The organism is Alcanivorax borkumensis SK2 (genome assembly GCF_000009365.1).
GTDB lineage: Bacteria > Pseudomonadota > Gammaproteobacteria > Pseudomonadales > Alcanivoracaceae > Alcanivorax > Alcanivorax borkumensis.
This window is the reverse complement of sequence record NC_008260.1, coordinates 2,608,473-3,061,707: the sequence shown is the minus strand read 5'-3', so window position 1 is coordinate 3,061,707 and position 453,235 is coordinate 2,608,473. Positions and strand designations below refer to the sequence as shown.

417 protein-coding genes, 1 tRNA gene, 1 other RNA gene, 2 pseudogenes and 2 riboswitches (2 of these 423 only partly in view) are annotated in these 453,235 nt (G+C 55.8%); of the genes and pseudogenes, 240 read left to right on the top strand and 181 right to left on the bottom strand.

Translation table 11 applies throughout. The annotated features are described in order from the left end of the window. The 3 genes from ABO_RS13830 to ABO_RS13820 form a co-directional block, all read left to right on the top strand. Positions 1-1,312, top strand: partial view of a LuxR C-terminal-related transcriptional regulator gene (locus ABO_RS13830; RefSeq protein WP_232501275.1) — the 3' portion only. The gene continues 1,271 nt to the left of window position 1, outside the view; the window shows 1,312 of its 2,583 coding nt (coding positions 1,272-2,583); its start codon lies beyond the left edge, outside the window; its stop codon occupies positions 1,310-1,312. Positions 1,313-1,455: 143 nt separating this feature from the next. Further along, positions 1,456-2,802: a Na+/H+ antiporter NhaC family protein gene (locus ABO_RS13825; protein WP_011589976.1), complete on the top strand. Its 1,347-nt coding sequence runs from the start codon at positions 1,456-1,458 to the stop codon at positions 2,800-2,802. Between the two features lie 46 nt (positions 2,803-2,848). Further along, positions 2,849-3,781 carry a DUF808 domain-containing protein gene (locus ABO_RS13820; protein WP_011589975.1) on the top strand — a complete coding sequence of 311 codons (933 nt, stop codon included), beginning with the start codon at positions 2,849-2,851 and terminating at the stop codon, positions 3,779-3,781. Positions 3,782-3,826: 45 nt separating this feature from the next. Here the strand turns inward: ABO_RS13820 and msrB are convergent, their stop codons facing one another. After that, positions 3,827-4,888 carry a peptide-methionine (R)-S-oxide reductase MsrB gene (gene msrB / locus ABO_RS13815; protein WP_011589974.1) on the bottom strand — a complete coding sequence of 354 codons (1,062 nt, stop codon included), beginning with the start codon at positions 4,886-4,888 and terminating at the stop codon, positions 3,827-3,829. Positions 4,889-5,034: 146 nt separating this feature from the next. On the opposite strand from msrB, the gene ABO_RS13810 reads away from it, so the two are divergent. Beyond that, a complete protein-coding gene (locus ABO_RS13810; RefSeq protein ID WP_011589973.1) occupies positions 5,035-5,886 on the top strand; it encodes a DNA ligase in 852 nt (283 codons plus the stop codon). 67 nt (positions 5,887-5,953) lie between these two features. Here the strand turns inward: ABO_RS13810 and ABO_RS13805 are convergent, their stop codons facing one another. Further along, entirely contained in the window at positions 5,954-7,933 is a 1,980-nt protein-coding gene (locus tag ABO_RS13805) for a bifunctional 2',3'-cyclic-nucleotide 2'-phosphodiesterase/3'-nucleotidase (protein ID WP_011589972.1), read from the bottom strand. A gap of 66 nt (positions 7,934-7,999) precedes the next feature. Beyond that, the gene (locus ABO_RS13800) at positions 8,000-9,886 is read right to left on the bottom strand and encodes a hypothetical protein (RefSeq protein WP_011589971.1); all 1,887 of its coding nucleotides are present in this window, start codon (positions 9,884-9,886) and stop codon (positions 8,000-8,002) included. Positions 9,887-10,132: 246 nt separating this feature from the next. Between ABO_RS13800 and ABO_RS13795 the strand changes: the two genes are divergently transcribed. Beyond that, on the top strand, positions 10,133-11,536 hold the full coding sequence (locus ABO_RS13795; protein WP_011589970.1) for a phospholipase D family protein: 1,404 nt from the start codon (positions 10,133-10,135) through the stop codon (positions 11,534-11,536). A 66-nt stretch (positions 11,537-11,602) separates the two neighbouring features. Further along, on the top strand, positions 11,603-12,046 hold the full coding sequence (locus ABO_RS13790; protein WP_011589969.1) for an acyl-CoA thioesterase: 444 nt from the start codon (positions 11,603-11,605) through the stop codon (positions 12,044-12,046). Between the two features lie 101 nt (positions 12,047-12,147). Here the strand turns inward: ABO_RS13790 and ABO_RS13785 are convergent, their stop codons facing one another. The 3 genes from ABO_RS13785 to ABO_RS13775 form a co-directional block, all read right to left on the bottom strand. Next, entirely contained in the window at positions 12,148-12,990 is an 843-nt protein-coding gene (locus ABO_RS13785; protein WP_011589968.1) for a MerR family transcriptional regulator, read from the bottom strand. Between the two features lie 95 nt (positions 12,991-13,085). Then, on the bottom strand, positions 13,086-14,831 hold the full coding sequence (locus ABO_RS13780; RefSeq protein WP_011589967.1) for an SDR family oxidoreductase: 1,746 nt from the start codon (positions 14,829-14,831) through the stop codon (positions 13,086-13,088). Next, positions 14,831-15,043, bottom strand: coding sequence for a hypothetical protein (locus ABO_RS13775; protein ID WP_011589966.1), 213 nt, complete (start codon positions 15,041-15,043; stop codon positions 14,831-14,833). The genes ABO_RS13780 and ABO_RS13775 overlap by 1 nt, the downstream gene beginning before the upstream one ends. 474 nt (positions 15,044-15,517) lie before the next feature. On the opposite strand from ABO_RS13775, the gene ABO_RS13765 reads away from it, so the two are divergent. Beyond that, positions 15,518-17,812, top strand: coding sequence for a mechanosensitive ion channel domain-containing protein (locus tag ABO_RS13765; protein WP_011589965.1), 2,295 nt, complete (start codon positions 15,518-15,520; stop codon positions 17,810-17,812). 163 nt (positions 17,813-17,975) lie between these two features. On the opposite strand, the gene ABO_RS13760 is transcribed toward ABO_RS13765, so the two are convergent. After that, positions 17,976-18,818 (bottom strand): metal-dependent hydrolase, encoded by an 843-nt coding sequence (locus ABO_RS13760; RefSeq protein WP_011589964.1) that lies wholly within the window; start codon positions 18,816-18,818, stop codon positions 17,976-17,978. 87 nt (positions 18,819-18,905) lie between these two features. On the opposite strand from ABO_RS13760, the gene ABO_RS13755 reads away from it, so the two are divergent. Continuing rightward, the gene (locus ABO_RS13755; RefSeq protein ID WP_011589963.1) at positions 18,906-19,892 is read left to right on the top strand and encodes a hypothetical protein; all 987 of its coding nucleotides are present in this window, start codon (positions 18,906-18,908) and stop codon (positions 19,890-19,892) included. A gap of 122 nt (positions 19,893-20,014) precedes the next feature. On the opposite strand, the gene ABO_RS13750 is transcribed toward ABO_RS13755, so the two are convergent. Then, entirely contained in the window at positions 20,015-22,894 is a 2,880-nt protein-coding gene (locus ABO_RS13750) for a GGDEF domain-containing phosphodiesterase (RefSeq protein WP_011589962.1), read from the bottom strand. 174 nt (positions 22,895-23,068) lie between these two features. Between ABO_RS13750 and uvrD the strand changes: the two genes are divergently transcribed. Both uvrD and ABO_RS13740 read left to right on the top strand, forming a co-directional pair. Further along, positions 23,069-25,231 (top strand): DNA helicase II, encoded by a 2,163-nt coding sequence (uvrD, locus tag ABO_RS13745; protein WP_011589961.1) that lies wholly within the window; start codon positions 23,069-23,071, stop codon positions 25,229-25,231. Positions 25,232-25,370: 139 nt separating this feature from the next. Then, positions 25,371-26,519, top strand: coding sequence for a TRAP transporter substrate-binding protein (locus ABO_RS13740; protein WP_035459827.1), 1,149 nt, complete (start codon positions 25,371-25,373; stop codon positions 26,517-26,519). Positions 26,520-26,583: 64 nt separating this feature from the next. Here the strand turns inward: ABO_RS13740 and ABO_RS13735 are convergent, their stop codons facing one another. From ABO_RS13735 to ABO_RS13725, 3 genes are read right to left on the bottom strand one after another with little or no spacing between them, the layout of a single operon-like run. Then, a complete protein-coding gene (locus ABO_RS13735) occupies positions 26,584-26,979 on the bottom strand; it encodes an acyl-CoA thioesterase (RefSeq protein WP_041705177.1) in 396 nt (131 codons plus the stop codon). Positions 26,980-26,983: 4 nt separating this feature from the next. Further along, a complete protein-coding gene (locus ABO_RS13730; protein WP_011589958.1) occupies positions 26,984-28,354 on the bottom strand; it encodes a TRAP transporter large permease in 1,371 nt (456 codons plus the stop codon). Next, positions 28,354-28,914, bottom strand: a complete 561-nt coding sequence (locus ABO_RS13725; RefSeq protein ID WP_011589957.1) for a TRAP transporter small permease subunit — start codon at positions 28,912-28,914, stop codon at positions 28,354-28,356. The genes ABO_RS13730 and ABO_RS13725 overlap by 1 nt, the downstream gene beginning before the upstream one ends. A gap of 252 nt (positions 28,915-29,166) precedes the next feature. Between ABO_RS13725 and ABO_RS13720 the strand changes: the two genes are divergently transcribed. The 9 genes from ABO_RS13720 to arsH all read left to right on the top strand — a co-directional run bounded on the left by ABO_RS13720 (position 29,167) and on the right by arsH (position 37,576). After that, a complete protein-coding gene (locus tag ABO_RS13720; protein WP_011589956.1) occupies positions 29,167-30,213 on the top strand; it encodes a substrate-binding domain-containing protein in 1,047 nt (348 codons plus the stop codon). A gap of 140 nt (positions 30,214-30,353) precedes the next feature. Next, a complete protein-coding gene (gene pstC / locus ABO_RS13715) occupies positions 30,354-31,742 on the top strand; it encodes a phosphate ABC transporter permease subunit PstC (RefSeq protein WP_011589955.1) in 1,389 nt (462 codons plus the stop codon). Between the two features lie 15 nt (positions 31,743-31,757). Then, positions 31,758-33,026 carry a phosphate ABC transporter permease PstA gene (pstA, locus tag ABO_RS13710; RefSeq protein WP_011589954.1) on the top strand — a complete coding sequence of 423 codons (1,269 nt, stop codon included), beginning with the start codon at positions 31,758-31,760 and terminating at the stop codon, positions 33,024-33,026. 25 nt (positions 33,027-33,051) lie between these two features. After that, positions 33,052-33,945 (top strand): phosphate ABC transporter ATP-binding protein PstB, encoded by an 894-nt coding sequence (pstB, locus tag ABO_RS13705; protein WP_011589953.1) that lies wholly within the window; start codon positions 33,052-33,054, stop codon positions 33,943-33,945. 24 nt (positions 33,946-33,969) lie between these two features. Next, positions 33,970-34,683, top strand: coding sequence for a phosphate signaling complex protein PhoU (gene phoU, locus ABO_RS13700; protein WP_011589952.1), 714 nt, complete (start codon positions 33,970-33,972; stop codon positions 34,681-34,683). 207 nt (positions 34,684-34,890) lie between these two features. Then, a complete protein-coding gene (locus tag ABO_RS13695; RefSeq protein ID WP_011589951.1) occupies positions 34,891-35,208 on the top strand; it encodes a metalloregulator ArsR/SmtB family transcription factor in 318 nt (105 codons plus the stop codon). Between the two features lie 16 nt (positions 35,209-35,224). After that, complete coding sequence (locus ABO_RS13690; RefSeq protein ID WP_011589950.1) at positions 35,225-35,719, top strand: arsenate reductase ArsC; 495 nt, start codon at positions 35,225-35,227, stop codon at positions 35,717-35,719. Then, positions 35,719-36,738 (top strand): ACR3 family arsenite efflux transporter, encoded by a 1,020-nt coding sequence (gene arsB, locus ABO_RS13685; protein ID WP_011589949.1) that lies wholly within the window; start codon positions 35,719-35,721, stop codon positions 36,736-36,738. The genes ABO_RS13690 and arsB overlap by 1 nt, the downstream gene beginning before the upstream one ends. 127 nt (positions 36,739-36,865) lie before the next feature. After that, positions 36,866-37,576 carry an arsenical resistance protein ArsH gene (arsH, locus tag ABO_RS13680; protein WP_035459839.1) on the top strand — a complete coding sequence of 237 codons (711 nt, stop codon included), beginning with the start codon at positions 36,866-36,868 and terminating at the stop codon, positions 37,574-37,576. Between the two features lie 89 nt (positions 37,577-37,665). Here the strand turns inward: arsH and ABO_RS13675 are convergent, their stop codons facing one another. The 4 genes from ABO_RS13675 to ABO_RS13660 form a co-directional block, all read right to left on the bottom strand. Next, positions 37,666-38,850 carry a hypothetical protein gene (locus ABO_RS13675; protein WP_011589947.1) on the bottom strand — a complete coding sequence of 395 codons (1,185 nt, stop codon included), beginning with the start codon at positions 38,848-38,850 and terminating at the stop codon, positions 37,666-37,668. A gap of 39 nt (positions 38,851-38,889) precedes the next feature. Beyond that, a complete protein-coding gene (locus ABO_RS13670) occupies positions 38,890-39,453 on the bottom strand; it encodes an HdeD family acid-resistance protein (protein ID WP_011589946.1) in 564 nt (187 codons plus the stop codon). Positions 39,454-39,559: 106 nt separating this feature from the next. Next, positions 39,560-40,099, bottom strand: coding sequence for a YaeQ family protein (locus ABO_RS13665; RefSeq protein WP_011589945.1), 540 nt, complete (start codon positions 40,097-40,099; stop codon positions 39,560-39,562). 141 nt (positions 40,100-40,240) lie between these two features. Beyond that, positions 40,241-40,795: a TMEM165/GDT1 family protein gene (locus ABO_RS13660; protein ID WP_041705170.1), complete on the bottom strand. Its 555-nt coding sequence runs from the start codon at positions 40,793-40,795 to the stop codon at positions 40,241-40,243. Between the two features lie 380 nt (positions 40,796-41,175). Between ABO_RS13660 and ABO_RS13655 the strand changes: the two genes are divergently transcribed. Further along, on the top strand, positions 41,176-41,382 hold the full coding sequence (locus ABO_RS13655; RefSeq protein ID WP_035460127.1) for a SlyX family protein: 207 nt from the start codon (positions 41,176-41,178) through the stop codon (positions 41,380-41,382). Between the two features lie 163 nt (positions 41,383-41,545). On the opposite strand, the gene ABO_RS13650 is transcribed toward ABO_RS13655, so the two are convergent. Further along, positions 41,546-42,667 (bottom strand): PilT/PilU family type 4a pilus ATPase, encoded by a 1,122-nt coding sequence (locus ABO_RS13650; protein ID WP_011589942.1) that lies wholly within the window; start codon positions 42,665-42,667, stop codon positions 41,546-41,548. A 60-nt stretch (positions 42,668-42,727) separates the two neighbouring features. Beyond that, complete coding sequence (locus ABO_RS13645) at positions 42,728-43,762, bottom strand: type IV pilus twitching motility protein PilT (RefSeq protein ID WP_011589941.1); 1,035 nt, start codon at positions 43,760-43,762, stop codon at positions 42,728-42,730. Between the two features lie 135 nt (positions 43,763-43,897). Between ABO_RS13645 and ABO_RS13640 the strand changes: the two genes are divergently transcribed. The 4 genes from ABO_RS13640 to ABO_RS13625 all read left to right on the top strand — a co-directional run bounded on the left by ABO_RS13640 (position 43,898) and on the right by ABO_RS13625 (position 47,863). Continuing rightward, on the top strand, positions 43,898-44,587 hold the full coding sequence (locus ABO_RS13640) for a YggS family pyridoxal phosphate-dependent enzyme (RefSeq protein ID WP_041705640.1): 690 nt from the start codon (positions 43,898-43,900) through the stop codon (positions 44,585-44,587). A gap of 20 nt (positions 44,588-44,607) precedes the next feature. Further along, positions 44,608-45,417 (top strand): pyrroline-5-carboxylate reductase, encoded by an 810-nt coding sequence (proC, locus tag ABO_RS13635; RefSeq protein WP_011589939.1) that lies wholly within the window; start codon positions 44,608-44,610, stop codon positions 45,415-45,417. Between the two features lie 220 nt (positions 45,418-45,637). Further along, the gene (locus ABO_RS13630; protein ID WP_011589938.1) at positions 45,638-46,186 is read left to right on the top strand and encodes a YggT family protein; all 549 of its coding nucleotides are present in this window, start codon (positions 45,638-45,640) and stop codon (positions 46,184-46,186) included. A 213-nt stretch (positions 46,187-46,399) separates the two neighbouring features. Continuing rightward, complete coding sequence (locus ABO_RS13625) at positions 46,400-47,863, top strand: sensor domain-containing diguanylate cyclase (RefSeq protein WP_011589937.1); 1,464 nt, start codon at positions 46,400-46,402, stop codon at positions 47,861-47,863. A gap of 170 nt (positions 47,864-48,033) precedes the next feature. On the opposite strand, the gene ABO_RS13620 is transcribed toward ABO_RS13625, so the two are convergent. After that, positions 48,034-48,957, bottom strand: coding sequence for a hydroxymethylglutaryl-CoA lyase (locus ABO_RS13620; RefSeq protein WP_035460134.1), 924 nt, complete (start codon positions 48,955-48,957; stop codon positions 48,034-48,036). 197 nt (positions 48,958-49,154) lie between these two features. Here ABO_RS13620 and ABO_RS13615 point away from each other — a divergent pair, with 197 nt between their 5' ends. The 3 genes from ABO_RS13615 to ABO_RS13605 all read left to right on the top strand — a co-directional run bounded on the left by ABO_RS13615 (position 49,155) and on the right by ABO_RS13605 (position 52,004). Next, positions 49,155-50,012, top strand: a complete 858-nt coding sequence (locus tag ABO_RS13615) for an esterase/lipase family protein (RefSeq protein WP_011589935.1) — start codon at positions 49,155-49,157, stop codon at positions 50,010-50,012. 78 nt (positions 50,013-50,090) lie between these two features. Beyond that, positions 50,091-50,540 carry an OsmC family protein gene (locus ABO_RS13610; RefSeq protein WP_011589934.1) on the top strand — a complete coding sequence of 150 codons (450 nt, stop codon included), beginning with the start codon at positions 50,091-50,093 and terminating at the stop codon, positions 50,538-50,540. Between the two features lie 324 nt (positions 50,541-50,864). Beyond that, positions 50,865-52,004 carry an acyl-CoA dehydrogenase family protein gene (locus ABO_RS13605; protein WP_011589933.1) on the top strand — a complete coding sequence of 380 codons (1,140 nt, stop codon included), beginning with the start codon at positions 50,865-50,867 and terminating at the stop codon, positions 52,002-52,004. Positions 52,005-52,209: 205 nt separating this feature from the next. On the opposite strand, the gene ABO_RS13600 is transcribed toward ABO_RS13605, so the two are convergent. Then, positions 52,210-52,965, bottom strand: a complete 756-nt coding sequence (locus ABO_RS13600) for an outer membrane protein (RefSeq protein ID WP_011589932.1) — start codon at positions 52,963-52,965, stop codon at positions 52,210-52,212. A 393-nt stretch (positions 52,966-53,358) separates the two neighbouring features. On the opposite strand from ABO_RS13600, the gene ABO_RS13595 reads away from it, so the two are divergent. Then, positions 53,359-53,646 carry a hypothetical protein gene (locus ABO_RS13595; protein ID WP_011589931.1) on the top strand — a complete coding sequence of 96 codons (288 nt, stop codon included), beginning with the start codon at positions 53,359-53,361 and terminating at the stop codon, positions 53,644-53,646. Between the two features lie 135 nt (positions 53,647-53,781). Here ABO_RS13595 and polA read toward each other — a convergent pair whose 3' ends face one another. Next, a complete protein-coding gene (gene polA, locus ABO_RS13590) occupies positions 53,782-56,541 on the bottom strand; it encodes a DNA polymerase I (RefSeq protein WP_041705165.1) in 2,760 nt (919 codons plus the stop codon). 406 nt (positions 56,542-56,947) lie between these two features. Here polA and ABO_RS13585 point away from each other — a divergent pair, with 406 nt between their 5' ends. The 6 genes from ABO_RS13585 (at position 56,948) to ABO_RS13560 (ending at position 62,734) form a co-directional block, all read left to right on the top strand. Beyond that, a complete protein-coding gene (locus ABO_RS13585; RefSeq protein ID WP_011589929.1) occupies positions 56,948-59,746 on the top strand; it encodes a monovalent cation/H+ antiporter subunit A in 2,799 nt (932 codons plus the stop codon). Then, the gene (locus ABO_RS13580; protein ID WP_011589928.1) at positions 59,746-60,084 is read left to right on the top strand and encodes a Na+/H+ antiporter subunit C; all 339 of its coding nucleotides are present in this window, start codon (positions 59,746-59,748) and stop codon (positions 60,082-60,084) included. The genes ABO_RS13585 and ABO_RS13580 overlap by 1 nt, the downstream gene beginning before the upstream one ends. Next, positions 60,081-61,562 carry a monovalent cation/H+ antiporter subunit D gene (locus ABO_RS13575; RefSeq protein ID WP_011589927.1) on the top strand — a complete coding sequence of 494 codons (1,482 nt, stop codon included), beginning with the start codon at positions 60,081-60,083 and terminating at the stop codon, positions 61,560-61,562. Before ABO_RS13580 ends, ABO_RS13575 begins: the two co-directional genes overlap by 4 nt. After that, entirely contained in the window at positions 61,559-62,053 is a 495-nt protein-coding gene (locus ABO_RS13570; RefSeq protein WP_011589926.1) for a Na+/H+ antiporter subunit E, read from the top strand. The genes ABO_RS13575 and ABO_RS13570 overlap by 4 nt, the downstream gene beginning before the upstream one ends. Next, a complete protein-coding gene (locus tag ABO_RS13565) occupies positions 62,047-62,316 on the top strand; it encodes a K+/H+ antiporter subunit F (RefSeq protein ID WP_011589925.1) in 270 nt (89 codons plus the stop codon). The genes ABO_RS13570 and ABO_RS13565 overlap by 7 nt, the downstream gene beginning before the upstream one ends. An 85-nt stretch (positions 62,317-62,401) precedes the next feature. Beyond that, the gene (locus ABO_RS13560; RefSeq protein ID WP_011589924.1) at positions 62,402-62,734 is read left to right on the top strand and encodes a Na+/H+ antiporter subunit G; all 333 of its coding nucleotides are present in this window, start codon (positions 62,402-62,404) and stop codon (positions 62,732-62,734) included. Between the two features lie 767 nt (positions 62,735-63,501). On the opposite strand, the gene yihA is transcribed toward ABO_RS13560, so the two are convergent. Next, positions 63,502-64,128, bottom strand: coding sequence for a ribosome biogenesis GTP-binding protein YihA/YsxC (gene yihA, locus ABO_RS13550; protein WP_011589923.1), 627 nt, complete (start codon positions 64,126-64,128; stop codon positions 63,502-63,504). Between the two features lie 331 nt (positions 64,129-64,459). On the opposite strand from yihA, the gene ABO_RS13545 reads away from it, so the two are divergent. The 5 genes from ABO_RS13545 (at position 64,460) to ABO_RS14150 (ending at position 67,760) form a co-directional block, all read left to right on the top strand. Beyond that, positions 64,460-64,753 (top strand): c-type cytochrome, encoded by a 294-nt coding sequence (locus ABO_RS13545; RefSeq protein WP_011589922.1) that lies wholly within the window; start codon positions 64,460-64,462, stop codon positions 64,751-64,753. A 23-nt stretch (positions 64,754-64,776) separates the two neighbouring features. Continuing rightward, the gene (locus ABO_RS13540) at positions 64,777-65,430 is read left to right on the top strand and encodes a c-type cytochrome (RefSeq protein ID WP_011589921.1); all 654 of its coding nucleotides are present in this window, start codon (positions 64,777-64,779) and stop codon (positions 65,428-65,430) included. 164 nt (positions 65,431-65,594) lie between these two features. Next, a complete protein-coding gene (locus tag ABO_RS13535; RefSeq protein WP_011589920.1) occupies positions 65,595-66,230 on the top strand; it encodes a thiol:disulfide interchange protein DsbA/DsbL in 636 nt (211 codons plus the stop codon). A 4-nt stretch (positions 66,231-66,234) separates the two neighbouring features. Next, the gene (locus tag ABO_RS13530) at positions 66,235-67,137 is read left to right on the top strand and encodes an endonuclease/exonuclease/phosphatase family protein (RefSeq protein ID WP_011589919.1); all 903 of its coding nucleotides are present in this window, start codon (positions 66,235-66,237) and stop codon (positions 67,135-67,137) included. 86 nt (positions 67,138-67,223) lie between these two features. Further along, positions 67,224-67,760 (top strand): NUDIX hydrolase, encoded by a 537-nt coding sequence (locus ABO_RS14150; protein ID WP_011589918.1) that lies wholly within the window; start codon positions 67,224-67,226, stop codon positions 67,758-67,760. Here the strand turns inward: ABO_RS14150 and ABO_RS13520 are convergent. After that, the gene (locus ABO_RS13520; RefSeq protein ID WP_011589917.1) at positions 67,699-68,895 is read right to left on the bottom strand and encodes a helix-turn-helix transcriptional regulator; all 1,197 of its coding nucleotides are present in this window, start codon (positions 68,893-68,895) and stop codon (positions 67,699-67,701) included. The two genes, ABO_RS14150 and ABO_RS13520, sit on opposite strands and share 62 nt — an antisense overlap. Positions 68,896-68,992: 97 nt before the next feature. Here ABO_RS13520 and ABO_RS13515 point away from each other — a divergent pair, with 97 nt between their 5' ends. From ABO_RS13515 to ABO_RS13505, 3 genes are all read left to right on the top strand, one after another. Continuing rightward, positions 68,993-69,754, top strand: a complete 762-nt coding sequence (locus tag ABO_RS13515; RefSeq protein WP_011589916.1) for an alpha/beta fold hydrolase — start codon at positions 68,993-68,995, stop codon at positions 69,752-69,754. Positions 69,755-69,950: 196 nt separating this feature from the next. Next, a complete protein-coding gene (locus ABO_RS13510; RefSeq protein WP_011589915.1) occupies positions 69,951-71,801 on the top strand; it encodes a thrombospondin type 3 repeat-containing protein in 1,851 nt (616 codons plus the stop codon). A 40-nt stretch (positions 71,802-71,841) separates the two neighbouring features. Next, positions 71,842-72,540: a hypothetical protein gene (locus tag ABO_RS13505; RefSeq protein ID WP_011589914.1), complete on the top strand. Its 699-nt coding sequence runs from the start codon at positions 71,842-71,844 to the stop codon at positions 72,538-72,540. 361 nt (positions 72,541-72,901) lie between these two features. Here the strand turns inward: ABO_RS13505 and ABO_RS13500 are convergent, their stop codons facing one another. After that, positions 72,902-73,306: a GTP-binding protein gene (locus tag ABO_RS13500; RefSeq protein WP_011589913.1), complete on the bottom strand. Its 405-nt coding sequence runs from the start codon at positions 73,304-73,306 to the stop codon at positions 72,902-72,904. Between the two features lie 502 nt (positions 73,307-73,808). Here ABO_RS13500 and ABO_RS14430 point away from each other — a divergent pair. Further along, entirely contained in the window at positions 73,809-74,612 is an 804-nt protein-coding gene (locus ABO_RS14430) for a hypothetical protein (RefSeq protein WP_011589912.1), read from the top strand. Here ABO_RS14430 and ABO_RS13490 read toward each other — a convergent pair. Continuing rightward, positions 74,518-75,870, bottom strand: a complete 1,353-nt coding sequence (locus ABO_RS13490; protein WP_011589911.1) for a deoxyguanosinetriphosphate triphosphohydrolase — start codon at positions 75,868-75,870, stop codon at positions 74,518-74,520. The genes ABO_RS14430 and ABO_RS13490 overlap by 95 nt on opposite strands. A gap of 138 nt (positions 75,871-76,008) precedes the next feature. Between ABO_RS13490 and ABO_RS13485 the strand changes: the two genes are divergently transcribed. Together ABO_RS13485 and ABO_RS13480 are read left to right on the top strand one after the other, a co-directional pair. Beyond that, positions 76,009-76,683 carry a type 1 glutamine amidotransferase domain-containing protein gene (locus tag ABO_RS13485; RefSeq protein ID WP_011589910.1) on the top strand — a complete coding sequence of 225 codons (675 nt, stop codon included), beginning with the start codon at positions 76,009-76,011 and terminating at the stop codon, positions 76,681-76,683. 146 nt (positions 76,684-76,829) lie between these two features. Continuing rightward, positions 76,830-77,306: a glutathione peroxidase gene (locus ABO_RS13480; protein WP_011589909.1), complete on the top strand. Its 477-nt coding sequence runs from the start codon at positions 76,830-76,832 to the stop codon at positions 77,304-77,306. A 134-nt stretch (positions 77,307-77,440) separates the two neighbouring features. Here ABO_RS13480 and ABO_RS13475 read toward each other — a convergent pair whose 3' ends face one another. The 4 genes from ABO_RS13475 to ABO_RS13460 all read right to left on the bottom strand — a co-directional run bounded on the left by ABO_RS13475 (position 77,441) and on the right by ABO_RS13460 (position 79,382). After that, the gene (locus ABO_RS13475; protein ID WP_011589908.1) at positions 77,441-77,866 is read right to left on the bottom strand and encodes a DUF6691 family protein; all 426 of its coding nucleotides are present in this window, start codon (positions 77,864-77,866) and stop codon (positions 77,441-77,443) included. Continuing rightward, on the bottom strand, positions 77,863-78,303 hold the full coding sequence (locus ABO_RS13470; protein WP_041705157.1) for a YeeE/YedE family protein: 441 nt from the start codon (positions 78,301-78,303) through the stop codon (positions 77,863-77,865). The genes ABO_RS13475 and ABO_RS13470 overlap by 4 nt, the downstream gene beginning before the upstream one ends. After that, the gene (locus tag ABO_RS13465) at positions 78,293-78,610 is read right to left on the bottom strand and encodes an ArsR/SmtB family transcription factor (protein ID WP_011589906.1); all 318 of its coding nucleotides are present in this window, start codon (positions 78,608-78,610) and stop codon (positions 78,293-78,295) included. Before ABO_RS13465 ends, ABO_RS13470 begins: the two co-directional genes overlap by 11 nt. Before the next feature lie 97 nt (positions 78,611-78,707). Then, positions 78,708-79,382, bottom strand: coding sequence for a PAQR family membrane homeostasis protein TrhA (locus tag ABO_RS13460; protein WP_011589905.1), 675 nt, complete (start codon positions 79,380-79,382; stop codon positions 78,708-78,710). A gap of 307 nt (positions 79,383-79,689) precedes the next feature. Between ABO_RS13460 and ABO_RS13455 the strand changes: the two genes are divergently transcribed. From ABO_RS13455 to ABO_RS13405, 11 genes are all read left to right on the top strand, one after another. Further along, entirely contained in the window at positions 79,690-80,136 is a 447-nt protein-coding gene (locus tag ABO_RS13455) for a Dps family protein (protein WP_035459887.1), read from the top strand. Between the two features lie 139 nt (positions 80,137-80,275). Beyond that, entirely contained in the window at positions 80,276-81,013 is a 738-nt protein-coding gene (locus ABO_RS13450; RefSeq protein ID WP_011589903.1) for a glutathione peroxidase, read from the top strand. 278 nt (positions 81,014-81,291) lie between these two features. After that, a complete protein-coding gene (locus ABO_RS13445) occupies positions 81,292-82,365 on the top strand; it encodes an efflux RND transporter periplasmic adaptor subunit (protein ID WP_011589902.1) in 1,074 nt (357 codons plus the stop codon). Beyond that, the gene (locus ABO_RS13440) at positions 82,366-85,434 is read left to right on the top strand and encodes an efflux RND transporter permease subunit (protein WP_011589901.1); all 3,069 of its coding nucleotides are present in this window, start codon (positions 82,366-82,368) and stop codon (positions 85,432-85,434) included. 158 nt (positions 85,435-85,592) lie between these two features. Then, on the top strand, positions 85,593-86,570 hold the full coding sequence (locus tag ABO_RS13435; RefSeq protein WP_041705154.1) for a calcium/sodium antiporter: 978 nt from the start codon (positions 85,593-85,595) through the stop codon (positions 86,568-86,570). 68 nt (positions 86,571-86,638) lie between these two features. Next, positions 86,639-87,760, top strand: coding sequence for an AI-2E family transporter (locus ABO_RS13430; protein WP_011589899.1), 1,122 nt, complete (start codon positions 86,639-86,641; stop codon positions 87,758-87,760). Next, a complete protein-coding gene (locus ABO_RS13425; protein ID WP_011589898.1) occupies positions 87,757-88,506 on the top strand; it encodes a hypothetical protein in 750 nt (249 codons plus the stop codon). Before ABO_RS13430 ends, ABO_RS13425 begins: the two co-directional genes overlap by 4 nt. Before the next feature lie 336 nt (positions 88,507-88,842). After that, positions 88,843-89,127, top strand: a complete 285-nt coding sequence (locus ABO_RS13420; RefSeq protein WP_011589897.1) for a pyrimidine/purine nucleoside phosphorylase — start codon at positions 88,843-88,845, stop codon at positions 89,125-89,127. Between the two features lie 394 nt (positions 89,128-89,521). Beyond that, positions 89,522-90,601 (top strand): hypothetical protein, encoded by a 1,080-nt coding sequence (locus tag ABO_RS13415; RefSeq protein ID WP_041705152.1) that lies wholly within the window; start codon positions 89,522-89,524, stop codon positions 90,599-90,601. A gap of 85 nt (positions 90,602-90,686) precedes the next feature. Next, a complete protein-coding gene (locus ABO_RS13410) occupies positions 90,687-90,980 on the top strand; it encodes a YrhK family protein (protein WP_011589895.1) in 294 nt (97 codons plus the stop codon). A gap of 77 nt (positions 90,981-91,057) precedes the next feature. After that, positions 91,058-92,347 (top strand): MATE family efflux transporter, encoded by a 1,290-nt coding sequence (locus tag ABO_RS13405; RefSeq protein ID WP_041705635.1) that lies wholly within the window; start codon positions 91,058-91,060, stop codon positions 92,345-92,347. 333 nt (positions 92,348-92,680) lie between these two features. On the opposite strand, the gene ABO_RS13400 is transcribed toward ABO_RS13405, so the two are convergent. The 8 genes from ABO_RS13400 to ABO_RS13365 all read right to left on the bottom strand — a co-directional run bounded on the left by ABO_RS13400 (position 92,681) and on the right by ABO_RS13365 (position 101,471). Next, positions 92,681-93,835, bottom strand: coding sequence for a hypothetical protein (locus ABO_RS13400; protein ID WP_011589893.1), 1,155 nt, complete (start codon positions 93,833-93,835; stop codon positions 92,681-92,683). A 15-nt stretch (positions 93,836-93,850) separates the two neighbouring features. Further along, positions 93,851-94,069, bottom strand: coding sequence for a hypothetical protein (locus tag ABO_RS13395; protein WP_035459905.1), 219 nt, complete (start codon positions 94,067-94,069; stop codon positions 93,851-93,853). Between the two features lie 282 nt (positions 94,070-94,351). Continuing rightward, the gene (gene pyk / locus ABO_RS13390) at positions 94,352-95,845 is read right to left on the bottom strand and encodes a pyruvate kinase (RefSeq protein WP_011589892.1); all 1,494 of its coding nucleotides are present in this window, start codon (positions 95,843-95,845) and stop codon (positions 94,352-94,354) included. A gap of 214 nt (positions 95,846-96,059) precedes the next feature. After that, positions 96,060-96,527, bottom strand: a complete 468-nt coding sequence (locus tag ABO_RS13385; RefSeq protein WP_011589891.1) for an aminoacyl-tRNA deacylase — start codon at positions 96,525-96,527, stop codon at positions 96,060-96,062. A 333-nt stretch (positions 96,528-96,860) separates the two neighbouring features. Beyond that, on the bottom strand, positions 96,861-97,688 hold the full coding sequence (gene metF / locus ABO_RS13380; protein ID WP_011589890.1) for a methylenetetrahydrofolate reductase [NAD(P)H]: 828 nt from the start codon (positions 97,686-97,688) through the stop codon (positions 96,861-96,863). A gap of 70 nt (positions 97,689-97,758) precedes the next feature. After that, the gene (ahcY, locus tag ABO_RS13375; protein ID WP_011589889.1) at positions 97,759-99,147 is read right to left on the bottom strand and encodes an adenosylhomocysteinase; all 1,389 of its coding nucleotides are present in this window, start codon (positions 99,145-99,147) and stop codon (positions 97,759-97,761) included. A gap of 121 nt (positions 99,148-99,268) precedes the next feature. Beyond that, on the bottom strand, positions 99,269-100,417 hold the full coding sequence (metK, locus tag ABO_RS13370) for a methionine adenosyltransferase (RefSeq protein WP_011589888.1): 1,149 nt from the start codon (positions 100,415-100,417) through the stop codon (positions 99,269-99,271). A 79-nt stretch (positions 100,418-100,496) separates the two neighbouring features. Further along, positions 100,497-101,471 (bottom strand): metalloregulator ArsR/SmtB family transcription factor, encoded by a 975-nt coding sequence (locus ABO_RS13365; protein ID WP_011589887.1) that lies wholly within the window; start codon positions 101,469-101,471, stop codon positions 100,497-100,499. 207 nt (positions 101,472-101,678) lie between these two features. On the opposite strand from ABO_RS13365, the gene tkt reads away from it, so the two are divergent. The 4 genes from tkt to fba all read left to right on the top strand — a co-directional run bounded on the left by tkt (position 101,679) and on the right by fba (position 107,197). Further along, a complete protein-coding gene (tkt, locus tag ABO_RS13360) occupies positions 101,679-103,679 on the top strand; it encodes a transketolase (RefSeq protein ID WP_011589886.1) in 2,001 nt (666 codons plus the stop codon). 55 nt (positions 103,680-103,734) lie between these two features. Next, the gene (locus tag ABO_RS13355; protein WP_011589885.1) at positions 103,735-104,769 is read left to right on the top strand and encodes a type I glyceraldehyde-3-phosphate dehydrogenase; all 1,035 of its coding nucleotides are present in this window, start codon (positions 103,735-103,737) and stop codon (positions 104,767-104,769) included. A 63-nt stretch (positions 104,770-104,832) separates the two neighbouring features. Beyond that, a complete protein-coding gene (locus ABO_RS13350; protein WP_011589884.1) occupies positions 104,833-105,996 on the top strand; it encodes a phosphoglycerate kinase in 1,164 nt (387 codons plus the stop codon). Between the two features lie 136 nt (positions 105,997-106,132). Continuing rightward, complete coding sequence (gene fba / locus ABO_RS13345; protein ID WP_011589883.1) at positions 106,133-107,197, top strand: class II fructose-bisphosphate aldolase; 1,065 nt, start codon at positions 106,133-106,135, stop codon at positions 107,195-107,197. Positions 107,198-107,287: 90 nt separating this feature from the next. Here fba and ABO_RS13340 read toward each other — a convergent pair whose 3' ends face one another. Then, on the bottom strand, positions 107,288-107,716 hold the full coding sequence (locus ABO_RS13340; protein WP_011589882.1) for an META domain-containing protein: 429 nt from the start codon (positions 107,714-107,716) through the stop codon (positions 107,288-107,290). Between the two features lie 194 nt (positions 107,717-107,910). Here ABO_RS13340 and ABO_RS13335 point away from each other — a divergent pair, with 194 nt between their 5' ends. Then, a complete protein-coding gene (locus ABO_RS13335) occupies positions 107,911-108,237 on the top strand; it encodes a hypothetical protein (RefSeq protein WP_011589881.1) in 327 nt (108 codons plus the stop codon). On the opposite strand, the gene ABO_RS13330 is transcribed toward ABO_RS13335, so the two are convergent. After that, positions 108,238-108,882, bottom strand: coding sequence for a flavin reductase family protein (locus ABO_RS13330; protein WP_011589880.1), 645 nt, complete (start codon positions 108,880-108,882; stop codon positions 108,238-108,240). 70 nt (positions 108,883-108,952) lie between these two features. Between ABO_RS13330 and ABO_RS13325 the strand changes: the two genes are divergently transcribed. Next, a complete protein-coding gene (locus tag ABO_RS13325; protein ID WP_011589879.1) occupies positions 108,953-109,912 on the top strand; it encodes an alpha/beta hydrolase in 960 nt (319 codons plus the stop codon). A 104-nt stretch (positions 109,913-110,016) separates the two neighbouring features. Beyond that, the gene (locus ABO_RS13320) at positions 110,017-110,541 is read left to right on the top strand and encodes a hypothetical protein (protein WP_148201536.1); all 525 of its coding nucleotides are present in this window, start codon (positions 110,017-110,019) and stop codon (positions 110,539-110,541) included. A gap of 233 nt (positions 110,542-110,774) precedes the next feature. On the opposite strand, the gene rpiA is transcribed toward ABO_RS13320, so the two are convergent. Further along, entirely contained in the window at positions 110,775-111,431 is a 657-nt protein-coding gene (rpiA, locus tag ABO_RS13315; protein ID WP_011589877.1) for a ribose-5-phosphate isomerase RpiA, read from the bottom strand. A gap of 155 nt (positions 111,432-111,586) precedes the next feature. Here rpiA and ilvA point away from each other — a divergent pair, with 155 nt between their 5' ends. Beyond that, positions 111,587-113,104, top strand: coding sequence for a threonine ammonia-lyase, biosynthetic (ilvA, locus tag ABO_RS13310; protein ID WP_011589876.1), 1,518 nt, complete (start codon positions 111,587-111,589; stop codon positions 113,102-113,104). Between the two features lie 336 nt (positions 113,105-113,440). Beyond that, positions 113,441-113,590: a hypothetical protein gene (locus tag ABO_RS14480; protein WP_155849247.1), complete on the top strand. Its 150-nt coding sequence runs from the start codon at positions 113,441-113,443 to the stop codon at positions 113,588-113,590. Here ABO_RS14480 and ABO_RS13305 read toward each other — a convergent pair. The 4 genes from ABO_RS13305 to ABO_RS13295 all read right to left on the bottom strand — a co-directional run bounded on the left by ABO_RS13305 (position 113,571) and on the right by ABO_RS13295 (position 115,066). After that, a complete protein-coding gene (locus ABO_RS13305) occupies positions 113,571-114,152 on the bottom strand; it encodes a 5-formyltetrahydrofolate cyclo-ligase (RefSeq protein WP_011589875.1) in 582 nt (193 codons plus the stop codon). The genes ABO_RS14480 and ABO_RS13305 overlap by 20 nt on opposite strands. Before the next feature lie 24 nt (positions 114,153-114,176). Then, positions 114,177-114,360: non-coding RNA, 6S RNA (gene ssrS, locus ABO_RS14330), on the bottom strand. Between the two features lie 136 nt (positions 114,361-114,496). Next, positions 114,497-114,808 carry a cell division protein ZapA gene (locus ABO_RS13300; RefSeq protein ID WP_011589874.1) on the bottom strand — a complete coding sequence of 104 codons (312 nt, stop codon included), beginning with the start codon at positions 114,806-114,808 and terminating at the stop codon, positions 114,497-114,499. 45 nt (positions 114,809-114,853) lie between these two features. Continuing rightward, positions 114,854-115,066: a TIGR02449 family protein gene (locus ABO_RS13295; RefSeq protein WP_011589873.1), complete on the bottom strand. Its 213-nt coding sequence runs from the start codon at positions 115,064-115,066 to the stop codon at positions 114,854-114,856. Between the two features lie 232 nt (positions 115,067-115,298). Between ABO_RS13295 and ABO_RS13290 the strand changes: the two genes are divergently transcribed. The 11 genes from ABO_RS13290 to gcvPB all read left to right on the top strand — a co-directional run bounded on the left by ABO_RS13290 (position 115,299) and on the right by gcvPB (position 130,996). Then, complete coding sequence (locus ABO_RS13290) at positions 115,299-115,889, top strand: UPF0149 family protein (protein ID WP_011589872.1); 591 nt, start codon at positions 115,299-115,301, stop codon at positions 115,887-115,889. Positions 115,890-116,004: 115 nt separating this feature from the next. Then, positions 116,005-117,321 carry a Xaa-Pro aminopeptidase gene (pepP, locus tag ABO_RS13285; protein ID WP_035459940.1) on the top strand — a complete coding sequence of 439 codons (1,317 nt, stop codon included), beginning with the start codon at positions 116,005-116,007 and terminating at the stop codon, positions 117,319-117,321. A 174-nt stretch (positions 117,322-117,495) separates the two neighbouring features. Further along, a complete protein-coding gene (locus ABO_RS13280; RefSeq protein ID WP_041705144.1) occupies positions 117,496-118,668 on the top strand; it encodes an FAD-dependent monooxygenase in 1,173 nt (390 codons plus the stop codon). A gap of 27 nt (positions 118,669-118,695) precedes the next feature. Further along, complete coding sequence (locus tag ABO_RS13275) at positions 118,696-119,979, top strand: FAD-dependent monooxygenase (RefSeq protein ID WP_011589869.1); 1,284 nt, start codon at positions 118,696-118,698, stop codon at positions 119,977-119,979. Positions 119,980-120,039: 60 nt separating this feature from the next. Then, a complete protein-coding gene (locus tag ABO_RS13270) occupies positions 120,040-121,050 on the top strand; it encodes an extracellular solute-binding protein (RefSeq protein ID WP_035460144.1) in 1,011 nt (336 codons plus the stop codon). Between the two features lie 42 nt (positions 121,051-121,092). After that, the gene (locus ABO_RS13265; protein WP_231483433.1) at positions 121,093-122,628 is read left to right on the top strand and encodes an ABC transporter permease; all 1,536 of its coding nucleotides are present in this window, start codon (positions 121,093-121,095) and stop codon (positions 122,626-122,628) included. Positions 122,629-123,245: 617 nt separating this feature from the next. Next, positions 123,246-126,206: an Ig-like domain-containing protein gene (locus ABO_RS13260; protein ID WP_011589866.1), complete on the top strand. Its 2,961-nt coding sequence runs from the start codon at positions 123,246-123,248 to the stop codon at positions 126,204-126,206. A gap of 179 nt (positions 126,207-126,385) precedes the next feature. Next, positions 126,386-127,465, top strand: a complete 1,080-nt coding sequence (gcvT, locus tag ABO_RS13255; protein WP_011589865.1) for a glycine cleavage system aminomethyltransferase GcvT — start codon at positions 126,386-126,388, stop codon at positions 127,463-127,465. 177 nt (positions 127,466-127,642) lie between these two features. Continuing rightward, positions 127,643-128,029 (top strand): glycine cleavage system protein GcvH, encoded by a 387-nt coding sequence (gene gcvH / locus ABO_RS13250; protein WP_011589864.1) that lies wholly within the window; start codon positions 127,643-127,645, stop codon positions 128,027-128,029. A gap of 145 nt (positions 128,030-128,174) precedes the next feature. Beyond that, positions 128,175-129,533, top strand: a complete 1,359-nt coding sequence (gcvPA, locus tag ABO_RS13245; RefSeq protein ID WP_011589863.1) for an aminomethyl-transferring glycine dehydrogenase subunit GcvPA — start codon at positions 128,175-128,177, stop codon at positions 129,531-129,533. Beyond that, complete coding sequence (gene gcvPB / locus ABO_RS13240; RefSeq protein WP_011589862.1) at positions 129,530-130,996, top strand: aminomethyl-transferring glycine dehydrogenase subunit GcvPB; 1,467 nt, start codon at positions 129,530-129,532, stop codon at positions 130,994-130,996. Before gcvPA ends, gcvPB begins: the two co-directional genes overlap by 4 nt. A 173-nt stretch (positions 130,997-131,169) precedes the next feature. On the opposite strand, the pseudogene ABO_RS14325 reads toward gcvPB, so the two are convergent. Beyond that, positions 131,170-131,289 (bottom strand): annotated as a pseudogene (locus ABO_RS14325) (tyrosine-type recombinase/integrase); the annotation flags it as partial. A gap of 366 nt (positions 131,290-131,655) precedes the next feature. Here ABO_RS14325 and ABO_RS14145 point away from each other — a divergent pair. The 5 genes from ABO_RS14145 to ABO_RS13215 all read left to right on the top strand — a co-directional run bounded on the left by ABO_RS14145 (position 131,656) and on the right by ABO_RS13215 (position 134,080). After that, positions 131,656-132,219, top strand: coding sequence for a hypothetical protein (locus tag ABO_RS14145; protein ID WP_011589861.1), 564 nt, complete (start codon positions 131,656-131,658; stop codon positions 132,217-132,219). An 89-nt stretch (positions 132,220-132,308) separates the two neighbouring features. After that, positions 132,309-132,584, top strand: a complete 276-nt coding sequence (locus ABO_RS13230) for a hypothetical protein (protein WP_011589860.1) — start codon at positions 132,309-132,311, stop codon at positions 132,582-132,584. A 110-nt stretch (positions 132,585-132,694) separates the two neighbouring features. Next, positions 132,695-132,985, top strand: coding sequence for an integrase core domain-containing protein (locus ABO_RS14715; protein ID WP_011589859.1), 291 nt, complete (start codon positions 132,695-132,697; stop codon positions 132,983-132,985). A gap of 13 nt (positions 132,986-132,998) precedes the next feature. Then, the gene (locus ABO_RS13220) at positions 132,999-133,625 is read left to right on the top strand and encodes a LysE family translocator (protein WP_011589858.1); all 627 of its coding nucleotides are present in this window, start codon (positions 132,999-133,001) and stop codon (positions 133,623-133,625) included. Between the two features lie 53 nt (positions 133,626-133,678). Further along, positions 133,679-134,080 carry a DUF2750 domain-containing protein gene (locus ABO_RS13215; RefSeq protein ID WP_011589857.1) on the top strand — a complete coding sequence of 134 codons (402 nt, stop codon included), beginning with the start codon at positions 133,679-133,681 and terminating at the stop codon, positions 134,078-134,080. A gap of 362 nt (positions 134,081-134,442) precedes the next feature. On the opposite strand, the gene ABO_RS13205 is transcribed toward ABO_RS13215, so the two are convergent. Both ABO_RS13205 and ABO_RS13200 read right to left on the bottom strand, forming a co-directional pair. Next, positions 134,443-135,630, bottom strand: a complete 1,188-nt coding sequence (locus tag ABO_RS13205; protein WP_011589856.1) for a DesA family fatty acid desaturase — start codon at positions 135,628-135,630, stop codon at positions 134,443-134,445. 141 nt (positions 135,631-135,771) lie between these two features. Beyond that, positions 135,772-137,748, bottom strand: coding sequence for a hydantoinase/oxoprolinase family protein (locus ABO_RS13200; RefSeq protein ID WP_011589855.1), 1,977 nt, complete (start codon positions 137,746-137,748; stop codon positions 135,772-135,774). 151 nt (positions 137,749-137,899) lie between these two features. On the opposite strand from ABO_RS13200, the gene mutM reads away from it, so the two are divergent. Next, positions 137,900-138,709, top strand: a complete 810-nt coding sequence (gene mutM, locus ABO_RS13195) for a bifunctional DNA-formamidopyrimidine glycosylase/DNA-(apurinic or apyrimidinic site) lyase (RefSeq protein ID WP_011589854.1) — start codon at positions 137,900-137,902, stop codon at positions 138,707-138,709. Positions 138,710-138,941: 232 nt separating this feature from the next. After that, positions 138,942-139,328 carry a hypothetical protein gene (locus ABO_RS13190; RefSeq protein ID WP_035459973.1) on the top strand — a complete coding sequence of 129 codons (387 nt, stop codon included), beginning with the start codon at positions 138,942-138,944 and terminating at the stop codon, positions 139,326-139,328. A 137-nt stretch (positions 139,329-139,465) separates the two neighbouring features. Here the strand turns inward: ABO_RS13190 and ABO_RS13185 are convergent, their stop codons facing one another. Both ABO_RS13185 and hemW read right to left on the bottom strand, forming a co-directional pair. Beyond that, on the bottom strand, positions 139,466-140,227 hold the full coding sequence (locus tag ABO_RS13185) for a TetR/AcrR family transcriptional regulator (protein WP_158319822.1): 762 nt from the start codon (positions 140,225-140,227) through the stop codon (positions 139,466-139,468). Positions 140,228-140,318: 91 nt separating this feature from the next. Next, positions 140,319-141,470: a radical SAM family heme chaperone HemW gene (gene hemW / locus ABO_RS13180; protein ID WP_041705624.1), complete on the bottom strand. Its 1,152-nt coding sequence runs from the start codon at positions 141,468-141,470 to the stop codon at positions 140,319-140,321. Positions 141,471-141,609: 139 nt separating this feature from the next. Between hemW and ABO_RS13175 the strand changes: the two genes are divergently transcribed. Beyond that, positions 141,610-142,062, top strand: coding sequence for a YaiI/YqxD family protein (locus ABO_RS13175; protein WP_332370060.1), 453 nt, complete (start codon positions 141,610-141,612; stop codon positions 142,060-142,062). Positions 142,063-142,176: 114 nt separating this feature from the next. On the opposite strand, the gene rdgB is transcribed toward ABO_RS13175, so the two are convergent. From rdgB to ABO_RS13160, 3 genes are all read right to left on the bottom strand, one after another. Then, on the bottom strand, positions 142,177-142,767 hold the full coding sequence (gene rdgB / locus ABO_RS13170) for an RdgB/HAM1 family non-canonical purine NTP pyrophosphatase (protein ID WP_011589849.1): 591 nt from the start codon (positions 142,765-142,767) through the stop codon (positions 142,177-142,179). 157 nt (positions 142,768-142,924) lie between these two features. Next, positions 142,925-143,515 carry a methionine biosynthesis protein MetW gene (metW, locus tag ABO_RS13165; protein WP_011589848.1) on the bottom strand — a complete coding sequence of 197 codons (591 nt, stop codon included), beginning with the start codon at positions 143,513-143,515 and terminating at the stop codon, positions 142,925-142,927. Then, the gene (locus ABO_RS13160) at positions 143,508-144,710 is read right to left on the bottom strand and encodes a homoserine O-succinyltransferase MetX (protein ID WP_011589847.1); all 1,203 of its coding nucleotides are present in this window, start codon (positions 144,708-144,710) and stop codon (positions 143,508-143,510) included. The genes metW and ABO_RS13160 overlap by 8 nt, the downstream gene beginning before the upstream one ends. Positions 144,711-144,915: 205 nt before the next feature. Here ABO_RS13160 and ABO_RS13155 point away from each other — a divergent pair, with 205 nt between their 5' ends. Together ABO_RS13155 and ABO_RS13150 are read left to right on the top strand one after the other, a co-directional pair. After that, a complete protein-coding gene (locus ABO_RS13155) occupies positions 144,916-146,217 on the top strand; it encodes an MFS transporter (protein WP_011589846.1) in 1,302 nt (433 codons plus the stop codon). 89 nt (positions 146,218-146,306) lie between these two features. Then, positions 146,307-146,924, top strand: coding sequence for an outer membrane beta-barrel protein (locus ABO_RS13150; RefSeq protein ID WP_011589845.1), 618 nt, complete (start codon positions 146,307-146,309; stop codon positions 146,922-146,924). Positions 146,925-146,995: 71 nt separating this feature from the next. Here ABO_RS13150 and trmB read toward each other — a convergent pair whose 3' ends face one another. The 8 genes from trmB to ftsY all read right to left on the bottom strand — a co-directional run bounded on the left by trmB (position 146,996) and on the right by ftsY (position 153,790). Beyond that, on the bottom strand, positions 146,996-147,715 hold the full coding sequence (gene trmB, locus ABO_RS13145; RefSeq protein WP_011589844.1) for a tRNA (guanosine(46)-N7)-methyltransferase TrmB: 720 nt from the start codon (positions 147,713-147,715) through the stop codon (positions 146,996-146,998). A gap of 239 nt (positions 147,716-147,954) precedes the next feature. Next, positions 147,955-148,734: a thiazole synthase gene (locus ABO_RS13140; protein ID WP_011589843.1), complete on the bottom strand. Its 780-nt coding sequence runs from the start codon at positions 148,732-148,734 to the stop codon at positions 147,955-147,957. Between the two features lie 128 nt (positions 148,735-148,862). Beyond that, complete coding sequence (gene thiS, locus ABO_RS13135) at positions 148,863-149,060, bottom strand: sulfur carrier protein ThiS (RefSeq protein ID WP_011589842.1); 198 nt, start codon at positions 149,058-149,060, stop codon at positions 148,863-148,865. Between the two features lie 8 nt (positions 149,061-149,068). After that, complete coding sequence (locus ABO_RS13130; RefSeq protein ID WP_035459983.1) at positions 149,069-149,437, bottom strand: DUF423 domain-containing protein; 369 nt, start codon at positions 149,435-149,437, stop codon at positions 149,069-149,071. 149 nt (positions 149,438-149,586) lie between these two features. Further along, a complete protein-coding gene (rpoH, locus tag ABO_RS13125; protein ID WP_041705132.1) occupies positions 149,587-150,450 on the bottom strand; it encodes an RNA polymerase sigma factor RpoH in 864 nt (287 codons plus the stop codon). 349 nt (positions 150,451-150,799) lie between these two features. Further along, complete coding sequence (gene ftsX / locus ABO_RS13120) at positions 150,800-151,852, bottom strand: permease-like cell division protein FtsX (protein WP_011589839.1); 1,053 nt, start codon at positions 151,850-151,852, stop codon at positions 150,800-150,802. Next, positions 151,842-152,528 (bottom strand): cell division ATP-binding protein FtsE, encoded by a 687-nt coding sequence (gene ftsE, locus ABO_RS13115; RefSeq protein WP_011589838.1) that lies wholly within the window; start codon positions 152,526-152,528, stop codon positions 151,842-151,844. The genes ftsX and ftsE overlap by 11 nt, the downstream gene beginning before the upstream one ends. Before the next feature lie 68 nt (positions 152,529-152,596). Next, positions 152,597-153,790 carry a signal recognition particle-docking protein FtsY gene (gene ftsY, locus ABO_RS13110; protein WP_011589837.1) on the bottom strand — a complete coding sequence of 398 codons (1,194 nt, stop codon included), beginning with the start codon at positions 153,788-153,790 and terminating at the stop codon, positions 152,597-152,599. 203 nt (positions 153,791-153,993) lie between these two features. Here ftsY and ABO_RS13105 point away from each other — a divergent pair, with 203 nt between their 5' ends. From ABO_RS13105 to ABO_RS13080, 6 genes are all read left to right on the top strand, one after another. After that, positions 153,994-155,346: a M16 family metallopeptidase gene (locus ABO_RS13105; RefSeq protein WP_011589836.1), complete on the top strand. Its 1,353-nt coding sequence runs from the start codon at positions 153,994-153,996 to the stop codon at positions 155,344-155,346. Beyond that, positions 155,343-156,785 carry a M16 family metallopeptidase gene (locus tag ABO_RS13100; RefSeq protein WP_011589835.1) on the top strand — a complete coding sequence of 481 codons (1,443 nt, stop codon included), beginning with the start codon at positions 155,343-155,345 and terminating at the stop codon, positions 156,783-156,785. Before ABO_RS13105 ends, ABO_RS13100 begins: the two co-directional genes overlap by 4 nt. Beyond that, positions 156,775-157,389, top strand: a complete 615-nt coding sequence (gene rsmD, locus ABO_RS13095) for a 16S rRNA (guanine(966)-N(2))-methyltransferase RsmD (RefSeq protein WP_050731521.1) — start codon at positions 156,775-156,777, stop codon at positions 157,387-157,389. The genes ABO_RS13100 and rsmD overlap by 11 nt, the downstream gene beginning before the upstream one ends. Before the next feature lie 126 nt (positions 157,390-157,515). Continuing rightward, positions 157,516-158,403: a metal-dependent hydrolase gene (locus ABO_RS13090; RefSeq protein WP_011589833.1), complete on the top strand. Its 888-nt coding sequence runs from the start codon at positions 157,516-157,518 to the stop codon at positions 158,401-158,403. 146 nt (positions 158,404-158,549) lie between these two features. After that, positions 158,550-159,767 (top strand): NnrS family protein, encoded by a 1,218-nt coding sequence (locus tag ABO_RS13085; RefSeq protein WP_232501274.1) that lies wholly within the window; start codon positions 158,550-158,552, stop codon positions 159,765-159,767. Positions 159,768-159,817: 50 nt separating this feature from the next. Next, complete coding sequence (locus ABO_RS13080) at positions 159,818-160,099, top strand: hypothetical protein (RefSeq protein ID WP_011589831.1); 282 nt, start codon at positions 159,818-159,820, stop codon at positions 160,097-160,099. A 26-nt stretch (positions 160,100-160,125) separates the two neighbouring features. On the opposite strand, the gene ABO_RS13075 is transcribed toward ABO_RS13080, so the two are convergent. Together ABO_RS13075 and ABO_RS13070 are read right to left on the bottom strand one after the other, a co-directional pair. After that, complete coding sequence (locus ABO_RS13075; RefSeq protein ID WP_011589830.1) at positions 160,126-160,929, bottom strand: mechanosensitive ion channel family protein; 804 nt, start codon at positions 160,927-160,929, stop codon at positions 160,126-160,128. Then, entirely contained in the window at positions 160,922-163,654 is a 2,733-nt protein-coding gene (locus ABO_RS13070; protein WP_011589829.1) for an ATP-binding protein, read from the bottom strand. The genes ABO_RS13075 and ABO_RS13070 overlap by 8 nt, the downstream gene beginning before the upstream one ends. Before the next feature lie 215 nt (positions 163,655-163,869). On the opposite strand from ABO_RS13070, the gene ABO_RS13065 reads away from it, so the two are divergent. The 3 genes from ABO_RS13065 (at position 163,870) to ABO_RS13055 (ending at position 166,881) form a co-directional block, all read left to right on the top strand. After that, on the top strand, positions 163,870-164,277 hold the full coding sequence (locus ABO_RS13065; RefSeq protein WP_011589828.1) for a CBS domain-containing protein: 408 nt from the start codon (positions 163,870-163,872) through the stop codon (positions 164,275-164,277). Between the two features lie 387 nt (positions 164,278-164,664). Beyond that, positions 164,665-165,531, top strand: a complete 867-nt coding sequence (locus ABO_RS13060) for an enoyl-CoA hydratase-related protein (RefSeq protein ID WP_011589827.1) — start codon at positions 164,665-164,667, stop codon at positions 165,529-165,531. Positions 165,532-165,609: 78 nt separating this feature from the next. Then, the gene (locus ABO_RS13055; RefSeq protein ID WP_041705621.1) at positions 165,610-166,881 is read left to right on the top strand and encodes an O-acetylhomoserine aminocarboxypropyltransferase/cysteine synthase family protein; all 1,272 of its coding nucleotides are present in this window, start codon (positions 165,610-165,612) and stop codon (positions 166,879-166,881) included. A gap of 454 nt (positions 166,882-167,335) precedes the next feature. Here ABO_RS13055 and ABO_RS13050 read toward each other — a convergent pair whose 3' ends face one another. Next, complete coding sequence (locus ABO_RS13050) at positions 167,336-168,460, bottom strand: alpha/beta fold hydrolase (protein WP_011589824.1); 1,125 nt, start codon at positions 168,458-168,460, stop codon at positions 167,336-167,338. 401 nt (positions 168,461-168,861) lie between these two features. Here ABO_RS13050 and ABO_RS13045 point away from each other — a divergent pair, with 401 nt between their 5' ends. After that, a complete protein-coding gene (locus ABO_RS13045; RefSeq protein ID WP_011589823.1) occupies positions 168,862-169,098 on the top strand; it encodes a hypothetical protein in 237 nt (78 codons plus the stop codon). Between the two features lie 61 nt (positions 169,099-169,159). Here ABO_RS13045 and ABO_RS13040 read toward each other — a convergent pair whose 3' ends face one another. Further along, the gene (locus tag ABO_RS13040) at positions 169,160-169,885 is read right to left on the bottom strand and encodes a YHYH domain-containing protein (RefSeq protein ID WP_011589822.1); all 726 of its coding nucleotides are present in this window, start codon (positions 169,883-169,885) and stop codon (positions 169,160-169,162) included. A 283-nt stretch (positions 169,886-170,168) separates the two neighbouring features. Here ABO_RS13040 and ABO_RS13035 point away from each other — a divergent pair, with 283 nt between their 5' ends. The 5 genes from ABO_RS13035 to ABO_RS13015 all read left to right on the top strand — a co-directional run bounded on the left by ABO_RS13035 (position 170,169) and on the right by ABO_RS13015 (position 173,572). After that, entirely contained in the window at positions 170,169-170,780 is a 612-nt protein-coding gene (locus ABO_RS13035) for a hypothetical protein (protein ID WP_011589821.1), read from the top strand. Further along, a complete protein-coding gene (locus ABO_RS13030) occupies positions 170,780-171,364 on the top strand; it encodes a hypothetical protein (RefSeq protein WP_035460003.1) in 585 nt (194 codons plus the stop codon). The genes ABO_RS13035 and ABO_RS13030 overlap by 1 nt, the downstream gene beginning before the upstream one ends. An 80-nt stretch (positions 171,365-171,444) precedes the next feature. After that, on the top strand, positions 171,445-171,717 hold the full coding sequence (locus ABO_RS13025; RefSeq protein WP_062810591.1) for a hypothetical protein: 273 nt from the start codon (positions 171,445-171,447) through the stop codon (positions 171,715-171,717). Then, positions 171,714-171,971 (top strand): hypothetical protein, encoded by a 258-nt coding sequence (locus ABO_RS13020; protein WP_035460009.1) that lies wholly within the window; start codon positions 171,714-171,716, stop codon positions 171,969-171,971. The genes ABO_RS13025 and ABO_RS13020 overlap by 4 nt, the downstream gene beginning before the upstream one ends. Continuing rightward, positions 171,968-173,572: a PepSY-associated TM helix domain-containing protein gene (locus ABO_RS13015; protein ID WP_011589818.1), complete on the top strand. Its 1,605-nt coding sequence runs from the start codon at positions 171,968-171,970 to the stop codon at positions 173,570-173,572. The genes ABO_RS13020 and ABO_RS13015 overlap by 4 nt, the downstream gene beginning before the upstream one ends. Before the next feature lie 248 nt (positions 173,573-173,820). Here ABO_RS13015 and ABO_RS13010 read toward each other — a convergent pair whose 3' ends face one another. Further along, on the bottom strand, positions 173,821-174,726 hold the full coding sequence (locus tag ABO_RS13010) for a fatty acid desaturase family protein (RefSeq protein WP_231483436.1): 906 nt from the start codon (positions 174,724-174,726) through the stop codon (positions 173,821-173,823). Positions 174,727-174,856: 130 nt separating this feature from the next. Here ABO_RS13010 and ABO_RS13005 point away from each other — a divergent pair, with 130 nt between their 5' ends. Continuing rightward, positions 174,857-175,867 (top strand): AraC family transcriptional regulator, encoded by a 1,011-nt coding sequence (locus tag ABO_RS13005; RefSeq protein ID WP_011589816.1) that lies wholly within the window; start codon positions 174,857-174,859, stop codon positions 175,865-175,867. Between the two features lie 64 nt (positions 175,868-175,931). Here ABO_RS13005 and ABO_RS13000 read toward each other — a convergent pair. Then, positions 175,932-176,008: transfer RNA gene (locus ABO_RS13000), tRNA-Arg, on the bottom strand. Positions 176,009-176,248: 240 nt separating this feature from the next. Between ABO_RS13000 and ABO_RS12995 the strand changes: the two genes are divergently transcribed. The 6 genes from ABO_RS12995 to ABO_RS12970 all read left to right on the top strand — a co-directional run bounded on the left by ABO_RS12995 (position 176,249) and on the right by ABO_RS12970 (position 182,212). After that, positions 176,249-176,578: a DMT family transporter gene (locus tag ABO_RS12995; protein ID WP_011589815.1), complete on the top strand. Its 330-nt coding sequence runs from the start codon at positions 176,249-176,251 to the stop codon at positions 176,576-176,578. 151 nt (positions 176,579-176,729) lie between these two features. Beyond that, positions 176,730-177,419, top strand: coding sequence for a response regulator transcription factor (locus ABO_RS12990; RefSeq protein WP_035460011.1), 690 nt, complete (start codon positions 176,730-176,732; stop codon positions 177,417-177,419). A 10-nt stretch (positions 177,420-177,429) separates the two neighbouring features. Next, complete coding sequence (locus tag ABO_RS12985; protein ID WP_011589813.1) at positions 177,430-178,524, top strand: FecR domain-containing protein; 1,095 nt, start codon at positions 177,430-177,432, stop codon at positions 178,522-178,524. A gap of 3 nt (positions 178,525-178,527) precedes the next feature. After that, positions 178,528-181,122 (top strand): CHASE2 domain-containing protein, encoded by a 2,595-nt coding sequence (locus ABO_RS12980; protein WP_011589812.1) that lies wholly within the window; start codon positions 178,528-178,530, stop codon positions 181,120-181,122. A gap of 266 nt (positions 181,123-181,388) precedes the next feature. Continuing rightward, complete coding sequence (locus ABO_RS12975) at positions 181,389-181,847, top strand: c-type cytochrome (RefSeq protein WP_035460154.1); 459 nt, start codon at positions 181,389-181,391, stop codon at positions 181,845-181,847. A 5-nt stretch (positions 181,848-181,852) separates the two neighbouring features. Next, positions 181,853-182,212 carry a c-type cytochrome gene (locus tag ABO_RS12970; protein ID WP_011589810.1) on the top strand — a complete coding sequence of 120 codons (360 nt, stop codon included), beginning with the start codon at positions 181,853-181,855 and terminating at the stop codon, positions 182,210-182,212. 154 nt (positions 182,213-182,366) lie between these two features. Here ABO_RS12970 and rep read toward each other — a convergent pair whose 3' ends face one another. After that, on the bottom strand, positions 182,367-184,388 hold the full coding sequence (gene rep, locus ABO_RS12965) for a DNA helicase Rep (RefSeq protein WP_011589809.1): 2,022 nt from the start codon (positions 184,386-184,388) through the stop codon (positions 182,367-182,369). A gap of 110 nt (positions 184,389-184,498) precedes the next feature. Between rep and ABO_RS12960 the strand changes: the two genes are divergently transcribed. The 5 genes from ABO_RS12960 (at position 184,499) to ABO_RS12940 (ending at position 189,568) form a co-directional block, all read left to right on the top strand. After that, positions 184,499-185,188 carry a pseudouridine synthase gene (locus ABO_RS12960; RefSeq protein WP_011589808.1) on the top strand — a complete coding sequence of 230 codons (690 nt, stop codon included), beginning with the start codon at positions 184,499-184,501 and terminating at the stop codon, positions 185,186-185,188. A 531-nt stretch (positions 185,189-185,719) separates the two neighbouring features. Continuing rightward, positions 185,720-186,766, top strand: coding sequence for an AraC family transcriptional regulator (locus ABO_RS12955; RefSeq protein WP_011589807.1), 1,047 nt, complete (start codon positions 185,720-185,722; stop codon positions 186,764-186,766). Between the two features lie 215 nt (positions 186,767-186,981). Beyond that, positions 186,982-187,470, top strand: a complete 489-nt coding sequence (locus tag ABO_RS12950) for an NUDIX hydrolase (RefSeq protein ID WP_035460021.1) — start codon at positions 186,982-186,984, stop codon at positions 187,468-187,470. Between the two features lie 64 nt (positions 187,471-187,534). Continuing rightward, complete coding sequence (locus tag ABO_RS12945; RefSeq protein ID WP_011589805.1) at positions 187,535-188,290, top strand: SDR family NAD(P)-dependent oxidoreductase; 756 nt, start codon at positions 187,535-187,537, stop codon at positions 188,288-188,290. A 78-nt stretch (positions 188,291-188,368) separates the two neighbouring features. Further along, on the top strand, positions 188,369-189,568 hold the full coding sequence (locus ABO_RS12940) for an acyl-CoA dehydrogenase family protein (RefSeq protein WP_011589804.1): 1,200 nt from the start codon (positions 188,369-188,371) through the stop codon (positions 189,566-189,568). A gap of 113 nt (positions 189,569-189,681) precedes the next feature. On the opposite strand, the gene ABO_RS12935 is transcribed toward ABO_RS12940, so the two are convergent. Both ABO_RS12935 and ABO_RS12930 read right to left on the bottom strand, forming a co-directional pair. Further along, the gene (locus ABO_RS12935; RefSeq protein ID WP_011589803.1) at positions 189,682-191,178 is read right to left on the bottom strand and encodes a YifB family Mg chelatase-like AAA ATPase; all 1,497 of its coding nucleotides are present in this window, start codon (positions 191,176-191,178) and stop codon (positions 189,682-189,684) included. 167 nt (positions 191,179-191,345) lie between these two features. Then, positions 191,346-191,594 (bottom strand): accessory factor UbiK family protein, encoded by a 249-nt coding sequence (locus ABO_RS12930; protein WP_011589802.1) that lies wholly within the window; start codon positions 191,592-191,594, stop codon positions 191,346-191,348. Between the two features lie 311 nt (positions 191,595-191,905). On the opposite strand from ABO_RS12930, the gene glnK reads away from it, so the two are divergent. The 4 genes from glnK (at position 191,906) to ABO_RS12905 (ending at position 196,045) form a co-directional block, all read left to right on the top strand. After that, positions 191,906-192,244 carry a P-II family nitrogen regulator gene (gene glnK, locus ABO_RS12925; protein WP_008930504.1) on the top strand — a complete coding sequence of 113 codons (339 nt, stop codon included), beginning with the start codon at positions 191,906-191,908 and terminating at the stop codon, positions 192,242-192,244. A gap of 73 nt (positions 192,245-192,317) precedes the next feature. Then, positions 192,318-193,565, top strand: a complete 1,248-nt coding sequence (locus ABO_RS12920; RefSeq protein WP_011589801.1) for an ammonium transporter — start codon at positions 192,318-192,320, stop codon at positions 193,563-193,565. A 226-nt stretch (positions 193,566-193,791) separates the two neighbouring features. Continuing rightward, complete coding sequence (locus ABO_RS12915) at positions 193,792-194,988, top strand: class I SAM-dependent rRNA methyltransferase (RefSeq protein WP_041705123.1); 1,197 nt, start codon at positions 193,792-193,794, stop codon at positions 194,986-194,988. Positions 194,989-195,601: 613 nt separating this feature from the next. Then, on the top strand, positions 195,602-196,045 hold the full coding sequence (locus ABO_RS12905; RefSeq protein ID WP_011589799.1) for a GAF domain-containing protein: 444 nt from the start codon (positions 195,602-195,604) through the stop codon (positions 196,043-196,045). 143 nt (positions 196,046-196,188) lie between these two features. Here the strand turns inward: ABO_RS12905 and ABO_RS14600 are convergent, their stop codons facing one another. Next, a complete protein-coding gene (locus ABO_RS14600) occupies positions 196,189-196,413 on the bottom strand; it encodes an STAS/SEC14 domain-containing protein (protein WP_231483448.1) in 225 nt (74 codons plus the stop codon). A gap of 158 nt (positions 196,414-196,571) precedes the next feature. Further along, on the bottom strand, positions 196,572-197,222 hold the full coding sequence (locus tag ABO_RS12895; protein ID WP_011589796.1) for a TetR/AcrR family transcriptional regulator: 651 nt from the start codon (positions 197,220-197,222) through the stop codon (positions 196,572-196,574). A 137-nt stretch (positions 197,223-197,359) separates the two neighbouring features. On the opposite strand from ABO_RS12895, the gene ABO_RS12890 reads away from it, so the two are divergent. After that, complete coding sequence (locus ABO_RS12890; protein WP_041705121.1) at positions 197,360-198,562, top strand: efflux RND transporter periplasmic adaptor subunit; 1,203 nt, start codon at positions 197,360-197,362, stop codon at positions 198,560-198,562. A gap of 13 nt (positions 198,563-198,575) precedes the next feature. After that, entirely contained in the window at positions 198,576-201,641 is a 3,066-nt protein-coding gene (locus ABO_RS12885) for an efflux RND transporter permease subunit (protein WP_011589794.1), read from the top strand. Between the two features lie 306 nt (positions 201,642-201,947). On the opposite strand, the gene ABO_RS12880 is transcribed toward ABO_RS12885, so the two are convergent. The 3 genes from ABO_RS12880 to ABO_RS12870 form a co-directional block, all read right to left on the bottom strand. Continuing rightward, a complete protein-coding gene (locus ABO_RS12880) occupies positions 201,948-202,640 on the bottom strand; it encodes a DUF6901 family protein (protein WP_011589793.1) in 693 nt (230 codons plus the stop codon). Further along, positions 202,630-204,042 (bottom strand): PAS domain-containing sensor histidine kinase, encoded by a 1,413-nt coding sequence (locus tag ABO_RS12875; protein WP_231860859.1) that lies wholly within the window; start codon positions 204,040-204,042, stop codon positions 202,630-202,632. The genes ABO_RS12880 and ABO_RS12875 overlap by 11 nt, the downstream gene beginning before the upstream one ends. A gap of 84 nt (positions 204,043-204,126) precedes the next feature. After that, positions 204,127-204,576, bottom strand: a complete 450-nt coding sequence (locus tag ABO_RS12870) for a response regulator (RefSeq protein WP_035460043.1) — start codon at positions 204,574-204,576, stop codon at positions 204,127-204,129. A gap of 355 nt (positions 204,577-204,931) precedes the next feature. On the opposite strand from ABO_RS12870, the gene ABO_RS12865 reads away from it, so the two are divergent. Next, a complete protein-coding gene (locus tag ABO_RS12865; protein ID WP_011589790.1) occupies positions 204,932-205,543 on the top strand; it encodes a response regulator transcription factor in 612 nt (203 codons plus the stop codon). On the opposite strand, the gene ABO_RS12860 is transcribed toward ABO_RS12865, so the two are convergent. Next, positions 205,540-207,276 carry an ATP-binding response regulator gene (locus ABO_RS12860; protein WP_041705118.1) on the bottom strand — a complete coding sequence of 579 codons (1,737 nt, stop codon included), beginning with the start codon at positions 207,274-207,276 and terminating at the stop codon, positions 205,540-205,542. The two genes, ABO_RS12865 and ABO_RS12860, sit on opposite strands and share 4 nt — an antisense overlap. Positions 207,277-207,438: 162 nt before the next feature. On the opposite strand from ABO_RS12860, the gene ABO_RS12855 reads away from it, so the two are divergent. Beyond that, entirely contained in the window at positions 207,439-208,983 is a 1,545-nt protein-coding gene (locus ABO_RS12855) for a hyalin (RefSeq protein WP_011589788.1), read from the top strand. A gap of 81 nt (positions 208,984-209,064) precedes the next feature. Here the strand turns inward: ABO_RS12855 and ABO_RS12850 are convergent, their stop codons facing one another. After that, the gene (locus ABO_RS12850) at positions 209,065-210,012 is read right to left on the bottom strand and encodes a bile acid:sodium symporter family protein (protein WP_011589787.1); all 948 of its coding nucleotides are present in this window, start codon (positions 210,010-210,012) and stop codon (positions 209,065-209,067) included. Between the two features lie 70 nt (positions 210,013-210,082). Here ABO_RS12850 and ABO_RS12845 point away from each other — a divergent pair, with 70 nt between their 5' ends. Then, the gene (locus ABO_RS12845; RefSeq protein ID WP_011589786.1) at positions 210,083-210,496 is read left to right on the top strand and encodes a hypothetical protein; all 414 of its coding nucleotides are present in this window, start codon (positions 210,083-210,085) and stop codon (positions 210,494-210,496) included. Positions 210,497-210,654: 158 nt separating this feature from the next. Here ABO_RS12845 and urtE read toward each other — a convergent pair whose 3' ends face one another. The 8 genes from urtE to atzF form a co-directional block, all read right to left on the bottom strand. Next, positions 210,655-211,350 carry an urea ABC transporter ATP-binding subunit UrtE gene (gene urtE / locus ABO_RS12840; RefSeq protein WP_011589785.1) on the bottom strand — a complete coding sequence of 232 codons (696 nt, stop codon included), beginning with the start codon at positions 211,348-211,350 and terminating at the stop codon, positions 210,655-210,657. Between the two features lie 164 nt (positions 211,351-211,514). Next, positions 211,515-212,360 (bottom strand): urea ABC transporter ATP-binding protein UrtD, encoded by an 846-nt coding sequence (gene urtD, locus ABO_RS12835; protein WP_011589784.1) that lies wholly within the window; start codon positions 212,358-212,360, stop codon positions 211,515-211,517. Then, positions 212,357-213,517 carry an urea ABC transporter permease subunit UrtC gene (gene urtC / locus ABO_RS12830; protein WP_011589783.1) on the bottom strand — a complete coding sequence of 387 codons (1,161 nt, stop codon included), beginning with the start codon at positions 213,515-213,517 and terminating at the stop codon, positions 212,357-212,359. Before urtC ends, urtD begins: the two co-directional genes overlap by 4 nt. A 1-nt stretch (position 213,518) precedes the next feature. Further along, a complete protein-coding gene (urtB, locus tag ABO_RS12825; protein WP_011589782.1) occupies positions 213,519-215,195 on the bottom strand; it encodes an urea ABC transporter permease subunit UrtB in 1,677 nt (558 codons plus the stop codon). 168 nt (positions 215,196-215,363) lie between these two features. Further along, positions 215,364-216,662, bottom strand: a complete 1,299-nt coding sequence (gene urtA, locus ABO_RS12820) for an urea ABC transporter substrate-binding protein (protein ID WP_011589781.1) — start codon at positions 216,660-216,662, stop codon at positions 215,364-215,366. Positions 216,663-216,769: 107 nt separating this feature from the next. Next, positions 216,770-217,492 (bottom strand): GntR family transcriptional regulator, encoded by a 723-nt coding sequence (locus tag ABO_RS12815; RefSeq protein WP_011589780.1) that lies wholly within the window; start codon positions 217,490-217,492, stop codon positions 216,770-216,772. A gap of 10 nt (positions 217,493-217,502) precedes the next feature. Then, entirely contained in the window at positions 217,503-217,712 is a 210-nt protein-coding gene (locus ABO_RS12810) for a hypothetical protein (protein WP_011589779.1), read from the bottom strand. Then, entirely contained in the window at positions 217,712-219,511 is a 1,800-nt protein-coding gene (atzF, locus tag ABO_RS12805; RefSeq protein WP_011589778.1) for an allophanate hydrolase, read from the bottom strand. The genes ABO_RS12810 and atzF overlap by 1 nt, the downstream gene beginning before the upstream one ends. A gap of 339 nt (positions 219,512-219,850) precedes the next feature. On the opposite strand from atzF, the gene ABO_RS12800 reads away from it, so the two are divergent. After that, positions 219,851-220,696: a patatin-like phospholipase family protein gene (locus tag ABO_RS12800; protein WP_011589777.1), complete on the top strand. Its 846-nt coding sequence runs from the start codon at positions 219,851-219,853 to the stop codon at positions 220,694-220,696. A gap of 120 nt (positions 220,697-220,816) precedes the next feature. Here the strand turns inward: ABO_RS12800 and ABO_RS12795 are convergent, their stop codons facing one another. From ABO_RS12795 to ABO_RS12785, 3 genes are all read right to left on the bottom strand, one after another. After that, complete coding sequence (locus ABO_RS12795; protein ID WP_011589776.1) at positions 220,817-221,146, bottom strand: hypothetical protein; 330 nt, start codon at positions 221,144-221,146, stop codon at positions 220,817-220,819. 17 nt (positions 221,147-221,163) lie between these two features. Beyond that, positions 221,164-221,961, bottom strand: coding sequence for an aldo/keto reductase (locus ABO_RS12790; RefSeq protein ID WP_011589775.1), 798 nt, complete (start codon positions 221,959-221,961; stop codon positions 221,164-221,166). 242 nt (positions 221,962-222,203) lie between these two features. Further along, positions 222,204-223,412 (bottom strand): FAD-dependent oxidoreductase, encoded by a 1,209-nt coding sequence (locus ABO_RS12785; protein WP_011589774.1) that lies wholly within the window; start codon positions 223,410-223,412, stop codon positions 222,204-222,206. Positions 223,413-223,559: 147 nt separating this feature from the next. Here ABO_RS12785 and waaA point away from each other — a divergent pair, with 147 nt between their 5' ends. Next, complete coding sequence (gene waaA, locus ABO_RS12780) at positions 223,560-224,840, top strand: lipid IV(A) 3-deoxy-D-manno-octulosonic acid transferase (protein ID WP_011589773.1); 1,281 nt, start codon at positions 223,560-223,562, stop codon at positions 224,838-224,840. A gap of 190 nt (positions 224,841-225,030) precedes the next feature. Here waaA and ABO_RS12775 read toward each other — a convergent pair whose 3' ends face one another. Beyond that, positions 225,031-226,476: a TolC family outer membrane protein gene (locus tag ABO_RS12775; RefSeq protein WP_011589772.1), complete on the bottom strand. Its 1,446-nt coding sequence runs from the start codon at positions 226,474-226,476 to the stop codon at positions 225,031-225,033. Positions 226,477-226,641: 165 nt separating this feature from the next. On the opposite strand from ABO_RS12775, the gene thiC reads away from it, so the two are divergent. The 8 genes from thiC (at position 226,642) to ABO_RS12735 (ending at position 236,852) form a co-directional block, all read left to right on the top strand. Then, entirely contained in the window at positions 226,642-228,516 is a 1,875-nt protein-coding gene (gene thiC / locus ABO_RS12770) for a phosphomethylpyrimidine synthase ThiC (protein ID WP_011589771.1), read from the top strand. Then, positions 228,509-229,144, top strand: a complete 636-nt coding sequence (locus ABO_RS12765; RefSeq protein WP_035460053.1) for an NUDIX domain-containing protein — start codon at positions 228,509-228,511, stop codon at positions 229,142-229,144. Before thiC ends, ABO_RS12765 begins: the two co-directional genes overlap by 8 nt. Then, a complete protein-coding gene (locus ABO_RS12760; RefSeq protein ID WP_011589769.1) occupies positions 229,141-229,599 on the top strand; it encodes a DUF1249 domain-containing protein in 459 nt (152 codons plus the stop codon). Before ABO_RS12765 ends, ABO_RS12760 begins: the two co-directional genes overlap by 4 nt. 205 nt (positions 229,600-229,804) lie before the next feature. Further along, on the top strand, positions 229,805-230,611 hold the full coding sequence (gene cpdA, locus ABO_RS12755; protein ID WP_011589768.1) for a 3',5'-cyclic-AMP phosphodiesterase: 807 nt from the start codon (positions 229,805-229,807) through the stop codon (positions 230,609-230,611). A 194-nt stretch (positions 230,612-230,805) separates the two neighbouring features. Then, positions 230,806-231,396 carry a YqiA/YcfP family alpha/beta fold hydrolase gene (locus ABO_RS12750; RefSeq protein ID WP_011589767.1) on the top strand — a complete coding sequence of 197 codons (591 nt, stop codon included), beginning with the start codon at positions 230,806-230,808 and terminating at the stop codon, positions 231,394-231,396. A 79-nt stretch (positions 231,397-231,475) separates the two neighbouring features. Further along, a complete protein-coding gene (parE, locus tag ABO_RS12745; protein ID WP_011589766.1) occupies positions 231,476-233,362 on the top strand; it encodes a DNA topoisomerase IV subunit B in 1,887 nt (628 codons plus the stop codon). A 199-nt stretch (positions 233,363-233,561) separates the two neighbouring features. Next, positions 233,562-235,799, top strand: coding sequence for a DNA topoisomerase IV subunit A (gene parC, locus ABO_RS12740; RefSeq protein ID WP_011589765.1), 2,238 nt, complete (start codon positions 233,562-233,564; stop codon positions 235,797-235,799). A 162-nt stretch (positions 235,800-235,961) separates the two neighbouring features. Next, a complete protein-coding gene (locus ABO_RS12735; RefSeq protein ID WP_011589764.1) occupies positions 235,962-236,852 on the top strand; it encodes an acyltransferase in 891 nt (296 codons plus the stop codon). A gap of 200 nt (positions 236,853-237,052) precedes the next feature. On the opposite strand, the gene ABO_RS12730 is transcribed toward ABO_RS12735, so the two are convergent. Further along, complete coding sequence (locus tag ABO_RS12730) at positions 237,053-237,796, bottom strand: TIGR04219 family outer membrane beta-barrel protein (protein ID WP_041705610.1); 744 nt, start codon at positions 237,794-237,796, stop codon at positions 237,053-237,055. Positions 237,797-237,944: 148 nt separating this feature from the next. On the opposite strand from ABO_RS12730, the gene ABO_RS12725 reads away from it, so the two are divergent. From ABO_RS12725 to ABO_RS12715, 3 genes are all read left to right on the top strand, one after another. Then, positions 237,945-238,469 carry a DUF4262 domain-containing protein gene (locus ABO_RS12725; RefSeq protein WP_011589762.1) on the top strand — a complete coding sequence of 175 codons (525 nt, stop codon included), beginning with the start codon at positions 237,945-237,947 and terminating at the stop codon, positions 238,467-238,469. A 60-nt stretch (positions 238,470-238,529) separates the two neighbouring features. Further along, complete coding sequence (locus tag ABO_RS12720; protein WP_011589761.1) at positions 238,530-239,066, top strand: DUF2058 domain-containing protein; 537 nt, start codon at positions 238,530-238,532, stop codon at positions 239,064-239,066. Positions 239,067-239,148: 82 nt separating this feature from the next. Further along, positions 239,149-239,997 (top strand): CvfB family protein, encoded by an 849-nt coding sequence (locus ABO_RS12715; protein WP_011589760.1) that lies wholly within the window; start codon positions 239,149-239,151, stop codon positions 239,995-239,997. A 48-nt stretch (positions 239,998-240,045) separates the two neighbouring features. On the opposite strand, the gene ABO_RS14595 is transcribed toward ABO_RS12715, so the two are convergent. Together ABO_RS14595 and ABO_RS14590 are read right to left on the bottom strand one after the other, a co-directional pair. After that, positions 240,046-241,179, bottom strand: coding sequence for a TonB-dependent siderophore receptor (locus ABO_RS14595; protein ID WP_011589759.1), 1,134 nt, complete (start codon positions 241,177-241,179; stop codon positions 240,046-240,048). 599 nt (positions 241,180-241,778) lie between these two features. Next, positions 241,779-241,973 (bottom strand): annotated as a pseudogene (locus tag ABO_RS14590) (TonB-dependent receptor plug domain-containing protein); the annotation flags it as partial. 568 nt (positions 241,974-242,541) lie between these two features. Between ABO_RS14590 and ABO_RS12705 the strand changes: the two are divergent. Both ABO_RS12705 and ABO_RS12700 read left to right on the top strand, forming a co-directional pair. After that, positions 242,542-243,114 (top strand): DUF2780 domain-containing protein, encoded by a 573-nt coding sequence (locus ABO_RS12705; protein WP_011589757.1) that lies wholly within the window; start codon positions 242,542-242,544, stop codon positions 243,112-243,114. Between the two features lie 90 nt (positions 243,115-243,204). Further along, the gene (locus ABO_RS12700; RefSeq protein ID WP_011589756.1) at positions 243,205-244,239 is read left to right on the top strand and encodes a metal-dependent hydrolase; all 1,035 of its coding nucleotides are present in this window, start codon (positions 243,205-243,207) and stop codon (positions 244,237-244,239) included. Positions 244,240-244,332: 93 nt separating this feature from the next. Here ABO_RS12700 and ABO_RS12695 read toward each other — a convergent pair whose 3' ends face one another. Beyond that, positions 244,333-245,343, bottom strand: a complete 1,011-nt coding sequence (locus tag ABO_RS12695) for a zinc-binding alcohol dehydrogenase family protein (RefSeq protein WP_011589755.1) — start codon at positions 245,341-245,343, stop codon at positions 244,333-244,335. A gap of 150 nt (positions 245,344-245,493) precedes the next feature. Between ABO_RS12695 and ABO_RS12690 the strand changes: the two genes are divergently transcribed. Together ABO_RS12690 and ABO_RS12685 are read left to right on the top strand one after the other, a co-directional pair. Next, a complete protein-coding gene (locus ABO_RS12690) occupies positions 245,494-246,990 on the top strand; it encodes an amidase (RefSeq protein WP_011589754.1) in 1,497 nt (498 codons plus the stop codon). 204 nt (positions 246,991-247,194) lie between these two features. Beyond that, positions 247,195-249,450 carry a TonB-dependent receptor domain-containing protein gene (locus ABO_RS12685; RefSeq protein ID WP_198407800.1) on the top strand — a complete coding sequence of 752 codons (2,256 nt, stop codon included), beginning with the start codon at positions 247,195-247,197 and terminating at the stop codon, positions 249,448-249,450. Between the two features lie 155 nt (positions 249,451-249,605). Here the strand turns inward: ABO_RS12685 and ABO_RS12680 are convergent, their stop codons facing one another. From ABO_RS12680 to ABO_RS14475, 3 genes are all read right to left on the bottom strand, one after another. Further along, positions 249,606-250,505, bottom strand: coding sequence for a metal-dependent hydrolase (locus ABO_RS12680; RefSeq protein ID WP_011589752.1), 900 nt, complete (start codon positions 250,503-250,505; stop codon positions 249,606-249,608). A gap of 428 nt (positions 250,506-250,933) precedes the next feature. Continuing rightward, entirely contained in the window at positions 250,934-251,299 is a 366-nt protein-coding gene (locus tag ABO_RS12675; protein ID WP_011589751.1) for a NirD/YgiW/YdeI family stress tolerance protein, read from the bottom strand. Between the two features lie 216 nt (positions 251,300-251,515). Beyond that, a complete protein-coding gene (locus tag ABO_RS14475) occupies positions 251,516-251,683 on the bottom strand; it encodes a hypothetical protein (RefSeq protein WP_158299166.1) in 168 nt (55 codons plus the stop codon). 361 nt (positions 251,684-252,044) lie between these two features. After that, positions 252,045-252,213: riboswitch (yybP-ykoY riboswitch) on the top strand. Between the two features lie 8 nt (positions 252,214-252,221). Between ABO_RS14475 and ABO_RS12670 the strand changes: the two genes are divergently transcribed. Further along, positions 252,222-252,782 carry a manganese efflux pump MntP gene (locus tag ABO_RS12670; protein ID WP_011589750.1) on the top strand — a complete coding sequence of 187 codons (561 nt, stop codon included), beginning with the start codon at positions 252,222-252,224 and terminating at the stop codon, positions 252,780-252,782. 45 nt (positions 252,783-252,827) lie between these two features. Here the strand turns inward: ABO_RS12670 and dmeF (ABO_RS12665) are convergent, their stop codons facing one another. Next, positions 252,828-253,772, bottom strand: a complete 945-nt coding sequence (gene dmeF, locus ABO_RS12665) for a CDF family Co(II)/Ni(II) efflux transporter DmeF (protein WP_011589749.1) — start codon at positions 253,770-253,772, stop codon at positions 252,828-252,830. Between the two features lie 180 nt (positions 253,773-253,952). Then, a complete protein-coding gene (locus ABO_RS12660) occupies positions 253,953-254,222 on the bottom strand; it encodes a metal/formaldehyde-sensitive transcriptional repressor (protein WP_011589742.1) in 270 nt (89 codons plus the stop codon). Positions 254,223-254,362: 140 nt separating this feature from the next. On the opposite strand from ABO_RS12660, the gene ABO_RS12655 reads away from it, so the two are divergent. The 5 genes from ABO_RS12655 (at position 254,363) to ABO_RS12635 (ending at position 262,091) form a co-directional block, all read left to right on the top strand. Beyond that, positions 254,363-255,652, top strand: coding sequence for an ISL3 family transposase (locus ABO_RS12655; protein WP_011589748.1), 1,290 nt, complete (start codon positions 254,363-254,365; stop codon positions 255,650-255,652). Between the two features lie 216 nt (positions 255,653-255,868). Continuing rightward, complete coding sequence (locus ABO_RS12650; RefSeq protein ID WP_011589747.1) at positions 255,869-256,168, top strand: hypothetical protein; 300 nt, start codon at positions 255,869-255,871, stop codon at positions 256,166-256,168. Positions 256,169-256,278: 110 nt separating this feature from the next. Then, positions 256,279-257,520, top strand: coding sequence for a TolC family protein (locus ABO_RS12645; protein WP_011589746.1), 1,242 nt, complete (start codon positions 256,279-256,281; stop codon positions 257,518-257,520). Positions 257,521-257,724: 204 nt separating this feature from the next. Beyond that, on the top strand, positions 257,725-258,939 hold the full coding sequence (locus ABO_RS12640) for an efflux RND transporter periplasmic adaptor subunit (protein WP_231880499.1): 1,215 nt from the start codon (positions 257,725-257,727) through the stop codon (positions 258,937-258,939). 11 nt (positions 258,940-258,950) lie between these two features. Then, positions 258,951-262,091, top strand: a complete 3,141-nt coding sequence (locus tag ABO_RS12635) for an efflux RND transporter permease subunit (protein ID WP_011589744.1) — start codon at positions 258,951-258,953, stop codon at positions 262,089-262,091. A gap of 394 nt (positions 262,092-262,485) precedes the next feature. On the opposite strand, the gene dmeF (ABO_RS12630) is transcribed toward ABO_RS12635, so the two are convergent. Further along, positions 262,486-263,442: a CDF family Co(II)/Ni(II) efflux transporter DmeF gene (dmeF, locus tag ABO_RS12630; protein ID WP_011589743.1), complete on the bottom strand. Its 957-nt coding sequence runs from the start codon at positions 263,440-263,442 to the stop codon at positions 262,486-262,488. A 180-nt stretch (positions 263,443-263,622) separates the two neighbouring features. Then, on the bottom strand, positions 263,623-263,892 hold the full coding sequence (locus tag ABO_RS12625; RefSeq protein WP_011589742.1) for a metal/formaldehyde-sensitive transcriptional repressor: 270 nt from the start codon (positions 263,890-263,892) through the stop codon (positions 263,623-263,625). Positions 263,893-264,032: 140 nt separating this feature from the next. On the opposite strand from ABO_RS12625, the gene ABO_RS12620 reads away from it, so the two are divergent. Beyond that, positions 264,033-265,316 carry an ISL3 family transposase gene (locus ABO_RS12620; protein WP_011589741.1) on the top strand — a complete coding sequence of 428 codons (1,284 nt, stop codon included), beginning with the start codon at positions 264,033-264,035 and terminating at the stop codon, positions 265,314-265,316. Positions 265,317-265,351: 35 nt separating this feature from the next. On the opposite strand, the gene ABO_RS12615 is transcribed toward ABO_RS12620, so the two are convergent. The 6 genes from ABO_RS12615 to trxA form a co-directional block, all read right to left on the bottom strand. Further along, positions 265,352-266,422: an alanine racemase gene (locus tag ABO_RS12615; protein ID WP_011589740.1), complete on the bottom strand. Its 1,071-nt coding sequence runs from the start codon at positions 266,420-266,422 to the stop codon at positions 265,352-265,354. Positions 266,423-266,470: 48 nt separating this feature from the next. Continuing rightward, positions 266,471-267,829: a D-arabinono-1,4-lactone oxidase gene (locus tag ABO_RS12610; RefSeq protein WP_011589739.1), complete on the bottom strand. Its 1,359-nt coding sequence runs from the start codon at positions 267,827-267,829 to the stop codon at positions 266,471-266,473. Positions 267,830-267,916: 87 nt separating this feature from the next. Continuing rightward, positions 267,917-269,392, bottom strand: a complete 1,476-nt coding sequence (gene ubiD, locus ABO_RS12605; RefSeq protein WP_011589738.1) for a 4-hydroxy-3-polyprenylbenzoate decarboxylase — start codon at positions 269,390-269,392, stop codon at positions 267,917-267,919. Positions 269,393-269,588: 196 nt separating this feature from the next. Beyond that, positions 269,589-271,049, bottom strand: a complete 1,461-nt coding sequence (locus ABO_RS12600; protein ID WP_011589737.1) for a hypothetical protein — start codon at positions 271,047-271,049, stop codon at positions 269,589-269,591. Between the two features lie 188 nt (positions 271,050-271,237). Beyond that, positions 271,238-272,497, bottom strand: coding sequence for a transcription termination factor Rho (gene rho / locus ABO_RS12595; RefSeq protein ID WP_007151393.1), 1,260 nt, complete (start codon positions 272,495-272,497; stop codon positions 271,238-271,240). A gap of 287 nt (positions 272,498-272,784) precedes the next feature. After that, positions 272,785-273,111 carry a thioredoxin TrxA gene (gene trxA, locus ABO_RS12590; RefSeq protein ID WP_011589736.1) on the bottom strand — a complete coding sequence of 109 codons (327 nt, stop codon included), beginning with the start codon at positions 273,109-273,111 and terminating at the stop codon, positions 272,785-272,787. A gap of 187 nt (positions 273,112-273,298) precedes the next feature. Between trxA and ppx the strand changes: the two genes are divergently transcribed. After that, positions 273,299-274,789, top strand: a complete 1,491-nt coding sequence (gene ppx, locus ABO_RS12585) for an exopolyphosphatase (protein WP_011589735.1) — start codon at positions 273,299-273,301, stop codon at positions 274,787-274,789. Between the two features lie 95 nt (positions 274,790-274,884). Here ppx and ppk1 read toward each other — a convergent pair whose 3' ends face one another. Both ppk1 and hemB read right to left on the bottom strand, forming a co-directional pair. Beyond that, the gene (ppk1, locus tag ABO_RS12580) at positions 274,885-276,999 is read right to left on the bottom strand and encodes a polyphosphate kinase 1 (RefSeq protein WP_011589734.1); all 2,115 of its coding nucleotides are present in this window, start codon (positions 276,997-276,999) and stop codon (positions 274,885-274,887) included. Between the two features lie 391 nt (positions 277,000-277,390). Then, on the bottom strand, positions 277,391-278,401 hold the full coding sequence (hemB, locus tag ABO_RS12575; protein WP_011589733.1) for a porphobilinogen synthase: 1,011 nt from the start codon (positions 278,399-278,401) through the stop codon (positions 277,391-277,393). A gap of 206 nt (positions 278,402-278,607) precedes the next feature. On the opposite strand from hemB, the gene ABO_RS12570 reads away from it, so the two are divergent. The 3 genes from ABO_RS12570 to ABO_RS12560 all read left to right on the top strand — a co-directional run bounded on the left by ABO_RS12570 (position 278,608) and on the right by ABO_RS12560 (position 280,259). After that, positions 278,608-279,030, top strand: a complete 423-nt coding sequence (locus ABO_RS12570; protein ID WP_011589732.1) for a VOC family protein — start codon at positions 278,608-278,610, stop codon at positions 279,028-279,030. A gap of 3 nt (positions 279,031-279,033) precedes the next feature. Beyond that, positions 279,034-279,549, top strand: a complete 516-nt coding sequence (gene greB / locus ABO_RS12565) for a transcription elongation factor GreB (protein ID WP_011589731.1) — start codon at positions 279,034-279,036, stop codon at positions 279,547-279,549. Between the two features lie 74 nt (positions 279,550-279,623). Beyond that, positions 279,624-280,259: a DUF502 domain-containing protein gene (locus tag ABO_RS12560; RefSeq protein WP_011589730.1), complete on the top strand. Its 636-nt coding sequence runs from the start codon at positions 279,624-279,626 to the stop codon at positions 280,257-280,259. Positions 280,260-280,354: 95 nt separating this feature from the next. On the opposite strand, the gene ABO_RS12555 is transcribed toward ABO_RS12560, so the two are convergent. The 4 genes from ABO_RS12555 to fadI form a co-directional block, all read right to left on the bottom strand. Further along, positions 280,355-281,578: an alpha/beta hydrolase gene (locus ABO_RS12555; protein WP_011589729.1), complete on the bottom strand. Its 1,224-nt coding sequence runs from the start codon at positions 281,576-281,578 to the stop codon at positions 280,355-280,357. Between the two features lie 142 nt (positions 281,579-281,720). After that, a complete protein-coding gene (locus tag ABO_RS12550) occupies positions 281,721-282,611 on the bottom strand; it encodes an alpha/beta hydrolase (RefSeq protein WP_011589728.1) in 891 nt (296 codons plus the stop codon). A 115-nt stretch (positions 282,612-282,726) separates the two neighbouring features. Further along, positions 282,727-285,021, bottom strand: a complete 2,295-nt coding sequence (locus ABO_RS12545; RefSeq protein WP_011589727.1) for an acyl-CoA dehydrogenase — start codon at positions 285,019-285,021, stop codon at positions 282,727-282,729. Positions 285,022-285,076: 55 nt separating this feature from the next. Beyond that, positions 285,077-286,378 (bottom strand): acetyl-CoA C-acyltransferase FadI, encoded by a 1,302-nt coding sequence (fadI, locus tag ABO_RS12540; protein WP_011589726.1) that lies wholly within the window; start codon positions 286,376-286,378, stop codon positions 285,077-285,079. Between the two features lie 204 nt (positions 286,379-286,582). Between fadI and ABO_RS12535 the strand changes: the two genes are divergently transcribed. Continuing rightward, on the top strand, positions 286,583-287,203 hold the full coding sequence (locus ABO_RS12535) for a TetR/AcrR family transcriptional regulator (protein WP_011589724.1): 621 nt from the start codon (positions 286,583-286,585) through the stop codon (positions 287,201-287,203). 139 nt (positions 287,204-287,342) lie between these two features. Next, on the top strand, positions 287,343-288,260 hold the full coding sequence (locus tag ABO_RS12530) for an alpha/beta fold hydrolase (protein ID WP_011589723.1): 918 nt from the start codon (positions 287,343-287,345) through the stop codon (positions 288,258-288,260). A 177-nt stretch (positions 288,261-288,437) separates the two neighbouring features. Here the strand turns inward: ABO_RS12530 and ABO_RS12525 are convergent, their stop codons facing one another. From ABO_RS12525 to efp, 3 genes are all read right to left on the bottom strand, one after another. Then, positions 288,438-288,824 (bottom strand): hypothetical protein, encoded by a 387-nt coding sequence (locus ABO_RS12525; RefSeq protein WP_011589722.1) that lies wholly within the window; start codon positions 288,822-288,824, stop codon positions 288,438-288,440. Between the two features lie 77 nt (positions 288,825-288,901). Continuing rightward, positions 288,902-289,837 (bottom strand): EF-P lysine aminoacylase EpmA, encoded by a 936-nt coding sequence (epmA, locus tag ABO_RS12520; RefSeq protein ID WP_011589721.1) that lies wholly within the window; start codon positions 289,835-289,837, stop codon positions 288,902-288,904. Between the two features lie 2 nt (positions 289,838-289,839). Then, on the bottom strand, positions 289,840-290,409 hold the full coding sequence (gene efp, locus ABO_RS12515) for an elongation factor P (protein ID WP_011589720.1): 570 nt from the start codon (positions 290,407-290,409) through the stop codon (positions 289,840-289,842). Positions 290,410-290,701: 292 nt separating this feature from the next. Here efp and epmB point away from each other — a divergent pair, with 292 nt between their 5' ends. From epmB to ABO_RS12500, 3 genes are all read left to right on the top strand, one after another. Beyond that, positions 290,702-291,730: an EF-P beta-lysylation protein EpmB gene (gene epmB, locus ABO_RS12510; RefSeq protein ID WP_232501273.1), complete on the top strand. Its 1,029-nt coding sequence runs from the start codon at positions 290,702-290,704 to the stop codon at positions 291,728-291,730. A gap of 166 nt (positions 291,731-291,896) precedes the next feature. Then, positions 291,897-293,654, top strand: coding sequence for a hypothetical protein (locus tag ABO_RS12505; protein WP_011589718.1), 1,758 nt, complete (start codon positions 291,897-291,899; stop codon positions 293,652-293,654). 256 nt (positions 293,655-293,910) lie between these two features. Continuing rightward, positions 293,911-295,998, top strand: a complete 2,088-nt coding sequence (locus tag ABO_RS12500; RefSeq protein WP_011589717.1) for an EAL domain-containing response regulator — start codon at positions 293,911-293,913, stop codon at positions 295,996-295,998. Between the two features lie 139 nt (positions 295,999-296,137). On the opposite strand, the gene serB is transcribed toward ABO_RS12500, so the two are convergent. Then, on the bottom strand, positions 296,138-297,373 hold the full coding sequence (gene serB / locus ABO_RS12495; RefSeq protein ID WP_011589716.1) for a phosphoserine phosphatase SerB: 1,236 nt from the start codon (positions 297,371-297,373) through the stop codon (positions 296,138-296,140). Between the two features lie 312 nt (positions 297,374-297,685). On the opposite strand from serB, the gene ABO_RS12490 reads away from it, so the two are divergent. Next, positions 297,686-298,900: a hypothetical protein gene (locus tag ABO_RS12490; RefSeq protein ID WP_232501272.1), complete on the top strand. Its 1,215-nt coding sequence runs from the start codon at positions 297,686-297,688 to the stop codon at positions 298,898-298,900. Between the two features lie 258 nt (positions 298,901-299,158). Then, positions 299,159-299,926, top strand: coding sequence for an enoyl-CoA hydratase-related protein (locus ABO_RS12485; protein WP_041705107.1), 768 nt, complete (start codon positions 299,159-299,161; stop codon positions 299,924-299,926). 132 nt (positions 299,927-300,058) lie between these two features. On the opposite strand, the gene ABO_RS12480 is transcribed toward ABO_RS12485, so the two are convergent. Next, positions 300,059-300,520, bottom strand: a complete 462-nt coding sequence (locus ABO_RS12480) for a flavodoxin family protein (protein ID WP_011589713.1) — start codon at positions 300,518-300,520, stop codon at positions 300,059-300,061. A 209-nt stretch (positions 300,521-300,729) separates the two neighbouring features. Then, the gene (locus ABO_RS12475) at positions 300,730-301,224 is read right to left on the bottom strand and encodes an Lrp/AsnC family transcriptional regulator (RefSeq protein WP_011589712.1); all 495 of its coding nucleotides are present in this window, start codon (positions 301,222-301,224) and stop codon (positions 300,730-300,732) included. A gap of 302 nt (positions 301,225-301,526) precedes the next feature. On the opposite strand from ABO_RS12475, the gene ABO_RS12470 reads away from it, so the two are divergent. Next, positions 301,527-303,206, top strand: a complete 1,680-nt coding sequence (locus tag ABO_RS12470) for a 2-isopropylmalate synthase (RefSeq protein ID WP_011589711.1) — start codon at positions 301,527-301,529, stop codon at positions 303,204-303,206. 145 nt (positions 303,207-303,351) lie between these two features. Here ABO_RS12470 and ABO_RS12465 read toward each other — a convergent pair whose 3' ends face one another. The 3 genes from ABO_RS12465 to mtgA are packed head-to-tail and all read right to left on the bottom strand — an operon-like array spanning position 303,352 to position 306,271. Then, the gene (locus ABO_RS12465) at positions 303,352-304,041 is read right to left on the bottom strand and encodes a type 1 glutamine amidotransferase (RefSeq protein ID WP_011589710.1); all 690 of its coding nucleotides are present in this window, start codon (positions 304,039-304,041) and stop codon (positions 303,352-303,354) included. Positions 304,042-304,088: 47 nt separating this feature from the next. Then, complete coding sequence (locus ABO_RS12460; RefSeq protein ID WP_011589709.1) at positions 304,089-305,537, bottom strand: META domain-containing protein; 1,449 nt, start codon at positions 305,535-305,537, stop codon at positions 304,089-304,091. After that, positions 305,534-306,271: a monofunctional biosynthetic peptidoglycan transglycosylase gene (gene mtgA / locus ABO_RS12455; protein WP_011589708.1), complete on the bottom strand. Its 738-nt coding sequence runs from the start codon at positions 306,269-306,271 to the stop codon at positions 305,534-305,536. Before mtgA ends, ABO_RS12460 begins: the two co-directional genes overlap by 4 nt. Before the next feature lie 206 nt (positions 306,272-306,477). Here mtgA and ABO_RS12450 point away from each other — a divergent pair, with 206 nt between their 5' ends. Continuing rightward, a complete protein-coding gene (locus ABO_RS12450; RefSeq protein WP_050731520.1) occupies positions 306,478-309,054 on the top strand; it encodes an EAL domain-containing protein in 2,577 nt (858 codons plus the stop codon). 55 nt (positions 309,055-309,109) lie between these two features. Here ABO_RS12450 and ABO_RS12445 read toward each other — a convergent pair whose 3' ends face one another. Then, positions 309,110-309,436 carry a hypothetical protein gene (locus ABO_RS12445; RefSeq protein WP_011589706.1) on the bottom strand — a complete coding sequence of 109 codons (327 nt, stop codon included), beginning with the start codon at positions 309,434-309,436 and terminating at the stop codon, positions 309,110-309,112. Positions 309,437-309,637: 201 nt separating this feature from the next. Here ABO_RS12445 and ahpC point away from each other — a divergent pair, with 201 nt between their 5' ends. The 4 genes from ahpC (at position 309,638) to ABO_RS12425 (ending at position 312,873) form a co-directional block, all read left to right on the top strand. Next, complete coding sequence (gene ahpC, locus ABO_RS12440) at positions 309,638-310,201, top strand: alkyl hydroperoxide reductase subunit C (RefSeq protein ID WP_011589705.1); 564 nt, start codon at positions 309,638-309,640, stop codon at positions 310,199-310,201. A gap of 99 nt (positions 310,202-310,300) precedes the next feature. After that, the gene (ahpF, locus tag ABO_RS12435; RefSeq protein ID WP_011589704.1) at positions 310,301-311,917 is read left to right on the top strand and encodes an alkyl hydroperoxide reductase subunit F; all 1,617 of its coding nucleotides are present in this window, start codon (positions 310,301-310,303) and stop codon (positions 311,915-311,917) included. A gap of 379 nt (positions 311,918-312,296) precedes the next feature. After that, positions 312,297-312,479, top strand: coding sequence for a hypothetical protein (locus ABO_RS12430; protein ID WP_041705105.1), 183 nt, complete (start codon positions 312,297-312,299; stop codon positions 312,477-312,479). Positions 312,480-312,600: 121 nt separating this feature from the next. Continuing rightward, the gene (locus tag ABO_RS12425) at positions 312,601-312,873 is read left to right on the top strand and encodes a hypothetical protein (protein WP_011589703.1); all 273 of its coding nucleotides are present in this window, start codon (positions 312,601-312,603) and stop codon (positions 312,871-312,873) included. Positions 312,874-312,919: 46 nt separating this feature from the next. Here ABO_RS12425 and ABO_RS12420 read toward each other — a convergent pair whose 3' ends face one another. Further along, positions 312,920-313,420 carry a lactoylglutathione lyase family protein gene (locus ABO_RS12420; protein ID WP_011589702.1) on the bottom strand — a complete coding sequence of 167 codons (501 nt, stop codon included), beginning with the start codon at positions 313,418-313,420 and terminating at the stop codon, positions 312,920-312,922. A 110-nt stretch (positions 313,421-313,530) separates the two neighbouring features. Here ABO_RS12420 and ABO_RS12415 point away from each other — a divergent pair, with 110 nt between their 5' ends. The 3 genes from ABO_RS12415 to yghU all read left to right on the top strand — a co-directional run bounded on the left by ABO_RS12415 (position 313,531) and on the right by yghU (position 316,440). Beyond that, positions 313,531-314,421 (top strand): LysR family transcriptional regulator, encoded by an 891-nt coding sequence (locus tag ABO_RS12415; protein WP_011589701.1) that lies wholly within the window; start codon positions 313,531-313,533, stop codon positions 314,419-314,421. Positions 314,422-314,522: 101 nt separating this feature from the next. Beyond that, on the top strand, positions 314,523-315,479 hold the full coding sequence (locus tag ABO_RS12410) for an MBL fold metallo-hydrolase (RefSeq protein ID WP_011589700.1): 957 nt from the start codon (positions 314,523-314,525) through the stop codon (positions 315,477-315,479). A gap of 94 nt (positions 315,480-315,573) precedes the next feature. Beyond that, positions 315,574-316,440 carry a glutathione-dependent disulfide-bond oxidoreductase gene (yghU, locus tag ABO_RS12405; protein WP_011589699.1) on the top strand — a complete coding sequence of 289 codons (867 nt, stop codon included), beginning with the start codon at positions 315,574-315,576 and terminating at the stop codon, positions 316,438-316,440. A 73-nt stretch (positions 316,441-316,513) separates the two neighbouring features. Here the strand turns inward: yghU and ABO_RS12400 are convergent, their stop codons facing one another. Together ABO_RS12400 and ABO_RS12395 are read right to left on the bottom strand one after the other, a co-directional pair. Next, positions 316,514-317,968: a protein adenylyltransferase SelO gene (locus ABO_RS12400; protein WP_011589698.1), complete on the bottom strand. Its 1,455-nt coding sequence runs from the start codon at positions 317,966-317,968 to the stop codon at positions 316,514-316,516. A 402-nt stretch (positions 317,969-318,370) separates the two neighbouring features. Continuing rightward, positions 318,371-319,384 (bottom strand): putative solute-binding protein, encoded by a 1,014-nt coding sequence (locus ABO_RS12395; protein ID WP_035461642.1) that lies wholly within the window; start codon positions 319,382-319,384, stop codon positions 318,371-318,373. A gap of 293 nt (positions 319,385-319,677) precedes the next feature. On the opposite strand from ABO_RS12395, the gene ABO_RS12390 reads away from it, so the two are divergent. Together ABO_RS12390 and ABO_RS12385 are read left to right on the top strand one after the other, a co-directional pair. Then, the gene (locus ABO_RS12390) at positions 319,678-321,066 is read left to right on the top strand and encodes a cytochrome ubiquinol oxidase subunit I (protein WP_011589696.1); all 1,389 of its coding nucleotides are present in this window, start codon (positions 319,678-319,680) and stop codon (positions 321,064-321,066) included. Continuing rightward, complete coding sequence (locus ABO_RS12385) at positions 321,066-322,064, top strand: cytochrome d ubiquinol oxidase subunit II (protein WP_035461647.1); 999 nt, start codon at positions 321,066-321,068, stop codon at positions 322,062-322,064. The genes ABO_RS12390 and ABO_RS12385 overlap by 1 nt, the downstream gene beginning before the upstream one ends. 143 nt (positions 322,065-322,207) lie before the next feature. Here ABO_RS12385 and ABO_RS12380 read toward each other — a convergent pair whose 3' ends face one another. The 3 genes from ABO_RS12380 to ABO_RS12370 form a co-directional block, all read right to left on the bottom strand. Next, entirely contained in the window at positions 322,208-322,897 is a 690-nt protein-coding gene (locus ABO_RS12380; protein WP_011589694.1) for a type 1 glutamine amidotransferase domain-containing protein, read from the bottom strand. A 79-nt stretch (positions 322,898-322,976) separates the two neighbouring features. Next, positions 322,977-324,134: an iron-containing alcohol dehydrogenase gene (locus tag ABO_RS12375; RefSeq protein WP_011589693.1), complete on the bottom strand. Its 1,158-nt coding sequence runs from the start codon at positions 324,132-324,134 to the stop codon at positions 322,977-322,979. Positions 324,135-324,242: 108 nt separating this feature from the next. Continuing rightward, positions 324,243-324,851 (bottom strand): TetR/AcrR family transcriptional regulator, encoded by a 609-nt coding sequence (locus ABO_RS12370; protein ID WP_011589692.1) that lies wholly within the window; start codon positions 324,849-324,851, stop codon positions 324,243-324,245. Positions 324,852-325,050: 199 nt separating this feature from the next. Here ABO_RS12370 and ABO_RS12365 point away from each other — a divergent pair, with 199 nt between their 5' ends. Both ABO_RS12365 and ABO_RS12360 read left to right on the top strand, forming a co-directional pair. Beyond that, the gene (locus ABO_RS12365) at positions 325,051-325,971 is read left to right on the top strand and encodes a glutathione S-transferase family protein (protein ID WP_011589691.1); all 921 of its coding nucleotides are present in this window, start codon (positions 325,051-325,053) and stop codon (positions 325,969-325,971) included. A gap of 11 nt (positions 325,972-325,982) precedes the next feature. Beyond that, positions 325,983-326,207, top strand: coding sequence for a VF530 family DNA-binding protein (locus tag ABO_RS12360; protein WP_041705103.1), 225 nt, complete (start codon positions 325,983-325,985; stop codon positions 326,205-326,207). Positions 326,208-326,333: 126 nt separating this feature from the next. On the opposite strand, the gene ABO_RS12355 is transcribed toward ABO_RS12360, so the two are convergent. Together ABO_RS12355 and ABO_RS12350 are read right to left on the bottom strand one after the other, a co-directional pair. After that, positions 326,334-327,224 (bottom strand): haloalkane dehalogenase, encoded by an 891-nt coding sequence (locus tag ABO_RS12355; RefSeq protein WP_011589689.1) that lies wholly within the window; start codon positions 327,222-327,224, stop codon positions 326,334-326,336. Positions 327,225-327,485: 261 nt separating this feature from the next. Then, a complete protein-coding gene (locus ABO_RS12350) occupies positions 327,486-328,439 on the bottom strand; it encodes an aldo/keto reductase (protein WP_011589688.1) in 954 nt (317 codons plus the stop codon). Between the two features lie 218 nt (positions 328,440-328,657). Here ABO_RS12350 and ABO_RS12345 point away from each other — a divergent pair, with 218 nt between their 5' ends. Next, positions 328,658-329,563, top strand: a complete 906-nt coding sequence (locus tag ABO_RS12345) for a recombination-associated protein RdgC (protein ID WP_011589687.1) — start codon at positions 328,658-328,660, stop codon at positions 329,561-329,563. 91 nt (positions 329,564-329,654) lie between these two features. Here ABO_RS12345 and ABO_RS12340 read toward each other — a convergent pair whose 3' ends face one another. Then, positions 329,655-330,221: an ATP-dependent zinc protease family protein gene (locus tag ABO_RS12340; protein ID WP_011589686.1), complete on the bottom strand. Its 567-nt coding sequence runs from the start codon at positions 330,219-330,221 to the stop codon at positions 329,655-329,657. Between the two features lie 221 nt (positions 330,222-330,442). On the opposite strand from ABO_RS12340, the gene ABO_RS12335 reads away from it, so the two are divergent. The 6 genes from ABO_RS12335 to ABO_RS12310 all read left to right on the top strand — a co-directional run bounded on the left by ABO_RS12335 (position 330,443) and on the right by ABO_RS12310 (position 335,141). Then, positions 330,443-331,156 carry an esterase/lipase family protein gene (locus ABO_RS12335; RefSeq protein ID WP_035461810.1) on the top strand — a complete coding sequence of 238 codons (714 nt, stop codon included), beginning with the start codon at positions 330,443-330,445 and terminating at the stop codon, positions 331,154-331,156. Continuing rightward, on the top strand, positions 331,153-331,368 hold the full coding sequence (locus tag ABO_RS12330) for a DUF1653 domain-containing protein (RefSeq protein ID WP_011589683.1): 216 nt from the start codon (positions 331,153-331,155) through the stop codon (positions 331,366-331,368). The genes ABO_RS12335 and ABO_RS12330 overlap by 4 nt, the downstream gene beginning before the upstream one ends. A gap of 196 nt (positions 331,369-331,564) precedes the next feature. Continuing rightward, a complete protein-coding gene (locus tag ABO_RS12325; RefSeq protein ID WP_011589682.1) occupies positions 331,565-332,917 on the top strand; it encodes a DEAD/DEAH box helicase in 1,353 nt (450 codons plus the stop codon). A 260-nt stretch (positions 332,918-333,177) separates the two neighbouring features. After that, on the top strand, positions 333,178-333,801 hold the full coding sequence (locus ABO_RS12320; protein ID WP_232501271.1) for a paraquat-inducible protein A: 624 nt from the start codon (positions 333,178-333,180) through the stop codon (positions 333,799-333,801). Further along, positions 333,791-334,306 carry a paraquat-inducible protein A gene (locus ABO_RS12315; protein ID WP_011589680.1) on the top strand — a complete coding sequence of 172 codons (516 nt, stop codon included), beginning with the start codon at positions 333,791-333,793 and terminating at the stop codon, positions 334,304-334,306. Before ABO_RS12320 ends, ABO_RS12315 begins: the two co-directional genes overlap by 11 nt. Then, a complete protein-coding gene (locus tag ABO_RS12310; protein ID WP_041705102.1) occupies positions 334,299-335,141 on the top strand; it encodes an intermembrane transport protein PqiB in 843 nt (280 codons plus the stop codon). The genes ABO_RS12315 and ABO_RS12310 overlap by 8 nt, the downstream gene beginning before the upstream one ends. A gap of 127 nt (positions 335,142-335,268) precedes the next feature. On the opposite strand, the gene ABO_RS12305 is transcribed toward ABO_RS12310, so the two are convergent. Continuing rightward, positions 335,269-336,021, bottom strand: coding sequence for an SDR family oxidoreductase (locus ABO_RS12305; protein ID WP_011589678.1), 753 nt, complete (start codon positions 336,019-336,021; stop codon positions 335,269-335,271). Positions 336,022-336,155: 134 nt separating this feature from the next. Next, complete coding sequence (locus tag ABO_RS12300) at positions 336,156-336,833, bottom strand: histidine phosphatase family protein (RefSeq protein WP_011589677.1); 678 nt, start codon at positions 336,831-336,833, stop codon at positions 336,156-336,158. Positions 336,834-337,117: 284 nt separating this feature from the next. Here ABO_RS12300 and ABO_RS12295 point away from each other — a divergent pair, with 284 nt between their 5' ends. The 3 genes from ABO_RS12295 (at position 337,118) to ABO_RS12285 (ending at position 339,495) form a co-directional block, all read left to right on the top strand. Further along, entirely contained in the window at positions 337,118-338,050 is a 933-nt protein-coding gene (locus ABO_RS12295; protein ID WP_011589676.1) for a LysR family transcriptional regulator, read from the top strand. A gap of 5 nt (positions 338,051-338,055) precedes the next feature. Further along, positions 338,056-338,280 (top strand): DsbA family protein, encoded by a 225-nt coding sequence (locus tag ABO_RS14310; protein ID WP_011589675.1) that lies wholly within the window; start codon positions 338,056-338,058, stop codon positions 338,278-338,280. A gap of 357 nt (positions 338,281-338,637) precedes the next feature. Further along, entirely contained in the window at positions 338,638-339,495 is an 858-nt protein-coding gene (locus ABO_RS12285) for a hypothetical protein (protein WP_041705101.1), read from the top strand. Between the two features lie 87 nt (positions 339,496-339,582). On the opposite strand, the gene speE is transcribed toward ABO_RS12285, so the two are convergent. Continuing rightward, positions 339,583-340,443, bottom strand: coding sequence for a polyamine aminopropyltransferase (gene speE, locus ABO_RS12280; RefSeq protein WP_011589673.1), 861 nt, complete (start codon positions 340,441-340,443; stop codon positions 339,583-339,585). Positions 340,444-340,633: 190 nt separating this feature from the next. Between speE and speA the strand changes: the two genes are divergently transcribed. The 5 genes from speA to ABO_RS12255 all read left to right on the top strand — a co-directional run bounded on the left by speA (position 340,634) and on the right by ABO_RS12255 (position 346,210). Next, positions 340,634-342,514 (top strand): biosynthetic arginine decarboxylase, encoded by a 1,881-nt coding sequence (gene speA / locus ABO_RS12275; protein ID WP_011589672.1) that lies wholly within the window; start codon positions 340,634-340,636, stop codon positions 342,512-342,514. A gap of 52 nt (positions 342,515-342,566) precedes the next feature. After that, positions 342,567-342,911, top strand: a complete 345-nt coding sequence (locus tag ABO_RS12270) for a Rieske (2Fe-2S) protein (protein WP_011589671.1) — start codon at positions 342,567-342,569, stop codon at positions 342,909-342,911. Then, a complete protein-coding gene (locus ABO_RS12265) occupies positions 342,911-343,366 on the top strand; it encodes a DUF4112 domain-containing protein (RefSeq protein WP_011589669.1) in 456 nt (151 codons plus the stop codon). The genes ABO_RS12270 and ABO_RS12265 overlap by 1 nt, the downstream gene beginning before the upstream one ends. A 464-nt stretch (positions 343,367-343,830) precedes the next feature. Further along, positions 343,831-344,679 carry an SDR family NAD(P)-dependent oxidoreductase gene (locus ABO_RS12260; protein ID WP_011589668.1) on the top strand — a complete coding sequence of 283 codons (849 nt, stop codon included), beginning with the start codon at positions 343,831-343,833 and terminating at the stop codon, positions 344,677-344,679. A gap of 1 nt (position 344,680) precedes the next feature. Further along, entirely contained in the window at positions 344,681-346,210 is a 1,530-nt protein-coding gene (locus ABO_RS12255) for a flavin-containing monooxygenase (RefSeq protein WP_011589667.1), read from the top strand. 179 nt (positions 346,211-346,389) lie between these two features. Here ABO_RS12255 and ABO_RS12250 read toward each other — a convergent pair whose 3' ends face one another. Continuing rightward, positions 346,390-347,058, bottom strand: a complete 669-nt coding sequence (locus tag ABO_RS12250) for a DUF523 domain-containing protein (protein WP_011589666.1) — start codon at positions 347,056-347,058, stop codon at positions 346,390-346,392. A gap of 35 nt (positions 347,059-347,093) precedes the next feature. Between ABO_RS12250 and ABO_RS12245 the strand changes: the two genes are divergently transcribed. Further along, positions 347,094-348,047, top strand: coding sequence for a 2-hydroxyacid dehydrogenase (locus tag ABO_RS12245; RefSeq protein ID WP_011589665.1), 954 nt, complete (start codon positions 347,094-347,096; stop codon positions 348,045-348,047). A 213-nt stretch (positions 348,048-348,260) separates the two neighbouring features. Next, a complete protein-coding gene (locus ABO_RS12240; RefSeq protein WP_011589664.1) occupies positions 348,261-348,680 on the top strand; it encodes a secondary thiamine-phosphate synthase enzyme YjbQ in 420 nt (139 codons plus the stop codon). Positions 348,681-348,774: 94 nt separating this feature from the next. On the opposite strand, the gene ABO_RS12235 is transcribed toward ABO_RS12240, so the two are convergent. From ABO_RS12235 to ABO_RS12220, 4 genes are all read right to left on the bottom strand, one after another. Beyond that, positions 348,775-349,461 carry a DUF2057 domain-containing protein gene (locus ABO_RS12235; protein WP_011589663.1) on the bottom strand — a complete coding sequence of 229 codons (687 nt, stop codon included), beginning with the start codon at positions 349,459-349,461 and terminating at the stop codon, positions 348,775-348,777. Between the two features lie 83 nt (positions 349,462-349,544). Beyond that, positions 349,545-349,883 carry a DUF4870 family protein gene (locus tag ABO_RS12230; RefSeq protein ID WP_011589662.1) on the bottom strand — a complete coding sequence of 113 codons (339 nt, stop codon included), beginning with the start codon at positions 349,881-349,883 and terminating at the stop codon, positions 349,545-349,547. A 210-nt stretch (positions 349,884-350,093) separates the two neighbouring features. Next, the gene (locus ABO_RS12225) at positions 350,094-350,627 is read right to left on the bottom strand and encodes a mechanosensitive ion channel domain-containing protein (RefSeq protein ID WP_011589661.1); all 534 of its coding nucleotides are present in this window, start codon (positions 350,625-350,627) and stop codon (positions 350,094-350,096) included. Positions 350,628-350,629: 2 nt separating this feature from the next. Beyond that, positions 350,630-351,271, bottom strand: coding sequence for an MBL fold metallo-hydrolase (locus ABO_RS12220; RefSeq protein WP_011589660.1), 642 nt, complete (start codon positions 351,269-351,271; stop codon positions 350,630-350,632). Positions 351,272-351,447: 176 nt separating this feature from the next. Between ABO_RS12220 and ABO_RS12215 the strand changes: the two genes are divergently transcribed. Then, positions 351,448-352,290, top strand: a complete 843-nt coding sequence (locus ABO_RS12215; protein WP_011589659.1) for a mechanosensitive ion channel family protein — start codon at positions 351,448-351,450, stop codon at positions 352,288-352,290. A gap of 106 nt (positions 352,291-352,396) precedes the next feature. On the opposite strand, the gene ABO_RS12210 is transcribed toward ABO_RS12215, so the two are convergent. Then, entirely contained in the window at positions 352,397-353,764 is a 1,368-nt protein-coding gene (locus tag ABO_RS12210; RefSeq protein WP_011589658.1) for a cytochrome P450, read from the bottom strand. A 155-nt stretch (positions 353,765-353,919) separates the two neighbouring features. Here ABO_RS12210 and moaB point away from each other — a divergent pair, with 155 nt between their 5' ends. From moaB to cobU, 4 genes are all read left to right on the top strand, one after another. Further along, positions 353,920-354,432 carry a molybdenum cofactor biosynthesis protein B gene (gene moaB / locus ABO_RS12205; protein WP_011589657.1) on the top strand — a complete coding sequence of 171 codons (513 nt, stop codon included), beginning with the start codon at positions 353,920-353,922 and terminating at the stop codon, positions 354,430-354,432. A gap of 38 nt (positions 354,433-354,470) precedes the next feature. Continuing rightward, a complete protein-coding gene (gene glp, locus ABO_RS12200; RefSeq protein WP_011589656.1) occupies positions 354,471-355,712 on the top strand; it encodes a molybdopterin molybdotransferase MoeA in 1,242 nt (413 codons plus the stop codon). A gap of 133 nt (positions 355,713-355,845) precedes the next feature. Further along, complete coding sequence (locus tag ABO_RS12195; protein WP_011589655.1) at positions 355,846-356,424, top strand: PhnA domain-containing protein; 579 nt, start codon at positions 355,846-355,848, stop codon at positions 356,422-356,424. Then, positions 356,424-356,945, top strand: coding sequence for a bifunctional adenosylcobinamide kinase/adenosylcobinamide-phosphate guanylyltransferase (gene cobU / locus ABO_RS12190; protein WP_011589654.1), 522 nt, complete (start codon positions 356,424-356,426; stop codon positions 356,943-356,945). The genes ABO_RS12195 and cobU overlap by 1 nt, the downstream gene beginning before the upstream one ends. Positions 356,946-357,081: 136 nt before the next feature. Here cobU and ABO_RS12185 read toward each other — a convergent pair whose 3' ends face one another. Together ABO_RS12185 and cobT are read right to left on the bottom strand one after the other, a co-directional pair. Next, positions 357,082-357,678: a histidine phosphatase family protein gene (locus ABO_RS12185; protein ID WP_011589653.1), complete on the bottom strand. Its 597-nt coding sequence runs from the start codon at positions 357,676-357,678 to the stop codon at positions 357,082-357,084. 56 nt (positions 357,679-357,734) lie between these two features. Beyond that, complete coding sequence (gene cobT / locus ABO_RS12180) at positions 357,735-358,787, bottom strand: nicotinate-nucleotide--dimethylbenzimidazole phosphoribosyltransferase (RefSeq protein ID WP_041705096.1); 1,053 nt, start codon at positions 358,785-358,787, stop codon at positions 357,735-357,737. A gap of 113 nt (positions 358,788-358,900) precedes the next feature. Here cobT and cbiB point away from each other — a divergent pair, with 113 nt between their 5' ends. Further along, positions 358,901-359,830, top strand: a complete 930-nt coding sequence (gene cbiB, locus ABO_RS12175; RefSeq protein ID WP_011589651.1) for an adenosylcobinamide-phosphate synthase CbiB — start codon at positions 358,901-358,903, stop codon at positions 359,828-359,830. Beyond that, entirely contained in the window at positions 359,827-360,816 is a 990-nt protein-coding gene (cobD, locus tag ABO_RS12170) for a threonine-phosphate decarboxylase CobD (RefSeq protein WP_011589650.1), read from the top strand. Before cbiB ends, cobD begins: the two co-directional genes overlap by 4 nt. On the opposite strand, the gene ABO_RS12165 is transcribed toward cobD, so the two are convergent. From ABO_RS12165 to ABO_RS12155, 3 genes are read right to left on the bottom strand one after another with little or no spacing between them, the layout of a single operon-like run. Next, positions 360,813-362,060 carry a hypothetical protein gene (locus tag ABO_RS12165; protein WP_011589649.1) on the bottom strand — a complete coding sequence of 416 codons (1,248 nt, stop codon included), beginning with the start codon at positions 362,058-362,060 and terminating at the stop codon, positions 360,813-360,815. The two genes, cobD and ABO_RS12165, sit on opposite strands and share 4 nt — an antisense overlap. After that, positions 362,057-363,265 (bottom strand): MbnH family di-heme enzyme, encoded by a 1,209-nt coding sequence (locus tag ABO_RS12160; RefSeq protein ID WP_011589648.1) that lies wholly within the window; start codon positions 363,263-363,265, stop codon positions 362,057-362,059. The genes ABO_RS12165 and ABO_RS12160 overlap by 4 nt, the downstream gene beginning before the upstream one ends. Further along, on the bottom strand, positions 363,262-364,182 hold the full coding sequence (locus ABO_RS12155; protein ID WP_011589647.1) for an MbnP family copper-binding protein: 921 nt from the start codon (positions 364,180-364,182) through the stop codon (positions 363,262-363,264). The genes ABO_RS12160 and ABO_RS12155 overlap by 4 nt, the downstream gene beginning before the upstream one ends. Before the next feature lie 209 nt (positions 364,183-364,391). Beyond that, positions 364,392-364,605: riboswitch (cobalamin riboswitch) on the top strand. Positions 364,606-364,739: 134 nt separating this feature from the next. On the opposite strand from ABO_RS12155, the gene ABO_RS12150 reads away from it, so the two are divergent. From ABO_RS12150 to ABO_RS12120, 7 genes are all read left to right on the top strand, one after another. Further along, positions 364,740-366,590: a TonB-dependent receptor domain-containing protein gene (locus tag ABO_RS12150; RefSeq protein ID WP_011589645.1), complete on the top strand. Its 1,851-nt coding sequence runs from the start codon at positions 364,740-364,742 to the stop codon at positions 366,588-366,590. A 38-nt stretch (positions 366,591-366,628) separates the two neighbouring features. Beyond that, positions 366,629-367,510: a cobalamin-binding protein gene (locus tag ABO_RS12145; protein WP_011589644.1), complete on the top strand. Its 882-nt coding sequence runs from the start codon at positions 366,629-366,631 to the stop codon at positions 367,508-367,510. Then, positions 367,506-368,477 carry a FecCD family ABC transporter permease gene (locus tag ABO_RS12140; RefSeq protein ID WP_050731540.1) on the top strand — a complete coding sequence of 324 codons (972 nt, stop codon included), beginning with the start codon at positions 367,506-367,508 and terminating at the stop codon, positions 368,475-368,477. Before ABO_RS12145 ends, ABO_RS12140 begins: the two co-directional genes overlap by 5 nt. 52 nt (positions 368,478-368,529) lie before the next feature. Continuing rightward, on the top strand, positions 368,530-369,294 hold the full coding sequence (locus ABO_RS12135; RefSeq protein WP_011589642.1) for an ABC transporter ATP-binding protein: 765 nt from the start codon (positions 368,530-368,532) through the stop codon (positions 369,292-369,294). 56 nt (positions 369,295-369,350) lie between these two features. Continuing rightward, positions 369,351-370,715 (top strand): cobyrinate a,c-diamide synthase, encoded by a 1,365-nt coding sequence (locus ABO_RS12130; protein WP_035461740.1) that lies wholly within the window; start codon positions 369,351-369,353, stop codon positions 370,713-370,715. After that, on the top strand, positions 370,708-371,319 hold the full coding sequence (cobO, locus tag ABO_RS12125) for a cob(I)yrinic acid a,c-diamide adenosyltransferase (protein ID WP_011589640.1): 612 nt from the start codon (positions 370,708-370,710) through the stop codon (positions 371,317-371,319). The genes ABO_RS12130 and cobO overlap by 8 nt, the downstream gene beginning before the upstream one ends. 121 nt (positions 371,320-371,440) lie before the next feature. Beyond that, complete coding sequence (locus tag ABO_RS12120) at positions 371,441-372,886, top strand: cobyric acid synthase (protein ID WP_011589639.1); 1,446 nt, start codon at positions 371,441-371,443, stop codon at positions 372,884-372,886. Between the two features lie 97 nt (positions 372,887-372,983). On the opposite strand, the gene murI is transcribed toward ABO_RS12120, so the two are convergent. After that, positions 372,984-373,805 carry a glutamate racemase gene (gene murI / locus ABO_RS12115; protein WP_231483545.1) on the bottom strand — a complete coding sequence of 274 codons (822 nt, stop codon included), beginning with the start codon at positions 373,803-373,805 and terminating at the stop codon, positions 372,984-372,986. Between the two features lie 111 nt (positions 373,806-373,916). Next, a complete protein-coding gene (locus tag ABO_RS12110; RefSeq protein WP_011589637.1) occupies positions 373,917-374,405 on the bottom strand; it encodes an FKBP-type peptidyl-prolyl cis-trans isomerase in 489 nt (162 codons plus the stop codon). A 203-nt stretch (positions 374,406-374,608) separates the two neighbouring features. Here ABO_RS12110 and moaA point away from each other — a divergent pair, with 203 nt between their 5' ends. Together moaA and can are read left to right on the top strand one after the other, a co-directional pair. Then, positions 374,609-375,622, top strand: coding sequence for a GTP 3',8-cyclase MoaA (gene moaA, locus ABO_RS12105; RefSeq protein ID WP_011589636.1), 1,014 nt, complete (start codon positions 374,609-374,611; stop codon positions 375,620-375,622). A gap of 56 nt (positions 375,623-375,678) precedes the next feature. Continuing rightward, positions 375,679-376,323 carry a carbonate dehydratase gene (gene can, locus ABO_RS12100; RefSeq protein ID WP_011589635.1) on the top strand — a complete coding sequence of 215 codons (645 nt, stop codon included), beginning with the start codon at positions 375,679-375,681 and terminating at the stop codon, positions 376,321-376,323. 191 nt (positions 376,324-376,514) lie between these two features. Here the strand turns inward: can and ABO_RS12095 are convergent, their stop codons facing one another. From ABO_RS12095 to ABO_RS12060, 8 genes are all read right to left on the bottom strand, one after another. Then, positions 376,515-377,249 (bottom strand): copper resistance protein B, encoded by a 735-nt coding sequence (locus ABO_RS12095; protein WP_011589634.1) that lies wholly within the window; start codon positions 377,247-377,249, stop codon positions 376,515-376,517. Further along, positions 377,246-379,168 (bottom strand): copper resistance system multicopper oxidase, encoded by a 1,923-nt coding sequence (locus ABO_RS12090; protein WP_011589633.1) that lies wholly within the window; start codon positions 379,166-379,168, stop codon positions 377,246-377,248. Before ABO_RS12090 ends, ABO_RS12095 begins: the two co-directional genes overlap by 4 nt. A gap of 35 nt (positions 379,169-379,203) precedes the next feature. Beyond that, positions 379,204-379,587 carry a hypothetical protein gene (locus ABO_RS12085; RefSeq protein WP_011589632.1) on the bottom strand — a complete coding sequence of 128 codons (384 nt, stop codon included), beginning with the start codon at positions 379,585-379,587 and terminating at the stop codon, positions 379,204-379,206. Then, positions 379,584-380,246 (bottom strand): LysE family translocator, encoded by a 663-nt coding sequence (locus ABO_RS12080; RefSeq protein WP_011589631.1) that lies wholly within the window; start codon positions 380,244-380,246, stop codon positions 379,584-379,586. Before ABO_RS12080 ends, ABO_RS12085 begins: the two co-directional genes overlap by 4 nt. 149 nt (positions 380,247-380,395) lie before the next feature. Continuing rightward, entirely contained in the window at positions 380,396-380,890 is a 495-nt protein-coding gene (locus ABO_RS12075; protein WP_011589630.1) for a DUF411 domain-containing protein, read from the bottom strand. A gap of 50 nt (positions 380,891-380,940) precedes the next feature. Then, on the bottom strand, positions 380,941-381,300 hold the full coding sequence (locus ABO_RS12070) for a cupredoxin domain-containing protein (RefSeq protein WP_011589629.1): 360 nt from the start codon (positions 381,298-381,300) through the stop codon (positions 380,941-380,943). Beyond that, positions 381,297-381,950 carry a class I SAM-dependent methyltransferase gene (locus tag ABO_RS12065; protein ID WP_011589628.1) on the bottom strand — a complete coding sequence of 218 codons (654 nt, stop codon included), beginning with the start codon at positions 381,948-381,950 and terminating at the stop codon, positions 381,297-381,299. Before ABO_RS12065 ends, ABO_RS12070 begins: the two co-directional genes overlap by 4 nt. Next, a complete protein-coding gene (locus ABO_RS12060; protein WP_011589627.1) occupies positions 381,947-384,457 on the bottom strand; it encodes a heavy metal translocating P-type ATPase in 2,511 nt (836 codons plus the stop codon). The genes ABO_RS12065 and ABO_RS12060 overlap by 4 nt, the downstream gene beginning before the upstream one ends. A 228-nt stretch (positions 384,458-384,685) precedes the next feature. Between ABO_RS12060 and ABO_RS12055 the strand changes: the two genes are divergently transcribed. Beyond that, a complete protein-coding gene (locus tag ABO_RS12055) occupies positions 384,686-385,285 on the top strand; it encodes an outer membrane beta-barrel protein (RefSeq protein WP_011589626.1) in 600 nt (199 codons plus the stop codon). Positions 385,286-385,546: 261 nt separating this feature from the next. Here the strand turns inward: ABO_RS12055 and ABO_RS12050 are convergent, their stop codons facing one another. Together ABO_RS12050 and ABO_RS12045 are read right to left on the bottom strand one after the other, a co-directional pair. Continuing rightward, entirely contained in the window at positions 385,547-386,518 is a 972-nt protein-coding gene (locus tag ABO_RS12050; protein WP_041705089.1) for an imelysin family protein, read from the bottom strand. 12 nt (positions 386,519-386,530) lie between these two features. Further along, a complete protein-coding gene (locus ABO_RS12045; protein WP_011589624.1) occupies positions 386,531-387,184 on the bottom strand; it encodes an HAD family hydrolase in 654 nt (217 codons plus the stop codon). Between the two features lie 200 nt (positions 387,185-387,384). On the opposite strand from ABO_RS12045, the gene ABO_RS12040 reads away from it, so the two are divergent. Beyond that, the gene (locus ABO_RS12040) at positions 387,385-387,918 is read left to right on the top strand and encodes an RNA pyrophosphohydrolase (protein WP_046962371.1); all 534 of its coding nucleotides are present in this window, start codon (positions 387,385-387,387) and stop codon (positions 387,916-387,918) included. After that, the gene (ptsP, locus tag ABO_RS12035; RefSeq protein ID WP_011589622.1) at positions 387,911-390,184 is read left to right on the top strand and encodes a phosphoenolpyruvate--protein phosphotransferase; all 2,274 of its coding nucleotides are present in this window, start codon (positions 387,911-387,913) and stop codon (positions 390,182-390,184) included. Before ABO_RS12040 ends, ptsP begins: the two co-directional genes overlap by 8 nt. Positions 390,185-390,366: 182 nt before the next feature. On the opposite strand, the gene ABO_RS12030 is transcribed toward ptsP, so the two are convergent. Next, positions 390,367-391,140, bottom strand: a complete 774-nt coding sequence (locus ABO_RS12030) for an NRDE family protein (RefSeq protein WP_011589621.1) — start codon at positions 391,138-391,140, stop codon at positions 390,367-390,369. A 165-nt stretch (positions 391,141-391,305) separates the two neighbouring features. Here ABO_RS12030 and ABO_RS12025 point away from each other — a divergent pair, with 165 nt between their 5' ends. The 4 genes from ABO_RS12025 to ABO_RS12010 all read left to right on the top strand — a co-directional run bounded on the left by ABO_RS12025 (position 391,306) and on the right by ABO_RS12010 (position 394,335). Continuing rightward, positions 391,306-392,109, top strand: coding sequence for a sulfite exporter TauE/SafE family protein (locus ABO_RS12025; protein ID WP_081424072.1), 804 nt, complete (start codon positions 391,306-391,308; stop codon positions 392,107-392,109). A gap of 6 nt (positions 392,110-392,115) precedes the next feature. After that, positions 392,116-392,913, top strand: a complete 798-nt coding sequence (gene lgt, locus ABO_RS12020; protein WP_011589619.1) for a prolipoprotein diacylglyceryl transferase — start codon at positions 392,116-392,118, stop codon at positions 392,911-392,913. Beyond that, the gene (locus ABO_RS12015; RefSeq protein ID WP_011589618.1) at positions 392,910-393,743 is read left to right on the top strand and encodes a thymidylate synthase; all 834 of its coding nucleotides are present in this window, start codon (positions 392,910-392,912) and stop codon (positions 393,741-393,743) included. The genes lgt and ABO_RS12015 overlap by 4 nt, the downstream gene beginning before the upstream one ends. Before the next feature lie 82 nt (positions 393,744-393,825). Further along, positions 393,826-394,335, top strand: coding sequence for a dihydrofolate reductase (locus tag ABO_RS12010; RefSeq protein ID WP_035461824.1), 510 nt, complete (start codon positions 393,826-393,828; stop codon positions 394,333-394,335). A 241-nt stretch (positions 394,336-394,576) separates the two neighbouring features. Here the strand turns inward: ABO_RS12010 and ABO_RS12005 are convergent, their stop codons facing one another. The 3 genes from ABO_RS12005 to ABO_RS11995 all read right to left on the bottom strand — a co-directional run bounded on the left by ABO_RS12005 (position 394,577) and on the right by ABO_RS11995 (position 396,404). Beyond that, a complete protein-coding gene (locus ABO_RS12005) occupies positions 394,577-394,999 on the bottom strand; it encodes an OsmC family protein (RefSeq protein ID WP_231483547.1) in 423 nt (140 codons plus the stop codon). Positions 395,000-395,137: 138 nt separating this feature from the next. Then, complete coding sequence (locus tag ABO_RS12000) at positions 395,138-395,830, bottom strand: hypothetical protein (RefSeq protein ID WP_011589615.1); 693 nt, start codon at positions 395,828-395,830, stop codon at positions 395,138-395,140. A 79-nt stretch (positions 395,831-395,909) separates the two neighbouring features. After that, on the bottom strand, positions 395,910-396,404 hold the full coding sequence (locus ABO_RS11995) for a DUF6231 family protein (protein WP_231483549.1): 495 nt from the start codon (positions 396,402-396,404) through the stop codon (positions 395,910-395,912). Between the two features lie 280 nt (positions 396,405-396,684). Between ABO_RS11995 and ABO_RS11990 the strand changes: the two genes are divergently transcribed. Both ABO_RS11990 and ABO_RS11985 read left to right on the top strand, forming a co-directional pair. Beyond that, positions 396,685-396,861 carry a hemin uptake protein HemP gene (locus tag ABO_RS11990; protein ID WP_035461766.1) on the top strand — a complete coding sequence of 59 codons (177 nt, stop codon included), beginning with the start codon at positions 396,685-396,687 and terminating at the stop codon, positions 396,859-396,861. Between the two features lie 399 nt (positions 396,862-397,260). Next, positions 397,261-398,244: a hypothetical protein gene (locus ABO_RS11985; protein ID WP_011589611.1), complete on the top strand. Its 984-nt coding sequence runs from the start codon at positions 397,261-397,263 to the stop codon at positions 398,242-398,244. Positions 398,245-398,539: 295 nt separating this feature from the next. On the opposite strand, the gene ABO_RS11980 is transcribed toward ABO_RS11985, so the two are convergent. The 5 genes from ABO_RS11980 to dapF form a co-directional block, all read right to left on the bottom strand. Further along, entirely contained in the window at positions 398,540-398,854 is a 315-nt protein-coding gene (locus ABO_RS11980) for a YqcC family protein (RefSeq protein WP_011589610.1), read from the bottom strand. Between the two features lie 14 nt (positions 398,855-398,868). Continuing rightward, positions 398,869-399,576 (bottom strand): HAD family hydrolase, encoded by a 708-nt coding sequence (locus ABO_RS11975; protein ID WP_011589609.1) that lies wholly within the window; start codon positions 399,574-399,576, stop codon positions 398,869-398,871. An 87-nt stretch (positions 399,577-399,663) separates the two neighbouring features. Beyond that, complete coding sequence (gene xerC / locus ABO_RS11970) at positions 399,664-400,587, bottom strand: tyrosine recombinase XerC (RefSeq protein WP_011589608.1); 924 nt, start codon at positions 400,585-400,587, stop codon at positions 399,664-399,666. Between the two features lie 16 nt (positions 400,588-400,603). Then, positions 400,604-401,329, bottom strand: coding sequence for a DUF484 family protein (locus tag ABO_RS11965; protein WP_011589607.1), 726 nt, complete (start codon positions 401,327-401,329; stop codon positions 400,604-400,606). Between the two features lie 66 nt (positions 401,330-401,395). Further along, positions 401,396-402,241: a diaminopimelate epimerase gene (gene dapF / locus ABO_RS11960; protein WP_011589606.1), complete on the bottom strand. Its 846-nt coding sequence runs from the start codon at positions 402,239-402,241 to the stop codon at positions 401,396-401,398. A gap of 196 nt (positions 402,242-402,437) precedes the next feature. On the opposite strand from dapF, the gene ABO_RS11955 reads away from it, so the two are divergent. From ABO_RS11955 to nhaC, 3 genes are all read left to right on the top strand, one after another. After that, on the top strand, positions 402,438-403,286 hold the full coding sequence (locus ABO_RS11955) for a 23S rRNA (adenine(2030)-N(6))-methyltransferase RlmJ (RefSeq protein ID WP_011589605.1): 849 nt from the start codon (positions 402,438-402,440) through the stop codon (positions 403,284-403,286). Further along, positions 403,283-403,768: a GNAT family N-acetyltransferase gene (locus tag ABO_RS11950; RefSeq protein WP_011589604.1), complete on the top strand. Its 486-nt coding sequence runs from the start codon at positions 403,283-403,285 to the stop codon at positions 403,766-403,768. Before ABO_RS11955 ends, ABO_RS11950 begins: the two co-directional genes overlap by 4 nt. Before the next feature lie 82 nt (positions 403,769-403,850). Beyond that, complete coding sequence (gene nhaC, locus ABO_RS11945; RefSeq protein ID WP_011589603.1) at positions 403,851-405,326, top strand: Na+/H+ antiporter NhaC; 1,476 nt, start codon at positions 403,851-403,853, stop codon at positions 405,324-405,326. A 71-nt stretch (positions 405,327-405,397) separates the two neighbouring features. On the opposite strand, the gene lysA is transcribed toward nhaC, so the two are convergent. Both lysA and lptM read right to left on the bottom strand, forming a co-directional pair. After that, positions 405,398-406,639, bottom strand: coding sequence for a diaminopimelate decarboxylase (gene lysA / locus ABO_RS11940; RefSeq protein WP_011589602.1), 1,242 nt, complete (start codon positions 406,637-406,639; stop codon positions 405,398-405,400). A 2-nt stretch (positions 406,640-406,641) separates the two neighbouring features. Next, positions 406,642-406,824 (bottom strand): LPS translocon maturation chaperone LptM, encoded by a 183-nt coding sequence (gene lptM / locus ABO_RS11935; RefSeq protein WP_011589601.1) that lies wholly within the window; start codon positions 406,822-406,824, stop codon positions 406,642-406,644. Between the two features lie 246 nt (positions 406,825-407,070). On the opposite strand from lptM, the gene rnk reads away from it, so the two are divergent. Further along, complete coding sequence (gene rnk, locus ABO_RS11930) at positions 407,071-407,472, top strand: nucleoside diphosphate kinase regulator (protein ID WP_011589600.1); 402 nt, start codon at positions 407,071-407,073, stop codon at positions 407,470-407,472. Positions 407,473-407,540: 68 nt separating this feature from the next. Here rnk and argH read toward each other — a convergent pair whose 3' ends face one another. After that, positions 407,541-408,935: an argininosuccinate lyase gene (gene argH / locus ABO_RS11925; RefSeq protein ID WP_011589599.1), complete on the bottom strand. Its 1,395-nt coding sequence runs from the start codon at positions 408,933-408,935 to the stop codon at positions 407,541-407,543. A 136-nt stretch (positions 408,936-409,071) separates the two neighbouring features. Between argH and ABO_RS11920 the strand changes: the two genes are divergently transcribed. From ABO_RS11920 to ABO_RS11895, 6 genes are all read left to right on the top strand, one after another. Beyond that, complete coding sequence (locus ABO_RS11920) at positions 409,072-410,100, top strand: sensor histidine kinase (RefSeq protein ID WP_035461774.1); 1,029 nt, start codon at positions 409,072-409,074, stop codon at positions 410,098-410,100. 13 nt (positions 410,101-410,113) lie between these two features. Further along, complete coding sequence (locus ABO_RS11915) at positions 410,114-410,854, top strand: LytR/AlgR family response regulator transcription factor (RefSeq protein WP_011589597.1); 741 nt, start codon at positions 410,114-410,116, stop codon at positions 410,852-410,854. A 363-nt stretch (positions 410,855-411,217) separates the two neighbouring features. After that, positions 411,218-412,150, top strand: coding sequence for a hydroxymethylbilane synthase (gene hemC / locus ABO_RS11910; RefSeq protein ID WP_011589596.1), 933 nt, complete (start codon positions 411,218-411,220; stop codon positions 412,148-412,150). Then, positions 412,147-412,878 carry a uroporphyrinogen-III synthase gene (locus ABO_RS11905; RefSeq protein WP_011589595.1) on the top strand — a complete coding sequence of 244 codons (732 nt, stop codon included), beginning with the start codon at positions 412,147-412,149 and terminating at the stop codon, positions 412,876-412,878. The genes hemC and ABO_RS11905 overlap by 4 nt, the downstream gene beginning before the upstream one ends. Before the next feature lie 182 nt (positions 412,879-413,060). After that, positions 413,061-414,026 (top strand): uroporphyrinogen-III C-methyltransferase, encoded by a 966-nt coding sequence (locus ABO_RS11900; RefSeq protein ID WP_011589594.1) that lies wholly within the window; start codon positions 413,061-413,063, stop codon positions 414,024-414,026. Further along, positions 414,023-415,255, top strand: a complete 1,233-nt coding sequence (locus ABO_RS11895; RefSeq protein WP_011589593.1) for a heme biosynthesis HemY N-terminal domain-containing protein — start codon at positions 414,023-414,025, stop codon at positions 415,253-415,255. Before ABO_RS11900 ends, ABO_RS11895 begins: the two co-directional genes overlap by 4 nt. Before the next feature lie 113 nt (positions 415,256-415,368). On the opposite strand, the gene ABO_RS11890 is transcribed toward ABO_RS11895, so the two are convergent. From ABO_RS11890 to ilvD, 7 genes are all read right to left on the bottom strand, one after another. Next, positions 415,369-415,878: a PqiC family protein gene (locus tag ABO_RS11890; RefSeq protein WP_011589592.1), complete on the bottom strand. Its 510-nt coding sequence runs from the start codon at positions 415,876-415,878 to the stop codon at positions 415,369-415,371. Continuing rightward, entirely contained in the window at positions 415,875-417,488 is a 1,614-nt protein-coding gene (pqiB, locus tag ABO_RS11885) for an intermembrane transport protein PqiB (RefSeq protein WP_011589591.1), read from the bottom strand. Before pqiB ends, ABO_RS11890 begins: the two co-directional genes overlap by 4 nt. Beyond that, positions 417,485-418,774, bottom strand: coding sequence for a paraquat-inducible protein A (locus ABO_RS11880; protein WP_011589590.1), 1,290 nt, complete (start codon positions 418,772-418,774; stop codon positions 417,485-417,487). Before ABO_RS11880 ends, pqiB begins: the two co-directional genes overlap by 4 nt. A 124-nt stretch (positions 418,775-418,898) precedes the next feature. Then, a complete protein-coding gene (locus tag ABO_RS11875; protein ID WP_232501270.1) occupies positions 418,899-419,975 on the bottom strand; it encodes a 2Fe-2S iron-sulfur cluster-binding protein in 1,077 nt (358 codons plus the stop codon). A gap of 10 nt (positions 419,976-419,985) precedes the next feature. After that, positions 419,986-420,372, bottom strand: coding sequence for an MAPEG family protein (locus ABO_RS11870; protein WP_035461786.1), 387 nt, complete (start codon positions 420,370-420,372; stop codon positions 419,986-419,988). 222 nt (positions 420,373-420,594) lie between these two features. Continuing rightward, positions 420,595-421,911, bottom strand: coding sequence for a 2-hydroxychromene-2-carboxylate isomerase (locus ABO_RS11865; protein WP_011589587.1), 1,317 nt, complete (start codon positions 421,909-421,911; stop codon positions 420,595-420,597). A 162-nt stretch (positions 421,912-422,073) separates the two neighbouring features. Continuing rightward, complete coding sequence (gene ilvD / locus ABO_RS11860; protein WP_035461788.1) at positions 422,074-423,921, bottom strand: dihydroxy-acid dehydratase; 1,848 nt, start codon at positions 423,919-423,921, stop codon at positions 422,074-422,076. 245 nt (positions 423,922-424,166) lie between these two features. Here ilvD and ABO_RS14470 point away from each other — a divergent pair, with 245 nt between their 5' ends. The 6 genes from ABO_RS14470 to ABO_RS11840 all read left to right on the top strand — a co-directional run bounded on the left by ABO_RS14470 (position 424,167) and on the right by ABO_RS11840 (position 428,432). After that, entirely contained in the window at positions 424,167-424,334 is a 168-nt protein-coding gene (locus tag ABO_RS14470; protein ID WP_156478826.1) for a hypothetical protein, read from the top strand. Between the two features lie 549 nt (positions 424,335-424,883). After that, entirely contained in the window at positions 424,884-425,342 is a 459-nt protein-coding gene (locus tag ABO_RS11855) for a hypothetical protein (RefSeq protein WP_011589585.1), read from the top strand. 99 nt (positions 425,343-425,441) lie between these two features. Then, positions 425,442-425,732, top strand: a complete 291-nt coding sequence (locus ABO_RS14305) for a hypothetical protein (protein WP_148201520.1) — start codon at positions 425,442-425,444, stop codon at positions 425,730-425,732. A gap of 38 nt (positions 425,733-425,770) precedes the next feature. Next, on the top strand, positions 425,771-426,337 hold the full coding sequence (locus ABO_RS14420; RefSeq protein ID WP_011589583.1) for a hypothetical protein: 567 nt from the start codon (positions 425,771-425,773) through the stop codon (positions 426,335-426,337). An 89-nt stretch (positions 426,338-426,426) separates the two neighbouring features. Next, positions 426,427-427,827, top strand: coding sequence for a KAP family P-loop NTPase fold protein (locus ABO_RS11845; protein ID WP_041705081.1), 1,401 nt, complete (start codon positions 426,427-426,429; stop codon positions 427,825-427,827). A gap of 77 nt (positions 427,828-427,904) precedes the next feature. Further along, positions 427,905-428,432: a hypothetical protein gene (locus tag ABO_RS11840; RefSeq protein ID WP_011589581.1), complete on the top strand. Its 528-nt coding sequence runs from the start codon at positions 427,905-427,907 to the stop codon at positions 428,430-428,432. A gap of 429 nt (positions 428,433-428,861) precedes the next feature. Here ABO_RS11840 and argA read toward each other — a convergent pair whose 3' ends face one another. From argA to ABO_RS11825, 3 genes are all read right to left on the bottom strand, one after another. After that, positions 428,862-430,190, bottom strand: a complete 1,329-nt coding sequence (argA, locus tag ABO_RS11835) for an amino-acid N-acetyltransferase (protein ID WP_011589580.1) — start codon at positions 430,188-430,190, stop codon at positions 428,862-428,864. A gap of 134 nt (positions 430,191-430,324) precedes the next feature. Further along, positions 430,325-431,593: an inorganic phosphate transporter gene (locus tag ABO_RS11830; protein ID WP_011589579.1), complete on the bottom strand. Its 1,269-nt coding sequence runs from the start codon at positions 431,591-431,593 to the stop codon at positions 430,325-430,327. Positions 431,594-431,603: 10 nt separating this feature from the next. Beyond that, a complete protein-coding gene (locus ABO_RS11825) occupies positions 431,604-432,284 on the bottom strand; it encodes a TIGR00153 family protein (protein ID WP_011589578.1) in 681 nt (226 codons plus the stop codon). Positions 432,285-432,585: 301 nt separating this feature from the next. On the opposite strand from ABO_RS11825, the gene ABO_RS11820 reads away from it, so the two are divergent. The 11 genes from ABO_RS11820 to ABO_RS11765 all read left to right on the top strand — a co-directional run bounded on the left by ABO_RS11820 (position 432,586) and on the right by ABO_RS11765 (position 446,894). Then, positions 432,586-434,397: a GspE/PulE family protein gene (locus ABO_RS11820; protein WP_011589577.1), complete on the top strand. Its 1,812-nt coding sequence runs from the start codon at positions 432,586-432,588 to the stop codon at positions 434,395-434,397. Between the two features lie 205 nt (positions 434,398-434,602). After that, positions 434,603-437,467, top strand: a complete 2,865-nt coding sequence (gene glnE / locus ABO_RS11815) for a bifunctional [glutamate--ammonia ligase]-adenylyl-L-tyrosine phosphorylase/[glutamate--ammonia-ligase] adenylyltransferase (protein WP_011589576.1) — start codon at positions 434,603-434,605, stop codon at positions 437,465-437,467. A 42-nt stretch (positions 437,468-437,509) separates the two neighbouring features. Continuing rightward, positions 437,510-438,436 carry a branched-chain amino acid transaminase gene (locus tag ABO_RS11810; RefSeq protein ID WP_011589575.1) on the top strand — a complete coding sequence of 309 codons (927 nt, stop codon included), beginning with the start codon at positions 437,510-437,512 and terminating at the stop codon, positions 438,434-438,436. Between the two features lie 8 nt (positions 438,437-438,444). Beyond that, a complete protein-coding gene (gene waaF, locus ABO_RS11805; RefSeq protein ID WP_011589574.1) occupies positions 438,445-439,500 on the top strand; it encodes a lipopolysaccharide heptosyltransferase II in 1,056 nt (351 codons plus the stop codon). Positions 439,501-439,504: 4 nt separating this feature from the next. Next, a complete protein-coding gene (locus ABO_RS11800; protein WP_041705079.1) occupies positions 439,505-440,281 on the top strand; it encodes a lipopolysaccharide kinase InaA family protein in 777 nt (258 codons plus the stop codon). A 3-nt stretch (positions 440,282-440,284) separates the two neighbouring features. Further along, entirely contained in the window at positions 440,285-441,310 is a 1,026-nt protein-coding gene (waaC, locus tag ABO_RS11795) for a lipopolysaccharide heptosyltransferase I (RefSeq protein ID WP_011589572.1), read from the top strand. Then, complete coding sequence (locus tag ABO_RS11790) at positions 441,307-442,401, top strand: glycosyltransferase family 4 protein (protein ID WP_011589571.1); 1,095 nt, start codon at positions 441,307-441,309, stop codon at positions 442,399-442,401. Before waaC ends, ABO_RS11790 begins: the two co-directional genes overlap by 4 nt. Then, positions 442,398-443,246 carry a lipopolysaccharide core heptose(I) kinase RfaP gene (gene rfaP, locus ABO_RS11785; protein ID WP_011589570.1) on the top strand — a complete coding sequence of 283 codons (849 nt, stop codon included), beginning with the start codon at positions 442,398-442,400 and terminating at the stop codon, positions 443,244-443,246. Before ABO_RS11790 ends, rfaP begins: the two co-directional genes overlap by 4 nt. Continuing rightward, positions 443,243-444,136: a glycosyltransferase family 2 protein gene (locus ABO_RS11780; protein WP_011589569.1), complete on the top strand. Its 894-nt coding sequence runs from the start codon at positions 443,243-443,245 to the stop codon at positions 444,134-444,136. Before rfaP ends, ABO_RS11780 begins: the two co-directional genes overlap by 4 nt. Next, positions 444,133-445,455, top strand: coding sequence for a lipopolysaccharide kinase InaA family protein (locus ABO_RS11775; protein ID WP_011589568.1), 1,323 nt, complete (start codon positions 444,133-444,135; stop codon positions 445,453-445,455). Before ABO_RS11780 ends, ABO_RS11775 begins: the two co-directional genes overlap by 4 nt. Before the next feature lie 2 nt (positions 445,456-445,457). After that, the gene (locus ABO_RS11765) at positions 445,458-446,894 is read left to right on the top strand and encodes a glycosyltransferase family 39 protein (RefSeq protein ID WP_148201460.1); all 1,437 of its coding nucleotides are present in this window, start codon (positions 445,458-445,460) and stop codon (positions 446,892-446,894) included. A gap of 2 nt (positions 446,895-446,896) precedes the next feature. Here ABO_RS11765 and lpxL read toward each other — a convergent pair whose 3' ends face one another. After that, positions 446,897-447,811, bottom strand: coding sequence for an LpxL/LpxP family Kdo(2)-lipid IV(A) lauroyl/palmitoleoyl acyltransferase (gene lpxL, locus ABO_RS11760; RefSeq protein ID WP_011589566.1), 915 nt, complete (start codon positions 447,809-447,811; stop codon positions 446,897-446,899). Positions 447,812-447,818: 7 nt separating this feature from the next. Next, entirely contained in the window at positions 447,819-448,985 is a 1,167-nt protein-coding gene (locus ABO_RS11755; protein ID WP_011589565.1) for a hypothetical protein, read from the bottom strand. Between the two features lie 197 nt (positions 448,986-449,182). On the opposite strand from ABO_RS11755, the gene hldE reads away from it, so the two are divergent. Continuing rightward, a complete protein-coding gene (gene hldE, locus ABO_RS11750) occupies positions 449,183-450,613 on the top strand; it encodes a bifunctional D-glycero-beta-D-manno-heptose-7-phosphate kinase/D-glycero-beta-D-manno-heptose 1-phosphate adenylyltransferase HldE (RefSeq protein ID WP_011589564.1) in 1,431 nt (476 codons plus the stop codon). A gap of 294 nt (positions 450,614-450,907) precedes the next feature. Here the strand turns inward: hldE and ABO_RS11745 are convergent, their stop codons facing one another. Next, positions 450,908-451,696 carry a M48 family metallopeptidase gene (locus ABO_RS11745; protein WP_011589563.1) on the bottom strand — a complete coding sequence of 263 codons (789 nt, stop codon included), beginning with the start codon at positions 451,694-451,696 and terminating at the stop codon, positions 450,908-450,910. A 304-nt stretch (positions 451,697-452,000) separates the two neighbouring features. Next, positions 452,001-453,235: the 3' portion of a cytochrome P450 gene (locus ABO_RS11740; protein WP_011587498.1), read on the bottom strand. 178 nt of this gene lie beyond the right edge of the window; the window shows 1,235 of its 1,413 coding nt (coding positions 179-1,413); its start codon lies beyond the right edge, outside the window; its stop codon occupies positions 452,001-452,003.

The following is a 453,235-nucleotide window of genomic DNA, read 5'->3' as shown; positions in this document are numbered from 1 at the left end:
AAAAGGATGGCGGAAGCTGGTCGACGCGGTAGGAAAAGCGACACAGGATCAATTTGCGCAAAGCCAAACCCTCTGCCAGCAATGGATTGATACTTTCGGCGAGCGTAACATGGTCGGCAAGGGAGCGGCGCTTACGTGCCAAGCATACATTGCTTCCAGTGATCGTCGCTTTGAGGATTTAGAGCAATTATTACACAGGGGAGCGGTAGCCAATCAGTCTTCCAATCAACACTACGCTTTTGTTTGGCTTAAAACGGCAGAACTTCAGGCTGAAATATTTAAAGGTGATATCGCTCATGCAATGAGTATATTACTTGAAGCCAATAAAACAGCAGAGAAGATGGGGGTGTCAAAAACATTTTTAAATAAAATGCTTGGCTCCCTTGAATTGCAAATTCTGCACGAGAAAAGCCCTAGCCTAATTAGTTATGAGTCTGCGGAAGAGTCATTCAACTTCGCATTAAACTATGGTGTTACAGATATTTTATGGGGTTGCACGCAAACGTTCAGTAGTTTCCTGTACCAGCAAGGGTTAAGAGATAGGGCTATGGCCATATTGGAGCAAACCCGGATAGCTGCCTGCGAAAGAGACCTACCTCGACTTAACATGCTAGCTAAAATACAGCTGGCTGAGTTTACGCTTATAAACGATGAGGAATTAGAGCCGCCGATACTTCCTGATGAGAGTGAGCTGACATTTTTGCCAAATCAAAACCAAGCCATTCGCGCACGTATTGCGCTAGTCAATTCAATGTATAGGTTGAGGCTTGGAAAGCAGTTTGGTGTTGCTGAAAAGTATGCAAAAAAAGCATTACAAAGCGCCAGTGCAATTTCAGACGCTAGAACCAAGATCGCCGCCCAATATTGCCAGGCATTAGCGGTTTTTGGCCTCGGTTCATCAAAATTAGCGAAGCGCACAATTATTGATGCCGACCAGCTTACGGAACATTTAAGCTGTTATTTTACCCGAGACTGGATTAAAGAAGCATTAATGTCGTTTAGCCCCATTGCTCGGGATCTTTTTGATACGTTGCCAGAAAGCGCAGAGACTAACGCTACAAAAGATCTCGAGGTGAGAAAAGAAGAGGCTGACGCCCGCCCTAAACTCACTAATACCCAATCAACCATTACGATAAAGCAAATTTCTCTGTTGAAATGTGTAAGCAGTGGAATGACGAACAAAGAGATCGCTGAGCGGCTTCTTATAACAGAGGATACCGTCAAATGGCATCTGAAAAAGATTTTCAGCGAACTTAAAGTAACCAACCGGGTTCGGGCAGTGTCTGAAGCTAGGCTACGCGGGCTTCTATAGCACCACGAAAATAAAAGAGAAGATGAGCGAGTGCGCAGCAAGTGGCCATTAATTGATTTTTTAATGGCACGTTAAGGCGGCTATCGACATGGCCTCGGAAGCTCTACACTGGGTCGATCATTGGTTGATCGGGACGCCCCTACATGGCCAACACACATAACCACGCTGTGCCCTCTGGGCGCGTTTGGCCGCTGCTCCCTTTGTTGTTTTTCCTGGTGGTGTTTCTTGGTAGTGGCTTGTACTACACCGCTGCCGATACTGACTTTGCTTTCTACCAGATAAAGGCGCCAGTGGTGGCCATGGTCGCTATTGTGTTGTCCATGTTGATGGCGCGATTGGCTGGGCAGCGATTAAATACCAGTGTGGAGCGCCTGGTGGCGGGGATCGGCCACCCCAACATTATTCTCATGTGTTTAGTGTTTCTGCTGGCCGGCGCCTTTGCCAGTGTCAGCGTTAGCATTGGCAGTGTGGAGGCCACTGTCCAACTTGGCCTGAGCATTATTCCTTCCCAGTGGGTGCTGCCTGCCCTATTTCTGATCTCTGCTTTTATAGCCACCGCCATGGGTACGTCCATGGGCACCATTGCGGCAACGGCTCCCATTGCGGTCGGCTTTACCGGCGCTACCGGGTTGCCCATGTCACTGGCGTTGGGCGCGGTGGTGGGTGGCGCCATGTTTGGCGATAACCTGTCGATGATCTCCGATACCACCATCGCGGCTACACGTAGCCAGGGTGTGTCGTTGAAGGACAAATTTCGGGTCAACATCTGGATTGCGGTGCCGGCGGCCTTACTGACTCTGGGCTTGCTAATCGTATTGGGCGGTGGTGAGCACCAGGTAGAGAGCAAACCTTTTCAGGTTGCTCTAGTGGTGCCTTACCTGTTGGTGTTTGGTTTGGCACTCAGCGGCCTTAATGTACTGGCGGTACTGATCATCGGTATTGTCGCTGCAGGCGCCACCGGCATAGCGATGATGGACGATTATAATCTGGCCACCATGAACGGCGCGATCTATGAAGGCTTCCAAGGCATGTTCGAGATCATGCTGTTGTCCATGTTGATTGGCGGCTTGTCTCAGCTGATGACCGACCAGGGCGGTACCCGCTGGGTTATTGAGCGCATTCATGGCTTGACGCGCTGGCTTAGGCTGCCGTTGCAACGTGCCGGTGAAATGGGCATTGCCCTGCTGGTGGTGTTTGCGAATGTGTTTGTGGCCAACAATACCGTGGCCATTGTGCTGACTGGGGAGATGGCCCGTGATATTGCCACTGACCATGGTGTGGACTTGCGCCGTTCTGCCAGCATGCTGGATATTTTTTCCTGCGTGGTGCAAGGCTTAATTCCCTATGGGGCGCAAGTGTTGCTGGCCTGCTCCATTGCCAAGCTTTCACCGTTGGCGTTAATCGGTTCTATCCATTATTGCTGGGTTCTGGCCATTGTCGGCATTGTCGCGATCACCATTAACCGGCCTAGGTTGAATTTTGTAAAGTGACTAAAAATTAGACTTCAAAAAAATTTATTTTTTAAGGATAAATAACGTGGCAGGAACAAGTTTACTGATGTTGCTGGATGACATCGCCGCAGTGCTTGATGACGTGTCGGTGATGACCAAGGTGGCAGCCAAGAAAACCGCAGGGGTGCTGGGCGATGACTTGGCGTTAAATGCGGAGCAGGCATCGGGCGTGCGTGCAGAACGCGAGCTTCCTGTGGTGTGGGCCGTGGCTAAAGGTTCCATGCGCAATAAATGTATTCTGGTTCCTTCGGCGTTGTTGATCAGTGCTTTTTTGCCTTGGTTGATCACTCCATTGTTGATGTTAGGTGGCGCTTACCTGTGCTATGAAGGGGTGGAAAAACTAGCGCATAAATTTTTTCATGGAGCAGAAGAATCTCAAGAGCATAAAGAAAGAATTCAAGCCATGATTGACCCGAAAGTGGACTTGGTCTCTTTTGAAAAAAATAAAATTAAAGGGGCTGTTCGAACGGACTTTATCTTGTCTGCAGAAATTATTGTTATTGCTTTGGGAACAGTACAGGCTGCGCCTTTTTTACAGCAAATTATGGTGATAAGTCTTATCGCGGGGGCCATGACCATCGGCGTTTATGGATTGGTGGCTGGCATTGTTAAGTTAGACGATGCGGGTTTGTATTTGATTGAATCGGGTAAAGAAAAAAATGAAAAAATTCGGTCTTTTTTAGGAGGGATGCTACTTGGTTTTTCTCCTAAACTAATGAAGTTTTTATCCGTGGCAGGAACGGCTGCTATGTTCTTGGTAGGCGGGGGTATTTTGCTTCATGGCTTGCCAATGAGTCACGATACTTTGCATTATATAGACGAACTAATGGTGACCTTTCCCATGGCCGCTGTGCTAAGCGTTTTGATGCCCATGCTTGTAAATGTAGTGCTGGGCATTGTCGCTGGCAGCATTGTTTTGTTTGCAGTAAAGGGCGTTAATTTTTTGAGACAAAAATAAGAAAAAATTGGAAAAGCGAGAAAAAATTCTCGCTTTTCATGTGCGCTATTGAAAATAGGAAAGATATTTTCCGTAACCCTTTTGGGTCATTTCCTCCAGAGGAACAAATCGCATTGCGGCAGAGTTCATGCACCATCGCTTGCCTGTAGGTGCTGGGCCGTCATCAAAGACATGGCCCAGATGCGAGTCTGCGTAGCGGCTGCGCACTTCGGTACGAGTGGTGAACAGTGTATTGTCTTCATGAGCGGTGATAAAGGCCTCATCTATAGGTTGGGTAAAGCTCGGCCAGCCTGTGCCAGATTGGTACTTGTCTGTTGAAGAGAAGAGTGGCTCGCCACTGATCACATCCACATAAATGCCTTTTTCTTTGTTATCCCAATAGGGATTGTGAAAAGCGCGTTCGGTGGCGTCTTCACGGGTCACCTTATAGGTCAGTTTTGGTAACGTTTTTTGTAAATCCGAATCACTTGGGCGCTCAAATTTATCTGCTCCCTGCCAGGATTGTGTTACGTCTTTTACAAGCCAAGGGCGGTGATCTGGATCATCCCAGTGCTCTTTTAGAAACTGGTCGCGACCGGATCGATAGCGGTAATACTTGTACTTGAGCGAGTGGGTTTTGTAGTAATCCTGATGGTAATCTTCCGCGGGATAAAAGCTATCTAGCTTGGTGATTGCTGTGACGATGGGTTTTTTAAAGGGGCCACGTTCTTCCAGTTCCATCCTTGATGCTTTAGCAGCCTCTTTTTCTTCATCGGTTTGATAAAAAATTTCGCTGCGATACTGGGTGCCCCGGTCCACGAATTGTCCGTTGGCGTCGGTGGGGTCGATATGGCGCCACAACCAGGTCAGTAGGTTGTCGTAGCTAACCACTTTGGGGTCATAGATGACCTTTACGGCTTCGGTGTGCCCGGTGCTGCCAGCGGCTACTTGTTGATAGCTGGGATTGGCGACGTCGCCACCCGCATACCCGCTGATAACGTCGCTAACGCCGTTCAGTTGCTCAAAATCGGACTCGGTACACCAGAAACAGCCACCGGCGAAATAGGCTTCGGCGGCTAGGGATGGTGCGCTGATTATCAGCAACCCCAGTAATGTAATCATTCGCATAAGTGCTTACCTCCTGCCTGTTGGATGCAGCCGGTCGTGATTTGTTGCAAACCGTTATGGCTTACATCACCGGTATGTGTAAACGGACAGGGAGCGGAGCCCGAATCTGTCATGGTACCAGCCTGACATAAACCGGGGGCAATGCCGTGAAGAGCAGGCAAGGGCTGGCGATTATTGGTCTGTGGATAATGGCTGGCTGGTGTTTGGCGCAGGGCCCGGCACTTCAGCTAGCGCAGACATATCAGCAGGGAATGGCCCTGGAGGGGTACTGGGTCAGCGAAAAGCTGGATGGGGTGAGAGCTTACTGGAATGGGGAGCACTTGATCAGTAAAGGGGGGTATGTGATCAATGCCCCGGCTTGGTTTGTGCGCGGTTACCCGAGTACGCCTATGGACGGGGAGCTGTGGATGGGGCGCGGGCGTTTTTCGGCTGTTTCTGCAGCGGTGCGGCGGGTGCAGCCCAACGCTGAGGAGTGGCGGCACATTCGATATAAGGTGTTTGATTTGCCGGCCAGTGGTGCGCCATTCTCACAGCGTATTCAACAAATGAAGGCGCTGGCGTCAGCCAGCAATGGCTATACCTTTTCCGTCATAGAACAGCAGCCGGCCTCAAGTCACGCGGCATTATTACAGCGGTTAGACAAGGTGATGGCGGCAGGGGGGGAAGGGCTGATGCTGCATCACGGCGATAGCCTGTACCAGGCGGGCCGCAGTGATGCGGTGTTGAAAGTGAAGACCTATCAAGATGCGGAAGCGGTGGTGATTGGCTACACAGCAGGCAAGGGGAAATACCGTGGCATGATGGGGGCGCTGGTGGTTGAAAGGGCGGATGGTCGGCAATTCAAGCTGGGGACCGGCTTTACTGATAAACAGCGCAAGGCACCGCCGCCCTTGGGGGCCACGGTGACTTACAAGTATTTCGGAAAAACGGCTACGGGGCTGCCCCGCTTTGCCCGTTTTCTGCGTATTCGACGCGATGAACCTTTGGCCGAGCCGTAAGGGGGCTGGTGTTATTTCGGGTACAGCGATATTACCCGGCCCACCGTGCGGGGCAGGCCGGGATGCCTCAGGGTTGCAGGTTCAGTTCGTAGATGGCTTCGTTACCACTGTCGTCCAGTAACGTGGCGAGGAAGCTGCCACCCGCTCCGGCAACCGCATCCGCCACAAAATTCTTTGCGCGGTTGGTATTGGGGACCCGGAATACGATTTCCAGATTGCTGGTGTAACCCAGGATGGGTGCGAAGGACCAGTTATTGTCGGCGGTGGGTGTTACCGGGCTGTTGGCCTGAATGTAGTTACCCACTACCTGGCGGTTTTCATCCGGGGATTCAATCACCACATGATCGCCACCCGTGCCGGCGAATTTACCGCCGTGGGCGCGGTAGTCGTTACTGGCAATAAGAAACGTCTGGTCAGGATCAATGGCGGTTCCTTCAAATTGCAGGTCGACAATGCGTGTTCCATCGCTGACTTTGACACAGTCGCCGTTGTAGCGGGCCGGTTCGGTTACATCGATTTGGTAGGTGACGCCGTCGATCACATCGAAGTTGTAGGTGGGGAAGCCAGTGAAATCCACCAGCTCCTGACGGTCAGCCGTATCGGTGATCTGGAAGAACTGCGAGGCGGAACACTCCAGCCATTGTTCCAGTTCGGCACCGGTGACTTTAACCGCCATCAGGCGGTTGTTATACAGGTACAGGTCGGCAATGTTTTTCACTTTCAATTCGCCGGCGGGCACCACGGTGAAACTGCTTTCCTCGGCGCAGACGCCCTTGCGGTCGCAGGCTTTGAACGGCGCCGCAGCAGACAGCACCGGCAGGCCATCCAGCTCGGTGCCGACAATGGCGTCTTCCACATAGGCCTTCTGGGCATCGCTAACAATCTGGATGGAAGGATCATCCTTTACCACGGCCAGGAAGCTGAAAATGTCGTCGGTGGATTCGCCGATCACTTGGTCCATGTACTCCAGTGTGGCGTCGTGGTCGGGTTTGACCAATGCGGTCAGTGCGGCGTCTGCCTCGCTTTCCGGGTTTAGGGCTCGGGCTTCTACCTTGCTGTCCACCACGGCCCAGCTTTCGTCGTCTTCATTGAGTGCCAGAGTCAGGTCGATGATGCCCAGGTGGCTGCCCCAGTAGCCGGGCATCACCGAGGGCACACCCTTGATGGTGCCTTTTTCCAGATCCACGTTGGCGGTTTTGGCAAAGTCTATGGAAGGAAAGGTTAGGTGGCTGTGGCCGAACATGATGGCGTCGATACCCTCCACATCGGCCAGGTACCAGCTGCTGTTTTCTGCCTTGGCGTTTTCCGAATAGGCGGTGGTGTTGATACCGGAATGGGGGATGGCGACGATGATGTCCGCGCCCTCCGCTTTCATCTGCGGGACCAACAGCTCGGCAACGGCCTTGATGTCTTTAGTGCTGACCTTACCCTCCAGGTTCTTCTTGTCCCACTGCATAATCTGTGGCGGTAGAAAGCCGATAAAACCGAGAGTCAGCTTATGAGGATTGCCGTCGCGATCATAAACGGTCTTGGTGATTAGCGTGTACTGGTCAAAGTAGGGGGTGCTGCCGTCGGCGCTAAAAACGTTGGCGCTGATGTAAGGGAAGGCGGCGTCGTTTACGCTCTCGGCGAGGAAGTCCAAGCCATAGTTGAATTCGTGGTTGCCGTAGTTACCCACGTCGTAGGCCATTTCATTCATGACTTTATAGACCGGATGCACCTCGCCGCTGGTGAGCCCTTGAGCTTGACGCCAGTCACCCATAGGGCTGCCCTGGATTAAGTCGCCGTTATCCACCAGCGCGGAGTTACCCGGGTAGGTGATTTCCTCGCGGGCCTGTTTGACCAGCATGGCGGTGCGTACCAGGCCGTGGCCGTTATCCACGCTGTCGCTGTAGTAGTTATAGTCCATTACGTTGGCGTGGATGTCGGTGGTTTCCATCAGGCGAAGATCCACCCGTGGGGTGTTGTTATCATCGCCGCCACAGCCACTCAGCAAGGCGCCGCTGGCCAGAGACAGAACCAGCAGGGATCGCAGTGAAGTACTCATGGTGTTTCCTGTGTGTTGAGTTGAAAGAAGGGCGACGCGAACGCCGCGGGTGATGTCTTGGGTGTTTCAGGGGCAGTTACCCATTACCGCGAGATGGCTCACGGATTCTAGGCTGGGTGTGCTCATGTAGAGGTCGCGCACGCCGTCCACCTTGAGGGTCTGGCCGACCATGGCGGGGTTGTTGGCGGGGCTGTATTCGGCGCGCTGATCCGCTTCCAATTTCACGTAGAGGGTGGTGCTGCTAACAAGGTCGCCCAGCTCCAGGGCATGGGGGTCGTTAACGCCGCCAATCACTTCGCCAATGACGGTGAGCGGACTGCCTTGGCTGCTGGCGTAGGCATCATTCACCGAGACGGCGCCATTGCTGCCACACGTGCCGCTCGATGCATTGCTGGCCACCCATTGCATGTCGGTGACGTATTCGATGCTCGGTTCGCCCATGTAGACATCACGCTCGCCAGAGACCTGGAGTGTCTCGCCGACCACCTGCGGATTATTCTGCGGGCTAAAGGCACTGCGATACTGACTTTCCAGTTTCACGTAAAGCGTGGCGCTGCCGGCACTGTCCTGGATTTCTAGGGCGTACTCGCCGTTGATGGCTTGGGTGATCACGCCTTCCACCGTCACCGTTGTTCCCGTGGGTTCGGCTAGAGCGTCGCTCACGGATAGAGCATTGCCGTTGCCACCGCCAGTGCTGCCGCCCGGGCCGTCCGGTGCGCCGTAGGCCGCGTAGTCAAAGGTGCTGGCATCCCAGGGGTTATAGCCGCCGGAGGGGGTGTTCCAAGGCTGGCCGTTATCCGGGTCGTCCAACTCTTCGCTGGCCATGGGGGTCGGGGTGGCGGTGCCTGCTGGGTGGGCGCTGGTGTCGAACCGAGTATAGCTTTGCGGTGTAGCAAGCCAGTCGATCAAGTTCATGCTGAGCTGAGCCGCGTTACCGGCATCGGTCCAGCCTGGGTAGGTGCTTTTGGTATTGCCGTTATCCTGACGTTTGTATTTTGGGCTGGCATCTTCGATGGGGCTGGAGTCGCCAATAAAAGCGGCTTTGCCCGCCCCGGATTTGGCGATGGCCACATAAGGGCCTTCGGCGGTGCCGCCAAAGTAGAGACCAGAATCCACCGCGTGGCTCCAGCGGCTGGGGCTGTCGCTAGTGGAAAAGTACACTAGCCCCTTGGCTTTGGTGGGGTCGGTGATGGCAAGGGTGGCGCCGCCGGCCATCAGCACAGGGCCCACGCCGGTTGTGAGGCCTTCCACTTGGCTGGCGGGTTCGATACCGCTGGCGCCGCTATGCCAGTCGATGGCGTTGAAGCGGAAACGAATACCGAACTCCTGGGCTAACCAGCCGTTGGCGGTGCCCGGGTTGCGTAGATCGCCGTAGCTGCCGCCTACATTGAACTGGGGCAAGGTGGAACGATTGTAGCCATTGAATACTTCGGTACTGTCCCAAGTGTTCAGGTTGCGGTCTGCGTTATAGTGGTCGGCAATAAAGAAGATGCCCTTGCCATCGGCGACAAAATCTTCCAGCGCCTGTAATTCCGATTGGGTGAAAGGGCGGTTGCTTTCAGCCAGCACCAATACGTCGGCATGACTAATGGCGCTGTAGGTAATCACCGCTTCATTAGCGTTACTGTTGGCCGTGCTGGGGTTGGTGTAGTCATCGACGAACTGGATAACGCCGTCGCTGTTTTTATCTACCCCGCGATATTCCTGCACGGTATAACCGGCATTGACGAGACTGTCAGCAAAATCGGAAAAGCCGCCGTCGATAACCCAGTCGGCATTGCCTTCCGTACCACCGTGGGAGACATCGAACAGCACAACCTTGCCGTTATTGTTAGCGCCTGGGGATTTAATCGGTGCCGGGTAGTTCCAGTCGTAGGGAGCGGCGCTGACGCTGATGCAGAGCGTGGCGAGAATGGCGGTGACTACGGGTGTTGTGAGGGCGCGTTTTTCCATGTGCGGTCATCCTTACAAGAAAGGGAGACAACAAGGCTGACGCCATAACAAGAAAATGCGGTAAAAAGATCGTGATAGTTTGATGAATCCGAATGAATGTATGGCAGGGTTGGCACTCAGAATAGATTTTATATTCTTGTCATCAGAAGGTCATGATGAGAGCGGAGAGGACGGCGGCATGCATACCGGTTTGCGGATTAACGAGCAACCACTATGGCCAATGCATTGGTCAAAAGGTGAAGGAAAATGAGCCGAGCAACATCAGGCTCCGCACTTACACCGGTATCGTCTTTTTCTCTGGTGGCAGATAGCGATCAGGCTTTTACGCTGCGTGTTACTTTGGCGCGTTTGGCCACTCGCACACTGGATATGCAGTATTACATCTGGGATGACGACACGACCGGAAAGCTGCTCATCTACCGAGTGTTGGAGGCAGCGCGGCGGGGCGTGAGGGTGCGCATGTTGTTGGATCATGCCAATCAGCTGGGCCGGGATGTGAAGTGGGCGGTGCTGGATGCGCACCCAAATATTGAGGTGCGCCTGTTCAATCCGTTCAAGGGGCGCTACAAGCATTTTCTGCAATGGCTCTACTATGCTCCGCGATTAAATCACCGCATGCATAACAAAGCTTGGATTATGGACGGCGAACGAGCGTTGGTGGGTGGGCGTAATGTTGCGGATCACTATTTCGGCGTAAATCCATCCACTAATTTCCGTGATCTGGATCTGTATGCCCATGGCGCCATCGTGGCCGACACGCAAATGGCTTTTGATGCCTTTTGGGATAGCCCGTTAGCGGTGTCTATGAAAAGTTACCGTCATCGCACGGAGGCGACAGCGGATCGGGCCTGGCGTTGGTTGGGGCGCTGGCGCACTTCATTGCAAGGCTACCCTTACCTCTTTCCCCAGCATGAAGCATTTTTCACCGATTACTTGGCAAAACAAGAGCAGCAATGTGTGCAGGCTCCGGCAGCGTTGCTGTTTGATAGCCCTGATAAGGCCAGTGGTGCGAAGCAGACGTTGATGGGAGAGCAACTGGCGCGTTTGCTGGGCAGGCAAGACAATCGGGAGTTATTGATGGAGGCCAGTTATTTTATTCCCGGTGATGCTTTTGTTGAGGCGCTGGGAGGGTTCCAGCAGCGCGGCGGACGCGCGGCGGTGCTGACTAACAGTTTGGCCACTAATGATGTGATTGCCGCTCATGGTGCTTATGCGCGTTACCGTGCAGCACTGTTGGCTGCAGGGGTTGAGCTGCATGAATTACAGCCCAATGCCCGGGCACTGCACCGGCAGGTGCGGTTGTTCAAAGGGCGCTCCCAGGCGAGCCTGCATACCAAAGCGATGGTGTTGGATCGACGCGAAGTGTTTGTCGGTTCTTTCAACATCGATCCGCGCTCGGTGCATTTGAATACCGAAATGGGATACTACGTAGTGTCCGCTGAACTGGGGCAGCAGGTGGCGGCATTTATTGAAGAAGGGTTAGCGCCGGAAAACAGTTACCGTCTTGAAAAGCAGGAAGGCGAATTATTGTGGGGCGCGGATGGATATGACGGTAAGCCGGTCTTGTATTCCCGTGAACCCAAGGCCACCGTTTGGCGACGCATGCTGGCATGGTTATTGTCGTTATTGCCGATTGAGCGGATGTTGTAATCACAGTCGTGCTTTGGCCATGCCATGCGTCTATGTCGACGCGAAAAGAATGAAAAAAGGAAAATCATGACCCAACCGTTCTGTTTTCGTTTTCGGGTGCGCTACAACGAATGCGATGCTCAGAAAGTGGTGTTTAACGCCCGTTATGGCGATTACGTGGATATCGCCATGACTGAATTCATGCGCGCGTTGGGCTGTGATTACCGCCAGTTGCTGGCGGCGGGGCTGGATAACCAGGTGGTGAAATTGACCACCCAATGGCGGTCGCCGGCACGCTTTGACGATGTGTTGGATGTGTTTGTTTCACTTACCCATATGGGCACCACCTCGTTCTCGCTACAGGCGGATATCCGCCATGCGGACGATGGCCGTGCCATTGCCCATTCAGAAGCGGTGTATGTGATGATGACCACTGAGCCGTTCGAGAAGACAGCGGTGCCGGATGAGCTACGCGAACTGTTGCGGGCGGGCGCGCCAGGCGTCGTGATCGACCAGAGCGGCCGAGGCTGAACGCTTGGGTTCCGGCAGAGCGGGTGTGTGCGGCTTAGCCGCCAAAGACATCAAGTGCGACCTTGCCTTTGGCGGTACCTGAGGTTAGCGCGGCCAGCGCGTTATTTTTCTTCTATGTGGGCTAGCACGTTGGCAAGGCGGTCAACGAGAATTTTGTTGATGCTTTTTTCCAGCACCCGGCCGAGTTCGTCGCTAACGACGGCATCTGCCAGTGGGCGGATACGGGTAATAAAATCGGCCAGTTTGGGTACGTCTTCGCCTTCGGGAAGGGCTTCGTCGCCGTACTTTTCATCCACCATGTGATGGATGATCATGCCGATAAAACGCTCCGCCAACTTGTCTACTTCTTTGCGCACTAGGCTTACATGGGTGAGCACTGCATCCAGCGGTACGCCCGCTTGGTTGAGCTCTTTACCCGCGTTGTAGACGCGTGGATAGGGCAGACGTAGGCGCATACCTTCGGGGATGATATAGCCGAGTTTGACGGCCTTGGTCATTACTTCTGGTGTGATGTCTTCGCCGAAGTCGTCCAGCAGGTCCTGATAGTCCAAGTAGGAGGGGACGCTGGGAGTCTGCCAAGTGGTGACTGCTACTTCCAATCCAAGGATGTCATTGAGCTCGCGACCTTGTTCCCAGGCGCTGAGTAGATCGCGGATATTGTTGAGTGTGTAGCCGCGATCCAGCAAGGCGCCGATGATCTTCAGGCGCGCCAAATGCACATCGGTATAAATACCGGTGCGGCCGCGCTTTTCCGGGGGCGGCAGAATGCCGCGATCCTGGTAGGCGCGCACGTTACGCACCGTCGAGCCGGCTTCGAGCGCCAGTTCGTCGATGGTAAATTCTTTGTGGTCTCCGGCGTCTGCCGGTGCCTGTTGCTCAGCCGGTTGAGTGTATTTCCTCAGGCTGCGCAAAATAGCTGCGGGGTTACGGTCACTGGATTTCATGCTGGGATGATAGCCCCCTTTTTGCAGCGGGGCCACAGCCCGCAGTGGTTGCGAGGTGCACCGCTGCTTCCTACGGAGGCATGGATGAGCCCAGCTCAGGGGGTGAATTCTACCTGAGCCAGATTACGGGCCAGCGAGGGTGTGAAGCGCCCCAGCCATTGCATACCCAGAGCTTCTGGGCTGACGGGAACTACCGCGCGGTTTTTCTCTACCGCCTCGACGATGGCCTGCGCGACCCGGTCGGGAGTAAAGGCACGACGTTGGTAAAGTTTCTCAGCGTTTTTCTGGCGGCGGCTTTGTTCGTCATCGTCGACGCCTACAAAGCGGGTGTTGCGGGTGATTGGGGTATTGATGATGCCCGGACAAATGGCGCTGACGCCGATGTTGTGTTCGTCCATTTCTGCTCGCAGACACTCGCTGAACATTAACACTGCGCTCTTGCTGGTGGCATAGGCCGGCAACATGCGCGAAGGCATAAAAGCGGCGGCAGAGGCTATGTTGACGATATGCCCGGCGCGCCCTTGGTCGATCATCTGGCGGGCGAATAGCCGGCTACCATGAATCACGCCCCACAGGTTGACCCCTAGCACCTGCTGCCAATCTTTAACGCTGGTGTCGAGCAACGAGCCGGACAGGCCGATGCCGGCATTGTTGACGACGATATCCGGGGCACCTAATTCCTTTTCTACCCAAGTCGCCAGCGCTTCCATGGAGCGGGTGTTGCTGACATCGCATTTGCGGCTCAGGGCTTCGCCGCCTTCAGCGGTAATGGTGCGGGCGGTGGCGGCGGCCTCTTCGCTGTTGATGTCGGTGCACACCACTAGAGCGCCACGGCGGGCAAAAGCTAAGGCCGTTTCCCGGCCGATACCGGAACCGGCACCGGTGATGATCACCCGTTTACCGCTGTCTGGCCCGGTTGGGTGGCCTGTGGTGACTTTACTGCGTTGCAGCGGCCCGGCGGCAGGGGCGCCTTCGATGTGGTGAATGAATTCTCGAATCCAGTTGGCAGTTACATCCGGGTGCTGCAAGAGCGGGCCCCAGTGGCCACAATCCAGCTCGCGGCGCCAAAGTTGCTCGGTCCATTGTGGTAGATCTTCGAGCATGGCTGGGCGTACATAATTGTCTTCGCGGGCAACGATTAGCTGTACCGGTACTTTGGTGTAACGCTCACGGGGTTTGAGCAGGCAGGGCAGCATGTTGGCGCGGTACAGTTCAATCCCGTGGGTGCCATCCTGCAGTTGGGTGACGCTAGCTTCACTGTAAAGGTTCTCGGTGCGCCGCAGTACCTGTGGCCAGACCTTGGCTAGCCCAACTTTCCACAATGCCGGGGCTAACACTGGTAACTGAAAGGCGCCGATATACCAAGAGTGGGCGAGTTGGTTGAGCACGGCGCCAATTTTTTGCTCGCGCAGCCGGGCATTCATCCATTGCCCCACATGGTCGAGGCAAGGACCAGACAGGGTCGTATAGGACGCGATACGGTGCTCAGCGTTGGGCTCGGTGACCGATTCCCACGTTTGAACGGAGCCCCAGTCGTGCCCCACCAGATGGACTTTTTCATCGGGGCAAACTGCATCCATAACCGCATGCAGGTCGCCACGCAGCTGGGACAGCTTATAGGCCGCGCGGTTCTTGGGGGTGGAGGAGTTACCGGCGCCGCGCACATCGTAGGCGACCACTTTAAAATCTCGGCTGAGCCGTTCCGCCACTTTTTCCCAGACATGGCTGGCGTCCGGGTAGCCGTGTACCAGCACCACGGTGGGGCTCTTGTCGGGACTCCAGGTCCGCACGGCCAAGTCTATGCCATTACGGCTCACTTTACTGTCGCGCCACTGCACCATCAGGCTGCTTCCTCTTGCTTGTCGCTGTTGTTGTGGTTGTTTGTATCTAACCGGTGGGCCGCGATGGCAGTTAGCCAGCGGGGCCCATGATCGTCCACCAGTAGCAATGCACTGTAGGCTACGTTGTCGGTGCCGTCGCTCAGCGTTGGCCCTTCACCAATACGGTCGCCTTCATGCCGTGCTTGAGGCTGTTTGTTTACGGTAGCCCGCACAAACGGCTATGCAATGGCGCCAAGGGCGCATTGGCTGTGCCGTTGGGGGGTGGGCCTTGGCAATGTAGCCAGAGCGAACCGCAGCGCAGTCTATAACTCGTGCCGATACCATAACGCTGGGTGGCCGATCTGTAAGCCTTTGTTGGCTTGCTCCAAAGTATGGATATAAGGAGCTAAAGCCTGAGCGTCAGGGCTCCAGAATGCGTTCCTTAACGCTGCCACTGAGTGGTATTGATCGTTACTCAATGAATAACCAAACCTGATAGTTACAGTGAATAATGTCACGGTCAACCTAAGGGATTGGCACTTCCTCGCCGCCGGTAGTTCGCTAGGGCCAATTCGCAATTGATAAATCACGTAATTCCTTGCCGTGATCTTCACATTGTCCACGCTCTGGATTGTTAGGGTGGGCGCCTGAATGACCATCGAATGAATGTATTTTGCTCGGCGTTAGCCGGGGTAAGGAGATCAGTGATGAGCCATCACCCCCAGCTTTTACGGGGCCTGACAGCCTGTCTTTCTCTTATTCTTCTGCTATTTACGGCCGCTGCGCCTGCGCAGGAGCCGGTCGCGAAAGCCAATCAATACGGTGAGCTGGCGGACCTGCTGGAGGATGACGCCAGCCGCCAGCTGTTGATCGACCAACTGCGCGATTTACAGGAAGGGGCGGTATCAGCGCCTATCGGGGTGGAGGATGATGCGCCGGCCGCAGAGATCGCCGATAAGGCCCCCAGTGGGCAAACCGCAGAGCAGGTCTCACTGGCCCGGCGGATGGCATCGGTTACCGGCGGTTTGGCGGGTGATATGGGCCGGCAGTTTGTGGCGTTAGGCGCCTTGGTTACGGGATGGTTTGGCGCCGACGCTGAGCCTGCTGGTGCGCCAGCAGCCTCCTCATCGTTGGATATGAAAACGGCGAGCGCGGCGCTATTGAATCTGGTGATTCTGGCGGTTGTCACGTTTGTTGTGTTTTGGGCATTACGGGCACTGGCCAGCTCGATCTTTGCGCGTCTTAGTCACTGGGCCGGTGCTGGTCCAGCGAAGCTGGCTATTTTACGCACCACGGCGGCGGTAGCGTTGGCAATTCTTGTGGATGGGGTTGTGGTGGTTTTGGCTTATCTGGCCGGTACCTTTGTGACGCCGTTATTGAGCGAACAGCTGGGGGCGGATGCCACCCGATTGGCGCTGTTTTTGAATGCGTTTTTATTGGTGGAACTCGCTAAAGCGGGGCTGCGAGTGTTTTTCTCCTCGCGCTATGAAGGCCTGCGGTTGTTGCCGGTAGCGCAGCAGCAGGCTCGCTACTGCAATCGTTTTCTTGCCCGTGAGGCCGGGCTGATTGGCTATGGTTTGCTGGTGCTAGTGCCGATGTTGAATTTCAATTTTTCTCCTGTATTGGGTAGCGCTGTTAGCACGGTGGTTATGCTGGTGGCGTTGATTTATGCAGCCACCGTCATTTTGCGTAAACGCACGGTGCTGCGTGATGCGTTGAAGCAACGGGCGAGCGCCAGAACCGGGGTGGTGCGTTTAATGTGGCTGGTATTGGCGCGTAGCTGGCATTGGCTGGCACTTACGTACGCCTTGCTGGTATTTGCCGTTACGGTACTGAACCCCGAAACCGCCTTGCCCTATGTGGCGCTAGCAACACTGGAGACGCTGGTGTTTGTGGGGCTGGGCTTGCTGGGGTCTGTTGCATTAGGGCAATTGATCGGCAAGGAAATACAGCTTCCCGAGGGGCTGAAAGCCAGCATGCCGCATCTGCAAGATCGGGTGAACATTTATGTTCCCACTGGGCTGAAAGTGATCCGTGCGCTGATATTGGCGTTGGTGATTGTGATGTCGCTGGATGCTTGGGCCTTATATGACTTGGGTGCTTGGTATGCCACGACAACCGGCACCCAGGCGGTTTCGGCCCTGGTCGATATTCTGATTATTCTGGCGTTGGCCGCGGCGGTGTGGGTTGTGTTGGCTAGCCTGGTGGAACATAAATTCTGCCCTGATGAAAACAGCACCCCAGCTCAGGCCGCCCGTGGTGAAACCCTACTTGGCCTGTTCCATACTACGTTGGCCATTACCATTATTATCATGACGGTGATGATTGTGCTTTCCGAAGTGGGTGTGGATATCGGGCCGCTGATTGCCGGTGCCGGTGTGCTCGGCCTGGCCGTTGGCTTCGGCGCACAGAAGCTGGTTCAGGATGTGATTACTGGGGTGTTTATCCAATTGGAAAATGCCATGAACACGGGGGATTTCGTTGGTGTTGGTGCTCACTCCGGCACCGTGGAGCGTGTGGGTATTCGGTCGGTGGCGTTGCGTGACCTGTATGGTACTTACCACATAGTGCCGTTTTCCTCGGTGGATGCGGTGTCTAATTACACCCGTGAATTCGGTAATCATGTGGGTGAATATGGCATTGCTTATCGCGAGAGCATCGACGATGCCATCGTGCAGCTGGAGGCTGCGTTTGAAGCGTTGAAGGAAGGCGAGCACAGGAAGGATATTCTGGCTCCGCTGGAAGTGGCTGGGGTGTCGGCCTTAGCGGACAGTTCGGTGAATATCCGTGCGGTGATTAAAACCACGCCGGGCAACCAGTGGGCTGTGGGGCGTGCCTTCAATCGGCTAGTGAAGATCTACTTCGACAAAGCGGGCATTGAAATTCCGTTCCCGCACACCACGCTGTATTTCGGTGAAGACCGGGACGGCAGCGCCCCGGCGGCAAACGTTCGCCTCGCTGATGATCGGGTTGTTTCCACCCAAGTTGGCAATGGGGGGTAAATCTCCGTGTTCCACAAAAACGCCGGCGATCGAGCCGGCGCTTTCTTAGGTGAAAATTTGAGGTTGTAACGTGGCATCGGTGGAATCAAATCAAAAAAAAGGCCGGCAAAAATGCCGACCCTGAAAATCACCGGAAAAGGGAGAGCACGGTGAAGTAAAACGGTTATGCCGCGTCCTTGAGACGGTCGCCAAGCAGGGCTTTGAAGTTTTTCAGGTGTTCGCGGTTGTCGTGGTCCCAAGGGTGAAAGCCGGGTTTGAACCAATCAAACCAAGGTTTGGTGATGTTCAGGAAAACCCCTTTGCGGCCCCAAGTGTGTTTGGCCACCGCTCGCCAGCCCTTCAGGTCGGTCAGGCCACCCTTGATGCGTACATTGTGTAAATAAAAGGGGGTGAACAGGGTAAAGAACGCGGCGGTAGACAATACCAGAGTGCTGCTGCGCAGGGCGTAGGCGCCAAGATTGCTGTCTTCGCCGATAACGGTACGGTATACATCGAAGGCCACGGCCTTGTGTTCGGTTTCCTCTAGAGCGTGCCAATACCAGATGGCCTTATAGTCTTCGTCTGAGCCATCCATGATTTCCGGTAGGTCTAGCAGGCCGCCGCCAAGAATGGCGGTCAGGTGTTCCAGAGATACGGTGATGGCTAATTGAATGGCCTCTGGGCTGTATTGCTGAACCACGCCAAGTAGCTTGGCAACAATGGCCTCTTGGGCATGCAAGGGAACGCCCGCCTGGGCAACGAAGTCATTGTACTCTTCGTGCTCACGGCCGTGGATGGCTTCCTGACCGATAAAGGCGGTTACGGCCTTTTTCAGTTCTGGATCGGTAATCTGGTCGCGATAATTGCGGACGCTGTTGATAAAGAAGCGTTCACCGACCGGGAAGAACAGGCTCATGGTGTTGAGGAACTGGCTAATATTCAGACCGTCCCGGTGCCAGGTCAGCGCCTTGGCCGGGTTCAGGTTGAATTTTAAATTTCGTCGAATAGGTAGAATCGAGGTCGACATTATACATTCCTCCGCAACTGTTACATCACTGGATGATACAATTGATGTGCGTATCATCAAGAACTTTCTTCATAGGGAAGGTAAAAAATGGCGAGTAATAAACAAGAAGTGGCGAATCGTTTACTGGATGGGCTGATTGGTTATCTATTGGCGCGCCTCTCGCCGGGGCATCTGGATTCGTTGATCGTTGATGAGCTGGATTACATTCTTGAGAAAGCGGCAAGCTACTCCTTGAATCAGTGGGTACAGGCTGAGCAGGTGTTTGCCACGGCGCAGAAGTACGCGGTGAAGATGGATATCAGTGGTGCGATTCCCGAGCTGGTGGGCGATATGGTGGAGCAATTCTATGACCACGCTATCCAGAGCGAACGCATTGTGGAAGAAGTTATCGATGAGGCCGTGGTGATGGCTCTGTTCGATAAGGTGCTGGAAATCCCATTGTCTCGGGAAGGGATGGCTTGGCTGGGGCGCAACCCGGTGTTGCTGGCGTTGCTGGCGGGGGGGGCCCAGCTGGGAATCAAGACGCTGTTGCATCAGGGCTTACCTAGCCCCTTTCGCGGCCAGTTGAGCAAACGATTACCGGAGCGCTGGCTGGCCAGCCTAGAGATCCGCTTGCAGGAATGGTTGCTGCGCCGTACGGAGCAATTATTGAGTGACCCTTATTTGTACTGTGACGAGAACGTAGCTGAACTGCGTGAGCTGGTGAAGGTGGCCTGGCAGGATTTTGGGCAACGCCCGGTGGCGGACGTGAAAGAGCTGGTGAGCAGTGAGGATATTCAAGAGCTGTTCGTGATCGTGTTCGAGTATTGGCGGGAGCTTCGCCACACAGATTACTTCAATGTCATGTTGGAATCCGGGGTGCAGGCGTTTTTTGATAAATACGGTGATACCAGCCTGACGGGCTTGCTTGATGAATTGGGTGTGACCCGCGAGCTGATGTTGGATGATGCTCGTCGCTTCCTGCCGCCGGTGATGGCTAAGCTGCAGGAAGAAGGCTTGCTAGAGGCATGGTTGCGTCGCCATCTGGAAGGGTATTTTCAGGCGGAGGAGACGCTGGAGATGCTTAAGGGTTAGTGCGTGGATACGCGCCGCAATCAGCTTAAGGAGCCTCAGCAACGCTATTTCATGCTCAGCCTTGCCGCTGGTTCGTTGCCCTTGGCCAAGGTAACGACGGTGGTGCCGTGAGTCAGCGATTCTCAATGATCAATGGCGTCCCTATACGCTTGGGTGTGCAGTAATTCTAGTAACTCAGATTCCGGTACGGGTCGGCTTATCAGGTAGCCCTGGATGCTGTCACAATGCATGTCTCGCAGAATGCTCAGGTGATCTGCGGTTTCCACCCCTTCGGCGATTACGTTCATTTTCAGGCTATGGGCCATGTCGATGATGGCGCGGGTAATGGCGGCATCGTCCGGGTTCTTGTCTAGCTCCATGATAAATGAGCGATCAATTTTCAAGGTATCTACCGGGAAACGCTTCAGGTAGCTGAGCGAGGAGTAGCCAGTGCCGAAGTCGTCCAGGGCTAACTCAACACCCCGGCTGCGCAATTGCTGGAGCAGTTCGATGTTCTGCTCCATGTCTTCCATGATTAGGCTCTCGGTGAGTTCTAATTCCAACAGGTGCGGGGACAGTTCCGTGGTGGATAGGACTCGATCGATGGTTTCCGCTACGTTTCCTTTGCGGAACTGGTGAGCAGAAAGGTTTACTGAGACGCAGATCTCGCCGAGGCCTTGTTTCTGCCACTTGTGTGCTTGGCGACAGGAGCGTTCCAGCACGAGTTCACCAATGGCAGAGATCAACCCGGTTTCTTCGGCTAGCGGTATAAAGTCTGCCGGTGGAAGCAGGCCCATGGTGGGGTGCTGCCAACGCACTAGGGCTTCCACCGAGGTAATTCGATTGCTGGCCAGGTTCATTTTGGGTTGGTAGTGCACCACGAATTCGTTCTTGAAAATGGCCTTGCGCAGGCTAGTTTCCAAGGCCAGTTGTTCTACTGAGGCCACGCGCATGTTGCTGCGGTAAAATTGGAAATTATTGCCGCCGCTACGTTTGGCCTGATACACCGCCATGTCGGACTGGTTGATCATGCTCTGCGCTTCTTTGGCGGTATCCGGGAATATGCTGATACCGATGCTTGCGCCCAAAAGTAGTTCGTGACCGTCAATCAGGAACGGCTTTTTCATGGCATTGATAAGCTGTTGGCACTGCTGACTAATGCTGCCTTCGCTGCCATGATTTTCTAATAATAGGGTGAATTCATCGCCGCCGACCCGAGCCAAGGACTCTTGCCCGCCGGCATGTTGGGCCATGCGTTCGGCGGCTGCTTTTAGCAGACGATCGCCGATTTCATGCCCTAGGGATTCGTTAATGGGCTTGAAACGGTCTAGGTCGATCATTAACAGGGCGACCTTTTGGCGGTTCAGGCGGGCAAGGGTTAGTGACTTGTGTAGATGCTCGCGGAACTGGGTGCGGTTGGCTAGGCCGGTGAGGCGGTCATAGTTGGAGAGAAACTGTAGTTGTTGCTCGGTTTCCTTACGCGCGGTCAGGTCAGACATCATCCCCACATAGCGGATTACCCGTTTCTGCTCGTCTCGCACCGCGCTCATCTGTAGCCATTCCGGATATATTTCGCCGTTACGGCGGCGTTCGTTGATTTCCCCTTCCCAGAAGCCGTTATCGAGCAGGGCGGCGGTAATCTCCAGATAGATTTCCCGGTTCGCCTGGGCGCCTTCTTCTTCCAAGATACGGCGGCCGATAAGCAGAGACTCGGTATAGCCGGTGATCTGCTCGAAGCGGGTGTTTACGGCAAGGAAACGGAATTTATGATCAAGAATGAAAATGCCTTCTGGGGCGTTTTCAAACACGGTTGCGGCTAACCGTTGTTGTTCCTGGGCCTGGCGATCTTCGGTGATATCACGACGCGTGCCGATCATGCGTATGGCGCGACCGCTTTCGCTGCGGGACACCACTCGACCTTCGTCCTCAATCCAGCGCCAGCTGCCGTCTGCGTGGCGCAATCTATAAACCGCGTGGTAGCGGGGGTCTTCACCCTTGAAGTGCGAAACCATGGCTTGGCGGATTCGAGCCAGGTCATCCGGATGAACCAAGGTATCCAAGTCGCCGAAGAAGTTTTTGAAGTAGGCGCTGTCGTATCCTAGCAGGCGGTCGAAATTAGTGTGGTGATTGAGTCCGGTATCCAGCATCCAATCCCACAGGCCGATGTTGCTGGCTTCCAAGGCTAGCTCTAGTCGTTCGCTGGTCGCCGCCAAGGCGGTGTTGGTTTCGCCTAAGGCTCGGGTGCGTTCCTGCACCATGCTTTCTAGTCGATCGTTGGTGTCTTGTAATCGCTGGCGAGCGTCTTTGCGATCGTAAATCTCTTGAGCCAGTTTCTCGTTCAGAGCTTCAGCGTCGCTGCGTGCGCGGTTCAGGTAATCAATCAGTGAGCGGTTGTTGGCTTGCAACATCATGGCTTTGTGGCCGGTGTGATTGATGCGACGGGCGGCGACCAGGAAGAACAACCCCAGCAGGGACATTAGTAGGACCAGTGCCAATTGACTGTGTTGCTGGGTTTCCGATAGGCGAGCCACTGCTGGGCCGAGCAGCATGATCAAATACAAAAACACGGTGGGGAAATGGCTACTGTAGGCGACCAGCGCCGTGGTGCTTAGGCCTAAGCCCAGACAAATTAATACCAGTTGTGCGCCTAGCATTGGCGGGCTGAATAGGCTATCCAAAGGGTTGAACAGGTAGCCGGCCAAACCGATCAATAAGGGCGAGGCGAGAGCGAGGGCTGAGAGCATACGCCTGAACAAGGGCAGGGCTTCTTGGCCATCTAGTTGGCGACGGTAATAGGACAGAATAAATAAACGGGCAATCTGTACCACGGCAATGATGCCAAACCAGGTTAGCACGGTTGGCTGGGACACGGGGCTGTGCCAGTAAACCCACGCCAGGATAATGACGGCGGCACTTTCCAACAGCAACAGTTCGGCGATGCCGCTTAGCAGCAATTGGCATTGCTCATTAAGCACACCATTAAACTGGGGTGCTGGCTGGAATGATGGGGGCTGTAATGACACCGTTTACGTTTCCTCTGGCTTAAGAGCCGAGTGTTTTTGTTTCCAGTTTACCCACAGGTTGGGGGCGAGGGAAACCGACTTTCTTGGGAGAGAGGAGGGAAGTATCGGGACAGGGGGAAATTGCCCTCTCCGGCGGGCATCACCGGCAAGGACATTCTGCTAAACTTTCGCGCCATGGATGACGTGACTTCCCTTATTGATGGTTTGAACCCGGCCCAGCGCGATGCGGTGGCTGCCGATGATCAACACTTGCTGGTGCTGGCGGGGGCCGGTTCCGGCAAAACCCGCGTGTTGGTACACCGTATCGCCTGGCAGATTGCCACCGAACAGGCTTCGCCGTTCGGTATTTTGGCGGTGACCTTTACTAACAAAGCCGCTGCGGAAATGCGCGGGCGTATTGAGCAGCTGCTGGACATGTCTGCCGATGGCATGTGGGTGGGCACTTTTCATGGTATTGCCCATCGCCTGCTGCGCGCCCACTGGCAGGAGGCCGGTCTCCCCCAAGGCTTCCAGATCATTGATGCGGATGACCAAATCCGGCTGATCAAGCGAGTCAGCAAGGAATTGGGCCTGGATGAACAACGCTGGCCAGCCCGTCAGGCCACCTGGTTTATTAATAGTCAGAAAGACGAAGGACTCCGCGCTCGGCATATGGATACCGGCGGCGACCTGTTCGCGTTGACCATGCAGAAGATCTACTTCGCCTATGAAGAGGCCTGCGAGCGGGGCGGGTTGGTAGATTTCAACGAAATGCTGCTACGGGTACTGGAGCTGTTCCGCGACAACGACAACCTGCGCGGCCACTACCAGCGTCGCTTCCGGCACATTTTGGTAGACGAGTTCCAAGATACCAACAGCATCCAGTACGCCTGGTTGCGGTTGCTGGCGGACGAAAATAATGCGGTCACCATTGTCGGTGACGATGATCAGTCCATTTATGGCTGGCGTGGCGCCAAGATCGAGAACATCCACAAATTCAGCCGCGACTTCCCGGATACCCGTACCATTCGCTTGGAGCAGAATTACCGTTCCACCGGCACTATTCTGAAAGCGGCCAACGCGGTGATCGGCCATAACAGTGACCGCCTAGGCAAGGAACTGTGGACCGAGGGCGGCGATGGCGATTTGATCCGCCTCTATTCCGGTTTCAATGAAGTGGATGAAGCGCGCTTTATTGCCGGGCGCATGGATAAGCTATTTCAGGAAGGCACCGCGCGGCGGGAAATGGCGGTGCTGTACCGCTCCAACGCCCAGTCGCGGGTGCTGGAAGAGGCTTTTCTGCAGGCGGGGATTCCCTACCGTATCTATGGCGGGCAACGCTTCTTCGAGCGGGTGGAAATCAAAAATGCACTGGCCTATCTGCGCCTACTCAGCCACCGCCATGCGGATGCCGCCTTCGAGCGAGTGGTGAACACACCCACCCGCGGCATTGGCAACAAGACCCTAGAAACCCTGCGTGAGGTGGCGCGGCAGCGTAACGTGTCCCTGTGGGACGCTGCCCAGGCAGTCGTTAGTGAGCAGTTGCTTACCGCTCGAGCCATTAATGCGTTGGCGGTGTTCCTGAATCTAATCGCCCAGCTGGAGCAGCAGTGCGATGGGTTGTCGTTGGCGGAAACTACCGAGCATGTGATTGAAGCCAGTGGGTTGCTGGAATTTCATGGCAAGGAAAAGGGCGAGAAGGGCCAGCAGCGGCTGGAAAACCTGCGCGAACTGCTTTCTGCCACCCGGGAATTCGGTGATGAGGATGAGGACTCCGAGCTCGATAGCCTCACCGCATTTCTGGATCACGCGGCGCTGGAATCCGGGGAGGGCCAGGCTGACGCCCACGAGGACGCGGTGCAGATGATGACCCTGCACTCGGCCAAGGGGCTGGAATTTCCGGTGGTCTTTATTACCGGCATGGAAGAAGGCTTGTTCCCCCACAAGATGTCCAGCGAAGAGCCGGGCCGGTTGGCGGAAGAGCGCCGCCTTTGCTACGTGGGCCTGACACGGGCCATGCGCGAGCTGTATCTGACCCACGCGGAAAGCCGCCGGTTGTACGGTAACGAAAATTACAATCCACCCAGCCGTTTTCTGCGAGAGATTCCCGCCGAAACGCTGGAGGAAGTTCGCGCCCGTGCAGGGTTCAGCCGGCCCATGGGCGGTGCGGCTAAACCCATTCGTGAAACCGAGTCTAACGGCATCAGCCTGGGTGCTCGGGTGTTACACCCGAAATTCGGGGAAGGTACGATTTTGCAATTTGAAGGGCAGGGGCCTAATGCGCGCCTACAAATCAATTTCGATGGCGCGGGCACCAAATGGCTGGTTAGCCAATACGCTCGGCTGGAAGTGATATAGGGCTGGCGGCTCGCTTGATTCTCGCCCCCCTGATGCCTGACGCTGAAACGAAAGACGGTCTGGCATTGGCATGTAGTGTCAGGCTGCAAAAATAAACCGAAAGCGGCAGAACTGCCGCTCACTATCGGAGGATGTCCCATTGGATCGCCGTAAATTTGTTTCTGCCCTAGGTTTGGGGCTGGGAGGCTTGGCGCTGGCCGGCTGTGAACAGAAAGATTGCCCGCCGACAGACAAGGCGGTGGTGACACCGCCGGAACCTGAGGAGAAAAAACTCAGGCCACAGACCTATGAATGGAAAATGGTTACCACTTGGCCAAAGAACTATCCGGGGTTGGGTGCGGGCGCCAACCGCTTTGCCAAACGGGTGGAAGAAATGTCGGCCGGGCGAATTAAGATCAAGGTTTATGGCGCCAAAGAATTGGTGCCGGCCTTTGAGGTGTTTGACGCGGTACGCCAGGGCAGTGCGGAAATGGGCCATGGGGCTGCCTATTATTGGAAAGGAAAACATCCTGCCACGCCGTTTTTCACCGCTGTGCCCTTTGGGCTCACAGCCCAGGAAATGAATGGCTGGCTGCACCATGGCGGGGGGCAGGAACTGTGGGATGACTTGTATGCCCAGTTCAATCTTAAGCCTTTTGCCTGTGGTAACACCGGTACGCAAATGGCGGGCTGGTTCAATAAAGAAATCAACAGCATTGAAGACCTGAAAGGGTTGAAGATGCGTATGCCAGGCCTGGCTGGGGAAGTGTTGGGCAAGGTGGGTGCTACCCCGGTACAGCTGCCGGGTGCCGAGGTGTTTACCTCGCTGCAAACCGGGGCCATTGATGCGGCGGACTGGGTTGGGCCCTACAACGACCTGACCTTTGGCCTGCACCGGGTAGCTGAGTACTACTACTATCCGGGCTGGCAAGAGCCCGGCCCAACGCTAGAGCTGACCATTAACAAAAAGGTGTGGGAAGGCCTTCCCGCAGACCTGCAGGCGATCATTCGCTACGCGGCCCAGTCCGAAAACCAGGACATGCTGGATGAATACACCGCCCGCAATAATGCCGCCTTGGATGAGCTGGTTAACAAGCATGGGGTGAAGTTGCGTCGCCTGCCGGACGATGTGCTTAAGGCCCTGAAGGATGCCAGCGATGATGTGATCGAAACCCTCGTGGCGGACAACAAGGACGCACGTAAGGTATACGACTCCTATCGCGGTTTCCGGGATCAGTCGTTGCAATCTATGACGGTGGCGGAGCAGTCGTACATGAATGTGCGCAGCGAGCTACAAGTTAAAGGTTAAAAGCGCGGCAGGGGCCTGGCCCGTGGGACGGCCCGCGTTACGGCGTGTCACTAGCGGTTGGCGGTTAATCCCGTGGCACTGCCCGGGTGCGGCCCGTGTCGTCAATCGCTACGAAAGTGAAATGCCCTTCGGTAACTTTCGACAAGGTGCCGGAATCTTCGCGAATCCATACTTCCACCAAAATCTGCATGGAGCTGCGGCCGATGTCCTGTAGCTGGGTGTAGCAGCTGACAACGGCGCCCACGGGGACCGGTCGCAGGAACGCCATGGAATCAATGGCTACGGTGGCCACACGGCCACGGGCTTTTTTGCGGGCGGTGACGGCACCGGCCAGGTCCATCTGGGAGACCAGCCAGCCGCCGAAAATATCCCCATTCCAGTTGGCGCTTTGTGGCATGGCAATGGTTTGGATGGCAAGGGTGCCAATTGGCTGGGGCATGTCGTCAGTGTGGTCTGTCATTTTATTATCCGTAGAGCGCATGAGGCAGCCAGGTGGCGAGTTCAGGGAACAGCGCCAGAATGCCCAGCATGATTAATTGTATAAAGATAAAGGGTATCACGCCCTGATAAATGTGCGTGGTTTTAACCTCTGCCGGCGCCACCCCGCGTAGATAAAACAGCGCGAATCCGAAGGGTGGGGTCAGAAACGAAGTTTGCAAGTTCAATGCAATCATTACGCCAAGCCAGATGGGGTCCAGCCCCATGCCCAGTAGCACCGGGGCGACAATCGGCACTACCACAAAGGTGATCTCGATAAAGTCGAGAATGAAGCCGAGCAGGAAAATCAGCAGCATCACCATGACGGTGGCACCGATCACTCCACCGGGCATGGCGGCAAACAGATTATGCACCGCTTCCTCGCCGCCAAAGCCCCGGAACACCAGTGAAAACAGGCTGGCACCGATCAGGATCATGAACACCATGGCGGTGACTCGGCTGGTGGCACGGACCACCTCGCCAAGGATGGTTCTGTTCAGGTGTCGATTGGCTGCCCCCAGCAGCAGGGCACCAAAGGCGCCGACGCCGGCGGCTTCCGTGGGGGTGGCCTTGCCGGTGAGAATGGAGCCCAGCACCGCGGCGATCAACAGTAGCGGCGGGATCAGGCCGCCAAGCAGGGCCCGCCAGCTACGGCGTTCACCGTCGGCGGGCGCAAAGGCGGGAGCCCATTGGGGTTTTAACAGGCTGATTGCCACCACATAGAACAGGTACAGCCCTACTAAAATCAGCCCGGGAATCAGGGCGCCGACAAATAAATCGCCCACCGACACGGTATCCAGCGACCACAGGCCCTGCTTGAGCTGGATGTCCTGATAGGCGTTAGCCAGCACATCACCCAGTAATACCAGGGCTATGGAGGGGGGGATAATCTGCCCGAGGGTGCCGGTGGCGCAGATCAGCCCGGTGGATAACTGTGGTTGATAGCCCTGACGAAGCATGGTGGGCAGCGAGAGCAGGCCCATAGTGACCACGGTGGCGCCGACAATGCCGGTGCTGGCGGCGAGCAGGGCGCCCACCAAAATAATCGCTAGCCCCATGCCGCCAGGGAGTGGCCCGAATAGCTGGCCCATGCTGGACAGCAGTTTTTCCGCCACCCGAGATTTCTCTAGCATCACGCCCATGAATACGAACAGGGGTACCGCCATTAGTGTGCTGTTTTCGATGATCCCGAATAGTCGGTTGGGCACAAAACTCAGGTCAGAAGGAGAAAAGGTACCGGTAAGCATGCCGCCAGCTGCAAACAGCAGCGCGGTGCCGCCTAGGGCAAAGGCCACTGGGTAGCCGGTAAGCAATACCACGCATACGGCCACAAACATGGACAAGGGAAGCCATTCCATCACAGGCCCTCCTCCGGGTGTTTCTCATGTTCGGTGGTGCGTGGGGGAAGGGGGGCGCCAAGTAACGTTAGCCCATGGCGTAGCAGTTCAGCCAATGCCTGCACACTCAGCAATGCGGGCAGCACTAGCAACAGGCTTTTTAGCAGATAGACATAGGGCAGGCCGCCGTTGGCGGAGCCCTCCTGCTCGCGCCAGCTACTGGCCACATAATCCAGAGATAACCAGAAAATTGCTACGCAGATGGGCAGCAGCAAAAACAGGGTGCCTAGCAGATTCACCCAGGCCTGCCCGCGCGGGCTAAAACGCTGGTAGAGCACATCCACCCGGACATGTTCGTCTTCGGCCAAGGTGTAGGCGATGGCTAACATAAAGAGGCTGCCGTGCAGATAGGTCAGGGATTCTTGCAGGGCAATGTTGCCGATGTTGAACCCATAGCGCAGAACGACGACTAGCACTATGCCCAGTACTAGCAGCAGCGCCAGCCAAGCGCTGCCGCGGCCGATGGTGGTGGTAAAAGCGGTCAGCCATTGCTGGCCGTTCTGTAGGTTCTGTTTTGTCATTATTGTCAGGGGATAGCGAGAAAACAGGCATTATACGGAAAACGCCACAGGCAGCACGCATTCCGGGTGTGGGCTGGGCTAGGGTGTCTGTAGCCTGAATCTGATCTCAGTGTAATGTCGTTGTCACAAACCCTCTCTAGCATGCGCTGTGCTGAAACATGAACTGGCTTGCAACACGCGCAAGACAAACCGGGGTGGATACTTCCTACAAGCGCCGGTGCCAAAACTAGGAGGCTTATTGTGAACGTTAAAATGAAAGCAACACTGGCAGGTGCCGCTGCTGCTCTGGCCATGGCCAGCGCTCCGGGTACCGCGATGGCTCGTGACACCATTTCCATCGTGGGTTCATCCACGGTATACCCGTTCGCCACCGTAGTGGCCGAGCGTTTTGGGCGTACCGGTAACGCCACCCCGAAAATTGAATCCACCGGTTCCGGCGGCGGCATGAAGCTGTTTTGCCAGGGCGTCGGAACTCAGCACCCGGACATTACCAATGCTTCTCGCCGGATGAAGAAATCCGAGTTTGAGCTGTGCCAGAGCAACGGTGTGAAAGACATTACCGAGGTGAAGGTAGGTTATGACGGCATCGTGATTGCCAACTCGGTGAAAGGTAAGCACATCGATCTGTCCCTGCGCGAAGTTTTCCTGGCCCTGGCCAAGGATGTGCCGAACCCGAAAGGCGGTGAAGAGCTGGTTGCTAACCCTTACAAAACCTGGAAAGAGATTAACCCAGCCCTGCCGAACGTGAAGATCGAAGTGCTAGGCCCGCCGCCGACTTCCGGTACTCGTGATGCATTCAACGAACTGGCCATTGAAGGTGGCTGTAAAACCTTCCCATGGCTAAAAGCCATTAAGGGTGAAGATAAGTCCAAGTACAAAGCGATTTGCCGCAGTGTGCGTGAGGACGGTGTCTATGTTGAAGCCGGTGAAAACGACAACCTGATCGTGCAGAAGTTGGAAAAAAATCCGAATGCCTTCGGTGTGTTCGGTTACTCCTTCCTGGATCAGAACCGCGGTGTGGTGCAAGCTGCAAATGTTGGCGGTGTTGAGCCCACTTTCGAAGCGATCGGTTCTGGCGAATACCCGGTATCCCGCTCTTTGTACTTCTACGTGAAGAAAGCGCATGTAGGTGTGGTGCCGGGTATCGAGGGTTACGTGAAAGAGTTCACCAGCGAGAAAGCGTGGGGTGATCAGGGGTACCTGAGCGAGAAAGGCTTGATCCCGCTGGCTGATGATCTGCGCAAGTCCATGGCTAAACAGGCGCGTAGCCTGAAGCCCATGACCGGCAACGAGCTGTAAGCAAGGGAATAATAAAGAAGCACGGATGCTTTTGGCCCGGTGGTGTTTGCCGCCGGGCTTTTTCGCCCCTGAAAAGGTGTGTTTGTTCCACCAAGATTGCCGCGGTGATCTTGGTTGAGCAAATCCGATCGGAGTGATACATGCAAACCGGAAACCTGCTGTTGCTGCTGGTAGTGATGGTGGCCGGCGCTTACTACTTGGGGCTTCGCCGCTCCTTTGCGCTGGCCCGCCCGCTGGGCGGCATTCGCCACCTGCACTCATTGCCGTTTTACTTCGCCATGCGTTCGGCTATGTGGTGCGCGATTCCCGCCTTAATCGTGCTGGGGCTGTGGTTAGCATTTGATGACAACATCATCCGCCAGCAAGTGCTGGGCAGCTTGCCGGTGGAGCTGCAACCGACGGATGCCTCCAGCTATAACCTGACGCTTAGCAAAATTCAGAATGTGGCCAGTGGTGCGCTACCGACTAATTTCGTGGAGCCGCCGATTGCCGCAGCGGCGGAGCATCTGCAGTCATTGCGCCAGACCAGCGCCATGGCGCTGACCGTGGTGATTATTGTGCTGTGTATGTTGGGCGGCACCTGGGCCTGGCTGAAAGTATCGCCGCAATTGCGCGCCCGTCAGCAGGTGGAGCGCGTACTGCAGACGCTGTTCATGCTGTGTGCCACGGTAGCGATCCTTACCACCGTGGGCATCGTTATGTCGGTGCTGTTCGAATCGATCCGGTTCTTCGGCAAGGTGCCGGTGACCGATTTCTTATTCGGCTTGCAGTGGAGTCCACAGACTGCCCTGCGGGCTGACCAGGTTGCCTCTGGCGGCGCTTTTGGTGCGGTGCCCTTGTTCATGGGCACTATGTTGATCTCTGCGATTGCCTTATTGGTGGCGGTTCCGGTGGGGTTGATGTCCGCTATTTATCTATCGGAGTACGCCAGCAAGCGAGTGCGCACGGTGGCCAAGCCGGCCCTGGAAGTGTTGGCCGGGGTGCCCACGGTGGTTTACGGTTTTTTTGCTGCGTTGACAGTGGCTCCGTTTATTCGCGGCATGGGTGAAGCCGTGGGGTTAGATGTGGCGTCGGAGTCGGCCCTGGCCGCAGGCTTGGTGATGGGCGTGATGATTATTCCGTTTGTCTCATCGCTTGCCGATGACGTGATTACTGCGGTGCCCCAGTCCATGCGCGATGGCTCCTTGGGATTGGGGGCAACCAAAAGCGAAACCATCAAGAAAGTGATTTTTCCGGCGGCATTACCGGGGATTATGGGGGGCATTTTGCTAGCCGCGTCCCGAGCCATTGGTGAAACCATGATTGTGGTCATGGCCGCCGGCTTGGCCGCTAACCTTACTGCCAACCCACTGGAAGCGGTCACTACCATTACCGTGCAGATCGTTACGTTGCTGACCGGTGACCAGGAATTCGACAGTGCCAAAACCCTGGCGGCGTTTGCCCTAGGCCTGATGTTGTTCATCACAACCCTGGTTATGAATATCTTCGCGCTGCACATCGTGAAGAAATACCGCGAGCAGTACGACTAGCGTCGGGAGAAAGTTATGAGCAAAACCACAGAAAAAGTGCGTAAGACGCTGGCCCGACGCTACCGGGCAGAGAAACGTTTCAAAGCCTATGGTATGGCCTCCATCGGCATTGGTTTGATGGCCTTGCTGTTGTTGTTCACTGACATCATCGGCAAGGGCCACAGTGCCTTCGTTGAATATGAAATTCAGTTGCCGATTACCTTCGATGCGGAGGTGTTGGATGTCAGTGACCCCCGCGATGCGGAGCAGCTTAACTACGGTAATTACCAAGGGGTCATTCGTGACGCTCTGGCAGAGCGGTTCCCTGGCGTGGAGTCACGCTTGGACGTTCGCTCGCTTAACCAGCTGGTGAGCACCGGGGCTGGTTATGCTCTGCGCGATATGCTTCGCGAAGAGCCGGCCCTGTTGGGAGAGACACGAACTCTATGGCTATTGGCCGACGATGATGTGGATTTGTTTCTCAAGGCGAACGAAGAGCAACGCGAAGACAGCCGTCTTAATGACAAGCAGCAGGCATGGGTGGCGGAGCTGGAAGCGTCCGGCGAAACTCGTATGGTCTTCAATCGGTCGCTTTTCAGTTACGGTGACTCCCGTGAACCGGAGCAAGCCGGTATTTTGGGTGCTATTCTTGGTTCCTTGTTCACGATGATTGTGACGTTGCTGCTGAGCTTTCCCATTGGTGTCGCGGCAGCTGTCTACCTGGAAGAGTTTGCGCCAAAGAACCGCTTCACTGATTTCATTGAAGTGAATATCAACAACCTGGCCGCCGTGCCGTCGATCATCTTCGGCCTGTTGGGCTTGGCAGTGATAATAGGCTTGTTTGGCTTGCCCCGGTCAGTGCCGTTGGTAGGGGGTATAGTATTAACGCTGATGACCCTGCCTACGGTGATCATTTCCAGCCGTGCGGCGATCAAGGCGGTGCCGCCCAGTATTCGTCAGGCCGCCATGGGGCTAGGCGCGTCGAAGATGCAGGTGGTGTTGCACCATGTACTGCCGCTAGCGCTCCCCGGCATGCTCACCGGCGCCATCATTGGCATGGCCCAGGCACTGGGTGAAACAGCACCGCTGCTGATGATTGGCATGGTGGCCTTTATCGTAGATTTGCCCGCTGACCCGTTGGATGCCGCAACAGTATTGCCGGTGCAAATTTATCTTTGGGCAGACAGCCCGGAACAATCTTTCGAAGCCCTGGCGTCCGCCGCCATCATGGTGCTACTGGCTTTCCTGATTACCATGAACACCTTGGCGGTGATTCTGCGTAAGCGCCTTGAGCGGCGCTGGTAACAGACGGATAAAGAGGAATCGAGCAATGGAAACCGCACAGCAATTGGACAAACCGGCTCTGGACACCAATGATGCGGCCAGAGATAAGGCCATTAACGAGCAGGTAACGATGACACAAGACACCCCCTATCCAGACCAGACCGTGGGCAACCCCTTCGTGGATGACCCCAAAATGCGCCTGCGCGATGTGGAGGTATTCTACGATGATAATCAGGCGATTCACGGTGTTAGCCTAGACATCGGAAAGAATGAGGTGGTGTCACTGATCGGCCCTTCCGGCTGCGGTAAATCTACCTTTTTGCGTTGCCTGAATCGCATGAACGACACCATCGATATTTGTAAGGTGAAAGGCAGCCTGCATCTGGAAAGTCAGGATCTTTATGACCCTAAACTGGATGTGGTGGAATTGCGCGCTCGGGTGGGCATGGTGTTCCAAAAGCCTAACCCGTTCCCTAAGTCTATCTATGACAACGTGGCCTATGGCCCGCGCATACACGGCCTGGCTAATAAGAAATATGACCTGGATGAAATCGTAGAAACCAGCCTGCGCAAAGCGGGTTTGTGGGAGGAAGTGAAGGATCGTTTGCACGCACCGGGCACGGGTTTGTCTGGTGGTCAGCAGCAGCGTCTGTGTATTGCCCGCACCATTGCGGTGAGCCCGGAAGTGGTGCTGATGGATGAGCCCTGTTCAGCGCTGGACCCAATTGCCACCGCCAAAATCGAAGAATTGATCAGCGAGCTGAGCGAGTCTTACACCATCGCTATCGTGACTCACTCCATGCAGCAGGCCGCGCGGGTATCTAGCCGTACCGCTTATTTCCATTTAGGGCGTCTGGTGGAAATGAATGATACCGAGACCGTGTTCACCAAACCCGAGCATGATCTGACGGAAGCTTATATCACTGGCCGCTTCGGTTAACGTGCGGGTAAGGAGAACAAGATAATGGACCGTATGCATTTTGGCGAGCATAGCTCGACCCAGTTTAACGCCGCGTTGGAATCTATCCGTAACCACCTGATGGAAATGGGCGGTTTGGTGGAAAAACAGGTGGTGGATGCATTGCAGGCATTGCTGCAGGCTGACTCTGCGCTAGCTGAAAAAGTCATAGAAACCGAAAAGAAGGTCGATAAGCTGGAAATCCTCATCGACGAGGAATGCACCAAGGTGCTGGCTTTGCGTCAGCCGGCGGCTTCGGATCTGCGTTTAATCATTGCTGTGTCTAAAGCGGTATCTGATCTAGAGCGCATTGGTGATGAGTCGGCCAAAATTGCCCGCATGGGGTTGCAGCTGGCTGAAGAGGGCGAGTCACCTCGCGGTTACGTGGAAGTACGGCATATCGGTAACCATGTGCGCAATATGTTGCGTGATGCCCTGGATGCCTTTGCCCGCTTTGACGCCCATAAAGCCCTGACCGTGGCGGCGGAAGATAATGAAGTAGACATTGAATACGCCAGTGCCATGCGTTCTTTAGCGACCTTCATGATGGAAGATCCTCGCTCTATCACTCGAGTACTCAACATCATTTGGTCTCTGCGTGCCCTGGAACGCATTGGTGACCATGCCCGTAATATCGGTGAGCAGGTTATCTATTTGGTGAAAGGTAAGGATGTGCGGCACATCAGCATTGATGAAATTGAAGAGAAGTTGAAAAGCTAACAAAGTTGCCGCCCGCAGCATGAAAAACCCGGCTACGTGCCGGGTTTTTTTTGGACTGATTCCGCGCGCTATCTCTCCGCTTGTGCCTATTCCGGCGGCAATTTTTTGGTTATCGGATGGCCACAAACGGGCAGTGTTGCAGCTTGACCCTTAATGCTTGCCTCTATAATATCCGTATTTCCGAATATATGAATATACTATGCGCACATGCTCACACCTACTCAGCTCTGTAAATGCCTTGGCGATGATATCCGCCTCAGCCTGATCTGCTTGTTGCACGGTCAAGCAGAGGTCTGCGTGTGTGATTTGGTCGATGCCATGCAGGCGCCACAATCTACCGTGTCCCGGCATCTTGCCCAGTTGCGCCAGTGCGAACTGGTGGTCGCCCGGCGACAGGGCACCTGGATGCATTACCAGCTGAACCCGGCCTTGCCGGAGTGGGCTGCAGCGGCCATTAATGCATTGGTAGTGCCCGCCCGAGATGCGTTGAATATCACTCTTCCCAGTGCCGCGTGCTGCGGCTGAAAGACGAGAAAAGGTTATGAATACACCACTGAATGTCTTGTTTTTGTGCACCGGTAATTCCTGTCGCTCCATCATTGGTGAAGCGCTGGCTGATCATCTGGGGAAGGGTAAGTTGCACGGATTGAGTGCCGGCAGCATGCCTACCGGTAAGGTCAATGAAAACGCTTTGGCTGTGCTCGCCCGCCACGGTGTGCCGGTGAACACTCCCAGCTCCAAGTCCATGGATGATCTGGAAGGGGAAAAGATTGATCTGGTGATCACGGTTTGTGATGCCGCCGCGGGTGAGTCCTGCCCGGTGTGGTTGGGTGATACCCAGAAAGTGCATTGGGGCCTGGAAGACCCGGCCCATGCAACGGGAACTGACGACGAGATTCGTGGGGCTTTTGAGGTTACCTATAACGAACTGCATGCTCGCGTAGAAGCTCTGGCAGCGCTGGATTTTGAATCGATGAACCCATTGGGGTTGATCGCAACAGCGCAAAAAATTCACCGCGAAATGGATAATCAGTAATGCCGTTTTTTGAACGATATCTCAGTGTCTGGGTGGCATTGGCCATTGCTGTTGGCGTGGGCTTGGGCGTAGCCGTTCCCGGTGTCTTTGAATCGGTTGCCGGTTTCGAGTATGCCCATGTGAATTTGGCCGTAGCAGTATTCATCTGGGTAATGGTTTACCCGATGATGATTCAGATTGATTTCACCGCGATTAAAAAAGTCGGCAGGAACCCACGCGGGCTACTGCTGACTTTGGTGGTTAACTGGCTGATAAAGCCGTTCACCATGGCGGCTTTAGGCTGGTTATTTTTCAAGGTTTTTTTCGCCGGTTGGGTGGATCCGCAAACGGCGACAGAGTACATCGCCGGTATGATCCTGTTGGGTGTGGCGCCCTGCACGGCCATGGTGTTTGTGTGGAGCCAGCTTACTAAGGGCGATGCGAATTACACCCTGGTACAAGTGTCGGTGAACGATATCATTATGGTATTTGCCTTTGCGCCGATTGCCGGTTTGTTACTGGGGGTGAGTGATATTGCCGTGCCTTGGGATACCTTGGTGCTGTCAGTGGTGCTCTATGTGGTTATGCCATTACTGGCGGGAATGGCAACACGTCATTGGCTGGGGAGCGAGAAGAGGGTTGCCGCCTTTGTTCATCGGCTCAAGCCCGTCAGCGTGATGGGCCTGTTGGCCACAGTGGTGCTGCTATTTGGTTTCCAGGCGGAAACTATTCTTGCCAAGCCCATGGCCATCGTGCTCATTGCTATTCCGCTATTGATCCAGACCTACGGTATTTTTGCTATTGCCTACTGGGCGGCAAAACGGCTGAGGTTGAAGCATAACGTGGCAGGCCCGGCCTGCTTGATCGGTACCAGTAACTTCTTCGAGTTGGCTGTGGCGGTGGCTATCAGTGTGTTCGGTCTGCATTCTGGTGCGGCCTTGGCGACCGTGGTCGGGGTGCTGGTGGAGGTGCCTGTGATGTTGTCACTGGTAGCGATTATCAACCGTACCTCGCACTGGTTTGAAGAAGCCAGCCAATAGCATTAATAGCGAATAAAAACCGTTAATGATCAAGCGTCTGTCTGCTCCCACTGAGACTTTTTCAGTGAGGGTAAACGATGCTTGTCGCGAAGCTAGCCTCAATTATTACGAAAGAAGTTACCGTGCCATGAACGATCTACCCAATCTCGATAATGACTGCTTTCAGCGTCCCACTACTGACAGCGTATTCCGGGCCCAGCCGTCTACTCATAAGCCGCGCATCCTGTTGCTATATGGATCACTCCGTCAGCGTTCCTTTAGTCGCCTAGTGGTTCAGGAAGCCGCTCGATTGCTGGAGGCCATGGGTGCAGAAGCAAAAATTTTCCATGCTGATGGTTTGCCTCTGCCCGACAGTGAAGATGCTAGCCACCCTAAGGTGCAGGAACTGCGCGATATGGTGACTTGGTGCGAAGGTATGGTGTGGTGCTCTCCGGAACGGCACGGTGCCATGACGGGCATTATGAAAGCACAGATCGATTGGATTCCTTTATCGCTTGGGGCGGTACGTCCGACCCAGGGGAAGACCCTGGCGGTGATGCAAGTCAGTGGTGGCTCCCAGTCGTTCAATGCGGTAAACCAGCTACGTGTGCTGGGTCGCTGGATGCGCATGGTCACTATTCCAAACCAGTCTTCGGTGCCGAAAGCATTTCTGGAATTTGATGATAATGATCGTATGAAACCCTCCGGTTTCTACGATCGTATTGTGGATGTCATAGAAGAGTTGGTGAAATTCACCTATTTGACCCGTGACCGTAGTGACTATCTCACCGACCGTTATTCCGAGCGTAAGGAATCGGCTGAGGAACTGATGGCGAGAGTCAATCAGCGCAGTATGTAGAGCTGCATGCCGCGTATAACCCTGCGGCGAAAGTGTATCGTAAGCTGGCCTGTTTCTGCACAAAAGGGTAATCGCTTACGTGACGCTATTTACAGTAAAGGTAAGCAGGCGCTATAGCGGTCATTGTCTGGTGCATGCCTGAAGCATAGCTGTTGGTCTTGGCGGGTGAGCGTGTCATCTTTGCCAGGGGTCCAAGGGTTACTCACGGGGCTGTCTTTCTTCGTATTTTCAAGCTGATTCAGCAATGCTAGGCGGGCGTCTAGATGCACCAGGCGAAACAGGTATCGTTTGAAGTCTGGGGTGGCGGTTTCCAGTAACACATTACCAATGGGGTTGCGTATGGCTTGCCCTGTTGTAGCGCGGGCCGGCTGAATGTTATCTGCTTGAATAACATCAGCGGGCTGCCCCGCGAGTTTTGCATAGTGCTGATATAACGGGAGCATGCGGTTTACGCTGATATGCTTTTTCAGGCCCGCCTTGAATTGTAGCTTTTCAGTCCACGTCGCCTGCTGGTTACCTTCCCGGTATTGTTCTTCCAAAAAGAAATGCGCCATCAGGGTGAATTCTTTTTTCATTGGTGAATGGAAACTTTTTTCTGCTGAAGTCAGGGGGGTCAGCACCGGTGCCGGCATAGCCTTCTGCTGCACGAGAAGTGCCACTAACTGCAGTTTTTCCGCAAGGATGGCATTGGCAACCATTTTGCTGATCAGACTGTGGTCTTGGGCCAGCCATTGGCGCAGCTGCTGAATCTCGGTGAGCAGCGCGGGGCCGGGAGCGGCGCTGTTGGCCCAAGCCAGTGATTGCAGCCGTGAAGCGCAAACCAACAGGTTGTACTCGGGAAAGGTGGCGTTCAGGCGAGGCGGCGTGTTGTCAGAAAAATAAGAGAATTCCAGAAAGGTTTGGTAGCGATCTATGAGAAATTGATAGCGGCTGATCAAGGCTTTGGCTTGTGCTTTTTTTTCCTGCTGCTCTAGTAGGCAGGCAGCCGTCATAGGATGGCAGAGCAGAGGTGTGTTGTTCAGCTTCGGGTAGGCATTGGGAAGCACCAGCTCCGGATGTACTTTTTGTCGCTGCGCCAGCTCATGCCCCTGTTGCGCAGGTGATTGTGTAGCGGGCACACCAAACCCGAGCAGGTAGGCATAAGCCGGGTTGTCATCATTGGGGGTTGTGTCCAGCCATTGTCGGGCTGTGTCATCAAGAGGGGCATCCCGTAGCCACCAAACGGTGAACGCCACCAGCGCCAACACACCAATCCCTAGGATGCTTTTTTTCATGGCGCGATTCTTTATACGTTGTAGAGAGTGAGGGCGCGGCTAAAAGTCCCGGTGCTGATATTGGCGGGCACTCAGGGCCACCATCACCAACATCCAGCCATTCATGATCAACTCAATGGCGAGAAATAGCCCGATCACCCACTGCCCAGATTGCGGCCATTGCGCAAAAATCATCCACGCTAAGGCTAGGCCGATCAGTGCACTAATGATTAGCAAAAAGGTATGGGTACTACCGCGAACATGCCAAGCGATCAAGAACCGCAGAGTGGAGATAAGCGCGATGGCGGCGCCGATAATCAGGGTCAGTCCACCGGCGGCGACGGCAGGGCGGGCCATCATATAGCCTCCAAGCAACGCATAGAGCAAGCCGATCATCAGAAACGGCAAGCTGCGTGAGAGCGTGGGGGTGCGGAACGCCTGAAGGATTTGAATCAAGCCGGCCAGCAGTAAAAGTCCACCAATCCAGAACACGCTGATCAAAGTGAACAACCCCGTAGCGCCAAGACCTAGAGTGCCGAGGACAATAAAAACGATGCCGGTAACCAGCAGGCCTTTCCAGTGTTGGGAAAGATGTTCAAGCAGTGGCGGTGGTGTGGCGGGCATGTGGCGAACTCCGTGTCGGCAATGCGTTGATGTGCGTATAGAGAGTGAATGTAGCACAGCGGAAGGCGCGACCACCAAATGCCGGGGCGTCATACAAGAATGAGAGTCAGGGGTACCATTGCGAAAGCGTGATTTCTTCGCTCTGTTCCGTGGTGCCGAACCAGACCTGGCCATCCTGAATCATCGCCTGTAACTGCATGGCCCGCTGAGCGCAGGTGGCCAGTGTGGCTTCGCTGTCTGCATCCACGTGGATGATGGTCAGGTTATCGAAGCGACGCACCTTGTTCTTCATGCTGTCCCACCATACCTGTGGCGCCCGTGGGCCATAACAATACAGGGTAACCTGTTCCGCCAGGCCACACGCTTTACGCAGGCGTTTCTCATCGGGCATGCCCAACTCGATCCAGTGGGCAAGGGTGTCGTTGGGATGGCGTTGCCACAGGTCTGGTTCTTCCGGGTTGGACAGGCCTCGAGAGAAGGCCAGATCTTCATGGGCGTTGAGAGCAAAGGCCAGTAGCCGCAACATCATTCGTGATTCGGTTTCCGAGGGGTGCAAGGCTACTGTCAGATTATGGGTGGCGTAATAATCCCGGTCCATATCGGAAACGGTGAGTTCAGCTTTGTAGATGGTGGCGGTGAGGGCCATGGCAGAGGACTCGCAAACAGGGAGCACGCAACAGGCATGCACGCAAAAGGGGCTGATTGTATCAGGTTGGAGTGTGTACGGCGGGCGCAACAGTCGTTTTGTGTGGGCGCGGTCGAACGAGCCCTCCCACACGAGGTTGCGTCAGCCGAGAAGCGCAATTATCCCGAAACCCACGAACAACGCTGCGCTGATGCGATGGGCCCAGGTTTCAAATTGTTGGCTGCCGAATTGGTGGGCCAGCCAGATGACCGGCAGGTTGGCGGCGATCATGCCCAGGGTGGAGCCGCTTAGTACTGGCCAGAACTGATCTTTGAACTGTATCGCCAGGGCGATGGTGGCCAGCTGGGTCTTGTCGCCGATTTCAGCAATGAAGAACAACACCAGTGCGGTAAGGAAAGGGCCGAAGCGAGGGTTGTCTTCCACTTCTTCATCGGCGTCCGGGATTAGCATCCACAAGCCCAGGCCGATAAAGCTGAGGCCAAGAGTCCAGCGCAGCCACTCCAGGGGGATGGTGCTGGCCAGCCAGTCTCCAAACCAGACCGAGGCACCGTGGTTGAGCAGGGTCGCCACCACTACGCCGGCGAGGATAGGCCACGGTTTGCGAAATTTGAGAATCAGCGCGAGAGATAATAGCTGTGTCTTGTCGCCAATTTCCCCAAGGGCAACTAGCACAAAGGCGCTGAACAGGGCTTCCATGAATATTTCCAGCGGGGCGGGATTGTGCGACACAGAGACATCACCGGCGAATCCCGCCCCTGCGGAATGCCTGCAATGTCTCAGGTCTCGTCAATCCGTAAGGATGCGGACGCAGCCACCATGCGCATGAGGCGCAATCATGTTGATGACCGCCAAGGGGCTTTGCGTGAAAGCGATCGAGCGACTACTCCCCCAAGACGGCGAAAACCATAGCGGAAATATGGGTTAAGGGCCAGTACAATGGGCTATTAGCTGCAAGGCGCGGCAGATGCTGACTTGTCTTAGGTACTGGAGTGTGTGTGGCGCAAAGGCAGGAGCATCGCCTCTGCCTGGAGCATGTTGTTACCCTCGATCCCAGTTCAAATGTGGAAGAGATTCTCATGAGTGAAGAACGTTTTCTTGATGTTGAAACCAAGCTGGCCTACCAAGAGGACTTGGTGGAGTCGTTGAATAAAGTGGTCAGTGACCAGCGACGGCAGATTGATGCGCTGGAAAAAAACTACCGAAAAATGGCCGACCGGCTGATGGATCTGTCTGAGGCATTTGAGGCCACTCAGGTTGAGGATGCACCGCCTCCGCATTACTGAGGCCGTTGCGTGCGGCGAAAACAGCCGCTATTCGGTCCGAATTGCATGATTTTTGAAGTAAGTCATCATTCTAGAAGCCAGAATGAAAAAGGCCGCGCCCATACTTTGGGCGCGGCCTTTTTGTTTGCAGATACAAGTGAAGTCGCGTGGTCTGCAAGGTCTGTTACTCCGTATCCTCGATGCTTAGACCCCGCGTGGCCACGTCTAAACTGGAGGCGTCGGTTTCGTTGCCGAGCTTAATCATCAGGCGTAAGTCGTTGGGCGAGTCGGCGTGGAGCATGGCGTCTTCGTAGGTGATTTCACCGGCGGAGTACAGGTCGTAAAGGGCTTGATCGAAAGTCTGCATACCCTGCTCCCGGGATTTGCTCATCAGCTGCTTGATCTGATGCACTTCGCCCTTGCGGATATGGTCTTGTACCAGCGGTGTGCCTAGAAGCACTTCGATGGCCGCGCGTCGGCCTTTACCATCTGGGGTGGGGATCAGTTGCTGGGCGACGATGCCTTTCAGGTTCAGGGATAGATCCATCCACAGCTGGCCATGACGATCCGCCGGGAAGAAGTGAATGATCCGGTCCAGCGCCTGGTTGGCGTTGTTGGCGTGTAAGGTAGCTAGACACAGGTGCCCGGTTTCGGCGAAAGCAATGGCCTTGTCCATGGTGTCAGGGGTGCGGATCTCCCCAATCAGAATCACATCCGGTGCCTGGCGCAGGGTGTTCTTCAGGGCCACGTCGAAGGATTCGGTATCAATGCCCACCTCACGCTGGGTGACGATACAGCCCTGGTGCTGGTGGATAAATTCGATGGGGTCTTCAATGGTGATGATGTGACCCTTGGAGTTCTTGTTGCGATGGCCAATCATGGACGCCAGTGAGGTGGATTTACCGGTACCGGTAGCGCCCACGAAAATCACTAAGCCACGCTTGGTCATAGCCAGTTCCTTTATCACTGGCGGCAAGCGCAGGTCGTCCACGTTAGGGATTTTGGTTTCGATGCGGCGCAGTACCATGCCCACCAGGTTGCGCTGATAGAACGCAGAGACCCGGAAACGGCCCACGCCACGGGCGGAGATGGCAAAGTTACACTCATGGTTGGCCACGAACTCCTTGCGCTGCTGCTCGGTCATGACGCCAAACACGATGTCCCGTGTTATATCCGGGGTCAGCGCACTTTTGGTCACCGGCAGGATCTTGCCGTTGATTTTCATACTCGGGGGTACGCCAGCGGTGATAAACAGATCTGACCCACCTTTCTGTACCATCAACTTGAGAAGCTCTTCGAATTCCATGCGTTAAGGCCTGTCTGTACTGATTCTGTCGGCGCCTTGGCTGGGCCGTTGCGGGGCTATTTACAGAGAATCTGGGTTCTTGGCTTTCTCACGAGCCACATCACGGGCCACCAGGCCTTTCTGCACCAGCCCTTGCAGGCACTGGTCCAGCGTCTGCATGCCTAATGCACCGCCGGTCTGGATGGCGGAATACATCTGGGCCACCTTATCTTCACGAATCAGGTTCCGTATCGCTGGGGTGCCCATCATGATTTCGTGGGCCGCCACACGGCCGCCGCCGTTTTTCTTCATCAGCGTTTGTGACACCACCGCCTGCAGTGATTCCGACAGCATTGAGCGGATCATGGATTTTTCTTCGGCGGGGAACACGTCGATTACTCGGTCAATGGTTTTAGCCGCGGAGGTGGTGTGCAGCGTGCCGAACACCAGGTGGCCGGTTTCTGCGGCCGTTAGCGCCAGGCGGATGGTTTCCAGATCCCGCAGTTCACCCACCAAAATAATGTCTGGATCTTCCCGCAGTGCCGAGCGCAGGGCTTCAGAGAAACCGAGGGTGTCGCGGTGAACTTCGCGCTGGTTGACTAGACATTTCTTGGATTCGTGTACGAATTCGATAGGATCCTCAATGGTGAGGATGTGTTCGTAACGGGAATCGTTGATGTAATCGACCATGGCTGCCAGGGTGGTAGATTTACCCGAGCCGGTGGGCCCCGTGACTAGCACGATACCCCGGGGCATTTCGGAGATATTCTGGAAGACCTTGCCCATCCCCAAGTCTTCCATGGTCAGCACTTTCGATGGAATGGTTCGAAATACCGCACCGGCACCACGGTTGTGGTTAAAGGCGTTTACCCGGAAGCGGGCTACGCCGGGCACCTCGAAGGAGAAGTCCGTCTCGAAGAATTCCTCGAAATCTTTGCGCTGCTTGTCATTCATGATGTCATAGATCAATGAATGAACTTCCTTGTGCTCCATGGCGGGCAGGTTGATGCGGCGCACGTCGCCATCCACCCGGATCATTGGGGGCAGGCCCGCGGACAAGTGAAGGTCAGAGGCGCCGTTTTTGGCGCTGAAAGCGAGCAGCTCGGTAATATCCATGATTTATACTTGCTGTTATGGCTTGGAAAGAGCCCCCGTGGGTGACCCTTTGTTATTATGTTGTGGAGCCTTCGCCGGGTTCCTCAGAAAATCGTCGCATGCTTAAAGTAACCCGACCTCTTGAGCCGTTCAATGATGACTGACGTCAAATCACCACTGCTGCACATTAATGAGCAAATAAAGTCACACTGTGAGCGTGTCGGCCGTGACCCCCATAGTGTGCAGCTTCTGGCGGTCAGTAAGACCCGCACAGCAGACGAACTGGCCAAACTGGCAGACCAAGGGCAGCGGCATTTCGGTGAGAACTACCTGCAGGAGGCGCTGGCCAAGATTGCTGCGCTGCGGGGGCGGGGCTTGGTATGGCATTTCATTGGTCCAATTCAATCCAACAAGACGCGGGATATCGCGGCTCATTTTGATTGGGTGCACTCGGTGGACCGGCTCAAGGTGGCGCGCCGCCTCAGCGAACAGCGGCCGCCAGAATCCGCGCCGTTGAACCTGTGTATTCAGGTTAATGTGGACGATGAAGCGAGCAAGAGTGGGGTGGCGCTGGCGGGCGTGGCCGAGTTGGCTGCCGCCGTGGACGCGCTGCCCAATATCCGGTTGCGGGGGCTTATGGCCATTCCCCGGGCGGACAACGACGATGGCAACCGCGCTGCCTTCCGACAGCTCGCCATGACACTGTCACAATTGCGCAATACAATGCCCGCCCTCGATACGCTCTCCATGGGCATGAGCGCGGACTATCCGGTGGCTATTGAAGAAGGTGCTACCGTGATCCGGCTGGGCACCGCCCTGTTCGGCCCGCGCCCGCCCAAGGCTTGATAACAAAGGACTGCGCAGTTATGGCACAACAACTAATCGGATTTATCGGCGCCGGCAACATGGCAACCAGCCTGGCCGGAGGCATGGTGGCGAAAGGAATTCGCCCGGCCCGTATCTGGATGAGCGACCCCTCTAAAGACCGGTTGGACGAAGTCGCCCAGCTGCAACGGGTGCATGTGAGTACCGAAAACCGTGATGTGGCGGGGCGGGTCGACGTGCTGGTGCTGGCGGTGAAGCCACAGATGATGGAGCAGGTGTGTACCGACCTGCGTGACCTGATCGCGGAGCGTCAGCCCCTGGTGATCTCCATTGCCGCCGGTGTGACCGTGGGCAACCTGCGTCGCTGGCTGGGTAGTACTCCGATTGTGCGCTGCATGCCCAATACGCCGTCGCTGGTACAGGCCGGCGCCACTGGCCTGTATGCCGCCGATGATGTGAGCGATGAGCAAAAAGCCATGGCCAAGGAAATTCTTGGTTCCGTGGGTATCGCGTTCTGGTTTGACGAAGAAAAAGAACTGGATGCGGTCACCGCCGTTTCTGGCTCCGGTCCGGCGTACTTTTTCCTGCTGATGGAATCGCTGATCGAAGCGGCCAAGGCCCAGGGGCTGGATGCGGGCACTGCTCGGCAGATGGTGCTGCAAACGGCCTGGGGCGCAGCCCAACTGGCGATTACCAGTGAAGTGGGCCCGGATGTGCTGCGCCAGCAAGTCACCAGCCCCGGTGGCACTACCGCCGCAGCATTGGGTGTGTTTGAGGAAGCCGGTTTTCGCGAACAGGTGCAAGCCGCCGTTGCTGCCGCGCGTGAGCGGTCGGAAGAGCTGGCAGGATAAAGCAGCAACACGTGGCAAGCAGCAAGATGCGGGGATGATTAGAAGCTTTTGAGATGCGGTGCCCACGCAATTAGGCTTGAGCGTGGGTACGGTCTATTTTAAAAGAGAGCTTTCGCTGTGTTGCAGCTAGAAGCTTGTCGCTTGATTTTCCCTTCTTTTGCCCCAAACTCTATCCCAGTTTCCGGCCAAGGCCGGTCGAGACATCGCAACGGAGTGATTCATGAACCCGCAGGGTGCCCTGGTTTTTCTGCTGGATTTTGCGTTCAGCGCTTACATTTTCATTGTACTGACCCGTTTCGTGCTGCAGCTGGCCCGGGCGGATTTTTATAACCCGATTTCCCAATTTGTGCTCAAGGCCACTAACCCGTTGCTCAAGCCTCTGCGCCGGATCATTCCCGGTTACGGTGGGCTGGATGTGGCCTCGTTGGTGTTGGTTATTGTGCTCATCATGCTCAAGGCGGTGCTGATTCTGAGCATCCAAGTGGGCGGTTTTCCGTCGGGGATCGGTGGGCAGTTGGTGATTTACACCCTGCAGGAACTGGTCAGCTTGATCCTGAACTATGTGTTCTGGGCGGTGCTGATCCGGGTTATTCTAAGTTGGGTGGCGCCAGACCCTTACAATCCTATGGTGCGGGTGATTGTTCAGGTTACCGAACCGATAATGGCGCCGGTTCGCAAGATGTTGCCCCCGATGGGTGGATTTGATTTGAGCCCACTGATTGTGCTGCTGGGCGTTCAGCTGTTGCAGATTTTGTTCAAGCTACACTAACGGACAACAGGCCATTGGATAAGAGGCCTTTGAATAAAGCTAGGAACGAAAAAGGCGCCGAACGGCGCCTTTTTTCGTTTAAGTGGCAGGTAAAATCGCTGCCGGAGCTGGTGCAAATAAGTGCAAGGGTTTTTACTTGTTCTGAACCTTTGGTTACAACGTAAGAGTAAAAACGGTGTCGTGATAGGACGGGCGCCAAGCACGGGGAAAAATATGCAAGATCGGGGTGATTTCAGCCTTACCGGCCTGAGAGAATTACACCAGCTCTCATTGCTGCCTAGCGGGGACTTTAATGCACTTTATGCGGCCTACCTAGAGGTGGGGCGCAGCCTGCTGGAGCTTTCTATTGGCATTGTTAGTTGCATTAAAGACGGTGACTACGAAGTGCTAGCGGTGCAACCGGGCGATGGTGGTATCAGCCCCGGTGATCATTTCCCTCTGGGTGATACTTACTGCTCCACCGTAATGAGCAAGCAAGGCTCGGTAGCGTTGCACCATGTGGGTGAACTGGAAGAGATGCGTTCGCACCCAGTGTATGTGGGGATGCAGTTAGAATCCTATATAGCTGTGCCGTTGTATGTGCAGGGTGAGATTTTCGGCACCCTTAATTTCAGTGATCCGTCACCGCGCCGTGAAGCTTTCAGCATCGAGGAAATGGAGTTTTTGGAATTGATGGGGAAGTCTCTCAGCCAGACGCTAGAGCAGGACCGGCTGAGTCAACAACAGCAAGCGGCCGTTAGTAAAATGGAAGAGAACATGGCCCTGTTCGAAGGGGCTTTTCGCCACGCAGCCATCGGCATGGCGATTGTGTCGCCGCAAGGCGGCTGGATGCGGGTGAATCAAGCGCTGTGCAGCATTCTGGGTTATGACGAAGAGGCGCTGCTGGCCAGTGACTTCCAGACCATAACGCACCCGGATGACCTGGAAACCGACTTGCATCATGTGGAAGAGATGCTGACAGGCAAACGTAGCAGTTACTGGATGAAGAAACGCTATATCCATAAGAATGGCCATATTGTCTGGGTGTTGTTGGCCGTCTCTCTTGTCCGTAATGGGGATGGTTCGCCCCGTTATTTTTTATCCCAAATCGAAGATATCACCGCTCAAGTAACGGCGGAATTGACCCTGCGCGAAAAACAGGGCGAGCTGGAGGAGCTCAACCAAGAGCTGGCGAGCATGGCTCGTACTGACCCGCTCACCGGGCTCTATAACCGATTGGTGTTGATGGAAGGTTTGCGCCAAGAGTTCAGTCGCTGTGAGCGTCGTAGCGAGCCTATGTCGGTAATTTTCATGGATGTGGATCATTTCAAGCAGTACAACGATAGCTACGGGCACGTAGAAGGGGATGCGGCCCTGCAGGCAGTGGCCGAGGCTCTGCGTCCGGTTATTCGTGATACCGATGTGTTGGCGCGTTACGGTGGCGAAGAGTTTGTTGCCTTGCTGCCCACCGCTAATTCGCAAGATGCTGAAAGGGTGGCAGAACGTTGTCGCCGTGCCGTGGCGGAGATTTCTTCGCTCAGCAGGCCGGTGAGCCTGAGTGTGGGTGTGGCCACGCTCAGGTTCGGTGATGAAGCTGATGAAACGAAGAGCCCCGAATCGCTACTAAGCGCGGCGGATCGAGCGCTTTATGTAGCGAAGGGGGCCGGCCGCAACCGCGTTCATACCGCGCAGCTCTAATGTTTGAAGCCCGTCTTTTATTGTCGGTGGCGGTGCGGACATCGCAACGTCATGGTGCTTCTCTTGCGGAAGAGGTGAATGGGTTTCTATGAATGACGCTGCGCTCAGAGTATGAGTGCGGCGTCATTGGATCAACGCGAAACAAGCGTTAATCGCGTTGTCGCTTGTTGTTATCCTATGCAGGCTGTTTTGCCCTGCTTCTCCTGAGATTCGATCCATCCCAGAATGCGCCCGCCTAATGGTCGTTGGGTTGCTTCGGCTGCCAGAGCCACCGCTTCGCGCAAGCCCTGCACATCAATGCCGGTTTTCAGCCCGGCGCTTTCCAGCAAGTACACCAGATCTTCCGTGGCCATGTTACCGGTAGCGCCGGGTGCAAATGGGCAGCCGCCCAGCCCGCCGATGGAAGCGTCAAACCGCCTTACCCCTAGGTCTGCCGCTGCCCAAGCCATGGCGGCGGCTAGCCCGCGAGTGTCGTGCAGGTGGACATAGAATTTTTCGGCGCCGAACTCTTGAATCAAAGGCGCCATGATGTCTTTCATCTGTTGTGGGTTGCCCGCACCAATGGTATCGGCAATGGCCACCTCGTCGGAACCGGCAGCAAACATGCGCTCGCTGAGTTTCTGGGGCAGGGTTACTGGCACTGGGCCGTCGTAGGGGCAGGCAAAGGCGCCGGAAATATAGGTCCGGGTGGCGATGCCGTCGGCTTTGGCGGCGGCAATAATCGCTTCACAGCTTTGCGCTGCCTGCTCTAGGCTCATGCGTAGGTTGCGTTCGTTGAAGGAGTCGGTAGTGGATAGCACGAGCCCCACGGTGGGGTAACCCGCATCGCGGGCCAGCTGATAACCTTTTAAGTTGGGTATCAGGGCGGTGTAATGTAGATCGTTACCTTGTGGCAGCAGCGGAGTTAACGCAGCGGCGTCGGCCATCTGTGGGATTGCCTTGGGGCTGACAAAGCTGACCGGTTCCAAATAGCGCATGCCCGCATCGACCAGTAACTGGGCCAGTTTTGCCTTGGTGGCGGTGTCTACGGTTACAGGTTGATTTTGTAGGCCGTCGCGCAGCCCCACCTCGTTGATGATTGCCTGGTCTGTCATGGTAAATACCGTCGTGCCGAAAGGGGGCTGCAAGTGTGCCATCAGCGTTGCGGATGTGCACCTCAGGGAGCGAGTAGAACAAACGGCCAGTCGAGCGTGTCTTTTCCACGCGCGTTGTCCGACAGTCATACTAGCGACATGGTATCTTCGGTCACGCTGCCCTAGCGTTGGCACAATAACAACGGAGCAATGAAGAGATGGATCTGATCATTTTTCTGCTGTCGCTGCTAGTGATGAGCACGGTTACCCTGACACTGGCGTTTTATCTGTGCTGGTACTACGACCGATGCAGCTTTCCCGAGCAATCTGAGCTGCCCGGTGAACCCCCTTTACGGCTGTTGCCGACGCTACTTGGCATGGCCAAGGAGGCCGCCGCCCTGACAGTGCTAGTGCTTAGTTATCCGTTGCGCCTGATCCACGATTCTTCACCGGTACGTAGCCGCCATCACGGCGAGCCCCCGGTGATTCTGGTCCACGGTTACGGCGGCAACAGTGCCAACTTTTTATTTATGCAGTGGCGCCTGAAATGGCGCGGCTGGTCCAATGTGTATTCGGTGAGTTATACCCCGCCGCATATCAATGCCCGCAAACTATCCCAGCAGGTGGTTGATCATGTAGAGCGTATCCTGGCGACCACAGGCGCGGAAAAAGCCCACTTGGTTTGCCACTCCATGGGCGGCCCGTTAACCCGCTATGCGCTCAAGAATTTAGGGCTGGCTGGCAAGGTAGACCGGGTGATTACCTTGGGTAGCCCGCATTATGGAACGCGAGTTGCCGGCCTGTTTCCGCCATTGGGGGCTGCCGCCCAACTGCGCTACCAGAGCCCTTTTATCCGAGAGCTGGCCACCGAGGCAACCTGCCCAGGGGGCGCGCGGTACTTCTCCATCTTCTCCAACATGGATAATTTTGTGCTGCCGGTGTCCGCGGCGGTATTGCACGGTGCGGAAGACAATATCCATGTTCCTTATCTGGGGCACTGCTCGCTGCTCTACAGTAGCCGGGTTATGGATCAAGTGGAGCGTTGTCTTTTGGCCCCGCCCAAGGCGGCGGAGTAAATATTGATCTGCAACATGGTTGCCTTTCCTCTCTTCGCGGATCATGGTGAATATAAAAATGAGAGAGGGAGTTTGATCATGAGTGAATATGGCGCAACGGTGGCTTGGCATCTGCAGCGTGGTACCAGCTTTGATTATGAACACTTCAACCGGGATCACGAATGGACCTTCGCTGGTGGTGAAGTGGTATCCGCTTCCGGGTCTCCGGAATTCTACGGCTGTGCCAATCGGGTCAATCCAGATGAAGCGGTCATTGCTGCCACCGCCAGCTGTCACATGCTTACCTTTCTGTCCATTGCCGCCAAGCGTGGCCTCACCGTGCTCAGCTATATCGATCAGCCGTTGGGAACGGTGGACAAGAATGAGGAAGGCCGCATGGCGATCACCCGAATCGTGCTGCGGCCTCGGGTGGTTTTCGATGGCCAAGAGCCTGATGGCCCCGCCTTGGAAAAGCTCCACGAGAGCGCCCATCGTAACTGCTTTGTGGCTAACTCATTGCGTGCGGATGTACGCATAGAACCGGTTTAGCCTGCCCAATTAAGCAAAGCCTGAAAGGCTCTGTAGAAGCGCCCTCCTGAGCACGATTTGAAGTGCCAATGCCAGCAGCCAAACCTGCCTTTGGGGCTTTCTGGCTCAGGTGGGCGCTGTGCTGGCCGCATGGGCTATAGAGTGCGAGCCCGCCAGAAAGGCGTTTTTCGCCGTTTTCCCCGTTCTTTTTTCCTTCAGCTCGCGATCACGCCTGATCATGTAGAATAACCACACCGCACAATCGCCCCCCCGTGGGCTAACTAAAAATTGATGCCGGTGCGGTTGTGAATAGACCCCAAAACAGGTTTCCAAGGACTAGCCAACATGCTTGATAAGAACGAAATCGAACTGTTTCGCGATAATGTAAAAAAATTCCTCGAAAACGAAGTGGCCCCCCATTACAACCAGTGGGAAAAAGCTGAGATATTCCCACGTGAACTGTGGAATAAAATGGGCGAAAACGGCTTGTTGTGTGTGGACGTACCAGAGGAATACGGCGGCTTTGGCGCCAACTTCCGCCTGTCAGCGGTGATCGTAGAGGAAGCCTCTCGCGCTGGTTTCAGTTCCCTGGCCTCCAACATTTCTGTGCATTCCGACATCGTCGCTCCCTACATTCTGCACCTGGGCAATGAAGAGCAGAAAAAAACCTGGTTGCCGAAAATGGTTACTGGTGAAGCCGTGGGGGCCATCGGCATGACCGAGCCTGGCGCTGGTTCCGACCTGCAAGGCTTGAAAGCCCGTGCCGACAAGGATGGTGATGGCTATAGCATCAATGGCCAAAAAACCTTTATCACCAATGGTCAGCATTGCGACGTGATCGTGCTGGCCACCAAGACCGACCCCAACGCTGGCTCCAAAGGCATGACGTTGTTCACCGTGGATTGCACGCTGGACGGCTTTGCCCGTGGCCGCAACCTGGAGAAAATGGGCCTCCACGCGGCGGACACCTCTGAGCTATTTTTCGAAAACGTAAAAGTTGGCGCCGAGCAGATACTGGGTGGTGAAGGCAAAGGCTTCGCCAACCTGATGAACGAGCTACCCCGCGAGCGTCTGATTTTGGCGCTGGGCGCTGTCGCTGCTTGTGAAGGCATGATCGAGCGTACCATCGAATACACCAAAGAGCGCATGGCGTTCGGCAAGCCTATTTCCAGCCTGCAGAATACCCGTTTCGTGCTGGCGGACTTACACGCCCAGGTGGTGATTAACCGTGCCTACTGCGAGCAGTGTATCGAGCAGTATGATCGCAGCGAACTCACCGCCACCAATGCTTCCATTGCCAAGCTCACCGCCACCGAGCTGCAAGGTGTGGTAGCCGACAAATGTCTGCAACTGTTCGGTGGCTACGGCTACATGCAGGAATACCCGATTTCCCGCGACTACGTAGACGCCCGTATCCAGCGTATCTATGGCGGCACCAGTGAAATCATGAAAGAAATCATCTCCCGGGATATCATCGGGCGGTAATTGTTTCTCTTCATGCTTTATAAAAAACGCGGCTTCGGCCGCGTTTTTTTATGGTGTCTTATATCTTATGTAGGAGCCCCTCTAAAGGGCCTAACCGGCGGTAGCTTTGTAGTATAGGGCTTACATAGAAATGCTTAGGGGGGGGTATAGAGCGGGTTTATTCAAAGGGTAAAGTTGGCGCAGGCACACCTGCGCCATAGAACACTTAGAACTTGTAGACGGCAGCCAATAGCAAAGCTTGGCTGGTCACATCGATATCAGCATCAATGCCGAAGGCTTCACCATTTTCTTTTTTCACCGCAGTCACGTTGGCGGTGCCAAGATCGGCGTAGCGGTATTCAGCGCGCACAGACAGGTTCTCAGATAGCGACTTTTCCAAACCGAGAGCCAGTGCCCAGCCAGTGATATTGTCATCGTCGCTGTCAGAGCGGGCCGGGGAGCCAGGGTTACAAACAGTGCCATCGGAGGGGCAGTCAGAGTTCACTTCTACCTCAGTGAGTGTGGCGCTCAGGGTGCTATAAGCGAGGGTGGAGGCATTGAGTAAATAACCACCTTTGATTCCCAGCAGGAAGGTCTGGTTTATTTCTACTTCAGCTTCGGTCTGATTGCCCGCTAACGGGTCGCCGGGAATGCTCTTTACGGAATCACTGGTATTGCTGCCTTGATAGGCAAGTTCAGCACCTACAATCCAGCGGTCATTGAGAGCCATGTTGTAGCTGGTAAACACGCCATAGGCGAAGGCTGAATCGTCTAACGATTCGGAATCATTTGCGCCAACGGCGAGGGAATTACCTGGGGTAGCTGGGGTGATAATGCTGTCGGTTTCCCAGTCCATGGAGGAATCTTCATAGCCTAGGTTTAGGCCGGCTTGAACCCCAGTAAAAGCGTTGTCAGCAAAAGAGAGTGCAGGCAGGGCCGCAGCTAACAAAGAAGAAGCAACAATCGTGGATTTCATTTTCATTTTGGTACCAAGTGATAAAAACGGAGGTATTGGGCGCGAGTGAGCGCCGCGAAAGGAAGGTAACACTATTGCGCACAGCTGTTATCACCCATTTGGGTGAATGGATTTACTTTGCGCTCAATTTAGCCCATGCATACCCCAGTGCTTCCGGCCTTGCTGCGCATAACCCGTTACCCTAAATGGGTGATGGCCTCCCGGTGAATATCAGGGAAGATGAGTAGGGATGTTCTGAAAGCGTTCCATCCATGAGGAAATCAAAAGGGCGGTGGCAAGCTGCCTTGAGCACCAGCTCACACCATTGCGATCAATGTGTCGTCTTCGCTGAGCAGTATGTCGCAGTAAGAGCATTGATCAATATTGCCCCGTTTGGGGTGGCTGACAAATGGAGTTTCCATGATCAAAAAAGTGTTATCTGTGTTTTTTTTCATTGCCGTGATGGTGCCGCAGTCGTATGCACAGCCTGCCGAAGATGTAGAGGCATGCGTGGAAAGTAAAAGAGAGCAGTATCCAGGCGATACCCTCAATAATATGCGGCAGCGCTGTTTCCCAATCGCAGCGACTTGCTGGGGGTGGGGCGCTGGCGAGAATGCGGTTTATGAATACTGCGGCGCCGACGCTCTTAGGGATCGCGGTGTGGATTCACTGGCCAAGGATCAAGACAGCAAAAGTGACTGGGAATAGAACGGTTTCGCCACGTTTTCTGTGGTCTTGAAAGAGAATCAATGGGCGGGAGCCTGGACATAAGCCGGCCCCCGCTTGTTTATCGTTTTAACCCGCCATCAGGTGGGGCGCTGAATGTTCGCGTGCCAGCGTTCGTCAATGCGCCTCTTCCCAGTTCTCCCCAGCGCCCGCATCCACAATCAACGGCACTTTCAACTCCGCCGCTGATTCCATGCGCGCCTTTACTTCCTTGACCAGATCATCCACCTGATCGTCCGCCACTTCAAACACCAGTTCATCGTGTACCTGCATGATCATTTTGGCGTCGAAGTGGGTGGTTTCCAGCCAGTCGTGCACTTTGATCATGGCTTTCTTGATGATGTCGGCGGCGGTGCCTTGCATGGGGGCGTTGATGGCGGCGCGTTCGGCGCCTTGGCGGCGTTGGCCGTTTTTGCTGTGGATTTCCGGCAGGTAGAGACGGCGACCGTAAACGGTTTCCACGTAGCCTTTGTCTATCGCTAACGCGCGGGTGTCTTCCATGTATTTTTTCACGCCGGGGTAACGCTCGAAATAGAGGTCGATGTATTCCTGGGCTTCCTTGCGCGGCAGGCCCAGTTGTTTGGCGAGGCCGAAGGCGCTCATGCCGTAGATAAGGCCGAAGTTGATGGCCTTGGCGTTGCGGCGATCGTTGTCGCTGACCTCGTCCAGGGTTTTTCCCCACACTTCGGCGGCGGTGGCGCGGTGAATATCCAGGCCCTGTTCGAAGGCATCCGTGAGGCCTTTGTCGCCACTCAGATGCGCCATGATGCGCAACTCGATTTGTGAGTAATCGCAGGCGACTATTTTCTTTCCTTTGGGGGCGAGGAAGGCTTGGCGAATCTTACGGCCTTCTTCGCTGCGCACCGGAATGTTTTGCAGGTTCGGGTCACTGGAAGACAAGCGCCCGGTGGCGGTCACCGCCTGGTGGTAGGAGGTGTGCACGCGGCCGGTGCGTTGGTTGATCAGTTCCGGCAGTTTGTCGGTGTAGGTGTTTTTCAGCTTGGCCACGCCGCGGTAATCCATGATCACCTGGGGCAGTGGGTAGTCATGGGCCAGCTCTTGTAGCACCGCTTCGGCGGTGGACGGCGCGCCTTTGGGGGTCTTCTTGATGACCGGGATTTCCAGCTTTTCGTAGAGAATTTCGCCCAGCTGTTTGGGGCTGGCGAGATTGAATTCCTGCCCGGCGATGTCGAAGGCCTTTTCTTGCAGTTCCGCCATGCGTTTGGCGAGGAACTGGCTTTGGTGCTTGAGCAGGGTGGCGTCCACGTAGGTGCCGTTGCGTTCGATGCGGCTGAGCACAGTGACCAGCGGCAGCTCGATGTCGCGGAACACCTCGGGCAGTCGGTCTTCGGCTTCCAATTTCGGCCACAGGGTCTGGTGCAGGCGCAGGGTCACGTCGGCATCTTCGGCGGCGTAGGGGCTGGCTTCGTGCAGGCCGATTTGGTTGAAGGTGAGCTGCTTGGCGCCCTTGCCAGCGATGTCGGTAAAGCTGATGGTCTTGCGGCCCAGGTACTTGAGCGCCAGGGAATCCATGTCGTGGCGGGTGGCCACGGAATCGAGCACGTAGGATTCCAGCATGGTGTCGAAGGCGACGCCGCGCAGGGTGATGCCGGCGTCTTCGGCGAGCACGCTCATGTCGTATTTCAGGTTCTGGCCGATTTTCTTGAGGCTGTCGTCTTCGAGCAACGGCTTGAACTTGTCGATCACCAACTGCTTGTCGATCTGGTCTGGGGCGCCGGGGTAGTTGTGCCCAAAGGGGATATAGGCGGCCTTGTCGCTGACGGCCACGGCGAAGCCCACCAATTCGGCGTTCATATAGTTGAGGCTGGTGGTTTCGGTATCGAAGGCAAACTCGCCGGCGGCTTTCAGTTTATCCAGCCATTTATCCAGCATGGCTTCGCTGTAGACGATGTCGTAGGCGTCGCGGTTGAAACCGGCGGCGGGGGCGGCTTCGTTGTTACCGGCCTCTTCGGCAGCGGCCACTACGCTGGCGTCGGCACCGGAGAGTATTTCGCTCAACCAACCTTTGAATTCCAGTTCCTTGAAATAGCGGGCCAGGGATTCGTTGTCCGGTTCGCCGAGTTTTAGGTCGTTGAGGTCTTCGCTGAGTTCGCAGTCCAGTTTGATGGTGGCCAGCTGGTAGGAGAGGAAGGCCATCTCTTTGTGTTCTTCCAGCTTTTTGGCCATGGTCTTGGCGCCACGGAAGCTGAGCTCGGCGATCTTGTCCAGATTGGCGTAGATATCTTCCAGGGAGCCGAGCCCCTGTATCAGGCCCAGGGCGGTTTTCTCGCCCACGCCGGGAACGCCGGGGATGTTGTCCACCTTGTCGCCCATCAGGGCGAGGAAGTCGATGATCAGCTCCGGGCCCACGCCGAATTTCTGCTTCACGCCCTCGATGTCGTAGAGGGCGTTGTTCATGGTGTTGATCAGGGTCACGTGCTCGGTGACCAGCTGGGCCATGTCCTTGTCGCCAGTGGAGATTAGCACCGGCTTGCCCTGGGCGCCGAAGATGCGCGCGAAGGTGCCGATCACATCGTCGGCTTCCACGCCGTCTTCGATGATCAGCGGCAGGCCCATGGCGCGGATCAGGTCGTGCAGGGGTTGCACCTGTGCGCGCAGATCATCGGGCATGGGCGGGCGGTTGGATTTGTACTCTTCAAACAGTTCGTCGCGAAAGGTTTTGCCCTTGGCATCGAAGATCACCGCCATGTATTGCGGGTCGTAGTCCTTGATCAGTTTGCGCAGCATGGAGGCGACGCCGCGCACCGCCCCGGTGGGCTGGCCGCTGGAGGTGGTGAGCGGCGGCAGGGCGTGAAAGGCGCGGTACAGGTAGGAGGAACCATCGACCAGGATGATGGGTTTTTCGGCTGCGGACATGGGGCTCGACTTCTGCTGACTGAATGATGGAGAGAGTGTAGCGGAAATGGGGCCAAGGGGCAGGGGCGAGCGACAAGCAACTAGCGACAAGCGGCAACACGGGCTGGGCATTCGTTATTGGTAGACGCCGGGCACGGGCTTGCCTGTTCAGCAAGGCTTTCCACGTGTTGTCGTTTGAGGCTTGTCGCTTGCCGCTGAACTTGTGCATACTGCGACCTCCATTCTTTCGATACGGATGCTATGACCCCTTTCCTGGTTCAGCCTTGCCGCATCATCCTGTCCCAGTGTCCGCGCCGGGGGCGTCGCCCGTATTTTCCTGATCCGCCGCTGTCATTGTCTTTCTAGTTCACCCTGTTCAAGCTAACGGGCGGGTTGCCGCCTTTGTGATAATGACAACGGATTGACTATGAATCTTGCCTTTGTGGTGATGTTGCCCTTTCTGGGCGCGTTCCTGCCGCCATTGGTGGAGCGCGTAACGGGGAATCGCACCTTGCTGGCCTGCGGGGCGGCGGCGCTGCCGGCGCTGGCGCTGGCGCTACTGTTTAACCCGGCCCGCAGGGTCTTTGCCGGGGAGACGTTACACAGCACCTTGAGCTGGATCCCTTCACTGGACCTGTCGCTGGCTTTCCGGCTGGATGGCTTGGCATTGCTGTTTGCCATTCTGGTGCTGGGGATTGGTTTGCTGGTGATCCTCTACGCCCGCTATTACTTGTCCGCCAAGGAAAAAGCCGGTCGCTTCTACGCCTATTTGCTGCTGTTTATGGGCGCCATGCTGGGGGTGGTGACCAGCGATAACCTGCTGTTACTGGTGGTGTTCTGGGAGCTAACCAGCTTGAGCTCATTCTTGCTGATTGGTTTCTGGGGTCATCAAACCGGGGCGCGCAAGGGCGCGCGCATGGCCATGACCGTGACGGGCATGGGCGGCTTGGCGCTGTTGGCCGGTGTGTTGTTGATCGGCGATGTGGTGGGCTCGTTCTCGTTAACTGAGGTGCTGGCCAGCGGGGATTTGATTCGTGGCAGCGAGCTATACCCGCTGATTCTGTGCCTGGTGTTGCTGGGGGCCTTTACCAAAAGTGCTCAGTTCCCGTTCCATTTTTGGTTGCCCCACGCCATGGCGGCACCGACCCCGGTGAGCGCCTACCTGCATTCCGCCACCATGGTGAAAGCCGGTGTGTTCTTGCTGGCGCGCTTGTATCCGGCCTTGGCAGGCACGGACCTGTGGTTCGATATTGTCACCCTTGCGGGTATGGCGACCTTGCTCTGGGGCGCGCTGGTGGCCCTGTTCCAGCATGACCTAAAGGGCTTGCTGGCGTACTCCACCATTAGCCACTTGGGCCTGATTACTCTGCTGTTCGGTTTGAACAGCCAGTTGGCGGCGGTGGCTGCCGTGTTCCACATCATCAACCACGCTACCTTCAAGGCGAGCCTGTTTATGGCGGCGGGGATTATTGATCATGAAACCGGTACCCGCGACATGCGCCGCATTAATGGCCTGTGGAAGTACATGCCCTATACGGCGGTGCTGGCCATGGTGGCGTCGGCGGCCATGGCCGGGGTGCCGCTATTGAACGGCTTTTTGTCCAAGGAAATGTTCTTTACCGAAACCTTGCAGTCTGAACAGCTGGGGACGCTGAGTTGGTTGCTGCCCTTGGGGGCAACGTTGGGCGGGATATTCTCGGTGGCCTATTCTGCGCGCTTTATTCATGACGTGTTCTTTAACGGTGAGCCCATCAACCTGCCCAAGTATCCGCCTCATGAGCCGCCGCGTTATATGAAGGTGCCGGTGGAGATATTGGTGGCGCTGTGTGTGGCGGTGGGGGTGTTCCCGGCGATCACCGTGGCCGGGCTGCTGGCGGTGGCTGCTTCTGCCACTCTGGGCGGTGAGTTGCCTGAGTATCACTTGGCCATCTGGCATGGCTTTAACGTGCCCTTGGTGATGAGCTTTATTGCCCTGTTCGGCGGCATCTTTGTCTATTCCCAACGTCGCCGTTTGTTTGACCTATGGACTCGCTTGCCGGAGGTGGACGCCAAATTGGTGTTCGAGGGGCGAATGCAGCAGCTGGGGCGAATGGCCAGCGCCATTACCGGCTGGCTGCAGAACGGCTCATTGCAGAGCTATGTGGCCTGGGGTGTGGCGTTGGTGGCGGTAATTTTGCTTACCCAGATGTGGCACCTGCCGGCGCTGAGTTTGGCGGCCCCCATGTTGCCTATGGACGGGGTGGCGATTCTTTGTACCACCATGCTGGTGGCCAGCGCCTTGCTGACCACAATCATGCATCGGCACCGAGTGACGTCGATTATGTCTTTGAGCGTGGTGGGGCTAATGGTGTCGCTGTTGTTCGTGCGCTTCTCGGCACCGGATTTGGCGTTGACCCAGCTGTCGGTGGAAGTGGTGACCATGTTGCTGCTGATGCTGGCCATGTATTTCCTGCCGGTGCGCACTAAGGTGGAGTCCTCGTCTGTGCGGGTGTTCCGTGATGTGCTGTTGGCACTTATCACCGGCGGCGGCGTTGCGGTGTTGGCGTTTTTGGTGATGACCGGAGAGACCGCCACCATCAGCCAGTTTTTCATGGATAACAGCAAATCCGGTGGTGGTGGCACCAATGTGGTGAACGTCATCCTTGTGGACTTCCGAGGTTTCGATACTTTCGGTGAAATCACCGTGCTGGGGATTGCCGCTATGGGCATTTATGCCCTGCTCAAAGACCTGAACCTGGCCTCTGCTAAGTACGATTCGCAGGGCCGGCCTTGGGCGAAAGATGCCCACCCGTTGGTGCTGGTGACCATTTCCCGGCCCTTACTGCCGCTGGCTCTGTTAATTGCGGTGTACATATTCTTGCGCGGGCATAACCTGCCCGGTGGCGGCTTTGTGGCTGGCTTGATCACTTCGGTGGCCTTGGTGTTGCAATATGTGGCCTCCGGGGTGGGGTGGGTACACAGCCGCATGCCAGGGGATTATCACCCGGTGGTGGCGCTGGGCGTATTGTTGGCCGGTATGACCGGTGTGGGTAGTTGGGCCTTTGGCTACCCCTTCCTGACCAGTTCCTTTACTTATGTATCGCTGCCGGTGATCGGCAAATTCGAGCTGGCCACCGCCATGTTGTTCGACACCGGGGTATTCCTGACGGTGGTGGGCGCAACACTGTTGATGCTGGCCAACCTGGGCAAGCTTTCGCTGCTGGATGACAAGAGGGAGAACGCCTGATGGAACTGCTGGTGGCAATCATTATTGGTGTACTGGTGGCCTCCGGGGTGTACCTGTGCCTACGTGCACGGACTTTCCCGGTGGTTATGGGCCTAACGCTGCTGAGTTACGGCGTGAATGTGTTTCTTTTCTCCATGGGTGGATTAAAGATGAACCAGGTGGCGGTGGTTGGAATGAGCCCGGACCCCACTGATCCACTCCCTCAGGCGCTGGTGCTCACGGCCATCGTCATCGGCTTCGCTATGACGGCGTTTTTGGTAGTGCTGGCCTTGCGTGGCCAGGGAGAGCTGCACAGTGATCATGTGGATGGCAAGCCGGATGAAGGGGGCCGTTCATGAGCCACTGGATTATTGCCCCGATACTGATACCGGCGCTGGCGGGTATGTTGCTGTTGCTGGAGGTGCGCGAGCGCCACCGGTTGCGGCGGATCACCGGCCTGCTGTCCTGCTCGGCGCTGCTGGCGGCGGCTATTTTTCTGGGCAATCAGGCCTGGGGCGGGGACATCACCGTTTACGCGCTGGGTAACTGGCAGGCGCCGTTCGGTATTGTGCTGGTGCTGGATAAGCTCAGTGCCTTGATGGTACTGCTGACGGCAGTATTGGCGTTCCCTGCGCTGCTGTACGCTAGCTGCGGTGATGACCGCAAAGGCGCGAATTTCCATGCCTTGTTTCAATTTCAGCTGATGGGTATCAACGGCGCCTTCCTCACCGGAGACTTGTTCAATCTGTTCGTATTTTTCGAAGTGCTGCTGATTGCCTCTTATGGCTTGGCTCTGCACGGCCGAGGCCCGGAGCGAGTAAAGGCAGGCTTGCATTATGTGGTGCTTAATTTGGTGGGCTCGGCGCTGTTCTTAATCGCGTTGGGGTTGATTTACGGAACCACCGGCACGCTTAACATGGCGGACTTTGCGGTGAAGGCCCAGGCGCTTACCGGCACCCATGCCGTCTTGTTAAAGGTAGCGGTGTTGATGCTGTGGGTGGTGTTTGGGCTCAAGGCGGCATTGTTTCCATTGTATTTCTGGCTGCCAGCGGCCTATGCCGGTGCCACCGCCGGGGTGGCCGCATTGTTTGCAATTATGACCAAGGTGGGCTTTTACGCCATGCTGCGGGTTTATGCGCTGGCGTTTGCCGATGGCCCCTTTGCTGGACTGGGGCAGGCGTCACTTTGGTGGTTGTCGTTGGTGACATTGGCATTGGCTTGCATTGGCGTGCTGGGCGCTAAACGGCTGGGCACACTGGTGTCGTACCTGGTAGTGATGTCTGTGGGTACATTAGTGGCGGCCTTGGCCTTCGGTGAGCTACAGGCGGTGGGCCCGGCGCTGTACTACCTGCTGCATTCCACCCTGATTTGCGGTGGCTTGTTTCTGCTTACGGACTTGATTGCCCGTGGTCGAGGCGACGTGGCGGATTACCTGCAGATTGGCCCGGCGATTCTTAATGGCGGTCGGCTGTCACTGTTGTTTTTTGTGGCGGCGATTGCGGTGGTGGGTTTGCCGCCTCTCTCTGGTTTTGTCGGTAAAGTGGCGTTACTGCGCAGCGTACCGGATCCGACTTATTGGGTGTTGCTGCTGCTGGCGGGGCTGTGTGGTTTGATTGCCCTTAGCCGGGCAGGTTCTACCTTGTTCTGGCGCACCACCGGGGAGGGCCGCGGCCTACGCCTGGGCCACCGGCGTTTGTTTCCCGTAGTGGCGTTGCTGATGGCGACCCCGCTGATGGCCGTGTATGCGGAACTTTTGTTGCAACTAACCGCTGCGGTTGCGGAGCAGCTGCGTAATCCGGACTTATATTTGTCAGCAGTATTGGGAGGTGGGGCATGAAGTTACTGTATCGCGTGCTGCCTTACCCCAGCCTGAGCCTGATTCTGTGGTTCGCCTGGATGCTGCTTAGCGGTTTCACTGCCGGGCATGCGGTGCTGGGTGCGATTCTGGCAGTGCTATTACCGCTGGGGACTCGGCCGTTCTGGCCAAATGTGCCACGCATTCGCAACCTGCCAAAGCTGCTGGGTTTTGTGGTGGTGGTGGTGTACGACATTGTGGTGGCCAATGTATCTGTAGCGATTAAGGTGCTGGGACCGCTGCGCTCCATTCGCCCGGGCTTTGTGGAGCTGCCGCTGGAATTGGAAGACGACTTTGCCATTGCTCTGCTGGCCAGCACCATTTCGCTGACTCCCGGAACGGTATCCGCGGATGTGAGTCTGGACAGGAAAACATTGTTGGTGCATGCGCTGGATGTGGATGACGTGGCGGCACTGGTGGCGGAGATCAAGCAGCGCTATGAGCAGCCGCTGAAGGAGATTTTCGAATGTTAGAGACGGCGATTTCTATTGCCCTGGCGCTGATTACCTTGGCCTGGGTGCTGAACTTGTACCGCCTGATAATCGGGCCCTCACTGCCAGATCGAGTGTTGGCGTTGGATACCATGTACATCAACAGTATTGCGCTGATCGTAGTGTACGGTATCCAGGTGGACAGCAAGCTTTACTTTGAAGCGGCTATGCTGATCGCGCTGATCGGCTTTGTTAGTACCATTGCGGTGGCTAAATACGTTACCCGCGGGGATATTATTGAGTGAGCGCCAGGTGCCGGGCGCCTTACGCCGAACGCAGTGTGTTTGCCCCGTGTATTGAGCATTCGGGGCCAGGAAAGCGGAGCGATTTATGGATTTTTTAATTGAGTGGCTAGTATCGGCCAGTGTGATTGTGGGTGGGGTGTTTGCGTTAGTGGGGTCGATTGGGTTGGCCCGCTTGCCGGATTTTTATACCCGCTTGCATGGCCCCACCAAGGCCACCACGTTGGGTGTGGGGGGCACTATTGTGGCGTCATTACTGTTTTTTTCTTGGCAGGAGCGCGGGCTGCAGCTGCACGAGGTGTTGATTACGCTGTTCCTGTTTATCACCGCCCCGGTATCTGCGCACATGCTGGCCAAGGCGGCCATGCATCGGCAGCTAAAACGGATGAAAGGAACCCGTGGTGAGCCTTGGAAGCAGTAAAAGTAGGGAGCCCCAAGCGTTAGGTGCACAATGGGTAGAGACAGTTGGCACGCGGTGAGTCCGTTGCCGTTTTCCCAAAAAGTAAAATTTGTAAAAAACAAAACCGCCTGGAACTTTCCGAAAAAAGCGGCGGTCTTAGTTAGTGCTACGGATTAGCATCCCCCGATCCCCAGTACCCTCGCTGATCCGTAGTTTTTTGGAGTCCCTGGTTTCTCCCCCGAGATCAGGGCGGCAAGCCTCCCTGGCAGCACAGTCGTTCCCTTCCCCAAGATTGCTGCCAGGGATTTTTTTGCCGGCTATTTTTGCCGGCCGCAGGTTATAGCGCCTGCTGGTTAAAGAGTAGGCAATCGCCGTGCCAGTTTCAGTTTCCGACAACAAATCCTTATAGATCAACGAAGTACCGGCTTCAGGTGATGGTGCGAAAGAATTTTATGTGCCTTGAGCTTGGGCATGGGTGCCGAACTGCGCCAGTTTCGTGACGTAGATCGGCAGCTGAGCAGAGAAAATACTGCCGAGAGGCGGAACTTTTATAAACACGCGCACTCTTACTAATTAGCGACGGATTGGAACCCCCGATCCCCCAGTACCCTCACCAATTCGTCGCTTATAGCTCTGGTCTTTTCCCCCAAAAGGGCCAGAGCGGCAAGCCTCCCCGGCAGCGCAATCGTTCCCTTCCCCCCTAGATTGCTGCCGGGGATTTTTTTGCCTGAAGAAAATGCTAGATGAGCTATGGCCGGCGGCTTGGCGTTCATTTTCGCCCTAAGTCATTATGGCGTCAGCCGTTCTATCCCTAGCCATTCCCCCAGCTTGTCCCAGGCTTCGTCACACCCGGTGCCATTGGTGGCCGAAAACAGCTGTAGCGAGAGCGGGGCAGGGTGTTCCTTTAGCTGCTTTTGCACTTGTAGCAGGGTGGACTTGGCGGCGCCGAACTTCAGTTTGTCGGCCTTGGTCATAAGGATGTGGATGGGCATGTTGGCCTGGGCGGACCATTCTAGCATCATCAAATCGAAGTCCTTGAGCGGATGGCGGATGTCCATCATCAGCACAAGCCCGACTAATGCCTGACGTTCGGAAAGGTAATGGTCGAGATGCTCCTGCCACTCGTTACGCTTGCTTTTGGAGACTTTGGCATAGCCGTAACCGGGTAGATCCACTAGTCGGCGCTCTTCGTCGAGCTGGAAGAAGTTCAATAGCTGAGTCCGCCCTGGGGTCTTGGAGGTGCGGGCCAGGCTTCGTTGGCCGGTGAGCCGATTAATGGCGCTGGACTTTCCGGCATTGGAGCGTCCGGCGAAGGCTACTTCCCGTCCTTCATCCGGCGGGCATTGGTCTAGGCGCTGGGCGCTTTGCAGGAATAGTGCCTGGTGGAGTCGTTTTTCCATGGGGTGCATGGGCATAACAAGGAGCCTTTGGATGTCGTCAGGGGGCTATTCTTGCTGTCTGGCCTGCGGCTGGCAATGCATACCCGCTGGGGAGAGAAAATGAATGGGCAATTTATTCATTAAAGTTGACGTTTTCGTCACTTTTGGGGGTGGCGAGTGCGTGACTTAATGTGTCTATACCCCTACCCTTCACATGGAATATGACGGCGCCCACCAGACTGGTATATAATCCCGCCCGCTTGTCACTTAACCGCGTATTTATTGGTGGTTGGGGCGGCCGACGTTCTACAACGTGGTGTTTGTCGGTAACGGCAAACGGACTTCGCCAGCATAGCAGAGGTAGTGTATGAAGGGTTTTGTAGCAGGTCTTGCAATGGTTCTGGTTACGGGGGCTGCCAATGCAGCGACTGTAGAGGAACGTTACAACAGCAGCTGTACATTCTGTCATGCTTCCGGTGCTGCTGGGGCTCCCATATCCCATGATGAAGCTGCCTGGAAACCACGCATGGAAAAAGGCATGGATACCCTGGTGAAGCACGTCGAGGAAGGGTTTAATGCCATGCCCCCCAAAGGCATGTGTAACGATTGTAGTGACGAAGAATACCGTGCTCTGATTGAGTACATGTCCAAAAGCAAATAAGACGCTGTACTGAAGGATAGGCCATGAAGTTTTTCAAACTGTTCGTGCTGATGGCTGCTGCTGTCGCCGCCACCCAGGCTATGGCGGCCGGTGATGCTGAGGCAGGCAAAGCAAAAGCCGCCCCCTGCGCCGCGTGCCACGGCCAGGATGGTAACAAGACTCTTACCGGGACTTACCCGAAACTGGCTGGCCAGGGGGCAGAATACCTGGTGAAGCAGCTAGAGGATTTCAAGTCTGGTGCCCGTGATAATGCGATCATGAAGGGGCAGGTTGTAGGCCTGAACCAGCAGGACATGCAAGACATAGCCGCTTATTACGCCAGCTTGACCCCGGAAGCGGGCCAGGCTAGCGCAGACTGGGTTGAGCAGGGCGAAAAGCTCTACCGCGGTGGGGATATGGCTAACGGTATTCCAGCTTGTTCTGGTTGCCACGGCCCGGCAGGGCAAGGCGTTGATGCGGCCAAATATCCGCATCTGGCTGGCCAGAATGCCCAATACGTGGAAGATCAATTGAAAGCCTTCCGTGCGGCAGGTCGTAACGACTTGGGTGATGGCATTATCAAACGCACCAATGACTCGGACAGCGATACGCTGGGCATGATGCAGACGGTGGCGGCGAAAATGACCGATACCCAAATCAAGGCCGTAGCAAGCTTTATCTCCGGGCTGTCCAAATAGGGTTGTTCGGCTATGCTTTGTAGAAAAGGCAGCCTGCGGGCTGCCTTTTTTATGGTCAACATGAAAAGATATGGCTCTGAGTGGGTGCGGATTGTACTTACTAGGGAGAAAAATGCCGCCCCGGTTGTCACAATGGGCGCAAACCAACAAAAAAGGAGAGCGATATGCTTCGCATTGTAACGGCTTTGCTGCTGAGTCTGGGGCTGGCGACCGGAGTTGCGGCCGCCGAAGAACATACCCGTTTTGCGGTAGACACTCATTATAAAGTTCTGGATGTGCCCGGATCTGTTGACGATCCCAGCAAGGTAGAAGTACGGGAGTTCTTTTCCTATGGCTGCCCTCACTGCTATTCACTGGAGCCGGCTGTTGATGCTTGGCTGGAAGAGAAGCCAGACTACATCGACTATGTGCGCACCCCAGTGTTATTCCTGCGTAACGCCGAACCGCTGGCTCGTGCCTACTACGTAGAAGACGCCCTTGGCTTGGTTGATGAAATGCATGTGCCGTTGTTTGATGCGATCCACAAGCACCGTGAGCCTTTATTCAACGAGTCGGCGTTGGCCAACTTTTTCCGCAAGTATGGTGTTGAGCCTGCGGAGTTCAGCAAGCTCTATGGTTCGTTTGGTGTTTCCACCAAGATTCGTCAGGCAGATGCGTTGAGCAAAAAATACCAGATTCCCGGAGTGCCCAACTTCGTGGTGAACGGCAAGTATTTGGTAAAGCGCGAAAACGTGAAGAGCAACGAGGAGCTGTTCAAGGTGATTGAATTCTTGGTGAACAAGGAAAAGACAGGCAGCTGATATTATGTTGCTTGATCGCGCTAGACTGGCCTACCGTGACTGGAAAGCCCGGCCCGCGGGTTTTTCCTTTGCCCGGGAAGGGGCACGAAAGACCCGCCAGACACGGGAGGTGTTGCTGCCTCAGGATACCGTGAAGCTAATGAGCTTCAATATCCAGGCAGGCATTGGTAGCCAGAAATTCGGTGATTACATTACCGGTAGCTGGAAGCACTTGGTGGCGCATCCACGCAGCGTGGAAACCATCGAGCAGATTGCTCAGGTGCTCAGTCACTTTGACGTGGTGGGCCTGCAGGAAGTAGATGGCGGCAGTTTACGTTCGCGTAACATGAATCAACTGGTGCATCTCGCGTCCATGGCAGGTTTTCCTGTTTGGCACCAGCAGTTGAACCGCAACCTTGGCCGGTTCGGCCAGTTCAGTAATGGCTTCCTCAGCCGCCATCAGCCGTTTGAGATCACTGACCATCGGCTTCCCGGCTTGCCCGGTCGAGGTGCCATCGTGATTAAATACGGCCACCCAATTCAGCCTCTGGTCGTGGTGGTGGCGCACCTGGCACTGGGTGAGAAGGTGCGTAATACTCAGTTATCCTATCTGGCCCGCTTGCTAGCAGATTACAAATATGTGGTCGTGATGGGCGATTTTAATTGCCGGCTCAACCACTTAGATCATTCACCGCTGGCGGCGTTGGGCTTGCAGACGGTGCGGGCGGATAACCTTAATACCTACCCCAGCTGGGCTCCGGATCGCCATATCGACCACATCCTATTATCGCCGGAGCTAGAGAGTCGCCATACTCGTGTACTCTCTGATTGCCTACTGTCGGATCACCTGCCTCTGGCCACGGAAATTATCATCCCTGACGAGGTGATCGCGGCTACCCGGGAGCACCGATTGCCCTTAATTGACTGACCGGAGCCGGTGGAGCGGCTGCTGATTGCACTCTAGCCAGAGAAAATTGCCATGACACTGTCATCTTGTCGGTGCAGGTTGTTCCCATGAAGGCATCCTCTTTCCTGATTACCCTATCTCTTATGTTGCCGTCGCTGCAGGCGCTGTCGGATTGCCCCCGCGTGCTTGGGCAGCAGGATGACCGACGCGCCAATGCTGGCTGTTTGATTATCCGTGATCAGCAGGTGCTGCTAATTACCCACCGCTGGGGCGACAAGTTAGGTGTGCCTGGGGGAACCCTCGAGCGCGGAGAACTGGCCCAGTGCACGGCATACCGGGAGACCCTTGAAGAGACGGGTTTACAGGTTGTGGTAGGGGAGCGCGTGCAGGTGATGAAGAACGGTTTTCATCTCTATCGCTGTATTCCTGCCGAATCTCTGCCAGAGGGGGAGCCCTTGCTGTTACCGGCTCAGGCTCGGCTAGAGGTCAGTGATATTGGCTGGTATTCCCTCGATGAGTTGCGGCAGAAGGATTGGCGTTTTGCCTATCAGTTTGATCTGTTTATGGCGGTGGCTCGCAAGGCTATGCAGAGCAGCTCAGATTCAGCGGCGGGCGACGCCACCGGCGGGCTGCAGGAGAAGTAAGTACTTGCTTTGCTAGCTCTGTCTGGCGCATGGTGCCGGTTTTCTGGAAGGTGCTTTTCAGCTGTGTGCGGACAGTGTGGACAGAGAGAAAATGATTATCGGCAATTTGCTGGGGCGATAGTCCTTTAGCAATGCCTGCGGCCACTCGGGCTTCCGCTTCGGATAATTCGAACAGCTGCATTAGGCTGTCTAGGTCCACCTCAATGTCACCCAGTGGGTCCTGAAAATAGACGATGGCGAGGGGCGTTGGGTGGGCATTGAAGTCGCCGGGGGCTGTTCCGGGATGCATGGGGGAAATGAGGCAGCGGGTAACCTGGTGGCTGTTCAGGGGAACGGCAATCACGTCGCCGCTACCACGTAAGGAGGGATTGGGGTGCGTTACCTGGCCCAATTGATGCAATAACTCCGATTGCTGGCGTACATCATGGAAGGTTAGTTTGCGATTCGCTAACGTCATGTGCGGGTGCGCTTCAATTAGCGCTTCGGCTTCCTGACTAACGTGTACTAGCGTGCCCTGGGCATCAAGCAGGGCGAAGGGCTGGGCCTGGATATCCAGTGTTTGCTGGAGAGCTTGGTTTTGGTGCTTCAGGGCGCTGAATTGGGTTTGCAGCCGTACGGCACGGCGCACATGCATCACCAAGTCGTTGATTTGGTCAGTTTCTTCCCGGCTGTAGTGGCTTTGATCTTTGGTGCGCTGAATTAGCAGCTGGACGGTGTGGTCTTCATCCTGCCAAACGGTGCCGCATACGCCATGGTGGATGTCTTGGGCGCGGGCCCAGTCGTTATAGAATTCGGTGCGGTAGAACGCGTTTTGCCGACAGGAGAAATCCAGAAAGGTGGAATACAGCTGGCCTGGGGGCTTATCTTTTAATTCCGGGCGCCAGGGGCAGGCATTCACATAGTGATCCACATAAGCCTGATGGTCTGTGTCATCAATATTGTGCTTGATGCTGGAGAGCACGGTTTGTGCCCGACGGTCGAGTACGAGCATGCGGGCGGAGCGCGATCGGGTGGCGCTTACGGCTTGTGCCAGAAAGCGTGGCCAAGCGTCAGGGGCTTGCGGCGCCTCGTACAATGTGTCGAGTAGATCCTCTCGCTCGTGGCCCAATAATCCATCCACAGCAGACTGAGTCATTGGTTGTATTCCCCTAATGAAGCCTTAATTTATCCGATTTGGACCGGAAATTGAATGTAAATAACAGATGTGGCCCTTTGGGGAATAGGAGAAGCAGATGAAAGCAACCCGGCAAGTTCAAGATAAGCTGGCTTTGCCAGCAACAGAATCAGGAAAGGGGCCGCAGCCCGTGGTGTTAGTCCATGGCTGGACCTGTAACCGCAGGCACTGGCAGTCTCTGCTGGATTCCCCTCCGCAAGGGACACGGCTGATTGCTGTGGATCTGCCGGGGCATGGTGAGGCGCAGGAGCTGCCATTGTCTTCCTGGACAGTGAAGGCGCAGGCTCAGGCGTTGGTGTCCGCTCTTGCCGATATCGATAACCCTGTGTTGGTGGGGCACTCCATGGGGGGCGCCGTGGTGCTGGAGGCTGCCCGGTTAAAGCCGGTTAAAGCCGTAGTGTTGGTTGACACCTTTGTTATCCCCTACGGTGATCTGGATGAAGAAACCGCCCGCCAGATTGAGACCCCCTTTCAGGACAATTTTGTTTCCGGCATTGCTAATTTGGTGGCGAACAATGCTGGCCCGGACTTGAGTGAGCAGGAGAAACAAACGCTAGAACGCGAGATGGCTGCGGCGCGTCAGGATGCCATGTTGCCGCTGTGGTCGGATTTGTTGCGATGGTCCCCTAATGCGGCTTTCGCTGAAATAAACTGTCCCATTCATGCCATTAACGGTGATTTGGTGGGTGAGGCTGCCCGTGCTCGCTGCGCCCCCTATGTAACAGAGTGGTTGCAAGCGGGCACCTGGCATTTTCCGCAGATGGAACAACCGGAGGTATTTGCCGATCGTCTTAACCGCGTGCTGAAGTCGTGTGGCTAAGCGAGAGTTATTGAAACTCGGCTAAGCGCGCCCATAGGGGGTCTGGATCTGTATTCTAAAGCGCTTTTGTTGGGTGGTGTTATTGGGGGTTCTGTAAGGTTTTTTTGTTTTATACCTTAAATGGGTGATGTGCGCTCTTGTTGCTCAGGTTTAGTTTGGTGCTATACCAAAACTGGGGTGATCGGAGACATCACACATGAAGGGAACATTCAGAGTTGCCAGTTTGGCAGTGGCGGTAGCCATTGCCGGGTGCGGCGGAGATGGAAGTAGCGGGAGTGACAGCCCTTCTACAGGTGCCGATAAATCAGGTAGTGCGGTCAAAGGCAGTGCGGTCAAGGGCCCGTTGGCGAACGCTGCGGTGACGCTCTATCAACTGGATTTCAATGCTGCTGGCGGGCTTGGCGAGCAACTGGACACCGGCAGTACTGACAGGGAAGCCGCATTTTCAGGGGTCAGCATCCCTGATGGAACAAGCGGAGAGGTGCTCGTAGAAGTGCAGGCGGATGCCGATACGTTGGATCTCACTACGGGCCAGGCGCCGGTCATCACGCGATTGCTTTCTGTCACCTCGGCAGAGGCCGTTGCTGCCGGTGAGACCAATTACCCAACGCCACTAAGTACCTTGGTGGTGAACATGGCGCTGAGTAATGCGGACAGCAACACCAATGGCTTTATTGGTGATACCGATGGAACCGTTACCGCCGCAGAGTGGACTGCCGCCTTGAAACTGGCCAAGAACAAGGTGCGTAGCCAGTTCGGTTTCGGGCTTCTGGATAATAGCGTTGATTTGCTCTCTTCCCCGCCGCTGATCACTAGTGATCAGGACGATCAGGCGCAGGTGGTCAAGCTGAGAACGGCGGTGGAAGCGGTCGCCGCGCTGATGGCGGATATGGCCAAAACAGCAAAGTTGGCGGACCCCGGTAGCACCGAAACGGCGGACTCCATGTTCAACGCATTGTCTGAAGACCTGAATGATGGTCAGGTTGATGGCAAGAGTGGCGAGGCTGCCATTGCCTCTTTCGCCAACATTGCGGACGTTGTCGCGGAAGTAACTCAGAACCCTTCCTCCTTAACTATTCCCGGTTCTACCAAAACGGTATCTCAAGTTGCGTCAGTGGTGGCTGGTGAAACGCAAGATACAGGGGTCGACACCGATACCTCCACGGCAGAGAACACCTCCCCAGTTGTTGAACCGGCGGAAGTGGAAAGTGACATCGACCTAGATGGCACGCCGGATACTAGCGATGCCGATATCGATGGTGATGGCCTGTTGAACGAACAGGACACCGCGCCCTACGACCCGGACCGCGATGAAGATGGTGTTGAGGATGGCACCGATGCCTTCCCTGACGACTCTTCTGAAACAACCGATACCGATGAAGACGGCGTAGGGGATAACACGGATAAGTTCCCTGAAGACCCAGCCGAAACTATCGACAGTGACGAAGATGGTGTTGGGGATAATGGCGATGTCTTTCCGCAAGACCCAGCCGAGACTACAGACACGGATGGTGACGGCGTCGGCGACAACGCTGATGTTTTCCCCAACGATCCAGACGAAACCGTGGATAGGGATGAAGACGGCGTAGGGGATAATGGCGATGTCTTCCCTGAAGATCCGTCTGAAACGAGTGACGCGGATAATGACGGTGTCGGCGATAACAGTGACGCCTTCCCCAGTGATGCTTCCGAAACGATGGACAGTGATTCTGATGGGGTTGGTGACAACGCAGACGCTTTCCCGAATGACCCCACCGAAGCTCTGGACAGCGACGGCGATGGCGTGGGGGACAATGCGGATGCCTTCCCCGGTAACGCCAATGAAAGTGCTGACCGCGATAACGATGGTGTAGGCGATAACGAAGATGCCTTCCCTGACGATGCTACCGAAAGCGAGGATGCGGACGGCGATGGATACGGCGCCAATACCGCAGACCCGGATGATGCTGATCCCTGTAATCCGGATACCAATGCGCCTTCCTGCACAACTGAAACGCCAGGTGCAGTCTGGAATGAATTTGACTGGGATGAAGCCAACTGGCAGTGAGGCCATTGGTTAAAGGAAATAACCTTAGAGGGTAAAAGAGATGAAAAAAGTAATCCTGACAGGCCTCGCCGCAACTGTGATGAGTGCCAGCGCAATAGCGAGTGACGTGACAGGTTATACCGCACCTGAATCCGGGCAAGCGGCTACTGCTGCCGGTGTGGATGCCAACTTCCAGGCGCTGATTACTGCTATCAACGATAACAATGATCGTATCGTTGCTTTGGAAGATGCGGCGGGAACACCGTCTTCCTTGCGGGAAAAAATCAGCGGTGCGACGTACACCATTTCCTATATGGGCGCCGTGATAGGAACCTATGCAGATGCTTTGAGCCCCTATAAAAGCGCTTACCTGGAAGGCTTCGGCGGGCGTAGTGTGCTTACGTTCGAGACGGATGGAACCCTGACCGAACTGTACCAGGAAAGCGGTCGCGAAATTGATTTTGAAAATAAAGAGTGTACCGAAAGTGAGCCCGGTAATTTCAATTGTGAACACAGGGTAGAAGACTTTACCGATGGGCCGGAGACGTTTACCGGCGGTAGCTGGGAACTGGATGGCAACATCCTGTCTGTCACCTTCCCGGAGGAAGATGGCGTCGAAGAGTTTATTGTCGCGCTGGATGGTGAAATTCTGGTGTTATCCAGTGCGAGCTTTGAGATTGAATCAGACCAGTTTGGCACCAACGATGATTATGACCACTCGCTGGCTATAGGCGTAAGGACAAGCGAACCTGCAGAGTAAGCTGATATGAGAAACTCGAAAGGGCGCCTATGGGCACTGTTGCCCCTCTGTTGGCAATTAAATAAACCCAATCTCATCTGAGGTTGGGTTTATTTGTGTCTGTCAGGCTTTGGATGAGATAGATCGCGAATCAGCCTGAAAACCGAGCACGCAAGGTATTTTTCAGAGGCGCTTTAGCCGGCTACGCAGCAAGCCGTTGTTTAAATATAGCCCAGAGTCTTCTCTATACCGGCTTCAAATTCAGTTTCACTAAGCACCAAAATCATTCGGATTAACTGTTGTGTATCTTCTTTCTCGCGGGCATCTATGGAAAGAACCGGGCTGGTAACGGAAACCGTACTGACCAGTTGCCTAAGGCTGTTCAGAGAGAAGGAGGGGGGTGCAAGTTCGGTTTTGGTAACCCAATGACGATAGGGGGCCCTGGAGATAAAGCCGCCAAAGATTTCAGCCAGCTTTGCAGATCATCGTTGAGAGAAGGCTGAGCTGCATCGAGCAATAGGATGGCGCCAATGGCCCCTTCCATAAGGATCCCTCGCATGAACGCAAGGCGATCCTGTCCGGGCATGCCATACACATGTACGGTAGTGCCTTCCATATTGATGAAGCTGTAATCCATTGCCACTGTCGTGGTGGTTTTTTCTCCTTCAGGGCCTGTGGAAATAGGCGTTCCGGTGGAAATAGGCGCTGAATTGGAGATCGCGCGTATTGCCGTAGTTTTTCCTGCGCCGAATGGTCCTGCAAAAAGCAGCTTATTGTAGTTGATCATTGTTTCTTAAATCCCGAGCCACTTTTTTAAAGTAGAAAAAACGTTACTTGATGAAGAGGGTAAAGTTTTTTCTCTTCGTTGAAGTTGCTGCCCTTGTTGTTGCTCAATGGTCAGTAAGCCGCAAAAATAGGTGGCATATAAAAAAGCACAAACAATGTTTTGAGGTGCTGCCAGCGATAAATCACTATAGTGTTTAGTCGTTCCAAGCAGCATTGTTGCTAATGGTGTTGAGGATGGTGCCGATGCCTTCCCTGACGATGCTACCGAAAGCGAGGATGCTGACGGCGATGGATACGGTGCCAATATCGCAGACCCGGATGATGCTGACCCCTGTAATCCGGATGCCAATGCGTCTTCATGCACAGGTGTAACGCCAGATGCAGTCTGGAATCAATTTAACTGGGATGAAGCCAACTGGCAGTGAGGCGATTGGTTAAAGGAAATAACCTTAGAGGATAAAAGAGATGAAAAAGTAATCCTGACGGGCCTCGCCGCAACTGTGATGAGTGCCACCGCAATAGCGAGTGAAGTGACAGGTTATACCGCACCCGAATCTGGGCAAGCGGCTACTGCTGCCGGTGTGGATGCCAACTTCCAGGCGCTGATCAGTACTATCAACGACAATAATGAACGTGTTTCTGCATTAGAGGCGGCCAGTGGTGAAGCGGTCGATCTAAGCGATATTATTAGCGGTTCAACCTACCAGCTTTTTTTCTCTGGTGGAATCATCGAACTGGATCAAGGAGGTGGAGCTAACCTGGAACATTACGCTGGTGCTACGTTTTTTACCTTCAATGCTGATGGCTCTCTCGAGGAGGTCTTTAATGAGCGCGGACGTTTTATTAGCCTGGATCAAAATACTAACTGCGATGAAAATGGTTTCAACTGTGAGCATTACGTTGATACCTGGCAAGATAATAACGAGGTTGATACCGGTAGCTGGTCGGTAAGCGGTCAGAATGTGAATGTGACATGGTCGGACGGTAGTTCTGATACCTTCAAACCTGCTGCTGATGGCGAAATTATAATGGGTGGTGGTAGCAAGCTTGATGAAGGGGGGCACGTCTGGTCTGGATACTTTTGTCGCAGTGGGTGTAAAAATTGCCTCACAGCCATAATGAAAAGGGATGAAATGCACGCCCGATCCGTTAATGGCTCGGGCGTTTTTAGTGGCCGGCCAGGTCAGGTGCCGGAATGTATGTCGTTCGGGATTAGTACCGTGTCTCCGCCATTCCCGAGAACTGTTTGGCCAAATAAGTGGCATAGTTGTCGGTCATTCCCGCAAGAAAATCCAGCGCCCGCATGATGCACTGGTAAATTCTTTCCTGTTCCGGCAGTTGCTCTAGATTTGCAGGGAAGCTGTGCCGACCAATCAAATCAATGATGCGCTCGTGGCGATAATTTTTTGTGCTATTGCAGGCGTGGGATACGGCGGCTTCAATCAAGCCGTCCAGCAATGCGCCCATCACTTCAAAAGCACCGATTTCCAGCTCGATTTTGCGGGGGTGCTCGAACACTTTTGAGCGAGAAAGTTGCTTGGCATTTTCCACTACATCGCGCACGGCGGGTTCGCAGTGGCTGATCAGGTCGCCTTCCATGCGTCCCTGTAATAATCGTTCGTGGTTGGCCACAAAGGCTTCCACACCGGCTTCGATAAACCGTTCGATGATTTTGCCTCGCAGTAGGGCGGCTTTGCGGCCATCGCGTATATCCGAATGAATCAGTTCACGTACTTCTTCGCTATCCGGCAGGGCAGGTTGCAGCAAGGCGTACACTTCATCCCAGTGCAGCAGATCCATTTCCAGGCCATCTTCCAGGTCAATAATGGCATAGCAAAAATCATCAGCAGCTTCCATTAAGTACGCCAGCGGATGGCGGCAGAAGCGACCGGGGCTGTGTTGCTGCAGGCCGGTGGCGTGGGCTACTTCATGGAAAGCCTCGGTTTCCGACACAAAAGTGCTGTATTTGCGCAGCTTGCTGCTGGCGTTGCCGGCATCGGCGGATAGCCAGGGGTATTTGAGGAAGGTTGCCAGCGTTGCATAGGTGAGCCGCATGCCGCCATCGTACTGGTGGTACTCGCTTTTGGTGATGATGCGAAAGCCCTGCGCATTACCTTCAAAAAAGGTCAGGTCAGTTTGCTGGTGGGCGGGCAGCATATCCAGAAAGCGTTGCCCCCGTTCCTGGAACCAAGCGCGAATAGCCCGCTCACCGGTGTGGCCAAAAGGTGGGTTGCCGATGTCATGGGCCAAGCAGGCAGACTGCACGATATCGCCCAAATCGGTGGCGCTGACGGTACCGGGTAACAGATCTCTTTCTTGCAGGCGCTCGCCCACACGAATGCCCAAGGTGCGGCCTACACAAGATACTTCTAATGAGTGGGTCAGGCGATTGTGAACGTGGTCATTGGTGGCCAGTGGATGAACTTGAGTCTTGCGGGCTAGGCGTCGAAAGGCGCCGGAAAAAATGATTTTATCATGGTCACGAAGAAAGGCGGTGCGGCCACTTTCATCTTTGGCGGTGCGGCCACCCAGGCGAGCCTTGTTCAGCAGTTGATGCCAATCCATATCGTAAAAAACCTTCAAGGTGCCTTGAGTCGGGCAGGGTAAAAGCCCACGGTTACTTCACAGCATGTTGCCACGGTCGGTGTTGTTATGCACAACACGGTGTACGCAAGCCGAGAGTGGCCACCGACAGGAGGACGCATGAATTTGGACAAACCGTTATTAATGCTCGTTACCAGCGCATCAGAGATGGGCGAAAATCAGCCGACGGGCCTGTGGCTGGAAGAATTCGCAGTGCCTTATTTGTTATTCAAAGAAAACAAAATCCCGGTGGTGGTGGCCAGCCCGAAAGGCGGGAGAATTCCTGTGGACCCGAACTCAGCCCCCGATGATAGTAAGAAGGAAGCGTGGGCTGAGGCGGTGGATGTTTTGCAAAACACCCGTGAACTGGAGATGGTGTGGGAAGACCATTTTGCCGGTGTCTTTGTGCCTGGCGGACACGGCGCCATGTTCGATATGCCGGATAACCCCTTGGTTGCGGCCGTCATGGAGCGCACTTGGGCTCAGGGCGGTTTGCTGGGCGCGGTTTGCCACGGCCCGGCCGCGTTGGTGGGGCTGCGCGACGAGCAGGGCGCCCCTCTGGTGCAGAATAAAACGGTGGCCTGTTTCACGAACAGTGAAGAGCGGGAGGTGGGCCTCGATGAGGTAATGCCGTTTCTGTTGGCGTCTCGCCTTGAAGACCTGGGCGCCCAGTTGGATTTGGCGGATGATTTTGCTGCCCATGCGGTTACCGATGGCAAACTGGTCACCGGTCAGAATCCGCAGTCCAGCCATGTGGTGGCGGAGGCGGTGATTAACCAATTGTACAGCGAATAACCCATGGGTGGCGCACAATCCAGCGATTGTGGCCTCGCAGCCGATAGTGGCTTGCAGTATTGTTAGGCGCAACTTGCCTGCTATCGGCTTTTCTATTCAGGCATTCTGGTTATTCACGTTTGGGTTTTAATTGTTCGGGAGAGAACATGGGGATCTATGATTACAGCGCCATTACCCTGAGTGGTGAAGAAAAGTCCCTGGCCGATTTTCAAGGCAAGGTGCTGCTGATCGTCAATACGGCCAGCAAGTGTGGTTTTACGCCTCAGTACAAAGGGCTGGAGGCGCTGTATAAAACGTTGCAACCAAAAGGGCTGGAGGTTCTCGGATTCCCCTGTAACCAGTTTGGTAAACAGGAACCAGGGGCGGCGGATGAAATTGGTGCCTTTTGTGAAAAGAATTACGGTGTCAGCTTCACCATGTTCGATAAGGTGGATGTGAATGGGGGCGATGCTCACCCGTTGTATGATTTTCTGAAAAAGGAAGCTCCGGGCGTATTGGGTAGCAAGGGTATCAAGTGGAACTTCACTAAGTTCCTAGTAAACAAGGACGGCAAGGTGGTGAAGCGTTACGCCCCTACTGACAAGCCGGAAGCAATTCAAAAGGATATTGAAGCGCTTCTGTAGAAAATGGGCTAGCCACACGCTACAGCGCAACCCAGTCATGAACATACGGTAAGTTTGCCGCCTACGCTTTGAAAGGTGTGGGCGGGTAGGGTTTTGCAGAGTTTGAAGGCCAAATACGTGGCTTGTCGCTGCCTTTACGCGCGTTTGCGTTTTTCCAGTATCTCAAAAATGCCCATCCCGGCAATCATGGCCGCCACGAAAACGATACCTTTTAGGCTGCCGGTGCCCAGAGCCACCAACGCGGGCCCCGGGCAGAAGCCGGCTAGCCCCCAACCGATGCCGAACCCCAGCGCGCCAAGAATTAGGCGAGCATCCAAGTCACGACGGGTGGGTATTTCCATAGCCTCACCGCTCCAGGCGTGTTGGCGGCCACGGGCGGCGGCGAAACCAACGGCGGCGACGACCACTGCGCCACCCATCACCAAGGCCAAGGACGGATCCCAGGCGCCGGTCAAATCCAGAAAGGCCAGCACTTTGGCCGGGTTCGCCATGCCGGCCAGCAGCAGCCCGGCGCCAAAAATCAGGCCGCTGAAGAATGCCGTCAGTAATGATCGGTTCACAGGGTAACTCCCAGTAAATGGCGTACTAGGTACACGGTGGCAAAACCACTGGCCATGAATGTCAGGGTGGCAATCAGTGAGCGCGGGGAAAGGCGGGAGATGCCGCATACTCCGTGGCCACTGGTGCAGCCCGCACCGTAGCGGGTGCTGATGCCAACCAACAGGCCAGCAGCAATGAGTATAGGCCAGTCAGCCTTGATGATAAGGGGCGGCAGCTCAGCCAGCATGCGCCACAGTAACGGGGCGCCTAGCAAGCCTAGTAGAAACGCCAGCCGCCAGTGTTTGTCTCCTGGTTCGGCGCGCAGTAGCCCGCCGAGGATGCCGCTGATGCCGGCTATGCGACCGTTGGCATGCAGCAGCAGCAGAGCCGATAGGCCAATCAAAACGCCACCCGCTAATGACGACCAAGGCGTAAAGTTGTTCCAATCAATAGTCATTGCCGTTCTCGCAGAAGCGTTGATACAGTACTTCCAGTACCGCCAGGGCATCCTGGTTGGCAACCTGGTAGAACACTTGCTTGCCTTCCCGGCGGCTACTAACGAGCCCTTCGCGGCGTAAAATGCCTAGTTGCTGAGAGAGTGAGGGTTGGTAAACGCCCACTAAGGGTTCCAGTTCACTGACGCTGCGTTCGCCTTCTGCGAGGCGACATAACAGCATCAACCGGTCTGGGTGAGACAGCGCCTTCAGTAGCTGGCTGGCTTGCACGGCATTGTCGCGTAGGGTGTCGGGATCGATCGTAGTCATGGAGCGGATCCAACAATATATAATTAAGTAAAAATTATATTGTTGCTATTCAGACCTCAAGCTTTTTTCGAATTTTGTTGAAGTATTGTAAGGCTGATCAGCCGACGGGAGTGGTAAAAGGTAGCACGCCATAATAGACCGCTAAAAAATGACAAATACTGCCGCCCATAACAAACAGGTGCCAGATGGCATGATTGAAGGGAATAAAACGGTCGGCCAAGTAGAAGATCACGCCCACGGTGTAGGTGATGCCGCCGGCCAGGATCAGCCAGAAGCCGGTATCGTTGAGTTTGGTGGTTAGGTCATTGGAGGCGACCACAATCAGCCAGCCCATGGCGAGGTAAATGCCCACGCGCATTAGTTTGAAGCGGTGGCCATACAGCGCTTTCAGGGCGATGCCGGTGAGCGCCAGTACCCAGATCACCGCAAACAGAATCCAGCCGGTCTGGCCACGCAGGTTGACCAGCAGAAAGGGCGTGTAAGTGCCGGCAATCAAGCAATAGATAGCGCAGTGATCCAGCATCTTGAAGGCGGCGCGCCACTTCGGGTTGCGTAGGCTGTGATAGAGCGCGCTGGCGCTGTAGAGCAGAATCAGGCTGGCGCCGAAAATGCTAAAACTGACGATCTTCCACGGGTCGCCCAACAGGCTGGCTGCAACTACTAAGATTACGGTGCCAGCAATGCTCAGGGCTGCGCCAATGCCGTGGGTTAGTCCATTGAGCCATTCTTCCAGAATCGAATACGGCGGTTCCGGGTTGGGGGCTGTGGCCATTGGCGAGTCTTCTCGGTTATTAACAGAAGTAGCATGATGCCGAGGTGTGGGCCGGGGTGTAAAGTGCGAAATCGGACAGATGTACACATTGAATGTTCGGGTGTGCGCGATAACACAAATGCGTTGTGAGTGAAGGGACGTTTGTGACGGTATATCTTCTAATCATGTGGCCAGTGAAGAGGCTGGCAGCCAAGCAATCCTGCTATTGAAATGCATTTTGCTGGCCCAATGGTATTAAGCAGCCCAGCAAACAATGGGACCCCCTTGGCGCTGCAGGCAAGGACAAAACTGGAAAAGGAGACTCGCCATGATTGAACATAACAAGCAGGTCGCGGAAGAACTAAGCAAACTACTGGCCGAGAGCTACACGCTTTATCTCAAAACGCACAAGTACCACTGGAATGTGACTGGCCCTATGTTTCATAGCCTGCACCTGTTGTTTGAACAGCAATACATTGAGCTGGCGGAAGCGGTGGACACCATTGCTGAACGTATCCGTGCGTTGGGCTGGAAAGCGCCAGGCAGCTACACCGAGTTTGCTAAGTTGTCCACGGTGCAGGATGCCACCGGCGATCCGGATGCATCGGATATGATCAAAGAGCTGGCAGAGGATCACCGTACTGTGGCGGAGCGGGCCAACCGGGTATTGAAGCTGGCCAGCGAACATGAGGATGAAGGTTCTGGTGCGGTCGCCAGTAACCGGATCGAGATTCACGAGAAATCCGCGTGGATGCTCTCGGCGCATCTGGGTTGATCTTCCTATAGCAATAGGCAATCGCCTGGATAGGATTAATCGTCTTTATTGATTTTTCTAGGGTGGCTATTCTCGATCTTGTGCTTGAGAAAGCCGCCCTTTCAGTAAGCGGCTTCGATTCTATCCAGGGAGTCAATATATGTTTGAGAATCGCGAAGGTCAGCCTGTTCCAGCGGTAACGTTTCGAACCCGGGAAGGCAACGAATGGAAAGATGTCACCACCGATGACGTGTTCAAGGGAAAAACTGTGGTGGTGTTTGCCTTGCCTGGAGCGTTTACCCCCACCTGTTCTTCGACCCATCTGCCACGCTATAACGAGCTGGCGCCTGTACTCAAGGCTAACGGTGTAGATGATATTGTCTGCCTGTCGGTGAACGATGGTTTTGTTATGAATGCTTGGGCTGGTGATCAGGCTGCTGGCAATATTCACTTTATCCCAGATGGTAACGGTGAGTTCACCGACAAGATGGGTATGCTCGTGAATAAACAGGACTTGGGCTTTGGCCCGCGAAGCTGGCGCTACTCCATGCTGGTGAAAGACGGCGTCATCGATCGCATGTTCATTGAGCCGGATAAGCCCGGGGATCCGTTTGAAGTGTCTGATGCGGATACCATGCTAAAGTATATTAACGGCGAAGCGGTTTTGCCTAAGCGAGTGACCGTGTTCACCAAGCCGGGCTGCCCGCACTGCACGCGTGCGAAACAGGCGCTGACCGATTACGGTTATGCCTTTGAAGAAATTGAGTTGGGTAGCCGAGGGTTGAGTTACAGCTCTTTGGCTGCGGTCACCGGCGCGGGGACCACGCCACAGATATACATTGAAGGTGAGCGTATAGGCGGCGCTGATGAGTTGGAGGCCTGGTTGCAACAGGGCTAACTCGCAACGCGTGAATGCGAACTTTCTTCCTTCTTTGGGGCCCGGCGGGGCCCTTTTTTGTGCCGCTGTGCCGTTCACGTCGCACACTGCATGCTATTCGTTAGGCCCGCTGCGGGCCTAACGTTTATTTATCCTGGTAACGGAACGCCCATATCTCCATTATCCCTGCCCCTGATAAGGTAAAAAAATAGCGCGGGTAAAAAGGTCAACGAGAAACGCTTGCACCTGTGCGATAATTTGGTACTAACAAGTACCGTTTTTAGATCGGAGAGAGCACGATGCAACGTTTTTGGGTAACCCTGGGCCTAGCACTGGCCTTGTGGGGCTGTGGAGAAGAGCCCCAGGCCGAGGCTCCCATGCCACAACCGGTGAAGCTGCAGACCGTCAATGGCGGCGATGGCACCTTGCGTCATTATCCAGGCAAGGTGGTGGCCACCGAAGGGTCAGAGTTGGCTTTTCGGGTGTCCGGCCAGCTTGAGCGTCTTCCTGTGCGGGCCGGCGAGCAGGTTAAGAAAGGGCAATTGCTGGCAGCGCTTGATCCGTCGGACTTTAAAAATCAGTTAGCCGATCGGCAAGCCCAGCATGATTTGGCCGAGAGCCAGTATCAACGTGGTATCAGCCTGCGTGAGCGGGGCGTTATTTCTGAAGCTCAGTTCGATGAAATTGAAGCGAAGCGCCGCCAAGCCCAGGCGGCTCTAAGCTTGGCCCGGGACAATGTGAACTACACTCGTCTGAAAGCGCCCTATGGCGGTACGGTGGCACGCACCGAAGTGGAGAATTATCAATTCGTACAGGCCAAGCAGCCGATCCTCTACTTGCAGGGCGATAAAAATATCGATATCGAGTTCGCTGTTTCTGAGCGGTTTTTTACTAACGTACGCAAATTTTTTACCAAGATGCGTGAAGATTATCAGCCGAGTGTGCGTTTCAAGGGGGCCCCGGATACCACTTTCAAAGCCCGATACAAAGAGCATGAGGCTAGTGCCGGGGATCGCACCCAGACTTATATCATCACCCTGACGATGCCTAACCCGGAAGGCATCATGGTGCTGCCGGGAATGAGTGTGGATGTGGAGATTGATCTTAGCCAGATCATGCCGGGTACCGAGAAGGTGCCGGTAGTGCCGGCCGCGGCGGTATTCAACCCTGACGGCAAGGAAGGCGCCCATGTGTGGAAGCATCAAGATGACGACACGGTGACGGCCGTGCCGGTCACCCTGGGTGAAGTTGTGGGCGGCGGCGTCCAGATCACCGATGGGTTGCAGCCCGGAGATCGCATTGTGGCGGCCGGGGTTCATCGCCTGAAAGAAGGGCAGGCGGTTCGTGAACTGGTGAAGGAACGGGGCCTGTAAATGAACATTGCCGAGTACAGTATTCGCCACAAGGTGGTGAGCTGGCTGTTCACGCTGATCTTGTTGATCGGTGGGGTGGTGAGCTTTACCCGCTTAGGGCAACTGGAAGACCCGGAATTCACCCTCAAGATTGCCATGGTGGTTACTAACTACGCTGGTGCTTCACCCCGACAGGTGGAAGAGGAAGTGACACTGCCGGTGGAGAAAGCGATCCAGAGTCTGCCTTATGTGAAAAATGTGACGTCCATTTCTAGCAATGGCCTGTCTCAGGTGCAGGTAGAAATGAAGCCCGAGTACCGGGCCGCCGAGCTCAAGCAGATTTGGGATGAGCTGCGCCACAAGATGACCGACTTGCAGGATCAGTTGCCTCCTGGTGCGGGGACGATTCAAGTTATTGATGATTTCGGTGATGTGTACGGCATTCTTTTGGCCGTAACCGGCGGCGGTTACTCCTACCAAGACATGAAAGATTATGCCGACTACCTGACTCGCGAACTGGTGCTTGTAGATGGGGTCGGCAAGGTCACTATTGGCGGGCAGCGACAGGAGCAGGTGCTGGTGGAGCTTTCCCGCTCTCGGTTGGCGTCATTGGGAATCAGCCCTGACCGTATTTTCGGCCTGTTACAAACCCAGAATAAGGTGAACCCGGCGGGCAAAGTGCGGGTGGGTGACGAATACATCCGTATTTACCCCACCGGTGAGTTTCCTTCCGTGCAAAGCATGGGCGATTTGTTGATTTCCGAGCCCGGCGCTAGCGAGTTGGTCTACCTGCGCGATGTGGCGACGATCGAGCGCGGCTATGCGGAAGTGCCTTACCATCTGTATCGCTTTAATGGTGGCTCGGCACTGACCATGGGGATTTCCTTTGCCTCGGGTGTGAACGTTGTGGATGTTGGGGCTCGGGTGGATCGGCGCTTGGCCGAGCTTGAGTATCAGCGCCCTGCGGGCATGCAGTTGGCCACGGTCTACAACCAGCCCAAAGAAGTCGATAATTCGGTGAGCGCTTTCATGCTCAATTTGGGTGAAGCCGTGGCCATTGTGATCGCGGTGCTGCTCGTGTTCATGGGGGTGCGGTCCGGGATATTGATGGGCAGCGTGTTGCTGCTCACCATCCTTGGCACGTTCATCATCATGAAAGTTATGGCCATCGATCTGCAGCGAATTTCGCTCGGGGCGCTAATTATTGCTCTAGGGATGCTGGTGGATAACGCCATCGTGGTTACCGAAGGCATTCTGGTGGGCATGAAACGCGGGTTGTCCAAGCTGGAGGCGTCGAAAGAAATTGTTCGGCAAACCGTTTGGCCGCTGCTGGGTGCCACTGTCATCGCTATTATGGCGTTTGCTCCGATCGGTTTATCGGAGGATGCCACTGGCGAATACAGTAATACCTTGTTCTGGGTATTGCTGATTTCTTTGATGCTCAGCTGGGTGACGGCTATTACGCTGGTGCCGTTTTTTGCCGACCTGTTTTTCAATGAGAAAGACGTGGGAGGTAAAAATGGCGAAAGTGAGGATCCCTACTCTGGCAAAGTGTTTGTCATTTATCGGCGCTTGCTGGATCGGGCGATCCACCACCGGGTGATCACCTTGAGCTTTATGAGCGTGCTGTTGGTGGTGGCCGTTGTCGGTTTTGGTTTCGTGAAGCAAGCGTTCTTCCCGCCCTCCAATACTCCCATGTTTCTAGTGGACTACTGGCTACCCCAAGGGAGCGATATCCGTGCTACCCAAGAGGCGGCTGCGCGGTTAGAGCATGATTTGCTGGAGATGGATAGTGTGGAGCAGGTGACCACGACTATCGGTCAGGGGGCACAGCGTTTCATGCTGCCCTATATGCCTGAAAAAAGTTACTCCAGCTATGCGCAGTTGATCGTGCAGGTGTCCGACCGGGAGCAGATCGATCCGACCCTAGCGGCGACCCGTGAGCTGATTCGCGACCGACACCTGCAAGCGTTCGCTAAAGTGAAACGCCTGATGATCGGCCCCAGCCCGGCGGCCTCTATTGAAGCCCGCTTCAGTGGCCCGGACCCAAAAGAGCTGCGGGCGTTGGGCGTGAAAGCCCAAGCGATTATGCAAGCTGATAGTGGGCTGGAAAGCATCCGCCACGACTGGCGTCAGCAGGAAAAAGTGATTCGCCCCCAGTTCCAGGAAGCTCAGGCCCGCCGTGCTGGGATTACCCGCGAGGACTTGGATAATACCCTGGCACTGAACTTTAGCGGTCGCAATGTGGGCCTGTACCGTGATGGCAGCAAGTTGTTGCCGATTGTGGCGCGGCCGCCAGACGATGAGCGCCTGAGTGCGGATAACCTTAACGATGTACAGGTTTGGTCGCCGGCCTATTCGACCTATATTCCCATCAGTCAGGTGGTCTCGGATTTCAAGACCGAATGGGAAAATGCGTTGATCATGCGTCGTGATCGCAAACGAACGCTTACCGTGCAGGCCGAGCCGGATGTGCTTGGCGAGGAGACCGCGGATCAGGTGCTGCGGCGGATTCGCCCGGCCATCGAAGCTCTGGAGCTGCCGCCGGGTTACTCCCTCCAGTGGGGTGGGGAATACGAAGCCGCTAAGGATGCTCAGGCTGCGGTATTCGGCAGTCTGCCCATGGGCTATTTGTTCATGTTCATCATTACCATCATGTTGTTCGACGCAGTGCGCTCGCCATTGGTGATCTGGGCCACGGTGCCGTTGGCCATTATCGGTGTGACCTTTGGCCTGCTGGTGCTCAATTCACCGTTTGGCTTTATGGCGCTGTTGGGATTTCTGAGCTTGTCTGGGATGTTGGTGAAGAACGGTATTGTGCTGGTGGAACAAATCAAGCTGGACCGCGAGAGGCTGGCGCCGTTCGATGCAGTGGTGTCGGCATCCATTTCGCGGGTGCGACCGGTGTGTATGGCGGCGATTACCACCATCCTTGGCATGGTGCCGCTGCTGTTCGACGCGTTCTTCGAGTCGATGGCGGTGGTGATCATGTTTGGCTTGGGCTTCGCTACCGTGCTGACATTGATCGTGGTTCCGGTGCTCTATACGCTCGTCTATGGCATCAAGCCTGGTGAAGACCAGCATGTCTAAATAAGCGCGATACGCCTCACGCCCATGCCTCTTCGCGGCGTGGCGCATGGGGCGTGATGCGGGTTGCATCTATGTAGGTGCCAGCCTCGCTCCTCTCTGCCACAATGTGCCCGCCTGAGATGATTATCATCCTGAATTGATGACCCCAAGGAGTGCCGATGTTGCTGGCCATTGCCGCCGTGATTGGCGGGCTGATACTGCTGGTATGGAGTGCGGACAAATTTGTCGAAGGGGCGGCGGGTACGGCGGTTCATGCCGGTATGCCGCCTCTGTTAATCGGTATGCTGATTGTGGGCTTTGGTACGTCTGCCCCGGAGATGGTGGTGTCGGCGCTGGCGGCGCTGGAAGGCAACCCGTCTCTGGCGTTAGGTAATGCCTACGGGTCGAATATTTCTAACATCGCCCTCATTCTAGGGGTAGTGGCGGTAATGAGCCCGATTCTGGTGAATTCCGCTATTCTCAAGAAAGAGCTACCGATTCTCACACTGATTACCCTACTGTCGGGCTATCAGCTCATCGATGGACACATTTCTCGCCTAGACGCCTGGGTGCTGATTGGGGTGTTGGCGGTACTGATGGGCTGGTCTATTTATGCGGCGATGACGGGCAAAGCCGATGTGCTCGCCGGAGAAGTGGAGACGGATCTGGCAGAGCACCCGCTGCCGTTGAAGAAAGCGTTGCTATGGTTGGTGGTGGGGTTGATTCTGCTGGTGGTCAGCTCTCGGGCGCTGGTGTGGGGCGCAGTCTTGATTGCCCAGTCCTTGGGCGTCAGCGATTTGATCATTGGCCTTACTATCGTTGCTCTTGGCACCTCTTTGCCGGAACTGGCTTCCAGCATTGCGGCGGTGCGCAAGGGCGAACACGATATAGCCTTTGGTAACGTGCTAGGCTCGAATTTGTTCAATACGTTGGCGGTGGTCGGTATCGCCGGCGCCATCAAACCCATGACTGTGGATGCAGGCGTTTTGCAGCGCGACTGGTCTCTAATGATGGGGCTGACGCTGATGCTGTTCGTCATGGGTTTCGGCCTGTGGGGCCGTAAGGGCCAAATAACCCGAGCTAACGGCGTTGGTTTGCTGGTGGTTTATGTGGCATACATGGGTTATCTGGGGTCTACCATGCTGGGGGGCGGTTGACCTCGCTTGGGCTCGGACGGACGGCTTCGGTTTTATCCGAATGACGAGAGATAAGGAGGCGGCAGGGTATGCGGGACTCGGGAATATTGGAAAAACTGGAACAGCGTGCTTTTCTGTTTTCCCTAGTGGCGGTGAGCGCCGTGTTTGCCTTGCTGATTCAGCCTTTCTTTGCGCCTATCTTTTGGGCCTGCGCAATTAGTGTGATTTTCTATCCTTTGCATAAACGCTTGCTGGCTCGCTGGCCGACACGACGTAATTTGGTGGCGCTGTTTACCCTGATGCTGTGTGTAGTGCTGGTGGTGATTCCTGTGCTGGCGGTGGCGACCTCATTCGTCACCGAAGGGGTCGGGTTGTTTCAGAAGGTGCAAAGCGGTGAGATTGATCTGGCCAGCTATGTGGACAAGGTCAAACACGCTTTTCCGGGAGTGCAATCTCTGGCAGAGCGTTTTGATGTGGACCTTGAAAAAATCAAAGAACAGGCGGTCAAGGCGTTTACCGGCGCCGGTCAGTTCCTCGCTAAACGGGCATTGGCGGTAGGGCAGAATACCTTTCAATTCTTCCTCAACTTGGGCTTGATGCTCTATCTGGCGTTTTTCCTGATCCGCGATGGTGACTCCATGGTGGCTATGCTGATTAGGGCTCTGCCTCTAGGCGATGAGCGTGAAGAGTTACTGTTTGCTAAGTTTGCGGAAGTGACCCGTGCCACCATTAAGGGAAACCTGCTGGTGGCGATTACGCAGGGTGCTTTGGGCGGGCTGATTTTTTGGTGGCTGGGCATTCCTGGCGCTTTACTGTGGGGGGTAGTGATGGCGGTACTGTCACTCATTCCTGCGGTGGGTGCAGGGCTGATCTGGTTCCCGGTGGCGTTGTATCTGTATGCCGTGGGCGACATGAAGGAGGCCACCGTCCTGATTTTGTTCGGGGTGTTTGTGATCGGCCTGGTGGACAATATTCTGCGCCCGATTCTGGTGGGCCGTGATACCAAGTTGCCGGACTATGTGGTGCTATTTTCCACCCTGGGTGGTTTGGCCATGTTTGGTATCACTGGGTTTGCCGTTGGTCCTCTGCTAGCGGCTCTTTTTGTCGCGTTTTGGGGTATCTTTATCCGTGAATTTAACGAGGAGGATGTGCCTGGGTTGCCGGTCCAAAGCGCGCAGGCTGAATCCTCCTCCGGGAGTGAACAGCGATGATTTTTCTGCGATTGGTGATGGCGGCGTCCGTTGTCGGTTTGTCTGCATTCGGTTGTGATGAAGACGATGATCTATTCTCCGACAGTACTCGGCTGTACTTCCATAATCAGCTTACCCAGGTAGGTGGCGGCAGCGAAGACGATATTACCGTGGATTTGTTCGTGGATGACCAGAATTCGGCACTGGAAAGTGACGTGGACTACACCACGCGGGGCAACGTGAGTGTCAATAGCCTGGATCTGGATGATGACAGCCAGTCGGTGGCCTTCGATGTTCGTGGTAGCAGTTCAGGCAGCTCGCTGGTCAGCGGCCCGATCAATCGCACTCTCATTGCCGGCAATCGTTACACCGTGGTGCTGATGGGGGATACCACCTTAGATAATCGCCAGCTGAAAACCTTCAGTCATCAGAAAATGGATGTAGCCAGCGGGCAGATTCGAGTTCGCTTTATCAATACTCTGTCGCGCTTATCCGGAGATGAGTTGAGCGTTACCTCAAGCAGTGGCATTCCCGGCGGCCAACCGCTTGTGAGTGGATTGGAATATGCCGATGGCAGCAGCTATGTATCACTCAGTGCTGGCAGTAACCTGACCGTTACTATCAACAATGAAACTCAGGGCGTAATGATTGATGAGGTGAGTTGTAGTGTCAGCAGCGGTCGCAGCTACGACGCAATCATTGCTTATACGGAATTTGATAGCGACGACGACCAGATCTCCTTGTACTGCCAACCGTTCACAAACTAAACGTCAGCTAGCTAGCTCCAGGGCTCCCTAGAAAAACCCCTGAAAGGCCAACCAATACCAAAAAGTAGGGCATCGGTGTGATTACGATGCCCTTTTGCGTTTTATTCATGCCATGAACCAAACAGTCAGGCACTTCCTTTTCCATTGACGCCATCCCAAACTGGCCTACGGCAACGCCCTTTGCTACTGCGCCACCATTGGACAGCTAATGACGCTTTCAGGCGATGTCGGCACGGTTAGTTAGTGGCCGGTTTTCGCGAACAATGGGAAATAAGCGGTGATTTGCTCAGGCTTTTGGCATACTCGCGCCTCCATTGAATCAGCGGAGTCTCTTGTATGTTCAAGGTCAACGAATACTTCGATGCCAAGGTGGCATCCATTGCGTTTCAAACCGAAACCAAGCCAGCCACTATCGGTGTTATGGCGCCGGGTGATTATGAATTCGGCACCAGTGAACACGAGACCATGACCGTAACCAGCGGTGCCCTAACGGTTAAGTTGCCGGGCAGTGCCGATTGGCAAACCTTTGTTGCCGGGGAAACCTTTGAGATTGAGGCTGACCAGAAATTCCAGGTGAAAGTGGCTATTGATACGGCCTATCTTTGTCTCTACGGCGAATAATTCGCTAGGCTAGTAGCAGAAGCGCGTCTGCCAAAACAGGCGCAACATCAGAGGGATGCCTGATGTCATTATTTTTAGCCAGGGATGGCGCCACTCTGTGCCAGCGTTTGCTGGGTCGAGGTTAACCGCTGCTGATGCGGCGTGATCTGGCAGGCCGTTGAGCCCGTTACCTGATCAGTCTTTCAGGCTGGCTTCCCTTCGTGTTTCCTTTCCTGCGTTGTTCCCAATTTGTGGTGCCGCTGCTGAGCAGCCATTAGCGTTCACTTGCGTCTTGAGCGATCTTCAGCGGCAGGATTGCCGTACGGTTTTGCTCCAATAGTGGAATGCTATTTCGGCGCGTTTCTTTTTCTCGTTACCATAGTTACTCCTGCTGGAATAGATGCGGAGATATTGGGTGGTTTCTATTCATACCTCAGCCCCTGCGTTGTCTCTTCGCGCGGGGAGCGCTGCCATTGCGCATTTGCGCGAACATGGACTGCGGGCCGCCGATGTGGATATCGTTCCCGGCGCTGCCGGCGGGCCAAAAGCGTTAGGCATCAACGGCCTAGACCAAGCGGTGTTCGGGGATTTTTTGCCCACCGCGCCGCGCCCGCGGACCTTGATTGGCGCGTCTATCGGCAGCTGGCGGTTTGCGGCCATTACCATGGGCGATGCCCGCGAAGGCCTGGCCCGTTTGGCTGCGCTCTATACTCAGCAGCGTTTTCCTAAAGGCATCACCGCCAAAGAGATAAGCCTGCGCTGCGCGCAGATGTTGTCGGAACTGCTGCAGGATCGGGATCAGCGGATTCTGCATAATCCGGATTACCGGCTGGTGATTGTGATGACCCGCAGCCGTGGGTTGATGGCCCGTCAGGGGGGGCTAGGGTTGGGGCTAGGGCTGGCAGGCTTGATTGGCACCAATTTGTTTAGCCGCCGAGCTATCGGCTGGTTTATGGAGCGTGCGCTGGTTTATCCGCAAGGGGATGCTTTGCCGTTGGGGGAGCTCAATGATTTCACCACCCACCATGTGAATCTGCGGGCGGATAATGTGCGGGCGGCATTGTTGGCCAGTGCCGCGATTCCCATGGTGCTGGACGGCGTCACCGGCTTGCCCGGTGCTCCAGATGGCGTGTATCGCGATGGCGGCCTGGTCGATTATCACCTAGACCTGCCTTATCAGAGCGAAGGTATTGTGTTGTTCCCGCATTTCACTGATCGGGTAATCCCCGGTTGGTTTGATAAACCGTTGCGGTGGCGCAACGGCGACCCGCAACGCTTGCGCAACCTGTTGCTAGTCACCCCGTCCCGCGACTATTTGGCACGCCTGCCCCACGGCAAGCTTCCCGATCGTACGGATTTCAAACAGTATCGTGGTAATGACGCTGGTCGCGAGGCTTATTGGCGCAAGGCGGTGGCTGAAAGTCAGCATCTTGGCGATGAGTTTCTGGAGTTGGTTGAAACCGGCAAACTAGTTGATCGTTTGCACCCTCTGTAAGCGCAGCCACTGGGCAGGGTGGCGTTTGACGGACAGTTCCTCGTAGCCGTGTTAGGCTCGCTCTCCTGATTCAGCTAGAGGGACCATGATGACATCTACTTCACCATCCTCATCGAACTCCAGCAGCTGGGCACTGACTCGCGCACTTGTCCATCGGTATCAGTGGTTCCACGTTATTTTAGGTTTGATTGGTAATGGCACCTTTGTCGTTGGCAGTGTGTTTTTTCTTTGGGAAAGCTGGCAGCAGGCTGGCACTTGGCTGTTTATTATCGGCTCGGTGGGCATGTTGATTGGCAGTATCGGCAGCGCCATCGTGACCTACGAACGCAGTAAGGGTCGCCATCCCGGCGAGGTAGATAATCGGCAGGACGTTACGTGAACGGCACCCCACAAACCGATACGGCATCCTTGCCCACTCTGACCCTGGTTCGCCAGTTATGGCAGCAGACTTGGCCTATGGCCATGGGCGTCATGTCCCTATTGGGCTTTTATCTGGTCGACAGTATCTTTGTGGCCAGGCTGGGTACGGAGCCACTGGCCGCCCAGTCGTTTACTTTCCCGCTGGCGTTTCTGGTTATCGGCGTTCAGGTGGGCATCGGCATTGCTATTGCCGCGTTGATTTCTCGGGCTATTGGCGCTGGCCAGCAAGAACAAGCCAATCGGTTGGGTGCGTTGGTGTTGGTCGGTGGCGGTCTACTGCAAGGTATGTTGGTGCTGGTGTTATGGCTCATCCAAGAGCCGGCGTTTAGGTTGCTCGGGGCTAGCGACGAGATTCGCTCCATGATTCGCCCCTTCTGGGCTTTGCAGGTGCCGGCCATGTGGGTAGGCGGGGTCGTGTATTTTGGCTACAGCCTGTTCCGTGCCCACGGCAATACCCGTTTTCCAGGCATGATGATGGTAGCGACCAGTTTGCTGAATCTGTTATTGGATCCGATTCTTATTTTTGGCATTGGCGATTGGCAGGGCTTGGGTTTGCCCGGTGCGGCATTAGCGACGCTGTTGGCGTTTTCCATCGGTGGCGTCATTGTGGCGTATGCCTTGCGGGGCAAAGGTTGGGTGCAACGCCATGGCATGGTGGCGCAGGTGCGCGTGTCTGCTTGGCCGTTTGCACAGATTGCCGGTCCGGCCATGGTTAGCCAGCTAATGCCGCCGCTGGCCGCCATGGTGGCTACGGCCTTGGTGGCCCGTTCCGGCGATCAGGCGGTAGCGGCTTGGGGCATGGCCAGTCGGTTGGAAGGCTTCTCCATTGTTTGGGTGCTGGGGATGACCATGGCGCTACCGCCCTGGCTGGGGCGCTGTTATGGCAGCAACGACTGGGCCACGGTGCGGCGGTTGATGCAGGTGGCCGCCGGCATGGTGATTGTCTGGCAGGTGGTGCTGGGGTTGGTGATGGCGTTGTTTGCCGCGCCGTTGGCCAGCGTACTGGTGGATACGCCGGCGGTGCAGGCTTATCTAACCGTACTGATTCGCTGGATTCCGCCTAGCTATGGTTTCCTTGGCGTATGCATGCTGGTGGTATCGGCCAGCAATGCGCTGGGCTGGCCCATGCGTGCCATGGTGATTTCCTTCCTGCGTTTGTTCCTGTGCTATTTGCCCTTGTTATGGTTGGGTTTGGAGTTTGGTGGTTTCGGTGGCTTTGCTCTAGGGGCCGCATTGGGCAATGTGCTGGCCGGAATCATGGCGTGGGGTTTCTATCAACAAGCGTTGAGGGAAGATCACTTGAGCGTTCAAGCACGATCAAACTGAACACGGATTGCCTATCTTGCTCTCGCCTTACATCCGTGAAGATATTGAAAAGTCTGGCACCGCTTTTCTGTTGTTGCTGTGCGACAAATACGCGGGTATGCACAGCTTTTGCAGCAGCCTAGTCGTTAACGCCGAGGAGATAGATCCAGGGCGTCGTCGCGGTGGTCATCCATATTTCGATGATAACTGTCGGTGTGCGAGGTGCAGAACTCTTGTGGGGCGGGTACGTTAGTATCCGCAAGGCGCTACTTACGTCGATTGGTAAGTTGAACGATAGCGCCTTCCTGGACGTTGCTTAACCGTAATGTAGGAGCAACCCTCGGAGCTGATGGTTTATGTAATCTGTGCTTTCAGCGCTTCGATTTCGTGGGCATCGCCATTGCGAGCAACAAAGGCCGTCCAGTTATCTGTTCCCTGGCTTTGAATGGCTTTAGCAACTCGGGGTAACTGATCCTCGGGCAAATGCCCAAACAGCCCCAGCAGGCTGCTGTCGTGAGCTTGGCGTAGTGCTTGGTTCAGGGCCTGGGGTTGACGCTCGGTGAGCACCTCTAGCGCTGGCGTTAGGTGGGCGTGGTCCAGTAGCGAGAACAAAGGAAGTAGCTCGTCCCAGCTATTTTCTTCGGCCACGGTGGTGATAAGGCTTTCTATAATAGTGTCTTCACGTAACTTGGGCACGTTGACCACAGTTTGTTGATGCGCATTATCCATGGCGTTAACAGCCTGTAATAGATTGGTCCACAGGCGTTGCTCACTGGCCACATCGATAATATGGCTGAGTACGGTTTCGCCTTGCTCGGCCACCAAGTTCCCCATTTGGCCGCGAAGCTGAGTATTCAAATGGCCGTTAAGTGACAGCACAGCGGGCCATAATTCATGATCGGTGGCCGCTTTCAATGTAGCGCGTTGCTGGGTTTCACTGAGTAAACCGAGCAAAGTATTGAGCGTGCTCTTATCTTCTAGATACAGCGAAATTTTCACCATGGCTTCGCCATCCTCTACCGAAGCGGTAACCGCTTTCAATGCAGAGGGTTGAATCACGTTTACAAAGCGGGCAAGGGTGATGTGTTCATTCATGGCCAGTAATGATTTGGCCACAGTGGCAACAATTTTGTCGGGCATGGCGGCCAGCAGAGCGCGAGAATATGTCGGCTCAAGGTGGATGCATAGCTTGGCGAGAAAGTCGTTGGGTAGTTTGTCCGCTAGTTTGATAGCGCGGTCGGCGGGTAGCTCGGATGCAATGCCCGCCGCCAATACCGAGCCGAGCACGGTGGTGGCCAACTTGGCGCTGGCGCCGGTGGGTACCAGTTTGCTGATGCCTGCCAACCGTTGATAGCTATCCTGATGTTGCTGATAAAAAAAGCTGGAAATACGGGTGCGGAATGCGGCCAGGGACGTTAGGTCCTGACCCTCTAGAAACGCCATGTCTGTTTCATCGGTTTCCAGTAATCGGCTCAGTTTGAGTAGCTCTGCTTGGGTTTCAATATGCATGCTTATACTCCAGCTTTAACCGAACAACATTTTTTTGACTGGCCGACGAAAAGGCCCCGGTACGACATTCAAAGCATTATTCATGGCTCTTTCTACGCGAGCGTCTTTGCTTGCCAAGGCGGCAAGCACCGCATCAGCTAACGTGTTGGCTTGATCTGCGGGCAGGGATTCAATAAAGGCTAGCGCATCGGCGGGCAACCCTTTTTGCTTTAAGGTACTAATGGAGTCAGACATGGTTCCTCCTTCAATTCAGGCGTTACTATGCCAGCAAAGAATAAGGATGACTGTTGCCGAAAAGCCGCTTTCGACTGGCGCTTGAGAAAATGTTGGGGGAGAGCATTTTATCTGTTGCAACCTATTGCACACAGTGGAGCCGACCATTGTCTGTGCAAGCTTGCTGCTAAGGTGTTTCTGAAAAAAAATTTGCGGTTTTTTTGGCAGAGCGAGCGTTTTGCTCTTTAGGGTGCAGAGCCGGAGCCTTCACAACGGAAATGGCATGAAGGCTCCGCAAAAGAATTATTGAATGTTACTGCCGACCTCGACGATTTTCAGGGTATTGGTGCCACCGTGGGCGTCGGCATAATTGCCCTTGGTGATCAGTATCCGGTCGCCAGTCTGCACTACGCCCATGTCTTCTAACATGCTCACCGCTTTGCGGTTGACGGTGTCGCTAGCCAGTGCGTGACTGTCGAAGGGCATGGCATATACACCACGTAAAATGGCGACTCGGCGCTGGCTGGAGGGGTAGGGGGTGAATGCATAGATGGGCATGCCAGAGCGTAATCGAGACATTAGCCGCGGGGTGTTACCAGTTTCCGTCATGGCAATAATGGCGGCCACGTTGCTGAGTCGGTTGGCTGCCTGCATGGCGGCCATGGCGATCACTTCGTCAATGTTGTCGGCGTTGTCGTTGATCGGCCGATCAGCCCTGCGTTCCTGCCAGGTACGCTCGGCGCCAAGGATGATCCGGTCCATGGCCTGTACGGTTTCTTTGGGAAAGTCGCCGACCGCGGTTTCCGCTGACAGCATGACGGCGTCGGTGCCGTCGAGTACCGCGTTGGCTACGTCTGAGACCTCTGCCCGGGTGGGTTGTGGGCTGTGGATCATGGATTCCATCATCTGGGTGGCAGTAATCACGAAGCGATTTAACGCTCGTGCCCGGCGGATGATGTGCTTCTGCACGCCGACAAGTTCCGCATCACCAATTTCCACGGCCAAATCGCCACGCGCCACCATCACTCCGTCGGAGGCATTGATAATGGCATCCAAGGTGTCGTCGTCTGCCACGGCTTCGGCGCGTTCGATTTTGGCAATGATGTCACCTTTGCCGCCGGCTTCCTGATAACGGCGGCGTGCTTCGTTTACATCCTCCGCGTCGCGGGGAAAGGAGAGCGCGAGAAAATCCACCTCCATGTCGGCGGCGGTGATGATATCCGCCAGGTCTTTCTCGGTAAGGGCGCGGGCACTGAGGCCGCCACCTTTGCGGTTTACGCCTTTATGATCCGAGAGTTCACCGCCCACGCGCACCGTGCATTCCACCCGGGTGCGGTTGATGGTGTTTACTTCGAGTTCTAGCAGGCCGTCATTGAGCAGCAGGATATCGCCGGGTTCACAGTCGCTGGGTAGTGGTGGGTAACTGACGCCGACCTGCTCGGTATCGCCTGCGTCATCTGACAGAGCAGTATCAAGCGTAAAGGGTTGGCCGGCGGTGAGCATGATGGGGCCGTCGCGAAAGCAGCCAATGCGGATCTTAGGCCCTTGCAGGTCGGCCAGTATCGCTACGTGTTCGCCGCGTTGCTCGGCGCAATGGCGAATCTGTTCGGCGGTATCGCGATGGGTGTCTGCGGTGCCGTGGGAAAAGTTCAGCCGAAACACATTAACGCCCGCCCCAATCAGCGTATCGAGCATGGAGAGGGGGGCAGAGGCGGGGCCAACGGTGGCAACAATTTTGGTGCGGCGCAGCGGGTGCTGAGAGGTGCGAGGAGGCATGCGTATCTTTCCGGCAATCATTTCGAATTAGCATACCACGCAGAAGCGAACGAACGATGACAGTCTGCAGGCTTCTTTGTGGTGTCAGCATGATTTCTCAAAAGGGTCTCGCAGGCCGGTGCTGCTCCGCAGTTTTTGCAGCGAATGGTATGACGATGGGAGAAAAGAAAGCCCCGTTCAGCCGAACGGGGAAAGGGGATGCCGGTGGCGATGTAAGGGGCTTTACCCGTGATGTCTAATGAAGCATGGCGAAGGCACAGGCCTGCGCCTGGCTGAGACGAAGAAAATCGCCCATGCCCATTGTTATCACTTCGGTGTGTGTGCCTGCATTGAAGGCCAACCAGTCTTCGCTGAGCAAGGTGTTGTCCACATACACCTTCATGCCGTACAGATTGCCGAAAGGCGGCTCGCCGCCAGGTTCGCAAAGTGGGAAACGGCCCTTGAAATGGTCTTCGTTGGCTAGCTTAACGTGATTGGCGTTGAGGGCCTGGCGCAGTTTGTTAGGGTCCAGATAGTGATTGGCGGGGAGTACGGCCATAACCAGTTCGCCATCTGCTTCAACAATCACCGGTTTGGCCATATTTCGGCTGGGTATATGAGCGGATTGCGCTACTTCAGAGGCGGTAACGGCGGGCGCGTGGTTGTAGCAGTGGTAGCTGACCTTGTTGTTGTCGAGAAAATCTGCCAGAGCGCGGGCGGGCATGATAAACCTCCTCCCGGAACAGGATGGCCGGGCTCGGGGAGCGGGGGCTAACAAACAGCTGGTGGCTGAAGCGAGAACACGCTCCGTGACGGTATGTTTAGTTAAGAGTAAAACGCGGCGCGCAGGAGGGGAAATGCGAATATGGGCTAATGTTTATAGCGAAGGAGTCTAGCTACAAGCGACAAAAAGAGATGAGGAAAGCCGGGAGGACGGTTTCTGGGGTTTCTTATCAAATTTTCACGTTTAAATGTTCAGCTGCATTGCACGGGCAGGGCGGTTATCGGATGGTGCCACCCCGGCCCGTGTTGTAGCGTGAAGCTTAACGGTGCCTTTTCACATCCCCAGATTGTCGAGAATACGAAGGTTGGGGCCGGCTTGGTTCATGGTGTAGAAGTGCAAGCCCGGTGCGCCCATGGCCAGCAGTCGCTCGCATAAACGGGTAACCACTTCTTCACCGAATGCTTTCACTGCGGCGTCATCATCCTTGATGTCGTTAAGCTTGCTTTGCAGCCAGCGTGGCACATCGGCGCCACAGGTATTGGAAAAGCGTAACAGGTTGGCCACGTTGAGAATGGGCATGATGCCGGGGTAGACAGGAGCGTCACAGTCAATCTTTTGTAACGCATCCATATAATAGCCGTAGGCATCTGCATTGTAGAAATACTGGGTTAGGCCGCTGTTGGCGCCGGCATCTACTTTGCGTTTGAAGTGCGCAATATCATCTTCGAAGCTGCGCGCTTGCGGGTGCATTTCCGGGTAGGCTGCCACTTCCAGGGTGAAGTGATCGCCGGTTTCCTGGCGGATCAATTGCACCAGTTCGTCGGCGTATTTAATCTCGCTCTGGGCGTAACCCATGCCGGAAGGTAAGTCGCCACGCAGGGCAACGATGCGTTGCACGCCGGCTTCTTTGTAGCCGTTGACCAGCTCCAAGATTTCTTCGCGGCTCTGACCGATGCAGCTCAGATGCGGTGCGGTGTCGCCGTGTTGCTCGCGCAACTTATTGACGGTGTCGCGGGTATTGTCACGGGTGGAGCCACCAGCACCAAAGGTGCAGGAAAAAAACGCGGGGTTCTTGACCAGCAGTTTTTGCTGCGTCGCCAGTAGCTTTTCTTTCCCCTGGTCGGTTTTTGGCGGAAAGAATTCAAAACTGATTCGTTTCATTGGGAACTCGCTTCATGCTGCACACCTCACGCCCCACGCGTGTTGCATGATGCGTGGGGCGTACCAGTGTTTAGTACTTATAATGTTCGGGCTTGTAGGGGCCGTTCACGTCTACGCCGATGTAGTCGGCTTGCTCTTTGCTGAGCTTGGTGATCACACCACCAAAGCCTTCCACCATGTAGCGGGCCACTTCTTCATCCAGCTTTTTGGGCAGCACTTCTACCTTGAGCATTTTTTCTTTCACGGCATCAGAGTGGTTGGCGTAGCCCTGGTCGAACAGATACATCTGCGCCAGTACCTGGTTGGCGAAGGAGCCATCCATGATGCGGCTGGGGTGCCCGGTGGCGTTGCCCAGGTTGACCAGGCGGCCTTCGGAAAGCAGCAGCAGGAAATCGCCTTCAGCTTTATTGCGCCATACTTTGTGGACTTGGGGTTTTACTTCTTCCCATTCCCAGGTTTCGCGCATGAAGGCGGTATCCACTTCGTTGTCGAAGTGACCGATGTTACAGACCACGGCGCCTTTCTTGATCGCCTTGAGCATGTTGGCGTCGCACACATTGAAATTGCCGGTGGTGGTAACCAGCAGATCCGTGTTGCCTAGCAGATCGGTGTTGATGGAGGCTTCGCTGCCATCGTTAATGCCACCTTTGTATTGGCTGACCACTTCAAAGCCGTCCATGCAGGCCTGCATAGCGCAGATTGGATCGGCTTCGGTGACTTTCACAATCATGCCTTCCTGACGCAGGGACTGGGCGGAGCCCTTGCCCACGTCACCGTAACCGATAACCAGGGCTTTCTTGCCAGACAACAGGTGGTCGGTACCGCGCTTGATGGCATCGTTCAGGGAATGACGGCAACCATATTTGTTGTCGTTTTTGCTCTTGGTGACAGAATCATTCACGTTCACTGCGGGCACTTTCAATGTGCCTTTGTTCAGCATCTCGTAGAGACGGTGTACACCGGTGGTGGTTTCTTCGGTAATGCCGTGAATGTTGTCGAGCATGGCCGGGTAGGTTTCGTGGATGTAGCCGGTCAGGTCGCCGCCATCATCGAGAATCATGTTAGCTTCCCACAGTTCACCGTTGCCGTCGCGACAGGTCTGCTCGATGCACCACATGTACTCTTCTTCGGTTTCGCCTTTCCAGGCAAACACGGGAACACCGGCAGCAGCGATAGCGGCAGCGGCGTGGTCCTGGGTGGAGAAGATATTACAGCTGGACCAGCGTACTTCTGCGCCCAGGGCAATCAGGGTTTCGATCAGTACGGCGGTCTGAATGGTCATGTGAATGCAGCCAATAATTTTGGCGCCTTTCAGCGGCTGCTCGGCACGGTATTTTTCACGAATAGCGATGAGTGCCGGCATTTCGGTTTCGGCAATATGGATTTCTGAGCGGCCATAATTCGCTAGGGAAATATCCGCGACTTTATAATCAGTAAAGGTGCCTACTTTCGCGTTCATTCTGTTTCTCCGCTTGCACGTAACATGCTAAACGCATTACGTGGTGCTAGTCGGCTCGCTGTGTGGCGAGCCCCAAGGTGTTAGGTATGCCTGCCTGCGGTGTTTGTGTGCAGGTAAGCGTTTAAAGTGCTGCTTTAAGCGCTTCGGTTTTGTCGGTTTTTTCCCAACTGAAGCCTTCGCGGCCGAAGTGGCCGTAGCTGGCAGTGGGGCGATAGATCGGCTTGCGTAGGTCGAGCATTTCAATAATGCCGCGTGGGCGCAGATCAAAGTGTTCGCGTACCAGGTCGACGATGGCGCTATCGCTAATTTTGCCGGTGCCAAAGGTATTTACCGAGATAGACGTGGGCTCGGCCACACCAATGGCATAGCTCACCTGAATCTCGCACTTGCTGGCCAAGCCCGCGGCGACAATGTTCTTGGCCACGTAACGTCCGGCATAAGCAGCGGAACGATCCACCTTGGACGGGTCCTTGCCAGAGAAGGCGCCGCCGCCGTGGCGGGCCATGCCGCCGTAGGTGTCGACGATGATCTTGCGGCCGGTGAGGCCGCAGTCGCCCATGGGGCCGCCGATCACGAAAATCCCGGTGGGGTTCACGTGGTACAGGGTGTCCTTGTGCAGCCACTCTTCGGGCAGCACCGGCTTGATGATTTCTTCCATCACCGCTTCACGCAGATCCGCGAGCTTGATGTCCGGGGAGTGCTGGGTGGAGAGTACTACCGCATCCACAGCTACCGGCTTGCCGTTGTCATAACGCAAGGTCACCTGGCTTTTCGCATCTGGGCGTAACCAAGGCAGGGTGCTGTTCTTGCGCAGCTTGGCTTGGCGCTCTACCAAGCGGTGGGAGTAGTACACCGGGGCGGGCATCAGGGTGTCGGTTTCGTCGGTGGCGAAGCCAAACATCAGGCCTTGGTCGCCGGCACCCATTTCTTTCTCTTCCGCTTCGTCTACACCGATAGCAATGTCGGCGGACTGTTTGCCAATGCCGTTGAGCACGGCACAGCTGGCGCCATCGAAGCCTTTTTCTGAGCTGTCGTAACCGATATCCAGAATCACTTGGCGAACGATGTCTTCCAATTCCACATAGGTATTGGTGCGCACTTCACCGGCAACCACGGCCATGCCGGTTTTTACCATTGTTTCTACCGCCACGCGGGCGTGGGGGTCATCTTTGATGATGGCATCCAGAATGGCATCCGAAATCTGGTCAGCCATTTTATCCGGATGGCCTTCGGATACGGACTCGGAGGTAAAGATGGAATATTCACTCATTACTGGAGTGCTCCCGTGATTCATTGATCGTTGCGTTGCCTTCAATAGGCGCGAAAAAAATGAGTTGAAAGTGTAAAGCTCAACTCTTCCTGAAGGTGCGTACCTGCACCTGAAAACCATTGCGCAGGGCCAGAAACTGGCTTTCCTGCAACTCAAGACCGGCGCGGCCGGCCCAATCCACTAGATCGGCTTCATCAAAGCCGAGCCAAAAATCACCGCAAGCCTCGTGGGCCCAGTGCTGATCATGCCGACACAGGTCGGTGATCAGCAGAGTGCCGCCGGCCTGCAATTGTGCCGCGGCGGCGCGGATCGCGCTGGCCGGGGCGGGCAGATGGTGCAGCACCATGTTTAGTACCACCGCGTTTGCCGCAGGTAAGGTTGCCGCGCTGGCAGGCCATTCGCCGCAGATCAGTTGCACATTGTTCAGTGCTGCCGCCTGCAGTTGCTGGCGGGCTCGGGCCAGCATGGCTTCGGCGTTGTCCAGCCCGGTTACCGTATCAAATCGTTGTGACAACTCCTGCAGAAAGCGCCCGTCTCCAGGGCCGATCTCCAGAGCCGAGCCGCCTTGGGGGCACGCACGCACCAATAGTTCCAAGGCTTGTTCGGCGTATTGCGAGTAGTCGGCAATCAGCTCCTGCTTATCGTCCCCGGCTTCCCCGTGGCGGGCAAAAAAAGCCCGGCTCTGTTCCGCTCGTTGGCTTTGCACCTGTTCCAGTCGCCCAGCCACTTGGAAATCCAGTGCTCCATTGTCCAGCTCTTCAAGCAGGGCGCCGTGAAGAGCGCCTTCCGTATTATCTGGCTGAGGCAGGCGACGACGGTAAAAAATGGAATTGCCTTCGCGGCGTTTTTCCACCAGCCCGCCGTTGGTGAGCACCTTTAGATGGTGGCTCATACCGGACTGCTTCATGGCCATGATCTCGCAGAGCTCCAGCACGCCGAAGCTGTTCTGTCCCAATACTTGCAGCACCTGCAGGCGCAGCGGGTCACCAGCGGCCTTGAGAAAGGCTGCCAGGCGGTCGGTAACATCCGGTGGAGAGGGGGCCAGTGCAGTCATGGTGGCGCAGTTTAGCGCAACTGAAAACTAAATCAAAATAAATTGATATAGGTCTGTCTGTCAGCTTAACCCGTTGCGTGCAACAGGCCCATACGCGGTATGCAGAAACTAGGCAGCGGCGAGCTCTGGGGCGTGCGGCTTGTAGGCGTTATCGGCTTGAGGGACAATAGCGCCCCTTTTCAGCCACCAGCCAGTTTGGAGCCCTGCATGTCCAGTGCACCCGCCCGCCGTGAACTCGCCAACGCTATCCGTGCCCTGAGCATGGATGCGGTACAGAAAGCCAACTCCGGGCACCCCGGTGCGCCCATGGGCATGGCGGATATCGCCGAAGTTTTGTGGCGCGATTTCATGCGACACAACCCGGCGGACCCAACCTGGGCCGACCGCGACCGCTTTGTGCTCTCCAATGGCCATGGCTCCATGCTGCTTTACAGCCTTCTGCATTTGACCGGTTACGGTGTCAGCCTGGATGACATCAAAAACTTTCGCCAGTTGGGTAGCCCCACTGCCGGACACCCAGAATATGGTGACGCTCCGGGCATCGAAACCACCACTGGCCCGCTGGGGCAGGGGATTGCCAATGCGGTAGGCATGGCGCTGGCTGAGAAGATGCTAGCGGGGCAGTTCAATCGTGATGGGCACACCATTGTTGATCACAACACCTATTGCTTCCTGGGTGATGGCTGCATGATGGAAGGGATCTCCCACGAAGTGGCATCCCTGGCAGGCACCTTGGGCTTGGGTAAACTGGTGGCCTTCTACGACGACAATGGCATTTCCATTGACGGTGAAGTGGAAGGCTGGTTCACCGACGATACCGTAGAGCGTTTCCGCGCCTACGGTTGGCAGGTGATTCCTAATGTCGACGGCCACAACGCGGAAGAAATAATGGTGGCGGTGGAAAATGCCCGCGCCAACACCTCCCAGCCTACGCTGATCTGCTGCAAAACCATTATCGGTTTCGGTAGCCCGAATAAGCAGGGCAAGGAAGATTCCCATGGTGCCGCCCTGGGCGAAGACGAAATCACTCTGACCCGTAAAGCGCTGGGCTGGGAGTACGGCCCGTTCGAGATCCCCGCGGACATTAAGAGTGCCTGGGATGCCAAAGAGGCGGGTGCCAAAGCGCAGAGTGAGTGGCAGCAGCGTTTCGATGCTTATCAGGCTGCGTACCCGGAGCTGGCCGCTGAGTTTACGCGCCGCATGGCTAGCGAGCTGCCGGCGGATTTTGCCGAGCAAGCGGATGCCTATATCCGTGAGTGTCAGGAAAAAGGCGAAAAGGTGGCGACCCGCAAGGCCAGCCAGAATACGTTGGACGCTTTCGGCCCGCTGTTGCCAGAATTGGCTGGCGGCTCTGCCGACCTGGCCGGTTCCAACAACACCATTTGGAAAGGCTGCAAATCGGTTACCGCAGACGATGCCAGCGGCAACTATATTCACTACGGCGTGCGCGAATTTGGTATGACCGCCATCCAGAACGGCCTGTGCCTGCACGGCGGCCTACGCCCCTACGGCGGCACCTTCCTGGTCTTTATGGAGTACGCCCGCAACGCGGTGCGCATGGCGGCGATCATGCACCAGCCGAACATTTTGGTTTATACCCACGATTCCATTGGCCTGGGCGAAGATGGCCCAACTCACCAGCCCATTGAGCAATTGGCCAACTTGCGCCTGACCCCGAACATGCGCACCTGGCGTCCTTGTGACACGGTGGAGTCGGCGGTGTCCTGGAAGCAGGCTGTATTGCGTCAGGATGGTCCGTCTGCGCTGATTTTCTCTCGTCAGGGGCTGCCCTGCATGGAGCGTGGCAGCGAACAGCTGGCTGAGATCGAAAAGGGTGGCTACACCTTGCTGCAAACGGGTGAAGACACTCCGGACGCGATCATCATTGCCACCGGTTCTGAAGTGGAGCTGGCGGTGATTGCGGCTAGAGCGCTCACCGGTAAGAATATTCGCGTGGTGTCCATGCCCTGTGTGGAAGAATTTCTGGCCCAGGACAAGGCGTACCAGGACAGCGTGTTGCCAGGCGACGTGCGCGCCCGGGTCGCGGTAGAAGCCGCCATTGCCGATTACTGGTTCCGCTTTGTGGGCCTGGACGGCAAGGTGATTGGCATGAACAGCTTTGGCGCTTCCGCTCCGGCGGGGGATTTGTTCAAGCACTTCAATATCACCGCTGAAGCCGTACAGGAAGCAGTGGAGTCGTTGTTGTAATGAAACGCCGGACGCCTGGTGCTGGGCACGTGACGCTGCTGCGGAGCGCTGTCTAATGCGCATCGCCATTAATGGCTATGGCCGTATTGGGCGTTCTTTTGTCCGTGCTCTGGCCGAGCGCGAAGGCGCAGGTTGGCAGGCGCCGTTTACGTTGGTGGCGATCAACGACAAGGGCCGCCCGGAAGATTTGTTGTACCTGACGCGTTACGACACCACCCACGGGCGGCTGGCGGAGCCGGCTGAGTTGATTGATGGGATGCTGCGTATTGGCAAACAGGCGCCCATGTTGCTGGAGCAACCACAGCCAGAGTTGCTGCCTTGGGGTGAGCTCGGGGTGGACTTAGTGCTGGAGTGTTCCGGGCATTTTCGCAGCCATGCGGGCGCGTCTCGTCACCTACAAGCCGGTGCGAAAAAAGTCATTATCGGTGCGGTGCCGTTTGATCAAGCGGATCAAATCGTGGTGTACGGCGTCAATCATGAGGACGTTCGTGACGACAGCCAGGTGCTGTCGGCGGCGTCTTGTACTACGCACTGCATTGCTCCGCTGCTGCAGCGGCTAGACCAGCAGTATGGTGTTCAGCAGGTATTGATGAAAGAAATCCATGCTTACACCTCGGATCAGACCTTGCTGGATCACGTTCATCGGGACCCGCGCCGGGGGCGGGCCGGAGCACAGAACATCGTGCCCACCACCAGCAGTTCCATTGGTGCGGTACAACAAGTATTGCCGGCGCTGGCTGGGCGCATCAATGGTGACTCCATTCGAGTGCCAACCCTAAATGTGGCTATGGTGGAGCTGACTTTGCGGTTGGAACAGACACCGGATGAAGACAGTCTTAATCAGTGGCTACACCAACAGGCAACCGTGTCGGCGGGCCTGATTGGCTACAATGACGCGCCGCTGGTCAGCGCGGATTTTAATCACCGTACAGAGTCCGCGATCGTTGATGTGACTCAGACCCGAGTGCAGGGCGATATGGTGCAAGTAGTGGCTTGGTACGACAACGAATGGGGTTATGCCAACCGATTGTTGGACTGGGTGAATGAATTAGCTTTGAACAAGGCTGGATGCTCTAAGCTGGGCGCCTGACGTGTTGCTTAAACGTTTGGCGTCAGCATGGCGTCTGGCAGAATTTAATGAGGTAGGAACGAAATGAACTTCAAACGCATGACCGACCTGGATCTGGCAGGCAAACGCGTTCTGATCCGTGAAGACCTGAACGTGCCGGTGAAGGATGGCAAGGTCACCAGTGATGCGCGCATCCGTGCCTCATTGCCGACCATTGAACATGCGCTCAAGGCCGGCGCCAAGGTGATGCTGATGTCTCATCTGGGGCGTCCAACCGAAGGTGAGTATGCGGAGGAATTTTCTCTGCAGCCGGTGGCCGATCATTTGGGAGGTCTGCTGGGCCGTGATGTACCGCTAGTGAAAGATTGGCTGGGCGGCGTCGAGGTGGCGGACGGTCAGGTGGTGTTGTGTGAGAACGTTCGCTTCAATCAAGGTGAAAAGAAAGACGACGAAGCACTGTCACAAAAAATGGCGGCACTGTGTGATATCTATGTAATGGATGCCTTTGGTACGGCACACCGTGCGCAGGCATCCACCCATGGGGTGGGCAAATTTGCGCCTGTGGCATGTGCCGGCCCGCTGCTGGCCAATGAGCTGGATGCCTTAGGTAAGGCGCTGGATGCACCCGCCAAACCCTTGGTGGCCATTGTGGGTGGCTCCAAGGTGTCCACCAAGCTGGAAGTGCTGGAATCGTTGTCGGATAAAGTGGATCAGTTGGTGGTTGGTGGCGGTATCGCCAACACCTTCCTGGCCGCTGCCGGGCACCCGGTGGGTAAGTCTTTGTATGAAAAGGACCTGATTCCTGCCGCACAGAAAATTGCCGAGAAGGTACACATCCCGATTCCGGTGGATGTGGTTACTGCCAAGGCCTTTTCTGAATCCGCCGAGGCGGCGACCAAGAAAGTGGAAGACGTGGCCGACGACGACATGATTTTGGATGTGGGCCCGCAAACAGCTCACATCGTGGCGGCACTAATGAAAGAAGCCAAAACCATTATTTGGAATGGTCCGGTGGGTGTTTTTGAATTTGATCAGTTTGGTGAAGGCACTCGTGAAATGGCCCTGGCCATCGCCGATTCTGATGCTTTCTCCATTGCTGGCGGTGGCGACACCCTGGCGGCGGTGGATAAATACGGCATTACCGATAAGGTTAGCTACATCTCTACCGGTGGTGGTGCCTTCCTGGAGTTTGTGGAAGGTAAGGTGCTGCCGGCAGTGGCTATGCTTGAGGCACGGGCGAAGGATTGATAAAACGCCGAATGCTCGACGCCGAAGGCCTGACGACAACTCGTACGTTAGGCGTTTGGTTTTTGACATCGGGTTGTAATGGACGAAGCATAGGCGGTGCGCGCGCATCGCAAACGGATAATGAAGGGGAAATACCATGGCACTAGTAAGCATGCGACAGCTGCTGGACCACGCTGCCGAGTTCGGCTACGGCGTACCGGCTTATAATGTGAACAATGTGGAACAAATGCGCGCCATTATGGAAGCCGCGGACAAAACCAACTCCCCGGTGATCGTGCAGGCGTCTGCTGGAGCCCGCAAATATGCAGGTGCGCCTTTCTTGCGTCATCTGATTCTGGCGGCCACCGAAGAGTTTCCACATATTCCTGTCGTTATGCATCAGGACCATGGCACCAGCCCGTCTGTTTGCCAGCGCTCTATTCAGCTGGGCTTCTCCTCGGTGATGATGGATGGGTCCTTGGGTGAAGATGGCAAAACCCCCACCGATTACGAGTACAACGTGGAGGTAACTCGCCGCACTGTGGACATGGCGCATGCTTGTGGTGTGTCTGTTGAGGGTGAGCTGGGTTGTCTGGGTTCTTTGGAAACCGGTGAAGCCGGTGAAGAAGACGGTATTGGTGCGGCCGGCAAGCTAACCCACGAGCAGATGCTGACCGACCCTGAAGAAGCGGCTGACTTTGTGCAGAAAACCAAAGTGGATGCCCTGGCGATTGCTATCGGTACCAGCCACGGGGCCTATAAATTCACTCGCCCACCCACCGGGGATATTCTGGCCATCGAGCAGATTAAAGCGATCCATAAACGCATTCCGGATACCCACTTGGTGATGCACGGCTCTTCTTCCGTGCCGCAGGACTGGTTGGCGATCATTAATGAATTTGGTGGTGAAATTCCGGAAACCTACGGTGTGCCGGTGGAAGAAATTCAGGAAGGCATCAAGCACGGTGTGCGTAAGGTCAACATCGATACCGACTTGCGGTTGGCGTCCACCGGGGCAATCCGTCGCTTCCTGGCCCAGAACCCAGCCGAGTTTGATCCACGTAAATACCTGAAAGAATCCATCACTGCCATGCGAGATATCTGTATGGCCCGTTATGAAGCTTTTGGTACGGCGGGTTATGCGGACAAGATCAAACCGATCAGCTTAGAAAAGATGTTCCAGCGTTATGAATCCGGTGATTTGGATCCACGGGTTAAATAAACGTCGCCGAACGCTTTCGGTTATAGGCCGCACGCGGATCGACAAAAAAACCGCGCCCAACCGGGCGCGGTTTTTTTGTGTATCGCTACATTAGCGAGTGGCCTTGATTTTCTCGCCGTCCTTACCGCTCAACACCAGTATGCCATCGGCATTGATGCGGGCCTGAGAGATATCGCCAAGCGTATTGAGAAATTTCTGTTCCAGTTCCATCAGCGGTTTGGGGCAAGCCATCATAGTGACGCCGCCAGTAGTAATGGTGAAGAGGCCCTCATTCTGCACATAGGTGGCCATGTAGTTGTTACAGCCGGCGTTGCCTGCTACTTGTCCAGGTTGATGGAAGTTCAGGGAGAGAGTGGCGTCAGTGATGTTTTCACCGTTGAGAGAAATTACTGACCAGGCTTCACCCCGCAACTGGCTTTCCTCGACCATGGTATGGACTCCGCTGCTCGGTTGTCCTGTGCACGCGGCCAGTAACAGGGCGCTGCTGCTCAAGAGCAGCGGAAGGCGAAATCGACTCATGGGGATTCCTTGATGCGTTGTTGGGTTAAGTCATTAGTCTGCGGCGGCTGGCATATGGTTCCCTGCGGTGGCCGAGCTTATTGATATGGCGCAAGGTGGAACCAGTCAACGGGTGACAAGCGTTGACTGGTTGCCCGTGAGGAGGACAATGCACTCAGGCCATTTCCGCTCTTAACAGACTAAGATGATCGACCATGCTCAATACCTTTCTGCAGTTTTACGTTGATCACCAGTGGCTAGCGTTACCGCTGGCGATGTTGTCGGCGGTGGGGGTAGGGATCCTTTGGATGGGCTGGCTCACCCTGATGCTGACCGCTTTTGGTCAGCGGCTGTGGTTATGGGGTTTTGCCATTCTTTTGCTGCCAGTGCCGGCCTCCCAATGTTTCGCACTGCGCCACCCAACGATGAACCCCTGGGCAAACCGCTTAGTAATGTGGGGGTTGTTGATATCGCTGCCCATGCTGGTGTTGACCGGCTGGTGGGCCTGGGTGGCACTGACGCAGCCCTCACCGGTTCCGTAATCATGTCGCGTTGTCGTGTAGCCAGTGCGTGGGTTTGTCTGGTTTGGCATAGCTGAGCCGCCCGATGGATTGGCTGCGGTGGTAGCTATCGAGCCCGGATAAAGCCACCGTGCCTGCCCGTTCAATATTTACAAAGCCATCGTTCTCTACGGCATTGTCTGGAAGTAAAATATGCTCAATGGCGCCGATCACCAAAACGGTATCGTTAACGGCTAACGTTTGAGTTTCGATCACCACCATTCCCAATTTAATCCGCGCCTCTTCCACGAAGGGTGCCTGGAAAGCTGGTAGGTAAGATGGCGTCAACCCGGTGGCAGTAAATTCGGAAATCTCACGGGGGTAGCGAGCAGAGGTCTGATGTGCCGCCTTTAGGATATCCTCATGCACTTGGTTCAGAGTATAAACTCCAGTCGCCGCTAGGTACTCGAGACTGTGTCTATCAACTGAATGAGGACGCATGATCATCCCCATCAGGGCAGGGTCGGCACCGAGGTGGAAACAAGAGCCGACCATGGCCAGGTTTTCCTCTCCACCGTCTGAGCAGGTGCCGACAAGATTGGCGCTTTTGAAGCCGGATAAGCTGTTAACAAGGTTGATTCGTTGACCGCGCGGTAGATCGTTGAGTGTATCTGCGGTTAGATGCATGGTGTGATTCCTCCTAGGCCCGTATTATCAGTGCCTGCCGTGAGCAAACCGTGGAGGCCCGTTACCGGTTATGGCTAATCCTTTCGATCGCGATCAGATTATTCAGCAATGGCAGCCCCTTAATTGGGAAGCCTTTGATCCTCTGAGTGAATCCAGCCAGCGTTATGTGGCGTACTACGGCCTTAATTTTGCCGAACAGCTGCCGGATCTGGAACACGGCTTCGGTTATTTCGAGGCGGCAGGGTACATGCTTTCTGTGCATGGTTGGCGGCCACGAGGGGCACAACCTCCCAAGGGCACGGTGTTGATTTGTCATGGATACTTCGACCATGTGGGGTTATATCGGCATGTGATTGGCCATGTGCTGGAGCTGGGTTACGCCGTGCTGGCCTATGACTTGCCTGGCCATGGTTTGAGTACAGGACCGCAGGCCGTGATTGCGGATTTTCGAACTTACCGTGATGTGCTTGAGCAGTGCTTGTCGTTGGCGGCGAACCACTTTCCCAAACCTTGGCATGTAATAGCTCAGAGTACTGGTGGCGCCATCGTGATGGATTATTTGCTGAGCCGAGGAGAGGGCGATGATAATCCTTTCGAGCAGGTTATCTTACTGGCGCCTTTGGTGCGCCCCTTTAAATGGGAGACCGCTCGCTGGCTGCATACGCTGATCAGCCCATTTACGAAAACATTGAAACGGGTTTTCACTATTAATTCCAATGATCCTGATTTCCTCGATTTCCTGGAAAATAAAGACCCACTTCAGGCGCGCAGAATTTCAGCTATTTGGGTGAGTGCTTTAAAGAAGTGGTTGCCGGGTTTTGAAAAAGCATCACGGATAAAGGTATCGCCGGTGGTGATTCAAGGCGATTTAGATGAAACCGTGGACTGGAAATATAACCTTAAGGTGATTAGAGCGAAGTTTGAAGATCCGGATATTCGGGTTTTGCCAGGGGCTCGGCATCAGCTTGCCAATGAGAATGAGACGTTCAGACGTAAAATATTTGCCATTATTGACGAGTACCTCGGTTAATAGTAATTTTTTACGCTTTGTTACTTGAGCTCGTAGCGGCTTTGTAAGAATGTGGTTGCACGGTTCCCGACTAGGGGGTTTTTAGTTTTTACAAGGAGTCTATGATGAACAGTAAATGGATGCTGGCCGCTGCGTCAGGTGCGGTTTTGTTGAGTCAAGCTGCGGTCGCAGACCTGAATGCCGGTGTTAATGCTGCTGTGAATGCTCAGGCAGACGCCAGTGCTGCTGAACAAGCTGTTCGTGATCAGCGTGATGCGGCCAAGGCAGACGCCAAGCAGATGGGCAAAGATGCAGGGGCGCAGCGTGATAAAGTGGAAGGCGATATCAAAGTTCGGCATGAAGACATGAAAGAAGACGCCAAGGCTAAGCGTGATGGCATGAAGAGTGACGCAAAAGCCATGGGCGATGATGCCCGTGCTAAGCACGAAGCTAACATGAAAAAAATGGAAGAAAATCGTGATGCTGCGCGCCAGCGTCAGGAAGATGCGCTGAATAACGCTCAGGGCGCAGGTGCCAATGCTAACGTCGAGATGAAAGCCGACGCGGCAGGTGTCAATGCTGAAGCGAAAGTCGATGCAAAAGTAGACGCTGAAAAAGAAGAAAAAGCGTGGTTTAATTTCTGGGATTAATATTTACAGCGCCAGACAAAAAAAGCCGCTATTTGCGGCTTTTTTTAGTCTCGCGCACTGAGTGTGCGGGGGCTGGCAGGAACGGAGTAGCGTTCTCTCGTCATTCCGCGCGCCCCTCGTTTAGTGCCGCAATGGCGCCTTCGGGCAGCGATATCAACTTCTCTCAGTGATGATGCGATTCCTCAGGCACAATAGAGGTTTTTAGCCAAATTTTCGATGAATCTGTTATCGCTTCAGTATTGGTTTACGGCACCACTTTTTTCGCCGACCAGAACAATATCTGCAGGGCGTTTGGCAAATAGCCCATTGGTGACAACGCCGACAATATTATTGAGCGTGGTTTCTAGTTCAATGGGATTGCTGATGTCCAAATTATGTACATCTAGGATGATGTTGCCGTTATCGGTCAAAAAACCTTCCCGATATTGCGGCTGCCCGCCTAGTGCGACTAGTTTACGTGCCACGTAAGAGCGCGCCATCGGGATGACTTCTATAGGAAGAGGAAAGGCACCTAGACGGTTTACCTGTTTGGAACCATCAACGATGCAGATGAACTCTTTGGCCATGGCCGCGACAATTTTTTCGCGGGTAAGCGCGCCGCCCCCGCCCTTGATCATTTCCCGGTGCTGGTTCACCTCATCGGCGCCGTCGACGTAAACCGATAGGCTGCCCACATCATTCAGTGAGAATACTTCGATGCCGTGTTGCTTGAGCCGCTCGGCGGTGGCCTCCGAGCTGGCGACGGTACCCTTGATTCGGTCTTTCAGGGTAGCTAGTGCGTCGATAAAAAAGTTGGCGGTGGAGCCGGTGCCCACGCCGATGATGTCCCCTTCTGGGACGAAACGCAGCGCGGCTTCTGCTACCTGCTTTTTCAGCACATCCTGATCCATGTGGGTATCCTGTCGTCTTGTCGGTATGTGTCGCCGGTGAAGTGTGCGCCAATTATAGGTCAGCCGTGGCTGTGGCTCGACCCTAGCCTATCGCATTTGTGTCGGTCAGACCCTAGACTATTCCTTTCCCCCCAACAGAATGAGCCCGGACCCCCATGCTGGACAAATACGTTAAACGGATACTGCAATCCCGCGTCTATGACGTGGCGGTGGAAACTCCTATTCATGCAGCGCCGTTAATTTCCAAACGTATTGGCAACCGGGTGCTTCTCAAGCGTGAAGACCTGCAGCCGGTGTTCTCTTTCAAACTGCGCGGAGCCTACAACAAGCTGTGTCAGTTGAATCAAGAGCAGCTGGCCCGTGGGGTAATCTGTGCCTCAGCGGGTAACCATGCGCAGGGATTGGCCTTGGCCGCTTCGTCTATGGGTGTGAAGGCGGCGATTGTGATGCCGCGCACCACGCCGGATATCAAGGTGAGCTCCGTGCGGCGTCATGGCGGTAAGGTTGTGTTGCATGGTGACAGCTTTGATGAGGCCCTGGCTCACGCATTGAAACTTCAGGAGCGAGATAACCTGACCTTTGTCCACCCCTACGATGATCCGGATGTGATTGCCGGACAGGGCACTGTGGGCATGGAAATTCTGCGTCAGCAAAGCCGTGATCTGGATGCTATTTTTATCCCAGTGGGTGGCGGTGGTTTAGCGGCCGGTGTGGCCGCCTATGTGAAATATGTGCGCCCGGAGGTGAAAGTGATCGCCGTGGAGCCGGAAGATGCAGCTTGCCTGAAAGCGGCCTTGGAGAAAAAGCGCCGGGTCACGCTGTCGGAAGTGGGGTTGTTTGCCGATGGTGTTGCGGTGAAGCAGATCGGCAAAGAAACCTACAAGGTACTGCGCGATCATGTGGATGAGGTGATCACTGCCACCACCGATGAAATTTGTGCTGCGATTAAGGATTCCTTCGAAGATACCCGCGCCATCTGTGAGCCGGCGGGGGCATTGGCGTTGGCGGGTCTAAAGAACTGGGTGGCCAAGCATAATGTACGAGATCAGACCCTGGTCGCTATTCAGAGTGGCGCCAATGTGAACTTTGATCGTCTGCGCCATGTGTCTGAGCGGGCTGAGCTGGGTGAGCAACGCGAAGCCATTTTGGCGGTCACCATTCCTGAGTCTCCGGGTGCGTTTCGGGCGTTTTGCCAGGCCCTGGGTCGGCGCGGCATCACCGAATTCAATTACCGTTACAGTGATGATCGCGACGCAAATATCTTTGTGGGTATCCAGCTGCGCCCTGATGGTGAAGCCTTGCAGGCGTTAATGAACGAGCTGCAGGAACGCGGTTATCCAGTGGTGGATATGAGCGGCAACGAGATGGCCAAGCTACATATTCGTCATCTTGTGGGGGGGCACACTTCCCGGCAGGACCTTCAGGAGCGCTTATTTCGAGTGGAATTTCCAGAGCGCCCCGGTGCGCTGATGAAGTTTCTCCAGTCTTTGGGTGAGAAATGGAATATCAGCCTGTTCCACTATCGTAATCACGGAGCAGCTTACGGTCGCGTATTGGTGGGCTTCCAGGTAGAGGAAGGCAGGCAGTCTAAGCTGCTAGCCGACCTTAAGAAGGTGCCTTACCCTATGGTGGAGGAAAGTGAAAATCCCGCCTACCGATTATTTTTGAACTAAACGTTTTTTAGTTGGTCGATTATTCGGCGTAGCCGATTTTACTTCTGTTTAGTTTGCAATCGGCCCTGCTCTCTCTAACGTGCTGATTTTACAATCATCTCTGCTGAGAGAGAGCGGAATTTGAGGTAGGAAGTGATCTTTCTAGATAGAGGGTTACTGTGTTTTTCTGTTAAGAAGTGTCAGCAATCACCGCTAACTGCTTGACTTTACATTTGCTAACGATCAAATTTTGATCCAGTTGGCATTCAGTGCTGTTGGATCAGACTAAAGTGTTAGCTTTGTTAAAGCCTTTTGATTATTTTTTTCATATTGCTGTACCGTTTGGGGAATAACACAATGAAGAAAAAGCCGGACGCCTTAGTGCTACTGGCCGTGGTTTTTGGGTTGGGAGTGCTTGTTAGCAGCCTGACCCATGGCGGGAATGAACCGGATTACCGACGTTACGCTGACAGTGCAGGTATTACCGTCACTCAGACGGCGCAGTAACAATACAATCTACTGGCTGGTCCCACGGGGCCACTGGTAGTTCGCCCTGCTCCATTTTCTGAAAATCATACCCTGCAGCTATTAGCCGTGGCCTGCGGGGGTATCTTGTCAGTTGCTCCAAGGTACGATCATAGTAGCCGCCCCCCATTCCCAGCCGGTATCCCGCCTCATCAAACGCCACTGCCGGCAAGATAATGACATCAAGCGCCCATAAGGCTCGGCCGCGATAACGCACGGCCGGCTCCTGTATGCCATAGGCGTTGGGGCGCATGGGGTGGTGGTGGTGCCAGAGCCGAAACTGCAGATAACCAAGCCGTAGCGGGTCCACAAAGGGCAAGTAGGTGGTTGCCTGTTGGAAGCGGGGATGGTGCAGTGCGGGTTGCAGGTCCAGTTCGCCATCGTTGGGCAGGTAGATGGCCACGTGGCGGGCCGGGCGATGCTGAATGGCTCGGGCCAGTGCTGGGCCGAAACGGATACTGGCTCGGCGGCGCTGGCCTTTGCTAAGGGTGCGGCGGCGCTGCCGGAGCTGGCGGCGCAATTGCCGTCGCAGGGCTGCAGTCATAAGAAGGCATGAGTAATTATAAGGGTGCTTCCCGGTCTGCCGCTGTGGGTTTGACCCTTGAACCGAAGGTTCAAGGTGGAGGCAGCAGCATTGCCCTCAGGCTTTCCGCTCAATAGGCGGACATGCACATGGGCAAGGCAATATATGCCCCCGGGTAGTACATTATCGGCTCAGGGACCTGACCCTCTGGCGCACAGGCCAGGAAGCACTTGGGGGTATTATAACAGTGCGGTGGGGGCGGGGTCAGTCTTGACAGAGAAGAGAGTTGCGAGTTGAAACGCGAAAGGTGATTCGTATGGCGACGAGAAGTGGCGCGTTTCAACGTTGAACTTTTAACCCGCCGCTCAGAGCCTGCGGCGGGCGTCTTCGAAGGCTTGAATTTCTTCTTCCAGCCGGCCGAGCAGGGCTTGAACCCGGGCTTCGCCTTCGGAATCTTGGGAGACGCTCTGGCGAGCACGGAGTAATTCGTGGCTCATGTTCAGGGCGGTCATGATGGCGATGCGTTCCAGGCCGATCACGTTGGCATCGCGCACTTTGCGCATCTGATCGTCCAGGTGGCGAGCGGCCGCCAGCAGGTTGTCCTGTTCCCCGGCGGGGCAGGCGACGCGATACTCCTTGTCCAGTAGATGAATTACTAGGGAGTTTTCGTTAGACATTCCGGATTACACCGCATTGGCTGTGGGTCAGGCAGGAGGCCATGCTCAGGACTCCTGCTCGAGAGATTTCAAACGCGAAATGATGGCCTCGACTTTATTGCGGGCGGCATCATTCTTTTTCAGTAACTGGGCCCGTTCTTCAACCAGTTTTCCCTCGCGATCTTGCAGGGCCTGGTTCTCCTGACGCAGCTTTGCGCTAATGCGTAGCAGGTCATCAACTCGGGCTTCCAGTTGCCTTAGCTGTTGTTCCATCGTCATGGCAAAATGGTCGCTGTTCGCCTAAGGTAGCACCCCTGCACCTTACCGGTATTGTCCGGCAATGATGCCCCAACCCGGATTGCAGGCTTTTTGTACTATAGGTGTGGGGTCTGAAAGGGTCAATGAAATTCAAGTATGGTAGCCACTTAGGCTACACTTCTCCGGTAATCTCCAACTCTGCTTCCGGGGCCGCTGTGCCACCGAAGAGCGGCTGCTGAAAACGGAAAGACGCATGTCCAACGATATTGATTTTGAGGTTCTCGTCCAAGGGCTGGCTGCGGCCGGTGTGAAACATTCTCCCAGTGAGCTGCAGGGCGTAATCGCGGGTCTGCTAGCGACTGGGCACGGTAGCCATAATGAAGAGTTGCTCGGTGTGCTGGCTGCCCATGTGGATATGCCCGAGGGTTTTGGCGCCGAAATGAACGGCGCTTTGTTGGCGGTGCGAGACCAGTTGCATGCAGGCTATCAGGGTACCGGCCTGGAGCTGACGCTCCTATTGCCGGCGGATGAAGATGACTTGGGCTTGCGAGTGGCTGCGCTTGCCCAGTGGAGCGAGGGGTTTTTAGTGGGTTTTGGCACCGGTTCAGCCAATACCCACGACAAGGACCTGCTGCCGGGCGTTCAGGAAGCGCTATCGGATCTGGCCGCCATCAGCCAGGTGGCTACGCCGGATGATAACGGCGACGCGGAAGAAGATATGTATGAGCAGGTGGCCGAACACTGCCGAATGTCGGCCCTGATGATTTACACTGAATTGGTCATGCGCCATCAGGGCAAGCCGGACTCCGCGCCAGCGGACAAGGCACCGCCAACCCGTCACTAAAGACGCGCCAGCGGACAAGGCACCGCCAACCCGTCACTAAAGAAATATAGGGTGCAGCATGCCTGACGCTACACGTGAAAATCGATAAGCGACTCGTGCCCGCTAAGGAGTAGTTTTGAGTATCAGCCGTGAGGAATTCGCCAGTCGTCGTCAGGAATTGATGTCGATCATGGGGCCTAACAGCATCGCCATTCTGCCCGCCGCCCCGGAACGCACCCGCAACCGGGATGTGGAGTATCCCTACCGGCAGGACAGTGATTTCTGGTACCTCACCGGCTTTGCGGAACCCGAGGCGGTGATGGTGTTGCTGCCGGGGCGCGAGCACGGTGAGTATGTGCTGTTCTGTCGCGATCGCGACCGCACCATGGAAATTTGGAACGGTTACCGTGCCGGGCCGGAAGGGGCGGTGTCTGAATACGATGCGGACGATGCGTTTCCGATCAGCGATATTGATGAAATTCTGCCGGGCCTGATCGAAGGCAGCGAGCGGGTCTATTACGACCTTGGCCACGATAGTGAATTCGACCGCCGCCTGATGGGCTGGGTGAACAGCATCCGCGAGCGGGTGCGTAGCGGGGCGCATCCGCCCGGTGAATTTGTGGCCTTGGCGCATCATCTGCACGACCAGCGACTGTTCAAATCTGCGGCGGAAGGCAAAATCATGCGTAAGGCGGCCAGCATTTCCGCTGGCGCCCATGTGCGGGCCATGCAGGCGGTGAAGCCAGGCATGATGGAATATCAGCTGGAAGCGGAATACATCCACGAGTTCATGCGCCATGGGGCGCGCAGCCCAGCCTACCCGAGTATTGTCGGCGGTGGCCCGAATAGCTGCATTCTTCACTACATTGAAAATACCGGGAAACTGAAGGACGGTGACCTGGTGTTAGTGGATGCGGGTTGCGAGCTGGACTACTACGCCTCGGATATCACCCGGACTTTTCCGGTGAATGGTACATTCAGCAAGCCACAGCAAGCCTTGTATGAGCTGGTGTTAGCCAGTCAGTACGCAGCCATCGAAGCCACACATCCGGACAATCACTGGAACGTGCCCCACGAACAGGTGGTGAACATTCTTACCCAGGGTTTGATGGACCTGGGCCTGCTAAAAGGCGAGTTTAACGAGCTGGTGGAAACTGAAGGTTATCGATCCTTTTTCATGCATCGCACCGGCCATTGGTTGGGGCTTGATGTGCATGATGTCGGTGACTACCGCATTCAGGAGCAATGGCGTCAGCTTGAGCCGGGTATGGTTCTGACTGTGGAGCCGGGGTTGTATGTGGCGCCGGATGATACTTCCGTGGATGAGCAATGGCGTGGTATTGGCATTCGTATTGAAGATGATGTGCTGGTAACTAAAGCCGGGTGCGAAGTCCTTAGCCACGAGGTGCCCAAGGACGTGGCGGATATCGAAAAGATAATGAAAGGCAATTGAACGCTTAACCTTGACGCGTCAAGAGTGCGTTGTGCCGAGCAGGGAAGTAAGTTGTCGCGGGTACGGCTTTGAAGAGCCTGTAGCCCCTGGTTTTTACTTTTCAATGTTGAGCTCGCCCTGCATTTTTGCGCCTCAAACGGTGCCCCTATAGCGACAGCGAAAATGGACGTTGGAATGACGCAGCAACCTCTGGTGATCGTGGGTGGTGGTATGGCCGGTGCTTTGCTGGCGCTATTGTTGCGCCATCATGGGGCGGGCAGAGTGGTGTTAGTCGAAAACCACCCGTTGTCGTTGCCAGAGTCCCCGCCGTTCACTCCTAGTTTTGATGCCCGTAGTACGGCCTTGTCCGCAGGCACTTTGTCGGTGTTGGGTGATCTTGGGCTGGCGGACGCCATTCGCGAGCACGCCGCTGCCATTGATACGGTACATGTGTCACGACAATCCCGGCTTGGCATTACCCGCATATCCGCCCATGAAGAGGGCGTGGATCAGTTGGGCGCAGTAGTCGAAAACCGCTGGCTGGGGTTTGTGCTGCTCGGCGCCTTGTTTGCGGATAAGAGCATTCAAGTGCGGGCACCGGAAACACTGTCTAGTATTTGTCGTGTTGAAGGTGGCTATCAGGTGAGCCTGGCCGGTGGTGAGGTGCTCGAAACGCCGCTATTGGTCGCCGCCGACGGCGCTCGGTCGAAGACCCGGGAGTGGCTGGGGATCAGCGCGCGGGAGCATGACACCGGGCACGATGCGTTGATTGCCAATGTCTCTTTGGCGGCTGGCCATGAAGGGATCGCTTACGAGCGCTTTTTGAATGATGGCCCCATGGCCTTATTGCCGTTGCCGGATCAGCGTATGGCGTTGGTGTGGACGGGGCCGCGCGAGCAGGTGGACCGTTGGGTGGCGTTGGAGAATAGCGAAGTGCTGGCACAATTGCAGGCCCGTTGCCCGGCAGGCGCGCCACGCCTTTCCAGCATCGGCGAGCGCCAGCGTTATCCGCTGGTACTCACCGAGGCCTGTGCACAGGTGGTGCCTTATGGCGTGGTGGTCGGTAACGCCGCCCATACCTTGCATCCGGTGGCGGGGCAGGGCTTTAACTTGGCGGTGCGGGATTTGTTGGCACTGGCGCAAACCGTGGGCGGCAATTCAGATCCCGGTAGCTTGGTGACCTTGCAAGCCTACGCGCAAAAACGGGAAAAGGATCAGGCCATGATCAGCCAGGCGTCTCGTTGGGTGCCAGAACTGTTCCGGCTGCAGCACCCGCTTTTTGCACACAGCCGCCAGCTGGGGCTAGTGGCCATGGATATTTTACCCGGGCTGCGCAGCGGTTTTGCGAAACGGGCCATGGGATTGTGAAAGCACTTAAAAACGTGAGGACAAAGCGTGCATCCCAATAGCGTGTCGTCTGCAAGCGAAAAACAACACATCGTCATCGTCGGCGGTGGCATGACTGGCGGGCTGCTGGCGGTGCTGCTGGCGGAGCAGGGGCTTAATGTCACCGTGCTGGACGGTGCACCTGCTCCGGCCATGCCTGAGGGCGCAGCACAATTACGGGTATCTACGCTTACCGAGGCCAGCCATTGGCTGTTGCGTAATACCGGGGTGTGGGATTGTCTAGATCTGTCGCGGGTGCAGCCTTATCACGCCATGCAAGTGTGGGATCAGGATGGCACCGGTGAAGTGTTATTCCGGGCGGAAGAGATCGGGGCAAAGAGCCTGGGCTGGTTATTGGAAAACGGGCATTTGGCTGCTGCTCTGTATCGTAAAGCCGCAACCTTGCCGACGCTGGATTGGCAATGCGGTGTGCAGGTCGATGCCTTGCGGCGTGATGCCAAGACGGGGCAATGGGCCGTGCGCAGTGGCGATTCGTTCTGGCAGGCTGACTTGCTAGTGGGCGCCGATGGCGCCCGTTCGCAAGTGCGAGAGCAGGCCGGCATCAGCGGTGGGCCCCGCGATAGCGGGCACCATGCACTGGTGGCCACCATTGCCACGCAACGGCCCCATGACGGTTGTGCCAGGCAAGTGTTTATGGAAACCGGGCCGTTGGCGTTGCTGCCGTTATTTACTGGCGAGGGTCAGGATGATCAAAGGCAGTGTTCTATTGTTTGGTCCGGTTGGCCGCAGCGGATTGCGGCACTGCGAGACAAGGACGCAGCGGCGTTTGCGGCGGAATTGCAGGCTGCTGTGGGCGGCGCTCTGGGGCCTGTGACCCTGCTTAGCGAACGAGCGGTGTTTCCCATTCAGGAGCGCCACGCTAGCCAGTATATATCTGCAGGGCTGGCGCTAGTGGGAGACGCAGCCCATGTGATCCATCCATTGGCTGGGCAGGGGGTGAACCTGGGATTGTTGGATGCGGCGGTACTGGCGGAAGAGGTGAAAAGGGCCTGTGAACAGGGATCCGGCTGTGCTGACCCTAGTGCGTTGGCCCGTTATCAGCGCCGCCGTCGCGGAGAAAATTTGCTGATGCAAAATGCCATGCGTGGGTTCCAGTCCCTGTTTGAACAGCGCGCCCTGCCGGTGCGCTGGTTGCGTAACACGGGCATGCGCTGGGTAAATCAGGCGGGCCCAGTGAAAGGATTCTTTGCTCGTCAGGCCATGGGGCGAAGCGCAGACCTTCCTGCTAAAGCGAGACCCCCCGTTTGGGACGCTAGAGCTAATCGACATTAGCTGGCATACTGTCATTAATTAATAATCATTCCTGTTTGAGAATAGTTGGAGCGAATGGATATGCGCGTGTTTGGCATCATAGTTGGCGCCGTGATTATGGCGTCTGGTCTGTGGGGGTGTTCTGAGCCTGCCGCTGATGAAGAGTTAGTGGTTTATACCTCTCGCAATGATCATCTTATTAAACCGGTGTTCGATGCCTACACCGAGGCAACCGGGGTGCGAATCCGTTATATCACCGATAACGCTGCGGCCCTTACCGCCCGCTTACAGGCTGAGGGTGAGCGCTCCCCTGCGGACATGCTGATTACTGTGGATGCGGGTAACCTCTGGAACGCCGCTGAAAAAGGGCTGCTTAGCCCGGTGGAGTCGGAGGTGCTGAGCAACAATGTCCCCGCGGCACTCACTGACCCGAAAAAGCAATGGTATGGCCTCACCGTGCGTGCGCGTACTCTGGTTTACTCACGCGACCGGATACAGCCCAGCGAGTTGTCCACCTATGAAAACCTGGCGGACCCTCAATGGAAGGGGCGCCTGTGTCTGCGCACGTCTAAGAAGGTTTACAACCAGTCATTGGTGGCGACCATGATTGAGCGCCAAGGCAAAGAGAAAACCGAGGAAATTGTACGTGGTTGGGTGGCTAATTTGGCCACGGATGTGTTTTCCAATGACACCGCGTTGATGGAAGCGATCGTTGCAGGGCAATGCGATGTGGGCATTGTTAATACGTACTACTACGGTCGCATGAAGCGGGATAATCCACAGCTACCGTTGGAGCTATTCTGGGCCAATCAAGACACCAGTGGCGTGCATGTGAATATCTCTGGAGCGGGCGTTACTGTGAATGCGCCGCACCCGGAAAAAGCCAAGGACCTGCTGGAGTGGTTGACTCAACCTGCGGCTCAGGAACTGTTGGCCGACCGCAACCTGGAATACCCGGTGAATGCGTCGGTGAAGCCGCCAGAAGAAGTGCGCTCATGGGGTGAGTTCAAGGCCGATGATCTCAACGTCAGTGTCGCCGGTGCCCTACAGGTCGAGGCGGTGAAACTGATGGACCGCGCAGGGTATCGCTAAGCGGTGATGCGGCGCGGCGGGGTTTCGTGCAGTGGGGCCAGCGTGATTGCGCTGGCCCTGTTGGTTGTGGTGCCTATTCTGGTGTTGCTCGCTGCCTGGCGACAACAAGAGTGGGCTACCTGGCAGCACCTGATGGATACGGTGCTGCTACGCCTGATTGGGAATACCTTGTTCCTGATGGTGGGTGTGGCTATTGGCGTTTCGCTGCTGGGCATTACTCTGGCTTGGTGTATGGCGACCTTGGAGTTTCCAGGTCGTCGCTGGCTGCAATGGGCCGTGTTGCTGCCCATGGCCATGCCGGCGTATGTGCTGGCATTCGTGTTGGTGGATCTGCTCGATTACGCCGGGCCGATACAAACCCAGGTGCGCGCCTGGTGGCCGGCCTTTCCCGGGTTCAGTGCCCGCCACCCCCTGTGGGTCGTGGTCACTCTTTCTCTGGTGCTTTACCCCTACGTGTACATGCTGGCGCGGTTGGCTTTTCAGGCTCAGGGGCGTGCTGTGCTGGAACAGGCGCGCATTCTTGGTGATGGCCCGCTACGGGCGTTTTTCAAGGTGGCGCTGCCCATGGCCCGGCCGGGCATTGCTGCAGGGTTGGCGCTGGCCTTGATGGAAACCCTGGCCGATTTCGGCGCGGTGTCGGTGTTTAATTTCGATACCTTTACCACCGCCATCTATAAGAGCTGGTACGGCTTGTTTAATTTGCAGGCGGCGGCGCAGCTGGCCTCCTTGCTACTGCTGTTTGTGCTGGTGTCATTGTGGCTGGAGCGCCGTGGCCGGCGCCGGGCCCGGTTTAGTGAGCTGGGTGGCCGGCAAATAATGCGGGTGCGGCCGCGTTTTGCCTGGGGCATTTCGGTGTTCGCCTTTGCTGTGTTGTTCATGGCATTCCTGCTGCCGGTGAGCCGGCTGTTGTATTGGGTGGTGGGCACCGGTATCGAAGGCTTGGATAGCCGCTTTGTCAGCCTCATCTGGCGTACTTTTTTGCTGGGTGCTATGGCGGCTTCATTGATTTTGGTGTTGGCCGGCTGGCTGGCTTGGGTGAAGCGTCACCAGCCCTCTCGGGTGGTCTCGGGCTCGGTGCAGTTGGCGACGTTGGGCTATGCCTTGCCTGGGTCAGTGCTGGCGGTCGGCATCATGGTCAGCTTCAGTGCCGTGGAGGCTTGGCTGGATCAATGGGGTGTATCGATTCCGCTGGCGGGCGGGCTGGCGGCGTTGGTGCTTGCCTATGTGGTGCGTTTCCTGGCAGTGGCCTTTGGTCCAGTGGAAAATGCCCTGCAACAGGTGCGGCCCAGTTTGGTGGAAGCTGCCCGTACCCTCGGTGCTAGCGCATCAGAGGTGGGTCGCCGGGTCTATCTGCCGATGATGTTGCCGGGGTTGTTTACCGCTTTGCTGCTAGTGGGCATTGATGTGATGAAGGAAATGCCTGCTACCCTTCTATTGCGGCCCTTTGGCTGGGATACCTTAGCGGTGCGCATTTACGAACTGACGGCAGAAGGTGAGTGGCAGCGAGCCGCAGCGCCGTCGTTAACCTTGGTGTTGTTGGGGTTAGTGCCCGTCATTGTGCTGAGTCGGCGCCGTTGAATGTTGCTTCTCCTAGCAGAAGTATTCTCTTCAGGGCGGGGTTATTTGCTCGCTATTTTAAAGAATTTTACGTTTCCTCGCCGTTATTAACGATAAATGACGCTTTCTACCGATGTGGGCAGATGTGCACTTTTGCATAATGTAAGGCATTATCCGTCGCTGTCTCAGCAGCAGGTAACGTGAACGCGCTGAATAGACAGTGTAAGGGCAGCAACAAATGAGGGTTTTCTTTCGAGGAACCTCGCCGCCGTAGACGGTAGCGTACGGGTGTTACCCTAAAATGCAGGAAGGGTGTGCTTTGGAAGGCGAGTTGAGCAAGGACATCATCACCGATGGTATACTGAGCGGCCAGCCCGCGCATCGGCACCCAGTTCCGCGCCAATGAAATTCCTCGTTTAGTGGTGGAGTAACCTATAGCGAATCCCCGTTGGGGACTAATGCCTCGGTGAATGTGAGCGGCCAGCATCAGATTTCTCGAAGCCCGTACCTTCGACATTTACGACACTCCGCCCGCCGTTTACCCGCAGCCCAGCACGCAGGTTGACGCTAGTGGCGAAGTGAATGTGATCAGCGGTTTGATCGCGCTTAAATTTTAAACTTGGGAGAAAAACACAAAAATGATGCGAATAAGCATACTTTTTGCGGCCGCACTGGTGCTGATTGCCTGTGGTGATAGTGGCAGCAAACGGACGGTGGATTACAGTGGCAACACCAGCGGCCAGGTATTCTATAGCTACCCGGCGGATGGCCAGACTCAGGTCTCGGTGCACGCTCCGGTGGTGGTGCAGTTCTCCGAAGCACGGAATATAGCGCCGGCGAATATTACCCTTGCGGGCCCAGACGGTCCTGTCGAGGTGGACGTCACCGAGGCCGATGAGTGGCGCTCAGTGATTGTCACGCCACGCGAGGCGCTGGCGTTCAACAGTGAGTACACCCTGAGCGTGAACGGTGTCAGCCTAACCGGGTTAGAGGATGGCACACTGAGCTTTACTACCGCTTCGGCGCAGGAAGGCCCGCACGTCGAGCAGGTGTTAAGTGATGAACTGGTGATCAGTCGGCGTATGCCGTTTGGGGATGACCAGCCGTTCATGGATTTCTCCACCATCCACCTGCAATTCTCGCAGCCGCTGGATCGCACTACCGTGGATAACACCACAGTAAGCTTGAAAGATGCTCGCGGAAACCGGGTTGCGGCCACCTTGCTGGTAGACGGCACACGGGTAACCCTTGATCCAAAGAATGACCTGACTCCGGGTAGCGAGTACACCCTGCAGCTGGATGGGGCCCTGACCAGTGAAACCGGCGTGGCTTACAGCGGGGAAAATAGCATCACGCTAATCCCGCAAGATTCCGCCCCTCGGGAAACTCTAGTGCTGGAGGTCATGGCTGCAGACCCTACCAAAGAGTGTAACGCGAGTGGCGTTATGCTGTCGCCGCTGAGCGGGGATCCGATCAATTGCGTGCCATTAATCAGTAAATTGTTGGGCGATGACACCTCCGCCAAGCTGTCTGGTGATGTGTTTGCAGAGTTAGGATTTATACCCAATTATCCGGACGCCGCCCCATTGCGAATCCGCAAAGGTTCGGTCCTCAAGGGTGAGTCGCTGGATGTGCTGATCGTCGGCGAGTTGCCCGCGAGTTTCGATTCTGGAGAGGTGACCGTGAGCTTCCTGTCCGATGCCTCTGGGTATCTTTCAGTGGCCCCGTATAGCACGGCTCACGAAGCACCACGACGGGTGCAGTTGACCCTAGACCTTGCGTTCTCTACAGCAGATTCCCGCGCCAACGGCGCCTTCACCCAGACCTTACTGCAGGTCGAGTTGGTGGGTCGCGCTATTGTTGTAGATGGCCGCATGGTCATCGATGCCCTAGGCGTGGTAGAACCAGATGTGCTGGGCTTGGAAACCGCCTTCGGCGTGCTCAGCTTCCATATGGAATCTTACCAGGATCAGGTAAATGCGCCCGAGCCCGAAGTTGATATTACCGGCCCGGGGCTGCAAAGCTGGCAGCCTGGCGACTACGTCGATCGTTTCCGCCCCGGCGACCCGGTGGTGCTGAACTTTGATGAGATTCCAAACCAGGACACCATTATTCCGGGCACCACAGTGAGGCTGACCCAGCAGGGAGCCCAGGTGCCCTTCCAGTGGCGACTTGACGGTGCTTCCCTGGTGCTTACCCCGGATGCCCCGCTGGAATTTGGCGCTGATTACCAAGTGGTATTCACCGATGGCATACAGGACCTGAGTGGCAACCCGGCCAACCCGCGAACCCTCGACTTCACCATGGTCGATGCCACCACTACCAGTGGCGCACGCACGCCCTATACCACCACAGTGTATCCCGGCTTCCCCTGCGCCATTAACCCAGGTAGCGAAAACTTGGCCAATGGCATTCAGGGTCAGTGTGTCAGTGCTTATCAAGATGATGTCGGTGATTTTTTGCCGGTGCCGCCCTTGCCTGCTAACCGTTCCATTGAGGTGCAGTTCTCGCGCAACATAGACCCCGATAGCATGAAGCTGGGCTCTGCGTGCGGGCAAGGCAGTGTTCGGGTGGAAAAAATAGACACAGCGGGGAACTGCCTGGATGTGGTGCCCGCCCACCTGACCCTAGAAACGCGCAAGCTGACCATTACCCCGCAACAGCCCTGGGAAGACGGCACCCTGTATCGTTATGTGCTGGCGTCCCATGAGCGGGCAGGTTGTGCCGGTGATGTGATTTGTTCGCAAGACAATATGCCCCTGCAAACCGCCCAGCTATTAGGGCCGGATGCGGATGAGGGTGGCCCGAACATGGCTATTGCCTTCACCGGTGCGCCGCCCAGCGACAATGTGCTGCTGCCATTGCGTAATCTGCCCAAGTCAGACGTGAATGCCAACTTTGAGCTGGAAGATACTGAACTCAAAGCGACGGAAGAGCCGCCGGGCAGCGGCTTGTACCCATCACCGACCAATGCCGCCAAGCTGGCTGTCACTGATGTTGGCGGGCTGGTTACGGCGGCAAACATCGGCTGCAATATTAACGATACTTGCCCGGCGGATAAGTTTACTTATCTCAATGGCGGGATCATTGCCGATATCGCTGGCTGGGATGAAGCGGAGCAAGCGCTCAAAGTCATCCTCTATCCGCCCGTGTTGATGACAACCAACACCAGTGTTTACGCACAGATCGCCGGTTTGGTCAGCCCTAACGTGCCCACCGAGCCCTTGGTGATGCGTGGCCGTTATGAGGAGGATGAAAGCGGCAATCGGACGCAGCCGTTAATCGGGTGGATTCGCTATGATGAGGAGGAAGATCAGTTAATGTTTGAGCTCACTCTTGATCTGCTGCTGGATGCCCCGGAAATGGAGGCCCCACTAGGGTTGCCCTTTAACCTGCACGGTTATCCTATGGATGATTTGCAATTGTTGGGCCCTGTGGACTTTTTGGCAGATGGCAGATTGGTTATCAGCTTGTTGAGCATGGCGGATCAGAACATTGATGTGCGCATTGGCGGGCCGGTGGCCACCATTGATCTGCAGCTTCCTACTGGAGGAGTGAACCTCACCTTCCAGAGCGGCTCCATTAAGAAACCGCAGTAACCTCACTGTTTCTAACAGTGGCACTCAAGCCGGCCTGCGGGCCGGCTTTTTTGTGCCTGGGGGCCGGGTCGCGTGTTTGAACGCAGTGTTCCCGCATTGGGCAGATTACTGGCTCAGCCTATGCCGTTTGGCCCCGTGTCGATATAATTCTCTACTCACTCGTTCCATGGTGTTTTTTTATGGCTCATCGCACAGCTTTATACGACGCTCATCTCGCCGCCGGTGGCAAGATGGTGGATTTCGGCGGCTGGGATATGCCGATTAACTATGGGTCGCAGATCGAAGAACATCACGCCGTGCGCCAAAATGCCGGTGTGTTCGACGTTTCTCATATGACCGTAGTGGATATCGCCGGCGCCGGCGCCCGTGACTACTTACGCCAGCTGCTGGCAAACGATGTGGACCGCATTGATCCGGGCCGCGCCCTGTATACCGGGATGCTTAACGATAATGGCGGCGTGATCGATGACCTTATCGTCTACAAACGGGACAATGACTACCGTCTGGTGGTAAATTGCGCGACCCGTGAAACCGATCTGGGCTGGATGGAAAAACACGCGGGCGGTTTTGCCGTGGATATCCATGAGCGTCCGGAACTGGCCATGTTGGCGATTCAGGGGCCCAAGGCCCGTGACATTCTCGCTGGCCTTTTGAATGGCAGCCGCGCCGACGCGGTGAAAAGCCTGAAAGTGTTTGCCTTCGCGGAAGACGGTGATTGGATGATTGCCCGCACCGGCTACACCGGTGAAGACGGCGTGGAAATCATGCTGCCTAACGCGGATGCGCTGACCCTGTGGGAGCAACTGCTTGAAGCGGGTGTATCGCCTATTGGCCTGGGGGCACGCGATACGCTGCGCCTGGAAGCGGGCTTGAATCTCTACGGCAACGATATGGATGAGAGCATTACGCCATGGGAAGCCAACATGGGTTGGACCGTAATGCTCAATGACCGCGAGTTCATCGGTCGCCAGCCCCTGCTAAACCAGAAAGAAAATGGCCACAGCGAACAGGTGGGTCTGATTTTGGAAGGCAAGGGTGTATTGCGCGCCCATCAGAAAGTTTTAATGCCGAATGGGGAAGAAGGGGAAATTACCAGCGGTACTTTCTCGCCCACGTTAGGTAAATCCATCGCCCTGGCTCGTTTGCCTGCCGGCGCCACCGGTAAGGTGGATGTGGAAATTCGCAATAAACGGCAGGTGGCTCAGGTGGTTAAGCCGCCGTTCGTGCGTAATGGTAACGCGGTGTACAAGGAACAGTAGCAGCATGCTTTGCGCCGCACGCAACACGCGCGGGGCCTGTTTATTAGGCCGGAAATGCCGATAGCATCTCCGGCAAAACATACATTCTGTAGTCGCCATCGACACGGCTACTGAATACATTTCAGCGTGCATGCGTGAGGCGTGCCGCGAGCAAGCGACTCTTAACAGGAGAAAACAATGAGCGAGATTCCAGCCGAGCTGCGTTATGCCTCCAGCCATGAGTGGGCCAAGGTAGAAGACGGTGTTGCCACGGTGGGCATCAGCGACCACGCCCAAGATGCCATGGGCGATCTGGTCTATGTTGAGCTGCCGGAAGTGGGCCAGGTTGTGGCCGCTGGCGATGAAACCGGGGTAGTGGAATCCGTAAAAGCGGCCTCCGACATCTACAGCCCGGTGTCTGGCGAAATCGTTGAAATCAACGAAGCGCTAGAAGATGAGCCAGAGTTGGTTAATAACGTTCCTTATGAAGGTGGCTGGTTGTTCAAAGTGCAGCTCACCGACGAAGGAGAGCTGGACAGCCTGCTCACCGCCGACCAGTACCAGGCGCAGATCGATAGCGAATAACGGTTCGCCGTTTTCGTTGCTACAAGCCTCAAGCTGTAAGCTAAACCCCGCCCGGTTTTCTTGGCTGCTTGACGCTTGCAGCTAATCCCCGTCGTTTTTAATGATGAGGGATTCAACGCCAACACCAACACCATCAGGTACCTCCATGCCCTATATCCCCCATACCCCCGATGACGTGCGCGCCATGCTCGACGCCATTGGCGCCGATAGCATCGAAGATTTGTTCGATGAAATTCCTTCGCACCTGAAAGCCGCTGGCAAGCTCGATGCTCTGCCTGAAGGGCTGAGCGAAATGGACGTCACTCGGCTGATGAGCGACCGTGCTGCCCAGGATGCAGGCGCGGTCAGTTTCATCGGTGCCGGTGCCTACCAGCACCACGTGCCGGCGGCGGTATGGGAAATTGCTACCCGGGGGGAGTTCTACACCGCTTACACCCCGTATCAGGCGGAGGCGAGCCAGGGCACCCTGCAGGTGATCTACGAATTCCAAACCCTGATGACCCGCCTCACCGGCATGGACGTGAGCAACGCTTCTGTCTACGACGGTGCCTCTGGTTTGGCCGAGGCGGTGTTGATGAGCCTGCGAGCCAACCGCAAGAGCAAGTCCCGCAAGGTGCTGGTGCCCACCGCGGTGAACCCGCGCTACACCAGCGCGACCCAGGCCATCGTGGAAAATCAGGACGTGGCCCTGGAAAGGGTGGGCTTCGATGCCGCTAGCGGGCAGACCCCACTAGATGCACTCAAACCCTATGAAGGTGAAGATTATGCCGCGCTGGTGATTAGCCAGCCCAACTTCTTCGGTTCTCTGGAAGAAGTCGATGCGCTCACCGACTGGGCCCATGCCAACAAAATGTTGGTCATTGGTGTGGTTAACCCCACCTCCCTGGCGCTGCTGACGCCTCCTGGCGAATGGGGCGCAGACGGTGCAGATATCGTTGTGGGTGAAGGCCAGCCGCTGGGTGTGCCGCTATCCTCCGGTGGGCCGTACTTTGGCTTTATGTGCTGTAAACAGAAACACGTTCGGCAAATGCCGGGTCGAATCATCGGCCGCACCGTGGACATGGAAGGCAAACAAGGTTTCACCCTGACATTGCAGGCCCGTGAACAACATATTCGTCGTTCCAAGGCCACCAGTAATATTTGTACCAACCAGGGCTTGGCCATGACCGCGGCGACCATTTACACCTCGCTGCTGGGGCCGGATGGCCTGGGTAATGTGGCGGCTCATTGCCACGCCAACACTCAGGCACTGGCGGACAAGCTCACCGCTATCGATGGCGTTGAGCGAGCCTTCACCGCGCCGACTTTCCACGAAGTGGTACTGACGCTGCCCAAGCCTGCGGATCAGGTGCTGGCGGCGCTGGCCGAGAAAGACGTGCTGGGCGGCGTGAGCCTGGCCGGCGACTATGACATGAATAATGCGATTCTGGTAAATGCTACCGAAGTCCATTCCGAGCAGGATTTGCAGCTGTTCGAACAAGCCCTGAAGGAGGTGCTGGCATGAGCGAGACACAACTGATTTTCCAACTGTCTCATCCAGGTCGTAGCGCCACCTCCCAAGCGCCCAAGGCGCTGGCGGAAGACAAGCTGTCCGCGATTCCAGCGCACCTGCGTCGCAAGGAAAAGCCGGGCCTGCCGGAAGTGTCCGAAATGCAGGTGGTACGTCACTACACCAACCTGTCCAGCAAGAACTTCGCCATCGACAAGCAATTCTATCCGCTGGGTTCGTGCACCATGAAGTACAACCCCCGTGGCGCCAACCGTGCCGCCATGCTACCGGGTTTTTTGAATCGTCACCCGCTGGCACCGGAAAGCCACAGCCAGGGTTTCCTTAGCTGCATGTTCGAACTGCAGAACTTCCTGAAAGAAGTCACCGGCATGAAAGGGGTGTCCCTGGCGCCCATGGCCGGCGCTCAGGGTGAGTTTGCCGGCGTCGCCATGATCCGTGCCTACCACGATGCCCGTGGTGATGATCAACGTACCGAGATCCTGATCCCGAATGCGGCCCACGGCACCAACCCGGCCACCGCCGTCATGTGTGGCTACAAGGTCCGTGAAGTTCCTGTTGGCGAAGATGGTGACGTGGACCTGGAAGCACTGAAAGCTGCTTGCGGCCCACAGACCGCTGGCTTGATGATGACCAACCCGTCTACTTGTGGCGTGTTCGAACGGCAGGTTGAAGACATCGCCAAAGCCGTGCACGAAGCCGGCGGCTTGCTGTATTACGATGGCGCAAACCTGAACGCCATCCTCGGCAAGGTGCGCCCCGGAGACATGGGCTTCGACGTTATTCACATGAACCTGCACAAAACCTTCGCCACCCCCCACGGTGGTGGTGGCCCCGGTGCCGGCCCGGTCGGTGTCTCCGAACGCTTGTTGCCTTACCTGCCCACCCCCATGGCCGGCCAGCGCGATGACGGCAGCTATCACTGGGTCGACACCGACTCGCTGGACACCAGCATCGGCCACTTGAGTGCCTTTATGGGTAACGCCGGTGTATTGCTGCGCGCTTATTTCTACGCCCGTTCCCTGGGCCGCGAAGGCATGATCCGCGTGGGCGAGTTTTCCACATTGGCGGCCAACTACCTGCTCAAGCGTCTGGAAGCGGTAGGTTGTACTGCTGCCTACCCGGATCGTCGTGCCAGCCATGAGTTCATCCTCACCTTCGCAAAAGAAGCGAAGGAGCTGGGCGTCACCGCCATGGATATCGCCAAGCGTCTGCTGGACTACAACCAGCACGCGCCCACCACCTACTTCCCGCTGCTGGTGCCGGAGTGCTTCCTCATCGAGCCCACCGAAACCGAAAGCAAAGAAGCGCTGGACGAGTTCGTGGATGCCATGGCCGCGATCCTGGAAGAAGCGCGCAACGAACCGGACATGGTGAAAGAAGCGCCCTTCACCCAGCCGGTACGTCGTCTGGATGATGTCAAAGCCGCTCGTGAGCTGGACTTGGCCTGGAGCGAATAAGAGACGCAGCACGCTTCATATAACACGCTTGAAGCGATCAAAACCCGGCGAAAGCCGGGTTTTTTTATGGGTGAAAATAAGTTGAAACCTCGACATCGCAGGGCGGATGCTAAAAACAAATTTCGACGCTGAAAGCCCATGCCTACCTTGCTACCCCCTATCCAGCGGACTAATCACCCCAGACCGCCCCGGTTCATCACATGCAGATACCGTTCGGTGGTCGACACATCGCTGTGGCCCAGCAACTCCTGCACCGTGCGGATGTCATAGCCGCTCTCCAGTAGCCTTACGGCTTGTCAGGAATGGAAACCGGAATATCTGTGGTTCTATTGCTCATAGGGTTCTCCTTTCCCATAGCTGGCTGGGGCTATGGAAACCCGCGTTCAACAGAAAAGAACGCAAATGCGTGTAGGAGATATCTCAAAATTCGCTAAGCCGTTGATCTTTGTCTCGAGTTGCGACTTAAATGTGCATGGAGTCCCCGGAAATAGGCCGCTCGTTCGAGTTTTGTCAGATGCGAAAGGCTCTCGCTTCCTGGGTAAGTTACTAAATTTTATGGGTTTATCGGAATTATATACGATGGCCTTTTAAGAAATATGTCGAAAAAAGATATGTCGAATCGTTCGACTGAATACGCTGTTATGCATTAAAGAGGAAGCATGGAAAGTAAACAAAAAATGGTAATAAGTTGGATTTTATTTTGGACTTTTTTGGTGGTGTTCGTCCTCTTCTGCTTAGGCACTTTAGCAATGTTGTTTCTGGGTTTTGGAGAGGTTCAAGAAACTGAGAGGCCTACGCTGATAAATATTCTTATTGGTGAAATTTCCGTTGGCTTGTTAACCTTATTTTATTCGGTATTTAATCTAAAAAAAAGCGCTGAAAATACAACTGTCGACAACGATGAGTTAAATCGTTTAAAAGCCCTGATGGTTTCAAAGGACAATGAAATTTCAAGCTTAAAGTCAAAGCTAGAAAAAGAAAAAAGTAGAAACTGTCAATACTCTACATTAAGCGAATATAGGGATACTATTAAGGGGCTCTGTTCGCCCTTAACTGACACAAAACTAGAAGACCTGATTAAAAAGCTTGGGCTAGATAATGACAATATGAGCCAAGAACGTCAGAAAGTGTTTGCAGAAATTGGCTTGATGAAAGAGCAGGGAATTCTGGTAAATCATAACCCTCTCGATCCTGATGCGGTTCGCCTAGCAAAAAATGCATAACAAGGCGCTGCTACGGAAAGTTTGCTCGCTGTGACTCGAAAATTTCCGCAGAGCGCGGCGTTATGTGCAAATAGTGAAAGGAGAATAAATTGAGTTCTGATGATCGTGAGCGCACATTGGCTGATGTAGAAAAGACATTCTACGAGGCAATGAGTAAGAACACAGTATTTTCATCCTTAAATCGTTCTGCATCTGCTCTTGAAAAGCTTGCCGATAATACTGAGGCTTTAACTGCGGAGCTTAAGAATGCCAATGAATCTTCTACTAAATTAACCAAAAGCCTAAATTGGTTAACTTTTGCTGCTGTTGCAATCGCGGCTGGCGCATTGGCTCTGGAAGTATATAAACTATGCGCTGCCAGCTAGCACATAACAAACCGCTTAAATACGTTCCGGCCACAAAAGGCGTGGCCTCCACCGGACTCGCTAACGCTCGCCGTTTAGCGGGGCGTTAGCCTTCCGGTCTAATATTTCATATGGATCGTGGTGTGGAGTATGTCGCGTACTTGACCCAGAGCGAGCTAGGCAGGCACGGCACGGCACGGCATCAGACCAGTACGAATCGGCCGAAACAATGCACGGACAACGCGCATACGGAGCCCTTCTTCCATACGCTAAAGACGGAATTGGTTCATCTGCGTAAGTTTGAGAATGATGTTGAAGCGGTGGCCGCGATTGTTGAGTTTGTCGATTTTTATAATCGGGAGCGGTTTCACTCTGGGATTGGGTACCAAAGTCCGGCAAGCTATGTGCGGGCGTTAGGCTAAATGAAGGGTAAGCATGAATATTGAATTATATACTTTCTTTCTCGTTACAACGGTGATGCTTATTTTGGTTCCTGGGCCAGCGGCTATAACGGTGGCGAAACAGGCTGCATCCCATAATTCAAAATTAACTTTTTTAAGTGTTCTTGGCGTAGCAAGCGCAGATGTATTATTTTTTATATTGTCGGCAACAGGCATCGCATCGCTAATAATAGCGTCCAGTTTGGTATTTTCTATCATTAAGTGGTTTGGTATTGCTTATCTTCTTTTCCTGGGTATTTCGGCAATTTTTAGCAAAGCAGGGCCAGTTAACGTTGATGTTCAATTAACCACAATGAATCCTGCGAAAGCTTTTTCAAATGGTCTCGTCATTCAATTAGCTAACCCAAAAGCGTTAATGTATTTTTCAGCCCTATTGCCGCAGTTTGTGGACCCTAAAGAGCCTGTCATTTTACAAATGGTTCTTATGGGGCTCACCTGTTTTATTGCTGATTTAGTGGTTTACAGTCTGTTTGGCCGCATGGGGGCACAATTAGCAAGAAAACGAGTAAAGTCTTGGGTTATAAACCTTATCAATAAAGCAGCGGGTACGGCATTGATTGCCACCGGAATAAAAATGGTAACGTTGGGAAGTACAAAATAGCCGCCATCAAACATTTTCGCGTGAGCCGGGAGTGATGCTTCAGGAGACGTTAAGTGCCATATAGGATGAACGAAAAACAGTTCGACGCCGTCTTGGCGCTTGATGGCTTCGATAGATACGATTACTTCGTTAGCAAGAGCAAGGTCGCCGACTGGGAGCTGCTATGGGGTGTCAAAAGCGATGACGGCTGGCTCGTTCCTGTTGCTTCAGAAGAATTTGACTACTTTCCATTGTGGCCACACCCTGAATACGCGCAGAAAATCGTAGATGAAAACTTCCCTGGCCACCGAGCCACTGAAATCAGTCTCGAAGAGCTACTCGAGCATTGGTTGCCACTATTCGAAAAAAGCCAAGCCAAAGTGGCGGTATTTCCTGACAGAGAATGGACATTTTGGTGTATCGAGCCACAGTCTTTGAAAGAAGAGCTGTTAAATGAAATGGCACGATACCTGTAAAAATAACGAGCAAAGGCCGCACGCGCCCTGGGGGCTTTACCTTGCTACGCTAGGTGGTTTCTGCAGTGTTATGTGTATGAGGCCGGAAGCCCAAAATGTGAAGGGTTGGATCTGTTAGCAGGCAGGAGGTGGCCACATTATTTTTAATGTATGGGTTGCCGTATGGGTTGCTGAGAGTGCTTTTATTTCTTATCTGCGGTTGGGGAAATAAAGGCTATATCCCTATCCCTTGGGTAGGCGCGATAAACTGCTCCTTGAATACTGCCCGGCTGTGCTACTTCAAAGCCCGTGTAGAGTTACACGCCAAACCTCACCGGCTGTTTTTAGCAGCCGGTGAGGTGATTTGTCGCTTTGCCAAATGATCAGGCGGTAGCGGGGCGGTAATGAGGAAGCCGGTCGGCGAACTCTTGAAGTGCATCAATGCCGGATTGGCGGGCGTCATGGCACCACTTTTCTAGTGCTTCTACCATTTCCGTGGAGCTACGGCTGGTCTGTGACCAGATGTCTTGCAGGCGCAAACGGAATTGGTAAATAGCTTCTAGCGTCTCGTTATTTTCCGTGAGCTTTTTGAGGCGTAGCTCTTGATTCGGTTTGATTAGGGTCAAATCCTGATGCAGTAAGGCTTTGGCGCGGGCGTAAAATTCACGGGTGGCGTCACAGGCGCGGGCTTGTTCCTGCTTGAAAACGGGGGTAATCACGGCTTTGCGGTAATGCCGCATAACTTGGAAGCGGTGCTGCATGACGCCGCGTAGGGCGTCCACGTCGATTCCGCGAGCGTTTTTTGCCAGGGTGGGTTTAGGTGCCACTTTCTTCACCTTGGCTAGGCCCACTATTTCGAACAGGCGAATCCAAGCCCAGCCGGCATCGAATTCGAAACGACGCACAGATAACTTGGCGGAGTTTGGATAGGTGTGATGATTGTTATGCAGCTCTTCGCCGCCAATCAGAATGCCCCAAGGCGAAATGTTGCGTGATGCATCGGCGCATTCGAAGTTCCGGTAACCCCAGTAGTGCCCTAGGCCATTGATGATGCCGGCGGCGAACAGTGGAATCCAGATCATTTGTACGGCCCATACGGTAATGCCGATGACGCCAAACAATAGCAGATCAATAACGGCCATTAAGGTAATGCCGGCCATGGGGAACCGAGAATAGACGTTGCGTTCGACCCAATCATCAGGGCAGCCGGCGCCGTATTTTTTCAGGGTTTCTTTATTTTCTGCTTCTTCGCGGTACAGTTCTGCCCCTTCGCTTAGTACCTTGCGGATGCCTTTAACTACCGGGCTGTGGGGGTCTTCTTCAGTCTCGCACTTAGCGTGGTGTTTGCGGTGGATGGCGGTCCACTCTAGGGTGTTCTGGGCGGTGGTGAGCCACAGCCAGAAACGGAAAAAATGTTTGAGCACCGGGTGCATGTCCAGCGCGCGGTGCGCGGAATAGCGGTGCAGGTACACGGTGACACTGACAATGGTCACGTGGGTCATGGCCAAGGTGATTAGCACCAAGGCGCCGAGGCTCGGAGCCAGTAGGCCCTCACTCAAATAATTCAGCATAGATGTCGCACAATAAAAAGATAGAGCCTCTATTGTGCCCTACCGGTGATGGCAGATAGAAGACACGAAGCAGGTCAAATTCGGACTTTACGGTCAATCAGGGGCCCAAAGGGGGCGATGGGCTGATGGCTGGGCGGCCCGCTAGGCGTCGCGCTGTAACAACAGGTGCCCTTGCGGGTTTACCGTCGCGGTCCAGCCCGTTTCCAGCCAGGTGGTGCCCACTGCTTCGTAAATCAGGGCCGGGCCGGTGAGGCGTTGACCTACACCCAGTGTTTCGCGGCTGAACACGGCCACCGCGGTGCGGATACCCGGCAGCGTCGCTTGGCGTTCGGGGTTGGCGGTTTGAGTGTGGCCGTCGGGCAGCGTGGGCGGGGTAGCCAAAGCCTGGCTTTGAATGCGTAGGTTAACCTGCTGTACTGGTAGCCCTAACCGGTGGCCAAAACGTTGCTGGTGAGCCGCATGGAAGCGGCTTACCCGGTCTGCCGGTTCTTCGTGCCAATCAATTTGTAGCACTGAGGACTGGCCTTGATAGCACATATCTACAAATACCCGGTGCTGGATGCGGTCTGCGCTAACGCCTTCCGCGATAAGTTCATTTGAGCCTTGCTGTTGCAGCTGGACGATGAGTGCACGCAGGGAGTCTTCGTCGGCGGATTCTGGCAGCGCCTGCAATATTTCCCGTTTACGGGGGGCATATACCAGCCCTTCGGCAGACAGCACGCCGGCCCGCTGCGGGACAATGGCCCGTGGCATGCCCAGGTTGTCGGCCAGCGCACAGACGTGCAGTCCCCCGGCGCCGCCAAAGCTCATTAGCGCGAAGTCAGCGGGATCGAAGCCCTTCTGGATGGAGATCACCCGCAGGGCTTGGGTCATGTGTTCGTTGGCTAGCGCCAGTACTCCTTCAGCGGTTTGCTGACGTGTCAGGTTGAGGGCTACGGCTAACCGGTCCATGGCCTGCTCAGCGCAAGCCACATCCAGCGTTAGTGAGCCCCCCAGGGCGAAGTCTGGTTGCAGCCGGCCCAGTACTACATTGGCATCGGTTACTGTGACGTGTTGGCCGCCGTTGCCGTAGCACGCGGGGCCGGGATCGGCGCCGGCTGAGTGTGGCCCCACGTGCAGTAGCCCAGCCTCATCCACATAGGCTAGCGAGCCACCTCCGGCACCGATGGTGTGCATGTCTACCATGGGCACGGCCACGGGATAAGGACCGATGCGGCCCTGCTGGGTTAGGCGGATATCCCCGTCGAGCAAGGCAACATCAGTGGAGGTGCCGCCCATGTCGAAAGTCATCAAGTGTGGCTGCTGCAGTTGTTGCCCTAGCCGCTGAGCGGCGGCCAGCCCACCGGCGGGCCCAGACAATAGGAGATTGACGGCTTGGTTCGCGGCTTGTTGGGAAGCAATGGTGCCACCGTGGGATTGCATGATGGCCAATGGAGCGGGGCTGGTGGCCTGCTGTAGGCGTTGCAGGTAATCCGCCACTCGCGGCGCGAGCCAAGCATTTAGCCAGGTGGCCATGCCCCGTTCGTATTCGCCTCGAGTAGGTAAGATTTGGTGCGAGGGGCTCACTGCAAAGCCGGCACTGAGCAGAGCCTGGCTGAGCCGCTGTTCGTGCTCCGGGTTCAGGTAGCTGAACAGCAGGCACAGGGCGATGGACTCCGGAGCGATTTCACGGACCGCCGCCAGTATGATGGCAATATCGTTATCGGTGAGCGCGGTAACGGTGTTACCAGCAGCATCGAGCCGTGCCGGGCAGCCCAGGGTGGGCACCTGGCTCACCGCCGAGGCGTTACTCGCCGGGGTAAGATTATAGAGCTCTGGACGGTTTTGGCGGCCAATGCGGAGGATGTCCTCCAGCCCGTTATTGGTAATCAATAAGGTGCGAGCGCCCTTGCCTTCGAGGGCGGCGTTGGTGGCCACGGTGGTGCCGTGCACAATGGCCAGTTGCCCACTGGCCATTGCATCACTCAGGCCCAGCTCCTGAATGCCTTGCAGGATGGCTTGTTCCGGGGACGCGGGCGTGGACAGCACCTTGTGGATGCGTGGTTCGCCATCGCCTAGCAGAACAAAGTCAGTAAAGGTGCCGCCGGTATCGACGCCGAGCCAGTAAGAGACGGACATAGTAGTGGGCAGTTATCTGTTGAACGGTGACAGCGAAAGACAAAAAAACTGGCAGCAAGGTAACATAGCTAGCGCCAGCGCGCTCTTCGGGACCGCGCAATGAGTTTTTAGCTGTTCAATTGTCCATTATCAATCACGAACTGACTTTCCTATGCCTGAATTACCTGAAGTGGAAACCACCCTGCGTGGCATTCGCCCGCATTTACAGGGGCGGATTTTGAAATCGGTAACGGTGCGCGAACCGCGGTTGCGCTGGCCGGTGAGTGAGGCGATTTATGCGCTGCGTGACTGCCCGGTGGTGGCGTTGCGTCGGCGGGCCAAATATCTGCTGATTGAGCTGGAGCATGGGCAGCTGCTCATTCATCTGGGGATGTCCGGCACTTTGCGGGTGGTGGATATGGACCTGCCATTACGCAAGCACGACCATGTGGATTTGTTGCTCGATAGTGGCAAGGTGCTGCGTTTTAACGACCCGCGCCGCTTTGGCTCTGTGTTGTTCCAGGGCGGTGACCAGCCGCACAGCCTGCTGCAGTCGCTGGGGCCGGAACCGCTCAGCGATAGTTTTAATGGCCAGTGGTTGTTTGCTCGCTCTCGTGGCCGAAAGGTGGCAGTGAAAAGCTTTATTATGGATAACGCCACGGTGGTGGGAGTGGGCAATATTTACGCTCAGGAAAGCCTCTTTATGGCGGGTATCCACCCCTCCCGGGCGGCGGGCCGCATTTCCCTGGCGCGTTATCAGGCACTGGCAGAGGCAATTAAGCGGGTGCTGGCCCAGGCGATTGAGGCGGGCGGCACCACGCTGAAGGATTTCACCCGGGCGGATGGTCAGCCAGGGTATTTTGCTCAGTCCCTCAATGTGTATGGCCGTGCGGGCCAGCCTTGCGTGCAATGCGACGCCATATTGAAGGCGGATCGTCATGGCCAGCGGAGCACGGCTTATTGCCCACAATGCCAGCGGTGAAGGGGAAGGAAATCGATTACCGGATGGGACAGCAAGTGGTGTGGGCGGGAAATGCGTTGCGACGGGGTTGATCAGGCTTTGCTTTTTTGCACTATTGCTGGCCTAAGAACAAGGGTGTAGATTGTGATGCAATTGTCGGAATATTAAAGGCTTAGCTGAAACAATGTCAGCGATACTTTAACTTGAAACGGTGATTTCAGGTTCAACTATAAAAAAACAAGAGGGACCCACCATGAAGCGAGCAAAGCGCCCGGTTGCGGCATCTGTACTCGCCTCCGCCATGCTGTTTGCTGCCATGGTGCCTATTACGGCACAGGCGGCGGAATCTAAGCTGGATCGTCCGGGAGAGATAGCAATGATCGGCGATGCGATTTTTGCGCGTCCGTTGCTGTTGGCTTCCACGGTGGTGGGCGCGGGCCTGTACGTGGTTACGCTGCCGTTCAGCCTGCTGGGGGGGAACCCAGGGGAGGCGGCGGAAGTGCTGGTGATGAACCCTGGAAAGAATACTTTCGTCCGTTGTTTGGGCTGTACGCCGGCTCAGCACGAAAGCCTGAAAGCGGAAAAAGAGATGCGCAACAACGCCAAGCAGGAGCAGGGCGCGGTGGCCAACGCTCAGTAGTTTCCTGCCCATTGCCGATGTTCGTATCGCGAAAGGCTAAGGCCTGGGCTATGCTAGAGCCTTAAGCTAGTGCCTTAAAGCAAAAGCCCCGTAGCACGGGGCTTTTTTGTGGCTGATGGGCCCGTTGTTGTTTGGGCTCAGGCGCTGCCAAGTGTCAGGCTGCTGCCTTTTTCCCTACATACGTCAGCGAACAGGTAGTCGCAGAGGTAAGCCACTTTGCTGTTTAGTGCGGCGTCGTCAAAGGGCTGGTCGTCAAGTGGCTGCCACTGCATGGCACTGAGGTGCAGCTGGACGTTACGCAATAGTAGACGGTGTGGGTCTTTAAGGTCGTACATATCCAGGATGCCGTCGGCGTGGATCAGGGTATGCATGCCCATGGACATGGACCACTGGCCGATGCTGAACGTGAGCGGATCTTGGCCGTGGTCTTCCAGTTCGTTGCTGGCAATGGCATCACGAACGACCTGCTCTACCATTCTGCCGATGGGCTGGGTGGCGGCCAGGAACTGTTCGCGGCGGCTAGCTGACGACGCCAACCAGACCACTTCTGTCATGATGTATTGTTCGAGCCGGAAATGTTCGGGGTAATGCTGAGCAAACAGTGAGTACGCTACGGCAAACCCCATCATTTTATCGCGGTTGGAAAGGTCGGAATGGGCAACTTTCTCGAAGTAGGCCCGTCGCGTGGTGGTTAGCTCGGTGCAGACGGCAATGAGCAGATCTTCTTTGGACGCGAAGTGATGGTAAAGCGTGCCGGTGGCAAAATTACAGCTGCGGGCAATGGCCGCCATCTGTACCCCCAGCAGGCCTTTATCGCACAGCTGTTGCCGGGTTGCTTCAATAAAAAGCTGTTCTCTTTCTGCCAGCGCTTGTTCGCGCCCGCTGCGTGCTTTTGTCATAGTCATTGTCTTGTGTTATCCCACCATTCAGTTTGAATAGCCTTGCTATAGGGTTCAAGCGCTTTTCTCAGCGTACAGGCAGGCGCGCTGTTTATAAAAGCACAGCGGCTAACTTTTCCAGCAATCCGTTTAGGTGGCGTAAGCCATTATCGGTACAGGCCAGCCGTTGGTCTGTGAGGGTCAGCAATCCCTGCTGTTCGAATGGCGTTAATTGGTGCCGCCACTGTGCAACAGGCTCTCCGGTCGCGTCTTCCAGTGTTTGCCAGCAGAGGCCATGGGTTAAGCGTAGGCCATTGAGCAGGGCTTCGAACAGACGGTCTTCGCGGGCAATGGGCTGGTGCTGGCGGCGAGCATGGGCCGCGTCTGCCAGGTAGTCTTCGGGTTTTCGGGTTTTCTGGTAGCGATGCACGTCACCCTGGGCGGCGGCAGTGATTTTGCCGTGGGCGCCGGCCCCGATGCCGAGATAGTCACCGAACTGCCAGTAATTGAGGTTATGTCGGCAGGGGCGCCCAGGTTGCGCGAAGGCGGAGATTTCATAACGCAGGTAGCCGTGCTCTGCCAGTAAGGCGAAGCCTGCCTGCTCGGTGTCAGCCATGGTGTCGCTGTCTGGTTGAACCGGTGGCGAGCGGTAGAAAACGGTGTTGGGCTCGATGGTGAGTTCGTACCAGCTTAGGTGAGTGGGCTGCAGTGCGATGGCCTGTTGTAGGTCGTCTAGGGCCTGTGCATGGGTCTGGCCGGGCAGCGCATGCATGATATCCAGATTGAAATTGTCGAAGCCGGCCTCCCGCGCTTGGTGAGCGGCGTTAATGGCGGCGCTGGCATTGTGGATGCGCCCCAATGCTTGCAAATGGGCATTGTTGAAGCTCTGGGCACCGATGGATAGGCGGTTGATGCCTGCCTCACGAAAGCCTTGGAAGCGGCCATTTTCCAGGGTGCCGGGGTTGGCCTCGAGGGTGATTTCCACGTTTGGGTGCAGGGCCAGCCTTTGCCGAATGCCGTGGAAAAGCTGCTGGTAAAAATCAGCGGATAGAAGGCTTGGTGTGCCCCCGCCGATGAACACGGTTTCTACCGTGCGCTCGCCGATCAGGGGCAGGTCCTGTTCTAGGTCGGTGAGCAGGGCTTGCAGGTAGGCCGCCTCAGGAATCTCGCCGCGCTCATGGGAGTTAAAGTCGCAATAGGGGCATTTGCGCACACACCAAGGGGTGTGGATGTAGAGTGAGAGGGGCGGGTTTTTGAGGGGCATAAAAAGCAGGCGGCCAGAGAATGAGTAGGCCATGTTAGCAATTAAATGGATAATGGCGCGCGGCTAAGTGATAACGAAACGAGACTATCGTATTCGTGCTGTTAATCATGCTCCATTTTTTAGTGATCGATGGGATTTTATTGTGCATATTTGGGTCGATGCAGACGCTTGTCCACGCCCGGTGAAAGAGGTGTTATTTCGCGCTGCGCAACGAGCGCAAATTCCTTGCACGCTGGTGGCTAACCAGCATATAGCGGTACCGCGTACGCCGTTAATCCGCTCTATTCAGGTCGGGCAGGGTTTTGATGTGGCGGATAACGAAATCGTGCAGCGCTGTGAGCCGGGGGATTTGGTAGTCACGCAGGATATTCCACTGGCGGCCGAAGTTGTGGAAAAGGGTGCAGAGGCGGTAACGCCCCGAGGTCACTGGTTGGATAAGGATACTGTGCGTGAGCGCCTGAATATGCGTGATTTCATGGAGGAAATGCGGTCCGCTGGGATGCAAACCGGTGGCCCGGCAAGCTATTCAAACCAGGACAAGGGGCGCTTTGCCAATGCGCTGGACCGCTGGTTAGCCAGGGCGCAGAAGTAACCCATTATCCGAGCTGAGATCACCGCCGCTGTCGCCCACACCTTTTCCGGTCCTGCATAACGTTTGCTAGCATGGGCCTGAATGAGCCCGGAGAACGCTAACGGCTCGCGGTATTTACTCTTTCAGCGCCTTGATTAAGGTGGCCATAGCTTTGCCCCGGTGGCTGATGGCGTTTTTCTCATCCGCGGGTAATTGTGCGGCGGTGCAGCCTTTTTCTTCCACGAAAAAGTGTGGATCATAGCCAAAGCCTTGGTCACCTTGGGGCTCCAGCACAATGCGTCCGTTCCAGCTACCTTGGCAGATTAGTGGGGTGGCGTCGTCTTCGTGGCGCATCAGAACAAGCAGTGCCACGTAGCGGGCCTGGCGCGCGTCTTCTGGGATTTCCGCTAGCATTTCTACCAGCAGAGCATTGTTCTTGGCGTCAGTGGCACCGACCCCAGAAAAGCGTGCTGAAAAAATGCCAGGGCTACCGTTCAGGGCGCTGACCTCCAGTCCGGAATCATCGGCGATGGCGGGTAGCCCGGTGTGCTTGCAGGCATTGCGAGCTTTGATAATGGCGTTTTCCACAAAGGTACTGCCGGTTTCATCGGCTTCCGGTACGCAAAATTCACTCTGGGCAACGACTTCAATGTTGAGTGGTGCCAATAGGCGCTGCATTTCAGCGAGTTTTTTTGCGTTGCCGGAGGCGAGAACGAGTTTTTCCATTGGGGGTTCCTGACGTCGGTTAGGTGCGTGCTACAAGCGGCAATATGAGAAGCGTTGTATTAAACGCTTCAACTCTTCGTCGCGCCGGCGAGTAGCAAAAATCAAATATTCTGAAGGTTACGAGAACCCGACTTTTCCCCGTCCAGCGTGTATCGCTTTATCCCTTCACCCGGTAAATGGCGATTTCGCCGAACAGGTTGGGCCACCATTTGCTGAGCACGCTGGTGCGGTGATTACGGTTAATGACCTGGCGTTCAAGGATCCGAATGCCTTGTTTTCGGCAGTGGGTTTCAAAATCCCGCACGGTGCACAGGTGGATGTTCGGGGTGTTGTACCACTCGTGGGGCAGCGCGGATGATACGGGCATGCGCCCTTTCAGGCCCAGGTAAGCGCGGACCTTCCAGTGGCCGAAGTTGGGGAAGGTGATAATGGCTTCGCGGCCAACGCGGATCATTTCGTTGAGAATTTGGTCCGGGCGTAGAACCGCTTGCAACGCCTGGGTCATGATCACGTAATCGAAACGGTGATTCTGGAAGTTACCCAAGCCGCTGTCGAGATCCTGCTCTAGAACATTGACGCCTTTTTCAAAGCAGGCCGCCAAGTTGTCTTGGTTGATTTCCAGGCCGTAGCCGGCGGTTTTTTTGTGTGTTTTCAAATGCGCTAGCAGAGTGCCGTCGCCGCAGCCTAGATCCAGCAGGGTGGCATTGTGCGGGATCCAGTCGCTGATTAGTTGAAGGTCATCACGCATGGGGGGCGGCCTCTACAGCTTGCGATTTATTCTCTGTCTCGTTGGCAACCCTGTGCATGTAGGCACCGAACAGCTTTATGTACTCGGGAATATCCAGCAAAAAGGCGTCGTGGCCCTTGGGCGTATCGATCTCGGCGTAGCTCACATTACGACCGGCGTGGACTAAGCCGTTGACGATTTCTCGGCTGCGCTCTGGGGCAAAACGCCAGTCGGAGGTGAATGACATCACCAGAAAATTACAGGTGGGCTTGCTTAAAGCCTGCTCCAGCGAATGGTCGAATTCCCGAGCTGGATCGAAATAATCCAATGCTTTGGTCATCAGCAAGTAGGTGTTGGCGTCGAAGTTGCGAGAAAAGACTTCGCCCTGATGGCGCAAGTAGGATTCGACCTGAAATTCCACGTCGAAGCCGAAATGGAAGCGCCCGGCGCGCAGGTCGCGGCCGAACTTCATGCGCATGGCGTCGTCACTCAGGTAGGTGATGTGGCCTACCATACGCGCCAGAATCAGCCCTTGCCGAGGGTAGGTATCGTGCAGGTAATAACGCCCACCGTAGAAATTCGGGTCGGTCAGAATGGATTGTCGCGCCACTTCGTTGAAGGCAATGTTTTGGGCCGACAATTTGGGCGCGGCGGCGATCACTACCGCATGGCTGAGCCGTTCTGGGTAATCGATGGACCACTGCAGCGCCTGCATGCCGCCCATGCTGCCGCCAATCACTGCCGCCCAGCGTTGAATGCCTAGCACATCGGCGAGGCGGGCCTGGCTGTTCACCCAGTCTTTCACTGTCATCATGGGAAAATCGGGGCCCCAGGGCTGGCCGCTTTCCGGGTTGATGGAGGCGGGGCCGGTGGAGCCGTGGCAGCCGCCAAGGTTATTCAGGCTGACGACGAAGAAGCGGTTGGTATCGATGACTTTACCGGGGCCGATACAGGTATCCCACCAGCCCGGGCGCTTGTCGTCTGCCCGATGATAGCCCGCCGCGTGATGATGGCCGGACAAGGCATGGCAGATCAGCACTGCGTTGGATGCGTCGCTGTTGAGGGTGCCATAGGTTTCGTAAATCAGGTCATAGGTGGGCAGCGTGCGCCCACACTCCAGCTCCAACGGGGTGTCGAAGTGATGCACCTGTGGCTCGACCAACCCTACGGAGTCGGCGGCGGTGTGGGGCAAGGCGTCCGGATTCTGTGGCGACATGATGACTCGCTAGCAAGAGATGTCGCAAAGTCTAAAGCCAGCCCGGTGGACGCGCAATCAAAGCACGGCAGTTGTCATGGTATCCTGCTGATCAAACACACTATTTTTAGGTTAATCGCGGATTAGGGTGGAAACAATGGTCATGCCTTCCGCCCCGCAATAAAGGTTTTAGATTATTCACTGAACAGAGGGGGAGGGGCGGCGTATGGCTAAGGGGTCGTTAGCGGACAGGCTGTATGAAAAAGTAGCCAATGATGAAGATGCTCGCACCTGTAGCGATATCAGCGAGGACGCTTGCCGGGAGGTGCCAGGCAATTTCTTCCGCATTATCTTCGCCAATACGCTGACTAAGGTCGGCGACTTGCTGATCAATCCGAAAACCGTGTTGGCCTGGTTAATCAGCGCTGTCGGGGCGCCGGGGGCCCTGGCCGGGTTGCTGGTGCCCATTCGCGAATCTGGCTCGCTGATTCCCCAGTTATTGATAGGGGCGCTGGTGCGTCGCTATCCGGTACGCAAGGGGTTTTGGGTGCTGGGTTCGGCACTGCAGGGGTTGTCCGTGTTGGGGATGGCGCTGGTGGTCTGGTTGCTAGAAGGCTTGGCCGCTGGGCTGGGTATTGTCGGGCTGCTGGTCGTCTTTAGTGTCAGTCGGGGGTTCTGCTCCGTGGCCATGAAGGACGTGCAGGGCAAGTGTGTTCCTAAATCTCGCCGTGGCCGGCTTACTGGGCTGTCGGCCACTCTCTCTGGGGCGCTTACCTTCGCGTTGACGCTGCTAGTGTTCAGCAACGATAGCGACCCGTCCATGCTGTTTTACACCGCATTGCTGGCTGGTGCAGGTGTCGCCTGGCTGGCAGCAGCGCTAGTGTTCCTGCGTGTGGATGAATACCCCGGTGCCAGCGAGGGTGGCAGCAATGCCCTGCGGGAGGCGTGGAGCAGTTTGTCACTGTTGAAAACCGATGTGCCGTTTCGGCGTTTCGTGGTGACCCGCGCGTTGCTGATGGCGTCTTCTCTAGCGTCGCCGTTTCTGGTGTTGTTGGCAAAGCAACAGTCTAGCTTGGGTTTGCTGTTGGGTAGCTTTGTGCTGGCTTCGAGCCTAGCCAGTGCTGTGAGTGCCACGGTGTGGGGCTATATGGCAGATAGCTCCAGCCGAACGGTGATGATCCGTGGCGGGGCGCTTGCGGCGCTGGTTTGCATGGTCGCGGGCGGCGTGTCGGTGTCTGGGGTTGAGGTGGACGGTGTGCACTGGTTGTATCCTGTTGCGTTCTTTGTTCTGGCCATCGCTCATGCTGGCGTGCGCATCGGCCGCAAGACTTACATGGTGGACATGGCGGGGGGGACTAAGCGTACGGATTATACTGCGGTGAGTAATTCGGTGATTGGCGTTTTGTTGCTGGTGGTTGGCGGTATCAGCGCGGCGGTGGCTCTGCTGGGGAATGATTGGGCCTTGTTGGTGCTGGGGGGAATGGGGGTGATGGGGGTGGTTTCAGGCGCTTTGCTTAAGGATGTGTAATTAGTCTCTTAAGGTTTAGTTGGTGTCTTTACGCATAAGAAAAAATAATTAGGATTGAGGTCTGTTTATCCATTGGGGAGAACGTGTAAATGAAAAAATATTTAGCGGTTATGGCGTTAGGTTTGCTGGCGAGTTCGGCGTGGGGGGAGGCTAAACCGTCGGGTTTTATGCTTGGTGCTGGTGTGTCGTTCGATACAAGTAATTTTGCAGATGAGATTGAAGATCAACTGGACAGGACGGGGCCAGGTTACAGTGTTGACGATGACGGAGCAGCAACAGGGAAGGACATTTACCTGGGTTATGCCTTTGGCGGGGCGTCTTCATTGAGGCTGGGTTACAAATGGTTTGGTAGTCAAGAAGGTGAGGTCCACCAGTATGGCGTCAAGACCGGTGAATACGAAGTCGATGCCGATGGTATGTATATGGCCGCAGATTTATTGTTTCCGCTGAGCGAGACGTTTTTTCTGGGTGGTACTTTGGGTATCCAGAATTGGGATGGTGAGGTGACAGCAAGAAACCCGTTGTCTTCTATGAAGTCGTCATCGGATGGCCGGGACTTTTTCTATGGCGTGCGAGCCAAATTCCTTTTCAATGAAAAGCGAGGCGGTGTCGTGATCGGCTATAACCGATATAGCTTTGAAGATGAGAACGGTGATGATCTGGAATACGATAGCTTGCAGATTGGCTTGGAAGGCTATTTCTACTAAGGGTGAATAAAGAAAAACCGCAGCCTTAGCTGCGGTTTTTTATGACCGTGTTTAAGCTGAATGCGTTTCTGTTAAGCCCTTTTCTCGAATAATAAATCCCACACCCCATGGCCCAATTTTTCGCCGCGGCGTTCAAACTTGGTTTCCGGGCGCCAGCTGGGCCGGGGAGAAAATGCGCTTGGGCCTGCCAAGTTGCTAAACCCTGCGGCCGCATCCATCACTTCCATCATGTGCTCTGCATAATTTTCCCAGTCCGTGGCCATGTGCAGAATGCCTCCTGGCTGAAGTTTGCGCTGCACCAAAGCCACCCAAGCGGGCTGAACGATTCGGCGCTTGTGGTGCTTTTTTTTGTGCCAAGGATCGGGGAAATACAGTTGAACCCGCGCCAAGCTGTTGTCGGGGATGCACAGCTCAAGAATCTCTACCGCATCGTCACAGTAGCTGCGCAGGTTGCTTAGGCCCTGTTGCTCAATCTCCATAAGCAGCGCGCCTACGCCGGGGCGATGCACTTCAATACCGATAAAGTCCTTATCGGGATCGGCGGCAGCCATTTGCGCCAGCGATTGGCCCATGCCGTATCCGATTTCGAGAACCCGGGGGGCGTCGCGACCGAAAACGCTTTCGGGGTTGAGCATGCCTTGGTCGCGCTCCAGCCCAAAGCGGGGCCACAGGGTGTCCAAAGCATTGCGTTGTCCGGCGGTCAGGCGGCCTTCGCGCAGCACAAAGCTGCGCACTTTACGCATGACTTTCCCCGTTTCCGGATCTTTATCGTGGTTGATGAAATCGAGCATGGTGCCGAGTTACCGTATGAGAGGCGAAAGTAATCAAGGGCGGATTATAACCGTCCATTGAAAAAAAGGGCGACAGCGGGGCCACAGGGTGTGGCCTTCACGTTGTCTTGATCGGTGATTTGTAAAGATAACGCTATATGTGAACGCAACTCTGCCCTTATGTGCACGAGCATCGATGATTTCCCCCCTTGGCGACAACTCCCTCCAGAGTGGCGCCGTTTTTTTGTCTGTCGAAAGGCTTAGCGGCTCAGACCATCCAGTGGCGATGAGGCAGAGGCATAGGCCTTGCGAGGCATGCGCCCGGCCAGAAAAGCTTCGCGGCCAGCTTCAATGGCTTTCTTCATGGCGGAAGCCATTAGTACCGGCTTTTGTGCATGGGCCACGGCAGAGTTGAGTAGCACCCCATCGCAACCCATTTCCATGGCCAGTGCGGCATCGGAAGCGGTGCCGACGCCGGCATCGACAATGATGGGCACGTTGGCTTCTTCCATGATGAGCTTGATGTTGTGAGGGTTAAGGATGCCAAGCCCGGAGCCGATTAATGAGCCCAGCGGCATTACTGCCACACACCCCATATCTTCCAGCTCTTTCGCCACGATGGGGTCGTCGTTGGTGTAGACCATGACGTTGAAGCCGTCGTCGATCAGTTCGCGGGCGGCGTGCAAGGTATGGGTGATGTTCGGGTACAGAGTTTTCTGATCGCCGAGTACCTCCAATTTGACCAAGCTATGGCCATCAAGCAGCTCCCGAGCCAGTTTGCAGCAACGCACGGCATCTTCGGCGGAGAAGCAGCCGGCGGTGTTAGGCAAAATGGTGTATTTGTCGGGGCTGACGAAATCGAGCAGATTGGGTTCGTCTGCGTTTTGGCCAATATTGGTGCGGCGAATGGCGACGGTAACGATTTCCGCGCCGCTGATTTCGATGGATTCGCGGGTTTCGTCAAAGTCTTTGTACTTGCCGGTGCCGATCAGCAGGCGGGAGGAGTAGGTTTTTCCGGCAATGGTAAGCAGATCGGACATGGGGGCCTCTTAGGGTATTAACGTCTTTTATCAGGTTTTTCCGGCAGCCTTGGAACCTGCACAGGAACTCAGGGGGCGCCTGGACCTATTGGCTAAGGCGATGCCTGCACCGTAAATGTTTTTTGGTGCTATCCGCCGCCGATGGCGTGGACGATTTCCACCACGTCATCCTCGTTCAGAGCAAAATCGCTGTGCTGGCTTTTAGGGATGATTTCCCGGTTCACTTCCACGGCCAATCGGCGGCCAGTCAGTTCCAGTTGGCTCACCAAATCAGCAATGGTATTGCCATTTAGTGTGAGGGTATCGCCATTTACAGTGAGCTTCATGATCTTTATCAAACGTGTTTGAAAAGGGACCAGGCGAGCATTAGCCAGCCAATGATTAAGGCCGTGCCGCCTAATGGGGTAATGGCGCCAAGCCATTGCTGCCCGCTTAGCACCAGCACATACAGGCTACCACTGAATACCAGCATGCCGGCAAATAGCACCCAACCGGCGGTGACCATGCTGGGCGCGCCAAATGCCTTGGCGAGCAGGCCGGTCAATAGCAAGGCTAGGGCATGATAAAAATGGTATTCACTGGCGGTGGCCCACGTGGCCAGCATGGACTCGTCTACGCGGGATTTCAGCCCATGGGCCCCGAAGGCGCCGAGCATGACGGCAAGGGCGCTGTTGAGCGCGCCAAGGACAAGCAGGATTTTCATTCAGCGCTCCACAGTGGCTGCCGGGGGGAATGCATTGTACCGGAATTATTTTGCCCTCGAGCGACAGGCTGCCGCTTGGGCCTACAAAAAAGCCCCTCGGGAGGGGCTTTTTTGTATTCTCTGTTGCGTGCCGCGTGAGACACCTGGCATTACGCTGCGATGGCGTTACGCAGCTTTTTGATGGCGTTGTTTTCCAGTTGGCGAATCCGCTCGGCGGAAACACTGTACTCATCGGCCAGCTCTTGCAGCGTGGATTTCTGGTCGGCCAGCCAGCGGCGCTCCAGAATGTCGCGGCTACGTTCGTCCAGCGCCATTAGAGCAGAGCTCAATTGACGGCTCTCCCGCTGCTGTTGATCCTGTTCGGCGAGCAGGTCAGCAGGGTCGCTGTTATCGCTGTGCAGATAAGCGGCGGGAGACACTACGGTGCTGTCATCATCATCATTGGTGGGGCCGTCGAAACTGGCATCGTAAGCGCCCAAACGCCCTTCCATTTCTTTGACCTGTGCGGCAGTAACGCCCAAATCATCGGCCACGCGCTGGGCCTCTTCCAACGTCAGGCGGCCCAAGCGTTTTTTCTGGCCGCGCAGGTTAAAGAACAATTTGCGCTGAGCCTTGGTGGTCGCCACTTTCACGATGCGCCAGTTCTTGATCACATATTCGTGAATTTCTGCTTTGATCCAGTGTACGGCAAAGCTCACTAGCCGCACGCCCTTGGTGGGGTCAAAGCGTTTTACGGCTTTCATCAGGCCTACGTTGCCTTCCTGAACCAGGTCACCTAATGGCAGGCCGTAACCGGTGTAGCTGCGGGCAATGTGTGCCACAAAGCGTAGGTGGGACAGAACCAAGCTACGCGCAGCGTCCAAGTCCTGATCGTAATACAGGCGTTCGCCCAAGCGTTGCTCTTCTTCTGCGCTGAGTACCGGCACGGCGTTAACGGCTCGCATGTAGGCGTCCAGGTCATGGCCTGGTACGGCTAGTGTGAGCGCCTGTGCTTGAGTTGTTGGGTTGGTCATGCGCAATGTCTCCTTGTGAAGACTCTCTATGTATCAATTGAGAGCTGATATTAGCACTCCAATTAATAGAGTGCTAATAGGCCAAAAAGTTCCTTTTCATCAATATAGTCGATGGGTTTCAGCATAACGAGAGAGTGTGAATCACTGGTGAATATGGGGTTTAGAGCCTGCTGCCGCTGAGAGGTTCCTTGGATGGCGCTTTTTAAGGGCATTTGCCCAGTGACGTCTTCCTGGCTTTCTATGCTCTTGGCTGAATCGAGTCTATGCGGCTCGGGCGCGGGGGCGCTGACATCGTCTGTGGGTATATCGGGTCAGCGCCTTGTCGCGTGCAGCTTGTTGGTGTGGTTGCTCAGAAGTTAGGTTCGATATCGCCCAAATGGCGGCTCACTGCGAGCCAGGCGCCGAGAAGCCCTAACGCGCCACTAAACAGGGGGAGGATGATCAGGCTGGATAAGGTCATGGAGGTTAGTGATTGCTCGCTACTATACAGGGAGAGCAGTTCGTCAATAGGGCCGCCGAGCCACCACATGGCGCCCTGTATCAGGACGACTGACATGAGGCCGCCGGCAAAGCCGAAACAGAAGCCGGTATAAAGGAATGGGCGGCGCACGAAACCATCGGTGCCGCCGACAATCTTCACCACCACGATTTCTTCTCGCCGGCTTTCAATGGCTAGGCGGATGGTGTTCACCATGACCAGAACCACTGCGGCGGCCAACGCTAGGGTGAGGACGGAAATCAGCCGCTGACCCAATTCGATTAAGGCGTGCAGGCGGCGAACCCACTCTACGTCAAGCTGTACCAGGTCCACGTCGTCGGCTTTGGCTAAGCGGTTTTCCAAAGCGCGTAGGGTGACCGGGTCGGTGCTGTCCGGGAAGACCACAATCAATGGCGGCAAAGGGTTGTCTGGTAACGCTTCCAGCACATCTCCAAAGCCAGACAGGGCTTTAAATTCCTCAAGCGCTTGGGCCCGAGTAATCACTTCAGTGCGGGTGATGTGCCCGGTGCCTTGCCATTCTTTGGCGAGTTCTCGCTGGCGGGCCTCACTGGTATCCATGTTGAGAAAGACAGACAGGTGCGCGTTGCCATCCCAGCCGCGAGTGATGGCGCGGGCATTGTCGAGCAGTACCGCTAGGCCGGCGGGTAAGGCCAGAGCGATGGCGATGACGAGAATGGTCATGGCGCTGCTGGCCCGGGCCGCGTTGAGGCGTTGTAAGGCGTCGCGCAAGGAATCCTGGTGGTGTTGGCGCCAGCTGGTGAAGCGATCTTTCAATGAGGCTTGGGCGCTATGGGCGCCGGCTACCCGGCGCGGCCGTTCTGGTTTGCGGCGGTGGGGCTTAACCGGTGTGGCGTTGCGGTTTACCCTGTTGCGTTTGCCTCGGTTTGAATTATTAGGCGCCATGGGCCGCTCCAGGTTCGTCGCCGTCGTGGATCAGGCGACCCTCACGCAGGGTCAGCAAACGGTGGTTATAGCGGGCGATCAGGCTCAGGTCGTGGGTGGCGATCAGCACGGCCACGCCAACCCGAGCGAAGTCTTTGAACAGGTCCATGATTTCTTCAGAAAGGGCTGGATCCAAGTTGCCGGTGGGTTCATCGGCGAGTAAGAGCGGGGGCTTGTTCACCACGGCCCGGGCAATGCCCACCCGTTGTTGTTCGCCGCCGGAAAGCATAATCGGATTGAGCTTTTCTTTGTCCAGCAGGCCCACCTTGTCCAGCGCGGCACGCACCCGTTTGCCAATGTCGGCGCGAGCATAACCCGCGATCACCAGTGGCAGGGCCACGTTATCGAATACGCTCCGGTCAAACAGCAGTTGGTGATTTTGATGAACCATGCCAATTTTGCGGCGCAGCAGGGGAATTTGTCGATTGCTGAAGCCATTTAGGTTCTGGTTATCGATCAATACCTGCCCTTGGGTCGGGCGCTCGATCATCATGATCAGCTTTAACAGGGTGGACTTACCCGCCCCGGAATGACCGGTGAGAAATGTCAGCTGCCCGGCGGGGAGGGTGAAATCGACCTTGCTGAGGGCATCTTTCCCGTTCGGGTAGCGTTTGCTGACCCGGTCAAACTGAATCATTGAAGTCCTTAAGCCGCTACAAGCCCAAGCTTCAAGTGCGGCTTGCTGCTTGTCGCTTGAGTCTGATTTTAACCCGTAACATCTTCAAATAAGGCCTGAACGAACTCTTCCGCGTGGAAGGGGCGCAGGTCTTCCAATTGTTCCCCAACGCCGATAAAGCGAATCGGCAAGCCTGTGCGTTTGGCCAAGGCAAACAGGATACCGCCTTTGGCGGTGCCGTCGAGCTTGGTGAGTGCTAACCCGGTCACGCCCGCAGCATCACGGAACTGTTCAGCTTGGTTGATGGCATTTTGGCCGGTGCCCGCATCCAGTACCAGCAATACCTCGTGGGGTGCGTCCGGGATCAGCTTCTTCATTACCCGGGTAACTTTGGTGAGTTCGTCCATCAGGTTGCCACGGGTGTGCAAGCGACCGGCGGTATCGGCGATCAAGATGTCGGCGCCGCGAGACTGTGCCGCCTGTACCGCGTCATACACCACCGAGGCAGAATCGGCACCGGTATGTTGGGCCACCACGGGAATATCGTTGCGCTCGCCCCATACTTGCAGTTGCTCTACGGCGGCGGCCCGGAAGGTATCGCCAGCAGCCAGCATCACGCTCTTGCCTTCGGCTTTGAAGCGGCAGGCCAGTTTGCCGATGGTGGTGGTCTTGCCGACCCCATTCACGCCGACCATCAGGATAACGTAGGGCTTTTTGCTGCTGTCGATCTGCATGGGCTGGTCCACCGGGACCAGCAGCTTGCGCAGTTCATTTTGCAGGGATTCGTAGAGTGCGTCGGCGTCCACCAGCTCTTCGCGGCTCACCTGGTCAGTGAGGGCCTGGACGATCACATCGGTGGCTTCCACGCCTACATCCGCCACCAGCAGCTGGGTTTCGATTTCTTCAAAGATTTCGTCGTCGATCTCTTTGGCGCCCACCAGCAAGTCCGCTAGGCCTTTGCCCAGCCCCTTGCGGGTCTTGCTCATGCCCTGCTTCATGCGGGTCCAGAAGTTGCCCTCGTCGTCGTTTACCTCGGGGCTGGCTTCGTCGGCAGGGGCTGCTGCTGTGGCAGCAGGTGCCGGCTCAGGTGTGGCCGCGGCCGGCTGAGAGGCTGACTCAGCAGGCTCGGGGGCAGGGTCTGCCTCAGGTTCGGCAGGTGTTGCGGGCAGCTCGTCGGCGTCCACGCCGGTAAACATGCGCTTCCAGAAACCGGTTTTCTTTTCTTCCGGCTTTTCGTTTGGCTGTGGCCGCTTGTCGTCGTCGGGGGAAACTTCGTTGCTCATGATCAGTCATATCCAATCAAGAAGGGTGATCCTTCTTTTGCAATGAGGCTGCAAGAGCAGGGTGATAACCCGGTATGCTATGCCGGAGAAAAAAGGGACCTGCTTGCAGAGTTGCCGTTCGCGGTGCGAACGCGCCGCTATCCTACCATTATGGGGAGAGGGGAGCAGCTTTGGGTTTGCGGTCCCCAAAATAGAGGTATTTCATGAAAAAACTGATAACGGTACTGGCGTTGGGCCTGTGGTCGCTGACTAGCCAGGCGTCACTGCCAACCCATGCCTTTACGCTGGATAACGGCCTGAAAGTGTTAGTGCGCGAAGATCATCGGGCGCCAGTAGTCACGGTAATGATGTGGTACAAGGCTGGCAGTATCGACGAAGCTCCCTACGAAACCGGCTTGGCTCATGTGTTGGAACACATGATGTTTAAGGGCACCGAGAGGCTCGGCCCTGGTGATTTTTCCAAGTTTGTCTCCCGATATGGTGGTAGCGATAATGCTTTTACCAGCTACGACTACACTGCCTACTTTCAGCAATACGAAGTGTCACGCCTGCCTCTGGCGCTGGAGCTGGAGGCCGAGCGGTTGGGGCACTTAGACATTGATGATGAAGAGTTTGCCCGTGAGCTAAAGGTGGTGATGGAAGAGCGGCGCATGCGAACCGACGATAACCCGAATGCGTTGGCCTGGGAGAAATTTCAGGCGGTGGCCCGCCCGGGTACCGGTTATGCCCACCCGATTATTGGTTGGCGTTCCTTATTGTCCCAGTTACAGCCGGAGCAAGCCCGCAGCTGGTATCAACGATTTTATGTGCCGGGTAACGCTACATTGGTGATTGCTGGGGATGTAACCCGTGATCAGGTTGAACCGCTGGTGGAAAAATTCTTTGCTGATCTGCCTGCCGGGCAGACGCCGCCGCGGCCCAAGCAAACGGTGAACCCGCCAGCAGGCGAACGTCGGCTGGCGCTGAATTTGCCGGTAAAAGTCCCCTTGTTGTACATGATGTACAACGTTCCTTCGCTGGTAACGCTGGAAGACAAAAAAGATTTCTATGCCCTGACCATGCTGGCTGGGGTGCTGGATGGCGGCATGAGCGCGCGAATCGAAACGGATCTGGTCCGCGGTCAGCGGCTAGTGGCCGGTGCTGGCGCCAGTTATAGCGGCATTCAGCGAGGCGATGGGACCTTTACATTGACTGCGGCACCGAACCCTGGTGTGACGTTGGCTGACGTGGAGAAAGCGCTGCTGGCACAGATCGAAACCCTGCAGACCACCTTGCCCACTGACGCGGAAATGGCGCGGGTGCGGGCCGGGGTGTTGGCGGGTCAGGTGTATGAGAAAGACTCGGTGATGGGCCAGGCCATGGAGCTGGGCATGCTTAGTACCTTAGGGTTGGATATTGACCTGTCCACTCGTTTTGCCGAACACCTGGAGGCGGTGACCGCTGAAGATGTACGACGTGTGGCACAGCAATGGCTGGTGCCGGAGCGTTTGACCGTGGGTATGGTGAAGCCGACAGCGCCCACCTCTGATGAACAGAAAGCGGAGCCGCAACCATGAAGATAAATACTTTCCGGCTGGCCTTCCTGCTCGGCCTGAGCGTGGTGCTGAGTGCCTGCGCGGGCCCCTTTTCTGGCTCTTTCCCCTCTACTGAAGCGCAGATTGCAGAAACGGATCCCCAGGCGCCGGCGCTGGATATCCAGTCTTGGCAAACCGAACAGGGAGCCAAGGTGCTGTTTGTGGCCAGCGATGCATTGCCCATGCTGGATATCCGCCTGGTCAGTGATGCGGGTTCTGCCCGTGATGGTGCGCACTCAGGGCTGGCCTCGTTGACCAGCGCCTTGCTGGGTGAAGGGGCGAACGGGTTAAGCGTGGATGACATCGCTCGCGGATTTGAAGATCAGGGCGCCAGTTTTTCCTCTTCCAGTTACCGGGACATGGGGGTGATCAGCCTGCGTACATTGTCCGACCCCGAGTATCGCGAACCGGTACTGGCGCTGTTCCAGCAAGTGATTGCCAGCCCCACTTTCGAACAGGATACGCTGGCACGCATTCGTACCCAAATGATGCAGGGCTTGCGCATGGAAACCCAGGTGCCGGGCCCGCAAGTGAATAAAGCGTTTCAGTCCACGGTGTTTGCCGGTCATCCCTATGGACAGCCCAGTGATGGCACCTTGGACAGTTTGCCGGCGATCACTCGTGACCAGCTGCAGGATTTCTACCAGAGCTACTACGCGGCGGGTAACACCGTGATTGCTATGGTGGGGGATTTGGATCGCGCACAGGCACAAGCCATTGCCGCAGAGATTAGCGCAGCCCTGCCGCAAGGCGAGGAGGCACCGGCCTTGGCGCGGGCCCAGCCGTTGACTAAGCGTCAGCGCGAACACATTACCTTCCCTTCTGCCCAGACTCATATCTTGCTGGGTAATCAGGCCACCTGGCGTGGCAACCCGGATCATGTGGCCTTGTATGTGGGTAACCAGATTCTCGGTGGTGGCGGCTTTGCCTCTATTCTCACTGACGAAGTGCGGCAGAAGCGGGGCTACGTTTATGGGATCAGCAGTTTTTTCAGCCCCATGGCGGCCGGAGGCCCGTTTCAGGTAAGCCTGCAGACGGGCAATGACAATGCTGACGCCGCCTTGACCCTGACTCTGGATCTGATTGACCAGTTTGTGCAAGACGGCCCCACCGATGAGCAGCTGGAGGAGATCCGCGCTAGCATTCTTGGCAGCTTTGCTTTGGGTACCGCCGACAATAGCGACATTATCGGTCAGCTGGGGGCTATCGGCTTCTACGACCTGCCGCTGGATTACCTGCAATGGTTCAACCAGCAGGTGCGCACGGTGACCGCAGAAGACATTCGTGCTGCGTTTCAGCGCAACCTGGCGCCGGAAAATCTGGCCATCGTCAGCATTGGCCCTGAGGCACCAAAGGTTATGTCGGTGGCAACGGACGCGGACAATACGGCCAATGAGGAGCCCGCTGACCGTGCCCCGTAAGCATTCAGGTAGACGCCCTGCTGCCAGCGCTCAGGGGCAGAAAGGGCAAGTAAGAATTATTGGTGGCGAAAGGCGCGGTCATCGTCTGCATTTTGTGGACCATGGTGGCGATTTGCGTCCGTCCTCGGATCGTATGCGCGAAACCCTGTTTAACTGGCTGCAATTTGAGATACCGGGGCTGCGTGTGTTGGACTTGTTTGCCGGCTCCGGTGCGCTGGGCGCGGAAGCCTTGAGCCGGGGCGCCTGCGAAGCTGTGTTGGTGGAGAAGCAGCGAGAGCGTAGCGCGGACCTGCGACGCCAATTAACGCCGCTGTTCGAGGGGCGCCTCACCGTGCAGTGTGCAGACGCGTTGAGTTGGCTGCCTACGCAACGACAGCCCTTCGACTTGGTCTTTATCGATCCGCCCTATGATTTGGGCCTAGTGTCGCCGACCTGTGAGGCCTTGGAAGCCCATGGGTTGCTGGCGGACGGGGCGATTATCTATGTGGAAAGCCGTCGGAAGGGAGAGGTGCCGGCAGTCCCGGCCAACTGGCAATTGACGAAAGAGAAAAGCAGCGGCGATATCCATGCGCGGTTGTATCGGCGGCAAAGCGAATCGGGCTGAGTCAGGCTAGCGTTACGTGCGAGGCATCAGGCGTTTGGTTTTTGTGCTGCAAAAATGGCACAACCTGCACTAGCTTGCTGGTTGTGGCTGCCGAATACTGTGTCTATAAGCAACGAGGACATCGCTATGAATGCCAATGTAACCGCCGTTGCGGCGCCGGTAACGCGTCAGCCGCAGAAAAAAACAAATAAAAGCGACATTCAGCCCCGCAAGATGGATTTTGAATTTGATCCGTCCATACCCCGGTATTGGTTCGACAATGACCAGTTCAAAACTATGCTATTGACGGCGCTGTCGTGCACTTTTCCCGAGGGGGAGCGTTTTTTTGTCCGTTCCGTTCGTCATTTTCAGAAAAAGCTCACTGATCCTTTGCTCCGTGAGCAAGTGAAAGGTTTTATCGGTCAGGAGGCGCATCATGGCAACGAGCACGATGCCTTCAATGCGTTCATGGAATCGAAGGGCGTATCTACCAGCAAAGTGGACGCCTTTGTAAGGGACGGCCTAAAGTTCATGGCCAAGTGGTTGTCACCGGAACGGCAACTGGCGAAGACTTGTGCGCTGGAACATTTCACCGCAATGCTGGCGGAAATGATTCTAGAGCATCCAGAAATTTTCGACGGCATGGACGAGCGCATGGTGCCGCTGTGGCTATGGCATGCGGTGGAAGAAAGCGAGCATAAATCGGTAGCGTTCGATGTGTATCAGGACCAGGTGGGCAGCTATTGGATGCGCACCTCGGAGATGGCGCTTACCACGGTAGAGTTTATTGGTTTTACTATTTTCCACTACAACCAGTTGCGCGCCGAAATGGATGACTCCACCGACTGGAAGTCCGTGGGCCAGGGAATGAACTGGTTGCTAGGAAAGCCTGGCTGGCTGCGAAAGTTGGGCAAATCCTACCTGTCGTACTACAAACGCGATTTCCACCCTTCCAAGCGCGACAGTGGCTACCTGCGCCAGCAGGGGCTGGACAAATTGTCTAGGTTGATGAAGCGTCCGCAATTATTGTCCTGATTTTTTAGGTTGAATTAGCGTGAAAAGCACCCGCTATGTCTGAGTTGGCCGGGCAGTGATCCCGGTCAGTTTTATGGCATTAATTCCATCGGCTTTTTTAGTTACAGGGTATATTCGAGGGAGTGTATTCCGGCAGGGAGAGCTCGATGACACCCCCTCCTTCTTCACCGTCCGCTTCTGATTCCACTGATGGCAAGTGCCATCAGTGGCGGCGCATATCACAAATGCCTGTGCTGGCATTCCCGTTTCGATTATTTTTTCTTTCCGCGGCTTTTGGCGGAGCATTATTGGTACCGTTATGGATGTTTCTACTCACTCAGGGAGGCATGGATAGCCTGGCCTTGGCGCCATTGCATTGGCATCAACATGAAATGCTGGGGGGCTTCCTTAATGCGGCCATCGCCGGGTTTTTACTAACCGCAGTCTGTAACTGGACCGGTACGCGTCCGGTGGACGGCGGGGCATTACTGGCTCTGTGGCTGCTGTGGTTGGCTGGGCGATTGGCGATGATGTTTGGCGGTTTTTGGCCAATTCTCGCCAGCATTGTCGACTTGTCTTTCCTGCCATTGCTGGCTTGGCTGGCAGGTACTCGTATCTGGCATGCCCGTCAGTATCGGCAATTGATTCTGATGGGGGTGCTGGCGGCCTGCTGGGTGTTGGACCTGTTGTTTCATCTGTCTGGTTCACCGCACTATTTGCAGGCGCTGGTGGTGCTGGCGGCGGTGTTGATATTGATTATCGGTGGGCGCATTACACCAGCGTTTACGCGTAACTGGCTGCAGGCCCGTGGCCGGGACAGTGCTCAGGTGCGCACCCCTTCCTGGGCTACGCCAGTGGGCCTGGTATTGGCGCTGGCGGTGGCGGTGCTGGTGGCGCTCAACATACACGGAGCGCTACTGGGGGGGCTGGCACTGGCGGCTGCGGCCATGGTGCTGCTGCGTTTATTTGGCTGGGCGCCCTGGCAGATACGTGATGAACCGCTGTTGTGGATTCTGCACCTGGGGCATTGGTGGGTGGTGCTGGGATTTGTGTTGTTGGCGCTGGCGCAATGGCATTGGGTGGCGCCGACGGCATGGCTGCATGCCCTTGGCGCCGGCGCCATGGGCACCACCATTATGGGGGTGATGACGCGTGTAGCCATGGGGCATACCGGGCGCACCATGGCGTTGCCCACCGGTGGTATTGTGCTGTATGCATTGGTGCTGTTGGCGGGGGTGTTGCGAGTGGTGACGGCACTGGGGTGGCTGCCCTGGGGGCTCGGGGTAGGCTGGTCCGCCGGCTTATGGAGCCTGTCCTTTGCTGGCTTCCTGTTGTTGTATTGGCAGGTGCTGACGCGCTCGCGTGTCGATGGCAAGCCGGGGTGATAGGGTGGGGGTGAATGATAGAATAGCTGCAGCGGCCGGAGAGGAAAGATATGCACTGGCTAAAACGATGGCTTACTCCCTGGCGTCAACGGTTGGGGGCTGAGCAAAAAGACACGGGGCCGGAAGCGGTCAGCAATCCGGCACCGGGGCCGGCGTTGGGTGAACACCACGCCGCCCATGGCAGTGATGAAGACCCGCAGCCTTTGCATCGGGGACGGCGTCGTTTAAAAGAAACCTACACTAGCCACTGGGATCTGGACTACATGCCCCGTGAGGAGCTGGAAGCGGTGCTGTCCGATGAGGCAGAAAAACCCGCCAATGAGAAGAGCTAAAAGCACAGGTCATAAGGCATTGGCCATTATCCCGGCCGAGCCACCTGCATTTCTGTAAAGCGTTTGGATACCCGCACCACGATGTCGCTCTGAAATGCTTTCTCGTAATGCACATCCAGAACATAGGCTTTGGCGCGTAGGCGAATTGCCAACCGGTAACCCACTTCAATTTCTTCAATGGCAAAGGTGACTGGCTTTTTCAGGTAGGCGTAGCGGCTGGTGACGATAATTTCTTCCACGATGGCTTTGGCCTGTTCGATATCGGCATTCAAGGCCACGTGGAAATCGGTGACCACCATCATGTCCAATTCGCCGGCATTGCCGGAGGCCACCACATCGGTAATAAACCGCGAGTTGGGGATGGTGACCAGATTATCGTCCAGGGTTTGCAGGCGCACGGTGCGCAGGCCGATGGAAACGATTTCTCCATAAACGTTATCGAAGCTGACCCGGTCACCCACCCGGAAGGGGCGATCAAATAACAACAGCAAACCGGCTACGAGTGAGGCGGCAATGTCTTTCAGGGCAAAGCCCAGGGCCACCGCGATGGAGCCGCCGGCAGCGAGCATGAATTCTTTGGGGGGCTGCAGTACGCCGATGACCAGCGCGATGGTGCCCACGGTGTAGAGTACAAAGCCGACCAGTGTGGTGATCTGCAAAATCAGGAAGCGTCGGGTGGGCATTTTCTCGGTGATTTTCAGGCTTGCTTTACTGATGCCCCAGTTCAGGGCCCACAGCACAAATCCACCGATAAACAGCAGCATTAATGCGTAGACGTTGAACAATTCCACTACGACAGTCAGGTCGTTGACTATATTTCCATCATTCATTGAGCAGGTTCTTCCGTGTTAGGTAGCTGATCACCTGCTGGTACCATAGGGACACCAACCGGTAGCGGCCATCATCGCTCTTGTGCAGAAACCCTGCATCGAAACCGCCTTTCAGCGCATAACGCACCACATTTTCTGGCAGGTGTGTGACCGCACTGATTTCGTGGCTGGTCAGATTTTCGTGGGTGGCAATGGCGGCATAAACAAACAGGGAGTTGTCACCCATGCCATCGAGAATACTGGCCGAGGGGGCGTTGGGCAGGCCCACGGTTACTTGTCGGCCTTTGACTTTTACCGAGGTCAGGAACAGCCGTAATGCCACCATGGGATTACCGCGACTGGCATCCCAGAGTAGGCTGAAATACCGTTGCTCGGCGTTGCGCAGGTTGCCGGCTTCCGGCCCCCGAGAGGACAATAACACTTCGTCGTAACGTAGCTGGAAACCACTTAGATGATGACGACTGAGAATCAGTGAACGAATATCGGTTTGTCCCCAGCGTTTCACCCGAACCACATTACGAAACTGGTATTCCCGACCGAACACGTTGCATAGGTAGGCCCAGCTTTGGTTGTTGATCAGTAGCAGCCAGAACACATTGTCCACCCGGGCGTTAACCAGATTGAGCACCGTGCGCCAGCCTTCCAGGCCGCCCAGTTGGGCAAGGAAGAAATTTTGCGCTTCGTCTAGCACCACCAGGGTGGGCTGCCTGTGTTCATCGTCCTTGACCAGCGCGGCCGGCCCGTCGTTGATTAGGTCGGTGCCCAGTGCATCGCCAATCAGCTGGTGAATGGCTTCTGGGGTGCAGGTCTTGGCGGGTACTTTCAGGTGCAAGGTATTTAAGGATTCACAGCTTTTTTCCAGTACCTTGTCGAGCTTGCCAAGAGAGACACTTTTGCCGCAGCCTTTTTCACCGGAAACCACCAAGGCGTTTTCATCGGTTTTATCTTCGTGCCAGCGCTGAATGCTTTTTTCTATGGCGGCTACTAAGCCGGTGTCGATGAACGGGGGTTTGTTCACATCGTCGGGCAAGGCGGGGGCAAACCAGCGTTCGTAGGATTGGGCCACCGGTTCTTCGCTATTGCCACCGTCGTCTTCGTCGGTGGCTACATTGGCACGGAAACGGAACCAGCGGGCTTTGAGTCGCATATACCAGTCAAAATCCGCCAGTACCCGGTCCACAAAACCAACCAAGAAACTTACCAGTGCAATGGGCAGTAGTAGGGGCGCCACCAACCAGAATAATCTCGGGCTTAACAAGCGGGCGATCAGTGGGTCTACTTGGGAGGGCATCGGGGCTTGCAGACACACTTGATAGTCCTTATGGCGTAAGGCCAGCAGGCGTCCAAGCCCGGTATAGATGGTCACCATTAGTACCCCAAGGAACAGGTAATACATTAGCGAAGGGCCTAGGCTTTCCCAAACGATGATGACCGGCGCCCAGGGAATAATGATCCAGCGGGCTAGGTTGCGGGCGTGCTGTGTCACTTGACGGGTTTGCTCGCCCCCTAGGTAGGCATTGGCGCTTTGTGCCACACGCAGTATTAACCACTCACCGATCAGGCAAAGCAGCCCGTAGATGACATAGAGCTGGGCCAGTGGCAGCAGCCATAGCAGAATCTTGCTGGATGGGGTGTCCAATAAGGAACCTAGATGATCAAGCGCTAGCCAGATCAAAACCCACGGCAGAATCGGCGCCAAGCCACTGATCAAACGGCTGGCATTGAGTAACCAGCGGCGTTCACCACTGAGTTGAACCACCCGGTCGTGTAAAGCGAGCGCCCAGTGGCGGGTGCGCTGAGCCAGCTGGATTAGTAGCCAGAAGCCTGCGGCGCCGAGAATCAAGGCGAGAATGTTCTGCAGCACTGGCATGTAGCCGCCATCGCGTAAGGGGCCGTTCAGATCGTAGCGAACCAGCACGAGGATGTTCCTCAGGTGTTGAGTAATTCGCTGGCTTTCGTGTTGCAACAGTTGTGGTGCCTGGCGCAGTCCTCCCAGGTTATCGATTTGGGTCAGCAATGGCCGGGTTTTCCATTGCTCCGAGCGTAGGGTGCGGCCGTTACTCTGGATATCCAGTCTAGCTTTGAGCAGGGTTCGCCATTCGTCGGAGCGGGCGCCGCTGCTGGGCAGCGGTAAGGCCGGCAAATTCAGCCACAATGCGTCCAATGTTTGCAGGGCAATATCGGGGTTGTTTTGCAGTTGCCCAAGCACCGCCCACAACTGTTCGGTGTGTTGCTGAAGACGCTGGCTAGCCGAGGCGATGGTGGCATCGGGATTATCCGCCATGGCCTGTAGCTGCTCATGGTGAATTGCCAAGTTTCGGAATGCTTGTCGTTGAGCAAAGCTGAGGGAAAAAAACGAATGACGTAACGTATGGATGGACTGTTCCAGGCTGTTGATTTGCCGTGTCAGGTTGTCGATATCATTTTGTAGATCCGGGCACTTGCTGTCGGTGATGGCTAGTGGCTGGGGCGGCGGCAAGGGTAGTAGCGGTCGCTGATTTAGAGGGCGCCCCAATACGGTGTCGAGCTGATCCGAGGTGGGGATCTCGCCCTTAATCATCGCCAGCAGCGCCGCCTGGTTCTCCTGTAGCTGCTTACGTTGTTGATTAAGCTGAGCGTGAGTCAGTTCTGCCGCCTCACAGGCAGCACTCTCAGCTGCCTGCAGCGGCGATACTACCAATAGAGCCAATAGCCCAAAAACCAGCCAGACGCGGGGCGATACCATTCGCTGTTCCTCTGCTCCATGAAGGCCTGCGGTCAGGCTTGGTGTTGTTCTGTGTTGTGAGCATTGTAGGAAGGCGATGCCTGGCTTGTATAGCGATTGCCATAATTGATCGGTGGCATGGGGAATATCCACGGGTGTAAACATACCGGGTTGCTATAGTCAAAGCCATAAATCAGGACTGACCCGGCTAGGTCAATTTCTAGAAGGAGAATGCGATGCAAGAGATGACGGTACGTGCTTTGATGGCAAAACACCCCATGGCTATTGAAATGGGTACTGAGCTTACCGAGGTGGTGGATGTGTTGTTGCAGCACAAGTTTACTGGGCTGCCAGTGGTGGATAGCCAGAACAAGGTGGTGGGGTTTGTGTCGGAACAGGATTGCCTGCGCAGGTTGTTGATTTCCAGCTATCACTGTGAAGGTTCTTTGGTCGTGGAAGAATTTATGCACGACCAGCCATTGACCGTTAGTGAAGAGGATTCGGCGGTGAATGTGGCGGAGTTGATGGTGACCCAGAAGCCTAAGATCTATCCGGTGGTGAATGCCCAGGGCGTTCTGACTGGTTTGCTGACCCGTGAGCAGGTGTTGCGAGCGCTTAAAGACAATCGCCGGGGCTGCGATTGAGGGATATGCGTTCTGTGAACCCGTAGCGTTTGCTTCTGTGGCCCAGTGGATCTGGGCCGTGTTACGGGGCCTCTAGAAAACCCCTTACGTGCTCAGCGTGGCTTGGATTACTCACTCGTTGTACTTTCTCGACAGGCGATTCCATGCCTTCAAAACCCCGTCTTCTGTGCCCCCAATGGGGTATAAATTGCGAACTAGCTTGAGAGACGGAGAATATAGGGCGTTTTTCAGCGCTTCCTTCGCAAGCTTTTTACAATCCGCCTGATCTCAACCGGACGCTTCATGCCATGTTCGATGCCTTGCCATCGGGGTATGCTCAGGGTCAAACCGTGCTACTGAGCCTCTATCGATAACGACTGAAAACCGCACAACCCCAGTGGAGTGATCATGGATTATCAAGACATCAAGACCGAGCTGTCCGAAAATATTTTGACTATTACCCTTAACCGTCCTGATCGCCTTAATGCTTTTACTTTGCGCATGAAAGACGAAATGGTTGATGCCCTGGCTGAAGCAGACAGCAATGATGATATCCGGGCCGTTATCGTTACGGGGGCGGGTAAGGTTTTCTGTGCAGGAATGGAAATGGAGCCGGAAGGTGGCGGCCACCTGTTTGGCTATGACGACGCTGAGGGTATGGAGCCGCCGTTAGAGACCATCCGCGATTCCGGCGGCGAACTGTCGCTGGCAATCTATAATTGTCGCAAGCCCGTGATCGCCGCCATTAACGGCGCGGCGGTGGGGGTGGGGATCACTATGACCCTACCCATGGATATTCGCCTGGTGGCGACCAACAGCAAAATCGGTTTTGTTTTTACCCAGCGCGGTGTAACGCCGGAGGCCTGTTCTTCTTGGTTCCTGCCGCGGGTGGTGGGTATACAGAAAGCGCTGGAGTGGGTGATTAGCGGTGATATTTTCATGGCTGAAGAAGGTGAGAAGGCAGGGCTGTTCCACAGTGTGCATGACAAAGACGAGGTGGTGGAGGTGGCCCGCTGCATCGCTCGAAAGCTGATTGCAAAAAGTTCGCCGGTGGCGGTGGCGTTGGCCAAGCAGATGTTGTGGCGCAACCCGAACTTTTCCCACCCAGCCGAAGCCCATGTGGTGGAATCAAAAATGATTTATTGGTCCAATGAATTTTGGGACGGGAAAGACGGGTTTACCGCTTTTCTTGAAAAGCGCCCGCCGCGTTTTGATACTTCGCTGGCGGATGTGCCCAAACAATTTGATTTTTGGGAAGCGCCTCCGATTAAATAAGGTGGTTTTTTGGGCCGCCGCTTGGCGGCCTTTTTGCGTGTGCGTCGTTTTGCGGCGAAAATTATGAGGCAGAGAGTGATGAAAAAAGAAACCATTGCCATTCATGGGGGCTTTGCCGGTGACCCGCAGACCCATGCGGTGGCCGTACCCATGTATCAAACCACCAGTTATTACTTTGATGATACCCAGCATGGGGCGGATCTATTTGACCTGAAAGTACCGGGCAATATTTATAGCCGCATCATGAACCCGACTAACGCTGTGCTGGAAGAGCGCGTTGCGCAACTGGAAGGGGGCATTGGTGCCTTGGCGATGGCGTCGGGCATGGCGGCGATTACCGCGACGATCCAAACGCTGGCAAAGGCGGGAGACAATATTGTTTCAACCAGCCAGCTTTATGGCGGTACCTACAATTTGTTTGCGCATACCTTGCCGAACCAGGGTATTGAGGTGCGCATGGCCGATGGCCGCAATCCTCAGGCGATTGCGGAGGCTATTGATGAAAAAACGAAGATGGTGTTCTGCGAATCCATCGGCAACCCGGCGGGCAATGTGGTCGATATGGCTGCGTTGGCTAAGGTAGCCCATGACGCGGGTGTACCGCTTGTAGTTGATAACACCGTGGCAACGCCTGCATTGTGCCGACCCTTTGAGCATGGCGCTGATATTGTGGTGCATTCGCTGACCAAATACATGGGCGGACATGGCACCACCATTGCTGGCGCTATCGTCGATTCAGGGAAGTTTCCATGGAAAGGAAACCCTCGCTTCCCGCAGTTTAATGAGCCGGATCCAAGCTATCATGGTGTGGTGTACGTGGAGGCCATGGGAGAGGCGGCGTTTATTGGTCGTGCTCGGGTTGTCCCACTGCGTAATATGGGGGCAGCGTTATCTCCTATGAATGCGTTTTTAATTATGCAGGGCATTGAAACCTTGAGCCTGCGGATGGAACGGCATTGCGAGAACGCGGTGAAAGTGGCGACATACTTGCGTGATCATGCCAAGGTGAGTTGGGTTAATTTTGCCGGGCTGGAAACCGACAAAGATTATGGTCTAGCGCAGCAGTACATGGATGGAGGAGTGCCCTCGTCTATTCTCAGCTTTGGTGTGCAAGGGGGGCGTGATGCCGGCGCGCGCTTTATTGATGCGTTGGCATTGATCAAGCGGCTGGTGAATATCGGTGATGCTAAGTCTCTGGCGTGCCATCCAGCGACCACTACGCACCGTCAGCTTAATGATGAAGAGCTGAGCAAGGCTGGGGTTAGTGCGGACTTGGTACGTTTGTCCATTGGTATTGAGCATGTTGACGATATCCTGGCGGATATCGAGCAGGCGTTGGCGGCGGTTTAGTGCCTTTGAGCAAGGCTGAACGGGCCAGGGAGTATTCAGATGCTCCCTGGCCCTGAGCCTCAAATCGGCCTGTCGTCATTCCGTGCGTTTAAAGGGTTTGGCAAAGCCGCTTTCCAGTTATTGCATATACTCCATTTGGGCGATTTGATATTGCCTTAAGGTCCATATACTGAGAGTTCGTTTGTGATGGTTGGGGTATGGCAATGCATCGTTACTATCAATGGGCGCTCTGGCGCGAGCGCTTTATCCGCAATAGCATCATCATTTTTCCATTGGCTCTGGTGGCCGTGGGGGTTGCGGTAGTGGTTGCTGGTTGAGCGGCGGAGGCGCAAACGGCGAGCGAGAACAATAATAATGGTTTGCGGTTTTTTGGCCTGAAGAGGCAAGGCTTTAGTTTGAATTTTTTATGACGGCACCGCCTGCAGCCTGCGTAATCGTTAATTTGATATTGCTGTTACGTTCCAGGCGTTGATTCGTCTAGCCACTGTTGTATCCGCGCGTAGGTGCGGGTTTGCTCAATCATGGCCATGTGCCCCATCTGGTAAAACAATTCACGGGTCAGGTGGTTCGCTTGCGCGTAAAGATGCTCCGCCAGCGCGCTGTCTACCGTGACTAACCAATCGCCACGGGGGTGGGCATGGTTGGGTTTGCTAACGCTGCCGGCAATAAAAAGCTGCTGCACATGCGGATCCAAAGGCACCTTGCTGGTGGGGCGTGGGTCATCCAGCGGGCGGTCTCGCCACTGGTCTTCCAGTACATAACCAAAGCGCAGGTCGCGAATGCCGTCGGAGCGCAGGTTGGCAAGCCGCATCAATGGCCGCGAGTAGGGGGTGTGGCCTAGTAATCGGTTAGCTTCGTTGCTAAATCGTTCTAGTAAGGCGCCTTGATGTGGTGAGCCCAGGCAAGCCAAGTGAGTTACTTTATTCACCCAATGGTCGCCACGCTGGCGCCCTTGGTAAAGTGCGCTGCGCGCTACTAGCCCGCCCATGGAATGGCCGACCAGAATTATTCGCTTGGGCAAGACCGTATGGGCCAGCAGCCCGGCGAATTTGCGGCCATTGTCGGAAATATGCAGGCCGGTGTTGTAGCGCAGATAACGGATATCTGCGTTGTAATGCTGGCGAGCCCACTGGCTGAAACTGTTGGCGGCAGGGTTGTTCCAGCAGGCGTCGTTCATGCACAGCCCGTGCAGGAAAATCACCAGGGTGTCAGCATCCGCTAAAGGTGGTTTTTTTGGTAATAGCGTCATGGGCAGAGCGTAACGGTTGTGCTGCTCAACCAATAATTGTCCGAAAATACCGTTGATGATGCTTTGCAGGTCTAAGCTATCGCGCAACTCCTGGTGTGGGTCGGCGAGCAGGTCAGCCATGCTGGCCACATTGCCGACTTGGCGAAAACCGTAACGAACCAAGCCGTAGACCATGGGGGCGGGGGTGTAGTCGTGCCCACGCAGGTGGAACGGATTGGCTATGGCGCCGTGGATATCTTGAACGACCTGGGTAATTTCATTGCCGAAACGGGTGACCAGCTGCGCCAGCCCCCCTGCATTCTTTCCCGCATTTCTCCCGATTTTCTTCATGTTTCTCCTTGTTATGGTGTTCATCTTACTCGGCTGAAAGCGCAGAGAAAGGAAAAAGGGCCAGGCTGCTCTGGTAAACCTGTTACGCCCTCCGGGCCTTCCTGGCTGGCCCGCACTCAATTGTTGCGTTTTTGATGGATGGGCTGTCCTGGCTCGCCCCCTAGAGAGTACCTTCAAAATCGTGTCCTCTGCGCCCTGAACGGGGCATAGATTGCGACCCAGCCTGAAAGGCTGAGCATGCACGGGGGGCACAGGCTCCTTAGCTCATCGGCGCGGTATTCTCTATCCGGTCTGTAACTCTTCGTAAAATGGCAGTGAAATGTGCGAATTCCCTTGGCCAAGCGTGAAGAACATGCTTACAGTGCTCACTGTCCGAATCAGTTAATTCAAGGAGTGATTCTATGCGTATTTTCGGCAAAGCGGCATTGGCCGCCATTTTCGCCTCTTCTGCCCTGCTGGCAGCCTGTGATGCCAATGATGGCCCGGTTGAGGATGCTGGCGAGAAGGTAGATGAGGCGGTGGAAAGCATTACCCCGGATAGCAAAGGACCGATGGAGGAAATGGGCGAAGATATGGATAACGCCTATGATAACGCCAAAGAGTCCGCCGAAGACATGAAGGATGCTGCAGAGCAGTAAGCCTTACATGCAGTGAGCTCTCCGCCTCAAGGCGGGTGATGCGACAACCAAAACCCTGGCCTTATGGTCGGGGTTTTGTCGTTTTAGGGGTAGAGGGCATTGAGCAGTGGGTTAGCAGTTGTTTCAGTGCGTCAGCTTCCTGGGGCGTCACCATCAACTGGTAACGTTGTTTGATGCGTTTCCAATGCCGGCCATATTCGCACCAATAGAGGCGGTTATCAGGAAGCCACTGATCTGGGCTGCGAGCACCTTTACTGCGATTGGCGCTGGCGGACACCGGAATCAGGTTGTCTGGGTCATTAGCGAATTGTTGGCGTAATGCTTTGTCCCATTGGTCGCCACCGTGGCCGTGGGCATGGCGCAGCGGCACAAAATGATCCACGTCCAAGTCCCCCGCATGGGTAAAGGTGCGGTTGGTGTAGGGGTCGTACCAGCGACCTGTGGCCACGGTGCATTGATCCGGGTCGGTGAAGGTCACAGTCTGCCGGCTGGAGGCAATCAATAATTCTGCCCGTGTGTCTTGGCAATCTTGGTCTGCGTCAGTCCAGTGGGGCCAGAGGTTTCGATCGTAGAGTCCACTGAACGCCCGTTGTGCGTCGGTGGCGTCCTGTTGGGCCTTTTGTTGTTGCCGGTGAAGCGTGGAGCAGGGGGCGCGGTGGCAATGGTAGTCACCGGTGCTGCGGTCGGTGTGTCCGCCTTGTTGGTTGAGGCTTCCGGGGTGGGCTTGCAGTGTGTTGCTGATCAGTAGGGTTAGTAGCGCAAGTAGAGTAAGGAGGGCGTAGTACAAAGGGGGGCCTGTTTATGTCGTTTGGCGGGAGGATAAGGCATATACGAATCTTGTTGTAGGTAAAAGCGTACAAAGGAAAGATTGGGGCCGATTCCGGCGAGCTGTATCAGGAAGATACAAAACCGCTACGTGTATACACGTAAATTGGACGCTTTTGTTCTGTGGCGGCCTGGGCGGTATCGCTACAGTTAGCGTTGCCGGGCTGAACCGGTTTCACAACCTGATCCGGCGTCCATTTTTATGCATTGCAGGTAGGTAGTAGCCAATGCAGGAGTTGCAGCTTATGAGGACACAGCAAGTGGCAGGGAAGCCGCGTCAGCAAGAGCTGGAGCTGGAGGCGGTGAGAACGCGATTGCAGGCTCTGCAGGAATATTTAGCCGTCTACCGGGCAAGCTTTGCTTCCTCGGGTAGCGCGGATAGCTATGCTCGGGTGCGAGTATTGCGCAGGGATGTGTCTCGCCTGCGCGCGTGGGGTTGGTATCTGATGGGCTGCCGAGATGGTGCTCGCTGGTTGCCTGCTGTGCAGTGGTTGGCCCGTGTGTTGTCTGTGTTCGTGATGCCGCAACGGCACCGTTCACGGCGGCGCCAGCCTTTGCGTGCTATGCGCCACCTATCCAGTTATAGCTTAGTCGAGCGGGCCTATGCGGCGTTGGAGGATGATATCCAGGGGCGGTTGCTGACGTTGCGTCTGGCGCAGGGTGAACGGCCCACCGGTCTGAGGTCTCGTCAGATTACGATGCTGGAGCGCCAAGTAGATGAGGCCGTGCGGTTGCGTTTGTGTGGCCTGCCGCAAGCCCGTCAGATGACGGTGATCTGTCATCTGCTGGCGTGGGCCATGGCTTTGCGTTCCTGCCTCGGACTACGATTGCCGTTGGCGGACAGGGTGAGGCGTTGATGCAGGATATGTCGATGTTGTCTCCAGCGTTGGACACTCTGCCTCGGGTATTTACCCTCTCTGATCTTAAGCAGCTGCAGCCAGAGGAGTCTGAGCGGGCACTGGATTGTGTTCTGCGCTGGCTGGAATCTGGCGTGGTCAAGCAGGTGGCTCCGCCGCGTCCGGTATTTTACAGGGTGGTGTTGGGCGACCCGTTGAGCGATGAGGATCGTTGTCGGGCTTTGCAGCGGGCCTTCCCGTCGCTGGTCATGGTAGCAGGGTCGGCGTTGTGGCGGCAGGGGCTGAGTCGTCAGCAGGATAGTGTGCTGGAATGCTGTGTGGCGGAAGTTGAGCTGAGCTGTCATTTGCCGGATGTTCGGCTGCATTGGCGGCCGCCTGCTTGGTGGTCAGTGATTCGTCTCGCGGGCGGAATTGCCGGTGACTATCACGGCGTGCCCATGCTCAATGCAGAATTGGCATTGGCCGATGCGTCCACGTTCGCTGGTGTGTGGATGCCAGATCGCGAGGCTGTGGATTGGAGTCGTTTGTCTACCGCGCGGCTCAGTGAGGCCAGTGACTATCTGCGTAAGTTGCGGCCTCGTTGAGCTCGTCGGCCTTGTTATCTTGACGGAAGCGACCGCCTGCTATTAAATGAGAACCATTATCATAAATAATGGTTTTTCTTATGTTGGTTGCCGTTCTCGCCACATTTGCCAGTGTGGCGCTGTTTTATCTGTCCGACCGACAGCAGCGCTGGCTGGATCAACCTCTCCCTGCCTTTACTCGCTTGATCGCTTTGGCCATGTTGGCCGGCGGGCTGCTGCTGTTCACCCTGCAATTGGGGGTCAGCGTGGGCCTGTTTGTAGGGTTGTGGGTATCCACATTACCGGCGCTGCTGGTGCCCTTGATAGTGAGTCATTATCGAGACCGTTATCAGCGCCGGGGTGGAAGCCGATGAGAGCTTTTTGGGCATTTGTATTCAGTTTGCCGCTGTCAGCAATGCTGATGGGGTTGCTGGCGGCATTGGTGCCGGTTCCTTGGCAATCTTGGTTGGTGTTGCAGTTGTTGGGGATAATGTTGTTGTGGATGTTGCTGGTGGTTTTGGTGGCAATCCCTGAGCGTACCTGGCCGCCTTTGGTGGCGCTGTTGGTGATGAACGGGGTTGCCTGGCTAGCGTTGCAGGCAACGGCCCTGTATGGAGGCGGCGCATGAAAGCGGCTCGTTTGCGGCGTTTTATCGATTTACATGCTTGGCTGGGCATGGTCAGTGGGCTGATTCTGTTTGTGGCGTTTTTTGCTGGCGCTATCAATGTGTTTCACCACGAGCTTCATCATTGGCAGACACCTCAGGCCACTGCGCAGGCATCGCAACAAGCCATTGATGGGCAGGCCCTTCTTACTCGCGTCACCGAGCAGTATCCGGATGCCCGTACTCGCCTGTTTTTCTTGCCTGAAGAAGATCCGGCAGTTATGTGGTTTCAAACCAGTGAAACCGGTGGGGGGGAGTGGCTCACCGCCCACGCCACGGATTTCGATACGGGCGGAGAGTACGTCGAGCAGCCCCGGTCGGCGTTGGCGGATTTTATCAATCAGTTGCATTACCAACTGGCGATTCCTAGTGGCGGCTTGCCCATCAACCTGGGGATGACGTTTATGGGGCTGATTTCGATACTGTACGGGGCGGCGCTGTTTACTGGCTTAGTGATTCATTGGCCAAAATTGAGCAAGGAGTTTTTTGCTCTTAAGCATGAAGGCAACCTACGCCGTTACTGGAAGAACATGCACAACCTGGTTGGCGTGATCAGTTTTCCGTTTCATTTGATCATGTCGGTGACCGGTGCCGCCATGGGGGCTTTTACCCTGGTGGCGGTGGTGCTGGGCACGTTAGTTTTTGGTCCTCAGCTGCGTGGGGTGATCGAAGAGGAAATTGCGGTGTGGCCGCCGGTACAAAGTGAGGGTGAACGCGTTGCCATGGCGCCGATTGCAGATTACTTATCTGCTGCGGGCGAAGCGTTGCCAGAAATGAGCGTGGACTGGGTGGAAATTCGCGGCTATGGAGATGCCGCTGGCTGGGTTGATGTGGCCGGCTCTGTACCAGGCTATGTGGGGCATCATGTCCATGTGGTGCTGGGCTCGACCATGGCAACGTTGAGCGTGATTGCGCCAGGACAGCGCAGCTTGAACTTTGATACGTTCTCACCGGTTTATTCTCTGCATTTCGGGGACTACGGTGGAATGCTGGTGAAATGGCTCTACTTTGCCATGGGCTTGCTGGGGGCTTTGTTGTTTGTGTCCGGGAATGTGTTGTGGTGCGAGCGACGCAGTGATCGCCAAGGGCCCAGCCGGGCTTCTGCTTTTTTGTTGCGTTTGACGCTGGGGCTGTGCTTCGGGGTTGTGATCGGAGTGGCGTTCAGCTTTCTGGTTAGCAAAGGGCTGCCCTATACGCCTTGGGCGGCCTGGGTCGCCACGGTGGAGCGGGCGGTGTGTGGCGGTGCGATTCTCTTATTGGTGTTGCGGAGTCTGCGGGCATCGCCGCTGCGGTTCAGCGGCCAAATGCTGGCCGCCGCGCCGTTGTGTTATTTGGCGGTGCCGGTATTGCAGGTCGCCTTGGAGGGCGAGCATGTACTCGACGGCGACAACCTGCTGATTAACGGCCTGTTATTGGTGGTGGCGTTATCATTGTGGGTGGTGCGGCGGCAGTTTCGCAAACGCGTGCGCCTGGCCGAGCCTCACCCGCTTTGGGTCGGAAAGGTCACTGAGGGGCAGCCTAAGCACCTCACCGAAACGGAACGGGAGGCGGGTTCTGCTTATTAGGCAGTATGTCGCTGCGCGCCTTATTGTGGTCGTAGAGTGGCACCAATAAGCGGGCCCATGGTCTCCGATGTTCTCCGCTTGGGAGAAATAAAAAGTCTGGAACAGATCGGGGACAAGGGTTCTGTGGCGAATGCTTCGCCATCAAGGTAGTTCAGGCGGTTCCCTCGAGGGCATCGTGGCGTTGTATTAGCGATGTGCGAGTGCATACCGCTAGCGGTATGCACTCAGGTTGATCGTCTTGTTGGGTGCTACGGCTTCTTTGCTGATGGGTACGCGTTGCCGGCTAGCGGTTGGCGGGAAAAAATACCCATAATCGGCGTGCCCTGTGCCTGCAAGACCGGCTCAATATCCCGATGTAGGGCGTGGTAATTATAGAACGGCACACGCGGAAAAAGGTGATGGATGGAGTGCAGGTTCTGGCCCAACCAGAACCATTCCAGCGGCTTCATCCAGCGCGGCATAATCAGGCTGTTAGTGTTGCGATAACGTTCACTTACCTTGTAAGGGTGGTGTGGACGATAGGCAAACCAGTAGGCGGTGAATAGCCCGCCAGTGTAATATCCCAGCAGCAGCACGGCGATGGTGCCGGGCTGGTCTACCATCGTTAGGAAGGCAATGCGCCAGCCGATCGATACCGCCAGTTCGGTGCAATAAATCAATCTTTCCTTGGATGACGCAGTGGCCCAGCTGTGTTGCACAAAAAATGTGTTCTGCACCCACTGGAAGCGTAGCCCGGCGGCCAGTAACCCCAGTAGTCCTTGTTGCATCCCGCTGATAATAAAGTCCGGATCCTTGCCCGGTTGATTGGTATAGCGGTGGTGGGTGAAGTGCTCAATGCGATGAGAGGCATAGGGGATCGCAATAATGGGGGCTACTAGGTACCCGCACAAATCGTTGATCCATTTGCGGCCATCATTCTGTCCGTGAATATTGCCGTGGGCGGCCTCATGTAGTGGCGTATAGGACATGTAGGTCAGTACGGCGACCAGCAGATAAGCGCCCCAGGCCGGTAGCGTACCATTGGCGAATAACGTGAGTGTGGCAATAAAGGCGGCGACTACGGCCACGGTTAGTAAAATTGTCGGCCAGGCGGTTTTGCCCATATAGTGTTTGGCACAGGCAATGGCTTGTTTGTTCAATGCTGCCGCGTCCATGGTGCTGTCTCTTGTTGGTATGATTAGGGTGAACATTACGTAGACGGCACAACAATCAGAATAGCCACCGTGGCCAATCACCCTGCAAAAGTGGCCAGTGTGTGACAGGGGGGTATCAACGGAACGGTTAATGCATCAATCAAACGACAAATTGCACCCGGTGGCCATCAGCCAGGTGATGCTCAATTTCGCTCAGCGAAATGGCATTGACCGGCAAACCTGCCTGCTCGGCACGGGTATCTTGGAAAGCGAATTATCCAGTGGTGAAGGACTGGTGACCCGCACGCAGGAAATGCGGCTGATCGAAAACTTGATGCTGGCCCTGCCGGAGGTGGGGGCTTCCGGGTTCGAGCTGGGTTTGCAGTACAATTTGGCCACCTTCGGGGTTTGGGGTTTTGCTCTGCGCACCTGTAAGACCTTGCGCGAAGCTGTTGCACTTGGGGTGCGCTATCTGCCTTTGAGTACGGCCTATTGCCGCATTCTTTTGTGCGAAGAGGAGGATGCCTTTGGCATCACCTTTGACCCCGATCCCATTCCGCCCCATCTGCGCCAGTTTCTGCTGGAGCGGGATATGGCCACTTCTCTTAATCTGGCCAGGGAAATCTCCCTTCAGGGGGCTGAATTCAAAGCCATCGAGTTCACCGGCACCCCCGATGTGGATGCTGCAGCGTTGAAAGCACTGTGCGGCATTGCCCCCACATTTGGAGCTGGATCCAACCGCATTATGGTTAACCGCGCCGGTGCCAGCCGGCCCTTTTCCGGCTACGATCCGGCCCTCACTCGCATGCTTGAGCAGCAATGTCAGCAACGTATGGATACCGTGGAAAGCAGCGGTATCGCCGGCAAGGTCCGTCAAAAATTGCTTGGCGAGTTGGGGCTGGGCGCCAGCCTCAATGATATGGCCCGCGACCTGGCCCTTTCCACCCGAAGCCTGCGTCGCAAACTGGAGCAGGAAGGCACCAGTTACCGCGATTTAGTCGAAGAAGAGCGCCGCCAGCTGGCCCTGCAACTACTGGGCAACACCACCATGAAGATCGAAGAAGTCGCTGCTCACTTGGCGTACACCGACGCAGGCGGATTTGTCCGCGCCTTCCGGCGCTGGCAGGGCTGCTCGCCAAGTACGTATCGGGAAAATGAGTGATGGGGGCGTGCTGTTGATTTTTGATAGCCCATAAAAAAACCTCCCGATGGGAGGTTTTTTTATCTGGTACGCCCGAGAGGATTCGAACCTCTGACCTTTGCCTCCGGAGGGCAACGCTCTATCCAGCTGAGCTACGGGCGCAAAACTTGAAGAACTTGGGGGTTCAACGGGCGCGAATGATAGCGGTTTGTGGCGGCCTCGTCCATGGATTGGGTGCATCCTGTGTTGTGATCGCTATAATCGGCGCGTCGGGAGCGTGTCCCGGTATCTGACCATGAGCAGGCTGTCTCTTTCCGGGTTTCCGGCAGTGCTGTTTTCCTGACGAGCCCGTGTCCGCCGTGTGCCAATGTGGTGGGCGGGCTTGTGTTGGAGAAAGTGGGGATGAATCTGTATTGGGTCGTGTTATTACTGGCGGTGATTGTGGAAATCGCTTGGGCCATGAGTCTCAAATGGATCCAGCTTAGCCCAGGGGTGCTCTCTATTGGTACTTCACTTGTGCTCACCGGCTTGAATATGTTGATGTTGTCCTATGCGATGCGGGGCATTCCCGTGGGCACGGCATACGCCATCTGGACAGGGCTCGGTGCGGTGGGTATTACCCTGATCGGTATCGTGTTCTTCAAGGATCCGGCCAATGCGTCACGGCTGGCCTTTATGGCATTGATTGTGGTGGGGATTGTCGGCCTGAAGTTGACCAGTGGTCCGGCCTGAAAGAGGCGAGGGTGAGGTAAGGGTTGGATCTGATGGCTGATGTGGTGCCGAATCGTTCGTTCGGGTATTTTACAATCTTTTCCCGCTAACGCGTTGATACATCGGTACCCTTTGCGGGCAGATGTTGGCCTGCAACAGATGGAGTTTAACCGTGCGCATTGCTTATCTCGAAGATGACATGGCCCAGGCGGAGCTGGTCACTCACTGGCTTAAAGAGGCTGGCCATAACTGTATTCACATGGCCAGTGGCCGTGATTTTATGTCCCTTCTGCGTCGTGACACCTTCGATATTTTGGTGCTCGACTGGGAAGTGCCAGACATGAACGGCTACGCTGTGCTCGAAGAAGTACGAGCCAGCGGTAATCGCACCCCTGTGTTATTCGCGACGCAGCGTGATGATGAATCATCCATTGTCGGCGCACTTTCTCAAGGGGCGGATGATTATATGGTGAAGCCTACCAAGCAAGCGGAATTGCTGGCCCGTATTAGCGCTCTCGGGCGTCGGGCAGGGGTATCGGAAATGGATGAAGAAACCACGCTGAATGTGGGGCCGTGGACCGTGGACCGGTCCCGGCGTCAGATCCTGCTGGATGAAGAAGCGATTAAATTGACTGACAAGGATTACGAGCTGGCCTGCTATTTGTTCCAAAATGTGGGCAAACTCATGAGTCGGGCGCACTTGCTGGAGAAGGTTTGGGGTATCATGACCCCGATTGAATCACGCACCGTTGACGTGCATATCAGCCGGATTCGACGTAGCCTGCAAATTCGCCCTGAACGAGGCTATCGAATTAAAACGGTGTACCAGCACGGATATCGTCTGGAGCCGATCGAAGAATAAGGACACATCTATGAGGGTCTGGTTGAGCACGGCCATGCTGCTGTGCCTGCTATCAACGGCCTGGGCCGGGGATGATTGGCATTATACCTTGCGCCCTGGCGACTCTCTTTGGAAAGTCTGCCAACAGTTCGCCCAGACCCCACAAACCTGCTGGGGTAAATTGGCACGCCATAATGACCTCGACGACCCTCATGTTTTGCACCCCGGCGACACCTTACTGGTGCCAACGAGCTGGTTGAAGGAAAAACCCATTCCGGCCACTGTTGATGCGATCACCGGTGAAGTGATGTTGTATCCAGCTAGCGGCGGAGAGCCTCGTCGGCTGAGCAATGGTGATGTGGTTGGTTTTGGTGATGCGTTGGAAACCGCCGCCAATAGTAGTGCCCGCCTACGTTTTGCTGATCAGTCAGAAGTGCATATTAAGCCGACGAGTTTGCTGGTTGTGACCCGCTATCGTCGTTTTCTGAATCACCAAAATGAACGCACCGAGCTGCGTTTGCAGCGCGGTAATATCCGTAACCGTGTCAGTCCCCGCCAAAGTGACGAGGCTTCTTTTGAGGTCTACACCCCCGGTGCCGTGGCCGCGGTGCGGGGTACGGAGTATTACTTGGGGGTGGATGGAGCCGAGACCACGCGAAATGAAGTCATAGAAGGGCGCGTGGATGTGGGGGCTCGTGGTACGGAGCGTCAGATAGAGGGGGGCTACGCGACCCTGGCGCATGTGGATGAAGCGCCGATTGAGCCGGTGGCATTGCTGCCGGCTCCAGCCATGGAAGTGACAGCGTCGCACACCGGTGTGGTGGCAGCATGGCATACCCAGTCCGAGGCCCGGTCTTACCTGCTGGAGCTTTATAGTCAGCCGGCAGGTCGATTGCTGAATCAAGATTACCTTTCCTCTGGGCACTGGCAGAAAGAACTGCCCGTGGGCGACTACCGTCTATTGGTGCGGGCGGTAGATGAGAACGGCCTGCGCGGTGATGAAAGCTGGCACGCGTTCAGTGTGCCCGCGCCGCCAATAGAGCCCGAACCTGTTCCAGAGGAAGAAGATGCGCATTGGGATGTTTGGGTGTTCATGGGTGCGGCCGCTCTACTCTTGGCGCTATAACTTATGCGCAATCGTCTGAGCCCGGATCAACGCCGTTATTTGGCAGAGCATGTATCTGTGCTTTGCTTGGTCGTAGGCTTGTGTGCGTTGTTGACCATCAGCGGTGCGCTGTCCTTTGTGGATCGGTATATCTACGACAACCTGCTGCAAGCCCTCCCTGACGACCCCTCCCAGGATGTGGTGATCGTTGGGATCGATGAATACAGCTTGCGCGAAATTGGGCGTTGGCCCTGGGATCGGGAAGTCCACGCCCAACTGATCGAGCGTCTTACGGAAATGGGTGCCCGTGCTGTGCTCATGGATCTGATTCTGTCTGAGCCTGACCGTAACAACCCGGGTTCTGATGTGGCCTTGGTGCAGGCCATGGAAGCCAACGAGCATGTGTACCTGCCCGTGCATGTGGAGCAATTGCGGGCAGGGGGGCAGTTGATTGAAGTATTGCCTTATTCACCGTTTGCTCGTGCTGCAGCCGGGTTGGGGCATGTGGATTTGGAGCTGGATGCCGACGGTGTGGCTCGGTCGGTCTATATGCGCTCGGGGGTGGGGCAGGCTTGGTGGCCACACATTACCCACACGTTGCTCGTGCAAGAAGGGATTTTGTCTGAACAGGTGTTTCCCGCCGATAAGGGCGAAGAGTTTTCTGGGCTGGCTAATGTCCGTCGATATCACCGTTACATCCCTTTTGTCAGCGGCCCTAATAGTTATCCGCAAGTTTCTGCCGTCGAGCTACTCAATAACCGAATACCCGAACAATTGATTCGCGACAAAATTGTGCTCATCGGCGCTACTGCTGCCGGCTTGGGTGACATGCTGCCCACCCCTATGGCGGATCAGGGGGAGTTAATGGCCGGTGTCGAGATCAATGCAAATCTGCTGGATGCCTTGCGCGCCGATCGTCTCATCCGCGATTTAGCCATGCCCAGTGCGTTGGTGCTTGGGGTAGTGCTGGCTCTGTTGGCGCCCTTGCTGATGCCTTATGTGTTGCCACGCTGGAGCATGCCGCTGGTTTTTTCGGTGCTGTTGCTGTGTTTGCTGGTTAGCATGGCCTCGTTGATTTCTTTGCGCTTGTGGTTTGCGCCTAGTGCGGCCATGGCATCGGCCATCATGGCCTATCCATTATGGACTTGGCGGAGGCTGGAGTACTCGCTGTCCTATATGCGTAATGCCCTAGAGCGGTTGTCGGAATACAGCGATTTGAACCAACGGCTGACGCAGCCCTCCTCATTGGCACAAATGAGCCGTATGTTGGACCAGGTGCTGCCGGTGCGCTCCTGGCGCTTATTAGGTGGAGAGAAGCCGTTGCGGGGCGGCGACAGCCTGCCGGCGGCCACATGGAAAGGTGAGTTGGCGCGCCAATACCGGTTCCGCCATGATGGCCGGCGCTATGAGCTGGATCTGGTTTGGGAACAGGCATTACACGCGGATACCTATGATTACTGGGTGCGGGCCATGTTGGTTCGTACCCGTACGCGGGCTCCCAATGTGGGGCCACGTTACGAAGTATTGGAAAAGCATATTGAACGGTTGCGTCGTGAAGAAGAGCGGCAAGAGGCGCTGACGCGTTTCTTTCAGGTGACCTTGGCGCAAATTCGAGAAGGCGTGGTAATTGCTGATGCCTGTGGGGTGATTGTCTATGCCAACCCGCAGGCGGCTTTTTTACTGGGGCTGGAAGTGGGCGCGCTGGATTCCGGGCAGCCTATGGTCACGGAACTGAACAGGGAGTTGGAACTGCGCGAGCACTGCTGGGACGATCTGCTATGCCAGACCCTCAGTGAGGGGCGGACCCAGATTGAATGCCGCAACCGGCAGGGTACGGATCTGTACTTGGATATGCTGCTAGTGCATGCAGGTGATAATCCGGGGCGGATGATGATTATCTCCTTCAAGGATATTAGCGATGTGAAGCTGGCCATGCGGGCCCGCTCAGAAATGCTGGATTTCCTCTCTCACGATTTGCGTTCGCCCATGGTGTCGGTGTTGGCGTTAACGGAGAAAATGCGTCATTCCGGAGCAGAGCGGGATTTGCCGGTGTTCTTAGATAATGTTGAGCACTATGCCCGGCGTAACCTAAATATTGCTGAGCAATTCCTGCAGCTTGCGCGGGTGGAAGCGGTGGATTCCGTGGAAATGAACGAGCAAGACATGCTTGATGTGGTAGAAAGTGCGATTGATCAGGTGCACATTCAGGCCCAGCAGCGTGATATCGTCCTGCGTTTTGAATACGACCCGGATCAGGAAGTGTGGGTGCTGGGTAATAACGAGCTGCTGGAGCGCTTGGTCGTGAACTTGCTGACCAATGCGGTGAAATACAGCCATGAAGGTAGCTCGGTAGATGTGACCTTGTATGTCGATGGTGAGCGGGTTGCCTGTGACGTGCGTGACCGTGGTGTGGGAATTCCGCCTGAGTTCCAGGAACGACTGTTCGATCGCTTTAGCCGGGCCAGTACCAGCGGAGGCGCCCGAACCCGTGGCGCGGGCATGGGTCTGCGTTTCGTCAAAGTGGTTGCTGAGCGCCATGGCGGGGAGATTCGAGTTCACAGTGTGGTTAACGAAGGAAGCCGCTTCACCCTGTTTTTACCGCGTGTTGAGCTGACCTGATACTCCCCGAATCGCTGCGTTGCGGTGGCTCGACGGGTGATCTTTCTGTTGTCATAGAGGCTCGGGCGGAGCCTTATCGAGCGCTTTACTGAACAGCCGCTTGTCTCTAACGGGGGCGGCAGTTTTGCATTCATCGTTCGCTGTAACATCAAGCGTTTTGTCCCTACGCCTTGAGCGGGTATAATCGCCAGCCGCAGCGCCCATAAGGGGCCGTTTAGGGCCTCCGCGGCGAATCACAGAGAATTAGAGGTGTAATCGTGAAAAAGATGCTAACCGCCAGCCTGGTACTGGTCGCTACCCTGTTTGCCGCCGGTAGCGTGGCTGCCAAGAGCACCAAGGAAATTTCTCCCTACCCACTAGGTGAGCGCTCTGTTTTTAGTGATCGCGCCATTGAAGAGCGCATCAAGCCGGTGGGCTCTGTGTGTGTAGAAGGAGACGAGTGTGGCAGCGCTGCAGCTCCGGCAGAAGAAGTGGCCAGCGGCCCTCGTTCCGGTGAGCAAGTCTACAACGGTTCCTGTGCCGCCTGTCACGGTACCGGTGCTGCTGGCGCCCCAAAAATGGGTGACGCCGCTTCCTGGGCACCGCGCATTGCCAAAGGTGAAGCCACCATGCTCAAGAATGCTATCAATGGTATTAACGCCATGCCTCCTAAAGGGATGTGCATGGACTGCTCTGACGATGAAATCAACGCTGCCATCGAGTACATGGTTAGCAAGAGTCAGTAGCGGCTTTGCAGAAACTCTACTGGTACTCAATCGCAATGGTGTTGCCAGTGTTGTGGCTGGCCGGCTGTTCCGATGATAGCGCCCCGGCTAATGGGCCTGCTCAACAGGCCCGCGACGGGGCGCAGTTATATCGCCAATACTGTGTTACCTGTCACGGCTCTGGCGCCTTGGGGGCTCCCGGTGTAGGTAAGGAGCATCGACCCTACTGGTCCCATGAAATCGAAGAAGACGGTTTCGACGCCCTGGTCCTAGATGCTATCAATGGCTTCAACTCGATGCCGCCTCGCGGTGGCTGCTTTGACTGTAGCGACGACGAAATTCGCAGCACGGTGATCTATATGCTGAACAAAAGTGGGGCAAAGTAAGAAAAGACGCCGCACGCGATATGCTTCGCACAACAACGCGAAATAGTTTGTCTTTTTTATATTGCAAAGAGGCCGCGCCCCGGACGGGAACGCGGCCTCTTTGCATTTGGCACAAAAAGAACGTGCTCGTGTTGCCGTGTCAGTGCCGCGTTACCTAATCCAGTAACGCCCGAAGATTAGCAATGCTGGCTTCGGCCACTTCCGCTTCTTTGGCTTCATCTTTCTGAATGCCGATGCCCAGATAGTCGATGTCATCTTGCGGCATTTCATCCACGAAGCGGCTGGCAGTGGTGTCGATTCGCTCGCCGTATTGTTTGCGCGTCAGCGCCTGAGTCATGGCCAGGGTTTCTCGGGCGCGGGTGATGCCCACGTACATGAGGCGGCGCTCTTCGACGATGTTGTCTTCTTCAATGCTGGTGCGGTGGGGCAGGAACTCTTCTTCCACCCCCATCATGTAGACGTGGGGAAATTCCAGACCCTTGGAGGCGTGCAGGGTCATCAGTTGCACCCGGTCGGAGTCGTCTTCTTCTTGCTGCTGTTCGAGCATGTCCAGTAGCACCAGCTTCTTGATCACCGATTCCAGATCGCTGGCGCCTTCTTCGTCGTCTTCCTGTTTTTCCAGCATGCGCTCAATGCTGCGCACCAGTTGCCAGATATTTTCGATATTCTTTTCGCCGATACGTGGGCTGGAGGCGTTCTGCATCAACCAACCTTCATAATCCATGTCGGTGATGAGTTCTTGCACCGCTTGCAAGCTGTTCTGGCCGAAGCAGAATTGCCGCTTGGCATCGAGCCAAGCCTTGAACTTTTGTAGCTTCTCGGCGGCTTTCGGGTTCATGACCTCACTGAGCGCGAAGTCATCACACACGTGGTACAAACCCTGCTCGCGCTTGAGTGCCCAGGTGGCCAGTTTTTCCAGTGTGGCGGGGCCAATTTCCCGGCGTGGCGTGTTGATGATACGTAGAAAAGCGTTGTCGTCATCCGGATTGACCAGCAGGCGCAAGTAGCACATCAGGTCTTTAATTTCGCTGCGGGAGAAGAAACTTTTGCCACCGGATACCTTGTAGGGAATCGACAGACTTTGCAGTTTCATTTCCAAAATACGCGATTGGAAATTGCCACGGTAAAGTACGGCAAAGTCTTTCCACTGCAACCCTTTCTGTAGGCGACGGTGAAAGATGTCGCTGGCGATCCATTCGGTTTCAGCCTCTTCATCGCGTAGAGCAGAAAAGCGGATCGGTTCGCCGTAACCATAATCGGACCACAGGCTTTTCTCGAATTCGTGGGGATTGTTGGCGATGACGGTGTTGGCGGCTTTAAGAATGCGCCCGGTGGAACGGTAATTCTGTTCCAGCTTCACCACCTTCAGGGTCGGCCAGTCTTCCTGTAGCTGCGCCAGGTTTTCCGGGCGGGCGCCGCGCCAGGCATAGATGGACTGGTCGTCATCGCCCACCACGGTGAATTTGCCCTCCGGTAGGGTGAGCATTTTCACCATTTCATACTGAGCACCGTTGGTATCCTGGTATTCATCCACCAGCAGGTACTGAATACGGTTGCGCCACTTTTCCAGAATGCGTGGCTGCTCGTGGAACATGCGCGCGGGCATCAGGATCAGGTCGTCGAAGTCCACCGCATTACACACCCGCAGCATACGATCATAGCCACTGTAGGCCATGGCTGCGCGCAGGTCTTCGTCGGTTTCGGCAGTGCTCACTGCTTGTTCGGGTAGCACCAGGGCGTTTTTCCAGCTGGAAATGCGTTTGTGGATCACATCCACCGCGTCCAGGTCCCGTTCCGATTCACCTTGGCGAAGAATTTCCTTGAGGATTTCCTTGCTGTCCGCCCCGTCCAGAATGGAGAAACCGTTGCGCAGCCCGCAGGCTTTTAACTCGGATTTGAGGATGCGCAAGCCCAGGTTATGGAAGGTGGAAACAATCAGCCCCCGGGTCAGGTCACGGCTGACCAGCTGTTGCACCCGCTCTTTCATCTCCCGCGAAGCCTTGTTGGTAAAGGTCACCGCTGCAATATGGCGTGCCGGAATGCCCCGCTCCTGGATCAGCCAAGCGATCTTACGGGTGATCACGCTGGTTTTGCCGGAGCCCGCACCGGCCAGCACTAACAGAGGGCCGTCCGCGTAGTCCACGGCTTCCTGCTGGCGGGGGTTAAGCTTGCTCATAGGGCTCCGGTAACTCTGGGCGGGAATCGGGCCGCTATGATACCAGTGATGCCCTCGCGGCACCTTATGTCGGTTATCATGGCGGTTTTACTGGTAACGGTTTTTTGCCCATGCGTTTGGACTATTTTCTTGCCCACAGTGCCGGCCTGACTCGCAAGGAGGCCAAACAGCTGATCAGCCGTGGTGCGGTGACGGTGGAGGGGGAGGCCAAGCCCAAAGCCAATTTGCAGTTGCGCCCGGATCAGGCGGTGACCGTTCACGGTGAGCGGGTGCAGCCGCCGGGACACCGTTATCTGATGCTCCACAAGCCTGTGGATGTGGTCTGCTCCACGGAGGATCCTGGCCACCGCACCGTGCTGGATTTGCTGCCGCCAGAACTGCGCGCTCAGGTGCATCCGGCCGGCCGGTTGGACCGGGATACCACCGGCCTGGTGTTGCTCACCTCCGATGGGCAGTGGTCCCATCGGCTTACCTCTCCCAACCATGCCTGCGGCAAGCGTTACCGGGTGCAGTGTGCGGACCCGGTCAGTGATGAGGATATGCAGGCGCTGCGTGAGGGCGTTTTGCTACGCGGGGAAGACAAGCCTACTTTGCCAGCACAGGTGGAACGGTTGGATGAGGCTTGCTTGCTGCTGACCATTCGGGAAGGGCGTTACCATCAGGTTAAACGCATGTTGGCCGCCTGTGGTAACAAAGTGCTTGGGTTGCACCGGGAGCAGATCGGCGAGATTCAGCTGGATGCGGCTCTGGCGCCGGGGGAATATCGCGCGCTGACTGAGGACGAGGTCGAGAGTATCTGACGCTATTTTTGCTGGTGTGCCGGTAGTGCGCTGATAGGAAAAGCGAAAAGGCGGAGATGTTTTGCCGGTATTTTTTCCTGCGTTTTTATTCTTTGAGCCAAGCCACATGTCTTTCTTTCAACGGTCTACGCAACGGCATTACGTCCACGGCGCTCAATGCTTAGCGGGTTTACTAGGGCGTGGGCATCGTTATACGCCCACGGCGTTTGGTCGCTCCCCAAGGCGGCCCATCACCTCAATGGTCGTAATGCGGGTGATGATAATGCTGCCCAGGGCAGGAACCATAGGTCATGCAGTGGGCGTGACGTGAAGGTGGCGGGGCCGAGGCCCTTCTTTGCTACATCACAAAGGGTGCGGGCATTATCGGTGCCGAACCTGGCGATTGTAAGTAGATGATCCCGTTGTCTCGCGTTGCCCTTGGATATCTGCGATAGGGATATTTACAGCAAAGGGATTGTCAGAGAGACAGAGAAGGGCTGTCGCGAACTGCAAGGCTAGACAGCTTTCGGTCATTTTCGGACAGGTGGAGAAGTGGCGTATAATGGCTCCATGAACCGCTATCGTTTTATTCAGCTTGATCCGGGCACTGGCCGTTCGCCGGTGCCGGTGAACTACGTTCGCAATCTGCTCGAACTGATCAGCGAGGTGGGGGTGGACACCCGGCGTTTACTGCGTGAGGTGGGGTTGACCGAAGAGGCTATCTATAACCCGGAACCGACACTGCGTTTTGAGCAGTTCCGCCAAGTGATGGTGGGGGCCCGGGAAATGACCGGCAACCCGGCGTTGGGTCTGGTGTTGGGTCAACAGCTCACGCTCACAGCCCACGGCCTACTGGGCTATGCAGCTATCAGCAGTGTGGATCTGGGTGATGCTTTGCGTTTGCTGGAGCGTTATTTCCGGACTCGTACTCGCTTGTGTGTGCCGCGCATTGAGTCCTCCACCGAGGGGGTTCGCTTCTGCCTTCTGGAAAGTGTGCTATTGGGCGATATTCGCGAAACCTACCTGGAAGTGGTGGTTGCGGCAGTCGTGGGCGGGATTCGCTACCTGCTGGGTGAGCGTTTCCGCGGTGTTGTACTGGAGCTGCCCTATGCGCCGCCGGCCCATGCAGACCGATACCGTGAGCTGTTGGAGATGCCGGTGGAGTTTGGTGCTGAGGTGGCCGCCCTGCGGTTACCGCATTCCTTGCTCAACGAACCGTTCACCTTGTCCGACCCGGCATCGCGGCACATGGCTGCGCAGAAATGCGAGCAAGAGCTTCGGCGTCTGGAGGCGGACCAGGACTGGGCTAGCCGGGTGTATGCACGCTTGATGCAGGCGGAAGGTATGTTGCCCAGCTTGGAGCAACTGGCGGGTAATTTTCATGTCACCTCGCGGACCCTGCGCCGTTATTTGAATGCACTTGGTGTGAGCTACCGTTCCTTGTTGGAGGAAGTGCGTATGACCAAAGCCATGGCGTACCTGAAGGCGAACATTACCGTGCAACAGGTCGCCAGCCGCTTAGGCTACGCGGATCCTAGCAACTTCGCCCGTGCCTTCCGTAAATGGACCGGTCACCCACCGAGTCACTTCCAGCCTTAACGTTTCCAGTGGCGATCTTTAGCAACAATACGAAGGGGGTGGTGAGTCATGCTCGGCCCATGCCCGCCCCACGCCATCATCGTTTGTGATATGCCGTGGGCACGGCGTTCCAAATGATGGGGGCAGTCCAGTGTTGTTGCGTACAGCGTTCCTCATCTGGCAATCCCCGCGCCATAACGCTAGTGTTCCCGTCCTTGTCAGCAAGAAAACAACCCATGAGTCATCACGAACCCGTTCTGCTGGTTTCCCGGCATAACCACCCCCGCGGCAGTTGTCAGCGTGGGCGCATGCAGCGTCAGAGGTTGATTCATCGTGCGTCCTATGTGGTGGTGACAGATCTAGCAGGAAGGGTATGCGTGCAGAAACGGGCAGCAGACAAGCACTTCTATCCCGGTGGCTGGGATTTGGCCGCCGGTGGGGTAATGCGCCCGGATGAAAGCGTGGCTCAAGGGTTGTCGCGAGAGTTGCACGAAGAGTTGGGTCTGCAGCGCCAGTTTTCTTGCTGGCAATGGTTCTGGTTTGCCAATCCTCATCACCGCGTCTGGGGCGCCCTGTCATCAACGGTAGCCTGCCCTGAGGCGGTGTCCCTCAGTGACGAAGTGGTCGCCGTACAGTGGCTGCCAGCCTGTGAAGCGCTGGCGTTGCCCGGTGCCACTCCGGATACTCGCCACGCGCTGTCCTTGCTGTTGTCATCGTCCTCCTGAGCGTTTTCGTCCTTGTGGCCGGGTGTCTGGCTGGATAGGTTTTTGTATCAACAGGGGGAGCTTTATGACTCAGCGATTCAGTGTGCGCGGTAAACGTATTCTCATCACCGGGGCCTCCAGCGGCTTTGGCGCCCATTTTGCTAGGGCTCTGGCCGAAGAAGGCGCAGACCTTGTCCTGGCCGCTCGTCGTGTAGATAAATTGGAAGATACCGCCAAGGCCGTGCGTGAACAGGGCCGAGACGCCATCGTGGTGCCCATGGATGTAAGCGATCACGCTAGCGTCGAGGCGGCTTTTGGCTGCATGCCAGCACTGGATGTGGTGGTGAATAATGCCGGCGTCTCCCACGAAGGTCCCACCGAGAATATTGCCGAAAGTGAGTGGGATCGAGTGATCGATACCAATCTGAAAGGCGTCTGGGCGGTCTCCAAATTTGCCATTCAGCAATGGCAACGCGATGAGCGTCCAGGCAGCATCGTGAATATCGCGTCCATTCTTGGCTTGCGAGTAGGCGGCCGTGTGGCGGCCTATACCGCTTCCAAGGCAGCGGTGGTTCAGCTCACCAAATCCCTGGCGCTAGATTGTGCGCGCTACAACATTCGCTGCAATGCCATTTGTCCTGGGTATGTGGAAACCGATATCAATCGTGATTTCTTTAGCAGCCCGCAGGCGGAGAAAATGCTTAAGCGTATTCCTTTTCGTCGGTTGGGCAATATCGATGAACTGGTTGGTCCGTTGTTATTGCTGGCCTCGGATGCGTCTTCTTACATGAGTGGTGCCATTATTGCCGTAGACGGTGGCCACCTTTGTACTACTCTTTAATGCTCGCCTACCGCTAGCCGCGGCAATCGTCGTTGCGGGTAAAGCGGCGCTTTTTTCAATCAGTAGCAAGGAATGATCATGGATTTTTCCCTGGGTCAGGAACTGGAAAGCTTGCGCCAGCGCGTGGCCATCTTTGTAGAAGCGGAAATCATGCCGCTAGAAAACGACAAGACCAATTACGACGGCCATGAGAACTTCAAGGAAAGTGTTGTCGATGCTCTGCGCGACAAAGCCAAAGCTGCGGGCCTGTGGGGTTTTCAGTTACCGAAAGAACGCGGTGGCCTGGGAGTGAATGTGTCAGGCATGGCGGTGCTGTATGAAGAGGCCGCCCGCAGCCCGTTTGGGCCGGTTGTGTTTAACTGCGCACCGCCGGACGACGGCACCATGATTATGTTGAACAAGATTCTCAATAATGAACAGAAAGAGCGTTGGTTGCAGCCGATGATCGACGGCAAGGTACGTTCCGCTTTTGCCATGACCGAACCCGAAGGTGGCTGCGGTTCAGACCCTTCGTTGACCTACACCTCGGCGACCAAGGACGGTGATAACTGGATCATCAAGGGGCGCAAATGGTTTATCACAGGCGCGGAAGGCGCGCAGACGTTTATCCTGATAGCCAAGACCAGCGATGACCCACGCAAGGGGCTTACTGCGTTTTTATTCGATGCGGATCAGCCCGGTTGGGAAGTGGTACGTCGCATTCCCATCATGGGGCCGGAGGAACACGGCGGCCACTGCGAATTGAAATTCGATGGCTTGGTCATCCCAGATAAAAACCGTTTACTGGACGTGGGCGATGGTTTGAAAGTCACCCAGATTCGGCTTGGCACGGCGCGGCTGACCCACTGCATGCGCTGGCTGGGGTTGGCCAAGCGTTGCATGGAAGAAGCGGCCAGTTATGTAGAAAATCGCATGAGCTTCGGCACCACCCTTGCTGAACACGAAGGCGTGCAATGGATGCTGGGCGACGTGGCCAAGGAAATCGAAGTGGGCCGGCTGTTAACCATGCAAGCGGCCTGGATGCTGGATCAAGGAGACTTTGCCAAGAAAGAAATTGCCATGGCAAAAATTCATGTGGCGGACACATTACATAAAGCGGCAGATACGGCGATTCAATTATGTGGAGCCCGTGGTTATTCCAAGGATACGCTGCTGGAGTGGATCTATCGCTACGCTCGCCAGGCGCGCCTGGTAGATGGCGCTAGCGAAGTGCACAAAATGGTGCTCTCGCGTCTGTATTTGAAAGAGAAGCGTGATTTCTTTAAGTGGCGAGTGTAGGGCCGCTGTGTGTTTGCTATGCGCGTCGCTTGCGGTTGTGGCGTTGTGGTTAACCATCGCAGAAAATTTCTGCTTTGGCCGTCAGTACGGTAGCGACGTTTCGTAAAGGGGCGTTAGGAGCTCTGTTTTTGCTGAAGGTTTTGCCGGTAACTTAGCGCTTCGCGAAGGTGGTCCCGCTCCACGTTGTCGCTACCCTGCAGGTCGGCAATGGTTCGCGCCACCCGTGCACTGCGGTGCAGGGCACGAGCGGACAACCCCAGCCGCTGCATGACGCCGGCTAACCAATCACGGTGAGAGCGCAGCATAGGCTCCAACTGGTCGTTTTTTAGTTCTCGGTTCAGTTGCTTTTGCCGCAACCATTGCAGGCGCCAAGCTTCTTTAACCCGTTCGCGGACCGTGTGGCTGGCCTCTCCCTGCTTATCTCCTAGAAGTTCGCTGGCATCCACGGCGGGCACGTCCAGGTGCAGATCAATGCGATCCAGCAACGGGCCGGACAGTTTGCTCTGATAGCGTTTGGCTTTTTCACAGCGGTAGCCACAACTTTTTTCAGGATCACCCAAATAACCACAGGGGCATGGGTTCATCGCCGCAATCAACTGGAAGCGGGCAGGGAAGGTGAGCTGCTGGGCGGCGCGGGCAATGCTGACTTCACCGGTTTCCAGCGGTTCGCGCAAGACCTCCAATACCCGTCGGTCGAATTCCGGTAATTCATCCAGAAACAGAATGCCGTGGTGGGCCAAGGATATTTCACCTGGTCGCGGGTAGCTGCCGCCGCCTACCAGTGCGGTTGCTGACGCGGTGTGGTGCGGGGCTCGGTAAGGCCGTTGATGAAACAGGCTGCTGTCACGAGGCTGGCGTAGAGAGTAAATCGCGGCCACTTCCAGTGCCTGGTTCGGGTTCAGTGGCGGCACCAGCCCGGGTAAGCGGGATGCCAGCATGCTCTTGCCGGCACCAGGCGGTCCGCAGAGCAACATGGAATGTCCGCCAGCTGCGGCAATCTCCAGCACCCGTTTAGCGTGGGCTTGGCCGCGGATCTCCGAGAGGCAGCCACCTTGATAGACCCCAGCCAGTGGCGCGTCACAGTGGTGCAGCGGCAACGGCGTTTGCCCGGCCAGGTGGGCAGCAACGTGTGCGAGTTGGTCGGCGGCGATGGTGCCGGCCCCGGCGAGGGCCGCTTCGTCGGCGTTGTCACGGGGGACGATCAGGGTGCGGCCGGTGGATTGGCAAGCCAGGGCACAGGGAAGCATAGCCGGGACCGGGCTAAGGGAACCGTTCAGGGAGAGTTCGCCAATAAATTCGAATGGGTCTGTGTCGATGCGACCCAATTGGCCGCTGGCCAGCAAAATACCCAGCGCGATGGGTAGGTCGAAGCGACCGCCGTCCTTGGGTAAATCCGCCGGTGCCAAGCTCACGGTGATGCGCCGCTGGGGAAAATCGAAGCCGCTGTTAACCAGCGCAGAGCGTACTCGGTCGCGGCTCTCGCGTACCGCGGTATCGCCCAATCCGACAATAGTAAATGCCGGCAAACCCGGAGCTAGATGGGTTTCCACCCGCACGGTGCGGGCTTCAATACCTACCGGTGCCCGGCTGTATAGCAGCGCATGCGTCACGATACCTCACAAATTCAATGGGCTGTGAAGCAGTGTACGGGGTGGGGGTCAGGGTGCCTGTAGGCTGGTGTAGATGCTGGCTGTAGGAAAAGGGCTGGGCGCACCAAGCGATGGCTGCAGCCGGGGGCGCTTGCAGGCAAGCTTCCACAGTGAAAGTGTGCTGTAGTTCAGGCGTCCTGTGCTTTTTCCAGTTCGGCTACCTGTTTCTCCAGCGCTTCCAGTTTTTCGCGGGTGCGCAGCAATACTTGCTGCTGGATATCGAACTCTTCACGGGTAATCAGATCCAGCCGGCTGACGGTTTCTGCCAGCACGCCGCGTACGTTGCGTTCTACTTCGCTACGCAACCCGCCCAGGTCAGTAGGCAGGCGGCGGCTGATGTCGGCCATAAGGCGGTCGATGAAGGGTTGATCAGGCATAACAACGGCGTCCTTGTAATGATGCGCGGATGGTAGCACGGTGTGCGGGGGTGAGGCACCGGGTTGCTCAGGCAGACATTCTGCACCAACCTGGATCCTGCCCCATTGTGGTGCGCTATAATGGCGCGCTTGGGCTGGATGATGAATCCAGGCTGTGATGCAAGTGACTGATAAAGCATGATTTTTTAAAACTGGCATGGGTCGTGCACTAATTGGGTCAGAGCGTTCGCGCAAGATGTGGATCGGGAACCATAACGGGGCTCGAAGAGAAACGGACGTCACCGGACGCGGTGAAAGCTGAGGAGAAAAAAATGAAATTGGTTACTGCCGTAATTAAGCCGTTCAAATTGGATGACGTGCGTGAAGCACTCTCCGAGATTGGCGTGCAGGGCATCACTGTTACTGAAGTGAAAGGCTTTGGGCGTCAGAAAGGTCACACCGAGCTGTACCGGGGTGCCGAGTACGTGGTGGATTTCTTGCCCAAGGTAAAAATCGAAGTGGCCATCGCCGAGTCGAGCTTGGACCAAGTGATTGAAGCCATCGCGAAAGCCGCTAATACCGGCAAAATTGGTGACGGCAAAATCTTCGTTACCTCCCTTGAGCAAGCGATTCGCATCCGTACCGGTGAAACCGGCGAGGACGCGATTTAAGTTTTACCGTGTTTTGAATTGACCCATGCCAGGGCTTTAAGAGAACACGCTTCCATTTTCGGAGGGTTGCATTGTGGAAAACCAAATTTTTGAATTGAAATACGCGCTGGATACGTTTTATTTCCTTATCTGTGGCGCGCTAGTTATGTGGATGGCTGCCGGCTTTGCCATGCTCGAAGCGGGCCTGGTGCGCGCCAAGAACACCACGGAAATTCTCACCAAAAACGTGGCCCTGTTTGCCATCGCCAGCATCATGTACATGGTGTGCGGTTACGCGATCATGTATGACGGTGCTATTTTCCTTTCTGGGATTGTGGGCGACGGGGTTGCTGGCGCAGAAGAAGCGGCTACCTACGCACCATCTGCTGATTTCTTCTTCCAGGTTGTGTTTGTCGCAACGGCCATGTCCATCGTATCTGGTGCGGTGGCAGAACGGATGAAGTTGTGGGCATTCTTGATCTTCGCGGTTGTTATGACCGGCATTATCTATCCGCTGGAAGGCTCCTGGACGTGGGGTGGTGCGGATGTGTTCGGTTTGTATAACTTGGGCGACCAGGGCTTCTCTGACTTCGCCGGTTCCGGCATCGTTCACATGGCGGGTGCGGCTGCTGCCTTGGCTGGTGTTCTGCTGTTGGGCGCACGAAAAGGCAAATATGGCCCGAACGGTGAAGTACACGCCATCCCGGGTTCTAACCTGCCATTGGCCGCACTGGGTACCTTCATCCTGTGGTTGGGCTGGTTCGGTTTCAATGGTGGCTCTGTGCTGGCAACGTCCAGTGTCGGTGACTCCAACGCGGTGGCGGTTGTGTTCATGAACACTAACGCGGCTGCTGCCGGTGGTGCCATTGCTGCGCTGATTGTTGGTCGCATCTTGTTCGGCAAAGCCGACCTGACCATGCTGCTTAACGGCGCCTTGGCAGGGCTGGTGGCGATCACTGCGGAGCCCTCTACCCCGACTGCTTTGCAGGCAACCCTGTTCGGTGCCTTGGGTGGCGTGCTGGTTGTATTTAGCATCCTGACTCTGGACAAGATGAAGATCGATGATCCGGTGGGTGCGATCTCCGTGCATGGTGTAGTTGGTTTCCTCGGCTTGATGCTGGTTCCGATCACCAACCCGCTGACCGACGATGGTGGCGCAAGCTTCTCTGGTCAGCTGATCGGTGCAGTGACTATCTTTGCTTGGGTGTTCGTTGCAAGCCTGGTGGTATGGGGCATCCTGAAAGTGGTAATGGGTATCCGCGTTAGCGAGGAAGAAGAGTACGAAGGCATGGATATCGCGGACTGCGGTATGGAAGCCTACCCTGAGTTTGTTAAGGGTTAATAAGAGGCGCAGCAAGCAACACGCGTCATGCAACAAAAAAGCCCCGGCCGGTTGGTCGGGGCTTTTTTGTGAGTGGCGGATTTTTGCGTTTTCTACAATGCGGCTATAGGCGTTTCTTGCCAGTGCCGCTTTGTGTTTTTGTGCGCAGCACTGCGCAGTGGTTGACCGTGCCATTCCTCCCCTATGCTATCATCGCTCCCTTTCCGGCCAGCAGTATGTGTGCACCATGACTGAACCAACCGTTATTCGCCTGCGTAAAAATGAAGAACGTCGCCTGAAAGCGGGCCACTTGTGGGTTTATGCCAACGAGATTGATACCCGACATACCCCGCTTAAGGATTTGTCTGCCGGTACTTGTGTACTGGAAGATAGCCGTGGCAAACCGTTGGGGCGCGCCCTGCTTAGCCCGCATTCATTGATTGCGGCGCGTCTGTATAGCCGTGATGTGAAGCAGGCGCTGTCGCGTAGCTTTTTCAAAAAGCGTATTGAGCAAGCGCTGACCTTGCGGGAACAACTGTTTGACGATGCCTGCTACCGGTTGATTTACGGCGAAGCAGATGGTCTACCCGGCCTAGTGGTGGATCGCTTCAACGATGTGCTGGTGGTGCAGACCGGTTCCGGTGCCATGGAAGCCCACCTTGACGTGATTGTTAGTGCCCTGGATGCGGTGCTGGCGCCAACCCATATTATCGCCAAGAACGAAGCCGTTGCCCGTGAATTTGAAGGCTTAGACCGTTATACCAAGGCGTTGAAAGGCGAGTTGTTGGATGAAATCAGCCTCACTGAAAATGGTGCGGCTTTTGTGGCGCCCTTAGCGGAAGGGCAAAAGACCGGCTGGTTCTATGACCACCGAGCTGCTCGCCAGAAAATGCAGGCGCTGGCCAAAGGTGCTCGTGTGTTGGATGTGTTCAGTTATTGTGGCGGTTGGGGCGTGCAAGCGGCATTGGCCGGGGCGGAATCGGTGACGTGTGTGGATGGTTCCGAAATCGCCACGGATTATGTGCACCGTAATGCGCAGCTGAACGGTGTTGCCGATACCGTGGGGAGCATTCAGGGCGATGCTTTTGCGGCTATGAAGCAATTGATCGCTGACGGTGAAAAATACGATTTGGTAGTTCTGGATCCGCCAGCGTTTATCAAGCGCAAGAAAGATTTCAAGAACGGCTTGGCCGGTTACCACGCCATTAATGAGCTGGCCATGCGATTAGTAAAGCCGGGTGGGTACCTGGTATCAGCCTCTTGTTCTATGCATATGCCTGCAGAGCGCTTGCTTGAGGTGGTGCATAGCAGCGCTCGCCATATTGACCGCAGTATTCAGGTGGTGGGTTATGAGGGGCAAGGGCCGGACCATCCTGTGCACCCGGCCATTGCAGAAACCGCCTACCTGAAAACCTGGTTCTGCCGCGTGTTGTTCAGTCTTTAGCCGTCTCTACGGCTGGATTTCGCGCGCTGTTCCTGAAAGTCACGGCGTTGATGGTTGGGTATGATGATCTGAGCCCGTCACAGGCCAGCACCCAGTGCGCGGTCATTCTTATGGCCATACTTGGCACTTTTTGTGCCCGGCGCTGTTCTTTTGCTCCCGTTTTTCCGTCGTCATTCTAGGAGATCATGTCGACACCATTCACGCTGATGCGGCCCACCTCCAGACACGTTTTAACACGACGCCCCCCCGCATTAATTTCCCGCACATAGCGAAACGGGCCTGCGCGACAACCGGCACCCGCGGCCCCAGCGATCAGGCCTTTCCGAAGGCGGCTAATTCTTCGGTGATAGGATGCAATCATTTATCCTGCTGGACTAGCGGGCGGGCCTACAGCTCTGGCTAGCGATCTTCGTCGGGTCGGGAAAAAGAAAAATCACGATCTCGGCCTCGGTTTTTGTTTTTTTTGACAACGCAGGGCTCCACAAAAGGGGGGCGCGTATAGTGTAGAGTATGTGCAGGGGCGTCCTGATTTGCTGGGCGCATGGCCCGCAGGCACGAAAATTGAAAGGTATAGAGAGCTGACATTCACGCTGGCGAACAGAGAGGTGGTCGCGTGTCTTTACCCCCGGATTTTATGCATGCCCGTGTGGATGCAGTGAGGAAGAAATTGAACGTGCAGGTGTGCAGCCTGTATCAGGCCGATAGCAGCCGAAAAAGCTTGGAAATCGTTGCCACCAGTGGTCTGAATCAGCGTGTGCTGGGGGCTACTCTAACGTATAGCCAAGGATTGACAGGCAAGGTGGCTCGCACCCGAAGTACTGTGGTGGCGCGGGACGTGCAGGCTCATATGGATTATTTCTATGTGCCCGGTTCGGATGAAGAACATTTCCGCAGTTACCTGGGCATTCCGCTGGAATGCGACAGCGTCCTCTACGGTGTGTTGGTGGTGCAAACAAGGGTGAAAAAAACGTTTTTTCTGAAAGATATCAGGGAGCTTCACAACGGAGGCCGGGATTTATTGGATGCGCTCAAGTTGAGCGTACGGTGGGCGGGCTAGAAGCGCTTGTGAGCTTCTAGCCACGAGTAAATAAAAGGCAAAGTAAGTTGCCATGCCATGGTGTTGATATATTCGCCGTTAACAGTGCGAAGCTTTGCCTTATTCGCTCGCCAACCAGGCCAGTGCGTTTTTCTGTTCGGCCTCTATTTAAAGGCTTTCACTTCGCCGGGAATCAGCGCGCTTGCCTGTTGAGCGACATTGCTGATCCAGTCGTGGCTGGTGACGACGGCGATGCGGTGCCAACTGAGCGGGTGACGAAGGCCGACCAAGGCATCCTGCAACATGGCTCCGGCTGAGAAACTGTCAAAGGTGGGCCCGATTTCGTAGAGCAGGTTAATTTTGTCGTGCTGGCTCAGAGCGCCTTCGATGGCCGGTGCTAGTACTTTTCGGTAGTCCTCGGCGGTGAGTTCTCCGTGGGCGCTGACACCAGCGGTGTCTCCGGGATTGAGCCGCGAGGTGTGTTGGATAGCCAGGTTCCGGATATCTTGCGCTTCGTGATGAACTTTGGTTTTCCCGCTAAACGTGATTATTCCTTTTCCTTCCCGTAAGCCCGCAGAAACATATCTACAACTTGTTCGGCATGGGGTTTCGCTTCGCTGGCTGTCATGGGCGCATTGCAGCCGATCATCACGCGCATGTGCTCACAGCCTTGCAGCAAGCTGAAGAAATTCTCTGCGGCTTGCTTGGGGTTGTCCGCCTGCAGGAGCCCAATGTTATTACCTTTGCGTACCAAGTTTTCCATGGCGGTGACGGTACGTTGTGGCCCAGCCTCGAAAAATAGCTGTGACATGGCCGGGTCCTGTGTCGCTTGGCTGGTCATTAGTCGCTGTAGTTCAACTACCTTGGGTGTATGAATCAGTTGTAGAAACGCTAGGCCAATTTTGGTCAGGGTGGCGCGAATCGAAAGGTGCGGTTCCAGTGCGAAGATAGGCATGGGAAGTAAGTTGTGACATGTCGTCTCAATCGCTGACGAAAATAGCGTCTCTTTATCACTAAAATGGCTATAAACCGTGAGTTTGGAGACACCAGCCTGCTTGGCCACGGCATCCATGCTAGTGCCGGTAAACCCATGCTTGAGAAACAACGCTGTAGCCGCCTTAAGGATGGCGGTGCGCTTTGCCGGGTCTTTAGGGCGCCCGCGAGGATTGGGTTGATCTGGGGAAACACTGTCAATCATATTTCAATACTGGACGGTTCAGTTTAATAAAATTACTATACTGCCGAGTATAGCATGCCGGCAAGTTAAGCCCGGCAGAATCTGCATCACAAGCAGAGCCACTTAATGAGGTGGGATCAATAATGAGGGTGCCTGTCATGTTTCGTTCTTTATTGCTGCCGGGGTTGATTGCCACGGGAATGGCGGCAGGGCTGTTGTCTTTGCAGGGTTGCTCAGAGCCTGAGTCTGAAAACAAGGTACCTGCCCGCCCGGCGTTGGTAGCCCAGCCTCTCTCGGCGGATCCTACCCAGGATGTATTTCCCGGAGAAATTCGCGCCCGCTATGAGCCGGAACTGGGCTTCCGTATCGGTGGCAAGATTAGCCAACGGTTGGTGGATGTGGGGGATCGGGTGAGTGAAGGCACGGTGCTCGCCAAGCTGGATACGGATGATGTGAGTTTGAAGCTAGATGCTGCCCGTGCCCAGATGGCCTCCGCTCAAGCTGACCACAAGTTGGCCAATAGTGAACTGGAACGCTACCGCGAACTGATGGAACGCAATGTGATTAGCCGTTCCCAATTTGACTCATTTGAGAGTCGTTATGACGCTAGTGTGGCGCAATTGCGTCAGGCGCGGGCTAACCTGAATGTGGCTCGTAATCAGGCAGACTATGCCTCGTTGAAAGCTCCCCGTGATGGCGTGATAGCACAGCGTTTGGCGGAAGCTGGTCAGGTTGTTGCAGCAGGGCAGGCGGTGTTTGTGCTGGCTGTGGATGGCGACCGTGAAGTGCGTATTGATCTGCCGGAACAGGATGTAGGCCATTTTAAAATTGGTATGCCGGTGGGCATCGAGTTGTGGTCCCGGCCCGGTCAAGTGTTCGAAGGAAAAATTCGGGAATTGTCTCCTGCGGCGGACCCTCGCTCGCGAACCTTTGAAGCTCGGGTTGCTTTTGAGAATACGACGGTCGGCGCAGATCTGGGCCAGTCTGCCCGGGTCTTTGTTAGCGGTGTGGCGAATGCAGATATACTCAGTATCCCGCTATCGGCATTGACGGCTGAAGGCGAGGCTACCTATGTGTGGGTGATAAACCCAGATACGGGCCTTGTGCATAAGGCGCCGGTGGAAGTGGGACCCTACCAGGAACAGATAGTACCAGTGCTGCGGGGTTTGCAGCCGCAGGATTGGGTTGTCAGTGCAGGCACGCATTTGCTACGTGAAGGGCAAGCTGTGATCCCTGTGGACCGTCAGAATCGCCGGTTAGATCTGAAGCAAACCGCTTTGGCTTCGCAGCTAGAATCTACCGGAGCTGTAGAATCTAATAGTGAAACCGGTGCGCAGTCAGGTCCGGACGCGGACCAATAAGGGGAGTATGACTATGTCGTTCAATCTCTCCGAATGGGCGCTAAAAAACCGAACGCTAGTGCTTTATGCCATTATTTTGCTCGGCGCCTTGGGGGCCATTTCCTATGGCAAGTTGGGCCAGAGTGAAGATCCCCCCTTTACCTTCAAACTGATGACCGTCAATACACTTTGGCCCGGTGCCAGCGCCGAAGAAGTCTCCCGGCAAATTACCGAACGGGTGGAAAAGAAATTGATGGAGACCGGAGATTTCGAGCGGATTACGTCCTATTCGCGCCCTGGTCAGTCGCTGGTTATGTTCAAGGCCCGGGATGATATGCGCTCCAAAGATATCACTGATCTCTGGTATCAGGTGCGCAAGAAGATCGGTGATATTCGTCACACCTTACCCCAAGACGTTCAAGGCCCTTTTTTCAACGATGAATTCGGCACAACCTTCGGCAACATTTATGCGTTGACGGGAAAGGGGTTTGATTATGCCATTATGAAAGACTACGCCGACCGTTTGCAGCTTGCTCTGCAGCGAGTGGACGACGTGGGTAAGGTGGAGTTAGTTGGTCTTCAAGATGAAAAAATATGGGTGGAAATTGCCAACACCAAACTGGCGTCCTTGGGAATCCCGTTAATCACAGTGCAGCAGGCATTGCAGTCACAGAATGCCGTGTCAGACGCGGGTTTTTTTGAAACACCCAGCAGTCGCGTTCGCCTTCGGGTGACCGGTGAATTCACCAGCGTGGACGATATTCGCAATTTTCCTATTCAAGTAGAAAATCGCACGCTGCGTTTAGGTGATATCGCAAGAGTGTATCGTGGCTTCAGCGATCCGCCGCAACCACGTATGCGATTTATGGGAGAAAATGCCATTGGTATTGCCGTTTCCATGAAAGACGGTGGCGATATTCTCAAGCTTGGCGAAAATTTGGATCGCACCTTTGCCAAGTTGCAACAAAGCCTGCCAATCGGCATGGAGCTTCGTCAGGTTTCTGATCAGCCTGCGGCGGTAGAAGCTGGGGTGGGAGAATTTGTTCAAGTATTGATGGAAGCGCTGGTCATCGTGTTGCTAGTGAGCTTTTTCTCGTTGGGGTGGAGAACGGGGCTTGTGGTGGCGCTCTCTATTCCGCTGGTGTTGGCGATGACATTTGCGGCAATGAAGTATTTTGACATTGGTTTACACAAGATTTCTCTTGGTGCACTAGTACTGGCGCTGGGTTTAATGGTGGACGATGCCATCATCGCAGTGGAAATGATGGCGATAAAAATGGAGCAGGGCTTCAGTCGCATCAAAGCTGCAGGTTTTGCCTGGACGAGTACCGCCTTTCCGATGCTTACGGGCACCTTGATTACAGCAGCAGGCTTCCTGCCTATTGCCACGGCCCAGTCCAGTACTGGTGAATATACGCGTTCTATTTTCCAGGTGGTCACTATTGCCTTGTTGGCGTCCTGGGTTACAGCGGTGGTTTTTGTTCCCTACCTGGGTGAGAAGTTGCTTCCCAGCTTGGCTCGCCGTGATGCCAGTGGTGATGTGCATGATCCCTATCAGAAGCCTTTTTACCGTCGTTTTCGCAGCTGGGTGGAGCGGTGTGTGCGGTACCGCAAAACGGTGATCGGGCTAACCGTTGGTATTTTTGTGTTCTCTATTATTTTGTTCAGCGCTGTTCCGCAGCAGTTTTTCCCGCCGTCTGGCCGGCTTGAACTGATGGTGGATATGAAGTTAGAAGAGGGCGCATCGCTAACAGCGACACAGGCAAAGGCCCTGCGTTTGGAAGAGATGCTTGGTGAAAACGACATGATCGAAAATTACGTGGGTTACATGGGGAGCGGCTCGCCACGTTATTACTTGTCGTTGGATCAGAAGTTGCCTGCTGCTAGTGTCGCTCAGTTTGTGGTGCTTACTCGTAATGTGGATGATCGCGAGCAAGTGCGCGATTGGTTGATAAACACTCTTGACCGGGAATTCCCGGCGGTACGTACTCGGGTGTCGCGATTGGAAAATGGTCCGCCGGTGGGGTACCCGATACAGTTACGTATTTCCGGTGAACATATTCCTCAAGTACGTGAATTGGCCCGGCGTGTTGCGGAGAAAGTGCGCGACAACGGCCAGACTGCCAATGTGCACCTTGATTGGGAAGAGCCCAGCAAGGTTGTGCGGCTAATCATTGATCAGGATCGGGCGCGTACGCTTGGCATTACGACTTCGGATTTGTCTACTGCGTTGCAGGCCTCTCTTTCCGGTGTGGCGGTCAGCCAGTACCGTGAAGATAATGAATTGATTAATGTTGAAGTTCGCGGTGACAGCCATGAACGCCATGCGCTGGGTTTGCTTGGCAATCTTGCGGTGCAGACCGCCAGTGGGCGTAGTGTGCCGTTGAATCAGGTGGCGACACTGGAGTCCGGTTTCGAAGAAGGGATTATTTGGCACCGTGACCGGCTGCCCACTGTGACCGTATTGGCGGATGTGAAAGGCGATGTGCTGCCCGCTACGCTGATGCAGCAAATCATGCCTGAGTTGTCCCAGGTTCAGGCGGACTTACCGCCAGGCTATCTGCTAGAAGTGGGCGGTACAGTGGAGGAATCCGCGCGGGGTCAGAAATCGGTGAATGCAGGGATGCCGTTGTTCATTCTGGTAGTGATTACTCTGTTAATGTTGCAACTGCGCAGCTTCCCGTTGTCGCTGATGGTCTTCATCACAGCACCTTTGGGGCTGATCGGGGTGACGTTCTTCTTGTTGCTGTTCCAGAAACCGTTTGGGTTTGTGGCCATGCTGGGCACCATCGCGTTGGCGGGGATGATCATGCGTAATGCGGTGATCCTGGTGGATCAGATTGGGCAGGATATGGAGCAGGGTCTTACCGCTTGGGATGCGATTATTGAGTCCACGGTACGCCGTTTCCGACCTATCGTGTTGACGGCTCTGACGGCAGTGCTGGCTATGATACCGTTGTCGCGCAGTGTCTTCTTCGGCCCCATGGCGGTGGCGATTATGGGTGGGCTGATTGTGGCCACGGCTCTAACTTTATTGTTTCTGCCCGCATTGTACGCGGCTTGGTTCCGGGTCAAGGAAGAGCATGCGGATGCACAATAACGGGCGTTGACTCTGTTGCCCGATAGTTTCCTCTTACCCCGGCATTTGCCGGGGGGAGTGTGGTGGGCCGGTGCGGGTGCCTGCCGGGTACAATCATCAGGTCTCGCGTATGGGGATGACGGCAAAATCTCGATGGGTATTTTTTTGTCATAAAACCAATGGCACAGAAGATTGACGTCGCTCGGCTGGGCTCGACGAGGGTGTGACGGCCCTCATCGCCAGGGATGGATTACAGTTAGGAGCGGACGTTTGTCGTCGATAAAACGGCGTGCATGAAGAGTACGTCAGGGGCTCTCCAGAACCCCGCTAAGCATCGCTGTCATCAAACAGTGCGGCCAAGTTCCCCAGCTCTTCTTCCAAATTCCAGTGCATTTCCCGTGTGGTGATACTCAGCAACACGAGTGCATTCACGGATGCGTCTGATTCTCCATGCTGGCGTAGGCGGTCGGTAAAGCAACGATTTAGTTCATTGAGTGCGCGGTAACGGTCATTTAGCCCATCCAGAGACACGGCTTGTTCAGGTTGTTGGCGGTTGCGAATGTAATGATGCAACAGATACAAGCTGGCGGTGCGCACAAGCGTTTCCGTGTCGCTACTCAGTGGAAGATGGAAGTGGGCCATGGGCCGCAGAAAGCGTGTATGCGGGCAGTCGCTCAGCGCGCAGATCAGCCCAAACAGGGAGCTCAGAGCCCGCTGCAGGGTGGTCTCTTGTTGGTAACGTCGTTGGGGCGTTTCCACGTCCAAAAGTACTGCTTGAAACGAATCCCCTAGCGCAGATTCCGGCAACAGATAGGCCAGGTTACGGGCAATGGGGCAATAGCGATTTTCGTGAGGGTTCAATGGGCAGTGACTGCACTGGTTATAGCTCAGCGCGGCCCAGTCGGGGGGGGTAAACGTATCGGGAATGGCAATGGCACCGTGCTCTTCTAACAGAGAAATACGGATGCGTTGTTGCCACCCCGTCGGCGTGGTCAGAGTGTAGACGAAATCAGGCTGCATCGGCCCGGTCGGTCTGCTTTAGCGGTAGCCGGATCGTAAAAATGGTACCGGCGCCGAGTTGGCTTGCCACGGTCATGGTGCCGCCGTGGTGCTGAATGATGTCATGGGAGATGGACAGCCCAAGACCGGTGCCTTGGCCTATGGGCTTGGTGGTGAAGAAGGGTTCGAAGATCTGCTGTAGGAATTCATCGGCAATGCCTGGTCCATCGTCGGCAATGGTCAGAGTGCACCATTGTTCATCGCACTGGGCTGCAATAGTGATGTGACCTTTGTCTTCGATAGCCTGGGCTGCGTTGACGAACAGATTCATGAACACTTGCGACAGCTGGCTTGCCGATCCACTAATCGTAGGTAGAGAATCGGGTAGAGTGTGAGTAACCGTAATCCGATTTTTAATTTCATGTTTGGCTAGGTTCAATGCAATCGCTAGGCAGGCAGGAATATCGGTAGGACAGAACGCTTCTGGCTGGTTATGGGAGAAGTGCTTTAAGTCGCGAATAATTTTCTTGATCCGCTCAATCCCTTCCTCGGTTTCATTCAGCAGTGCAGGATAATCTTCCATCATGAAGGCCAGCTTTTTTGTGTCTATATTAAGGTTTTCTGCAGTGTTTAGAAATTTCTGGAACTGATCATTGCTGATACGCTTTTTAAGTCCCTTAATAAGACCTGCCATGGAGTTGAGGTAATCCCGGCTGCGATTCAAATTGGAAGAAATATAGGCGATAGGATTATTTATTTCGTGGGCAATACCTGCCGATATGGTTCCCAATGAGGCCATTTTTTCCGAGTGTAATAGCAGCGATTCCACCTGATCCAGTTTTTGGCTCTTGTCTTTCACCTCCTGCATTAGTTTATTGTTTTCGGTTTTGATGTTGGTGATATCGGTGCCGAAATAAATATAGCCGTCGTCTTCATCGGAAATGTAAGAAAGAGGAAATAGGAACATGTTCATCCAGTAACGGCTACCGTCTGCATGACGGTTGCATACCTCCCCGTTCCACACACCAGATAGCGCCTGCCCGCAACGCATGAGCGGTAGGGAATCATCTTCAGGATGATTGATCTTTTCGTTCTGACCGATAAGTTGTGAAAAAGAGTGACCGCTGAGAGCGAGAAACTTACCGTTGGCAAAGGTTATGGTGCCGTGGCGGTCGGTTGTCAGTACACAGTATTCGTCGATAATCCGCGCCAGTGGGCCAAGTAGAGCTTTGTTCAGTTTGTATTCGTCAGCATTTACCTCGATCAAATGCAGCTTGCGGCCGAACGGGTTATCCGTTAACGCCGAGAACTCTGTCAGTTTAGCTTCCACGTTAATTGAGGTGCGGTAGGTTTTATACAAAAAGAAAATAATGATCAGCAGGATGACCGTAGAGGACACTAAAAATAGCCCTTGAGCTTCCATGCCAAAGCCAATACTCGTTTTGTCCAGCAAGCTGTTCATGCGCCGAGCCGTTATTAGTTGTTTGAAGGGCGAAAAGTTAAGGGCCTAGCCCTCATAACCCATACTACGCAAGGCTTCTTGTTGCTCCCGAACCGTTTCTGCGAGCATTCGATTTTCCAAAAGAATGTCACGGAATTTTAAGCCTTCACGAATGTTGTCGAGGAGTTGCTCGTCATCCCAAGGTTTGGGGATAAAGCGAAATGCACCGGCCTTGTTAATGGCCGACATGACCGTTTCGATGTCGATCACCCCGGTCAGCACAATGCGAATAGTATCCGGCTGCAGCTCGCGCAGTTCCTGAAGCAGCTCCAAACCGTTCATTTCCGGCATCATATAGTCGGTGATGACCGCATCGAAAACCGTGGTGCGTGCCCGGCGCAGGGCTTCGTGGGGGCTCTGATAGGTCTCGACATCCCAGTCGGTGTAGGTATTGATGGTGCGTTTCAAGGCTTTGAGGATGTACTCCTCATCATCCACGATCATGACCTGATACATGATGAATCTCTCATTCACAGCGTGATATTACGCTGGCGTCCTGTCGGCGACTGCGTGCGCTCAGCAACATTGCGTCCTGCCCTATGTGTCGACAGGACAGGGACGGGAGTATTAGGTTTTACGATACCCCCCGCTCCGGGGGGTGACAATTAGAGCGGGTAACGATAAGGGCCCGCTCATGCGACCCGGATAGCCGTTTGTCAGGCAGGCAAGAAAATGATCAAAATCACAGCGTAAACGTGAAAAAAACCAACTAGGGAAGGGGGCGTGGCTGATCAATGTGCGGGTCTTTCCCGTGGAAATGTATACCGCTTTTTTATAACCTTATCGGCAGGGTTGGGATAAGGCTGTACCGTTGAAGATTCTGATTGTTGATGATCATCCGTTATTTGCTGATGCGTTAAGCATTACGCTCAAGAATGCCTATGCTGAGGCAATGATTACTACCTGCGAGCAGCCAAAATGGTTGCTGGATAATCGTCAATTCTTACCGTTGTATGATCTGGTAATTCTTGACCAGACGATGCCGCATCTTGATGGTCTGACCCTGTGGAGCCTGATCGGTCGCCTGGTGGGAGGGGCGAAGGTGCTGGTGTGCTCTGGCTCTGCCACGGAAGCCACCGTGCGCCGTGCGGTGCAGCTGAAGGTGAATGGTTTCGTGGACAAGAGTGAGTCCGTGGAACAGATCCTCTTTGCCATCCGGGAGATCATGGCCGGCCGCAGCTACTTTTCTGAATCCTTCCGCTTGATGGCCGGGGCTGCCCCGGAAGAAGCGCTCACCCTCACCCGTCAGCAGTTGGCCATTCTGACCATGCTCCAGGAAGGTCATGGTAACAAGGAAATCGCCCGCCAGCTGTTCGTCAGCGTGAACACCATCAAGACCCACTTGCGACTACTCTACGAAAAACTGGACGTGCCTAACCGCACCGCCTGTATCGAAAAAGCCCGCCAGATAGGCCTGCTTTAGCTTTTCTTGGAGGACATCATTTCCTCCAGTTTTGCGGTTAGCGTATCCGCTGCTACCGGTTTGAACAGCACATCAATGTCCTCCGGCAAGGACTGAATGAATTGCGGATCGGTATTGCCGGTGATGATCAGGGCGGGAATTGGCTGGCGGAACAATGCGGTTACCGCGGCGATGACCGAGCCCGCATTAGTATGCGGTCCTATCTGATCATCGGTAATGACCACTGAAGGTGGCGCGCCTCGCTTTTTCAATGCCTGCATGGCTGGCTCCAGCGAGTGGTGGGCAGTTACTGTTGCGCCCAGGTTGCCCAGCAGGCTGCTCAGGGCTTCTGTAACCCTTTTGTCATCATCTATCAATAGCACGGTCAGTGTTTCAAACAGTGGCAGCGCATTGACCACGTTGTGAGCGGGCTGTGTCTGGCTGGAGGCCGCCGCCGGTAACGTCAACGTGAAGGTGGTGCCTTCGCCCTTGCGTGACTGCATATTGAACGGAATGTCGCACAGTGCAGCCAGTCGGCTGACGATGGCGAGGCCCAGCCCTAGTCCGTTCTGGATCGAACGTTGGTCGTTGTCTATCTGCATGAATTCGTCGAACACCTCGAACTGATAGATTTCGTCAATCCCGATGCCGGTGTCTGCGATGTCCAGCAACAATTGATTGTCCTGCTGCCGGGCGGCAATACGAATATGCCCGCGCTCGGTGTATTTGAGGGCATTATTGACCAGGTTGCGGACAATGCGAGCGAGCATGACCCCATCGGCGAACACATGCTGGCCGGCTAGATTTTTGGTGACCACAGCCAGTTGCTTTGCGTTTGCCTGTGGTCGAATTTCATCAAGGATGGGCTGCAAGGTGTCCAGTAGGCTGATAATGCGTTTGCGGGGTTTTAGTCGCCTGGACTGCAAGCGCGACAGCATGAGCAAGTGCCCCAGCAGTTCATTGCAGGAGCCAATGGCGGTATCCAGCTTGTCGACGATATCGGGTTGTGGGTCGGCATTGTTTTTCAGCATGGCGGCATACAGGGTGGCCGCCTGCAGCGGTTGCCTCAGGTCGTGGCTAGCGGCGGCCAGAAACCGGGTTTTGCTTTCACTGGCCTTGCGGGCACGTTCTTTGGCCTGTTCTGCTTCAATTCGCAGGGCGATAGTGCTGATCTGTGTGCGGTGAACATAAAGACTAAACACGATCATGGAAATCAGGTTGGCCAACGGAATGATTTTGATGATCCCTGGCGCTTGCGGTACGTAAATCAGAATAAAGGCCAGCCAGGCGAGATAAACCGGTGTTATGAAACTGATAAAAATATCCGGATACACACCCATGGATACAGACGGGATCGAGGTGGCCACCGAGAGGATAACCAGACAGGTCAGCAGGGTTACCGGCGTGGCCCCTTGCAGGAAGAGATAAGGGAAACTTGACCACAGTATCGCCCAGATCACGGCAAGGTAGAGGTTTAGCCGATGCCATTTCCGGGTTTTAGGCGCTTCGTGTTCCCGATGGGCGTTGTAAAACCGGATGAGGAAAAAAGATTGTGCTGCGACACAAAGCAGCACGGTATACCAGCCGATAAAGGGCGGCTCTGTACGCAGCTTCAGAAAAAATAATGGCAGTGCCGCTGCAATAAAAAACGACAGCACCATGCGTGACCCCACCTCTTCCATGAACAGGTTGTGGCGCTCCTGAAGGATGCGTTCGCGGTTTTCCGTCACCGCACGACGAAGGGTTTCTGGCATGGCTGGCGGGTTTGTAAAATGACTGGCACCCAGTCTAGCCCGATTATTACGGCATGTAAGCGCCCTCGGGTGAAATTCACCCATCAGGGTGAAGAAGCCAAATTCCTCCCGGTGCTCTAATAAACGCCTCTCTGGGATGAGTAACCAATCGGGGTAAGCGCAATGATCAACAAGCAACTCACTCAACTGGCTGCCGCCATCGGCATGGCCACCATGATGACCGCCTGTGGCGGCGATTCTTCCAGCTCTGGCGGCGGTGGCACCACCGTGGCAGAAGGGGGCAATGGCTTTGTGGTATTTCCTGCGGCTGAAAGCGCTGGCGCGATCGCCGTTCGCAGCGCCACGCCACGGGCGGCAGCGCTGACGGAATACCTTTACAAAACGGACGGTACCTCTGCCGGGACCAGCAAGATCGTTGATGACAATAACAACGGTTTTGAAGTAGGCCGTTTCGGCGGTGGTTACATGGCGGAGCTGGACGGCACGTTCTACTATGCGGGCAAGGATAGCAGCGGTGATGTGGAGTTGTGGGCCACCGACGGCACCGGCGCGGGCACCGAGCGTGTGGCGGACATCTACGCCAACGGCAGTGCCCAGCCGCACAATATGGTACCGGCAGCAGGCAAATTGTTTATGAATGCTGTGGTGGATCAGTTTGGCCGCGAGCTGGTGGTTTTCGACCCCGTTTCTAATGACACAGTAGTGCTGTCGACAAATATTAACGGCAGCCCGACCAGCAATACGGCGCCTGAGTCGCTGACTCCAGTGGATGGCGGCCTGTTCTTCTTTGATCAGGATGCCGGCGATGTCTACTTCACCGATGGTACGGCGGCAGGAACCGCGAAGATCGCCACCAATAACGACACCATCACCGGTGGCTCTCTGACGAAATACCCGCAACTGATTGGCGATGATGATTGGCTGGGTTATAACGGCAAGCTGCTGTTTACCGGGCGTTTCAACGCCACCGATGCAGAAACCCGCCTTTACGAGCTGGATCAAGATGGCAATATCGAGGAAGTAGCCTTTGATGATGGTGGCAGCACGGTACGGCTCGATATCACCGAGAATGTGGTGGCCAGCAACGGCAAGGTGTATTTCGTTGCGGATAAGGGAACCAGCACCTCAGACCTGAATATCTTCGAGTATGACGGCAGCACGGTGACCAACCTGACCGCCAGCGAAGCCAATAAGCCTTATTACGAAGATCTGGTCGGCACGTCACTGGGTGTGTTGATGTACGTGGAGCAAGCCGGGCTAACCCCGTATCTTCTGCGCATCGATAATACCAGTGGCTCTGCAGAAATTGATCCGGCAGTGCGTAGCACGGGAGATTATTCCTTCTCTGATGTTGAAGCCTGGACCATGGTGGAGGCTAACGGTACGGTGTTCTTTGCGGCTGATACCGAGGGCGCCGGTGGCAGTGATTTCGGTAACGAACTGTGGAAAACCGATGGCACCTCCCAGGGAACGGAGCTGGTCAAGGATATCAATGATACAGCGGCGGGCGCAGACTCGGAGCCTTTCCCGCTGACGTTCACGTATCAGGTGCCGCCCACCGTGAATGGCGAGCTGGGCAGCAAGTACCTGTTCGTTGCGGATAATGGCAGTGACGGTTATGAGCCTTGGGTATCCGATGGCTCGGCAGCGGGCACGGTTATCCTGAAGGATATCAGCACCGGAGGGGGTAGCAGCGTGATCGACTGATTCAGGTTGTGAGCAATAGCAAAGCGGGCCTCTGGCCCGCTTTTTTTTGGGGAGCAGATTCTTGCTGGCAAGTGTGTTTTTTTACGGGTGATGCGTTTCGTTATTGCTATCAGGGTGTGAGGCAGACGCATCCCGTTGCCACACGGTGGCGAGAAGAGAGCCAGACAAATTATGCCAGACACTGAACAGGGCGCCCGGTAGCGCGGCCAGTGGGGTGAAATGTTTAATGGCCAATGCCACCCCCAGCCCGGAGTTCTGCATACCTACTTCAATGGCCAGGGTACGCGAGGTTTGCCGGTCCAGACGCAGTAGCCGGGCGACCCCATACCCACCCAGTAATCCCAGTCCGTTGTGCAGCGCTACCGCCACAAACACGGCCAGCCCGGCTTCCCCGATACGCCCCTGATTCAATGCCACGATAATGCCGATGACGGCCACAATGGCGGCCACGGACACCAGCGGGAAACAATCCCGTATTGGTGTGAGCTGGCGGTTGAAAAACGTATTCAAGGCGCAGCCTGCCACCACCGGGACGATGACGATTTGTACCAGCGACAGTAGCATGCCATTCACTGGCACCGGGATGCGCTCGCCCAAGTATAGCCAGGTCAGCAAGGGGGTGGCGATGATCGCTAGCAGGGTTGAAGCGAATGTGATGGCCACCGACAGCGCCACGTTGGCCCGTGCCAGATAGGCAATCACATTGGAGGCGGTGCCGCCGGGGCAGGCCCCGACCAAGATCAGGCCGACTAATAGTTCCTCGGGCAGTTGCAGTGCGATGCCAATGCCCCAGGCGATCAGTGGCATCAGGCTGTATTGCAGGGCAACGCCCAGGCCAATCACGCCGGGGCATTTCAGTACCCGCTGAAAATCCGCCCAGCTTAATGATAGCCCCATGCCGAACATAATCAGCATAAGCAGTGGCACGATGGCGTCCTTGCCGGCCACTAGCCACTGTGGCTGCCAATAGGCCAGCAGAGAAAACAGCAAGGCCCAGAGTGGGAATAGTTGGGCGAGGCGGTTGAGCATGAAGATCGCCTGTTCGTTGGGAAAGCGGCCAGTGTAAGCTGTCAGACGAAATGACGCACAGGAGTAATCTGTGAAAGCGGTGATTCAAGAAGAGGATTCAGGCTGTGGTATAGCGGCTGTGGCCGCCTTGGCAGGTGTTAGCTATGGGGAGGCGAAGCGGCGGGCAAATGCTTTGGGGATTTATGCTCAGGACCCCGGTTTGTGGTCAGACACGGGTTATGTCTGCCGGTTATTAGAGGAATACGGGTTACATGCGTCTCCGCAAGAACAGCCATTTCAGGATTGGGCGGCCCTTCCTGATCGAGCCTTGTTGGCGATCAAGTGGCACCGGGAAAACGGCACACCCTTTTGGCATTGGGTGGTGTTTGTCCGCGACGGTGGGGACGCCTATGTACTGGATTCCAAAAAAGCCCTGAAACAACACTGCCGCCGGGATTTTTGTCGCATAAAACCCAAATGGTTTATCCCCGTCCGTTCCGGGTAACCGTCATAATAACCGGTGTCATCTGGTGGGTTTCCGTTGTACTCAACGCAACGATGGGGTGGGCAATTTTTACTGTAAAAGGGGTATCGCTGGCGCGATATCAGCGATAAGTGATCACGCCACCAGCGACGCTTCTACGGCACAGAAGGGATTGATGACTAAACCGTCAAATAACGCTTGATCAGCGTCTCATCCAGTTCGCCCATGTCCCCCTCTGCTACTTTACTGCCCCGGTCGATAATGGCGAAGCGATCGGCGGTGGCGCGGGCGAAGTGAAGCTTCTGTTCTACCAGTAGCACGGTGAGCCCTTCTTGTTGGTTTAGAGTTTTGATCACCCGGCCAATCATGTCGACAATGTTGGGTTGAATACCTTCTGTGGGTTCATCCAGAATGAGCAGTGTTGGGTCCAGTGCTAGGGCGCGACCGATCGCCAGCTGTTGTTGCTGTCCGCCGGACAAGTCGCCACCGCGACGATGGCGCATTTCGTGCAGCACCGGGAAGAGTTCGTAAATACGCTCTGGAATTTTCTTGCTGCGATCCGGTCGGGCCTGTAAGCCGGTTTCCAGGTTTTCTTCCACGCTTAGCAGAGGGAAAATTTCCCGCCCCTGAGGGACATAGCCAATGCCCGCTCGGGCCCGCTCTTCGGCGGCTAGCGTAGTAAAATCGGTACCATTGAATTCAATGCTGCCACTTTTAACCGGCAATAAGCCCATAATCGTTTTCAGCAGGGTTGTTTTACCCACGCCGTTGCGGCCCATGACACACAGGCATTCGCCTTTCTTCAGGTCGAGGTCTATATCCCAGAGGGTGTGGGATTGGCCGTAGTATTGGTTAACCTTGTTCAGTTGTAACACGGTGATTCTCCGAATAGAGCAGCAAGCAAGCTATAAGCTGCAACGCGGGAAGGAGCGGTTATAGCCGGCCAGACTTCTCGCCGTGCATAGGGAAAAAGTCTAAAAAACCGGCAATCAAAAAATATTCCTGTCTCTGTCTAATGTGGCAGTGTGTAGCTGCGAATTTATTCGCCCAAATACACTTCAATCACTTTCGGATCGTTCTGTACTTGCTCCATGGTGCCTTCGGCCAGCACACTGCCCTGGTGAAGTACCGTGACGGTGCTGGCGATGGAACGAATAAACTCCATGTCATGCTCGACGACAACGACGGAATGTTTGCCGGCAAGGCTTTTCAGCAACTCTCCGGTGCGCTCGACTTCTTGGCGGGTCATGCCGGCGATGGGTTCGTCCACCAGTAGCAGCTGCGGTTTTTGCATCAGTACCATGCCGATTTCCAGCCATTGTTTCTGGCCATGAGACAGCAGCCCAGCCACCTTGTTGCGCTCGCCTAACAGCCCGACGGTGTATAGCGTTTCTTCAATCCAGTTTGTTTGCTCGCCGCTGAGCCGAGTGAAAAGAGAATGCCAGGGGCCCTTGGGGCTGTGCATGGCCAGCTCCAGGTTCTCGAAAGCGGTGTGTTCCGGGAACACGGTGGGCTTCTGGAATTTTCGGCCGATGCCGGCGGTGGCAATGTCCGTTTCACTCATGCGGGTGAGGTCCAGGGTCTGGCCGAAAAAACAGGTGCCGCTATCCGGACGGGTCTTGCCGGTGATCACATCCATCATGGTGGATTTACCGGCCCCGTTGGGGCCGATGATGCAGCGTAATTCGCCGGTTTTGATATACAGAGTCAAATCATTGATCGCTTTGAAACCATCAAAGCTGACGGTGATATCTTCCATGTAGAGAATATTTTTACTGGTACCAGAATCCAGTTGCCCTGGGAGCACTGGGCGGGTGCCTTGGCGCATGAAATCGAATACCTGATCACGGCGAAAAGTCTCGCGCAGGTTATCCAGTGCATTCATGACAGGTCTCCTTCTGCAGGTCTGGCGGAGCCGGATGGTTTGTTGTTTCGATTCAATCGCGCTTTTATTTTTTCCCAATTTTCCGATACCAAACCCACTAATCCATGGGGAAGGAATACGGTAACGGCTACAAACAGCCCCCCCAAGGCGAACAGCCAGGCTTCGGGCATGATGCCGGTGAATACGGTTTTACCGTAGTTCACCAAGATGGCGCCGATAACCGCCCCATATAGGGTGGCGCGACCGCCAACGGCCACCCATACCACCAGCTCGATGGAATTCAGTGGTGAGAACTCTCCAGGATTAATGATGCCCACCTGGGGCACATACAGCGCCCCGGCGATACCCGCGAGGATGGCGCTGAGGGTGAAAATCCACAGTTTGTAATGTTCAGTGCGGTAACCCACAAAGCGCGCTCGGGATTCTGCATCACGCACCGCCAGTACCACGCGGCCCAGTTTGCTGCCGGTGATCCAGCGGCATAGTACAAAGGCACCGGCCAGGGCTACGGCGGTGGCCATCAACAAGCCCACGCGAGTGGAATCCGATTGCAGGGAAAAGCCGAGCAAATCCTTGAAGTCGGTGAGCCCGTTGTTGCCGCCAAAACCCAACTCGTTACGGAAGAACGCCAGCATTAACGCATAGGTCAGCGCCTGGGTGATGATGGACAGGTAGACCCCTGTGACTCTAGAGCGGAACGCCAGCCAGCCGAATACGAATGCCAGCAGACCGGGCACTAGCAGAATCATCAATGCGGCAAACCAAAATTGGTCAAAACCCTGCCAATACCAGGGCAGCTCACTCCAGTTCAAAAAGACCATGAAGTCAGGGAGGTCCGGGTTGCCATAGACGCCGCGATCGCCGATCTGGCGCATCAGGTACATGCCCATGGCATAGCCTCCCAAGGCAAAGAAGGCGCCGTGGCCCAGGCTGAGAATACCGCAGTAGCCCCACACGAGATCCAGCGCCAGCGCCAGCAGCGCGTAACACAGGTATTTGCCAAGCAGCGTCACGGTGTAGGCGCTTACATGCAGGGCAGAGTCAGCTGGAAACAGCTGGTTGAGTATGGTCACCAGCAGGGTGGCACCAAACAGCACGCCCATAAAGGTTTTTGCTGCGCGGTCGCTGAAGGCGCTTTTGAATGTTGAATCTCGCATGTTATTCCTCCGCCGCCCGGCCACGTTGCGGGAACAGACCCCGCGGTTTGCGCTGTATAAACAGAATGATGAAGACCAGCACCACAATCTTGGCCAGTACCGCGCCGGCCATGGGTTCCAGTAATTTGTTGGCAATGCCGAGGCTGAAGGCCGCAGTGAGAGTGCCCCACAGATTGCCGACTCCGCCGAACACTACAACCATGAAGGAGTCGATGATGTAGCTCTGGCCCAGGTTTGGCCCCACGTTGGTTAGCTGTGCCAATGCGACGCCGGCCACTCCGGCGATGCCTGAGCCCAGCCCGAAGGTGAGAGCGTTGACCCGTTCACTGCGAATACCGAGGCTGCGGGCGGTGGCGCGATTTTGGCTGACCGCACGGACTTGCAGGCCCAGTCGGGTTTTCTTGAGCAAAGTGAGAAGGGCTAGAAAAACCGCCAAGGCAAAGAAGATAATGTACAGCCGGTTGTAGGTCAGCGAGAACACGGGGTTGATTTCCAATGCACCACTCATCCATTCCGGGGTAATTACGGTGCGGTTCAGTGGGGAGAAAATGACCCGTACTGCCTGTTGCAAAATGAGGCTGACCCCAAAGGTCGCTAGCAGGGTTTCCAGTGGTCGGCCATACAGAAAGCGAATGACAAAGCGTTCGATAAGTATGCCGACAAAGGCGGACACAAGAAAAGCAGCGGGAATGGCAATCAGCAGTGACCATTCGTGACTGGTGGGCAACAGTTGTTGCACTACATAGGTCGTGTAGGCGCCCAGCATGATCAGTTCGCCATGGGCCATGTTGATGACGCCCATCACCCCGAACGTAATGGCCAGGCCGATGGCGGCCAGTAACAATACCGAGCCCAGGCTCAGACCGAAGAACACGGTGTCGGCGGTTTGGAACCTTTCAATACGTGCTTCGATGCGGGCGATGGCTTTTTCCAGTGCCTTTTTTTCTGTTGGGTGTTGGGTTACACGCAGGCGCTCATTGAACGCATTCTTAACGTCTGGGTGCAGGTTGCCAGCGAGGGTGTCAATGGCGCTGAGTCGTGTACTCAAATCGTCACTGCGCAGGGCGGCAATATTCAGAGCGGTGTCAATTTGTACGGCAACACGAGGATCCGCTTCCTGGGCGCGGCGGCTTGCCAGCGCTGTTAGCATTTCCGGATCATCATTGCCGATCAGTTGGTTGGCGGCCCGATAGCGAACATCGCTGTCCGGGTCGTTCAGAGCAGCCAGTGCCAGCTGGTTATTGATCACGGTACGCAAGCGGTTGTTGATGATCACTGGCCGTGCAGCGCGGCTATCTACTTGGCCAATAAGCTGGGTGGTTTCTGGATCGCGTAGTTCCCATTGACCGTCTTTCTTGCTGCCTAAGACGATGCTGTTATCTTTTCGATTATGCACCAGTTCGCGATTCATCAAGGCGTTGAGTAGCGCAATAACACGGGGGTTGTCTTGGTTTGCCAGTTCACGAATAGCCGCTTCTTTTTCATCAAAGCTACGACTGGTCAACCGGTCAAGAATGTTTTGGAGGGTAGGGGTGGGTATGCCAGTGGCGCCCTCGCTGTTCTCCGTGATTGGCTGGGTTGGTGTTGTTTGTTCTTGCAGTGGCTCTTCTGCCCAGCTCACACTGACCTGCAGTGCTATTAGCAGCGCTATCAGTATTCGGCTAAATTTACGACCCATGACGGGCTCCTTACAGGGCGTCAAAATGAAAGCCAGATCAATACGTTGGAGGGCGCGCCTGTGAAAGGCGATGGCCACTGTTCTGGTGCTGGCTTCATGTGTTATGCGTAATGTTGGTCTAAGCGACGAGCACCCTGGGCGTTGCCCAGAGTGCTGTTGCGTGCAGCCTTACTCGGCAGAAGCACCGCCACAGGTGTTGGTCTTGGTGTTGTAGTTGCCGCAACGAGTCGGTGCGGTCCAGTCGGAGATCAGGTCTTTGGAGCCCGGCAGGAAATCAGACCAGGCATCACCTTGCACCAACCCTTCGGTTTCCCAGACAACGGCGAACTGACCGTCATCCTGAATTTCACCGATCAATACGGGCTTAGATAGGTGGTGGTTCTTGTTCATCACCGCTGTGCCGCCGGTCAGGTTGGGGGTCTTGATGCCGATCATGGCGTCAGCCACTTTATCGGTGTCGGTAGATTGAGCCTTTTCAACCGCCTTCACCCACATATTGAAGCCGATGTAGGTTGCTTCCATAGGGTCATTGGTCACGCGCTTGTCGTCACCGGTATAGGCGTGCCACTGGTCAATAAAAGCGTTGTTGGTATCGTTGTAGACGCTTTGGAAATAGTTCCAAGCAGCCAGATGGCCAACCAGCGGGCCGGTGTCGATGCCCGATAGCTCTTCTTCACCTACAGAGAAGGCCACCACGGGAATGTCTTCGGCGCTCACTCCTTGGTTGCCCAGCTCTTTATAGAAAGGCACATTGGCATCGCCGTTCACTGTGGAGACCACAGCGGTTTTTTTGCCTTGGCTACCGAAGGCTTTAATTTCGCTGACGATGCTCTGCCAGTCAGAATGTCCGAACGGGGTGTAGTTGATCATGATGTCCTTTTCGGACACGCCTTTGGACTTCAAGTAAGCTTCCAGAATCTTGTTAGTGGTGCGCGGATAAACGTAATCGGTCCCGGCAAGAACGAAGCGTTCAACCTCCAGATCGTTGATCAGGTAATCCACCGCAGGGATCGCCTGCTGATTGGGTGCTGCACCGGTATAGAAGACATTCTTGGACGACTCTTCACCTTCATACTGGACCGGGTAGAACAACAACCCGTTCAGCTCTTCCACTACGGGCAATACGGACTTGCGCGATACCGATGTCCAGCAGCCAAAAATAACGTCCACGTTTTCTTGGGTGATCAGCTCACGGGTTTTTTCTGCAAACAGCGGCCAGTTCGAGGCGGGGTCAACCACAACGGGCTCAAGCTTTTTGCCCATGACTCCGCCCTTTTTATTCTGTTCTTCGATCATCATCAGAACGGTGTCTTTCAGTGTGGATTCACTGATAGCCATCGTGCCGGACAGAGAGTGCAGCACCCCGACCTTGATGGTGTCGGCGGCCATAACGACACCGCTATAGGCAATGGCGCTGGAGGCGATAACCCCGGCAGCTACTTTCTTCATGGATTGTGAAAAACTCATGGTATTTCTCCTTGCTTCTCAGTCGCGTTTAAATGGGCGTTTGTATTGCCGTGAACCCTCCTTCCTACTCCTGTTGGCTCACTGGCTTGTTGTTTCCCTCTAATACGTTAACCATCACTCTTGTTGATAGAGCTTGCGGGTAACTCAGCGCGTACGCTGGCCTCGTGCAGCATGTGTACGGTGATTTTTCTGACTTCGTTACGTGATTCTTCAATGTGGGCACACAGCAGAATTTGTGCTTGCTCCACCTGGCGGTGCAGGATGGCTTCCAGCACTGCCTGGTGTTCGTTATAAGTGGCCTCCACTCGGGAGGGGCTGGTGAAATCCAGGCGCCGTATAATGCGTAGCCGCTCGGTGAGATCATGATGAATGCGTGCCATTTGATTGTTGCCGGTGCTTTCCACCAGTCGTTCGTGAAAATGTTCATCCATGCCGCTGACCACAGGGCCATCGGATAATCTTTGTGCCTTTTCTACACACCATTGGCTAACCAGATTATCCAGTTTGCTTAGTTCACCGCCGTGTTCGCATAGCTTGCGTACAGCGGCGCATTCGAGAACGGTGCGCACGTCGTATAATTCTTCGAAATATTTGAAGTCGAAGGGCTTGACCTGCCAACCGCTGCGATAGAGCACATCTACAAAGGTTTCCCGTTGTAATCGGAACAGGGCTTCTCGCACGGGGGTGCGTGATACACCCATCCGTTCGGCCACTTCGTTTTCACTGAAGCGGTCGCCGGGCATTAGCCGAAAATCAAACATGTCCTGCTTTAATTGCAGATAAATTTGTTCAGCCAGACGTTCGGTTTTTTTTCCCGCTCGCGTATTCATCTTTGATTCCTCAGGCCATCGCGGCGGTGTTGATGGCGATCACTGGATCGCGGGCGTTAATGATGGCTCCAGGCAGGCAATGCAGAACAATAACGTTGCCGCTGATGTGTGCATTGATCAGATGGCTGTGGCGGTCGCTGCTAGCGGCGTTCTGTGCCGTGAGACCGAATTCACAACGCTGTTTTGCAGCGGTTAGCGCCCCCCAGCGCCACGGCTTCATCAGTGTGTTTCCTGAGCGTTTGTCGCCACTTGCGCGATGTAGTTTCTCCAGCCGCCCAGTGCGGTAATGTCGGTGGCGTCCCCAATGGCCCAGGGTTCACAGATAAAGCCTTTCACCCAGCGACCGTCGGTGGTTTCCAGACTACCGATGCCCAGTGGGGCGGGGATTAAGCCGACAAAACTGCCGAAGTGCTTCATCGGCATTCGCCACAGCTCGATGGGAATGCAGTCACCCCCGTCTTTTTCGCTACGAATCAGCCCGGGTTTGGGCGGCACAGTGTTGGCCAGGGCGTAGAGCCGATAACAGGGCGCCGTGTGGGTGGCTTCGAGCAACACGCCGTCGCGTTCGGTGAGCTGGGTATTGAGGGGCATGCCGGAAAGGTGTGCGCCAACCACGGCGACAGTCATTACATCGTCCTCATCATCATTGGCCGCATGGGTCTGCGGCTTGGCCAGCCGCTGTCCGGTAGCGCCGGCCTGCCAGGGCTGGGCCTGCTGCCAGCGCCGGCCGAAGTCGGCCAGGGCGTGGTCCTGCCAAGCGGGGCCAATTAGGGTGACACCGCCGGGCAAGCCGTCTTCACGGAAGCCGCCGGGCAATGCCAGGGCGCACAGGTCCAAGAGGTTGACGAAATTGGTCCAGGTGCCTAGCTGGCTGTTCAGGGTGATGGGGTTGGCTTGCACGGCGGCGCGGGTGTAGATGCCGGGCGTAGTGGGGAGCAACAATGCATCAACCTGGGCCATTAGTGCTTCGGACTGCCGTTTCAATTCAGCCAGCTGGTACTGGGCCCGGAAACTGTCCGCTGCTGTCAGGGCGGCGGCGGGGGCGAGAATGTCACGAATTACTGGCAGCAAGGTGTAGGGGCTTTTTTGCAACAAGGGTTCGGTGACAATGAAACGTTCCGCCACCCAGGGGCCCTGATAGAGTAAAGCGGCGGCATCCTGCAACACCGTGGTGTCGATAGTGATCAGGTTGGCAATCTCTCTGAGCTGGTCCAGCTGTCGCTCCCACAGCTGTTGGGCTTGGCTATCCTCGAACCAGGGAAGGTCTTTGGGGATGCCGAGAGTCGGGCGTTCGGGGAGTCCGGTGGTTAGCAATCGGGGAGCTGCGCGGCTGTAAGGATCTGCGCTGTCGAACTGGCTGATGAGTCGAAAGATCTCTTGGGCATCGTCCACGTTCAGGGCAAAGATGCTGACGCAATCAAGGGTCCGGCAGGCAGGAACAACACCGTGGGTGCTAATGGCACCGCGGGTGGGCTTGAGGCCCACCGTGTTGGTGAACGCTGCAGGTACCCGGCCGGAACCGGCGGTATCGGTGCCCAGTGAAAAGGGTACCAGGCCCAGGCTCACGGCCGTGGCGGAACCTGAACTGGAGCCACCACTGAGGTAATCCGGGTTGAATGGATTGGGTACTTCGCCATAGGGGGAACGAGTGCCAACCAGACCGGTGGCAAACTGATCCAGATTGGTCTTGCCTACGACGATGGCGCCGGCGTCGCGCAGTAGTCGTACCACGGTGGCGTCTTCCGTCGGGGTGTAGGCGAATGCCGGGCAGGCTGCTGTTGTGGGCATGCCCACAACATCAATGTTGTCTTTCACGGCAAAGGGAATGCCATAGAGTGGCAGCGATGGATCCGTTAGCGCTTGCGCCTGGGCCGTCAAGGAAGCCTCATCCAGGAGATGGATCCACAGGGCGCGCTCACTATCCTGCAGAGTGGTGGCCAGTTGTTTCATGGCCTGTACCGGGGTGAGTTCACCGCTGCGGTAGGCCATCTGCCATTGTTGAAGAGTCCAGCCAATCATTCGTTAGCACACCTGGTTGTACACAAGTTGGTATTCTTATTTGTGCAAAGGGGGTGCCAGCCATGAAAAATATTTAACGCTTTGTTTTTACAGTAATTAATAAGGTTAATGTTGAGTGAAGAGAGCTATGTCCAGACACTGGGTGCGCTAATCTGATGCAGCTGCGCGGTATCGGTGCAGCCCCGCAGTGCCTTCCCTGACGGCGGCTGTGGGATGTATCAGCGATGACGATGAAAAGGACAGTAAGACTCTATTTCCCTTCTTTGGGAGGCCTTGGCATCGTTGTTGAACCGATTCAAGGACGTACAGCCCAGACCGGTTCGAGGTGGAGGGAAAAGAATGTCACAGCGTGCGTTGGTAGTGGAAGGCGGTGCCATGCGCGGTATTTTTGCTGCCGGGGTGTTGGATGCGTTTTTGGAAAAAAAACATCAGGATTTCGATTTCGCCGTGGGCGCGTCTGCCGGCTCGACCAATCTGATCGGCTATCTGGCAGGTAATCATGGCCGCAGCCGTCAAGTGATCACCGACCATGCCTGTCGACCGGACTTTATCAACTGGTCACGTTTTATGTCGGGTGGACATTTGTGTGATGTGCACTGGTTGTGGCACCAGTCTCGCATAGACGTGCCGTTGAATTTGGAGAGACATTGGCAGGGAAATACTTCTCTGTGGGTAGTGACTACCTCGATAGAAGACGGGGCGCCGCGTTATTTTCAGACCCAGCCGAGTAATTTAGATGAGGTAATCACCGCGTCCTGTTCTATTCCTTTTGCCTACCGAGACTTTCCCAAGGTGGCCGGCCACCCCATGACCGATGGCGGGCTAGCGGATTCCATTCCGGTGCGTTGGGCTTACGAACAGGGCGCGCGGGATATCACCGTGGTGTTGTCCCGCCCTCAGGGTTTCCGCAAACGCCCTAGTGCGTTGACGCCTTTATTAAAGCCTTGGGCTCGTGATATCCCCGCCTTTTATGAAGCCATGGCGAAACGTACAGATGTCTATAATAGAGCATTGGATTTTATTGACAGCCCGCCTGATGATTGTTGCCTCAATGTTATCGCCCCACCGATGCACTTCCCGGTGAATCGGTTGACCACCAATGTGGAAAAATTGCAGCAAGGATATCAGCAGGGGCATCGTGCGGGATTACAGTCGTTGGGGGTGGAGAAAGCAGTAGTGGGGTAATGTGCAAGCGCTTCACGCTGCAACAGGTTTTGCTTTCTACGTGGCGTAATCCTGCCAGGTCGAGCTAAAAGGTTTGGGCGTGGTGTTTTGTGAGCCAGGGCACTTCAAATAGTGTAGCGCCTAGCGCTCTTTCTCTTCGCAGTGCCAAACCCAGGCATCCAGCTCAATATGCTCAATACCGCGAAAATGATTCTCCATCATAAACTCGCGGCGGTCGCTGAGCATGGCGCGATTGCCGCCGGCTTTTTTGATGGCTCTGGTGAGCTTCTTGTTCACGTGGCGATCTATTCGCGCATCGCTGAACAACATGCCCCGCATTTTGCTGCCGGACGATACCGAAACCGCGCTTTTTTCTTCGCACTCCTGAGGGGCTTCGCGCAGTAGCCGTATTTTATCCGCCTGTGCTGCGAGGCAGGAGCCGAGTAGCAGAATCATCAGACAAAAACGCATGCTGTTTCCTGTTGTTATTATTGCGCTGCCATCTTGCAGGCCTGCCGGGCTTTGGCCACGTTTTCTTGTAAGTGGGCGGGGTTAATGGTGCCAGCAATGATACTGCTAACGCCGGCGATGCCAAGGATTTGGTCCAGACTTTCCTGTACCGGGTCATCAAGGGTGTCATTGAGGTGACCGCTGGCAAAGGCCTTCTTGATTAGGATGCCTTTTTGCCGGGCGGCGGCGTGCTCGATCACGGGGGCTTCGTCTTGCTGATGCAGGTTGTAGGTGACCATGGCCATGTCCGCGTGATTCAGGCTGGCGATGCCGCCAGCCACGGTTTTCGTGGACATGCCTGTGGCGCGGATCAGGCCGGCTTTTTTCAGGTCGTTGAGAGCGTCCAGAGTGCCCTTTTCGATGATTGCCAGGTCATTGCCGTCGGAGTGAATCAGCACGCAATCCAGATAGTCCGTGTTGAGCCGTTGCAGGCTACGTTCCACCGAGAAACGCACGTGTTCCGGTGAAAAATCAAAATGGCTGTCACCACTGTTGTTATCAAATTCTTCACCGACCTTGGTGACGATGACCCAGTCTTGGCGTTGGCTCATTAACTGACCGAGCCGCTGTTCACTGTGACCGTAGGCCGGCGCTGTGTCGATTAGGTTGATGCCCAAATCCTGTGCCTGAGCGAGTAGTTCTGTTACCGCACGATCATCGGGGATGGTGAAGCTGTTGGGGTACTTCACTCCCTTATCGCGGCCGATTTTCACTGTGCCCAAGCCCAGTGCACTGACGGTTAATCCTGTGTTGCCCAGTGGGCGCATGAAGGACATGATGCTTCCTTATTGGTGTCGCTGCAGGTCCGTTGCTAGCGGTGTGATGAGGAACGGTTGCAAGTTTTCGGTTCAGTAGCGACGCTGGACTTGTGTCCATTTAATGCTTGGGCGTCGCGCCCATGCCAGGTCAGTCTCGGGTTCGGGATGAAAAGATTATTCATCCTTCTCCTTTTTCCCTTTGCGCTTTAACGTTCAACTGACATTTGCGCAGCACCAACGACGCCTTGCTACAGTAATCATTAAAAACAGCGATGCCAGTACGGTACGCCCATGGGCGCCCGTTGAAGGGCTGGCGGTATCGTTAATGGCTCGCCGGGTTGAAGGCCCGTTTCTTCCACCAGCGCCATTACCCGGTCGCCTAGATCCGGCGCCAGGGTGAGTTTAGTGGGCCAGGCGATGATCAGGTTTTGATCCCGGCGGGCGTAGGCGTTATCCGGCTTGACCAGCGCATGTTGTTTGGGTTCGGCGCGGGTCACATCTAGGGTGGCGAATTGAGCGTTGCTAAAATCTAGCCAAGGGAAAAGGTGCGATAATTCTTCCCGACCGGCATGTAGTTGTTCTTCATCAGTACGCTCTACCCCCCGCTCTGCCAAGTCGCCGCCGAGGTACCACACCACCTTGCCGTCCGGACAATCGTGGGTGGTCACAGTGAGCACGGGTTTGTTGCTGGTGCCAACACAGTGGGCGTAAAGCCGATGGCCTTGGTCGTGTTTTACCAGCACCATTTTCAATGGCCGCAGCTGGCTGTGTTCCTGTTCCAAAAGGTGGGCGCGATGAGCGCCGTCAAGCAGAGCTGGGTTACCGTTGCCGGCGGCCAGCAGGGTCAGCCGTGGCTCAATGCGCTGGCCATTAATGGTGACGGCGCGCAGGCCGTCGTTATTCCATTCTAGAGTATCGCGCTGGGTATCGAACGCCAGTAGCCGGTCTCGGACCGGGGCGCTAAGGGTGTCGATCAATGATTCAGTGTCGATCACTAGGTCGTCGAGTTTATAGACGTTGCCTTTGAAAGCCTTATTGGCCAGCGCGCTGGGGAAATGGTCACGCTTGAGTTTTTCGATTCGGCCACGGAGCATCTTGCTAGCGAAAAAGTTAGTCATCCGTGAGGCCACTGATCCGCTGGACCACATGTGTTGAGTATCGCTGAGCACTTTCAGGTTGCGCAGGTCTACCGAGTCGGTGCCGGCCATGGCGGCACGCCAGCGATCCGGCATCTGGGCAATCGCTTCGGATTCGTTGGACAGGTTGCCGCTTAAGGCATACTTGAGGCCGCCGTGGATAATCCCCTGGCTCGCGAGGGTCTGGTCGCCACCAAGGCTGGCGGATTCCAGCAGTAGGCATTGGTAGCCGGCGGCGTGGAGCCGGTTTATTAGCCACAGGCCGGCAATGCCGCCACCAAAGACCACAATGTCTGGGTGGATTGTGTCGGGTTTTAGGGTCGAGTCACTCATGGCTCACCATCGTTGAACTGTGCGGCTATGCTAGCATAAGCAAGGCCGCTGGCACGCGCATCGGCGCTGACACAGACAAGATGGATCATGTGTTTTGGGCTGTGCGCGTTGCCCGTGTATTGCCTCTACATTGAGATAAGAGCCCCTATGCGAACTATTTATTCCGCCCTTTGGTATTTGCTGCTTCCCGCTCTTTTTCTGCGCTTGTGGCTGAGAGGTAGAAAAGCACCGGCTTATCGTTTGCGGTGGAAGGAGCGCATGGCGTGGGGGTACCGGTCCGGGATCTTGAAAAAAAGCCTTTGGGTGCATGCGGTGTCGGTGGGGGAAACATTGGCGGCGGCGCCGTTAATTGAGCGGTTGCTGGAAGACTACCCGGATGTGCCTTTACTGGTCACCACCACTACGCCCACTGGCTCAGAGCGGGTGCAGGCGTTGTTCGGGGGCCGGGTGACTCACGTTTATTGTCCTTGGGAATTGCCCACGGCGTTGAACCGTTTTATGCGCGCCTTTGATCCGCAACTGGTAATCGTGCTGGAAACCGAGCTGTGGCCGAATCTGTGTGCGGCGGTAAAGCGCCATGGCGCTAAACTGATGCTAATGAATGGGCGATTGTCGGAAAAAAGTTATCAGGGTTACGGCAAGTTGCCGCGGTTGATTCGCCCAATGATGGCACGCTTTGACGCGCTGGCAGTGCAGACACAAGTGGAAGCCGAGCGTTACATGGCGCTAGGGGCTTGGCCGGAACGGGTATATCCCATTGGCAGTGTGAAATTCGATATGACACTGGATGCAGCAGTGAAACAGGCTGCGGCGGCACTGCGCTCGTCGTTCGGTAACCGGCCGGTGTGGATCGCTGCCAGCACCCATCCCGGAGAGGACGCTCTGGTTTTGGCTGCCCATAAAGCATTGCGTGAACAGAGGCCCGAGGCGCTGTTAATCCTGGTGCCTCGACACCCGGAACGGTTTGCTGCAGTGGCCGATCAGATCCGTGAGGCAGGCTTGTCGGTGGCTCGGCGCAGCCAGCAGGAGTCGGCCGCCGGCGTGGATGTGTACTTGGCCGATACCATGGGTGAGCTGTTGATGTTGTTTGGCACCTGCGATGTGGCTTTTGTGGGCGGCTCTCTGGTGCCGGTAGGTGGGCATAATTTGTTGGAGCCGGCGGCTTGGCAGAAGCCGGTGCTCACCGGGCCGCATTTACATAATTTTACTGCTATTGGGCAGTTGCTTGATGATGCTGGCGGGCTCAGTGTGGTGGAGGATGCGCAATCGTTGGGGGCGACCTTGCTGGCCTTGCTGGATGACCCGGCACAATGCGCTCGGCAAGGCAAAGCTGCTGCCGGCGTGGTGGAAGCTAATCGAGGGGCGCTGGAAAAAGGGCTGCGGTTGGTTGCCATGGAGCTGAATACTGGACTTGGCCCTTCGGGTTAATGCGATCTGCTGTTTAGGTTGTGTACCTGCGCATGAATTTTTAGTGTGAAGGGCTGAACATCAACCGTCGGATTTTTCTCGCAAGTAAATATAAAAAAACCGCTGTCCGGTAACGGCTAGCGGTTTTTTTATATTTTACGATCCTGTTGACGGCAATCTCTGGCGCGGTGTTTGCCTCAGGTGGTTAGCGTCAATCGATGGACGAATTCTCCGGGACCATTTTTTCACTCTTACCGTCCAGATCCGGGTTGTAAAGGTCTAGGGGTTGTTCTGGTGCCAGCCAGTTATTCACCGCAGCGAGGTCTCCCTGCTGCAGGTCTCCGGTGGTGGATTTCAGGGTCAACGAGTTGATGATGTAGTCGTAGCGGGCATTGGCGTAATCACGTTCGGCGGCGAACAGGGCGCGCTGAGCATTGAGCACGTCGACCACATTACGGGTGCCCACTTCATAACCGGACTGGGTAGCATCCAGAGCAGAGCGAGTGGAGCGGATAGCCTGCTGGCGAGCCTTGATGCGCAGGGCGTCCGCTTCCACGGTGCGGTAAGCGCTACGGGTCTGTTGGACGATATCGCGTACGGCTTGATCGTATTGGTAATCTGCCGCATCTGCTCGCAGGTAGGCTTCTTTGCGGCGGCTGTTCAGGCCGCCCCCCTGGAACAGAGGCATGCTAACTTCAATGCCGATCTGTTTGGTTTCAGTATCGTAGAGTGAGCTGCTGCTGTAGAGTGAGCTGCTGCTTAAGCTGCCGGTTGACGATGAACTGTCTGGAGAGAGGTGGGAATGCTGATATTGTCCCACTAGTTGAACCTGAGGCAGCATGGTGCCCAGCTGACGTTTGGCCGTGTTTTCGGTTAGCTCGGTATTGTAGAGCGCGGCCAGCACTTGTGGATTTTGTGCTTTGGCTTTTTCAATCCAGTCGTTCATGTCCGTAGGCTGCGGGCCCTCCATGGGCAGTTCATTGCGCAGCTCTAGCAGGGTTGCCCATTTTTGGCCGGTGAGTGTTTCCAGCTGGTCACGGGCAATCTCGTATTGCTGGCGGGCGACAATCAGGTTGACCTGGGTCAGGTCGTAGGTTGCTTGCGCTTCCTCCACGTCGGTGGCCGGTACTAGGCCCACATCAAACCGCTCTTGGGTCTGTTCCAATTGGCGACCGATGGCCTTCTCTTCAGCTTTTGCCGATACCCAGGTATCCCAGGCACGCAGTACACCGAAGTAGCCTTGGGCGACGCGCAGCACAAAGTCTTGGCGAGCTTGTTCGAAGTTAGCCTGCGCGATATCGGTGCTGGACTGTGCTTCTTTATAGCCATACCAGGCATCAACACGGAACAGGGGCTGCGTTAGAGTGAAGGTGCTGACTTCGCTGCCGTAATTTTGCTCGTCGGGTGCGAGAGGAGGAGCGTCTTCGATTTCACGGTCGTTGTCGTAACGTCCGTAGCTGGCGGAGATGTTCGGGAACAGGGCGGCACGGCCTTGTACCATCAGCTCTTGGTCGGCATTCCAGTTCATCCGGGCAGAGCGCCAGGTACCATCGTAACTCCAGGCGGCGTTAGCGACTTGAGTGAGATCAGCGGCCTGTACGGCGCTGGCCAGTGAGGTAAGAAGAAGAACTAGGGACGTTGCCGGACTACGCTTCATTCTGGTGCACTCTTATTGTATGTCTGGTTGGTCATTATGGTACTGGCAAGTACAGAAAATTAACACTGCCTGTTTGGGCCAGTTCCGCGGTTGTTTGGCTGCTGGGCGCTGACGTATAGTGTCGCAATTCCTGAATTTCCTTTATTTTAGCCTCTGGAGGCCGACGTGCCAGACGATCAGCGCCCCATCGCCAACGCCATTGACGAATCTTGTCAGCCTATCGCCGGTTCACGAAAAATCTATGTCACGGGGTCGCGCCCGGATATTCGTGTGCCCATGCGGGAAATCCAGCAGCATCCGACCCCTTTGGCGGACGGAAAGTTCGAGGATAACCCACCGCTGTCGGTTTATGATACCTCTGGTCCTTATACCGACCCAGATACCTATATCGACATCCGTAAAGGGCTGAACCCAATTCGGGATGCCTGGATTGCTGAGCGTGATGACACCGAACAGCTGGCCGGGTTGACCAGTGAGTATGGTCGCAAGCGAGCCAATGATGTTGCCAAGGCAGGGCTACGCTTTGAGCACACTCGCATTCCTCGTCGTGCCCGTGCGGGCAAGAATGTTACCCAGATGCACTACGCGCGCCAGGGGATCATCACCCCGGAGATGGAATATATCGCCATCCGCGAGAATCAGCGCTTGCGTGAACATCGCGAAGCGGGCCTGCCTGTGAACCAGCATCCCGGCCAGAGTTTTGGTGCGGCGATTCCGGCGGAAATTACGCCGGAATTCGTCCGTGATGAAGTGGCCCGTGGTCGAGCAGTGATTCCGGTGAATATCAACCATCCGGAAATTGAGCCGATGATTATCGGCCGCAACTTTCTCACCAAGATCAACGCCAATATCGGCAACTCGGCGGTGACGTCCTCCATCGAGGAAGAGGTGTCGAAGATGACCTGGGCCACCCGTTGGGGCGGCGACACGGTGATGGACCTGTCCACCGGTGACAACATTCACGAAACCCGCGAGTGGATTCTGCGTAACTCGCCGGTGCCCATCGGTACGGTGCCGATCTATCAGGCGTTAGAAAAGGTTAACGGCGTAGCCGAAGACCTGACGTGGGAAATTTTCCGCGACACCTTAATCGAGCAGGCGGAGCAGGGGGTGAGCTACTTCACCATTCACGCGGGTGTGCTGCTGCGTTATGTGCCGATGACCGCTAATCGCGTTACCGGTATCGTCTCTCGGGGTGGTTCGATTATGGCTAAGTGGTGCCTGGCGCACCATGAAGAAAGCTTCCTCTACACCCATTTCGAAGATATCTGCGAAATCATGAAGGCCTACGACGTGACCTTCAGCCTGGGTGATGGTTTGCGTCCGGGTTCTTTGGCAGATGCCAACGATGAAGCCCAATTCAGCGAACTGCGCACTTTGGGCGAGCTGACCAAAATTGCCTGGAAGCATGATGTGCAGGTGATGATCGAAGGGCCGGGCCATGTGCCCATGCACATGATCAAAGCCAACATGGACGAGCAGCTGAAGCACTGCGGGGAAGCGCCGTTTTACACCCTTGGCCCGCTGACCATTGATATTTCTCCGGGTTATGACCACATTTCCAGTGCCATTGGCGCGGCCATGATCGGTTGGTATGGCACTGCCATGCTGTGCTACGTGACGCCCAAGGAGCACCTAGGGCTGCCGAACCGTGAAGACGTGAAAGAAGGCATCATCGCCTACAAGATTGCAGCCCATGCGGCGGATTTGGCGAAGGGTCACCCGGGAGCCCAGTTGCGCGATAATGCGCTGTCCAAGGCCCGCTTTGAGTTCCGCTGGGAAGACCAGTTCAACCTGGGGCTGGATCCGGATCGTGCCCGCGAGTATCACGATGAGACTCTGCCAAAGCAGGCCCACAAGGTGGCGCATTTCTGTTCCATGTGCGGGCCCAAGTTCTGTTCCATGAAGATCAGCCAAGAAGTCCGCGAGATCTATGGTGACGGCACCGCCCAGGTGGCTCAGGCTGAAGCGGGCATGGAAGAAAAATCTAAGGAGTTTCGAGAGCAGGGCTCCGCGCTATATCATGAGGCCCATGAGTAATCATTCGTTAACACCGCCATTTGGCCCTCAGGACGTGGAAGTGTTGGCGCGGGAGACCCCGTTCCAAGGCTTTTTCCGGGTGGATACCCTGACCCTGCGCCACAAGCACTATAACGGGGGCTGGGGCGAGCCTGTCCGCCGGGAATTGTTTGTGCGCCCACCGGCAGCGGCCGTGTTGCCCTATGACCCGGTGCGTGGCGAGATTTTGCTGGTGGAGCAGTTTCGAGTCGGCGCGCTGGAGTGGCGAGATACCCCTTGGTGCCTGGAGTTGATCGCGGGCATTGCAGACAAGGATGGCGAGAGCGCTGCCGACCTGATTCGTCGCGAAGCGGTGGAAGAGGCGGGGCTGACCTTGGGCACCCTGGAACCGATTGCCGCTTACATGCCCAGCCCGGGTGGTACCAATGAGCGCTTGCAGTTGTTTGTGGGCCATGCGGACTTGGCTGGTGCGGGTGGTATTTTTGGTTGTCCAGACGAAGGTGAAGACATTCGTGCCGTGACAATGAGTGCTGATGACATTCCTGCGTTATTGAATGGTGGCCAGGTAGATAACGCGGCCTCGCTGATTGCCCTGCAATGGTTGCTGTTGAATCGTGCCCGGTTGGATGCGGGTTGGGGAGGTAAGTGAGTCGCCGCGATCGCTACCAGCTGGATTTCCGTGCGCTGATGACTCAGTGCGAGGAAAACTATGCGCGGCTGTTGCCCTTGATGAAAGCGTTGGGGGAGCGTGACAGCATGGCTGTGGAAGTGGGCCATGATCACCATTCCCATACTTTGCAGATGAGCGTGTTGGAGCGTTCCCCCTATACCACTACGGTGCGCCTGGAGGATCAGGAGCTGCTGGCTACGCTGCCGGCGTCCCGCCTTACCGTGCGCATGTACCATGATGCGCGCCTAGCAGAAGTTACCGAAGCTCGACCTTTTCGGCGGGTAAATGCCCGTTATGCCTACCCCAATCGGAACATGCACCAGCGGGACGAGAAAGTGCAGTGGAACCGCTTTTTGGCAGAATGGTTGCGTCACCTACACGATCATGGCCGCGACAGTGGTCAAGCTTGGCGACAACAAGTCACCGGTGGCTGATTGCTTGCATGCTTTTAGTCAATAAACAACCTTTCGTGTCACGCTATGTGGAGAATTGGTAACCAATTCCTGCTCTTGGACATGTGTCCTAGAAAAGTGCCATCATCTTGGTTATAAGTGTCAAGCAGAGCTGTTCCGCGGTGCTGGGGAGTACAGGGAGGAACAGGCAAAAGACATTATATAAATAGTTAAGGGAGCGGGGATCTTGACGCAGCAGTTGCAACCCCTTCGCGTTGTGCAGTTGTCAGACTGCCATTTGTTTGCCGATCCGGAAGGTAAGCTGCTGGGCTTAAATACCCAATTCAGCCTGGACAAGGTGCTGGAACTAATCCGCAAGGAGCAACCCAATCCGGATCTGATTCTGGCCACCGGGGACCTGTCTCAGGATGCTTCCTACGAATCCTACCAACGCTTAGATCGCACTTTGTCGGGTTTTGATGTGCCCGTTTACTGGCTGGAAGGGAATCACGATAAGCCCGCTCCCATGTTGCAGGCGCTGGGTGCCCACCGCGAAAAAATGAGCCCCTGTGTGCTTAACGTGGGTAATTGGACCATCGTCATGCTCGACTCCACCATTCCTGGTGAGGTCCCAGGTGAGTTATTCGACGGGGATCTGTCATTCCTCGATAGTGCTTTGCGTGACGCCACCGGAGACCATCTGATGGTATGTCTGCATCATCACCCGGTACCGATGGAGTGTACTTGGTTGGATGCTCAGGTGGTGGGCAGTGCCGACAAATTTTTCCAAGTCATTGATCGCCATGAGCGAGTGCGTGCCATTATCTGGGGGCATGTGCACCAAGAATATGATAAGCACCGCAACGGCGTGCGGATGATGGCGGTGCCTAGCACCTGTGTGCAGTTCAAACCCAAAAGTGAAGACTTCGCAGTGGATGATGCCAGCCCCGGTTACCGTTGGCTGGACTTGCATCCGAATGGCCAGATCGACACGGCGGTGAGCCGGGTGGAGGGCATTCCCTTCGAGGTAGATTTCACCATCAAAGGGTATTGAGTTTAACGTTGGAAGTTGAAACGTGGGGTTAGGGCAGACCATTTATCGGTCATCTCTTCGCGTTGCAGGGATAATCTGAACAACGGGCACTCAAGAGATACTCTTGAGGATCACGCTCGTGCTTTTTAACTTTGAACTTGCAACTCTTCCCCATCCCGGCACACTTCCGGATAGTGCAGTCATCAGGAAAGATTATGCCGGTCCCCGAAACGTCTCTTATTTATATCCACGGTTTCAATAGCTCACCAGCATCCCATAAAGCCGGGTTGTTGCGATCAGTGTTTGAGCAAGCGGGCTGCCCGGAACGGTTGGTCGTGCCCGCATTGCCGCCTTCGCCAGTGCTAGCCATGGCGGAATTGGATGCAGCCATTGCTGGGGCTGGCCCGGTGGCCCTAGTGGGATCGTCGTTGGGCGGCTTCTACGCCACCTGGCTGGCGGAGCACCATGGTTTGAAGGCTGCAATCGTAAATCCTGCGGTAAGGCCGTGGCGACTACTGGACAAATACACAGGTATCCAGCATAACTACCATACTGGCGAAGCCTATCAGTTCGATCCGGCTTGGCTGGAGCAGTTGCGCCGCTATGAGGTAGCAGAGCTCACCCAGCCGGAAAATCTATTGTTGCTGACCCAGACGGGTGACGAAACCCTGGACTGGGAAGATGGCTGGGACTATTACGGCGACTGTCACCGTTATTGTGGCTTGGGTGGCAGTCACGGCTTTGATAACTTTGACGCCTTCATTCCGCTGATGCTGCGGTTTTGTGGGATTGAAATACACGCCTGATGCCCGACGCTAGGGGCGGGACATGCGGTAGAGCATGTCTCGCCTCTGGCGCACTGCGTGAGGTGCTGCTGGAAAATCTATGACCAATAACTATACGTCCGAAAATATTGAAGTGTTGTCGGGCTTGGACCCGGTGCGTAAGCGCCCGGGCATGTACACCGATACTTCGCGCCCCAACCACCTTGCCCAGGAAGTGATCGATAACTCGGTGGATGAAGCGCTGGCAGGCCACGCCAAATCGATCAAAGTCACCCTATTCAAAGATGGCGGCGTGGAAGTGGAGGATGATGGTCGCGGCATGCCCGTGGATATGCATCCGGTACAGAAAAAGCCCGGCGTGGAAGTGATTCTGTCCACCCTGCACTCCGGGGGTAAGTTCTCCAATAACAACTACCAGTTTAGTGGCGGTCTGCACGGCGTAGGTGTGTCGGTGGTTAACGCCTTGTCCACTAAGCTGGAAATTCTGGTCAAGCGCGATGGCCAACTGCACCGTATGGAATTCGGTGATGGCGAGAAACGCAGTGATCTGGAAGTAATCGATACGGTTGGTAAGCGCAATACCGGCACCATCTTGCGCTTCTGGCCAGACAGTCAGTATTTCGACTCGCCGAAAATATCGGTGAGCCGTCTCAAACATTTGCTGAGGGCTAAGGCGGTTCTCTGCCCCGGCTTGTTGGTGACGCTGGATAATCAGCAAACCGGTGAGAGCGATGCCTGGCAGTTTGATGATGGCTTGATTGAATATCTACTGGAGTCCAGTACCGGGTGGGAACGGGTTCCTGCGGAGCCGTTTAACGGTGCCATGAGCGCGGAAACAGAAGCGGTGGATTGGGCTGTCACCTGGCTACCTGAAGGCGGCGAACTGGTTCAGGAAGCCTATGTAAACCTGATCCCCACGGCCCAGGGCGGCACCCATGTAAACGGGCTGCGTTCCGGCCTGTTGGAGGCCATGCGCGAGTTCTGTGAATTTAGAAATTTGTTGCCCCGGGGAGTCAAGCTGACGCCGGAAGATATTTGGGACCGGGCGGCCTTCGTGCTTAGCGTGAAAATGCAGGACCCGCAATTCGCCGGGCAAACCAAAGAACGGTTGAGCTCCCGTCAGACCGCGGCGTTTGTTTCCGGGGTGGTAAAAGACGCCTTCTCTCTGTGGCTGAACCAACATACCGATGAGGCCGAGAAGCTGGCGGATCTGTGCATCAATAATGCCCAGAAGCGACTACGGGCCGCCAAAAAAGTCACCCGAAAAAAAGTCACCAGTGGCCCGGCTTTGCCCGGCAAACTGGCAGATTGCACCAGTGATGACCCTTCCCAGAGTGAGATTTTCCTGGTGGAAGGGGATTCGGCGGGCGGCAGTGCCAAGCAGGCCCGAGATCGGGTTTATCAGGCGATTATGCCGCTGCGAGGCAAGATCATGAATACCTGGGAAGTGGATTCCAACGAGGTCTTGGGTAGCCAGGAAATTCACGATATCGCGGTGGCGCTTGGCATCGAGCCGGGCAGTGATGATCTCAGCAGCCTGCGTTACGGCAAGGTGTGTATCCTTGCGGATGCGGACTCTGATGGTTTGCACATTGCCACGCTGATCTGCGCGCTGTTTCTGCGTCATTTCCCCGCATTGGTGAAACAGGGCCATGTATTTGTGGCGATGCCGCCGTTGTATCGCATCGATGTGGGCAAAGAAGTCTATTACGCCCTGGACAAGCAAGAGCGTGATGGCGTGCTGGATCGCATCAAGGCGGAGAAAAAACGCGGCAAGGTCAACGTAACCCGCTTTAAAGGGCTGGGTGAAATGAACCCGTTGCAATTGCGCGAAACCACCATGGCCCGCGATACCCGCCGCCTGGTGCGCTTGGATGTGTCCACCGACGACGGCACTCACCAGCTGATGGACATGCTGCTAAGCAAAAAACGGGCTTCTGATCGCAAGGTTTGGCTGGAAGAAAAAGGCAACCTGGCAGAGATATAGACGCTGACACGCGACACGCCACCGCGCTCTAAGGCTGCATGTGCTGAAAGATGTAAGCATGATGGTTGTGCTGGCTTTTAAATGGGTTCGAACTTAAAAATAGAGCAGCTGACGTGCTGCGTTGATTGCAGAAAGGCAATGCAGAAAATGTGTTGCGTGACGCTATTAGCGTGCAGGCCAGCGAGTATAGCGAGCAAAAATGGCTGACGAATTTGAAAGTTTTCCGTTAAAGGAATACACCGAAAAAGCGTATCTGGATTACTCCATGTACGTGATTCTAGATCGGGCTTTGCCCAATATTGGCGATGGTCTGAAGCCGGTGCAGCGGCGCATTGTTTACGCTATGAGCGAGCTGGGTCTTAAAAATACGGCCAAATACAAAAAATCGGCCCGTACCGTGGGTGATGTATTGGGTAAGTATCACCCCCATGGTGATTCGGCCTGTTACGAAGCCATGGTGTTGATGGCCCAGCCGTTCAGTTATCGCTATCCGCTGGTGGATGGCCAGGGTAATTGGGGCAGCGCAGACGATCCAAAATCTTTTGCTGCCATGCGTTATACCGAGTCCAAATTGGCACCGTATGCGGAAGTGCTATTGTCCGAGTTGGGGCAGGGGACAGTGGAGTGGCTGCCTAATTTTGATGGCACCATGGATGAGCCTAAGTTGTTGCCAGCTCGCTTGCCCAATGTGTTACTCAATGGCACTACGGGTATCGCGGTGGGCATGAGTACCGATATTCCACCGCATAATTTGCGCGAAGTAGCCAATGCCTGCATCCATTTGCTGAAAGATCCCGGCGCCTCGCTGGATGATTTGATGCAATACATTCAGGGCCCGGACTTCCCTACCGAAGCAGAAGTAATCACCCCAATCAACGACATCATTCGCATGTATGCACAGGGCAAAGGCTCTCTCAAGCAGCGCGCGGTGTATGAGCGTGAAGAGGGTGATATTGTGGTGACGGCGCTGCCGTATCAGGTGTCTGGCGCCAAGGTGCTGGAACAAATCGCGGACCAAATGAACAAGAAAAAGCTGCCCATGGTCAGCGATCTGCGTGATGAATCCGACCACGAAAACCCCACCCGACTGGTGATCACGCCGCGCTCTAATCGGGTGGATGTGGAACAGTTGATGAGCCACCTTTTTGCCAGCACTGACCTGGAGAAAAACTACCGGGTTAATCTGAACATGATCGGCATCGATGGCCGCCCCCAGGTGAAAAGCCTGGACATGATTCTCAACGAATGGCTGCAGTTCCGCATGGTGACGGTGCGTCGCCGGTTGCAACACCGCCTCGATAAAGTACTGGAACGTTTGCACATTTTGGAAGGCTTACTGGCAGCATTCCTTAATATCGATGAAGTGATTCACATCATCCGTACCGAGGATGCGCCAAAGCCGGTATTGATGGAGCGCTTTGGTGTCAGTGATCGCCAGGCAGAAGCAATTCTGGAATTGAAGCTGCGCCACCTGGCGAAATTGGAAGAAATGAAAATTCGCGGTGAGCAAGATGAGCTCAACGAAGAACGCGAATACTTGGAAACCACTTTGGGCTCCATGGCGAAAATGAAGAAGCTGGTCGCCAAGGAATTGAAGGATGACGCCGAGAAATATGGCGATGACCGTCGCTCTCCATTGGTGGAACGTGAGGACGCCAAGGCGTTGGATGAAAGCGATCTGCTCAGTGCCGATCCGATAACGGTAGTGCTCTCGGAAAAAGGCTGGGTGCGAGCCGCTAAAGGCCATGAAGTGGATGTGGAAGGGCTGAGTTACAAGGCCGGTGATAAGTACAAGGCTTGCGCCAAAGGTAAATCTAACCAGTCGGTGTGCTTTATCGACAGCACTGGGCGAACCTATTCTTTGCCCGCACATACTCTACCCAGTGCGCGGGGGCAGGGTGAGCCACTGTCTGGCCGAGTGAGCCCACCCTCCGGTGCCAGCTTTATGGCAGCAGTGATGGGTAAAGACAAGGACGCGTACCTGATGAGCACCGATGCAGGTTACGGTTTCGTGGTGCGTTATGCGGATTTGTTGGCCAACAAGAAAGCCGGTAAGACGGTACTTAATGTGCCTAAAGGCGCGCGTGTATTGCCGCCACAACCGATTGCCTCAACCACAGATGATTTGATTGCCCTGGTGTCAAACGAAGGCCGGTTGTTGGTATTCCCCGTAAGCGAGTTGCCGGAAATGGTCCGCGGTAAGGGCAACAAGATGATGTCGATTCCCGGCGCCCGCGTGGCGGATCGGGTGGAGTTCGTACAGGATGTTCAAGTAGTTGGGCCGAATGACGCGTTGACCCTCTATGCGGGTAAGCGCCACCTGACCCTGAAAGCCAATGATCTGGAACACTACTATGGTGAGCGGGGGCGCCGTGGCGCGAAGCTGCCCCGTGGTTTCCAGAATGTGGACGCCATGGCCGTGGAGCGTAAGGGCTGATCGTGCGGGTGTAGACGGGATAAGGTCGGAAATGCGATCGGCCTTTTCTCGCTGTGCGCAGGGTATGCTGCTGTGGTGAGTGCTCCCTTAATGGTAAAGGTTCGCCGGGGTAATTTAGCGCGAACGCATAAAGATTAATCGTATTAACGAGGTTTTCGCGACATGCTGACGGGAATTCTTGCCATTGTTCTGTTGTTTCTCAACACAGTGATTTTAATTGGCCCGATGTTGTTGGTGGCACTTTTAAAGCTGGTGCTGCCTGGTGTTGCAACAAAGCGTGCCTGTTCAGCTACGGTCATGTGGATTGCGGAAAGCTGGGCGGAGATTTGTAAGGGAATTTTTACGCTGCTCACACCGACCCACTGGGATATTCGTGGAGCCGAAGCATTGCGCAAGGATACTTCTTACTTGGTGGTCAGCAACCATCAATCCTGGGTGGATATTCCGGCGCTAGTGCAGACCTTCAATCGCAAAACACCGTACTTTAAGTTTTTTCTGAAAAAAGAGCTGATCTGGGTGCCGTTCTTGGGGCTGGCCTTCTGGGCGTTGGATTACCCGTTCATGAAACGCTACAGCAAAGCGTTCCTGAAAAAGAACCCCGCATTGAAAGGGAAAGATTTGGAGATTACCCGGCGAGCCTGTGAGAAGTTCCAGGGTATCCCGGTGACCGTGGTGAATTTCTTGGAAGGCACCCGGTTTACCCCAGCGAAACATGCGGCACAGCAGTCCCCTTATCGTAATCTGCTCAAACCAAAGGCGGGTGGGGTAGCGTTTGTGTTGGCTGCGCTGGGCGATAACCTGGATGCGCTGCTGGATGTGACGGTGGTGTACCCGGATGGCGAGACACCGGGGTTCTGGGATTTGCTCAGTGGCAAGGTGCGAAGGGTCATTGTGGACGTGAGAACCTGCCCGTTAGAGCCGCGCCTGTGGCGTAGTGATTACCAGGAAGATCCAGTGTTTCGTGAAGAAATTCAGCAGTGGGTGAGCGAACTCTGGCAGCAAAAAGATGCGCGCATTGATGCGATTCGTCGCGAGCTCCAAGACGCTCAATAACCGCCAGCGGTGCCATCCGTAGGTGGCGTAGGTGTCAGCCCTCGGCCTGCCTTCGCGTCGGCGCTACCGCCTGATGTCGGGTTACGTCTTTGAGGTTAGCGTGCTCTTGGGTAACGCCGGCTGTCAGTCCGGTTATGCTAGGTTTCATTCGGCTTGCACGCCAAGGGCCGCTCAGGCCCCAGGCGTGGGCGGCTAACGGTTTAGAAACTCAGTGAAATGGCAAGGTAGGGCCCGCCAATATCCAGGTCGGTATCCAGATCATTCACGTCATCGAGCACGATATTCATGCGGCTGTACCCCAGCTCCAGCCCTAACAGATAATCCGAGCGCCAGCCTATCCGAGCGTTATAGTCATTCATTTTGCTGCCATCATAGGCAATGGCGTTTACTTCCCCTCCCATATACAGGCCGGATAGGGGCAGCTTCGCTCGGATGCCGCCATGGAGCATGGGGACGGTTTCATTAATGCTCAGGCTGGTTTCTTCCGTTGGGCCGTCGAGTTGAAGATCGCCGTCCATACGCCGCACGGTGAGGCCAAGGTCGACCTTAATAGCGTTGTTGAGAGGACTGAAATAAAGGGTTCCGTCTACCATTTCCAGGTCGAAATCAGTGGCTACCCGAGTATTGGCAACAAACGTTTGTCCGTTGAATTCAATGTTTCTGCTGATGATACTGCTGGCGCTATCGGATAGATCGATATAACGCAGGCGAACATTGGGCACCAGCGGTACGCTATGTTCCACGCCCAAATAAAGTACGTTTTGGTCCGCCTCATCGAAGCCTAGCTCATCTTGCATACTGATGTCCGATCCTCCAGACGCTACATGGCCTTCCAGTTCGGTGTCCCAAGTATAGCCACCCCCATAAATGGTCAGGCCGGGGGCTGCATGGGCGAAAGGGGCGGTGGTCAATAGCGCGGTAAGGAGTAAGCCGGCACGTTTCATGAAGGAGTCCTCATTATTCTGAATTTGTTCCAGTATTGCAGGTGTGGAGGGTGGCACCAAGTCCATGCGGAGTCTGCTATCATTACGAACATACCGTGTTAATTGTTTGTTAGTGCCTTAAGGTGCTGCCTGAACCGATGATGACCCTATGTTCCTTGATGAAATGCCTGGCAAATTTCGCTACCCGCAGCCGGAAGATGCTGAAGATAAAACGCTGTTGGCCGATATCCAGCGCAAGGGCTGGCACCACTTTGCCGTTTCCGGCGGTGATGGTCTGCCCGGTTATACGTTCAGCGTGGGGCACTTTCTCAATCTGAATCACCCGGAATTGATTGTGGTCGGCCTGAAAGACGCACTGGCCAGCAAATTGTTGGATAGCGCGGCGGTTCGTATTCGTGGGCTGAAAAAACCTTATCAGCCGTACCGCCTGTATAACGACATTGCCGATGGTCTTGAAGTGATGTTCTTGCCGGTGGCTTTTCCGCACTACAAGGAATATCTGGGTTTCGCTAACTGGTTCTACCAGAGCCTGCCGGCACCGTATCCGGCGTTGCAGATGGTCTGGCCAGATCCGAAAGGCGTGTTCCCTTGGCAGCCCGGTTATGATGCGCGTTTTCATCGTGCTCAGCCGTTGCTGGGTAAGGCTCCGGCCTCGCCGCTAGGCCAGCGTTAATAGTCTGTGGACGGCCCTTCCTGAGAGGGGGTATCTGTTTATGGAGAAAGAGAGAGCATCATGGCGAACTCACTGCAGAAGCAATTAATGAAAGCGGGGCTGGCGGACGAGAAAAAAGCCCGCAAGGCCAAGCAGCAGAAGCGCGAGGATGTAAACAAAGCCAAGCGCGGCGAAATCGAGATGGAAGATCCAGCAGATCGTGCCCGCCGCCTGCGCGAGGAAAAGGCCGAGGCAGACCGCCAGCGTGAGGCCCAGCGTAAGGCCGAGCGTGAAAAGAAAGAAATCGCCGCACAGATCAAGCAGATGATCGAGCAAAGTCGGCTAGAGCGAAATGGAGAGGTCGCCTTCCAGTTCGTGCAGGACAAGAAGATAAAAAAAGCCTACGTAACCGGTAACCAGCAGAAGCAATTGGAACGGGGGCAGATCGCCATTGTCGCCTTAGGTGAGAGCTTCGAGTTGGTGCCCACTGTGGTAGCGGAAAAGATTCGTCAACGGGACGAAGCTGCGGTGTTGTTGCTCAATGAGCGTGGCACTGAAACGGTGGACGAAGATGATCCCTATAAGGACTTTCCGATCCCTGACGATTTGATGTGGTAAGGCGTGCTGTACCTGCTACAAGCGACAGTCCAGGGTTCCGCAGATTCCTCCACTCACGTTTTCAACCAAGCAGGCCAGAGCCATGACCGTAACCCCTAAACTGGGCACCCGCCATTCCCTTGAAATCCTAAAGGTCATCCGCAATGGTTTGCTGCTCGATGGCGGCGAGCTGGGCGAGGTGCTGCTGCCGTCGCGGGAAGTGGAAAACCAGTCTCTGGCTCCCGGGGACAGTGTCATGGTGACGCTGTACAGTGACGGTGAAGCTCGCCCCATGGCGAGCTTGCGGACCCCGAGAATACAGCTTGGGCAGGTGGCGTTATTGAAAGTGGTGTCCACCAGCAAGATCGGTGCGTTTGTCGATTGGGGCATGCCTAAGGATTTGCTGCTGCCGTTTGCCGAACAGAAAGGTCCAGTGCGGGAAGAAAGCTGGGTGTTGGTGATGTTGACCACGGACCGGGAAGGACGACTGATGGTCAGCGCCCAACTGGACCGTTTCCTATCAGATACCTGCCAGGCGTATCAGCAGGGTGATGAGGTGTCGTTGGTAGCGGCGCACAGCACCGATCTGGGTTACAAGGTGGTGGTGGATGATCATGCCTGGGGGATGATTGCGGCCAGCGAGTTACGCGCCCCGCTGCGTCCGGGCCAGCGGGTGACCGGCTATGTGCAGCGTTTGCGTGAGGATCAGAAACTGAGCCTTTCCCTGAATGCGCCGGGGGCGGCCAAGAGTGATGGGCTAACGGAACAGATTCTGGCGGCGCTGGAAAACGCCGGCGGCGAGTTGCCACTGGGTGACAAGAGTTCGCCGGAAGTCATTTTTCAGACCTTCCGTTGCAGCAAGAATGCCTTCAAGCAAGCCATTGGCGGCCTCTACAAGGCCCGCCGGATTGTCATTGAGAAAGAACGTATCTTCTTTCCTGAAGGCGAATAGTGGATAGCGCCCCGACGTATTCCATCCGGGGCGCTATCCGCGTGACAATTAGAATCGATAGTCCATGTTCAGGCTGTATTTGCGAGCATCTCCGTAGTAACCCCCGTTATAAAACCCCAGGTTATTGAAGTACTTTTCGTCCGTCAGATTGCTCACGTTGGCGCCCACGGACAAGGTGGCGGTGACTTGGTAGCGGGCCATCAAATCCACCAGCGTGTAGCTTTCCTGAACGAACTTGTAGTCGGCGCTGGCCCCGGGGCGGGTTACGAACGCATAGGTTTTGTTCTGCCAAGATACTGCTGTGCCGATAGTCAGGCCGTTCAGGTCACCGCGGAAACGGTACTGGGTGGACAGACGAATCATGTCTTCCGGTGAGGTGGTGTTTAGCTCGTCGCCATCCGGATCTTCAGTAATGCGGTAGGTGTAGCCTGCCTGTACCTGCCAGCCAGGCAGAATCTCGCCGGCTGCTTCCAGCTCAACGCCATTGGTTTCGGCGCCATCCACGGCGCGGTAGGCCTCGGCGTTGGCTGGCCCGCCGGGAATGGGCTGGCCGGTGGATTCGGCCAGGTTATCCTGATTGATACGAAACACCGCGACGGTGGTGTTTAGACGGCCCTCATTGAGCTCACTCTTCAGGCCGGCTTCGTAACTGTTGCCTTCTTCCGGGGCAAGAATTTGATTGTTGATGTCGCGCACGGTTTGCGGTTGAAAGATGCGGGTGTAGCTGGCGTACACCGAGTGGTGATCGGTTAGGTCATAGACCACCCCCAGGTAGGGAACCACTTCGCCATTTTCCTGATAGGATTCGTCGTCAATCGGGCCTCGCCCGTTAAAGCCTGTGGTTTCTTGTTTCCAGTCCACAACTTGCCCGCCGGCAATAACAGCAAGACGATCAGTGGGTTTGAAGCGGGCGGTGGCGTACAGGCTTGTTTGGCTGCTGCTCTGGTCCTCCACGGTGGTTGGCGCGGCCCAGGCCGGTTTTGGAATGTCGCCATTCCAATTAAGCAGGTCCGGTACCACGTTATTGATACTGACCGGTGACTGGCCGGTGTAATCACTCTCGGCGTCCGAATAACTGGCACCCACCACCAGTTCATGTTGGCGGCCAAACAGTGCGAAGGGCCCGTTGGCGTAGACATCGAAAGTGTCCTGGGTTTTGTCTCTACATAGCGTCCGGCCCATAGTGTCTTGCCGCTGCCATCGCGATTAAGCTGGCCGCCACCGGCGGAGGCTAGCTGAGCGTCGTAGTTGCTCTGCTGATTATTGTAGGCAAACTTGCTGTACCAGCCGTTTTCGAAATGGTGCTCCAGGTTCAGGAAAATCGTCTGGGTATCCCGGGCCCAACGGCTCCAGTCGGTGGCCGGGTTCAGGTCGCGGTCCAGGTCGGCGATGCCGCCGTCGCTGTAGAACAGCGGGATGCCGCCCCAGGTGGAGCCCCTGGGGTCATGATCCATGTAGTCCATGCCCACGGTGAGCAAGGTGTTGTCGAACAGGTCAGCTTCGACCACCCCATAGAAGATCTGTTTGTCGTTTTCGTAGTGATCCAAAAAAGAGTCGCCCTGTTCGTAGGCGCTGACGAAGCGGCCCCGAACCCGGCCATTGTTGGACAGTGATCCGCTGGCATCGAATTCTCCGCGATAACCATCCCAGCTGTTTAGCTCCACACCCACTTGGCCAGTAAAATCACGGGTAGGTTTTTTGCGTACCAGGTTCACGGTGGCAGAGGGCTCGCCAATGCCGTTGAGCAGCCCGCTGGCGCCGCGCAATACTTCGATGCGGTCGTAGATGAACGTATCGGAAAGGACGGCTTGTTTCGCCTGGCCGGCCCGCGTGGAGGGAATGCCGTCATAGAGGAAGTTGGTGATGTCAAAGCCACGGGCAGACAGTTGCAGGCGTTCTGTGTCCAGTGTTTTTACGGTCACCCCCGGGGTGCGTCGCATGACATCAGCCACACTGTTGAGGTTGAAGTCGTCCATTTGCTGGCGGGTTATCACGGAAACGGATTGCGGTGTTTCACGGGGTGACAGCACCATGCGGGTCGCGGTATTGGTGGCGTTGGTGCCATATCGATCGGTGCCTTCGGTGGTCATACTGGCATCATGCTTATCCATGCCACTGGTGCTGACATGGATATCGCCCAGTGTATGTGCCTCGCTATCGGTTATGGTGTCGGAATATGCCGCGCCGGATGCCAGCATAAGGCTGGCCAGGGTGGAAAAACGCAAATCAAACATGGTTCCCCCAGTAATGAATAGTATGCAGTAGCGATGCACGCAGGGTATGCGGACATCGGGAAGGTGATAGCTGGGGGGAGCCTGGCGAGAATCACTCAATGTAAATGATAATGGTTTACATTTTTAAATCAAAGTAGCCATGGAGCTATCTGTGAGGCCGGGACGATGATTATGCTGTAGGCGCTGTAGCGGCGGAGATAAGCGCAGAAGCCCTGCCACAAAGTGATGGCCCTCGCCTTTTTGCATGGGTAAGGTTTGCCATACTATTTCTCTCTGAATAGAGATGATTGACGATAATTAAGGAGTAACTATGAACGCTTTCCGTTTTGGCCTGATGGGGGCCTCTTTGTGTTTGGTTTTGAGTGCGCCGGCCCAGGCGTTTGACCTGAAGTCCATAACTGATTCGGCTAACAAGGCCGTGAGTGACGCCTCTGACAAGGCTTCCTCCAGCGTGAATCAGGCCAATGAAGCTGCCACCGGTGCCATGGATAGCGCCAACAGTCAGCTGGCAGTGACCGGTGAAGCCAAGGCATTAGTGGACTCTCTCTCAACCGACCTAGGCGTCACGCAGCAACAGGCGGCAGGCGGTGCCGGTGCCTTGCTGGCTATGGCCCAGAGCAACCTGTCAGATGATCAGTTCAGCGGCATCATGAACAAGGTGCCGGGTTTGGATTCGCTGCTGGGTAGTGGTGGTGGCGTGGCGTCTTCCATGCTGGGTAATATTTCGTCCCTGCAGGGCGTATCCACAGCCTTTAGCGCCCTAGGTCTGAGCCCGGAAATGATCTCCCAGTTCGCACCGAAAATTCTCGGCTTTCTGGATGGGGAAGGCGTTGGCGCCACTGCCTTGAACAGCCTGAAAGGTGTGTGGGGTGTGGCAGGTTAAGGTGTGATTGAGCGGCGCCTTATGCCGTATTGACGGGCTGTTGGCAGGCAGGGTGGGGACTTTCGCCTTGTCTGCGTTGTTGAGTAATTCATGGATTCATTGTCACAGGCCGTGTTGGGCGCCTCTGTGGGCGGCGCCGTTCTTTCCCGGCCTCTGGGTCGCTGGGCTTTACTCGGTGGTGCACTGCTGGGGACCTTACCCGATCTGGATGTGTTGATTGACTACGGCGATGCGGTAGTTAATTTCACTGAACATCGCGGCTTCAGTCATTCCCTGTTGGTGTTGCTGCCCGTCTCTTTTTTACTGGCCGTTTGCCTCGCTCGCTGGCAGACGCGGATTTCCCTATGGCGTTGGTGGTTATTCACCGGCTTGTGCCTGATAACCCATCCGTTGCTGGATACATTCACTACCTATGGCACGCAACTATTCTGGCCCCTAGGTGACCCGGTGGCCATTAGTAGTGTCTTCATTATCGATCCGTTTTATACCTTGCCGCTGCTGATTGGCGTGCTGTGGACGATAGCAAAACCGTCGTCGTCACGGGTGCTGATCGGCGGCTTGGTGCTGTCCTCGTTGTATCTGGTCTGGAGCCTGGTTGCCCAGTATGCGATGACCCAGCGAGTCATGCCGGCCCTGGCTGAACGCGGACTTTCAGAGGCGCCACGATTAGTGCAGCCAATGCCGTTCTCCACTTTGCTGTGGCGGATCACCGTGCTGGGTGAGCAACAGAGGCTAGAAATTCTCACCGGCCTTCTCGATCAGGATGTGCCGTTGCAGGTGGAATCATTTCCCCGCGATGCGTCACGGTTGGCAGCGATTGAGGCGCTTCCCGCGGGGCAAGCTCTATTGCACTTTACCCGAGGTTTTGTGGCGGTAGAGGTGCATGGTGATGAGCTGCTGGCCACGGATATTCGTCTTGGGCTACCTGGGCTGCATCCATTCCAGTTTGTTTTGGCTACCCGCCAAGGGGCAGAGTGGCAGCCCTTAATGGCCACCCGCCGGGTACTTCGACCGATGACACATCCGCAGGCCTGGCCGGCACTGTTGTCTCGCACCCTGTCGCGTCCGCCGGGGTTGTGTTTGTCTACCTTGTCAGCGGCGGTGGATGGTCGCGGTTGCCGTTAATCCCACAGTAAAGGCGCTCATGGATGCGGCTGTAACGGTTTCTTTCGTCGCTGGTGATGGTGGCAGAGCCATTCAACCCGGGCATTATCGGGGTTAGTCCCAGCCAGCAAGAACCAGTTTCCCCACTGTGTTGCCAGACTCCAGCCGCCGGTGGGCTTCTTTCAGGTTGGCGGCATTAATGGTGCCCAGGCCTTCGCTGACGGTGGTCTGGACTGTGCCTTGATCCACTAGTTCGCTGAGCCGGGTAAGGATGTCGCCTTGATGCTGCATGTCGGTAGCGAACATGGCGCGGGTGAACATGAATTCCCAGCTGAAGCGCGCGCTCTTGGCCTTAAGGGGGTTCAGGTCGAGAGGCGCACGGGCGTCGACGATAGCGCAGATGCCTCCCAGCGGTGCGACGGCTTGGCAGGCAGTGGCCCAATAGTCGTCCAGATTTTGGGTAATGAAGATGCCGTCAATCTGCGGGCAACCAATGGCGTCCAGCTGTGCTAGTAATGGCTTGCGGTAGTCCACGATATGATGAGCGCCGAGGCTTTGACACCAGTTGGCAGAGGTTTCGCGACCCGCAGTGGTGATCACCTTAAGACCAAAATAGTGGGCGGCTAGCTGGATAGCGATGGACCCCACTCCTCCTGCGCCACCGATCACCAGCACACTTTTCCCCTCACACTCTCCGGCTTGAAAACCGAGCTGATCTTCCAGGGCCTCCCAGGCGGTTAGTGTGGTGAGGGGGAGTGCAGCCGCTTCTTGCATGCCCAGGCTATTCGGTTTTTTTGCCACTAGCCGTTCATCAACACACTGGTACTGGGCATTGCTGCCCTGGCGTTGCACGGCGCCGGCATACCAGACCCGGTCGCCGACGTTGAAGTTTTCCACTTCCTCGCCCACCGCTTCCACCACGCCGGCAGCATCAAACCCCAGTACCCGGTAACCGGGCTGCTCCAGGGGGCGTTGGCGAAGCTTGGTATCAATGGGGTTGACCGAGATAGCGTGTACGGCCACCAGTAGGTCCCGGGGGGCGGGCGAGGGAAGGTCCAGCTGGATGTCCTCCAGGGCGTGTACATCTTCTATGGCTCTGGGCCGATTGAATCCAATGGCTTTCATTCTGGCTCCCTCGTGGATCGCTAACGTATTCTTTCAAATGCTGTTCACAATGATTAAGCATACTTGGCTGCGCAGACTATGCCACAGTATGGATTGATCGTCTGGTAGCAGGCCATTCCTGCGCTTCGGGATAGTGAAAGGGAGAGCACAATGAAGTTTGCAGAATACCGCCAGTTTGATGCCATCGGGCTTGCCGAGCTGGTGGCGCGGGGGGAGGTCACGGCAATGGAATTGCTGGAGCTGGCGATTGCCCGTGCCGATGCGGTGAACCCGCAATTAAATGGTTTGATTATTCCATTGTATGACATGGCCCGAAAACGCGCCGCGGGGCCATTGAGCGGACCGTTGGCGGGTGTGCCCATGCTGGTAAAAGATCTTTTTCAGGAAATCGGCGGTGCGCCCAACTATCAGGGCAATAAAGCGCGCAAGGCTCGTGATGTCCATGCGCAAAGAGATTCTACCCTGGTGGCACGCTGGAAACAGGGCGGGCTGGTACCATTCGGCCGCACCAATACCCCGGAGTTTGGCGCCAAGGGCGTTACCGAGCCGGATTCGTTCGGGCCGGCGCGTAATCCCTGGAACGTAGATCACACTCCCGGTGGTTCGTCCGGGGGCTCGGCGGCTATGGTGGCTGCAGGTGTGGTACCGGTGGCCGGCGCTAATGATGGTGGCGGTAGTATCCGGATTCCCGCTGCCTGTTGTGGTCTGTTCGGGCTCAAGCCGGGCCGTGGGCGCACCCCCTGGGGGCCCGAATTCACTGAGGCCATGCATGGAATAGCGGTAAACCACGCGCTGACCCGCAGCGTGCGTGACAGTGCGTTGCTGTTGGATATTACCCAGGGTGACGAGCGCGGTAGTCTGTTTCAGATTGCTCCGCCGGAGCAAGCTTACGCCCTGTCTGCGGCTAGCCGCCCCGGCAAGCTGCGTATCGGTTTTTCTACTCGCTCGCCGCTAGGCACCGATGTGGATTCGGAGGCGATCCGGGCGGTGGAGAAAACCGTGGCGTTGTTACGGGACTTGGGCCACGAAGTGGAAGAGGCTGAGCCACAGATGGACGCCAAACAGATGTGCATGGATTGGCTATCGGTTTGGTTTGGCCAGTGTGCTGCCGAGGTGGATGAGGTGAAAACTATGACCGGTTGCGGTGATGAGGGCTTTGAGCTGGATACCTTGGCCATTGCCGCTTTTGGCCGTGCTACCCCGGCCCATGAATATGTGAAGTGCCAGACCCGTTGGCAGTTATACATGATCGCCATGGATACCTTCTTGGAGCAGTACGATTTCTGGTTGACCCCTACTCTGGCGTCCCCCCCTGTCGGTATCGGCGCTATGGCGACACCGCCGTGGCAGCAGACCGCTCTGAAGGTGTTGCTCAAGGTCGGCGGGGAAAAGCTGTTAATGAAGACCGGCATGATTGAGCAGGTGGCCATAGAGAACTTCAAATACATGCCGTTCACCCAGTTTGCCAATGTCATTGGTGTGCCTGCCATGTCGGTGCCACTGCACTGGTGTGATTCTTCTTCAGGAAACGTGGGCCTGCCGCTGGGTTCCCAGTTTGTTGGTGGCCATGGGGATGAAGGCAAGCTGCTGGCGCTGGCGGCGCAACTGGAAGAGGCGGCTCCGTGGTTCAATAAGGTGCCGATGTAATGCCCTGTCGGAACGTATCGCAAGAGATGGTTCGCAAGGTTCCCGAATGTTGCTCTCCTCGTTGGTCAACAATCAGAGGAAAGCTTACAAACATCACAAAATAAATATTGTTCGCATTTGATAATGGTTATTGTTTAGGGAATGCTCTCCCCCGTTTTGATTGATATGGCAATACGGGGGTAGAGGATGAAGCGGTCTTTGGGAATGCCAATTCTGGTAGGTGTTGTGGCTAACGGCTTAGCTATGCCGGCGGTTGCGCAAGAGAATACGGTCCATGAACTGGGTGCGGTCACGGTAGTTTCTGCCGCTGGTTTCGAGCAGAAAATTACCGATGCCCCAGCCAGTATTTCGGTAATTAGCCAACAGGAACTGCATAGCCGGCCTTTCACCTCCGTGGTGGATGCGGTGCGTGAGCTGGAAGGGGTCGACGTGGGGGAAACCCGTGACAAGACGGGCCAGTCCACTATCTCCATGCGCGGCATGGGGGCGGACTATACGCTAATCCTCATTGATGGCCGCCGGCAAAATAACCACGGCGATATCTACCCCAACAATTTTGGCGGCAACCAGTTTAATCATATGCCGCCGCTAGAAGCCATTGAGCGCATCGAAGTTATCCGTGGGCCGTCGTCCACTCTTTATGGTGCGGATGCCATTGGTGGGGTGATTAATATCATCACCAAAAAAGAGTATGAAAAATGGGGCGGCAGCATCAACGTGAGTCGCACTATTCAGGAATATGACCAGTACGGTGATGCGACCTCAACGGATTTCTCCGTGTCTGGCCCGTTGGGCGATCAGTTTGGCCTGGCGTTGCGAGGCAGTCTCTACGACCAGGATGCATCTAGCCCGGAATACGATCCGGTGACCGATCCTAGTGGGGTACTTCAGGAGCGAGAACTGGGTTTCGGCAGTGGTGGTCGTACTGTAGACAATGAGGACACGGCTCTGGGTTTCACTTTGAGATGGACCCCCACGGATAATCAGCGTATCTCGCTCGATTATGATGATTCCGTGCAAACCTACGACAACTCAGAGAGTCAGTTGGGTACCCATGATAGCGCTGACCGCCTACCTCGGGCGGGCTATGCACAAGACCAGGAGTTCACCCGTGAGCAAATAGCGCTGACTCACGAGGGCGAGTGGGGCTTTGGTTTGAGCAATGTTTCGTTGACCTATTTGTCCACCAATAATGAAGGGCGCACCTTGCCACTAACCGCGGATGAGCGTCAGCAATATGACGATATCGTTGCGACCAATGCGGATTGTGTTGCGGATGCCGGCAGTGACGCCTGCCTTGCCGTGCTAGGCTCCACTTTCTTACCACGCCCGGAGCGGACTTTGGAAAGCAGCGAGCTGCGCCTGGACGGTAAGCTGGACCTGCCCATCAATGATCAGCACTTTGTGGTGGTAGGTACCCAGATTCTTCGCGGTGAGTTGGAAGATGGCGTGTTCGGCCTAGAGAGTGGTGACGCGGGCGAGGTGTTTGAGAATAATTTCTGGGCGCTGTATGCCGAAGATAACTGGACGCCGGTGGAGCCGTTTACGCTGACAGCGGGTGTGCGTTACGACAACCATGAAACCTTTGGCGATCAGATTAGCCCGCGCCTCTATGGTGTTTATACGCTTTCACCAAGCTGGACAGTGAAAGGCGGTGTCAGCACGGGCTATAAGACCCCCAAAACCATTGACTTATACGACGGCATTACCGGCTTTGGCGGGCAGGGCACACGCCCCTGGGTGGGCAACCCGGATTTGGAGCCGGAAACCAGCGTCAATTCTGAAATCGCTCTTTATTGGGAAAGTCCGAACCGACATAGCGCTAACCTGACGGTGTTCCATAACGACTTTAAAGACAAGATTGTTCGCCAAGACAGCGCGTTGTGTTCAGCCACTGGTGGACAAACGCCCTGTGTGGACCTAGGGGACTATGACACGGTGGACGGCATTGTTACCTGGCCAATGAATGTGGATGAAGCGGTGATTCAAGGTGTGGAAGTGGCAGGGCGCTACCAGATCTCTTCCCGCTGGTCATTACGTGCCAATTACACCTATATCGACAGTGAACAGACAAGTGGTGAAGAGAAAGGTTACTCACTTACGGGCACCGCTCGGCATATGTTTAACGGCACGCTGGATTGGCAAACCACCCAGGCGTTTGCCATGTTTCTGACGGTAGAAGGGCGCCAAGATCGCTTCCGGGGCTTTGGCAGTACAGATGCCAGCGGTGGTGAATACTGGAAGAACTATGAGATTTATCACCTTGGTGCCCGTTTGGCGCTCAACAAATCTGTTACCTTGCATGCCCGGATTAACAACCTGCTGGATGAAGACTTTACTTCCTATGATGTGGGCTTCGTGGATGACGGTAGCGGTGGCTATGATGTGGAGTACTACGATGACTACAACAATAAGGATGCCCGTCGTAACTTCTGGGTGGGTCTGCAAGCGACCTTCTAAGTGATGTTCCGAAAACTGGGCTGCACTCAAGTGTCGTCGTGAGATTGAAAATAAAACGGCATGGTGAAGGAATTCGCCATGCCGTTTTACTATTGCGCGACAGCCTCTCTCTTGGAAGCTGGAGACTAATACTCCCGTTACAAAACGGCAGCTGCCTAGGCTGCCGGAGAGCGTGCCAGATAATCTAGGGCCTGTTGAGTATCGCCTTCATTGATTGGGTGAAACCGCGGCGATACCCAACGCAGGGTGGCGTTGAATAAGAAACTAAAGGTGGGCACGTTTTGTGTTTTCTGGCCGACTTGCTGCAGTTGAATGAGGAGCTGAGGAAGCAGCTTGCGAGCTAACTTACGGGTTTCTTTATCTGGGTCTTGACCTGCCAGGCTCCTGCCGCCTTCCGCAATGAAATAAATGAACAAGGGGAATACCAGTGCCATTAATGCCTGGCGGCTGACGTAAAAGCCTAGTTGAGTCTTGCACAGATGTTCAAACAGGTCGTAGGCAACAGTGCGGTGCTCTACTTCTTCGGCCAAGTGCCACTTGAATAGGTCGACCATGGTGGCGTCGCCGTTTTGTTCCCAGCTTTCGTTATCCATGGCCCATTGGCCAAGCACACCAGTGAAGTGCTCGATGGCGGCGATGATGCCAACACGCAATACCAGCCAGTTTTTTTTCAGGGGCTTGCGCTTTAGCAGTGTTAAACCGAAGGGCGCATCTGCCAAAGCCGTTCCAAACAACCATTCCACTTTATTCAGGAAGGGCGCCACACGTAAGCCATGACGCTCAAGATACATCTGCGCTTTGCTGTGGGCACGCGAGTGCACGGCTTCCTGACGAATAAAGCCTTCTACATCTGCTCGAAGTTGATCGTCTTTAATTAAAGGAAGCGCCTGGTTATAAACTCGGCAGAACCACAGCTCACCTTCCGGTAGTAACAAGTGAATACCGTTGATGATATGAGTAGAGAACGGGTCATCGCGCAGCCAATGCAGTGGTGTATCGTCAAAATCGAATTGCACCCGCCGAGCTTTAATTTGATGGCGAACAGCGTTGTTCATGATGTCCGGTCTCCGTGAGAGTGTATAACTGTGTACCGACATAATTACCGTGGGTAGGCACGACCAATTGTACCGGCCAGCCTGCGTCGTGTTTTTTGGATTGATTCGCTTGTGCCCAGCGTTAGCTCGATACAGCTGCATTCCCCATTTTCCGTCATCGCCGATAGTGTAGGCATTCTAAGCGCCTTGGCTGTGAACGGTGGTGGTCATATGGGCTCCCAAAACAGGACGGGGCCGTATCTAGACGACGTCAAGTTGGGAATGTATCAGTGGCCAGTGTAACGGTCAATATGCGCCTTATGACACAAGAATGAATGCTTGGCGGGCAAAGACGCTGGAAGGTGGGCTGGTGCGAAATGAAGGGGTGAGAAAATAGAAACGGCGACCCGTAGGCCGCCGTTAGTAAGGTTGGAGCAGTGGATCAGGGATTAATTACTGATCGTTGCGTTTGGGGCGCTGTCAGGCGCACCTTTTACAGAATGAACCTTGTTTATCTTTACGATGCTACGGCCATCGTCATGGTCCACTTCGCCGGTAAAGGAAAGTCGGGTGCCGGCTTTCAGCGGACGTTCTGCAGTGAGATCTTCATCTAACTCGATCTCGACTTGGCCTTTGATGTCGCGCAGCAAATAACGCTCATCACCGAGTGCCTGAACTACTTCACCTTCCATGCGCACCTCAGTACCTTCCTTGATGCCCTGAGTGATCGCTGCGCTGTCAGTGGTAATGGTCTCGCCAGCGGTAACGGTGGCGGTAGCACCCAATAGTATTGATGCAAGAATCAATTTCTTCATGAATCATCCTCCTTGGTAGATGTCTCACTAAGTTAGTGGCGGATAAGGGGGGATCGTTCCCGGTGTTTGTAAAAGTTCAGTTAAAGCATGCTATGGGTGGGGGGGGGGGGTAAGCTGTCACACAGGGGTGGGGGAGGATCATAAGGAGGCAGCACGCCGTGGACGGTCTCTTCAGCTGTTCTTGTTCACTTTGCAGTATGGAGACCGGCCTGGCCATCAGGCCCCGTTGGCTTGGGGAAGCGGGGGCCACCAGTCGCTAACGGCGCCGTTTTCCCATACCGCCAAGTCTCCGAATTGCAGCAATACAAATTCGCTTTGTGTGGGGCGGAGGAATAATTGATCGTCGACCTGTAGTGCGGTGTCTTCGCTGGCGTTGTACATCATCTGGTTACTGCTGGCGCCGTATAGCGGGTTGGCCTGGATGCCAGGCGGAGAGATCGGCTCGGCTTTCCAGTAACCCCCGTAAATAAAAGGGTAACCGGAAAATCTGGTTGATCTCTAGGTATTGTGGGGAGGTCGCAATCCCTCATCTCAACGGATTTATTGGTTGATGTGCCCCAATACGATTAAGGTGTCTGTCAAGTTGGGAAATGACGATTTCCTGGATTGATGGATGCGGATTTAATGATGGCTGGGACGTTTGCATATTCCGGCAAACGTGGCACCACCCTAGGGCGCTTTATAGATCAGAGAATATACACGTCAACTATCAAACATTTGTGATCGTTCAGGATAGTTGTTATATTGCACCCTCTTTGGGGAGTAGCCTGCTTCCGAAACTCGGAAGAGTTCGTGTCAACATAATTGGCCAGATGCCATGGTGCGAACACCTCTCGGTTGGCGAGACCATCGATATATCCATGCCTAAGGTCGGGCGTGTGGATATATCGTGGACTCGATATGCCCGACCGGAGTCAGTTAGATGAACCCAATAGCCCTTCTTTTGCTTGCCTTTGCCATGTCCACAGATGCTTTCGCTGCTGCGATTGGTAAAGGCGCAATCCTTAAAAAACCACGCCTCACTGAAGCTTTCAGAATAGGAATCATCTTTGGTTCTATCGAAGCAATTACGCCGCTTGTAGGCTGGCTAATTGGAAAATCAGCAGCAAGCTATGTGGAGGCCTGGGATCACTGGATTGCTTTTTCACTCCTGACGGTCCTGGGTCTTCACATGATTTATGAGGGTACAAGGCCTGATGGGGGTAGTGAGGAGCATAAGGCCCAAAAAATGTCTTTGCTCCGGACCTGTCTAACGGCATTTAGTACCAGTATTGATGCTATGGCGGTGGGTGTTAGTCTGGCCTTCATCAATGTCAACATATGGATAGCTTCAGCTTTGATTGGGCTTGCAACGACCCTCATGGTGACTATTGGCATAATGCTAGGGCGTGCTATAGGGTCGGTCATGGGACACAGAGCAGAAATTTTTGGCGGACTAACGCTGATTGCAGTGGGCGCATGGATTTTATACGGTCAACTGTAAGTTTTTTTTCGAGGCTCCACAATGGGCTGGAGCCACGAAATCTCTTTATCCGGCGTTGGTTTCCCTCGTTTCATTAATACAACGCTGGGGCTCGACAGTAACGTGTACTAATGACGGGCACCTAGCCTGAATGCGTTGCCTATAAACGGCAGGCGAATCAGGAGCATGCGAAACGATCGAGACAATGGCGGCGTGAATATTTGGTCCAATGGCCCAGAGGTGCAGATCGCTAATTCGGGCATCGCCATTCTCGATGGATTGCCTGACGTCGTGCTCCAAGTCGCTGCGCTGTTTATCAAGCAGCACGCAGGAAGTGTCCTTCAATAGATGCCATGACCAGCGGGTAATAAGTAACGCACCGACGATACCCATGATTGGGTCCATCCAGTTCCAGCCCGCATACTTTCCGGCCAGCAAGGCAGCAATCGCCAATACCGAAGTTAAGGCATCGGCGAGTACGTGGAAGTAGGCCGCTCGACGGTTATGATCATGGTGCCCATGCCCATGCCCATGCCCATGCCCATGGTCGTGGTCTTCCCCGCCCAGGATCCAGGCCGATACTCCATTGACGATCAAGCCGATGATGGCGACAAAAATGGCTCCATTGAACGAAATTTCGACCGGATGAATGAAACGGTCGATGCTTTCAATGACCATATACAGGGCGAAGCCTGCCAGTAGGACCGCGCCGGTGAACCCGCCCAGCGCATTGACCTTCCCGGTGCCAAATGAAAACTGTGTATTGCCTGCGTTGCGGCGAGCGTATGCATAGGCGAAGGCTGCAATACCGAGAGCGACAGCATGAGAGCCCATATGAAGGCCGTCGGCCAGGAGGGCCATCGAGCCATAAATAATGCCTGCCAGAATTTCCCACACCATCATTACGACAGTTAGAGCGACGACGATCAGTGAGCGTATTTCACCGGATTTTTTACGATCTTGACCAAAAACATGATTGTGTTGCCATTCTTCGAGCCTGTGACCATGCATACTGTAATACTCCGAGTTGATAAAAATTATGGTCAGCAAGGCCAATGAAAGTGGTGGCGATTGATGGCGTAGTCCTGCTAACAGATCCGGTTCCGCAAGAACTTCAGGGGAGCGGATATTAAATCACTGCCAAAGTTCGCCTCTTACAGCTAGGGTACCCACGCTGTAGCTCGTGATGTTCTACTTGAGGTAGGACTTGATGACCTGCAGCACCGCTTCCAAGTCTTGTTGCCGCTGCTCCAACTCGGGTTCCCTGACGACGTGATCAGTCAAGTGCCCCTCAATGATGGCTGCCATCAGTCCATTCACCGCCCCACGAATCGCGGCGATCTGTTGCAGCACGGCCGTGCAGTCGCCCTCCTCGTCAAGCTGCCTTTCCAGTGCGGCCGTCTGCCCCTGAATGCGCCGAACGCGGGTTAATAGCTTCGCTTTGTCTTTGATCGTGTGCATGCAGTCGTCTCTTTAGTGGCCCAAAAACTATACTGGAGGGTAGTATATAAATACTAGGGGGTAGTATGCTTGTTTGCAAGAGAGGAGAGGTAGGTGAAGCTCACCAACGTGACACTCGCCAGCCGTAAGGAGCACGCCGCATGACCGAAATGCCCGACAACATCCTGCACCTGCCTGAGTACCAGGTGCTGGGCTGCAAATCCACCGACGACGAAATGCACTTCCAGGTGGACGCGCCCGATCCCATCGCCTGCGAGGAATGCGGCGTGCAGGGTGAGTTCGTGCGGTTCGGCAAGCGTGATGTTCCCTATCGTGATCTGCCCATCCACGGCAAGCGGGTCACCCTCTGGGTGGTCCGCCGCCGGTATACCTGCCGGGCCTGCAAGACCACATTCAGGCCCCAGCTACCGGAGATGGTGGACGGCTTCCGCATGACGCTGCGGCTGCATGAATACGTGGAGAAGGAATCCTTCAACCACCCCTACACCTTCGTGGCGGCACAGACCGGCCTGGACGAGAAGACGGTACGCGACATCTTCAACGCCCGCGCCGAGTTCCTGGGGCGCTGGCACCGCTTCGAGACGCCCCGAATTCTGGGCATCGACGAGCTGTACCTGAACAAGCGTTACCGTTGCATTCTGACCAACATCGAGGAGCGAACCCTGCTTGACCTGCTGGCCACACGCCGTCAGGACGTGGTGACCAACTACCTGATGAAGCTGAAAGACCTACAGAAGGTCGAGATCGTCAGCATGGACATGTGGAACCCTTACCGGACGGCGGTCAAGACTGTGCTGTCACAGGCCCGCATCGTGGTCGATAAATTCCATTTGGTGCGTATGGCCAACGATGCCCTGGAGAAGGTGCGCAAGGGCCTCAGAAAGGAGCTAAAACCTTCCCAAAGCCGAACCCTCAAGGGAGACCGGAAAATCCTGCTGAAACGCGCTCACGAAGTCTCAGACCGGGAGCGCCTCATCATGGAGACCTGGACAGGCGCATTCCCGCAACTGCTGGCCGCCTACGAGCACAAGGAACGCTTTTACGGCATCTGGGACGCCACTACACGGCCCCAGGCAGAAGCCGCCCTGGACGACTGGATAGCCACCATCCCGAAGGGCCAGAAGGAAGTCTGGAGTGATTTGGTCAGGGCGGTGGGCAACTGGCACGAAGAGATCATGACCTACTTCGAGACGGACATGCCCGTCACCAACGCTTACACGGAGTCCATCAACCGACTGGCCAAGGACAAGAACCGTGAAGGGCGTGGTTACTCGTTCGAGGTGATGCGGGCACGAATGCTCTACACCACGAAGCACAAGAAGAAGGCTCCGACTGCGAAGGTCTCTCCGTTCTACAAGAAAACCATCGGTTACGGACTGCCGGACTTTGCAGAGGAACTCAACTACGGGGTCGATCTATCAACCATCTGAGGGTGGTATCAGGTTGGTGGGGTGAAGGTGCCCCATCAACCATTAAATCCGTATACCCCCTTTTTCATTCCGGCGAAACGGAGCCGACACTATACGATGCCGATTCGGAAAACGGGATGACCGGATCGTACCCACAGGTGACGGGGAACCGATTGTCTTGACGGCGGTCTATGGGTATCGCAAGGTTGCGACTCTTCCCTCGTTAGCGGGCATCCCATGAAAGCACTGGTCTACACATTGCTGCTTGTCATCAGTACTCATGTACTGGTGCTGGATGCCATGCATCACCAGCACGATGGTGGCGCAGCTGCCTCGCTGGAACAGGTCCAGCAGGATCTGGTCAGTGCGGATGTGCTGGACAAAGGCGGCGACCATTGCTGTCAATGCCATGGTTTCATGGCCTCCACCGATTGTGAGCCGCTGCGCCTGGCCCCGCCCTCTGCAGGTCAAATGGCGTTGCGCCCCTTCCTGCCGGATGCCCCGGCCGATAACCCTTTCCGTCCTCCTATAGCCTGATCGTTTCTTCGTTTCCCCGACTTTGTTGCCTTGTCCATCGGTGAATGTGCGCCGTGGCGAGCGTCGGCATTGTTCTTGACGTAACGTTTTGAGACATCAGGAGTTTCCCCATGGGAATCCAGACCCCAGTGCGCATGGCCGCACTGTTACTGGCCGTGTGCGCGTATGCCAGCGCGTCGGCCGATTCTTCTTCCTCGCCCGCGCAGTGGGCGCAATGGGTGCAGCGCCAGGTCAGCCAGCTACCGGCCAGCCGGGCCATCCAGGCGGAGCAGGAACGGTTGCTGGCGCAAAGCCGGGCTTTATCGCAGCCGCTTTATAACCCTTCATTGAATATCGACTACGAAGACAGCCTCGATATCACCCAGACCGTGGGCCTCAGCCAGACGCTGGACTGGTCCGGCAAGGCCCGCGCCCGCCGTGATGCCGTGGCCGTACGGGATCAGCTGGCGCAGCTGCGTGGCGACAAGGCCCGCGCCCGCCTGCTGGCGGACAGCCTCAATGCGCTGGTGGCCCATGCCGCCGCCCGCGAGCAATTGGCGGCCGCCCGTGAGCAGGAACAGCAGCTGCGCGATCTCACCGACCTGATTCGCCGCCGCGAACAGGCGGGGGATGTGGGGCAGGTGGATGCGCAATTGGCCTACCTGTCACTGGGGCAGGCCCAGCAGGCCCTGGCGGATGCGGAAAGTGCCGCCACCCGTGCTGCCACCACATTGCGCCAGCAACTGGCCAGCCAACAACCCGCGGTGGCCTTGCCGGCGGCGGACCGTTGGCAGGCCCCGTCACTCACCCATGGTGTCGTGCAACGGCTCCCCACCAGCTTCGATTTGCAGTTGGCCGAGCAGCAACTGGCGCTGGCTGAGCGAGGGGTATCGGTGGCAGACAAACAACGCAACACCGACCCGACCCTGGGCCTGCGCGTGGGCCAGGAAGGTGGCGAAAATTTGTGGGGCGTGGATTTCAGCCTGCCATTGAAGTTCTTCAATACCGGCAAGCCAGGCTATGAAGCTGCCCTGGCGGACAGTGAAGAGCGGCGTGCACTGCTGGAGAAAACCCGCAACGACATTCAGGCCCGGCTGGACGGAGCGTTGAGCGATTACCAGCAGCGGCGCGAGCGCTGGGAAACCTGGCAACAACTCACCGGCGATAGCCTGGCGCGCAGCGACACCTTGCTCAAGCGCGTCTGGCAGCAGGGCGAACTCACCACCCAGAACTATCTGCAGGCCTTGAATCAGCGGCTCGATACCCGGCTGGCTGGCATCGCCCTGCGCGATGCCATGCAGCAGGCCTGGGTGCAGTGGCTCTATGAAAGCGCCCAGCTCAACGACTGGCTGAACCAGTTGGCCAACGAATGATTGTTCTGTAGGAACCGAGCTTGCGAGGTAACAGCCGCAGGGTGAGCGAAGCGAATAACACCGCTTGAAACGAGAAATTAAGCGAAAAATTACTGTAGGAGTGCCACTTGAGGCGCGAATGGTTTCTGCGACACGCGGTGCCAACTTCTTCGCGCCCTGAACGGCGCTCCTACAAAAAATGGAAAATTTTTTATGAAACCGAAAATGACATTTCAAAAGACGCCTCTGGCCATCTTCTTGCTGGCAACCCTGGCGAACCCGGGCTGGGCGGATGAAAATCATGACCATGCCCACAACGAAAGCAACGAAGCCGAACAGCATGCACAACAGGCTGCTCCGGATAATAGCGGTGACCATGATGAGCACGCTCATGGGAAGGAGGTTGGGAGCGCAGCGTCCCATAGTGAAGAAGCGGCACTGGAGCTGACCGCAGAACAACAAAAGACGCTTAACCTGCAGGTCATTACCCTGCAGCCTGATGCCGACGCTACCCGGACCCTGACCGTGCCGGCGGAAATTATCAGCAACCAGTACCGCACCTGGGTGGTGCCGGTGCGTATCGATTCCCAGGTGCAGTCTCGCAGTGCCACGCTTGGCCAGCACATGGAAAAAGGGGATGCCATTGCCACCCTGTTCAGCCCGGCCATGGCGCAGTTACAAAGTGATCTGCAAGTGGCAGCGGACGGCTGGCGGCGGGTTAAAAACCTCGGCCGGCGTACCGTGGGCAACCAGCGCTATCTGGACGCGCAAAGTCAGTACCAGTCCCTGCGAGCCCGGGCCAAGGGTTATGGCCTCAGTAACAGCGCCATCGCTGATATCGAAGCCGGAAAAAATGAAAAAGGGGTTTATACCCTCACAGCGCCGGACGATGGCCTGGTGCTGGAAGATGCCTTCCAGCAAGGGCAATGGTTAACCGCGGGCAGCGCCCTGGTCACGCTGGTGGATGAATCCGAACTGTGGGCCGAAGCCGCCCTGCCGCCGAGCCCCGGTTTGCAGATCAGCACCGGCACCCCGGCCCGCGTCATCGTGGGTGGCACATCCGTGGACGGCAAGGTGATCCAGTCTGGCCATCGCCTCAATCCCGTCACCCGTACCCTTGCGGTGCGAGTGGCGATTCCCAATGCGGGCCATCTGTTGCACCCCGGCATGTTTGCCGATGTGGCACTGGCGTTGGCGGCACCGGAGAACACCCTCACCGTGCCGGAAGAGGCGCTCACCCGTAGCGCCGATGGCGATTGGCAACTGTTCGTGGAAGAAGAGCCTGGCCACTACAAACCCGTGGAAATCCAACTCAATGGCCAGCTGGAAAACCGCCGCATCGTTACGGGTCTTGAACCGGGTACGCGCGTGGTCACTCGCGGGGCGTTTTTTCTGGCCAGTGAAATGGCCAAGTCCGGTTTCGATATTCACAATCACTGAGGATCACCGTCATGTTTAATCGACTTGTCGATTGGGCGGTGAACAACCGCCTCATTGTGTTGCTGTTACTGGTCATCACCATTGGCGTGATCGGCTGGCAATTGCCCAACCTGAAACTGGATGCCTTCCCGGACGTGACCAACGTCCAGGTACAGGTGAACACCGAAGCCGAAGGCCTGGCAGCGGAAGAAGTGGAGCAGCTGATCACCTATCCCATCGAGGCAGTGATGTATGCATTGCCGCAGGTGGCCGAGGTGCGTTCCATCTCCAAGACCGGCCTGTCCATCGTCACCGTGGTGTTCGAGGAAGGCACCGATATCTATTTCGCCCGCCAGCTGGTGTTCGAGCGATTGCAGGCCGCACGGGAAGATATTCCCGACGGCGTCGGCACCCCGGAAATGGGCCCCAACACCTCCGGCCTGGGTCAGGTGTATCAATACCTGCTCACCGCCGAGCCGGGCTCCAATGTGGATGCCATGCAACTGCGCAGCCTCAACGACTGGGTGGTGAAACTGCTACTCATGCCCGTGGGCGGCGTCACCGATGTGCTCAGCTATGGCGGTGAAGTGCGCCAGTATCAGGTCAACGTGAACCCTACCCGTTTGCTGGCCTACGACCTGAGCCTGCAACAGGTCATGGATGCCATCGCCGCCAATAACCGCAACGCCGGCGGCTGGTATCTGGATCGCGGTGCCGAGCAATTGGTCATCCGCGGCATGGGCTGGGTCGGCAGCGGCGAGCAAGGGCTCGGTGACATTGCCGCCATTCCCCTCAAGGAAGTGGACGGCACCCAGGTGCGCGTCAGTGATGTGGCCAAGGTGGAGTTCGGCGGCGAAATTCGACAGGGCGCCCTCACCATGACCCGCCGTGATGCCAGCGGCGAACCGGAAGCCCTCGGCGAAGTGGTAGCCGGCATCGTGCTCAAACGCATGGGCGCCAATACAAAGGCCACCATCGATGGCATCAAGGAACGCGAAGCGCGCATCCAGCAGGCCCTGCCGGACGGTGTGCAGTTTGAGGTGTTCTACGACCAGGCAGATCTGGTGGAAAAAGCCGTCAGCACAGTGGTCACCGCCTTGCTGCTGGCCTTCGTCTTTATCGTCATCGTGCTGGCCCTGTTCCTGATGAACCTGCGTGCCACGGCCTTGGTTTTGCTGTCCATTCCGCTTTCCATTGGCCTGGCCTTGTTGGCGATGGCCAGCCTGGGCATGTCCGCCAACCTGATGTCGCTGGGTGGCCTGGCCGTGGCCATCGGCATGCTGGTGGATGGCTCCGTGGTGATGGTGGAAAACATCTTTAAACACCTGAGCCAGAAAGAGGGCGGTCACGATCAACAAGGCGGCATCGCCTTGAGGGTAAAAGACGCAGCCCAGGAAGTGGCGCGGCCGGTGTTCTTCGCCGCCAGCATTATCCTGGTGGTGTTCCTGCCCCTGTTCGCCTTCGAGGGGGTGGAAGCCAAGATGTTCGTGCCCATGGCCATCAGCATCATGCTCGCCATGACCGCCGCCGTACTGGTGGCGCTGATCGTGGTGCCGGCACTGGCCGGGTTCCTGTTCCGCAATGGCGTGGAAGAAAAGCCCAACAAGCTGATGCGCTGGCTGGAAGCCCGCTATCGCACCCTGCTGGGCAAAGCCATGCAGGCCCGTAAAGTGGTGGTCGGTGGCGCGGTGGGTTTGTTTGCCCTGGCACTGGCAACCACGCCGTTTATTGGCACTGAATTTGTGCCGGTGCTGGAAGAGGGGACGTTGGCGTTACGCGTAACGCTGGCCCCATCCTCCAGCCTCGATACTGCGTTGGACGTGGGGCAAAAACTGGAGAAGGAAATCATGACCTTCCCGGAAGTCACCTACGCGCTTAGCCGGGTAGGGCGTGCCGAAATCGGTGGCGACCCGGAACCGGTGAGCAACGTGGAAATCTATATCGGTCTCAAGCCTGTAGATGAATGGGAGAGCGCCAGCAATCGCCTGGAGCTACAGGAAAAAATTCAGCAGAAACTGGAAAAACATCCCGGCCTGCTACTCAACTTTTCCCAGCCCATCGCCATGCGCGTGGACGAATTACTTTCTGGTGTAAAAGCCCAGCTCGCCATCAAACTGTTTGGCCCGGATCTCGACGTGCTGCAGGAAAAAGGCGAAGCCATCACCCAGGCCGTCAAGGAAGTCGACGGCGCCACCGACGTGCAACTGGAACAGATCGCCGGTGAAGCCCAACTGGTCGTCACTCCGGACCGCAACGCCCTCAGCCGCTATGGATTGAGCGTGGATCAGGTCATGGATCTGGTCAGCAATGGCCTGGGCGGCGGCAGCGCCGGGCAGGTGATCAATGGCAACGAGCGCTACGACATCTACGTGCGCCTGGAGCAGAACGCCCGCAAGGACGCCGAAGCCATTCGCAACCTGCGCCTCAAAGCCGCCGACGGTGCCTGGGTGCGGCTCATGGATGTGGCGGACGTCTCCCTGGTCTCCGGCCCGCCCCAGATCAGCCGCGACGACGTGCAACGCCGCGTGGTTATCCAGGCCAATGTGGCCGGTCGTGACATGGGCTCAGTGGTGGCCGACATCCAGCAGGCCATCGACAGCGAAGTCGACCTGCCCGCCGGCTACAGCGTGGACATCGGCGGCCAGTACGAAAACCAGCAGCGCGCCCAGCAACGTCTGGCCATGGTGGTACCCGTGGCTGTGGGCCTGATTGCCCTGCTGCTCTACTTCGCCTTCGGCTCCGTGGCCCAGGCTGCTCTCATTCTGGTCAACGTCCCCCTGGCCCTCATCGGCGGCATCCTCGCATTAGCCCTCAGCGGCCAGTACCTGTCCGTGCCTAGCTCCGTGGGCTTTATCACCCTGTTCGGCGTGGCGGTGCTCAATGGGGTAGTCATGGTGGAAGCCATCAATCACCGCCTGCGCGATGGCGAAGCACTGGAGACGGCGATCTTTGAAGGCGCGGTGTCACGCCTGCGACCGGTACTGATGACCGCGCTCACTTCCATGCTGGGGCTGATTCCCATGTTGCTGGCGACGGGAGTAGGCAGTGAGGTGCAGCGGCCACTGGCGGTGGTGATTGTGGGTGGGTTGGTGTCGGCCACGGCGTTGACCTTGTTGGTGTTGCCGAGTCTTTATGGGGTGTTTTCTAGGGAGGAAGTCGCCGAATTACGCTGATAATGCGGGCTCCCCGGCTTTTAAGGCCGGGGAATTCTTCCCGTTTTTCACCAGCGCGCAAGTTGAATATGTAGGATATGGCTTACAGATTTTTGTAAGTTGCTGAGATAAAGTGATTTTTCAGAGAAGCAGATGCAAGAAAAGTCCGAGTAAAAATTGGGTATCCGGAATATCTGGTTGATCTCTGGGTATCATGGGGAGGTAACAACTCCCCACTTCATCGGATTCCTTGGTTGATATGTCACTCAGGCCATTAAGGTACCTACAAAGCCTGGAACGTGTATGGACAATGACACTTACATGGCTTGGAGAGAGGGCGAGGCCAAGCTGAATGCAGAGCAACTCCCTCGCCCGTACCAAAACCGACTATTTCGGCCCAGCCCGCTCAATCAGCTCATCGTATCCTGGAGCCGGTATTCTCCGGACCAGTGAGACAGCGCTGTGGCTCGACTGTAATGTGTACTAATGACGGGCACTGAGCCTGGATACGCTGCTTGTAGACGGCAGGCGCCTCCGGGTCATGCGACACGACCGAGACGATGGCGGCGTGAATATTCGGACCAATGGCCCAGAGGTGCAGATCGCTGATTCGTGCATCGTCACTCTCAATGGCATGTCTGACGTCGTGCTCCAAGTCACTGCGCTGTTGATCAAGCAGCACGCGGGAGGTGTCTTTCAACAGATGCCATGACCAGCGAGTGATAAGTAACGCGCCGACGATACCCATGATCGGGTCCATCCAGTCCCAGCCCGCATACTTTCCGGCCAGCAAGGCAGCAATCGCCAATACAGAAGTTAAGGCATCGGCGAGTACGTGGAAGTAGGCAGCTCGACGGTTATGATCATGATGCCCATGCCCATGCCCATGCCCATGCCCATGCCCGTGGTCGTGGTCTTCCCCGCCCAGTATCCAGGCCGATACTCCATTGACGATCAAGCCGATGACGGCGACGAAAATAGCTCCATTGAACGAAATTTCTACCGGGTGGATGAAGCGGTCGATGCTTTCGATCACCATATACAGGGCGAAGCCTGCCAGCAGGACCGCGCCGGTGAACCCGCCTAGCGCATTGACCTTCCCGGTGCCAAATGAGAACTGTGTATTGCCTGCGTTGCGGCGAGCGTATGCATAGGCGAAGGCTGCAATACCCAGAGCGACAGCATGAGAGCCCATATGAAGGCCATCGGCCAGGAGGGCCATCGAACCGTATAAGACACCGGCCAGAATTTCCCAAACCATCATGACGACAGTTAGAGCGACGACGATCAGTGAGCGTATTTCACCGGATTTTTTACGATCTTGACCAAAAACATGATTGTGTTGCCATTCTTCGAGCCTGTGACCATGCATACTGTAATACTCCGAGTTGATAAAAATTATGGTCAGCAAGACCAATGAAAGTGGTGGCGATTGATGGCGAAGCCCTGCTAACAGCTCCGGTTCCGCAAGAACTTCAGGGGCGCGGATATTAAATCACTGCCAAAGTTCGCCTCTTACAGCTAGGGTACCCACGCTGTAGCTCGTGATGTTCTACTTGAGGTAGGACTTGATGACCTGCAGCACCGCTTCCAAGTCTTGTTGCCGCTGCTCCAACTCGGGTTCCCTGACGACGTGATCAGTCAAGTGCCCCTCAATGATGGCTGCCATCAGTCCATTCACCGCCCCACGAATCGCGGCGATCTGTTGCAGCACGGCCGTGCAGTCGCCCTCCTCGTCAAGCTGCCTTTCCAGTGCGGCCGTCTGCCCCTGAATGCGCCGAACGCGGGTTAATAGCTTCGCTTTGTCTTTGATCGTGTGCATGCAGTCGTCTCTTTAGTGGCCCAAAAACTATACTGGAGGGTAGTATATAAATACTAGGGGGTAGTATGCTTGTTTGCAAGAGAGGAGAGGTAGGTGAAGCTCACCAACGTGACACTCGCCAGCCGTAAGGAGCACGCCGCATGACCGAAATGCCCGACAACATCCTGCACCTGCCTGAGTACCAGGTGCTGGGCTGCAAATCCACCGACGACGAAATGCACTTCCAGGTGGACGCGCCCGATCCCATCGCCTGCGAGGAATGCGGCGTGCAGGGTGAGTTCGTGCGGTTCGGCAAGCGTGATGTTCCCTATCGTGATCTGCCCATCCACGGCAAGCGGGTCACCCTCTGGGTGGTCCGCCGCCGGTACACCTGCCGGGCCTGCAAGACCACCTTCAGGCCCCAGCTACCGGAGATGGTGGACGGCTTCCGCATGACGCTGCGGCTGCATGAATACGTGGAGAAGGAATCCTTCAACCACCCCTACACCTTTGTGGCGGCACAGACCGGCTTGGACGAGAAGACGGTACGTGACATCTTCAACGCCCGCGCCGAGTTTCTGGGGCGCTGGCACCGCTTCGAGACGCCCCGCATTCTGGGCATCGACGAGCTGTACCTGAACAAGCGCTACCGCTGCATCCTGACCAACATCGAGGAGCGAACCCTGCTCGACCTGCTGGCCACCCGCCGTCAGGACGTGGTGACCAACTACCTGATGAAGCTGAAAGACCGGCAGAAGGTCGAGATCGTCAGCATGGACATGTGGAACCCCTACCGGGCAGCGGTCAAGGCGGTGCTGCCACAGGCCCGTATCGTGGTCGATAAGTTCCATGTGGTGCGCATGGCCAACGATGCCTTGGAGAAGGTGCGCAAGGGCCTCAGAAAGGAGCTGAAACCCTCCCAGAGCCGAACCCTCAAAGGAGACCGGAAAATCCTGCTGAAACGCGCTCACGAAGTCTCAGACCGGGAGCGACTCATCATGGAGACCTGGACAGGCGCATTCCCGCAACTGCTGGCCGCCTACGAGCACAAGGAACGCTTCTACGGCATCTGGAACGCCACCACCCGGCCACAGGCAGAAGCCGCCCTGGATGACTGGATAGCCACCATTCCAAAGGGCCAGAAGGAAGTCTGGAGCGATCTGGTCAGGGCAGTGGGCAACTGGCGCGAAGAGATCATGACCTACTTCGAGACGGACATGCCCGTCACCAACGCTTACACGGAGTCCATCAACCGACTGGCCAAGGACAAGAACCGTGAAGGGCGTGGTTACTCGTTCGAGGTGATGCGGGCACGAATGCTCTACACCACGAAGCACAAGAAGAAGGCCCCGACTGCGAAGGTCTCTCCGTTCTACACCATCGGTTACGGACTGCCGGACTTCGCAGAGGAACTCAACTACGGGGTCGATCTATCAACCATCTGAGGGTGGTATCAGGTTGGTGGGGTGAAGGTGCCCCATCAACCATTAAATCCGTATACCCAAATAAAATAGCTTTGCCGGCGATTGGTGTCCCAGCTTTGCCAGAGTTCGCCCAGTGGTAGTGGGCCGGGCAGGGCGAGGCCATTCAGTTGCTTGATCACCGGGGCGGCAATAAAGGCCGCGGGTTGGAAGCGTTGCAGTAGTGGCAGATCGAAGTCGCTGGCTTTGACTAGGCAGGAGCCGGCACTGAGTTCGTTGACCACGGTGCTGTCGTCATAGAGCGCTAGCGTTGGGCTGCCGGCACCGTTAAAGCACAGGTCTTGTTTTCGATAGGTCGGATTCAGGTGGTACAACCTGTGGATATACTGCTGGTAGAGGGCCTCGGTTTCCCGGTGGCCTTCTTCTGCGCTCTGTACAAAACTGGGTAGTCTACCCACGTGAGCGTCGTGGCCCATGAAGCCACTAAAGCGTAGCTGCTCGGGGTGGGCCTCAATCAGCGCGATCATGGCGTCCAGTTGCTGGGGGTCGGTAAGCCCGCCCCGGTGCAGGCCCACATCGATCTCAATGTTGATGTTGAGATGTCGTTGCTGCTCGCGGGCAAGGCTCAGGTATTGCTCTAGGCGAGAGGAGGAATCAATCAGCCACTGCAGTTGTTGGTCCGGTTTGAACGGGCTGGGATGGCTCTGTTCATTGTGGCTCAACTCAGAATAGAAACGTCGTGCTGCCCGAATCGGCATGGGTTTACCCAGTAGCATGTCACAGCCGGGTTCGGCATCGGCCAGAGCGTTCATAAAAGGTTGATGGAATACCATTATCCGCCGGCTGCCGGTGTGGGTCATTACTTCCTGAATAAGGGGGACGCTGGGTAGGGATTTGGCCACGATGCGAAGCTGGCAGTGGCGGGGCATCATGCTCATCAGTGTCTTGCAGTTGGCGGCCAGTCGTTGGCGATCGATGAGCATCAAGGGGCGGCCCGGTCCGGCGCGACGCAGGTAGTCGTTGATGGTTTGAAAGTAATCGCCGTGGGGTTGGCCCTGATTGCTCGGCCTTAGCAGCCAGCCACTGGCGGCCAGGGTGGCCATCGCGATTAGAAGTTCACGGCGTTTCATAAACGCCCCCTTTTGCTATCAATGAAGACGGTGCAGGCAAACCTCGCACTACGTAAACAGCGTCTTGAGATGGTCATTCAGCATGCGTCCTTGTGGGTTCAGCTCACGACGTACCGCTTGAAAGCGCTCAAAAGCGGGGTACAACTCCGTCAATTCTTCGCGTTCCAGGCTGTGAATTTTGCCCCAGTGGGGGCGTCCGGCGTAGCGGCGCAGAATAGGTTCAACCACACCGAAGAGGGGCTGATAGTCCTGTTCGTAGTATTGGTGTATAGACAGGCTGGCGCTGGGTTGCTGATAGAACATGGATAGCAGGTTGTTGTCGGCGGCCACATAGCGAAATTCAATGGGAAAGAAAACATTGATGTCATGCTGACGAATGGCGTCGCACACTTCTTCCAGGCAAGCCATGCCGTCTTCAGCAGGCACGCTGTATTCCATCTCGTTGAAACGTACGGTGCGATGGTTGGCAAACACCTTGTGGGACGGCCCGGTGAAGGTGGCTTCTTCGACAAATTTCGTGGCGAGCGTTTGCAAGGTTGGGGTCAGCCAGCCGGCATGCATGGCCAGATTGCAGGCCATTTCCAGGATGTCATTTTCATTCTGGCGTGGCGGGCCATTCTTCGGGTCGTCGGTGATTTCCAATGTTTTGACGATGGCCTGCTTGCCGAGCGGGAAGGGGAAGATTTCAATATGGCGGTAGTTGTCTTTCTCCTTCTGCACATAATCCATGGCCTCACGAAGGGGCAGAGTCCAGGTTCGCTCCTTGAGTCGATAGGCTGGCTGATGGCGCAAAGTGATGTCTGAGACAATACCCAGTGCGCCGACGTTACAGCAGGCGGCAAGGAAGTGATCCCCGCCATCGGCGTTTAATTCCAGTAGTTCGCCACTGGGCAGCATCAGGCGAATAGCATCCACTTGCCCGGATATGCTGGTAAGGCCGGTACCGGTTCCGTGAGTGCTGGTGGCAATGGCCCCAGCAAGGGACTGCAAATTAATGTCCGGTTCATTGCTGAAACTGTAGCCCAGGCTATGGGCCTGGGCGCTGGCTATGGCCAGCCGGGTGCCGCCGCCCCAGGTAAACAGGTCTTCATTTTGGTGGCGTAGTCCCCCCATGGCTTCAAGCGAAATCATGGTGTCGTTAGAGGGGGCCACCGCACTGAATGAGTCGCTGCCACCAAAGGCGCGCAGGGTACCGGTGCCAGACGTAACCGCATCGCGAAGTTCGTCCTGGTTACGGGGGAACAGTAACTGGCTGGGCTTGGCTTGCTGATTCCCTGACCAATTTTGCCAGGTGGCGGCTTTGCTCGTGTCGGCGAGCAGTTGGCTAGGGCTCATTGAGCCTAGAGCGCCAGTGGCGGCCAGGGATTTCAAAAAAGCACGGCGGTTCAGTGACGAAAAAACAGGCATGGGCGACCTTGTTGTATTTTTCGTACGATCGTACCACGCTGGAATTTGGGCGCCACCCTGCTCTGTGAGCCGGCGCCCATTCTAGGATTATTCCGGGGTGTCGATGCCCAGTGAGGACCACATTTCATCCACCCGGGTTTTTACAGCGGGATCCATGGCGATGGCGCGGCCCCACTCGCGGGTGGTTTCGCCTGCCCACTTGTTCGTGGCATCCATTCCCATTTTGGAACCAAGGCCGGCCACCGGAGAGGCGAAATCCAGATAATCAATGGGCGTGTTTTCGATCATCACGGTATCGCGGGCCGGGTCCATGCGGGTGGTCATGGCCCAGATCACATCTTTCCAGTCACGGGCATTCACGTCGTCATCGCAGACGATCACGAACTTGGTGTACATGAACTGGCGCAGGAATGACCAAACGCCCATCATCACGCGCTTGGCGTGGCCGGGGTACTGCTTCTTCATGGTGACCACGGCCATGCGGTAGGAGCAGCCTTCCGGCGGCAGGTAAAAGTCGACGATCTCGGGAAACTGCTTTTTCAGGATGGGCACGAAGATTTCATTCATGGCCACGCCGAGTACCGCGGGTTCATCCGGCGGCCGGCCCGTATAGGTGCTGTGATAAATCGGGTTGCGACGGTGAGTGATGCGCTCCACGGTGAATACTGGGAAACGCTCCACTTCATTGTAATAGCCGGTGTGGTCGCCGAAGGGGCCTTCGTCAGCCATGTCACCTGGATAAAGAAAGCCTTCCAAAACGAATTCGGCGCTGGCGGGCACTTGCAGGTCATTGCCGATACATTTCACCAGCTCGGTCTTGGAGCCGCGCAGCAAACCGGCAAAGGCGTATTCGCTGAGGGTATCCGGCACTGGGGTGACAGCGCCCAGAATCGTGGCCGGGTCGGCGCCCAGTGCCACGCTCACCGGGAACGGTTCGCCAGGATGTTGCTGTTGCCATTCTTGGAAATCCAGTGCTCCGCCCCGGTGGCTCAGCCAGCGCATGATCAGCTTGTTGCGGCCGATCAGTTGTTGGCGGTAAATCCCCAGATTCTGACGTTCCTTGTTAGGGCCGCGGGTGATGACTAGCGGCCAGGTCACCAGGGGGCCGGCATCATCAGGCCAGCAGGTCTGGATGGGCAGTTTGTACAGGTCCACCTCGTCGCCTTCCAGCACCTTTTCCTGGCAGGGGCCGGAGCTGGACACCTTGGGGCTCATGCTCAGGACCTTGCGAAATACCGGCAGTTTTTCCCAGGCATCACGGAAACCCTTGGGCGGCTCCGGCTCCTTGAGAAACGCCAGCAGCTCACCCAGCTCGCGAAGCTCTGCCACCGAGTCACGGCCCATGCCCAGTGCCACCCGCCGTTCAGTGCCGAACAGGTTGCCCAGCACCGGAGTGCCAAACCCCACCGGGTTTTCGAACAGCAAGGCTGGCCCGCCGGCTCGCAGAGTGCGGTCGCAAATTTCCGTCATTTCCAGTTTAGGATCCACCGGCACAGTGATGCGCTTAAGCTCGCCGAGCTGTTCCAGTTGGCTAATGAAGTCTCGAAGATCGCGGTATTTCATGGCCTTCCTTTTGATCCGGTAACCGAGCGGGTTGTGCGGCGAGTATAACAGTAAGGACGGCAAACGCTGGACGGCAGGAACATGAAGCAAAGAAAAATAAATAAACAGAGGGAAGGGAGCCAACAAAACACGGCAGACTTCACCGCAGGCGAAGCCTGCCGTGTTTTTTCCTATTCGCTTTTCATCAGCGGCAGGCTTATTGGGTGCAGGTCAGGCTGCCAGACGTTTGTGAGGGGGGACGAAAAGCATAACAGCTACAGTAGGTTTCTTTGCCCTGGCAGGCCAGACGCTGTTCTTCCAGGTTGTCACGCTGTTGTTGCCGGATTTTTTGCTCTAGTTCAGCGGTTCTGGCTGCTCTAGTGCGGGCAAGTGCCGCGGCTTTCTGTTTGCGGACGGCGGCATCGCGCTGTTCTGCTTGTTTGAGTTGTGCCAGTGCGTCTGCCAGGTTCCCGCTTATGTTTGCCAGTTCACGGTCCAGTTGGGCCTTGCGTTCTGCGTAGGTTCCGCCTGTGGCGCGCCATTCTCGGCAGGCTGCATCGCGGCGAGATTGCGCTTTTTTGCGGGCTCTGCGTTCTTCTAGGCTTTCATCTGAAGGGTTGCTCTCCAAGCAAAGCTTGAACGCGCAGGTGCATTGAGAGGGGTAGCTGGCTTCCTTTTCCTCGAACTCTTCCCGGGCATCACGCTGCATGCGTTGATACCGGGAAACTTCTGCATTGAAGGGTTCGGCTTCTTTGCTTATCGAGGCAAGGCGTCGCTTGTCCTGATTCGTGATGGATTGTTCTGCGAGGGTCGCGGGGTCGGTTTCCTGCTTTGTGCCATAGCGTCCATAGTCTTCGTAATGGAGTTGGCCATTGCGAGAGCTGACGCCTTTTTCATAGGGCTTGCCGTCGTAGAAGGTGCCCGCAAAGACTACGTTGCCATCGGCGTCGGTGAGCAAACCTTTCCCTTCTGGCTTGCCAAAATAGCTGGAATACTCCCCTTTATAGCGTTTGCCATCAGGGTAAATAAGCACGCCATCAGTGGTGTAATCCCCTCGCTCCATGCGTCCTTGGTAGGTCATGCCGTTCGGCAGGCGTAGCGTGCCTTCGCCGTGGGCGAGGAGCTCGCGTGCAGGCCCCTGCCATTGCCCGCCGTAGGTTTTTATTGCTTGGGCGGTTTCGGTATGGGGAACCTGTCTTGTCAGAGTGCGACCTTCAAGCGCACCGGCCTTGAATGGCCAGGCCGTGTAAAAATTCAGGGGGTTGCTGCTGGCGTCGACATAGCCCATTCCAAGCAGATTGATTTCACCGGCATCGATACTAATGCCTTTAGTCGCCATCTCACCCCCTTGGCGGCGTTTGCCTAGTGCGGTGTAGGGCAGTAGCTCGACAGCGATATCATAGTCGCCTGGCCAGAGTTCCAGCAGGTAGTAATCTGAGGTACCAATCGTGCCAATGATTTCGTCATCCACCAGTAACTGTAGCTCGTATTCCCTGATGTTTTCTTGCCAGTATTTGGCGTAGAAAACGTAAAGCAATGCTTTGCCTGGGGCTGGTGTTTGCGCAGCGAAGGGAGGCGTGCTGGAGATGTTAACGGCGGAAGTCAGGCAGCTGCTCAGGAGTAGTGTAGAGAGCAGGATAAAGGCCGCTTTTCGCAATACATGTAAGTAGGTGTCCATGTGATGCTTCCCCCAGCACCTGAAGATATAGGTCCCAGGGGAATGATGTTTGAAAGTGCTGATGTCACGAGATTAATAGAAAGATAGCGTAGCCGCTGATCGGCAGGCAAGCGCCGGTGGCGGATAACAAAAACCCCGCCGAAGCGGGGTTTTGCATGTTGCTTGAAGCGTGCGGCGCGTTGCGCCGCTTATTTGCGCTTCATGGAATCGAAGAATTCCAGGTTTGTCTTGGTCTGCTTCATGCGGTCGATGAGGAATTCCATGGCGCCAATTTCGTCCATGGGGTGCAGCACCTTGCGCAGGATCCACATCTTCTGCAGTTCGTCTTCGCTCACCAGACGTTCTTCACGACGGGTGCCGGATTTGCGGATATTCATGGCCGGGAACACACGCTTCTCTGCCACCTTGCGGTCCAGATGCAGTTCCATGTTGCCGGTGCCTTTGAATTCCTCGTAGATCACTTCGTCCATTTTGGAACCGGTGTCGACCAGAGCGGTGGCGAGGATGGTCAGGCTACCGCCTTCCTCGATGTTCCGCGCGGCACCGAAAAAGCGCTTGGGCTTTTCCAGGGCGTGGGCGTCAACACCACCGGTGAGCACCTTGCCGGAGCTGGGCTGCACGGTGTTGTAGGCGCGCGCCAGACGGGTGATGGAGTCCAGCAGGATTACCACGTCCTGTTTGTGCTCGACCAGCCGCTTGGCTTTCTCGATCACCATTTCAGCCACCTGAACGTGACGGGCCGGTGGCTCGTCAAAGGTGGAGGCCACCACTTCACCGCGCACGGTTCGGGACATTTCTGTCACTTCTTCCGGGCGCTCGTCGATGAGCAGCACAATCATGTGAGTTTCGGGGTTGTTGCGGGCAATGGACTGGGCCACGCTCTGCAGCAGCATGGTCTTACCGGCTTTGGGCGGCGCGACGATTAGGCCACGCTGCCCTTTACCGATGGGTGCCACCAGATCGATTACCCGAGTGGTAATGTCTTCGGTGGAGCCATTACCGATTTCCATGACCAATCGCTGAGTAGGAAACAGCGGGGTCAGGTTCTCGAACAGGATTTTGTTCTTGGCGTTTTCCGGGCGGTCAAAGTTGATCTCGTTGACCTTGAGCATGGCGAAGTAACGCTCGCCATCCTTGGGGGGCCGGATTTTTCCGGCGATGGTGTCGCCGGTGCGTAAATTGAAGCGACGGATCTGGCTGGGCGAAACGTAAATGTCGTCCGGGCCGGCAAGATAAGATCCTTCAGCGGAACGAAGGAAACCGAAACCATCCTGCAGGATTTCCAGCACGCCATCGCCGTAAATGTCGGAGCCATTTTTGGCGGCGCGTTTAAGGATGGAAAAGATAACGTCTTGTTTACGGGTTCTTGCCAGGTTCTCGAGACCGAGTTCCTTGGCAATGTCCAGAAGTTCTCCAATCGGCTTCTGCTTCAGTTCAGAAAGATTCATTGGCGTCTAATTTGGTGTCTTTGGATGAATTGAGAGGATGCACCACCGCAGTGTTGCAGTTGTTTTGATAATCCGGTTTTTTCGGAATCTGGCCCGGCAAGCCTAAAGGGGGCCATAAGGAAAATAGGTAACCAGAGGTTCCGAGGACTAACTAAAGGGGGTGCTTTATTAAAGCTGGTTCTGGAATCTATCACTCATGGTTGGGGCTGTCTAGCCCGTCGGTCGTGGCAGGGTAAGGAAACCCCTTCGCCGGGCGACGAAGGGGTAACAGGTTATTACATCCGTGCTTAAAGCGTGCTGTCCAAGAATGCGGTCAGTTGGCTTTTAGACAGGGCGCCCACTTTGGTGGCTTCCACGTTGCCATTTTTGAAAACAGTCAGGGTAGGGATGCCTCGAACGCCGTATTTCTTCGGTGTTTCCGGATTATCATCGATATTGATTTTGGCAATGGTCAGCTTGTCGCCGTACTCTCCGGCCAGTTGCTCAAGGATCGGCGCGACCATTTTGCAGGGGCCACACCAAGGAGCCCAGTAATCGACCAGCACGGGGCCGTCTGCGTTGATGACCTTGGCTTCGAAGTCCGCATCGGTCACGTTAATAATCTCGCCGCTCATTGAATTCTCCTGATATAAAGGTTTCAAAGACCTGTCACGGTTGCTTACCGGCCTCTGTGATGATGAATAATATCAGGTTGCGGGTGAAGAATTTCAAGCGAGGTCGTTAATTATCGCTGTAGTCGCTGCCTATGACATCGTAACGCCATGATTTTTGGATAGAATTGGCCCAAAAGAAGGAGTGACTATGGAGCATGGCGAACATCTGGCTGCCATTGATTTGGGGTCGAACAGTTTTCATATGGTGGTAGCCCGACAAGCGCAGGGAGAAATCCAGATTCTCGACGGGTTGTCGGAGAAGGTGCAATTGGGGGCCGGCCTAGACCGGGAAAATCGCTTGGATGAGGAAACAGTGGAGAGGGCGCTGGAGTGCCTTGGCCGGTTTGCCCAACGGATTGCCGGAATTCCACGCGGTAGCGTGCGGGTGGTGGGGACCAATACCCTGCGCCAAGCCCGTAATGCCCGGGATTTTATCCGCCGCGCGGAAGCCGTGTTGGGCCACGATATTGAGGTGGTAGCCGGACGAGAGGAAGCGCGGCTGATTTACCTGGGGGTGGCCCACACCTTGGCTGATGACGCTGGGCAGCGGCTGGTGGTGGATATTGGCGGTGGTTCCACTGAGCTGATCATTGGTGAGCGGTTTGAATCCACGGAAACCGAGTCGTTGCATATGGGCTGTGTTAGCTTTGCCCAGCGTTTTTTCCCCAATGGCGAGATCACGGAAAAAGCCTTTGATCGGGCGGTGACGGCGGCACGCCAGGAAGTGTTATCAATCCATGCCAATTATCAGCGCCTTGGCTGGCAGCAGGTGGTGGGGGCCTCGGGCACGATCAAGGCAATCAGCCTTGTGTGTGTGGAGAACGGTTGGTCGGAATTCGGCATTAGCATGGAAGGGATGAAAAAAGCCCGTAAACGGGTGATTAAAGCTGGTGCCGCAGACAAGCTGGGATTGAAGGGGTTACGTGAGGATCGACAGCCTATTTTTGCTTCTGGTCTGGCCATTTTGTACGGCATTTTCGAGCAGTTAGGCATTGAACAAATGGATGTTTCCAGTGGCGCTTTACGTGAAGGGTTACTGTACGACTTACTGGGGCGCTTTGGTCACGAGGATGTGCGTGATCGCAGTATTCAAGCGCTGATGAATCGCCATCATGTGGAAAGCAGCCAAGCAGAGCGAGTGTGTGCCACAGCCCAGACGTTATACCAGCAGGTAGCCAGTGATTGGCAGATCGAGGGAGACGAGGCCGCGGATACGCTCCGTTGGGGCTGTTTGCTCCATGAGGTGGGATTGGCGGTGTCTCATAGCCAGTTTCACAAACACGGTGCTTATCTGGTGACTAACTCGGATCTGCCCGGTTTTTCTCGTCAGGAGCAGCAAATGGTGGCGTTGATGGTGCGCGGTCATCGTCGCAAGGTGCCCTTGGCTGCGCTGGCGGAATTGCCGGAGGATGAACAAACCTGCTTGCTGCGACTATGTTTGGTACTGCGTTTAGCGGTGCGGTTGCACCATGCCCGTAGTGATGAAAAGGTGCCTGAAATTCACGTGCAGGCAACGGGTAATCGTCTTGCCATTACCTTTCCGGTTGGCTGGTTGGAGCAGCACCCGCTTACCCAAGCGGACCTGGAGCAGGAACTCGATTACTTTCAGGCGGCAGGGTACCAGCTGGTGTTGGCGTGAAAGGAATCGCTGCGAGCCGCTAGCGATGAGGAAAATAGCCTTAAAATGGGGGGGCGCGCTTTAGCCGGCGCAACCCCTTTAAAGTTAGAAGCTGTTCATCCCCCTAGTGTATCGAGCAGGCTCTGTTGGGCAATGAAATGCTCTTCGCCGTTTTGTGGTTGCACCCGCTGGTAGTGGCCGTCTGGCTGCAGTTCCCAGGCGCGAGAGTTGTCTCGCAAATAGATATGCAGGCCCTGCTCCAAGATCTGTGCCTTGAGAGCGGGGTCATTGATCGGAAAACACGTTTCCACACGGTTGAACAGATTGCGCTCCATCCAGTCGGCGCTGGAGCAATACACCAGTTCGTCACCGCCGTGGTGGAAATGGTAGATGCGGGTGTGTTCCAGAAAGCGGCCGATAATAGAACGCACGCGAATGTTCTCCGACAGGCCAGGAATTCCGGGCCTCAGGCAGCATATGCCCCGTATGATTAGGTCGATTTCCACGCCCGCTTGGCTGGCCCGGTACAGGGCCTGCATGATATTTTTTTCTGTCAGGGAATTGAACTTGGCAATAATGCGTGCAGGTTTACCGGCCTGGGCTTGTGCGGTTTCAAAGTCGATCCACTCGATAATCGAGGGGTGTAGGGTGAACGGCGAATGCTTGAGCTGCTTCAGCCGGGCCGCCTTACCCATACCCGTCAATTCCTGAAATATCTTGTGCACGTCCTGGCCCATACTCTTTTCGCAGGTCATCAGGCCATAATCTGTGTATAGCTTGGTCGTTTTTGTGTGGTAATTGCCGGTGCCTAGATGCACATACCGTTTGATGCCGTCACCATCCCGGCGCACCACCAGAAGCATTTTGGCATGGGTTTTATAACCCACCACGCCGTAGACCACGATGGCGCCGGCTTCCTGTAGGCGGCGGGCTCCTTCAATATTGGACTCTTCATCAAAGCGGGCGCGGAGCTCGACAATGGCGGTGACTTCTTTGCCATTGCGGGCAGCGGTTTCCAAATGGTCGAGGATTTCTGACTTGGTGCCAGTGCGGTATAGCGTTTGCTTGATGGCTAGCACTTTGGGATCGCGGGCGGCTTCGGCCAGCAGGTTAATCACCGGCTGAAAGGACTCATAGGGGTGATGCAGCAGGATATCGCCTTGGTCGATGGCATCAAAAATGGTTTCGCTCTTTTTCACCACTGGCGCTAATTTGGGGGTGAAGGGTGGGTAGTGCAGACGCGGCCGGTTTACGCTGGTGAACATGCGGGCCAGATTTACCGGGCCATTTACTTCGTACAGGTCTTTTTCGGTAAGCTCAAACTGCTCTAGCAGATAGTGCATCAGGTGCTGTGGGCAATTGTCGGCTACTTCCAGGCGCACTTCGTCTCCATAGCGGCGTGATAGCAGCTGACCTTTCAGGGCGCTGGCCAAATCCTCTGCTTCTTCGTCCACTTCCATGTCCGCATTGCGGGTTACTCGGAACTGGTAACAGCCGGTGGCCTTCATGCCTGGAAACAGGTCGGACACATGAGCGTGGATCATGGAGGAGAGGAAAACGAAGTTATCGTCACCGCTTTCACTGATTTCATCGGGGATGCGAATGAGCCTGGGCAGGGACCGGGGTGCGGGTACAATGGCGAGCCCTGTGGAGCGACCGAACGCATCCTTGCCGTCCAAGGGTACGATGAAGTTCAGACTTTTGTTTACCAAGCGTGGGAAGGGGTGCGAAGGGTCTAGCGCGATTGGAGTGAGAACCGGATATATCTGCTCGCGAAAATACTTCTTTACCCACTCGATTTGGGCTTCGGTCCAATCTTCGCGGCGCAGAAAATCCACACCTTCTTCACGCAGGGCAGGGAGTAGTACGTCATTGAGGATACGATACTGGCGCTCTACCGCTTCGTGCGTAATGGCGCTGATGGATTCCAGCAGCTCTTCGGGCAGCAGGCCATCGGGACCGGGCTGCCCGGTATGGGTTTCCAGTTTGTGCTTCAAACCCGCTACGCGAATTTCGAAAAACTCGTCCATGTTGCTGGAAAAAATCAATAAAAAGTTCAGCCGTTCCATCAATGGGTGGTTTTCATCCGAGGCTTGCTCGAGCACACGCAGATTGAACTGCAGCAAGCTAAGTTCCCGGTTCAAATAATAGTCCGGATTACTGAACTCGCCGTTGCTGGAATCAATGACATTGTGCTCGTTGTCACCCTGTTCATTGGATAAAGCATTCATAGTGTCGTCCTGACTGGAGCCGGCATGTAGGCCCTATTCCATGACATTAATGTTACGCAGTAATGACAGCCGGAAAATGAATCGGCGATTCGGCTGTTGGGCCCGTTTGTCCGTGACGAGCCATGACTAAGACTATCGCGATTAAGGAAAGGCTGCTAAGGAAAGGCTGTAGGAGGAAGTAAATTCGGTAGGAGACAAAAAAACAAAAAATTCGGAGGGTATATCTTTTTCGCCGGGGTGCGGATTTCGGTGGTCGCAGGTTAGGGCGGATACCGAAAGGCCGAGCACGATCAATAGGCAGGCCACAGGGTGTTAAAAAGGCAGGCAGAACAGGAACGGCAAGCACGGGTCGTTCCTGTTTTGCTTACATTGAAGCGCGTGTCGCCTTCGGTTAACGCTGTTTTTTCAGTGCTTGCGCTGCCGTTTTGGCAAAGTAGGTGAGGATGCCATCGGCGCCGGCGCGTTTGAATGCCAGCAAGGATTCCATCATCACTTTGTCTTGGTCCAGCCAGCCGTTTTGAAAAGCGGCCATGTGCATGGCGTATTCGCCACTCACTTGATAGGCGTACACAGGGACTTTGAATTCGTCTTTCACTCGGCGGACCACGTCCAAGTAAGGCATGCCCGGTTTCACCATTACCACGTCGGCGCCTTCCGCCAGGTCTAAGGCGATCTCATGCAGCGCCTCATCGGAATTGGCTGGGTCCATTTGATAGGTGGTCTTGTCCGCCTTGCCGAGATTGCCGGCGGAGCCGACCGCATCGCGGAAAGGGCCATAGTAGGCGCTGGCGTACTTGGCAGAGTAGGCCATGATACGGGTGTGGATATGGCCGTGGGCTTCCAGGGCATCGCGAATGGCCCCGATGCGGCCATCCATCATGTCTGAAGGGGCAACCATGTCGGCGCCGGCGTCGGCATGGGATAGGGCCTGCTTGACCAGTGCATCCACGGTCACGTCGTTGAGTACATAGCCGTTGTCATCAATGATGCCGTCCTGGCCGTGGGTAGTGAACGGATCCAAGGCGCCGTCAGTGATGACTCCCATCTCGGGAACGGCTGCCTTGATCGCGCGCACGGCACGCTGGGCTAGCCCCTCAGGGTTCCAGGCTTCACGGCCATCGAGGGTTTTTATATCGCCTGGGGTGACTGGAAACAAGGCCATGGCGGGAACGCCTAGATCGGCCAGCTCACGGGCTTCTTCCACCAGCAGATCAATGCTTTTACGTTCCACACCGGGCATGGAGGGAACGGCTTCGATTTGATTGCTGCCTTCCAGTACAAACACCGGGTAAATCAGGTCGTCAACGGTGAGGGTGTGCTCGCGCATCAGGCGGCGGGAAAAATCATCGCGGCGCATGCGGCGCATACGTGTGGCGGGCCAGGAAGCACGGGTGACAGACATGCGCAGGGTTCCTCTAGTAGTATGGGCGCGCCTGGTGCTGGGGTAAGCTAGTTCAACGTTAAAACGCGAAGCATGCCAATGCCATCTTAGCTTTCTGGGCTGCGCGCTTTTGAACTTTCAATGCATCCAATCGCATTACAAACAACACGCCTATGGATGTGTTGGCATCAGGCTGAATCACGTGAGTTTAGCAAGAGCGGTAGACGATGGAAAAACAACCGGCCTTTCATTTGGCTTTTCTGGTGAATGATCTGGAAGACGCTGCGGATTTTTATTGCCGCGTGCTGGGTGGGCGTCGTGGGCGCGATGCTCCGAACTGGGTGGATGTGGACCTGCACGGACATCAGCTCTCCTTGCATAAAGGCGAAAATTTAACGCCGATCCAGGGCTACAGTGAGGTGGACGGCCATCCAGTGCCGATGCCTCATTTTGGCGTGGTGCTCAGCTTTGCCCGCTGGGAGGCCCTAGTGGAGCGGATTTACCAGCACCAGTGGCCGTTTCTGCTTAAGCCTCGTGAGCGATTCGCGGGGCAGCCCGCGGAGCAAGGAACGTTCTTTGTTCAGGACCCTTCTGGCAACACCTTGGAGTTCAAGGGGCTGCGCGAATTGCACCGGATCTTCGAGGTATAACCCATGGGCCGCTGGCGACCGAAGGGCAAACCTGCCTCCAAGTACATCACCGTTGAGGGATACCATAAGCTCAACGATGAGCTGCAATATTTATGGAAGCAGAAGCGCCCTGAGATCACCCAGTCGGTGCAGGAGGCGGCGGCCCAGGGCGATCGCTCGGAGAACGCAGAATACATCTACGGCAAGAAACAGCTGCGGGAGATTGATCGGCGGGTGCGTTTTCTTAGCAAGCGCCTGGATGACATGACGGTGGTGGATCGGGTGCCGGAAGACCAAAGTCGGGTGTTCTTTGGTGCTTGGGTAGAGCTGGAAAATGACACAGGGGACACTGAAACCTACCGGTTGGTGGGGCCAGATGAAACCGATGCGGGAAGAGGCTATATCAGTATTGATGCGCCATTGGCGCGAGCCTTGCTCAAGAAACAGGTGGATGACGAAGTGGAGGTGCGAACCCCTGCTGGCGAGCGTTGTCTGTTTATCAACCGCATTTGGTACGAAGAGCCTGCACGTCGGGATTGAGCCTAGGCTTGTACAGGCGCGTATGAGCTGGTGGGCAGGCTCGCTTGCCGAAATAATAGAGGAATTCTCCGCCGATGAGCGCTAACAACCGTATCTGGTTTTTTATTCGTAAGTCGCTGCTGGGTGGGCTCACCATCCTGTTGCCGATTTCCATTATCGTGTTCTTCTTCAAATGGATTTATCAGACCGTGACCGAGCTGATTTCTCCTTTTACCTCAGTGTTTATCAGTGCTTTCGGGTTGCCAAAGTTTGTCGCAGATTGGCTATCGGTGCTGGCGGTCATGGTGCTGTGTTTTCTAGTTGGCACTCTGGTGGCAACCCGAGTGGGAAGCTGGGCCTGGCAGCAGTGGGAAGAACATGTGATGACTCGCTTACCCGGATACACCACTGTCCGTGAAGTGATTGCCCAGTTGATGGGGAGTAGCGCAGATAGCCCATTCAGCCGGGGCGAGGTGGCGCGGGTGTGGCTCTATGGGAGAGATACGGACGTGTCTGTTACTGCGCTGGTCACGTCCCGGCACGCGGATGGTCACGTCACTGTGTTCGTCCCCACTGGGCCCAACCCCACCAGCGGATTCATTTACCACCTAGATGCATCACTGGTGGAGCTGCATCCAGAAATCGGTGTGGAAAGCATGATGAAAACGGTGGTCTCTTGCGGGGCGGGTACCGCGCACTTGTTCAAGACGGATACCCCCAAAGCGCCCTAGCATTTTCATCGAAGCCGCTAGGACGCCGAGTCTGGTTTGCCACGCGAAAGCCACGTGCTCCTATAAAACAAGTGGTGTTTGCGGGCTTCCGGTGCTTAGCTCACCCCTTTTGCGGCAAACGCCTGGCGCATAAAGTCCCGCATGGCTTTCAGGTATAAGCCTTGATCCAGATGTAGCAGGTGGTTGCCTGGGAACCAATGCACATCACAGTTGTTCCAGTGTTGGCGTAACAGGTGACTATGTTTGGGAGGAGCGAATCGGTCGCCGGCACCGCCGATAATCATGCGCCCGCTTTGCGGTATTTGGCAGGGCCAAGTTAGGGGCGAGTGCAGGGCGGTGATTTCACGAAGGCCTGCGGTATCGGTGTCATAGATGCGGTTTAGCAGCTTCACTTGTTGGTTGATCGGGAACCAGCTCTTCATCAAATCAATCACGCTGACCAACGGCACATTGGGGATCGCAAAGGCTAAGTCTTTTTCTAGTGCGGCCAGTAAGCCAGTAGTGTAACCGCCCAGTGATATGCCGGTGGCGCCGATGGCCGGTGATCCTTGTTCGCGTAACATTTGCATGAACAAACGCAAGTCATGAATAGCGTGTGCAAAGGTTTCGTTGAGTAACGCCATGCCTTGGCTGAAAAACTCGGCGCCACTGAACGGAGCGAAACGGCTTTTGCGCCGGCCATGGAACGGCAGCGTATAGAGCAGCACATCGAAGCCCTGCTTGTAGAACCAGGGCAGCGCCAGCCAGCGAGTATTCAGCCAGTAAGGGTCGGCCACAAACCCATGAATCATCACCAGTGTAGGGCGTGGGCCGTCGTGGTGACGCCAGTGCTGCGCCCAGGCGGTGCCGTTACGGGTATGGTCCAGATAACGCTCCCTTAGGTCCGGGTTTTTAGGCACAAAAGGCGAAGTGAAATGTAGGGTATGGGCGTCGCCGTCTTCCGGTTGAAAATGGTAACTGGATACCGGCGTGTGCTTGATTTTTGCCGATACGGTGGGCGGTGTGAAAAAAGTATTGGGATCGCTCTCAGCTAGGAAGGGGCGATAGAAATCTGTAAGCGCCCGCTCGTCGTTGAGTCGTGCGGCGTTGAGCGTGGCAGGCAGAGCAGCCACGCCGGCCATTAAGGCCAGGCCGGTACGGGCCACTGTATCGACAGCCGCGGTACTGCTGATGCGCCAGCTGGTATCGTTATCTGCTAGGAAATGATCCGGCATGCTGTGAAAGCTGGACGGCAACGTTTGCCACCAGGGTTGGCTGAGGGTCGGTAGGTCTTCGTTGCAGTAATCGTCTGGGTGAATACGGGGCAGTAAGTCGCTCATGCCACCTCCTTGTGAGTAAACGCAAGTAAAAAAGGTTGAAGGCGGCAGAGCAATGACAGAAACGTTCAATGATTAATGCCGAAAACTTCAACCAGGGTTGGAGCACTGCGGGCTTGGTTTTTATCGCCTTAAGCGCTCGCGCCTATGCTTCTTTAATGAATGCGACAATCCGTTTCAGGTCTTTGTTCGCCTCTGGCAGGAAGGGCACCATGACCGGCCATACATGGAATACGCCGGGGCGCTCTATCCATGTCACCTTGACGCCCGCCTTTTCCGCCACGCGCTTCACTCGCTTGCCATCCGCATAAAGCAGTTCGTCGGTGCTGGCGGTGATCAGTAGCGGGCAGATGTTGGTGTAGTCTCCTAGGCAGGGGGAGGCGTAGGGCTGGCTGCGGTCTTCTGGGTTGGGGGTATAGATCTCGATAGCAGTGCGAATGATGTCTGCAGACAGCATCGCATCGCTGGGGTCTAGGGCCTCCAGGATACTGTCGTCAGGAAAGGCGTTGCTGGCGGGCGAAAATGTCACCGCGCAGCGGGGTTGTTCCAGGCCTTTGTCGCGGATATGCAGCAGCGTGGCCAAGGTGAGCCCACCACCGGCGGAATCGCCGGCAATAACGATATCCTGCGGTTGCTTGCCTAGGCTTAATAGGTATTCGTAGGCCTCCATGACTCGATTCACTGCGGCCGGGTAAGGATGCTCTGGGGCAAACGGATAGACGGGTAAAAATACCTCAGCGTTTAATTTTTTTGCCAACCGCCCGGCTAAGTTGTGGTAGGTCTTGGTGATGCCGCCAATGTAGGCGCCGCCATGCAGGTAAAGCACCGCCATTTCTGGACGCTGCACGCTGATTCGATCACCGGTAAAAGCGGGGTGCTCCACGCGACTGAGTTTTACTCCACGGGGTAATAGGGTCAGAACAGGGGTTTCGTTGAATACCTTACGCAGATGCCGTACTAGTTGGTCTTGGTTGAGACCGGAGCGTTTGATGGTGCGCTTGGTCACGGCTTTGATGAGGCGGGCTTGAAGGCTCATAGTTTGTCCGTTATCTGGTTCGTTGTTGTGTTATGGCGCCCCAACACTAGCGAGTGAGGGGGCGTATTGGCAGGGTTGATCGGGCCAGTTGGCACTGGCCCGTGAGGACGGCCGGTTATTCGCCGGAAGTCTTTGCCGGCTCGGAGTTGGCGGCGGGTTGCAGGCCGCCATCACCGGTGGCACTCATGGCGGGTATGCCGCCTGCTCCGTAGTACTCATCCTTAGTGAAGACATCCACTTCGATGGCCAGTAGGCACGCTTCGGTAGCGGCGTTCAGCGTGGCCAGCTCAGCGTCGGAAATTAGCTGCAGTGAAGCGGCCTCGGCGGCCAACGCTTCTACTTTGCCTTTGCCTAGTTTGCGAGCTTTTTGCGCCGCCCGAATTTTTTCACGTACTGGTTCGGCTTCGGTGGTCAGCCGGAAGGCCTTGAGTAGGCGTCCCAGTCCTTGATCGCTTTCCTCTGGCATGTAGTTGCCGCCAACTAAGCGTTTGTACTGGTCGCCATAGCTTTGCAGGGCTTGCGCGGCTTGGTGACTAAGCTGATCGTTCGGTAGCTTGGCCAGCGGGTTCAGACCCAAGCCGATACGGCCAATGGTTTTCAATATCACGCCCACCGGGCCGTCGAAGTTTTCATAGATGCCTTCGAAGGCCTGCTGGATCTGGGTGAGGCCGTATTCACCAGCGTATTGCACGAGCGCCAGATCTTCTGCCTTGCGGCCTTCCGCTTCAAAGCGGCGCAGCGCCGAGGTGGTAATGTACAACCAGGCAACGGCGTCGGCATAACGGCCAGTCAGGTTGCCACGGGCTTTCAGTTTCCCGCCGACAAAGAACATGGCCAGGTTAGTGAGCAGGCCGAAGCGGGTGGCGGCCCAGCCCAGGCGGCGATAAATGCTTTTCGTTTTTGGTTCCACGTTGGGCACTTTTACGGTCAAGAAACCGCGGGTGACGCCGCGTACCAGGCTCATAACGAAGCCCAGCAAGAACTGGATCATCCAGCCGGTGAGGTTTTTACGGAAGGCGTCAGCGTCGTCGTTTTCCACGGCTTGCACTACATTGTAAGCGTAGGGGTGACAGCGGGTGGCGCCCTGGCCAAAGATCATCAGGGTGCGGGTCATGATGTTGGCCCCTTCCACGGTGACGCTCACCGGGGCCGAGTTGTAAAGGCGACCCATGGTGTTGTTGGGGCCCTGCATGACGCCGTAGCCGGCGGTCACATCCATGGCGTCGGTGCCGGTATCGCGTCCCATTTCTGTAGAGTAGGCCTTCATGATGGCGGAGGTCACAGGGGGCTGGATACCCTTGTCCACGGCGGAGCAACCAAACACGCGGGCAGCATCAAAGGCGTAGGTCATGCCGGCGGCTTTACCAATCTTGTGTTCCACACCTTCCATGCGGCCCACGGGGATGCCGAACTGTTGGCGCACCATGGAATAGGCGCCGGCGATCATGGCACCATGGCGAATGCCGCAAATGCCGGTGGCGGGCAGTGACACCATGCGCCCGCCTGCCAGAGCTTCCATTAACATCTTCCAGCCCATGCCGGTGTGTTCCACGCCCCCCAACACATTGCTGGCGGGTACGATTACATCGCGACCGACAATGGGGCCGTTGGGGAAGTGCTCGCCAATGGGTTGGTGATGGTCGCCGATATGCAGCCCGTCCAAGCCTTTTTCCAGTAGCACGACGGTGATGCCTGCGTCTTCACCTTTGCCCAGCAGGTTTTCCGGGTCGTGCAGGCGCACGGCCAGCGAGATCAGGTTGGAAACCGGCGCAAGGGTGATGTAACGCTTGCGGAAGTTAAGTTTGAATTTGATCTCGCCGTCGCTGTCTTTGAATACTTCGCCTTCCGCCTTGATGGACGCCGCGTCAGAGCCGGCGGTGGGCTCGGTGAGGCCGAAGCAGGGAATGAATTCGCCGTTGGCCAGCTTTGGCAGGTAATACTGCTTTTGCTCATCGGTGCCGTAATGGCCGAGGAGTTCCGCTGCCCCGAGGGAGTTGGGAATCACTACCATGGCGCTGATGAGCCCTGAATGAGAGCTGACTTTGGCCATAATGCAGGACTTCGCCTGGGTGGACATGGGGTTGCCGCCGTACTCTTTGGCGATCTGCATGCCGAAGAAGCCATTCTCTGCCATGAAGGTAAACAGATGATCGGGCAGTTTGCGGGTGCGCGACAGAGCGTAGCTGTCGGCCATTCTCAGCAGTTCTTCCACAGGGCCATCAATGTAGGCTTGTTCGTGTTCGGGAAGGGTGTCGTAGTTTTCAGCGAGGATTTTTTCAAAATCGACCTTGCCGCCAAAAAATTGCCCGTCGATCCACACGTCGCCGGCTTCTAGCGCTTGGCGTTCGGTATCGGAAATCTGTGGCAGGATCTTGTTATCCCGCATCCAATTCATCAGTAGGTTAAACATGGGTCTGTTCCTGTGGGTGGTTGTGTGGTGCGCTAAGTAATGTGGCTAACGCGGGTTATTCGGTTTCCAGCACCATGGCGGCGCCGATACCGCCGGCGGCACAGGCAGTGGTTAACGCCAGCCCGCCGCCGCGGTGTTGCAGTTCGTGTAAGGTCTGGCTGATGACTCGGGCACCGGTGGCCCCAAAGGGGTGGCCGTAGGCAATGGAGCCGCCGTTGACGTTGAGCTTGCTGCGATCTACTTCGCCGAGAGCCGCGAGCCCAGTCTGGCTGCGTACATAGTCGTCATCGGCCAAGCCACGCAGGTTGCAGGCTACTTGGCCGGCAAACGCTTCGTGCATGTCTACCAGGGTCAGGTCGCTCAAGGTGAGCCCGGCGCGGGTCATGGCGGCGGGGGCGGCCAGTACCGGGCCCATTAATAGGTCGTCCTGGGGCGTGCGGGCGGCAAAGGCATAGGAGCGAATATAACCTAGCGGGGTGTAACCCAGTGCGGCGGCCTTTTTCTCGCTCATCATCAACAGGGCGCCGGCACCATCGGTGAGGGGGCTGCTATTGCCGGCGGTAACGGAACCGGTCTCCCGGTCAAACACCGGATTGAGTTTGCTGTAGCTCTCACGTTCGGATTGTTTGCGCACCAGGTTGTCATCTTTCAAGGCGCTGCCATCGGGTAAATGGGCAGTCATCACCTGGCGATCCAGACGGCCTTCGGCCCAGGCGCGGGCTGCATTGCTGTGGGAAGCATGGGCTAGATCGTCTTGTTCTTGACGGCTAACCCCCCATTTTTTCACCATTTTCTCGGTGCTCTCGCCCATGGTTTCCCCCACTGAGTATTCGGTGATAGACGGGGCTTGGGGAAGCAGGTCGCGGGCTTTGAGCTGGCTAAGCAGCTTGATGCGATCTTTTAGGGTTTTGGCGAAGCTCACATCGCGCAGTACCGCGCTTAGCTTGGCAGACAAGGGAATTCGAGCGCAGCTGGTGGAGTCAGTCCCGCCAGCAATGGCCATGTCGGTGTAACCGGCAACGATGTTGTCCGCCACGCTGGCGGTGGTCTGGAAACTGGTGGCACAGGCACGGGTAATGGAGTAGGCATCCACCGTGTCCATGCCCAGCGCCAGAGCGATCTCGCGGGCAATAAAGGGGGCTTCGGGAATCATCACCGTCATCCCGAACACCAGCTGCTCAATTTCATTTTGGCTCAGGTTATTGCGGGCCATCAGCTCCTTGACGGCCATTGCGCCTAGATCGATGGCATTCAAATCTCGGTAATGGGTGGCGATGCGAGCAAACGGGGTGCGCAGACCATCTACGATGGCGACGCGGCCGCCACGGCCAGCCAGCTTCATTTTGCGAACAGGCATTGCAGACTCCTTGCAGGGTGCCGGTCACGGTGTAATCTGTTTTACACCTAATGTGACATTCATTGGTGATAACGTGGGTGGAGCCTAGAAGGCTGCACTGGTTGAGTCAATTGCCGAGGAGACACTGTCCGACATGGGTGTAAGATGGATTACAGATAGGCATTGGCTAGGCGAATGAATAATCAGAGAGCGTAGGGTCTGATTATGCAAAAAGGTATTGGAACAATGGCATTGTCCCGGCAGGATCCGGTGGTAAGAGAGCGTATTGAGTGGGCTGCGGTGCAGGTTTTTGCCGATTCGGCGTTCCATCAAGTGACGTTGCAGGAGATAGCTCGGGCGGCCCGCTGCAGTTTGCAAACGATTTATCGGTATTACGGGGATGAGAGGCTGGGCAGTAAGGAAGCACTACTTAACGCCTGCTTGCATCATGGCCTGGAGCAGCTGGCCGAGCGCATGCTGGATCACCTTGCCGGTATCGATACATTTCGTGACCGGCTCAGCAAGGTGTTTTGGGTGGTGCTGGATTTCTTTGACCGCAACCCGCAAATGGGCCGTATGATGATCAATTCGGTTTATCCGGGTCGCTGGGGCAGTGATACTACCTCGGGGCAGCAACGGCTCACGGAGCTTTTTCTCAGCGGGCTACGAGAAGGCCAGGAGGCGGGCATTCTGAATGATCAGGTGACGGCTCCGATCCTGTTGGATTTCTTCTATGGCGTGTTGTTGCGTATTGCTCAGATGCACCTGTTGCGTGGTCGGCCTGGGCGTATGGCAGATCAGCACGGTGTGCTGTTTGATATGTTGTGGCGGGCAATCACGGTTTGAACCGCCGAACAGGCCAATCGCCGCGTAATTCTCATGCTGGCGCTTGAGGTTTGAGGCACCCTTTTTTATGTTGATCTATTGGCGGTGGCTCGGTTTCGACACTGCATCACAAGAATAGGCGAGCATAAAGGGTACGCATATGCAGTCAGGTACGGTCGCGAGTAATGGCATCGAGCTTTTTTATGAGAGCCGTGGTCCGGAAAACGGGGAGCCCATGGTCTTCGTCATGGGGCTGTCGGCGCAGATGGTGTTCTGGCCGGATACCTTGCTGGATGCGTTGGCGGCAAAAGGCTATCGGGTGATCCGGTTTGATAACCGTGATGTGGGTAAATCCACCCAAATCCGCAAGCCGATAAAGCAGGGGCCGGTGTCGGCGATCCTGCGCCGCATAATCGGTCTGCCGGTGGAGAGCCCTTACACCTTGCACGATATGGTTGCCGATACGGTGGGCCTGCTAGATGCATTAAATATTGAGCGGGCGCATTTTGTTGGTGCCTCCATGGGCGGGATGATCAGCCAGTTGATGGCGGGCACTCACCCGGAGCGGGTGCTGTCCCTCACCTCAATCATGTCCAGTAATAACAGCTCATTACTGCCACCGCCGAAACCCTCGGCGTTAAGAGTTTTAATTGCCCCGCGCGTGAAAGTGGAAACCGAAGAGCAGTTCGTTACCTTCGGCTTGGAAATGATGAGTAAGCTGGCCGGTACCTTGCCCCAGGGTAAGGAGGAGCTGGCGGCCATGTATCGGGCTGCCTGGGCGCGAGGCATTAACCCGAGAGGTATCCGCAACCAGTTTCTGGCGATCACGGCCACCGGTTCTTTAAGCAAAACCTTGAAGCAGATCCAATGCCCGACCACGGTGATCCATGGCGGCGCTGACCCGTTAATTCGTCCTGCCGGTGGCAAGGCATCTGCCCGCGCTATTCGCGGTGCCAAGCTGGTTATTATTCCCGGCATGGGCCATGATTTTCCGCCATCGGTGATTGATCGCATCGGTGAGCTGATTGCGGAAACTGCCGGGCGAGCCAATTCCGTAGTGCCGCCGGCGGTAGGGTGAAATGCCGTTGTAAGCAAAAAGTTAACAGCCGCAACGCAGGGAGCGGTACGGGCTAAATAAAAAGAGGCCGTGCGCAGAAATTGGGCGCGGTTTTTTTATGACTTTCTGATGGTTTTATTTTGCGATAAGCGTATGGCTGGCGGCACGATACAGCAAAATCGGAAAAGCTGAAGCGGGCTACAGGCCCAGGTACTCACCAATCAAAAACGCATCTCCTTGCCCTTCGTTTTTGCCAAAATAACTGACCGGATCAAAGCGCTCATTCTCGATGGCGCCCACCTCGCAATCAATGTTGTATTGCCGGGCAAGATCGTTGAAAAGATTCACCGGAAGCTTGAGTTGAGCCTTTTTCTTCACCGGCTGAGAGATGCCCAGGTGCCAGTCTTCGCAGCCCTCGCTCTCACATTCATTTATCAGTGTTACGCCTTCGTTAGCGTCCGCATAGGCCTGTAGGGCTGCTTGCAAATCGGGCAGGTTTCGCTTGAGCTTTTTTTCCTGCTTTTCATCAAGGCGGTCACAGGCGACGAGGAGGTACAGATGCATAGTGCTTACCGGTTCGGACATTGATGGCTACTTTATCACAATGGCCAAGCGTTCCTTGTGTTGGGTTCGATGACTAAGCAAAAAGCGAGAGGGCGACGTTACGCTCTTGGGTGGGGGAACGTCAGCACCTGGTCGATGGTCAGGGGCGGCTGCTGGGCCATGAGTAGCCGCTCAACGCCAACGGCGACACCACTACATTCTGGAAGTCCGGATGTCATGGCGTCGAGCAAATAAGCATCGGGAGCCATGGGGGGCAATCCTTGTTCGAGCCGCAGAGCATTGTCCCGTTGAAAGCGCTGTGACTGCTCTTGCGCGTCAGTGAGTTCCTGGTAGCCATTGGCCAGCTCCAGGCCCCGGTAGTAAACCTCGAATCGCTTGGCCACGATGGCACCGTCTTTGTCCTTATGGGTCTGGGCCAGCGCAGCGGCCCAGCCGGGGAAGTCGGTCACCACAGACAGTTGTTCGGCAGGGAGGGCCGTTTCCACCTGAGTGGCCATCAGATAGTCCACCGCGGCGGTTTTGTTCAGGCCAGTAGGCGCGCCGTGGAATACCGCGTAATGGATTAGCTCTGCGTCATCGACGGTAAGTGGGTCCAAGCCTGTAATGTTCTTGAACAGGTCACGAAAGGGGTATTTCTTTGCCCTGATGCCGGGAAACAGTTCAGCAAACAACGCTAGGCATTCGCTAACTAACTGATTCAGGGAAAAACCGGGCCGGTACCATTCTAACATGGTGAACTCAGGGTTATGGCGCCCCCCAGCCTCGCCCTCGCGGAAGGCTTTGCACAGCTGGTATATAGGCCCACTGCCAGCGGCGAGCAGACGCTTCATATGGTATTCCGGCGAGCTTTGCAGATAACCGTAGCCGGGCACGGCAATACACTGGATGTGTGGGTCGCTGACGCCGTAACGGGCCAGCTGCGGGGTGTCCACTTCCAGTACTTGGCGGGCATCAAAAAAGGCGCGCACTGTGCTTAGTAGTTCAGCGCGCGCCTTGATGGCCTGCAAAGAGGCGGTGGGCTGCCAGTTGCTCATGGCTACTGTTTGATGCGGCCCACGTAATCGCCGGTACGGGTGTCGACTTTGACGATTTCACCGGTCTGTACGAACAGCGGGACACGTACCACTGCGCCGGTGCTCAGTGTGGCGGGCTTTCCACCGGTGCCGGCGGTGTCGCCTTTGAGGCCTGGGTCGGTTTCGATGATTTCCAACTCAACAAAATTGGGGGGGCTAACGGACAAGGGCTCACCGTTGTAAAGAGTAACCTCGCAGATGTCTTCTTCCTTGAGCCACTGCTTGGCGTCGCGAACCGCGGTTTCGTCGGCTTGCTTCTGTTCGAAGGAGGTTTGGTCCATGAAGTGCCAAAATTCGCCGTCGCTGTAGATGTACTGCATGGAAACGTCCATTACGTCAGCACCCTCCAAGGAGTCACCAGACTTGAAGGTACGTTCCCAAACCTTACCGTTACGCAGGTTGCGTAGCTTTACGCGGCTGAACGCCTGACCCTTGCCCGGCTTGACGAATTCGTTTTCGATGATGGAACAGGGATCGCCATCGAGCATCACTTTCAAGCCAGACTTGAATTCGCTGGTAGAATAGTTGGCCATAAAACTTTTCCAAAGAGTTGATGTATGCAACTTGAGCGGTTGATAGGGTCTGTTGATGTTTCATCTGCATCTCTGTTGCGCCTGCACGCTCGCCAATCTAGGCAAAGGAAGAGATGTTTGGTTGCATCAAATGAGCGACGTGTAACGACGAGTGGCGAGCGTGCAGGCGCAACCCGAAGAACTGGGCCCCTTTTTCCGCCCAGCTGTATTGTCGGTCGCTGACATAAGCATGACTATGCTGCACTCACTCCGCCTTGCCGGGCGAAAAAATGAAACTCCAGCAGAGACGCAGATGAAACATCAACAGACCCTCATGATAACGCAGGAAGCGTCTGGTTGGGAGTTGCCCAGCTGGCAGCGCCAGCAGGCGGACCTGATAACCGACCCGGCAGAGCTATTGGCGATGCTTGATCTGCCGGTGGAGAGCCTGCCGGATGCGTTGTCGGCGGCCACGGATTTCCCTCTGCGGGTACCGCGTAGCTACGTGGCACTGATGGAGCGGGGCAACCCCCATGATCCGCTGTTGCGTCAGGTATTGAGTGTGGCCGATGAGATGGTAGCGCAGCCCGGGTTTAGTGCTGACCCGCTAGATGAAGCTGAACATACGGCGGTGCCGGGGTTGTTGCACAAATATCATGGGCGGGCGTTGTTGGTGGTCACCGGGGCTTGTGCGGTGCATTGCCGATACTGTTTTCGGCGTCATTTTCCCTACCAGACACATCTGAGCGGCAAACGTTGGAAGCAGGCCCTGGAGTGGCTAGCGGCCCGGCCGGATATTAATGAGGTAATACTCAGTGGTGGAGATCCTCTGACTTTGAGTAATCAGCGCCTTGAGCAATTGCTGGATGCCCTGGAGAGCATTCCGCACCTGCGTCGGTTACGGATTCATAGCCGCACTCCCGTGGTGATCCCCGAGCGGCTAGAGGTGGGGCTAAAAGCGCTGTTGACATGGCGTCGTTGGCAGACCGTGCTGGTGCTTCATGGTAATCACCCCCGCGAAATTAGCCCGGCGCTGGTAGAGCGTTGTCGGGACTTGCGTAGTGCTGGCATCACCCTGCTCAACCAGAGCGTGCTGCTGGCCGGAGTGAATGACCGGGCCGACACGCTGGCAGAGCTGTCCGACAGATTATTTGACGCTGGGGTGATGCCTTATTACCTGCACCAGCTGGATGCGGTGCAAGGAGCGGCGCATTTCGCGGTGTCTGATGAAGCCGCCAGGGAGATCCATGCGGCCTTGCGTGCTCGACTGCCGGGTTTCCTGGTCCCCAGGCTAACGCGGGAAGAGCCTGGGGAGCCCGCCAAGACGGTATTAGCGGGCTAGTAGCCTGCTGCCTGCCGGCCAATGAACACCGTACGTCTAGGTCTCCATGGCGTTTACAGAATTGCAACAGTATCGTAGGGTAATGTGACATAGGGCACATAAGTAAAAATAATTAATATCAAATAATGACAGTGGCCGAGGTGTGGCCAAGATAAGGATTGCCTTCATGGAGCAACCAGACCCGACGGTGCGATTGAAACTGCCTGAGCAGGATCTGCCGCACCTGACACTTGGCGCTGCTCAGCCGAAAAAGCTGGAACAGTGGGTTGAGTCTCTCCCAATCATGAATATGGGAGAAACTGCTCGCCAGTTGTATAAGTTTATTCAGGAACTTAACCGGCTCCAGATTGATTCCAAACTCCGCTTTCAGTTACTGGAAGTTGTGCGCCCATCGATTCTTCAAGTCAGCGAGTCGCTACAAAAACATTACCTGAACCAGTCACTGGTATTGCCCGAGAAGGCTCGTCGTGTGGCCAGCCTTGCCCAGGCCCTGCAAGGGCACCTAGCGAATGGTTATAAGCTGGTGGCGGTGCGAGGCATTCGTAAGATCAAGGACAAAGCCGTAAGGCGAGCGGTGGCAATTGCTATTCATCGGGCGGTAACGGCCCTAGGCGATACATTGTTGCGTTGCTACCAACTCTATTTGCCCAGCCCTAGCAATTTGTGGCTGGAGCTCCATCAACTGTTTCTGTTGGCTCAACAGCAGGGCATCAGTGGTATTGCAGTGTTGGATGGCGAAGTCGAAAGCAGTATTGAATCTGCTTATGCCCGTTGCCTATTACTGGCTACGGCAAAACCTAACCAGTTGCGCCAGCAGGAACTGGCGGGGATCTACAAGGCTGCATTCGCTTGGGCACCGCTGATTGAAATCAGCACTGCCAGTGATGAGGATGACCTGTTCGTTTTTGATCTGCAGGCGGATCGCCCCCCCATTTATCGTACCCATGCGTCCCAGGCATCACAGAGCTGGCGTTATATTGATTCCTCTCGCTTGGTAGAAGCCATTGCTGGTTGGTTGGCCGCCTCTGATGAGAGCACGCTGATCGTTCCCAAAAGCCTGGATGAAAGGCTGCTTAACCACCTGCAGCAGGTGTGGGGAGCCTTGACCGAGCGGGCGTTTAAGCGGATGCCGGAAAGCGGTGAAGTGGAGTTGTGTTTTGGTTTGGTGGGGGTGCATTACTTTCTGTCTAACAAAGTCGCTTTCGAAACGATTGTGGCGCGGGGCAGTCTGTCGATGTTGCGGTCTGAAGACGAGAGCAACCCCTTCCTGGCCAACATCAAGAAGAGCACTAAACAGAAACAGCAAAATGCGGACCCTTGGGCCACGGCCTATCAGTCCCATTATGCTGATGAAGCTATTGAGATGAACGTGAAGACGGGTGGGCAGCGTAAAGAAACGCCCTTGCCTGTGAGCTATCACTGCCAGAAAGTCAATGTGAGCCCGGGCGGCTATTGCCTGTCTTGGCAGGGCAATACACCGAGCCTGATGCGCACAGGAGAATTGCTGGCCCTGCGTGACTGCCCAGACAGTGATTGGTCTGTGGCGGTGGTCCGCTGGGTGACGCAGTTGCCGAACTATGGTGCGCGCTTCGGCGTGGAGTTGTTGGCCCCAGGTGGGCGCCCTGTGGCCGCGCGTGCGCTGCGCAAGTTAGGGGTCGACAGTGACTATATGCGCGGTGTGATTCTGTCTGAACTGGCTGCTACTGGGCAGCCAGCAACCTTGTTGTTGCCTACGGTGGGCTTTAATGAGGGCATGAAAGTCGAGCTGCTGGAGGGAGAAGAGCTGCGTAGGGTGCAATTGCTGCGCAGTATCCAGAGCGTATCCGGGTTCAACCAGTATCCGTTTAAGGATCTGGCTACGCCGGCGCCGATTAATCCCTCGGAAGAGGATGATGCTCTAGACTTCATCTGGTCCAGTTTGTAGGCGCAGGTGTGGAATCAGGCAATCTTATTGATAATTCGGCTTCACGGATTGTTGTCCATATCCGCTATTAGGGTAACAACAACGATATTGTTGTCAGGATGTCGCGAAATGCCTATGCCCCCACGGTTGAGTCGTAATGTTTCATTAGCGGTCTGCGAGTCGGATAACGGCTGCAGTGCGGCGTTTTTTCTGCACTCTCTTTGATGGTTGCCAAGGCAGGGTAGTCAGGCACAATGGTGGGCCGTAAGAAAACTGTATGAGTCATCGCCCCATGAGCTATGCCCTGGATAATTTACGTCTTCTGATCGCCCATGAGTCACAGGATGAAGCTGAACAGTTGATGAATAGCCTGCGCAACGCTGGCCGCGCAACCCGGGCGCAATTGGCGTTGGGTGAGGATGATCTGTTGCGGGCCTTGAAAGGCGGTGCCTGGGAACTAATACTGTGTCGCCCCACGTTCGGCGATAGCAGTTTTGAAAATGCCATGAGTCACCTCAATCGCTTGGGTAAAGCGATTCCCGTGATCCTTCTCGAAGATAATTTCAGTGCCGATACCATTAAAGTGGGCATGTCGTTGGGTGCCCGTGGTGTCGTGCCAAATGATGATCGTGAATTGTTATCTCTGATGGTGGACAGAGTCATTGAGAATCTTCGTCTGCGTAAAGAGCTGCAACATTCTGAAATTGCACTTCACGATGCCGAGAAGCGTCTGTCGCTGCTGATGGACCAGAGCCGTGATGCCATCGCCTATGTGCTGGATGGCATGCATATTCACGCGAATGATAATTACGTTGAAATGTTTGGTTATGAGAGTGCCGATGATTTGGCCGGCGTGCCGATTATGGATATGGTCTCGGCCTCGGACCATGCCAAACTTAAGCAGCTGCTGCGCAGCCGCGCGCAAGATGAGAGCCAGACCCAGGAGCTGGAGTGTAAGGGAGTGAACACTGAGGGAGGCGAATTTGACGCCACCTTCACTTTTTCAGCCAGCACCTATGACGGTGAGGCTTGCACCCAAATCGTGATTCGCACCACGGGTGTGAATGAAAGCGAAATGGAAGAACGGCTCCAGGAAATGAGCCAGAAAGACCAAGTGACCGGGTTGTTCAGTCGCAGCTGGTTTATGGATCGCCTAGATGAAAGTGTGGCACTGGCCGCTAACGAAGGACGGCTGGCTACCGTGTTGTATTTGCGTCTGGATGACTTTGAGCATCATCAGTCTGAGTTGGGTATTGATGGCGCGGATGGCATCTTGAAAAGCGTGGCCGAATGGCTACGTGCGGAGGTGGGTGAGGCACGGTTGGCCAAAGTGGATGGTGAGGATTTTGCGATTTTGCAGCCGGTTGACGATACGGAGGAAGCGGCAGAGATGGCGGAAAACCTGCGTGCGGGTATCGAAAGCCTGATGCCAGAAGTTGCCGCTAAGACCGTTCATGTTACTGCCAGTGTGGGAGTGTCCTTTGTGCGTGAAGATGCTCGTAGCAGTCAGGGGATTCTCACCACCGCGCTGAAATGCTGTAATCAAGCCCAGCGTGAAAACGGGGGCAAAGGCAGCAGTGTTAAGGTTCACGATCCCATGGATGACGTGGCAGCGGGTTCTTCCGAAGCGGTAACCATGCAGGTGCGCCAAGCGCTGGAACAGGCCAAATTTAGCTTGCGTTATCAGCCACTGGTGTGCCTGGAAGACCAATCCGACCATACCTTTGAAGTGTTCGTTAATTTGCCCCAGAAACAGGGTGATGACATGGAGGCGACAGAGTTTATGCCGGTGGCTGCCGAGCAGGGTTTGGTGGGTAAAATCGACCGCTGGGTGGTGCTTAACGCCATGCGGGCAGCGTCGGTTTTCAGCGAACCGGTAAATCTGGTGTTGAACCTTAACGGTGCCTCTCTGGCTGACGCGACCCTAGTCGATTGGCTAGCCAAGGCCATGCGCGCGGCCAAGATGGACGGGTCTCGGGTGACTTTCCAGTTTAGCGAAGCAGATGCGGCCACTTACCTGAAACAGGCGGGCGCCTTTGCCGAGAAGGTCAAAGCGTTGGGGTGTGGTATTTCTATTAGCCGTTTTGGTGGCGGGTTAGATCCGTTCAAGCTGTTCCAGCATATTCCTGTCACCATGGTGAAGTTTGAAGGGTCCTTTACCCAGGAGCTGTCCAAGGCGGAAGGTCGTGAGCGTCTTACTGCCATCATTCAAAAGGTGAGAGAGGGCAACCGTAAAACCGTGGTTGGGTTTGTTGAGTCTGCGGCGCAGATGCAGGCGTTGTGGACCTTGGGCGGTGTGGATTATTTGCAGGGGTATTACCTGCAGCCCCCCATGGATGTACTTGAGATTCCTGAGTCGGCGTAATGTATTGATAGCGGATAACGTGTGAAAAACGCTAAGACGATTGTGCAACGTAAGAGGCCGCGCCCAAAACATGGGCGCGGCCTCTTACACTTATAGTCACAGGCCTAAGCTGGCGAGCGCGATCGAGTTTCAGCTATTCTCAGTTACCCTTCAATAGTTCCGCTTGGTCCTTGTCGCGTACCCCGATTAAATAAAGAATGCCGTCCAGACCTAGGGTGGAAATGGCCTGTTCCGCATTCTGTTTGACCAAGGGCTTGGCGCGAAAAGCAATACCCAGGCCTGCTTCACCAAGCATGGGTAGGTCGTTGGCACCATCACCTACGGCGATAACCTGTTCCAGGCTAATACCTTCTTGAGCCGCGATACCTCTTAACAGTTCCGCCTTGCGCTGGCCGTTGACGATCTGCCCTACCACCCGACCCGTGACCTGGCCGTTTTCGATTTCCAGCTCGTTGGCGTGGATATAATCAATCCCCAATAGTTCTTGTAGCCATTGCCCAAACCAAGTGAAACCGCCGGAAAGGATGGCGGTTCGGTAGCCTAGGGCGCGTAGTGTAGAGATTAACCGTTCAGCACCTTCGGTGAGCTGGATGCGTTCACGCACTCGTTCCAAGGCGCCTTCGTCCAAGCCTTTAAGCAGGGCGACGCGAGCTTTAAAGCTCTCATTAAAGTCTAGCTCGCCGCGCATGGCCTGCTCGGTAATCTCGGCCACTTGTTTGCCGACGCCGGCTTCTGTCGCCAGTTCGTCGATCACTTCGGAGCGAATCAGGGTGGAATCCATATCGAATACCACCAAGCGCCGGTTGCGCCGGTAGGCACTGTCGCGCTGGAAAGCGATATCCAAGTTGCGTTCGTTGGCAATGCTCAGGAAGGCTGCACGCATAGCCTCACCGTTCTGGGGTTCGCCGCGCACGGAAATTTCAATGCAGGCGCGGTTGTCCTCGTTAAGGGCTTCCCCTTCTAGGTGAACACGTCCAGATAGCCTAGCTATACTATCAATGTTGAGTCCATTGTCGGCCACGGTAGTGGTGACATCGGCTAGTTGCTCGGCGGTGATCTTGCGCGCTAGCAGGGTGATGATATGGCGGTCCTTGCCTTGGCCTGCGACCCACTCTTCGTAGCGGTCCTCGTCGATGGGCCGGAAGCGCACATTGATATTCAGCTTGTGCGCCTCGAAAAGCAGATCCTTGAGGACTGATGAAGAGTCAGCATCCTGAGGCGTTTCCACCAAAATCCCCAGCGACAAGGTGTCGTGGATGACGGCCTGGCCGATATCCAGAATGTTGAGCCGATAACGGGCAAGAATGCCGGTGAAGGCGGCGGTCAAACCCGGCCGGTCATTACCAGATACCTGGATCAGAATGATCTCGCGCACGCGTGGGCTCCCAGTGCCAGAAAATAAAAAGTGCCAGAAGGTGAAAAATGTTAGCTAGATAGTCGGCGTCGTATTCGAGCCGAAACGGCGATGTAAGAGTAGCAGAAATAGCGGCTTGAGAGGGAGGTTCTTGTGCTTGAAAGCGGCCCCAGCGTCATACGAGTACGTTAATGGGACAAGTCCTGTTCTGCTGAGCACGGTATACTGCTGCCGCAATCATAATGATGACAGTGAGCCCAAGACGGCACGGGGCAACCGGTGTCACTGCAGGTCACCCGGAGCGCGCAGTGAGTGAGCCCTTGGCGCCAAGATATGGAAACCGAATTTATGTCCCTGTGGGAACAATGGCGGCCATGGATCCGTGAGCAACGGAGTTTGCTACGTGAGCTGATTCTAATGTTGCTAGCGATGCTGGTGGTCGGCGTTTATTTTCTTGAGCATTTTTCTGCCCGCCTGGAGCAGGAGCGTAAAGTGCAGCTGGAGGCACTAGCCGAACAAACGGCGCGTCGTGCGGCAGAGGCGCTGGCCAGCGACGACTCTATTAGCATCAACTTGATTGGCCGGGAAACCGTACAGCTGAAACCGGTGGCGGGTATCCGTTTCGAAAATACGGCTGGAGATAACGTGGGAGCGAGCGGTAGGAAAACCTCCTCGCTGCGCGTCACGGTGCCGGCGGCCCTACCGGACGGTGAATTGGCGGGTACCTTGATCTTACTGGGTAACGATGCGCTATTGCCGCGCAAACAGATTGAAGCGGGGTTTGTGCTGGCGGTGTTGAGTCTGCTGCTGCTTCGGTTAGCCGCGGCACTGATTCAGCAGCGCCTGCGGCCTTTGCCAGTCCAACCAGGGACCACTGAGACGGTGAAATCTATGGACTCACCGTCTCTGTTTCAGCCTATGGGTGCCCCGGCCTCGCCAATGGGGAAATGGACGGTGCCAGAGGGGGAAAAAATACAGGCCCAGCTGCGCCTTAGTGTTGTGAATTTTCCCCATATCAAGCAACGCTACACTGAAGACGCTCTGAAAGAGGTGCTGGCGGAATACCAGCAACTGTTGGACCAGGTGGCAACCCTTTACGGAGGCCATCAAGGGCCGGTAATTGGCAAACAGGCGGGTTTGTATTTCTATCAAACCCCGGTTTCTCAAGCGGCGTTTTCGGCTTTGTGTGCGGGCTTATTGTTTCTGCGTGTGGTGCGCTTGTTGGCGCCGCAGCGTAAACAAGCGGGAAAAATCTCTCTCGAGTTCAAGGCATTGGTAACCGCGGAGCCGGATCAGGAGGAAGCTTGGGCTTTATGTGTGGCCGGCGTGCCCGGTCGTCTGAATGTGCCGGATAGCCAGTTGACCCTGGCCGAGCTAGATGTGAAAGCGCTCTACCAACCAGAGAAGGCTCAGGTCGTCTGTGCGGGGGATCACAGGGTCCGTTTGCAGCCGGTGGAGCAGCTAGCCCATCGCTATCAGTCGCTGTTACGCACTCAGGCGCAAACTTTGCTGTCTGAGGGCGGTGGCAGTGTTGAGGCCAGTCAGTAATTGTGTATGGCTTGTTATAGTGAACACTCGGGGTACGAGGCGACGCAAAGGGTTGTAAGTAACCCGTTTCAATGTAGGGATCGCGACGAAGGTACGTTTTTTAATTGTCTTTGTCGTTATTCACCCTTGGCAGGTTGTGGTGCGCCCGCTAGCCTTGCTTGCCTACGACCTATGCACCGCCTTACCGGATACATAGTTAACGGTAATGCGGATTGCGGTTAAGTACTAAAGAAAAATACTGGGAGAGCTGTTGTGACGATGCCGACACTGGAAAGTGATCTGGTTCTGGTGAATAACACCGAATCGGTAATGGAAATTACCCTGAACCGGCCGGACAAGTTGAATGCGCTGACAAATGCCATGTATCGGGATCTGGTTAAGCTGTTGAAAGCCGCTGAGCAGAATGAGGCTATTCATGTCGTGCTGTTCCGTGGTGAGGGAAAGTCCTTCAGTGCGGGTAACGACTTGGTGGATTTCCTCAACGCGACACCGGGTGAGGCCGGCGGGGCCGCCCATTTCATTCAGGCCATTCATGATTTCCCCAAGGTGGTCGTTGCGGCGGTGCAGGGTAATGCGGTGGGCCTAGGCACCACCATGTTGTTGCATATGGACTTGGTGGTGGCGTCCGCGGATGCCAAATTGGTTACTCCTTTTGTGGATCTGGGGGTGGCATCAGAAGCGGGTTCCTCCAAGCTGCTACCTGCGTGGATCGGTTATCAGCGTGCCGCGCGGATGCTATTGCTGGGTGAGCCCATGCTGGCTCAGGAAGCGCTGGAAATAGGCCTGGTGGCCAAGGTTGTCGAGCGTGAAGAGCTGGATGCCACCGCGCGTAATATGGCGGCGATATTGGCGAAGAAACCTCCTCGCGCATTGCAAGCCAGTAAACGATTGATGCGAGAATCCATCAATAAGCCTTTGCATCAGGTGATCAAGGAAGACCTGGCGCTGTTTGCCGAAATGCTTCAGGGCGATGAGGCAAAAGGCGTTATTGCGGCTATGGTGAACAAGAGTAAAGGCTCGAAGTAAAGGGTAAGTTGAAATACGGAATCGCGTGGTAAGGGCTCAGGCGCCTGCCCGCGATTTACCATCGTGTGTGGAGGGGCCTTTAGAGCGTATCAGTGCTATAGCGCGTTTTTGTTTTTGCTTTGAACGTTCAACTCAAAAAATCCCCGCATCCAGCCCCGCGGCCAGATACATCCCCATTTCTTCCAGCTGATCCTCGAATGCGTCTTGCCATGCGCCTTTTAGCACTAGAGGGTCTTGAACCCAATTCCAGCGCAGGCCGGTGACAATGGTTTCCACTGCCCGGCGTGTGCCGGTGCCGTCGTGGCCGGCACGAATGTAGAGTGCGCAAGGCAGCCCCTGCTTTTCTTCCAGTACTGGATAATAGCTTCGATCAAAAAAGTCTTTTAATGCGCCGCTCATATAGCCTAGGTTTTCGGTGGTGCCCAGCAGGATGGCGTCGCAGGTCATCACGTCCTCAGGCCCCGCATCCAACGGAGCCTTTACCGTTACCGAAACGTTCTCGATATCATCATGGCAGGCCCCTCGCGCGGCAGCGTCGCGGAGCTTGAGTGTATTGGGTGAAGGGGCATGGGCAACGATCAACAGTTTCTTCATGGTTCGCAAATCAACGGGGTCGATAGGGGCAGCATAGCAGGTAAGACAGGGGTATCTGTAGGTGTGTCTGGCGGCAGGGAATCAGTTGAAAGTTTAAATGCACACCATAGGGCCGATGAGTTCTGAAGAACCCTCCACGCACGATGGTATATCGCGGGCTTTTTTCGCCACACCTCTCCGCGCTTTAGTTTTGTACGTTCAACGGTTTTTCACGCATTCACATAATTCAACGGCAAGGCTGCGGTATCGACTACCCGGCGCATTACAAAGCTGGAGTGCACGCCGCTCACCCCTTCGATCCGGGTAATACGGTTAAGCAAAAAACTCTGGTAAGCATCAATATCTGGCACCACCACTTTGAGCAAGTAATCCGCGTCTTGACCGGTGACCAGGTAGCACTGCTGCACCTCTACAAAACTGGCCACCTTTTCCTCGAAGTTGGCGAAGCGCTCCGGGGTGTGGCGATCCATGCTGATTTGGATCATTACTGTCAGGTCGAGCCCCAATTTTCGGGCGTCCAGTACGGTTTCCCGTTTGACAATGATGCCGGCGGCTTCCAGCTTTTGTACCCGCCGGGAGCAAGGTGAGGGCGAGAGCCCTACGGTTTCCGCCAGCTGCTGGTTACTGAGACCACCATTATGCTGCAGTGCATCGAGAATACGCAGGTCGGTGCGATCCAGTTTTGCTAGCGCCTGCTTGTTCATAATAAATTTCTCACTATCTTGGCTTTTTGAGCAATATTATTGCGTATATGGCGGTAATTGGATTAAAAAAGCAACCAAATTGCGGGTCGGCTACCGTAAAGTATCTCTTGTGGGGCGATGATGCGAACCGCCAAAAGTGGGCCGCCACTCTTCGTTGCTACCGGTGCCTACCGGCGCCCTGATCTAGACCCGAGATCACAATGCGAGTTGTTAACCAAGTCAGACAGTACCCCTGAACGATCAGGTTAGGAATTCACTTTCGGGGGGCAGGACATGCCCCTTTTTACGTTAAGGAAATTGTCATGAGCTTTGATCACCGTAAATATCGTCCTGTTGCCGTTATCGACAAACCCGACCGTCGCTGGCCTAACCAGCGTATTGAGAAGGCACCGCTGTGGGCAGCAGTGGACCTACGCGATGGTAACCAGGCGCTGATCAAGCCCATGTCGGTGGCGCAAAAGCGTCGTTTTTTCCAAATGTTGGTGGAGCTGGGTTTCAAGGAAATCGAAGTGGGTTTTCCGTCAGCCAGCCAGATCGATTTTGATTTTTGTCGGGCCTTGATTGAAGAAGATCTGGTGCCCGATGACGTACATATCCAAGTGCTGACTCAGGCCCGAGAAGACTTGATTGCGCGTACCTTTGACTCTCTCAAAGGGGCGAAGAACGCCATTGTGCATATTTACAATGCCACCTCGCCCACTTTCCGCGAGCAGGTGTTCAACGTGGACAAGGCCGGTTGTAAGGCGATTGCCGTGCGGGCCGCTGAATGGGTGAAAGAGAACGCGGCCAAGCAGCCGGATACCCACTGGAGTTTCCAGTATTCCCCGGAAACGTTCAGTGCCACGGAGACCGATTTCGCCATTGAAGTGATTGATGCGGTGAATGCGGTATGGCGACCGGATCAGGGGCAGCGAGTAATCATTAACCTGCCGGCTACGGTGGAAGTGAGCACGCCGAATGTGTTCGCGGACCAGGTAGAGATGGTGCACGACAATATTCAGTATCGCGATGATGTGATCATCAGCGTGCACACCCATGATGACCGTGGTTGTGGTGTGGCTGCAGCGGAAATGGCGGTAATGGCAGGGGCTGACCGGGTGGAGGGGACCTTGTTAGGTAATGGTGAGCGTACCGGCAATATGGACCTGGTGACTGCAGGCATGAACCTGTACAGCCAGGGAATAGACCCGGGAATTGACTTCTCGCGCATGAAAGAGATTGTGGCGTTGGTGGAAGAGATTACCGACATCCAAACTCATCCCCGCCACCCCTATGCGGGTGACCTGGTGTTCAGTGCTTTCTCCGGCAGCCATCAGGATGCCATCCGCAAATGCTTGGCCCGCTATCAGGAAGGCGATATCTGGACAGCGGCTTACTTGCCCATCGATCCGGCAGATGTGGGGCGGCGCTACGAGGAAGTGGTACGGATTAACTCCCAGTCCGGTAAGGGTGGCGTAGCTCACGTGCTGGAGCGGGATTTCGGTATCGATTTGCCGCGCTGGTTGCAGCAGGAGCTTGCCGGTGTGGTGCAGGGTGACGCCGAAGAAGATGGTGGCGAGATAACCAGCGAACGAGTGCACCGCCGTTTCAATAGCGATTATCTGAACGTGCCCATGGGTTGGGTATTGCGTTCCTACGACTTGAACCGCAGCAACGAACAGGTGCAGGCGCAGATCAGTATCGGTGATGATCGTCAGCCGGTGACCCTGTTGTCTGGCCGCGGTGACGGCGCCATGTCGGCCCTGGTGGATGCGCTTAACCGGCGTATCGGTGGTGAGGTGAAGGTGGTGTCTTTCGATGAATATTCGCTGGGCGATAACACCGAAGCCAACGCCATGGCCTGTGTGCGGGTACAGGTGGGTGACTCCACGCAAAGTGCTGTAGCCATGGCGGTGGATACTACCGCTGCGGCCTTGCAGGCCATTCTTTCTGCGGTGGGGCGAATGCAGGAAACGAGTGAGCAGTTAATCGCTAACAGTTAGTCGCGGCGCCGCCGCATTGGTTGTTGGGCAATCGAGAAGCCGCGCTCCGGTCAGAGACGCGGCTTCTTGTTTTGTAGAAGGGGCAGCGCGCAGGTCGAATGTCAGACTCGGTGTTGTTGTAATTTGACCTGATGCACATGAAACATCAGGCAAGAAAAGCATTTAGGACACGCCCCAGTAAGGCGCGGGCTGTAACAAAGCGTTGTGGGTCGCCGAGCAGAGCCTCACGGTCTTCCACCCAACGGCCCGGCGCCAAATCATCAGAGCAAGCATCGCATAGGTCTGCAGCGTTACTCGCCTCCAGCTCCAGATGGAATTGCAGTGCCAACACGTTATCACCGTAGCGGAATGCCTGGTTGCGGCAGCCTTCGCTTTCCAGCAAATGTACGGCGCCATCGGGGATGGCAAAGGTATCGCCATGCCAGTGCAGCACGGCGGGCGCCTCGGCGAACAGTTTGCCAATGCTGTCACTTTTTCCCGCAGGAGTGGGGTAAACCGGGAACCAGCCAATTTCCTTTTCAGAACTGGGGGTCACGGGAGCGCCCAGTACCCGGGCGATCAGTTGAGCGCCTAGGCAAATGCCGAGCACTTTTTTGCCCGCCGCGATGCTGTCGCGGATCAGGGCTTTTTCTGTGCTCATCCAGGGGAATTGAAGGTCATCATCAGCGCCCATGGGGCCTCCCATGATGACCAGTACATCAAAATCCGCCGGGGTGGGCAGGGCGCCATCGGCAAACAACAGGGAGTGACGAATGCTGATGTCCCGTTCCTGAAACCAGGCCTCCATGGCGCCTAGTTGCTCGAACGGAACATGAGACAAGTAATGAACACGCATAGCTGTTCCTTTTTTGTATTGTTGGCAATCCCCAGTTGACGTTGCGCCTACAAGTACACAGTTTGAAAGCTGGCTAGAGGCTCATCCTTTTCATCGAATAACGTTAACCATTCGCCATCAATTCGGAAGTGATCACTAGCTTTGATCGCTTTAAAGAAAAGATCTTCAATGACGCTGGTGGAGCAGGCTTTGCGCGTGGTTGCTAGATCGGACAATGCCAGTTGATGGTCGTCGAGCAGGTAGTTGCCGCTAAGGCTGTTGCAGCTGCCATGTCCTTTGACGTTGCCCTCGGCGTTAAAAGTGAGGGTGGGAACGTGTGCGGAGTTGCCAAGAATAATGCGGTCTTCACCTAGGTGAGTTAACTGCCAGCGGGTATTGATTAGCTCGGCGGTGGGGAGTTGGCAATTATCCATACCTGTTTCCAGTTCGAAACTTTCCACAATTAAAGCGGTCTCGGTGCTGTTTGCCTGTTGGCCGGGGACCTTGCGAACCAAGCCGCTAACGATGGCGACCCGGGGTTGCTGCGGGTAGCGGATAGCGTTGTCGTAGGCTGACAGTAAATCGCCACTTTGCGGGCCACGAATGAGCAGTTGTTGATCGCTGTTGCATAGAGTGAAGATATCCCGGTGCTGGCCAGGTTTGCCGCGGGTAATGGCGCCGCGCAGGGTTTCACTGTCCGTCATTACTTCGTTAAGTGGCAGGATAATATCGGCAAAACCTTGTTTGTTACCTTTCAGGGTTACCGCGTCGGACTGATAGAAGAGTCCTCCATCGGCCACAATTTGGCTGATAATCTGGTATTCGTGGTCTGTTTTCAGATCCTCGGGCAGATAATAAAGGCGGAAGGGCTCGTCCGTTTTGTCTTCATCCAGCCGGATCAGGCGTTTGGAAATGAGCTGGGCGGTAGGGTCACTGGTATTGATCTGGTTGTCCAGCAGCGCCACGGTGAGGACGGCATTGTCGGGCAGCTCACTGTTCTGCGGGCGGGTGGCGGTACCGCTGATATGGGCCACGGCCAAGTTAGCACGCTGGTAGTCGCCGCTGAACAATGGCGAGGAGGAGGCATTGTCCGTTTCTTCATCGATATCTGAGCCGGACTCTTCTGTGTTTTCGTTTGTGTTTTCGCTATTGGCTTCTTTTAGGTTTGATGGCGATGAGGTAGTCGGCGTAAGGGTCAGTAAGTCATCTTGTTGTTGGCCGCTGGCGGTGGCCTCAGTGACTTTTTTTTCACGATTGTCCAAGTAGTGGAATGTGAAGTTGTCCTCCTGTTGCTCCCAGCGCAGCCCCTGAAGGTTTGTGTCGGCGGGAAGGTAGAGGTCTCCATTGGCTTCAAGTACCAGCACTTGCTGGTCACTTTGCCACACTCCGGCAATGCCATCGGTGCTGTTGCTGTCGCTGCCGGCGGAGGAGGGTTGGTTGTTGTCATTGTCGCTACAGCCCAGTAGGGCTAGGCCGCTAAAACACAGAGCGGCAAAGGGGACGGCATACTGCTTCATTGTGTGTTTCCTTCGGGGGGCGCGGTGGGTTCAGGTGGCGGTGGCAGGGGCACGGTTCCCGGGTCGGGAATGCGCACCAGCGCCATTTGCGCCTGAATCCAGCTTGCCCGTTGTTGTACGTAGTCGGTGGGGCCTTTGAAATCGTAAAGATTGGGACGCGGCAGCATGGCGGCTAGCTGTGCTGCCTGTAAGGGCGATAGCTGCGCGGCGCTGATCTGGAAATAATGTTGGGCAGCCGCTTCGGCACCGTAAATTTGGTGCCCCCATTGGGCCACATTCAGGTAGAGCTCAAGGATGCGGCGTTTGCTCAGTCCAATTTCCAGCATCAGGGCAATAACCGCTTCCTGCGCTTTGCGGGTATAGGTGCGCTCGCCGGACAGGTACAGGTTTTTGGCCAGTTGCTGGGTAATGGTGGAGCCACCAGCCACAGGCTTGCCTGCTTCCATATTGCGCTTCAGCGCATAGCGGATACCTTCCCAGTCAAAACCGGTGTGCTGCGTGAAATGGGCGTCTTCGGAAATCAGCACGGCCCGTTTCAGGTAATCACTGATCTGATCGTAATCACGCCAGTCTTGCTGCACATTGCCCTGCTTCTGGGCGCGGTGCATATAGGCGCTGCTGTCTGGATTGTGGTGTTGCAGGCGCAGCACCTGGCCCAAATACCAGAGCTGGGCCAGTGTCGCTACCACAAATAGCAGGGCGAGAAACTGTAACAAGCGTCGTCGAAACGTCATGATTGGCGCTGACCGGGTCAGCTTTTCTTCTCCCTGAGCTTTTAAGGTCCCGGATGCTATGTTAACCGGGAAGCCCTTTAACAGGCTCCAATTGTCGGAGAAAGTTCCGGCTTTGTCAGGTGGCGCTAGCTACGAGGGGCTAAGGCGTTCAAAAAGTGAACATGGGGCGGGGACGCCAGGGATACACATTATTTTGGACAAATGCCATGCAGGGTGTGCTAGTTGGGGCTGTTACCGTTGCAATCGTGCTGCTGGGGGCGTTGTTGTTTCAGCGTAGCCGGTTGAGGTTGGCTCAGGTAAAAGACAGTGAAGTGCGTTTTCGGCTGGCCATGAAGCATTCTGCTATAGGTATGGCGTTGCTGAGCCCTCGCGGAGAGTGGCAAGCGGTTAACCATGCCTTGTGTGACCTGATGAATTATGACGAAGAGTTGCTGTTGGGCTCCAGTTATCAGGTTATTACCCACCCGGATGACCAGCTCAAGAGCCGGAGTATGCTAGAGGACCTGTTGGCTGGCGAGATCGAGGGCTATTCGCTGGAACAACGATTTATAGCTAGTGGCGGAGAGTCGATTTGGGTGCGATTGTCGGTGTCGTCCGTTAGTGCTGAGGGGGCGGTCAGTTATCTGGTTGCTCAGGTGGAGAACATCCATGCGGCTAAATTGTCCGAACAGGCATTGCAAGAGAGTCGCCAGCGCTTGCAAATGGCGCTGGAGGTGGGTGGTGTAGGCATTTGGCAGTATAGCCCTCAAAATAACGTGTTGTTCTGGGATGAGCGCATGTATGAGCTGTATGGCCTGCAACCAGGGGCGCCAGGGGATGGCTCTCTGGATATTTGGCGAAATAGTGTGCACCCGGACGATTACACTGAGATCACTACAGCATTCCAGCGTGTTATTGATGGCGGGGAAGATTTGGATGCGGAGTTTCGTGTTTGTTGGCCGGGGGGCGAAATTCGGCATATCCGTGTGCGAGCGGAAACCGTAGCTAGGGCCGATGGAGGGGACGCGCTGGTGCTGGGCACCAACTGGGATGTGACGGCAGAAAAGAGCATGCAGCAGTCGCTGGCCCATGAGAAAGAGCGTTTGCGCGTTACGCTGACCTCTATTGCCGATGGGGTGGTCGCCACGGATGAAGCCGGCCGCGTGACCTTTATGAACCCGGTAGCAGAGTCTCTGACGGGTTGGCGAGAAGAAGAAGCAGAAGGGATGCCGGTGGGCGATGTGCTGAAGCTGAGTGAAGATAATGTCAGCGGCCCGTCCCCTAACCCCATCACGGTGGCGTTGAACGGCGGAGATGTCTGCTTCTTGCGCGAGGGCAGTATGTTGCAAAATCGCGATGGCAGCCGCTACGAAATTCAGGATTCCGCGGCTCCGCTCAAGTCCGCAGAGGGCCAGGTAACCGGAGCCGTGATGGTGTTTCGCGATGTTACCACTCGGCGGGCTATGCAGAAGAAGTTACGTTATCACGCTACCCGTGATGCCTTGACCGGCCTCACCAATCGACGGGAATTTGAAAATACCCTGCTGGAATCCCTAGACGAAGAAGGCCCAGAGAACAACATACTGTGTTTTATCGATCTGGATCGTTTTAAAGTGGTGAATGACACCGCTGGCCATGTGGCGGGTGATGCCCTGTTGCGTGAATGCGCGCAGGTGATCGGCCGTCAGGTTCGTGAAGGGGATGTGGTCGCTCGCCTGGGCGGCGACGAGTTCGGTTTGTTGCTACGCCACTGCCCAGCCCAGTGCGCGACACAGATTGCTGAAAGCGTGATTGCCGCCTTAGGCGAGATCCGGTTTGCTTGGAATGAATCACTTTACGACATTGGCGCAAGTGTTGGGTTGGTTCAGCTGGATGCTGACGTGAGTACTGTGGAAGAAGCTATGAGCCGGGCAGATGTGGCCTGCTACGCGGCCAAGCATCGGGGCCGTAATCAGGTTTCTGTGTATACCTCTGACGACAGTGAGGCCTCTCGCCGTCACCTGGAACTGCAGATGGCCGCGGGCTTGCGCGAATCCCTAGAATCGAATCGTTTCCTGCTTTACGCACAAGAAATTCGGCCCATCGACCCCCGCTCGGAACAATCGCATTACGAGGTGTTGTTGCGTCTGCGAGATCGCAATGGCGATATCCTTAGCCCCGGCGCCTTTATTCCGGCGGCAGAGCGCTATCAAATGATGCCGCACATTGACCGCTGGGTGTTGACTCAACTGTTGATCACGCTCAGCGAAGACTTGGCTGCCTTGCCGCACTTGAATCTCGCGATCAATTTATCGGCTACCTCGCTAGACGATCCGACGTTTATTCCATTTCTGGAATCTCTGCTCAATCAGACTCCGCTGTCTCCTGAGCGGCTCACCTTCGAAATCACCGAAACCACCGTGGTCAATCAGTTATCCTCTGCCAGTGACTTGCTTGGGCGTATTCGTGAGCAAGGCTGCAAGGTGGCGCTGGATGATTTTGGTAGCGGCTTCAGTTCGTTCAATTACCTGAAACATTTCCCGGTTGATGTCATCAAAATTGACGGAAGCTTTGTGCGCAACCTGCTGCACTCCAGCGTGGATCGCACTATTGTGGAGTCCATTAACGAGGTGGCCCATCGGCTGGGCGTGCAAACGGTGGCGGAATATGTGGAGGAGCTTGCCCTGATTCCCGTGTTGGAAGAAGCCGGCGTTGATTTTGTGCAAGGCTACGCTATCGGTAGGCCCCAACCATTAAGTGCGTTGTTTGAGCAGCAGCAACCAGAGGGGCTTGGGCTTAGCGGGAAGGTATTGGCTGGCCATTAGCAATGGGGGCGCCGCGTGCAACTCCAATAATAAAGAGCCGCTGGCACTCTTTCAGTCAGGGGGAAGCTTTCCCCGGTGTTTTCAGTTGGATATCTGCCTGCCAGTGCTTCAACTTCTGGGTCATGGAAGGTTGGGCCGTCTCTTCTTGCAATTCCAATGCCCGCCTCTGGAGCCGGTTTTCGGCGTTTTTCGTGCTTCCGGTACTGTCTTTTTTCAGGTCGGTCTGGGGGATGCGGCTTAGGCCGTCATAATCCAGCCCATACTGGTAATCCTGTTCATACACATCGTTCCCACGGATGTAATCGTAGCGCTCCCCATAAGCCGGAGGGGTGTGGCAGCGAATGCCAGCAGTGACCCTGCAGCCAGTACGGTCCGTTGCCATTCTCTGTGCGGCATGGGGCTCTCCAGTTAGGCAAGCTAGTGAGTGAGGCAGGCTTGTTACAGGTTTGCTAGTTCGTTAGTTATTTCCTATCGCTTCAATGAAAGCATCCAAATTTACCAATCGCCATAAAGGCCCCATTCTTGTTCTCGACGAAAACATTAACGCAATCGTTTTACCGATAACTTAGGGAGTCTTGGACACATGGCACTGATCAACAGCGAAATCCAACCGTTCAACGCCACCGCATTCAAGCAGGGCGAATTTGTAGACATTTCAGAAGCGGATGTTAAGGGAAAGTGGGCGATCTTCTTTTTCTATCCCGCCGACTTCACCTTTGTTTGCCCTACTGAGTTGGGCGATGTGGCCGACAAGTATGAAGAGCTGCAGAAAATGGGCGTAGAAGTCTTCTCTGTATCCACCGATACCCACTTCACCCACAAAGCATGGCACGACACCTCCGACACCATCGGCAAGATTAATTACTTCATGGTGGGAGACCAGACCGGCAACATCACCAATAACTTTGGTGTAATGCGTGAAGGCCAAGGCCTGGCTGACCGCGCTACCTTCCTGATTGATCCAGATGGTGTAATCCAGGCAATGGAAATTACAGCTGAAGGTATCGGCCGTGATGCGGACGATCTGCTGCGCAAGGTAAAAGCGGCCCAGTATGTTCGCAACAACCCTGGCGAAGTTTGCCCGGCGAAATGGAAAGAAGGTGAAGCCACTCTTGCCCCGTCTCTGGACTTGGTCGGCAAGATCTAATCTCGCTTCCGATTGTAACAACCCTAGCGACAGTGCCGGGGTTGTTACCCCTTGAATGCTTAAGTTAATGAACACTCTATTTATAGTGAGGGGATACCCATGCTCACGAATGAAATTTTGCAGGCTCTTAAGGGCTACGCCGCCAACATGCAGAAGAAAGTCTCTTTTGTGCTGCAAAGCGGATCCCATGACAAACGCGAGGAACTGGTAACGTTTCTTTCCAGTATCGCGGGTGTCAGTGACAATCTCGCGTTCGAAGAACGGGATCTGGGTGACAGGCTCCGTAGTCCAATCAGTTTTCTGTTAGAAGCCGATGGTGAAGACACCGGTATCCGTTTCTCCGGTATTCCCGCAGGCCATGAATTCAATTCCTTGGTGTTAGCGTTTCTACATGCATCTGGGACCGAAATTAAACTGGACGCGGGTCTTCAGCGCATGGTGGCTAAGGCCAAAGGCGACATGCATTTTGAAGTGTTTATTAGCCTGAGCTGCCATAACTGCCCAGATGTGGTTCAGGCGCTGAATCAGTTCGCCTTGTTGAACCCCAATATCCGTACGGAAATGATCGACGGGGGGTTGTTTCAGGATGTGGTCAGTGACAGGAACATTCAGGGTGTGCCCAGCGTTTACTTGAACGGCGAGTTGTTCGCCAATGGCAAGGTTACCGCCGCTGAGTTGATCGATAAGCTGTTGGCCTACGACCCAAGCCTCGCTGAAGCCGGTGTCGGAGAAAAACTGCCATTGCAGGACGTTACCGTTATCGGGGGCGGCCCGGCGGGTGTTTCCGCCGCAATTTACAGCGCCCGTAAAGGTTTGAAGGTCACCCTGATCGCCGATCGTATTGGTGGGCAGGTGAAAGACACCATGGATATCGAAAACCTGATCTCCGTAAAGAAAACCACCGGCCCGGAACTGTCTGGTGCGCTGCAGGCGCATATGAGCGAATACGATGTGACAGTAAAAGAGCATCTGAGAGTGGCTCGTGTGGAGAAAGGCGATATTAAGACCGTGGTTTTGTCTTCCGGTGAAGCTATCGACACCAAGACGATTATCGTGGCCACCGGCGCCAAGTGGCGCGAACTGGGTGTGCCTGGTGAAAAGGAAAATATCGGCAATGGTGTGGCTTACTGCCCACACTGTGATGGTCCCTTCTTCAAGGGCAAGGATGTCGCTGTCATTGGTGGTGGCAACTCTGGCATCGAAGCTGCGCTGGATTTGGCCGGTATCGTTAAATCAGTGAATGTATTCGAGTTCATGCCAGAGCTGAAAGCGGACAAGGTGCTGGTGGACAAGGCTGAAGCCAAAGCCAACATTACCATTCACCGGAACGTGGCAACCAATCAGATAATGGCCAGTAACGGCAAGGTAGATGCCATTGAATACATTGACCGTGATACTGAGCAATTACATCGACTGCCCTTGCATGGGGTGTTTGTGCAGATCGGACTGGTGCCCAACAGTGACTTTCTAGAAGGGGTGGTTGAGCGTAGTCGGTTTGGAGAAATTGAAATCAACGAGAAGTGCCAGACATCGCAAGAGGGAATTTATGCGGCTGGTGATGTGACCACCGTGCCGTACAAACAGATTGTTATTAGTATGGGCGAAGGCTCCAAGGCTTCCCTGGCTGCTTTTGAATACCTGCTGACACAGAGCGATCGTCTTGATGCCCTGTATGAAAATGACAAGGATGTGCAGAAGGTCGCAGCGGTTGCCTGACCCCAGCGCTAAAAGAGAAAGTCACGGGCATACATAGCGGAAAACGGTACCTTATATTTGCCGCAATCGCTTGCCCTAGCCAGTGCTACCGGCATGGCGCTCAGTAGTGTGGCCTTCTGTGCTGAAGTTGGTAGCTTGTACCTAGGCTTTCTCTGGGCGATGGTTTCATCACTGAGGCGGGGCTGTCATGTCTGCGGGTCTCGCTGCCTGGGTTTTGATATGAGTGAAAGGGATTAGGGGCGGCGCAGCGCAGACATCAAATGCGCCGCCTAAATTTACTCCAATGTGTCCGTTCCGTTAGTAAATTTTGAGAGCGTGAATTGTTGTTAACATAAAACAGAGGGCAGATATGAGCAGAGCTAAAACTGCGGAACGCAGAATGCAATATTCCAGCAACCGGGGCGGGGCCCGCCATGCGGTGCGTTATGTGGAAAGTTCGACTCCGCCTGAAGGGGAGTGCATGCTCTGCGTTGGCTCACTGGCGGATTCGCCGCCGGTAACGTTTGTTGGCCCGGTAGGCGACAGCCGGCCCTTGCCGATGCAGCGTTCTGATGACGAATAGGCTGTCTTGTTCAGGCGAGCAGCGATCTCGAGTTATCATGGGGCATTAAGCTTAAGCTAGGGTGTTGCTTCGGTGTCCAGTAATACTGAATCTGTGGCAAACAATAAAGTAAGCAGAGCAAGTGAATATTGTTATGAATGAAATGGAACAGGCGGAAGACGAATTTGCCCAGAAGGCAATGGTTGAAGCGGTGGAGAATCAGATCGCTGACGGTCATCCCCGCGAGGCCGGCATGGTGATGATGGCGTTGACAAAAAATGGCCTGGACCATGATGAAGCACTGGAAAAAATGGCTGATGTGTTGGCCGTCCATGTAGCTGCAACCATGGAAGACGAAACGCCATTTGATATTAATGCTTACGCTCGCGATTTGCTGCAGCTGGCCAAGGGATAGGCAAGCGTAGTTATAGGGCGAGCACCGTCGCTGTGGCTAGGGGCGTTTAATTATACGCGCCTGCCGAGTACGTCAGCTCGTAACTATGGCTATAGATTTCAAGAATGTTTCCGAAAGGGTCTTCCATGTACACCATGCGGTAAGGCTTCTCGCCAGGGAAGTATTCTCTTACTGGCATTCGCTGTTTGCCTCCTGCGGCCACAATTTTTTCTGCTAGGCCTTCCACATCGGGGTCCTGAACGCAGAAATGGAACACGCCAGTTTTCCAATACTCAAAATTGTTTTCCGGCTTTTCAACATGGTTGAATTCGAAAATCTCCACACCAATACGGTCTCCGGTGGAAAGGTGGGCAATGCGTAATGATGTCCAGCCCTTTCCGAATACGTCGGTGCACATCAGGCCGATAGCACTGTTATCTTCGGTGATGGCAGTGGGGGGCATAATTAAATACCAGCCAAGCACCTGGGTGTAGAAGCGTACGGCGGCATCTAGGTCGGTAACGGATAGGCCGATGTGGGAAAAGTTGCGAGGGTAGGGCTGGTTCATGGTGGGGCCTCATGGCTGGTGGCGATTGCGGCTACGGCATGAGGAAAGCCTAAAAGGGTTGTGTTATAAGATAAATGGAGCTCATCTTATTGCCTCGATAAGGTTTACTTATGATCAGCCCTCAATGGTTGCGTTCTTTTGTGGTGTTAGCGGAGCGGGGCAGTTTCACTCGTACGGCAGACCAGCTGGGGCTGACTCAGGCGGCGGTCAGCCAGCATATTCGACACCTGGAAGAGACCTTGGGGCCGCTGTTGATTCGCCGGCCTCGCCAGATTGAGCTGACGCCGGCAGGTCAGGCACTGCTGATGTATTGCGCAGACCTGGAGCAGGCAGAAAAACGGCTAAATTTGCGCTTGTCCGGGGAGGATGATCGGCAGGGTGAAATCAGCCTGATCAGCCCCGGCAGCATTGGTTTGTCTCTGTATCCTTTGCTGCTGGATTTGCAGGCCTTATACCCTGGTTTGACGATGCGTCATCGTTTTGCTCCCGATCATGATGTTCTTAAGGCTGTGGGAAATAATGACTTTGAGTTAGGTCTGGTTACCATCAAGCCAGACGACCCGCGACTGGCGGCGTGTCTTTTTGCGCAGGAACCACTGGATTTGGTCGTACCAGCTAAAGTTATGGTGAGTTGTTGGGAAGATCTTGAAAACCTAGGGTTTATTGATCATCCGGATGGGCAGGCCATGGCGTCACGGCTATTGAGCAGAGTCTTTCCGGGAAATCGCGGCATTCGCAGTATTGCGTGCAAGGGGTTTGTGAATCAGATTGGTTTGATTCTGGATCCAGTGGCGCGGGGGTTTGGTTTTACAGTGCTTCCACGCTATGCCCGCGAAGCCTATGCCTGGCCTGATGCAATTCGGGTGGTGGAAATGGACCCTCGTGTGGTCGATTCATTGTGGCTGATTTATCGTGCGCAATGGACGCTGTCGGCCCGCGCCCGGTTTGTGGCGAGCGAGTTGGCTTCCCGTTTAACGGGGAAGACGCTGGAGCTGGTGTAGCGGTGTCAGGCAAGCTTGGCGATTGCGACTAGGGTCGAATGCAAGTGGCCTGCCTCTTCCTCTATAGTCAGGGCTGCCATTGACCTGCAAGGAGTTGCTTCATGCCCTTCCAGCCTTATGCCGATCTCGGCCAGCATATCACCCGTATTGATACCGCCTTGATGCGCGATGGGCTGGCGGCCTGTTATCTGCTCCAGGGCGGTGATGAGTACGCCATCATCGAGACGGGCACGCATAATACCGTACCGATTATTCTCGCCCTGCTGGAACAGCGGGAGATCGAGCGTGAACAGGTCAAGTTCGTGATTCCCACCCATGTGCATCTTGACCATGCGGGGGGCGTAGGAGGGTCGATGCAGGCGTTGCCGGTCGCCACCTTGTTGATTCATCCCCGTGGCGCCCGGCACATGATTGACCCTTCCAAGCTCAAGGCGGGGGCCATCGCGGTATACGGTGAAGACGCCTTTGCCAAAACCTATGGCGATGTGATTCCCGTGCAGGCTGACCGTGTGCGAGAGATGAACGAAGGTGACCATGTTCTGGTCGGTGACCGGCGCCTGGACTTTTACGATACCCCAGGTCATGCCCGTCATCATTTCTGTGTTTTTGATTCGCTTTCTTGCGGTATTTTTACCGGTGATACCTTTGGTTTGTCTTACCCGCCACTGACTACCGAAAAAGGTCCCTTCATTTTACCCACCACCACCCCGGTGCAGTTCGATCCGGACGCATTGAAACTGTCGATTCGTAAATTACTGGCACTGAATCCCAAGCGCATGTTCCTGACCCATTACGGTGTGCTGGAGACGCCTCAGGAGCCGGGGGAGCGTTTACTGGCTATGGTGGATGATTACGTGGCATTGGCAAAAAAAGCGGCACCGGGCGATGACGCGACCTTGCTGCAACGGCTGGAGGCGGCGATGCGAGCGTATATGTTCGACAAAGCCCGTGACCATGGTGTGTCGCTATCGGATGAAGCCCTGCAAGATGCGTTGGGGTTTGATATTAATCTCAACAGCCAGGGGTTGATGGTATGGCTTGGGCAGCAAGCGGATTGATTCATTCAGCTGAAAAAATGGATCGCATGATTGCCCTTGTTCACTTGCACGCTGCTGGCCATAGTAGCGGCATTGATTCTCTTTAGGAGCCCGCATGTCTGACGATACCTACACCCCGCCTCGGGTCTGGAAATGGGACCAGGAAAACGGTGGCAAATTCGCCAATATTAATCGTCCTATTGCCGGCCCCACCCACGACCAAGCACTGCCGGTTGGTGAGCACCCTTTGCAGCTTTATTCGCTAGCCACCCCCAACGGGGTGAAAGTCACCGTGATGCTGGAAGAACTGCTGGAAAAGGGGCACACCGGTGCGCAGTACGATGCTTGGATGATCAAGATTACGGAGGGTGATCAGTTCGGCAGTGGCTTTGTGGAGGTGAATCCAAATTCCAAGATTCCCGCGCTGATGGACCATAGCGTCAATCCGCCCCAGCGGGTGTTCGAGTCCGGCAGTATTCTGCTTTATTTGGCGGAAAAGTTTGGTGCCTTTTTGCCCAGGGAGCTGGCGACCCGCACCGAAACCCTGAGCTGGCTGTTCTGGCAGATGGGCAGTGCGCCGCTACTGGGGGGCGGTTTCGGCCATTTCTATGCCTACGCGCCGGAAAAGTATCAATACCCCATCGACCGTTACACCATGGAGATCAAGCGTCAGCTGGATGTATTGGACCGGCGTTTGGCGGATAACGAATACCTGGCCGGTGATGAATACACCATCGCGGATATGGCGGTGTGGCCCTGGTACGGCGCTCTGGTGACTAACAAAGTGTATGAAGCGGCGGAGTTTATTGAAGCCCACACTTACACCAATGTACTGCGCTGGACTAACCAAATCGGTGAGCGTCCGGCAGTAAAGCGTGGCCTCATGGTGAACCGGGCCTGGGGCGAGCCGTCCAGCCAGTTGCATGAGCGTCACGATGCTAGCGACTTCGAGTTGAAAACGCAGGACAAAGTGCAGGGCTGATGGTGTTCATCGAGCGCTGAATGTCGGATTACGCTCAGCTGTAATCCGACAGAATGCTAAGACGCTGCCTCGTTCAGGTGCCACAAAAAGTCTGGTGGACTTGCTCGCAGGGTGCGGCGGGTTGCCGATAACGGTCATCACTGTCCCGGTCCGCATAGGGGGCGGAGAGTGCTTGCAGCAAGGCATGGGTGGGTGTCATATCGTTATCCTCGCTGGCCGCCTGGAGGGCTTGCTCCACCAAGTGGTTGCGTGGAATCACCGCCGGGTTGTGATTACGCATCAGGCACAACGATGAGGCCAGTGGTTTGCTGTTGCGGGCCAGCCGAGCCCGCCACCGTTGGTGCCAGTGCTGGAACGCTTCGCTTTGGTATTGCTCGCCATCAGGCAGGCCGTCCTGGATTAGATCACGGAAGGTATTGGTGTAGTCCGCGTTCTGCGCATGCATCCAGGTGAGCAAATCGGCAATCAGCGTATCGTCCTCGGTTTCGCTGCCGAACAACCCCAGCTTCTTGTTCATCATGGCGCGCCACTTTTCTTCGTAACGCAGGCTAAATGATTTTAGTGATGTGGTGGCTTTTTCGATCGCGATGTCTGTGTTGTCGTCCATCATTCTGAGCAGCGTTTCCGCAAAGCGGCCCAGGTTCCACTGGGTAATGCTGGGTTGGTTACCATAGGCATAGCGGCCCTGGTGGTCGATGGAGCTGAACACCGTGTTCGGGTCAAAGCGATCCATAAAAGCACAAGGGCCAAAATCGATACTCTCGCCGGATAGGGTTACGTTGTCGGTGTTGAGCACACCGTGAATAAAACCTACCCGCATCCAGTCGACCACCAAGTCTATTTGCCGATCCATCACGGCTTCGAATAGAGCCAAGGCTTTATTCTCTGCCCCTTCCAAGGCGGGGTAATGGCGCGCGATGGTGTAATCCACCAGTTTTTCCAGCAACACAGGGTCTTGTTGTCCGGCGGCGTACTGGAAGGTGCCGACACGAATATGTGATGCCGCCACCCGGGTCAGGATGGCCCCGGGAAGCAGGGTGTCCCGGCGCACTCTGTCGCCGGTGCGGGTAACGGCCAGGCTGCGAGTGGTAGCAATATTCAGCGCGTGGAGCGCTTCGCTGACAATGTATTCGCGCAACATGGGGCCAAGGGCTGCACGGCCATCGCCACCTCGGGAAAAAGGAGTGCGGCCGGCGCCTTTAAGCTGGATGTCATGGCGTTGCCCGTGGCCATCCAGCTGCTCACCCAGCAGAACAGCGCGGCCATCGCCGAGCATGGTCAGGCTGCCAAACTGGTGGCCCGCATAAGCCTGGGCGATGGGTTCACTGCCTGCCAGTAATTCATTGCCACTGAAAAATTCGGGGTGCTCCGACAGGGCTTCGCTATCCAGCCCCAGCTCTTGGGCTAGATTATCGTTGAACAAGACAAAGGCGGGTGTACTGACCGGTTGCGGGAGGCAATCTGAGAATAGGGCCTCGGGCAGCCGACGGTAGGTGTTGTCGAAACGGAAGCCGAACGCGCTTGGCATGCAATATCCTGAATGGTGGCAGTAATGTGGTCGCCTACAGAGTATCAGAGTCTGTACGGACGGGAGACCTTGCCGATTTGGTCGTTCGCCCAGCCTGTAGCATTTCACGGTGCTTTTCTTGGTGGGGCTGCGAGTTAACGGAACCGTGCGAGAACGTTTGCTAAGGGTTTTACTGTCCCCCTAGGTAAGGGCCTCTTGTCGTTCTGGGGCTTATTATTTTAAAGGGCAGCAGTGCGAATACCTGCCGAGATCAGATCCATAAATCGCTATAGATTAGATTTATAACAGCCAGGTTCCGGCGCATCCGTGATGTGGGTTTGGCGTGGAACTAAGGTGAGGATGGGAAAGGGGTAAAGCGCACCGCCGCCAGAATACATGGCGACGGTGTGTGAGGAGGAGGGGTTATTCTTGTGGGTTTACACACTCCGCCCGTGATGGCTCCTGTTTGCAGCGTACCTTAAGCAGCAGGGACATCATGTCTTTGCTGTAGACGCCTTTTTCAGTCAGCCCAATCCGCGCTTCGCGCATCATTTCGTCGTAGCGCAGCTTGCCTTCCTTAGAAATGCGAATCCACCAGCGCTCAGCGATTTCGTTGCTGGCGTTATCGATTAGCTTCATGGCGCGGTCAAACTGGCCGAACATAAAGGCGCGGGATTTCTCGCCAAAGCCTTCAGGGAATTTTTCATGTTTGAGGATAATCTGGGCGCTCAGCTGACCGAGCACATAATCCTGAAGGCCGCCATCGGGGGCCATGCCTTTATAAAGCTCAAGCGCAGAGTAGCCCATCACCGGGGCAAAGCAGACATCGACAGAGCCATTGTTAAAGCGAGTTGAGAAGTTGGTGATATCAGACATAACCGGGGACATGCCAACGCGGGAGGCCATGTGGGCTTGGGCGCTGTCATATTCTAGTACGGCGATGGATTTACCCGCCAGTTCTTCCACGGTGTCAATTTCACGGTCCTTGAGGAACAAGAAAGCGGCACCAAGCGGAACAATACCGCCCACTTCATACGGGCCGGCAACCAAATGTTTGTTGACGCTGGGGCTGTTGCTGGCAATCACAGCGATGACAGTTCTCATGGCGTCGTAGGTAGGAATAGCGCCGATGGAGTCCATGCTGCCAGTATATCGGTTGAACTGACGGCCACGGATACCGGTGAGAACGGCAGCATCACACTGGCCGGCTTTTAGGTCTTCGGAAGCGATTTTCTCATCGGTGTAAGGTTTCAGTTCAACATCTACGCCCCAAGCTACAGCGGCAGTTTTGTAGTCGCGCATGATATTAAAGGTGTCGCCATTGGCACCGATGAGATCAAAGACGCAGAAGCTGCGCTTGGTTAACGCCATGGCGTTGCCGCTTAGGGATAACATGGCTGCGGTGGCTAGGGCTACCAGCCCCATTCTTCTTTTCATGTAATGCTCTCCGAAAGTGAACTTATTATGCATGATCTGGTTGAACTACCAGTTTCATGGCATGCATTTTGTTGGCTAAAGTGGATACATGCTGTGCATAACGTGTAGTGGTCGAGGTATAGAAATGTTGCCACTGTATACAGCATGTTAACACCTGCGGAATTTGTTGTCGTGTATTTTGCGGTTGATCGAGGTTAAACATGGACCATTTGTCTCATTTAGCTTGCAAGTTTCTATGATATTGTCTCTAGGAGTGAACCCCTGCCATTCAATTAAGCGAAGGAGTTGCTTCGGTGGAATTTGATCCGTTCCTGTTGGCCCGGCTTCAGTTTGCCGCCAACATCAGCTTTCATATCTTGTTTCCTACTATCACCATAGGCCTGTGTTGGGTGCTCTTTTATTTCCGGTTGCGCTACACCTTCTCCGGAGATAAGGCTTGGGAATATGCCTATTTTTTCTGGGTGAAGATTTTTGCACTCAGTTTTGCATTGGGTGTGGTGTCCGGCATCACCATGAGTTTCCAGTTCGGCACTAACTGGCCAGGCTTTATGGAAAAGGCGGGGAACATTGCCGGGCCATTGCTAGGGTACGAAGTGCTGACCGCGTTTTTTCTTGAGGCCTCGTTTCTTGGCATCATGCTGTTCGGTAAAAACCGTGTCTCCAATCGCCTCCACCTGACGTCCTGTGCGTTAGTGGCTGTGGGCACCAGTTTTTCCGCATTTTGGATTCTCAGCCTTAATTCTTGGATGCAGACGCCAACAGGGTTTCGCTTGGAGGATGGCGTTTTTTACGTGGATAGCTGGTGGACGGCGATCTTTAATCCTTCGTTTCCCTATCGCCTGGCGCATATGTTTAATGCCTCTCTCCTTACCGCCGCGTTCCTGATTATGGGGGTTAGTGCCTGGCGGGCCATGCGCAGGGTCGATGGCCCAGCTACCTGGAAAGTGATGCGCACCGGCGCGGTGATGGCTGCGGTACTGGCTCCCTTGCAAGTCTGGATAGGCGATCTTCACGGCTTGAATACCCTAGAACACCAACCGGCCAAGATTGCCGCCATGGAAGGGGTATGGGAGACCGAGAGCAATGTCCCGCTGACCCTATTTGGATTCCCTGATGAGGAGCAGCGTACTACTCATATGGCCATTAAAGTGCCCGGCTTGGGCAGCCTTATCCTGACCCATGACTGGAATGGTGAACTGAAAGGGTTGAACGATTTTGAGGGCGACCATCCGCCGGTGGCGCCCGTGTTCTGGTCTTTTCGGGTCATGGTGGGCGTAGGGGTATTGATGGTGTTGGTCGGTTGGTGGGCCGCTTGGCGATTGTTCCGGCGACGTGATGAAAACCGGGATGCTCAAGTATGGTTATTGCGGGCCCTATCGGTGATGACATTTTCGGGCTGGGTGGCGGTCTTGGCTGGCTGGTATGTCACCGAGATTGGCCGCCAGCCGTGGATGGTCAGTGGCCTGATGCGAACCTCCGAGGTGGTAGCAGATCACAGTAGCGCCACGGTCATGGGCACGTTGTTTGGTTACGTATTGCTGTACGTCTTTCTATTGGTGTCTTACATCGCGGCATTGCGCTACATGGCCACCAAGCCGGCGCGCTCCTTGTCTCTGACCCCACAGCAGCGGGCTATGAAAGCTGAACGAGCCGACGATGAACAAGCAGAAGGAGAAGCGTGATGGATATTGGATATTGGCTTCCGTTGTTCTTTGCCGGCGCCATGGGGTTGGCGCTGCTGATTTATGTGGTGCTCGATGGCTATGACTTGGGCATCGGTTTGCTATTGCCGTTTGCCGATGAAGAAGAGAAAGATGTCATGGTGGCCGCCATTGGCCCGTTTTGGGATGCCAACGAAACCTGGATTGTATTGGGGGTTGGTATTTTACTAATTGCTTTTCCTCAGGCCCACGGGTTAGTGCTCACTTCTCTCTACTTGCCTGTAACGCTGATGTTGATGGGGCTGATACTTCGCGGTGTGTCGTTCGACTTCCGCGTTAAGGCTGGCGACAAACATAAGGGCAAATGGAACTCGCTATTTGCAGTGGGTTCGCTGGTCGCGTCAGTATCGCAGGGCTGGATGCTGGGTGCTTTTGTGACGGGGCTTACCGGGGATGCCACCAATATTATGTTCGCTATCCTGATCGCACTGGCGTTACCGGCACTTTACATCATGCTGGGTGCCTCCTGGTTGCTAATCAAGACGGAAGGCGCGTTGTTTAACAAGGCAGTGCGTTGGGGGCGGCGGGCAGTCTTGCCTATGGGCGGCTTTTTACTGCTTATTTCCGTTGCTACGCCCTTGGTCAGTGAAGCCATTGCAGACAAATGGTTCACTCTGCCAAACGCTATCGGCTTGATGCCCATTCCGATTGCTACCGCACTGGCTTATGCGGGGCTGATCTGGGTATTTAACAGCCGTAAGATTTTGGATAATGGTTATGGCTGGCTGGCGTTCTTGTCTCTGATTGTGATGTGTGTGCTGGCGAGTCTTGGCCTGGCCTACAGTTTATTTCCGGATATTGTGCTGGGTCGGTTGTCGATTTGGGAATCAGCTTCAGCCACGGAGTCGTTGTTGTTCACGTTTTGGGGAACGGTGATTACATTGCCGATGATTCTTGGCTATACGTTCTTCATTTATCGGGTGTTTCGTGGGAAGGCAACAGACCTTAGTTACGAGTAAATAAGGCAGGGGAGGCAGTGCCTCCTGCCTCCTGCGATTAAAAGGGCGCCTGCCGGCCACAACGGCTGCCAATTGACAGGTTGATAAAATGAGCCTCACGTGAGGCTCATTTTTTTTGCGTTCCTGGCGTCGGGCTCGGGCATTTAATGCCGGCTGGAGTGGTCTAAAAGGGCCAGTATTGCTTTAGCACTGTCTGCGGATGAGGCGGGGTTCTGCCCGGTCACCACATTACCGTCAGTGACCACATGGCTGGCCCAGTCCTCCCCTTTCTTGTAGAGCCCACCGTTAGCTTTGAGCATGTCTTCCACCAAGAAAGGAACCACGTGGGTGAGTTGTACGCCCTCTTCCTCACCATTGGTGAAGCCGGTAACGGTACGGCCTTTAACCAGTGGTTGGCCGTTGTGGCGCGTGTGACGGAAAATCGCCGGTGCGTGGCAGACCGCGCCCACAGGTTTGCCCGCATCGTTAAACGATTCAACCAGGGCAATAGAGGTGGCATCTTCTGCTAAATCCCAAAGCGGGCCGTGCCCGCCAGGATAGAACACCGCATCAAATGCATCGGCGTGTATTTCCGCCAGAGTCCGAGTGTTGGCCAGTGCGGCTTGAGCCTCGCTGTCCTGGTTGAATCGGTCCGTGGCTGCGGTTTGTGCGTCCGGTGTGGCGCTGTTTGGGTCGAGAGGGGGCTGACCGCCTTTGGGCGAAGCCAGGGTGATCTGCGCACCGGCATCTTTGAAAACATAGTAGGGTGCGGCGAACTCCTCCAGCCAAAAACCGGTTTTATGGCCGGTATCGCCCAGTTGATTGTGGGAGGTAAGAATCATCAGAATATTCATTGGGTGATCTCCGTTCTGTGATTTCACCATCACCCCGGGTCGGGATGATGGTGTTGTAAAGGGAGTGCTCGCGCCCTTGTTAAAGGCTGGCGTGCAGTACTCGGCGGCATACCTCAGGGGTGACGTCGTTGTGTTCCCCCAGAGCCGTCATGCCATGCGCTTCAAGGCTGTCGATAAGCGGCTCAATGTGCTCGGCAGCCAATTGATAGTCCGCTAGCCGGGTTTTCACGCCTAGGCCTTCGAAGAAATCACGGGTTTTTTCAATGGCCAAATCCGCCTTCTGTTCATCACTGCCTTCGTTGATAGCCCAAACCCGCTGCGCGTACTGCACCAGTTTGTCGCGTTTTGCTTCCTTGCGCTCAGCCAGCATTGTCGGGAGGACAATGGCTAAGGTTTGAGCATGATCCAGGCCATGCAGGGCCGTGAGCTCATGCCCCAGCATATGTGTAGCCCAGTCCTGAGGAACGCCGGAGCCAATCAGGCCATTCAGCGCTAGGGTGGCCACCCACATTAGGTTAGCGCGTACCTGATAATGTTCTGGTTCCGCTAAGGCCTGCGGGCCAATTTCAATCAGCGTTTGCAGCAAGCCTTCCGCGAATCGGTCTTGCACGGGAGCGTCGGCTGGATAGGTCAGGTATTGCTCAACAATATGAACAAAGGCATCGACCACACCGTTGGCCACTTGCCGGGGCGGCAAGGTGTAGCTTTTAGTGGGATCCAACACGGAAAATTGCGGGAACACATGCTCACTGTGGAAAGGGAGCTTCGCATGCAGCGACTTGCGCGTTACCACGGCGCCCTTGTTCATTTCCGATCCCGTGGCGGGCAAGGTCAGTACCGAGCCGAACGGTAGGGCGCGGTGAATATTGCTGCCGCCCTTGAGCAGGATGTTCCAAGCATCCCCCTCGAATAGCGAAGCCGCCGCGACAAACTTGGTGCCGTCGATTACGGATCCTCCGCCCACAGCCAGCAGATAATCGATGCCATCACGCTGTACCACGCTCACCGCTTCCATCAGGGTTTCAAAACTGGGGTTGGGTTCAATGCCACCAAAGAGCTGTACGCGACGATCGCCCAATGCCGCTTCCACTTCGGTCAGGGTGCCGGTGCGGCGCGCGCTTTCGCCCCCAAACAGAATCAGCACGTTGGCGTTGGCGGGAACCAGGGTGTCGAGAGCCGCAATTTTTCCTTCGCCAAAGGCGATACGAGTGGGGTTGTAGAAATCAAAGTTGTTCATGATGCGGTATCCTTGGTCGGTGATGCGTTTAAATTAGACCGGTCGTCTATAGATGGCCGGTAAAAAAGCCCGCTAAACCGCGGGCCTGTGGCGTTCTGTGTTTGTGTGTTAGCGAGCGAGCAGGTTTTGGGTCAGCGTCATGGCCTGGTTCATGGGTTGCGCATTGCGGTGCAGCTTAGTGAGCAGGCTGGCGCCCAGCCATAATTGATAAAGGTTGCCTGCGGTTTGATGGGCAGGTTGCGAGTGTAGAGAGCCATCGGCAATGGCGGCGTCGATGCAGTCGGCAATGCGTGAAATGATTTGCTCGGTGCCATCACGCAAAGTGAGGCGCATGGCTTCAGAGAGGTCGGCAACTTCGGCGCTGAGTTTGACCACTAGGCAATCACCTAGGCCGGTGGGGCCGCAGTAGTTTTCTTGCCAGTCTTGCCAATACTGCATCAGCCTGCCGATGGCTGGAGTGCTGTCATCGGCAAAACGGCAATCCAGATCCTGCAGGTAGTGGGTAAAGTAATCTTCCAGTAAGGCTTGGCCAAACCGCTCTTTGGACTGAAAGTAATGGTAGAACGACCCTTTCGGTACACCGGCGGCTTGCAGAATGGCGCTCAAACCCACAGAACTGAAACCGCGTGCAGCGAGAATCTCGCGGCCAGTATCCAGCAGGTGCTGGCGGGTATCGCGATGTTTGTCAGGCTGTGGCGTGGCGACGTGTTCGGTCATGGAGGTTATCCTAACAGTAAATTAGACCGGTCGTCTAGGGGCGCGACCCGGCGTACAACACGAGGATGACGCACCAGCAGCAAAGCGTTTCGCCCATTATGGCGTTTCCAATGCAAGGGGAACGCAATGCGCGCTTGACCTTCACGCCCGTGGGGACGAGGCTTGCCGGCACATTGTTGGCGTAGCATAGGATGCCTTTATGTCGGAACTGATTCTACACCATTACACACTCTCGCCGTTTTCCGAAAAGGCCCGGGCCATGTTGGGCTATGCGGGCCTAGAGTGGCAGTCGGTCACGGTGCCAGAAATGCCGCCGCGGCCTAAACTCGCGCCGCTGGCGGGTGGTTATCGGAAAATTCCGGTGGCTCAAATCGGCGCCGACATTTTTTGTGATACCCGCACGCTGAGTCGCGAAATTGCCCGGTTGGCAAACAAGCCTGAGTTGGTCGTGGAAAATTGCAGCCAAGAGGTACAAAACTTTGTTAGCGAAGTGGACCTGTCGATTTTCCTGGCGTCTATTGTCACGGCAGGGAATCTCACCCTGTTGCGCCGGGTTTTGAAAGAATCGTCCTTACTGGGCCTGGGGCGCCTGCTGGTGGACCGGATAAGAATGGGCAGTAAATCGAAAGTGAAGACGGGTAGCCCGAAAACAATGCGGCGCCAAGTGGCGGCGCACCTAAATCATATGGAAACTTTGCTAACAGGGGATTTCCTGTTTGGCGATACCCCCAATGCTGGGGACTTTTCCGCCTATCACAGCCTTTGGTTTCGCCGCGATTTAGCGGGCCGACCGCTAGCCAGTAGCCACCCGAAAGTGGATGCCTGGATGAACAGGATGCAGGCTTTCGGTCAAGGCTTACGAAAGGATATTAGCGCCGATAAGGCCTTGGATATTGCACGCCAGGCCGAGCCGCGGGCTCTGCCGGTACAGGTTGAGCAAGCCCCCTTGCTCGGGCAATCTGTGCGTGTAGCCCCATGCGATTATGGCCGTGATCCCGTATTGGGCGAGCTCTGCTATTGCGATGCCAACACTCTGGTGTTGCGCCGTAACGACCCCGTGGTGGGGCAGGTTCATGTGCACTTTCCCCGCGAGGGTTACGTGTTGTCCAAGGCTCACTGAAGGGGCTATTGATGAATCAGCCGAACAATCCCTTGCATGGCGTCACCCTAGAAACGGTGGTGAAGCGCCTGGTTGAACATTATGGCTGGGAAGAGCTGGGTGATCGCATTCGAATTAATTGCTTTATCAGTGATCCCTCAGTGAAATCCAGCTTGAAGTTTTTACGCAAAACCCCCTGGGCGAGGGAGAAAGTGGAAACGTTATTTGTCGACACCTTTTCCCGTGAGCCGCGCTGACCACGATAGTCATTAGGCCAATGAACCTAGCGAGGTAATCCGACATAGCAGGCAAGCCGCCTGATCGCCCAAAAGAGGGGGCGCGCGGGCGGGCACCCCCTCCATTTGATGCCGCGGTAGCCTTAATTAGTCCATGCCTGCCAGCAAATTATTCACGGCTTGGGCAAACTGCACCGGCGAATCCTCCTGCAAGAAATGTCCGCCCACCAGGGTTTGGTGTGGTTGCCCCTGGGCGCCGGGAATGCGTTCTTGCATGTATTTATCCCCTCCGCGGGTAATCGGGTCGCCGTTGCTGAAGGTCGTTAAGAACGGCTTTTTCCATTGCTCCAACGCCTTCCACGCTGCACGGTTAGCTTGCGTGGCCGGGTCGTTCGGTGTCACCGGCACCAGCTTGGGAAAAGCACGTGCGGCGGTTTTGTATTTTCTATTGGGGAATGGCGCCTCGTAGGCACGGATTTCGTCGGGGCCGAGTTTGCGGAAAGTGGCGACATTGAGAATGCGGGAAATTGGCAGTACCGGGCTGTGGATCGCGAACGCTTTCCAAATATGGAACGCCTTTGGGGCCTGCTCGTCTCCGGTGGGCAGCATGCCGTTACCCACCACAATAGCGCGGAATCGGGATTCGTTCTCCGCGGCCATCCGCAGCCCAATCAGTGAGCCCCAGTCCTGGCACACTAAGGTGATTTCGGTGAGCTCAAGCTGGTCGAGTAAGGACTTAACCCAGTCCATGTGGTTTTGGTAACTATAAGCATTGATATCCGTTGGCTTGTCGGATTTACCGAAACCGATCAAGTCCGGGGCGATCACCCGGTGGCCCGCCGCCGCACAAATCGGAATCATGTGCCGATATAGATAGGACCACGTTGGTTCCCCATGCAGCATCAGAATGGGCTTGCCGTCGGCTGGCCCCTCATCCACGTAATGCATGCGCAGCCCGTCCACGGTTACGTAGTTTGGCTCGAAAGGGTAGTCGAGCAATCGCTCGAAGCGGGAATCTGGGGTGCGCAAGTAATCCATGGTCGATCCTTTTTGCTATTAAGGCGCCGCTAAAAAGCGCCGTGAATGCTGGGCCTTAAGCGCACATCGGTTGAACCCAATCCCTAGGAAGGGGCGCCCCCGCCCGTGAAGGCAAGAAACAACCGCTGCACGCGTAAGGCCACGTTAAGCACGTAAGGCGTTTTTCAGTGGCTCCCTGATAATGGAGTGTGGGAAATCAATGCCAGTAGATGCAGGTGCCGGCCACGGCGTTACAAAAACCCCTCGATTTTTTTGCTAGCGTCAATCATCCCAAAGATTAGCGACAGTGTAATCGCTGCCCGGTTGTGCCCAGAAACCACCGTCCACGTAACGGCGATGCTTGTCCAGTGAGCGAATGGCATCCATGTCCTCGTCGCTGAGGGTCAGTTCCTCGGCAGCCAGGTTTTGTTTTAGGCGCTCCGGGTTAACCGATTTGGGGATTACCGCTGTGTTGCGATGTAGAGCCCAGCTGATCAACACTTGAGCCGGGCTGGCACGATGACGGTCAGCAATCTCATGGATAATCGGGTCTTCCAGCAGTGCCGGTTCGCCCTCAGCTTTTAAGCCAGCGGGGCGATCGGATGAGCCCAGTGGAGCATAGGCCGTGAGATGGATGCCTTGTTGTTGGCAGAAATCCAGCATGCTCTGTTGTTGCAAATAAGGATGTAGCTCTACTTGGTTCATGGCGGGTTTGCGTTGTGCCTTGCCTATTAAATCCTGCAGTTTTTTTACGCTGAAATTCGACACGCCGATCTGCCGAGTCAGATTGTTGTCCACCAGCGCTTCCATGGCCGCCCAGGTGGTTTCCACCGGTAAATCGTTCAGTGACACCATGTCGTCGGCAGATTCAGGAAAGGATACGCCCGGCTTCAGAGCGACCGGCCAGTGCATGAGATAAAGGTCGAGATAATCCAGCTGCAGGTTACGTAAGGTGGTTTCCAGTGCGGGCTGAACATCCTCGGGGGCATGGTCACTGTTCCACAGTTTTGAGGTAATCCACAATTGTTCGCGGGTTACTGTGCCGGCGGACAATACATCGCTTAGGGCTCTGCCGATTTCGTCCTCGTTGCCATAAATATGGGCACAGTCGATATGCCGATAACCCATCTCAATGGCGCTTCTGACGGCGTTGTACACCTCGCCGGGAGCGGATTTCCAGGTGCCCAGGCCCAGCATGGGTAGGGTGTCACCATTTTCGAAAGTCAGCGTTTTCATGGTCTGCTCCTGTTAAGCCTGTGTGTATTTGCGTTTCTGATAGTGGGACTTTGCCAGTGGCGGTTGGGTTCCTGATGAATCCTGGTTTGATTCCCGGCAGGCTGGGGTGCTTCCCTGCTTGAGCCGCCCTCGGCATTTCGCTACTGTGGCCGACCGGCGTTGGCCGCCCTCATTATCGGCAGTGCATTTTCTCACTGCCCCTGCTTTTGGAAAACTCTATGTGGATCAAGAACCTGACTGTCTTTGTGGGTGAAGAAGCCTTCCCCTGCTCCGTGGCCGAACTGGATGAAATTCTCGACCAGAACCGTTGCCAACCCTGTGGCTCGCAGACGGAGCGCACAGAAGGGTTTGTGCCGCCGCTCAAGGGGCAAGACCCCATGGCCTACGCGGTGGACGGGTTTATTTTTTGCACCTATCAAGAAACCGCTCGCTTGTTGCCTGGGCCGGTGATCAAGGAACTGTTGGATGAAAAAGTGGAGCACATTCAGCAAGAAGAAGGTCGCAAGGTTGGGCGCAAAGAAAAGGCCGATCTTAAAGAGCAGATTACCTTCGAGCTGATGCCTCGGGCTTTTACTCGCTCGCGCCGCACCTCCTTGCTTATCGACACTGAGCGTAAGCGGGTAATGGTGGATTCTTCCTCCGCCAGTCGCGGTGAAGAAGTCATCGCCTGCCTGCGTAAAGCCATCGGCACCCTGCCCGTAGCGTACCCGGCGCCAAACTCGGCCCCTTACACAAGCTTTAGCAATTGGTTGCGCGATACCAAACTGCTGCCGGAAGGCTTCACTCTGGGAGACCGTTGTGAGCTGAAAGGCATCAAGGATGAAGGGGCCGCAGTCAAGTTCACCGCCGTGGACCTAGGGCAGGAAGAAATTCTCGCACACCTGGAAACGGGGATGGTCGCCACCCGTATCAACTTGGCTTGGCAGGATTCGTTAGAACTGGATATCAACGACAAGCTGGAGATCAAGCGTATTAAGGCGCTGGATCTGCTACAGGAAAACATAGATGCACTGGACGCAGAAGACGCGGTAGCCGAATTGCAGGCGCGTATTAGCTTGCAGGGCAAGGTGCTACGCGACGCCATTGACAGCCTGTACGGTTATTTTGAAGTGAATCCGGCGTAACCGCCGTTTCGCAAAGGCTTTGCCCGCGCTCCCCATTCAGGGGCGCGGGTAATGCGTTTAATCATTTGATGACAGCGATGCGCGTTGCTGCTCAGTCCTCAATGTCCTTATCGTCCTGTTGGTCTTTATCCATTTTCACCGGCGAATTCTCATCGCATTGGGGTGAATGCTGGAAGGTCTGTGTCACGTCCAGATAACCCAAGTGAGAAATGGTGCGCCGGCCGAGAAGAACCGGATAAATCATGTCAGACCGGTCATTCAGGGTGAACTGTTCTTCATATACCGTGTTGCCCATGCACACTTTCATTAATACCACCGGACGACGCTCGGTGCCGCCGGCACCCCGAATCACCACTTTACGGTAGCGTGGTTTCTCAAAGGTTTTTTCCACTTTTTTGCCGGTGGCCTCATCCACTACATCCACGGTAAAGCGTACCCAGTCGTCGCCATCTTTCTCGAAAACATCCACATCGGTGGCGTGCAGAGACGAAGTGAGCGCGCCGCTGTCCAGCTTGGTTTTCAATTCCACACCCCAGGGCATCAACATGGACTTTTCCACCCAGCCAAATACGTTCGGGCTGCTAGGGGGGGTAGCCATGGCCATGCCAGTGCTGCTGAGTAATGAGGCAGTAATGAAAGCGATAAATCCTTTTTTCATGGGCGCTCCTTGTTGATAAAAATAGGTTGCGTAAAAGGGTGAGTCGTCCGACCCCGCTGGCAGAGTATGACTGTATTCGCTGCAGACCGTTCCCCGGCAAATCATTGACCGTCTGGCTGCTGCCGGTCGCCAGTCAGCCACCCCCACCCCACTCAGACAGGTTACCATTGTTCCATAATGCGCCGTTGCTAATGGCGCCGGAAACAGCCCGAGGGCCAGTAATGACACCTGTTATCGCACCACCATCAATCAAACTTCTGCTAGGCGAAAGCCGCGCAGCATGGGCCTATGGGCGCTACCTTTTACGGGGCTTGGAGCACAAGCAACTGCCGTTAGGTAAAAGGCAGCCCGTGATTGTTTTGCCCGGTTTTGGGGCCAGCGACTTGAGCACTCGGCCCTTGCGCATGGCCCTGGGTAAGCTGGGGTATAACGTGTATGGCTGGGCCCAGGGCACGAATCTGGGCATGAATAGCAAACGTAAAAACCTGTTAGTTACCCAGTTGCAAGAAATCAGCGCGCGGCACCAGCAACCGGTCGCGCTAGTAGGTTGGAGCTTGGGCGGAGTGTTTGCTCGGGAACTGGCGCGGGCCTTTCCTGATCTGGTGAGTCAGGTCTTTACTCTGGGTAGCCCTATCAATGGCGATCCAGACGCCAATAATGTGTCCACGCTTTTTAGTTGGTTCAATCCGAATCGACCTCCAACCGACAGGGAGGCCTTTAACCAACGCATTGCGGCCCCACCCGTGCCGTGCACAGCCATCTTTACCCGTGAAGACGGCATCGTGGCTTGGCAGTGCAGCCAGGAAGAAAGCGGGCCAATGACTGAAAATGTGGAAGTGCAGGGTACCCATGTGGGGCTACCGTGGAATCCTCAAGTGCTGGCGGCCATTGCCGAGCGTTTGCCGCGCAGCCCGCTACCAGGAGATGTGCCATGAGCGAGTTGCAACCCGGTCGTTACCGGCACTTCAAAGGTAACGAATACCAAGTGCTTGGCTTGGCAACCCATTCTGAGACCGGCGAAACCGTGGTGGTTTACCACCCGCTCTACGGGGATCAGGCCCTGTGGGTGCGCCCATTGGCCATGTTTATCGAGACCGTAGAGCGAGATGGCAAAGTGCAGCCCCGCTTTGCTCGGGTGGGGGATTGAGCAGAAAGGAGAGCATTCAAAGTAGAAAGGCGTGGGCAGGGCTGTTGGCGTGGCGCCCGGCCTTCCATGTGGCCAGCGCGAAGCAATAACCGTTCAGGCCCGGGTTGCACCGATCACTGTGTTTCCACGTTTAACGGTGAACTTTCAACGGCTCTGGATGCTACAATGTTCGCCTTATTCATGGAGTTAGCCTGTTATGTCTTCGTTTGCCGACCTGAACCTGCATGAGCGCTTAATCAAGGCGCTTGGTGAGCTGGAAATTACCACCCCGACCCCTGTTCAGACGGCAGCCATTCCTGCGGCGCTTGAAGGCCGCGATTTGCGTGTAGTGGCCCGCACCGGTAGCGGTAAAACCGCGGCATTTTTGCTGCCCATGCTGCATCAGCTGCTCCAATATTCCCGCCCGCGTACCGACACCCGCGCCTTGATTCTGTTGCCCACTCGCGAGTTGGCCCAGCAGACCCTCAAGCAAGTAGAAGCGCTAGGCCGTTATACCTTCATTAAAGCCGAGCTGCTCACCGGCGGTGAAGACTTCAAAGTGCAGGCGGCCAAAATGCGCAAGAACCCGGAAATTCTTATTGGCACCCCGGGGCGCCTCATCGAGCATCTAGATGCCGGCAACCTGCTTTTGCAGGATCTGGAAATGCTGGTGTTGGATGAATCCGATCGCATGCTCGACATGGGCTTCAACGACGACGTGCTGCGCCTGGCCGCGGAATGCCGGCCCGAGCGGCAGACCCTGTTGTTCTCCGCCACCACGGGCGGTAACGCCATGGAAAACATGATCAGCAGTGTGCTTCGCGACCCCCGCTCGCTGGTGCTCGATTCCGTGCGTGACCTGAATGAATCTGTGAGCCAGCAGATCATCACTGCCGACGATGTGAAGCACAAAGAACGGTTAGTGCAATGGCTGCTAGCCAATGAAACCTATGATAAAGCGGTAGTGTTCACCAATACCCGTGAACAAGCCGATCGGCTTTGCGGTGTGCTGGTGGCCTCTAACCTGAAAGTGTTTGTGCTGCACGGCGAGAAAGATCAGAAAGATCGCAAGCTGGCCATGGATCGTCTTAAAACCGGCGCCGTGAAAGTGCTGGTCGCCACAGACGTGGCTGCCCGAGGTATCCACGTGGATAACCTGGACTTGGTGATCAACTTCGACATGCCTCGCAGTGGCGACGAGTACGTGCATCGTATTGGTCGCACCGGGCGAGTGGGGGGGGAAGGCACCGCAATTTCCCTGATTGCCGCCCACGAATGGAATTTGATGGCGAGTATTCAACGTTACCTGCGTCAAAATTTTGAATACCGCTTGGTGGAAGCCCTGCGGGGCAACTTCCTGGGGCCGAAAAACCTGAAATCCAACGGTAAGGCTGCCGGTAATAAAAAGAAAAAAATGAAGAAAAAAGAAGATGCTAAAAAAGGTATCAAGAAATCCGGAGCCAAGAAAAACGCCGCTAAACCCAAGCGCAATGCCAGGCCGCCGAGCCAAGACACCAAAGGCGGGTTTGCCACAGTGAAGCGCAAAAAGACCCCCGGTCCCCTAGATTGATAACGTAACTAGATTGAGAGCGTGAAAAGGCACTACGCCTAGCATCGTTTTATAAATCCAAGAGGCCGCGCCCTAAAAATTGAGCGCGGCCTTTTTTGTTTGAAATCCATAAAACACGGAGCCTGTTTCCACCTTAAACGGGGTTTATAAAACCCCGTAAAATTCCGCCTCTCGTTCACGTTCTTTCCGCACAGGGGAAGGCATTCTGGTACGGTTATTGGCTGGAGCTAGCGGTGTCCGAGCTTAGGGGAGGGGAGTTGATGTCTACTGATGCGTTGCAGTGCCCGGATTGCGGTACTCAGCTTGCTGCGCCTTCCCAGCCCCAGCGCGCCCGTGGCACATGGCGCTGCCCTCGCTGCGAGTGCCAGTTAAGTGGCGCCTGGACCTTGCGCCCAGATTCTTTGCTTGCGCTAACGGTGACCACCTCTGTGTTGTGGTTGCCCGCCCTGATTCTGCCGTTAATGCGTTTGGAAAACCTGGGCTTGGACCGTGAAGCCAGCCTGCTGGATTGTGTACTGCGCCTCATGCAAGGCATCTACCTTCCGGTGGGCCTATTGCTGCTGTTTACCCTGGTGCTTATGCCGCTGTTAAATTTATTGTCAGTGGGGCGTCTGTTATGGGCGGCCCGTACCGATACGCCTGCGGCGACATCGCTAGCTCCGTTTTGGATGAAGGCGTATCGGCACAGCCGGGAATGGGCGATGACGGATATTTTTCTGCTCGGCATTCTTATCGCCATGACCAAGCTGGGTGATATGGCCACAGTGACCCCCGGTGCGGGCTTGTTCTGCTTGGTGGTGGCGGTGTTGTTGCGTCTTATTGTGGAAACCTTGGCACAACCGGATCAGCTGCAACGGCTGCTGGAGGCACGGCATGGCCACTGAGGCGACCCCAGGCCATCGGCCATTGGCCTGGGCATTATTGATCGCGGCTGTGGTGTGGCTGGTGCCCGCAAATTTGCTGCCCATCATGACCGTTATCGAAACCGGCAAAGGAAAAGCCAGCACTATTGCCGATGGTATTTGGCAATTGTTTGAAGCCGGCATGCCCGGCATTGCCATTATTGTGTTCATTGCCAGCTTACTGGTGCCGTTCTTTAAAGTGCTGGTATTGGCCGTAATCTACTGGCGCGTTCCCCACGAAAGTAATCCACGCACCAGTACCCGCGCCTATCGTTTGGTGTATTGGATTGGCCGCTGGTCCATGCTCGATGTGTTCGTGGTGGCATTACTGGCAGCGGTAGTGGAATTCGGCAATTTGGCCCGAGTGGAACCGGGGCCGGGAATTCTCGCCTTTGCATTGGCCGTGGTGCTGACCATGTTGTCTGCCCATGCCTTTTCGCCCCAACAATTATGGATCCAAAACCCTGACGGAGCAGACCATGGATAGCCCCGAAGTGAAACACTCCCGCTGGCCTTCCCCCATTTGGTTAGTGCCCTTGGTGAGCCTGCTAGTGGCCGGCTGGTTGCTGTACGACCAGTTGCTACAGCGTGATGTGCAAATTGAAATCACCTTTGATAACGGAGCAGGCATCAAGCCAGGGGTTGATCTTCGCTACCGGGGCGTGCCTGTGGGTAGCGTAGATAAAATCGTACTCAGCGACGATCTGAATCATGTCACGGTCCATGCTAGCTTGAATCGTGATGCGGAAAAGCTGGCCCGGGAGAAAAGCCGTTTCTGGATTGTAGAGCCGGAACTGGGCATCGCGGGTGCGCGTAATCTGGACACCCTGGTATCGGGAAAATACATCGCGGTGTCGCCGGGTGAGGGGGAGCCGGTAAAGGAATTTGACGGGCTGGAAACACCCCCTGAGCAGCAGCCCAACCTGGGTCTCAGAGTCACCCTGGTGGCCAAGCAGCTGGGCTCCTTGAAAAAAGGCCGGCATATTTACTACCGCGATGTACAAGTGGGCACCATTGGTGAAAGTGAGTTAAGTCAGGGCGGCCGCTTTGTGGAAGTTCAGGCCATTATTGAGCCGAAATACACCCGGTTAGTGCGCAGCAATACCCGCTTTTGGAATAGCTCCGGGCTGAGCGTCGATGTGGGATTATTCAAAGGTGCGCAAATCCAAGCCAGCTCTCTGGAAAACCTGTTACGCGGTGGCATCAGCTTTGCCACGCCAACAGAGGCGGGGCCCTTAGCCAAAGAGGGCGAGCGATTTGACCTTTACAGCCAGCCAGAAGATGACTGGCAAGAATGGGCACCGATTATGAAGTGGAAATAACCGTAGCAAAGGCAAGCTGCAACAGGGCATCGTGTTGCCGTTGTGATACGCAAGAGGCCGCGCCTAATGTTTGGCGCGGCCTCTTGCGTTGGTAAAGCGAAAAGCCTGCAGCGTGGCACGCCGCTTACTACATAATCTTGCCGACCATTTTTAGCGGCAAGGTGCGCATGGCGAAGCCGAGTGGCCCCCAGGGCCAGCTAGGTACGGAGGCATTTTTGCCTTCTTTCTCTATGGCCTTAACCAGCGCCTTGCAGCCGGTTTCAGTGTCCACCATAAAGGGCGTGTTTTTCAGTTTTTCGTTGATCTCGGTGCGAATAAAACCCGGAAAAATAGTGGTTACATTGATAGGCGAATCTTGTAATTCCATTTGCAGGCCTTCCGCTAGCATGGCCACGCCGGCCTTGGTGGCCGCATAGGTGGTCAAATTTTTCTTCATGCCGCGCATGGCGCTAATGGAAGAAATCATTACCAGGTGGCCACTGTCCTGGGCGCGGAAAATTTCCATGGCCGCTTCGGCCTGGGCCAGGGCAGCAACAAAGTTGGTTTCAGCGGTTTGCCGGTTGGCATAGAAATAACCGGTGCCCAAGGGTTGGCCCTTGCCCATGCCCGCGTTAACGATGATGCGATCGATGCCGGCCATTTCCGTACGGAAAGCATCGAACACCGCAAACACTTGGTCGTAGTCGTTCACGTCCAGCGGCTTAATCAGCACCTTGATGCCGGGATGTTTTTCTTCCAGCTCGGCCTTCAACACTTCCAGCCGATCCATACGCCGAGCGCACAACGCCAAGTTGCGGCCCATGGCGGCAAACAGGCGCGCCATGCCTTCGCCAAGCCCTGAGCTGGCGCCAGTGATGAGAATGTTTTGACGTGTCGGCATTGTTTTCTCCGCTCGGTGTCGTGTTGCTCGAATGAAAGTAAGCTCAACAGTTAAAATTGAAACACGGTTTCACGGTGTAGCCCTCGGCTATGCTTGTGCCGCGTGTTTCACACGTTGAACTTTCCGCTTGTTCTTTATCGATAAGTTACTTGATCGCTCGGCAGGTGCAGGTGCTCATTTACCGACACTAGCCGCAACGTGCCTGCATTCACAAGTACCCGAGTCACACTGGTATTAATCAGGTTACGGTTATAAGTAATTAGCGCTTCGTTATCCAGGGCCATTAGCTGTTGAATAATCACGCTGATGGCGCCGCCGGAAGTGAATACCAAGGCGCTGTCGCCGCTGCTTAAGCTGTTACCCAAGCTGTAGGTGCTGGCCAGCACACGCTCACGAAAGGCGGGCCAGGTTTCGTTGTAGTCACCTTCACCTCGCTGCCAGCGGCGCAGGGCCTGCTCAAAGCGGGCCTGGAAAACCTTGCGCGGCTGTTGCTGCTCCGCCAGCCAAGCGGTGAGCGCGGGGCGGTCGGTGGCCAGGGGCCAGTCGACGGCCAGCAGCTCTTCGTGGTTGTACTCATTAAAACCGGTGTCGGTGTGCCATTCTTTGGGTAGGCCCAGCTCGCCCAGGGTGGCCTCTGCGGTTTCCCTGTGGCGGCGCATGGTGCCACAGAGGGCACGGGGGAGGCCCAGCATCTGGTTTTGTAGGGCGCGCCCAAGAAGCCGGCTTTGTTCCCAGCCCGGCTCAGAAAGTTGGTCGTAATCTTCTTTGCCAAAGCTGGCGTGGCCGTGGCGTATAAGGTAAATCACCGGCATACATCAGTGCTCTTTTTCTGTTCAGGTTGTTTCCATTAACGTTGCAGGCGCCCGGCGCTTTTTCGCATCATCCGGTTGAACACAAACGGCATGAGCCGCTTTATCCAAGGCGGGCGGCCGCTTTCGTGGGGCGGCAGGAAAAATAGATGTTTAGCCGCTTCGAGCTGCATTATTTAGCCAATCCGTATCCGTAGGCCAGCCGCCAGCACTTATCCATTGACCGATGCTAGAGAGCGCGTTTCAATAAATCCAATGAATCATGGCAATTATTTTGGATAAGTTTCATGCATGTTTCGCGATTCGACCTGAACCTTTTCGTGGTCTTCGACGCCATCTATACCGAAGGGTCGCTGACCCGCGCTGCCAAGGTGCTCAACCTCACCCAGCCAGCGGTTAGCCATGCCTTGGCGCGCTTGCGCGCCCGCCTAAACGACCCGCTATTTGTTCGCCAGGGCAGCCGCATGGTACCCACCGCTCGGGCTCGGGCCATGGTGAGCCCGGTGCGCCACGCGCTGGGCGGTTTTCAGCGTTGCCTCAGTGAAGAGGGCGGCTTCGATGCCAGTGAAGCGGAGCGTACGTTTGTATTGGGCCTGCGCGATGGGCTGGAAGCGCGGTTGCTGCCCGCCTTGATGAGCCAGTTTATGGATGAAGCGCCGGGCATCAAACTGCAATCGTTAACCGTGAGCCGCCGGCAAATGGCCACGGAACTGGCCAGTGGTCGGCTGGATTTAGCCTGCGATGTGATGCTGGCGCTGCCCGAAGCCATTGAGCATCAGGTGGTATTGGAAGGGCCGCTGGTGGTGCTGATGCGTGAATCGCACCCGTTGGCCCAGGGCATGGACCTGCCCGATTATCTCGCCGCCCAGCATGTGCTGGTGTCATCCCGCCGCGAAGGGCCGGGGTTGGAAGATTTCGGCCTGGCACGGCAAGGCTATCGCCGGCACATTCGTTTGCGCTGCCAGCATTACCAGGCCGCGTTGAGCACCGTGCAACAAACCGACTTGCTGCTCACTATGCCCGCCAGCCTGGCCGGGCAGCTGAGCGATCAGGGGCTGGTATGGAAGCCGTTCCCTGGGGGATTGCCGGGGCTGGAAATGCACCTGTATTGGCACCGCGACCAGAGTGCCGACCCGGCTCACAGTTGGCTGCGCCAACGGGTGCTGGCGCAACTGGAAGTCATGCAAAACGACATTCAGCTCAGCGCCTCTGCTGTGTAGAGGCTTTGTCGGACGCGAACGAAATCACCTGCGGGCTCAACGAGGCGGGTCTGGATGCGCAAGTCTGGCTGGATCAAGCTGATACCGGCGAAGTGAAAGAGAAGCTCAAGCTGAACACTGAGGCCGCCGTCAAACGTGGATTGTTCGGCGCACCGACGATGTTCGTGGGCAACGAAATGTTCTTCGGACAGGGTCGACTGGATTTTGTTGAAGAAGAAGTAAAAAAATAGCTGTAAGGAAAAGCCTGGGACCCTAAGAGATGTTTCGGGCTTTTTTATGTGCTTGAAGCTGTCGCCTTCCTCTTCATCAAATTAAGCATGGACTATATGGCCTGCCACCTTCTTCCGCTAACTAATCTGGGGGCTAACAAGGAATAGATTTCGTTATGTTCATTTATTTGTTTTGCCGGGTTGTGTAGATTCGGGGTTAGATATCAACTAAAACTAGTTGATTGTTGTTTTCGCTACGACATATAGGAATATATATTTTTAACTTTTAAAAACATATGGGATTTTTTCATTCAGGAGTTTCAGTCTGCATTGTAATGGGCTGTTAATCGGATGGTGGAATTTAAAGGAGCTTGTTTGATGACATGGTCAGAAGGTTACTGGGATATAATTAACGAGCTTTACTGGGTGCCATCATATTTGGGATTGAAATCTATCCCTAAGCGTCATTGGACGGTAGAGGGCAATATGGTTTGCGTCCCGAAATCCATGACAAACCCTTCTGGGCCATTATACAGGAGAGTGCGGTCTGGAGATGACTATGAAGCTTTTATTCGGCGTCAGGAAGAAACCTTTAATCATATATTGAATTTGACGTTATCAATACTTCCCGGTGAAGTTGTGGCTGAAATATTTGGTCCTGTTGCGAATTTTAGTGTGCCCGGCGATTTGAAGGTTTTGGGTAAGTCTATTTCGAATAGATATTCCTGGATTGCAGGAGCTAACGCGACGACCCCCGATGCTTTTCTTCTCTCCGAGTCATGTATTTTTGCAATTGAGATAAAATTTAATGCAAAAACATCGCTGGATCAATTGGCGAAATATGTAGCTCTTATTGCTGGTGAAGAAATTCAGAACGGGAAGCGAGATTTTGTAAATTTATTATTCGTTTATCCGTTAAAAGCAAATGAAAAATTTATTTCGCAAACAAATATTAATCCTGTTGATATTGGGCCCCGGTATTTTGATATGTTGTCTGATAGCGTGGGTAATGCTCGAGTAAAAAGTTTGTATTTGTCAGAGCAAGAATCAATAAGGGATACTCTTTCAAGGTTGAACGTTAGGTGCATTACTTGGCAAGATCTTTATGGTCAAATTATTTCATTTATGGAGAAGCTTGGGGAAAGTAATGGAGATAAAACTTTGTTTCGGCTTCTTTCTGGGTTGGCATCAGAAATATTATTCCATCCGTTGTCTTGCGTTGATGAGAAGGCATGATTGTGAAGTCTCCCGTTTCCCAAAAGTCTTCTTCATAAAAATGCCCTTGCTTCCAGCGAAGACAAGGGCATTTTTTTAACGTTCAATTCAGCGCTTAATCGCCGCTTCCATAAACGGCGGCATCACCAACGCCCCTTTATGAATCGCCGCTGAATAGTAGCGGGTATCAAACCCTTTGCCGGTGGCATCGGCTTCCCGGAAGCGGCTCACGTCGGTGTTTTTTCCCGCCAGGGTGCAGCTCCACCAGCCGCTGGGGTACACCGGCTGCGGGAAGGGCAGGGTTTGGGTGGTGGTGAAGCCCGCTTCGCGCATGTTGGTATGCAGGTCTTTAATGATGGTGTCGCTGTGCAGCAGCGGGGATTCAGATTGCTGCACGATGATGCCGCCGTCGGCCAGCACGCGGTGGCAATCGCGGAAGAAGTCGGCTTTGAACAAACCTTCCGCCGGGCCCACCGGGTCAGTGGAATCGACGATGATCACGTCCACGCTGCCGTCTTCACAGTTGCGCATGTATTGCACGCCATCTTCGAACAATAGCTCGGCACGGCTGTCATCGTTGGACTCGCACAATTCTGGGAAGTATTTCTCGGAATAGCGGGTGACCATTTCGTCGATGTCGATCTGGGTGGCTTTTTCCACGCTCGGATGACGCAGCACTTCACGCAGGGTGCCGCAGTCGCCGCCACCAATAATGATGACGCGCTTGGGGCTGGCATGGCTGAACAGTACCGGGTGCGACATCATCTCGTGGTAGAGAAAGTTGTCGCGGGTGGAAAGCATGGTGGCGCCATCGATGGTCATCAGGTAACCGAAGGTGTCGGTTTCCCACATCTCGATGTGCTGGTACTCGGTTTGTACTTCTTCCAGCTTTTGTTTCAGGCGCAGGCCGAAGGCAGTGCCAGCGGAGTCGAAGTGCTCGTAAAACCAGTTTTTTGTGGTGCTGCTCATGGGCGATTCCGGTGGCTGGGAGCGGGCGGGCTCCGTGGTGGACAATAGGGGCGATTGTAAGACCAGAACGGCTCCTGTGAAAGCATGAAAAATGGGTGCTAGCGCGGCCTTCCGGCAGGCATAATGGCGACCATTAACCGCATGATGGCCTGCCCGCGTGTTGCGTGCAGGCGTTTTTTCAGGACCCGCAATGACCGATAACTCTCCCGTACCCGCCAGCGATATCTATAACGTGGATCGTTGGGGCGACAGTTACTTCCGTATCGACGGCCAGGGCCAGCTGTGTGTGCGCCCCAATGGCGAGCAAGGCGGCCAAGCCACGCTGGAAGCGGTGCTGGAACGCTGCCGGGCGGCTGGCCTGCGGGCGCCGGTGCTGGCGCGCTTCTCTGGCATTTTGCGCCAACGGGTGAAGCTGCTGGCGGGCGCCTTTCGGGAGGCTATCGAGGGGCACCAGTATCAGGGTGACTACACGCCGGTGTACCCGATTAAGGTGAACCAGCAGCGCCGGGTGGTGCACGAAATCCTCCGTGCCCGCGATGACGGCGAGCGGGTAGGGCTGGAAGCCGGTTCCAAGCCCGAGTTGTTGGCGGTGCTGGCATTGTCCAACCCCGGCGACACCATTGTCTGCAATGGCTACAAGGATGCGGAATACCTGCGTTTGGCGTTGATGGGCGAAAAGCTGGGGTTCCATGTGCAGATCGTGGTGGAAAAAACCTCCGAGCTGCCGGCGCTGCTGGCACTGGCCGATGAACTGGGGGTGTCGCCGCGCATTGGCCTGCGGGTACGGCTGATGAGTATCAGCAAGGGTAACTGGCAGAACACCGGCGGTGAAAAATCCAAGTTTGGTTTGAGTGCGCCGCAGCTGATGGCGGCCATTGAGCATTGCCGCGCCGCCGGGCGGCTGGACTGCGTGAAGCTGCTGCATTTTCACTTGGGCTCCCAGGTGGCCAATATTCAGGATATTAAAGCGGGCATGCGCGAAGCGGCCCGTTACTACACCGAGATGCGCGCCTTGGGCGCGGCGGTGGAAACCGTGGATGTGGGCGGCGGCCTGGGGGTGGACTATGAAGGCACCCATTCTCGTTCTTACTGCTCCATGAATTATGGGGTGGCCGATTACGCCCGCCATATTGTGCAGACCCTGCAACAGCAATGTGCGGAGCACGGCGTGCCGGAGCCGCATATTATTTCCGAATCCGGCCGCGCGCTGACCGCCCACCATGCAGTGTTGCTGGTGAATATCACCGACCAGGAACAGATGGCGCCGGTGGCGGTGGATGCACCCACCGAGCATGATGCGCCGGAGCTGCAGCAGCTGTGGGGCCTGCAACAGGTGTTGGCCGGCGAGCCGGGCAACCTGCTGGAGCGTTTCTCGGAAGTGGCCGGCGCCTGGCAGGATATTCACCAGCGCTATATTGCAGGCGAGTTAGGGCTGGCGGCGCGGGCGCGGGGCGAGCAGTTATACATCAACTGCCTGCTGGCGTTGCGTGGCCGCCTGAATCCGTTGCGCAAACAGCAGCGGGCGCTGCTGGATAGCCTTAACGAAACCCTGGCGGACAAGTTGTTCGTGAATTTCTCAGTGTTCCAATCGGTGCCGGATGTGTGGGGCATTAATCAGGTGTTCCCGGTGTTGCCGCTCTCCGGTTTGGATAAACCGGCGACCCGCCGTGCGGTGATTCAGGACATTACCTGTGATTCCGATGGCCGCATCGACCAGTTTGTGGATGGTGAAGGGGTGGAAGCCACCCTGCCGCTGCCGGAACAGCTCAACGGCCACCTGGGCATTTTTATGGTGGGCGCTTACCAGGAAATCCTTGGCGACATGCATAACCTGTTCGGGGATACGGATTCCGTGGATGTGGATGTGGATGCGCAGGGCAATATCGTGCTGGACCACGCCATTCAAGGCGATACGGTGAGCTCGGTGTTACGCTACGTGAATTACGACCCGGACCGGCTATTGGCGTCTTTGGAGCAGCATTGTCGCCAAGCGCATTTAAGCGCAGCGGAACAAGATGGCTTCATCGAACTGGTACGCGAAGGGTTGGGCGGGTATACCTATTTGGAATGAATGAGTTGAACGTTCAACTCATTACTGATTCTCAGCCAGCAAGGAGACCACCATGCGTTATGAACTCTGTGCCAGCCAAGATTTACCGGAAGGACAAAGCCGCGCCATGAAGGCGGGGGACACCAAGCTGGTGGTGTACCACCTGAGTGATGGCTTCTATGCCACTCAGGCCCGTTGTAGCCATATGTTTGTGTCGCTGGGCAAAGGCAAAATTCTTAAAGATCAGTGTGTGCAGTGCCCGCTGCACCGGGCCAAGTTTGATATCCGCACCGGTGCCGTCACCGAGTGGGCGAACTTCCCGCCGGGGGTGCAAATACTGAATGTGGTGCGGGGCGAGAAAGCCCTGGAAACTTGGCCGGTAACGGAAGAAGGCGGCCAGCTGTACGTGGAGATCTAATGGCAAATCGGAGCAAGGCGCAGCAGCAAGCCGCGCTGGAGCGGTTGGAAAAATTCAGCCGCTTCACTGACAGCAGTATTGGCATTCCCTTCACCAAGTTTCAAATTGGCGCCGAGGCGATTATTGGTTTGGTGCCGATAGTCGGTGATGCGGCAGGCCTAGTGCTTGGCAGCTATGTGCTGGTGGAGGCCCAGCGGGCCGGCGCCAGTAAGGGCGTGAAGCTGCGTATGCTGCGCAACATGGGCATCGACTTCTTGGGTGGCTTGCTGCCGGTGGTAGGCGATGCCTTTGATGCGATTTACAAAGCCAATACCCGTAACACCCAGCTGCTGAGAAACTACCTGGAAAAGCAGCTGGAAGTGGAGCCGCCGCCACCGCCGTTCCCGTGGTGGACACTGGTCTGGCTGACGGTGCTATTTGCCGTGATTACTGGCGGCCTGACCCTGATTTTGTGATCGATAACCGGCGCGCCTGCGCCGGTTTTTTTGCGCTGCCTGGTGCGCTAATAGCGGCGGTGCTGCTGCATAATCAGGCGACCTGAAACTGCCTTGTTTGTGTGCGCTTACTATCTATGAGAGCCTTTAAAGTCGGGCTTTCCTCTTTCGTCGCTCTTCTCTGGCTGGGCCGGGCCTTAGCGGCATAACAATCCGAATTGAACCCGAACAAGCATTCGCTTTATCGTGCCATTAATTCATTCGCGCCGAAAACCGGGGAAACCCCCCGCAGGCCTCCCGCTGGCATATGAATTCCACTTTGTATGTTAGGGGGCTCGATGCTGTTTTTTACGATGCCGCGCTTGCCACTGTGTACTTTAAGACGCGGAATCTGATTAAGGCATGGGTGCCGACACTGCGAGCGTGATGTTGCCGGTGCGCCTGTTTAATCGAGCGTGTCGCCATAACCTGTTGAGATAATCGTAATGATGAATTTTTTGAAGCAGCGTTTTATCAAGCCCAGTAAAAATGCCTATGCGGTGGTGACCGGCGCCGGTAGTGGTATCGGTCGCAGCTTTGCACTGGAGCTGGGCAAGCGCGGTGGCGCGGTGGTCTGTGCCGATGTGAATCTGAAGGCTGCCGAAGAAACGGTGGCGTTACTGAACGCGCAGGGCGCGAAGGGGTTTGCCGTTCACTGTGACGTGGGCGATGCCAAGCAGGTCGCTGCCTTGGCCGAAAAATCCGCAGCGTTGCTGGGGCACCCGGTAACCCTGGTCGTCAACAACGCCGGCGTTGGTCTGGGGGGCATGTTCGATGAGCTGAGCCTGGAAGACTGGCAGTGGTGCATGCATGTGAATCTGTGGGGCGTGATCAACGGGTGCCATTATTTTGTACCCGGTTTCAAGACGCAGGGGCACGGCGCCATTATCAATGTGGCGTCTGCGGCGTCGTACACAGCGGCGCCAGAAATGAGCGCCTATAACGTGAGCAAGGCAGGGGTACGTGCCCTGTCTGAAACCCTGTTTTCGGAATTGGCCAAGGATAATATTCGGGTGAATGTGCTGTGCCCGACACTGGTGCCCACCAATATTATTAAGAATGGCCGTATCCCCGACCGGTACGCCAAGCTGGCGGATCATGCGCTAATGAACTACGCCATGACCACCAGTGAGAGCGTGGCCAAGCTGACCCTGAACCGCCTGGATAAGGGCGAGCTGTACACCACCCCCCAGGTGGACGCCAAACTGTTTTGGATAATGAAGCGGGCGTCGCCCCGTCTTTACGCCAAGTTCATGAGTTTCTCTTACCGCTTTGTTCGCACCAAGGAGGCATAACATGGCCGCAGCAAAAAAAACCAAACCCTCAGCGGCCAAGGGCCCTGCGGAAAAAATTTATGATTCGTTTATTGTCGGTGCCGGTATCTCCGGTATTGCCGCCGCGATCAAGCTGAAGAAAGAAGGCTATAACAATTTCAAAATCATCGAGCGAGCGGACCGAGTGGGAGGCACCTGGCGGGAAAATACCTACCCCGGCTGTGGTTGTGATGTGCCGTCATCGTTGTATTCCTATTCATTTGCGTTGAGCAGCAAGTGGAGCCACCTGTTTGCTAAGCAGCCTGAAATTCTCAGCTACTTGGAAGAGGTGAGTGACAATTTTGATATTACGCCGCTGATTGAATTCAATACGAATTTGCAGAGCGCGACCTGGGATGAAAGTCGTTACCTTTGGGTGTTGGGAACCTCTAACGGAGAGCACTTGGCGCGGACGGTGGTTTTTGCCACCGGGCCGATTACCGAATCCAAGACCCCTGTGCTCCCTGGGCTGGAAAGCTTCAGCGGGGAAATGTTCCATTCCGCCAAGTGGAACCACGATTACGACCTGACCGGGAAACGGGTGGCGGTGATCGGTACTGGCGCGTCAGCCATTCAATTCGTGCCGCAGATTCAGCCCAAGGTGAAAGAGTTGTTTGTGTTCCAGCGCACGGCGCCTTGGGTGCTGCCCAAGCCGGACCTGCCACTGGGGGATAGAGTCAAACAGACGATTGAAGTGCTGCCGGTGATTCAGCGTGGCTGGCGCAATGCGGTGTCCAGATCGCTGAATGTGATTAACTTTGGCCTGCGTAACCCTAAGGTGTTGAGGCCCATTAGTACTGCAGCAAAACAGCTGCTACGGCTACAGATTAGTGACAAGGCCTTGCGCAAGGCGGTAACGCCGGACTTTACCCTGGGCTGCAAGCGCGTGCTGTTCGCCAATGATTACTACCCGGCTTTGCAGGCAGACAATACCCACCTGATTCCCCACGGGTTGGTAGAAGTGGATGGCAATACTGTGGTCGCGGCCAACGGTGAACGCCATGAAGTGGATGTGATTATCTGGGGTACCGGCTTTGAAGTGTCGCACCCGCCGATTGGCAGCAAGGTGGTGAATGCCAATGGTGATCGCCTGTCGGACCTTTGGAAAGACACGTCGCCGGAAGCGTATCTGGGCGCGGCCTTGGAAAATACGCCCAATGCGTTTTTGGTGCTGGGCCCCAACGTTTTGGTCTACGACTCCTTTATCGGGCTGGCCGAGGCGCAGCTGGATTACATTATCGATGGCCTGAAAAAAGTGAAGGACAACGATATTGGCAAAATCTCCATTCGCTCTGATGTGCTCAGACAGCATAACGCCAAGGTGCAAAAACACTTGAAAGGCACGGTGTTTAATAGTGGTGGCTGCAAGAGCTATTACCTGGACCAGAACGGCCGCAACTTCGCCGCCTGGCCTTGGTCATTGGCCGAATTGAAGCGACGGCTGAGTGTGTTTGATCTTGATGATTATGACGTGACGTACCGTAATGAAGCGGTGTTGAGCAAGGTGTCCTGAATACGGTACGGATAAATAAAAGCGCACGGTTTTAGGGCCGTGCGTTTTTTTTTGCCAAAACGATTCTCGGTGTGGAGTCGGATGACGGCCTTCGGCCTAATTCGCCATACCGATGAACCGTGCGGTTTTGTAAGTCGAATTCGCTTGAAAGACGTAACACGAGAGCCTGAGCGACCCTCTTAATGCATGGCCTGGCCGAGCTGCTCCAGGTACTGGCGCATGTCATTGCGCAGCGGCTCATCCAACTGCTCGGTTTGCTGCTGCATGTGATGTAGCCATTGGCCTTGCTGATCGTTGTGGCGCCACTGGTGGTAGCAGTATGCCTGTAGCACAAAGGCCTGCAGGCAAGCGGGCTTTTCCATGTCTTCTTCGTTGGCCAGCGCAATGCGCGGGAAGTGTTGGTGGAGCTTATTGGCGAAGGCGCCGGAGGCTATGCCGATTTGTTGGCCTTGGGGGTTATGTACCGGGGTGTTCAGGTAACCACAACTGGGCGAGCGGGCTTTGAGGACGAAACCACTCAAGGGTTGTTGCAATGTGGCCGCCACGTTTTCCAGTGCGTCGGTCACATCCTGTTGGGGCTGATCGACTCCCCGAACCCGCAGGCGGCCCTCCAGTTGCACCACCTGAATAGGGGGGCGCGGTACGGGCAGGCCAATGGCCACCTCCGGGCAGGTTTCCCGAAAGCGTAACCAGGGCGCCAGCTGGTGGATCACAATGGCATTGTGTTTGTGGTCGCCGTCGTAGCGTACCTTTTGCCCGGTGAGGCAGGCACTAACGCCAATGATGGGTTTTTGCCACTCCTGCTGCGGCAGGTCGAAGCCCATTTTTTCCAATAAATCCGTTAGCATGGCAGGCCTCCCTTCTTCCCCAACGGTGACAGGTTATGCAAGGCGTTTTTCTGGATACCGATACCCTGGTTCCCAGTGAGCTGGACTTCAGCACCTTCGACACTTTGTTGTCGTGGGCGTGCTACCCGCAGACCCGTGCCGACCAGTGTGCGGCTAGGCTGGAAGGTGCGCAGGTGGTGGTGACCAACAAGGTCGTTTTGGATGCCGCCACGCTGAAAGCCTGTCCTTCCCTTAAGCTTATCTGCATTTGCGCCACTGGTACCAATAATGTGGATTTGGCTGCGGCCTCTGCCCTGGGCATCACGGTTTGCAATGTGACGGGCTATGCGCGCGCCTCGGTGGCACAGCATACGATGGCCCTGCTGTTGTCGCTGGCGGCTCGGCTGGTTCCCTACCATGAAGCGGTGCGTAGCGGGGAGTGGAGCCGTGCCTCGCAGTTCTGCCTGCTTGACCATCCAATGATGGAGCTGTCGGGTAAAACGTTCGGGGTTATCGGTTATGGCGATTTGGGCCGCGAAGTTGCCCGGCTGGCAAAGGCGTTTGGCATGCAGGTGCTGGTTGCCGAATCGTTTCAGGCCCAGGGCAATCAGCCCGGCCGGGTACCGATGGCGGAGCTGTTGCCGGCGGCGGATGTGATTAGCCTGCATTGCCCGCTAACAGCGCAGACCGACAAGCTAGTGGACGCGGCGTTTTTGTCGCAGATGAAACCCGGCGCAGTGTTGCTGAACACCGCCCGCGGCGGGTTGATTGATGAGCCTGCATTGGCGCAAGCGTTGCGCAGTGGGCAACTTGGCGGGGCCGGGTTGGATGTGCTCAGCAGCGAGCCGCCTTCGATGGCGCATCCGTTGCTGGCGGACGGTATCCCCAACCTGTTGATTACCCCCCACAATGCCTGGGGCACCCGCGAATCCCGGCAACGGTTGCTTAATGGTGTGGTGGAGAATATTCGCCAATGGCAGGCGGGTACGCCAATGAACGTGGTGTGTTGATCTGTCGCTGATCCCCGCAGCCTCGGCATGGATGCCACTGACGGCACCGATAAGTACAATGGTTTGGCCTTTAGGTTTTATGCATGCCTGTGAATGCTGTGCGGTCAAAATACAGTCTGTCGTGTTCAGCATTAGGCGCTAGGGTCTAAGGCCTGCGCGGGCTTTCAGGCCGGCCATGCAAAAGGCTTTTTAACCGCCAGCGAGGGAACGACGATGTGGAAACAGAGCAACATCACTCTCACCGCTAAACGGCGTGGCTGCCATTTGGTGACCCGTGAAGTGTTGGAGCAGCTGCCGGAGTTGGCTGAGCTAGAGATAGGCTTGCTGCACCTGTTTATTCAGCACACTTCTGCATCGCTCACCGTGAATGAAAATGCGGACCCGGATGTGCGCGGTGATCTTGAGCGGCACCTGAATGTAATGGTGCCGGAGAACGCGCCGTATTATGAGCACACTCTGGAAGGGCCGGATGACATGCCGGCGCACATTAAGAGCGTACTGATAGGCCCTTCATTGAGCTTGCCTATTAGTAACGGGCGGCTGGCGCTAGGCACGTGGCAGGGTATTTACCTGTGCGAACATCGCGATAACGCTGGCACAAGGCGGCTAGTGGCGACGATTCAGGGGGAGTGACTCGCCGAGCCTGAAGGAGCCTTGTGTGGGTAAGGCGCGGGCAAGGCGCGGGCGGTGCCGCTTGCCTGCCCGCGTGAACGCATGCGGTGTTGGGTTATTCTGAGATCCACTGCAGGAATTCGCGACGCTCTTGCTGGGTGGCCTGTTTCCATTGCGCTTTAAGCGTATCCAAGTAGCTGGCCCCGGGCGCGACGCTGGTGCTCTTTTGTGCATTGGCGGCATTGGCCCCTGCTGCATTTTGGGGGGCAATGCTGTTGCTGGTAGCGGTGGTGACTTCTTCGCCGGTGATTGGCGCCAGGAAACCGCGGTTAAGGATCAGATCAGATTCTTTGGCCGCCACTTTTTCCCCGGTTTCGGTATTGCTGGCCCAGCCGCTAAAGCTGTCTTCCATGGCGCGGGCCTCTTCCACATTCTGGGGTTTGTCGAAGCCCAGCTGCCATTGGTCGCCTGCCTTGCCATCGATGATGAAGTTGGCTGGGTTGGTTTTCACAATCTCATGATTGTCCACATCCAGTTGCCATAACTCTTTGTAATAGGCGAGGATTTCATAGCGGCCGGGCGCTAACTTCAGTTCCTTAAAGTCGGTGGCGAAAAAGGTGTTTACGCCTTCCAGTTCTTTGCCGTTAATGGTGAACACTTCGATTTCGCTGGGCACCTTAACGGTGAGCACTTGGCTGTCGGCTTTGGCTGGGCCATCGTATAGCTGTACCACGGGGCTGCGGGCGCAGGCGGCCAGAAACAGGGCGCAAAGGGTTACGGTAAGCAGGCGCAGGGGCAACATGACTTCTCCTTAGGGCGGTTGATGACGCGGCCGGCCAGTCTGGCCTGCGCCTGTGTCAGTTATGTGACAAATCGATAGGGGTATTAGAACCCCCAGCTCTCCACCTTGCTAGGTGGCTGGTTGCGATTCAGGGCAGACATGCCCCGGGCGCACCGTACAATCCACCAGACGGAGATTAGCACCATCAACAGCCAGCCAATCAGGGCCAGGGTGGTGATGCCGGCAATAAACCAGTACAGCAGGCCAATCCAGAAGGTGCGGTACTGAAACCGAAAATGCTCGCGTAGCGGTGGTGGAGCATCGCTGACATTAATGTGAGCAAGAATCACGCCGACAATGGCGGTAAGCCCGCCGGTGATCAGACCCAGCAAATGTAGCACATAGATGATGCGAGCCAGGTTGGCGGTGCTGGTGTTACTCATTGTTGGGCCTCTTTGCTGGCGGGAGCCTTCGGCGGATGCTGCGCCTAGCCCCCGATTACGTTGGCCGCCGCTCAGTAGGGTCGCTACGGCAATAAGGGGAAGAAGCAGGGCGAGCATGGCCATTTTTTTGACCGCGTGCTCTATTCGTTGGGCCGATGCTTCTTCGCTGTTATTACTTTACCGGACTCTGAATGTGGCGAGAACGGGGGGTTAGTCTGCTTTGATATGTTTTTGATCCCGGGGCAGAGTGTCGCCGCGTAGCTGGATGACGGTTTTCTGCAGCAGCAGGTTGTTGGGCAGGGTGTAGCGATGGCCCAGTTCATCTTGAATGGTAATGAAGATCAGCCCCATGTGGCGGACCTGGCCGGTGACAGTGTTGTCGCCGTCCAGTAAGCGGATTCGGTCGCCGACCCGGTAAGGCGCACTGAAGAACAGAATGATGGCGGCGGTAGTGTTGCTCAGCATGGACCAGCTAGCAAACAGCGCCACGCCGAGCAGTGCCATCAGTGAGGTGGCGAAAACCATGATGCCGTCGCCTTTTAAGCCCCACAAAATGCTTAGCGCCAACAGGCAAAGGAGCAAGCTGCTGCTGTTGATCACCACGGCGGTTTGAAAAATACGCGCGCGACTATAGCCCCGGCGGCGGCCCAGCCGTTTGGTTGCCCCACGCAGGGCGATGGACAATACCCAGCCGACCAGCAGCACCATCACGGTGAGCAGCCACTTCATTACCACTGAATCCATGTTTATCCGTGTTTGCCAGATACGAAAGGGTTGTGGCTGCGTTCATGGCCAATGGTGGACATGGGGCCGTGGCCGGGAATAAAGGACACGTCGTCGTCCAAGGTTAGCAGCTGGTCCTTGATCGCTTGGATCAGTGTGTCGTGGTCGCCTTTGGGGAAATCCGTGCGGCCTATGGAACCGTTAAATAGGACATCACCCACCACCACCAGTTTTGCTTCGGGCTGGTAGAACACTACGTGGCCGGGAGTGTGCCCGGGGCAGTGGCGCACTTCGAAACGGGTTTCCCCCACGGTGACGCTATCGCCGCCTTCCAGCCAGCGGTCTGGCGTGAATGGGCGTGATGGAGCAAAGCCCATCATTTGTGCTTGCTGGGGCAGCATATCAATCCAGAATTGATCGTCCCGGTGCGGGCCTTCAATGGGCAGAGATAGCCGCTCTGCCAGGTCTGCCACGGCACCAATATGGTCAAGGTGCGCGTGGGTGACGAGGATTTTTTCCGGTGTGCCGCCTATTTGCTCAAGGGCGGTGAGGATGTTTTCCAGGTCGCCGCCTGGGTCCACGATAGCCACCTTGTTGGTCGCTTCGCATTTAAGAATAGAACAGTTTTGTTGGAACGGGGTGACCGGCACGATGGCGTACTTCATGGCTATCTATTCGGTGGAGAATGTGCCCGCAGTATAGCGCTAATTTGGGTAAGGATTCATACCTCCACCGTTGGGCCGAAAGGATAAATAGTGGCAGATTCAGACGCAGTTAAGGTTTGCGGTTGGCCTCTTAGTGGTACTTTAAGTGTCTACATAACTCATAAAGGAAGGGAATCATGGATATGGAGCAAATACAGCCGTATCTGGACAAGGGAATTGAGCTAAGCATGGCCTATTTGCCTAAGGTGCTGCTAGCGGTGATTACATTGATTGTGGGCTTCTGGATCATCAAGAGGGTGATCAAGGGCATGAACCGGCTGCTGGGCTTCAAGGCCGTGGACGATACCTTACAGAAGTTTATGACCAGCCTTGTTGATGTGCTGCTTAAAATTTTGTTGCTGGTGGCGGTGGCAGGAATGGTTGGCGTACAAACGACGTCCTTTATTGCCATGCTGGGTGCCATGGGGTTGGCGGTGGGGCTGGCGTTGCAAGGAAGCCTGGGCAACTTTGCTGGCGGTGTGCTTATCCTGCTCTTCAAACCGTACCGGGTGGGGGACATTATTGAAGCCCAGGGGCATACCGGAAAAGTATGGGATATTCAGATTTTCAATACCATCCTCACGACCTACGACAACCAGCGCATCGTGATTCCCAACGGACTCATGTCCAATGGCTGTATCAAAAATATTTTTGTGGAGCCGCAACGGCGCATAGATATTGAATTTGGTATTGGCTATGGCGATAGCATTGAGCAGGCTCGGGCCGCGATTCAATCGGTGATTGATAACGATGATCGCATTCTGGATGGTGGTAGTTTCGACGCCGATATTTTTGTTTCGGCCCATGCGGATAGCAGCATTACAATGTTGACTCGGGCGTGGGTGAATTCGGAAGATTATTGGCCGGTGTATTTTGGTTTGTTCGAGCAGGTGAAATACGCCTTTGATAAAGCCGGTATTACCATTCCGTTCCCCCAGCGGGATGTGCATTTATTTCAGCAGAGCGGAGGCGAAAGTTAGACGCTAAAACGCGAGGTGAATTGGTGATACCAAAAAGAGGGGCCGTGATCAGTGATGATCGCGGCCCCTTTTTTTGGCGTGGAAAGGGTGTGGTTGCGTTTCAACGTTAGGCTCTTTTTTCTAGCACCACGGGTAATCCATCTTTTGGCATGATCAGCGGTACTTGCTGGGTGGGCAGTTCGTAGCCGGGTTTGACGCTAACGCGGTAACGTTTCAGAAACTGGAACAGAAAAGTCTTGGTTTGTAATTCAGCGAAATTCAGACCTAAGCATTTGTGATGGCCGCCGCCGAAAGGGACCCACTGGTAAAAGTGCTTCTTGTGCTCGGCGCGTTCGTCGCTGAAGCGTTCCGGGTCGAAGGTGGTCGGGTTGCTCCAGTAGTCTTCCATGTAGTGTGTGTAGAGCGTGGATATACTTACCAAGGTGTTCTTTGGCAGGGTATAGCCCTGATACTCAATCTCTTTGACTGTGCGCCGGGGGAAGGTGGTGAGCGCGGGTCGCATGCGCAGGGTTTCGCGAAAGACCCAGTCGGTTTTTTCCATTTTCGCCAAGTCGTCATAGTCTAGCGTTTCTTTATTCAGCCCTTCTATTTCTTTCACCAGTATATCTTGCCAGTTCGGGTGTTTGGCTAGCATGTAGACAATGGAGCACAGGGTGCTGGTGGTGGTGTCGTGGGCGGCGAACAACAGGAAGATCATGTGGTTCATCACGTCTTTATCTGAGAGGCCCCCTTCTTCGTCTGCGGCCTTGCAAAGCTCGCTGAAGAAATCGGGTGTGTTACTGGCCCGTTTTTGTGGAATCAGCCCGGTGACAAACTTTTCCAAATAGCGGCGCCCTTTCATGCCACGGTGCCAGAGCAGGCCCGGGATGGGCAGACGAACGACGGCCAAAGAGGCGTCGGTTGCGTCGATAAAAGACTGGTTCACCTTGTTGGACTCCGGCCCCATTTCCAAGCCGAAAAAGATTTGTGCGCCCACGTCCAGTAACAAAGACTTGATATGGTCTTGGAACCTCAATTCTTTGCCTGTGGGCCAGTGGCTGATCTCACTGCCAATGTGACCGTTCATGCGGCCTAGATAACTGGCCAAGGCGGGTTTTTTAAATGCCTGTTGCATGATGCGGCGGTGAAATTTATGGTCGGCAAAATCACGCAACATTAAACCGTCGGTGAACAGCTTTTCCAAGATCGGATTCCAGGCCGCCCGGCTGGAAAAAGCATGTTCCGGGTCCTTGAGAACAAACTCGTTGGCATCGGGGCCGAGCAGCGTCACCCCGTGCTGGAATAACACCGAGCTTTTGAAAATCAGCCCATGCTTAGCCGCTTGCTGGGTGACCATTTTGTGATAGTCCTTCAGAAACGGCACGGTATGCCCGAGTAACGGCCAGCCGTAGTCACCAGGGATATCCTTGAGCTTGCGTTGTGGCATCCGGGGCAGTTGTGCAGCCTCTTGCTGGGCGACTTCCATACGGTTCATGGCGGTTCTCCGATAAACTCTTGATAGAAATTGAATTTACCTTTGGGGAGTAGCCTAGAACAGGGGCTGTTGGCAACGGTCAAATCATGCTGTGCTGTCCAGCCGCCCAGGTATGACACGTGCTAGCATTGGCGGATTGCGTAAGGAGAGAATGTATGTCCAAACCTGCGGCTAGATTTGAGCCCTTGGCGCTGGCGGTATTGACCGTGAGTGATACCCGAACCCCGGAAACCGATACCTCCGGAGACCTGCTGGTAGCGCGGTTAAAAGAGGCGGGGCATACCCTGCAAGCGCGGCAGATAGTGAAGGACGATATCTATCAGCTGCGCAAGGTGGTTTCTGATTGGATTGCCGACGATCGGATACAAGGGATTGTGACTACCGGTGGCACCGGGTTTTCAGGGCGGGACTCCACCCCGGAGGCGCTGGCGCCTCTGTTCGACAAGACCATTGAGGGGTTTGGCGAACTGTTCCGGCAGGTGAGCGTGGAGGATATCGGTTCTTCCACTATTCAGAGTCGTTGCCTGGCCGGGCTGGCCAACCGCACGGTGATTTTTTGCCTGCCAGGGTCCAATAATGCGTGTGCCACAGGGTGGGACCGCATTATTGTCGAGCAGCTGGATGCCCGTCATCGGCCCTGTAACTTTGTTGCCCAAGTGCGCCGATAAAGCGAATGTTGTCGCGGTGATTTGAAAGGAAGAGAAAAATGCACGCAGGCAAGCAACCCTTAATGCCAGTGGCACAAGCGCTGGAGCGGTTACTGGATTCGGCGCGCCCGTTTCGGGCAATTACCGAGGTGCCGTTGGCCGGTTGTCAGGGGCAGTATTTGGCTGAGCCCGTTACCTCACGGGTAGATGTGCCGGCGTTTGATAACGCGGCCGTAGATGGTGTGGCGCTGCGCTATGCGGACCTGGGCGAGCCGGGGCTAACACGGCCCATGCCGCTGCGTGTGGCGGCGGGTGATGCGCCTGCCACGATAGTTTCAGGTCAGGTGGCGCGGATTTTTACCGGTGCACCGGTGCCTGCCGGGGCCGATACGGTATTGATGCAGGAAGACTGTGAAATTGCTGAACACCGGGTGCGTTTGCCGGGTAGAGACACGGTGACTGCCGGGCAAAATATTCGCCCGGCGGGGCAGGATGCTCGGCACGGCGAAGTGGTGCTGGCGCGGGGTGAGAGGCTGACCCCCCAGGCGGTGGGGCTGACTGCTTCCGTTGGGATCGCGACGGTAAAAGTGTATTCCCCCAGGGTGTTGATTCTCACCAGCGGCGATGAAATCCAGTCGCCGGAAGAGTCCCCGTTACCGGGAAAAATTTTCGACAGCAATGGCCCCCTGCTAACGCAGTTGCTACAGCAAAGCGGCTTTGTGAATGTGCATCGGGAACATCTGCCCGATGACCCGGCCATTATCCGCGAAACTCTCAATGATTTACTCACCGATTCAGCGCAACGCCCGGATGTGATTATTTCTACCGGCGGGGTGTCTGTGGGCGAAGAAGATCATTTGCGAGCGGTGCTTGCCGAGCAGGGGGAGTTAGATTTTTGGCGCCTCGCGATTAAGCCAGGTAAGCCGTTTACCTACGGCAACCTTGGCGGTATCCCCTTCTTTGGGCTGCCGGGAAACCCCTCTGCGGTGTTGGTGTGCTATCTGATGCTGGTGTTGCCAATGTTGCGGCGCTGTTGTGGCGCGGATGCGGTATTGCCAACGGCCATGTCTTTGCCGGCGGACTTCACTATCAACAAGCCGGCCAAACGACAGGAATACCTGCGTGTGCGCTGCGTGGTTGACGCCGCTCAAGCGGTGCTGCAAAAGCACCCTAATCAGAGTTCCGGCATGCTCAGCTCGGCCGTGTGGGCGGATGGCCTGGCCGTGGTTCCGGTGGGCTGTACGGTGGCTCCGGGAGATGCTTTGGCGTTCTTTTCATTTTCTGATTTGTTGTCGGGGTAGGTTGCATGGTGAGCCATAGGTAGGGGGGGGCTTGACCATGGTTAGTGACGACTTTTTCCGGCAATGGCGTTCAAGGTGCCCGCTGGGGGGCCGCAAATCGGTTATAATGTGGCCCCGATAAAGGAGCCGTTACATGACACTGGAATCTTCGTTGCTTGCCCGCGCCAATTCTTGTTGTGAGCTTTGTGGGGCGAGCAATGCTCTTGCTGTATATCCTGTACCCCCTGAATCCGATGGCAGTGCCGAGCAAAGCGTACTGCTGTGTGAAACCTGCCAAACCCAGCTGGATAATCCCGGCAATGAAGACGTTAATCACTGGCGTTGCCTTAACGACAGCATGTGGAGCCAGGTGCCCGCTGTGCAGGTGCTGGCATGGCGAATGCTAACGCGTTTGCAGGGGGAAGGCTGGCCCCAGGATCTGCTTGATATGCTTTACCTGGAGGACGACACCCTCGCCTGGGCCCAGGCTACAGGGGAAGGCCAGAATGAAGAAGCGCGGGAATTACACCGCGATAGTAATGGCGCCGTGTTAGAAGCCGGCGATTCGGTCACGCTGATTAAAGACCTGAACGTGAAAGGCGCCAACTTCACCGCCAAACGCGGCACCCCAGTGCGCAATATCTCTTTGGTGCAGGATAATCCTGAGCACATTGAAGGTCGGGTTGAAGGCCAGCGGATTGTTATTCTGACTCAGTTCGTGAAGAAAAACTGATGCCCTGTAGCCTGATCCTCGGAGGCATTCGTTCCGGCAAAAGTGCGTTGGCGGAAAAGCGCGTTACCGAGTCAGGCGAACCGGTGGTATATGTGGCCACGGCGACGGCGGGCGATGGTGAAATGAGTGATCGCATTCGTCGCCATCGCCTGCGCCGCCCGGCGGGGTGGGGGCTAGTGGAAGAGCCATTGCATCTGGGGGCTTTGCTGAACCGCCAGGCCAGGTTGTCCCCGCTCCCCTGCGTGTTGATTGATTGCATGAGCCTATGGGTGAGTAATTTGCTGCACGCAGGGGAGGCTACTTTTGTTCGCGAGCGAGACAGTTTTCTGGCGGCGCTGGGGCAGTACCCCGGCAATGTGGTGGTAGTCAGCAACGAAGTGGGGCTAGGGATTATCGGCATGGATCCGCTAACCCGTCGCTTCGCCGATGAGCTGGGCTGGTTGAATCAGTCGTTAGCGGAAAAATGCGATACGGTGCTGCTGTCGGTGGCCGGGCTCACGCAGACGCTAAAAGGGGCGTAATTCAACGCTCTAAAGGGCGGGTGTGCGATGCCCGCATCACAAATACACCTCATCACATACACCTCAAAGGTCGCGACTAAAACGCTCAGTTAGCCGGGGCTTACCCGCGTTTCAACGTGGAAGGTTCAACCCAGAATTACCCGTGCCGTATCAAGCAACTCAAGGTGCCGAATTCGCTGGCATCTAGCCGCACCCGTGAGCGGCAGGCGTAAGGCACCTGAAAGCCGGCCATGGCTTTGCTGGGGGCTATGCTGAGTACGTGGCTTAGCACCATGCGAATGACGCCGCCGTGGCACACCAATAGCACCCGCTGGCCCTTCAATGTGTTTTGCCACAGCGCCCAGGCTTCACCGATGCGTTGATGAAAATCCTGAATAGTTTCCGCATTGCTCGGTGGGTGGCTTTCTGCATCGCGCCAGAAGTTGGCTTGGTGATCGCCGTATTCCTGGGCCACCTGCTCGCGGGTTTTTCCTTCCCAGTCGCCGAAGCTGATTTCTTTAAAATCGTGCGCTACGGTCATCGGCAAATTCTTTTCCTTGGCCAGCTCGGCGGCAAATTCCCGGCAACGTAATAGGGGCGAGCTGAGGATGTGGTCCCACTGATCGTCGCCGGTAATGGCATTACGCATTTGCTGCCAGCCCTGCTCGCTTAGCGGGTCATCTTTGTGGCCCCGGTACATTTGCCCGCCGGCGGGTTCACCATGACGAATCAGGTCAAAAATAGTGGTGCTCATCGGTATCTATTCCCGTTCTTGTAGGTTGGCTTCGGCGTTACTGTAATCCGGCAAAATTAGTTTTCGTTGCTGACATTGGCGTCGGCAAAGGTCGCCATATGATTGTGTAGCGCGCAGGCATTGCGTAATAACGGTACTGCTACAGCCGCGCCACTGCCTTCGCCCAAGCGTAGGGAAAGATCCAGCAGCGGGGTGGCGTCCAGGGCGTGCAGCAGCCGTTGGTGGCCGGGCTCGCGTGACTGGTGGGCGAACAGTAACCAGGGGCGTAATTGTGGTCGAAGTTGGCAGGCGGCAAGGGCTGCTGTGGAGACAATAAAACCGTCCACTAATACCGGGATGCCGCGTACCGCGCAGCCGATAAAGGCGCCAGCCAGAGCGACGATTTCAAAGCCCCCCAAAGAGGCCAGCACGGCCAACGGTTCGGGCCGGGTGCCGTGACGGGCTAGGGCCTGGGCAATCACTTGGGCTTTGTGGGCAACGCCTTCTGGTGTCAGCCCGGTGCCAGGGCCGGTGAGTGCGGTGGCGTCTTCGCCTAATAGTGCGCAGGCCAGGGCGGTGGCGCTGGTGGTGTTGCCAATGCCCATCTCCCCGCCAATAAACACGTCGGCTTGGCGATCGGCGGCCCGTTGCGCAGCGCGATCTCCGGCGGCGAGTGCGGCCTGCAATTGGTCGTCGGTCATGGCGGGTTGGCGGGCTAGGTTTCCGGTGCCCGGGGCGATGTGTTCATCAATCACGCCGTCGTCAATGGGCAGCGGGCTGACGGTGCCCAGGTTGATTACTTCCAGAGCGGCGCCTAGTTGTTTTGCCATGACACTGATGGCAGCTCCGCCAGCAACAAAATTGGCAATCATCTGCCCGGTGACGGCTTGGGGAAAGGCGGAGATGCCTTCCTCGCAGACGCCATGGTCGGCGGCGAAAACGGCAATGCAAACCTGCTCAATGCGTGGCAGGTTTGTCGCCTGCAGGCCCGCCAGGGTGACCGCCAGAGATTCAAGTTCGCCTAGTGAGCCGGCGGGTTTGGTGAGCTGGGCTTGGCGGTGCAGGGCGGCTTGCCGATGGGGTTCGCTGGGGGCGGCAATCGGCTGTTGCCAAGGGAAAGGCGTACTCACGAGTGTCTCCGGTTGGGGCGGCGCAGGGCCGGAAAGCGGCAAATCCTCTGCCCCGCAACCGGGAGTGTCAAGTACACTGCCCGCCATCGATACCGGACAATGACGGCAAAATCATGCTTTCTGTTTCCCTGATAAGTGCTGCTGTGGCAGCGATTGTGCTGGATTTTTTGCTGGGCGAGCCGCGTCGCTGGCATCCGCTGGTGGGGTTTGGTCGGCTGGCCGGGTGGTTAGAGCAGCGTTGGAATGCGGCTGCGCCGGGTAGTGTGTTCAAGGGGGCCGGAGCGGTGCTGGTCTTGGTGCTACCGGTGGTGCTGTTGGCTGTGCTGATGTTGTCGACCCTGCCAGGGTGGGCCTGCTGGCTGTTGCAGGTGGTGGGCTTGTGGCTGGTGATGGGCGCGCGCAGTTTGGCCGACCATGGCCGTGCGGTGGCCGCACCGTTACGGGCGCAGAATGTGCCTGAGGCCAGAGAACAGGTAGCGAGAATTGTTAGCCGTGACACACAGGCACTGGATGCCAACGGGGTGGCACGGGCCGCCACCGAATCCGTATTGGAAAATGGGGCCGATGCGGTGTTTGCCAGCCTGTTTTGGTTTGTGGTGGCGGGGCTGCCCGGTGCGATATTACATCGGTTGGTGAATACGCTGGATGCCATGTGGGGTTATCGCACCGCTCGTTTCGAACGCTTCGGTAAGGCTGCCGCGCGGCTGGATGACGGCCTTGCTTGGTTGCCTTCGAGACTGACCGCGCTGAGTTATGCGCTAGTGGGCGGGTTGCACGGCCGCTTCTGGACCGCGTTGCGCTGCTGGCGGCAGCAAGCCAAGGGCTGCGATAGCCCCAATGCGGGGCCGGTGATGGCCGCCGGCGCAGGTGCGCTGGGGGTGCAAGTGGGCGGCGGCGCCCCGTACCACGGTGGCTGGAAAAATAAGCCGTTGTTAGGAGAGGGCCGGCCCGCGGATGCGGACAGCATCGACGCGGCCATTGTACTGGTGTGGCGTAGCGTATTGTTGTGGTTACTGGTCTTTATAGCGGGAGCGTTGGTGTGAGCGTGGCAAAGCTGGACCATGGTGGCGGGGTGCATAACGCGGCGAGACGTTGGGGAATTCCCCCGCACCACTGGCTGGATTTGTCCACGGGGATTAGCCCTTGGTCCTGGCCTGTACCGGCGGTGCCGGAGCATGTTTGGCGGCGCTTGCCGGAAGATGACGATGGCCTGGTGGATATTTGTCGTGAGGTGCTGGCGCTACCCAGCAATGCCGATTGCTTGCCGGTGCCGGGGAGCCAGGCGGCATTGCAAACCTTGCCTTTATTGCGGCCCCGTTGCCGTGTGGGTGTGCCTGCGGTGGGGTATGCGGAACATGCGCAGGCTTGGGCGCGAGCAGGCCATGAGGTCATACCGCTGGCCTACGACCGCATTGAGGCCACCTTGGCGACGCTCGATGTGCTGGTGTGTATTAATCCCAATAACCCCACAGGGAAGCTCACGGACAGTGAAACGCTGTTGGGCTGGCATCAGCAGTTGCTGAAGCGAGGTGGCTGGCTGGTGGTGGATGAAGCGTTTTTGGACGCGACTGAGGGGCAGTCTTTGGCGCCGCTGAGTGATCGAGCTGGATTGATTGTGCTGCGTTCGCTGGGCAAGTTTTATGGTTTGGCCGGTTTGCGTGCGGGGCTCGTCACGGCGACGCCGGATTTGTGTTCTCAAATGGCTCAGCGGTTAGGGCCCTGGGCGGTGAATCACCCGGCCCGTTTTGTGATGGCTAAGGCGCTAACCGATGCTGATTGGAAACAGCGTCAATATCAGCGGATTACAACGGCGCACCAACGGCTGCTGACGGTGCTGAGTGACGCAGGCCTGCAAGCAGAAGGCGATTGTGGATTATTTGCTTGGTGCAAGACCGATAAGGCCAACGCCCTCGCCGAGGCACTGGCCCGGCAGGGCGTGTTGGTTCGGCTTTTCCCCGATGTGCCCGCATTGCGTTTTGGTTTGCCTGGGCACGATCGGGGATGGACGCAATTGGCCGCGGCGCTTTAATGATGACCGCGCAGCCCCGTTTTGCTAGACCATAAGGTTTCTTTCCAGACAATTCCCAGGTTCCAGCGATGCTCTTTTTCGGGCAGGGACTCGTCCTGAACGGCTTCCGCGCGGATGGCGATATTTTTCCGCCATTGCCACCGCCAGATGGCGGTGAGGCGCTGCGGATCATGCTCAAGAGGATTGGCTAACCCGCTGTCCTGCGCTAATTGTGGCGCTGCGGCACCGGTGAGCTTGTTGTCGGTGTTCAGTTGTTCTGCACGCAGCCCAAAGGTATGCGCTCGCCAAGTAATGGAGGGCTGTAGCCAGCCGCCTTGCTGGGTGGCGGTGAAGTTTGCTTCACGGCCGATGCCGTCATGCACTACGCCATCGGGTTTTGCCTGCATCCACTCACCGTCGAGGGCTAATGCCCAATCCGGATTGAGTTTATATCCCAGCTTGAAGTGAGCGCCGGCGATTTCTGTTTCGCCGGTGTAGCGTGTGTCCGGAAAGAGGGTGGCGATTTCGCCTGGAGGTGCTACCGGTACATGTTGATGGCCGCCTCCGTAGCGATGGTCGCTACGTGACTCCGCTTCTGCGCTGTAGAACCACCCGCCCAGCGTTAGCGCCAACCGTTCGCCTTGCCACTGGTATTGGCCAAATACATCCCAGGCGCCGCCATTCTCTGTGTCGGTAGCGGGGAAGGCTTTGCCTTTCCAGACCTCAGCGCCAAGGGAAAAGCCTGCCATTTGATGCCACCAGAAGCGTAAGCCATCATCATGGAAATCGCGCCCGAACAGCACATCCAGCGCTAGCGGACTTTCGCTGGCGAGCCGGTCTACGGAATGCTGAGCCAGCCCAGGGGAGAATTGGGCAGACATCCTGCCTGCCTCCACCAGCCAGGGTCCGGTATCGTCACAACAGACCCAGCCGACATACGCATGCTCTAGCTCGGCACCGCCGTGATCATCATCACCGCCGGCGTGGTGGTTGAATTTGATGACCCCGTAGAAATTCTCATCAATACGGTGAGCGACCCCCAGGTTCAGTTCATCAATCTGCGCCCCTTTTTCCGCCGGCCAAGCTTCGCCTCCCATCATGGTGCCAGGGATTTGCCAGTAATCGTAATCGCCAATCACGTTAGCGGACCGCCATGTGGCGGCGAGACTGGCTTCTACGGTGGTGGGGTTATTTTGGCTGGGCACACTGTGTGCCAGGCTCAGGGAGCTGGCAGCCATCAGTGGAGCTAAAAAACGGAATTTCATGGGGTGGTGTCCTGCGGGCTGCTCTCGGTCCAGGGGTTGGAAAAACGCGGGTTATTAATGAATTCTTCGTCGGTGAGCGATTCCAGGAAAGCCACCACATCGGCTATTTCAGAATCGGAAATAGAGAAAGAAACGATAAAGCTATCTTTGTATGGGCTCATGCGCCCGTCGCCTGTATTAGGGCCGCTGGTAATGTTGCGCCCACCTGCCGCGTAGTTGCGTATCACCTGTTCCAGCGTTTCCACGGAACCGTCGTGGTTATAGGGGGCGCTGAGGGCTACGTTTCTTAACGAGGGAGCCCTGAACTGACCCATGTGATGGGCTTTGCCGGTCAGTTCGTAGCGACCGGTATTGGGTTCGGGGTAGCCTCCAAGGCCATCGATGTTGTACAGACCATTGTTGTGGAATTGTGCTTCGATATAACTGGTGCGACGGTCCACTGTGGCATCGCTGAAATTGTAGGTTCCATGACAATGAAAACATTCCAGCTTTTCACTGTTGAACAGGGCGGAACCGCGCTTGGCTGAGGCGGATAGCTCATTGCGATCAAACGGGCTATTGAACGACGCCAAACCCCGCACAAAGGAAGCCAATGATTTGACGATGTTGCTATAGGCAGTGTCGCCAAATAACGGCTCATCCTGCTCAGGAAAGGCCGCTGCAAACAACGGCGCATAGACAGGGTCGGATTGCAGATTCATGAGAATCTGTTCCGAGTTAGCGCCATTGATGCCATGTTCGATAGGGTCATCACCAAACAGGGGCAGCATAATTTGCTGTTCAATGGTGCTGAGCACTGGGTTGCCCCAGGTGAGGGTGTTGTACCAGGCCACATTCACCAACGCTTGGCTGTTACGCGGGTGAAGTGTGCCGGTGGCGCCAGCGGGGCGGTCAACGCCATCACTAAAGGCTTTGTCCTGGTGGTGGCAGCTGGAGCAGCTGATGGTGCCATTGACGGAGAGTCGCTTGTCATAGAATAGATGCCGGCCGAGTTGAAACTTTTCTTCCGTCATCGGGTTGTCCGCCGGTTCGCGGGGCAGCGGAATGTTTTCCGGGAGTTGCCAGTCATAGGCGGAGTAGGACGCGCCTTGATCATCTACCCGGGTTTCGCTCTGCTCTGGGCAGCCGCTTAGGAGCAGCGTGCCGAGCACAAGGAAAAGGCCGGGCGATTGCCCGGCCAACAGGAGAAATGGCTTCTTCATCATTTCGGTACGATAGAAAAGACACTTTGCTCGACTGCTTCGGTGTCACCCCATGGCAGGCCCAGGCGCTTGAAAATTGCGGGACATTCCGGGTCGCTGAATCCTGACATACAACCACTGGCACCGCCTTCATCTTGGGATAGATTGCTTCCTTCCACCAGTTTGGCGTAGTCCAGTTGAATGGCGATGTCTTCTAAATTTGCTCCTTCTAAGGGCAGCTTAATCGTTGCGCGGTTTGGATTGGGGCAGGGTACGGGTTCTTCACCTTCAGCGGGGTCAGCGGTACAGCCGGTGCTACCGATATGGATATGCCAGTTTTTAGAGATGTCGTCGCTTACCGGTTTCACATCCAGGCCGGTAAATTTGTAACCTCCCCGCCAGCTCCAGGCCATGCCGCTAGCTTTCCCTGGGTTGCGCAGCGGTTCTTCCGCCAGTGACTGATCCAAATGATTGAGTTCGAACGGCACGCCCAGAGTGAACTGCAGGTCGCTAATAACGAGCTCACTGTCCACATCCACTTTGATGGTAATGGTGTCGTTGAAATTCGTGTTGGCTCCTTCGCCGGCACAGTTCTCATCTTTGTCGCGGAAATCGAGCAGGGCTACGTCGGCGTTTTGCGATTCGGCGTCTGCGTCCAGTGCTACGGGAATAACCTGGCCTTCATCGGTAACCACCGCCAGATCGTGAACGAAGAAGCGGAAATCCACCAGGCTGACTTCCGTGCCTGCGGTACCGAGGGACTGCAAGGTTGCATCGCAGCTGATGTCAGTCGTCCCTGCCACGGCCTTTACTGGAATTTCGATGGTGCGAGCGGTGCTGGATCTGCTGCTCTCCCAAGCACGGTCGCCCGATGAACTTGAGCCTCCGCAACCTGTCAGAATGGTGGCTAAGGATGCGGTGGCCAGAGTCAGAATTCGCATGATAATCCCCGATTTTTTGAACAAAGCACGCGACAAGGTCTGCGCTGTAGGTGGGGGATTATCTTTAGATCGCCGGCTGGCTGGAATGTGGCATATCGCCACAGACTTGAGTATTAGCGCTGGTTGACTCAGCGAGAGCTGTGCTCAACTTGCCTTGAGTAAAATTCATAAGGAGGTGAATTTATTTGCTAAAGCCTGCTGCCATTGGTAATTTCGCGCCACCTTTCGGTGCCCACCCTGAACACAGGGCGGGTTAAACGGGAAGCCGGTGAGAGCCTTGGCTCTAATCCGGCGCTGCCCCCGCAACGGTGATTGAGTAAACGATAGTCGAAATGCCACTGTGCTTTTGCATGGGAAGGCGACTGTCGAGAGGCTAAGCCTCGCTCATTAGCCCGGAGACCGGCCAAAAGGTAAGGAAGCTTCTTAGGGCTTTCAACCAGGCGTTGCGGTGGGCGATGGTGGGGTGTGTTGGCGCGATTGCGCCTGTCTCCCTGTGCTTGTTCTGCTGCGGCTAAATTCAGGCCGTGCGGGTGGGCACGGCAGAGGGGGATCTCTCGATGGTATTTCGTCCCATTGCAGCGTGTGCTGCGATGTCTTTGTGTGCGTGGCCCTTGCTTGCCTACGCGGAATCTTCACCGCTTGATGCTGCTGTTCTGCGCGTTTCTATGCTCGATCCCGTGGTCGTCACGCCTACGCTGGCCAGCCGTACTACAGAGGCGTCATTGGCCTCGGTAACGGTGCTCGATGAGAAGCAATTACGCGAGCGTCAGCCCCAGGATATTACCGAGATGCTAAGAGGCCAGCCCGGCGTGGATATCACCGGTAATGGTGCCTTCGGTAAGGCCACCAGTGTTTATTTGCGGGGTACGGGCAGTAGCTCAACGTTGTTAATGGTTGATGGTGTGCGCCTGCGTTCGGCAACCGGCGGCAGCCCGTCTTGGCAGTTCCTGCCTCCCACCTTGATTGACCGTATTGAAATTGTGCGTGGCCCCCGTGGCAGTTTGTATGGCGCGGATGCTGTGGGTGGCGTGGTGCAGGTTTTTACACCTGGGGCTCGGGATCTCAGCAATGAACAAACCGGCTGGGTGGAGCTGGGAGCGGGTTCGTTTAATAGCCGCCGGGTGGCAGCGGGCGCGCAGGGGGAGCAGGACGGTACGCGCTATAACTTGGCGGTGGACCGCTTTGATACCGATGGCACAGAAATTCGTGAAGGCAGTGATGATCGTGGCTACGACAACACATCGGCGGTGGCTCGGGTAACGCATCGCTTCGATAACGATGCGGAAATCGGCGTGTTCGGTTTTCGGGCAGCCGGCAGCACCGAGTTTGAAGGCAGCTCGCCTTCGCAGAAAAAAGTGACCGACTACGCCATGCAGACTGCGGGTGTGAAAGGGCAGTTGTGGGTGACGGAACGTTGGTTGAGCAAACTTATTCTTAGCGATTCCCGCGACGAGAACGAGAACTTCACCGACGGCAACCGAGACAGCATTTTTAACACCCGTAGCCGTGCGGCTAACTGGCAGAATGTGTTTGCTTTGGGGGATCACCAGCTAGTGGTGGGTGCCGATTACCTGCAAGACCTAGTGGACAGCACCACGCTGTATTTGGAAGACGAGCGTGACAATAGCGCCGGTTTTGCCCAGCTGTTATTAAACTTTGGTGCCTTCGATGTGCAGGCCAGTGGCCGTTACGACGACAACGAAGCCTATGGCAGTGAAACCACTGGCGGACTGGCGTTGGGCTACAAGCTCGATAACCATCACCGGTTACGGGCCAGCTATGGCACCGCTTTCCGTGCGCCGACCTTTAATGATTTGTACTTCCCCGGCTTTGGTAATGACCAGCTGGACCCGGAAAGTTCCGCCAGCACCGAGCTCGGGGTGAGGGGCCAGTATCAGCGTTGGTACTGGGATATTGCCGCCTACCAGACCGATGTGGATGACCTGATTGCCTATGCCTTGCAGGGTGGGCGTTATGCGCCGTTCAATGTGAACCGGGCGCGCATTCGGGGTGTCGAACTGGCTACCGGTGTTGAGATAAACCAGTGGCGCGCTGGTGCGGCCTTTACGGCTCAGGATCCAGAAGATCGGGATACGGGGTTGGTGCTTCAGCGTCAGTCAAAGCGTAGCTTCCGTTTTGATCTGGACCGAGCCATGGGGAACGTTTCCCTAGGAGGCAGTGTGGTTTTGCAAGGGCACCGTTATAACGATGCGCAAAACGACGTGCGGCTGTCTGGGTTCGGTTTGCTGGATTTGCGCGTCGGCTGGAATTTCGCACGGAACTGGTCCACACGCCTGGCGGTGAAAAACGTGCTCGACAAGGAGTACGCCACGGCGCAGAACTTTGCTGGTTGGAACTATATGAACGCAGGGCGTTCGGTAATGTTGAGCCTGCGCTACGATAGGTAGAGCAAGAATAGCGCTGCGAGATGAGATGGAGTGAGTGAATGCGCGTTTTACGCTGGGGGTTGTTGCTGACGTTGTTGGCCATGTTTGATACGGCCATGGCGGCGGTGTGTGTCACCGACGATATCCAGCGTGAGGTGTGTTTGGAAAAACCGGCCAGCCGCATTATTGCCCTCTCTCCCGGCGCCACCGAATTGCTGTTTGCGGCAGGGGCCGGTGGGCAGATGGTCGGCGCGGTGAGCTTCAGTGATTACCCGCCTGCGGCGAAAAAATTACCGCGGGTGGGCAGTTATAAACGTCTGGATTTAGAGGCCGTTTTGTCGCTAAAACCGGACCTGATTGTCGCGTGGCATAGTGGCAACCCGTTACCTCAGGTGGAACGCCTGCAAGCCTTGGGGCTGCCGGTGTATTACAGCGAGCCGCGCCGGTTTGAGGATGTGAGCACTTCGCTGGAGCGTTTTGCCAGGCTGGCCGGCACTCAGTCGGTAGGGCTGGGTGCGGCGGAGGCTTTTCGATCGGGCATCGATGCCCTGCGTGAACGTTATGCCGATGCAGCGAAAGTCAGTGTGTTTTATCAGGTATGGAAAGAGCCGCTAATGACGGTAAATGGCAAGCACCTGATCAGTGAAGCGATTCAGCTGTGTGGTGGGGAAAATGTCTTCGCTGATCTTCCCACGCTGACTCCGCGAATCAGTCAGGAGTCCGTGTTGGAGAAAAATCCACAGGCCATTGTTGCGGGGGGGATGGGTGAAGATGATCCGGGCTGGCTGGCGCCGTGGCGGCAGTTTGCCAGCTTACGGGCGGTAAAAAACGATAATTTGTTTTTTGTTGCGCCGTCCACATTGCAGCGGCCTACCCCGCAAATGCTGATCGGTGCCCGCGCCCTGTGTCGGCATTTGGAAAGTGCCCGTGCTCGCCATTAAGTCGCCGACGCTTGCTACCTTATTCGCGCTGACGGCCCTGGGGCTGTTGGCGTTATTACTGTCGGTGGCGGTGGGCAGTGTATCGATTTCACTGCAGGATCTGTGGGCTGTGGCGAGCGGTGGCGGTAGTGACCTGCATCGGGAACTGATTATGTCGTTGCGCGCGCCCCGTGCGCTGGCGGCGTTCTCCACGGGGGGGCTGCTAGCCCTGGCCGGGGCGCTGATGCAGGTGTTGTTGCGTAATCCGCTGGCGGACCCCTATGTGCTGGGTATTTCCGGGGGGGCTGCGGTGGGCGCGCTGGGTGCCATGTTGATTGGTGGCGGCTTGGCGTTAGTGTCCGGCTCGGCGTTTGCCGGTGCTTTGCTATCTACCTTGTTGGTGTTTGGTTTGGCGCAAGGCGGGGGCGGCTGGACCCCGACCAGACTGTTGCTGACGGGCGTTGTGGTGGCCGCCGGTTGGGGCGCGGTAATTACCTTTATGTTGACCATGAGCCCTGCGGATCGGTTGCCGGGCATGCTGTATTGGTTAATGGGAGACTTGAGCTACGCCCGCGCTCCTTACGCAGCCTGGTTAGTGATGATTATCGCGGTGCTGCTGACCCTGCCACTGGGGCGTAGCCTGAATGTGTTGGCGAGGGGGCCGTTACAGGCCGCGGCCTTGGGTATTGCGGTGAAGCCGTTGGAGTGGCTGGTGTATGTCTTGGCCAGTCTGTTGACGGCGGTGGCGGTGACCACGGCCGGGAGTGTGGGGTTTGTCGGCCTGATTGTGCCGCATATGCTGCGGCTACAGTTGGGTAATGATCAGCGCATTATCTTGCCCGCCAGTGTTTTGGCGGGGGGTACCTTGCTGACCGTGGCCGATACTCTGGCGCGTACGGTGATGGCTCCTGAGCAGCTGCCTGTGGGGGTAATTACGGCCCTATTGGGGGTGCCCACTTTCCTGTTCTTGTTGCATCGCAATCGCTGATTGATTGGGGACGGCATCGCCCGGAACCTGTGTCACCGAAACGGAGAGCGCCATGGCGGTGCTGGACATTGAACATCTGGTTATCGACATCCCCGGTCGCGGGGATGGTGATCCGCTTAGTCTGCAGGTGAAATCCGGCCAGCGTTGGGGGGTGCTGGGGCCGAACGGAGCGGGTAAAACGACACTGCTGCATACCCTGGCCGGGTTGCGCGCCCCCCGACGCGGCCGGGTGGTACTCAATGGCACACCGTTAACTCATCTGTCGCGCCGGGAGGTAGCTCGGCAGCTGGCTGTCGTGTTCCAAGAGCGTCAAGACAGCTTTCCCGCCACGGTGATGGAAACGGTATTGATTGGCCGCCACCCTTTTCTGTCTGCCTGGCAGCGGGAGAGCGCCGAGGATATCCACCTGGCCCATGAGGCCTTGTCGGCGGTGTCGTTGACGCTACTCGAGGATCGGCTGGTGAGCACCTTATCCGGCGGCGAGCGTCAGCGGGTTTCCATTGCCACGGCGCTCACCCAACAGCCGACGATTTGGCTGGCGGATGAACCAACGAATCATCTGGACTTGCATCATCAAGTGGCCGTCATGGCGTTGCTCAATCAACAGGCAGATAACGGTGCTGCGGTGTTTATGTGCCTGCACGATCTGAACCTTGCGGCCCGTTGGTGTGATCATTTACTGCTGCTCTATCCGGACGGTGAGTGCTGTTCTGGCCCGGCGGAAGCGATGCTGGTGCCGGAGGCTCTGGAGCGTCTTTACGACCAGAAACTGGTGGTGGCTCACGTGAACGGTGCGCCGGTCTTTGTGCCGGGTTAGGCCGCCTCTGGATAACGCTTTACGAGCGAGGAAAATAAACGAGAATGAGCCACCCGATGACAACCTTATTTAATGCCTCGGTGCCGGCAGCGCTGATTAGCGCGCCGGGGTCCGGTCAGGGAAAATCACTGATTACCGCCGCACTGGCCAGGTTGCACCGCAATGCGGGGCGTCGGGTTCGTGTGTTTAAGTTCGGGCCGGACTATCTGGATCCCATGATTCTGGAACAGGCCAGCGGTGCGCCGGTTTACCAGCTACAACCGTGGATGACCGGTGAGGAGGAGTGCCGTTGGCGCCTGGCCCAGGCTGCAGAAGAGGCGGATTTGATTCTGGTAGAAGGCGCCATGGGGCTATTTGATGGCACTCCCTCCAGTGCTGATCTGGCGGTGTTGGCAGGTATCCCGGCGTTGCCAGTGATTGATTCCTGGGGCATGGCGCAAACCTTCGGTGCGATCGCTTTGGGGCTGGCCAGTTACCGCGATGACCTGGTGGTGAATGAGGTTATTGCCAACCGGGTGGCGAGCCAGCGTCATGGTGACTTGGTACGTGAAGGGATGCCTGCGGGCATGACCTTGCTGGGCTCGGTGCCACGGCACGCGGCCATGACATTACCCGAACGGCACCTTGGGCTGGTGCAAGCGAATGAGTTGGCGGATCTGGATACGCTTTTGGATGAGGCGGCGGCGGTGTTGCAAGACGCGGGCTTGGATCGACTTCCACACGCGGTGAGTTTTTCCGCCGCCGCGCCTGCGCCATTGCCTGCTTTGCTGAAGGGGTGTCGCATTGGTATCGCTCGGGATGCGGCTTTCGCGTTTATTTACCCTGCCAATCTTGATTTGCTTCGTGAGCTGGGAGCCGCGCTGACGTTCTTTTCCCCGTTGCAAGACACGACATTGCCCGAGGTGGACGCGCTATGGCTACCGGGCGGTTACCCGGAACTGCACGGTGAAACGCTGGCCATGAATACGGCCATGGGTGAGGCCATTCGAGATCATCACCATGCGGGCAAACCGATTCTGGCGGAGTGCGGTGGGTTAATGAGTTGTATGGCAACGTTGGTAGACGGTGATGAAAAGCGCCATGCCGGTTTCGGGCTGTTGCCGGGTGAAGCGTTTTTGACCAAGAAACGGCACGGGCTGGGAATGCAGGCGCTGGTAACGCCGCGAGGTGAACTTCGCGGGCATACTTTCCACCACGGCAGTTTGTCCACGCCACTGACGCCGGCCATTTTTAGCCGCAAGCAAACAGGTACAGAAGGCGAAGCGGTTTATCAGGACAAGGGCCTGGTGGCGAGTTTCTTTCATGGCTATTTCCCTTCGGCTCCGCAGATTGTGGCGGATATTTTTAGCGGACAATTCCGCACCGACACACTTTCCCCTGATCACAATGCCCCTTCTCGAACAGGACACGACCATGCGTGATGATGCGAAAACCCCAGAGCGCCATGCTTACCGCATGGCAAAGAAACAGGAAATCATGCAGCAACGGATTGCTCGCGCGGATAAGGATCAGGGCATTCTTCTGGTGCTCACCGGGCCGGGCAAAGGAAAAAGCAGTTCCGGTTTTGGCATGCTGGCCAGAGCATTGGGCCATGGCATGAAAGTGGGCGTGGTGCAGTTTATTAAAGGGGCGTTCAGTACCGGAGAAGACGCCTTTTTCCGTGATCAGCCGAACGTGGATTACCACGTGATGGGGGAAGGCTATACCTGGGATACCCAGGACCGCGAGCGGGACGTGGCGGCAGCCGGTGCTGCGTGGGAGATTGCCCGTGCCATGCTGCGCGACGACAGCTATCACATGGTGTTGCTCGATGAGCTCAATATTGCTCTTCGTTACGAATACCTGGATTTAGACCGGGTGCTGGACGACCTGCAAAACCGCCCGGCCATGCAGCACGCCATTGTCACCGGTCGCTATGCTCCCAAACAATTAATCGAACTCGCCGATACCGTTACGGAAATGAAAGTGGTGAAGCATGCGTTTAAGGATTTAGGAGTTCGAGCGCAGAAGGGCGTCGAGCTGTGAAGGGCCTTTTGACGTTCAAATGTTCGGAAAAAATACGGGGCGAGTGGGCCGGCAAGGTCACTGTAGGTGCTGGGTTGCGCTTCAAGTTTGAGATTGTAACGTTCAAGGTAAGGTTTTCTCCGTGGCGACTCTGATGGTGCAAGGCTGCACATCGGATGCGGGAAAGAGCACGGTGGTCGCGGCGTTGTGCCGCTGGTTTGCCCGGCGTGGATATTCGGTGGCGCCGTTTAAACCGCAGAACATGGCACTGAACAGTGCTGTGACCGTGGATGGGGGTGAGATTGGTCGTTCTACCGCGTTGCAGGCGTTGGCTTGCGGGGTCGCGCCGCACAGTGACATGAACCCTGTATTGCTCAAGCCACAAACGGATATGGGCGCCCAGGTTATTATTCGCGGCAAGGTGTTGGGCAATATGCAGGCACTGGATTATCACGCCTACAAGAACACCGCCAGTGAGGCGGTGCTGGCGGCCTGGCAGGACTTGTCTTCCCGGTTTGATGTGATCATCGCTGAAGGCGCTGGCAGCCCGGCGGAGATTAATCTGCGAGATAACGACATCGCTAACATGGGGTTTGCCGAAAGGGTGGACTGCCCGGTGATTGTGGTGGCGGATATTGATCGCGGCGGTGTCTTTGCGCATCTTACCGGTACCCTGGATTTACTGTCTGAAAGTGAACAAAAACGAACCCTGGGGTTTGTGATTAATCGTTTTCGTGGCGACCTGTCTTTATTGCAGGGTGGGCTGGATTGGTTGGAGGAGCGTACTGGCAAGCCAGTGTTTGGGGTGTTGCCTTATTTGCATGGCCTGACTCTGGATGCGGAAGATGCGGTGGATGAACAGGGCGCGCATGACGTGGGTGCTTTCAATGTGGTGGTGCCTCTGTTGCCGCGTATGAGTAACCACAACGACTTTGACCCTCTGCGATTACATCCGCAGGTGAATTTGCAATTCGTAAAGATGGGGGAGGCTTGGCCGTCGGCAGACCTGATCATTCTGCCGGGCAGCAAGGCTACCCGTGCGGATTTGGCTTTCCTGCGCCAGCAGGGCTGGGACAAGCAGATCGAAAAGCACCTGCGTTACGGCGGCAAAGTGCTAGGCATTTGTGGTGGCTTTCAAATGTTGGGAGAGCGCATCGACGACCCGGAGGGGTTAGAAAGTGATGCGGGAAGTAGTGCCGGGCTTGGCTGGTTATCCATGACCACTCGATTGATTTCCGGTAAACAGCTACGAAATGTCGAAGGCCGTTTTGTTGCCGCTGACACCCTGATTCGCGGGTATGAAATCCACAATGGCCTTACTCAGGGCGAAGCATTAAAGCATCCTATGCTGGTTCTGGAGGGTAGGGATGATGGCGCCATGAGCGAGGATGGGCGGGTGATGGGGTGTTACCTGCATGGCCTGTTTGATGTTCCCGACAGTTGCAATACCATACTCGAATGGGCGGGCCTGAAAAGCCAGCGCAGTGTGGATTATGCGGTCCATCGAGAGCAACAGCTGGATCGCCTGGCCGATATGCTGGAGGAACACTTGGATATGACGCGGTTAAAGCAATGCATGGGGAGCTAGCTCGAATAGCGTGCCTGACTTTTTCTCAGCGCCAAACCGGGCGCCCTGTATTTTTTCAGTAACGTTTCGTTGCCTAAAGATTCGAGCAATACACCGATTAGCGCATCGTGTTTATCGTTACGCTGCCGTCCCACAAGCGTTTAATTTGTTGATCCGCCAGTTCGTTGGCCGCACTGCTCCAGAATGCCATTTGCCCGGGGGCCACGCTGGTAGAAAGGCGGTTAGCGTTTTGCAGGCGCCGAAGGGTCTCTCGGGCCACGGCTATGTCGGTGTTAACGACCTGGATTCCCGCCCCAGCAATGCGACGAATCACCGGTGCCAAAAACGCATAATGCGTACAGCCCAGGACAATATGATCTGCGCCTTTTTCAATCAGTGGGGCCACATAGCGGGCCACCAGTGCTTGTGTTTTTTCACTGTCCAAATCGAGCACTTCAATTTGTTCAACCAGCCCGGGGCAGGGCTGGATTTCCACACATACACTTTCTGAGAATAGCCGGCTCAAATTGTTGAAGGACTCGCTTTTTAGGGTCTGACTGGTGGCCAGTACCCCGATAACGCCACTTTTGCTTTTCAGGGCGGCGGGTTTAATGCCTGGTTCCACGCCGATGATGGGCAGGGTGTAATCGGCACGCAGCTGCCGAATAGCCGAGACGGTGGCGGTATTGCAGGCCACCACGATGGCTTTCGCGTTATTGTCTATGAGAAACCGGGTAATCGTATCTGCCCGTTGCTGAATGTAATGCTCGGCCTTTTCTCCGTAGGGCGCATGAACAGAGTCCGCCACATAGAGCAGGTTTTCGTGGGGCAGCAGTTCGCGAATGCGGCGGGCGATGGACAAGCCGCCGATGCCAGAGTCGAAGACGCCAATGGGGCCGGGGTGGGTCATACGGATATTCGGGTGGGAGCGAAGAGCCAAGGATATACCAAGACGGGACGATGTAGGAGGCCTGCAGTGCCAACCTGTTGCCGCCGTAGAGCGGTAAAAAAAGGCTCCCGTAGGAGCCTCTTTTCTGCGAGCCGTCAGCGATCAGTGATCGTGACCTTCCGGGCCGTGTACGTGGCCGTGCTCTTTTTCTTCGTCGGACGCTTCGCGTACGTCAGTCACTTCCACGGCGAAGTTCAGCGTTTCACCTGCCAGTGGGTGGTTACCATCGACGGTCACTTCATCGCCATCAATGGCGGTGATGGTGAAAACGCGATCGCCCGCTTCGGTTTGCGCCTGGAACTGCATACCTGGCTGCAGGTTGTCTTCGTTGCCTTCAAAGGCAGTCTTCGGCACCTGCTGAATCAGCTGCTCGTGACGCTCGCCGTAGCCTTCTTCCGGAGTAACCGTGACATCCAGCTTGTCGCCAGAGACTTTGCCTAGCAGGGCATTTTCCAGGCCCGGAATGATGTTGCCGGCGCCGTGCAGGTACGCCAAGGGCTCGCCACGCTCAATGGAAGAATCGATGGTTTCACCGGCGTTGTTGGTCAGGGTGTAGTGGATGGACACTACGGCATTTTCAGAAATTTGCATGGAAACCCTTTAGGGGTAGATGAATTCGGAATAAGGAACGTGTCGGTCATGACGCTTGAGTGGCCTGACCGCGTTCTGTATTCAGGTCGGCGGACATTCTAACAAGACCGGCAAGGGCCTGACCAACTGGAGCTAGCCTGGCCCGACGGGCGTTAGGAGGAGTCGCTTGCCCAGGTTGGCCCCGCATTTGCTACAGTAGCGGCATGAATGCTGATGTTTCCACCGACAATCCAGTCCTGCAGGACCGCTTCGGGCGCGCCATTGATTATGTGCGGCTGTCGGTGACGGACCGCTGTGATTTTCGCTGTGTGTACTGTATGGCGGAGGATATGACCTTTGTGCCCCGCGATCAGGTGCTGACTCTGGAGGAGATGAGTCGGTTGGCCCGGGTGCTAGTGCGGTTGGGGGTCAAGCGTATTCGGTTAACTGGCGGCGAGCCGTTAGTGCGCCGTGATGTGGCGCATTTGGTGCGCGATATTGGTGCCATCGAGGGCCTGCGTGAACTGAATATGACCACCAATGGGGCTGGGCTGACTCGGCACGCGGTGGCCCTGAAGGCTGCCGGGCTCAATCGGCTGAATATCAGCCTGGATTCGCTGGATCCGGAGCGATTCAAGGCGCTTACCCGTACCGGGAATTTGGTTCAAGTGCTGGCAGGAATCGATGCGGCCAGGGCCGCCGGTTTTGAACGCATCAAACTCAACAGCGTGATCATGCGAGGCCGTAATCACGACGAGGTGCCGGCGCTGGTAGATTTCGCTCTAGCGCGGGGCTTGGATATTTCCTTTATTGAGGAGATGCCTCTCGGGCAGATCACCGAACACGACCGGGAACTGGCCTTTGTGTCCTCGGCGGAGCTGCGTGAACAGCTGTCTGCACGGCTTGAATTGGTGCCGCTGGCAGAAAAAACGGGAGGGCCGTCACGCTACTGGCAAGCGCCCGGGAGTAACAGTCGCATCGGCTTTATTTCACCCCACTCACAAAACTTTTGCCATTTGTGTAATCGAGTGCGGATTACGGCCGAGGGGCGTATGCTTTTGTGCCTAGGCCATGAGCACAGTGTGGATTTACGCGCGGTGCTGCGCGCCTATCCGGATGACGATACTCCTCTTCGCGAAGCCATTGTGGATGCCATGGCCATCAAGCCCGAGCGCCACGACTTCAGCCTGGAGCCGGGTGAGCAGTTGGTACGGTTTATGAATATGACAGGGGGCTAGCGCGCCGATAGGTTGCGGGCTGCCTGTAGAGTGAATGCGCAAAAAAGCGAGGAACGATGAAATCCCTACCTGATTTGTTTTCCAACAACGAAAAATGGCGCCACGAAATCGAAGAGCGCCACCCCGGGTTTTTCAAAGCCCTGGGGGCGCAACAGAACCCTGAATATTTGTGGATCGGTTGTGCGGACTCCCGGGTGCCTGCCAATGAAGTGGTGGGCATGATGCCCGGTGAGCTATTCGTTCATCGCAATGTGGCTAACCTGGTTAACCATACGGATTTGAATCTGCTATCGGTGTTGCAGTTCGCCGTGGATGTTTTAAAGGTGAAACACATCATGGTGGTGGGCCATTATGGATGTGGTGGGGTGAAGGCCTCCATGGAGGATGAGCCCCATGGCTTGATCGATAATTGGCTGCGCCAAGTGCGTGAACTGTACTTGCGTAATCGCAAGAACCTGGCCGGGCTCGATGACCAGGCACGCTTGGACAAGATGTGCGAATTGAACGTTGCTCGGCAGGTAATCAATGTGTCGAATACCACGGTGGTGCAGGAAGCTTGGCGCCGTGATCAGGCGTTGACCATTCACGGCTGGATTTACGGTATCGGTGATGGCCATCTGCGGGATCTGGATATTCAGATTCAGGACAACAGCGAGCTGCGCACTCTGGAAACTGAAGAATACGATAGCTGTTCAGGCTAAAGCTACAAACAGCTCGATAGGAAACTGGAACGTTTCCCCGTCTGTTTTTTTACCGAGCACCTGTCGCCGTTGCCTTCCAGAGGGAGGATGTCGCGGTTGCCCGAAACGTTAGAGGGGCAAATTCCAGGATTGAAATTTGCCCCTTCGGTCGCTTGCTCTGCGAGGCTCGCTTGCCGGTAAGCTTGTCGATATCAGAACCAGATGCGCAGCCCGGCGACGATGATGCCCTGTTCGGTTTTCTCGCCATTGGCCTGCGCTATGTCGGCGGTGTCGCCGTATAACTTTTCCCAATGCACACCGATATACGGTGCGATTTCTCGGCGAATTTCGTAGCGTAATCGCAGGCCTGCTTCGATATCCGTCAGGCCGTTACCGATACCCCGTTTGTCGTCGTCCTTGCCGTAGAGGTTGGTCTCTAGGTTGGGAACCAGGACCAGCCTCTGGGTAAGCATCAGCTCGTATTCCGCTTCTATGCGCAGGTTGGTTAGGCCGTCTTCGCCTACAAACAGGTTGGCATCGACCTCGAACCAATACGGCGCAATGCCTTGTACTCCTACGCTGACCCAGTCGCGACTGGGGTCGTTCGGCTGCCAGTCCCGGCGTACCCCTAATTGCCCGTCCCAGAAGGGGGCGAAGGCGTGGTTCCAGGCCAGGCGGGTCTCTGCGCTTTCGGTGCTGGGGTCTTCGTCATCGTGCTCCGGCACCATCAATCGCTCTCCTTCTGTGGAGAAGAATAGCTTGTTGATGTCGCCGCCATGCCAGGCGCTGGCTTCCCAGGCCATCACGGTGCCGTCGTCGCTATCGCGGGCTTCCAGCTGGTCGACGATTATGCGGGTGAAGCGTGGTTCCTTTTTATTCATAGCCGTGGCCGGTGAGGCGGTGGCAAGGATGACGATACTGGCAAGAAAAGTGAGCGATTTTTTCATGGTTGCTTCACTCCGTTCATGCGGTGGGCCCCATGCATTGCGTGGTCGCCGTTGGGCGCTGGCGGGTGGGCGTTTTCAACCACACGAACCTCGCGGAACATGCCGGCCTCCATGTGGTAGAGAAGGTGGCAATGATAGGCCCAACGCCCGAGCGCATCAGCGCGTACTAGGTAGCTGAGTTTTTCGCCCGGTTTGACGGTAATGGTGTGCTTGCGCAGCAGTTTGCCTTCCCCCAGTTCCAGGTCACTCCATAGTCCGTGTAGGTGGATGGGGTGGGTCATCATGGTGTCGTTCACCAGGGTGATGCGCACCCGCTCGTGGTGGAACAGCGTCAAGGGCACGGAGTCGGCAAATTTAATGCCGTTAAAGCTCCACATGTAACGGTCCATGTTACCGGTCAGGTGCAATACAATTTCCCGGTCCGGATGAAGACTGTCGATAGGGGTGTTGTTGGGCGTGTCGCTCAGGGTTTCTAGATCTGCATAGGTGAGCACTTTCCAGTCCCGGTTGCGCAAGCCAATGCCTGGGTCGTTAAGCATCGCCCCCGGCGCCATGGCGCGCATGTCGACACCGGGGCCGAATTCGCTGGCTGCATGTTCGATGGCGCTGTTGCGCGGCGGTAAATCCGGGTTGTTGTCGTTAACGGCAAAGGGCACGGGCTTGGTGTCGCTGTGGCCCATGGTGTGGTGATCCATGCTGTCCATCTTCATGTCGGCGTGGGTCATATCGCCATGGTGCATATCACCGTGGGCTCTTCCCTTTGCATTCATTGACGGCGAACCCATGGCGCCCATGCCCATTTCGGTATGGCCTAACGGTGGCGGTGCATCCATGTTCGGGACCGCGGCAGTCATGGCGGGGTCCGGGGTCAAAGTGCCGCGGCTGAAGCCACTCCGGTCGATGCTCTGTGCGAATAGGGTGTACGCCCGGTCTGCTCGGGGCGCCACGATTACGTCTAAGGTTTCCGCTACCCCTAGCCTGACTTCATGGAAGTCCACCGGTTTTACCGGTTGGCCGTCCATGGCGACCACGGTCATGTCCAGGCCCGGGATGCGAATATCAAAGAAGGTCATGGCACTGGCGTTGATAAAGCGCAGGCGGATACGTTCGCCGGGCTTGAACTGGCAGGTCCAGTTGTCGGCAGGGCTTTGGCCATTCATCAAGTAGGTGTAGGTATAACCCGTCACATCCGCCAGGTCGCTTTGGCTCATGCGCATGGTGTTCCACATGTGGCGGTCTTTGAGTGTGTCGATAACACCTTTTTTGCGAAAGTCGCGCAGGGTGTCGAACACGGTGCGTTCATTGAAATTGTAGTAGTGGCTGAGCTTTTTCAGCGTGGCATACACATGGTGAGGATCTTCATCGCTCCAATCGGAGAGTAGAATCACCTCGTCTCGGTCAACCGTGTGCCGATCCGGTTCGCGCGGATCAATAATGATGGAACCATAAATTCCCGTTTGCTCCTGAAAGCCGGAATGGCTGTGATACCAGTAGGTGCCACTTTGCTTCACCGGAAAGCAATAGGTGAAGGTTTCACCGGGGGCGATACCGTCGAAAGACAATCCCGGCACGCCGTCCATTTCGAAGGGAAGTAGCAGGCCATGCCAGTGAATGGAGCTGGTTTCCGGTAACAGGTTGGTCACTTTGATCGTGACGGTGTCGCCTTCTTTCCAGCGCAGGGTAGGGCCGGGAATGCTGCCATTGATGGTGGTGGCCGGGCGAGCCTTGCCGGTGATATTGACATCGGCGCCGCCAAGCGTGAGGTGGAAGGTGTTGCCGGTAAGAACCGGTGCACCGGTGTGGCCCTGGCTGGCCAGTAGCTGACGGGCGTTAAGACCTACGCCGAGGCCAGCGGCACCCAGTGCTAGGCCCTGCACGAAACGGCGCCGTGGCAGAGAAATCTGCGATGGTGTTTTCATTTCCGTAATCCTGTTCGTTTGAGAAAGAGGTCAGCTCAAATGAACAGGGAGGGTGGGCGTAACGGCAACCGGTGGATGCCCGCGTGAATCGCACTGATCAGCGTTGCTGTGGCCGGGGGTGTAGAGAGAAAGGTGTCGCTATGAAACAGCGTATCGCTAGCGGCGGTGATTTGGCAGAGGGTAATGCACTGGCAGCTATCGCCGCCTGCGCAGTCTTGCATCGGCGCCATGTGGTGTTCGCTTTCCTGGGGTTCGGCCCCCTGGTGGCAAGGTGTTGTGGCGGTAGACGTCATGGCGCTGTCCGTGCCCAGCGGCATGGTCATGGTGTTGGCGGACAACAAGGTGCTCACGGCCATCAGAATGATGGCGAGCAAGGAGGCAATGGCTGCCCGACGTTGTTGTTGGCGCACACTGGTCATGCCGGCATTATTAACCTTGGGGCCACCCCAAGGTCAAGCAGGCTGTTGACGACCACACTGGCGGCAATGATCACCAGCAGTATTGCGGTGGCGCGTTCCACCCAGTGGTGATGCGCTCGTAACCAGGGCAAAAGACGGCTGCGTCCCAGCAGGATAGCCACCAGCACATACCAGCCACCATCGATGAAGATGGCAGTAAGCACCATCTGTGCGCGGGCCAGTTGGCCCATGTCGGCTTGCAGAAACTGGCTGAACAGCGCGAGAAAAAACAACGCGACTTTGGGGTTAAGGAAGGCCACAAGAAAACCATCGCGGGCGGCGCCATGGTGGGCCTCCACGTTGGTATCTAAGGGAGTGCTATTAAGGGGAGCGCGGCCCGCTTGCCAGCTTTTCCATGCCATCCACAGCAGAAACAGCGCGCCGGTGAGGCTGAACAGCAATTCTAGTTTGGGGTAACGGTGAAACAGCACGGCTAAGCCGGTGACGGTGGCGGTGGCCCAGAAACCCACGCCAATGGCGTGGGCAATGGCTGCAGTGACCCCCGCTTTATGGCCGCCCAGCAGGGTGTGGCGAGTGATCACGGCCAGGCTAATGCCCGGGGTTATGGCGCCAAGGGCGCAAACGCTAGCCAGCAGCAGCCAGTCGTGCAAAGAGAGCATGGAGAATCTCGTTAGGGGAAAGCGGGCACTGTAACGTGTTGCTATGACAGGTTGAAGGGTTACAGACTGCAAGCGAAAAGGCACGCGAGGCGTTGGCTAGTGAGGATGTTGCCGTGCCCATATTGTCGCTTGCAGCTTGGCGGTTTTGCTCAATTCCCCGGGTGGTGGCTAAACACCTGGGCGCCGTTTTCATCGAACAGCAGCACATCATAGGCGTCTTTGCGGTCGCCCATTTCCATTCCGGGTGAGCCTACGGGCATGCCGGGCACGGTGAGGCCTTTGCCTTCGGGGCGCTCTTTCAGCAAGCGATCCACGTCGCTGGCGGGCACATGCCCTTCAATGGCGTAGCCGTCGATAAAAGCCGTATGGCAGGAGCCGGTGCCGGGCAGGATGCCCGCTTTTTCTTTTATGGATTGCAGGTTTTGCTGCTCGTGGACATTCACCGTGTAACCGTTCGCTTCCATGTGTTCTACCCAGGCACCGCAGCAGCCGCAGGTGGGGGACTTATACACTTCCAATGTTTTGGTGGCATTGGCTGCGGTGGCGGGCGTTTGTTCCTGTGCCACGTCGGGCTTGGGTGGGGTGTTATCGCCGCAGGCGGCCAGCAATAGAGCGGTGAAGAGTGTGAGCAAGTATTTCATCATCGTTTCCTTCGTTGTTAATGCACCCCCCAGTTGGGGGGATTGGGCCGCGATTATTCGACGATCAGTGTGCCCTGATACATCTGCATTTGGCAGGTGAAGCGGTGCTCCCCGGCGGGCACGTTATCCAGCGTTAGGGTGGTGGTTTTTCCGGTTTCCAGAAATGCACTGGTATCGAGCCCCTGAAAGATCACCTGTTCGGCACAGGGAGAGGGGTCGCGCCGATCGAAATGCAGTGTCAGAGACTGCCCGCTTTTAGCGCGAATGGATGCTGGGGTGTAGACTCCGTCTTCGACGATAATGGTGGCTTCTTGCGTGGTGGCTTGCGCGGAGTTTTTACGGTGCGATAGCCAGAACCACCAGACCACCAGGGCCATCAAAATCAGGCCGACAAGATTGACGAGAAGACTCATGGTGTCGCCTCCTGGGGTTTGCGAGCGGTGAGTATTACCGACTGTTTGTGCATGGTCTCGCCGAGCACATCGACGCTGTCTTCGGCGAAGGTGTGCAGCGGGGTGTTGGTAAAGTGGGCTTGTTCTAGGGCCTGCTGTAACTCGGGGCCGTGATAGGTGGAAAAACCGTGTTTGAACACCGCCAAGCTGGCCATACTGTTGTGATCGCGAAAGCCCAGCACCAGAGTGCCGCCGGGGCGTAATAACAAATTCAGCACTTGCAGAGCAGGGAGCAGTGGCTGCCAGAAATAGACCACATTTATGGCAACGATGCGGTCCATACTGGCAGGAGCAAGTGGTGCTTGCGTCAGTTCGCCGTGGATGAAGGCAGCGCGAGTTTCGCCTAGGTAACGTTCGCGGGCACGCAAGACCATATCCCGAGAGGCATCTAATCCGGTGTAGTGCAGGTTGTTAGCCTGCGCTAATAAGCGAGGGAGATGGCCTGCGCTTCCCGGCCCGACTTCCAGAATCCGGTCGCCGTTAGCAGGGGCCAACGCCTGGTAGGCGGCGAGAATCACAGGGCGGTTTCGCACGTCCATATTGTCTGCGACTTTGTTGCCATCTTCACCGTTAGGGTGGCGCAGTTGTGCGGCAAGTTGCTCCGGGCTCATGCGCTTGTTCCCTGATGGTGTTTGGGTTTGAAAAACCGCAATCGGTTGGCGTTGGTGACGACGGTAACCGAGCTGAGCGACATCGCGGCCCCGGCGATCACAGGGCTAAGCAGATTGCCCGTGAGTGGATAGAGGATGCCGGCGGCCACTGGTACGCCCAGGCTGTTATACACAAAGGCACCAAACAGATTTTGTTTAATGTTGCGGACTGTGGCAGAAGAAATCGCCATGGCATCGGGAACGCCGTGTAGCGAGCCTCCCATCAAGGTGATGGCCGCGGATTCGATGGCTACGTCGGTGCCGGTGCCAATAGCAAAGCCCACATCGGCCTGGGCGAGAGCGGGGGCGTCGTTGATGCCATCACCGACCATGGCCACGGTGCGCCCTTCACTCTGCAATGCCTGGATTTTTTTCGCCTTGTCTTCCGGTAGCACTTCAGCCATCACTTCATCCACCCCGGCTTGTTCGGCAATGGCGTTGGCGCTGGCGGCAATGTCGCCGGTAATCATGATGACCTTTAATCCCTGATCTTTCAGGCGGGCGATGGCGGCTTTGGAATCGTCCTTGATACGATCCGCGACGCCGATGATGCCGAGCAGGGTGTTCGCTTCAGACAAAAACAGCGGCGTGACGCCCTTGTCGGTGAGAGAGGTGCTATCGAGGTTGATGTTTACCCCTTCGCTTTCTAGCCAGCGGCGGTTTCCTAGTCGATAGGTTTTGCCCTGGATGGTGGCGGTAACCCCCTTGCCGTTTAAAGCCTGGAATTCACTGGCGCTATCCAGTGATAGCTCTCGCTGCTTGCTCTCGTTGAGAATCGCCGTGGCCAGCGGGTGCTCCGACCCGCTTTCCACGCTGGCGGCAAGGGTTAGCACGGTGTCTTCTTGCTGGCCCTCATTGCAGACGATATCAGTGACGGCAGGTTTGCCTTCGGTGATGGTGCCGGTTTTGTCGAGGACAATGGTGTCCAGCTGGCTGCTAGTTTGTAGCGCTTCGCCCTGGCGAATCAGAATGCCGTATTCGGCGGCCTTGCCGACGCCCACCATCACCGACATGGGCGTGGCCAGGCCCAGTGCGCAGGGGCAGGCGATAATCAATACAGTGGTGGCGCTGATCAGCATATGGGTTAGCCGCGGTTCCGGGCCCACGTTGAACCACACCAGTGCCGCCGCGATGGCAATCAGCATAATGGTCGGGACAAAAATGGCCGACACCTGATCGGCAAGTCGCCCGATGGGTGGCTTGCTGCCTTGGGCTTTTTTTACCAGTGCGACGATGTGTGAAAGGGCGGTGTCTTTGCCGACGGCGGTGGCGGTATAAAGTAGCGTGCCGGCTTCGTTGAGTGTGCCGGCGCTGACCTTATCGCCAGGGGCTTTATTCACCGGCATGGGTTCACCGGTGAGCATGGATTCATCAATGCGGCTTTCGCCTTCTTCCACGGTGCCGTCCACAGCAATTTTTTCGCCAGGGCGAACCCGCAATTGATCGCCGGCCTGAACTTGCTCCACCGGGATATCCTGTTCCTCGCCATCGCGGATGACCCGTGCAGTTTTGGCGCCCAAATCCAGCAACCGTTTTACCGCGGCGCTGGTCTTGCCGCGGGCGCGAACTTCCAGTGCCTGGCCAAGATTGATGAGGCCGATAATCATGGCGCTGGCCTCAAAATACACATGGCGGGCGGCTTCCGGCAGGGCGCCGGGCAGTAATACCACCACCATGGAATACAGCCAGGCGGCACCGGTGCCCAGTGCGATCAGGGTGTCCATGTTGGCGTTATGGTTGCGAAAGGCTTTCCAGGCGCCGACGAAAAAGTGTCGGCCGGCGGTGGCCAGCACCGCGAGGGTGGCAACGCCGATACCCAGCCATACCCATTGGCTGGTTTCACCGGGGCGAACCATCATGTCACCACCGAGCAGGCCCCAGGCCATTAGTGGCACGCCCAGCCCAAGCCCTAGCCCCATGTGCCGCAGCAACTGGTGGTAATGTGCCCGCTCCTTGGCTTCCTGCTCTCCGTTATCCTCCTCGCGGGCTTCGCTGGCACCATAACCCGCGTCTTCTACCGCTTTAATGAGGGAGGCGGTGCTGGCGGAGCCGCTCACCTGAGCGGTGCGGTCGGCAAAATTCATATCCGCACTGTCGACCCCGGGTGTGTCACGCAGGGCGCTTTCGATGGTGCGCACGCAGGACGCGCAAGTGGCGCCGCTGATATTTAGCTGTATTGATTGCGGCTCCTGGGCGATCGGCTTACTGGCGGTGTTGTCATGGTCGGCGGGATTATTGTGTTCATGGTGAGCATCATCCGGGTTTACGCCGTAGCCGGCTTGTACCAGCGCCTCTTGAAGCGCACTGTGCGAGGCGGTGCCGGTGACGGACACCTGCTGGGACTCCAAATCCACCGTCACACGCTCCACGCCGGTGAGTGCTTCCAGTGCAGCGGTGATGGTGCGGCTGCATCCTTTGCAGGTCGCGCCGCGAATGGGCAGAGTTTGGGTGCGCGCTTGCGTCGACATGGAGGCTCCTGTGAAGCGGTTGAATCCCTGGGTGTCGTGTCAGGTTATTATTGTGACACCTGTGGGTAACCCCAAGGTCAACCGCATGCTACAAATTGCTGGTTGCATTGAAAATTTTTATAAAAACGTCATAAAAGTGGAACCATAACCATGCAGATCGCTCAATAAGAGCACATAGTGTGCTCCATCTTGTGATGCTGAACTTTTTGATATCAGTGAGGACGATTTATGTTTAAGAAAACACTGCTTATGTCAGGTCTTGCTCTTGCCGTTTCTGGCCCCGTCATGGCTGCGCAACAAACTACCGCTGTTCGCGATAACGGTTTCTCCTACAGCTACGGGCAATTGGCTTATGACCGTTGGGACCTGGATAACGATGTGGACGTGGATGCACTGAGTGCTGAAGGTTCTTTTGCGTTGGATGAGCATCTGTTTCTGCGTGGTGCTTTAGGCTTCTTCGATGGTGATTACGGCCACAATGGCGATCTCGACGGTACCCGTTTGTCCGGTGGTGTCGGTTTCCATACACCGCTGCAGCGTGGTCTGGATTTCGTTGGTAGCGCCGATATTATTTACGATGACCGTGATTATGATCCGGGCCGCTCCGATGACGAAATAGGTTTCGAGCTGCGTGGTGGTGTGCGTCATGCCACTACCGAGAAGTTGGAGTTGTCCGCGGGTTTGGCCTATCAGGACCTCTATGATGATGACTTGGGTGTTTATGGCCAGGGTCTGTTCAAGGTGAGCCAGGCGGTGGATTTGGGTGCACGAGTCATTGTTGGTGGTGATCGTGATACCTACGGCGTCTTCGGTCGCTATAACTTTTAAGGTCGATTGTTTGGCTTGGATGCAAAAAGCCCCGCCGCGTGAGACGTCGGTGGGGCTTTTTTGTGGTGGATTAGCGACAAGTTGCAAGCTACAGCACGGATAAACGCCTTGGCTTGATTTGGCGTTGTGCCCGCGCGCCCCTCTTCTTTTGTGGTTTGCGGGCTTTCAGTTTCGTGGGCCGATTTTAGCCGAAGGCACTGGCGTCTAAGGCCGTAAGCCGGGGGCTATCTTGGTGCTGGACGTCGCATTATTCCTTTGAGATTAACTCGACCTACTTTTGCTTGTGTCAGGTAGCGGGCGGGTGAAACTCACTGTGCTGAGCCAGGCTTGGATCGGAGCCCAGCCCTTTTCTTCGCTGTGCTTGATAGCATCGGCAATGCCCGGGTTGATCTGATCCCAGCGGGCCAATGTGTCGGGGTCCATGGTCTGCACGCCCGCAAGCAGGTTGGTGCTATTGAGGGCAGCGCTAAGTTCGGGAATTAGTAGCCCGCTTTCTTGTTCATCGGTTGAGTTGCTCAATGGCTGCCAGTGAGCCAGGACTCCTGTCAGGCCGCATTGCAGCGCTAGCTGATTCAGCGGCCGATTCAACGATAGCTGCTGGTGGTCGGCCACCAATTGCTCACCGGCGAGCTTCAGATATTGGCGGCGCCGAGCCGGCGCGCCCTTTTGGCCGATGAAGGAATCCAGCGCTTTGGGAGCCTCGGCAGTGCCGTTGAGTACCACTGCCATGGCGGCAAAACCGAGGCTGGCTTCCGCTGGATCGGTGGCGCCGTGCTGGCGCCGCAGGCTCTGGCGGGTCAGCTCTAGGCTTGGGTCGCTGATTAAGCCAGACTCCGGCCATTGAGGTAAGACGTCCAAGTAGCCAGGGTACAGTGGCCAGCTGTCCAGCTGAGTGAGGTTGACTTGGTGACGGGCACGTCCGTCTTGTTGGCAGGCGCGGCTGGCTAGTAATAAGTATTGGCTGGTAAAGCGCTGATACCAATGGGACAGCGCTTGGCGCAGAGCGGCCAGGTGTTGTTGATCAGGGATTCGCTCAAACTGAGCCAACGCCTGCTGCCATTCTGTGGCGGCGGTAGTAAAGCGTTCATCGGCCCTTTGTTGCCACTGTGCGGCAGGAATCTCTACTAGGTCGGTGGCGCTGGTCGGCCCGGGTGTTGTGTCAGCGTGTTCATCGATACTGCTGTCACAGGCCAATAGCAGGCTGGTTAGCAAAGCCATCAATAGAAAACGCATAAGCAATCCGGATTAACGCAGGCTGATAATGGGCCAGCCCTGTTCCCGAGCCTCACGCTCAAGAGTGCTGTCTGGGTCCACGGCTACCGGGTTGTCTACTTTACGTAGCAGTGGCAGGTCGTTGTGGGAATCGCTGTAGAACCAGCTATCTTCCAGCGTTTCATCGTTGGCTTTTAGCCACTCGGCGAGCCGCTCAACTTTACCTTCGCGGTAGCTGGGAGTGCCGGCTACGCTTCCGGTATAGCGCTCGCGGCGACACTCTGCCACGGTGGCAATCAAGTGGTCTACGCCAAGGCGCTCTGCCAGTGGGGCCGTGACGAAGTCGTTGGTAGCGGTGATGATCATTAGGGTATGGCCTTGGTCGCGGTGTTTCTGCAGCAGGGTTTCGGCCTTGGGCAGCCACATGCTGTCCAGCTTTTCTGCCAAAAACTGTTCACGCCAGAAATGCAGTTGGGCCATATCGTTATCGGCCAGCACGTTCAGAGAAAAACGCAGGTAGGCCATGATGTCCAAGCGGCCATGCTGGTAGTCCACGTAAAATTGGTCGTTGGTTTCTTTATAAAGCTGGGCGTCAACAATGCCTTTCTCTACCAGCCAGTCTCCCCACAGGTGGTCGGAATCGCAGCCAATCAGGGTGTTGTCCAGGTCGAAAATCGCGAGTGTCATGGCCTCTCCTTACGTGAAGAGCTCATTTTATGCGAAGCAGATGACAAGTCATACCGGTGGATTCATCACGCTCTACATTTGGTTTGGTGTGTTTGTTGCAGGGTTGTGCATTGATCGCAGGTTGCCCGGCAAGGTTTAATGGGCTGATAAGGAGCCAGAGTCCACGATTGCGCGAGGCTCGAAGGGACAAGATGACAGGCATTATTGATGACAAAGGATTTCGGCTGAATGTCGGAATTATTATTGCTGGCCAAGATGGTCGGGTGTTCTGGGGTCGCCGGGTTGGCAACCGCGATGCCTGGCAATTTCCGCAAGGCGGCATGATGCCGGGGGAAACCCCGGAAGAAACACTGTTTCGTGAACTGGAAGAAGAGGTGGGTCTGCTTCCTGAGCATGTGCATATCGTCGCCAGTACCGAAGGTTGGCTGACCTACCGGTTGCCACGTCGCTTTTTGCGCCGGCCTCGTAACCGCCCCCATTGCATCGGTCAACGCCAGAAATGGTTTTTACTGCAGCTGACAGCGGGAGAAGAAGCGATTGACCTGTTTACCAGTAATAGTCCGGAGTTTAAGGACTGGCGCTGGGTAAACTACTGGTACCCGATACAGAAGGTGGTGCATTTCAAACGTGGGGTCTATGCCCGAGCGTTGCGGGAATTAGCGCCGGCTCTGAAGAAAGGAAAGCGTACTCCTCATACTAATCAGACTGTGCCTGGAGACTCACCCGATGCTTGATACTCTTCGACGTATTGTTCAGGAAGTGAACAACGCGGCGGATATCCCCAGCGCGCTGGACTTGATGGCCAAGCGGGTACGCGATGCCATGGGTACAGAAGTGTGTTCAATCTACCTGCGTGATGAGGAAGAGCAGCGCTATATGCTGATGGCCTCGGAAGGGTTGAAGCGCGAGGCAGTGGGTAAGGTGAGCTTGGGCTTGTCGGAGGGCCTAGTGGGGCAGGTTGGTTTGCGTGAAGAGCCCATCAACCTGGAAGATGCCTTTACCCACCCCAAATTTCATTACCTGGCGGGAACCGGGGAAGATGCGTTCCACGCTTTCCTGGGCGTGCCGGTGATGCACCATGGCAAGGTGCTGGGGATCATGGTGGTTCAGCAGCGCGATGTGCGCCGCTTTGACCAGAGTGAAGAAGCCTTCCTGGTGACTATTTCTGCCCAATTATCAGCGGTGATTGCTCATGCCCATGCCTCGGGTGTGCTATTTGACCAGCTGGGTGGCGGCGCGGATCTTCCTAGTTTTTACGACGGGCTGCCGGGGTGCCCTGGCGCGGCTATTGGTTACGGCGTTCTGTTGTTTCCCGAGGCGGATTTGGCGTCGGTGCCGGACCGAGACGTTGAGGATGTGAGCGAAGAAATTTCCCGCTTGGACGATGCCCTGGTACGGGTGCGTCAGGAAATTCGTGATTTGGCCGAGCGGGCTTCCCGATCTCTGGGGGCTGAAGAGCAGGCGCTGTTTGATGTGTACCTGCGCATGCTGGACCGTCATGCTTTGCCCGCGGAAGTTATTGCGGCCATTCGTGAAGGGCAGTGGGCCCAGGGTGCGTTACGTACAGTGATCGATGTCCACGTGCATAATTTCGAAATGATGGACGATCCGTACCTGCGTGAGCGAGCTGCAGACGTGCGTGATTTGGGCCGCCGAGTGCTGGCTCAGCTGCAAAGCCAAACTCGCCGCCATATTATTTTTCCAGATGAATGCATTCTGCTCGGTGAAGATATTTCCGCTCCCATGTTGATGGAAGTGCCCCGTGAACGGGTGCGCGGGATTGTTACTACCCGTGGCTCGCGCAATTCGCATATGGCCATTGTTGCGAGAGCTATGGGCATTCCCACGGTGGTGGGTGCGCAGAATTTGCCGCTGAAAAAAATGGATGATAAGGAAATCATCGTTGATGGTTTTCGAGGGCGGGTGGTGGCCAATGCCTCGGCGGAGCTTAAACAGCAGTTCCAGGAAATTATCGCAGAGGAAGAGAGCCTCCAGGCGGGTTTAGAAAAGCTGCGTGACGAGCCAGCGCAAACCTTGGACGGTACGCGCATCACGTTGCAAGTGAATACTGGGTTGATGACCGATATCAACCGGTCACTGGAACGGGGCGCGGAAGGGGTGGGCCTGTACCGGACGGAAATTCCATTTATGGTTCGTGACCGGTTTCCGTCGGAAGAAGAGCAACGAGTGATTTATCGCGAGCAGCTGGCGGCATTTGCTCCGCACTCGGTGACCATGCGCACCCTGGATATCGGGGGCGATAAGTCGCTGAGTTATTTCCCTATAGAGGATGAAAACCCTTTTCTGGGCTGGCGCGGCATCCGTGTCACCCTAGATCATCCGGAAATTTTCATGGTGCAGGTGCGTGCCATGATCAAAGCCAGTGAAGGCCTGGACAATCTGCGCATTATGCTGCCCATGATTACCAGCGTGATTGAAGCGGAAGAAGCGCAACACCTGATCCATCGTGCTTGGCTTGAGGTTCGTGACGAGGGGTTGGATGTATCCATGCCGCCGGTGGGTGTGATGATCGAAGTGCCGGCCTCGGTGTACCAGGCTCGGGCGCTGGCCCAACGGGTGGATTTTTTGTCCGTTGGCACCAATGACCTGACCCAATACCTGTTGGCGGTGGACCGCAACAACCGGCAGGTGGCATCACTCTATAATTCCTATCACCCGGCGGTCCTGCATGCATTGATGCATGTGGTAGAGCAGGCTCGAGAAGAACACACTCCCGTGTCAGTTTGTGGTGAGATGGCAGGGGAGCCTAGCGCCGCCCTGCTGTTAATGGCCATGGGGGTGGATGTGCTGTCCATGAATGCGTCCAACCTGTTGAAGGTAAAAGCCGCTATTCGGCAAGTGGATATCAGCTTTGTTCGCCGCCTTCTCAATGAAGTGCTGGCCATGGATAACGGTGAAGTAATCGGTTCTTACGTGGATCTACAGCTCACCAAGGCTGGTCTTGGCGAGCTGTTGCGAAATCGAAAGGTGCTGGCCTGATGCGAACGCTATGCATATCGACCAATTAAATAAAACTAATCGAGAGAGCGTCATGACCGGCACCTCTCGTTGCGCTTTATCGATAGATGGGCACGCTCCTTTAACATCGCGTTGTGCCTCGAATGGGTTGATTACGAACCATCCGCAAAGGTTGATCGTGCAAGGAGCGTCTTGAGAGCGTGCTATCGCTTGGTGAAACTCTGGCTTGGATTGCCGGCCGCGTTACCGTCCGGTTGCCACCGCTGTTCCAGCATTTGCGGCCCTTGTTTTCGGTCCAAAATCACGGCGCTACTGGCGCGGGTGCCGTAGGTTTCTGACTGGATAAAAATGGGGGCGATCAGCCTTTCAAGGTCGATGCCGACACCGGTGTCTGGCAGCTCGCTGTCGTTGGGTTGATAGCGGTCGTCAACCACCTGCAGGAGCTGTTGTAGGTTCCCACCGGCAGTAACGGCGGCGGCCAGATTCTGTTTGGCTCGCTCTACTTTGGGCCAGGGGTCGTCCAGCAGGCCGTTGCTGAGGCCATGAATGCCGGGGCGGACCGCCCTTGGTGTTGCGCCTCGGTTGCCTAAATACCAGAGGCTATCCTGTTCAGGGTCCGCGTTAACTGTGCCCACCAAAAGATTGAAGGCACCGTAGTGATGTTGTTCCTTGGCGAGGTGATGGCTGAACTGTTCTGGCGTCTGTTCCCCTTTTAGGAACGCGAAGGGTAATAGCCCGCGGGACCGTTCGCCGGGTTGGCGGTCGGTGATGGGTTCGCGATAGTTGGTAACCCCCGCGAAGCGGCCGTTACGGTGAATCCCCAGCCACGTGCCCCCGGCAGTTAGGTCTAGGCCACAAAAAATACCGTCACGCCAGCGGGCCGGTTCTGCGGGTCGCGCGTGAAACTCATCCCGATTCGCCGCCACTCTAAGGGGCGTGGCAGAGCCTGGTTGCCAGTCAAACAGTACAATGCACATTGATTTTTCCTTTCTTTGTTTCGCTCACCTGCCGTTATCCTCGCCGCTATAAAACCGCTCCAGCGCTGAGGCCCAGGGGCTTTCAGTGTCCGTCAATGAGCCCCGGCGCAAGGTGTTGAGCCGTGCTAGCATACCTGCCTTACCCCGAGTTGTGTTGGAGTGGCTGTGCTGGAACTGTTTTTGATTTGTTTGGGCGTGGGTGTGGGCGCAGGCCTGTTGGCTGGAGCGCTAGGCTTGGGGGGTGGTGTGGTTATCGTGCCTGCGCTAATTTTTCTGTTTCGTGGCCTGGGCTTTCCTGATGATCTGGTTGCCAAGATGGCGGTGGCCACATCCCTCAGTACCATCATCGTTACCTCCATCAGTGCGGTACGCGCCCATCACAAGGCCGGGTTTGTGCGCTGGCCTGTGGCGGTGCGCTTGGGGGTGGGCATTGTGTTGGGTGCTTTTGCTGGGGCGTTCATCGCCGATGCGATGAAAGGGGAACTGTTGACCCGTTTGTTTGGTCTGTTTGCCATGTTGATTGCTGTGCAGATGTTGCTGGTGGGCCGCAAGGCGCTAGATGAAAGCTTGCCGCAACGGGTGCCTGGTACCCCTGGGTTGGCACTGGCGGGAGTGCTCATCGGCACAGGGTCGTCGATTTTTGGTATCGGCGGTGGTTCGTTGACGGTGCCGTTCTTGAGTTGGTGTCGGTTGAAAATGCAGGAAGCGGTAGCGATTTCCTCCGCCTGTGGCCTGCCCATTGCCGTTGCCGGCACGCTGGGGTTTGCGGTGGCCGGCTGGAATGAGCAGCATTTGCCAGAGGGGGCCTTAGGCTATGTGTTTTTGCCTGCCTCAGTCGGTATAGTGCTCACCAGTTTCCCGTTTGCGCGCCTGAGTGCGCGGCTCAGCCATCGGCTGCCGTCCGCTACCTTGAAGAAGGTTTTCGCTCTGGTGCTTTTTGTGCTTGGCCTCAAACTGGCTTTTGGATAACAACCTATGGAATTCCCGCATATCGATCCGGTGGCGTTCGCCATTGGCCCCCTGAAAGTGCACTGGTATGGCCTGATGTATATGTTTGGCTTTGCCGCTGCCTGGCTGTTGGGTGTGTACCGGGCCAAACAGCCTGGCTCTGGCTGGACCAAAGACCAGGTGGGCGATTTGGTGTTTTATGGGGCCCTGGGTGTCATCATTGGTGGCCGTTTGGGTTACGTGTTCTTCTACAACTTTGATAAATTCCTGCAAGATCCGCTGTGGCTGTTCCAGGTGTGGACCGGGGGCATGAGTTTCCACGGCGGCGCGATTGGCGTGTTAGTGGCTTTCTGGCTGTTTGCTCGTAAAACAGGCAAGCGCTACTTACGGGTAGCAGATTTTATGGTGCCTATGGTGCCGATTGGCTTGGCGACCGGGCGCTTTGGTAATTTCATGAATGCGGAGTTGTGGGGCCGTGCCAGTGACGTGTCTTGGGCCATGGTGTTTCCCACCGACCCATTGCAGATTGCGCGTCATCCCTCCCAGCTTTATGAGATGGTGTTGGAAGGTGTGGTGCTGTTTCTGGTGCTATGGGTGTACTCGGTCAAGCCGCGACCGGCGGGCGCGGTGACGGCCTTGTTTAGCATCGGTTATGGCTGCGCGCGGACCTTTGTGGAGTTCTTCCGTGAGCCGGATGCCCATATTGGTTATCTCACCGGCGGCTGGTTGACCATGGGCATGCTGTTGAGCATCCCGATGGTTGTGCTCGGTATCGCTGTGTTGGTGTGGGCATATCGAAACGATGAGCGAGGAGTGAAGGCATGAAGCAATACCTTGATCTGCTTCGCCACGTCCGCGAGCACGGAACGTATAAGGAAGACCGCACTGGCACCGGCACCTATGCGGTGTTTGGTTACCAGATGCGCTATGACCTGAGCCAGGGCTTCCCTATGCTCACCACCAAGAAGCTGCATCTGCGCTCGATTATTCACGAGTTACTGTGGTTCCTGTCTGGTGACACCAATATCCGTTATCTAAAGGAAAACGGCGTGTCCATCTGGGATGGCTGGGCGACACCGGAGGGTGAGCTGGGGCCTGTCTATGGTGAGCAGTGGCGCAGTTGGAAAACGGCGGATGGCGGGGTGATTGATCAGATCACCGAGGTGCTGAAAGAGATCAAGCGCAATCCGGACTCCCGGCGCCTGGTGGTCAGCGCTTGGAACCCCGCGGTGCTGCCGGATCCGTCCATTTCACCGGATGCCAATGCAGCAGCAGGCAAGCAAGCGTTGCCACCCTGCCACTGCTTGTTCCAGTTCTATGTGGCGGACGGCAAACTTAGTTGCCAGCTATATCAACGCAGTGGCGATATTTTTCTTGGCGTGCCATTCAATATTGCGTCCTATGCCTTGCTGACGCTGATGATGGCGCAGGTGTGTGATCTGCAGCCGGGTGATTTTGTGCATACCTTGGGCGATGCGCATCTCTACTCCAACCATCTGGAGCAGGCGGATACTCAACTGGCGCGTACGCCTGGCCCGTTGCCGACAATGACGTTGAACCCGGCGGTGAAGGATCTGTTTGCCTTCACCTTTGACGATTTCACCGTCAGCAACTACAACCCCGACGCGCACATCAAAGCGCCGGTGGCAATCTAACGACTCCTCCCTGAAGCCGGATGCTCGATGCAACAGAGCTTTTGTCCGGCGTTAGGGGGTGGGTTCAAGCGTAGGTATGTTCATGTCCATTCGACTTTCCATGATGGTCGCCAAGGCCACTAATAATGTGATCGGGCGGAATAATAAGTTGCCCTGGTATTTGCCCAACGACTTGAAGTACTTCAAGCAGGTAACCTTCGGCAAGCCGGTGATCATGGGCCGCAAGACTTGGGAATCACTGAAAGGCCCCCTGCCGGGTCGCACAAATATCGTGATTACCCGCCAGCCAGCGTATCAAGCTGAGGGCGCCAAGGTGGTGGCCACAGTGGATGACGCCATTACCATGGCAGAGAACGTGGCCTTCATTGAAGGCCAGGAAGAAGCGGTGATCATGGGCGGTGCGGAAATCTACGCGCTGGCGCTGGCGCAGACCCAGCGGCTCTACCTCACTGAGGTACATGCTGAGGTCGATGGGGATACTTTTTTTCCGGAGTACGACAAGGGCGAATGGGAAGAAATTGCTCGTGAAGATTTCCCCGCTGAAGGGCCCAACCCCTACGATTATTCCTTTGTGGTATACGAACGCAAATGAGTTGAAAGTTTACACGCGTCCAAAGGTTGGGGGGGACCCTTACCCTAACCGATAGAGGCTACGCACTGAGCCTGGACGTGACCTCTTTGTTTAGATGATTCAAAACTCGAAAGCCCTGTCGCTACTGGTTTCAGCAAAAGGGCGCCCTTTTGCTTTCAGCCTTGTCTATTTTCAGCGCAAGCCTCTGCGGACACATTGATGATCGTGTGGCGTTTGGGCCAGCTCGCGTTGCCGCTTAGCGTTATTTTCGCGGTTCTATTCGTACTTCGCTTCTCACCGATTGGGCAATAAAACACTTTTCATGGGCGCGCTGGTGTAAAGCCTGGATCGTAGCGATGCTAGGTTGTTCGCCACTAAACGTGACCAGCGGTTGCAGTACCATGGTCTGCATATAAATTTTTGCCTGATCGTTCTGCCCCAGGATGCCCTGTGGATCGTCATCATAGCTTGTCACCGCCAGCCCTTCACGGGCGGCTTCAGTGAGAAACGATAGCAGGTGACAGCTGGCCAATGCGGCGAGAAAAGCTTCTTCCGGTTCCATGAATTCCTGATGGCCATGGTGGCCATCGACCACGCGCACCTCATTGCCGTCTGCAAGGTGCCAGAGGTAATGTTCTTGGTTGCCGTGGGCGGTCCAGCTGAGGTGCATGGTGTGTTGTTGCACAGAATATCCCCGGTTAGTGCCTCGTTAGCAGGATTTTTGCACACCTGCTAGAAGAGTATGCCATCAAAATAGGCGCTTGCCATGATGACTCGGGGCGGATGTCTTTGCCTCTGGCGAAGCCTGCCGTCGCGAAAGCGGTTAGTCGGCTTGGCTCGGGCCGCTCTGTTGGCTCAGTGACCAATAACGGAACACGGCAATATTGACCAGTGCGCTCATCAGCGAAATGGGCAGTGCAGCCAGTAGTGACGCGGCGGTGGTATGGCTAACGACACCCAGAATGGCGCTGGCGACCACGCTACTCATTACCAGATAGGTCAAGAACACTAGAACCAGAGTTAACAGCAACGGCCATTGCTGGGACTGTGTCATTTGGAATGACTGGCGCAATGCTTCGATCGGGCTTTGTTGTTTCAAGATCACGAGTAGAGGTGCATAGCACAGGCGGGTATATACCCACACCGCTGGAAAAAATAGTGCCATCCAGCCCAGCGATACGCCAATGGCCAGAAGTGCGTAGGTGAGCAGCAGGGGCGGGTAAACCAGCAGTGCGGGTGCGATACAGGCTAGCAGCCCACGGGGTTTGCTGTTGCTGGTAGCAGAGAGCTGCACATAAAGCGCCCCTTCCGCTAAAGGCCTCACCAACAAAATGATCGCCAAGCTGATGCCGCTGAATTGCAGGGCGGCTCCTTCGGTGTCCGGCAATACGAACGAGGGGCCGAAGATCCACTGTGTGGCTTCAGTAATCAGGGCGAAGGGCGCGGTGACCAGAAACAGCGGGCCAAGGTGCCGCCACCAGAAAATAAGAATTTCGCGAAAACGGTGTCCAATCATGGTGAGCCATCAATTCAGTCGACGGCGCAACCATACGACAGCGCCGCGCCCATTTCCACACTGCAGCGCGGCCTAAAGGTTACCACCAGTATTTTCCCCAATTTTCCGGATTGGCCCAGAAGCGGGGGTTGTTCCACTTGCGCTCGAAATTGTAGTTGTCCAGGTCGTAGCTGTAGATATTCAGTTCGCGACCGTCTTCGGCGAAGTGCCCCTGCTCCCGGCAGCCTAGTGCCAGAAATCCGTTGGTTGGCCAACGTAGTTTTTGTGGGGCCAAGGTGGGTTGGTATACCGCCACCATGGAATCGGTATGCAGGTTACGCAACAAGCCCATTAGTGCTTCGCCGTCATGGTGGGGCATGTATTCCAGCTGGTCTGCAACAATGGCGATATCCACCCGGTCAATGTCACCCAACGCGGGGAAGGGGTTCTGTTCCTGAATTTCCACCAGAGTGCAGTTGTGATCGGCGCACCACTGGGCAACGACAGGAATGGGATTGAGGCTGACAGTCAAAATGGAGGAGGGCTGGTGGCTATCGAGAATAGCGGCCAAGCGTTCCTGCGGAGATTCGGTCATGGAGTGTGTCGTCGCAATATTCATGGCTTCAGTTTAACGCCATTGCCGGTGGCTTTCGATAGAGGGTTGAGTAGCGATTTGTGGTTTTTGATGTAATGCAGCAATGAATGCTCCGACGGTCTTTTGAATTGTGGTTTCTCAGGGGTGAGACGGGGAGTGGGGCGGGGCAATGCCACTGCTGGTCATTGAAATGAGGTCTTGATCAGAAAATGAGAATCAGGCGTTGACGAACACCTAATCAATAATGACAATGATTCTCATATACGAAATGGAGGTCAGTATGTCTCAGCTAAAAAAGAACGTTACCACTACTACACGACAGGTCGCCATTAATGCTGAAAGTGCGGTGGCAAGCAGTCTGTTGCTCAACCATCAAGGCAAATTGTGGATTGAACATGCCGGTGAGCGTTACCAGTTGCGTCGTACGTCCAACAATAAACTGATTTTGACAAAGTGATGCGCCACGCGACATCAATAACAGGCCAATAATACGGCGGCTGCGTTATCCGTTTTAACGCTTTGCTCTCGCGCCAGTTCCTTTCAGCGTGTGAGCTGGGCTTAGCACGGGGGAAACGCTTTCTTTTGGGTGTTGCGTAAAGTGTGTCGCATGTTGCGTTTGTTTATCGTTCTCCCTGACGTGGATCAGCCAGCCGCAGCCAGCGTTCCACACCTAATTTAAGGTTCTTCGGCACGGCAACATGCCGCTGACCACAACGCGCACAGGATCTGTGTGAGTGTCATGGCTGCAGTCGACCCAAACCGTTCGGTGCGGCCAAAAGGCAATCAATCACCTGAATCCTGTTGGCGCGTTATGGCGTAAAGCGTGTTGTTTGCTGCGATATTTTTTGGAGGCAATATGTCTGTTATGACGTGGCCCTCGGCTCCAGCGACATCGCCACTACTACGCCAGTGCGGTGCGGCCCTCGGTGATCGAGTTTTGCGCTTACAAGATGAACCCCTGGCCATTCTCAAGGCGTTGTATCGGTTGGGTTCATTGGTGGTGACCACCTTCTCCAGTGGCTCGAGAATTTCCCAGAGCATGCACTATCCCGCACTCAAGGATGGGCAATCGGACGTTGCTGGTGAATGGTGGCTGGAATCCGTGGGTGAGCGCTGTCGTTTACGGCAGAGTTTGCAGGTTGGCCAGTGGCATTCGGTGCTGGCGGTGTTGGAACCTACCGGTGCACTCCCAGCTCGCAGCTTGGTGTTCTTTGATCGTAACGGTCAGCCGTTACAGCAGATAGCGGTGGCGCCGGCCAGCGGTGGGTTGGCTTTCGAAGAGCTAGTGTGCGCCATGCTTCATCCCGATCAGCAGACCCTGAGTTTGCCGACATTGCTACCGCGCATGGCTAACCGTGATCTGGGCTCGTTGAGTCAGCTGGAAAGTGATTGGGCACGCAGTGCTGACGACGATGATTTTGCCGGGTTGCTGCAGCGGTGTCAGCAGCAGCGCGCAGTGTTGTACCGATCGGTGCGCGACAGTTTTGCTTGCCAGGTACGACCAGAAACATTGCCGGCAGTGTTGGCAGAAGCGGCTAGCAGGGATGCGGCAACCACTCTTTGTGTGGGTAATCAGGGCGTGCGATTGTGCATGACCGCCCCTTGGTCGTCGCCGCGTTGGCAAGGTAGTCATTGTCATTTAGCCCATAACGGCGCGCTGGTGTCGCTGGATATGGCGAAAATGGATAGCTTATGGCGGCTGCGTAGACCCGGGGATGGGCAGGTAGTGACGGCGCTGGAAGCGCTGGATTCCCGCGGCGAATGGTTGTGGACCTTGTCCGCCGGCGATAGTAACGAAAGCGGCTGGCGCGCTTTATTGAAAGACAGCGTTATTCGTTAATGCCACGCTCAACTGGATTGAGGGATTGAGGGATTGAGGGATTGGAAAGACGCGATAGTCCCTTGGTTTCAGCGCTTTCTACGGGGCCCCTATAGGCGCGTAGCGAGGCGGGGTAACGGGCGCGGTCCCGTGCGGCTGATTGGCGAGCGGAACGAATGATTTTCTCTGTGTGGTCGCATCGAAATGCTCAACTGGCACTCTGAAAGCGACGACTATAATTGACGGTGTCGGTTGAAGCGTTGCTGGGGCTGAGCCCGTCCGGGCTATTTTATGATGCGGGCTGCCAGTGACATTTTCAGAAATGGTCGTCGAAACGTTTGAGCAGGCTGATGACCTCCGTTACGTCCTGCTCCAGGCCTTTCAGGGCTTCCTCTGCCATGGGGGCGATGTCGCATTGCCCAGGCAAGGGGTGGTCTCCTTCTAGAATCGCTCGGAAGCGCGGCACAAAAACCCATTGCAGCCATTCGCTGAAATTCATGGTGTCGGCAAAAAACGGTGTGCTGCTGTTGAAGGCCGACGGTGCCGGTGGCTGTGCGGCCCACAGGCCTTGCTGATCCAGTTCTACTTGCAGGTCATCAAGCAGGGCAACGAGTTGTTGGCGTTGGGGCATTGGGGTTTCCGCAGTCAGTCATCAAAGAGCGGCACCAGATCTGGCAGCTCATGCAGGTTATGAATATGGTGACGGGGCTGGTCTAGTTCAACCGGCCAGGGCAGGTTGATTAGGTTGGCCCAGACCGAATGCATGCCGTGCTCACGGGCCGCGTGCACATCTTCCAAGGGGTGGTCGCCAACATGTACAGCTTGGTGTGCGTGAACCCCGGCGGAACTCAGGGCGGCGGCGAACATGTCCGGCGCCGGCTTGCGCTTGCCTATGGTCTCTGCTGAATGATGAAAAGCGAACAGGTCGGCAATACCAATCATCTTCAGGTCGGCATTGCCGTTGGTGAGTGCACCTAGGGTGTAGCTGTCGGCGAGCTGCTCTAATACCTCACGGGCACCGGGAAAGAAGCTCACTTGGTTGCGCGCTTCATGGAATACCTTGAAGGCATCCATGGCGATGCGGCGGGCTTGTTTTTGCTGGAAACCGTGCTCGGTGAAGGCGCGACTCATGGCGTCTTGGCGCAGGGCGGTTAGGTTATCCAGATACTCGGGTTTTTCCTTAAGCAGTGCCGTGCGCACCGCACGTACCCGTTCGGCACTCAGCGCAGCGGCGGCATCCGGGTGGTTGGCGGCGATCCAGTCACTGCAGGTTTTTTCAGCGTGACGAATCACTTCATCCACGGGCCACAAAGTATTATCTAGATCAAAAGTGATCAGCTTGAGCATGCTCATGGTGGGTAGTTTACCGTAAAACGCTTAATGGCAGCATACAGGTTCACTGGCGCCAAGCATTGTGTGCCCAGCGTTAGGCGCCAAGGCTTATTCGTCATCGTCCTTGCGGCGCTGGGCTCTTGGGTGTGCTCCGTCGTAGACCTGAGCTAAGTGTTGGAAATCCAGGTGAGTGTAAACCTGGGTGGTGGCCAAGTCTGCGTGGCCGAGCAGTTCCTGCACTGCCCGCAAGTCGCCGGAGGATTCCAGCAGGTGTGTGGCGAAGGAGTGGCGTAATTTGTGCGGATGTAGATGGGCATCGAGCCCCCGCTCCAGAGCATGGCGTTTAAGCCGCTGTTGTACGCTGGAAGGAGACAGCCGCCGGCCGTTTTTGCTGATAAAAAGAGCGTTCTGGTCGCTGCTTTTGATCAGCATGGGACGCACTTGCAACCAGCGGCGCACGGCGGTGAGGGCGGGTTTTCCCACTGGTAGTTGCCGGGTCTTGTTGCCTTTACCGGTGACCAACAGTTGGCTTTCATGCAGATCAATGCTGTCTAGGTTTAGGCTAAGCAGTTCGGCCAAACGCAGGCCGCAGGCATAGAGCAGTTCCATTATGGCTTGATCGCGCAGGGCTAGGGGTTCGCTGTTGCTGGTGCCGGCATCCAGCAAATGGCTGACTTGATCTACATCCAGTGCTTTGGGCAGGCGTTTACCGCTTTTCGGGGCGCGAATGTCTATGGCCGGGTTGTCGCGGGCAAGCCCTTCACGCATCAGGTAACGGAAAAACGTACGCAGGGTGGAAAGCATGCGCTGAATAGTTTTGCCGCTTTTCCCTTGGCGGTGTAGCGAGGCGGCGAGGCTGCGCATGTCGTGGACGGTGAGGGTGTCCCAGGGTTGGCTGCCGAGTAATGTTCGGGCTTCGATCAGGTCCCGTTGATAGCCGTTTACGGTGTGCGGTGAGAGGCGACGCTCGCTGGCCAAGTGGGTTAGGAAGGTGTTAACCGTTTGCAGTGTGTTATGGCTATCGCTATCCACGGTTAACGGTCCTTTATCAGCTAATGTCGCTGGTTTTTTTGGCTGCTTGGTGGGGGTATTGGCGCACCACTTCGTGGAGTCTGCGGCTGAGTACCTGGCCGATATGGCTAATGAATAAGGTGCCTAAGGAGCTACGGAAGTGCATGGCACTTTTACTGCCAATGGCCAGCAGGCCCAAGCGGCCTTGGTATTCCAGTGGCACCATGGCGGCGGAGCGGATATCGGTGGCGTTATCTTGGAACAGGGCGTCCATTTCTTCTGTGCGCATGGCGCCGCACACGGCTTTGCCGCTGCGCAGCAGGTGGTTCAGGGCGCTGGGCAGGGCATCGCTGTCCACGCAGCGGATCTGGTTGCGCAGGTCGCCGAGAATGGGCACTTCCCGGTCGTACAGCATTAGGGCTACCTGGTCACAATGGAAGTCGCTGCTCAGGCTGGTGAGCAAATTGCGAAACAGCTTCTCGGGGCCGCGGGCTTCCAGCAGGGCCAGTGTCAGGCGGCGGGTCTTGTCGAACAGGTGATCGTTTTCCCGGGCCACATCCAGCAGGCCATTGAGTCGATCGCGCAGCTCGGTGTTGCGCTCACGTAGAATGGCGGCCTGACGTTCCAGTAGGGAAACCGCCTCGCCTTTGGGGTCTGGGAGACGTAACAATTCCAGTAGCTCCGGGCGATGCTGAAAGAAATCGGCATGGTCACGCAGATAGGTGGCAACCTGGTCGGCGCTGGCTGGAGTTTGATCCGTCATCAATCCTGTCCTTTGTTTTTCGTTCCGGTCAGTGGGCACTGACATCACCGAGCTTTCAATCGTTTGCTAAAGCGCGATCTCAATAGCGCCATCATAGACATGGCTGGCGGGGCCTGTCATCTGGATGCCGCCTTGCCCATCGTAGCAGACGTGCAGGGTGCCGCCGGGTAGGTGCACGGTGACGGTGTCATCCAGCCAGTCCCGGCGTTGGCCGATCACCACTGCGGCACAGGCACCGGAGCCGCAAGCCAGGGTTTCCCCTGCGCCACGTTCATAGACGCGCAGGCGGATTTCGTTGCGGCTGACGATCTGCATAAAGCCCACGTTCGCCCGTTCCGGAAATTGTTCGTGGCTTTCCAGTAGCGGGCCGACGGTATCCACCGGGGCAGTATCCACATTTTCCACCAGCAGGGTGCAGTGTGGGTTGCCCAGGCCGACGGCGCCTACGTCCCAGGCCTGGGTGCCGGACACCAGAAAATAGTTGTCTGCTTCGGCTTTGGCGGTCATGGGGATGGCGTCTGGCGCCCAGCGAGGGGCGCCCATGTCTACGGTGATCTGATCATCGTCGGTCACAGACAGGGTCATTTGCCCTGCAGCGGTTTCCACGCGAATAGATTTTTTGTCGGTGAGTCCCTGTTCGCGCACAAAACGGGCGAAGCAGCGGGCACCATTACCGCATTGGCTCACTTCGGAGCCATCGGCATTCAGGATCCGGTAGCGGAAGTCCGCATCGCCCTGGGCGGGCTGCACGATTAGCATCTGGTCAAAACCCACGCCAAACTTGCGGTCGGCCAGCCGGCGTATTTCATCCGCAGGCAAAGGCAGGCCGGTTTCTGGCAATGACTGTCGAATGCCGTCGATGACCATGAAATCGTTGCCCAGGCCGTGCATTTTGGTAAAGCGCAGGTTCATCGCAAGTGTCCGCTACAGGGTAAAAGGCCATTGTACTCTGCCGTGGCGGTGGCGTCAGGGGTTGGGTGGCGGAGAGCCTGCGCGATTAGCGGTGTTTCAACTTTCCACTCTATCATTCTCGATGGGGCGCCTTGGCTATGCGCGAGCCCGCTCGTCAGGTGTACAATGCGGCCTCACACTCTTGCAGGCAGCAAACATGCTTTCCTATCGTCACAGTTACCACGCCGGGAATTTTGCGGATGTGCTCAAGCACATTGTGCAGGTGGCCATCATTGAATACCTGAAAAAGAAGGATAAGCCCTTCACTGTCCACGATACTCACGCGGGGGCGGGCAGCTATGCCATTGCCAGCGAGCACATGCAAAAGACCGGTGAGTACCAGGATGGCATTGCCAAGCTATTTGGTAAGCGCACCGGAGTGGGTGTGATTGATCAATATGTGTCACTGGTGGAAAAGCTGAATCCGGTGGGACGGCTGATGGATTATCCCGGCTCGCCGCAAATCAGTGCTAGCCTGCTGCGTGAGCAGGACGTGCTGCAATGTACTGAGCTGCATAGCACCGATTTTACGCTGCTCAAGCGCGAGTTTGCTGACGATAAGCGCGTGCAAGTCCTCAAGGATGATGCCTGGCACGGGCTTAAAGCCCTGTTGCCGCCGCGTCATCGACGAGGGTTGGTGTTGATTGATCCTTCCTATGAAATGGAGGCGGATTACAACGGTGTATTGCCTGCCGTGCAAATGGCCATGGAGCGGTTTGCTACGGCGACCTATGCCATCTGGTATCCGGTGTTGGATCGCAACCGCACCGAGAGCTTTATCCGCCGTTTCGTAAAGGCGGGAATTCCCAACCTGCTACGAGTGGAATGTTGTGTGCGCCCGGATGCCTCTGGCCGTGGCATGACCGGCACCGGCATGCTGATCATTAACCCGCCGTACACGTTGGCCCAGCACATGGCACAGGCTATGCCGCTGTTGAAAGAGGCGCTGTGCGATGCCAATGGCCATACCACGGTGAAAATGCTGACCGGCGAAAACCCGCAATGACCGTCACCCTGCGCCAGGCCGGCCGTGAGGACGTGGGAGATCTGCTGCGCCTGATTCGCGATTTAGCGCGTTATGAGCAAGCCGAAGAGCAGGTGACCACTGACGAAGCACAGCTGGCTGCCACTCTGTTTAGTGATGACGCCACGGCCCATGCCATGGTCGCGGAACAGGGCGGCCGTATTGTCGGGCTAGCCATCTATTTCTTTAACTACTCCACGTGGCAGGGCCGCAATGGCCTGTACTTGGAAGACCTGTTCGTGGAACCGCAAGCGCGCGGGGCAGGGGTTGGTAAGGCTCTGTTGGCGAAACTGGCGGCCCTTGCCGTGGACAGTGACTGCGGCCGCTTCGAATGGAGCGTGCTGGACTGGAATACCCCGGCCATGGAGTTCTATCAAAGCCTAGGGGCGCAACCTCAAGCAGAATGGGTTCGCTACCGGTTGGACGGTGAAGCGCTGAAAGCGCTGGCCAGCATCGCCGGCTAGCGCCGCTTTCTGCCTCGATGATATGTGCTTACTGGTGGCCTGTCGGGTATAACGGAAAGCTCAGCCGCTGAATGTTGCCGCTATGACCGAATCCCGATACCGCCGCCCCTCCTTGCTGGATGCTCTGCTGCCGATCGTAGTACTGGTGGTGTTACTGGCGTCGGCGGTTTATTTGTACGGCGATAGTGCCTCCTCCGGTCCCAACCAGATTGCCTTGCTGATCTGTGCCGGCCTTGCCTCATTAATCGCATTTAAAAATGGCCTGACTTGGCGGGAAATCGAAACCGCCATGATTAAGGGTATTTCGGTGGCGTTGGGTGCGGTGCTGATTCTACTCAGTGTGGGGGCCCTGATCGGTACCTGGCGGTTGGCAGGCATCGTGCCTTCGCTCATTTATTTTGGTCTTGAGTTGATGAATCCGGCCCTGTTTTATGCGGCCGCCTGTTTGATCTGCGCGATTATCGCCCTGAGTATCGGCTCCAGTTGGACTGTGGCGGCCACCGTGGGGGTGGCGTTGATCGGGGTGGCCAGCGGGCTGGGGTTGTCGTTGCCGGTGGCGGCCGGTGCGGTGGTCTCCGGTGCCTACTTTGGTGACAAGATTTCTCCGTTGTCTGAGACCACTAACCTAGCTCCGGCGGTGGCGGGTTCGGAACTGTTTGAGCATATTCGCCTGATGTTGTGGACCACGGTGCCCTCCATTGTCATCGCCTTGCTGATTTTTTTGGTGATGGGGCTGAATACGGACGTTGCCGGCGACACAGTGGACCGAATTACCCCGCTGCTACAGGGGCTGGAAAGCCAGTTTGATATTTCCTTGCTGCACCTGATTCCATTGCTGGTGTTGTTGGTGCTGGCGCTCAAGCGGATGCCGGCCTTACCGGCGATTTTTCTGGGCGCGTTATTGGGTGGGATCTGGGCTCTGATGTTTCAGCCGCAGGCGATTGCGGTGCAAGCTGGCGAGCCGGCACCCGGCTGGGTGGCGTCTTTGAAAGTGGTTTGGCAGACCTTTTACCAGGGCATCACCGTGGAAACCGGCGATGCGACGTTGAATAACCTGCTGTCTGGCGGCGGCATGGCGTCCATGCTCAATACCGTGTGGCTGATTATCTGTGCGATGACCTTTGGTGCGGTGATGGAGCACGCAGGGTTTCTTGCTCGCTTAATCGAAGGGCTGCTGGGGGCGGTTAAGGGCGCAGCGGGGTTGATCGCCGCCACATTGGCCACCTGTTTTGGCAGCAATATTCTTACTGCTGACCAGTACATTTCTATCATTATGCCTGGCCGGATGTTCCGTGAAGCCTATGCAAAACAGGGCCTGGCGCCAGTGAATCTGTCCCGTGCGCTAGAAGATGGTGGCACTATCACCAGCCCGCTTATCCCTTGGAACACCTGCGGTGCCTACATGCAATCGGTATTGCTGGTGCCGGTGACCGATTATCTTTTCTACGCGTTCTTTAATCTGATCAACCCGGTGTTGGCGTTGGTTTATGCCTGGCTGGGGGTCAAGGTGCTGCGGTTAGCGCCCCCTCAAGAGGTGTATAAAACCGGATCACTATGAACAAAAAGAAAAGGCGGCCTGGCCGCCTTTTCTTTTAAACCCTTTGCGCATGAAACGTGCTGCGTTTACTGCTATGGCAGTAACGATTCCAGTTTCAATTGCTCGTCATAGGTTTCCCTTTGCCGCACGACAAAGGCCTGGTCGCCATCCACCATGACTTCGGCGGGGCGGTTGCGGCTGTTGTAGTTGCTGGCCATGGCGAAGCCGTAGGCGCCGGCACTGCGCACGGCCAGCAGGTCGCCGGTCTCCAGTGCCAGGGCCCGGTCCTTGCCCAGGAAGTCGCCGGTTTCGCACACTGGCCCGACAATATCCCAGTTGCGGCAGTCCGCCTCGTGGGGTTTTACCGGCACAATGTTCTGCCAGGCGGAGTAGAGGCTGGGGCGAATCAGATCGTTCATGGCGCCGTCGACGATGGCGAAATTTTTGTGCTCGGTGGGCTTCAGAAACAGCACTTGAGTAACAAAAATTCCGGCATTGGCAGCAATGGAGCGCCCTGGTTCGATGTGCACGGGAAGCTCGCCGGGAATGTGCTTGAGCAAGGCCTGCACATAGTCCGAGCGATCCGGGGGCGTTTCGTCGTCGTAGGTCACGCCTAGGCCGCCACCCAAATCCAAATGATGAATCTCGATGCCGTGCTCTTGCAGTTGGGCCAGCAGTTTCAATACCCGCTCCAAGGCCGCTTCGAATGGATCGAGTTTGGTGAGCTGGCTGCCGATATGGCAATCGATGCCCAGTATCTTGATGTGCGGTAACTCAGCGGCTCGTTGATACAAGGCGGGGGCTTTAGTGATGTCCACGCCGAACTTGTTGTCTTTCAAACCGGTGGAAATATAGGGGTGGGTCTGGGCGTCCACATCCGGGTTCACGCGGATGGCGATCGGCGCCTCCCGGTCCAGCTCGCCGGCCACCAGGTTCAGCAATTCCAGTTCCGCGGCGGATTCCACGTTGAAACAGTGGATGTTGGCTTTCAGGGCGGCGGCCATTTCGTTGGCGGTTTTGCCGACTCCGGAGAAAACAATTTTGTCTGGGTCGCCGCCGGCACGCAGCACGCGTTCCAGTTCGCCACCGGAAACAATGTCGAAACCCGCGCCGACCCGGGCTAGTACATTCAGCACGGCCAGATTGGAGTTGGCTTTTACCGCATAGCACACCTGATGAGGATGATCACCGAACGCTTCGTCGAACGCCAAGTAGTGACGTTCCAACGCCGCCCGGGAATACAGATAGAGCGGCGTGCCGAAGCGGTCCGCCAGTTGCTCTACCGGCAGCTCTTCGGCAAACAATTCTCCGTCGCGGTACTGAAAATGATCCATGATTAGTCCTGTGCTGACGCGTCAGCGTCCTCTTTGTCTTGTGTGTCGTCACTGTCTGCGTTGGTTTGCGACGGCTCGGCGTTGCTGGCCGGCGTTGACGCGTTGCGCTGTTGGTCAAAATACAGCGGACCTTTTTGGCCGCAACCGGCCAACAGCAGGAACAGTAACAGGCTGAATGTGCGCATGGGGGTCTCCGTTTGCTGGGGAGAAGTATAACGGTTAGCGACTCTAGAGGTAATGCAGGGGGGTGTCCGATAACGCCGCTTGAGAAAAAACAGATCAGGTCTACTATCGGTTCATAGTCTGCGTAATGTGGACCCATTTCTGTTGATCTTTTCGCCCCTTCCGCATGAGTGTCCAATCTGTGCCTGAATGATTTCGGCATTACGGACCCGTGCTCGTGTGGGGCGTTTTACGTTAAGGAGAAAATCATGGCGCTTCCCGTCATTACCGTGTCTCGTCTGGATGTTGCCCGTTTGGAGGCGCTGCTGTCCGATGTGGATGGCGAAGTGGCTGATGGCCTAGAGGAGGAGTTGTTGCGCGCCACGGTGGTTGAGCCAAAGGATATGCCAGCGGATGTGGTCACCATGAATTCGCGGATTCGTTGCCGGGAGCAGGGCCGTGGCCGGGAAATGTGCCTGACGCTGGTATATCCGCACGATACTGGGCCGCAGCGGGTGTCGATCCTGGCGCCGGTGGGTGCAGCGTTGTTGGGGTTGTCGGTGGGCCAAAGCATTGATTGGCCGGCGCCCAACGGCAAGGTTTTGAAGCTGGAGATTCTTGCGGTGGAGTATCAGCCAGAAGCCAATGGTGAGGACCTGGGCGGCGAATAACTCGGCCCTAGCCACCAGCTCAACAGCAAGGCGGAAAGACTGAAGCTCCCGCCTTGCTGTTGCCCGGCTTAGGTGTTGTCCAGCGCCTCGCGGGCACGGGCCACAGCGGCGCGGACCTGGTCGGGGGCGGTGCCGCCGATGTGGTTACGGGCGCTCACGGAGCCTTCCAGAGTCAATACTTCGAACACGTTGTCTTCGATTTGGTCGCTGAATTGCTTCAGTTCCGACAAGGACATGTCGCCCAAATCCTTCTTTTTCTCTACGCCATAAGCCACCGCCTTGCCGACGATCTCGTGGGAGTCGCGGAAGGCGATGCCTTTGCGTACCAAGTAATCCGCCAGATCGGTGGCCGTGGCGAAACCGCGACGGGCCGCTTCGCGCATCACTTCACGGTTGGGTTCCAACGCAGGGATCATGTCACCGAAGGCGCGCAGGCTGCCTTTGAGAGTATCCACGGCATCGTACAGCGGCTCTTTGTCTTCCTGGTTGTCCTTGTTGTAGGCCAGCGGCTGGCTCTTCATCAGGGTTAGCAGGCTGATCAGGTGGCCATTAACGCGGCCGGTCTTGCCTCGCACTAGTTCAGGCACGTCCGGGTTTTTCTTCTGCGGCATGATGGAGCTGCCGGTGCAGAAGCGGTCGGGCAGGTTGATAAAGTTGAACTGGGCGCTGGTCCACAGCACAAGCTCTTCGCTGATCCGTGACAAGTGAGTCATGGTCAGTGCCGCCATCGCGCAGAATTCAATGGCGAAATCCCGGTCGCTCACTGCATCCAGGGAGTTTTCGCAGACGCCGTCAAAACCGAGAAGCTCGCAGGTGCGCTCCCGGTTAATCGGGTAGGTGGTGCCGGCCAAGGCGGCGGCCCCCAGCGGCATACGGTTAACCCGCTTCTTGCAGTCCAGCAGACGTTCCCGGTCGCGTTTGAGCATTTCGAACCACGCTAGCAGGTGATGCCCGAAGGTCACCGGCTGGGCTGTCTGCAGGTGGGTGAAGCCAGGCATGATGGTGGCGGCTTCGCGCTCGGCCAGGTTAAGCAGGCCTTGCATGAGGTGCAGGAACTGTTCTTCCAGAATCAGCAATTCGTCACGTAGCCACAGGCGAATGTCGGTGGCCACTTGGTCGTTACGCGAACGACCGGTGTGCAGCTTCTTGCCGGTGATGCCGATCTTGTCGGTGAGCCGGGCTTCGATGTTCATGTGCACATCTTCCAGTGCTACGGACCACTGGAACTCGCCGTTTTCGATTTCCAGCTGGATTTCACGCAGGCCCACAATAATGGCGTCGCGCTCTTCATCGGTGAGCACGCCCACTTCCGCAAGCATGGTTGCATGAGCCTGAGAGCCGTAGATGTCCTGACGGTACATGCGCCGGTCGAAGTTCACACTGGCAGTGAATTCTTGCACGAACTGGTCGGTGGACTCGCTGAAGCGGCCGCCCCAGAGTTTGTTCTGCTGCTTGTCAGTCATCGTACTTGCTCAACGCTTGGTTTGCGGGGGCGCAAGTATAGCAGGGGGAGAGTATTTCTTGGGAGTGGCGGTTCATTCAGGTATAACATATTCATAATTAGGCCTTTTTCCGTATTAAAGGAGTGCGCAGGTGGCAATGGATGTCCCGGCGAATAACAGTTTTCTGCCTGACTTGTGCAGTACCCGTGCCGTGTTGGTGGTGGTGGTGGTGGCCGAGTTAATGGCGTTGGTGGTGACGTTGGTGGCCACTTACTACGACGATTTTAGCGTTGGGCGGCTGGCGGTTACCTCCTTGTTTGTGCAATGGGTGGGGCTGAGTTCTGCCGCGCTGATCTGTCAGCTGCGAGGCAGGCTTAACCGCTTGCCGCCTGCCTGGACCTCCACTGTGGTGGTGTTGCTGGTGGTTATCGATACCTTGCTGTTCAGTTTCTTAGCTCGGCTGGTGATGGGCTGGGCCAGTGGAGAAGGGCTGGATATAGGGTTGTGGTCGACTGAAACCTTGGTTAACGGCTTAATCGCAGCGATTATCGCGGGTTTGGTTATGCGCTATTTCTATGTGCAGGAGCAGTTGCGTCAGAAGGACCAGGCGGAATTGCAGGCGCGCATCCAAGCGCTGCAATCACGGATTCGCCCGCACTTTTTGTTTAACTCCATGAATATTATTGCCAGCCTTATCGCGGTGGACCCGGATGCGGCAGAGCAGGTAGTGGAAGATCTATCGGTACTGTTCCGAGCAAGCCTTAAAAACAGTGGTAACGAGGCTTCTTTGGAAGAAGAATTTGAGTTGTGTCGGCGTTATATCCACATCGAGCAGCTGCGGATGGGGGAGCGTTTGCAGGTGGAATGGGACATTCAGGTGGATGCAAAATCCTTGAAGATTCCGTTATTAACCTTGCAACCTTTGCTTGAAAATGCCATTTATCATGGCATACAGCCATTATCTGCGGGGGGCATGGTGACGATCCGTGCCCTCGCTCACAATGGTAATCTGGTGCTGTCGGTGAGCAATCCCAAGCCGGAAGGCGATGGGCATCACAAAGGCAATCGCATGGCATTGGAAAATATACGTCATCGGCTGGAAGCTCTATACGGTGATCATGTGGCGGTGGAATCCCGCCCGCAAAAAAAAGAATATGAGATCGAAATCCAATATCCGCTGCAATAAAAGGATGAGACTTATGCGGGTACTTGTCTGCGACGACGAGCAACTGGCTCGCGACCGGCTGAAACGACTGGTCGACAAGATCGAAAACGCCGAGGTGGTGGCTGAGGCGGGCAATGGCCGTGAAGCCATTATTGAGGCTCAGTCCTGTAAACCGGATGTGGTGTTAATGGATATCCGCATGCCGGAAATGGATGGAATGGAAGCGGCGGAGCATCTGAGCAAGATGGATAACCCGCCGGCACTGATTTTCTGTACGGCCTATGACGAGCATGCCCTGCAAGCGTTCCGTGTGCATGCGGTGGATTACCTGCTCAAGCCCGTTAATGCCGCGGATTTGACTGCCGCGCTTAACAAGGCGAAAACGCTCAATAGGATTCAGCTGGCAGAAATTAGTGGCGAAGTGAGTGAGGACAAGCCGCGTCGTCGAGGCCATATCAGCGCTCGCACCCATCGGGGGCTGGAGCTGGTGCCGGTGAACTGCGTGCGTTATTTCCTGGCAGATCAGAAATACGTGACGGTGTGCTTTAGCGAAGGCGAAGTGCTGATTGATGAAACCCTCAAAGAATTGGAAGCCGAATTCGGTGATCAGTTCGTACGTATTCACCGCAATGCACTAGTGGCTCTGAACTTTATTGAAGGTATGGAAATGGCCACCGCAGGCCACCATCAGGTTCGCCTGCGCGGGGTGGATGAGCGATTGACTGTGAGCCGGCGCCATGTGGCTGGGTTGCGCCGAGTGTTGCAGAATCTTTAACGGGCTTTAATGACGGAGCCAACAGGCTTCCGCTCCGTTGGTTGCTGGTTTTCTGTATGGCAATGTGAACGCGCGCATGAGTGTCCCCGTAATGGAGGGGGCGCTGAGTCGATTATTAATCCCAGGATTTCTTTTAGAGTTGGCGGAGTCTGCCGTTGCCGTCTATGGCAACAGGTAGCCGCTAAGCTGTAAGTGACGGCGTGGTTTTAAACTTTGTTTTTGCAGGCATGGGGTCGAGCCTAGGGAGGGCTTGGCGCCGCGCATTTAAATGGCATCCGCTTTTCTATGCCGCTGTGGCTTGAGGCTTGAAGCTTGTTAAACTGATAGACTGTCGATCTAAATTCACAACCCTTAGAGTGCCCCATGTCCCGCGAAATCTTGCGTATCGCTACCCGTTCCAGCCCGTTGGCTATTTGGCAGGCCGAGTATGTTCAGCAGCGCCTGGAAAGCCTGCATGAGGGATTGCGCGTGGAGCTGGTGCGGATTAAGACTCAGGGCGACAAGATTCTCGATACCCCGCTGGCAAAGATTGGTGGCAAAGGATTATTCGTCAAAGAGCTGGAAGAGGCGATGATGGATGGGCGCGCGGATATTGCCGTGCATTCCATGAAAGATGTGCCAATGGAATTGCCACCGGGTTTTGCGTTGCCAGTGATTTGTGAGCGTGAAGATCCCCGGGATGCCTTTGTCTCCAACACGTTCGACGGCCTATCTTCGCTGCCCCATGGTGCCTGCGTGGGGACCTCCAGCCTGCGTCGCCAGGCTCAGGTAAAAGCCAATCGCCCGGATTTGGTCGTCAACAGTCTCCGCGGTAATGTGCAGACCCGGCTGGGCAAGCTGGATGCGGGTAACTTCGATGCCATTATCCTTGCCGCCGCGGGCCTTAAGCGCCTGGAAATGCACGATCGCATTCGTTACGAAATGCCTCCGGAAGAATCGCTCCCCGCAGTGGGGCAAGGCGCCGTGGGTATCGAGTGTCGTGAGGGTGATGAGAGCACCATTGAGTTGCTGTCACCGCTGAGTGACGTGGATACTTGGGATCGGGTGGTGGCCGAACGGGCCATGAACCGGCGCCTCGAAGGGGGGTGTCAGGTGCCGATCGCGGGTTTTGCTCTGCTTGAAGATGGCCAGTTGTGGCTACGTGGCTTGGTGGCAGAAGAAGATGGTAGCCGGGTATTGCGCGCAGAAGGAACCGCTCCCCGCGGCCAAGGCGCGGAACTGGGTATCGATATTGCTGAGCAGTTATTGGCCCAGGGCGCGGATGAAATTTTGAAGGCCTTGTACGCTCGCCAATGAACGATCAAGGCCGACAGCAACGGGTTGTCGTCACCCGCCCTGAAGGTCAGCAGCAGCGGCTGATGGGCCTGTTGGTTGAGGCAGGGTATCAGCCGCTTCACCAGCCGGCACTGGTTATCGAACCGATAACGGTGGATGACACCATGCAGCGTACCCTGATGGAGCTGGATGGTTATCATGCGGTGTTTTTCGCCAGTGTAAATGCTGCCCGCCTGGCCCTGTCGGCCATGGCTGACCTGTGGCCCCAGTGGCCCGTTGGGGTGCACTGGCTAGCGGTGGGTCGTGCTACTGCAGCAGAGCTGGAAAGCTGGCACTTGCCTGCCACCGTGCCGCAGCAAGGGTTTAATACCGAAGCGGTGCTGGCGTTGCCTTGCCTGCAGCAGCTGGTTGAAAAACAGATTCTGATTTGCCGGGGTGACAGCGGCCGGGAACTGTTGGCGCAAACGCTGCAGTCCCGAGGGGCGAGAGTGGATGCGTTGGCTTTTTATCGCCGAAAGGCCGCAAGCCCAGTTCTAATCCCGGCAGAGACCGACTGGGTTATGATTACCAGCGTACAGGGGTGGCAAGCAATCGGCGGCTCGGTGCCGCCGTGCTGTGGCGTGGTGGCTGCGGGGGAGCGAGTGGCTGACGTGGTGCGCGCTGAGCATTCCGGGGATGTGTCTGTAGCCGCTAGCGCCCACGATGAAGACATGTTGTCTGCCCTTGTTGCGGTCGCCACGAAAGATTAAGAAGAAGATATAAACATTTACCAAAAGGTAAAATAGTGTGCAGGCCTTTTTTTCCTTGCCGGTAACGGTAATGATTGGACAGCAATGGGCGGTCACTTTAAGGTTTTTGCAATGAGATCGGGTATCGCCGCTGCGCAATTGAGTGTTGCGCTGGCCTCGCTTACGACAACAACGGAGCTGATATGACGCAGGATCGTCCTTTTTTCCGCCAAACCGGGGTAAGCCTTCTGGCTGTGCTGCTTGTATTGGTGGTGCTGGTTGCACTTGGCGCTGCTGGCTGGTGGGGGTGGCAGGAGTTTACCCGGCTGAAGAACGAAAAGAGCGGCCTTGCTGATCAGGTGGCGACAGTGAAAAGTGAGCTGACCAGTCAGCATCGCCAAGTACAGGCCGCATTATCTGACTTAGAAAAACGGCAGGCCAAGCTAGCTGCGCAGATGACCAACGACCGCGCAGCCTTGACCGATATAAAAAGCGGTGGGCAGCGACTGTGGTTGATCAATGAGGCCCGGGCACTGGCGAGTCTGGCCAGCCAGAGACTGTTGCTTACCCAAGATACGTTGGCAGCACGCCGTTTGTTAAAGGCCGCAGATGAGGTCTTGGCTCGCCTAGGTGATCCAGCCGTGTTGCCGGCCCGCAAAGCACTGGCCATGGATATGGAAATTCTCAGTGGCGCCAGCCAGGTGGATGTGCAGGGCATGGTGTTGCGTTTGGGCGCGTTGCGAGAGCTGGTAGTCGAACTGGCTGTACCGGCAGAAGCATTGCCATCGGAACGTGACCAGCCGGGAGTGGATCAGGGTTGGTGGCAGAGTGTGATCGACCGGATGCCGATAACCGTGCGCCGCCATGACAGTGCGGTACCTCTGCCATTGTCGGGGGAGCAGGCCGCACTGGTGCGTCTGACTTTGGATGGCAGCCTGCAGCAGGCGCAGCTTGCACTGATGCAGGGGCGTGCTGACGCCTACCGTCAGGCGGTTGAAAGTGCCGAGTCGACACTCAAGCAATGGTTCCGTGGTGACGATCCCCGTGCCGCACAAATGCAGACCACCCTGAAGGAAATGAGCGGCGCCCAAGTGGCCCAAGCGTTGCCGCAGATCGGTAATGGCTTGGCGGCAATTGAAGCTCTCAAGCGCAAGGAGGGCGAGGCATGAAGAAACTCGTCCTGCTGATTATTATTGCGTTGGTCGCCGCGTTGGCGCTGGGGCGTTGGATGGCAGCGGATTCCGGTTATGTGCTGATTATCCGCGACACCATGTCAGTGGATACCACGCTGGGCTTCGTGGTTCTAATGGCCTTGCTGGGTGCGGTGGCACTGGTGGTGCTGACTTTGCTGGGTAATACGGCCTGGAACCTTATGGAGCCAGTCCGCGCTACCCGTCGCTGGAAAAGAAAGGTGGCTGAACGCCGCTTGCGCAGTGGTTTTCTGCAGTTGGTGGATGGCGAGCTCGAAAAAGCTGAGCGCTTGCTGGCGGCGGCCGGTGAAGAAGGCGACTGGCCATTGGTTGCCTGGTTGTTAGCGGCGGAAGCGGCCCAAGAGCAGGACAAGGTAGATGTTTCGCAGCAGTACCTTGAGCAGGCTAGCGCCGACCGCCGAGGAAGGCTGGTGGCGGGCCTGATGAAAGCCCGCTTTGCACTGGATGATGGTCATCCGGAACAGGCCCGTAGTGAATTGAAGGTGCTGGCGGACATGGCGCCGCGCAACAAACGCATTCTCAATACCTACGCCGAAGTGTTGGAACGCCAGAAAGACTGGCAAACACTGTGCGGCCTGATGCCACGTTTGAAACGCGCCTTTGGTGAAAACGATCAAGCCCGCCGTGAGCGCAAAGCGTGGTTGGCCTGGTTGCAAGAAACCGCCCGTAAACCGGGGTTTAACGATGCCGATAGCCGCCGCGAAGAGCTGCGCAAACTGTGGAAAGACGTGCCGGTTCGTCTGAAAAACGACCCGGCCATGGTGGCCCGTTACGCGGGTTTTTTGGCCCAGCTGGGTGGTGGCCGTGGTGCCCTGAATTTGGTCCGCGAGCAACTGGATAGCCAATGGGATGATCGCTTGCCGCCGGTGCTGGAAGCCATCGACGATATTTCCCCCGATGACCTGTTGCAGGTGCTAGAAAAGTGGCTGGTAGAACGACCCGGCAATGCGGCGGTTTTGATCACCGCTGGCCGTGTTGCGTTGAAGGCGCGCCTGTGGGGTAAGGCTCAAGGTTTCTTTGAGGCTGCGGCGAACTCTAGTCAGAGTGCCACGGCATTGGCTGAGTTAGCGCGGTTGTACCGGGCACTGGGGGATACCAGCAAGGCCATGTCTGTCTTCGACCGACGTTTGGCTCAGCTTGAAGGGGATCTTCCAGCCCTGCCGCAGCCTGATAAAAGCGTGCAGTAGTGTTCTGATGTCGTTTTGTCGGGTTACGCCGCTACGCAGCTAACACGACCTACAAAAACCGCAGCACCTTGTAGGTCGTATTAGGCGAAGGCCGTAATCCGACAAGCCCCCCTTCAATGAATGGTGGTGGCAATCTCTGCCGCCACGGCCTGCCAGCCCCGATCCAACGTTCTTATCAGGTTGGCATAGCCCCCGTTCTCCAGGGCGGCTTCCCATTGAATGCGGCCCTTTGCTACTTCTCCGTTGTCTCCTGCCAGAGTCCATCGCCCGCTAATAACTGCGGCATCCCTGTCTTCGCCTTGCAGTCCTTGAAAACGAGTCAGTTCCACGGTGAGAGTTTGCTCATGACCGGTGGTCATGTGGGCTTCCAGAGCGCGGTGTAACTGCGTGGCCAAGGGCTCGGCCCAGCGATGGTGGCGGGCCACCTGTATTTCGCTGTCGCTGAGTTGCATCACAATTCCACCCCGGTTCAGGTAGTTAGCCAGCGCCACCTTAATGGTTAGTGGTGAATGCGCGGATAGCGTGGCAGAAGGCAACACATAGCCCGGCGGCGATGGTTGTGGGGCGTGGCTGCAGCTCCACAGTGTGCAGAGAATAGCGGCGATGGCGAGCAGACGGATCATTGTGCGCCTCGGGGTTGGGGGTCGGTGGTTGGGTGGCGCTGGAAGATCAGCGCATTGGGCTGTTCATTCAAGGTGTCGAGCAGGGGCTCGGCGCTGTCGAGCAAGCGGTTCAGTTTCTGCAGCGTCCCTTGCAACTCCTGGTAGCCATCGCCGCCGGATTGCCAGCCTTGTAGAGTCGCGTCCAGTGCATCCAGGTTGCTGGAAATTTGTTGGGGCAACGTGTTGAGCGCAGGGTCATTCAGCAAGGATTCAATGCGCCCAGTTACGCCGGACAAGTGTTTAAGATTGTTATTGAGGTTGTCTGCCATATTCTTCATGGGCAGTTCATTCAGCGTTTTTAGCAACGCATGGAGCTGGTCTTCTAACTTACTCAAGCCGCCGCCGGCAACGGATGGCATGACTGGCACGGAGTTATAGGTTGCAGAGGTATCCGTAGTGGGGGCGTTTTGGTGGAACGCTAGGTCCACAAATAAAGAGCCCGTCAGCAGGTTGCCGGCTTTGAGGCTGGCGCGAAGGCCATTGTTAACCATATGGCTGATTTCTTCTTTCCAGGTAGTTAACGCGATGTTGGATTGTTGATTGACCCGTTGCGGTTCCAGGCGGATTAGCACTGGGATCGGGCTGTCGGTCATGGCGTTGGGGCCTTGCTCGGCAAAAGCCCAGGGGACCTGTTCCACGGTGCCAACGCGGATGCCACGGTATTCCACGGGGGCGCCTGCTTTGAGCCCGCGCACACTGCGTTCAACCAGCAATACGTAGTCTAAGGTCTGGGTATAAAGTGCTCTTCGGGCGCTCTCCTGGCTGTTATGCAATTCGAACTGGTGGCCATCTTCCACCGGTGCACCGGTGGCCATGCTGGAATCGGGCACAGAAAAAGAAATGCCTCCACCAAGCAGCGCTTCTAGCGAGCTGAGCTGGGCTTGAAAGCCCCTGGCATCCAGCTGGAAGCCGATGCCAGAGACTTTCCAGAAACGGCTGCTCTCGCTGACCAATACATCGTAGGGCTTTTCGATAAAGAGACGGTGGCGGAATAGTTTGGCTTGGCGATCAAATTGGGTTTCGACCACGCGGCCTACTTTCAGGCTGCGGAAGCTGACCGGGTCGCCGTTGTTGATGTTGGTGCCTGGCTCGCTGACCAGTTTCAGGAATAGGCCGTCGCCCGTTTTCTCCGGCGGCGGGCTGTTTTTTACGGTAAAGGTTTTGGTTTTTTTGCCGTTACTGCCGGGCAGTAATTCGATATAGGCCCCGGACAGCACGGTACTTAAGCCGCTGATGCCCTCACGCCCTACCCGGGGTTTTACTACCCAGAACTGGGCGTCACTAAAGAGCATGCGGTCGGTGTCGGCCTGCATCTGCACGCTGAGCAGAGTATGGCTCAGGTCTTCTGAGAGGCTGACACTTTCTACTACGCCTATTTGAACATTACGCATCTTTATCGCCGTTTTGCCGGCATTAATGCCTTCTGCATCTTCCAGCTTCAACGTAATAATCGGCCCCTGGCTGGAAAGGTAGCTGAACACCAGCCATAGCCCAATGAATGCGGCCATCAGAGGAATCAGCCAGACCGCAGATAGCCGGCGGCGTGACGTGGGCGTGTCAGGTTGGTTCAAGGTTGATGCTCCGGTTCAAGAGTGGGGGGCAGCTGTTGTTGCTGATCCCAGATCAGCCGAGGGTCGAACTGGTGGGCGGCAAGCATGGTGAAAATGACCACGGCGGAGAAGGCGACCCCTCCCATGCCAGGCATCACGGTAAGAATATTGCCCATCTGAAACAGGGCGACAATGATGGCCACCACAAAGACATCAATCATCGACCAGCGCCCAATCCACTCGGTGAGGCGATACAGTTTCATCTGGCTGTTCATATCCAATGCTTGTTGTTGTCGGGAGGCAACACATAACCAGCTCAGAGCGAGGATCTTGCCGAAGGGCACTAGCACGCTGGCAGTGAAAATAATCACTGCGATGGGCCAGTCACCATGCCGAATAAACAGCATCACCCCGGCGATGATGGTGGACGGCTCGGTCTTTCCCAGGCTGGTGGTGATCATGATGGGAAACAGGTGCGCGGGAATACAGCATAAGATAGCGGTGATCAGTAGGGCCCAAACCCGTTGCAGGCTAAAAGGATGCCGTTCATGCAAAGGGCTGTGGCAATGATGGCAATGATGGGATTGCCCTAGGGGCTGAAGCTGTCCGCACCATTCGCAGCCAATCAGCCCCAAAGCCTGGGCGGTTTTACCCGCGCGGGCCTGCGGCGGTTGTTGCAGGTCGCCGAGTAACCGCTGCCATAAGCCGATGGTATTCATGCGAGTAACGGTAATCAGCAGGATCAGGGCGAAGCCGGAAAAGGTCCAGAAGGCGGAGAGTAACTGGATATGGGCCATGGCGATGATTTTAATCAGGCTTACCAAGGCGGCGATGGCAAAAACATCGGCCATCATCCAGGGCTGCATGCGCGGCAGCCAACGAGCCAGGAACAGGCTGCCGGGCAGCGGCCTGGGGCTAGCCAGGCTCATATGAATCCAGCAGACCGAGAGCAGGTACAAGGCCGGGATTACTACGATGGTAGCCAGAACAATGACCGCAAGCGCAGGGTGGTGATAAACGGCCAGCTCCTGTGCTGCGTCCGTGATGGAAATAGCTCTTTCAATGCCGCTCTTTTCAAAGCCCAAGTAGGGGAAAAGAAGTGACAGGGTGAGTAACAATAAAGCCGTGAATGCCAGTGCGGGGGTGAGTTGATCATCTTGCGCCGGGCGCATCAGCGGGTGCTGGCAGCGAGGGCAGTATCGCCATTGGCCGTCGTGGCGAATCGTCACCTCGCAAATCAGATCGCATTCGTGGCAGGGCAACAATAAAGCCTGATCACCATGAGCCGAGGAGGGGGAGTCCGCCATCGTATTGTTTCCCTAAAATGGAGCAACAAACCGCAAGGTACAAGCTACAACGCGAGCCCGGTTGTTGCCAGCCCGGGAAGCGTGGGCCTAATGCGTGATGCCGTTTGTAGCTTGAGCTCTGCTGCTAGTCTCGTGGCGCGTAATCAAAAACGTCGCAATGAATATTCCCGGCGGGAACGCCTTCGGCGACCAGTGCGTCGAACACGGCCCAGCCCATGGGTGGCGAGCCACCCAGAAAGAATAACGGCAGGTCGGGTTCTCCGAGCGCTTCCAATGCGGCTTCGTGCACCAGCCCTTCGGCATGGTCCGGGTGGCGTATGTCGGACAAGGAGGTAACGAAGTCAAAATCGGCTAGGGCTTCCTGCCATTGGGCGGGCAAATGCGGCAGATACAGGTCTGCATCGGTGCGGGCACCCCAGAACAGCCGTACCGGCAAAGAGAAATTCAGCGCGATCAGACGCTCGATCATGGCTTTCACTGGCGCAAAGCCGGTGGAGCCGCAAATAAACCACACCGGATGTTCCGGGGCGCTGTCGATAAAGCGCAGGCCGGCGGGCAGGGTGGTGCTGACGGTGTGCTCGGATTGCAGGCTGGCCATGATGTCTTGGGTGGCGCTGTTGTCATCCCCGTGGCGAATGTGCAGTTCGATATTGCGCCCATGGCAATGGTTAGCAATAGAAAAGGGGTAGCTCTCACCGTGCAGATTCAGCATTAGGTACTGGCCCGCATGCCACTGGATTTTCTTGCCTGCTGGCAGGCGCAGCCAGACACGACTCACGTCGTGGTTGAGGGCGTCGATTTGCTGAATTTGGCAATGGATCTGGTGGACCGGCAATTCGCCGGGCGCAGTTACCTCGGGCACATCAATCTCACAATCGCTGAGTGGCTGGGCAACGCAGTATAGCACCCCGGAGGGGTCGTCTTCGCCTGCGTGAATAGTGCGTTTTTTTTGCTGCACTTGCCCATGGCGGAGTTGGCCCATGCAGCGCTCGCACACGCCATTACGGCAGGCGACGGGAAAGCCGAAGCCCGCCTGCTGCCCGGCCTCGACAATGCTCTGGTCTGCGCGGCAGGGGAAGGCGCCCTTGCCGTTGACGGTAATGGTGAAGGTCTGGGTCATGGGTGAGGGAATGGATATTGGAGAGTTCGATAGTCTTGACGCTACCCCCAGCGCAGGCTGGAGGCAGCGTTCGTTATCCATTGCTTTTCTCTTAGCCGCCAACGCCAACAAACAGCGCAACGATACAACCCATGCCGAAGGCCCAAACCAAGGTGCGCGCACTGGCCCAGTCTGCCACGTAGCAAAGCGTGAACAGGATGCGGCTGACGACAAAGGCCAGCGCGATGCCATCAATGGTGCCCTGCGGTGATGTGGCCGCCAGGTGGGCAATGATTACCGCAGCGGCAAAAGCCGGGGTGACTTCAAAGCCGTTTTGTTGGGCCCAGTGCGCGCGCTTGCGGCTGCCCTGTAATGTTTCTAGAAATTCGCGGGGGTTATGGTTCTGTTTGGGGCCGAAACCACCTTGAAACTTGGCCAGTGAAGTGGACAGGTAAGGCAAAACGATGGCGGCAAGCACACACCAATAGGCAAGGGTCATAATGATATCTCCAAGGTTTTTTAATGTAATTTTTAATGTAATTAAGGGGCTATGCTTACATGACGATTGCAGTGCAAAGCAAGCGACAAGGCTTAAGCTGGAACCGGAACAAGGCCCTGGCTGCATTTTGTGCTGAGCCGGCAAACCCTTCACTCTTGAGTTCGCCGGCACCGCGTTCAGGTGATAAGCATGCGCTCTTACTAAAGCAGAGAGCAGCTTAGCTCAGTTTCTGTCATCGGCCTGTGAGGCTAGCAGGCTGTGCTCAATGATCGCAAAACGATCTTGCCCCCATACCATGTCATCTTGAGTCATAAAGCTGGGCACGCCCCAGCTACCCGCTTCCATCATGGCGTTGCGGTTGTCCTCGGCGAGGTCGCGCCAGCTATCGTCATCCAGCCAGCGGCGGGCACGGTTCCAGTCTAGGCCTGCGTTTTCCACCAGAAATTTCAGCCCATTATCGCTGGCGGCATTAATGCCCTGGCTCCAGATGCCTACGGCGGCGGCGCGCAGCCATTCGCGCAAGCGCCCTTCTTTCTCGGCGAAGGGCCAAATGGCCATGCAGCGTTCCACCCCAGCACCCACCGGGTCGCAGACCTTGCCAAAGGGCACGCCGTGTAAGCGAGCTTCGCGGGCGGCATCTTTGAGAATATAGAAACGCTTGGCTTTGGGGACGGTGAGCCCACGCATCACCATGGGCAACACCGGGCGAATTTTCAGCGCCAACCCGTAATGATCGGCCAGTGCATAGGTCCGCGAGAGGGCGAGATAGGAATAAGGGCTGCGGAAAGAAAAGTACAGCGTTAGCGGGGCGCCTTTCAGGCTTTCCGGGGTATCTTTCAAGCGTGCCCGCTTGGCGCGGCCGTAGGGCAGCGGCCAGTCTGCACTGCCCAGTCCCAGCGCGTTAAGGCGGTGGCCAAGGTGGTCCAGCCGTTCCACGCTCCAATACCATTCACCGGCGTAATGTAGGGTGCCGGTGAGGTAGTGGCCGTCGTTAAGAAACTGGTCGCGGCGCGCTTCCAGAGAGAGCTGTGCTCGATCGGCCGCTTGCTGGCCATATTCACTGAGCAGGGCTTCCAGTGTGTCGTGGTCGTTACGCCACAGGGCATCGGCCAGTGCGGCGGCCAGGCTCCAAAAACGCTCGTCGCCCTCATGTTTGAGTAGGCAGCGAGTTGCTGCCAGGCTGACTTCTCGGGCAGGCAATCGCCAGTCTTTAGGGAAATCCAGGCCGTGCAGCTCGGCCAGCTGAACCGCATCGCGAGGGGCAAGCTCTGCGAGCATGTCTGCGGCTGGGTACATCTGCTGGTCTAAATACAGCATTACTCGAGGGGTAACGGTAATGCCGAAGTGCTGAGAAAAGCGTGGAAGTACCTGGGCCATTAGCACGGAATAGGGGTCATCAATGCGGAAATAGAAGGTGGCCTGGTGCGGTTGGCGTTTCAGTTTTCGGCGCCACTCCAGCAGACGACGGCGCCATTGCTGTAGCCCTTCGCTGGTAATCAGGCGGGCAAAGTGGGGCATCAGCTTGTGTTTGATGCTCATGGGCTAGGCTGCTCCTTTTAGCCGAGAGGGCGTCGAGACTCCGCTAGGCTACACTTCTACAGCAGGCCCTCAAAGAGGGATGTAACCCGTTTGTCTTATTGTGTAGGGCCGTGACGAAGAGGCCTAAAAAAGGCGACCTGATGGTCGCCTTGATGATTTAGCTTATTCGCCGATTTGGCTCAAGTCACGCACTGCGCCGCGGTCTGCACTGGTGGTGAGTGCGGCGTAGGCTTTCAGGGCGGTGGAAACACGGCGTGGGCGAATTTCCTTGGGCTTGTAGGCCAGCTTGCCTCGGTTTTCCATGTGAGTGCGGCGGTGCGCCAGCTCTTCATCGCTGATATCCAGATGGATGGTGCGGTTGGGAATATCGATATTGATAGTGTCGCCTTCATTCACCAGGGCAATGGCGCCGCCCTCTGCGGCTTCCGGGGACGCGTGGCCAATGGACAGGCCGGAGGTGCCGCCGGAGAAACGGCCATCGGTGAGCAGCGCACATTCCTTGCCCAGCCCTTTGGATTTCAAGTAGCTGGTGGGGTAGAGCATTTCCTGCATGCCCGGGCCGCCTTTGGGGCCTTCGTAGCGAATTACCACCACATCGCCGGCAACGATCTGATCACCGAGGATGGCGCGAACCGCTGAATCCTGGGATTCGAATACTCGGGCGCGGCCGGTGAAGGTGAGAATGGAATCATCCACCCCGGCGGTTTTCACGATGCAACCGCGCTCGGCGATGTTGCCGTACAACACGGCTAGGCCGCCGTCCTTACTGTAGGCATTTTCGTAATTGCGGATACAGCCGTTTTCGCGGTCGTCATCCAGGCTTTCCCAGCGCGTTTCCTGGCTAAAGGCCGTCTGGGTGGGGATGCCTGCCGGGCCGGCGGTGAACATCTTTTTCACGCCTTCATCCTGGGTGCGCATGATGTCGTAATGCTCCAGGGCTTCGGCCACAGAGGCCGAGTGCACCATGGGAATGTCGCGGTTGAGCAGGCCAGCCCGGTCCAGTTCGCCGAGAATGCCCATCACACCACCGGCACGGTGCACATCTTCCATATGGTATTTCTGGGTGGCGGGGGCCACTTTCGACAAGCACGGCACCTTACGGCTTAGGCGGTCGATGTCTTCCATGGTGAAGTCCACTTCGCCTTCCAGTGCTGCGGCTAGCAAGTGCAGCACGGTGTTAGTGGAGCCGCCCATGGCGATGTCCAAGCTCATGGCGTTTTCGAACGCTTTCACTGAAGCGATATTGCGCGGCAGCAAGGCCTCTTCGTCCTGCTCGTAGTAGCGTCGGGTAACGTCCACGATGCGCCGGCCCGCTTCCAGGAACAGTTCGCGGCGGTCCGCGTGGGTAGCCAGCAGTGAGCCGTTACCGGGCAACGACAGGCCCAGTGCCTCGGTTAGGCAGTTCATGGAATTGGCGGTGAACATGCCGGAGCACGAGCCGCAGGTGGGGCAGGCGGAACGCTCCACTTCGTTCAGGGTTTCTTCGTCCACGCTGTCATCGGCGGCCATCACCATGGCGTCTACCAGGTCCAGCTTGCCCTCGGCCAGCTTGGTTTTGCCCGCTTCCATGGGGCCACCGGACACGAAGATCACCGGAATATTCAGGCGCATGGATGCCATCAGCATGCCAGGAGTGATCTTGTCGCAGTTAGAGATGCAGACAAGGGCGTCGGCGCAGTGGGCGTTAACCATGTACTCCACGGAATCCGCAATGATGTCGCGGCTGGGCAAAGAATAGAGCATGCCGTCGTGGCCCATGGCGATGCCGTCATCCACCGCAATGGTATTGAATTCCTTGGCGATGCCGCCGGCCTTCTCGACTTCACCGGCCACCAGCTGGCCCATGTCCTTCAGGTGCACATGCCCCGGTACGAACTGGGTAAAGGAGTTGGCGATGGCAATAATCGGTTTACCGAAGTCCCCGTCCTTCATGCCCGTGGCGCGCCACAGGGCACGGGCGCCAGCCATATTGCGGCCATGGGTGGTGGTGCGGGAGCGATACTGCGGCATGGGAACCTCGTTAATGGTCAATAGCGGGACATAGGGACGGCATTGTAACCCACAGACCCACACTGTTGGAGCCTTGCTCGCACGGCGAAAGGGCTCAGGCGCTCCGGTAATGCAGAAGCTAACCTGCATAGAACCAGAGCTGCCCTTCACTCGCACGCCAGTTGGAAATGTAGGATATGGCTTACATATTTTTATAAATTGCTGAGATAGAGTGAATTTTTCCGTTAAGCACGAAGAGCTGAGAAATGGGGTTTTCTCCTTCGTTATACAAAGTTAATAACGGCGATATGAAGCCGGCACGGTCATTGGATTTTCGAGCCGTATTCCTAATACCGGTTAAGTTCCACGAGGACTGGGGGATTCGCGGTTTGCCGGGTGACGAGCTGGCGCTGGGATATACCGTTGAGGTGTGAAAGTTTAACAAGTAGCCCCACCGGGTTGTGTGGTTCCCCGGCTTTAGTGGACACCTTCTCTTAACCAGAGGAAGAAAATACCCCGATACAAGAATCCCAGAAAGGACTGTATCTCCGGGTTCGTTCAGTCTGGTAACGATAGTGATTAGTGCGCAGCTAAGCACGGAACTGATCAAGAAGCCTTACGGGCTTAGCAGGAATGGAAACTGGAATATCTGTGGTTTTATTGCTCATAGCGTTTTCCTTCCCCATAGCAGGCTGGGGCTATGGGAACCCGTGCTCAACAGAACGGGGCGCAAATGCGTGTAGGCGAGAGCTTAAAACTCGCTAAGTCGTTGATCGTTGGTTCAGGTTGAGACTTAAATGTGCCTGAACTCCCCGGAAATAGGCCGCTCGTTCGAGTTTTGTCAGATGGGAAAGGTTCTCACTTTTTGGGTAAGTTGCTAAAGGTTATGGGTTTATCGGAATTATATGCGGTGGCCGGCTAAGAAATATGTCGAAAAAAGATATGTCGAAACGTTCGACTGAATACGCTGTTAGGTTTCGAAAATGTCTCCTTTAGATTTCTACATCGGCTTGGCAATTACCAACATCGTTGTTCTTGGTGGTTGGGCTTTCTCAATTGTCCAGAACAAAGTAGCACTTCGTCGTGAGCGACGCGTATCTCAATTGGCTGCTGCCTACGATACCTTTGTCCGTGTAGGAATAGATGGTGGTCGGCCTGTTCGCATAAATGCGGCTGGGGAGCTCGACGATTACACCCGGGAATTTGAACACGCTGTTGCAACGGTGCATCTCTATGGAACAGAGGAGGAGGCGGAGCTTACAAATATTTTTGTTAGGCAACTTACCGGAAAAAATCATTACAGTGCGGATGACCTCGTCAATGCTCTGCGGAACGATATAAGAAAAGAGATGGGAATGGCTGCGCTCAAGCATGCACCAACATATTTAAAGCAAACTATTACTGATAATCGGGTTCGCCCCACGAATGAAGCCAAAACCTAACAAATTGTTGTAGTTCGTTCCGGCCTGCGGCCTCCACCGGACGCCCTTGAGGGGGCGCCGCTAAACAAAAGCGTTATGTTTCCAAGAGGTAGTGTGTCAATGGAACTAAGAATAGATAGATTTGTATGGGTGCTAGCATGCAGTTTATGCACTGTTGCTACAGCCTTTCTATTTGTTCCAGATTTGGCCAATATCTATTTTTCATACGGATGCTACTTTGTTTATTTGGCTTTTTTTGTCGGCTTAATGGCAATTTCTTTAACTTGGTATCGTTCATATAAGTTAAAAGGTTGGCGTAATCACGTAATGGCTTTAATAAAAACGATTGTTCTTATAGGCATTTTTACTTCAACATTTATAATATTGATTGTTACACATAGTGGTATTTAAAATTAAAAACATAACAAACAGCTCCACCGGACTCCGTAATGTTTGCACCTTTCCTGCAAAAACACGCAGCAAAGTCGCCAACATTACTACGCGCGGTGAGCTGGGCGTTAAGAGGTATCCGTTTGTCTTATCCAGACGTGAGCTTTCTCAAAGATCCTTTAAGCCATATAACTAGGTTGGAGAGAAGAAACCTCATTCTAGCTTCTTCAGCAGGTTTTCTTATAACGAAGGCGAACCTCGTACCAAGGGAGATTTCTGCGCTAGGAATTAGCTTGTCAGCACCTGAGCAGGGGGTTTTTCTCTTCTTTGTCAGTGGAATGATAATCTACTTTTGGGTGGCCTTCGTGGCTTTTGGATTGTCTGATTTTTTTATTTGGCGCAAGGCTTATCAAGATTATTTGGAAGAACGTGAGGCTAGCATAGAGTCAGAATCCGAAGAATCAAATATGGCTTTTGAAATGTCGGGTCTGCCAAGCCTTGCCTGGCTATACAAAAAAGCAGGGTTGTTGTCATTCTTTAGGGCTGTTGTGGAATATTTATTTCCGCTGATATTTGGGTTTTATGTGGCAGTATTGGGGTTGCTGGGTTGGTTTTGCTCCTCTTAACAAGCGGCGGCAGGCGGATCAAATTTGCGCTCGTTCCTCGCTGCAATTTGCCCGCTGCGCCGGGCGTTAGCAGTCAAAGGGAAGATCGAGTGATACTAAAAAGTCGTGACATTGAAATTATTGAAGATGATCCATATCGAAATGACGCACTGAGTCGCAAGGAGAGTGGAGAGGCGCTAACAGAGTTCGTATTGTCTGCAAATGACTCGGTGGTAGTTTGTATTGATGCTCCATGGGGACAAGGAAAGACAACTTTCCTTAGAATGTGGGAGCAGCATTTAAAGAACAACGAAATACCAACGATCTATTTCAATGCTTGGGAAAGTGATTTTTCTGATGATGCTCTTGTATGTCTTATAGGGGAGATAAGTGCATCGATCACTGAACTATCAAAAACTGGTGACGAGTCAAAAGCCAGAGAATACCTTGGCAAAACTAAAGATATCGGTGTTGCACTTTTAAAGCGTTCAGTTCCCGTAGCGGCCAAGTTGGCAACGGCTGGCGCTCTGGATCTTGATAAGGTAACTGAACAGGCTCTTGCAGGTTTAGCCGAATCGATAGCGAAAGAACAGCTAGAAAAATACGAAAACTCTAAGAAGTCCATAAAGTCATTTCGGGAGGCCATATCCCAGTTAGCAAATAGTATAACTGACCCAGACAACCCTAAACCATTGGTGTTTATTATCGATGAACTTGATCGTTGCAGGCCAAACTTTGCAATTGAAATTTTGGAAAAAGCAAAACACTTCTTCAGCGTGGAGAACATCGTCTTTGTTCTCGGTGCGGACAAAAGTCAACTAGGTTCATCCATTAAAGCAATTTATGGTGAAGGACTGAATGTAGATGGCTACTTGCGAAGGTTTATGGACTTTGACTATGTTCTTCCTCCGCCTGACAAAGGGCTTTTTGTAAAAGCCTTGTTCAAGAAATATTCATTTAATGAGTATTTTTCAAAGAAGAATGCAAGAGGTGTTCAATACGAAGGAGAGCAGTCTTTAGCGATGTTCTCAGAGTTATTTGAGTTGTATGGTTTAACGCTACGTGAGCAGGAGCACTGCTGTTCGCTTCTTAGTCTTTCCATAAGAACAACACCTGAAAACTATAAATTGTTCCCACTTTTTCTTTGTTTTCTTATTGTATTGAAAGTCAAATCGCCCGATTTGTACAAGGAATTGATTGCTGATGAGATCACTGTTTTTGAACTGCTGGAACGGTTTAAGACAAAACCTGGTGCCACCGATTTGCTTTTGAATAATTATGGTACAGCGCTAGAGGCATACATTGTCACTTGTAAGTCACATAGTCATAGTTACGATGAAATATCGAATAAGTATCAAAGGGTAATAGATTCCGGTTCTTCAAGCGAAGAAGAGAAACGACGTGCTCACAGAATATTGGAAATCATCAGAGATATTGACTGGAACGGGGGCATTGGCTCTTTAGGTTATTTGCTAAAGAAAATTGAAATTGCTTCTCGATTTGAGGCGTGAGCTGCTAACAAGCGCGTCAATTAGGACGCTCGCAAGCTCGCATCTATTACGCGAGCGTTATACGATAAGGAAGGCCAGTGGCAGAATCTAGAAGCCTAGAAGTGTTTAAGGGAATTAGAGAAGCCCAACAAAAGCTTGATTATTTTCTACTGGGTCTAGTATCTGCTTTGTTCGCGTATGTTGGTGGTCAGTACAAACCTATGCCAATAAGCTTCTCTCAAAATACCATCGAACTGATCTCTTTAGCTCTTTTTTTTATTTCAATCATTGCTGGGTTCAAGCGGTTAGATCTTAATATATCAATCATGAAACTCAATTTTCAAATGCTGGATATGGGTGAAAAGAAAGGCGCTCTTAATCAGGCTCAGTCTATGCCAGGCCAGGTTCTAAATACGGATACTGGTGAAGTATTGGGCAGAAATGAAGCTGCATATACTCTGCAGCTTATTGAAGAGAATACCTCGAAAGTAAAAACTAATTTGGATAAGCTTTCTAATTACTCTAGTGCAACTTTCGTCGTCAGAAATTGGGCTTTAATTTTAGGCTTCTTGGCCCTTGGCTTTTCCAAAGTTCTGGGTGTATATGTTGTATCAACAATCGTATAACAAGCACCAGCACTCGGAAAATGTAGTTCCCCCGTTTTAGTGGACACCTTCTCCTAACCAGAGGAGGTGGCATATGCCCCAATACAAAAATCCGAGAAAGACTTGGCAGTATTCGACAGACTTTAAAGTAAAGGCCGTTGAGCTTAGCTGTCAGGAAGGGGTTCAGGTTCAGTAAGTGGCGGCTGGGTTGGATCATCCACCCGATGATGCTTTCGAGGTGGCGCAAAGCCTGCCCCCGAAATTTTTTGGCTAAAGCTGCAGGCTTGGTGTAGATGTGTCCATGCTTCCAATCGCAGATGGCATCACATTGGTCCGGAAGTTGTGACGCCACGAATGAACAAAACCTAACAAAGGGCTACAGGCGACTCAAAAACGCTGGCGTGTTTTGGGGGCGGCTGAGGCCAAGCGCTAGAAATCTGGCCATAACCTTCAAAGCCCCTTCACAAACACCTTTGAATTCCGCTGCCAGTTATACAGCGATTGCCTGGCTCCCGGCAGGGCTTCTACTCCCGCTGCCTCAAACCCCTGTTGCTGAAACCAGTGCGCGGTGAGGGTGGTGAGCACGAATAGGCTGTGCAGCCCCTGTTCCCGTGCCCGCCGTTCCAGATAGCCAAGAACCTGTGCGCCCCGTTCACCTTTGCGGTAGCTGGAATGAACGGCGACACAGGCCAGTTCGCCGGTCTTTTCTTCGGGGAAGGGATAGAGGGCCGCGCAGGCGATAACCATGCCGTCGCGTTCGATGATGGCGAAGCGCTGAATTTCGTTTTCCAGTAGCTCCCGTGAGCGGCGCACCAGGGTGCCGTCTTCTTCCAGTGGTTCGATCAGTTCGAGAATGCCGCCCACGTCTTCAATGCGCGCGCCACGGAGGGTTTCGTAGGTTTCCCTAGTAACCAGGGTGCCGCAGCCGTCGCGGGTGAACAGTTCTTTGATTAGTGCGCCATCTACCTGGGCATCGAGCAGGTGCGCCCGAGCCACGCCGTTACTGGCGGCATGGCAGGCGGCGGTGAGCTGCCGGTCTACACCATTGTTTTCGTATTGGTCGCCGGCCAGCAGTTTGCCGGCTTGCTGGGGGCTGAGTTCGCGCACCAGGTGGCCTTGCGGGTCGGCGAGACGCAGGTGTTCGCCCATGATGATGAGCTTGTCGGCGCCCAGGGCGATGGCGGCAGTGGAGGCCACTTCTTCTGCGTTCACGTTGAACAGTTCGCCGGTGGGCGAGCCGCCCACCGGCGAGAGCAGCACCACGTTACCGTTGCCCAGTTGCTGGCGAATGGCGTCTACGTCGATGCGCCGCACTTCACCGGTGTGCTGGTAGTCGAAGCCACCACGCACGCCTACCGGTTTGGCCACTACGAAGTTGCCGCTAATTAACCGGATGCTGGCGTTATGCATGGGGGAGTTAGCCAGCCCCATGGAGAACAAGCCTTCCAGTTTCAGGCGCAATGCGCCCACCGCCGCCACGACGCTATCCAGCGCGGCACTGTCGGTGATGCGCATGTGTTGCTCAAAGGTGGATTCAATGTCGGATTCTGCCAGCCGGGCAGAAATTTGTGGCCTGGCGCCATGCACCAGCACCAGTTTGATTCCCAGGCTATTCAGCAGGGCCAGATCGTGAATCAGGGTAGGCAGGCGCGGGCCGTCCAGCAGTTCCCCAGACAACATGACCACAAAGGTTCGGCCCCGATGCGCATTGATATACGGGGACGAATTGCGGAACCAGTGAACCTGGCTGTCGGTGTTCGGGGCTGCGCTGGTGGACACGGGCGTCTCGGCTCTAAGTGATTGATTGGCCAGTATAGCGAGCAGATTGTGCCGGATACTAGATGCGGGGCGTATGAGCCCACACAAAAAAACCGCCCGGAGGGCGGCTTTTCTGTGTGCGTGAAGCCTTTTTGCTATGCCCCAAACAGCCCTTTGAAGAAATAGAAGAACAGGATGGAGAGCAGCGCACCGGCGGGCAGGGTGACGACCCAAGAGGTGAAGATGGTGCTGATTACACGCAGGTTCAGAGAGCCAATGCCGCGGGCCATGCCGACGCCCAAGACCGCGCCCACCAGGGTGTGAGTGGTGGAAATGGGCAGGCCGGTGCTGGAGGCCAGCACCACGGTGGTGGCGGCGCCCAGCTCGGCGGCGAAGCCACGGGATGGGGTGAGCTCGGTAATCTTTTTGCCTACAGTGGCCATCACTCGGGCGCCGAAAATCGCTAGCCCAAAGACGATACCCATGGCCCCGACCAAAAGAATCCAGCTGGGCATTTCTGCTTTGGCGCCGATTTCGCCGCCGGACGCCAGTACGCTGTTGATGGCGGCCAGCGGGCCGACGGCGTTGGCTACATCGTTGGAGCCGTGGGCAAACGCCATGGCGCAGGCGGTGAAGATCATGAGTACCGCAAACACGCGCTCCACAGAGCTGAACCGGAAGTCTTTATCGGCTTCTGGGTCTGGTTCAACCCGACTCAGGAAGAAGCTTCCCAGTGCCATAACAACCGCGCCACCCAGCAGGGCCCACAGGAAACTGTGGAAGAAACTCAGTTCCAGACCGACGTGTTTCAACCCTTTGACCATGGTGACCATGGAAATAACAAAGCCCACCAAGAACATGTAGAAAGGGACGACTTTCTTGGCGCGTTCGAAGGGGTCGTCGTGGTTCAGTACCAACCGTTGCACGCTACGGATTAGGGCAAAGGAAATGATCCCGGCCAGCAGGGGCGAGGTGACCCAGCTAGCGACGATGGAGCCCACCTTGCCCCAGTGCACCGCGTCCATGCCCAAGCCTACGGCGGCAAAGCCGACGATGGCACCGACGATGGAATGGGTGGTGGAGACCGGCCAACCGAACCAGGACGCCACCATCAACCAGATACCGGCGGCCAGCAATGCGGACATCATGCCGTAGACCAAGTATTGCGGGGCGTGGGAGAAGGCATCCGCATCGATGATGCCCTTGCGGATGGTGGCGGTGACTTCGCCGCCGGCCAGGTAGGCCCCGGCAAATTCAAAGATAATGGCGATGATAACCGCCTGCTTCACGGTGAGGGCCTTGGCTCCCACCGAGGTCCCCATGGCGTTGGCCACATCGTTGGCGCCAACGCCCCAGGCCATTAGGAACCCGAAGGCGCCCGCCAGCAGCAGCATGAAATAGCTATGCTCTAGCATCCACTCCATAAGAACTCTCCTAGCGTGCGACCAACATCTGCAGGCGGCCGCCCACTTTCTGGGCGCGATCGGCGAGATCGCCCACCCATTCGATGATCTTGTAGAGGAAGATGACGTCCACTGGTGATAGCTCGGTTTCCAGCTTGAACAGTGTGGCGCGAATGGTGACCTGTTGATCGTCGTTGGCCCGTTCCAGGCGGTCCAGTTCTTCGATCAGGTCTTCTATCATGCGAATTTCACGGCCACTGAAGCCGGTTTCGATAAGCTCATCCAGTTCGTTGATGGCTTTTTGGGCTTGGGCGGAGGTGTCGATGGCACCTTGTACATAGGCTTGCATTACGTCGGCCAAAACGGGAGGAATGGTCATCTGCCGGCCAAGCATGAGCCCGGAAATATCCTTAGCCTTATTCGCGACCTTGTCCTGCACGCTGATCAGTTCGAGCAGATCGGTGCGGGGCATGGGCAGAAATAGACTTTTGGGCAGGCTGAGACGGAACTCTTTTTTCAGCTCGTCGGCCTGGTTTTCCAGGTCGGCAATTCGCTGGCGAGCGGCGCGTGCCTTGTCCCAGTCGTTGGTCGTCACGGCGGCGAAGAAGTCCGCCAGCGTGCGTGCGCAGTCGTGGACGGTATCGTAGTGTTTTTGCAGGGGCTTGATTGGTGAGCGGCCGAAGAGGCCGGCAATGGAGCTTCCAAAGGACATAGGCGCCTCGGGTCCAAGGGTTAGGGTTGGGAGCAGCTGCCCATCATGCCGCTATTCGCTGCTGGCGGGTAGCCGCGGCAAGACGGTGACAACGGTGTCGCCGTTCCGGCACTAATTGGGTCGCGAGTATAGAGAAAGCAGGCGGGGCTGTCAGGGGGTCAATGTTAGGGGTACAGTAAAGATGCTGATGGGTTGCCACGGCCTACGCCAGAATAATGAGATGGCTCGGCTTGCCACAGATGGTGTTTTGCCGTGTGGCGCAGGCCAATAGAGCCCCGGGTAGAGTTGGAGAGTATAGAAAGTGAAGAAAGTGACGGTTAGCGCTCCTGGGGATGCCCCCAAGCTGGACGGCCTTCTGGTTGATGTGCGCTGGTTGATGCGTGAATTGCTGGATGAAGGGCGCGTCAGTCAGGAGGACTTTAACGTGATCTCCACGACGCCGCGGGAAAAGAAAGAATTGAATTGGCACCCTATTCAGGTGCTGGCTAAGTACCGCCTTACCGATCGCACCAATACCCACCAGCTTTTGGATGTGGACTTTCTGACTCATTGGCTGTCAGAAAAAAGCGGCTTGCCGGTGTACAGCATTGATCCGCTTAAAGTGCATGTGGATCAGGTGACCAATGTAATGAGTTACGCCTTCGCTGAACGCCACGGTATTGTGGCGGTGGAGGTGCATCGCGATAAGGTGGTGGTGGCCTGCGACCAGCCGTTCGTGCGCGGCTGGCAGCCGCATTTGCAACAGGTGCTGCGCGATCGTGAGCTGGAAGTGGTGTTGGTTAATCCGGAGCAAATGCGCCGCTACCGGATTGAGTTCTATAACCTGAGCCGCTCCATTGCGGGGGCGACCGGCAACACCGGGCAGGAAATGTCGGGCATTACCAACTTCGAGCAGCTACTCGAAGTGGGCAAAGGGCACCACGATGCGGACGACCAGCATATCGTTAACATTGTGGACTGGATTCTGCAGTATGCGTTTTCCCAGCGCGCCAGCGATATCCACCTGGAGCCACGCCGGGAAACCGGCAAGATGCGCTTTCGCATTGATGGTGTGCTGCATGATGTGTATGAATTGCCGGCGGCCATTATGGCGGCGGTGACTAGCCGGCTAAAGATTCTTAGCCGTTTAAATGTGGCGGAAAAGCGTAAACCCCAGGATGGTCGCTTAAAGACCAAATCGCCGGAAGGGGATGAGATTGAGCTGCGGATTTCTACTCTGCCCACCGCGTTCGGTGAAAAGATGGTGATGCGGGTATTCGACCCGGATGTGTTGGTGCGTAGCTTCGAGCAATTGGGTTTTAGCAAGGAGGATCACGATACCTGGCACCAGATGACCAGCCACCCCCATGGCATTATTTTTGTCACCGGCCCCACCGGGTCGGGGAAAACCACCACGCTGTATTCTACGCTCAAGCAGTTGGCCACCAGCGAAGTGAATGTTTGCACCATCGAAGACCCCATCGAAATGGTGGAGTCCAGTTTTAACCAGATGCAAATTCAGGCCAATATTGATGTGGACTTTGCCCAAGGCGTGAAGGCCATGCTGCGCCAAGACCCGGATATCATCATGATTGGTGAGATTCGCGACTTGCAGACTGCGGACATGGCCATTCAGGCTGCCCTCACCGGCCACCTGGTGCTGTCGACCCTGCATACCAATGACGCGCCATCGTCCGTCACCCGGTTGATCGACCTAGGCGTGGCGCCTTATATGATTAGCGCCACGGTGCTGGGTGTGATGGCGCAACGGCTGGTGCGAACGCTGTGCCCGAACTGCAAGACGGCCACCGAAACCGACCCGCAAGCCTGGGAGGAGCTGGTTCGTCCTTTCAAGATGAAGATGCCGGCAACGCTGTATCAGCCGGTGGGTTGCTTGGAATGTCGAGGGACTGGGTATCGAGGCCGGATGGGGGTGTATGAAACCATGCCCCTGCGCACTACCCTGAAAAACCACATCACCCGTGGCGCCGACCTGGAAACCCTGACCCGGGCCTCACTCAAAGAAGGCATGAAACCCCTGCGAATCAGTGGCGCCATAAAAGTGGCCAAGGGGCTGACGACCATTGAAGAGGTTATGCGGGTGACGCCCTCCCACGATATTTTGATGGGGTAGCGCTGCATCAATCGCGGCAGCAATAAGGAGAGCGCGCGGGCGAGAATGTTCTGGGTTTGCCCTGAGGGGCCCAAGTTCCAGCGCTGGGCTCCGTTGGTTGTCCTGTCTTCAACGCCATTTTTTCGTGTCGCGGTTTGACGCTTGCAGCGTATCGCTTGGTTCTGCCGCTTGTAGCTTTGCCTTTGCCGTACGACAATAGCCGCCCATGAGTGAACCCCAATACGATTCTCTGCCGGATGAACTGTCGGTGCTGGTTAGTCAGCACTGGCAGCATTTTATTGAATCTGGACACCGTATCCCCGATGCCTTGTTGGTCGATCTGCCCCGTGTGTGGGCAGGATCGGACTATGTTGCTGCTCAGTTTCAGCGAGATCCGGGGCTGGGGGAGTGGCTGCAGGCCAGTGATCTAACCCAAGCTCTGGCGCCTGCGTCCTTGAAAGAAGAAGTGCGCGCGCTGTTGGCTGAATGTGATGATGAAGACAGCCTCAAGCGGGCCCTGCGCCGTTTGCGTCACCGCCACATGGTGCGCATTATTTGGCGGGACCTGGCCAGGATAGGCGATTACCACAGTGCCGTGGCCGACTTGTCGCTGCTGGCCGATACGCTCATTGATGAAGCGCTGACCGTATTGTATGGCTGGGCCTGTGAGCGTTGCGGCACCCCGCTGGGGCCGGATGGCACGCCGGTCCGGCTGGTGGTGCTGGCCATGGGCAAGCTGGGCGCTCACGAGTTGAATTTGTCTTCCGATATCGACCTGATTTTTGCCTACGAGCACGAGGGTGAAATCGAAGGTGAACGCCGGGCGCTAACCCACCACCAATTCTTTGTGCGTTTGGGCCAGCAGTTAATTAAGGCGCTGGATCAGACAACCGCAGACGGCTTCGTTTTCCGGGTGGATATGCGTCTGCGCCCTTGGGGCAAGAGCGGTGTTTTGGCCATCGGCTTCGATGCCATGGAGGGTTACTACGAAACCCAGGGCCGCGAATGGGAGCGCTATGCGCTGATCAAGATGCGCCCGATGGCGGGCGATTTGGAGGCCGGCGGCCGCTTGATCAAACGCTTAAACCCCTTTGTCTATCGTCGTTATATCGACTACGGCGCGTTCCAGTCCCTGCGAGAAATGAAATCCCTGATCGAGAGGGAAGTGAATCGTAAGGGGATGCAGGCGGATGTGAAGCTGGGTGCAGGCGGCATTCGTGAAGTGGAATTTATTGTTCAGGCATTCCAGCTGATTCGCGGTGGCCAGTTGCCTGATCTACGTGAGCCGAATTTAATCAAAGTGCTGCCACAGCTGGTGGCGCTGGAGCTGTTGCCCGAAGATGTGGCCGACGAGTTGACTGAGGCGTATCTGTTTCTGCGCGATGTGGAGCATCGTTTGCAGGCGGTGGCGGATAAGCAGACTCAGCGGCTGCCCGATGATGAGCTGGGCTGGCAGCGCTTGACCTATGCCATGGGCTTTTCTGCTCGGGCAGCGTTTGAGCGCAAGCTGCGTCGCTACCGGGAAAGTGTGCGCCATCATTTTAGCCAAGTGATTGCCGACCCGGAACAGGAAACCGATGCTGCCCAAGGTGCTGATCAAGAGCTGCTCGATTTGTGGTTGGGGGCGTTGGATGAGGATGCAGCGCAGGCTCAACTCAGTGCTATCGGGGTGCTGGATGCTCAGGCTGTGTACGCTAGGCTGAGCGACTTCCGCGATAGCCGAGCGGTGGAGAATATGCAGGCCATCAGCCGGCAGCGGCTGGATCGGTTGATGCCATTAATGCTCGAAGCGCTGGGTTACCAGGGGCACGGTGATACGACAGCGGGGCGCTTGATCGCTTTTGTGGAGGCGGTGCTGCGCCGCAGCGCCTACATAGCCTTGTTGGTGGAAAACCCCAGCGCATTGACACAGCTTGTGAAACTGTCCGGTGCTAGCCCTTGGATTGCCGAGCGGCTTACCCGTCACCCTGTATTGCTCGACGAGCTTCTCGATGTACGCACCCTCTACTCGCCACCGGAGCGGGCGGAGTTGGATGACGAGCTGCGTCAGCAGCTGCTGCGGGTGGCTGAGGACGATTTGGAACAGCAGATGGAAGTGCTGCGTAACTTCAAGCAGGCCCATCTGTTGCGGGTAGCGGCGTCGGAAGTCACCGAAGTATTGCCGTTGATGAAAGTGAGTGATTACCTGACTTGGCTGGCCGAAAGCATTCTTAACCAGGTGGTGATGTTGGCCTGGGAGCCGATGGTGGAGCGCCATGGCCGCCCATCACGCGATGATGGCCAGCCCTGTAGCCCGGATTTTGTGGTGGTGGGCTATGGCAAGCTGGGGGGCATTGAGCTGGGGCACAATTCCGATTTGGACCTGGTGTTTTTGCATGATGCCGCCAGTGGCGGCATGACTGACGGTGAAAAGCCCGTCTCCAACGAGCAGTTTTATGCCCGCCTGGGGCAGCGCATTGTGCATATCATTAGCACGCGGACCATGAGTGGCCAGCTTTATGAGGTGGATACTCGTTTGCGCCCGTCCGGCAGCGCCGGCTTGTTGGTCAGCTCCATGGATGCGTTTGAAAAATATCAGCGTAATGATGCGTGGACCTGGGAGCATCAAGCACTGGTTCGCGCGCGCGTGGTGGCTGGCTGCAACCGTGCCCGGGAACGCTTTAATGATATTCGCCATCAGGTGCTGTGTGATCCTCGCCCCAAAGACAAGCTTCGCGAGGACGTATTGGCCATGCGCAGCAAAATGGTCAATCACCTAGCCGATAAACGCTCGGACACTTTTCACCTCAAGCAGGATCCTGGTGGTATCGTTGATATCGAATTTATGGTGCAATACGGGGTTCTGAGATGGGCCTCCTCCCACGGTGAACTCACCCGCTTCACCGATAATGTGCGCTTGCTGGAAACACTGGCCGCACTGGACATTATGTCGGCTCAGGATGCCGGCCTGCTGCGGGAAGCCTACCTGGCTTACCGGTCCGCGGCTCATCGCGCCTCGTTGCGCAAAGAGAAATCCATTGTCGACGACACTCAATTCCGCGATTTGCGTGAAGGCGTGCGAACGATCTGGAAGCATTGGTTCGACCTGTAGGGCGTTCGCTCAAAGGTCCTTAGTTCTGGGAGTATCACTGCCATGTCGATGGCTGTAAGAGACGGTTTTATCTGGTTGGATGGCGAGCTGGTTCCCTGGCAAGAGGCCAAGGTTCACGTGCTGACGCATACCCTGCATTACGGCATGGGCGTGTTTGAAGGCGTGCGTGCCTATGAGACAGCAAAAGGGCCGGCTATTTTCCGCCTGCAGGATCACACCGACCGGTTTTTCAACAGTGCGCATATCCTCAACATGAAGCTGCCCTATACCAAGGAGCAGATCAACGAGGCGCATCTGTCGGCGATTCGCGAAAATAATCTGCCCCACGCCTACCTGCGCCCGATGGCGTTTTACGGCAGTGAAGGCATGGGCCTGCGTGCCCACAACCTGAAAGTGCACGTGATGGTGGCCGCCTGGGAATGGCCGTCCTACATGTCGCCGGAGGCGCTGGAGCTGGGCATCAAGGTGCGTACCTCCAGCTACACGCGTCACCATGTGAACATCACCATGTGCAAGGCGAAAGCCAACGGCAACTACATGAACTCCATGCTGGCGCTGAACGAAGCCCTGTCCGGTGGCGCCGATGAAGCCTTGCTGCTGGATAACGAGGGTTATGTGGCAGAAGGCTCCGGTGAGAATGTGTTCCTGGTTCGCGACGGTATCATTTACACCCCGGAACTGACCTCTTGCCTGGATGGCATTACCCGCAAAACCATCATGCAACTGGCCGAAGAGCGTGGTTATCCGGTGCGAGAGAAGCGCATCACCCGTGACGAGCTCTACATTGCCGACGAAGCCTTCTTCACCGGCACCGCCGCTGAAGTGATGCCGATTCGCGAACTGGATGGCCGTATCATCGGTGCCGGCAAGCGAGGCCCGGTGACTGAACAGCTGCAGGCGGTGTATTTCGATCTGGTGCGCGGCAAACTGGATGACGACTACGGAGACTGGCTCACTTACGTGAGCTAAACAGGCGGATGCCGGCTACCTTGACCGACTCGCCCTCCGCCATCCTTGTCGTCGGCCCGTCCTGGGTCGGCGACATGGTGATGGCGCAAACGCTGTTTTCCGAACTGCGTCATCAATACCCCGATTGTGCTATCGATGTGCTGGCGCCGACCTGGTGTCGGCCGCTGCTGTCACGCATGCCGGAAGTGCGTGAGGCGCTGGCGTTGCCGTTTGATCATGGCGATTTGCGTCTTGGTGAGCGGCACGCATTGGGGAAATCCCTGCGCGGCCACTATCAGCAAAGTTATGTGCTGCCCAATTCGCTCAAGTCTGCGCTGGTACCGTTTTCGGCGAAAGTTCCGGTGCGCACCGGCTGGCGCGGCGAAATGCGTTATGGCCTGCTCAACGATGTGCGCAAGCTGGACAAGGAGCGCTACCCCTTGATGGTGCAGCGTTTTGTGGCGCTGGCATTGCCGGAAGGTGCGCCGGTTCCGGGGCTGGATGAGATTACCGCTCCACACTTGCAGGTCAGCGACGATTCCCGCAATGGGGCCATGGCGGCGCATAATCTCAACCTGGACCGCCCGGTGCTGGGGCTGTGCCCTGGTGCGGAGTTCGGCCCGGCCAAACGCTGGCCGGAGCATCATTATGCCGCAGTGGCCCAGCACTGGATTGAGCGTGGCGGGCAGGTGTGGATCTTCGGTTCCGGGAAAGACCAGCCCGTGGCGGATGTGATCGTCGGGGCACTGGAGAACGGTGCGGATGAGCATGCGGTGGTGCTGGCGGGGAATACGTCCCTGGAGCAGGCCGTGGATTTGCTGTCAGCGACCATGGCGGTGGTCAGCAATGATTCTGGCTTGATGCATATTGCGGCTGCACTGAAGCGGCCATTGGTAGCCGTATACGGTTCTACATCTCCCGGTTTTACGCCGCCCTTGGGGGATCGGGTAGCAGTGGTACGATTGGGGTTGGAGTGTAGCCCCTGTTTCGAGCGTGAATGCCCGCTGGGCCACCTGAATTGTTTGCGTCAGTTGCCGCCCATGAAGGTGATTGACTCGTTGGGGATATTGGTAGGAGATGAGTAATCCAATGGAATTGAATGGCAATTACATTCACCCCCACTGGCGATTGACGTTGAATGGGCTTGGTCTGAACACGATTGCGGATTGGTTGGCGTTAGACAAGACGCTGGTCGACGAGCCCAACCAGCGAGGGCGTGGGATCAGCCAAGTATTCCAGGCAAACGTGGTTGGGGCTGGAGGGGAACCGGTAACCGTTTATATCAAGCATCAGCGTAACTATGTGCGACGTACTGTGCTGCACCCCATCACCGGGCAAGCCACTTTGTATCAGGAATACATAGCCCTGATGCGTTGCTGGCAAGCGGGTGTGCCGGTAGCGGAGCCATTGTTTTTTGCTGTGAACTCGCAAGGTGGAAATCATGAAGCCATGTTGGTCAGCATTAACTTGGCTGGCTTTCAGAGCCTTGATCAAATCGATTTGGGTGCGTTATCCCCTGGGAGACGATTTACGTTAATACGTGATGTGGCCTCAGTGGTGCGCTTGCTTCATGAGCGTGGTTTGGTTCACCAGAATTTGTATCCCAAGCATATTTTTGTTGCTTGGTGTGAAAAACAGCAACGCTATGATGTGCGTTTCATTGATATGGAACGCTGTCGGCCTCACTACCAGCGCTGGCAGCCCCGTCTACGTGATCTGGAGACGTTGGCAAGACGAGCGAAAGGTTTTTCTGCCCGTGACAGGGTGCGGTTTTTAAGAGCGTATCTTGACCGACCGCTGGCAGATAGCGATGGGAGATCACTCGTTGCCCGCATGGAGCGTAAGTTCAAGTTAAGGAGCGCCTGATCAATGCGTTTGCTTTTGATCAAGACCTCTTCCATGGGCGATGTGATTCATGCCTTGCCTGCATTGACTGATGCGCTAGTGGCCTTTCCCTCGTTAAAGGTGGATTGGGTTGTGGAAGACAGCTTTGCCGACCTGGCCATCCGCCATCCTGCGGTTAATACAGTTATTCCATGTGCCTTGCGCCGCTGGCGGAAGCACCCCATCAAGGCGCGTCGCTCCGGGGAGTGGGCTGCCTTTAATGCCGCCGTTCAGTCAAACTCCTATGATGCGGTAATTGATGCCCAAGGCTTGCTGAAAAGCGCGTTCGTTACGCGCCTCTCCCGTGGTCCAAAATACGGTTTTGATAAGCACTCTGCGCGTGAGGGGCTGTCGGCCAGGGTGCTGGATCATCCGCTGCCTGTGGCCCGTGGCCAGCACGCCATTGAGCGGGTTCGTCAGTTGTTTTCCCAGGCTCTGAATTACCCCCTTGCCGATACTGCGCCAGACTATGGGTTACCCCGTGAGCATGTGCCAGCGCCCTTGAGTGAGCCGGCAGAGCTGGTGTTCTGTCATGGCACGACTTGGGCCACCAAACATTATCCGGAAGCGTTCTGGCGCCAGCTTCTCGAGCTGGCCAGCGGCGACGGCCACCGTGTCCATTTGCCCTGGGGCAACGACGAAGAAAAAGCCCGCGCCGAGCGGCTGGCCGCCGGGCTGGAGCGCGTTTGTGTGCTGCCGAAGATGGGTCTGGATGCGCTGACCGACAAGTTGTTGAGCTGGGATGCCTTTATCGCCGTAGACACTGGCCTGGCGCATCTGGCTGCCGCTGCCGGCTTGCCGGGTGTGGCGCTTTATGGTCCAACGGACCCGGTGCTGACCGGTGTGCAAGGCATGCGTGCTTCGTCATTGGCGGCGGATTTTCCCTGCGCGCCCTGCGTGCAGGGAAAATGCACCTATCGGGGAGAGTTAGGCAAGGGGGTAGAACCTCCTTGCTTTAGCAGTCTCAAGCCAAAACAGGTCTGGCAGCAACTGTTACGGGTGGCCTCATGAAGCTGGCGTTTGTGCTGTTCGAGTATTTCCCGTTCGGCGGGTTGCAACGGGATATGTTGGCTATTGCCCAAGCCTCTGTGGCACGGGGTCATCAGGTCACCATTTTTACCCGAGACTGGGACGGTGAAAAACCAACGGATATTACTGTGCATTTGTTGCCGGTGACGGCCGGCAGCAATCACCGGCGTGACGTGCAGTTTGCAGGCCAGGTGAGTGAGTTGTGGGCGGATTTTGACCTGAGAGTAGGGTTTAACAAAATGCCTGGGCTGGATTGGTATTATGCTGCGGATGGCTGTCTTTCCGAGCGTTACTCTTGGCCGCGTTCCTGGTTACCGCGTTATCGCAGCAAACTGGATATGGAGCATGCGGTTTTTGCACAGGATAGCACTACTCGTATTTTGTCCATTTCTCCGCCCCAGAAATCCCTGTTTCAGGATCACTACGGTACCGCCGAACAACGATTTGTCGATTTGCCACCAGGCATTCGCCGTGACCGGGTGCTGCCTGAGTGTTATGAGTCGGTGCGTATGGCGCATCGGGAAAAATTGGATCTGGCTGATCAGGAATCGATGCTGTTGTTTGTGGGTTCCGGTTTTCGTACCAAGGGCCTGGATCGTGCCATTCATGTGCTGGCGGCGCTGCCAGGGGCGCAACTGTTTGTAGTGGGCGATGACCGCCCTGAGCGTTTTGCCGCGCTGGCGCGCCGGCTGGGTGTAATGTCGCGCCTGCATTTCATGGGTGGGCAGGACAATGTGCCGGAGTGGCTCTGGTCTGCGGATTTGCTGCTGCATCTCGCCTATGCGGAAAACACCGGGACGGTATTACTTGAGGCTGCCATTGCCGGGTTGCCGGTTTTGACCACGCAGGCATGCGGCTATTCACCGTACATCGAGCAGGCGGCCATGGGCCAGGTAATGAATGACAATGCGTCGCTTGCCATGATGGCCTTGGCAGCCAAGGGGCTTCTGATGCAGGGGCGTGATGACTGGCGGCAACGGGGACGGGCATTTGCGGCCAGTGCAGATATTTATGACCTGGTGGAGCATGCGGTGTCCGCAGTGGAAGCGGGCGACGGCGGGGAGCAGGAATGAGCAAGATGCTGCGTGAGGATCTGGCGGCGGCCTGGGCCGGTAAGGACCCGTTTGAGCAGGCAGCCCGACAACAAGGGGATATTTTCCGGGAACGTGAAGGGCGCAGAACGCTACGTTTTTTCCATGCCGGGAAAGGTTATTTCCTCAAGTACCATGGCGGGATTGGATGGCGTGAAATCTTCAAGAATCTCGCTCAGGGGAAATTGCCTGTGCTTGGTGCCATGCAGGAAGTGCGTGCGATTGATGCTGTTCGGGCCGCAGGGCTGGATACGATGACGGTGGCAGGGTATGGCTGCCGTGGCCACAATCCGTCTCGTCAGGAATCGTTTCTGGTCACGGATGAGCTGGCCGATACCTTGAGTCTGGAGGAAGTAGGCGAAAGCTGGCTTGAGGCAGGAGAAGTTCCTGTAGGCTTCAAGCGCGAGCTGATTCGTCGGGTGGCTGCTATCGCCCGCCGTATGCATGACGCCGGCATTAATCACCGTGATTTTTATCTGGCCCACTTTTTGATGCCGGCCCCCGCGGTGCACGCCAGGGATGAAACCGCGCCTCTTTTCCTGATCGATCTGCACCGTTCCCAGGTGCGAGGGGCGGTTCCTCAACGATGGCGAGTCAAGGATTTGGGGGGGTTGTATTTCTCCACTGCCCGGTACGGGATGACGCGAAGAGATGTTCTGCGATTTGTGCGTGAGTACAGTGGCCTGTCTTTACGTGACGTGTTGACGGAAAAATCTGCCCTGCTGGCCGCCAGTCAGCGCGAAGGTGAAAAAATTTATCGTCGCTATTATGAAAAAAAACCACAATTTCCGCTGCAGTTTAATGCGCACCCGGGGAAGGATATATGAGCACGGGGTTTTCCGTTGTCATTCCTGCCTATAACTATGGCCACTGCATCGAGCGGGCGGTGCAGTCGGTATTGAACCAGTCTTATTCTGATTTTGAGGTGTTGGTGATCAATGATGGCTCTACCGATAACACCGATACGGTGATGCAGTCGCTGTCTGAGCAGAATAGTTCCCGGCTGTCTTATGTTCGGCAGAACAATCAAGGGCTGTCCGCAGTACGGAATCGGGGCGTGGAGGAAGCGGTTTTTTCCTGGCTAGTTTTCCTGGATGCTGATGATGAAATGTGCTCTGGGGCATTGGCAGCACTGGATCAATGCGCACAAGGAAACCCTCAAGCACGACTCCTTATCGGTGGCCATCTTTCATGTAGCCAGGAAGGGTGTGACGAAATTCGGCCATGGCCCGCATCGGATGATTGCCAGAAGAATTTCTCTGAATATCTGGGCAAGAAATTGACCATCTCAAATGGCGCGTGCGCGATGCATCGGACGTTATTTGCATCTGTGCGCTATGACCGTGAGTTGCGTCATACAGAGGATTTGCCCGTGTTTGCCCATGTGCTGGCCAATTATCCGGTGGCCACTACTCCGCAGCCCATTGCCAAAATTCACAAGCATGAAGACAGTATGCGCCATGATGTGAGCGCGGCCTTGGCGGTGGGCATGTCTCTGGAAAGCCGGATTTTTGATAACAATGGTCTGCCCGAATGGGCCCAGGCAATGCGCAAGAGCTATCGTGTGCGTAGATTACTTTCATTGGTGAAAATCTGTGATCGAGCTGAGCGTTACGGAGATGTCCGTCGTTTATACGGGCAACTTTTCAGGGAGTCCCCTTTTATGGCCATGCAGCCTCGTTATATACGCCGCCTGATCAAGAGCCTGATGAAATGACGGCACTGTCAGATTTGCAACATAGATGCTGGGATGAGATTGAGCCTTTCTCTCTTGAGCTAGCGCAAGAAACGTTGGTGGCTAAGAGCATTTTGCGGCATTTACCTGGGAAAAGGTTGGTGGTGAATGGCCGCTGGCAGGGGCAGCCGGTGATTGCCAAACTGTTTTTTAATGACAAAAAAGCAGTTGGTCAGCATGAGTATGCCTTGCTGAGAAAGTTGGCGTCCCAAGGTGTTCAGGTGCCGGAAACGATTGCTGTATTGGAGCAGGGAGCTCATACGGTTCTGTTGATGAAGCCGGTGGTGGGGGCTGAGCTGGGTACGTTATTGGAGAAGACGTTTAACCCTGCTTTGCTGCAAAGTTTATTGGACACCGTGTGGCAGTTGTATGACGCTGGCTGGATACAGACCGACTTACATCTAGGAAATTTTCTGGTGGATGAGGCAAGGGGTATCGTCTGTCTGGATGCAGGTGAAATTAGGCCCGTCCCTTCAAAGAGAGGCTCGCGTGCGCTGGTGGATAATCTGGCTCTGATGTGCTCCCAAGCTTCATTAGCACTGCAGGACCAATTAATTCTTCAGTGTTATCAGTTCATGCGAGCCCGGGGTGTCGATGGCTGTGATTTCGAAAATAAGTGCCGTAAGTTCCTACTGAAGAGGATGGTGCAAGCGGATAGAAAGTGGCAGCGTAACTGTTCTGCGATCCGTCTGGAGTCGATAAAAGACGGCGTTGCATACATTGATCGTGAATATCGAGATAAGGCTCGTACTTGGTTGGCGTACTGTGAAAACCCAGAGGGGTTGCCGCTGATAAAGAAAGGTAGTCGTATCAGTGTATTCGCAGACGAATCCTGGGTTGTAAAGCATTATCAAGAGTCTAGTTTGAAGGCCCGCCTCAAACAAAAAATGAAACACTCTAGGGGTATGATTAGTTGGCGCCAAGGTTGGCTGTGGGCGCTACTCGGAATACCAACGCCTCGTCCGGTTATGCTCGTTGAATTCACTGAAGGTGTACGAGCGGGAACCAGTGTTATCGTTTTTCCGAGACTGCAATCGCAGGCGCTAAGCCTAGTGATGGAGCAGCAGCGCTCCCGAGCGGAACATTTGGCAGAGAGTGTGCGGTTATGGTTGGAGCGATTTCTCTGGGCGGGCATTAGTCATGGAGATATGAAGGCGCAGAATATCTTGGTCAACGATAATGACGATATCAGCTTTATTGATCTTGATAATGCGAGTTTCAGTGTACGCGCCCGCCGGGCAAAAGCAAAAAATAGAAAAGACAGGATGCGGTTCGAAAGAAACTGGGAGCAATTTAGATAACGATGACGAAAAATCTTATTCTGTCTGTGGATAGCCCTAGATCACTTGCCTGCATGGCGATAATCGGAAGCTTAGCTCTTTCTCTGTTGGCATTTATTACTGATCCAGTTTTGAATCGGGATGGGATGCTATATATCGATTTAGCCAGGCAGATTGCTGTCGGCGAGACACAGGGTAGCATCACTAATACCTTTAATTGGCCGTTCTTCTCCTACTTTCTTGCAGGAATCATCAAGGTTAGCCCTTTTTCGGCATTAATTTCAGTGACAATAGTGGTGTCGCTTTTTGCTGCAGGGGCTACGGCGTTGATGGCTTTATTATTGTCTAGGGTCTCACTGACGTCGGGTTGGCTGCTTTTGCTTTTCGTGTTGGCCTTGCCGGCTTTGAACGAATATCGCTCTTCTGTACTGAGGGATTGGCCCGGCTGGTTTTTTTCGTTACTGGCCATTTATGCCTGGCTCCGCTATATGGAAAAGGCCTCGGTTGGGTGGCTGTCGCTGTGTTTTGGCGCCATTGTGTTTGGCGTGCTCTGCCGACTTGAAATTGGTGTTGTGGCTATTGGTCTCGCGTTGGCGGGCCTGCTCATGCCAGAGAGAAACTGGAGAAAATTGGCCGGTTTTTATGTGATTCCTGTGGTCGGCGTGACAGCTTTACTGTTTTTTCTTGTGTTTGATGGCGGCGAAGCGAGCGATAGAATTTTTCGTTATGCAAATGCACTGAATATGGCTGTTCGCTATCAGGAGTTTCAACACTATGGTGATCTGTTGGCAGGGGCAGTGCTTAATGAATTCTCGGAGGACTACGGTAGCCAGGTTTTATTTTGGGGTCTGATGACGTTGATTCCCAGTAAATTGTTAATGCTGTTGGGATGGCTAATCCTTGCTGTCTTTTTAAAACCTGTTGACTGGAAGGGTGGAGATCGTACCACCTATCAGGTTTTGTTTTGCTTATGGCTGGCTGTATTGGTGGTTTTTTTGGTCACCAACGTGTTTCTGTCTTCTCGGTATGTGGTTTTTCTCGCCTTGATGCTTTTGCCTTTCCTGTGGGGCCGGTTTTCACAGGCTTATGTTAATGGCTCTGCCGGGTTCCGGCGGGTAAGTGTAATGATTTTGATCGTGTCGGCGCTAGCAACGTCTATTAGTACCACTGGGCATGAAAAAACAGCTTTGAGGCAGGCTGGGGGCTGGTTGGCTGAACGTTCAGAGCGTGTGGTTTATATAAATGATGGGCAGGTTAGCTTTTATGCTGGCCAAGGCTACTTCAGCGATGACGCCAAACCGCTATTTCCGGAGCAAGTGATCCCGGGTAGCTTGCTGGCTTGGCGGGTGGAAAGAGATGAGCAAGATCGACTTCTTGCGTTGCAAGAACCGCGCTTTTCCTTGGAGAAAGTATTCGATAGTTCGGGAAATAGCGTGGTGGTGGTGCTGGTCAGAAAGTAGGTTTACTTATAGGGCGATTGTCCGTTCTTTTGGTGTTTAAACCGCTTGTGAACCCAGAGATACTGCTCGGGATGCTTGCGCACATAGTGCTCAATTGTGCTATTAACCCGAGCTGTATCCGCTTTATCGTCGCCACTGGGAAAATCTTCAAGCGCCGGGCCGAATTCGATTTCGTAGCGGCCGCCGGGTAGGCGGTAGTGCGCGCAGGGAATGACGGCGGCCTTGCCCATGCGGGCGATGCGGCTGGTGGCGGTAATGGTCGCTGCGGGCACGCCAAAAAAAGGCACAAATACCGCGTGGGCGGTGCCGTAATCCTGATCCGGGGCATACCACACTATGTCTCCCTTTCTGAGCAAGCGAACGATATGTCGAATATCTGTGCGCTTAACGATGCCTTTCATGTAGTTCAGGCGTCCCTTATTGATCAAGCGATCAATCACCAGGTTATCGTTGGGGCGATAGACTGCATTCATATCAAATGCGCAACTCAGTAACCGCGACCCCACATCTATGCTGTTGAAATGCATGCCCAGTAACAACACCCCTTGCCCTGCGGCTTGGGCATTGCGGACATGCTCTAAGCCATTGATAGTCAGGCGGTTATTAAGGTTGATGCGGTGGTTGCTGAAGCTTCCGGCCATTTCCAGAATGGCTTCGCCGGTGCTGACCATGCAGCGCCTGGCTAAGGTTTCTTGCTCTTCGGCACTTAATTCTGGGAAGCAAAACCGAATGTTGGTCTGAACAACATGGCGGCGTTTTTTTGTCAGATGCCAGGCAAGGTGGCCCAGTCCACGACCCGCGGCCAATAAAACAGTCCACGGTAGCTGGCCGACTAGCCAGAATAGCCCGACGCCTAGCCAGCTAGGGTATAGGCGCGGATCGGAGAGGCGTGAAGGTCGGTTGATGCGTTTTCCCATGGTAATCTCAACGACTGTTGGGATGGATGCTTGGGCGCTCGCTGAGTCGGGCCAGCAGAAGCGCTAAAGGGAGCCAAAGGCTAAGCCAGCTGGCATGGAATGGCACGAGTAGATATGCGCCGGCGGCGTAGGCCATACACAGGCCTGGCAGAACAGCAATGGTGTAGGCCGCACTGTCATGCCAGTTGATCTGGCGCTGCAGTAGGGCGGTCAGTGGGCTTACCCAACTGGCGATGAACAGCACCAGGCCGACCAATCCCAGCCCGTGAATCAATAGCAGAAAAATATTTCGGGGGTGAGCGAGGGTCTGTAGGTGAGAGCCGTTGTAGGCGAGCACTCCATTCAATGTTTCGTGATTCAGCCCGTTACCGATTAGGGGGTGAGCGAAGTAGTTGTTCACCGCCACACTGTGGCCACCTTGCACCATCAGGTAAAAGGCAGCGGCCAGCGGGATCAGGCTTAGCCAGCGGCGAGAGCTACGGGTAAGCAGCCAAGCGACAGCAAGCATGATGCACATTAACCCCAGAGGCAAAGAGGCTAGGCAAAGAAACACAAAGCCGACCCCGGCACCAACCAAGCGGCGGGCGCCTTTGCCGGATGCCCCTTCTTCCATGCCCTGTGCCAGAAGAATGAACGTCGGTGCCACCATGGCCATCAGTGCCAGGGAGGGGTCAAGAGAAGGCATGCGAAAAATCAGGTTTGCCGGTTCGCTGAACAGGGGGCTGCTGAATGGCTGAGTGGTGTAGTAGCTGACCATAACGATTGAAGACACAATCACGGCACACAGGGCGCCGTTGGCCATGGCTTGTTTAAAGGTGTTACGGAAATGCAGGTGTAGCCAACGAAATAACCCCACCATCACCACAATCTGCACGACTCCGCGCACCGTGCGTGAGGAATTGGGTTCTTCTGCCCAAGCTAGGCTGAGCAAGGCCCAGGCGAGCAATAGATAAAGAGGAACAAGAAAAGGCGAGGTCATCAGGCGATGATCGCCACTGACTACGGCGCGGGTGAGCAGGGTTAGGCCGGGCAAAAAGAAAAGCACATCTAGCACGTTAAGTAAGCCGATGCGGGAGCTGAACAGGAAGACACCGCTGAACATCACTGCAAATGATAATGTGAGCCACCAGCGTAGCCAGCGACCTTGCATGATGTTGGGGGGCAGTGGTGGCATAGCGTGTCCTGTTGCTTCTAAAATTGGCCAAGGGTTAAGGGCTACTGAATGATACCCTGACAGCGAGGTGATGCGTAATTGCCGGGTGACACACTCACGCAGTCTTGTGGCGCGAAGTGTACTGTCTGAACCGGTTTGCCTCCACTGCTATGCTACAATTGCGGGCAATTCGGCTCTGTTGTCTTTTGGAGACATTGATGCAAAACCCGCACATCCCTTCTTTTGCCCAAGCCCGTGTTCTGGTGGCGGGTGATGTCATGCTGGATCGCTATTGGCACGGCCCCACCAGCCGTATTTCACCGGAGGCGCCAGTGCCTGTGGTGCGCGTGACCGAGCTAGAAGATCGCCCTGGTGGTGCCGCCAATGTGGCATTGAACATGGCCGCCTTGGGCGCCCGTGCAGAGCTGGTTGGGGTGACGGGCCGGGATGAAGCTGCCTCGATTCTGGAAGAGCGGCTGGCGGCGGCGGAAGTGGGCTGCCATTTCCAGAAAGTGGACGGGTTGCCCACGATTACCAAATTGCGGGTGATTAGTCGTCAGCAACAACTGTTGCGGCTGGATTTTGAAGAAGCGTTCCACAGCCAGGACCCGGCGCCGTTTGCCGAGCAGGTTAAGCAGCAGTTAGTCCATTGCGGTGCGCTGGTGTTGTCGGATTATGCCAAAGGCGCCCTGCGTGACTGTCCTGGTCTGATCGCCCTGGCCCGCGAAGCGGGGGTGCCGGTGCTGGTGGATCCCAAGGGTACCGATTTTGAGCCCTATCGCGGGGCGACCTTGCTGACGCCGAACCTGAGTGAGTTTGAAGCGGTGGTGGGCGTGGTGAAAGATGAGCAGGACCTGATTGCCAAGGGCCAGCAGCTGATCCGCGATCTGGACCTGCAGGCCATGCTGGTCACTCGCAGTGAAAAGGGCATGACCCTGCTGCGTGATGGCTTGCCGGAGCTGCACTTGCCGGCCCGTGCCCGTGAAGTATTCGATGTCACTGGCGCGGGGGACACGGTGATCTCGGTGCTGGCGGTGTCGTTAGCTGCGGGCGCCGCCATGGAAGATGCGGTGGCCTTGGCCAACATTGCCGCTGGCATTGTGGTGGCGAAACTGGGCACGGCGGTGGTCTCCGCTCCCGAATTGCGTCGTGCGGTGCATCAAGAGGGGGGCTCCGGTCGTGGCGTGATGAGCGAAGCGCAATTGCTGATTGCCATCGAGGATGCTCGCGCCCAGGGCGAGAGAATCGTTTTCACCAATGGCTGTTTCGACATTATCCATGCCGGTCATGTGGGGTATTTGGATACGGCTCGTCGGCAAGGGGACCGCTTGGTGCTTGCGGTAAACGGTGATGAATCGATTCGACGGTTGAAGGGGCCGGGTCGGCCTATTAATCCGCTTGAGCGCCGCATGGCAGTCTTGGCTGCGTTGGAGGCGGTGGACTGGGTGGTGGCTTTCGATACTGATACACCGGAGCCACTGTTGGAGTCCATTAAGCCAGATGTTCTTGTGAAAGGCGGTGACTACAGCGTAGACCAGGTGGTGGGCCACGAATTTGTGAAAAGCTATGGTGGTGAGGTAAAAGTGCTCGATTTCATCGATGACATCTCCACCACCAAGATTGTGGAGCGCATTCGAGAGAAAGATTAACGGATTCGCGGGGGGAGAATGAATTACTAGCGAGTGAACACTTGCCGGTTGCTCGCGTGTTCAGTGCGGCTGTGGAGATGTCGAGTTGCCCGGCCTCTGCCTTCAGGATAACAGGGAAGGAAGCCCCGGAAGCGTCTCTGGGGTCTTCACGTCTGAGGTTCTCCGCCCATGTTCCCGTTTTGGCCTGTGACTATGAAGGACGATGATTGGCTGCCGGAGGTTAAGGCGGTCTCCCTGAAAGTCGTGGTGGCTAGCTAATGGTTGTTGTTCGCAGCAACGCCGGCTGTGATGCGATTAGCGTTCGCAGTTCACCGGCGACGCTTGATGATACAGCGGCAGGGTGTTCCCCATCCGCTCCTCCAGTGCCTTGATGCGGCTGTCGTGATTAGGGTGGGTGGAGAGAAACTCCATAGGTTGGGCACCGCCTGCGGCGGCCATATTGCGCCATAGTTGAATGCTTTGTAGTGGATCAAAACCCGCGCTGGCCATCAACTCTAGGCCCATGGCGTCCGCTTCCTGCTCATGGCTACGGCTGAACGGTAGCGCAATCCCCAGATATGCTCCCACGCCGAGGGCCTGCCGAATATTCTCGGTATCTGCATCACCTTCACTGAACAGCCCAACGATGAACAATACTGTTTTGATGCCCAACTCCTGGGTTAACCGCTCGTTGCCGTGCTTGGCCAGTACATGGGCGATTTCATGGCCCACCACTGCGGCCAGCTGGTCGTCGCTTTGTGCCACCTTAAGCAGCCCTTCATTGACGCCTATCTTGCCTCCGGGTAGAGCAAAGGCATTAGGTGTGGAATCTGCGAACAGCACCACCTCCCAGGTGGTCGGCATGGTCGCACCAGGAAAGCGTGCGGGGATGCGGCTGATCAGGTGCTCTGCCACACATTGCACCTTTCGGCGGGCGCTTTCGCCGGTACCCACCGGCAACTGCTGCTGCATCTGCACAAAAGTCTGACGACCAAAGTCCGCCATCATAGACTCTGGTACTAGCGCCAGTTGGTCGCGACCGGTGGGAGTCTGGTCGCAGCCGACCAGCAGTAAAGGCAAAATGGCCAAGAGGAAAAAACGCACAGGGAAACCTTGTTGGAGCGGCGCTCAGGCCGCGAAGTTATGCTTCACGGTAGCGCAGGTTGCGGGTGTTGTGTAGGGACGCCCGAAACGAAAAGGCCCCGCTCTTGTGAGCGGGGCCTTTTATTTGGTGCGCGGCGGAATTAAACCAGCCACACGGGGGGTTAAATTTTCATATATAGAAATAACTTGTCGACGAATAAACGGAATTCTTCCGTACCGAACACTGTATGCCTTTGACCCAAGACCGACAGTAATATTGCTTTGTCGGATTGTTGTTCGGCCACCTTTCCGTTCTGGCGAGTCATTATTTTTTAGCCGTCAACTTAACCATCATCTTGGAATAGCCCCGCACAAAGTTCGATTGCACGCGCTCCGGCTCACCGATCACTTCGATGTTTTCAAAGCGAGGGAGAAGCTCTTCCCACAGAATACGCAGCTGCAGTTCGGCAAGGCGGTTGCCCATACAACGGTGAACCCCATAACCAAACGACACATGGTTACGCGTATCTTTGCGGTCGATGATGAATTGCTCAGGATTCTCAAATTTTCTCTCATCCTGGTTGCCCGACGCATACCACATCAGCACGCGATCACCCTTCTTGATGGTCTGTCCGTTCAGCTCCACATCCTGCTTGGCAACCCGGCGCATATACGCAAGCGGCGTTTGCCAGCGAATGATTTCAGAGACCATATTGGGGATAAGCTTTGGGTTCGCCTTTAGCTTCTCGAATTGCTCTGGGAACTGATTTAAAGCCAGCACCCCCCCGCTCATTGAGTTACGCGTGGTGTCATTACCGCCAACAATCAACAACGCGAGATTACCAATGAATTCCAAAGGACGATTGATCAGATCTTTTGTGTCTTCATTGGACTGAAGCATGCTGATCAAATCGAAACCCGGCTCTTCACCTGCTTTTTGACGGGCTTCTTTATCACGCCAAAGCTTGGAGAAAGCCCACGCCATATCTGCAGCATCATCAAAAAACACATCTTCATTCGTAAACTCGCCGCCGGTTGCCGAGGACGCGCCGGACAATCGATCCGACCAGCCAACCAGTTTTTCGCGTTCGTCATACGGGAAATCTAACAGTGAGGCGAGCATGCGCCCGGTCAGCTCTTTCGACACCACCGGCACCCAGTTGAACGGAGTGTCCAACGGCAGGCTATCGAGTACGTCCCCGGTGCGCTTGCGGATCAGTCCTTCCATTTCTTTCAGGTTCTTGGGCGCAACAACACCCTGGACTGCCCGACGCTGTACGTCGTGCTTGGGAGGATCCATAGCGATGAACATTTCAACCGACAGGCCTTCCGGAGGATCACCCAAGATAATTTGGGGTTCGGCGGAAAACAAATCATGGCTCTTGTCCACGAAGACAATATCTTCGTAGCGTGTTACCGACCAGAACGGCCCGAAAGCACTGTTCTTCTGGTAGTGCACCGGCGCTTCATCACGCAACCGCTTAAAGTACGCATTCGCCTTACCTTGTCGGTATAAAAAAGGGTTACTCGTATCGATATCTTCTATCGCCAAATCATTGA

What these genes read in the sequence shown, in the direction of transcription:
- ABO_RS11900 (WP_011589594.1), top strand. Translation starts at nt 413,061, where the DNA reads ATGACGCAGGATCGTCCTTTTTTCCGCCAAACCGGGGTAAGCCTTCTG.
- ABO_RS12985 (WP_011589813.1), top strand. Translation starts at nt 177,430, where the DNA reads ATGAGGGTCTGGTTGAGCACGGCCATGCTGCTGTGCCTGCTATCAACG.
- ABO_RS12655 (WP_011589748.1), top strand. Translation starts at nt 254,363, where the DNA reads ATGACCGAAATGCCCGACAACATCCTGCACCTGCCTGAGTACCAGGTG.
- ABO_RS12380 (WP_011589694.1), bottom strand. Translation starts at nt 322,897, where the DNA reads ATGAATATTCTGATGATTCTTACCTCCCACAATCAACTGGGCGATACC.
- ABO_RS11780 (WP_011589569.1), top strand. Translation starts at nt 443,243, where the DNA reads ATGAGCACGGGGTTTTCCGTTGTCATTCCTGCCTATAACTATGGCCAC.
- ABO_RS12470 (WP_011589711.1), top strand. Translation starts at nt 301,527, where the DNA reads ATGAGCTTTGATCACCGTAAATATCGTCCTGTTGCCGTTATCGACAAA.
- ABO_RS11895 (WP_011589593.1), top strand. Translation starts at nt 414,023, where the DNA reads ATGAAGAAACTCGTCCTGCTGATTATTATTGCGTTGGTCGCCGCGTTG.
- ABO_RS12340 (WP_011589686.1), bottom strand. Translation starts at nt 330,221, where the DNA reads ATGAAAAAAGGATTTATCGCTTTCATTACTGCCTCATTACTCAGCAGC.
- ABO_RS14145 (WP_011589861.1), top strand. Translation starts at nt 131,656, where the DNA reads ATGGAAAGTAAACAAAAAATGGTAATAAGTTGGATTTTATTTTGGACT.
- ABO_RS13330 (WP_011589880.1), bottom strand. Translation starts at nt 108,882, where the DNA reads ATGCATCTAACCGCAGATACACTCAACGATCTACCGCGCGGTCAACGA.
- ABO_RS13620 (WP_035460134.1), bottom strand. Translation starts at nt 48,957, where the DNA reads ATGACAGACCAGGCAATCATCAACGAGGTGGGGCTGCGCGACGGCCTA.
- ABO_RS13445 (WP_011589902.1), top strand. Translation starts at nt 81,292, where the DNA reads ATGCAACGTTTTTGGGTAACCCTGGGCCTAGCACTGGCCTTGTGGGGC.
- ABO_RS11825 (WP_011589578.1), bottom strand. Translation starts at nt 432,284, where the DNA reads ATGTCCTTTGGAAGCTCCATTGCCGGCCTCTTCGGCCGCTCACCAATC.
- ABO_RS13430 (WP_011589899.1), top strand. Translation starts at nt 86,639, where the DNA reads ATGCGGGACTCGGGAATATTGGAAAAACTGGAACAGCGTGCTTTTCTG.
- ABO_RS12915 (WP_041705123.1), top strand. Translation starts at nt 193,792, where the DNA reads ATGACTGAACCAACCGTTATTCGCCTGCGTAAAAATGAAGAACGTCGC.
- ABO_RS12795 (WP_011589776.1), bottom strand. Translation starts at nt 221,146, where the DNA reads ATGCGTTTTTGTCTGATGATTCTGCTACTCGGCTCCTGCCTCGCAGCA.
- ABO_RS13505 (WP_011589914.1), top strand. Translation starts at nt 71,842, where the DNA reads ATGAAAAAAGTAATCCTGACAGGCCTCGCCGCAACTGTGATGAGTGCC.
- ABO_RS12645 (WP_011589746.1), top strand. Translation starts at nt 256,279, where the DNA reads ATGGGAATCCAGACCCCAGTGCGCATGGCCGCACTGTTACTGGCCGTG.
- lysA (WP_011589602.1), bottom strand. Translation starts at nt 406,639, where the DNA reads ATGGATCATTTTCAGTACCGCGACGGAGAATTGTTTGCCGAAGAGCTG.
- ABO_RS12790 (WP_011589775.1), bottom strand. Translation starts at nt 221,961, where the DNA reads ATGTCCTTCATGCGCCCACTGGGCAACACAGGATTAACCGTCAGTGCA.
- ABO_RS13005 (WP_011589816.1), top strand. Translation starts at nt 174,857, where the DNA reads ATGCATCAATCAAACGACAAATTGCACCCGGTGGCCATCAGCCAGGTG.
- ABO_RS12270 (WP_011589671.1), top strand. Translation starts at nt 342,567, where the DNA reads ATGCGTTATGAACTCTGTGCCAGCCAAGATTTACCGGAAGGACAAAGC.
- ABO_RS12050 (WP_041705089.1), bottom strand. Translation starts at nt 386,518, where the DNA reads ATGCGTTTTCTATTGATGGCTTTGCTAACCAGCCTGCTATTGGCCTGT.
- ABO_RS13760 (WP_011589964.1), bottom strand. Translation starts at nt 18,818, where the DNA reads ATGTCGACCTCGATTCTACCTATTCGACGAAATTTAAAATTCAACCTG.
- ABO_RS12695 (WP_011589755.1), bottom strand. Translation starts at nt 245,343, where the DNA reads ATGAAAGCCATTGGATTCAATCGGCCCAGAGCCATAGAAGATGTACAC.
- ABO_RS12525 (WP_011589722.1), bottom strand. Translation starts at nt 288,824, where the DNA reads ATGTCCGAACCGGTAAGCACTATGCATCTGTACCTCCTCGTCGCCTGT.
- ABO_RS13450 (WP_011589903.1), top strand. Translation starts at nt 80,276, where the DNA reads ATGTTTGAGAATCGCGAAGGTCAGCCTGTTCCAGCGGTAACGTTTCGA.
- efp (WP_011589720.1), bottom strand. Translation starts at nt 290,409, where the DNA reads ATGGCCAACTATTCTACCAGCGAATTCAAGTCTGGCTTGAAAGTGATG.
- ABO_RS13035 (WP_011589821.1), top strand. Translation starts at nt 170,169, where the DNA reads ATGAGGACACAGCAAGTGGCAGGGAAGCCGCGTCAGCAAGAGCTGGAG.
- ABO_RS12660 (WP_011589742.1), bottom strand. Translation starts at nt 254,222, where the DNA reads ATGCACACGATCAAAGACAAAGCGAAGCTATTAACCCGCGTTCGGCGC.
- ABO_RS12400 (WP_011589698.1), bottom strand. Translation starts at nt 317,968, where the DNA reads ATGCCAAGCGCGTTCGGCTTCCGTTTCGACAACACCTACCGTCGGCTG.
- parC (WP_011589765.1), top strand. Translation starts at nt 233,562, where the DNA reads ATGGCTGACGAATTTGAAAGTTTTCCGTTAAAGGAATACACCGAAAAA.
- urtD (WP_011589784.1), bottom strand. Translation starts at nt 212,360, where the DNA reads ATGAATGCACTGGATAACCTGCGCGAGACTTTTCGCCGTGATCAGGTA.
- ABO_RS12930 (WP_011589802.1), bottom strand. Translation starts at nt 191,594, where the DNA reads ATGCCTGATCAACCCTTCATCGACCGCCTTATGGCCGACATCAGCCGC.
- ABO_RS13150 (WP_011589845.1), top strand. Translation starts at nt 146,307, where the DNA reads ATGAAAAAATATTTAGCGGTTATGGCGTTAGGTTTGCTGGCGAGTTCG.
- ABO_RS13220 (WP_011589858.1), top strand. Translation starts at nt 132,999, where the DNA reads ATGAATATTGAATTATATACTTTCTTTCTCGTTACAACGGTGATGCTT.
- ABO_RS13085 (WP_232501274.1), top strand. Translation starts at nt 158,550, where the DNA reads ATGACACCCCCTCCTTCTTCACCGTCCGCTTCTGATTCCACTGATGGC.
- ABO_RS13455 (WP_035459887.1), top strand. Translation starts at nt 79,690, where the DNA reads ATGATTGAACATAACAAGCAGGTCGCGGAAGAACTAAGCAAACTACTG.
- ABO_RS11995 (WP_231483549.1), bottom strand. Translation starts at nt 396,404, where the DNA reads ATGACCGAATCTCCGCAGGAACGCTTGGCCGCTATTCTCGATAGCCAC.
- ABO_RS13290 (WP_011589872.1), top strand. Translation starts at nt 115,299, where the DNA reads ATGTCCAACGATATTGATTTTGAGGTTCTCGTCCAAGGGCTGGCTGCG.
- ppk1 (WP_011589734.1), bottom strand. Translation starts at nt 276,999, where the DNA reads ATGAATGCTTTATCCAATGAACAGGGTGACAACGAGCACAATGTCATT.
- ABO_RS13805 (WP_011589972.1), bottom strand. Translation starts at nt 7,933, where the DNA reads ATGAGTACTTCACTGCGATCCCTGCTGGTTCTGTCTCTGGCCAGCGGC.
- ABO_RS12130 (WP_035461740.1), top strand. Translation starts at nt 369,351, where the DNA reads ATGACAACCTTATTTAATGCCTCGGTGCCGGCAGCGCTGATTAGCGCG.
- ABO_RS12450 (WP_050731520.1), top strand. Translation starts at nt 306,478, where the DNA reads ATGCAGGGTGTGCTAGTTGGGGCTGTTACCGTTGCAATCGTGCTGCTG.
- ABO_RS13735 (WP_041705177.1), bottom strand. Translation starts at nt 26,979, where the DNA reads ATGACAGACCACACTGACGACATGCCCCAGCCAATTGGCACCCTTGCC.
- ABO_RS13595 (WP_011589931.1), top strand. Translation starts at nt 53,359, where the DNA reads ATGATCAAAAAAGTGTTATCTGTGTTTTTTTTCATTGCCGTGATGGTG.
- ABO_RS13765 (WP_011589965.1), top strand. Translation starts at nt 15,518, where the DNA reads ATGAGCCATCACCCCCAGCTTTTACGGGGCCTGACAGCCTGTCTTTCT.
- urtA (WP_011589781.1), bottom strand. Translation starts at nt 216,662, where the DNA reads ATGAGTTTTTCACAATCCATGAAGAAAGTAGCTGCCGGGGTTATCGCC.
- ABO_RS13470 (WP_041705157.1), bottom strand. Translation starts at nt 78,303, where the DNA reads ATGACTATTGATTGGAACAACTTTACGCCTTGGTCGTCATTAGCGGGT.
- ABO_RS13600 (WP_011589932.1), bottom strand. Translation starts at nt 52,965, where the DNA reads ATGAAAATGAAATCCACGATTGTTGCTTCTTCTTTGTTAGCTGCGGCC.
- ABO_RS13425 (WP_011589898.1), top strand. Translation starts at nt 87,757, where the DNA reads ATGATTTTTCTGCGATTGGTGATGGCGGCGTCCGTTGTCGGTTTGTCT.
- ABO_RS13580 (WP_011589928.1), top strand. Translation starts at nt 59,746, where the DNA reads ATGGAACTGCTGGTGGCAATCATTATTGGTGTACTGGTGGCCTCCGGG.
- ABO_RS13365 (WP_011589887.1), bottom strand. Translation starts at nt 101,471, where the DNA reads ATGACTGCACTGGCCCCCTCTCCACCGGATGTTACCGACCGCCTGGCA.
- thiS (WP_011589842.1), bottom strand. Translation starts at nt 149,060, where the DNA reads ATGAAGCTCACTGTAAATGGCGATACCCTCACACTAAATGGCAATACC.
- ABO_RS13355 (WP_011589885.1), top strand. Translation starts at nt 103,735, where the DNA reads ATGCGCATCGCCATTAATGGCTATGGCCGTATTGGGCGTTCTTTTGTC.
- mtgA (WP_011589708.1), bottom strand. Translation starts at nt 306,271, where the DNA reads ATGACGTTTCGACGACGCTTGTTACAGTTTCTCGCCCTGCTATTTGTG.
- ABO_RS12465 (WP_011589710.1), bottom strand. Translation starts at nt 304,041, where the DNA reads ATGCGTGTTCATTACTTGTCTCATGTTCCGTTCGAGCAACTAGGCGCC.
- ABO_RS13625 (WP_011589937.1), top strand. Translation starts at nt 46,400, where the DNA reads ATGCAAGATCGGGGTGATTTCAGCCTTACCGGCCTGAGAGAATTACAC.
- hemB (WP_011589733.1), bottom strand. Translation starts at nt 278,401, where the DNA reads ATGTCTGTCACCCGTGCTTCCTGGCCCGCCACACGTATGCGCCGCATG.
- dmeF (WP_011589743.1), bottom strand. Translation starts at nt 263,442, where the DNA reads ATGCATGGTCACAGGCTCGAAGAATGGCAACACAATCATGTTTTTGGT.
- ABO_RS13655 (WP_035460127.1), top strand. Translation starts at nt 41,176, where the DNA reads ATGAGTGAAGAACGTTTTCTTGATGTTGAAACCAAGCTGGCCTACCAA.
- ABO_RS11790 (WP_011589571.1), top strand. Translation starts at nt 441,307, where the DNA reads ATGAAGCTGGCGTTTGTGCTGTTCGAGTATTTCCCGTTCGGCGGGTTG.
- ABO_RS12160 (WP_011589648.1), bottom strand. Translation starts at nt 363,265, where the DNA reads ATGATGAAGAAGCCATTTCTCCTGTTGGCCGGGCAATCGCCCGGCCTT.
- ABO_RS12650 (WP_011589747.1), top strand. Translation starts at nt 255,869, where the DNA reads ATGAAAGCACTGGTCTACACATTGCTGCTTGTCATCAGTACTCATGTA.
- ABO_RS11810 (WP_011589575.1), top strand. Translation starts at nt 437,510, where the DNA reads ATGTCGATGGCTGTAAGAGACGGTTTTATCTGGTTGGATGGCGAGCTG.
- tkt (WP_011589886.1), top strand. Translation starts at nt 101,679, where the DNA reads ATGTCCAGTGCACCCGCCCGCCGTGAACTCGCCAACGCTATCCGTGCC.
- ABO_RS13020 (WP_035460009.1), top strand. Translation starts at nt 171,714, where the DNA reads ATGAGAGCTTTTTGGGCATTTGTATTCAGTTTGCCGCTGTCAGCAATG.
- rnk (WP_011589600.1), top strand. Translation starts at nt 407,071, where the DNA reads ATGGCGCTTCCCGTCATTACCGTGTCTCGTCTGGATGTTGCCCGTTTG.
- ABO_RS12810 (WP_011589779.1), bottom strand. Translation starts at nt 217,712, where the DNA reads ATGAAGCCGTGGCGCTGGGGGGCGCTAACCGCTGCAAAACAGCGTTGT.
- ABO_RS11905 (WP_011589595.1), top strand. Translation starts at nt 412,147, where the DNA reads ATGAACGATCAAGGCCGACAGCAACGGGTTGTCGTCACCCGCCCTGAA.
- ABO_RS13385 (WP_011589891.1), bottom strand. Translation starts at nt 96,527, where the DNA reads ATGCCCGCCCGCGCTCTGGCAGATTTTCTCGACAACAACAAGGTCAGC.
- ABO_RS13045 (WP_011589823.1), top strand. Translation starts at nt 168,862, where the DNA reads ATGCGTATTTTCGGCAAAGCGGCATTGGCCGCCATTTTCGCCTCTTCT.
- ABO_RS12410 (WP_011589700.1), top strand. Translation starts at nt 314,523, where the DNA reads ATGCCCTTCCAGCCTTATGCCGATCTCGGCCAGCATATCACCCGTATT.
- ABO_RS13465 (WP_011589906.1), bottom strand. Translation starts at nt 78,610, where the DNA reads ATGACTACGATCGATCCCGACACCCTACGCGACAATGCCGTGCAAGCC.
- ABO_RS13790 (WP_011589969.1), top strand. Translation starts at nt 11,603, where the DNA reads ATGACCCAACCGTTCTGTTTTCGTTTTCGGGTGCGCTACAACGAATGC.
- ABO_RS12355 (WP_011589689.1), bottom strand. Translation starts at nt 327,224, where the DNA reads ATGGATTACTTGCGCACCCCAGATTCCCGCTTCGAGCGATTGCTCGAC.
- dmeF (WP_011589749.1), bottom strand. Translation starts at nt 253,772, where the DNA reads ATGCATGGTCACAGGCTCGAAGAATGGCAACACAATCATGTTTTTGGT.
- argH (WP_011589599.1), bottom strand. Translation starts at nt 408,935, where the DNA reads ATGACTGACAAGCAGCAGAACAAACTCTGGGGCGGCCGCTTCAGCGAG.
- ABO_RS13800 (WP_011589971.1), bottom strand. Translation starts at nt 9,886, where the DNA reads ATGGAAAAACGCGCCCTCACAACACCCGTAGTCACCGCCATTCTCGCC.
- glp (WP_011589656.1), top strand. Translation starts at nt 354,471, where the DNA reads ATGCACGCAGGCAAGCAACCCTTAATGCCAGTGGCACAAGCGCTGGAG.
- ABO_RS13780 (WP_011589967.1), bottom strand. Translation starts at nt 14,831, where the DNA reads ATGGTGCAGTGGCGCGACAGTAAAGTGAGCCGTAATGGCATAGACTTG.
- glnK (WP_008930504.1), top strand. Translation starts at nt 191,906, where the DNA reads ATGAAATTGGTTACTGCCGTAATTAAGCCGTTCAAATTGGATGACGTG.
- ABO_RS13615 (WP_011589935.1), top strand. Translation starts at nt 49,155, where the DNA reads ATGGATCTGATCATTTTTCTGCTGTCGCTGCTAGTGATGAGCACGGTT.
- ABO_RS12485 (WP_041705107.1), top strand. Translation starts at nt 299,159, where the DNA reads ATGCCGACACTGGAAAGTGATCTGGTTCTGGTGAATAACACCGAATCG.
- ABO_RS12325 (WP_011589682.1), top strand. Translation starts at nt 331,565, where the DNA reads ATGTCTTCGTTTGCCGACCTGAACCTGCATGAGCGCTTAATCAAGGCG.
- ABO_RS13755 (WP_011589963.1), top strand. Translation starts at nt 18,906, where the DNA reads ATGGCGAGTAATAAACAAGAAGTGGCGAATCGTTTACTGGATGGGCTG.
- ABO_RS13490 (WP_011589911.1), bottom strand. Translation starts at nt 75,870, where the DNA reads ATGGATTGGCATCAACTGCTGAACAAGGCTCGCCTGGGTGGCCGCACC.
- ABO_RS13650 (WP_011589942.1), bottom strand. Translation starts at nt 42,667, where the DNA reads ATGGAATTCGAAGAGCTTCTCAAGTTGATGGTACAGAAAGGTGGGTCA.
- trmB (WP_011589844.1), bottom strand. Translation starts at nt 147,715, where the DNA reads ATGCTCGATTTCATCAACCACGATAAAGATCCGGAAACGGGGAAAGTC.
- ABO_RS12480 (WP_011589713.1), bottom strand. Translation starts at nt 300,520, where the DNA reads ATGAAGAAACTGTTGATCGTTGCCCATGCCCCTTCACCCAATACACTC.
- ABO_RS14480 (WP_155849247.1), top strand. Translation starts at nt 113,441, where the DNA reads ATGAAGAAAAAGCCGGACGCCTTAGTGCTACTGGCCGTGGTTTTTGGG.
- ABO_RS12625 (WP_011589742.1), bottom strand. Translation starts at nt 263,892, where the DNA reads ATGCACACGATCAAAGACAAAGCGAAGCTATTAACCCGCGTTCGGCGC.
- moaA (WP_011589636.1), top strand. Translation starts at nt 374,609, where the DNA reads ATGAATGCTGATGTTTCCACCGACAATCCAGTCCTGCAGGACCGCTTC.
- ABO_RS12815 (WP_011589780.1), bottom strand. Translation starts at nt 217,492, where the DNA reads ATGAATACGCGAGCGGGAAAAAAAACCGAACGTCTGGCTGAACAAATT.
- ABO_RS12260 (WP_011589668.1), top strand. Translation starts at nt 343,831, where the DNA reads ATGATGAATTTTTTGAAGCAGCGTTTTATCAAGCCCAGTAAAAATGCC.
- ABO_RS13200 (WP_011589855.1), bottom strand. Translation starts at nt 137,748, where the DNA reads ATGTCCGTCTCTTACTGGCTCGGCGTCGATACCGGCGGCACCTTTACT.
- ABO_RS11915 (WP_011589597.1), top strand. Translation starts at nt 410,114, where the DNA reads ATGCGGGTACTTGTCTGCGACGACGAGCAACTGGCTCGCGACCGGCTG.
- ABO_RS13295 (WP_011589873.1), bottom strand. Translation starts at nt 115,066, where the DNA reads ATGACGATGGAACAACAGCTAAGGCAACTGGAAGCCCGAGTTGATGAC.
- moaB (WP_011589657.1), top strand. Translation starts at nt 353,920, where the DNA reads ATGTCCAAACCTGCGGCTAGATTTGAGCCCTTGGCGCTGGCGGTATTG.
- ABO_RS12370 (WP_011589692.1), bottom strand. Translation starts at nt 324,851, where the DNA reads ATGACCGAACACGTCGCCACGCCACAGCCTGACAAACATCGCGATACC.
- pyk (WP_011589892.1), bottom strand. Translation starts at nt 95,845, where the DNA reads ATGATTGCCGGAAAGATACGCATGCCTCCTCGCACCTCTCAGCACCCG.
- ABO_RS13535 (WP_011589920.1), top strand. Translation starts at nt 65,595, where the DNA reads ATGCTTCGCATTGTAACGGCTTTGCTGCTGAGTCTGGGGCTGGCGACC.
- gcvPA (WP_011589863.1), top strand. Translation starts at nt 128,175, where the DNA reads ATGCCCTATATCCCCCATACCCCCGATGACGTGCGCGCCATGCTCGAC.
- ABO_RS13070 (WP_011589829.1), bottom strand. Translation starts at nt 163,654, where the DNA reads ATGGTATCGCCCCGCGTCTGGCTGGTTTTTGGGCTATTGGCTCTATTG.
- ABO_RS12875 (WP_231860859.1), bottom strand. Translation starts at nt 204,042, where the DNA reads ATGGAAGCTCAAGGGCTATTTTTAGTGTCCTCTACGGTCATCCTGCTG.
- epmA (WP_011589721.1), bottom strand. Translation starts at nt 289,837, where the DNA reads ATGAGCAACTGGCAGCCCACCGCCTCTTTGCAGGCCATCAAGGCGCGC.
- ABO_RS12800 (WP_011589777.1), top strand. Translation starts at nt 219,851, where the DNA reads ATGTCACAGCGTGCGTTGGTAGTGGAAGGCGGTGCCATGCGCGGTATT.
- ABO_RS11765 (WP_148201460.1), top strand. Translation starts at nt 445,458, where the DNA reads ATGACGAAAAATCTTATTCTGTCTGTGGATAGCCCTAGATCACTTGCC.
- gcvT (WP_011589865.1), top strand. Translation starts at nt 126,386, where the DNA reads ATGGCTCATCGCACAGCTTTATACGACGCTCATCTCGCCGCCGGTGGC.
- ABO_RS13350 (WP_011589884.1), top strand. Translation starts at nt 104,833, where the DNA reads ATGAACTTCAAACGCATGACCGACCTGGATCTGGCAGGCAAACGCGTT.
- ABO_RS12880 (WP_011589793.1), bottom strand. Translation starts at nt 202,640, where the DNA reads ATGCAGCCTGATTTCGTCTACACTCTGACCACGCCGACGGGGTGGCAA.
- ABO_RS11865 (WP_011589587.1), bottom strand. Translation starts at nt 421,911, where the DNA reads ATGAGCATCAAACACAAGCTGATGCCCCACTTTGCCCGCCTGATTACC.
- msrB (WP_011589974.1), bottom strand. Translation starts at nt 4,888, where the DNA reads ATGCGAATGATTACATTACTGGGGTTGCTGATAATCAGCGCACCATCC.
- ABO_RS11920 (WP_035461774.1), top strand. Translation starts at nt 409,072, where the DNA reads ATGGATGTCCCGGCGAATAACAGTTTTCTGCCTGACTTGTGCAGTACC.
- ABO_RS13665 (WP_011589945.1), bottom strand. Translation starts at nt 40,099, where the DNA reads ATGGCCCTCACCGCCACCATCTACAAAGCTGAACTCACCGTTTCCGAT.
- ABO_RS12620 (WP_011589741.1), top strand. Translation starts at nt 264,033, where the DNA reads ATGACCGAAATGCCCGACAACATCCTGCACCTGCCTGAGTACCAGGTG.
- ABO_RS12305 (WP_011589678.1), bottom strand. Translation starts at nt 336,021, where the DNA reads ATGCCGACACGTCAAAACATTCTCATCACTGGCGCCAGCTCAGGGCTT.
- arsB (WP_011589949.1), top strand. Translation starts at nt 35,719, where the DNA reads ATGCCGTTTTTTGAACGATATCTCAGTGTCTGGGTGGCATTGGCCATT.
- ABO_RS13105 (WP_011589836.1), top strand. Translation starts at nt 153,994, where the DNA reads ATGAAAAAACTGATAACGGTACTGGCGTTGGGCCTGTGGTCGCTGACT.
- ABO_RS12870 (WP_035460043.1), bottom strand. Translation starts at nt 204,576, where the DNA reads ATGTATCAGGTCATGATCGTGGATGATGAGGAGTACATCCTCAAAGCC.
- pstC (WP_011589955.1), top strand. Translation starts at nt 30,354, where the DNA reads ATGCAAACCGGAAACCTGCTGTTGCTGCTGGTAGTGATGGTGGCCGGC.
- ABO_RS12010 (WP_035461824.1), top strand. Translation starts at nt 393,826, where the DNA reads ATGTCCATTCGACTTTCCATGATGGTCGCCAAGGCCACTAATAATGTG.
- ABO_RS12980 (WP_011589812.1), top strand. Translation starts at nt 178,528, where the DNA reads ATGCGCAATCGTCTGAGCCCGGATCAACGCCGTTATTTGGCAGAGCAT.
- ABO_RS12610 (WP_011589739.1), bottom strand. Translation starts at nt 267,829, where the DNA reads ATGCCTGTTTTTTCGTCACTGAACCGCCGTGCTTTTTTGAAATCCCTG.
- ABO_RS13300 (WP_011589874.1), bottom strand. Translation starts at nt 114,808, where the DNA reads ATGTCTAACGAAAACTCCCTAGTAATTCATCTACTGGACAAGGAGTAT.
- metF (WP_011589890.1), bottom strand. Translation starts at nt 97,688, where the DNA reads ATGAAACGAATCAGTTTTGAATTCTTTCCGCCAAAAACCGACCAGGGG.
- rep (WP_011589809.1), bottom strand. Translation starts at nt 184,388, where the DNA reads ATGAGCAAGCTTAACCCCCGCCAGCAGGAAGCCGTGGACTACGCGGAC.
- ABO_RS11980 (WP_011589610.1), bottom strand. Translation starts at nt 398,854, where the DNA reads ATGCCCCAACGCCAACAACTCGTTGCCCTGCTTGATGACCTGCAAGTA.
- ABO_RS13395 (WP_035459905.1), bottom strand. Translation starts at nt 94,069, where the DNA reads ATGTCTGACTCCATTAGTACCTTAAAGCAAAAAGGGTTGCCCGCCGAT.
- ABO_RS12145 (WP_011589644.1), top strand. Translation starts at nt 366,629, where the DNA reads ATGCGCGTTTTACGCTGGGGGTTGTTGCTGACGTTGTTGGCCATGTTT.
- mutM (WP_011589854.1), top strand. Translation starts at nt 137,900, where the DNA reads ATGCCTGAATTACCTGAAGTGGAAACCACCCTGCGTGGCATTCGCCCG.
- lgt (WP_011589619.1), top strand. Translation starts at nt 392,116, where the DNA reads ATGGAATTCCCGCATATCGATCCGGTGGCGTTCGCCATTGGCCCCCTG.
- ABO_RS12255 (WP_011589667.1), top strand. Translation starts at nt 344,681, where the DNA reads ATGGCCGCAGCAAAAAAAACCAAACCCTCAGCGGCCAAGGGCCCTGCG.
- ABO_RS13605 (WP_011589933.1), top strand. Translation starts at nt 50,865, where the DNA reads ATGCTTGATAAGAACGAAATCGAACTGTTTCGCGATAATGTAAAAAAA.
- ABO_RS12295 (WP_011589676.1), top strand. Translation starts at nt 337,118, where the DNA reads ATGCATGTTTCGCGATTCGACCTGAACCTTTTCGTGGTCTTCGACGCC.
- ABO_RS12165 (WP_011589649.1), bottom strand. Translation starts at nt 362,060, where the DNA reads ATGAAATTCCGTTTTTTAGCTCCACTGATGGCTGCCAGCTCCCTGAGC.
- ABO_RS12690 (WP_011589754.1), top strand. Translation starts at nt 245,494, where the DNA reads ATGAAGTTTGCAGAATACCGCCAGTTTGATGCCATCGGGCTTGCCGAG.
- ABO_RS13670 (WP_011589946.1), bottom strand. Translation starts at nt 39,453, where the DNA reads ATGCCCGCCACACCACCGCCACTGCTTGAACATCTTTCCCAACACTGG.
- ABO_RS13545 (WP_011589922.1), top strand. Translation starts at nt 64,460, where the DNA reads ATGAAGGGTTTTGTAGCAGGTCTTGCAATGGTTCTGGTTACGGGGGCT.
- ABO_RS13510 (WP_011589915.1), top strand. Translation starts at nt 69,951, where the DNA reads ATGAAGGGAACATTCAGAGTTGCCAGTTTGGCAGTGGCGGTAGCCATT.
- epmB (WP_232501273.1), top strand. Translation starts at nt 290,702, where the DNA reads ATGAAACATCAACAGACCCTCATGATAACGCAGGAAGCGTCTGGTTGG.
- ABO_RS12315 (WP_011589680.1), top strand. Translation starts at nt 333,791, where the DNA reads ATGGCCACTGAGGCGACCCCAGGCCATCGGCCATTGGCCTGGGCATTA.
- ABO_RS13690 (WP_011589950.1), top strand. Translation starts at nt 35,225, where the DNA reads ATGAATACACCACTGAATGTCTTGTTTTTGTGCACCGGTAATTCCTGT.
- ABO_RS13695 (WP_011589951.1), top strand. Translation starts at nt 34,891, where the DNA reads ATGCTCACACCTACTCAGCTCTGTAAATGCCTTGGCGATGATATCCGC.
- ABO_RS13075 (WP_011589830.1), bottom strand. Translation starts at nt 160,929, where the DNA reads ATGAATGATGGAAATATAGTCAACGACCTGACTGTCGTAGTGGAATTG.
- nhaC (WP_011589603.1), top strand. Translation starts at nt 403,851, where the DNA reads ATGACCGAATCCCGATACCGCCGCCCCTCCTTGCTGGATGCTCTGCTG.
- ABO_RS13730 (WP_011589958.1), bottom strand. Translation starts at nt 28,354, where the DNA reads ATGGAATGGCTTCCCTTGTCCATGTTTGTGGCCGTATGCGTGGTATTG.
- speE (WP_011589673.1), bottom strand. Translation starts at nt 340,443, where the DNA reads ATGAGCAGCACCACAAAAAACTGGTTTTACGAGCACTTCGACTCCGCT.
- polA (WP_041705165.1), bottom strand. Translation starts at nt 56,541, where the DNA reads ATGTCCGCAGCCGAAAAACCCATCATCCTGGTCGATGGTTCCTCCTAC.
- ABO_RS12065 (WP_011589628.1), bottom strand. Translation starts at nt 381,950, where the DNA reads ATGAGCCCGGAGCAACTTGCCGCACAACTGCGCCACCCTAACGGTGAA.
- trxA (WP_011589736.1), bottom strand. Translation starts at nt 273,111, where the DNA reads ATGAGCGGCGAGATTATTAACGTGACCGATGCGGACTTCGAAGCCAAG.
- ABO_RS11855 (WP_011589585.1), top strand. Translation starts at nt 424,884, where the DNA reads ATGTCTCCTTTAGATTTCTACATCGGCTTGGCAATTACCAACATCGTT.
- ABO_RS12110 (WP_011589637.1), bottom strand. Translation starts at nt 374,405, where the DNA reads ATGCAAATTTCTGAAAATGCCGTAGTGTCCATCCACTACACCCTGACC.
- ABO_RS12135 (WP_011589642.1), top strand. Translation starts at nt 368,530, where the DNA reads ATGGCGGTGCTGGACATTGAACATCTGGTTATCGACATCCCCGGTCGC.
- ABO_RS12185 (WP_011589653.1), bottom strand. Translation starts at nt 357,678, where the DNA reads ATGAGCACCACTATTTTTGACCTGATTCGTCATGGTGAACCCGCCGGC.
- ABO_RS12080 (WP_011589631.1), bottom strand. Translation starts at nt 380,246, where the DNA reads ATGCTCTCTTTGCACGACTGGCTGCTGCTGGCTAGCGTTTGCGCCCTT.
- ABO_RS13320 (WP_148201536.1), top strand. Translation starts at nt 110,017, where the DNA reads ATGAACAGTAAATGGATGCTGGCCGCTGCGTCAGGTGCGGTTTTGTTG.
- ABO_RS13720 (WP_011589956.1), top strand. Translation starts at nt 29,167, where the DNA reads ATGAAAGCAACACTGGCAGGTGCCGCTGCTGCTCTGGCCATGGCCAGC.
- ABO_RS13065 (WP_011589828.1), top strand. Translation starts at nt 163,870, where the DNA reads ATGCAAGAGATGACGGTACGTGCTTTGATGGCAAAACACCCCATGGCT.
- cbiB (WP_011589651.1), top strand. Translation starts at nt 358,901, where the DNA reads ATGCTTTCTGTTTCCCTGATAAGTGCTGCTGTGGCAGCGATTGTGCTG.
- ABO_RS12155 (WP_011589647.1), bottom strand. Translation starts at nt 364,182, where the DNA reads ATGCGAATTCTGACTCTGGCCACCGCATCCTTAGCCACCATTCTGACA.
- ABO_RS12150 (WP_011589645.1), top strand. Translation starts at nt 364,740, where the DNA reads ATGGTATTTCGTCCCATTGCAGCGTGTGCTGCGATGTCTTTGTGTGCG.
- ABO_RS12375 (WP_011589693.1), bottom strand. Translation starts at nt 324,134, where the DNA reads ATGAACAACTTTGATTTCTACAACCCCACTCGTATCGCCTTTGGCGAA.
- ABO_RS13440 (WP_011589901.1), top strand. Translation starts at nt 82,366, where the DNA reads ATGAACATTGCCGAGTACAGTATTCGCCACAAGGTGGTGAGCTGGCTG.
- rfaP (WP_011589570.1), top strand. Translation starts at nt 442,398, where the DNA reads ATGAGCAAGATGCTGCGTGAGGATCTGGCGGCGGCCTGGGCCGGTAAG.
- ABO_RS11950 (WP_011589604.1), top strand. Translation starts at nt 403,283, where the DNA reads ATGACCGTCACCCTGCGCCAGGCCGGCCGTGAGGACGTGGGAGATCTG.
- ABO_RS13725 (WP_011589957.1), bottom strand. Translation starts at nt 28,914, where the DNA reads ATGACAAAACAGAACCTACAGAACGGCCAGCAATGGCTGACCGCTTTT.
- ABO_RS12045 (WP_011589624.1), bottom strand. Translation starts at nt 387,184, where the DNA reads ATGACACTCGCGATTTTCGACCTGGACAACACCCTGATTGGCTGCGAT.
- ABO_RS12940 (WP_011589804.1), top strand. Translation starts at nt 188,369, where the DNA reads ATGGATTTTTCCCTGGGTCAGGAACTGGAAAGCTTGCGCCAGCGCGTG.
- rho (WP_007151393.1), bottom strand. Translation starts at nt 272,497, where the DNA reads ATGAATCTTTCTGAACTGAAGCAGAAGCCGATTGGAGAACTTCTGGAC.
- yihA (WP_011589923.1), bottom strand. Translation starts at nt 64,128, where the DNA reads ATGCCCATGCACCCCATGGAAAAACGACTCCACCAGGCACTATTCCTG.
- ppx (WP_011589735.1), top strand. Translation starts at nt 273,299, where the DNA reads ATGGAGCATGGCGAACATCTGGCTGCCATTGATTTGGGGTCGAACAGT.
- ABO_RS12890 (WP_041705121.1), top strand. Translation starts at nt 197,360, where the DNA reads ATGTTTCGTTCTTTATTGCTGCCGGGGTTGATTGCCACGGGAATGGCG.
- hemC (WP_011589596.1), top strand. Translation starts at nt 411,218, where the DNA reads ATGTCCCGCGAAATCTTGCGTATCGCTACCCGTTCCAGCCCGTTGGCT.
- ABO_RS11830 (WP_011589579.1), bottom strand. Translation starts at nt 431,593, where the DNA reads ATGGAGTGGATGCTAGAGCATAGCTATTTCATGCTGCTGCTGGCGGGC.
- ABO_RS12490 (WP_232501272.1), top strand. Translation starts at nt 297,686, where the DNA reads ATGGAAACCGAATTTATGTCCCTGTGGGAACAATGGCGGCCATGGATC.
- ABO_RS12060 (WP_011589627.1), bottom strand. Translation starts at nt 384,457, where the DNA reads ATGTCGACGCAAGCGCGCACCCAAACTCTGCCCATTCGCGGCGCGACC.
- ABO_RS12350 (WP_011589688.1), bottom strand. Translation starts at nt 328,439, where the DNA reads ATGAAAACGCTGACTTTCGAAAATGGTGACACCCTACCCATGCTGGGC.
- urtC (WP_011589783.1), bottom strand. Translation starts at nt 213,517, where the DNA reads ATGCGAGATTCAACATTCAAAAGCGCCTTCAGCGACCGCGCAGCAAAA.
- ABO_RS11955 (WP_011589605.1), top strand. Translation starts at nt 402,438, where the DNA reads ATGCTTTCCTATCGTCACAGTTACCACGCCGGGAATTTTGCGGATGTG.
- ABO_RS12210 (WP_011589658.1), bottom strand. Translation starts at nt 353,764, where the DNA reads ATGAACCGTATGGAAGTCGCCCAGCAAGAGGCTGCACAACTGCCCCGG.
- ABO_RS12975 (WP_035460154.1), top strand. Translation starts at nt 181,389, where the DNA reads ATGCTAACCGCCAGCCTGGTACTGGTCGCTACCCTGTTTGCCGCCGGT.
- ABO_RS12300 (WP_011589677.1), bottom strand. Translation starts at nt 336,833, where the DNA reads ATGCCGGTGATTTACCTTATACGCCACGGCCACGCCAGCTTTGGCAAA.
- ABO_RS13080 (WP_011589831.1), top strand. Translation starts at nt 159,818, where the DNA reads ATGCACTGGCTAAAACGATGGCTTACTCCCTGGCGTCAACGGTTGGGG.
- gcvPB (WP_011589862.1), top strand. Translation starts at nt 129,530, where the DNA reads ATGAGCGAGACACAACTGATTTTCCAACTGTCTCATCCAGGTCGTAGC.
- ABO_RS12535 (WP_011589724.1), top strand. Translation starts at nt 286,583, where the DNA reads ATGCAAAAAGGTATTGGAACAATGGCATTGTCCCGGCAGGATCCGGTG.
- ABO_RS14595 (WP_011589759.1), bottom strand. Translation starts at nt 241,179, where the DNA reads ATGGGCCGGACGCTATGTAGAGACAAAACCCAGGACACTTTCGATGTC.
- ABO_RS12085 (WP_011589632.1), bottom strand. Translation starts at nt 379,587, where the DNA reads ATGACCAGTGTGCGCCAACAACAACGTCGGGCAGCCATTGCCTCCTTG.
- ABO_RS12030 (WP_011589621.1), bottom strand. Translation starts at nt 391,140, where the DNA reads ATGTGCATTGTACTGTTTGACTGGCAACCAGGCTCTGCCACGCCCCTT.
- ABO_RS11890 (WP_011589592.1), bottom strand. Translation starts at nt 415,878, where the DNA reads ATGATCCGTCTGCTCGCCATCGCCGCTATTCTCTGCACACTGTGGAGC.
- ABO_RS13675 (WP_011589947.1), bottom strand. Translation starts at nt 38,850, where the DNA reads ATGAAAAAAAGCATCCTAGGGATTGGTGTGTTGGCGCTGGTGGCGTTC.
- speA (WP_011589672.1), top strand. Translation starts at nt 340,634, where the DNA reads ATGACCGATAACTCTCCCGTACCCGCCAGCGATATCTATAACGTGGAT.
- parE (WP_011589766.1), top strand. Translation starts at nt 231,476, where the DNA reads ATGACCAATAACTATACGTCCGAAAATATTGAAGTGTTGTCGGGCTTG.
- ABO_RS13785 (WP_011589968.1), bottom strand. Translation starts at nt 12,990, where the DNA reads ATGAAATCCAGTGACCGTAACCCCGCAGCTATTTTGCGCAGCCTGAGG.
- ABO_RS12055 (WP_011589626.1), top strand. Translation starts at nt 384,686, where the DNA reads ATGTTTAAGAAAACACTGCTTATGTCAGGTCTTGCTCTTGCCGTTTCT.
- ABO_RS12015 (WP_011589618.1), top strand. Translation starts at nt 392,910, where the DNA reads ATGAAGCAATACCTTGATCTGCTTCGCCACGTCCGCGAGCACGGAACG.
- ABO_RS11990 (WP_035461766.1), top strand. Translation starts at nt 396,685, where the DNA reads ATGTCTCAGCTAAAAAAGAACGTTACCACTACTACACGACAGGTCGCC.
- ABO_RS12090 (WP_011589633.1), bottom strand. Translation starts at nt 379,168, where the DNA reads ATGAAAACACCATCGCAGATTTCTCTGCCACGGCGCCGTTTCGTGCAG.
- ABO_RS13090 (WP_011589833.1), top strand. Translation starts at nt 157,516, where the DNA reads ATGAATGCCAATGTAACCGCCGTTGCGGCGCCGGTAACGCGTCAGCCG.
- ABO_RS12785 (WP_011589774.1), bottom strand. Translation starts at nt 223,412, where the DNA reads ATGAGTGACTCGACCCTAAAACCCGACACAATCCACCCAGACATTGTG.
- ABO_RS13515 (WP_011589916.1), top strand. Translation starts at nt 68,993, where the DNA reads ATGAAAGCAACCCGGCAAGTTCAAGATAAGCTGGCTTTGCCAGCAACA.
- ABO_RS12530 (WP_011589723.1), top strand. Translation starts at nt 287,343, where the DNA reads ATGCAGTCAGGTACGGTCGCGAGTAATGGCATCGAGCTTTTTTATGAG.
- ABO_RS12360 (WP_041705103.1), top strand. Translation starts at nt 325,983, where the DNA reads ATGAATCAGCCGAACAATCCCTTGCATGGCGTCACCCTAGAAACGGTG.
- ABO_RS12750 (WP_011589767.1), top strand. Translation starts at nt 230,806, where the DNA reads ATGCCGGTCCCCGAAACGTCTCTTATTTATATCCACGGTTTCAATAGC.
- ABO_RS12225 (WP_011589661.1), bottom strand. Translation starts at nt 350,627, where the DNA reads ATGGATTCAGTGGTAATGAAGTGGCTGCTCACCGTGATGGTGCTGCTG.
- ABO_RS13130 (WP_035459983.1), bottom strand. Translation starts at nt 149,437, where the DNA reads ATGAAAATCCTGCTTGTCCTTGGCGCGCTCAACAGCGCCCTTGCCGTC.
- dapF (WP_011589606.1), bottom strand. Translation starts at nt 402,241, where the DNA reads ATGAACCTGCGCTTTACCAAAATGCACGGCCTGGGCAACGATTTCATG.
- urtB (WP_011589782.1), bottom strand. Translation starts at nt 215,195, where the DNA reads ATGGGTCGTAAATTTAGCCGAATACTGATAGCGCTGCTAATAGCACTG.
- ABO_RS12570 (WP_011589732.1), top strand. Translation starts at nt 278,608, where the DNA reads ATGGAAAAACAACCGGCCTTTCATTTGGCTTTTCTGGTGAATGATCTG.
- ftsY (WP_011589837.1), bottom strand. Translation starts at nt 153,790, where the DNA reads ATGAGCAACGAAGTTTCCCCCGACGACGACAAGCGGCCACAGCCAAAC.
- ABO_RS11975 (WP_011589609.1), bottom strand. Translation starts at nt 399,576, where the DNA reads ATGAGCATGCTCAAGCTGATCACTTTTGATCTAGATAATACTTTGTGG.
- ABO_RS13420 (WP_011589897.1), top strand. Translation starts at nt 88,843, where the DNA reads ATGTTCAAGGTCAACGAATACTTCGATGCCAAGGTGGCATCCATTGCG.
- ABO_RS12675 (WP_011589751.1), bottom strand. Translation starts at nt 251,299, where the DNA reads ATGAAGAAATTGATTCTTGCATCAATACTATTGGGTGCTACCGCCACC.
- ABO_RS14430 (WP_011589912.1), top strand. Translation starts at nt 73,809, where the DNA reads ATGAGTGCCACCGCAATAGCGAGTGAAGTGACAGGTTATACCGCACCC.
- ptsP (WP_011589622.1), top strand. Translation starts at nt 387,911, where the DNA reads ATGCTTGATACTCTTCGACGTATTGTTCAGGAAGTGAACAACGCGGCG.
- ABO_RS13015 (WP_011589818.1), top strand. Translation starts at nt 171,968, where the DNA reads ATGAAAGCGGCTCGTTTGCGGCGTTTTATCGATTTACATGCTTGGCTG.
- ABO_RS12560 (WP_011589730.1), top strand. Translation starts at nt 279,624, where the DNA reads ATGAGCGCTAACAACCGTATCTGGTTTTTTATTCGTAAGTCGCTGCTG.
- ABO_RS13335 (WP_011589881.1), top strand. Translation starts at nt 107,911, where the DNA reads ATGCTCAATACCTTTCTGCAGTTTTACGTTGATCACCAGTGGCTAGCG.
- ABO_RS12735 (WP_011589764.1), top strand. Translation starts at nt 235,962, where the DNA reads ATGCTGACGGGAATTCTTGCCATTGTTCTGTTGTTTCTCAACACAGTG.
- fadI (WP_011589726.1), bottom strand. Translation starts at nt 286,378, where the DNA reads ATGCCTGTTCGCAAAATGAAGCTGGCTGGCCGTGGCGGCCGCGTCGCC.
- ABO_RS13030 (WP_035460003.1), top strand. Translation starts at nt 170,780, where the DNA reads ATGCAGGATATGTCGATGTTGTCTCCAGCGTTGGACACTCTGCCTCGG.
- ABO_RS12730 (WP_041705610.1), bottom strand. Translation starts at nt 237,796, where the DNA reads ATGAAACGTGCCGGCTTACTCCTTACCGCGCTATTGACCACCGCCCCT.
- ABO_RS12615 (WP_011589740.1), bottom strand. Translation starts at nt 266,422, where the DNA reads ATGAAACGCCGTGAACTTCTAATCGCGATGGCCACCCTGGCCGCCAGT.
- ABO_RS12555 (WP_011589729.1), bottom strand. Translation starts at nt 281,578, where the DNA reads ATGAGCGACTTACTGCCCCGTATTCACCCAGACGATTACTGCAACGAA.
- ABO_RS13540 (WP_011589921.1), top strand. Translation starts at nt 64,777, where the DNA reads ATGAAGTTTTTCAAACTGTTCGTGCTGATGGCTGCTGCTGTCGCCGCC.
- cobU (WP_011589654.1), top strand. Translation starts at nt 356,424, where the DNA reads ATGCCCTGTAGCCTGATCCTCGGAGGCATTCGTTCCGGCAAAAGTGCG.
- ABO_RS14420 (WP_011589583.1), top strand. Translation starts at nt 425,771, where the DNA reads ATGTTTGCACCTTTCCTGCAAAAACACGCAGCAAAGTCGCCAACATTA.
- ABO_RS13305 (WP_011589875.1), bottom strand. Translation starts at nt 114,152, where the DNA reads ATGACTGCAGCCCTGCGACGGCAATTGCGCCGCCAGCTCCGGCAGCGC.
- metW (WP_011589848.1), bottom strand. Translation starts at nt 143,515, where the DNA reads ATGCGTGATGACCTTCAACTAATCAGCGACTGGATCCCGCACAATGCC.
- ABO_RS12635 (WP_011589744.1), top strand. Translation starts at nt 258,951, where the DNA reads ATGTTTAATCGACTTGTCGATTGGGCGGTGAACAACCGCCTCATTGTG.
- ABO_RS12265 (WP_011589669.1), top strand. Translation starts at nt 342,911, where the DNA reads ATGGCAAATCGGAGCAAGGCGCAGCAGCAAGCCGCGCTGGAGCGGTTG.
- ABO_RS11775 (WP_011589568.1), top strand. Translation starts at nt 444,133, where the DNA reads ATGACGGCACTGTCAGATTTGCAACATAGATGCTGGGATGAGATTGAG.
- ABO_RS12475 (WP_011589712.1), bottom strand. Translation starts at nt 301,224, where the DNA reads ATGAACAAGCAGGCGCTAGCAAAACTGGATCGCACCGACCTGCGTATT.
- ABO_RS13480 (WP_011589909.1), top strand. Translation starts at nt 76,830, where the DNA reads ATGGGGATCTATGATTACAGCGCCATTACCCTGAGTGGTGAAGAAAAG.
- metK (WP_011589888.1), bottom strand. Translation starts at nt 100,417, where the DNA reads ATGAGTGAATATTCCATCTTTACCTCCGAGTCCGTATCCGAAGGCCAT.
- ABO_RS12705 (WP_011589757.1), top strand. Translation starts at nt 242,542, where the DNA reads ATGAACGCTTTCCGTTTTGGCCTGATGGGGGCCTCTTTGTGTTTGGTT.
- ABO_RS13645 (WP_011589941.1), bottom strand. Translation starts at nt 43,762, where the DNA reads ATGGATATTACCGAGCTGCTCGCTTTCAGCGCCAAAAACGGCGCCTCT.
- ABO_RS12415 (WP_011589701.1), top strand. Translation starts at nt 313,531, where the DNA reads ATGATCAGCCCTCAATGGTTGCGTTCTTTTGTGGTGTTAGCGGAGCGG.
- ABO_RS12500 (WP_011589717.1), top strand. Translation starts at nt 293,911, where the DNA reads ATGAGTCATCGCCCCATGAGCTATGCCCTGGATAATTTACGTCTTCTG.
- ABO_RS12545 (WP_011589727.1), bottom strand. Translation starts at nt 285,021, where the DNA reads ATGTTTAACCTACTGATGAATTGGATGCGGGATAACAAGATCCTGCCA.
- ABO_RS12240 (WP_011589664.1), top strand. Translation starts at nt 348,261, where the DNA reads ATGTGGAAACAGAGCAACATCACTCTCACCGCTAAACGGCGTGGCTGC.
- ABO_RS13160 (WP_011589847.1), bottom strand. Translation starts at nt 144,710, where the DNA reads ATGTCGCCACAGAATCCGGACGCCTTGCCCCACACCGCCGCCGACTCC.
- ABO_RS13560 (WP_011589924.1), top strand. Translation starts at nt 62,402, where the DNA reads ATGGATTTTTTAATTGAGTGGCTAGTATCGGCCAGTGTGATTGTGGGT.
- hemW (WP_041705624.1), bottom strand. Translation starts at nt 141,470, where the DNA reads ATGCCCCTCAAAAACCCGCCCCTCTCACTCTACATCCACACCCCTTGG.
- ABO_RS13500 (WP_011589913.1), bottom strand. Translation starts at nt 73,306, where the DNA reads ATGATCAACTACAATAAGCTGCTTTTTGCAGGACCATTCGGCGCAGGA.
- ABO_RS11875 (WP_232501270.1), bottom strand. Translation starts at nt 419,975, where the DNA reads ATGGATAACGAACGCTGCCTCCAGCCTGCGCTGGGGGTAGCGTCAAGA.
- ABO_RS12680 (WP_011589752.1), bottom strand. Translation starts at nt 250,505, where the DNA reads ATGAACAACGCTGTTCGCCATCAAATTAAAGCTCGGCGGGTGCAATTC.
- ABO_RS13640 (WP_041705640.1), top strand. Translation starts at nt 43,898, where the DNA reads ATGACTGACGTCAAATCACCACTGCTGCACATTAATGAGCAAATAAAG.
- ABO_RS14715 (WP_011589859.1), top strand. Translation starts at nt 132,695, where the DNA reads ATGGATCGTGGTGTGGAGTATGTCGCGTACTTGACCCAGAGCGAGCTA.
- ABO_RS13155 (WP_011589846.1), top strand. Translation starts at nt 144,916, where the DNA reads ATGGCTAAGGGGTCGTTAGCGGACAGGCTGTATGAAAAAGTAGCCAAT.
- ABO_RS12285 (WP_041705101.1), top strand. Translation starts at nt 338,638, where the DNA reads ATGACATGGTCAGAAGGTTACTGGGATATAATTAACGAGCTTTACTGG.
- ahpC (WP_011589705.1), top strand. Translation starts at nt 309,638, where the DNA reads ATGGCACTGATCAACAGCGAAATCCAACCGTTCAACGCCACCGCATTC.
- hldE (WP_011589564.1), top strand. Translation starts at nt 449,183, where the DNA reads ATGCAAAACCCGCACATCCCTTCTTTTGCCCAAGCCCGTGTTCTGGTG.
- rpiA (WP_011589877.1), bottom strand. Translation starts at nt 111,431, where the DNA reads ATGGATCAGGATGTGCTGAAAAAGCAGGTAGCAGAAGCCGCGCTGCGT.
- greB (WP_011589731.1), top strand. Translation starts at nt 279,034, where the DNA reads ATGGGCCGCTGGCGACCGAAGGGCAAACCTGCCTCCAAGTACATCACC.
- ABO_RS14470 (WP_156478826.1), top strand. Translation starts at nt 424,167, where the DNA reads ATGGGGTTTTCTCCTTCGTTATACAAAGTTAATAACGGCGATATGAAG.
- ilvD (WP_035461788.1), bottom strand. Translation starts at nt 423,921, where the DNA reads ATGCCGCAGTATCGCTCCCGCACCACCACCCATGGCCGCAATATGGCT.
- ABO_RS13325 (WP_011589879.1), top strand. Translation starts at nt 108,953, where the DNA reads ATGGCTAATCCTTTCGATCGCGATCAGATTATTCAGCAATGGCAGCCC.
- ABO_RS13610 (WP_011589934.1), top strand. Translation starts at nt 50,091, where the DNA reads ATGAGTGAATATGGCGCAACGGTGGCTTGGCATCTGCAGCGTGGTACC.
- ABO_RS13010 (WP_231483436.1), bottom strand. Translation starts at nt 174,726, where the DNA reads ATGGACGCGGCAGCATTGAACAAACAAGCCATTGCCTGTGCCAAACAC.
- rdgB (WP_011589849.1), bottom strand. Translation starts at nt 142,767, where the DNA reads ATGGAAAAACTCGTTCTCGCCTCCGGCAACGCAAAAAAACTCGCTGAA.
- ABO_RS13795 (WP_011589970.1), top strand. Translation starts at nt 10,133, where the DNA reads ATGAGCCGAGCAACATCAGGCTCCGCACTTACACCGGTATCGTCTTTT.
- ABO_RS12700 (WP_011589756.1), top strand. Translation starts at nt 243,205, where the DNA reads ATGGATTCATTGTCACAGGCCGTGTTGGGCGCCTCTGTGGGCGGCGCC.
- ABO_RS12950 (WP_035460021.1), top strand. Translation starts at nt 186,982, where the DNA reads ATGAGTCATCACGAACCCGTTCTGCTGGTTTCCCGGCATAACCACCCC.
- ABO_RS12385 (WP_035461647.1), top strand. Translation starts at nt 321,066, where the DNA reads ATGGATATTGGATATTGGCTTCCGTTGTTCTTTGCCGGCGCCATGGGG.
- ABO_RS11880 (WP_011589590.1), bottom strand. Translation starts at nt 418,774, where the DNA reads ATGGCGGACTCCCCCTCCTCGGCTCATGGTGATCAGGCTTTATTGTTG.
- ABO_RS14475 (WP_158299166.1), bottom strand. Translation starts at nt 251,683, where the DNA reads ATGATGTACAACGCCAGCGAAGACACCGCACTACAGGTCGACGATCAA.
- phoU (WP_011589952.1), top strand. Translation starts at nt 33,970, where the DNA reads ATGGACCGTATGCATTTTGGCGAGCATAGCTCGACCCAGTTTAACGCC.
- ABO_RS13405 (WP_041705635.1), top strand. Translation starts at nt 91,058, where the DNA reads ATGGCCATGGGCGTCATGTCCCTATTGGGCTTTTATCTGGTCGACAGT.
- ABO_RS12885 (WP_011589794.1), top strand. Translation starts at nt 198,576, where the DNA reads ATGTCGTTCAATCTCTCCGAATGGGCGCTAAAAAACCGAACGCTAGTG.
- ABO_RS12995 (WP_011589815.1), top strand. Translation starts at nt 176,249, where the DNA reads ATGAATCTGTATTGGGTCGTGTTATTACTGGCGGTGATTGTGGAAATC.
- ABO_RS12220 (WP_011589660.1), bottom strand. Translation starts at nt 351,271, where the DNA reads ATGAAGTACGCCATCGTGCCGGTCACCCCGTTCCAACAAAACTGTTCT.
- ABO_RS13340 (WP_011589882.1), bottom strand. Translation starts at nt 107,716, where the DNA reads ATGAGTCGATTTCGCCTTCCGCTGCTCTTGAGCAGCAGCGCCCTGTTA.
- ABO_RS13565 (WP_011589925.1), top strand. Translation starts at nt 62,047, where the DNA reads ATGTTAGAGACGGCGATTTCTATTGCCCTGGCGCTGATTACCTTGGCC.
- ABO_RS11800 (WP_041705079.1), top strand. Translation starts at nt 439,505, where the DNA reads ATGGAATTGAATGGCAATTACATTCACCCCCACTGGCGATTGACGTTG.
- ABO_RS12860 (WP_041705118.1), bottom strand. Translation starts at nt 207,276, where the DNA reads ATGCCAGAAACCCTTCGTCGTGCGGTGACGGAAAACCGCGAACGCATC.
- ABO_RS13260 (WP_011589866.1), top strand. Translation starts at nt 123,246, where the DNA reads ATGATGCGAATAAGCATACTTTTTGCGGCCGCACTGGTGCTGATTGCC.
- gcvH (WP_011589864.1), top strand. Translation starts at nt 127,643, where the DNA reads ATGAGCGAGATTCCAGCCGAGCTGCGTTATGCCTCCAGCCATGAGTGG.
- lpxL (WP_011589566.1), bottom strand. Translation starts at nt 447,811, where the DNA reads ATGGGAAAACGCATCAACCGACCTTCACGCCTCTCCGATCCGCGCCTA.
- uvrD (WP_011589961.1), top strand. Translation starts at nt 23,069, where the DNA reads ATGGATGACGTGACTTCCCTTATTGATGGTTTGAACCCGGCCCAGCGC.
- pstA (WP_011589954.1), top strand. Translation starts at nt 31,758, where the DNA reads ATGAGCAAAACCACAGAAAAAGTGCGTAAGACGCTGGCCCGACGCTAC.
- ABO_RS13435 (WP_041705154.1), top strand. Translation starts at nt 85,593, where the DNA reads ATGTTGCTGGCCATTGCCGCCGTGATTGGCGGGCTGATACTGCTGGTA.
- ABO_RS11985 (WP_011589611.1), top strand. Translation starts at nt 397,261, where the DNA reads ATGTCTGTTATGACGTGGCCCTCGGCTCCAGCGACATCGCCACTACTA.
- ABO_RS12395 (WP_035461642.1), bottom strand. Translation starts at nt 319,384, where the DNA reads ATGAAAAGAAGAATGGGGCTGGTAGCCCTAGCCACCGCAGCCATGTTA.
- atzF (WP_011589778.1), bottom strand. Translation starts at nt 219,511, where the DNA reads ATGATTGGCTGGACTCTTCAACAATGGCAGATGGCCTACCGCAGCGGT.
- ABO_RS13205 (WP_011589856.1), bottom strand. Translation starts at nt 135,630, where the DNA reads ATGCTGAATTATTTGAGTGAGGGCCTACTGGCTCCGAGCCTCGGCGCC.
- ABO_RS12245 (WP_011589665.1), top strand. Translation starts at nt 347,094, where the DNA reads ATGCAAGGCGTTTTTCTGGATACCGATACCCTGGTTCCCAGTGAGCTG.
- ABO_RS13660 (WP_041705170.1), bottom strand. Translation starts at nt 40,795, where the DNA reads ATGGAAGCCCTGTTCAGCGCCTTTGTGCTAGTTGCCCTTGGGGAAATT.
- ABO_RS12215 (WP_011589659.1), top strand. Translation starts at nt 351,448, where the DNA reads ATGGATATGGAGCAAATACAGCCGTATCTGGACAAGGGAATTGAGCTA.
- ABO_RS12420 (WP_011589702.1), bottom strand. Translation starts at nt 313,420, where the DNA reads ATGAACCAGCCCTACCCTCGCAACTTTTCCCACATCGGCCTATCCGTT.
- ABO_RS12855 (WP_011589788.1), top strand. Translation starts at nt 207,439, where the DNA reads ATGATCAACAAGCAACTCACTCAACTGGCTGCCGCCATCGGCATGGCC.
- ABO_RS11870 (WP_035461786.1), bottom strand. Translation starts at nt 420,372, where the DNA reads ATGACCCTTGCCTATTGGTGTGTGCTTGCCGCCATCGTTTTGCCTTAC.
- ABO_RS12310 (WP_041705102.1), top strand. Translation starts at nt 334,299, where the DNA reads ATGGATAGCCCCGAAGTGAAACACTCCCGCTGGCCTTCCCCCATTTGG.
- ABO_RS12850 (WP_011589787.1), bottom strand. Translation starts at nt 210,012, where the DNA reads ATGCTCAACCGCCTCGCCCAACTATTCCCACTCTGGGCCTTGCTGTTT.
- ABO_RS13520 (WP_011589917.1), bottom strand. Translation starts at nt 68,895, where the DNA reads ATGACTCAGTCTGCTGTGGATGGATTATTGGGCCACGAGCGAGAGGAT.
- ABO_RS13280 (WP_041705144.1), top strand. Translation starts at nt 117,496, where the DNA reads ATGACGCAGCAACCTCTGGTGATCGTGGGTGGTGGTATGGCCGGTGCT.
- ABO_RS12505 (WP_011589718.1), top strand. Translation starts at nt 291,897, where the DNA reads ATGGAGCAACCAGACCCGACGGTGCGATTGAAACTGCCTGAGCAGGAT.
- ABO_RS12725 (WP_011589762.1), top strand. Translation starts at nt 237,945, where the DNA reads ATGTTCCTTGATGAAATGCCTGGCAAATTTCGCTACCCGCAGCCGGAA.
- ABO_RS13585 (WP_011589929.1), top strand. Translation starts at nt 56,948, where the DNA reads ATGAATCTTGCCTTTGTGGTGATGTTGCCCTTTCTGGGCGCGTTCCTG.
- ABO_RS12895 (WP_011589796.1), bottom strand. Translation starts at nt 197,222, where the DNA reads ATGATTGACAGTGTTTCCCCAGATCAACCCAATCCTCGCGGGCGCCCT.
- ABO_RS12345 (WP_011589687.1), top strand. Translation starts at nt 328,658, where the DNA reads ATGTGGATCAAGAACCTGACTGTCTTTGTGGGTGAAGAAGCCTTCCCC.
- ABO_RS12600 (WP_011589737.1), bottom strand. Translation starts at nt 271,049, where the DNA reads ATGGACACCTACTTACATGTATTGCGAAAAGCGGCCTTTATCCTGCTC.
- arsH (WP_035459839.1), top strand. Translation starts at nt 36,866, where the DNA reads ATGAACGATCTACCCAATCTCGATAATGACTGCTTTCAGCGTCCCACT.
- ABO_RS13530 (WP_011589919.1), top strand. Translation starts at nt 66,235, where the DNA reads ATGTTGCTTGATCGCGCTAGACTGGCCTACCGTGACTGGAAAGCCCGG.
- yghU (WP_011589699.1), top strand. Translation starts at nt 315,574, where the DNA reads ATGTCTGACGATACCTACACCCCGCCTCGGGTCTGGAAATGGGACCAG.
- ABO_RS13100 (WP_011589835.1), top strand. Translation starts at nt 155,343, where the DNA reads ATGAAGATAAATACTTTCCGGCTGGCCTTCCTGCTCGGCCTGAGCGTG.
- ABO_RS12320 (WP_232501271.1), top strand. Translation starts at nt 333,178, where the DNA reads ATGTCTACTGATGCGTTGCAGTGCCCGGATTGCGGTACTCAGCTTGCT.
- ABO_RS11755 (WP_011589565.1), bottom strand. Translation starts at nt 448,985, where the DNA reads ATGCCACCACTGCCCCCCAACATCATGCAAGGTCGCTGGCTACGCTGG.
- ABO_RS13825 (WP_011589976.1), top strand. Translation starts at nt 1,456, where the DNA reads ATGGCCAACACACATAACCACGCTGTGCCCTCTGGGCGCGTTTGGCCG.
- ABO_RS14150 (WP_011589918.1), top strand. Translation starts at nt 67,224, where the DNA reads ATGAAGGCATCCTCTTTCCTGATTACCCTATCTCTTATGTTGCCGTCG.
- ABO_RS12335 (WP_035461810.1), top strand. Translation starts at nt 330,443, where the DNA reads ATGACACCTGTTATCGCACCACCATCAATCAAACTTCTGCTAGGCGAA.
- ABO_RS12230 (WP_011589662.1), bottom strand. Translation starts at nt 349,883, where the DNA reads ATGAGTAACACCAGCACCGCCAACCTGGCTCGCATCATCTATGTGCTA.
- ABO_RS13185 (WP_158319822.1), bottom strand. Translation starts at nt 140,227, where the DNA reads ATGACAAAAGCACGCAGCGGGCGCGAACAAGCGCTGGCAGAAAGAGAA.
- glnE (WP_011589576.1), top strand. Translation starts at nt 434,603, where the DNA reads ATGAGTGAACCCCAATACGATTCTCTGCCGGATGAACTGTCGGTGCTG.
- ABO_RS12685 (WP_198407800.1), top strand. Translation starts at nt 247,195, where the DNA reads ATGCCAATTCTGGTAGGTGTTGTGGCTAACGGCTTAGCTATGCCGGCG.
- ABO_RS12250 (WP_011589666.1), bottom strand. Translation starts at nt 347,058, where the DNA reads ATGCTAACGGATTTATTGGAAAAAATGGGCTTCGACCTGCCGCAGCAG.
- ABO_RS12960 (WP_011589808.1), top strand. Translation starts at nt 184,499, where the DNA reads ATGCGTTTGGACTATTTTCTTGCCCACAGTGCCGGCCTGACTCGCAAG.
- ABO_RS13055 (WP_041705621.1), top strand. Translation starts at nt 165,610, where the DNA reads ATGAAAAAAGAAACCATTGCCATTCATGGGGGCTTTGCCGGTGACCCG.
- waaF (WP_011589574.1), top strand. Translation starts at nt 438,445, where the DNA reads ATGCCGGCTACCTTGACCGACTCGCCCTCCGCCATCCTTGTCGTCGGC.
- ABO_RS12075 (WP_011589630.1), bottom strand. Translation starts at nt 380,890, where the DNA reads ATGATGAAATACTTGCTCACACTCTTCACCGCTCTATTGCTGGCCGCC.
- proC (WP_011589939.1), top strand. Translation starts at nt 44,608, where the DNA reads ATGGCACAACAACTAATCGGATTTATCGGCGCCGGCAACATGGCAACC.
- ABO_RS12775 (WP_011589772.1), bottom strand. Translation starts at nt 226,476, where the DNA reads ATGAAGCGTAGTCCGGCAACGTCCCTAGTTCTTCTTCTTACCTCACTG.
- ABO_RS12070 (WP_011589629.1), bottom strand. Translation starts at nt 381,300, where the DNA reads ATGAGTCTTCTCGTCAATCTTGTCGGCCTGATTTTGATGGCCCTGGTG.
- ABO_RS12430 (WP_041705105.1), top strand. Translation starts at nt 312,297, where the DNA reads ATGCAATATTCCAGCAACCGGGGCGGGGCCCGCCATGCGGTGCGTTAT.
- ABO_RS13485 (WP_011589910.1), top strand. Translation starts at nt 76,009, where the DNA reads ATGAATTTGGACAAACCGTTATTAATGCTCGTTACCAGCGCATCAGAG.
- ABO_RS12460 (WP_011589709.1), bottom strand. Translation starts at nt 305,537, where the DNA reads ATGAAGCAGTATGCCGTCCCCTTTGCCGCTCTGTGTTTTAGCGGCCTA.
- ahcY (WP_011589889.1), bottom strand. Translation starts at nt 99,147, where the DNA reads ATGAACGCGAAAGTAGGCACCTTTACTGATTATAAAGTCGCGGATATT.
- ABO_RS12945 (WP_011589805.1), top strand. Translation starts at nt 187,535, where the DNA reads ATGACTCAGCGATTCAGTGTGCGCGGTAAACGTATTCTCATCACCGGG.
- ABO_RS13190 (WP_035459973.1), top strand. Translation starts at nt 138,942, where the DNA reads ATGAAGCGAGCAAAGCGCCCGGTTGCGGCATCTGTACTCGCCTCCGCC.
- ABO_RS13460 (WP_011589905.1), bottom strand. Translation starts at nt 79,382, where the DNA reads ATGGCCACAGCCCCCAACCCGGAACCGCCGTATTCGATTCTGGAAGAA.
- ABO_RS13410 (WP_011589895.1), top strand. Translation starts at nt 90,687, where the DNA reads ATGATGACATCTACTTCACCATCCTCATCGAACTCCAGCAGCTGGGCA.
- pstB (WP_011589953.1), top strand. Translation starts at nt 33,052, where the DNA reads ATGGAAACCGCACAGCAATTGGACAAACCGGCTCTGGACACCAATGAT.
- ABO_RS13630 (WP_011589938.1), top strand. Translation starts at nt 45,638, where the DNA reads ATGAACCCGCAGGGTGCCCTGGTTTTTCTGCTGGATTTTGCGTTCAGC.
- ABO_RS12640 (WP_231880499.1), top strand. Translation starts at nt 257,725, where the DNA reads ATGACATTTCAAAAGACGCCTCTGGCCATCTTCTTGCTGGCAACCCTG.
- waaA (WP_011589773.1), top strand. Translation starts at nt 223,560, where the DNA reads ATGCGAACTATTTATTCCGCCCTTTGGTATTTGCTGCTTCCCGCTCTT.
- ABO_RS12720 (WP_011589761.1), top strand. Translation starts at nt 238,530, where the DNA reads ATGGCGAACTCACTGCAGAAGCAATTAATGAAAGCGGGGCTGGCGGAC.
- ftsE (WP_011589838.1), bottom strand. Translation starts at nt 152,528, where the DNA reads ATGATTCAGTTTGACCGGGTCAGCAAACGCTACCCGAACGGGAAAGAT.
- ABO_RS12715 (WP_011589760.1), top strand. Translation starts at nt 239,149, where the DNA reads ATGACCGTAACCCCTAAACTGGGCACCCGCCATTCCCTTGAAATCCTA.
- ABO_RS12670 (WP_011589750.1), top strand. Translation starts at nt 252,222, where the DNA reads ATGAACCCAATAGCCCTTCTTTTGCTTGCCTTTGCCATGTCCACAGAT.
- can (WP_011589635.1), top strand. Translation starts at nt 375,679, where the DNA reads ATGAAATCCCTACCTGATTTGTTTTCCAACAACGAAAAATGGCGCCAC.
- rpoH (WP_041705132.1), bottom strand. Translation starts at nt 150,450, where the DNA reads ATGACCAACCCAACAACTCAAGCACAGGCGCTCACACTAGCCGTACCA.
- ABO_RS13400 (WP_011589893.1), bottom strand. Translation starts at nt 93,835, where the DNA reads ATGCATATTGAAACCCAAGCAGAGCTACTCAAACTGAGCCGATTACTG.
- ilvA (WP_011589876.1), top strand. Translation starts at nt 111,587, where the DNA reads ATGCTGGACAAATACGTTAAACGGATACTGCAATCCCGCGTCTATGAC.
- ABO_RS13575 (WP_011589927.1), top strand. Translation starts at nt 60,081, where the DNA reads ATGAGCCACTGGATTATTGCCCCGATACTGATACCGGCGCTGGCGGGT.
- cobO (WP_011589640.1), top strand. Translation starts at nt 370,708, where the DNA reads ATGCGTGATGATGCGAAAACCCCAGAGCGCCATGCTTACCGCATGGCA.
- ABO_RS12445 (WP_011589706.1), bottom strand. Translation starts at nt 309,436, where the DNA reads ATGGCAACGGACCGTACTGGCTGCAGGGTCACTGCTGGCATTCGCTGC.
- ABO_RS13270 (WP_035460144.1), top strand. Translation starts at nt 120,040, where the DNA reads ATGCGCGTGTTTGGCATCATAGTTGGCGCCGTGATTATGGCGTCTGGT.
- waaC (WP_011589572.1), top strand. Translation starts at nt 440,285, where the DNA reads ATGCGTTTGCTTTTGATCAAGACCTCTTCCATGGGCGATGTGATTCAT.
- ABO_RS12095 (WP_011589634.1), bottom strand. Translation starts at nt 377,249, where the DNA reads ATGAAAAAATCGCTCACTTTTCTTGCCAGTATCGTCATCCTTGCCACC.
- ubiD (WP_011589738.1), bottom strand. Translation starts at nt 269,392, where the DNA reads ATGAAATACCGCGATCTTCGAGACTTCATTAGCCAACTGGAACAGCTC.
- fba (WP_011589883.1), top strand. Translation starts at nt 106,133, where the DNA reads ATGGCACTAGTAAGCATGCGACAGCTGCTGGACCACGCTGCCGAGTTC.
- ftsX (WP_011589839.1), bottom strand. Translation starts at nt 151,852, where the DNA reads ATGGCGCCTAATAATTCAAACCGAGGCAAACGCAACAGGGTAAACCGC.
- ABO_RS12235 (WP_011589663.1), bottom strand. Translation starts at nt 349,461, where the DNA reads ATGTTGCCCCTGCGCCTGCTTACCGTAACCCTTTGCGCCCTGTTTCTG.
- lptM (WP_011589601.1), bottom strand. Translation starts at nt 406,824, where the DNA reads ATGCGCACATTCAGCCTGTTACTGTTCCTGCTGTTGGCCGGTTGCGGC.
- ABO_RS13570 (WP_011589926.1), top strand. Translation starts at nt 61,559, where the DNA reads ATGAAGTTACTGTATCGCGTGCTGCCTTACCCCAGCCTGAGCCTGATT.
- ABO_RS11965 (WP_011589607.1), bottom strand. Translation starts at nt 401,329, where the DNA reads ATGACGGATCAAACTCCAGCCAGCGCCGACCAGGTTGCCACCTATCTG.
- ABO_RS13140 (WP_011589843.1), bottom strand. Translation starts at nt 148,734, where the DNA reads ATGTCCGATCTGCTTACCATTGCCGGAAAAACCTACTCCTCCCGCCTG.
- ABO_RS12330 (WP_011589683.1), top strand. Translation starts at nt 331,153, where the DNA reads ATGAGCGAGTTGCAACCCGGTCGTTACCGGCACTTCAAAGGTAACGAA.
- ahpF (WP_011589704.1), top strand. Translation starts at nt 310,301, where the DNA reads ATGCTCACGAATGAAATTTTGCAGGCTCTTAAGGGCTACGCCGCCAAC.
- ABO_RS13025 (WP_062810591.1), top strand. Translation starts at nt 171,445, where the DNA reads ATGTTGGTTGCCGTTCTCGCCACATTTGCCAGTGTGGCGCTGTTTTAT.
- ABO_RS12000 (WP_011589615.1), bottom strand. Translation starts at nt 395,830, where the DNA reads ATGATTGGACACCGTTTTCGCGAAATTCTTATTTTCTGGTGGCGGCAC.
- ABO_RS12765 (WP_035460053.1), top strand. Translation starts at nt 228,509, where the DNA reads ATGAGTAATCATTCGTTAACACCGCCATTTGGCCCTCAGGACGTGGAA.
- ABO_RS13050 (WP_011589824.1), bottom strand. Translation starts at nt 168,460, where the DNA reads ATGAAGAAAATCGGGAGAAATGCGGGAAAGAATGCAGGGGGGCTGGCG.
- ABO_RS14305 (WP_148201520.1), top strand. Translation starts at nt 425,442, where the DNA reads ATGGAACTAAGAATAGATAGATTTGTATGGGTGCTAGCATGCAGTTTA.
- ABO_RS12550 (WP_011589728.1), bottom strand. Translation starts at nt 282,611, where the DNA reads ATGAGCCTTCAAGCCCGCCTCATCAAAGCCGTGACCAAGCGCACCATC.
- ABO_RS12195 (WP_011589655.1), top strand. Translation starts at nt 355,846, where the DNA reads ATGACACTGGAATCTTCGTTGCTTGCCCGCGCCAATTCTTGTTGTGAG.
- ABO_RS12365 (WP_011589691.1), top strand. Translation starts at nt 325,051, where the DNA reads ATGTCGGAACTGATTCTACACCATTACACACTCTCGCCGTTTTCCGAA.
- ABO_RS13060 (WP_011589827.1), top strand. Translation starts at nt 164,665, where the DNA reads ATGGATTATCAAGACATCAAGACCGAGCTGTCCGAAAATATTTTGACT.